At 41.5% G+C, this 461,373-nt stretch carries 487 protein-coding genes, 2 pseudogenes, 3 riboswitches and 1 other annotated feature (1 of these 493 running past the window's edge); of the genes and pseudogenes, 112 read left to right on the forward strand and 377 right to left on the reverse strand.

The features are described 5' to 3' along the window. The 4 genes from deoB to NST33_RS16715 form a co-directional block, all read right to left on the reverse strand. Positions 1–719, reverse strand: the 5' portion of a protein-coding gene (gene deoB, locus NST33_RS16700; RefSeq protein ID WP_339304086.1) for a phosphopentomutase. It extends 460 nt beyond the left edge of the window; 719 of the gene's 1,179 nt are visible here — the first part of the coding sequence; the start codon lies at positions 717–719; its stop codon lies off the left edge, out of view. A gap of 30 nt (positions 720–749) precedes the next feature. Beyond that, a complete protein-coding gene (locus tag NST33_RS16705) occupies positions 750–1,937 on the reverse strand; it encodes a nucleoside transporter C-terminal domain-containing protein (protein WP_237174948.1) in 1,188 nt (395 codons plus the stop codon). A gap of 226 nt (positions 1,938–2,163) precedes the next feature. Then, positions 2,164–2,814 carry a deoxyribose-phosphate aldolase gene (gene deoC / locus NST33_RS16710; RefSeq protein WP_076215422.1) on the reverse strand — a complete coding sequence of 217 codons (651 nt, stop codon included), beginning with the start codon at positions 2,812–2,814 and terminating at the stop codon, positions 2,164–2,166. A gap of 211 nt (positions 2,815–3,025) precedes the next feature. After that, positions 3,026–3,964 (reverse strand): sugar-binding transcriptional regulator, encoded by a 939-nt coding sequence (locus NST33_RS16715; RefSeq protein ID WP_062836066.1) that lies wholly within the window; start codon positions 3,962–3,964, stop codon positions 3,026–3,028. Positions 3,965–4,200: 236 nt separating this feature from the next. Here NST33_RS16715 and NST33_RS16720 point away from each other — a divergent pair, with 236 nt between their 5' ends. Then, entirely contained in the window at positions 4,201–4,827 is a 627-nt protein-coding gene (locus NST33_RS16720; RefSeq protein WP_339304088.1) for an FMN-dependent NADH-azoreductase, read from the forward strand. A gap of 111 nt (positions 4,828–4,938) precedes the next feature. Here NST33_RS16720 and NST33_RS16725 read toward each other — a convergent pair whose 3' ends face one another. The 4 genes from NST33_RS16725 to NST33_RS16740 all read right to left on the reverse strand — a co-directional run bounded on the left by NST33_RS16725 (position 4,939) and on the right by NST33_RS16740 (position 9,559). After that, entirely contained in the window at positions 4,939–5,289 is a 351-nt protein-coding gene (locus tag NST33_RS16725) for a hypothetical protein (protein WP_036613800.1), read from the reverse strand. A gap of 131 nt (positions 5,290–5,420) precedes the next feature. Further along, positions 5,421–6,083, reverse strand: a complete 663-nt coding sequence (locus tag NST33_RS16730; protein ID WP_339304090.1) for a class II aldolase/adducin family protein — start codon at positions 6,081–6,083, stop codon at positions 5,421–5,423. Between the two features lie 70 nt (positions 6,084–6,153). Then, positions 6,154–7,644, reverse strand: a complete 1,491-nt coding sequence (locus NST33_RS16735) for a rhamnulokinase family protein (RefSeq protein ID WP_221821521.1) — start codon at positions 7,642–7,644, stop codon at positions 6,154–6,156. Positions 7,645–7,768: 124 nt separating this feature from the next. Beyond that, positions 7,769–9,559, reverse strand: a complete 1,791-nt coding sequence (locus tag NST33_RS16740) for an L-fucose isomerase (RefSeq protein WP_221821522.1) — start codon at positions 9,557–9,559, stop codon at positions 7,769–7,771. A 412-nt stretch (positions 9,560–9,971) separates the two neighbouring features. Between NST33_RS16740 and NST33_RS16745 the strand changes: the two genes are divergently transcribed. Beyond that, the gene (locus NST33_RS16745) at positions 9,972–10,988 is read left to right on the forward strand and encodes a LacI family DNA-binding transcriptional regulator (protein ID WP_221821523.1); all 1,017 of its coding nucleotides are present in this window, start codon (positions 9,972–9,974) and stop codon (positions 10,986–10,988) included. A gap of 228 nt (positions 10,989–11,216) precedes the next feature. On the opposite strand, the gene NST33_RS16750 is transcribed toward NST33_RS16745, so the two are convergent. From NST33_RS16750 to NST33_RS16760, 3 genes are read right to left on the reverse strand one after another with little or no spacing between them, the layout of a single operon-like run. Continuing rightward, positions 11,217–12,110 (reverse strand): NAD-dependent epimerase/dehydratase family protein, encoded by an 894-nt coding sequence (locus NST33_RS16750; RefSeq protein WP_221821525.1) that lies wholly within the window; start codon positions 12,108–12,110, stop codon positions 11,217–11,219. Between the two features lie 12 nt (positions 12,111–12,122). Continuing rightward, positions 12,123–12,857 carry an SAM-dependent methyltransferase gene (locus NST33_RS16755; protein ID WP_221821528.1) on the reverse strand — a complete coding sequence of 245 codons (735 nt, stop codon included), beginning with the start codon at positions 12,855–12,857 and terminating at the stop codon, positions 12,123–12,125. A gap of 30 nt (positions 12,858–12,887) precedes the next feature. Beyond that, positions 12,888–13,868, reverse strand: coding sequence for a Gfo/Idh/MocA family oxidoreductase (locus NST33_RS16760; RefSeq protein WP_221821529.1), 981 nt, complete (start codon positions 13,866–13,868; stop codon positions 12,888–12,890). A 190-nt stretch (positions 13,869–14,058) separates the two neighbouring features. Between NST33_RS16760 and NST33_RS16765 the strand changes: the two genes are divergently transcribed. Continuing rightward, positions 14,059–14,643, forward strand: coding sequence for a bifunctional transcriptional activator/DNA repair enzyme AdaA (locus tag NST33_RS16765; protein ID WP_221821531.1), 585 nt, complete (start codon positions 14,059–14,061; stop codon positions 14,641–14,643). Further along, positions 14,640–15,458: a radical SAM protein gene (locus NST33_RS16770; protein WP_221821533.1), complete on the forward strand. Its 819-nt coding sequence runs from the start codon at positions 14,640–14,642 to the stop codon at positions 15,456–15,458. Before NST33_RS16765 ends, NST33_RS16770 begins: the two co-directional genes overlap by 4 nt. 165 nt (positions 15,459–15,623) lie before the next feature. On the opposite strand, the gene NST33_RS16775 is transcribed toward NST33_RS16770, so the two are convergent. From NST33_RS16775 to NST33_RS16800, 6 genes are all read right to left on the reverse strand, one after another. After that, a complete protein-coding gene (locus NST33_RS16775; RefSeq protein ID WP_047843312.1) occupies positions 15,624–16,730 on the reverse strand; it encodes a Gfo/Idh/MocA family oxidoreductase in 1,107 nt (368 codons plus the stop codon). A 96-nt stretch (positions 16,731–16,826) separates the two neighbouring features. Further along, entirely contained in the window at positions 16,827–17,552 is a 726-nt protein-coding gene (locus NST33_RS16780) for a ThuA domain-containing protein (protein ID WP_221821535.1), read from the reverse strand. Between the two features lie 70 nt (positions 17,553–17,622). Continuing rightward, a complete protein-coding gene (locus tag NST33_RS16785; protein WP_221821538.1) occupies positions 17,623–18,795 on the reverse strand; it encodes a Gfo/Idh/MocA family oxidoreductase in 1,173 nt (390 codons plus the stop codon). 53 nt (positions 18,796–18,848) lie between these two features. Continuing rightward, positions 18,849–19,898, reverse strand: coding sequence for a LacI family DNA-binding transcriptional regulator (locus NST33_RS16790; RefSeq protein ID WP_221821540.1), 1,050 nt, complete (start codon positions 19,896–19,898; stop codon positions 18,849–18,851). A 281-nt stretch (positions 19,899–20,179) separates the two neighbouring features. Continuing rightward, positions 20,180–21,262 (reverse strand): class II fructose-bisphosphatase, encoded by a 1,083-nt coding sequence (glpX, locus tag NST33_RS16795; RefSeq protein ID WP_076217229.1) that lies wholly within the window; start codon positions 21,260–21,262, stop codon positions 20,180–20,182. Positions 21,263–21,953: 691 nt separating this feature from the next. Further along, positions 21,954–22,472 carry a GNAT family N-acetyltransferase gene (locus NST33_RS16800; protein WP_221821542.1) on the reverse strand — a complete coding sequence of 173 codons (519 nt, stop codon included), beginning with the start codon at positions 22,470–22,472 and terminating at the stop codon, positions 21,954–21,956. 122 nt (positions 22,473–22,594) lie between these two features. On the opposite strand from NST33_RS16800, the gene NST33_RS16805 reads away from it, so the two are divergent. Continuing rightward, positions 22,595–23,215: a YitT family protein gene (locus tag NST33_RS16805; RefSeq protein WP_221821543.1), complete on the forward strand. Its 621-nt coding sequence runs from the start codon at positions 22,595–22,597 to the stop codon at positions 23,213–23,215. 106 nt (positions 23,216–23,321) lie between these two features. On the opposite strand, the gene NST33_RS16810 is transcribed toward NST33_RS16805, so the two are convergent. The 20 genes from NST33_RS16810 to NST33_RS16905 form a co-directional block, all read right to left on the reverse strand. Next, a complete protein-coding gene (locus NST33_RS16810) occupies positions 23,322–25,901 on the reverse strand; it encodes a X2-like carbohydrate binding domain-containing protein (RefSeq protein WP_339304098.1) in 2,580 nt (859 codons plus the stop codon). Between the two features lie 365 nt (positions 25,902–26,266). Next, positions 26,267–26,785 (reverse strand): (2Fe-2S)-binding protein, encoded by a 519-nt coding sequence (locus tag NST33_RS16815; RefSeq protein WP_221821545.1) that lies wholly within the window; start codon positions 26,783–26,785, stop codon positions 26,267–26,269. Beyond that, the gene (locus NST33_RS16820) at positions 26,782–29,214 is read right to left on the reverse strand and encodes a molybdopterin cofactor-binding domain-containing protein (RefSeq protein ID WP_339304100.1); all 2,433 of its coding nucleotides are present in this window, start codon (positions 29,212–29,214) and stop codon (positions 26,782–26,784) included. Before NST33_RS16820 ends, NST33_RS16815 begins: the two co-directional genes overlap by 4 nt. A 33-nt stretch (positions 29,215–29,247) precedes the next feature. Then, positions 29,248–30,162: an FAD binding domain-containing protein gene (locus tag NST33_RS16825; RefSeq protein ID WP_339304102.1), complete on the reverse strand. Its 915-nt coding sequence runs from the start codon at positions 30,160–30,162 to the stop codon at positions 29,248–29,250. After that, positions 30,156–30,320 (reverse strand): hypothetical protein, encoded by a 165-nt coding sequence (locus tag NST33_RS16830; protein WP_221821548.1) that lies wholly within the window; start codon positions 30,318–30,320, stop codon positions 30,156–30,158. Before NST33_RS16830 ends, NST33_RS16825 begins: the two co-directional genes overlap by 7 nt. Before the next feature lie 132 nt (positions 30,321–30,452). After that, positions 30,453–31,100, reverse strand: a complete 648-nt coding sequence (locus NST33_RS16835; protein ID WP_221821550.1) for a nucleotidyltransferase family protein — start codon at positions 31,098–31,100, stop codon at positions 30,453–30,455. Then, the gene (locus NST33_RS16840; RefSeq protein WP_339304105.1) at positions 31,066–32,346 is read right to left on the reverse strand and encodes an XdhC family protein; all 1,281 of its coding nucleotides are present in this window, start codon (positions 32,344–32,346) and stop codon (positions 31,066–31,068) included. Before NST33_RS16840 ends, NST33_RS16835 begins: the two co-directional genes overlap by 35 nt. A gap of 42 nt (positions 32,347–32,388) precedes the next feature. Next, entirely contained in the window at positions 32,389–33,711 is a 1,323-nt protein-coding gene (locus NST33_RS16845) for a 5'-deoxyadenosine deaminase (RefSeq protein WP_339304107.1), read from the reverse strand. A 95-nt stretch (positions 33,712–33,806) separates the two neighbouring features. Continuing rightward, positions 33,807–35,402 (reverse strand): gamma-glutamyltransferase, encoded by a 1,596-nt coding sequence (ggt, locus tag NST33_RS16850; RefSeq protein WP_339304109.1) that lies wholly within the window; start codon positions 35,400–35,402, stop codon positions 33,807–33,809. Then, positions 35,396–36,637 carry an alanine--glyoxylate aminotransferase family protein gene (locus NST33_RS16855; protein ID WP_339304111.1) on the reverse strand — a complete coding sequence of 414 codons (1,242 nt, stop codon included), beginning with the start codon at positions 36,635–36,637 and terminating at the stop codon, positions 35,396–35,398. Before NST33_RS16855 ends, ggt begins: the two co-directional genes overlap by 7 nt. Before the next feature lie 6 nt (positions 36,638–36,643). Continuing rightward, positions 36,644–37,951: a Zn-dependent hydrolase gene (locus NST33_RS16860; protein WP_221821557.1), complete on the reverse strand. Its 1,308-nt coding sequence runs from the start codon at positions 37,949–37,951 to the stop codon at positions 36,644–36,646. Further along, positions 37,948–39,351 carry an allantoinase AllB gene (gene allB, locus NST33_RS16865; protein ID WP_339304113.1) on the reverse strand — a complete coding sequence of 468 codons (1,404 nt, stop codon included), beginning with the start codon at positions 39,349–39,351 and terminating at the stop codon, positions 37,948–37,950. Before allB ends, NST33_RS16860 begins: the two co-directional genes overlap by 4 nt. 43 nt (positions 39,352–39,394) lie before the next feature. Next, positions 39,395–39,772, reverse strand: coding sequence for a hydroxyisourate hydrolase (uraH, locus tag NST33_RS16870; protein WP_221821561.1), 378 nt, complete (start codon positions 39,770–39,772; stop codon positions 39,395–39,397). Beyond that, positions 39,772–41,277 carry a factor-independent urate hydroxylase gene (gene pucL / locus NST33_RS16875; protein ID WP_221821564.1) on the reverse strand — a complete coding sequence of 502 codons (1,506 nt, stop codon included), beginning with the start codon at positions 41,275–41,277 and terminating at the stop codon, positions 39,772–39,774. The genes uraH and pucL overlap by 1 nt, the downstream gene beginning before the upstream one ends. A gap of 239 nt (positions 41,278–41,516) precedes the next feature. Continuing rightward, entirely contained in the window at positions 41,517–43,139 is a 1,623-nt protein-coding gene (locus tag NST33_RS16880) for a PucR family transcriptional regulator ligand-binding domain-containing protein (RefSeq protein ID WP_339304118.1), read from the reverse strand. Positions 43,140–43,566: 427 nt separating this feature from the next. Next, positions 43,567–46,311: a CHASE3 domain-containing protein gene (locus NST33_RS16885; RefSeq protein WP_339304120.1), complete on the reverse strand. Its 2,745-nt coding sequence runs from the start codon at positions 46,309–46,311 to the stop codon at positions 43,567–43,569. Between the two features lie 176 nt (positions 46,312–46,487). After that, positions 46,488–47,876: a class II fumarate hydratase gene (gene fumC, locus NST33_RS16890; protein ID WP_074095411.1), complete on the reverse strand. Its 1,389-nt coding sequence runs from the start codon at positions 47,874–47,876 to the stop codon at positions 46,488–46,490. A 132-nt stretch (positions 47,877–48,008) separates the two neighbouring features. Then, complete coding sequence (locus NST33_RS16895) at positions 48,009–49,019, reverse strand: aldose 1-epimerase (RefSeq protein ID WP_221821566.1); 1,011 nt, start codon at positions 49,017–49,019, stop codon at positions 48,009–48,011. A gap of 179 nt (positions 49,020–49,198) precedes the next feature. Further along, positions 49,199–50,008, reverse strand: coding sequence for an MBL fold metallo-hydrolase (locus NST33_RS16900; protein ID WP_339304123.1), 810 nt, complete (start codon positions 50,006–50,008; stop codon positions 49,199–49,201). A gap of 180 nt (positions 50,009–50,188) precedes the next feature. Then, positions 50,189–50,455, reverse strand: coding sequence for a hypothetical protein (locus NST33_RS16905; protein ID WP_074095413.1), 267 nt, complete (start codon positions 50,453–50,455; stop codon positions 50,189–50,191). A gap of 216 nt (positions 50,456–50,671) precedes the next feature. On the opposite strand from NST33_RS16905, the gene NST33_RS16910 reads away from it, so the two are divergent. The 4 genes from NST33_RS16910 (at position 50,672) to NST33_RS16925 (ending at position 54,993) form a co-directional block, all read left to right on the forward strand. Continuing rightward, positions 50,672–51,904: an aminopeptidase gene (locus tag NST33_RS16910; protein WP_062834817.1), complete on the forward strand. Its 1,233-nt coding sequence runs from the start codon at positions 50,672–50,674 to the stop codon at positions 51,902–51,904. Positions 51,905–51,993: 89 nt separating this feature from the next. Further along, entirely contained in the window at positions 51,994–53,226 is a 1,233-nt protein-coding gene (locus tag NST33_RS16915) for an aminopeptidase (protein WP_339304125.1), read from the forward strand. A gap of 248 nt (positions 53,227–53,474) precedes the next feature. Further along, positions 53,475–54,065, forward strand: a complete 591-nt coding sequence (locus tag NST33_RS16920; protein WP_339304127.1) for a sigma-70 family RNA polymerase sigma factor — start codon at positions 53,475–53,477, stop codon at positions 54,063–54,065. Continuing rightward, positions 54,043–54,993 (forward strand): hypothetical protein, encoded by a 951-nt coding sequence (locus tag NST33_RS16925; RefSeq protein WP_221821569.1) that lies wholly within the window; start codon positions 54,043–54,045, stop codon positions 54,991–54,993. The genes NST33_RS16920 and NST33_RS16925 overlap by 23 nt, the downstream gene beginning before the upstream one ends. Before the next feature lie 5 nt (positions 54,994–54,998). Here the strand turns inward: NST33_RS16925 and NST33_RS16930 are convergent, their stop codons facing one another. After that, on the reverse strand, positions 54,999–55,511 hold the full coding sequence (locus tag NST33_RS16930) for a hypothetical protein (RefSeq protein WP_339304129.1): 513 nt from the start codon (positions 55,509–55,511) through the stop codon (positions 54,999–55,001). Positions 55,512–55,743: 232 nt separating this feature from the next. On the opposite strand from NST33_RS16930, the gene NST33_RS16935 reads away from it, so the two are divergent. Next, entirely contained in the window at positions 55,744–56,394 is a 651-nt protein-coding gene (locus NST33_RS16935; protein WP_339304131.1) for a hypothetical protein, read from the forward strand. A gap of 70 nt (positions 56,395–56,464) precedes the next feature. Here the strand turns inward: NST33_RS16935 and NST33_RS16940 are convergent, their stop codons facing one another. The 19 genes from NST33_RS16940 to NST33_RS17030 form a co-directional block, all read right to left on the reverse strand. Further along, a complete protein-coding gene (locus tag NST33_RS16940; protein WP_339304133.1) occupies positions 56,465–57,781 on the reverse strand; it encodes a hemolysin family protein in 1,317 nt (438 codons plus the stop codon). Positions 57,782–58,152: 371 nt separating this feature from the next. Next, positions 58,153–59,736 (reverse strand): sigma-70 family RNA polymerase sigma factor, encoded by a 1,584-nt coding sequence (locus NST33_RS16945; protein WP_339304135.1) that lies wholly within the window; start codon positions 59,734–59,736, stop codon positions 58,153–58,155. Positions 59,737–59,961: 225 nt separating this feature from the next. Beyond that, positions 59,962–60,360 (reverse strand): spore coat protein GerQ, encoded by a 399-nt coding sequence (gene gerQ / locus NST33_RS16950; RefSeq protein ID WP_237175743.1) that lies wholly within the window; start codon positions 60,358–60,360, stop codon positions 59,962–59,964. A 135-nt stretch (positions 60,361–60,495) separates the two neighbouring features. Continuing rightward, a complete protein-coding gene (locus NST33_RS16955; protein WP_221821779.1) occupies positions 60,496–60,918 on the reverse strand; it encodes a cell wall hydrolase in 423 nt (140 codons plus the stop codon). 160 nt (positions 60,919–61,078) lie between these two features. Continuing rightward, positions 61,079–62,764, reverse strand: coding sequence for a hypothetical protein (locus tag NST33_RS16960; RefSeq protein ID WP_339304137.1), 1,686 nt, complete (start codon positions 62,762–62,764; stop codon positions 61,079–61,081). A gap of 204 nt (positions 62,765–62,968) precedes the next feature. Next, the gene (locus NST33_RS16965; RefSeq protein ID WP_339304139.1) at positions 62,969–63,718 is read right to left on the reverse strand and encodes a glucose 1-dehydrogenase; all 750 of its coding nucleotides are present in this window, start codon (positions 63,716–63,718) and stop codon (positions 62,969–62,971) included. Positions 63,719–63,865: 147 nt separating this feature from the next. Next, positions 63,866–64,258 carry a DUF2500 domain-containing protein gene (locus tag NST33_RS16970; RefSeq protein WP_017688132.1) on the reverse strand — a complete coding sequence of 131 codons (393 nt, stop codon included), beginning with the start codon at positions 64,256–64,258 and terminating at the stop codon, positions 63,866–63,868. Positions 64,259–64,467: 209 nt separating this feature from the next. Further along, positions 64,468–64,656: a hypothetical protein gene (locus NST33_RS16975; protein WP_339177033.1), complete on the reverse strand. Its 189-nt coding sequence runs from the start codon at positions 64,654–64,656 to the stop codon at positions 64,468–64,470. Next, entirely contained in the window at positions 64,643–65,035 is a 393-nt protein-coding gene (locus tag NST33_RS16980) for a hypothetical protein (RefSeq protein ID WP_339177035.1), read from the reverse strand. The genes NST33_RS16975 and NST33_RS16980 overlap by 14 nt, the downstream gene beginning before the upstream one ends. 254 nt (positions 65,036–65,289) lie before the next feature. Further along, complete coding sequence (locus NST33_RS16985) at positions 65,290–66,420, reverse strand: collagen-like protein (protein ID WP_339304141.1); 1,131 nt, start codon at positions 66,418–66,420, stop codon at positions 65,290–65,292. Positions 66,421–66,737: 317 nt separating this feature from the next. Next, the gene (locus NST33_RS16990; RefSeq protein WP_221821578.1) at positions 66,738–67,331 is read right to left on the reverse strand and encodes a C39 family peptidase; all 594 of its coding nucleotides are present in this window, start codon (positions 67,329–67,331) and stop codon (positions 66,738–66,740) included. A 41-nt stretch (positions 67,332–67,372) separates the two neighbouring features. Continuing rightward, entirely contained in the window at positions 67,373–67,867 is a 495-nt protein-coding gene (locus tag NST33_RS16995; protein WP_221821580.1) for an AAA family ATPase, read from the reverse strand. A gap of 143 nt (positions 67,868–68,010) precedes the next feature. After that, positions 68,011–68,757, reverse strand: a complete 747-nt coding sequence (locus NST33_RS17000) for a class I SAM-dependent methyltransferase (protein ID WP_339177039.1) — start codon at positions 68,755–68,757, stop codon at positions 68,011–68,013. Positions 68,758–68,866: 109 nt separating this feature from the next. Continuing rightward, positions 68,867–69,292 carry an NUDIX hydrolase gene (locus tag NST33_RS17005; protein WP_339304144.1) on the reverse strand — a complete coding sequence of 142 codons (426 nt, stop codon included), beginning with the start codon at positions 69,290–69,292 and terminating at the stop codon, positions 68,867–68,869. Positions 69,293–69,349: 57 nt separating this feature from the next. Further along, positions 69,350–70,129: a phosphotransferase gene (locus NST33_RS17010; RefSeq protein WP_339304146.1), complete on the reverse strand. Its 780-nt coding sequence runs from the start codon at positions 70,127–70,129 to the stop codon at positions 69,350–69,352. A 61-nt stretch (positions 70,130–70,190) separates the two neighbouring features. Further along, positions 70,191–71,984 (reverse strand): serine hydrolase domain-containing protein, encoded by a 1,794-nt coding sequence (locus NST33_RS17015; RefSeq protein WP_339304148.1) that lies wholly within the window; start codon positions 71,982–71,984, stop codon positions 70,191–70,193. A 68-nt stretch (positions 71,985–72,052) separates the two neighbouring features. Next, positions 72,053–73,087, reverse strand: a complete 1,035-nt coding sequence (locus NST33_RS17020) for a hypothetical protein (protein WP_339304150.1) — start codon at positions 73,085–73,087, stop codon at positions 72,053–72,055. A 457-nt stretch (positions 73,088–73,544) separates the two neighbouring features. Further along, positions 73,545–73,754 (reverse strand): hypothetical protein, encoded by a 210-nt coding sequence (locus NST33_RS17025; RefSeq protein WP_339304152.1) that lies wholly within the window; start codon positions 73,752–73,754, stop codon positions 73,545–73,547. Positions 73,755–73,900: 146 nt separating this feature from the next. Beyond that, on the reverse strand, positions 73,901–75,178 hold the full coding sequence (locus NST33_RS17030) for a YCF48-related protein (protein WP_237174902.1): 1,278 nt from the start codon (positions 75,176–75,178) through the stop codon (positions 73,901–73,903). 337 nt (positions 75,179–75,515) lie between these two features. On the opposite strand from NST33_RS17030, the gene NST33_RS17035 reads away from it, so the two are divergent. Continuing rightward, complete coding sequence (locus NST33_RS17035; protein ID WP_076217081.1) at positions 75,516–76,445, forward strand: L-lactate dehydrogenase; 930 nt, start codon at positions 75,516–75,518, stop codon at positions 76,443–76,445. Between the two features lie 279 nt (positions 76,446–76,724). On the opposite strand, the gene NST33_RS17040 is transcribed toward NST33_RS17035, so the two are convergent. From NST33_RS17040 to NST33_RS17055, 4 genes are all read right to left on the reverse strand, one after another. Continuing rightward, positions 76,725–77,645, reverse strand: coding sequence for a tyrosine-type recombinase/integrase (locus NST33_RS17040; RefSeq protein ID WP_221821586.1), 921 nt, complete (start codon positions 77,643–77,645; stop codon positions 76,725–76,727). A gap of 46 nt (positions 77,646–77,691) precedes the next feature. Further along, positions 77,692–78,771, reverse strand: coding sequence for a hypothetical protein (locus tag NST33_RS17045; RefSeq protein ID WP_339304156.1), 1,080 nt, complete (start codon positions 78,769–78,771; stop codon positions 77,692–77,694). A gap of 651 nt (positions 78,772–79,422) precedes the next feature. After that, positions 79,423–80,802, reverse strand: a complete 1,380-nt coding sequence (locus NST33_RS17050; protein WP_237174899.1) for an amidohydrolase family protein — start codon at positions 80,800–80,802, stop codon at positions 79,423–79,425. Positions 80,803–80,913: 111 nt separating this feature from the next. Next, positions 80,914–81,465: a CGNR zinc finger domain-containing protein gene (locus NST33_RS17055; protein WP_237174898.1), complete on the reverse strand. Its 552-nt coding sequence runs from the start codon at positions 81,463–81,465 to the stop codon at positions 80,914–80,916. 145 nt (positions 81,466–81,610) lie between these two features. Between NST33_RS17055 and NST33_RS17060 the strand changes: the two genes are divergently transcribed. From NST33_RS17060 to NST33_RS17090, 7 genes are all read left to right on the forward strand, one after another. Beyond that, the gene (locus tag NST33_RS17060) at positions 81,611–82,111 is read left to right on the forward strand and encodes a DinB family protein (protein WP_339304159.1); all 501 of its coding nucleotides are present in this window, start codon (positions 81,611–81,613) and stop codon (positions 82,109–82,111) included. Positions 82,112–82,195: 84 nt separating this feature from the next. Then, a riboswitch (FMN riboswitch) is annotated at positions 82,196–82,348 on the forward strand. 144 nt (positions 82,349–82,492) lie between these two features. Continuing rightward, the gene (locus tag NST33_RS17065; protein ID WP_221821591.1) at positions 82,493–83,473 is read left to right on the forward strand and encodes a DMT family transporter; all 981 of its coding nucleotides are present in this window, start codon (positions 82,493–82,495) and stop codon (positions 83,471–83,473) included. 309 nt (positions 83,474–83,782) lie between these two features. Next, positions 83,783–85,279: an amidase gene (locus NST33_RS17070; RefSeq protein WP_237174896.1), complete on the forward strand. Its 1,497-nt coding sequence runs from the start codon at positions 83,783–83,785 to the stop codon at positions 85,277–85,279. A gap of 209 nt (positions 85,280–85,488) precedes the next feature. Next, the gene (locus tag NST33_RS17075; protein ID WP_339304162.1) at positions 85,489–86,001 is read left to right on the forward strand and encodes a DUF3231 family protein; all 513 of its coding nucleotides are present in this window, start codon (positions 85,489–85,491) and stop codon (positions 85,999–86,001) included. A gap of 175 nt (positions 86,002–86,176) precedes the next feature. Then, positions 86,177–87,016 carry a manganese catalase family protein gene (locus NST33_RS17080; protein ID WP_237174894.1) on the forward strand — a complete coding sequence of 280 codons (840 nt, stop codon included), beginning with the start codon at positions 86,177–86,179 and terminating at the stop codon, positions 87,014–87,016. A 100-nt stretch (positions 87,017–87,116) separates the two neighbouring features. Continuing rightward, on the forward strand, positions 87,117–87,311 hold the full coding sequence (locus NST33_RS17085; RefSeq protein WP_237174893.1) for a spore coat protein: 195 nt from the start codon (positions 87,117–87,119) through the stop codon (positions 87,309–87,311). Positions 87,312–87,324: 13 nt separating this feature from the next. Further along, complete coding sequence (locus NST33_RS17090; RefSeq protein ID WP_221821595.1) at positions 87,325–87,636, forward strand: spore coat protein; 312 nt, start codon at positions 87,325–87,327, stop codon at positions 87,634–87,636. Between the two features lie 76 nt (positions 87,637–87,712). On the opposite strand, the gene NST33_RS17095 is transcribed toward NST33_RS17090, so the two are convergent. Genes NST33_RS17095 through NST33_RS17105 form a run of 3 tightly spaced genes read right to left on the reverse strand, consistent with a single transcriptional unit; the run spans position 87,713 to position 91,659 of the window. Further along, positions 87,713–88,819: an endospore germination permease gene (locus NST33_RS17095; RefSeq protein ID WP_339304165.1), complete on the reverse strand. Its 1,107-nt coding sequence runs from the start codon at positions 88,817–88,819 to the stop codon at positions 87,713–87,715. A 20-nt stretch (positions 88,820–88,839) separates the two neighbouring features. Beyond that, positions 88,840–90,048 (reverse strand): Ger(x)C family spore germination protein, encoded by a 1,209-nt coding sequence (locus NST33_RS17100; RefSeq protein WP_307411499.1) that lies wholly within the window; start codon positions 90,046–90,048, stop codon positions 88,840–88,842. A gap of 12 nt (positions 90,049–90,060) precedes the next feature. Next, complete coding sequence (locus NST33_RS17105) at positions 90,061–91,659, reverse strand: spore germination protein (protein WP_339308717.1); 1,599 nt, start codon at positions 91,657–91,659, stop codon at positions 90,061–90,063. Positions 91,660–91,792: 133 nt separating this feature from the next. Between NST33_RS17105 and NST33_RS17110 the strand changes: the two genes are divergently transcribed. Further along, positions 91,793–92,425, forward strand: a complete 633-nt coding sequence (locus NST33_RS17110) for a LysE family transporter (protein WP_339308719.1) — start codon at positions 91,793–91,795, stop codon at positions 92,423–92,425. Here NST33_RS17110 and NST33_RS17115 read toward each other — a convergent pair. Next, positions 92,418–93,866 (reverse strand): amino acid permease, encoded by a 1,449-nt coding sequence (locus NST33_RS17115; protein ID WP_339304167.1) that lies wholly within the window; start codon positions 93,864–93,866, stop codon positions 92,418–92,420. The genes NST33_RS17110 and NST33_RS17115 overlap by 8 nt on opposite strands. A gap of 173 nt (positions 93,867–94,039) precedes the next feature. Here NST33_RS17115 and NST33_RS17120 point away from each other — a divergent pair, with 173 nt between their 5' ends. Then, on the forward strand, positions 94,040–94,393 hold the full coding sequence (locus NST33_RS17120; RefSeq protein WP_145321997.1) for an AMP-dependent synthetase and ligase: 354 nt from the start codon (positions 94,040–94,042) through the stop codon (positions 94,391–94,393). Positions 94,394–94,545: 152 nt separating this feature from the next. Here NST33_RS17120 and NST33_RS17125 read toward each other — a convergent pair whose 3' ends face one another. Together NST33_RS17125 and NST33_RS17130 are read right to left on the reverse strand one after the other, a co-directional pair. Beyond that, positions 94,546–95,400: a manganese catalase family protein gene (locus NST33_RS17125; protein WP_336758586.1), complete on the reverse strand. Its 855-nt coding sequence runs from the start codon at positions 95,398–95,400 to the stop codon at positions 94,546–94,548. Positions 95,401–95,604: 204 nt separating this feature from the next. Beyond that, entirely contained in the window at positions 95,605–96,468 is an 864-nt protein-coding gene (locus tag NST33_RS17130) for a manganese catalase family protein (RefSeq protein ID WP_339185411.1), read from the reverse strand. Between the two features lie 139 nt (positions 96,469–96,607). Here NST33_RS17130 and NST33_RS17135 point away from each other — a divergent pair, with 139 nt between their 5' ends. Together NST33_RS17135 and NST33_RS17140 are read left to right on the forward strand one after the other, a co-directional pair. Next, on the forward strand, positions 96,608–97,357 hold the full coding sequence (locus NST33_RS17135) for a YqcI/YcgG family protein (protein ID WP_339177071.1): 750 nt from the start codon (positions 96,608–96,610) through the stop codon (positions 97,355–97,357). A gap of 155 nt (positions 97,358–97,512) precedes the next feature. Next, on the forward strand, positions 97,513–98,157 hold the full coding sequence (locus NST33_RS17140) for a LysE family transporter (RefSeq protein ID WP_221821602.1): 645 nt from the start codon (positions 97,513–97,515) through the stop codon (positions 98,155–98,157). Positions 98,158–98,626: 469 nt separating this feature from the next. Here NST33_RS17140 and NST33_RS17145 read toward each other — a convergent pair whose 3' ends face one another. The 3 genes from NST33_RS17145 to NST33_RS17155 form a co-directional block, all read right to left on the reverse strand. Further along, entirely contained in the window at positions 98,627–99,520 is an 894-nt protein-coding gene (locus tag NST33_RS17145) for an aldo/keto reductase (RefSeq protein ID WP_339304170.1), read from the reverse strand. A gap of 126 nt (positions 99,521–99,646) precedes the next feature. Then, positions 99,647–100,420: a glucose 1-dehydrogenase gene (locus NST33_RS17150; protein WP_339177076.1), complete on the reverse strand. Its 774-nt coding sequence runs from the start codon at positions 100,418–100,420 to the stop codon at positions 99,647–99,649. A 115-nt stretch (positions 100,421–100,535) separates the two neighbouring features. After that, positions 100,536–101,024 (reverse strand): GNAT family N-acetyltransferase, encoded by a 489-nt coding sequence (locus NST33_RS17155; RefSeq protein WP_339304172.1) that lies wholly within the window; start codon positions 101,022–101,024, stop codon positions 100,536–100,538. A 179-nt stretch (positions 101,025–101,203) separates the two neighbouring features. Between NST33_RS17155 and xerS the strand changes: the two genes are divergently transcribed. Next, a complete protein-coding gene (gene xerS, locus NST33_RS17160) occupies positions 101,204–102,310 on the forward strand; it encodes a tyrosine recombinase XerS (RefSeq protein ID WP_339304174.1) in 1,107 nt (368 codons plus the stop codon). Positions 102,311–102,529: 219 nt separating this feature from the next. Here the strand turns inward: xerS and mobB are convergent, their stop codons facing one another. Both mobB and glp read right to left on the reverse strand, forming a co-directional pair. Then, positions 102,530–103,090 (reverse strand): molybdopterin-guanine dinucleotide biosynthesis protein B, encoded by a 561-nt coding sequence (mobB, locus tag NST33_RS17165; protein WP_221821606.1) that lies wholly within the window; start codon positions 103,088–103,090, stop codon positions 102,530–102,532. A gap of 6 nt (positions 103,091–103,096) precedes the next feature. Beyond that, complete coding sequence (glp, locus tag NST33_RS17170; protein ID WP_339308722.1) at positions 103,097–104,386, reverse strand: gephyrin-like molybdotransferase Glp; 1,290 nt, start codon at positions 104,384–104,386, stop codon at positions 103,097–103,099. A 199-nt stretch (positions 104,387–104,585) separates the two neighbouring features. On the opposite strand from glp, the gene NST33_RS17175 reads away from it, so the two are divergent. After that, complete coding sequence (locus NST33_RS17175) at positions 104,586–104,876, forward strand: HNH endonuclease (protein WP_221821607.1); 291 nt, start codon at positions 104,586–104,588, stop codon at positions 104,874–104,876. A gap of 111 nt (positions 104,877–104,987) precedes the next feature. Here the strand turns inward: NST33_RS17175 and NST33_RS17180 are convergent, their stop codons facing one another. From NST33_RS17180 to NST33_RS17200, 5 genes are all read right to left on the reverse strand, one after another. Then, the gene (locus tag NST33_RS17180) at positions 104,988–105,725 is read right to left on the reverse strand and encodes a DUF4247 domain-containing protein (RefSeq protein WP_221821608.1); all 738 of its coding nucleotides are present in this window, start codon (positions 105,723–105,725) and stop codon (positions 104,988–104,990) included. A 12-nt stretch (positions 105,726–105,737) separates the two neighbouring features. Next, on the reverse strand, positions 105,738–106,244 hold the full coding sequence (locus NST33_RS17185; protein ID WP_076210134.1) for a DUF4178 domain-containing protein: 507 nt from the start codon (positions 106,242–106,244) through the stop codon (positions 105,738–105,740). A gap of 23 nt (positions 106,245–106,267) precedes the next feature. Then, positions 106,268–106,669 carry a DUF350 domain-containing protein gene (locus NST33_RS17190; protein ID WP_036613690.1) on the reverse strand — a complete coding sequence of 134 codons (402 nt, stop codon included), beginning with the start codon at positions 106,667–106,669 and terminating at the stop codon, positions 106,268–106,270. A gap of 95 nt (positions 106,670–106,764) precedes the next feature. After that, the gene (locus NST33_RS17195; protein WP_339304176.1) at positions 106,765–107,436 is read right to left on the reverse strand and encodes a PspA/IM30 family protein; all 672 of its coding nucleotides are present in this window, start codon (positions 107,434–107,436) and stop codon (positions 106,765–106,767) included. 111 nt (positions 107,437–107,547) lie between these two features. Then, complete coding sequence (locus NST33_RS17200) at positions 107,548–107,889, reverse strand: hypothetical protein (RefSeq protein ID WP_221821609.1); 342 nt, start codon at positions 107,887–107,889, stop codon at positions 107,548–107,550. A 153-nt stretch (positions 107,890–108,042) separates the two neighbouring features. On the opposite strand from NST33_RS17200, the gene NST33_RS17205 reads away from it, so the two are divergent. Further along, on the forward strand, positions 108,043–108,834 hold the full coding sequence (locus NST33_RS17205; protein ID WP_339304178.1) for a polysaccharide deacetylase family protein: 792 nt from the start codon (positions 108,043–108,045) through the stop codon (positions 108,832–108,834). A 104-nt stretch (positions 108,835–108,938) separates the two neighbouring features. Here the strand turns inward: NST33_RS17205 and NST33_RS17210 are convergent, their stop codons facing one another. From NST33_RS17210 to NST33_RS17220, 3 genes are all read right to left on the reverse strand, one after another. Further along, positions 108,939–109,610: a 3D domain-containing protein gene (locus NST33_RS17210; protein WP_221821611.1), complete on the reverse strand. Its 672-nt coding sequence runs from the start codon at positions 109,608–109,610 to the stop codon at positions 108,939–108,941. A 2-nt stretch (positions 109,611–109,612) separates the two neighbouring features. Continuing rightward, positions 109,613–109,810: riboswitch (cyclic di-AMP (ydaO/yuaA leader) on the reverse strand. 220 nt (positions 109,811–110,030) lie between these two features. Then, positions 110,031–110,753, reverse strand: a complete 723-nt coding sequence (locus tag NST33_RS17215; RefSeq protein WP_017688094.1) for an amino acid ABC transporter ATP-binding protein — start codon at positions 110,751–110,753, stop codon at positions 110,031–110,033. Further along, positions 110,740–112,203, reverse strand: coding sequence for an ABC transporter substrate-binding protein/permease (locus tag NST33_RS17220; RefSeq protein WP_221821613.1), 1,464 nt, complete (start codon positions 112,201–112,203; stop codon positions 110,740–110,742). Before NST33_RS17220 ends, NST33_RS17215 begins: the two co-directional genes overlap by 14 nt. Before the next feature lie 182 nt (positions 112,204–112,385). Here NST33_RS17220 and NST33_RS17225 point away from each other — a divergent pair, with 182 nt between their 5' ends. After that, positions 112,386–113,561, forward strand: coding sequence for a M20 family metallopeptidase (locus NST33_RS17225; protein WP_339304180.1), 1,176 nt, complete (start codon positions 112,386–112,388; stop codon positions 113,559–113,561). 419 nt (positions 113,562–113,980) lie between these two features. Further along, positions 113,981–115,747 carry an alpha-glycosidase gene (locus NST33_RS17230; RefSeq protein ID WP_339304182.1) on the forward strand — a complete coding sequence of 589 codons (1,767 nt, stop codon included), beginning with the start codon at positions 113,981–113,983 and terminating at the stop codon, positions 115,745–115,747. Positions 115,748–115,892: 145 nt separating this feature from the next. Here NST33_RS17230 and glgA read toward each other — a convergent pair whose 3' ends face one another. Both glgA and glgB read right to left on the reverse strand, forming a co-directional pair. Further along, positions 115,893–117,335, reverse strand: coding sequence for a glycogen synthase GlgA (glgA, locus tag NST33_RS17235; RefSeq protein WP_339304184.1), 1,443 nt, complete (start codon positions 117,333–117,335; stop codon positions 115,893–115,895). Beyond that, complete coding sequence (glgB, locus tag NST33_RS17240; protein ID WP_339304185.1) at positions 117,332–119,338, reverse strand: 1,4-alpha-glucan branching protein GlgB; 2,007 nt, start codon at positions 119,336–119,338, stop codon at positions 117,332–117,334. Before glgB ends, glgA begins: the two co-directional genes overlap by 4 nt. A 193-nt stretch (positions 119,339–119,531) precedes the next feature. Here glgB and NST33_RS17245 point away from each other — a divergent pair, with 193 nt between their 5' ends. After that, the gene (locus NST33_RS17245) at positions 119,532–120,758 is read left to right on the forward strand and encodes a glucose-1-phosphate adenylyltransferase (RefSeq protein ID WP_076210125.1); all 1,227 of its coding nucleotides are present in this window, start codon (positions 119,532–119,534) and stop codon (positions 120,756–120,758) included. Between the two features lie 115 nt (positions 120,759–120,873). Here NST33_RS17245 and NST33_RS17250 read toward each other — a convergent pair whose 3' ends face one another. The 5 genes from NST33_RS17250 to NST33_RS17270 all read right to left on the reverse strand — a co-directional run bounded on the left by NST33_RS17250 (position 120,874) and on the right by NST33_RS17270 (position 126,402). After that, positions 120,874–122,373 carry a HAMP domain-containing sensor histidine kinase gene (locus NST33_RS17250; protein ID WP_221821619.1) on the reverse strand — a complete coding sequence of 500 codons (1,500 nt, stop codon included), beginning with the start codon at positions 122,371–122,373 and terminating at the stop codon, positions 120,874–120,876. Then, positions 122,370–123,068 (reverse strand): response regulator transcription factor, encoded by a 699-nt coding sequence (locus NST33_RS17255; protein WP_017688086.1) that lies wholly within the window; start codon positions 123,066–123,068, stop codon positions 122,370–122,372. The genes NST33_RS17250 and NST33_RS17255 overlap by 4 nt, the downstream gene beginning before the upstream one ends. Then, positions 123,061–124,380, reverse strand: coding sequence for a hypothetical protein (locus NST33_RS17260; protein WP_221821621.1), 1,320 nt, complete (start codon positions 124,378–124,380; stop codon positions 123,061–123,063). The genes NST33_RS17255 and NST33_RS17260 overlap by 8 nt, the downstream gene beginning before the upstream one ends. Before the next feature lie 22 nt (positions 124,381–124,402). Then, positions 124,403–125,128, reverse strand: a complete 726-nt coding sequence (locus tag NST33_RS17265) for an ATP-binding cassette domain-containing protein (protein ID WP_091020744.1) — start codon at positions 125,126–125,128, stop codon at positions 124,403–124,405. An 83-nt stretch (positions 125,129–125,211) separates the two neighbouring features. After that, positions 125,212–126,402 carry an MFS transporter gene (locus NST33_RS17270; RefSeq protein ID WP_221821623.1) on the reverse strand — a complete coding sequence of 397 codons (1,191 nt, stop codon included), beginning with the start codon at positions 126,400–126,402 and terminating at the stop codon, positions 125,212–125,214. Positions 126,403–126,609: 207 nt separating this feature from the next. On the opposite strand from NST33_RS17270, the gene NST33_RS17275 reads away from it, so the two are divergent. Further along, positions 126,610–127,530 (forward strand): helix-turn-helix domain-containing protein, encoded by a 921-nt coding sequence (locus NST33_RS17275; protein ID WP_221821625.1) that lies wholly within the window; start codon positions 126,610–126,612, stop codon positions 127,528–127,530. Between the two features lie 49 nt (positions 127,531–127,579). Beyond that, positions 127,580–128,344, forward strand: a complete 765-nt coding sequence (locus tag NST33_RS17280) for an HAD family hydrolase (protein ID WP_221821627.1) — start codon at positions 127,580–127,582, stop codon at positions 128,342–128,344. A 35-nt stretch (positions 128,345–128,379) separates the two neighbouring features. Here the strand turns inward: NST33_RS17280 and NST33_RS17285 are convergent, their stop codons facing one another. From NST33_RS17285 to pdhA, 9 genes are all read right to left on the reverse strand, one after another. After that, the gene (locus tag NST33_RS17285) at positions 128,380–130,719 is read right to left on the reverse strand and encodes a DNA topoisomerase 3 (RefSeq protein WP_339304189.1); all 2,340 of its coding nucleotides are present in this window, start codon (positions 130,717–130,719) and stop codon (positions 128,380–128,382) included. A gap of 125 nt (positions 130,720–130,844) precedes the next feature. Continuing rightward, positions 130,845–131,336 (reverse strand): Fur family transcriptional regulator, encoded by a 492-nt coding sequence (locus NST33_RS17290; RefSeq protein WP_036613667.1) that lies wholly within the window; start codon positions 131,334–131,336, stop codon positions 130,845–130,847. A gap of 276 nt (positions 131,337–131,612) precedes the next feature. Next, a complete protein-coding gene (locus tag NST33_RS17295) occupies positions 131,613–133,100 on the reverse strand; it encodes a glutamate synthase subunit beta (RefSeq protein ID WP_221821631.1) in 1,488 nt (495 codons plus the stop codon). A 616-nt stretch (positions 133,101–133,716) separates the two neighbouring features. Continuing rightward, entirely contained in the window at positions 133,717–134,205 is a 489-nt protein-coding gene (locus tag NST33_RS17300) for a dihydrofolate reductase (RefSeq protein WP_221821633.1), read from the reverse strand. Between the two features lie 50 nt (positions 134,206–134,255). After that, positions 134,256–135,050, reverse strand: a complete 795-nt coding sequence (gene thyA, locus NST33_RS17305) for a thymidylate synthase (RefSeq protein WP_221821635.1) — start codon at positions 135,048–135,050, stop codon at positions 134,256–134,258. A 457-nt stretch (positions 135,051–135,507) separates the two neighbouring features. After that, complete coding sequence (gene lpdA / locus NST33_RS17310) at positions 135,508–136,923, reverse strand: dihydrolipoyl dehydrogenase (protein WP_221821637.1); 1,416 nt, start codon at positions 136,921–136,923, stop codon at positions 135,508–135,510. Between the two features lie 3 nt (positions 136,924–136,926). After that, the gene (locus NST33_RS17315; protein WP_091029377.1) at positions 136,927–138,249 is read right to left on the reverse strand and encodes a dihydrolipoamide acetyltransferase family protein; all 1,323 of its coding nucleotides are present in this window, start codon (positions 138,247–138,249) and stop codon (positions 136,927–136,929) included. A 176-nt stretch (positions 138,250–138,425) separates the two neighbouring features. Then, the gene (locus tag NST33_RS17320) at positions 138,426–139,403 is read right to left on the reverse strand and encodes an alpha-ketoacid dehydrogenase subunit beta (protein WP_076210115.1); all 978 of its coding nucleotides are present in this window, start codon (positions 139,401–139,403) and stop codon (positions 138,426–138,428) included. A 101-nt stretch (positions 139,404–139,504) separates the two neighbouring features. Continuing rightward, positions 139,505–140,572 carry a pyruvate dehydrogenase (acetyl-transferring) E1 component subunit alpha gene (gene pdhA / locus NST33_RS17325; RefSeq protein WP_017688072.1) on the reverse strand — a complete coding sequence of 356 codons (1,068 nt, stop codon included), beginning with the start codon at positions 140,570–140,572 and terminating at the stop codon, positions 139,505–139,507. A 256-nt stretch (positions 140,573–140,828) separates the two neighbouring features. Here pdhA and NST33_RS17330 point away from each other — a divergent pair, with 256 nt between their 5' ends. Further along, positions 140,829–141,563 carry an alpha/beta hydrolase-fold protein gene (locus tag NST33_RS17330; RefSeq protein WP_237174873.1) on the forward strand — a complete coding sequence of 245 codons (735 nt, stop codon included), beginning with the start codon at positions 140,829–140,831 and terminating at the stop codon, positions 141,561–141,563. A 165-nt stretch (positions 141,564–141,728) separates the two neighbouring features. Here the strand turns inward: NST33_RS17330 and NST33_RS17335 are convergent, their stop codons facing one another. Both NST33_RS17335 and NST33_RS17340 read right to left on the reverse strand, forming a co-directional pair. Then, positions 141,729–142,199 carry a low molecular weight protein-tyrosine-phosphatase gene (locus NST33_RS17335; RefSeq protein WP_221821639.1) on the reverse strand — a complete coding sequence of 157 codons (471 nt, stop codon included), beginning with the start codon at positions 142,197–142,199 and terminating at the stop codon, positions 141,729–141,731. Between the two features lies 1 nt (position 142,200). Further along, the gene (locus tag NST33_RS17340; RefSeq protein WP_076210112.1) at positions 142,201–142,902 is read right to left on the reverse strand and encodes a trimeric intracellular cation channel family protein; all 702 of its coding nucleotides are present in this window, start codon (positions 142,900–142,902) and stop codon (positions 142,201–142,203) included. Positions 142,903–143,084: 182 nt separating this feature from the next. On the opposite strand from NST33_RS17340, the gene NST33_RS17345 reads away from it, so the two are divergent. Both NST33_RS17345 and NST33_RS17350 read left to right on the forward strand, forming a co-directional pair. Beyond that, complete coding sequence (locus NST33_RS17345; protein WP_221821641.1) at positions 143,085–143,726, forward strand: thiamine diphosphokinase; 642 nt, start codon at positions 143,085–143,087, stop codon at positions 143,724–143,726. A gap of 297 nt (positions 143,727–144,023) precedes the next feature. Beyond that, positions 144,024–144,524, forward strand: coding sequence for a C40 family peptidase (locus tag NST33_RS17350; RefSeq protein ID WP_221821642.1), 501 nt, complete (start codon positions 144,024–144,026; stop codon positions 144,522–144,524). A 110-nt stretch (positions 144,525–144,634) separates the two neighbouring features. Here the strand turns inward: NST33_RS17350 and NST33_RS17355 are convergent, their stop codons facing one another. The 27 genes from NST33_RS17355 to metH all read right to left on the reverse strand — a co-directional run bounded on the left by NST33_RS17355 (position 144,635) and on the right by metH (position 174,528). Next, positions 144,635–145,339, reverse strand: coding sequence for a response regulator transcription factor (locus NST33_RS17355; protein WP_221821643.1), 705 nt, complete (start codon positions 145,337–145,339; stop codon positions 144,635–144,637). Between the two features lie 119 nt (positions 145,340–145,458). Continuing rightward, positions 145,459–146,508 carry a ThiF family adenylyltransferase gene (locus tag NST33_RS17360; protein ID WP_339177123.1) on the reverse strand — a complete coding sequence of 350 codons (1,050 nt, stop codon included), beginning with the start codon at positions 146,506–146,508 and terminating at the stop codon, positions 145,459–145,461. Beyond that, entirely contained in the window at positions 146,505–147,272 is a 768-nt protein-coding gene (locus NST33_RS17365; RefSeq protein ID WP_339185413.1) for a thiazole synthase, read from the reverse strand. The genes NST33_RS17360 and NST33_RS17365 overlap by 4 nt, the downstream gene beginning before the upstream one ends. A 2-nt stretch (positions 147,273–147,274) precedes the next feature. Beyond that, the gene (thiS, locus tag NST33_RS17370; protein WP_221821645.1) at positions 147,275–147,478 is read right to left on the reverse strand and encodes a sulfur carrier protein ThiS; all 204 of its coding nucleotides are present in this window, start codon (positions 147,476–147,478) and stop codon (positions 147,275–147,277) included. Next, positions 147,475–148,647, reverse strand: coding sequence for a glycine oxidase ThiO (gene thiO, locus NST33_RS17375; RefSeq protein WP_221821646.1), 1,173 nt, complete (start codon positions 148,645–148,647; stop codon positions 147,475–147,477). Before thiO ends, thiS begins: the two co-directional genes overlap by 4 nt. Before the next feature lie 16 nt (positions 148,648–148,663). Beyond that, positions 148,664–149,332, reverse strand: a complete 669-nt coding sequence (locus NST33_RS17380; RefSeq protein ID WP_221821647.1) for a thiamine phosphate synthase — start codon at positions 149,330–149,332, stop codon at positions 148,664–148,666. Positions 149,333–149,556: 224 nt separating this feature from the next. Beyond that, positions 149,557–149,666, reverse strand: a riboswitch (TPP riboswitch). Positions 149,667–149,742: 76 nt separating this feature from the next. Further along, complete coding sequence (locus NST33_RS17385; RefSeq protein ID WP_221821648.1) at positions 149,743–151,293, reverse strand: ABC-F family ATP-binding cassette domain-containing protein; 1,551 nt, start codon at positions 151,291–151,293, stop codon at positions 149,743–149,745. Between the two features lie 137 nt (positions 151,294–151,430). Next, a complete protein-coding gene (locus tag NST33_RS17390; protein ID WP_221821649.1) occupies positions 151,431–152,474 on the reverse strand; it encodes a hypothetical protein in 1,044 nt (347 codons plus the stop codon). A 21-nt stretch (positions 152,475–152,495) separates the two neighbouring features. Beyond that, positions 152,496–154,301, reverse strand: coding sequence for a group II intron reverse transcriptase/maturase (gene ltrA / locus NST33_RS17395; protein ID WP_285080847.1), 1,806 nt, complete (start codon positions 154,299–154,301; stop codon positions 152,496–152,498). A 696-nt stretch (positions 154,302–154,997) separates the two neighbouring features. Further along, the gene (locus tag NST33_RS17400) at positions 154,998–155,552 is read right to left on the reverse strand and encodes a hypothetical protein (RefSeq protein ID WP_221821652.1); all 555 of its coding nucleotides are present in this window, start codon (positions 155,550–155,552) and stop codon (positions 154,998–155,000) included. Continuing rightward, entirely contained in the window at positions 155,549–155,947 is a 399-nt protein-coding gene (locus NST33_RS17405) for a hypothetical protein (protein ID WP_339304196.1), read from the reverse strand. Before NST33_RS17405 ends, NST33_RS17400 begins: the two co-directional genes overlap by 4 nt. Positions 155,948–155,963: 16 nt before the next feature. Next, positions 155,964–156,449: a hypothetical protein gene (locus tag NST33_RS17410; protein WP_062834890.1), complete on the reverse strand. Its 486-nt coding sequence runs from the start codon at positions 156,447–156,449 to the stop codon at positions 155,964–155,966. A gap of 62 nt (positions 156,450–156,511) precedes the next feature. Continuing rightward, complete coding sequence (locus NST33_RS17415) at positions 156,512–158,578, reverse strand: hypothetical protein (RefSeq protein ID WP_221821657.1); 2,067 nt, start codon at positions 158,576–158,578, stop codon at positions 156,512–156,514. Then, positions 158,568–160,394: an ATPase, T2SS/T4P/T4SS family gene (locus NST33_RS17420; protein ID WP_221821658.1), complete on the reverse strand. Its 1,827-nt coding sequence runs from the start codon at positions 160,392–160,394 to the stop codon at positions 158,568–158,570. The genes NST33_RS17415 and NST33_RS17420 overlap by 11 nt, the downstream gene beginning before the upstream one ends. A 7-nt stretch (positions 160,395–160,401) precedes the next feature. Then, a complete protein-coding gene (locus NST33_RS17425) occupies positions 160,402–161,232 on the reverse strand; it encodes a ParA family protein (RefSeq protein ID WP_221821659.1) in 831 nt (276 codons plus the stop codon). Continuing rightward, complete coding sequence (locus tag NST33_RS17430) at positions 161,229–161,942, reverse strand: hypothetical protein (protein ID WP_221821662.1); 714 nt, start codon at positions 161,940–161,942, stop codon at positions 161,229–161,231. The genes NST33_RS17425 and NST33_RS17430 overlap by 4 nt, the downstream gene beginning before the upstream one ends. Before the next feature lie 75 nt (positions 161,943–162,017). Beyond that, complete coding sequence (locus tag NST33_RS17435) at positions 162,018–163,037, reverse strand: SAF domain-containing protein (protein WP_221821664.1); 1,020 nt, start codon at positions 163,035–163,037, stop codon at positions 162,018–162,020. A gap of 26 nt (positions 163,038–163,063) precedes the next feature. Continuing rightward, a complete protein-coding gene (locus NST33_RS17440) occupies positions 163,064–164,542 on the reverse strand; it encodes a serine/threonine protein kinase (protein WP_221821665.1) in 1,479 nt (492 codons plus the stop codon). 190 nt (positions 164,543–164,732) lie between these two features. Continuing rightward, positions 164,733–165,782, reverse strand: coding sequence for an SAM-dependent methyltransferase (locus tag NST33_RS17445; RefSeq protein WP_339304200.1), 1,050 nt, complete (start codon positions 165,780–165,782; stop codon positions 164,733–164,735). A 6-nt stretch (positions 165,783–165,788) separates the two neighbouring features. Then, complete coding sequence (locus tag NST33_RS17450; protein WP_221821791.1) at positions 165,789–166,562, reverse strand: ATP-binding cassette domain-containing protein; 774 nt, start codon at positions 166,560–166,562, stop codon at positions 165,789–165,791. Between the two features lie 2 nt (positions 166,563–166,564). Further along, complete coding sequence (locus tag NST33_RS17455; protein WP_221821669.1) at positions 166,565–166,882, reverse strand: thioredoxin family protein; 318 nt, start codon at positions 166,880–166,882, stop codon at positions 166,565–166,567. Then, on the reverse strand, positions 166,882–167,220 hold the full coding sequence (locus tag NST33_RS17460) for a cyclic-phosphate processing receiver domain-containing protein (protein ID WP_237174855.1): 339 nt from the start codon (positions 167,218–167,220) through the stop codon (positions 166,882–166,884). The genes NST33_RS17455 and NST33_RS17460 overlap by 1 nt, the downstream gene beginning before the upstream one ends. Positions 167,221–167,239: 19 nt before the next feature. After that, entirely contained in the window at positions 167,240–168,088 is an 849-nt protein-coding gene (locus NST33_RS17465; protein WP_221821674.1) for a deoxyribonuclease IV, read from the reverse strand. Continuing rightward, a complete protein-coding gene (locus tag NST33_RS17470; RefSeq protein WP_221821675.1) occupies positions 168,078–168,899 on the reverse strand; it encodes a DNA-formamidopyrimidine glycosylase family protein in 822 nt (273 codons plus the stop codon). The genes NST33_RS17465 and NST33_RS17470 overlap by 11 nt, the downstream gene beginning before the upstream one ends. Before the next feature lie 6 nt (positions 168,900–168,905). Beyond that, a complete protein-coding gene (locus tag NST33_RS17475) occupies positions 168,906–169,715 on the reverse strand; it encodes a TIGR01457 family HAD-type hydrolase (RefSeq protein WP_339304203.1) in 810 nt (269 codons plus the stop codon). A 356-nt stretch (positions 169,716–170,071) separates the two neighbouring features. After that, entirely contained in the window at positions 170,072–171,010 is a 939-nt protein-coding gene (rnz, locus tag NST33_RS17480) for a ribonuclease Z (protein WP_221821679.1), read from the reverse strand. Between the two features lie 77 nt (positions 171,011–171,087). Beyond that, positions 171,088–174,528 carry a methionine synthase gene (metH, locus tag NST33_RS17485; RefSeq protein WP_339177154.1) on the reverse strand — a complete coding sequence of 1,147 codons (3,441 nt, stop codon included), beginning with the start codon at positions 174,526–174,528 and terminating at the stop codon, positions 171,088–171,090. A gap of 179 nt (positions 174,529–174,707) precedes the next feature. Between metH and NST33_RS17490 the strand changes: the two genes are divergently transcribed. After that, complete coding sequence (locus tag NST33_RS17490) at positions 174,708–175,253, forward strand: cupin domain-containing protein (RefSeq protein ID WP_047843398.1); 546 nt, start codon at positions 174,708–174,710, stop codon at positions 175,251–175,253. Positions 175,254–175,349: 96 nt separating this feature from the next. Here the strand turns inward: NST33_RS17490 and NST33_RS17495 are convergent, their stop codons facing one another. From NST33_RS17495 to NST33_RS17530, 8 genes are all read right to left on the reverse strand, one after another. After that, complete coding sequence (locus NST33_RS17495) at positions 175,350–176,024, reverse strand: GntR family transcriptional regulator (protein ID WP_091020712.1); 675 nt, start codon at positions 176,022–176,024, stop codon at positions 175,350–175,352. 102 nt (positions 176,025–176,126) lie between these two features. Beyond that, positions 176,127–177,761 carry an extracellular solute-binding protein gene (locus NST33_RS17500; RefSeq protein WP_339177157.1) on the reverse strand — a complete coding sequence of 545 codons (1,635 nt, stop codon included), beginning with the start codon at positions 177,759–177,761 and terminating at the stop codon, positions 176,127–176,129. A 47-nt stretch (positions 177,762–177,808) separates the two neighbouring features. Continuing rightward, positions 177,809–178,681, reverse strand: a complete 873-nt coding sequence (locus NST33_RS17505; RefSeq protein ID WP_036613592.1) for a carbohydrate ABC transporter permease — start codon at positions 178,679–178,681, stop codon at positions 177,809–177,811. Positions 178,682–178,693: 12 nt separating this feature from the next. After that, positions 178,694–179,656 (reverse strand): ABC transporter permease subunit, encoded by a 963-nt coding sequence (locus NST33_RS17510; protein ID WP_036613590.1) that lies wholly within the window; start codon positions 179,654–179,656, stop codon positions 178,694–178,696. A 555-nt stretch (positions 179,657–180,211) separates the two neighbouring features. Continuing rightward, on the reverse strand, positions 180,212–181,003 hold the full coding sequence (locus tag NST33_RS17515) for an HAD family hydrolase (protein WP_221821684.1): 792 nt from the start codon (positions 181,001–181,003) through the stop codon (positions 180,212–180,214). Positions 181,004–181,031: 28 nt separating this feature from the next. Beyond that, positions 181,032–181,541, reverse strand: a complete 510-nt coding sequence (locus NST33_RS17520; protein WP_017688037.1) for a hypothetical protein — start codon at positions 181,539–181,541, stop codon at positions 181,032–181,034. A gap of 125 nt (positions 181,542–181,666) precedes the next feature. Then, positions 181,667–181,876, reverse strand: a complete 210-nt coding sequence (locus NST33_RS17525; protein WP_017688036.1) for a DUF896 domain-containing protein — start codon at positions 181,874–181,876, stop codon at positions 181,667–181,669. A gap of 95 nt (positions 181,877–181,971) precedes the next feature. Next, positions 181,972–182,349, reverse strand: a complete 378-nt coding sequence (locus NST33_RS17530) for a LysM peptidoglycan-binding domain-containing protein (RefSeq protein WP_076210088.1) — start codon at positions 182,347–182,349, stop codon at positions 181,972–181,974. 296 nt (positions 182,350–182,645) lie between these two features. On the opposite strand from NST33_RS17530, the gene lexA reads away from it, so the two are divergent. Continuing rightward, positions 182,646–183,272 (forward strand): transcriptional repressor LexA, encoded by a 627-nt coding sequence (gene lexA, locus NST33_RS17535; protein ID WP_017688034.1) that lies wholly within the window; start codon positions 182,646–182,648, stop codon positions 183,270–183,272. A gap of 105 nt (positions 183,273–183,377) precedes the next feature. On the opposite strand, the gene NST33_RS17540 is transcribed toward lexA, so the two are convergent. Beyond that, a complete protein-coding gene (locus NST33_RS17540; RefSeq protein WP_221821686.1) occupies positions 183,378–184,679 on the reverse strand; it encodes an aldehyde dehydrogenase in 1,302 nt (433 codons plus the stop codon). Positions 184,680–186,153: 1,474 nt separating this feature from the next. Between NST33_RS17540 and NST33_RS17545 the strand changes: the two genes are divergently transcribed. Continuing rightward, positions 186,154–186,621, forward strand: a complete 468-nt coding sequence (locus NST33_RS17545; RefSeq protein ID WP_221821687.1) for a hypothetical protein — start codon at positions 186,154–186,156, stop codon at positions 186,619–186,621. 796 nt (positions 186,622–187,417) lie between these two features. On the opposite strand, the gene glnA is transcribed toward NST33_RS17545, so the two are convergent. The 42 genes and pseudogenes from glnA to NST33_RS17755 form a co-directional block, all read right to left on the reverse strand. Then, a complete protein-coding gene (gene glnA, locus NST33_RS17550; protein WP_076210082.1) occupies positions 187,418–188,746 on the reverse strand; it encodes a type I glutamate--ammonia ligase in 1,329 nt (442 codons plus the stop codon). A 129-nt stretch (positions 188,747–188,875) separates the two neighbouring features. Beyond that, positions 188,876–189,289: a MerR family transcriptional regulator gene (locus NST33_RS17555; protein WP_017687924.1), complete on the reverse strand. Its 414-nt coding sequence runs from the start codon at positions 189,287–189,289 to the stop codon at positions 188,876–188,878. Positions 189,290–189,371: 82 nt separating this feature from the next. Further along, positions 189,372–190,625: a methionine gamma-lyase family protein gene (locus NST33_RS17560; RefSeq protein ID WP_221821691.1), complete on the reverse strand. Its 1,254-nt coding sequence runs from the start codon at positions 190,623–190,625 to the stop codon at positions 189,372–189,374. Between the two features lie 83 nt (positions 190,626–190,708). Continuing rightward, entirely contained in the window at positions 190,709–191,995 is a 1,287-nt protein-coding gene (hflX, locus tag NST33_RS17565; protein ID WP_076210080.1) for a GTPase HflX, read from the reverse strand. A 119-nt stretch (positions 191,996–192,114) separates the two neighbouring features. Next, positions 192,115–192,522: pseudogene (locus tag NST33_RS17570) on the reverse strand (AAA family ATPase); the annotation flags it as partial. After that, complete coding sequence (locus tag NST33_RS17575; protein ID WP_339304210.1) at positions 192,506–194,170, reverse strand: recombinase family protein; 1,665 nt, start codon at positions 194,168–194,170, stop codon at positions 192,506–192,508. The gene NST33_RS17575 and the pseudogene NST33_RS17570, both read right to left, overlap by 17 nt. Positions 194,171–194,216: 46 nt before the next feature. Continuing rightward, the gene (locus NST33_RS17580) at positions 194,217–194,390 is read right to left on the reverse strand and encodes a hypothetical protein (protein WP_339304212.1); all 174 of its coding nucleotides are present in this window, start codon (positions 194,388–194,390) and stop codon (positions 194,217–194,219) included. A gap of 144 nt (positions 194,391–194,534) precedes the next feature. Beyond that, entirely contained in the window at positions 194,535–195,107 is a 573-nt protein-coding gene (locus NST33_RS17585; protein WP_339304214.1) for a hypothetical protein, read from the reverse strand. 25 nt (positions 195,108–195,132) lie between these two features. After that, positions 195,133–195,360, reverse strand: coding sequence for a hypothetical protein (locus tag NST33_RS17590; RefSeq protein ID WP_339304215.1), 228 nt, complete (start codon positions 195,358–195,360; stop codon positions 195,133–195,135). After that, positions 195,332–195,466, reverse strand: coding sequence for a hypothetical protein (locus NST33_RS17595; protein ID WP_279630386.1), 135 nt, complete (start codon positions 195,464–195,466; stop codon positions 195,332–195,334). Before NST33_RS17595 ends, NST33_RS17590 begins: the two co-directional genes overlap by 29 nt. Further along, positions 195,467–198,610, reverse strand: a complete 3,144-nt coding sequence (dnaE, locus tag NST33_RS17600) for a DNA polymerase III subunit alpha (RefSeq protein WP_339304218.1) — start codon at positions 198,608–198,610, stop codon at positions 195,467–195,469. 172 nt (positions 198,611–198,782) lie between these two features. Beyond that, entirely contained in the window at positions 198,783–199,760 is a 978-nt protein-coding gene (locus NST33_RS17605; RefSeq protein ID WP_339304220.1) for an AAA family ATPase, read from the reverse strand. A 100-nt stretch (positions 199,761–199,860) separates the two neighbouring features. After that, on the reverse strand, positions 199,861–200,097 hold the full coding sequence (locus NST33_RS17610; protein WP_339304222.1) for a hypothetical protein: 237 nt from the start codon (positions 200,095–200,097) through the stop codon (positions 199,861–199,863). Positions 200,098–200,129: 32 nt separating this feature from the next. Next, the gene (locus NST33_RS17615) at positions 200,130–201,110 is read right to left on the reverse strand and encodes a ParM/StbA family protein (RefSeq protein WP_339304224.1); all 981 of its coding nucleotides are present in this window, start codon (positions 201,108–201,110) and stop codon (positions 200,130–200,132) included. A 193-nt stretch (positions 201,111–201,303) separates the two neighbouring features. Next, positions 201,304–201,570: a hypothetical protein gene (locus tag NST33_RS17620; protein WP_339304226.1), complete on the reverse strand. Its 267-nt coding sequence runs from the start codon at positions 201,568–201,570 to the stop codon at positions 201,304–201,306. A 408-nt stretch (positions 201,571–201,978) separates the two neighbouring features. Further along, positions 201,979–202,536 carry a metallophosphoesterase gene (locus tag NST33_RS17625; RefSeq protein ID WP_339304228.1) on the reverse strand — a complete coding sequence of 186 codons (558 nt, stop codon included), beginning with the start codon at positions 202,534–202,536 and terminating at the stop codon, positions 201,979–201,981. Further along, the gene (locus tag NST33_RS17630; protein WP_339304230.1) at positions 202,533–202,694 is read right to left on the reverse strand and encodes a hypothetical protein; all 162 of its coding nucleotides are present in this window, start codon (positions 202,692–202,694) and stop codon (positions 202,533–202,535) included. Before NST33_RS17630 ends, NST33_RS17625 begins: the two co-directional genes overlap by 4 nt. Before the next feature lie 42 nt (positions 202,695–202,736). Beyond that, the gene (locus NST33_RS17635) at positions 202,737–203,069 is read right to left on the reverse strand and encodes an aminoacyl-tRNA hydrolase (protein WP_339304232.1); all 333 of its coding nucleotides are present in this window, start codon (positions 203,067–203,069) and stop codon (positions 202,737–202,739) included. Next, the gene (locus tag NST33_RS17640) at positions 203,070–203,549 is read right to left on the reverse strand and encodes a hypothetical protein (protein WP_339304234.1); all 480 of its coding nucleotides are present in this window, start codon (positions 203,547–203,549) and stop codon (positions 203,070–203,072) included. Positions 203,550–203,833: 284 nt separating this feature from the next. Continuing rightward, entirely contained in the window at positions 203,834–204,472 is a 639-nt protein-coding gene (locus NST33_RS17645) for a sigma-70 family RNA polymerase sigma factor (protein ID WP_339304236.1), read from the reverse strand. A gap of 182 nt (positions 204,473–204,654) precedes the next feature. Further along, the gene (locus NST33_RS17650; RefSeq protein WP_339304238.1) at positions 204,655–206,484 is read right to left on the reverse strand and encodes a hypothetical protein; all 1,830 of its coding nucleotides are present in this window, start codon (positions 206,482–206,484) and stop codon (positions 204,655–204,657) included. A 608-nt stretch (positions 206,485–207,092) separates the two neighbouring features. Continuing rightward, positions 207,093–207,395 carry a hypothetical protein gene (locus NST33_RS17655; protein ID WP_339304240.1) on the reverse strand — a complete coding sequence of 101 codons (303 nt, stop codon included), beginning with the start codon at positions 207,393–207,395 and terminating at the stop codon, positions 207,093–207,095. 35 nt (positions 207,396–207,430) lie between these two features. Continuing rightward, on the reverse strand, positions 207,431–207,697 hold the full coding sequence (locus NST33_RS17660; protein WP_339304242.1) for a hypothetical protein: 267 nt from the start codon (positions 207,695–207,697) through the stop codon (positions 207,431–207,433). 11 nt (positions 207,698–207,708) lie between these two features. Beyond that, positions 207,709–208,443 (reverse strand): hypothetical protein, encoded by a 735-nt coding sequence (locus NST33_RS17665; RefSeq protein WP_339304244.1) that lies wholly within the window; start codon positions 208,441–208,443, stop codon positions 207,709–207,711. A gap of 28 nt (positions 208,444–208,471) precedes the next feature. Further along, entirely contained in the window at positions 208,472–208,639 is a 168-nt protein-coding gene (locus NST33_RS17670) for a hypothetical protein (RefSeq protein WP_339304246.1), read from the reverse strand. A 53-nt stretch (positions 208,640–208,692) separates the two neighbouring features. After that, positions 208,693–209,019, reverse strand: coding sequence for a hypothetical protein (locus NST33_RS17675; protein WP_339304248.1), 327 nt, complete (start codon positions 209,017–209,019; stop codon positions 208,693–208,695). 15 nt (positions 209,020–209,034) lie between these two features. Continuing rightward, positions 209,035–209,313, reverse strand: coding sequence for a hypothetical protein (locus NST33_RS17680; RefSeq protein WP_339304250.1), 279 nt, complete (start codon positions 209,311–209,313; stop codon positions 209,035–209,037). Between the two features lie 2 nt (positions 209,314–209,315). After that, positions 209,316–209,720, reverse strand: a complete 405-nt coding sequence (locus NST33_RS17685; protein ID WP_339304252.1) for a YopX family protein — start codon at positions 209,718–209,720, stop codon at positions 209,316–209,318. Positions 209,721–209,758: 38 nt separating this feature from the next. After that, a complete protein-coding gene (locus NST33_RS17690) occupies positions 209,759–209,983 on the reverse strand; it encodes a hypothetical protein (protein WP_339304254.1) in 225 nt (74 codons plus the stop codon). 13 nt (positions 209,984–209,996) lie between these two features. Further along, positions 209,997–210,383 carry a hypothetical protein gene (locus tag NST33_RS17695; RefSeq protein ID WP_339304256.1) on the reverse strand — a complete coding sequence of 129 codons (387 nt, stop codon included), beginning with the start codon at positions 210,381–210,383 and terminating at the stop codon, positions 209,997–209,999. A gap of 14 nt (positions 210,384–210,397) precedes the next feature. After that, positions 210,398–210,547 (reverse strand): DUF1660 family phage protein, encoded by a 150-nt coding sequence (locus tag NST33_RS17700; RefSeq protein ID WP_339304258.1) that lies wholly within the window; start codon positions 210,545–210,547, stop codon positions 210,398–210,400. Between the two features lie 34 nt (positions 210,548–210,581). Further along, entirely contained in the window at positions 210,582–210,797 is a 216-nt protein-coding gene (locus NST33_RS17705; RefSeq protein WP_339304260.1) for a hypothetical protein, read from the reverse strand. A gap of 244 nt (positions 210,798–211,041) precedes the next feature. Next, positions 211,042–211,608, reverse strand: a complete 567-nt coding sequence (locus NST33_RS17710) for a hypothetical protein (protein WP_339304262.1) — start codon at positions 211,606–211,608, stop codon at positions 211,042–211,044. Positions 211,609–211,683: 75 nt separating this feature from the next. Further along, positions 211,684–211,971: a hypothetical protein gene (locus tag NST33_RS17715; RefSeq protein ID WP_339304264.1), complete on the reverse strand. Its 288-nt coding sequence runs from the start codon at positions 211,969–211,971 to the stop codon at positions 211,684–211,686. Between the two features lie 794 nt (positions 211,972–212,765). Further along, positions 212,766–213,275, reverse strand: coding sequence for a dihydrofolate reductase (locus tag NST33_RS17720; RefSeq protein WP_339304265.1), 510 nt, complete (start codon positions 213,273–213,275; stop codon positions 212,766–212,768). Beyond that, positions 213,272–214,066: a thymidylate synthase gene (gene thyA, locus NST33_RS17725; RefSeq protein WP_339304267.1), complete on the reverse strand. Its 795-nt coding sequence runs from the start codon at positions 214,064–214,066 to the stop codon at positions 213,272–213,274. The genes NST33_RS17720 and thyA (NST33_RS17725) overlap by 4 nt, the downstream gene beginning before the upstream one ends. Then, positions 214,067–214,285: a hypothetical protein gene (locus NST33_RS17730; protein WP_339304269.1), complete on the reverse strand. Its 219-nt coding sequence runs from the start codon at positions 214,283–214,285 to the stop codon at positions 214,067–214,069. Positions 214,286–214,378: 93 nt separating this feature from the next. Beyond that, positions 214,379–214,903, reverse strand: a complete 525-nt coding sequence (locus tag NST33_RS17735; RefSeq protein ID WP_339304271.1) for an HAD family hydrolase — start codon at positions 214,901–214,903, stop codon at positions 214,379–214,381. Positions 214,904–214,924: 21 nt separating this feature from the next. After that, a complete protein-coding gene (locus NST33_RS17740) occupies positions 214,925–215,956 on the reverse strand; it encodes a ribonucleotide-diphosphate reductase subunit beta (protein ID WP_339304273.1) in 1,032 nt (343 codons plus the stop codon). A 43-nt stretch (positions 215,957–215,999) separates the two neighbouring features. Beyond that, positions 216,000–218,306: a ribonucleoside-diphosphate reductase subunit alpha gene (locus tag NST33_RS17745; protein WP_339308724.1), complete on the reverse strand. Its 2,307-nt coding sequence runs from the start codon at positions 218,304–218,306 to the stop codon at positions 216,000–216,002. 60 nt (positions 218,307–218,366) lie between these two features. Next, complete coding sequence (locus NST33_RS17750; RefSeq protein WP_339304275.1) at positions 218,367–218,972, reverse strand: hypothetical protein; 606 nt, start codon at positions 218,970–218,972, stop codon at positions 218,367–218,369. Positions 218,973–219,524: 552 nt separating this feature from the next. Next, positions 219,525–219,905, reverse strand: a complete 381-nt coding sequence (locus tag NST33_RS17755; RefSeq protein WP_339304277.1) for a hypothetical protein — start codon at positions 219,903–219,905, stop codon at positions 219,525–219,527. Positions 219,906–220,042: 137 nt separating this feature from the next. Between NST33_RS17755 and NST33_RS17760 the strand changes: the two genes are divergently transcribed. Both NST33_RS17760 and NST33_RS17765 read left to right on the forward strand, forming a co-directional pair. Continuing rightward, positions 220,043–221,119, forward strand: a complete 1,077-nt coding sequence (locus tag NST33_RS17760) for an SEC-C domain-containing protein (RefSeq protein WP_339304279.1) — start codon at positions 220,043–220,045, stop codon at positions 221,117–221,119. Between the two features lie 162 nt (positions 221,120–221,281). After that, a complete protein-coding gene (locus NST33_RS17765; protein ID WP_339304281.1) occupies positions 221,282–221,833 on the forward strand; it encodes a hypothetical protein in 552 nt (183 codons plus the stop codon). A 143-nt stretch (positions 221,834–221,976) separates the two neighbouring features. On the opposite strand, the gene NST33_RS17770 is transcribed toward NST33_RS17765, so the two are convergent. The 43 genes from NST33_RS17770 to NST33_RS17980 form a co-directional block, all read right to left on the reverse strand. Continuing rightward, positions 221,977–222,150 carry a hypothetical protein gene (locus NST33_RS17770; protein ID WP_339304283.1) on the reverse strand — a complete coding sequence of 58 codons (174 nt, stop codon included), beginning with the start codon at positions 222,148–222,150 and terminating at the stop codon, positions 221,977–221,979. Positions 222,151–222,208: 58 nt separating this feature from the next. Next, positions 222,209–222,376 carry a hypothetical protein gene (locus NST33_RS17775; RefSeq protein WP_339304285.1) on the reverse strand — a complete coding sequence of 56 codons (168 nt, stop codon included), beginning with the start codon at positions 222,374–222,376 and terminating at the stop codon, positions 222,209–222,211. A gap of 57 nt (positions 222,377–222,433) precedes the next feature. Beyond that, complete coding sequence (locus NST33_RS17780; protein WP_339304286.1) at positions 222,434–223,291, reverse strand: SPFH domain-containing protein; 858 nt, start codon at positions 223,289–223,291, stop codon at positions 222,434–222,436. 148 nt (positions 223,292–223,439) lie between these two features. Then, positions 223,440–223,625 (reverse strand): hypothetical protein, encoded by a 186-nt coding sequence (locus NST33_RS17785; RefSeq protein WP_124115327.1) that lies wholly within the window; start codon positions 223,623–223,625, stop codon positions 223,440–223,442. Between the two features lie 14 nt (positions 223,626–223,639). Further along, on the reverse strand, positions 223,640–223,795 hold the full coding sequence (locus tag NST33_RS17790) for a hypothetical protein (RefSeq protein WP_339304289.1): 156 nt from the start codon (positions 223,793–223,795) through the stop codon (positions 223,640–223,642). A 983-nt stretch (positions 223,796–224,778) separates the two neighbouring features. Further along, positions 224,779–225,000 carry a hypothetical protein gene (locus NST33_RS17795; RefSeq protein ID WP_339304291.1) on the reverse strand — a complete coding sequence of 74 codons (222 nt, stop codon included), beginning with the start codon at positions 224,998–225,000 and terminating at the stop codon, positions 224,779–224,781. A 39-nt stretch (positions 225,001–225,039) separates the two neighbouring features. Further along, positions 225,040–226,473, reverse strand: coding sequence for a DHH family phosphoesterase (locus NST33_RS17800; RefSeq protein WP_339304293.1), 1,434 nt, complete (start codon positions 226,471–226,473; stop codon positions 225,040–225,042). Between the two features lie 228 nt (positions 226,474–226,701). Further along, entirely contained in the window at positions 226,702–226,830 is a 129-nt protein-coding gene (locus NST33_RS17805; RefSeq protein ID WP_339304295.1) for a hypothetical protein, read from the reverse strand. 94 nt (positions 226,831–226,924) lie between these two features. Then, complete coding sequence (locus NST33_RS17810) at positions 226,925–227,104, reverse strand: hypothetical protein (RefSeq protein ID WP_339304297.1); 180 nt, start codon at positions 227,102–227,104, stop codon at positions 226,925–226,927. A gap of 13 nt (positions 227,105–227,117) precedes the next feature. Then, entirely contained in the window at positions 227,118–227,900 is a 783-nt protein-coding gene (locus tag NST33_RS17815; RefSeq protein ID WP_339304299.1) for a hypothetical protein, read from the reverse strand. A gap of 25 nt (positions 227,901–227,925) precedes the next feature. Continuing rightward, entirely contained in the window at positions 227,926–228,252 is a 327-nt protein-coding gene (locus NST33_RS17820; protein ID WP_339304301.1) for a hypothetical protein, read from the reverse strand. A gap of 32 nt (positions 228,253–228,284) precedes the next feature. Then, positions 228,285–228,464, reverse strand: a complete 180-nt coding sequence (locus NST33_RS17825) for a hypothetical protein (RefSeq protein ID WP_091020663.1) — start codon at positions 228,462–228,464, stop codon at positions 228,285–228,287. A gap of 35 nt (positions 228,465–228,499) precedes the next feature. After that, positions 228,500–228,814: a hypothetical protein gene (locus NST33_RS17830; RefSeq protein WP_339304303.1), complete on the reverse strand. Its 315-nt coding sequence runs from the start codon at positions 228,812–228,814 to the stop codon at positions 228,500–228,502. A 117-nt stretch (positions 228,815–228,931) separates the two neighbouring features. Continuing rightward, positions 228,932–229,063: a hypothetical protein gene (locus NST33_RS17835; RefSeq protein WP_339304305.1), complete on the reverse strand. Its 132-nt coding sequence runs from the start codon at positions 229,061–229,063 to the stop codon at positions 228,932–228,934. A gap of 1 nt (position 229,064) precedes the next feature. Continuing rightward, the gene (locus NST33_RS17840; protein ID WP_339304307.1) at positions 229,065–229,274 is read right to left on the reverse strand and encodes a hypothetical protein; all 210 of its coding nucleotides are present in this window, start codon (positions 229,272–229,274) and stop codon (positions 229,065–229,067) included. A gap of 109 nt (positions 229,275–229,383) precedes the next feature. Further along, a complete protein-coding gene (locus NST33_RS17845; RefSeq protein ID WP_339304309.1) occupies positions 229,384–229,773 on the reverse strand; it encodes a hypothetical protein in 390 nt (129 codons plus the stop codon). Between the two features lie 26 nt (positions 229,774–229,799). After that, the gene (locus NST33_RS17850; RefSeq protein ID WP_339304311.1) at positions 229,800–231,845 is read right to left on the reverse strand and encodes a hypothetical protein; all 2,046 of its coding nucleotides are present in this window, start codon (positions 231,843–231,845) and stop codon (positions 229,800–229,802) included. Positions 231,846–231,928: 83 nt separating this feature from the next. Next, on the reverse strand, positions 231,929–232,081 hold the full coding sequence (locus NST33_RS17855; RefSeq protein WP_339304313.1) for a hypothetical protein: 153 nt from the start codon (positions 232,079–232,081) through the stop codon (positions 231,929–231,931). Between the two features lie 3 nt (positions 232,082–232,084). After that, positions 232,085–232,519 carry a hypothetical protein gene (locus NST33_RS17860; protein WP_339304315.1) on the reverse strand — a complete coding sequence of 145 codons (435 nt, stop codon included), beginning with the start codon at positions 232,517–232,519 and terminating at the stop codon, positions 232,085–232,087. A 37-nt stretch (positions 232,520–232,556) separates the two neighbouring features. Then, positions 232,557–232,784, reverse strand: a complete 228-nt coding sequence (locus NST33_RS17865; protein WP_339304317.1) for a hypothetical protein — start codon at positions 232,782–232,784, stop codon at positions 232,557–232,559. A gap of 66 nt (positions 232,785–232,850) precedes the next feature. Further along, positions 232,851–233,096, reverse strand: coding sequence for a hypothetical protein (locus tag NST33_RS17870; RefSeq protein WP_339304319.1), 246 nt, complete (start codon positions 233,094–233,096; stop codon positions 232,851–232,853). A 106-nt stretch (positions 233,097–233,202) separates the two neighbouring features. Then, a complete protein-coding gene (locus NST33_RS17875; protein ID WP_167433598.1) occupies positions 233,203–233,358 on the reverse strand; it encodes a hypothetical protein in 156 nt (51 codons plus the stop codon). A 22-nt stretch (positions 233,359–233,380) separates the two neighbouring features. Next, complete coding sequence (locus NST33_RS17880; RefSeq protein WP_110894566.1) at positions 233,381–234,448, reverse strand: DNA primase; 1,068 nt, start codon at positions 234,446–234,448, stop codon at positions 233,381–233,383. A gap of 14 nt (positions 234,449–234,462) precedes the next feature. Then, positions 234,463–235,962, reverse strand: a complete 1,500-nt coding sequence (locus NST33_RS17885; protein ID WP_339304322.1) for a replicative DNA helicase — start codon at positions 235,960–235,962, stop codon at positions 234,463–234,465. A gap of 10 nt (positions 235,963–235,972) precedes the next feature. Further along, entirely contained in the window at positions 235,973–236,542 is a 570-nt protein-coding gene (locus NST33_RS17890; protein WP_339304324.1) for a hypothetical protein, read from the reverse strand. A gap of 79 nt (positions 236,543–236,621) precedes the next feature. Continuing rightward, complete coding sequence (locus tag NST33_RS17895) at positions 236,622–237,434, reverse strand: hypothetical protein (protein WP_339304326.1); 813 nt, start codon at positions 237,432–237,434, stop codon at positions 236,622–236,624. Positions 237,435–237,651: 217 nt separating this feature from the next. Continuing rightward, positions 237,652–237,969 carry a DUF1653 domain-containing protein gene (locus NST33_RS17900; protein WP_339304328.1) on the reverse strand — a complete coding sequence of 106 codons (318 nt, stop codon included), beginning with the start codon at positions 237,967–237,969 and terminating at the stop codon, positions 237,652–237,654. Further along, entirely contained in the window at positions 237,960–239,174 is a 1,215-nt protein-coding gene (locus NST33_RS17905; RefSeq protein ID WP_339304330.1) for a hypothetical protein, read from the reverse strand. Before NST33_RS17905 ends, NST33_RS17900 begins: the two co-directional genes overlap by 10 nt. 93 nt (positions 239,175–239,267) lie before the next feature. Further along, positions 239,268–239,846 carry a hypothetical protein gene (locus tag NST33_RS17910; RefSeq protein ID WP_339304331.1) on the reverse strand — a complete coding sequence of 193 codons (579 nt, stop codon included), beginning with the start codon at positions 239,844–239,846 and terminating at the stop codon, positions 239,268–239,270. A 19-nt stretch (positions 239,847–239,865) separates the two neighbouring features. Beyond that, complete coding sequence (locus NST33_RS17915) at positions 239,866–240,078, reverse strand: hypothetical protein (protein ID WP_339304333.1); 213 nt, start codon at positions 240,076–240,078, stop codon at positions 239,866–239,868. 32 nt (positions 240,079–240,110) lie between these two features. Continuing rightward, positions 240,111–240,374, reverse strand: coding sequence for a hypothetical protein (locus NST33_RS17920; RefSeq protein ID WP_339304335.1), 264 nt, complete (start codon positions 240,372–240,374; stop codon positions 240,111–240,113). A 38-nt stretch (positions 240,375–240,412) separates the two neighbouring features. Next, a complete protein-coding gene (locus tag NST33_RS17925) occupies positions 240,413–240,664 on the reverse strand; it encodes a hypothetical protein (RefSeq protein WP_339304337.1) in 252 nt (83 codons plus the stop codon). Positions 240,665–240,695: 31 nt separating this feature from the next. Further along, positions 240,696–241,040, reverse strand: a complete 345-nt coding sequence (locus NST33_RS17930) for a hypothetical protein (RefSeq protein WP_339304339.1) — start codon at positions 241,038–241,040, stop codon at positions 240,696–240,698. Between the two features lie 206 nt (positions 241,041–241,246). After that, a complete protein-coding gene (locus tag NST33_RS17935) occupies positions 241,247–241,954 on the reverse strand; it encodes a metallophosphoesterase (protein ID WP_339308726.1) in 708 nt (235 codons plus the stop codon). Between the two features lie 12 nt (positions 241,955–241,966). Next, the gene (locus NST33_RS17940; protein ID WP_339304341.1) at positions 241,967–242,149 is read right to left on the reverse strand and encodes a hypothetical protein; all 183 of its coding nucleotides are present in this window, start codon (positions 242,147–242,149) and stop codon (positions 241,967–241,969) included. A gap of 37 nt (positions 242,150–242,186) precedes the next feature. Continuing rightward, complete coding sequence (locus NST33_RS17945) at positions 242,187–242,510, reverse strand: hypothetical protein (protein WP_339304343.1); 324 nt, start codon at positions 242,508–242,510, stop codon at positions 242,187–242,189. 33 nt (positions 242,511–242,543) lie between these two features. After that, positions 242,544–242,753 carry a hypothetical protein gene (locus tag NST33_RS17950; RefSeq protein ID WP_339304345.1) on the reverse strand — a complete coding sequence of 70 codons (210 nt, stop codon included), beginning with the start codon at positions 242,751–242,753 and terminating at the stop codon, positions 242,544–242,546. Positions 242,754–242,780: 27 nt separating this feature from the next. After that, positions 242,781–242,966 (reverse strand): hypothetical protein, encoded by a 186-nt coding sequence (locus NST33_RS17955; protein ID WP_339304347.1) that lies wholly within the window; start codon positions 242,964–242,966, stop codon positions 242,781–242,783. Between the two features lie 53 nt (positions 242,967–243,019). Next, on the reverse strand, positions 243,020–243,202 hold the full coding sequence (locus NST33_RS17960) for a hypothetical protein (protein WP_339304349.1): 183 nt from the start codon (positions 243,200–243,202) through the stop codon (positions 243,020–243,022). Between the two features lie 295 nt (positions 243,203–243,497). After that, complete coding sequence (locus NST33_RS17965; RefSeq protein WP_339304351.1) at positions 243,498–243,701, reverse strand: hypothetical protein; 204 nt, start codon at positions 243,699–243,701, stop codon at positions 243,498–243,500. Positions 243,702–243,827: 126 nt separating this feature from the next. Next, a complete protein-coding gene (locus NST33_RS17970) occupies positions 243,828–244,193 on the reverse strand; it encodes a hypothetical protein (protein ID WP_339304353.1) in 366 nt (121 codons plus the stop codon). Further along, positions 244,177–244,542 (reverse strand): YolD-like family protein, encoded by a 366-nt coding sequence (locus NST33_RS17975; RefSeq protein WP_339304355.1) that lies wholly within the window; start codon positions 244,540–244,542, stop codon positions 244,177–244,179. Before NST33_RS17975 ends, NST33_RS17970 begins: the two co-directional genes overlap by 17 nt. Next, positions 244,539–245,780, reverse strand: coding sequence for a DNA polymerase IV (locus tag NST33_RS17980; protein ID WP_339304357.1), 1,242 nt, complete (start codon positions 245,778–245,780; stop codon positions 244,539–244,541). The genes NST33_RS17975 and NST33_RS17980 overlap by 4 nt, the downstream gene beginning before the upstream one ends. 159 nt (positions 245,781–245,939) lie before the next feature. Here NST33_RS17980 and NST33_RS17985 point away from each other — a divergent pair, with 159 nt between their 5' ends. Next, complete coding sequence (locus tag NST33_RS17985; RefSeq protein WP_339304359.1) at positions 245,940–246,425, forward strand: stalk domain-containing protein; 486 nt, start codon at positions 245,940–245,942, stop codon at positions 246,423–246,425. A gap of 114 nt (positions 246,426–246,539) precedes the next feature. After that, positions 246,540–247,436, forward strand: a complete 897-nt coding sequence (locus tag NST33_RS17990; RefSeq protein WP_339304361.1) for a hypothetical protein — start codon at positions 246,540–246,542, stop codon at positions 247,434–247,436. A 155-nt stretch (positions 247,437–247,591) separates the two neighbouring features. Here NST33_RS17990 and NST33_RS17995 read toward each other — a convergent pair whose 3' ends face one another. The 45 genes from NST33_RS17995 to NST33_RS18215 form a co-directional block, all read right to left on the reverse strand. Beyond that, on the reverse strand, positions 247,592–248,254 hold the full coding sequence (locus tag NST33_RS17995; protein ID WP_339304363.1) for an HNH endonuclease signature motif containing protein: 663 nt from the start codon (positions 248,252–248,254) through the stop codon (positions 247,592–247,594). A gap of 35 nt (positions 248,255–248,289) precedes the next feature. Beyond that, positions 248,290–248,490, reverse strand: a complete 201-nt coding sequence (locus NST33_RS18000) for a hypothetical protein (RefSeq protein ID WP_339304365.1) — start codon at positions 248,488–248,490, stop codon at positions 248,290–248,292. A gap of 55 nt (positions 248,491–248,545) precedes the next feature. After that, positions 248,546–248,779, reverse strand: a complete 234-nt coding sequence (locus NST33_RS18005) for a hypothetical protein (protein WP_339304367.1) — start codon at positions 248,777–248,779, stop codon at positions 248,546–248,548. Next, entirely contained in the window at positions 248,772–249,359 is a 588-nt protein-coding gene (locus NST33_RS18010; protein ID WP_339304369.1) for a hypothetical protein, read from the reverse strand. The genes NST33_RS18005 and NST33_RS18010 overlap by 8 nt, the downstream gene beginning before the upstream one ends. Further along, on the reverse strand, positions 249,334–249,579 hold the full coding sequence (locus NST33_RS18015; RefSeq protein WP_339304371.1) for a hypothetical protein: 246 nt from the start codon (positions 249,577–249,579) through the stop codon (positions 249,334–249,336). The genes NST33_RS18010 and NST33_RS18015 overlap by 26 nt, the downstream gene beginning before the upstream one ends. Before the next feature lie 40 nt (positions 249,580–249,619). Further along, entirely contained in the window at positions 249,620–249,877 is a 258-nt protein-coding gene (locus NST33_RS18020; RefSeq protein WP_339304373.1) for a hypothetical protein, read from the reverse strand. 253 nt (positions 249,878–250,130) lie between these two features. After that, a complete protein-coding gene (locus tag NST33_RS18025) occupies positions 250,131–250,334 on the reverse strand; it encodes a hypothetical protein (RefSeq protein WP_339304375.1) in 204 nt (67 codons plus the stop codon). Positions 250,335–250,349: 15 nt separating this feature from the next. Then, complete coding sequence (locus NST33_RS18030) at positions 250,350–250,676, reverse strand: hypothetical protein (protein WP_339304377.1); 327 nt, start codon at positions 250,674–250,676, stop codon at positions 250,350–250,352. Between the two features lie 2 nt (positions 250,677–250,678). Further along, positions 250,679–250,855: a hypothetical protein gene (locus tag NST33_RS18035; RefSeq protein WP_339304379.1), complete on the reverse strand. Its 177-nt coding sequence runs from the start codon at positions 250,853–250,855 to the stop codon at positions 250,679–250,681. Positions 250,856–250,858: 3 nt separating this feature from the next. Further along, positions 250,859–251,314 (reverse strand): macro domain-containing protein, encoded by a 456-nt coding sequence (locus NST33_RS18040; protein WP_339304381.1) that lies wholly within the window; start codon positions 251,312–251,314, stop codon positions 250,859–250,861. Then, complete coding sequence (locus tag NST33_RS18045; protein WP_339304383.1) at positions 251,307–251,492, reverse strand: hypothetical protein; 186 nt, start codon at positions 251,490–251,492, stop codon at positions 251,307–251,309. Before NST33_RS18045 ends, NST33_RS18040 begins: the two co-directional genes overlap by 8 nt. 189 nt (positions 251,493–251,681) lie before the next feature. Continuing rightward, the gene (locus tag NST33_RS18050; RefSeq protein ID WP_339304385.1) at positions 251,682–251,906 is read right to left on the reverse strand and encodes a hypothetical protein; all 225 of its coding nucleotides are present in this window, start codon (positions 251,904–251,906) and stop codon (positions 251,682–251,684) included. 31 nt (positions 251,907–251,937) lie between these two features. After that, positions 251,938–252,213 (reverse strand): hypothetical protein, encoded by a 276-nt coding sequence (locus tag NST33_RS18055; protein WP_339304387.1) that lies wholly within the window; start codon positions 252,211–252,213, stop codon positions 251,938–251,940. Between the two features lie 62 nt (positions 252,214–252,275). After that, a complete protein-coding gene (locus tag NST33_RS18060; protein ID WP_339304389.1) occupies positions 252,276–252,431 on the reverse strand; it encodes a hypothetical protein in 156 nt (51 codons plus the stop codon). Positions 252,432–252,483: 52 nt separating this feature from the next. After that, positions 252,484–252,660, reverse strand: a complete 177-nt coding sequence (locus tag NST33_RS18065) for a hypothetical protein (RefSeq protein WP_339304391.1) — start codon at positions 252,658–252,660, stop codon at positions 252,484–252,486. Between the two features lie 100 nt (positions 252,661–252,760). Beyond that, the gene (locus tag NST33_RS18070) at positions 252,761–253,432 is read right to left on the reverse strand and encodes a host-nuclease inhibitor Gam family protein (protein WP_339304393.1); all 672 of its coding nucleotides are present in this window, start codon (positions 253,430–253,432) and stop codon (positions 252,761–252,763) included. 38 nt (positions 253,433–253,470) lie between these two features. Continuing rightward, positions 253,471–253,707, reverse strand: coding sequence for a hypothetical protein (locus tag NST33_RS18075; protein ID WP_339304395.1), 237 nt, complete (start codon positions 253,705–253,707; stop codon positions 253,471–253,473). A gap of 49 nt (positions 253,708–253,756) precedes the next feature. Beyond that, the gene (locus tag NST33_RS18080) at positions 253,757–254,095 is read right to left on the reverse strand and encodes a hypothetical protein (RefSeq protein ID WP_339304397.1); all 339 of its coding nucleotides are present in this window, start codon (positions 254,093–254,095) and stop codon (positions 253,757–253,759) included. A 35-nt stretch (positions 254,096–254,130) separates the two neighbouring features. Beyond that, positions 254,131–254,409, reverse strand: a complete 279-nt coding sequence (locus tag NST33_RS18085; protein ID WP_339304399.1) for a hypothetical protein — start codon at positions 254,407–254,409, stop codon at positions 254,131–254,133. A 209-nt stretch (positions 254,410–254,618) separates the two neighbouring features. Further along, positions 254,619–254,903 (reverse strand): hypothetical protein, encoded by a 285-nt coding sequence (locus NST33_RS18090; protein ID WP_339304401.1) that lies wholly within the window; start codon positions 254,901–254,903, stop codon positions 254,619–254,621. Between the two features lie 35 nt (positions 254,904–254,938). After that, positions 254,939–255,466, reverse strand: coding sequence for a hypothetical protein (locus NST33_RS18095; protein WP_339304403.1), 528 nt, complete (start codon positions 255,464–255,466; stop codon positions 254,939–254,941). A 65-nt stretch (positions 255,467–255,531) separates the two neighbouring features. Further along, complete coding sequence (locus NST33_RS18100) at positions 255,532–255,783, reverse strand: hypothetical protein (protein ID WP_339304405.1); 252 nt, start codon at positions 255,781–255,783, stop codon at positions 255,532–255,534. 2 nt (positions 255,784–255,785) lie between these two features. Next, the gene (locus NST33_RS18105) at positions 255,786–256,478 is read right to left on the reverse strand and encodes a hypothetical protein (RefSeq protein ID WP_339304407.1); all 693 of its coding nucleotides are present in this window, start codon (positions 256,476–256,478) and stop codon (positions 255,786–255,788) included. 60 nt (positions 256,479–256,538) lie between these two features. Next, positions 256,539–257,126 carry a hypothetical protein gene (locus NST33_RS18110; protein ID WP_339304409.1) on the reverse strand — a complete coding sequence of 196 codons (588 nt, stop codon included), beginning with the start codon at positions 257,124–257,126 and terminating at the stop codon, positions 256,539–256,541. Positions 257,127–257,157: 31 nt separating this feature from the next. Continuing rightward, positions 257,158–257,526 carry a hypothetical protein gene (locus tag NST33_RS18115; RefSeq protein ID WP_339304411.1) on the reverse strand — a complete coding sequence of 123 codons (369 nt, stop codon included), beginning with the start codon at positions 257,524–257,526 and terminating at the stop codon, positions 257,158–257,160. A 465-nt stretch (positions 257,527–257,991) separates the two neighbouring features. Continuing rightward, positions 257,992–258,930: a BRO family protein gene (locus NST33_RS18120; RefSeq protein ID WP_339304413.1), complete on the reverse strand. Its 939-nt coding sequence runs from the start codon at positions 258,928–258,930 to the stop codon at positions 257,992–257,994. Between the two features lie 74 nt (positions 258,931–259,004). Further along, positions 259,005–259,697 carry a hypothetical protein gene (locus NST33_RS18125; protein ID WP_339304415.1) on the reverse strand — a complete coding sequence of 231 codons (693 nt, stop codon included), beginning with the start codon at positions 259,695–259,697 and terminating at the stop codon, positions 259,005–259,007. A gap of 41 nt (positions 259,698–259,738) precedes the next feature. Continuing rightward, entirely contained in the window at positions 259,739–259,987 is a 249-nt protein-coding gene (locus NST33_RS18130; RefSeq protein ID WP_339304417.1) for a hypothetical protein, read from the reverse strand. A gap of 26 nt (positions 259,988–260,013) precedes the next feature. Then, entirely contained in the window at positions 260,014–260,202 is a 189-nt protein-coding gene (locus NST33_RS18135; RefSeq protein WP_339304419.1) for a hypothetical protein, read from the reverse strand. Further along, positions 260,199–260,615 carry a hypothetical protein gene (locus NST33_RS18140; RefSeq protein WP_339304421.1) on the reverse strand — a complete coding sequence of 139 codons (417 nt, stop codon included), beginning with the start codon at positions 260,613–260,615 and terminating at the stop codon, positions 260,199–260,201. The genes NST33_RS18135 and NST33_RS18140 overlap by 4 nt, the downstream gene beginning before the upstream one ends. After that, positions 260,596–261,183 carry a hypothetical protein gene (locus tag NST33_RS18145; protein ID WP_339304423.1) on the reverse strand — a complete coding sequence of 196 codons (588 nt, stop codon included), beginning with the start codon at positions 261,181–261,183 and terminating at the stop codon, positions 260,596–260,598. Before NST33_RS18145 ends, NST33_RS18140 begins: the two co-directional genes overlap by 20 nt. 25 nt (positions 261,184–261,208) lie before the next feature. Continuing rightward, on the reverse strand, positions 261,209–261,427 hold the full coding sequence (locus NST33_RS18150; protein ID WP_339304425.1) for a hypothetical protein: 219 nt from the start codon (positions 261,425–261,427) through the stop codon (positions 261,209–261,211). A gap of 215 nt (positions 261,428–261,642) precedes the next feature. After that, on the reverse strand, positions 261,643–262,800 hold the full coding sequence (locus NST33_RS18155; protein WP_339304426.1) for an HNH endonuclease: 1,158 nt from the start codon (positions 262,798–262,800) through the stop codon (positions 261,643–261,645). Positions 262,801–262,809: 9 nt separating this feature from the next. Further along, on the reverse strand, positions 262,810–263,316 hold the full coding sequence (locus NST33_RS18160; protein WP_339304428.1) for a 3D domain-containing protein: 507 nt from the start codon (positions 263,314–263,316) through the stop codon (positions 262,810–262,812). Positions 263,317–263,394: 78 nt separating this feature from the next. Next, complete coding sequence (locus NST33_RS18165) at positions 263,395–263,757, reverse strand: hypothetical protein (protein WP_339304430.1); 363 nt, start codon at positions 263,755–263,757, stop codon at positions 263,395–263,397. A gap of 103 nt (positions 263,758–263,860) precedes the next feature. After that, positions 263,861–265,033, reverse strand: a complete 1,173-nt coding sequence (locus tag NST33_RS18170) for an AAA family ATPase (RefSeq protein WP_339304432.1) — start codon at positions 265,031–265,033, stop codon at positions 263,861–263,863. Positions 265,034–265,121: 88 nt separating this feature from the next. Next, a complete protein-coding gene (locus NST33_RS18175; RefSeq protein WP_339304434.1) occupies positions 265,122–266,264 on the reverse strand; it encodes a hypothetical protein in 1,143 nt (380 codons plus the stop codon). A 331-nt stretch (positions 266,265–266,595) separates the two neighbouring features. After that, positions 266,596–266,967, reverse strand: a complete 372-nt coding sequence (locus NST33_RS18180; RefSeq protein WP_339304436.1) for a hypothetical protein — start codon at positions 266,965–266,967, stop codon at positions 266,596–266,598. A 290-nt stretch (positions 266,968–267,257) separates the two neighbouring features. Next, positions 267,258–267,635, reverse strand: coding sequence for a hypothetical protein (locus tag NST33_RS18185; RefSeq protein WP_339304437.1), 378 nt, complete (start codon positions 267,633–267,635; stop codon positions 267,258–267,260). Positions 267,636–267,697: 62 nt separating this feature from the next. Then, complete coding sequence (locus NST33_RS18190) at positions 267,698–267,832, reverse strand: cyclic lactone autoinducer peptide (protein WP_339304439.1); 135 nt, start codon at positions 267,830–267,832, stop codon at positions 267,698–267,700. Then, positions 267,825–268,358 carry an accessory gene regulator B family protein gene (locus NST33_RS18195; protein WP_339304440.1) on the reverse strand — a complete coding sequence of 178 codons (534 nt, stop codon included), beginning with the start codon at positions 268,356–268,358 and terminating at the stop codon, positions 267,825–267,827. Before NST33_RS18195 ends, NST33_RS18190 begins: the two co-directional genes overlap by 8 nt. Next, positions 268,351–268,998: a hypothetical protein gene (locus NST33_RS18200; protein WP_339304442.1), complete on the reverse strand. Its 648-nt coding sequence runs from the start codon at positions 268,996–268,998 to the stop codon at positions 268,351–268,353. Before NST33_RS18200 ends, NST33_RS18195 begins: the two co-directional genes overlap by 8 nt. 136 nt (positions 268,999–269,134) lie before the next feature. Beyond that, positions 269,135–270,148: a hypothetical protein gene (locus NST33_RS18205; RefSeq protein WP_339304444.1), complete on the reverse strand. Its 1,014-nt coding sequence runs from the start codon at positions 270,146–270,148 to the stop codon at positions 269,135–269,137. After that, a complete protein-coding gene (locus tag NST33_RS18210) occupies positions 270,141–271,460 on the reverse strand; it encodes a DNA sulfur modification protein DndB (RefSeq protein WP_339304446.1) in 1,320 nt (439 codons plus the stop codon). The genes NST33_RS18205 and NST33_RS18210 overlap by 8 nt, the downstream gene beginning before the upstream one ends. A gap of 429 nt (positions 271,461–271,889) precedes the next feature. Further along, on the reverse strand, positions 271,890–272,255 hold the full coding sequence (locus NST33_RS18215; RefSeq protein WP_110894699.1) for a type II toxin-antitoxin system PemK/MazF family toxin: 366 nt from the start codon (positions 272,253–272,255) through the stop codon (positions 271,890–271,892). Between the two features lie 239 nt (positions 272,256–272,494). Between NST33_RS18215 and NST33_RS18220 the strand changes: the two genes are divergently transcribed. Beyond that, positions 272,495–272,977: an RsfA family transcriptional regulator gene (locus NST33_RS18220; protein ID WP_339304449.1), complete on the forward strand. Its 483-nt coding sequence runs from the start codon at positions 272,495–272,497 to the stop codon at positions 272,975–272,977. Between the two features lie 44 nt (positions 272,978–273,021). Here the strand turns inward: NST33_RS18220 and NST33_RS18225 are convergent, their stop codons facing one another. The 23 genes from NST33_RS18225 to NST33_RS18335 form a co-directional block, all read right to left on the reverse strand. Next, on the reverse strand, positions 273,022–273,828 hold the full coding sequence (locus NST33_RS18225) for a hypothetical protein (protein WP_339304451.1): 807 nt from the start codon (positions 273,826–273,828) through the stop codon (positions 273,022–273,024). A gap of 49 nt (positions 273,829–273,877) precedes the next feature. After that, a complete protein-coding gene (locus tag NST33_RS18230) occupies positions 273,878–274,492 on the reverse strand; it encodes a hypothetical protein (RefSeq protein WP_339304453.1) in 615 nt (204 codons plus the stop codon). Positions 274,493–274,530: 38 nt separating this feature from the next. Beyond that, positions 274,531–274,767: a hypothetical protein gene (locus tag NST33_RS18235; RefSeq protein WP_339304455.1), complete on the reverse strand. Its 237-nt coding sequence runs from the start codon at positions 274,765–274,767 to the stop codon at positions 274,531–274,533. A gap of 2 nt (positions 274,768–274,769) precedes the next feature. Further along, positions 274,770–275,045 (reverse strand): hypothetical protein, encoded by a 276-nt coding sequence (locus NST33_RS18240; protein ID WP_339304456.1) that lies wholly within the window; start codon positions 275,043–275,045, stop codon positions 274,770–274,772. Positions 275,046–275,090: 45 nt separating this feature from the next. Beyond that, positions 275,091–275,453, reverse strand: coding sequence for a cyclic-phosphate processing receiver domain-containing protein (locus NST33_RS18245; protein WP_339304458.1), 363 nt, complete (start codon positions 275,451–275,453; stop codon positions 275,091–275,093). 347 nt (positions 275,454–275,800) lie between these two features. After that, positions 275,801–276,211 (reverse strand): hypothetical protein, encoded by a 411-nt coding sequence (locus NST33_RS18250; protein WP_339304460.1) that lies wholly within the window; start codon positions 276,209–276,211, stop codon positions 275,801–275,803. Positions 276,212–276,256: 45 nt separating this feature from the next. Further along, entirely contained in the window at positions 276,257–276,490 is a 234-nt protein-coding gene (locus NST33_RS18255) for a hypothetical protein (protein WP_339304462.1), read from the reverse strand. Positions 276,491–276,527: 37 nt separating this feature from the next. After that, complete coding sequence (locus NST33_RS18260; protein ID WP_339304464.1) at positions 276,528–276,893, reverse strand: hypothetical protein; 366 nt, start codon at positions 276,891–276,893, stop codon at positions 276,528–276,530. A gap of 24 nt (positions 276,894–276,917) precedes the next feature. Beyond that, positions 276,918–277,238 carry a hypothetical protein gene (locus NST33_RS18265; protein WP_339304466.1) on the reverse strand — a complete coding sequence of 107 codons (321 nt, stop codon included), beginning with the start codon at positions 277,236–277,238 and terminating at the stop codon, positions 276,918–276,920. 725 nt (positions 277,239–277,963) lie between these two features. Continuing rightward, a complete protein-coding gene (locus NST33_RS18270; protein WP_339304468.1) occupies positions 277,964–278,146 on the reverse strand; it encodes a hypothetical protein in 183 nt (60 codons plus the stop codon). Positions 278,147–278,203: 57 nt separating this feature from the next. Then, complete coding sequence (locus tag NST33_RS18275) at positions 278,204–278,503, reverse strand: hypothetical protein (protein WP_339304470.1); 300 nt, start codon at positions 278,501–278,503, stop codon at positions 278,204–278,206. Between the two features lie 30 nt (positions 278,504–278,533). Beyond that, the gene (locus NST33_RS18280) at positions 278,534–278,842 is read right to left on the reverse strand and encodes a hypothetical protein (protein ID WP_339304472.1); all 309 of its coding nucleotides are present in this window, start codon (positions 278,840–278,842) and stop codon (positions 278,534–278,536) included. A 42-nt stretch (positions 278,843–278,884) separates the two neighbouring features. After that, positions 278,885–279,088: a hypothetical protein gene (locus tag NST33_RS18285; protein ID WP_339304474.1), complete on the reverse strand. Its 204-nt coding sequence runs from the start codon at positions 279,086–279,088 to the stop codon at positions 278,885–278,887. A 38-nt stretch (positions 279,089–279,126) separates the two neighbouring features. Further along, positions 279,127–279,405 (reverse strand): hypothetical protein, encoded by a 279-nt coding sequence (locus NST33_RS18290; protein WP_339304476.1) that lies wholly within the window; start codon positions 279,403–279,405, stop codon positions 279,127–279,129. A 64-nt stretch (positions 279,406–279,469) separates the two neighbouring features. Then, positions 279,470–279,649, reverse strand: a complete 180-nt coding sequence (locus tag NST33_RS18295) for a hypothetical protein (RefSeq protein ID WP_339304478.1) — start codon at positions 279,647–279,649, stop codon at positions 279,470–279,472. A 55-nt stretch (positions 279,650–279,704) separates the two neighbouring features. Further along, entirely contained in the window at positions 279,705–279,938 is a 234-nt protein-coding gene (locus NST33_RS18300) for a hypothetical protein (protein WP_339304480.1), read from the reverse strand. A gap of 54 nt (positions 279,939–279,992) precedes the next feature. Continuing rightward, positions 279,993–280,421, reverse strand: coding sequence for a hypothetical protein (locus NST33_RS18305; protein ID WP_339304482.1), 429 nt, complete (start codon positions 280,419–280,421; stop codon positions 279,993–279,995). Between the two features lie 38 nt (positions 280,422–280,459). After that, a complete protein-coding gene (locus NST33_RS18310) occupies positions 280,460–280,615 on the reverse strand; it encodes a hypothetical protein (protein ID WP_339304484.1) in 156 nt (51 codons plus the stop codon). Positions 280,616–281,169: 554 nt separating this feature from the next. Next, positions 281,170–281,592, reverse strand: a complete 423-nt coding sequence (locus NST33_RS18315; protein WP_339304486.1) for a hypothetical protein — start codon at positions 281,590–281,592, stop codon at positions 281,170–281,172. 87 nt (positions 281,593–281,679) lie between these two features. Further along, a complete protein-coding gene (locus NST33_RS18320; RefSeq protein ID WP_339304488.1) occupies positions 281,680–281,931 on the reverse strand; it encodes a hypothetical protein in 252 nt (83 codons plus the stop codon). Positions 281,932–281,962: 31 nt separating this feature from the next. After that, complete coding sequence (locus tag NST33_RS18325; RefSeq protein ID WP_339304490.1) at positions 281,963–282,148, reverse strand: hypothetical protein; 186 nt, start codon at positions 282,146–282,148, stop codon at positions 281,963–281,965. 48 nt (positions 282,149–282,196) lie between these two features. After that, positions 282,197–282,445, reverse strand: a complete 249-nt coding sequence (locus NST33_RS18330; protein WP_339304492.1) for a hypothetical protein — start codon at positions 282,443–282,445, stop codon at positions 282,197–282,199. Positions 282,446–283,046: 601 nt separating this feature from the next. Then, entirely contained in the window at positions 283,047–283,439 is a 393-nt protein-coding gene (locus NST33_RS18335; protein ID WP_339304494.1) for a hypothetical protein, read from the reverse strand. A 223-nt stretch (positions 283,440–283,662) separates the two neighbouring features. Between NST33_RS18335 and NST33_RS18340 the strand changes: the two genes are divergently transcribed. After that, entirely contained in the window at positions 283,663–283,884 is a 222-nt protein-coding gene (locus NST33_RS18340) for a helix-turn-helix transcriptional regulator (RefSeq protein ID WP_336761534.1), read from the forward strand. A 204-nt stretch (positions 283,885–284,088) separates the two neighbouring features. On the opposite strand, the gene NST33_RS18345 is transcribed toward NST33_RS18340, so the two are convergent. From NST33_RS18345 to NST33_RS18495, 31 genes are all read right to left on the reverse strand, one after another. After that, positions 284,089–284,298, reverse strand: a complete 210-nt coding sequence (locus tag NST33_RS18345; protein WP_339304496.1) for a hypothetical protein — start codon at positions 284,296–284,298, stop codon at positions 284,089–284,091. Positions 284,299–284,341: 43 nt separating this feature from the next. Then, positions 284,342–284,965, reverse strand: a complete 624-nt coding sequence (locus tag NST33_RS18350; protein WP_339304498.1) for a hypothetical protein — start codon at positions 284,963–284,965, stop codon at positions 284,342–284,344. A 32-nt stretch (positions 284,966–284,997) separates the two neighbouring features. Beyond that, positions 284,998–285,282, reverse strand: a complete 285-nt coding sequence (locus tag NST33_RS18355; protein ID WP_339304500.1) for a hypothetical protein — start codon at positions 285,280–285,282, stop codon at positions 284,998–285,000. Positions 285,283–285,839: 557 nt separating this feature from the next. Beyond that, positions 285,840–286,697 (reverse strand): phosphorothioated DNA-binding restriction endonuclease, encoded by an 858-nt coding sequence (locus NST33_RS18360; RefSeq protein ID WP_339304501.1) that lies wholly within the window; start codon positions 286,695–286,697, stop codon positions 285,840–285,842. Positions 286,698–286,780: 83 nt separating this feature from the next. Further along, complete coding sequence (locus NST33_RS18365) at positions 286,781–287,707, reverse strand: phosphoadenosine phosphosulfate reductase family protein (protein WP_339304503.1); 927 nt, start codon at positions 287,705–287,707, stop codon at positions 286,781–286,783. Continuing rightward, complete coding sequence (locus NST33_RS18370) at positions 287,704–288,912, reverse strand: phosphoadenosine phosphosulfate reductase family protein (RefSeq protein WP_339304505.1); 1,209 nt, start codon at positions 288,910–288,912, stop codon at positions 287,704–287,706. Before NST33_RS18370 ends, NST33_RS18365 begins: the two co-directional genes overlap by 4 nt. Positions 288,913–289,004: 92 nt before the next feature. Further along, entirely contained in the window at positions 289,005–289,163 is a 159-nt protein-coding gene (locus NST33_RS18375; RefSeq protein WP_339304507.1) for a hypothetical protein, read from the reverse strand. A 37-nt stretch (positions 289,164–289,200) separates the two neighbouring features. Continuing rightward, entirely contained in the window at positions 289,201–289,455 is a 255-nt protein-coding gene (locus tag NST33_RS18380; RefSeq protein WP_339304509.1) for a hypothetical protein, read from the reverse strand. A 31-nt stretch (positions 289,456–289,486) separates the two neighbouring features. After that, the gene (locus tag NST33_RS18385) at positions 289,487–289,696 is read right to left on the reverse strand and encodes a hypothetical protein (RefSeq protein WP_339304511.1); all 210 of its coding nucleotides are present in this window, start codon (positions 289,694–289,696) and stop codon (positions 289,487–289,489) included. Between the two features lie 39 nt (positions 289,697–289,735). Further along, a complete protein-coding gene (locus NST33_RS18390; protein WP_339304513.1) occupies positions 289,736–290,077 on the reverse strand; it encodes a hypothetical protein in 342 nt (113 codons plus the stop codon). A 16-nt stretch (positions 290,078–290,093) separates the two neighbouring features. After that, positions 290,094–290,294 (reverse strand): hypothetical protein, encoded by a 201-nt coding sequence (locus tag NST33_RS18395; protein WP_339304514.1) that lies wholly within the window; start codon positions 290,292–290,294, stop codon positions 290,094–290,096. A 73-nt stretch (positions 290,295–290,367) separates the two neighbouring features. Then, positions 290,368–290,610, reverse strand: a complete 243-nt coding sequence (locus NST33_RS18400; RefSeq protein ID WP_339304516.1) for a hypothetical protein — start codon at positions 290,608–290,610, stop codon at positions 290,368–290,370. Positions 290,611–290,777: 167 nt separating this feature from the next. Further along, positions 290,778–290,927, reverse strand: coding sequence for a hypothetical protein (locus NST33_RS18405; RefSeq protein ID WP_339304518.1), 150 nt, complete (start codon positions 290,925–290,927; stop codon positions 290,778–290,780). A 283-nt stretch (positions 290,928–291,210) separates the two neighbouring features. Further along, on the reverse strand, positions 291,211–291,402 hold the full coding sequence (locus NST33_RS18410; protein WP_339304520.1) for a hypothetical protein: 192 nt from the start codon (positions 291,400–291,402) through the stop codon (positions 291,211–291,213). Between the two features lie 240 nt (positions 291,403–291,642). Further along, on the reverse strand, positions 291,643–291,846 hold the full coding sequence (locus NST33_RS18415) for a hypothetical protein (protein WP_339304522.1): 204 nt from the start codon (positions 291,844–291,846) through the stop codon (positions 291,643–291,645). Between the two features lie 52 nt (positions 291,847–291,898). After that, on the reverse strand, positions 291,899–292,189 hold the full coding sequence (locus NST33_RS18420; RefSeq protein WP_339304524.1) for a hypothetical protein: 291 nt from the start codon (positions 292,187–292,189) through the stop codon (positions 291,899–291,901). 42 nt (positions 292,190–292,231) lie between these two features. After that, complete coding sequence (locus NST33_RS18425) at positions 292,232–292,420, reverse strand: hypothetical protein (RefSeq protein ID WP_339304526.1); 189 nt, start codon at positions 292,418–292,420, stop codon at positions 292,232–292,234. A gap of 170 nt (positions 292,421–292,590) precedes the next feature. Further along, positions 292,591–292,806 (reverse strand): hypothetical protein, encoded by a 216-nt coding sequence (locus NST33_RS18430; RefSeq protein ID WP_339304528.1) that lies wholly within the window; start codon positions 292,804–292,806, stop codon positions 292,591–292,593. A 28-nt stretch (positions 292,807–292,834) separates the two neighbouring features. Next, positions 292,835–293,077 carry a hypothetical protein gene (locus NST33_RS18435; RefSeq protein WP_339304530.1) on the reverse strand — a complete coding sequence of 81 codons (243 nt, stop codon included), beginning with the start codon at positions 293,075–293,077 and terminating at the stop codon, positions 292,835–292,837. A 118-nt stretch (positions 293,078–293,195) separates the two neighbouring features. Next, complete coding sequence (locus NST33_RS18440; protein WP_339304531.1) at positions 293,196–293,537, reverse strand: hypothetical protein; 342 nt, start codon at positions 293,535–293,537, stop codon at positions 293,196–293,198. Positions 293,538–293,799: 262 nt separating this feature from the next. After that, on the reverse strand, positions 293,800–294,423 hold the full coding sequence (locus NST33_RS18445; RefSeq protein ID WP_339304533.1) for a hypothetical protein: 624 nt from the start codon (positions 294,421–294,423) through the stop codon (positions 293,800–293,802). 163 nt (positions 294,424–294,586) lie between these two features. Then, positions 294,587–294,793 (reverse strand): hypothetical protein, encoded by a 207-nt coding sequence (locus NST33_RS18450; protein WP_339304534.1) that lies wholly within the window; start codon positions 294,791–294,793, stop codon positions 294,587–294,589. A 475-nt stretch (positions 294,794–295,268) separates the two neighbouring features. Continuing rightward, a complete protein-coding gene (locus NST33_RS18455; RefSeq protein WP_339308728.1) occupies positions 295,269–296,816 on the reverse strand; it encodes a DEAD/DEAH box helicase in 1,548 nt (515 codons plus the stop codon). Positions 296,817–296,912: 96 nt separating this feature from the next. After that, a complete protein-coding gene (locus NST33_RS18460; protein WP_339304536.1) occupies positions 296,913–297,161 on the reverse strand; it encodes a hypothetical protein in 249 nt (82 codons plus the stop codon). Positions 297,162–297,714: 553 nt separating this feature from the next. Then, positions 297,715–297,915: a hypothetical protein gene (locus NST33_RS18465; protein ID WP_339304538.1), complete on the reverse strand. Its 201-nt coding sequence runs from the start codon at positions 297,913–297,915 to the stop codon at positions 297,715–297,717. A 48-nt stretch (positions 297,916–297,963) separates the two neighbouring features. Further along, positions 297,964–298,116, reverse strand: a complete 153-nt coding sequence (locus NST33_RS18470; protein ID WP_339304540.1) for a hypothetical protein — start codon at positions 298,114–298,116, stop codon at positions 297,964–297,966. 175 nt (positions 298,117–298,291) lie between these two features. Next, entirely contained in the window at positions 298,292–298,498 is a 207-nt protein-coding gene (locus NST33_RS18475) for a helix-turn-helix domain-containing protein (RefSeq protein WP_339304542.1), read from the reverse strand. Between the two features lie 11 nt (positions 298,499–298,509). Next, positions 298,510–298,668, reverse strand: coding sequence for a hypothetical protein (locus tag NST33_RS18480; RefSeq protein ID WP_339304544.1), 159 nt, complete (start codon positions 298,666–298,668; stop codon positions 298,510–298,512). Between the two features lie 99 nt (positions 298,669–298,767). Further along, positions 298,768–298,908 (reverse strand): hypothetical protein, encoded by a 141-nt coding sequence (locus NST33_RS18485; protein ID WP_339304546.1) that lies wholly within the window; start codon positions 298,906–298,908, stop codon positions 298,768–298,770. Between the two features lie 1,044 nt (positions 298,909–299,952). Next, positions 299,953–302,193, reverse strand: a complete 2,241-nt coding sequence (locus NST33_RS18490) for an AAA family ATPase (protein ID WP_339304548.1) — start codon at positions 302,191–302,193, stop codon at positions 299,953–299,955. Beyond that, complete coding sequence (locus NST33_RS18495; protein ID WP_339304550.1) at positions 302,190–303,239, reverse strand: site-specific integrase; 1,050 nt, start codon at positions 303,237–303,239, stop codon at positions 302,190–302,192. Before NST33_RS18495 ends, NST33_RS18490 begins: the two co-directional genes overlap by 4 nt. Before the next feature lie 156 nt (positions 303,240–303,395). Here NST33_RS18495 and NST33_RS18500 point away from each other — a divergent pair, with 156 nt between their 5' ends. The 34 genes from NST33_RS18500 to NST33_RS18665 all read left to right on the forward strand — a co-directional run bounded on the left by NST33_RS18500 (position 303,396) and on the right by NST33_RS18665 (position 340,276). Next, entirely contained in the window at positions 303,396–303,596 is a 201-nt protein-coding gene (locus NST33_RS18500) for a hypothetical protein (RefSeq protein ID WP_339304552.1), read from the forward strand. Positions 303,597–303,637: 41 nt separating this feature from the next. Beyond that, positions 303,638–306,214, forward strand: a complete 2,577-nt coding sequence (locus NST33_RS18505; RefSeq protein WP_339304554.1) for a hypothetical protein — start codon at positions 303,638–303,640, stop codon at positions 306,212–306,214. A 192-nt stretch (positions 306,215–306,406) separates the two neighbouring features. Next, a complete protein-coding gene (locus NST33_RS18510) occupies positions 306,407–306,730 on the forward strand; it encodes an HU family DNA-binding protein (protein ID WP_339304556.1) in 324 nt (107 codons plus the stop codon). Between the two features lie 138 nt (positions 306,731–306,868). Continuing rightward, positions 306,869–307,063: a YonK family protein gene (locus NST33_RS18515; RefSeq protein ID WP_339304558.1), complete on the forward strand. Its 195-nt coding sequence runs from the start codon at positions 306,869–306,871 to the stop codon at positions 307,061–307,063. Positions 307,064–307,074: 11 nt separating this feature from the next. Continuing rightward, entirely contained in the window at positions 307,075–308,361 is a 1,287-nt protein-coding gene (locus NST33_RS18520; RefSeq protein WP_339304560.1) for a hypothetical protein, read from the forward strand. 169 nt (positions 308,362–308,530) lie between these two features. Continuing rightward, on the forward strand, positions 308,531–309,172 hold the full coding sequence (locus NST33_RS18525; protein WP_339304562.1) for an AP2/ERF family transcription factor: 642 nt from the start codon (positions 308,531–308,533) through the stop codon (positions 309,170–309,172). A gap of 192 nt (positions 309,173–309,364) precedes the next feature. After that, positions 309,365–310,420 carry a hypothetical protein gene (locus NST33_RS18530; protein WP_339304564.1) on the forward strand — a complete coding sequence of 352 codons (1,056 nt, stop codon included), beginning with the start codon at positions 309,365–309,367 and terminating at the stop codon, positions 310,418–310,420. A 168-nt stretch (positions 310,421–310,588) separates the two neighbouring features. Continuing rightward, a complete protein-coding gene (locus NST33_RS18535; protein WP_339304565.1) occupies positions 310,589–312,289 on the forward strand; it encodes a terminase in 1,701 nt (566 codons plus the stop codon). Positions 312,290–312,305: 16 nt separating this feature from the next. Beyond that, on the forward strand, positions 312,306–313,883 hold the full coding sequence (locus tag NST33_RS18540; RefSeq protein ID WP_339304567.1) for a hypothetical protein: 1,578 nt from the start codon (positions 312,306–312,308) through the stop codon (positions 313,881–313,883). After that, a complete protein-coding gene (locus NST33_RS18545; RefSeq protein ID WP_339304569.1) occupies positions 313,880–314,056 on the forward strand; it encodes a hypothetical protein in 177 nt (58 codons plus the stop codon). Before NST33_RS18540 ends, NST33_RS18545 begins: the two co-directional genes overlap by 4 nt. After that, positions 314,043–315,482: a hypothetical protein gene (locus NST33_RS18550; RefSeq protein ID WP_339304571.1), complete on the forward strand. Its 1,440-nt coding sequence runs from the start codon at positions 314,043–314,045 to the stop codon at positions 315,480–315,482. Before NST33_RS18545 ends, NST33_RS18550 begins: the two co-directional genes overlap by 14 nt. A 25-nt stretch (positions 315,483–315,507) precedes the next feature. Then, positions 315,508–315,957 (forward strand): hypothetical protein, encoded by a 450-nt coding sequence (locus NST33_RS18555; RefSeq protein ID WP_339304573.1) that lies wholly within the window; start codon positions 315,508–315,510, stop codon positions 315,955–315,957. Positions 315,958–315,984: 27 nt separating this feature from the next. After that, positions 315,985–316,974 carry a hypothetical protein gene (locus tag NST33_RS18560; protein WP_339304574.1) on the forward strand — a complete coding sequence of 330 codons (990 nt, stop codon included), beginning with the start codon at positions 315,985–315,987 and terminating at the stop codon, positions 316,972–316,974. Positions 316,975–317,039: 65 nt separating this feature from the next. Beyond that, the gene (locus tag NST33_RS18565) at positions 317,040–317,714 is read left to right on the forward strand and encodes a hypothetical protein (protein ID WP_339304575.1); all 675 of its coding nucleotides are present in this window, start codon (positions 317,040–317,042) and stop codon (positions 317,712–317,714) included. A gap of 11 nt (positions 317,715–317,725) precedes the next feature. Beyond that, positions 317,726–318,214, forward strand: a complete 489-nt coding sequence (locus tag NST33_RS18570) for a hypothetical protein (protein ID WP_339304577.1) — start codon at positions 317,726–317,728, stop codon at positions 318,212–318,214. A gap of 5 nt (positions 318,215–318,219) precedes the next feature. Further along, complete coding sequence (locus NST33_RS18575; RefSeq protein WP_339304579.1) at positions 318,220–319,428, forward strand: hypothetical protein; 1,209 nt, start codon at positions 318,220–318,222, stop codon at positions 319,426–319,428. Positions 319,429–319,439: 11 nt separating this feature from the next. Then, positions 319,440–319,949: a hypothetical protein gene (locus tag NST33_RS18580; RefSeq protein WP_091014508.1), complete on the forward strand. Its 510-nt coding sequence runs from the start codon at positions 319,440–319,442 to the stop codon at positions 319,947–319,949. Between the two features lie 19 nt (positions 319,950–319,968). Continuing rightward, complete coding sequence (locus NST33_RS18585; protein WP_339304582.1) at positions 319,969–320,439, forward strand: hypothetical protein; 471 nt, start codon at positions 319,969–319,971, stop codon at positions 320,437–320,439. Next, positions 320,436–321,155, forward strand: a complete 720-nt coding sequence (locus NST33_RS18590; RefSeq protein WP_339304584.1) for a hypothetical protein — start codon at positions 320,436–320,438, stop codon at positions 321,153–321,155. The genes NST33_RS18585 and NST33_RS18590 overlap by 4 nt, the downstream gene beginning before the upstream one ends. Before the next feature lie 39 nt (positions 321,156–321,194). Then, positions 321,195–321,932: a hypothetical protein gene (locus NST33_RS18595; protein ID WP_339304586.1), complete on the forward strand. Its 738-nt coding sequence runs from the start codon at positions 321,195–321,197 to the stop codon at positions 321,930–321,932. 55 nt (positions 321,933–321,987) lie between these two features. Next, positions 321,988–322,734 carry a hypothetical protein gene (locus NST33_RS18600; protein WP_339304588.1) on the forward strand — a complete coding sequence of 249 codons (747 nt, stop codon included), beginning with the start codon at positions 321,988–321,990 and terminating at the stop codon, positions 322,732–322,734. A gap of 4 nt (positions 322,735–322,738) precedes the next feature. Further along, complete coding sequence (locus NST33_RS18605) at positions 322,739–323,752, forward strand: glycosyltransferase (RefSeq protein WP_339304590.1); 1,014 nt, start codon at positions 322,739–322,741, stop codon at positions 323,750–323,752. Continuing rightward, positions 323,742–324,713: a glycosyltransferase gene (locus NST33_RS18610; RefSeq protein WP_339304592.1), complete on the forward strand. Its 972-nt coding sequence runs from the start codon at positions 323,742–323,744 to the stop codon at positions 324,711–324,713. Before NST33_RS18605 ends, NST33_RS18610 begins: the two co-directional genes overlap by 11 nt. 14 nt (positions 324,714–324,727) lie before the next feature. Next, positions 324,728–325,210, forward strand: coding sequence for a hypothetical protein (locus tag NST33_RS18615; RefSeq protein WP_339304594.1), 483 nt, complete (start codon positions 324,728–324,730; stop codon positions 325,208–325,210). Then, positions 325,200–325,625: a hypothetical protein gene (locus NST33_RS18620; RefSeq protein WP_339304596.1), complete on the forward strand. Its 426-nt coding sequence runs from the start codon at positions 325,200–325,202 to the stop codon at positions 325,623–325,625. Before NST33_RS18615 ends, NST33_RS18620 begins: the two co-directional genes overlap by 11 nt. 69 nt (positions 325,626–325,694) lie before the next feature. Continuing rightward, positions 325,695–326,696, forward strand: coding sequence for a site-specific integrase (locus NST33_RS18625; RefSeq protein WP_063563053.1), 1,002 nt, complete (start codon positions 325,695–325,697; stop codon positions 326,694–326,696). A gap of 14 nt (positions 326,697–326,710) precedes the next feature. Then, on the forward strand, positions 326,711–326,884 hold the full coding sequence (locus NST33_RS18630; RefSeq protein WP_339304600.1) for a hypothetical protein: 174 nt from the start codon (positions 326,711–326,713) through the stop codon (positions 326,882–326,884). Between the two features lie 98 nt (positions 326,885–326,982). Then, a complete protein-coding gene (locus NST33_RS18635; protein WP_339304602.1) occupies positions 326,983–327,339 on the forward strand; it encodes a hypothetical protein in 357 nt (118 codons plus the stop codon). Positions 327,340–327,430: 91 nt separating this feature from the next. After that, positions 327,431–328,870, forward strand: a complete 1,440-nt coding sequence (locus NST33_RS18640) for a phage tail tape measure protein (RefSeq protein WP_339304604.1) — start codon at positions 327,431–327,433, stop codon at positions 328,868–328,870. 223 nt (positions 328,871–329,093) lie between these two features. After that, positions 329,094–329,468: a phage tail tape measure protein gene (locus NST33_RS18645; RefSeq protein ID WP_099856713.1), complete on the forward strand. Its 375-nt coding sequence runs from the start codon at positions 329,094–329,096 to the stop codon at positions 329,466–329,468. Positions 329,469–329,595: 127 nt separating this feature from the next. Continuing rightward, complete coding sequence (locus NST33_RS18650) at positions 329,596–330,732, forward strand: hypothetical protein (protein WP_339304609.1); 1,137 nt, start codon at positions 329,596–329,598, stop codon at positions 330,730–330,732. A gap of 151 nt (positions 330,733–330,883) precedes the next feature. After that, entirely contained in the window at positions 330,884–335,890 is a 5,007-nt protein-coding gene (locus NST33_RS18655; RefSeq protein ID WP_339304611.1) for an NlpC/P60 family protein, read from the forward strand. Positions 335,891–335,962: 72 nt separating this feature from the next. Next, a complete protein-coding gene (locus NST33_RS18660) occupies positions 335,963–339,439 on the forward strand; it encodes a phage tail spike protein (protein ID WP_339304613.1) in 3,477 nt (1,158 codons plus the stop codon). 90 nt (positions 339,440–339,529) lie between these two features. After that, entirely contained in the window at positions 339,530–340,276 is a 747-nt protein-coding gene (locus NST33_RS18665) for a hypothetical protein (protein ID WP_339304615.1), read from the forward strand. Between the two features lie 36 nt (positions 340,277–340,312). On the opposite strand, the gene NST33_RS18670 is transcribed toward NST33_RS18665, so the two are convergent. Beyond that, positions 340,313–340,564 carry a helix-turn-helix transcriptional regulator gene (locus NST33_RS18670; RefSeq protein WP_167433611.1) on the reverse strand — a complete coding sequence of 84 codons (252 nt, stop codon included), beginning with the start codon at positions 340,562–340,564 and terminating at the stop codon, positions 340,313–340,315. A gap of 136 nt (positions 340,565–340,700) precedes the next feature. On the opposite strand from NST33_RS18670, the gene NST33_RS18675 reads away from it, so the two are divergent. Together NST33_RS18675 and NST33_RS18680 are read left to right on the forward strand one after the other, a co-directional pair. Further along, positions 340,701–341,075, forward strand: a complete 375-nt coding sequence (locus NST33_RS18675) for a hypothetical protein (protein ID WP_110895150.1) — start codon at positions 340,701–340,703, stop codon at positions 341,073–341,075. Next, on the forward strand, positions 341,072–341,887 hold the full coding sequence (locus tag NST33_RS18680) for a phage antirepressor N-terminal domain-containing protein (RefSeq protein WP_167433612.1): 816 nt from the start codon (positions 341,072–341,074) through the stop codon (positions 341,885–341,887). Before NST33_RS18675 ends, NST33_RS18680 begins: the two co-directional genes overlap by 4 nt. 55 nt (positions 341,888–341,942) lie before the next feature. Here the strand turns inward: NST33_RS18680 and NST33_RS18685 are convergent, their stop codons facing one another. Continuing rightward, positions 341,943–342,440, reverse strand: a complete 498-nt coding sequence (locus NST33_RS18685; RefSeq protein WP_146236110.1) for a hypothetical protein — start codon at positions 342,438–342,440, stop codon at positions 341,943–341,945. Between the two features lie 420 nt (positions 342,441–342,860). On the opposite strand from NST33_RS18685, the gene NST33_RS18690 reads away from it, so the two are divergent. The 18 genes from NST33_RS18690 (at position 342,861) to NST33_RS18775 (ending at position 357,026) form a co-directional block, all read left to right on the forward strand. Further along, on the forward strand, positions 342,861–343,046 hold the full coding sequence (locus tag NST33_RS18690) for a hypothetical protein (protein WP_339304622.1): 186 nt from the start codon (positions 342,861–342,863) through the stop codon (positions 343,044–343,046). A gap of 18 nt (positions 343,047–343,064) precedes the next feature. After that, entirely contained in the window at positions 343,065–343,562 is a 498-nt protein-coding gene (locus tag NST33_RS18695; protein WP_339304624.1) for a GNAT family N-acetyltransferase, read from the forward strand. A 99-nt stretch (positions 343,563–343,661) separates the two neighbouring features. Then, the gene (locus NST33_RS18700) at positions 343,662–344,276 is read left to right on the forward strand and encodes a phage tail domain-containing protein (protein ID WP_339304626.1); all 615 of its coding nucleotides are present in this window, start codon (positions 343,662–343,664) and stop codon (positions 344,274–344,276) included. Between the two features lie 15 nt (positions 344,277–344,291). Beyond that, positions 344,292–344,927, forward strand: coding sequence for a hypothetical protein (locus NST33_RS18705; protein WP_336761636.1), 636 nt, complete (start codon positions 344,292–344,294; stop codon positions 344,925–344,927). A gap of 8 nt (positions 344,928–344,935) precedes the next feature. Continuing rightward, on the forward strand, positions 344,936–345,574 hold the full coding sequence (locus NST33_RS18710; protein ID WP_339304628.1) for a hypothetical protein: 639 nt from the start codon (positions 344,936–344,938) through the stop codon (positions 345,572–345,574). A gap of 8 nt (positions 345,575–345,582) precedes the next feature. After that, positions 345,583–346,056 carry a hypothetical protein gene (locus tag NST33_RS18715; protein ID WP_339304630.1) on the forward strand — a complete coding sequence of 158 codons (474 nt, stop codon included), beginning with the start codon at positions 345,583–345,585 and terminating at the stop codon, positions 346,054–346,056. A 12-nt stretch (positions 346,057–346,068) separates the two neighbouring features. After that, positions 346,069–347,223, forward strand: coding sequence for a hypothetical protein (locus NST33_RS18720; RefSeq protein ID WP_339304631.1), 1,155 nt, complete (start codon positions 346,069–346,071; stop codon positions 347,221–347,223). A gap of 28 nt (positions 347,224–347,251) precedes the next feature. Beyond that, the gene (locus NST33_RS18725; protein ID WP_339304633.1) at positions 347,252–347,794 is read left to right on the forward strand and encodes a hypothetical protein; all 543 of its coding nucleotides are present in this window, start codon (positions 347,252–347,254) and stop codon (positions 347,792–347,794) included. Between the two features lie 71 nt (positions 347,795–347,865). Continuing rightward, positions 347,866–348,477 carry a hypothetical protein gene (locus NST33_RS18730; RefSeq protein ID WP_339304635.1) on the forward strand — a complete coding sequence of 204 codons (612 nt, stop codon included), beginning with the start codon at positions 347,866–347,868 and terminating at the stop codon, positions 348,475–348,477. After that, positions 348,477–349,043 carry a hypothetical protein gene (locus tag NST33_RS18735; protein ID WP_339304637.1) on the forward strand — a complete coding sequence of 189 codons (567 nt, stop codon included), beginning with the start codon at positions 348,477–348,479 and terminating at the stop codon, positions 349,041–349,043. The genes NST33_RS18730 and NST33_RS18735 overlap by 1 nt, the downstream gene beginning before the upstream one ends. Positions 349,044–349,056: 13 nt before the next feature. Continuing rightward, on the forward strand, positions 349,057–349,317 hold the full coding sequence (locus tag NST33_RS18740; protein WP_339304639.1) for a hypothetical protein: 261 nt from the start codon (positions 349,057–349,059) through the stop codon (positions 349,315–349,317). 31 nt (positions 349,318–349,348) lie between these two features. Then, positions 349,349–350,056, forward strand: coding sequence for a hypothetical protein (locus tag NST33_RS18745; RefSeq protein WP_339304641.1), 708 nt, complete (start codon positions 349,349–349,351; stop codon positions 350,054–350,056). 57 nt (positions 350,057–350,113) lie between these two features. Next, a complete protein-coding gene (locus tag NST33_RS18750; protein WP_339304643.1) occupies positions 350,114–351,307 on the forward strand; it encodes a discoidin domain-containing protein in 1,194 nt (397 codons plus the stop codon). Positions 351,308–351,357: 50 nt separating this feature from the next. Continuing rightward, entirely contained in the window at positions 351,358–353,325 is a 1,968-nt protein-coding gene (locus NST33_RS18755; RefSeq protein WP_339304645.1) for a hypothetical protein, read from the forward strand. A gap of 32 nt (positions 353,326–353,357) precedes the next feature. Further along, a complete protein-coding gene (locus NST33_RS18760; protein WP_339304647.1) occupies positions 353,358–355,181 on the forward strand; it encodes a DNRLRE domain-containing protein in 1,824 nt (607 codons plus the stop codon). Between the two features lie 55 nt (positions 355,182–355,236). After that, positions 355,237–355,695, forward strand: coding sequence for a phage holin family protein (locus tag NST33_RS18765; RefSeq protein ID WP_339304649.1), 459 nt, complete (start codon positions 355,237–355,239; stop codon positions 355,693–355,695). Positions 355,696–355,706: 11 nt separating this feature from the next. Further along, on the forward strand, positions 355,707–356,612 hold the full coding sequence (locus NST33_RS18770; RefSeq protein WP_339304651.1) for a peptidoglycan recognition family protein: 906 nt from the start codon (positions 355,707–355,709) through the stop codon (positions 356,610–356,612). Positions 356,613–356,639: 27 nt separating this feature from the next. Further along, positions 356,640–357,026 (forward strand): hypothetical protein, encoded by a 387-nt coding sequence (locus NST33_RS18775; protein WP_339304653.1) that lies wholly within the window; start codon positions 356,640–356,642, stop codon positions 357,024–357,026. A gap of 58 nt (positions 357,027–357,084) precedes the next feature. Here NST33_RS18775 and NST33_RS18780 read toward each other — a convergent pair whose 3' ends face one another. The 16 genes and pseudogenes from NST33_RS18780 to NST33_RS18855 form a co-directional block, all read right to left on the reverse strand. Next, a complete protein-coding gene (locus NST33_RS18780) occupies positions 357,085–357,366 on the reverse strand; it encodes an AraC family transcriptional regulator (RefSeq protein WP_339304654.1) in 282 nt (93 codons plus the stop codon). A 107-nt stretch (positions 357,367–357,473) separates the two neighbouring features. After that, positions 357,474–358,043 (reverse strand): annotated as a pseudogene (locus NST33_RS18785) (AAA family ATPase); the annotation flags it as partial. Between the two features lie 113 nt (positions 358,044–358,156). Next, the gene (locus NST33_RS18790) at positions 358,157–358,720 is read right to left on the reverse strand and encodes a DUF402 domain-containing protein (RefSeq protein WP_062835000.1); all 564 of its coding nucleotides are present in this window, start codon (positions 358,718–358,720) and stop codon (positions 358,157–358,159) included. Positions 358,721–359,007: 287 nt separating this feature from the next. Continuing rightward, on the reverse strand, positions 359,008–361,689 hold the full coding sequence (locus NST33_RS18795; RefSeq protein ID WP_221821693.1) for a PBP1A family penicillin-binding protein: 2,682 nt from the start codon (positions 361,687–361,689) through the stop codon (positions 359,008–359,010). 171 nt (positions 361,690–361,860) lie between these two features. Further along, positions 361,861–362,103 (reverse strand): RNA chaperone Hfq, encoded by a 243-nt coding sequence (gene hfq, locus NST33_RS18800; protein WP_017687918.1) that lies wholly within the window; start codon positions 362,101–362,103, stop codon positions 361,861–361,863. A 373-nt stretch (positions 362,104–362,476) separates the two neighbouring features. Then, the gene (gene miaA, locus NST33_RS18805) at positions 362,477–363,433 is read right to left on the reverse strand and encodes a tRNA (adenosine(37)-N6)-dimethylallyltransferase MiaA (RefSeq protein ID WP_260632777.1); all 957 of its coding nucleotides are present in this window, start codon (positions 363,431–363,433) and stop codon (positions 362,477–362,479) included. Next, a complete protein-coding gene (locus NST33_RS18810) occupies positions 363,414–364,199 on the reverse strand; it encodes a class I SAM-dependent methyltransferase (RefSeq protein ID WP_221821695.1) in 786 nt (261 codons plus the stop codon). The genes miaA and NST33_RS18810 overlap by 20 nt, the downstream gene beginning before the upstream one ends. A 17-nt stretch (positions 364,200–364,216) precedes the next feature. After that, the gene (mutL, locus tag NST33_RS18815) at positions 364,217–366,451 is read right to left on the reverse strand and encodes a DNA mismatch repair endonuclease MutL (RefSeq protein ID WP_339304658.1); all 2,235 of its coding nucleotides are present in this window, start codon (positions 366,449–366,451) and stop codon (positions 364,217–364,219) included. A 21-nt stretch (positions 366,452–366,472) separates the two neighbouring features. Continuing rightward, complete coding sequence (gene mutS / locus NST33_RS18820; RefSeq protein WP_339304660.1) at positions 366,473–369,274, reverse strand: DNA mismatch repair protein MutS; 2,802 nt, start codon at positions 369,272–369,274, stop codon at positions 366,473–366,475. Positions 369,275–369,659: 385 nt separating this feature from the next. Next, positions 369,660–370,910: a hypothetical protein gene (locus NST33_RS18825; RefSeq protein WP_339177187.1), complete on the reverse strand. Its 1,251-nt coding sequence runs from the start codon at positions 370,908–370,910 to the stop codon at positions 369,660–369,662. Between the two features lie 201 nt (positions 370,911–371,111). After that, positions 371,112–371,672, reverse strand: a complete 561-nt coding sequence (locus NST33_RS18830) for an outer spore coat protein CotE (RefSeq protein WP_017687912.1) — start codon at positions 371,670–371,672, stop codon at positions 371,112–371,114. 75 nt (positions 371,673–371,747) lie between these two features. Continuing rightward, a complete protein-coding gene (locus tag NST33_RS18835; RefSeq protein ID WP_339177189.1) occupies positions 371,748–372,725 on the reverse strand; it encodes an aromatic acid exporter family protein in 978 nt (325 codons plus the stop codon). A gap of 346 nt (positions 372,726–373,071) precedes the next feature. Continuing rightward, a complete protein-coding gene (locus NST33_RS18840) occupies positions 373,072–373,896 on the reverse strand; it encodes an ABC transporter permease (RefSeq protein WP_074096946.1) in 825 nt (274 codons plus the stop codon). Between the two features lie 5 nt (positions 373,897–373,901). Beyond that, positions 373,902–374,696, reverse strand: a complete 795-nt coding sequence (locus NST33_RS18845) for an ABC transporter ATP-binding protein (RefSeq protein ID WP_076210074.1) — start codon at positions 374,694–374,696, stop codon at positions 373,902–373,904. 29 nt (positions 374,697–374,725) lie between these two features. After that, positions 374,726–375,730, reverse strand: coding sequence for an ABC transporter substrate-binding protein (locus NST33_RS18850; protein ID WP_339304662.1), 1,005 nt, complete (start codon positions 375,728–375,730; stop codon positions 374,726–374,728). A gap of 159 nt (positions 375,731–375,889) precedes the next feature. Then, positions 375,890–377,404, reverse strand: a complete 1,515-nt coding sequence (locus NST33_RS18855) for a carboxypeptidase M32 (protein WP_339304664.1) — start codon at positions 377,402–377,404, stop codon at positions 375,890–375,892. 349 nt (positions 377,405–377,753) lie between these two features. Here NST33_RS18855 and NST33_RS18860 point away from each other — a divergent pair, with 349 nt between their 5' ends. From NST33_RS18860 to NST33_RS18875, 4 genes are all read left to right on the forward strand, one after another. Then, positions 377,754–378,329 carry a carbonic anhydrase gene (locus tag NST33_RS18860; protein WP_036613541.1) on the forward strand — a complete coding sequence of 192 codons (576 nt, stop codon included), beginning with the start codon at positions 377,754–377,756 and terminating at the stop codon, positions 378,327–378,329. A 173-nt stretch (positions 378,330–378,502) separates the two neighbouring features. Continuing rightward, a complete protein-coding gene (locus NST33_RS18865) occupies positions 378,503–379,069 on the forward strand; it encodes a PadR family transcriptional regulator (protein ID WP_036613540.1) in 567 nt (188 codons plus the stop codon). Between the two features lie 98 nt (positions 379,070–379,167). Then, positions 379,168–379,665, forward strand: coding sequence for a hypothetical protein (locus NST33_RS18870; RefSeq protein ID WP_221821710.1), 498 nt, complete (start codon positions 379,168–379,170; stop codon positions 379,663–379,665). Between the two features lie 5 nt (positions 379,666–379,670). Next, complete coding sequence (locus NST33_RS18875; protein WP_017687903.1) at positions 379,671–379,949, forward strand: YxcD family protein; 279 nt, start codon at positions 379,671–379,673, stop codon at positions 379,947–379,949. A gap of 156 nt (positions 379,950–380,105) precedes the next feature. Here NST33_RS18875 and tyrS read toward each other — a convergent pair whose 3' ends face one another. From tyrS to NST33_RS18915, 8 genes are all read right to left on the reverse strand, one after another. Continuing rightward, positions 380,106–381,368, reverse strand: a complete 1,263-nt coding sequence (gene tyrS, locus NST33_RS18880; RefSeq protein WP_036672932.1) for a tyrosine--tRNA ligase — start codon at positions 381,366–381,368, stop codon at positions 380,106–380,108. Positions 381,369–381,484: 116 nt separating this feature from the next. Beyond that, positions 381,485–381,712, reverse strand: a binding site (T-box leader). A 99-nt stretch (positions 381,713–381,811) separates the two neighbouring features. After that, on the reverse strand, positions 381,812–382,261 hold the full coding sequence (locus NST33_RS18885) for a DUF4375 domain-containing protein (RefSeq protein ID WP_339304667.1): 450 nt from the start codon (positions 382,259–382,261) through the stop codon (positions 381,812–381,814). A 10-nt stretch (positions 382,262–382,271) separates the two neighbouring features. After that, complete coding sequence (locus NST33_RS18890; RefSeq protein ID WP_339304669.1) at positions 382,272–382,724, reverse strand: Imm63 family immunity protein; 453 nt, start codon at positions 382,722–382,724, stop codon at positions 382,272–382,274. A gap of 91 nt (positions 382,725–382,815) precedes the next feature. Then, positions 382,816–384,285, reverse strand: a complete 1,470-nt coding sequence (locus NST33_RS18895) for a YdiU family protein (RefSeq protein ID WP_339304671.1) — start codon at positions 384,283–384,285, stop codon at positions 382,816–382,818. Positions 384,286–384,598: 313 nt separating this feature from the next. After that, the gene (locus tag NST33_RS18900) at positions 384,599–385,915 is read right to left on the reverse strand and encodes a nucleobase:cation symporter-2 family protein (RefSeq protein ID WP_221821715.1); all 1,317 of its coding nucleotides are present in this window, start codon (positions 385,913–385,915) and stop codon (positions 384,599–384,601) included. A 324-nt stretch (positions 385,916–386,239) separates the two neighbouring features. After that, complete coding sequence (locus tag NST33_RS18905) at positions 386,240–387,019, reverse strand: NRDE family protein (RefSeq protein WP_339304673.1); 780 nt, start codon at positions 387,017–387,019, stop codon at positions 386,240–386,242. A gap of 46 nt (positions 387,020–387,065) precedes the next feature. Further along, the gene (locus tag NST33_RS18910) at positions 387,066–387,365 is read right to left on the reverse strand and encodes a Dabb family protein (RefSeq protein ID WP_237174833.1); all 300 of its coding nucleotides are present in this window, start codon (positions 387,363–387,365) and stop codon (positions 387,066–387,068) included. A 54-nt stretch (positions 387,366–387,419) separates the two neighbouring features. Further along, entirely contained in the window at positions 387,420–388,001 is a 582-nt protein-coding gene (locus tag NST33_RS18915) for a TetR/AcrR family transcriptional regulator (RefSeq protein WP_076317587.1), read from the reverse strand. Between the two features lie 223 nt (positions 388,002–388,224). Between NST33_RS18915 and NST33_RS18920 the strand changes: the two genes are divergently transcribed. The 3 genes from NST33_RS18920 (at position 388,225) to NST33_RS18930 (ending at position 391,352) form a co-directional block, all read left to right on the forward strand. Then, on the forward strand, positions 388,225–389,340 hold the full coding sequence (locus tag NST33_RS18920) for an NADH:flavin oxidoreductase (protein WP_237174832.1): 1,116 nt from the start codon (positions 388,225–388,227) through the stop codon (positions 389,338–389,340). Positions 389,341–389,565: 225 nt separating this feature from the next. Then, complete coding sequence (locus tag NST33_RS18925) at positions 389,566–390,417, forward strand: AraC family transcriptional regulator (RefSeq protein ID WP_221821722.1); 852 nt, start codon at positions 389,566–389,568, stop codon at positions 390,415–390,417. Then, positions 390,414–391,352 carry a DMT family transporter gene (locus NST33_RS18930; RefSeq protein WP_221821723.1) on the forward strand — a complete coding sequence of 313 codons (939 nt, stop codon included), beginning with the start codon at positions 390,414–390,416 and terminating at the stop codon, positions 391,350–391,352. The genes NST33_RS18925 and NST33_RS18930 overlap by 4 nt, the downstream gene beginning before the upstream one ends. 70 nt (positions 391,353–391,422) lie before the next feature. On the opposite strand, the gene NST33_RS18935 is transcribed toward NST33_RS18930, so the two are convergent. Continuing rightward, a complete protein-coding gene (locus NST33_RS18935) occupies positions 391,423–392,124 on the reverse strand; it encodes a pseudouridine synthase (protein WP_339304677.1) in 702 nt (233 codons plus the stop codon). A gap of 204 nt (positions 392,125–392,328) precedes the next feature. Here NST33_RS18935 and NST33_RS18940 point away from each other — a divergent pair, with 204 nt between their 5' ends. The 5 genes from NST33_RS18940 (at position 392,329) to NST33_RS18960 (ending at position 397,937) form a co-directional block, all read left to right on the forward strand. After that, entirely contained in the window at positions 392,329–392,961 is a 633-nt protein-coding gene (locus NST33_RS18940) for a DUF1963 domain-containing protein (protein WP_221821726.1), read from the forward strand. A 342-nt stretch (positions 392,962–393,303) separates the two neighbouring features. Further along, the gene (locus NST33_RS18945; RefSeq protein ID WP_221821727.1) at positions 393,304–394,512 is read left to right on the forward strand and encodes an MFS transporter; all 1,209 of its coding nucleotides are present in this window, start codon (positions 393,304–393,306) and stop codon (positions 394,510–394,512) included. A 92-nt stretch (positions 394,513–394,604) separates the two neighbouring features. Continuing rightward, positions 394,605–395,843 carry an aspartate aminotransferase family protein gene (locus tag NST33_RS18950; RefSeq protein ID WP_221821729.1) on the forward strand — a complete coding sequence of 413 codons (1,239 nt, stop codon included), beginning with the start codon at positions 394,605–394,607 and terminating at the stop codon, positions 395,841–395,843. 236 nt (positions 395,844–396,079) lie between these two features. Then, a complete protein-coding gene (locus NST33_RS18955; RefSeq protein ID WP_221821730.1) occupies positions 396,080–397,129 on the forward strand; it encodes an alcohol dehydrogenase catalytic domain-containing protein in 1,050 nt (349 codons plus the stop codon). Positions 397,130–397,199: 70 nt separating this feature from the next. Further along, positions 397,200–397,937 carry an HAD family hydrolase gene (locus tag NST33_RS18960; protein ID WP_339304680.1) on the forward strand — a complete coding sequence of 246 codons (738 nt, stop codon included), beginning with the start codon at positions 397,200–397,202 and terminating at the stop codon, positions 397,935–397,937. A 145-nt stretch (positions 397,938–398,082) separates the two neighbouring features. Here the strand turns inward: NST33_RS18960 and NST33_RS18965 are convergent, their stop codons facing one another. From NST33_RS18965 to NST33_RS18990, 6 genes are all read right to left on the reverse strand, one after another. Beyond that, positions 398,083–398,265, reverse strand: a complete 183-nt coding sequence (locus NST33_RS18965; protein ID WP_017687882.1) for a YjfB family protein — start codon at positions 398,263–398,265, stop codon at positions 398,083–398,085. Positions 398,266–398,874: 609 nt separating this feature from the next. Further along, positions 398,875–408,696, reverse strand: coding sequence for an amino acid adenylation domain-containing protein (locus NST33_RS18970; RefSeq protein ID WP_339304682.1), 9,822 nt, complete (start codon positions 408,694–408,696; stop codon positions 398,875–398,877). 35 nt (positions 408,697–408,731) lie between these two features. Next, positions 408,732–420,668: an amino acid adenylation domain-containing protein gene (locus NST33_RS18975; RefSeq protein WP_339304684.1), complete on the reverse strand. Its 11,937-nt coding sequence runs from the start codon at positions 420,666–420,668 to the stop codon at positions 408,732–408,734. A 272-nt stretch (positions 420,669–420,940) separates the two neighbouring features. Next, on the reverse strand, positions 420,941–422,146 hold the full coding sequence (fabD, locus tag NST33_RS18980) for an ACP S-malonyltransferase (protein WP_339304686.1): 1,206 nt from the start codon (positions 422,144–422,146) through the stop codon (positions 420,941–420,943). Between the two features lie 443 nt (positions 422,147–422,589). Continuing rightward, entirely contained in the window at positions 422,590–423,447 is an 858-nt protein-coding gene (locus tag NST33_RS18985) for a Cof-type HAD-IIB family hydrolase (protein WP_339304688.1), read from the reverse strand. 232 nt (positions 423,448–423,679) lie between these two features. After that, positions 423,680–424,210 (reverse strand): GNAT family N-acetyltransferase, encoded by a 531-nt coding sequence (locus tag NST33_RS18990; RefSeq protein WP_339304690.1) that lies wholly within the window; start codon positions 424,208–424,210, stop codon positions 423,680–423,682. 212 nt (positions 424,211–424,422) lie between these two features. Here NST33_RS18990 and NST33_RS18995 point away from each other — a divergent pair, with 212 nt between their 5' ends. Continuing rightward, positions 424,423–425,580 carry a S8 family peptidase gene (locus NST33_RS18995; RefSeq protein WP_221820542.1) on the forward strand — a complete coding sequence of 386 codons (1,158 nt, stop codon included), beginning with the start codon at positions 424,423–424,425 and terminating at the stop codon, positions 425,578–425,580. A 121-nt stretch (positions 425,581–425,701) separates the two neighbouring features. Here NST33_RS18995 and NST33_RS19000 read toward each other — a convergent pair whose 3' ends face one another. The 11 genes from NST33_RS19000 to NST33_RS19050 all read right to left on the reverse strand — a co-directional run bounded on the left by NST33_RS19000 (position 425,702) and on the right by NST33_RS19050 (position 439,463). Next, positions 425,702–426,100 carry a RidA family protein gene (locus NST33_RS19000; RefSeq protein ID WP_339304692.1) on the reverse strand — a complete coding sequence of 133 codons (399 nt, stop codon included), beginning with the start codon at positions 426,098–426,100 and terminating at the stop codon, positions 425,702–425,704. Positions 426,101–426,411: 311 nt separating this feature from the next. After that, positions 426,412–427,854 (reverse strand): 6-phospho-beta-glucosidase, encoded by a 1,443-nt coding sequence (locus tag NST33_RS19005; RefSeq protein ID WP_339304694.1) that lies wholly within the window; start codon positions 427,852–427,854, stop codon positions 426,412–426,414. A gap of 34 nt (positions 427,855–427,888) precedes the next feature. Next, complete coding sequence (locus tag NST33_RS19010) at positions 427,889–429,802, reverse strand: beta-glucoside-specific PTS transporter subunit IIABC (RefSeq protein WP_339304696.1); 1,914 nt, start codon at positions 429,800–429,802, stop codon at positions 427,889–427,891. A gap of 446 nt (positions 429,803–430,248) precedes the next feature. Then, positions 430,249–432,186, reverse strand: a complete 1,938-nt coding sequence (locus tag NST33_RS19015) for a beta-glucoside-specific PTS transporter subunit IIABC (protein ID WP_339304698.1) — start codon at positions 432,184–432,186, stop codon at positions 430,249–430,251. A 167-nt stretch (positions 432,187–432,353) separates the two neighbouring features. Continuing rightward, positions 432,354–433,193 (reverse strand): PRD domain-containing protein, encoded by an 840-nt coding sequence (locus NST33_RS19020; protein WP_036613486.1) that lies wholly within the window; start codon positions 433,191–433,193, stop codon positions 432,354–432,356. A gap of 231 nt (positions 433,194–433,424) precedes the next feature. Continuing rightward, the gene (locus NST33_RS19025; RefSeq protein ID WP_339304700.1) at positions 433,425–433,724 is read right to left on the reverse strand and encodes a hypothetical protein; all 300 of its coding nucleotides are present in this window, start codon (positions 433,722–433,724) and stop codon (positions 433,425–433,427) included. A 57-nt stretch (positions 433,725–433,781) separates the two neighbouring features. Further along, positions 433,782–434,342 carry an AAA family ATPase gene (locus NST33_RS19030; RefSeq protein WP_339304702.1) on the reverse strand — a complete coding sequence of 187 codons (561 nt, stop codon included), beginning with the start codon at positions 434,340–434,342 and terminating at the stop codon, positions 433,782–433,784. A 167-nt stretch (positions 434,343–434,509) separates the two neighbouring features. Next, the gene (locus NST33_RS19035; RefSeq protein WP_339304704.1) at positions 434,510–435,667 is read right to left on the reverse strand and encodes an acyltransferase; all 1,158 of its coding nucleotides are present in this window, start codon (positions 435,665–435,667) and stop codon (positions 434,510–434,512) included. 71 nt (positions 435,668–435,738) lie between these two features. After that, positions 435,739–436,278, reverse strand: a complete 540-nt coding sequence (locus NST33_RS19040; RefSeq protein ID WP_339304706.1) for a GNAT family N-acetyltransferase — start codon at positions 436,276–436,278, stop codon at positions 435,739–435,741. Next, positions 436,253–436,726 carry a putative immunity protein gene (locus tag NST33_RS19045; protein WP_339304707.1) on the reverse strand — a complete coding sequence of 158 codons (474 nt, stop codon included), beginning with the start codon at positions 436,724–436,726 and terminating at the stop codon, positions 436,253–436,255. The genes NST33_RS19040 and NST33_RS19045 overlap by 26 nt, the downstream gene beginning before the upstream one ends. 115 nt (positions 436,727–436,841) lie before the next feature. Continuing rightward, entirely contained in the window at positions 436,842–439,463 is a 2,622-nt protein-coding gene (locus tag NST33_RS19050) for a family 78 glycoside hydrolase catalytic domain (protein ID WP_339304709.1), read from the reverse strand. Positions 439,464–439,705: 242 nt separating this feature from the next. On the opposite strand from NST33_RS19050, the gene NST33_RS19055 reads away from it, so the two are divergent. After that, the gene (locus NST33_RS19055; protein ID WP_339304711.1) at positions 439,706–440,590 is read left to right on the forward strand and encodes an AraC family transcriptional regulator; all 885 of its coding nucleotides are present in this window, start codon (positions 439,706–439,708) and stop codon (positions 440,588–440,590) included. 9 nt (positions 440,591–440,599) lie between these two features. On the opposite strand, the gene NST33_RS19060 is transcribed toward NST33_RS19055, so the two are convergent. The 4 genes from NST33_RS19060 to NST33_RS19075 all read right to left on the reverse strand — a co-directional run bounded on the left by NST33_RS19060 (position 440,600) and on the right by NST33_RS19075 (position 445,757). After that, the gene (locus tag NST33_RS19060) at positions 440,600–441,166 is read right to left on the reverse strand and encodes a hypothetical protein (protein ID WP_339304713.1); all 567 of its coding nucleotides are present in this window, start codon (positions 441,164–441,166) and stop codon (positions 440,600–440,602) included. 168 nt (positions 441,167–441,334) lie between these two features. Further along, positions 441,335–442,798, reverse strand: a complete 1,464-nt coding sequence (ascB, locus tag NST33_RS19065; protein WP_339304715.1) for a 6-phospho-beta-glucosidase — start codon at positions 442,796–442,798, stop codon at positions 441,335–441,337. 49 nt (positions 442,799–442,847) lie between these two features. Next, entirely contained in the window at positions 442,848–444,770 is a 1,923-nt protein-coding gene (locus NST33_RS19070; RefSeq protein ID WP_339304717.1) for a beta-glucoside-specific PTS transporter subunit IIABC, read from the reverse strand. A gap of 132 nt (positions 444,771–444,902) precedes the next feature. Next, entirely contained in the window at positions 444,903–445,757 is an 855-nt protein-coding gene (locus tag NST33_RS19075; protein WP_036613466.1) for a PRD domain-containing protein, read from the reverse strand. Positions 445,758–446,151: 394 nt separating this feature from the next. Here NST33_RS19075 and NST33_RS19080 point away from each other — a divergent pair, with 394 nt between their 5' ends. Next, positions 446,152–446,649: a stalk domain-containing protein gene (locus NST33_RS19080; protein WP_339304719.1), complete on the forward strand. Its 498-nt coding sequence runs from the start codon at positions 446,152–446,154 to the stop codon at positions 446,647–446,649. 34 nt (positions 446,650–446,683) lie between these two features. Here NST33_RS19080 and NST33_RS19085 read toward each other — a convergent pair whose 3' ends face one another. The 4 genes from NST33_RS19085 to zwf form a co-directional block, all read right to left on the reverse strand. Further along, positions 446,684–447,787, reverse strand: a complete 1,104-nt coding sequence (locus NST33_RS19085; protein ID WP_339304721.1) for a metallophosphoesterase — start codon at positions 447,785–447,787, stop codon at positions 446,684–446,686. Positions 447,788–448,033: 246 nt separating this feature from the next. Then, a complete protein-coding gene (gndA, locus tag NST33_RS19090; protein ID WP_036613463.1) occupies positions 448,034–449,452 on the reverse strand; it encodes an NADP-dependent phosphogluconate dehydrogenase in 1,419 nt (472 codons plus the stop codon). 60 nt (positions 449,453–449,512) lie between these two features. Beyond that, positions 449,513–450,178 (reverse strand): fructose-6-phosphate aldolase, encoded by a 666-nt coding sequence (fsa, locus tag NST33_RS19095; protein WP_076210039.1) that lies wholly within the window; start codon positions 450,176–450,178, stop codon positions 449,513–449,515. Positions 450,179–450,216: 38 nt separating this feature from the next. After that, on the reverse strand, positions 450,217–451,740 hold the full coding sequence (gene zwf / locus NST33_RS19100) for a glucose-6-phosphate dehydrogenase (RefSeq protein WP_339304723.1): 1,524 nt from the start codon (positions 451,738–451,740) through the stop codon (positions 450,217–450,219). A gap of 112 nt (positions 451,741–451,852) precedes the next feature. Here zwf and NST33_RS19105 point away from each other — a divergent pair, with 112 nt between their 5' ends. After that, a complete protein-coding gene (locus tag NST33_RS19105; RefSeq protein WP_036672843.1) occupies positions 451,853–452,737 on the forward strand; it encodes a LysR family transcriptional regulator in 885 nt (294 codons plus the stop codon). A gap of 96 nt (positions 452,738–452,833) precedes the next feature. On the opposite strand, the gene NST33_RS19110 is transcribed toward NST33_RS19105, so the two are convergent. The 7 genes from NST33_RS19110 to NST33_RS19140 form a co-directional block, all read right to left on the reverse strand. Beyond that, positions 452,834–454,849 (reverse strand): chemotaxis protein CheA, encoded by a 2,016-nt coding sequence (locus NST33_RS19110; RefSeq protein WP_339304725.1) that lies wholly within the window; start codon positions 454,847–454,849, stop codon positions 452,834–452,836. A 14-nt stretch (positions 454,850–454,863) separates the two neighbouring features. Further along, positions 454,864–455,289 carry a chemotaxis protein CheW gene (locus NST33_RS19115; RefSeq protein ID WP_221820509.1) on the reverse strand — a complete coding sequence of 142 codons (426 nt, stop codon included), beginning with the start codon at positions 455,287–455,289 and terminating at the stop codon, positions 454,864–454,866. 24 nt (positions 455,290–455,313) lie between these two features. Further along, positions 455,314–456,903 (reverse strand): methyl-accepting chemotaxis protein, encoded by a 1,590-nt coding sequence (locus NST33_RS19120; protein WP_339304727.1) that lies wholly within the window; start codon positions 456,901–456,903, stop codon positions 455,314–455,316. A gap of 548 nt (positions 456,904–457,451) precedes the next feature. Then, complete coding sequence (locus NST33_RS19125) at positions 457,452–458,132, reverse strand: hypothetical protein (protein WP_221820504.1); 681 nt, start codon at positions 458,130–458,132, stop codon at positions 457,452–457,454. Between the two features lie 202 nt (positions 458,133–458,334). Then, on the reverse strand, positions 458,335–458,931 hold the full coding sequence (locus NST33_RS19130) for a cupin domain-containing protein (protein ID WP_221820503.1): 597 nt from the start codon (positions 458,929–458,931) through the stop codon (positions 458,335–458,337). Positions 458,932–459,068: 137 nt separating this feature from the next. Continuing rightward, the gene (locus tag NST33_RS19135; protein ID WP_260632696.1) at positions 459,069–460,025 is read right to left on the reverse strand and encodes an aldo/keto reductase; all 957 of its coding nucleotides are present in this window, start codon (positions 460,023–460,025) and stop codon (positions 459,069–459,071) included. 135 nt (positions 460,026–460,160) lie between these two features. Continuing rightward, positions 460,161–460,955, reverse strand: coding sequence for a helix-turn-helix transcriptional regulator (locus NST33_RS19140; protein WP_339304729.1), 795 nt, complete (start codon positions 460,953–460,955; stop codon positions 460,161–460,163). Positions 460,956–461,373: the final 418 nt, after the last annotated feature.

Genomic DNA, 461,373 nt, shown 5'->3' on the forward strand with positions numbered 1-461,373 from the left:
TTACCCAAAGCAATCACATCAAATCCGCTATCTTGCAATTCATTCATAACCGTACGACCAAAAGGTTTGAGTGCATAGTCATGACGATTCGCAGTTCGTTTCCAGTTACCCGCTTCTCCTACAAATGGACGTGCAATAATGCGGCCCAGCATGTACGGATCTTCAAGTGTAATCTCACGGCAGAACTCACAAATCTCATACAGTTCTTTCAGTGGAACAACGTCCTCATGTGCTGCAATTTGCAGAACCGAATCCGCGGATGTGTACACGATGAGCGCGCCAGTTTCAACATGCTCTGCACCCAGCTCATCCAGAATTTCCGTACCGCTGGCCGGTTTGTTACCAATTACTTTGCGGCCCGTTTTCTCTTCAATGCGCTGAATCAACTCTTCGGGAAAACCATTCTCAAACACACGGAAAGGTGTATCAATGTAAAGACCCATCAGCTCCCAGTGACCTGTCATTGTGTCTTTGCCTCTGGATGCTTCCTGCATCTTGGTGTAATACGCTTTAGGTGCATCCGCTACAGGGACACCCTCGATTTCTTTGATGTTAGACAGTCCGAGACTGGCCATGTGAGGCATTTTCAGACCTCCGCGTTCACGTGCAATGTGACCAAAGGTATCGACATCAAAATCATCAAATTCTGCTGCATCCGGCGCTTCGCCGATCCCTACAGAATCCATAACAATCAGATGTACTCTTTTGAATGTTGACATAACTTAAGCACTCCTTCCAAATAATCCAGCTTACAAGAACAGTCCAGTAATGATCGCTGACAGCACGCTGACAAGCGAAGCACCGTAAAGCAGCTTCAGACCAAAGCGGGCGACCACATTCCCTTGCTTCTCATGGAGTCCCTTCACCGCACCAGCAATGATACCGATGGAGGAGAAGTTGGCGAACGACACGAGGAAGACAGATACGATACCCGTTGTTCTGGCAGACATTGCAGTTTCCTTCAAATTAAGCATAGCTACGAATTCGTTGGATACCATTTTGGTTGCCATAATACTTCCTGCCTGAATCGCTTCTTTCCATGGAACACCCATGATGAAGGCAAATGGTGCAAACACATAACCAAGTAGCTCTTGGAACGAAATGCCAAGCACAGCGCTGAAAATTCCGTTAACAAGTGCAATCAAGGCAACAAAACCGATTAACATCGCAGCTACGATGATAGCAACTTTGAATCCATCCAGGATGTATTCGCCAAGCATTTCGAAGAAGGACTGTTTTTCCTCTTCCTGTACTTCCAATATATCTTCTTCCTCTGTAACCTCATAAGGATTCACAATCGAAGCAATGATAAAACCGCCAAACAGGTTTAGTACAAGAGCTGTAACCACATATTTCGGCTCGATCATGGTCATATAAGCACCAACAATCGACATCGATACCGTGGACATCGCCGAAGCACACAAGGTGTACAGCCGATGTTTTGGCAACAACCCAATTTGTTTTTTCACAGAAATGAACACTTCAGATTGCCCCAATACAGCCGAAGCAACCGCGTTATATGATTCCAGTCTGCCCATTCCGTTGATTTTGCTTAATACCAGACCAATATATTTTATAACAAAAGGCAAGATTCGGATATACTGCAATATACCGATAAGGGCGGAGATGACAACAATCGGCATCAATACGCTGAGGAAGAACGGTGCCCCCCCGCTTTCGGCACCTACGGTAGTCAAACCCCCAAATACAAATGCGATACCTTCATTCGCATAGTCGAGTAAACTTTTAAATACGGTCGCGAAACCGCCAATTAAAAAAGTACCCACTCCTGTATTCAACAGAGCATAAGCTAGTATAACTTGCAAAACAATCATGATAGCCAGCGGCCGGTAACGAATCTGCTTTTTGCCGTTGCTTGCGATATAAGCCAGTCCAAAAACAACGAGTAAACCAAGAAGGGCAATTAGAAATTTCATTTGATTTCTCCTTTGAAGGTAGTTAAGCCGGATGTGAAAATTCAGCTCAAAGGGTTCTTAAGCATTTTTATCAGTAATCTTTCAGAAAACTTATGAAGCGCTTACAATAAGTTCCGTTAATTAAAATATAAGTGTAAGTTGTATTCCCTGTACCTGAGTCGAACGCCCAAGTACAGAGAATATAACATTACTTTTATTTATTAAGCTTTTTCTAAGATGCTTTTGCTTAATAAGAAGATGTAGACTGACCACCTTGCATAATCTTAACGCCAGAACTTGCACCGATCCGAGTCGCACCCGCTTCGATCATTTTCTGCATATCTTCCAGGCTACGTACGCCACCGGAAGCTTTAACGCCAACATCAGGACCTACAGTACGACGCATCAAAGCGATATCTTCTGGCGTTGCTCCACCTGTGGAGAAACCTGTAGAAGTTTTAACAAAATCAGCTCCAGCTCGCACAGCTGCCTGACAAGCACGTACTTTCTCTTCATCCGTCAACAGACAAGTTTCAATAATAACTTTCACCAAAGCTTTACCCGCAGCCGCTTCAACAACAGCACGAATATCTTGTTCAACGAAATCATCTTTGCCATCTTTCAAAGCACTGATGTTGATGACCATATCGACTTCAGTTGCACCTTTAGCAATCGCATCTTTCGTTTCGAAAGCTTTTGTCTCCGATGTAGATGCTCCCAGAGGGAAACCAATAACGGTGCAGATATCTACGCCAGAACCCTGCAACTGCTCAGCAGCATAAGCAACCCAGCCTGGGTTAACACATACGGAAGCAAACTGATATTGCTTTGCTTCTTCGGTTAACTTGGCCATTTCACTTTGCGTTGCGTCCGCACGAAGCAACGTATGGTCGATCATTTTAGCTAATTGTGGTGTAGTCAATTGAATCTCTCCCTTATCTGAACTAGTTATTTTCTATACCCTTACACTAACATGAACATATGTAAAAATCAACTTGAACTTTTGTTCACAGTTACACTTGTATTTCTTCTTCGTTATATTTTCTTCCTAAAAAAGCAAAACATCCGCCCTTTTTGCGTGGCAGATGTTGTCATCCATACATTTGAAATTAAAATCGAAGTAATGCCTGCGCTGTGTACTGGTCCGTGACCAGAATATTTGCGTAATGGCCTTTGAGCGCGGCGTGAATGGCTTCAATTTTGCGTTGTCCCCCGGCAACAAGAATTGATTTTTCCTTATTTCTCAACTCGGCTAGATCAATTCCAACGGTTCTGCTGTTAATCTCTTCACTGATCAACTGACCTTCCGCGTCGAAAAAACGTGAACAAATGTCACCTGCACCGGAGTTCATCAGCAATTGTTGCTCTTCTTCATTGAAGTAACCGAGCCTGAACAGTAATGCATCTTCCTTCACAGTACCCACGGTAAACAAAGCAATGTTGGCCTGCCTGCCAAGTTCCACGATTCTGCCGATATGCCGATCCGCTTCCACCATGTTTTTCACTTCAATGTTGTCGAAAATAACAGGCAGCGGCAAATACCTTGGTACCGTATGGAATGCCTCAGCGAACAAATGAACAATCTCAGCGGCATACGTATTGACATGGGAGTGGCTTACGCCCCCCTTCAATTGCACGACTTCGACACCTTTAACCTGTTTGGGACGAAGTTGGCGTGCTACAGCATGCATGGTTGTTCCCCAAGTCACCCCGATGATATCTGCATCCTGAACCGTCTCTTGAAGGTAGTCTGCTGCTCGTTTGCTGATATGCTTCTGTATTTCCTCATCACTCTTCAACGGGGCAAAACACACAAGTGCCGTATCCAGATCATATTTCGACTTAAGTTCTCCGGCAATGATGTCGATATCCTCCAGCGGGTCCATAATTTCAATCCGGACGTATCCACGATCTTTGGCGTACTGAAGTAACCTTGACACCGTTGGACGCGACACGCCCAACCTTGCGGCAATATCCTGCTGGCTATAATCGGACTGATAATACAATTTCGCTGCTTCAATGCTTAATCGTTGCTTCTCCAGGTCCATTCCCATGTGCGCTCATCTCACTCATCCTATTGTCTTTGGAAAATAAATACTCGTCCTATATATTATACATGGATTGAGTATCTGGTCACCATAAAGCATCCAGTTCAGTATCATGATCGATCCATTCATATCCCTTTCTGACGTATAAAACGGGGGAAACGATGCATACTACTGCGGTCGCTTCATCATTGCCAAGATTGCTTCACCCCATTAATCGCACAGAGAGGAAGAACTACATGTCTACCTTATTGTATATTACTGCCCATCCTCACGATCATGAAACCTCTTTCAGCATGGCTACAGGCAAAGCATTTATTGACGCGTATCGTGAAAATCACCCGTCTGATGAGGTTGTTCACCTCGATCTGTATCGTTCGGATATTCCGCATATCGATGCGGATGTCTTCAGTGGATGGGGAAAACTGCAATCGGGTAGTGACCTGACTGCCGAAGAGCAGACCAAAGTAAGTCGTTTGAATGAACTGTCGGATCAATTTGCCGCAGCAGATAAATATGTTTTTGTAACTCCGATGTGGAACTTCTCGTTCCCTCCTATTCTGAAGGCTTATGTGGACTCGATCTGCGTAGCTGGCAAAACATTTCGTTATACCGAACAAGGTCCTGTCGGACTGTTGTCTGACAAAAAAGCGTTGCATATTCAGGCTCGCGGTGGCATTTATTCCGAAGGTCCGGCTGCCCAGATGGAATCCGGTCATCGTTACTTAAGCATTATCATGTCTTTCCTCGGCGTGCCGAAGCTTGATGGCATTTTTGTCGAGGGGCACAATCAATATAAAGTTCGTGCGGATGAGATCAAGCAACAAGCTATCGAGCAAGCAACTACTTTTGCAAAACAGTTTTAGAGAGGTAGTTCAAAAAGTAGAATAACAATCAAAACATAAACAAAACCCGCGTGCCACCTAGGGGATAATCCCAGGAAACACGCGGGTTTCAATGTATAATCAACCTAGAGCTTATTGATGTCCAGCGCTGGCACGGCTCATGGTTTCAAGTTTACGTGTGATCGCATGACGGTCTACTTTCAATCCCCAGATCATTTCAATAATCTGCTCTTTCTCCTCAGGACTGTCGGCATGCTTCAATTGCATTAACAGATCATGCATTTGTTCATTAATGCCTTCAAATTGAATCCATAGATCCTGTCTTACCTCTTTGGAATCCAGATGATGATTCGCATCGACTTCTTCCTTCAATGCTTGCAGAATAGCATCTTTCCATTCGTCATCACCTAGCTGTTTCGCAATGTTCAGGAGATCCAGATAATCGTCAACAAGAAGTGAGTTCAATTCAGCATGTGTTTTCATCGTTTATTGCATCCCCTTTTCGTCTATTTACCAAGTATTATACTCGGTATTTCAGGTTATGCAATAGTTGTCGAGAAAAATAGTGGATTGTTCAGTTTCATGTCATGTTTTGACGAATGGATAATCTCCGTTTAAGACTTGAGTTGTTGCAATAATTGCACACGGTAGGCTTCACTTTCAAGCGATTGAATTTCCTTATATTCTTCAGCAGTTAACACTTTGGGTTCTCCCGCTGCCTTGGCGATCATATATACTTTCGCGCTTTCTTCCACCACCTGGGTGCGGTAATAGGCTTCGCGGAGGTTTTTACCGGTCGTAACCAATCCGTGATTGACAAGAATGAGTGCCGTATGTTCGTCTACCTTTGCTGAGACTGCATCGGCAAGTAGTTTCGTCGTTGGCAGAACGTATGGAACAAATCCGATATCGCCCACCAAGGCGGACTGATCAGGGAACAAGTGTGGCAATTCATCGAAAACAAGACTAAGTGCGATCGTATATGCCGGATGCGTATGCACAATGGCTTGGATATCAGGATTCACACGATAACTATACAGATGCATTAATACTTCGGAAGACGGACGTGTTGATCCCGCACGAGTCTCTCCTGTCTCGATATCAATGGCGATCCATTCGTCCGGTTCCAGATCTTCAAGTGCATATCCGCTCGGAGACAACAACATCGTTCCCCCAGAGCGTGCGCTCAGATTCCCACCGGGTCCTACCACCAACCCTTGGGCAACTGCTCTGCGTGCATATTTCGTCAACTCTTCCCTTACTTGCTGTTCAGACATGTTGCTCACCACTCCTCATACTTTTCTTTTTAGCATTTTGCATCAATGCTCATTGCATTGAATCTATTTATTACCTTTTGATTTGATTCAGACTTTGGTAGTTTTCATAAGCTTCCTGCCACAGCTCTGTATCCTCAGGCTCATAGGTCTCGGGGGAAAAGGAAGCAGCCATGACCTCCCGTACCTCGGCCAAGCTACTCACTTCTCCATGCGCAAGGAATTGCAGCATGCAATTCCCGGCTGAAGTCGCCTCTGCCGGGCCTGCCACCACCGGGACACCGGCTGCATTGGCTGTAAACTGGCACAATAGGCGATTATGTACACCACCACCAACCATATGAATGACACGAGGTCTTGCACCTGTAACCAACTGCAGTTCATCCAGCGTCTGCCTGAATTCCAGTGCAAGACTTTCCAGAATGCAGCGCACAATCGCTCCAGTCGTTTCGGGGACAGTCTGTCCGGTGAGACTGCATTGTTGGCGTATGCGTTCAGCCATATTCCCTGGCGCCAAATACACGCCATCTCCCGGCGATACATAACTTTGATGCGGCGTTGCCAAGGTAGCTAGCTGAATCAGTTCTTCATGTGTAAAAAGTTGATTCTCCCGCTCCCATTGCCGTTTGCATTCTTGTAGCAGCCACAGGCCTGAACGATTTTTCAGGGTGCGTACTTTCTCACGTACCGTCCCTTCATTGGTGAATCCTAATGCACGACTTCGGTCATCCAATACAGGTGTATCACGCTCCACCCCCATAAGTGACCAGGTACCACAGCTGATAAAAGCAAAATCCGAATCCATCGCAGGAATCGCTGCCAAGGCAGATGCCGTATCGTGTGAGCCCACAGAGACTACCTGCATCGGTCCAGTCCGTAACTCGGCGCACAACTCATTTGTTAAATTGCCCAGCACGGTACACGGTTGAACGAGCTTTGGAAATAATGTTTCCGGTATACCGAGACGCCCGATCAGATGGTAATTCCAACGCGCCTCGCCTGCATGCAACAGCCCACTGGTACTTGCAATCGTATACTCACAAGCCTGCTGACCGGATAGATAATAGTGAAATAAATCCGGCATAAATAACATGCGCACATCCGGACGCAAACCTTCGGCCTGCTCTCGTACACTGCCTAGCAGTTGAAAAACTGTATTGATCTGCTGCGGCAAAACGCCGGACATGGCATACAGTTCTTCTTCTTTCACCTTGTGCAGAACTTCTTCCATCCACTGTGCATTGCGTGCTTCCCGATAGTGACGAGGGTTCGAGCACAACCTTCCCGCACCATCCACCAGTCCATAGTCCACTCCCCACGTATCCACAGCTATAGAACGGACCGATGGAGAGATGCCTTGCGTCCCTTTCACAATGCCTTGTTTTAATTCATGAAAAAGTCGTAAGAAATCCCAATACAATCCGTCCCCCAGCTGAACGGGTTCATTGTTGAATCGATGCACTTCTTGTAACGAGAGTCTGTTTCCATCAAAAGAACCCCGGACTACGCGTCCACTACCGGCGCCGTAATCGGCAGCAAGCACATGTGTTGCTTGATTGCCCATTCTTTCAAGCCTCCTTAACTCTACGCGATAAGCCGTATTCGAGTTCTGAACACAGCTTTCAAGAGAACGCCATGTTACCTCATCTCGCAAGGAACATGGCGTTTGACAGGAATGGAACTTTATTTTAACGATACAACGGGCCAAACACACTGCAAGCACGGTAGTCTGCACTCTCCGGCTCACTTGTGCCGAACAATCCCCATGCACGCGGACGGAAAATTTCCGTTTCAGGTACATTATGCATATTTACCGGAATGCGAAGCATGGAAGCGAGAGTAATCAGATCTGCACCAATATGTCCGTATGAGATGGACCCATGGTTCGCTCCCCATTGATTCATGACCTCGTATACGGAAGTAAACGCTCCCGATCCGGTTAGAACAGGTGCAAACCAGGTGGATGGCCAGGTTGGGTCTGTCCGCCGATCCAGCGTATCATGTACATCTTCAGGCAGATCGACCGTGTATCCCTGAGCGATTTGCAGCACCGGACCCAGTCCTTTGACCAGATTCAGACGTGTCATCGTTACAGGCATACCGCCTTTGGTCAAGAAATCCGCTGAATAGCCGCCCCCGCGGAAATACTCTACGGATGCCGGTCTCCACGATGTTGCTTTCAGGCAGTCCTGAACTTCCTCATCTGTAATTTCCCAGAAAGGCTTGAGCACAGGCTTGCCATCTCTGGACTGTTGTCCGGTGCCATCCAGGGCAGCCGAACCCGAGTTAATCAGATGCAGAATACCGTCCTTCGCGTTTCCTTCCAACTTGTGCCCTGTTACACGCTGTACCGAATCCGGACTCCAATACGTGCGCACATCAGCGAAGATCTGTGCCGTATGTGTCAGCAGCGAACCGAATAACATCGATACCCCGTTCAGGCTGTCATTCTCCGTTGCAACCAGATAAGGCGCACGTTTGCCATTCCAGTCAAAGGAAGAATTTAATATCGACTCCAGAAAATCTCCGTTAGGTGAATGGTCTGTCCATTGCCGTTGCCCCTGGAAGCCGGATACAATCGCGTGGTGACCCATCGATTCCTCTGTAAAACCAAGCTCTGCCAATCTTGGGTTGCCCGCCATCAAGTCACGCACGATTTGGGTCATTTTCACAACGGTTTCCCATTCGTACTCTTTGCGTTTGCGATCCGTTTGCAGATGGACAGCGTTGTTGTCCGGACCTTCGCTACAATTCTCCTTCACCCAGGCCAGTGCGAGCTTATACTCCTCAGGATCGTAGATTTCTTCTTCAATACGACGAGTGAGTTCGCTCATATCCACATATTCGTTGCGCATGCCCAGATACTCCTGGAAAAATGAATCGTTCACAATCGAGCCTGCAATCCCCATGGATACCGATCCAATGGACAGATACGCTTGCCCTTTCAAGGTAGCGGCTGCCAAACCCGCACGGCTGAACCGGAGCAATTTCTCACGCACGTCCTCGGGAATTGTTGTATCCCCTCCGTCTTGAACATCCTCTCCATAGATTCCAAAGGCAGGAATCCCCTTCTGTGCATGAGCAGAAAGTACCGCTGCCAGATAGACTGCACCCGGACGTTCAGTCCCGTTAAAACCCCAGATAGCTGTAGGAATGGATGGTGACATATCCATCGTTTCCGTACCGTAACACCAGCACGGTGTCACGGTGATCGTTACGCCAACGTTGGAACGGCTGAATAGTTCTGATGCTGCGGCCGCTTCGGCCACTCCGCCAATACAGGTCTCGGCCACAACACATTCCACCGCGGACCCGTCAGGATAACGCAATTCGGCTGCAAGCAGTTCCGCAACAGATGTCGCCATCCGCATCGTTTGTTCTTCCAGTGACTCCCGAACGCCTTTGCGTCTTCCATCAATCGTGGGACGAATACCAATCTTGGGAAAAGCCTGTTTATAACGATAATCCTGATGTGTCATACTGGAATGTCCTCCTTCAATTCGTTTCATAGAATTTGGGTTGAATCGAGAAACCTTCTGTCTGATCCATGTGCGTTGATTGGAATGAGATAATGACGGAGATACAACCGATACCCGAGTTGCACGCAAGAACTACATACACAGATTACCAAGAGCCTTGGTTGAGTTTGAATGCGTTTACATGTTTTAAAAAATAACAATAAATCAATTCATTAATTAGCTATGTATGTAGTTCCTCTATTCAAGAAAATGGAACGTGCATGAGCGAATTCAGCGAAATGGTTTATGTAGTAAATACGTTCAGAAACCTTTAGGGTTATCGGTAACCCTAACATAGCACGAGCCTATCTTGCTGTCAATTGGCATTATCCTATAGAATGGTAAGACTATGTTGCGGAAAGGTTAGATTCTAATGATTACCATTTATGATATTGCCAAAAAAGCCAACGTCTCCGCCATGACGGTCTCCAAGGTCATTAATCATACAGGCCGCATAAGCTCCGCGACACGCGAACGTGTGCAACAGGTGATCGACGAACTGGGTTACATCCCGAACTCCAATGCGCGCAGCCTTGTGCTTCAACGAACCCAGATGCTCTCCCTGCTAATTACGGATATTACCAACCCTTTTTATACTACACTGGCACGTGGTGCTGAAGATGCAGCCCATCTTCGTGGGTACCGACTTTTATTCGGCAATAGTGACGAGGATTACAATAAGGAAAAGGATTACGTGGATGCGATTCTGTCTACTCGTGTGGATGGTGTACTCTATGCCCCTGCGGGAGATCGTTCTCTTCCTCATCTGAAACAGCTGCAGGAACGTCACATCCCATTTGTCTTTCTGGACCGCACCGTACCTGGCATTACGTCAGATATCATTGCTGGAGATAGCCTAGAAGGCGCGATTGAGCTCATCCGATATCTGGTGCAATTGGGGCACCGACGCATTGCACTGGTCAATGGTTCTTCGGAGGTTTCTACCGCCAGACTGCGGGAGGAAGGTTATATAACGGGTTTACGTGAGGCCGGAGCTGATATCGATCCCGAGCTTGTGCTTCGAACCGGGTACCGGGATTTCAGCGATGAAGAAGGACTGGATGGACTACTCTCTCAACCGGATCAACCAACAGCCATTTTTGCCGCCAACAACATGCTGGCGATTGGGGTCATTCGGCTTTTGCGCAAACGAGGACTGCGTGTACCAGAAGACATCTCTGTTGTGTGCTTCGACGATCTGGATCTGGCTTCCGCCTTTGACCCTTTTCTGACTGTAGCCGCACAGCCCGCATATGACTTTGGGTTTCAGGGAGTACAGATGCTGATTGACCGAATTGAGGGTAAGGCCCCTTCCGAAGCCCAAACCGTCATTCTACCGTCAGAACTGCGCATACGGGCTTCAGCTACTGCTCCACGTGAGCAAAAATAGAGTAAAGCACCAGAGTTGACTAAATATTATCGTGTAAATGATTAGTCCCACTTATCTAGATTAGGTCCTGTTCAAATTCGAAAAATGTACAACATAAAAAGGGTGCACCGGAGATTACGCTCTGGTTGCACCCTGTTTGATATTCATTCGTTAGATGACCTGTTCGTTCGAACCGGTCATTTCGTCAGGTTCATTCAGTTTCATTATGGTTCCATCCATGCCGATATTCTACCGCTCCGACTGTAATGCAAGAGCGACCTCACGAACGAGTCCCGGGAACCAGTCCATCAGAGGTTCGAACGTATAACCTGCTTGTTCTGCCTTGGTCGTCTCCATCGTCCATGATTGCTCGATCCCGAAGGGTGACATGTCTTCTTTCACAGTTTCCTTAAGGATCTGGGACTGCATGCCCGTGACCGTCTCGATCAGATGCATCATGGCTGACAGCGTAATCGCACCCTTGGAAGCTGCATTCACCGGACCAGTAATGGACGAATGTCCAAGCCACGCGAGAAATCTTGCCGCTTCTGTGGAATTGATGAATCCAATCTCCGCATCCGGATTTGGCATGCCGATCGGTTTTCCTTTTTGCACATGTTCAATATGAAAATGAAGTCTTCTCGTATAATCATCAATCCCGAGTACAATGGGAATACGCATCGCCACAACCGGGAAATCTGCTTCCTGGAAAAATACAGCCTCCGCAAGCCGTTTGCCTTCTCCATACGAAAAATCCTCCGCACTCCCATACTGTAATGGATATGTATACGGGTCAAAATCCGTTTCCTTAAATCCAGGTCGGGGATCACCGTATACCGAGAGTGTGGATGTCAGAACGTATCTTTTGGTGCGTCCTGCAAAAGCTTCACATGCCGCTTTCGCCGCATCTGGGGAATAACAGATATTATCGTACACAACATCCCACATGTCTGTCTGTGCAACCTCTGCCAGAGATTCCGGGTCTTCACGATCCATCTTGATTCGGTTGACTTCGGGTCCGAAGTCAACATCCGTTTTACCACGAGTTGCGACTGTGATCTGAGACTTCCCTTCCCACAGCAAGTGATCCACCAGACGTTTACCGAAAAAACGTGTACCCCCAAGTATAAGTACTTTATTCATCCAAAAAACCTCCTATCTTGTTCGATTATGTTTAACAATTTGAAGCATCGTGTGAGCGTTCCGTTGAAACTCATAAGCTGTTGGTTCTTCGGATACGATGCACCCACGCTCTTCGAGTATTACTTTTAATTCATCCATGTGCTTGTAACGTTCACCAGACAGATCCACTGTTGGAAAAATGCGAACCTCTCGTTTGCTCACACGCAGCAGCTCCATCACGGTTGCAACATGAAAATCAACATCCAATCGATCCGCATACGTAAACAGGAAATGGGCAGATAACGTCAGATCGAATTGTTCATCCGTAAAGGGTAGATCCGGGAGCATAGACGCCACATAACGGTCAGGAAACATTCTCATATCTGCAATGCAATCTGTGATGGCACGAGTTCGTTCTTCCTTTAACCCCTGGATTGATCCAAATTGATCCCACACATATATGCCTTGCACCGATTCCATCTGTTTCATCGTATGCTCAATGTCCTGAAATCCCTTTACCTCAAGCTCGTCGATCTCATATTTGTAGGCCATATCCACGGCCATGGGGTCTGCACCCAACTTGCGCGCCTTGCTACTGAACGAACATGCTCCACCTGGACAATCCAAAATGGACTTGCCTGTAAGATCCTCCACGGTCAGGTTGAACATCTTCATATATTCCTCGAAGGTTCTTCCTATGAAAACAATCTGTGGCAGTTCCAAACCTCCAGAATCATTAGACCGGTTGCTCTGCTCATCTCTGCTCATCTCGTCTCAGCTTCCTTTCCTGCGCTTGAATCAATCGTTAGGGAACACAAGCCCAATCTGCTTCCGAATCTGATCCATAACCTGCATCGTCACATAAGAGCGTTCATACGTGTTCATGTCAGACTCCTTTTGGCCCTGCTCAACCAGATTCACGAACTCCTCCACTTCATAATACATCGCCGGATGGTTTTGTTCGACTGTGAGCTGCTCCACCGTACCGTCATTGTAACGTATCTCTGCATGTTCCGGTGAACCAATCTTGTCAATAATAATGCTGCCCAGTTCCCCCATAATTTCGCTTGGTAGATGAGAATTGGAGATTTTGGAGTATGTAACAACCGCATCCATCCCATCATAATCCAGCAGCACACTGCCTTGTCCATCCACGCCAGATTCCAGCATCATCGCTTGGGATTGAACCCGCTTAGGTGCACCGAACAATGTAATCAATGGATAGAGACAATACACACCGAGATCCATTAACGCTCCATTAGCGAGTTCAGGCTTGAACGCGTTCAGGACAATCCCCTCTTTGTACTTGTCATAACGCGAAGAATACTGAGAGTATCCTGCTACATATTTGCGGACAGGGCCGATTTTGTGCAGGTTCTTCTGCACCATTTTGAACTGGGGAACAAGGGTAGATTTCATCGCTTCCATGAGCAGAACTTGATGTTCTCGTGCTGTATCAATCATGCTCCGAACTTCGGCGCTATTTGCAGCCAGAGGTTTCTCGCACAATACATGTTTACCGTTTCTCAGAAAAAGCTCAGTCTGCTCCGCATGAACCGTATTCGGTGTTGCAATGTAGACTGCGTCGATTACATCACTTGCCGCCATGTCTTCCAGATCGGTGAAACGGTGTTCAACCTCATATTTATCTGCAAATGCGTTAGCCTTATCTTCAGTTCTTGAATACACGGCGTTCAATTTGAATCCTTCAACCTGTGCTGCGGCTTCCAGAAGCCTTTCTGTAATCCAGTTGGTACCCACTACACCAAAACGAACCATGCTTACCTACCTCTTTCATCTATAAATTTCATTTGAGTTCTATCCTGTATACCATCTTCTATATTGTAGCTCATATTTCGTTCAGATTGAAGGAAGGTACTTTATCCAAGATATTGATATCTTGCTTTTTAAGTTGAAACTTCGTCAATCCTTTTGAATCAGGGGTATAATTAAAGATGAGGTGATCACCGTGGAAAGTCGAGATCAAGATCGCATACTGCCCAAATCTATAGAGGAAAAATACTGGCATGCCATCATCCACAACGATAATTCTTATGATGGAACGTTCTTTTACGGTGTGCAGACAACGGGTATCTTTTGCCGACCTTCCTGTAAATCCAGAGCACCTAAAGCTGAAAATGTGCTGATATTTCAACATGTTGAAGAAGCGTTAGCATTAAAGTTCAGACCCTGCAAACGTTGCAAACCTACAGGCGAGCGGGTACCTGATCAGGAGTGGATATACGGAATCACGGATTACATCGAACATCATTACGCCGAACCTCTAACCTTGGATGTCCTTGCCACTGTAAGTCATGGCAGTCCTTATCATCTGCATCGTGTGTTCAAGCGGATTACAGGCCGCACACCGGTTCAATATATTCAGGAAAAAAGAATCACTGAAGCTCGGAAGTTGCTTGAACATACCGGACTTACCGTCACCGATATTGGACGCCATGTCGGTATACCTAACTCAGCTTATTTCATTACTATATTTCGCAAACACACAGGTCTCACACCTGCACACTACCGCGAAAGGCATGAGAACTTATGAAGACGAATCTTACGTACAAAGTACCCAAAACGTTACTCAACAAGGGAACAGGGTTCCTTAATGGATATACACATACGCTGAATCCTTACACAGGCTGCGCCTTCGGTTGTTCCTATTGTTATGTCAGACAGATGCCTGTCTCCTTATTTCGCAAAGAGGATTGGGGGAGCTGGGTGGATGTGAAACAACAGGCCTCCCGAGTATTTGCCAAAGAGTTACAACGTGCCCTGACCAAAGGCAAAGTCACTCTGTTCATGTCATCCAGTACCGACCCGTATCAACCCGCCGAGTACAAGGAGTGTATCACACGTTCATTACTTGAAACGATGGTACAGCATCCACCCGATTTTGTATTAGTCCAAACCCGCAGTCCACTCGTTACCCGGGATATAGATCTGTTACAACAGTTAGGTGACCGGGTTCGGGTCAGCATGACGGTGGAAACGGATCTGGACGATATGCGCAAGCATTTCAGCCCTTCCGCTCCCCCAATTGCAGGCCGATTACGCGCATTGGAACAGTTGAGGGATGCCGGAATACCGACACAGGTTGCGATTGCTCCCGTATTACCCAGCAGTGAACAGTTTGCAGCCATATTGAGACCTCTTGTTCAGCGTGTATGCATTGACGATTATTTCATGGGTGATGGCAGTGAGGGCAAGCGCACCCGGCGGCTCGGCATGGAGTCGCTCTATCAAGAAGTGGGGATAGAGCACTGGTATCATCCAGATGCATATCAGACTGTTGTTCAGCAGATGAAAAACGTTTTTTCAGAGGATGAGATCTGGATCAGTCAGGCGGGATTTGAGCCCTAAATGGCTATATACGTTGAACTAAAGAATATTTAACTGGTCACTCCGATGACAGAACAACCTTCCGATCGCTTTTATCCTCAGATTTTTTTGATTTAATAAAAAAAGCCCCTTTCCTTGTTTGAAGGAAAGGGGCTTTTTATCATGACATAAAGAATAATGGCTATCTTATTTATCCAATGTATACAATGGCAGATCCACTGGCAATGCAGCTGGTCGCTGGCACGAGCTTTTCATCTGGTAGAACGTCTGCTCATCTGATGAATCGTGGAATGCCCACATGGCTTCAAGGACATGGTAGGCCAGTTCCCCGCTCGCCCGGTGTGCACGTCCACTATGGGCTGCATAGGCCATATCTGCTACACCAATGCCGCGTGTATTCTCCTGATATCCTGGGAGAAGCGGAACTTCCGTCCATTCATGTTCACCCAGCAAGCGGTAACGAACCGGACCGCCGAAGGTGTTGGGGTCAGGTACCTGCAATGTACCATGTGTGCCATATATCTCAATGGGTGGCAATGCACTTCCGCCAAATACGTCAAAACTTGTAATCAGTGTGCCAATGGCCCCCTGTTCAAACTGTAACAGACCGGTAACATGAGTAGGAATTTCGACGGGAACCGTCTGACCTCTCTTTTTCTCACTCGTAATCGTCCGTTCTTCCATGGCTTTACCTGTCATACCTGCGATCGACTTGATCGGTCCCATTAGTTGAACCAATGCGGTGAGATAGTACGGACCCATGTCAAACATTGGCCCACCGCCTGACGCGTAATAAAACTCCGGATCTGGGTGCCAGTGCTCATGACCACGACTCATCATAAATGCGGTCGCCGCCACCGGCTTGCCGATTACCCCTTCTTCCACCAATTGAAGTGAAGTCTGGATACCTGAACCAAAGAACGTTTCTGGTGCACAACCCACGAGCAATCCTTTACGCTTCGCTGTTTCGAGCACGGCCTGCCCTTCTTCACGGGTAACAGCAAGCGGTTTTTCTACATAAACATGTTTGCCAGATTCAAGCGCCCGCAAGCATACATCCGCATGAACGGAAGGAATCGTCAGGTTGATGATCAGCTCAATCTCGGGATCAGCCAAGATTTCGTCGACGCTGTATACGTTAGGCACATTATAGGCTGCTGCCTGCTCCTCGGCACGTTTCCGGTCGAGATCCGCAACAGCAACAAGTTCCAGCACCTCGAACCGATGACAGTTTTCCATATAAATACCGCTGATTTTACCGCAGCCAATAATGCCTACTTTCATTGTTTTCATACCTGGGGCTCCCTTCGCCGTGGATCAGAAATGGTTTATCCGTTGAGGATGAATGGTTAATACTGAAGTTACGTTTGCAATCCAACTACAATCTCATTAGTTCTGGTTGTCCGCCATACCTGTGTACACTTCGGTTGCTGCACTTACTCGGCTCTTGGCAAGCTCTTTGCCCGCTGCTGTCCATTTGAATCCACTGCGCATCATTTCAGTCACGGGTTTCATGTCTACAATGTCTGCATGGTGTCCCAGTGAGTTGTAGAATACCCGCCCTGCACCCCAGCGTTTCGTCCAGACAACAGGCATATCTACGGGGCCATTCGCCGCATGCGGACCAGTCACCACTGGAAAACGAGTTGTTGCCAGCACTTCCACTGCCGGGTCTACGTGCAGGTAGTACTGTTCACTTTTCACCTGAAAATCTTCAATATGATCCAATAACGGGCTGGAACCACGCTTCATGTTTACCATATACTCCACACCATCATTGCCTGGATGAGCAACCCATTGTCCACCCGTCATAAACTGCCAGTCCACGTTATTTCGGAAGGCATCACACATGCCACCATGAATACCAGCCAAGCCCACACCGCTCTGAACAGCCGCTGATACGTTATTGACCAGTTCTTGCTCAATCTGTCCCATTGTCCACAACGGCACGATCAAATCCAGACCCATCAGCTTCTCTGCATCCGAATAAGACTCCAACGTATTCGAGACTTCAACCTCAAACTGCTCTTCCTTCAAAATACGCTCAAAAATCGCTGCTACCTGCTCCGGTTCATGTCCATCCCAGCCGCCCCATACAATCAGTGCTTTACTCATCGTTTATTCACTCGCTTTCGCCTAGTTTAGTTGTGTTCAACCCTATTCCTGACGTCACTGTCTTGTTTCCTCACATCTCTTCAAGCGTTACCCAGCGCCGTTCTGTTACCGAACGTTCTACCGCTTCCAGTACAGCCTGACAAGCGACCCCATCGTGGAAACTCGGTGATGGTTGGCGTCCTTCAGAGATCGCTGTCACCAGCTCCAGCATTTCATGGGTGAACGTGTGCTCGAATCCAATCGTATGTCCGGCAGGCCACCAGGCTTCAACATATTTATGTGCCGGATCGGTTGCCAGTACACGGCGAAAACCCTGTACGTCCTCTTCATCTTTTGTAAAATACACTTCCAGTTCGTTCATCCGCTCAAAATCAAATCGTACACTGCCGAGACTGCCGTTAATCTCAAACGAGTTTGTACTCCGATGCCCCGCTGCAAAACGTGTAGCCTCGAAGCTGCCCAGCGCACCTCCTGCGAATCGTGCCAGGAACAACGTAGCGTCGTCTACGGTCACTTCTCCTTTCGGTGCATCCGCATTCGAACTGCCCTTTGCACTTAGTCCGGTCATCTCAGCTGCAAGCGGCCGTTCTTTGATGAAGGTTTCGCTCATGCCGATGACTTCCTGGAATTCACCAACAAGGAAACGAGCCAGATCGATTAAGTGCGCCCCCAGATCCCCATGGGAACCGGAGCCAGCCACTTCTTTTTGCAAACGCCATACCAGCGGGAACGAAGGGTCCATGATCCAGTCCTGCAAGAAAAAAGCACGGAAATGATAGATCTTACCCAATCGTCCGCTCTCCACCAGATCCTTCGCTAATTGCACCGCTGGTGAGAAACGGTAGTTGAACCCGACCATATGTGCGACTCCAGCATCCTCTGCTGCCTGAAGCATCTCACGCGAATCCGCAAGTGACAGGGCCAGTGGTTTCTCACAAAACAGATGTTTGCCCTGACGAGCTGCTTCCAACGCAATTTCCTTATGGGCATCACTTGGCGCGTTAATATCAATCAGATCGATATCATCCCGCTTCACCAGTTCGCGCCAATCCGTTACACTTTCGGACCAACCGAACTGGCTCGCCGCCTCTTGAACTCCCTGCTCGTTACGTCCACAGATCACAGACATCTCAGGCTGCAGCGGAGCAGACGGGAAAAACATCGGCAGACTGCGATAGGCATTACTGTGGGCCTTCCCCATAAACTTGTATCCAACCATTCCGACACGAAGACGATTTGACATGGTCACTTCCTCCTTTGAAATATAAAAAGTCTTTCTATAGGTGTACCAATAAACTATTGGCGAATAGAAGAAGCACGGATGATCAGTTCGGTAGGCAACAACGCTCTCGCTGATTCGGTTACCGTTACAACAGAGTTATTCGCTTTATGTGTGTCACCCACAGACTCATGCATAAGCTTCGAAGCTGCAAGTTCACCCATCTCAAAAAATGGAACCCTGACGCTGCTCAGCGGCGGAACCGCCATCTCGGCGGCATCGGAGTCGTCATAACCCACAAATGCCGGAAAATCCGCAGGCCCTATTCCCCGCTCACGCAAACCATGCATGACCCCAATTGCCATCCGGTCATTGGCCGCAAATACAGCATCAATCTCATGTAGACGATCTGCTACAATCTCTGCCGCCTCAATGCCGCTTCGTCTACTATAATTCCCCTCAAGCAATAGACTCGGGTCCAGCTCCATACCTGCTTCTTGCAGGCCAAGACGAACGCCTTCCATTCGCTCCTGGCTGTTGGAATAGCTGTCCGGACCATTGAGAAAAGCGATTTTGCGATACCCCTGATCCGTAAGATGACGTATGGCAAGCCTGCTTCCTTCCACATGATCCGCATCCACTTCCGTGAACGATTGCCCCTCAAAATGCTGATTCATGACACAGAATGGGTGTCCTTCCCGATGAAGCTGCTGCATGGCAGCCAGTTCTTCAGGATCATCTCTGGCACCAAGGATAATGCAGGCGTCCACTTTCTGACGCCGGAACAGATCTGTATAATTCATCACTTCACCGGGTGTTCGGAACATAACCAACAGGTCCATGCCATTGTCTCTGGCTTTGCTCCCAATCCCACTCAGCATTTCCGAGAAAAAATACGCCGAGAACAGATGCGCCTTCGGAACATAAGGTAATACCACGCCAAGATTCCCGCTTTTACTTCTGGCAAAACTGCGAGCAAGAGCGCTGGGCACATAGCCTAACTGTTCGGAAGCTTCAAGAACCTTGCGGCGTGTCTCTTCTTTAATAGGACCTACCCCATTCAGCACCCGGGAGACCGTCGCCTCGGAAACACCCGCAAGATCAGCCACTTCTTTACGAGATGCCATGAATTTCACCCCCTTCTAGCTCACCTATAAATGATATAGTAATTAAAAATCGATATTTATGTACGCGCGTACATTTTCTCATGCCATGTAACCGTTGTCAATGCTTTTAACATAAAAAATAATGAGGGTTTGGGTTAATCCAAGCCCTCATTATTATCATGCCAGAGATGGTACTTTCATTGAATCCGAGCACCTGTAATCTTAGGGGTTCAAGTTACTTATCAAACACACTACAACAATTACGGTTGATCCTATTTGTTCGATTAATTGGAGAGTACAGCTCACAACGTCGTTGTAACGCCAAGATCAACGGAGGATTGGCTGAACTCAGCCTGCTCCTTTGTTTTCGCATGACTCGGAATGCGATCCGAGGGTTCTGGCGTGGATTGGAGCTGTCTTACTTTGTGCAGTACTTCTTTGTTCGGCAGGAAGTGTTGGGAACGAATAAACCGAATTGTTTTGGTTTTGGCACGCATAACAATCGAATCCGTCTCGGCGCGATCATCCGCAAGATACCGTACTCCTCCCAAGATCTCACCTGGCGTCACACCTGTTGCGGCAAAAATGACGTCCTCCGTGCCGATCATATCCTGCATCGTTAACACTTTGTAAGGATTGTCAATTCCCATCTGCAAGCAGCGCTGGAATTCGTCTGCGTTGGCAGGCATCAGGCGACCTTGAATCTCACCCCCAAGGCAAGATAGCGCTGCGGCAGCCAGCACACCTTCTGGCGCTCCTCCAGATCCGACATAGAGATCAATGCCTGCCTCCGGGAAGGCCGGTGCCATCGCCCCAGCAACATCACCGTCACTGAGGAACTTAATTCTCACGCCAACCTTGCGAAGCGTCTTGATGGTGCTCTCATGTCGTACACGATCCAGAATCATCACTGTCAGATCCGAGATGTTTTTGTTCAATGCGGCAGCGGCTTTCTCCAGTGTGACTTCAACCGGGTCTTCAATGCTGACCTTGCCTACAAGCGCAGGCCCTACCGCCAGTTTCTCCATATACATGTCCGGTGCATGGAGCAGGTTACCTTTTCCCGCCACTGCAATAACCGATAGAGCGTTGTTTAGTCCTTTGGCCACGATTTCTGTACCTTCGAGCGGGTCTACAGCCACGTCAACCTCAGGCCCCTCAGCGTTGCCCACTTCCTCGCCGATGTACAACATGGGTGCTTCATCCATTTCTCCTTCACCGATTACCACCGTGCCGCGAATGGACACGGAATCGAACATGGCGCGCATGGCCAAAGTAGCCGCTTCATCTGCACTGTTCTTGTCGCCTCGTCCCATCCAGGGTGCTGAGGCTAACGCAGCCAATTCTGTTACTCTGACAATTTCCAACGCCAGTTCGCGTTCCATTTTTCCCACTTCCTTTCCAATTTCCAAAAGCATAACGTGAAAGCGGTACTAAATCCATCGCAAATCCATATGAAATTGATCTATAGTCGGCGTAGTAGCGCCTTTTTAACGATATATACCTTATTTATCCAATTAATATATGGATCGAATTCGCTCCTTTTTTCGGCTGGTTTTAAGAGTTCAATCCTCCTGATTTCTCACTTGAAATATTAATTTTATTTTCCATTTTCCGCTCAAAAACAAAATAATTCAACATGGTGGATTAACACGTCCGTTTCGTGCGTAAAAAGTTCTTTTAACATGAGGTATATACAACTTATGTACTGATTATTAAGAACGTAACGCTATCTAACAGACTACGAACGAAAACGATTTTCGGCTGACTGTCCAAACGTAGAAATAAACTAATACATTGTATTGATGATCCTTGAGATCAGCCTATTACTTTCACGATTATTGAGCAAAATATTACTACTAATTATGTATTAATCAGGCCTTTAACTTTTGCTAAAGCCATAGATGCAGCTTATGAAGGTCATCGAAAATAATAAGTTTACATAATATTTATTATGTATTAAAATTCATCGATTTCTTCATTTTATGATTCAACAGTTCTGGCAAAACATAAAAAAGCCCGAAAGAATTCTGCTCAATAGCATTTTTCTCCCAAGCTTTTCCCTCGATGATCCAGTTACAATATCTTTTTGGTCATTATCAAATCAATCTGTTCCTCATCTCCCATGTAAAAAGCATGGGCTCCTGTCTGTACAAACCCCATCTTCTCATAAAATGCGATGGCATTTTCATTTTTCTCCCACACGCCTAACCAAATATTCGTTTTGTGATGCTCTGTTGCCATCTCTATGGCTTTAAGGAGCAGTACCTTACCCAGCCCATGTTTTTGGAACTCTTTCTTGATGTATACCCGCTCGATCTCAAGGGATTCCTCCCCCATCTTCTCAGATTGAGCATCATTGATATTCACCTTCATATAACCAGCAACTTGATTGTCGACATAAATAAAAAGAAATTGTGAATCCGCCATGGATAGCTCACTCTCTAATTGTTCCCGATTAAACGCCTTGTTCAGATAAGCATTCATATTTTCAGGCGAATTCTGCGCTTTAAACGTTTCATTAAACGTCTCATAACTAATCTCCTGCAGTTCACACACCTGTTCGATGGTACATATCCCTATACGAATCTTCATCTATAATCACATTCCTTTATCAAGTTAATCATTTGTTGCAAATGCAATAAAAAAGTATTACATTGAATTTAACTCAATTTTGTTGTATTTGCAACATATTATAAAAGAAGAGGTTGAATGAATTGAAATATGTTCTTTTTGTCGCAGGTATTCTAATCTTAACGCTTGGTATTTCCCTTACCATTCAATCTGAACTGGGTACTTCACCGTTTGACGCACTGCTGGTAGGGTTGTCACAACATGTAGGCCTAAGTGTAGGGAGCTGGGAAGTCATCCTTGCTTTCCTGTTAATCGGATGTAATTCGCTGTTGAAGCAGCAAAAACCCGAGTTTTTGGGGCTCGTCACCGCATTCATTACTGGCGTGGGGATTGATATCTGGCTTTATGTATCTGATTTCTTGATTACGCCCGAAGTTTGGTACACCAAATTGATGACTTTTGTCATTGGTTTAGTGATCATCAGTATCGGTACAGCAATCTATTTGCAGACTAACTTCGCACCCATTCCGATTGACCGCTTAACATTAATCCTGCATGAACTCACTCGAACTCCTTTATTTATATCAAGAACATTCATTTACCTTGTATTTTTGATTCTGGCGTTTCTGCTCAGTGGACCGATCGGGCTTGGAACGTTGTTAACCGTATGTTTTGCGGGTCTACTTCTTCAGTTCATCATGGGCCATACGAAAAAGATAATAGATCACATATTAAGAGACATGGATACATCGTCGAGCACTTAGCATGAGAAAGAACATTCGATCTAATGAGTGTACACCGCCTACAAAATAAAAAGCTGGATCAGAGGTTTCAACCCTGATCCAGCTCACTAAACGTTCTTTCTACCTTTTACGGCTCAATTCCCCATACCAGCTGGCCGTTCACATAACCGGTAACCTTATCATGGTTTGCGAACTGACTACCGGATGCCTTGAACGAGTAATCGTTAGTCTGTGTGTAATTCGTCCAATTGTTCTTGGAAAAACGTGCTTGAACCTCTGCGCTCTGGCCTGCATTCAGTGATCCCGCTGCACTTGTAAAGCCCACTTCAAGATAATGATCCGCTCCGGCAACTGGAGTCGCCAGTTTAACGAAATTGCTCGTTACATTCGCACTGCCCATACTGGCCCAGTCGGACCAGAAACTCTGAGCTTCCTCCCCGTCAATGGTATAGTAATACCGGAGTTTTACATCACTCAACGGAATAGCCGAATTGCCTGAGTTGATCAATTTGAACTTGGGTGAGACGCCGTTGGTGGATGCACTTGTATTGCCGTTAAAAGATTGAATCGTCAAATCCCCCGCTGGCACAGTAACCGTGCTATCTACGACGTTCACCGTTAGCACAGCGTCATTTCCTCCATTGAAGTGAAAGGTCAATACGTTCTGGCCCAGGGGAAGCGTCGCAAGGTAGGAATGGTTCAGAACAACAGCAGAGCTGGACGCTGTATAATTCTGACCTGATATAAGCGTAGCATTCCCCTTCGTGATGCTTGTAAGCTGACGGCCATTTAGGGTGAGAGATACGTTAATATCCTGTGACGGAGTCGTCGCTTTATCAAATGTTGCATTCACAGGAGAAATCACAGCATTTGTACCCGGTGTTGAATCCACAATTTTGACTTTTAACACAGGGTCCTGACCTTGATTAAAATCCAAAACAATCGAATGCTCACCAACTGGCAGTGTCGCCAGATAAGCTTTTTTCAGCAGCAATGTGCTTCCGTTCAAAATATAGTCTGTCGTTGCGGTCAACGCATTGTTGCCTGCCCGGAGAGCAGTTAGCGTATTGCCGTTTGCATTCACGGTTACGGTTTTATCGCTTTGATTGGGTGTGTATTTGTCAAATTCAACGTTTGCAGGGGTAATGGATGCACTGGGGTTGGGATTGTTAACCTTTAGATTTGGCAGCTCATCCAACGTAATGACATAATCATTTTGATAGAGCGTTTTCAATGTTGCCGGATAATTAAAAGCAGAACTCATAAGATGCTCGCCATACCAAGGGCAGAAGTACAGCCATCCTGATTTCTCTTCTGTCAGATTTTTCACACTTGGAATGGTATCGTTCTCCGTCATGGCTACCATTTTCGTACCGTTCGTCAACTCAACAAGCTTATAGAATATCGAGGTAATCGCATCCTCATTCGGTACGCCAGACAAACCGTCATAACGGTTGTAGATCGTATTGTATTTGTCGTATCCCACCAGATCTACCTGATCATCTCCCGGATACCAGGCAGGAGAAGTGCTGTATACGTAGCTGTTGTAGGTCCAGATCAGATTATGCAAACCATACGTCTCGGTCAATTCAGTATATAGCAGATCCCATAGCTCTTTGTACACTTCTGCACCTGCCGAAGCCCACCAGAACCATGCCCCTTCCCCGTTCAGCCCGCCGTTGCCTTCTGCTTCATGATACGGACGGAAAAGCACTGGCACGTTGTTGTCCTGCAAAATTAGCAGTTGTTCTGCCAGATCCTCGATGGTCATCATCACGTATTGATACTCTTTGGTACCGGGAATTACCGCATTTGCTGTATTAAAATTCGTTTCTGTTGGCTTGTAGGTCGCCTCTTTCCAATCCACAAAGTCCCCAAGCTCATACGTATTGAAATTACGAGGTACATTGATATGCCAGGAAGCTGTTGCAATACCTTCACGGTTATTCACCCAATCAATCATACGATCGGTTGTACCGTCCTCCCAACCATACAACGGATTATAGTTCATCAGATCAAAGCCACGGATTGCAGGATACTTTCCGGTCAGATCATGAATCCACTCGAATTCAAGCTCTGTATCTCCGTCATTCCCTCCTCCATAGATCTCTTGCTGACCAGAAATAATGTTGTTTCCGTATACCTCCGTTAAATAATTCATCAAAATTTGAGTTTCCGGTGTAGCTTCAGGATCAGTGAGAACTGGTTGTACATTCAAAGGGTCCAAATCCGCATGATCCACTGTAAAAGTATCAAAATACGCGAAGCCCCAGCCAGCCTTCAGCTCAATCGTGTTGGCACCCTGATTCAACTTGTGAAAGCCAAAATCGAAGTCTGACCATGTTGTCGTGTAAGGCAGCATATACGCCCCTTTCGTAACACCATTCACGATTAAATTTTGTGACCTGCCATCTGCACTAAGCTCCTGCATATATCGTGTGGAGATTGCGTACATGCCGGTTTCCGGGACAGTCACTGTGAAGGTTAATGTGCCAGAGTTCTGCATCCAGACAAATCCGGCCCCTGAGAATCCGGGCTTGGGTTGCCCATAGATTGAAGTAACCACTTGAAGATCCGGGGTGAGCTGCGCATCTTCGCTTTCGATGGTGAACAATGGTGTGTCTGCATGAACGGGCGCTGTCATTAATCCAAGCAGTAGGGCCAATGCCAGCATCATTGCGGTTGCCTTTTTGAGCAAATTTTTCATCAATTCCATCTTCCTTCCCAAGTGAAATATGATAATGAAATGTCAATGAACCCATTCATGATGGCGCTTTCATTTTAAACATAGCACGCACACCAATATTTGTAAATATATGGTGAATAAGAATGTTTGAAATTCTTTTGTACCAGTACTTTGAACGCCATTTGTCCATCGTTCCACCAATATTGAAGACAATTCGAAAACGGTTCATTATCTAACCAGTTTCGGGCCTAAACTTCGTCTCCCGTTTGATGAATGTACTTGGCAGAAAACCTACAAAAACAAAAAAAGCATTCCTGGATCGGATGCTTTTTCAAAGTGCGTTTCTTCAATTCATCTTTTTTTATGTCTACGTCCTGCGTTCCGACTCAACTAACGGATTCCTCGGGAGATGTTTCCTTTATCACACAGCGTTCCCCTGCCTTGCGTACCGCCCGAATAATGCCACCGTAACCGGTACAACGACACAGATTCCCGCACAATCCCGTTTCAATCTGTTCTTGAGAAGGCTCAGGATGTGCATCCAGTAATGCCTTGGTTGAGATCACCATGCCCGGAGTACAATAGCCGCACTGAAAACCACCTTCCTCTACAAATGCCTGTTGAATTGGATGCAGAGTGCCTTTCTCCTCGCCGTGCAGACCTTCAATCGTCATAATGTCACTGCCTTCACATTGATAAGCCATGACAAGACAGGAATTCACAGGCTCTCCATTCATCAGAACCATACATGCGCCGCAGCGACCAACTTCGCAGGATACTTTGGTACCCGTTAGCTGCAAATGAGTCCGAAGCACATCGACAAGTCGGGTCGTTTGTGCAATCTCCAGATGTTTCTGCTCGCCATTCACCACGGCTGTCCAGTGATTATCAATTGGCTTACTCATGATGGACTCACTCCTTCCTGCAAAGGTACATTTAAAGGTCTGACCAGTTGTTCCCTCGGTACAGGCAGACGGTTAACCCATACGCCTGTTGCCTGATGAATTGCAGCTGTTATGGCTGGCGCAAGCGCAACGGAGCCAATCTCTCCGATCCCCCTAGGCCCAAACGCATCACCTTCTGGCAAGTCTTCAATTGCCTCAACCTCCAGATTGGTATGAATATCCTGAATGGTTGGGATCAGATACGTGTCGAGGTTGGTGGTTACATAACGGCTGTCCTGCATGACCGCATCCTCGGTTAACGTGAATCCAAGCGCCATGACACTGCCGCCTTCAATCTGTCCGATATAGCCCATAGGGTTGATAACCGGGCCTGCCGCAACAACATGGCGCGTATCAAGAAGCTTGGTTTCTCCGGTCAAAGTATTTACTTCCACCTCTGCCGCAACCGCCGCATACGTATACAGATAATGCCCGCCTACCACATTGTCCGGCGTAGTTGGGTAATCGAACTTTGTATCGAAAATCCATTCATCGGGCTCGCCCTGCATGACAAGCTCCGCATACGAAACCACAGCACATGAGCGAACTCCTTCTTTTGCTGCAGAATCGAACCCAGCTTCAGAATCTTGATCTACTCCCTTCAGCGCCTGCATTTCCTCCTTCTCGCTCGTTCCTGCCCCTTGCCCAGCTGTTTCCACTTCAGGAGTTTCACCAGGAAGCTGGTCTTTACGCCATACACCGCCAGGTCCTGTCACCAGTTGCTCCGCCGGAATGCCCGACATTTCAGACGCGACAGTGAGAACACGGGAACGAAATGGAGTCTGCAAGCGTTGAAGAGCCATCCATGCCATCGTTGTTGAACGTGAAGCTGTGCTTGATCCGCTGTGTGGCACACGATCCGTATCTCCGATGATGATACTGAGATCCGATGTACTGCATTGAAACAGATCACATAACATAATTTCCAGCGTTGCAATAAGCCCCTGACCAAATTCCTCGTAGCTGAACGCCACCTCAATCTTACCTTCGTTGTTCAGGGACAGGCGGCCTCCCGCAGGATCTGGAATGCCATAACCCAGCCCTGCACCATGCATGGCGATGGCTGCTCCGACTCCGCGTTTGATCCACGGCGGCAAAGCAGGATCTGCCGGGGGACTCTGATGTTTTTGCCACAGTTCAGAGCGATCCAATGCCTCCCATACTTGGGACAGTCCATCCGTAACCAGAATGCGTTGATTCAGTGGTCCGGGATCATTTTTTTCCCTCATATTATGTCTGCGGAACTCCCAAGGGCCCATGTTCATGATTGCTGCAAGCCGATCCATCTGGCCTTCCATGGCAAAAATCGCCTGATTCCCGCCAAATCCGCGAAACTCACCTGACAGCCCGTTATTCGTATAGACAGACACACCTTCCACATCCACATTTGGAATGGCATAGGGTCCAAGGCAATGCTCGGTACAGAAGTTCAGCACCGGTGCGCCAAGTGTGGCGTAGGCTCCCGTATCTGCTGTAATGCGGACACGGTGCGCCTGTATGATGCCTTCTCGACTCATGCCCGTCTGCATTTCAATTTTCATCGGATGCCGCTTCAGCCCCGCACGGACGGATTCTTTGCGTGAATTATGCATTTTCACAGGACGACCGCATCTCAAGGCCAGCAATGCACCATAAGGCTGTACGTTTAGTTCATCTTTTCCGCCAAATGAACCACCAATCGGTGAAGACACCACCCGGATATCTTCTTCAGGACAGCCAATAATGCGCGCAAGCTGCATCCGGTCTTTATAGCCATGTTGCGTTGCCGCGTACACATTCAGCCGCCCCTCTTCAACCGGGACAAACAGGCCACCTTCTGTCTCCATGTACGCATGCATCTGACGAGGCGTATAATACGTCTCTGTCACGATATGATCACACGTGGCAAAAGCTTGCTCGGCGTCTCCACGTTTGATCTCCGTGCGATGCAGCACATTACCTGGACCATGCTCATGCAGCTCTGGTGCACCGGGAGCCAATGCAGCATCTGTACTATCCAGCGGCGTGAGTTCTTCATACACTACCCGGATCGCGTCCAGTGCAAACGCCGCACGTTCCGGAGAATCCGCAGCAACCGCTGCAATGGCGTCACCGACATAACGCACAATATCCTCACAGAACACAGGCTGGTCCGGGGTCGCAATGCCAAAACGATTCAGACCAGGCACATCTTTGGAGGTCAGAACCGCATAGACACCTTCCAACGCCTCAGCTTCCGAAGAATCTATAGACAGAATGCGAGCATGAGGATATTCACTTCGCAATACTCTGCCATGAATCATGTCAGGTAGCGTCATATCCGTCAGATATTGAAGCTGGCCTGTTACTTTGGGCGCCCCATCTGGCCGCAGGTGCCAACGTTTCCCGCTCTGTTTCCGGTTCAGCAGCATGATCCCTCTCCCCCTTTGTGTGATCGAAGTCTTCTATTCGTGAAGTGCCTCCCATAGCCCAGCACCAAGCATATTGCCTGCGGTCTGTTTGCGATATTGTTCTGTTGCAAATGCATCACCATACGTTGTAAACTCATCAGCCACAGCAGCTGAAAGAGTCGCGGCTTGCATGACAGAAACTTCGTTACCAAGAAGCTGTTGTTCTGACTCCAGAAGTCGCATCGCCATGCCTGAGCCCCCGCCAGCCGCAATCGCAATCTTGGTCCAGCGGTTATCCGAATCAATCTCACCGTATAACGCAACCGTCACCAGCGATGCACTGAACGTCTCCCGTCGACCCAGCTTGCGATAAAAGGAAACTGCTCGTGCAGCAGGTCTGTACTCACCTTCCACATCAAGCATAGAGGACGGTCTCATCGGAATATGAATCGAGATTAATACGTCCCCTGGATTACGGCTGCCATTCCGTCCATCCTGAAGCCAGGAAGACACACTGCGAATCTCTATTCCGTTGTCAGTCAACCAGTGCAGCTCCGCATCATATACAAGCAAAGCAGGCAACGTATCTCCTACTCCGGATACAATATTCCCGCCAATGGTTGCCATATTTCGAATGGAAGGAGCAGCAATTGCATTCACCGCTTCTTGCAGGATCGGCAGTTGATGCAGCAACACTTGTGCAGCACATTCTTTTAATCGGGTCATGGCTCCAATGACCATCTCGTCTCCACGAGTAGATACACCGCTCATTTCAGGAATACGAGCCAGGCTAATCATGTGTTCAGGCGCTGGAACCAAGCCGCCCTCCCACTGGGTTCTTAGCAATGTTCCACCTGCCGTGAAACAACATATACCCTTGAGTCTACTTCTCAACGTTTGCAGTTCTTGCAGATTCTCAGGCTGCCATACCGATGGCATGGCTCCAGAACCGTATGCCGGTGTTACCATCGCTGCACCCCCTTTCTCTCTCTTCCTTGGGCAGGAAATTCAACCGTCTGATCCAGATAATTCTTCAAATCATATGAGAGTTCAGCAGCAACGTCAATTACCTTTACATCGTTTTGGATAAAAGTATAAAACCTGCGTTCTATTTGTGCTTGATGCATGATGATCTATCGAAAGCTAACACAAACTCTCTTTCACCATACGTGAAAAGAAGACAAACAGGCCAACCAGACTGCCTGGCTGACCTGATCATGTTATTAAATTATACATAGTTAATAATCTTCTCCTGTTATTTAGTCTGTCTGCTGCGATTCATATACATGACTCAGAATGCGTTCCAATTCCGGTTCTGTATCCGCATCCCAGAAACTAGTCTCAGACAGTGGTACATGTACACCTGAATAATTAGCGCTGCGCATAATCTTGCGTGCCCCTTCATCTCCATGTAGAGACAACAGAGGCCCGAACATATGGGAGCGAAAAGCAACAGGCGGCTTGCCTCCCTCACCATCGGTAGCTGCGACATAGTCACATAACTTGTGGGTAGCCAGTGCTCTGGTCACCCGATTGATATCCTGTGCTTGTAATAAAGGCTGATCGCCCAGTAACATGAGAATGCCCTCCGGTTTGTACTCCATGGCCGACAACACGCCAGAATGAAGAGAATTGGCCATGCCGCAGGCATAGTCAGCACAGACCACAATTCGAAGTCTTGCTGTAGGATGATAGGCATACGCGGCAGAATCAAACCATTTTACAGGTAACCATGCCAACGAATCTTCCGGTTTGACCACACAGATCACTTGATCCAACTCGGAATTCAGCGCAGCTTCCAGGGACCAGCCAGCCAGGGACCTCCCGTCTGGCATGACAACCGCGAGTTTATCCCGACCAAGACGACGACTCTTACCTGCTGCCAGAACTATGCCCGTCATTCGCATGTGCAACGCTCCCCTTCTGAACCTCAGAACTCAAGGAAGAGACCTTCTGTTTACATGCGATCAATTCCGCTGCAATGCTGATGGCGATCTGTTCGGGCCCATCTGCTCCGATGCTCAATCCAACGGGAGAATGCACATATTTCAACGGTGGTAAGCCATCCAGCAGACGGGCTGTTCGTGTTTTGGAACCCATGATGCCAAGATACGCGTACTCACAGTCCACTAACATCTCCAACAGTTCACGTTCGCGGGGATAATTATGACTCATTAAAATCAAATAATCTCCTTTGTTCACGTCTAACAGAGGCATGATCTCACGCGGGAATCCCACTACTAGCTCAGCTTCAGGGAATCGTTCCGAGGTGCATAAGGACTCTCGCCAATCCGCTACCACAACACGAAATCCTGCGGATCGGCTAAGTCTGGCAACAGGAATAACATCATTCCCGGCTCCGATGATAATCAGGCGAGGCTTAGGCGTGTACAGCGAAGTGAGTTGTTGCGGAAGGTCCCAGGGATTTGTTGAAACCGTGTTGTTTGTCCCTATTTCAGCATCAGACTCAGAGATATGTTGTGAATCACTGGATAGATGGGAAGAGTGAGATTCGTTTGACGTAGCAGTTACCACTCCAGGCACAAGCGTAAGGCGAGGTGTTTCGGGAGAATGTTGTTTTGATACCGAATGTTCATGCTTGATATTACCACTGCTGTGCTGTACCTCAATTTGCAATGAAGCTGGATTATAATTCGCCACGCGATCATGAGGAGGGACGAGCGAAGGACGCATGATTGCGTGGCGCGGAGTACTCGTTAGTTCAATCCGTTTCCAGCCATATTGAACCTTCGTATAATCATCTTGGAACGTTCGGGTTAACGCTGTTGCAATGCCGGATTGAAAACACTCGTACATCTTATGCAACGTATCTCGGAGTTCACCACACACAGGTTCAAGCAACACAACAACGAGTCCGCCGCAGCCAATCGTCTCCCCCCAGGACAGATCATCTTCGGGACGCATGTCATACTCCGCGAATTCCATCTGGTTTGTATCCAGTACACGGCTCACCCGGGCCTGAAGATCACTCTCCAGACATCCCGGACTGATACTGCCAACCATTTTGCCATCCTCGGTCAACAGCATAGAGACTCCCTGCTTACGGTAAGCATGACCCTCTACCTTGATCGCCGTTGCGAGCACACAGCGCGTTTCACGGGCTGCGATTGCACACAGATCATGCATTTCCATATCGGTCTCCATCCTTTCTGGAATTGCATAAACTTCCTTCGATCAGATACGTTTCATCAATCTCGCAATGCTTTTATCCGACTCACGTAGCACAATGCCACGATCAATCGTCTGAATCTTACGATTCTTGAGTACAATGCTGCCATCAATAATAACGGTATCCACACAGCTACGTGTTGCGGAATACACTACGCGGGAGTAGACATCCGTCTCATAGGAAGGGTACGTGTGGAAATCATCCAGATCCAGCAGCAGCATATCTGCCTTTTTGCCCACTTCGAGACTGCCGATTTCCTTCGACATGCCGAGCACCTCTGCACCGCCCATGGTAGCCATCCGCAATACGGTCCGGGCATCCATCACCGTTGGACCATGAGGAATCTTCTGCATCAGAGCTGTGAGGCGCATTTCCTGAAACATATCCAGATTGTTGTTGCACGCGGCACCATCGGCCCCAATCCCAACCGCGATCTGACGATTCAGCAGATCTGGTATATCGGCTACCCCGGAGGAAAGTTTCATATTCGATCCAGGACAGTGAGTGACTTTGACACCGCGCTTGCGGATGATCTCCTTCTCTTCCTCACTCAGCCATACACAGTGTGCCAGCACCAATCTGGGGGTAGCCAGACCGATATGATCGAGGTATACGATGTTGCGCATTCCGCGTTCGTGTTCGACCAGTTCAATCTCTCCGCGATTCTCGGAGGCATGGGTGTGGACTTTGACATGATATTTATTCGACAGGTCGCGCACCTCTACCAGCAATTCTTCGGTACACGATACAACGAAGCGTGGACAGAAAGCATATTGAATGCGTCCGCCTCCAAAGCCGTTCCATTTCTCCAGCAGATCCACACTCTGTTGCAGCGAAGTCGCTGTATCCTCACGCAGAGGTTCCGGAACCTCGTCCCCATGATCCATCATCACCTTGCCGGAGATGACCCGGATGCCGCTCTGTGCCATCGCCTGAAACGCCGAGTCCGTGTGATGAACCGTCTCCATATCCAGAATGGTCGTGGTTCCGCTGGAGATTAATTCGCCAAGTCCAAGCATTGCCGAATAATAGACGGACTCCTCATCATGCGCTGCTTCCAGCGGCCAGATGCGTTGACGGAGCCAATCCATCAGTTCCAGATCATCCGCACGTCCACGGAACAAGGTCTGACACAGATGAATATGCGTCTGGATGAAACCTGGCAACAGCACTTTGCCACGAGCATCAATGACCTGGTCAGCCTGAACGCCAATGTGCGCTGCGACCTCCTTGATTTTATTATCCTCGATCAATAGATCTCCGATGAACACTTCCTCTTCTGCATTCATCGTCACAAGCTGTGCGCCTTTCAGCAGGATCGTTCCCATGCCAATCTCCCCTATCTGTGTCTGTCTATATAGTACAACTCATACATATTTACACTTTCACTCCAATGACAGACTAACCTTCTGATCGCTGTCTGTTACCATCCAATAGCCATACCGTCGCCTCTAGGGTCTGCTGCGCCGCTGATCATGCCGTCCTCCCGAATGACAATGCCTTGCGACTGTCCCATAATACCGTCCCACGGCGCTCTCGCTTCAACGTTATGTCCCCACTGGGCAAGGGTTGCACATACGTCATCATGATATCGGTTCTCCACACGCATCGTATCACCTTCTTCGCCCCAGGTACGTCCGTACACCCAACGCGGCAGGCTAATCGCTTCCTGAATGTTCAGCCCATAATCAAGCACTCCGGTAAGCACCGATAATTGTGTTTGCGGCTGGCCTTCTCCCCCCTGTGTACCCACGAGCATATAAGGTTTGCCATCTCGTGTAACAAGGCCCGGCATGAGGGTGTGGAATGAGCGTTTGTTCGGTTCCAGTACGTTGGCATCTCTCTGATCTAGGGAGAAAAACGACCCCCGGTTCTGCATGATAACCCCCGTATCCCCTGGGACATAGGCTGCACCAAAGTCAAAATACAGGCTTTGGATGAATGAAACGGCATTGCCTTCGCTATCCACAACCGCTGCATACGCCGTGTCCTGACCTATCGTTTTGGACAAAAATGGCTGTGCCACAGGTGGAGCAGCCTGAATCTCATTCCACAATTGGTCTCCATAACCCTTGGATAACAGATGATCCAGCGGAATGTCCCTGAAATCTGGGTCCGTCAGATAACGGTCACGATCACGAAACGCCTTTTTCACCACTTCCGCCATCAGATGATAGAATTCCGGTGAGGTACGTGCTACAGAGGACAGATCCGTATGCTCCAGCATATTTAACATCATCAGCATCGAGAATCCCTGCGAGTTGGGCGGCATCTGATGAACTTCATAGCCACGATACTCCGTGCTAACGGGTTTCACCCACTCGCCCCGATGCCCTGCAAAGTCTGCTGGTGCAAGCATGCCCCCATCCTCACGAATAGCCGAAGTCAGACGATTCGCGAGTTCTCCTGTATAAAAAGTATCTCGACCTTCCGTCTGAATCAGACGAATGGAGGCAGCAAGATCAGGCTGGATCAGCAGCTCACCTTCCTGCAAAAGTGTACCCAAAGGCGCAAATACCGCTCTCAGCGGTGTATGCCCCATAATGAACTCTTCATCCCTTTCCATCCACAGGCGGAGATTCCGGGATACAGGACATCCTTTTTCCGCATACTGCGCGGCAGGTTCAAGCAACAGCTCCCAAGGTAACTTACCGTACCGGGACCAGACTTCCCACCAGGCATCCACCATTCCCGGAACCGTGATGGCACTAAGTACACCGCGCTGAGGGATGGCTTTCATGCCCATCGCTTTGAACGTATCCGCATGAATGCCTGCGGCTGAGCGGCCACTTCCGTTATAGGCGGTAATCTCACCACTGGCTCCGTCATGAATCAGGAAGAAGGCATCCCCTCCAAGTCCGGTCATATGCGGATATACCACACCCAGTGCTGCACTGACCGCAACAGCGGCATCATAAGCATTCCCGCCCTTCTGGAGGATAGAGCTTCCAACTGCACTCGCCAGATAATGAGGAGAGGTGACCATGACCTCTCTGGAGATTGGCATCTGGTTTAACATAAAGCGCCCTCCTTCCCTGCATACACATCCAATGCTGCCTGCACTGCTTCACCGGCAGGTAGTACATGTCGATGACGTAATAGAACAGCTTCCAGCGCTCCGAGCACATGAAGTACGTTTTTGCGCTGGCAGCTGAATCCCATTGTACCGATCCGCCAGATTTGTCCTTTCAACGGTCCAAATGAACTGGCAATCTCAATACCAAAATCGTTCAGCAACATGCTGCGCACCGACTCACCATCAATCCCCTCCGGAATCGTGATACAAGTGACCACCGGAAGTTTGCTTGACATATCCCCGTACAGTTGCAGTCCCATTCCCTGAATTCCAGCGACCAACGCACGTTCATTTACCAGATGTCTCTGGAACCTGGCCTCCAATCCTTCTTGCAGCAGAATGCGTAATCCTTCGTGAAGACCGTAGAGCATGGAGGTAGCCTCCGTATGATGGTTCAACCGTGCCGAACTCCAGTAATCCTGCAATTGGCTCAGGTCAAAATAATTACTGGCAATCGTGCAGCCTTCTGCCCGCGCACTGGTTGCATCCCGCAGTCCGCGTTCAACTGTTTTGCGGCTCATCAGTTTCTGCTCCACACGACTGTTGTACGTAAGAGGTGCCATCCCTGAAGGAACGGACAGGCATTTCTGCGTGCCGCCCATTACCGCATCTAGATGCCAGGCATCCGTCTCCACCGGAGTTCCACCAATGGTAGCCACAGCATCCACGACGAGTAAAATATCAAGGTCGCGACAGGCTTTGCCAATCTCGGCAAGGGGCTGCATCTGACCGGTGGAAGTCTCACCGTGAACCATCGCAACCAGACTCGGTTTATGGGTATGAATAGCCTTGATCACTTCTTCTGGATCAAATACCGTTCCCCATTCCGTTTCAAAAAAAACAACCTCGGCACCACAGCGTTCCGAGATTTCAACCAGCAAATGTCCAAATCGTCCGTAGATCGGGACGAGAACTTTGTCACCGGGCTGAATCAGACTGACCAACACAGCTTCAATCCCTGAACGGGATGTACCATCGACTGGATAACACCACTCGTTATCTGTCATATATAACTCTCGTAGCATCGCCATCGTCTCGTTCATCAAAGATGTGAACTCCGGGTCAAACTGCCCCAGGATCGGAAAAGATAATGCTCTAAGTACGCGTGGATCAACCTCAACGGGGCCCGGGGTCATAATGGTCCGCAAGGACGGAGATAACTCTTTATAGTTGGACATCTGCATTCAACTCCCGTAACCGTATTTATAGAGTAGCCGGACCAGAACCCGAAAACCGTGCATCAGGTCTGCTTCAGCTGTATATTCAAGTGGATTATGACTGATACCGTCCTGACTCGGCACAAAAATCATGGCCGTTGGACAAGCCGGCTGAAAAATCTGCGAATCATGTCCCGCGCCGCTTGGCATTAACCAGTAGGACAACTGCTCCTGCTCACAGGTATCCTGAATGTCTGAGATCATCTGCGCATTCATGGGGATGGGTGTGACAGATAGATGTTCTTCCCAGTCCAGTCCAAGCTGCTGCTCGGCTGCGATTCGACTAAAAGCTTGAAGCATATCCTGCCAGCAGCGATCAATACTCTCCTGCCGGATATGGCGGATATCCAGTGAAAACACCGTCCGGGCTGCAACCACGTTCCCAACACCCGGATCGGCCGTGATTCGCCCAACCGTGGCTACGAGCGGTTCGCCTGCATCCAATGCAATACTCCTTACCGCAGTAATCATCTCGGCTGCTCCGGCAAGTGCATCCTTGCGCCAGGACATCGGCGTCGTCCCTGCGTGATTCGCTTCCCCGCTCACGGTGATACTGAACCGCTTCTGACCTACAATGTCGGATACAACTCCAATCGAATGTCCAAGACGTTCCAGAACCTGACCTTGCTCAATGTGAAGCTCAATAAAGGCACCGTAATTTTTCGCAACAGGTCTATATGCACTATCAGGTCCAAAACCCGCATCGCGGATTGCTTGTGCAAAGGTAACGCCGTCTTGATCCTTCAAATGCTCTACATCTTCCAGAGACGTTATTCCTGTTATACTGCGTGAACCCCAATACGCAAAAGGGAATCGACTTCCCTCTTCTTCGCATAACGATACCACTTGAAGTGTGCGCTTCGGTGCTCCGAAATGCTTCTGTAAATATTCCAAAGCAAGGACACCCGCCACCACACCGTAAGCACCATCATATTTACCGCCGTGCACCACAGTATCAATATGTGATCCGGTCACAATCGGTAATGCTTCTGCACCAGTTGTTGATTCCTTGCCCTCGCCCTTCAATGTCCCATATAGATTACCAGACTGGTCAAACTCGGGAGACAGTCCTTTCTCCTGCATCTTGGCTGCAAGGGCACCCTGTGCTTCACACCAAGCCGAGTCATACAACAGTCGTGTAACGCCACCCTGTGCATCCGCACCATATGTCGACAGCCAGTCAAGCATGGCTTGCAGCTCCACCTGTTCTACATTTGGCAAAGGAATAGGCGGATTATTCGTACCGCATGACCGGTATACTCCAGACTCTGTCATGGCGCCTCCTCCGTTCCCACCTCGATGGGACTTGAGGAGTAGGCTACGATGTGCCGCCCGATAGGTTCAGGAGATAATCCGCATTCCGAGTTATATACCTTCTGCCCACGGCAGAACACGTCTGTAATGCAACAGTTAAATGTACGTCCCACATAAGGGCTCTGTTTATGCGTGTAGAGCAGATCCTCCGTGTTCAGGGTTGTGCTCTTCTCCCAGTCAATCAGGACCAGATCTGCATCCTTGCCAATCGCAATCTCTCCTTTGCTCTCCAGACCAAGCCTTCTGGCAGGTTGCAAGGAGAGCACTCTTCCGAGCAACGGGAGGTCGATATTACGCTGAAGATGTCCATCCTCCAGCATGATTAGCAGTGTGCTTTGCGCCCCGGATATACCGCCCCAGATTTCGAAGAAGTTATCAGATTGTTTCATGGATCGCGGACATGGAGAATGGTCCGAGGCAATACCATCAATCAATCCCGAAGTCAGTGCATCCCATAACTGCTCTTGCTCGCAAGAGCTGCGAAGCGGTGGAGCACATTTCGCTACAGCACCTAATCGGACCACATCCTGATCGGTCAGCGTCAGATAATGAGGGCATGTCTCCGAAGTGACATCCTGCCCACGCCGTTTTGCTTCTGCAATCAAGTCCAGTGCTTCCCGGGTGCTAATATGCACAAAATGCAGCGCACAACCGGTCAGTTCACCATACTTCAACGCCCGGGCAACCGCGACGACTTCAGCTTCCACAGGACGGGATCGGATATAATCCATCGGTTCAGTCTTTCCCTCCGCAATGCTTCTCGCAGCGAGTTCGGCAACGATGCCTTCGTCCTCTGCATGAAGTGCCAGCACACGGTTTAATTTGGCAAGCTCATGCATTCCGTCCAGCAATGTATGGTCATCGGCTCTGGCAAAGAGGTCTTCCCCATCTCCACCCGGCTCAGACATAAATGCCTTGAACCCGGCAGCACCCAACCCTGCCAGTGGAGCAAGTTCGCCACGATTGCCGGGAACCAAACCTCCCCAGAACGCATAATCAACATAAGATTGGTCTGCAGCTGCTTTCTTTTTCATCTCCCATGCTTCCGGCCTCGTGGTTGGTGGTACGCCGTTAAGTGGCATATCGACATAGGTTGTGATTCCCCCTGCGGCAAGGGCTGCCGAACCCGATCGAAATCCCTCCCAACTGGCGAGTCCAGGTTCATTGAAGTGTACATGAATGTCCACGACACCCGGCATCACTGTAAGGCCCTCAGCTTCTATGATCCAAGTCGCTTCACCAGCGGTAAGCCACGTGGATAGTTCCGTTATTTTCTCACCAGTAATGCCAATATCCAGTTGCTCTACCCGATCTTTCAGCACCACCCGGGCCCCCCGGATGATGGTATCAAATGTTGTCATGTGGATGACCCTCCCCCTGAATCAGAACCGGATGTGTGCATATTCAGCTTCCCCGGTATGTACTGTAACCTCCTGGAGCAATCAATAATGGAATATGGTAATGGCTTGAGGCATCAGATACGGCAAAACGAATCGGAACAATCGTCCATAATGCTTGGCCTAGCTCCTCCAACGAACGCTGTGCGTAATAACTCTCGACATGGAATTGAAGCTCATATATGGCTGACTCCAACTTGCCTCCATCCAGCAGCGGTGCATCCAAACGTCCATCCGCATTGGTCACCGACTCAGCCACTTTTAGCTTGCTTTCCTGTTCTCCATCCCTCTTCAGGGTATACAGCTCGATCCGAACACCCGCAGCAGGGACGCCTTTGGATGTATCCAGCACATGTGTTGTAATTCGTCCACCAGATATCGACATCAGACGTCACCTTCTTTCCCGGCGTTACGGCCGTCTGTTCCCAGATCATCCCTTGTCATCGAGAAACCCTGGAATCCATATGGTGGTCTCGGCTCGGTAAATACTTTGCCTTCTCCCTCTTTCACTCCCTCCAGCACTGTCTCCCAAGTCCGATTGTTGGACTCAAACGAAACCTCACTCAGTTGCTCAAATCGACTTAATAACCTTCGTCCAATCTGGTAGATCAGATGTTGAATGGAAGCGGATCGACACTCATGAAATACCGCAGCAGCCAAATCTCTGACCTGTTCCGCCGCTACATACCGTCCACGCTGATCGTCCATGCCATCTCTCGGATCTTCATAACGCCAATTGATGTTCAGGAAAATAAATAACGGTCGATCCCTTGTCTCTGGAAGAGTGGTATATTCATCCTGCATAAATCCGGCAAATTCACTGCCTTTGACCTTGATCAGTCTCAGATCGGCTACACCACTGAAATGGTTGCTGAGTTCAATCGAGTCTCCTGTTCGTTCTGCTTCCACGGCAGCTGTGGCACGATCATTCTGCGAATAACGAAATACGAGCGCACTCGGCCGATAACTTCCTTCTAATCCAATGGGTATATCTTCAAACGGAATCTGGTCCGCTGTCATCTGAACCTTGCTCATCTGCGGATACGTCTCCAGGAAACGCCGACTTACCAGCGCAAGAAACCCTTCCACCGTCGCACCTGTGTAGTCCGCTGCATGTTTGAGAATGAAATTTTTCATCGAATCGGTTGCCACCACCAGCGAATTATCCCCTTCTGCAAAAGAAGGCAAGAATTCATCGCCCTGCACAGCCACCTTGATGTTCAATCCAAACAGAATATTGCTGCGTCCCATGAACGGAGATTCCGGAATGGACTGTATACCCGTCAACGGTTTGGCGTAGGAACGGTACATCCACACATCCCCTTTGCCGTAATACATTGTCCGCTGCTGCACTGTGGCTGGTTTGTTCACAAACTCATGCTCATGACCGATCTGTGCAAGCCACTGCTCCAAGCGAATGCCCGCAATCTTGAATACTTCCTTCAAGGCAGTCTCGAATTCTTCTTCCTTGCCTCGGCAATGACGTTGCCGCATGGATTCGAGGATGGAGCTTGCGGTATGGCCTTTTACGGCTAATATGAATGGAAAACCAAATTGGCTTGTATATGCTTTGTTTAATTGTTGAAGTTCGTTGTATTGCTCTTGTGAGAGTGAATCAAGTCCTGCACCAGCCTGCTCCTGAACGGAGTTGCTGCTCATGCTGATTCGTGCTCCAAGATCCGGGTGATTTCGAAGCAACTGTAACTTCACCTGGTCATCCGATGCCTGAACCACGTTTTTCATCACTTTCATCATCTGTTCCAATGAATCAAAAGGTCGTAAAAGCCCGGCACGCTCAGCCACCCATGGTGATTCCTCAAATAAGCCGCCAAACGTATGCACGAACTGTGTGATAGACCAGTTGTTAACAAGTTTAATTAAGTCACTCATGTTAGAACCTCCGGTCTGTTGTGGATTATTGTTCTTCATTCTAAGTGCCGTTCAATGTCGCGACAACAATATTTACGCAATTTTGTAATATAACATAACATCAGAGTTGTGATTTGTTTGCTGTGCACGGGAAAATCAACTTTTGTGGTCCTCAAACATGAAAAAACCGCATTCCATCAAGGGAATGCGGTTCTCGGGGGTATGACCCGTTAGCATTGTCATGTTGCACAATGTGCGGTCTAGAGTTGGACATTGTGCGGTCTTGCAGCTACTTTGTCCCGCACGAACTTGCGAAAGGTAAATACCAGCTTTAACTTAAGAAGGTCATTCGTTTTCTTAAAGTCCATTTGCAGCAAGCTGCCGACTTTCTCCATCCGATAGGTAACGGTGTTGCGATGCACAAACAGCTGCTTGGCAGCTTCATTGATCAGCCCGTCATTCTCAATAAAGGACTCCAATGTATTCATCAGCACCTGATTGGGGTCACCGTCCCTGGCAAGTAGTGGTTCGAGTACTTTATTGCAGTAGTTCTCCATGATGTTATCCGGTACGTGTTGGAACACATAGGCAAATTCGAGCATTTCAAATTGCAACGCACGGTCTTTCATGCCGAATCGACGAGCCAGTTGTCGTGTATCCAGACACTCCTGGTATGCTTCACGGAGCGATTTGGGTTCATGTTTCATTTTGCTGATCCAGAAACGCGGAGCCGGTGCCCCTTTTGCTTCTTGTGCTGCCAGTACATCACCGAAACGGCTCAAGAGAAAACTTGACAGCTCCTCTCCATAATCTCGCCCTGTTGGGCAGGTGTAGATGGACAGAATGCCATCCTCAATCTGAAAATGCTGTGAAGCCGTGAATTGCATCAGCGGATTATACTGTAATTCGCGATGAATCTGTTTAAGCAGCTTCCCCTCGGCAAATACAGTCGGCTCAAGTGTGATCAATACGCACTGATAAGTTCCCTGGAATAGATGTACACCTTTGTTTTCACTCATGGTGGTTAATTCCTGCACGGTCATTTTGTTATCCAAATACTGTGTAAGCAGCGTACGCATCTCATCTTGCACGGTCGGATTAATATGCTCACGATAAGTCATATCCATATAAAATGCCAGTACATCCGCAGCCTGCTGGAACAGCTCTTCCTCCGCTCGAAGGGATAAGGCTGAATCGGTAAACACAAGCAACGATCCGTATTCTTCATCATTTTGTTTAATCGGTACACGATGACAACTTCCCTGATTCCATTTCACTCGGTGCATGACGGATTTCCAAGGCCAGCCTTGGGTTACAGCATCCCCTGCGATGCCTTCACTACCGTACAGCACATGCCCTCGAGAACCAATGACGGCAAGCGGATAGTTCAGCACCGTGGCAAGTTCGGCAAACACATTCCGATGTGGTTGCTGTTGCAGTGCAAACTGCATTAATTTTTTCTGCTTTTGCACGACCTCATGCAGCAATCGGTTGCTACGTTCATGTTCAGCCTTGAACAAGGCATTCATCTGGTCCGAGAAGGTGAATTGAAAGGGGAGCTCAAGCAGCGGCAAACGAAGCCGATCAGCTTCCTCGACAATACCTTGGGGAATGGACTGCCAGAAACGTCCCAGCTTGATGCCGAGTCCTGCACAGCCGCGTTCATTCAAGCGCCGCATCAAACGTAATGCATCCGTCTCACTGTCTTTCATAATAAAAGCGGTGGTGAACAACATTTCTCCGGATTTGATCCAATCCGCGATATCAGGAGCGTCCATGACGTTAACGGATTTCATCATCCGTGAAGTCCCTTCCCCACCCGCAACCAGTTTGGCCTCTGACAACGGGTATACCTGTAAAGCCTCTTTAACCGTAAGTTGCATGGACACTACCTCCCATATATATAACACAATATAATGTCATTCTGGTTAACGAAACTAAATTTCGCATGATTTTTCTAATTAAATCCATATTTATGCATTTAACTTTTATTTGTTGTTAAGTATTATAACATCAATTTTCTAAATAAAGCTTACACGGCAAAAAAATAAAACCTATGACCTAATTACAGCGCAATTTACTGTAATCGGCATAGGTTTTTATAAGTTACTATGATCCACATAACGTTGAAGTAATCCATTTACACGATAACGGAGAGGGCAGAAAAAACCTGAAAAAGCGAAGCGTTCGCCTTTATCCCCGGATTCTCCCCTTTGAAAAAGGGAATCGAAAAAATCTGGGGATAACAGCGATTGGAGGGTTGTTCTGTCATCGTAGTGTCAGTGTAAATAACTTTTAGTTCAACTACGATCAGATCTCCAATGTTTCGTGATTCATCCATAATTTCATGCGGGATAATACTTCTTTGATGTTCAGTGGTTTGCTGAGATAGTCCGAAGCACCTGCTGCAATACATTTTTCCCGATCCTCTTTCATGGCCTTGGCTGTTAGCGCAATAATCGGAAGCTGGGTCATGCCAAGTCGTTCACGGATCTGTCGAGTGGTCTCATAACCATCCAGTTCCGGCATCATGATATCCATCATGATGAGATCAGGCGTTACTCCTCCGCGTTCCAACAGTTCCAGACACTCGTATCCGTTCTGCGCTGAAATAACATGCATGCCGTATTGCTCAAGAGCGTTAGCTAGTGCGTATACATTACGTATATCATCATCAACGACAAGCACTTGGCGTCCGCTGAGCAACGCTTCTTCCAGAGGTGTTAATAACACATCCGATGGAGCTGTGGTCAATGAAGGGAGTTTGTTGATCTCCGGAGTGGTGCTAGCCACCTCATTCAGGAACAACCGGAATGTGTGCATGGTCTCAGGCTCATCCATTCTCAGTGGCAGGAACAGCGTGAATACACTGCCATGCCCTTCACGGCTTGTTGCTGAGATAGAACCTCCCAGCAGAGTCGCAAGCGATTGAGAGATGGACAAGCCGAGTCCTGTCCCCCCATATTTACGAGCTGTTGCTCCGTCCGCCTGCTTGAAGGCATCGAAGATCTGCAAGAGTTTGTCATCCGCAATCCCGATACCCGTATCACTAACGGAGAAAGCAATCACGTCGGTCTCTTGGTCTTTGGCTACCGGATGAGCCAAACTCATGCTGGAGATCGTTAAGGCAACTTCACCCTCACTGGTGAACTTAAATGCGTTAGAGAGCAGATTTCGAAGAATTTGGTGCAATCTCATCTCATCTGTCACGATTGTTTCCGGCAAAGGACTTTGGAGTTGAATTCGGAAATCTATTTTTTTCTGCTCCGCTGTTTTTAGGAAATACTGATTCATGACCTCAGGCAGACTACCTAGATAAACATCATCGAAATCCACTTCCATCTGCCCGGCCTCTACCTTGGATAGATCCAGAATATCATTGATCAGATTCAGTAGGTCCTTGCCCGACTTGTGAATGACCGAAGCATAGTTCTGTTCTTCACTATTCAAGTGTTGGTTTTTATTCTCAGATAATATTTCGGATAAAATCAACATGCTGTTGAGCGGTGTCCGCAGTTCATGGGACATGTTCGCCAAGAATTCGGATTTGTACCCCGAGCTTGTTCGTAACTGATCAGCCACAACCGAGAGTTCATTGGCTGAGGTCTCTGCAGCATTCTTCTGTATTTCCAGGCGATCATTAAGCATATGAAGCTCTTCGGTCTGCATTTGCAGTTCCTCCGTCTGAGACAACATCTCTTCGGTCTGAGCCTGAAGTTTCTCCGATTGTGCCTGTAATTCTTCATTCAGAACTTGTGACTCATCATATAATTGCTGTAATTCCATGCGAGTGACGGTCGAGTGTAGTGAAACACCAAAAATATCCGTCAGTTCTTTCATCAGCTTCATATCATTCTCTTGCAATGGCTTCATTGAAGCAAGCTCAATTACCGCAATCGTTCTGCCTTCGAACAAGACCGGTACTACAGTAAGTGATGTGGCAGATGTATACCCGAGACCCGAAGAGATTCGGATATAGTTCTGCGGCAGATCATTCATGCGTAGAACTCGCTTCTCCACAGCACTTTGACCTACAAGCCCCTCACCCGGGGCAAGCGACACTTTACCGAGCGAACGTTCTTTCTCTCCATCCCCAGCATATGCAGCCAGGCGCAGCAGTCGATTGTCTTTCCAGTAATATAAGACGCTATAGGGAACTTCAAACAACATGGCAAGCTCGTTCAGGAACAAGCGAGACAATCCCTCCAGATTGGTCGGGTTCTGTAAAAGTGTGGCAATCCCTGTGATCTGGTCCTTGACCCGATTCTGTTCCTGTACTTCATCCAGTAATTTGTTGGTTTCGTGGCCTAGGTCTCCCACTTCATCATGTGTTCGAACCTGAATTCGCTGCTTCAGGTTTCCACCTTTGGAGATATCACTTATGGTTTGCATAACATCTCGCAACGTTTTGACGATATTTCCTGATATCACAATCGCAGCTGCAATGGATAATGCTGCAATAATCCCCCACAGCGTGTACATAATCGTCAGCAGGGTGGAACTGCGTCTGGCAAGTTCAGTAACCCTCGCCTCGGTCAGAGCGATCTCTGTGTTACGGAAGGTCGTAAGCTGAGACCTCAAGAGATCAATTTCCGTTTTACCCGGATCAGATTGGAAGAACGCAATGACCTCGGCTTGATCACCTTGCTTTTTTAAGTTCACAGACGGTTCCCCAGCAATTTCAATCCAGCGTGTAATATGTGCTTTGATATTCTCCAGACTCTGCTGCTGTGAAGGGTTATCACTAATGAGAGCATTCAGCTGATCATAGTTGGAACTCCACTGGGATATGCCTTGGGAATAAGGCTCCAGGTAACTTTCATTGCCTGTAATCATGAATCCACGCTGTCCTGTCTCCATGTTCAAGACATTTTTTTCAATCGCGTTGGTCAGATTATGTACTTCCAGATCATGATGGGAGATAAAATCATTTTCCTTCTGTAACACATTAATTTGGGCCGTAAGCACTAGCAGAACAGCTCCAAACAAAAGCACAACCACAAGATAGCCCAATAAAATTTTGGAGCGTATCGTAAATCTTCTCGTTTTTGACAACGCGGAAACCTCCAAATATATACGAATCCAATAATTAAATTAAAACTGGTGCATATGTAGTTTATATGTATACGTATAGTCTGACAAGCTTTAAGTTCATCGGTAATCATAAGAAAAACGACCTGCTTGTGCAGGTCGTCCTCTTCAGTGATCTATAATGCTCATTTGGGCTGATTTTAGGCCTTTGGAGCGATCATTTTGGCCGGATCGACATATTGATCAAACTGCTCTTCGGTAAGCAGGCCCGTTTGTAACGTCGCCTGTTTCAAAGACAAGCCTTCTTTATGCGCAAGCTTCGCAATTTTGGCTGCATTCTCATAACCAATATGCGGATTAAGCGCTGTAACCAGCATAAGCGAGTTGTTCAGATTATGTTCAATCTGATCCAGGTTAGGCTCGATGCCTACGGCACACTTGTCATTAAACGCAATAATGGAGTCCGCCAGGAGTTGCACGGATTGCAGGAAGTTATAGATGATAACCGGCTTGAATACATTCAGCTCAAAATTACCCTGACTTGCCGCGAAACCAATCGCTGCATCATTACCCATGACCTGCGTAACCACCATAGTAATGGCCTCGCTCTGAGTTGGGTTGACTTTACCCGGCATAATGGAGCTGCCTGGCTCATTCTCAGGAATACGGATCTCGCCCAATCCACTACGAGGGCCACTGGCCAACCAGCGGACATCATTGGCAATTTTCATCAAATCAGCTGCAAGCGCTTTAACGGCACCGTGCGCATACACAACTTCATCATGACTTGTAAGTGCGTGGAATTTGTTTGGTGCAGATACAAAATCCTTCCCCGTATGTTTGCCAATTTCCTTGGCAGTGAAGTCCCCAAAGTCCGGATGCGCATTAATGCCCGTTCCGACAGCTGTACCGCCAATCGCAAGCTCCTTCAGATACTGCACACTTTCACGGATCATGCGCTCACTCTTGCCCAGCATGGCTTCCCAACCACTGATCTCCTGACCAAGTGTAATTGGTGTTGCATCCTGAAGGTGGGTACGTCCGATCTTGATAATATCCTTGAATGCCTCCGACTTGTCCGCAAAAGTAGCTTTTAATACCGCAATGGCCGGCAAGAGTTGATCCTCAACAGCCAGAACACCTGCGACATGCAGAGCCGTTGGGAATGTATCGTTAGAACTCTGGGACATATTCACGTCATCATTTGGATGCAGACGCTCTTCCTTGCCCTTTTGCTCCAGCAGTTGGTTCCCCAGATTCGCAATCACTTCATTCACGTTCATATTGGATTGTGTTCCGCTACCAGTCTGCCACACTACCAATGGGAAATGGTCATCAATTCGGCCTGCAATAATCTCATCTGCTGCATAAGCAATAGCATCGGACTTAGCCGCAGATAATTTACCTAATTTATGGTTACTAGCCGCAGCACTTTTTTTCAAAATGGCAAGGGCACGGATAACTTCCATCGGCATATGTTCACTGCCAATCGGGAAGTTTTCCTTGCTGCGCTGCGTCTGAGCTCCCCACAGCCTGTCGGCTGGTACTTTCATTTCGCCTAACGTATCTCTCTCAATGCGGTATTCCACTTGCTTGTCCTCCTCCAAAAAAATGGTTTGGGTCTCTACAAAGCTTGTGTATCTCGTCATATTATACATGATTTGCGAGCAGGTTTTCACCTTTTCGACAAAATTGTAAGCGTAGCGCAAAATGAGCGTGAATTATTTTTGTGACGCAATTGGATACAATCGGCTGCTCTGTTCGAATAGTTCACCTGGTTCCAAACCGATCAATCCGATTTCTTCTGCAGGTATGCCTTCAACATTAGGAGCGTTAACCAAGTTCATCTGTGGTTCAGGACAGAAGAATTCGCCACCCATGTTATTGTTCCAGATCATCCAGTGCTTGTAAGAGGTGCCCACATCGTATACCAGTTTGTCTCCAGTACGGTGATCCGTAAGTTCCATATAGTTACGTCCATTCTGCGGCTCCGCAGTGTAATGATTATCCATGGCAGCAAAGAACGGACTAACCCCATCGTTCTTCAATTGTTCTTCCTCAGGTGTAAGCGGTTGAAATTGTCCTGTTGGCAGAGAACGCTCGTTCAATTCACGACGTTGTCCAATTGTAACTTTGGCCGTGTAATCCGAGGCCTGACTGTCCGGTGCAAAAGGTACAGCAATCGCCGTGTGGAATGCAAACAAATTCGGCATATATTCAGTCCCGTTGTTGCGGACGATCAATTGTTGCTGAAGTCCTTGGCTGCTCAAAGAGTAACGAAGCGTCACTGTGAACGTAAAAGGCAGGTACTGATGGAATGTATGTCCTTCTTTCACGTCCTGGCTAAGCAACACATAACTCTCCAGCTGATCAGAACCGTATCCTTCAACCTTCCACTCGGCATCATGCAAAAATCCATGCAAATGGTTTCCTGTAGCGGGTTCGTTCACAGGCAACTGATAAACTTTACCATTCCAAGGGAAACGTCCATCCTCATAACGGTTCGGTGGAGAAAGAATCGGAATTCCATAAACCGCAGGTGCTGCCATAAATTCATCCATCTGATCCTGATTCGGCTCTCTCAAGTAACGAAAACCCTTTTCTGTATCACGAAAAGCAACGAGGTTGGCACCCACGCTTGGAATAACTGCCGCTTCAAACTGATTAAAACGAAGCCAAATGGCTGGTATCCCTCCAAATTGTTCTTCAAATGCTGCATTTTGCTGTGTCATCGTTATATGTACCTCCTGCATACTAAGGTTATATTATACGGCTCGACTATATCATGCCCGAGCGCAAAATACCAATCTATGATAGAGAACAAATTCATAATAGAAAGACAAAAAAGACAGGAAAAAGACAGCTGCAATACGTTACGGCTGTCTCTGCTGTCTTTCATAGGATGGTTCAATTAATCCACATATTTGCCATGATCCGGCACAGTGCTCTCTTCAAAGTCCAGATCAAGCTGCTTCAAGGATTCACTCAGCATATCTCCGCTCAAGGCATGCCCATGCCCGGTAATTGCAAGTTTCGGCTCCAGATGCCTTATATGCTGGACAGATTGATGAGCAGCCTGCCAATCGGTTGTAAAATAGGAAGGTGGACCATGCAACTGTTTGTCCTGAAGCAATACACTCCACAGCGACTCCTGCTTCACTGTGATGATTGCGTCTCCCGCAATTAACAAACGATCTGCTTCTCGAAACAGCGACACATGTCCAGGCGTATGACCTGGCGTGTGCACCCACTCCCATCCTGATACGCCTGGAACGGAATGATCTTTGGGTAGACTGAATATCCGATCATCCAGATTGATCGCCTCATTGGGATATGCGAATGACAACCTGGACATTAAACCTCCACCTACAGAAGGGTCCGCTGGCGGGTAATTTTTTAATCCCGTTAAATACGGAATTTCAAGCGGATGAGCATACACTGGCACACCCCAGAATTGTTCCAGCTCAATAACGGTTCCTACATGGTCGAAGTGACCATGCGTCAATATGATCGCAGACGGCGGACCTTGAAATCGTTCTGTTGCAACCTGAACAATATGATCTGTGAACCTCGCCATTCCGGTGTCCACGAGGACCCAGTTCCTGCTTCCTGGCTCTCCGATGAACACGACATTAACGAATAGTGTACGTAAACTGAGAATATCGGGCGCGACTTCTTCAAGTCCCGTCAACCCTTCTGTAATCAGATTGTCAGATGCCATTCACGGTTACCTCCCATTAGGCGGATTGTCTCTCTGGTTCCATTCATCTCGTAGACTTCCCTTTTCTGGATCATCTATTCAACATTTCCAATAAAATAGACGGTATACACCCTGTTTCGGGCATACACCGTCTAGTATAGTCATCGACACAACACAATAGAACAAGAACATCTCGGCTAGTTAAGCCGGAAATGCCTCCAAAGCAGCATCGAGCAATTGATTGTACAGATCGTCATCATTCTCAAGCAACTCGTCCATACGCAGTAACTCTTCTTCATCACCGGATTGCTCCGTGAAATGCAAGCTATAGTCCCAATCTTTTCCGTTCTTGCTCATGAAGGTAATCTCATATACTGACTTTTCGCCTTCTGTGCGGTAAACGGTATTTCCCACGTATCCTTTTTCACCTTCACGGCGCATTTCAGCACTTATAATTTCAATATTCACAATCATTCTCTCCTTTAATCTTTCATCTACAGTCGGTCTCCAACATTTCTGGTAAACCTAGTTTGGTAATTATTATTGGTTAATTGTACAATATATAACGTAGCAACGTATACCTTATTCAATGAAGGAACCATTCTGAGTCCTTACATAGTTGTAATGAGGACTATAATAGCCAACAAGCTACGATATTATTATCACATTGGAGGAAAAAATAGCATGAACACTTTTGAAACGAATCTGCAGCAATATGCTGAACTGGCTGTTCAAGTCGGTGTCAATGTCCATCCTGGACAGACACTCGTGGTTAACGCTCCAATCTCTGCAGCACATTTTGTACGACTGATTGTCAAAGCAGCTTACGGTAAAGGTGCGAAATTGGTCAAAGTAAACTGGAGCGATGAAACCGTTACACGTCTTCATTACGATCTTGCACCTGATGAAGCCTTCTCCATTGAACCGAAATGGTTTGCAGCTGAAATGACTGAACTTGTTGAAGAAGGTGCCGCTATTCTGCACGTCATCGCTGAAAATCCGGATCTGCTGAACGGTGTAGCGCAGGAACGCATTATTACCAGCCAAAAAGTGCGCGGCAAAGCGCTCGAAAAATATCGTTCTTATCAGATGGCTGACAAATTCAGCTGGTCTATCGTGGCCGTCCCTTCTCCGGAATGGGCAGCTAAAGTGTTCCCGGATCTGCCAGAAGCACAACAAGTGGATCGCCTGTGGGACGTCATTTTCAAAACGGTACGGATCGGTGAACAAGATGCTGTTGCCGAATGGAAAACCCATTTGCAAAACCTGGATTCCCGCGCTGATCTGCTGAACAACAAAAAATACAAGAAGCTTCACTATACAGCTCCAGGCACAGATCTGACCATCGAACTTCCAGAAGGCCATATCTGGGTATCCGGTGGAAGTGTGAATGAGCAAGGACATGTCTTTATTGCCAATATGCCTACCGAAGAAGTATTCACGGCTCCGCTGAAAACGGGTGTTAACGGTACTGTGCGCAGCACGAAACCACTGAGCTACGGCGGCAACCTGATTGACGGATTCTCCCTTACATTTGAGAACGGTCGAATCGTAGATTACACCGCTGAACAAGGACTGGATGCACTCAAAAACCTGATCGAGATGGATGAAGGTGCACACTATCTGGGTGAAGTAGCCCTCGTTCCACATCAGTCCCCAATTTCGGATACGAATATTTTGTTCTACAATACACTCTTTGATGAAAATGCCTCCAACCATTTGGCGATTGGTAATGCCTATGCCTTCTGTCTGGAAGGTGGTAAAACGATGTCCAAAGAAGAGTTGATTGAACGTGGCATGAACTCCAGCCTCACTCATGTAGACTTCATGATTGGATCTGGAGAAATGAACATCCACGGCGTGACCTCCGAAGGTGCGGAAGAGCCGATCTTCCTGCAAGGAAACTGGGCATTTTAATCCCGTTTGATGTGATTTAGGAGAGAGGAGATTACTCCTCTCTTTTCCTGCGTTAACAGGTCTAAAAAAAACAATTGGAGGAAACTCATATGTTAAGTTTTGAACAAAAACTGGATCGTTACGCTGAACTTGCTGTAAGAGTAGGTGCTAACGTGCAACCAGGGCAAGTATTTGTCATCTCTGCGATGATTGATACCTCTGAATTCGTACGTTTGCTGGTACGCAAGGGATATGAAGCTGGAGCCAAGCAGGTGATTGTAAAATACGGAGATGAAACCGTCAATCGATTGCGGTTTGAGATGGCCCCTGAGGAATCCTTCCAAGAGCCGCCGAAATGGCATGCAGCGGAGCTTGAAGAACTGGCAGCCAATAATGCAGCCTTTCTGACCGTATTGTCATCCAGCCCAGACCTGATGAAAGGTATTGACCCGGAGCGGATTTCCACCCATCAGCGTACATTTGGTCAGGCGATGGCCAAGTACCGTCAGTATCAACAGGCGGATAAAATGAGCTGGACGGGTGTGGCTTGTCCTTCCACCGATTGGGCAGCCAAAGTATTCCCGGATCTCCCGGCAGCTGAGCAGGTTAGCCAGCTGTGGGAAGCTATTTTTGCAGCGGTGAGAGCCGATCTGGAGGACCCTGTAGCGGCTTGGGAACAGCATATTGAACGACTGGAGACCAAAGCCGTTGCCCTGAACAACAAGAAGTATCAAGCATTACATTTCCTCTCCCCGGGGACGGATCTTACTGTCGAGCTTCCAGAAGGTCATATCTGGGCGCAGGCAGGTAGCGTGAATGAGCAAGGCACCCCTTTTGTTGCCAATATTCCGACAGAGGAAGTATTCACCGCTCCAGCCAAGCACGGTGTTAACGGTAAGGTGTCCAGCACCAAACCACTCAGCTATGGCGGCAGTATCATTGATCGTTTTTCACTGACATTCGAGAACGGACGTATCATTGATTTTCAAGCTGAAGAAGGTCAGGATACGCTGGAAAGACTCATTTCCATGGATGAAGGCTCTCATTACCTCGGCGAAGTCGCTTTGGTTCCCTTCCATTCACCGATCTCTGAGAGTGGCATCCTGTATTACACTACATTGTATGATGAAAATGCGTCTTGCCATCTTGCGATTGGCAGTTCCTATGCATTCAATATCGAAGGTGGCAAATCGATGTCTCCTGAAGACCTTGCATCCCGTGGCATGAACACCAGCATCACTCATGTGGACTTCATGATGGGCTCACCCGAGACGGACATCTACGGTATCACGGCAAACGGCGAACGTGAAGCCATCTTCCTTAAGGGAGACTGGGCATTCTAACTGATTACGGAGAGTTATGTCCCTTAATGTATTTTCTCTGAATAGTCGAAAAGGCCGTCTCGCCAACCATGTTTTCATGGTTGGCGAGACGGCCTTTTATTAATCTTAAGCAAACTTTCCCGCATGTTATACACACTTCTCTCATCTGGTTTTTCCCGGACCAACATCCCATTGTATCGTTTCCATATTATGTTGTAAAATGTAATGATACCAATGTTTGTGGATTGTTCACCAGAAAGGAGAACATCATGGCCAATCGGCTCCAGTTATTACTAGCCTCAGATTTCCATAATTTAGGCTCTTCACTTCAAGAAGAAGTGTATTATGAATATTATAATATGGTACATGGTCTTATCGTTTATATCATCAAGGAGCGTGCTGCAGCAGAAGATATTATTCAGGAAGCTTTTATCAAAATCATTAAAAACAAACCCATCTTTGAAGACGAGGTCAAACTGAAAGCCTGGCTCAAGGTCGTCACACGGAACACAGCTATTAATTATCTGAGAAAAAATAAAAATAACCGTAACCAATTGGATACGGATAGTGTTTTTATAGATATGGAGACGATGAATCAGACGGCAGCTTCCGTGGAAAGCATGGTAGAAACGCAGATGATGGAAGAGTCCATTGAATATTATCTCGGACAGCTCAAACCGGAATACCGTGTACTGGTGGAGTTACGGTGGAAAAAAGGTCTCTCTTACCGAGAGATGGCCGAACTGCTGGATACCTCCGAAGACATTGTGAAGCAACGTTTGTTCAGAGCCCGTGGCAGTATCAAGAAGAAATTACATAAGGAATGGGGTGGAAGCATTGAGCAAAGGCAAGTCCGATAAGCACGTAGAGCCATTCGATTCAGAGCTGGAAGACGAATATTTCGACGCTGCGTTTGACCTGGCTTTTGATGAAGCTTTCCATCAGGCCGTCTCTGCCCCTTCCGCCTCCCATACCGAATCCATGCAGCAATCCTGGCAGAAGGTACACAGGGAAATTAACAGAATCGGTTTACGCAAAAAAAGAATTCGTACCTTACGACTTTCAGTTGTCGTAGCAGCGTCCGTGACCATCGGAGCCGTTATTTTCAGCCTGCCGTCCGGTACGCAAGCGGTATCCCCTTTTGTGCAATCCATCAAGGATTGGGGCAATGGCATGAAATCCATTATCATCGAGGATCGCACGACCCATCTGGGAGCTGATCCGTCAACAGCCAAAACACCTCCACCACCGGAAACCAGCTTAGACGACATTCTTAAAGTACAGGAAGAAGAAGCTCTTAATACACCTTCGTATGAGTTATCGAGCCACCTGCTTCGTCCAGTACTTGTTACGGAAGAGATCGCACGCGAAGGGTTCATGGGTGACTTTCTGTTATCCAATGCCATTCCCGAGAGATTCAACAAGGTCAAATTCGAACTCGTGCTTGATACTGAAAACCCTGTGAATCCAGACGATTATTATGAGTCCACACAAATGAGAGTTCAATATACCAGTGAAGGCAAGAGCATAGAGGATGAGATTATCCAGTTTGATTATGTCTATGTCATGCCTGGGGAGAAAATTGAAGGGGCCATGCTTCGTGATATGAGCACCGTAAAGCTGGCGGATGGATCGGAAGCACTGATGTATATCGGCCCACCCTATAACTCCTTTCAGTGGATGATGGGTTCCAACAATATGAGTCTGTTTGGCACCCTTTCGGAAGAAGAAATGACTGCTATTGCCAACGATTTTCAAGAACAGAAGTTTCCCGGTAGCACCCGTTGATAAGATCAGAATAACACGGTGCCAGAGACATGTTTGCTTGTTTCCGTGGTACTTCCATCATACGCTGTATGAATACTGGTAACGCGATAATAATATCCTGGCATAACGGTCCAATCCGATGTGGCATTCAGTAAGTTTGTATTCGTTGCATTGTTGGAATTGGTTTTGAAAGTTACCCATGCTGTTCCTGTCCAGCGCTCAAGTCGATAGTCTACGGAAAGTGTCTTCATTGCTGTATATGTCATGGTCTTGGTATTGACGATAGCCGATAGTCCACCCCCAGGAATGACTGCACCGACCGCTTGATAGATATGTCCAAGTTCTCGAGTGTTAACAAGCGAATGGATGGATGGTTCCGGCGGCGGTGGGGGTGTAAGGGCACCAGAGGACACGTTGACCATCGGGCTTGCAACGGCTGGTTCGGACGTAGGTATAACCAGGATTGTTGGCACCATTAACAAGGCAACAAGGGTTATTTTTAGCATAGATGCTGCACTCTTCGTTTTCATTTTCCGCATATTGATCCATCCTCCGCTTCCATACTTGATTTTGTGTAAGGGTATAAACGGACGGATCGGGTGACAGGTTTCAAAAAAAATTAGACGCTCCGATGTTTCTGTCGGCAGCGTCTTTTGTCTATGCATGCATCTCCAGCATGGTTGAAACCTAAATTATTCCAGCCCGTATGTATTGGGTAATGGATACACGAAACCATATGAACCAACCAGATTTGCAAATGAGGTGTAAAACTTGAGTAAATTTCAATCCAAATCCAGAAGGCATCGTCACAGCTCCAACCCGAATGAACTACATATCGAAGTTTCCGGCTCGTTCAAACGTTGGCTTGTTATCTTGGTGAGTGCACTTACCGCAGGGACCTTAATATATTTCTTGGCTACAGCTCGGGAAAGCTGGATAAGCATGGGGATTGACCGCTATGTATTGCCCTTTATGATCTGGGGACTTGTACTGTCCCCCATCCTTGCTTTTCTTTTCCTCAAGCAGAGCGGCCGAACCCTCTCCCATGTCAAATTTTTACGTGTTTTCGGGGTTGCTTTCTGCCTTCTGCCTCTGGTACTTCTGTTTTATGTATTACCTGTAACACTTGGCATGGTGAATGATCACCTAACCCAATATAAACAAAATCCGGTGTTATCCACCACTAAGGTGGGGGACTACAACTCTTACGAGGTTACTTTTGTCGATACGCCTATGTACGCCATCATCACCATTAAGACACCGACAACAACCCAATCCACTCGAAAAAAGCTGAATATCCAATATGACCTCGCTCCGGGAGAGAATGTTTACGTCACTTATAAGCGAATTTCTATCGAGAACAGCTTGGTCACGGAGAATCGTTACGCCGATATTGTCATTCATGCACCCAAAGAATCATGAGCATGCAAAAAAGCTGTACGATGACGATTACGTCACCATACAGCTTCATTTGTTACAATTTCGAATTCGGCTAAGCGCCTTCTTCTTCAACCAACAGTTCCAGCTTAATCACATTTACTCGGGAAATCCGCTTATGCTCTGTCTCTTGAATGACAAATACATACCCCCCATACTCAACCGATTGACCAACCTCAGGTGGAATGGCATCTACTCTGGAGTACAGCCAGCCCCCGATGGTATCGTAATCGGCACGATCCATCTCCAGTCCGAATCGTTCGCTGACTTCTTCAATCAGCATCAATCCATCAATGGAGTATTCCATCTCATCCACTTGCTCAATGACAGGACGCTCATGGTCGAATTCATCCTGAATCTCGCCTACGATCTCTTCCATGATATCTTCAAGTGTGACAAGCCCGGAGGTTCCGCCGTATTCATCAATCAGAATCGCAATCTGTGTCTTGCTACGCTGCATACGCTTGAGCAGATCACTGATCAGCGTGGTATCTGGCACAGCCAGGATGGGCCGGATTACGGAGATGGTATCCGTGAGCTGGGATCGCATCAGATCCTTGATGTGAATAAAGCCGATAATATGATCCTTGTCTCCGTTATATACCGGATACCTTGTTCGCATACTTTCACTGGCAATCTCCAGATTCTCCAGCATGGACTCATTGGCGTTCAGACAGATCATTTCCGTCCGCGGAATCATAATTTCACGGGCGGTTGTATCCGTAAAATCAAATATATTATCAACAAGTGCTAATTCAGTGTTATCAATTAAACCGCTCTTATTGCTTTCTTTCATCAGAATACGTATTTCATCTTCGCTATGTGCGGAGTCCATCTCCGAAGCTGGTGCCATTCGGAACAGTCTCAACAAGCCGTTAGCCATACCGTTCAGTGCCCATATGAATGGATACATTAACTTGTAGAAGAACGTCAGCAAAGCCGCAGACCACAATGTGATCGTCTCAGACTTTCGAATCGCCATCGTTTTGGGAGCAAGTTCTCCCAGTACAATGTGCAAGATCGTAATAATCACAAATGCAATGGCAATAGAGATTCCATGAACGTAGACTGGTCCCAGTCCAAATGCGGTAAACAAGGGCTCTAACAGATGTGCAATTGCCGGTTCTCCCAGCCACCCGAGTCCCAGTGAAGCCAAAGTTATACCTAGTTGGCAAGCTGACAGATATGCATCCAGATTACGTATGATATTGGAAGCATAGATGGCATTTTTGTTACCTGTTTCCACCAAAGCCTCAATCCGACTTCCACGAACCTTCACCATCGCGAATTCCGCCGACACAAAGAAACCATTCATTAATACAAGTAAACCAATTAATACTAAATTTAAAATACTCGGTAAGGGGTCACTCAAATTTTCATCCTATTCGCCGTCATTCTTCGGCAAATAGGTCCACCTCCTTCGAAAATGTAGGATATTTGCCATTCTGCCGCTCATATGCAATTTCAACTTCCCAATGCTTCCACCTCCACCTTGTTCTGTCGAATAACAAAGATATGCTTCTTTTATTATATAATTCTACACTACACAGTCAATCCGTGTCCTATGACAACGAAATGGCACAAACGCCTTATTTCTTTAACAAAAGTCTCGATTACGCTGTTTTTTTAACATTTCACAAACATAGTCTAACCAAACCAAAGAGAGTATCCTCGCTTATGCTTCCGCATGGCTGGATACTCTCTTTTTGCAATACTGTTATTTTCTCAAATTCTATCTGCTGATTACGATGTCGACTCAATCTCCACTACCGTCTCAGAAGTGGGGTTCCAGCGCCATCTGGCTTGTTTCCCGCTTGAGTTATGCAATCCGCCGACCCAGAATTCATCCTGCTTCAGCAGTGCCCAATCGACTTCTCCATTAAACACCTGAATTCCGAGTTCCGTTAGCGACAGGACTACGTCACGGAATTTTTCATCATGCTGCTTGAAATTAGGGAAAGTGGTTGCACTGCTCATCTGAAGAAGGGCATGAGGTTCTTCTGTCATCCGCCTCAGATGTGCCCAGTATTCAAGATCACCCATCCCGAGAATATGCAGCTTGTCCCCTACCTCGCGAAATAATGGATACGGATGCTCCACACCCGCTCTAATGGTCTCCAGTGTTGTCTGCTCAATGAGCCCCAGACCATTCGATACAGATGGCAGACGGGACAAATGTGCCTTAAAGGTAGCTTCCGCAAAGGGTAGCGCAGAAGTGTCTGCCCGCAAGTAATCCAGATGATGCCGGAAATCAGTCGACGTATAGGCTTCCCAGAACTGCGCACCGGCTTGTAACTCGTTTTTCTCAATCACATGCCAACTACCGGACAGACGTTCAATCTGTGTGGAGGTAAGCTGTCCCAGTCCTCTAAAGTGCTCAATCTCTGGATACGAGTCAATACAGAGCAGATTCAGTTTTGTATTCTGGAGTGCTTGTCCTTTGAAATAATGTAATAGATACGATAACATCGTCTGATCATAGAGATCGTATTCGAACCATAAGACAATTTCCTTGTATTGTTGAAACGAATGCAACTTGTGTTCAAGTTCCTCAATCTTCAAGTATTCCGCCTGTGGAATGCCCAACTGCTGCTCTAACACGGATGCACGATTCTTCCGCTCCTTTGTATCTCCCATCTCTTTGGCTACCGGGCCGTACGTATACAACTCTCTCCATACCAGGATGTCTCCCTGAATTCCACTCTCTCTTAAACGATTGGCAGCGTGATCCCCATTCATAATGTGTAACAATCCTTTTCCCCCTTCATACAAGTCACTGAATACAGAGACCAGATCCCTTACTGGCATAGAGCGCTTGAGTTTGGATCGGGCATCGAACAGTCTTTTCTTTAATGCAGGTACCTTCACCCCGAGGAAATCCGATATTTCCTTGAGCGAGTATCCTTCCAAATAAAACAGTTCAACAGCAATCCGCATCGATGATGGCAGTATTGCAATGGAATCACGAAGCGTACGATGCATTTCATTTTGCACCGCTTGTTTTTCCGGATCATACGCCTGATCCTCTTCATGGAATACATGCTCCAGCTCCTGAACTGGAATCATGGTATGCTGCTTGCGTCTTAGCCAGCGATAACACTGCCTCTCCACGATCACCTTAAACCACCCGGGAAAAGCCTCAGGAGCTTCCAGCTTGGACAGATTGCCAAAGGCTTCAGTAAATGCCTCCTGTACGACATCTTCAGCCCAAAATGTATCTCCCAACCGGTGGTAGGCAACAGCAAGTGCCATCCCGCGATATTGAGACATCAGTTGTGCGTAAGCTTCGGTTTCGCCCTTCATCGCTCCTTCAATCCATGAATTCAACGCTATGGACTCCCTTCATATAAGCATGCTGCTTGTTCTATTCATGTATAAGTGCCATGTTATCGCCAAAAGGTTACGTATGACTCTAAACCTATAGTAACCTTCGTATATATGTTTATGTAAAAAGCTGTCCTGTCTGCGGATTACCTCCACATTCAGGACAGCGAAGCAAATCAGTATGTGTTAGACATGTCAGTTATCAATCAAAATGATGAGGGCCAATGATTATCTGCTTGGAGCTTGCGGGTAATTGCCTACCACTCCTGGATATTGATACAACAACGGCTCATCAAATGTAGCATAGTCGAAGTTGACCATCAACAGCATGATTCGTCTTCCTGTCTTCGGGTCACTGATGATAATATGGTCACGGCCCGCTGCTTCAATGATACCTTGGAAAATACGAGCGTTCCATTCTTTGTTGCCTTCGTAAGTCATATAGAATGTACCGAATTTACCAAGGTTCAGACGTAAAATATTCTCAATGTATGATTGCTCAAACTGTGGAGCCGTTGTTGTAATCACTGCACCCGTTGGTGTCATTGGGCTTCCACTGGATACGAGTGGGGGTACACTTGTGGAGCTTGGTGATACCATCCCTGGCATTGGTGACATGGCAGGCATTCCGTTACCAATTTTGTAAGACGTACCTTGAACCTGAGAATTGGCTTGTTGACCCAACACAGAATTCGCTTGCTGACCCAGTGTTTGAGTCGTTGGTTGATAAGGCTGATTAATCATGGTGATTCCTCCCAAAATTTAATATACTTCCGGACAGTCATCGCCTGTCGGACTGAAGAAACAATGCGCTTTGAAACGTCCTGTATTTGGCTGGTTATACCACGTTGGTGGGCAGTCGCCCACAGGTCGGAAAAACCACAATGAATTGCTCGCTGGCCAGATGCGCTCTCCATTGATCACCCGTTGTGCGAGACGAATCTCGGACTGTCTTGCCCGCTGGTAAAAGTAGCCCTTCTGTGTCGACTCGTAGCCTCCTGGATTCTGGAATACCATACGATTGATATCGCGAATATCCTTAAAATCCAGACAATCCACCAGCACCCGGTTCACACCTACATTGCCTACAAGCAACATACCCTGTTCGCCGTCACCTTCAGCCTCTGCCCTCATGAGCCTAGCCAGCAGCTTGACGTCCTCTGAGTTGGCTTTAATAACAGCCATAGTCTGTTTCCTCCTTTGTTTCAGCTGTTCATCACCGTACATCGTATTGTGCAGGAGCCCATTCGGTGACACGATTCCATCTTTTTTCCATAAAAAAAAGCCCGGAACCTCACCCAAGGTGAAGTCCCGAAGCAACTCGTTTCTTATAATACTCGCCTGTTCAAGGCTTGGCTTCAATCCAATAATCATAGGCATGGACAATGTTGCCTTGGTAAGCCTGATGTTCGGCCAACAGATCCGGAAGCTTGGCAAGTTGAAGTTCCATTTCCGCTGCCCCTTTTTCATAAAAAGAAATATGAGGACCTTCGTGGTTCTGCTTCATTTCTACCGAAATCATCAACCTTTTACCCAAACGATCCGCAATCTCCATCTCCTGACTCACAATAGCAGCAATCCCATTGGAACCTTCGGCGTTGTTACGGAAAGCCATCAGCGACACATGATCGAGTGTACGGATCATAAATTCAGCCACAGATGTATCCTTTCCTGGCAACGCGAAGCTATCCAGCCATACAGCAAGGTCTGCGCTTGTTTCGAGATCACTGTCCTTCTTTGTTTCTTCCTGGAAAAATGTAATGTTGGCAGCCCAATCGGTTAATAAGGTGTCCCGACTATTCTCCCACTCCGGCAATGTGTAAGGCTCAATATCCAGATGGATGCCTTCAAATCGTTCATCCAGCTCGGATTCAGCATTATAGTTTTTCACATAATCAATCAAGCGCTTAATGCGTGGACGATTCTCCTTCTTGCCCCAGATCGGATGTCCACCCATCGCATGAATCTCTATGCCCTGCGCTTTTGCCCGTTTCACAAAACTGCGGTAACTGGAATAGGGTTGATCCAGATCTAACCGCACATACAACCAGTTAATATTCTGCTCTCTAGCAAACGCTAGTATGTGCTCTCCCCCGTCATGCGTCACCTGAGAAGCCTCCCAGATATACGTTCCCCGAATCTCTGGCTGATTGGATGGAATCTCCGGTGATGGCAGTTCCGACGGCTCCAGTTGTCCCCAGTATACAATGTCATGTACAGCAGAACCGGCGTAGGAAGTATGTTCGCTGAATGCAGAGGCAACTTCTTCAATAACACTTTCCAGCTGCGCCGCCCCTTTACCGGCAAATGTCGTGAACTCCTCGCCAGGCATGGGCTTGGTGTTCAACCCAACCGTGATGCTCGCATTACTGGCATCAGCCCAGTTCAGTTCCTGTTCAATTAAACGTATGATGCCATTGTTTCCTTGCGCATTATCACGGTAAGCGAGTAAAGTGACATGATCCGCTTGTTCAATAAACCAACGTGACAATGGTTCGTTATCTGCATCCTCAGAAGTTCTATTCCCTGTGACGGTGTACGAATCCAGCCAAAATGGGAGGTCAACATTCACAGCAACAGCGCCACCCTGTCTCACTTGCTCAAATAACAGATTCATATTGGCCACCCAGGATTGAACCAATGGCTTGGTATCTTCTTTCCAGGCTGGTAACACGTAGGGCTTGATATCCAGATGTATGGCATCAAATCGCTCATTGGGCTCAGCTGCCAGATTATAGTCACTTACCCACGAGGCTAACCTGAGCATGGGGCCTTCACGCCCACTGACCGCCCAGGATGGATCGCCTCCCAGCGCTTCAACCGCAATACCTGCAAGGCTTGCTTTGGCTATAAACGTCTGGTATACCTCCTTGGACAGCGTCATGTCTACATTCACGTACAGCCTGTTTATCTTATGTTTAGCTGCATTGGCCAGCAGCTCATCTCCGTTGCTAACAGACTGCGCCTGCCATACCCAGGCCGCCCGTATATCCGCGCCGTCTGCTTCAGCAGGTGACTCATTCCCTATCATTATCATCCCTCCGATCAGCAGTAACAGCCAAAATACCTTCCGGGATTGTTTCCCGAACATATACTCCCTCCATTCCTCTACTGTTGTAAAATCACATTTATTATAGCAACCGAGTTATTAAAAACAAATAAGCCCAAGTGCTTAACTTGGGCTTATTACTCTTATGTTGGGACAGCTTAGGGCTCGCCCGGCTCAATCCCGGTTCTAGTCCTCATATATCATTTTTCGGGTCATGCCTCCATCAATAACGAGGTTGGTCCCTGTGACAAAGGTATTGCTTGGATCAGACAAATATAAACAAGCACGGGAGATATCCGAAGGAACACCCACACGACCGGAGGGATGCTGTTCATGATCCTCCTTTTTCAATTTCTCCACGTCACCTGTCTCAATCCATCCCGGACTGATACAATTGACCCGAATTTGGTCATTGCCCAGTGAGACCGCCAGCGCATGCGTCAGAGCTACAATCGCTCCTTTGGATGCGGCATAAGCTTCTGTATCCGGCTCAGACATCAGCGCACGGGTAGAAGCCATGTTGATAATGGCACCCCCATGTTCATTGCTTTTCATATGTTTGGCTGCTTCCCGACTCGCCAAAAAGCAACTCCTCACATTGGTATTGAGTACATCGTCCCATTCTTCCAGCGTCAGCTCATAGGGTGACTTCCACTTGGCGAGTCCTGCATTATTCACCAACACATCAATTTGTTTGAATTCTTCCACGGTTGTACGAAAAAGATTCGTAATATCCTGCTCGCTCCGAACATCACATTGGACAAAGATGGCTTCTCCGCCTTCATTACGAATGGAAGCTGCAGCTGCCGCCCCTTCTGCTTCCTGGTAGTCGGCAAGTACAACTTTGGCCCCGGCGACTGCATAAGCCTCAGCCACACTCCGTCCTATTCCCTGAGCGGCCCCGGTTACAACAACGACCTGATCTGTATATGACATATTGATTGCCTCCTCTATTGTAATGATCCTTTGATCATAACCACATTAAGCCTCTTCTTATATAAAAACACGATAGGCCCATTAAGAAACGCTTGTCCAGCAAATAATCAAAAAAAGCTCACGCCCTTCTGGCGCAAGCTGCTCAGTTTAACCACGTAGGCGTTCAGAATATACGCGATTATATCGCTCGAAGCCTACATAACGCGTTCCTTTGAACGAGAGCCGTCCTTCATCCCCCTCGGCGCACAAACCATACTCTTCACCATTGACTTTGAATTCAAGCCGATCTCCACTTTCTACTTCAAAGGTGACGTAGTATAACGTTCGTGCTGTACTGCCCGGTTCAGATTGCGACTGACTCATCTTCATCCGTCTGCTGGTGATTCGTGAAGGCACGGTCAATAGCGGCTCCGAGTTGTTGCGTCCCCACCTCCATACCTCCTTTCCCATCGACAGAAGGACTATACCTATAATCAGAACAAATACAACCGGAAAGACGGTTCCAAACAAATCAAACATCCAGGATGATTCAATGCCCATGTCTCTCCCTCCGTTCATACAACTTAGGACAGCCGGAGTCTTGACCCGTCTCCAGTAATGTATATGCACGTAAATAAGGAACTTGTTATCCGGATTAAAATCGAACGGTGTGAAGGGGAAAATCCTCCGGCAGAATACCGAAGGGTTGCTTTATCCGAAAATAAGTACTATTTCATTATCTAATACCTTGTTTAACTAGCAGCCCTGTTTTATTTAAAGGTTGTTGCAAATCGTTGATCCGTCAATATAACCTGATTAACCTGTCCTTCTTTTGTCAGCATAAACGATGCACGATAGATAGCCAGATCATCTTTTTCCGCTTGCAGCGACTTCTCATCCAGGAATGTTTCCTTCTGAATATGATAGGCATAATCGATATTACGTTCAGATTCGACCAAAACATGTTCCTTGCCATACAGGTCGAGAATCTCTATGTGTCATCCCCGCCTCTGCCTCGCGAGCCGTCTTAAAGTACCCTTTCGAGTCCTTGTTCAAGATGATACTAACGACTTTGGCATCCCTATACCCAATCGTGATTCCATTATTGTATTGATAGGATTGACCCACACCAGTAGATGTTCCCTCACCGAGGATTTTCTCCGCCTCTTCCTGGCTCATTCCATACGTAATCTTATCCTCACTGTCGGTCTTCGTCACAGCCAGATCCTGTTCTGAAAATTCGTTTGGATTGAATTTGCTATTGCCGCAAGCCGTGATCATGATTAATAATAATGCCGCAACAATCCATGTTATTTTTCTCCAGTGTCCATTCCTCATGTACTCACCTCTGATGTTTTTCCAATATTTTTATCATATTAACAACTGAGAAAATAATTAGTAGTGACGTTTTCACCATTCCTCACAAATCAACAGGGGATCCGATATGTAGTTACTCCTGTACCATTATCCGCTCCAACTGAGATAACAGCCTCGGGTAAAGCACTGCTATCTCAGTTCAAGCAAACCCATATTACCATTGTAGATGCATATTTAATAAAGCAAAGGACAATTAGCCTAGGCTGTTAACGTACTCAAGCTAATTGTGTGATCACAAGATGTGCCGATACAGGTCTTGTTCCGCCCGCAAGTGGCGTGATTGTTAATGCTGTAGCATTACCAGCCGGGTTCCGTACGGTCAGAATAGAATTAATCACGGTTGTCTGCACCAAAGCCATACCCACAATCTGAGACGTTCCCGTTGCTCGCCCAACTACAGTAGGAGCCAAATCTGCCCCATTGAGAGTTAAGATTAATTGACCGGCTTCATTGATGCTCACCTGGAACAAAATCTGATACGTACCAATGGCTGCCAGATTGAATGAACTAGGCCCTGTGCGTGCGATCGTTATTCCACTTGTCGGCCCATCCTGAGGAAAGCTTACATCAGTACCGGGAGCAACCGTTGCTGCATTATCAGGTGGCATCAGTGCGAAAAAGTCCGCAAACCCCAGTACACTTCCGGCTGCTCCTGCTGCACCTGTAACTCCTGTGGCTCCAGCGGGACCAGCTACTCCAGTCGCACCTGTCGGACCTACTGCTCCAGCAGGACCTACCGCTCCTGTTGCGCCGACTGGTCCTGCCGATCCTACTGCTCCAGCAGAGCCTGCCGCTCCCGTTGCACCGACTGGTCCTGCCGGGCCTACTGCTCCAGCAGGGCCTATTGCTCCTGTTGCACCTGTTGGTCCTGCTGGGCCTACTGCTCCAGCGGGTCCGGGGAAACCTTGAGGTCCAATCGCTCCGGCAGGACCTGGATTACCTTGCGGACCTTGTGGCCCTACGGCCCCTGCTTCTCCCGGAATCCCCTGTGCTCCCATGGGTCCAGCAGGTCCGACCGGGCCTTGAGAGCCTACCGCTCCAGCAGGACCAGGCTGTCCCTGAGGTCCTTGTGGTCCAGGTGGCCCCCCTGCTGGTCCTTGAGCTCCTGGTGGTCCTTCAACCCCTTGTTTACCTGGAATACCCTGTACGCCCTGTACGCCTTGTATACCTTGTGGTCCTGTTGGGCCAACAACAGTAGGTGTAGATATATTCACTTCTGGAGGCGGACATTTTACTTGAACGAACTTTTTAACCACTTTTAATCGGCGTTCTTTTCTTTTAATTTTACACGGGTGTAATGTTGCCTTTTTTCTCCTCATACGTTTCTTCACTTCTGAATAACTCACCGTGTGGACACCTCCCTAAAGACATAGTTTAACGTACGTATGTAGATGAAAAGGTGCGTGGACGAACAACCATTTTAGTGAAAAACTCAGCTTATTCCCAGGAAAAACAATAAAATTGAATCACACCGTCCCTACGGTTGATCTAAATCGGTCATAACCATTAATTGAGTCGAGCTGGTTTACGTAACGGTATTTGTTCACAAAAAAACTCATGCCATTTGGGCATGAGTTGCTTGGTTTAATCACGCAGACGTTCCGAATAAAGCAGATTAGTTCGTTTAAAGCTAATATATCATACCCCTTGAAAGAGAGTCGTCTTACATCTGCATCGGGTGTACAACGATATAGGAGTTTTGAGAAAAAGGTAACCAGGACCTCCATAACATGTTGAGTTCACTTATACTGATTTTTCGATTGTAATATTCTTCATCACAATTAATCTTGTGGTCTAACGATTCTGCCAAGTAAAAATGTGTTTCATCATAACCAACGACGGGAACAAAATGCAAATAACGTTGCTTGGGATGTACTCTAATAAATAAAATAACAGGCACACCCTGGCTGATCTGTTTTTTCAACGTATTCGCATTTCCTCGTAAGTACATTGCCTGATATCCTAGCTTCCTGAAAAAAACAACGACCGCTTTGGGATATACCGTCCCATCCAGTAATTTGCGAGGATAGGTTTCATATAACTTTGTTCCGTTGGACTCCAAACCGAAATGTCTCAAGACAAACGCACTTGAAAATGCAGCGCATTCGTAGTTTTTCTGAATATCCAACCGATTTGAAGATTGAATGTAATATGTGCTTGGCACATTGACTGTGTACATGCGATCTTTCTTAGGGAAACTGAAATAAAGGGAGATCACCCAGAGAATAATCAACCAAAGTAATACATTGAGAAACAAAACGTGACCTCCTTCGTCTCATCAAGATGTCTTTTAGATGTTCATTCCTCGCACCAGTTCTTTAAAACCCAATCTTTAATTTGTTCAGCTACTCCCACTGCTGTAAGTTCTGTCGTATCAATTGTTTGCATTGGCGGGTCAAACGCAGTTTCCGAATTATGGAGTAACCAGTTGGCAAAGTTTTTATGATCTTCAATCAAGTTCACGTCCCACCCACGGGCTCTTAAACGCGTCTCGCGAGTAACATCGTCACAATGCAAGTTCATATATAGAATTCGATCAAATCGATCTATGTAATCGGACGATGCAATGTTTTCCGGAACCATCGTTCCACATAAAACAGTCCCTCGCCCACTTAGCGATATGTTATACGCAATCCTCAACCAATTCTCTTTGGCAATCTGCCAATCCACATTATCGATGATATCCATATCAAAAACGTCAAATTCGGGTAGCTGCTTCCGAACATGCGAAGAGATCGTTGTTTTTCCTGTTCCACTTGCGCCTGTCACTACAAAAAGGGGTAATCTTCTCATAACTCGCTCCTTTAGTTAAAATAAAATTTGATTTATTACGTTCTCCATTGATCTGCTTTCAAGCCATAAATAATAGCGATATATAGGTAGCAGTATCCATTTGATATTTAAACATAGCCCACTCTCCGATTCATTTCATTTAATCACCGTTTTCTTGCTTTAATCACAAAAGATACAGGTAACATCTTTGCTCTTTTAAGGAGACTATCGCTATTATTATGTAATTGCATGATATCCTCATCGGATTCTTCTATCATTTGTTCAATGACAAATCCCGCTTTCGCTAACGCATTGACATAGGTTGATAGTTGACGATCAGCCAAGGTTAGTTCACCCTGACAAAAGTCAGGAGATATCGCATACCACGATTCATCAGAATATGGCTTATTGAAGACAAATCTATCATTTTCTTCAACGACACATCTATGAATTGGATGAGACCAACTGAAAATAAAAATACCATCTTTCTTTAAATAAGAAGCGATTCGGCTGAAAGTACCTTCAAGATCGGTTGTCCAACCTATGGCATAAATCGAATACACAGCGTCAAAATAATTAGTAGGAATACCGCATTCCTCTTCCATGGGTGAACATATCAATGTTGCAGGAATTCCGTATGTCCTCAAGTGTTGTTGTGTCTTTTCTATCTGTTTCTGGGATATATCCATACCCCACAGTTCACCTGCTTTGCGGTCTCCATGATACTGCAAGGATTGACCATTTCCACAGCCCACCTCTAACATCTTTAATCCTGAGACATCACCAAAAAGTTGGTGTTTTTCTTCTGAGATAAATGCTCCATAATGTGGAAGCACGATTGCACTCAAAAAGTCATTCCCTTTTGTATCCCAATAAAAGCTGTTTGTTTCATAAACACTGTACTTGTTCATCCGATAGCCTCCTTTATACACTACATTCAGAACATTACTTGTTACCTTCGTTGAAATATGTAATCTACATCGACTCGTTTCATAGATTGAACTTCCTTTCCCGGAACTTTTAAATATTATTCTTATCACTGAACTCAATGCAAAAAGGTTGCATCTCAGGTTTTAAGCAATACTCTATTCTTTCTCTGAAGTTTTTCCATTCGACTTTTAAAATGGCTTCTTCGATCGGAAAGAAACCAGACTCTAAGCTCTCCGATGATGTGATTAATTCTCCTCCTATTGGTTTGGCTAGGAATAATGTGTTACATATTGAATTTTCAATATTTTGAAATATTCCACAGAATCTGATGATTTCAATGTCGATTCCGGACTCCTCTTTCGTTTCTCTGATCGCTGCTTGACTTAGAGATTCTCCTTCTTCTACTTGACCACCTGGCATTTCCCATCCTCTTCGTGGTCCTCTAATAAGTAATAATTCATTTTTGTCGTTTATCACGATTGCAGCGGCAGATAAGATATGTTTTGGAGGGCTCATTTATTCGACTCCTTCTAGAGAGATTAATATACGTTTGAAGAACAATTTATAGGCAGACTAAAAGAAGTTATATATCCCATCTTCAAAGTAATTATATTCTTCATCCGTTATTCTTAACTTTCCATACCCGTTATAAAATATTTCTATATCTCTTTCATTATCAAACGCATTATGTTTCGGTCTAATGGCTAATGCTACATCATATCTTGGATCGCCATAAGCTGCTCCTGCCCAGTCAATAACTCCAACAATCTTGCAATCATTAACTAGTACATTATCAATAGTAAAATCTCCATGAATGAAAGTGTTCTCTATTGGTTTTGGTCTTCCTTCTTTCAACTGTTGAAGTAGTTCTTCTGATCCGTCTACAGCAAAGTGAGTCAGATTATATTCTGCTTTGTTAAGCCTTGTATCTAACCAAGGAGTGTTATTGTTCAATAATTCAACAGGACAAGAGCATTCATGTATTTTCTTTAAACAAAACCCAAAGTTAAAAATCGCTTTTTCTTTACTTTGGAGGTCAGGCATCTTAGAGAGAAATTCTCTTAAACTTATTCCATCAATATAATCCATCAGGAGCCATCTCGATGTGTCCTCAGTATGAAATGAATATACCTTTGGAACAGGGAGTCCCGTATGGTAAAGGTATTGGAGCACCTTATATTCATCGGATAACCATTCATTATAAAGATCGTTTTCTGTCTTCTTGATGATGTACTTTTGATCAAACGTATCCAGTATAGCCACAGTAGAAGTATGACCTTGCTTAGGAAAAGTGATTTTCTGGATTTCCCCTATATGTTCTTTTATTTCAATTGGGAGATCTTGAATTTTCATGGTTTTATCCTTTCTACTATCTCATGCTCTTTCTGATCATGTTCTCGTCGATAATTAAGCTCTAAAAGTACAAATCCCATCCCATAATAAAAGCAGCAAATAGGAAAGCCGACATGCCAGACATGATGTATACCGCCTTTTGCTTTTTACTATAGCTTCTTTTCAGCAGTTTGTAGAACAACAAGACAAGATACACCACAGCTAGAATCACATAAACCAGGTTCAAGATGAGATGTATGCGCAATGAAGAATAGGGGGAGAAGCCTAAGGCGCGCATGAACAATAGGATCGTATTCAAAATGAATGCCAGACTGGCGATATTAATGACAATATGATATTTATCAAACCCTGTACCGGGTCTTTCCCAGTTTTTTAATTTGTATTTGGATAACCGAATAAAATAGCCAATTATCGCTCTCAAACTGAGCAGGATCGCAATTGCAAGAGCAATAAAAGATGCTTTGATCAAGTTTATCGTTAAGTTGGATACGGGCAAAAAGTCATTATAAGACATAGAGACCATCTCGACAGTGCCATGACTCTCAACAACATTTGCAAAGTTACTAAGCTCAAATGTTGTATACTTCTGCAGACTTAACATCGAATATGCCTTCGTAAAACCGGAAACGACCCGTCGCGCAGGCAGATAATATCCTCCACTCTCAGATTCAACTGAATTCGTGCTGAAACTACTTCCAAACACCTTCTGGACAAGACCAACGTTATAAGCCATTTCATTTGACTGGTTTGTCATGACTACTAACCCAAAATTAGACTCCGGGTCAAAAACAAATTTACTTGAAAATCCCGCCGTACTTCCAGCGTGTTCCAGTGCAGGCACCCAGTATTCCACTTCAAAGAAGCCATGTGCAATTCGTGGAGTTGAAGTCCCATCGTAATATAGACTTGTTGACAGCATCTCGTCTAAGGTGTCATTGTTCGCAAATAATAAATTACTACGATCCACCGGCATTAAGGCTGCAAGAAATCTAGCTGCATCCTCTGCTGTGCCCATGGCGCCCCCCGTAGGGTACAAGCTTATGTATGCTCTATTCTTAGGGATGAGTTTCAGATTCGTAGTGTACCCCTGAATCTCGTTTCTTCGTTTCAAGACGTTTAAATTATCATACTGTGACGGGTGAATCGAAGTGTCTTTCATATTCAGCGGTTTAAATATATGTTCGTTGACATATTTGTAAAAGGTTTGTCCGCTTTGTAATTCAACGATGTAAGCAGCCATAGCCGTACCATAGTTTGAATAAGCAACGACACTCCCAGGTTTATCGATCTGCCTCGGTTCAAATTTTTGTAAAGCTTCACCTAATTCCACAATATCACTCTCGGATGAATACCATAAGTCTATCAATCTATCTTCCCATCCTGCGTTATGATGCATAAGGTTCATTAGGGTAATGGGAGCATCGTATTCAAGATTCTTTAGAAATCCTTCCGGCAAATAGTCCTGAATATCGGTATCCAAATCAAGCTTTCCCTGTTCTACAAGCTGCATAACACTCGTCCAGACCAATAGTTTAGAAGTTGAACCCCATTCAAACACAGTAGAGGTGTCTGCTTTTCTCTGTTGCTCAATATCTGCGTATCCATAGGCCTTATTCACAATAGTCTCACCGTTCTTGATAGCTACAACCGAAACGGCAGCGGTGTTCTTCTGATTAATAGCCACATATGAATCTATTGTTTCCTCTAGCGAAGACAACGCAATCCTGGAGGGCGTAGTATCCACATTCTCTACCTCAGCGTTTACAGGTACCGCACATGTCGTAATGATGAATGCAAGTATCAGAACACAAGCGATTACTTTATTAACATAGTAATATTTTCGATTAATCTTCATTAGCCACTCTCCTTCAAATTTTTTATTCATTGTAGAGTGTTAGTTCTATGGATTAAATAGCGCTTAATTCATTTGTTGAAATGAGGAAGTCTCAACCAGTTAATTACCAAGTAAGAAGTGGTGAAGTACCAAAGCTTGAATAACTTAGTAAACTGCTGATCGGTCGGAAATATGCCGTTTTTTCTCCAATCTGTAACAATATCTTTACAACTAACATTTTCTTGTGTGTTTATTCCGTTAATACTTTTGATTTGGTGACTGCTGTGACGTGAATAAGGGCCAAATAAATCAGAAGCATTAAACATACCAAAGAAGCACCCCTTATAATGAGAATTACTATGAATTTGTTTATCTAGCGAATATACCAAATGGTTTACTTCAGGTCTGATAGACTTTTTATCATATAAGCTTTTGTTTCGGGTTATATCCATATTTATGGTCTCTAGAATATTGCTTAGCCTTTTAATAAAATCAGATTGTGTGTAACTATATAAGTTAGCCCATTCATACAGTACTACGCTAATTTCTTTTTTTACTATTGCACCCTTAAACAGATAAGAACTATTGAATATGTCTTTATTATTGATCGTAACTTTTTCAAATGCGGACAAATTATATGTTCGAAGAAGCTCGGTCATCTGAATTGCCCATAAATACTCTTGAAATGAATTTGCTTCTACGTAATGTTCTTTTCCTTTGTTCATGATATGATTTGCATACTTTAAAGCTCTTGAATCAGCGATTTGAACATCTTTCGTTTCTAGCACATTCTCTATGTCGCTTATATTAATATGCTCCCCCTTTTGTACAACTTCTTTAGTAACCTGATGACTCCAAAGGTGTCCTAATTTAGAGTGCGCTTCATAGTAGCTTAGGAACACGCGATGTAATGAAAAAAAATTACTTTCACCTACACTTGAAATCATGTTATCCACATCTTTATGATGAACCCGAAATAAGCGCTTTTGCTTGGTAGCGTACCCATCTTCTACATTAATTGTTTCTCCATCCTCAAAATCAATATAAAAAGAATTTAACGCAGGTAATGTATCAAAATGAGCAGAAACAATAAGTCCGGAATTTTCTGAAGATAATCTATGCAAGTTAATTTCTCCTTTTAATTCGTAAATTCAATTCCAAGTAGATTCAATTCATTTATACTAACTTCATGCCCCTATAGTTTTCGTGCCTTTATCACAAAGGTTACAGGGAGCATCTTTGCTTTATTAGCAAAATCATCATTTTACAGTTGCATCAATTATCAAAGTAACATTTTTTATAAACAGTCTATCCTCTTCTGCAGCAACACATTTGTGGATGACAAAAGTTGTCCTTTGGTATCCCAAAACAAGCCATTGGTTTAATGAATACTACGTTTATCCTTGTCACCTTCCTCCAAACTAAGAGTCAATAAACAATTCCACATTTTGAGTAATTTACCTTAATTATTTCTATAATAACCCATGCTGCAATATTTGCGAAGTGAATTTAAAAGCGCATACATTTCTCTCCAAATCAAAAAGAACCCTCCCGCAGGAGCGTTCTCTGTGAATGATTAGCCTAAGCGTACATCAGATCCATAAACTCGCGAGTTACATCTTCACCTTCGGCTGGTTCGGGCTGGTCTGCTTGTGCGTGTTCTGCCATGCAAGCCTTCACTGCTTCCTCTGTTGTACAACGATTCGCATCGTCACATGTGTAGCACAATTGAAGCATATATCTGGTTAATTCATCCGCCTGCGTGATTTGAGTTTGACCGTTGGTTCTCATCTTCATCACTCCTTCTCTTGTTGAGTTAAATATATCACCTTCTAGTGGATTTATTTGTGATTTATTTCACAAACTAAACAAAAAAGAAAAGGAACCCTTAGGCTCCTCTCCTTTCTCCTATCTATTCACATCGATAACACCCTACTTTAGAGTACTTTCCAATGTACACCGCCATCTACCGTTTGCAATAACAACGATCTTTTGGCATCTGTATTTTCAACCAATATCCAGCCAAGCTTGGGGGTAACCATCTGCATCTTCACAATCTCCGGATAGTCTTCGAGAATTTTCTCCAGTACACTGCTTGCAGGAAGAACGCTCCATGTTTTGCCCGCATCCTTGGTGTGGTAGGTTATGCCCTTTTGCATCGCCCAACCTTCCGATGCGTTCAGAAATACCGGTGAAAGGTTACGATTTGGACCCGTTTGTTTGTTTAAAGTGAAATTGGACAGCTTCCAGCTCTTTCCGCCATCGGTGGTAAAGAATCCATTGAATGTCGTGCTCTCCCCTTGAGAACAGGACATTGACATCCAAGCTGATTGCGCTTCACGTCCAAAAAATTGTGGTGAACTAACACTGAAATTACCACACCCGTTGAATTTGTTTCGATCAAAGAAGGTTGGTCCAGTATTCCAGTTCTCTCCGCCGTCTGATGTTACATATAACTTCGGTGTGCCGAACTCCAGCGCTGTTAAGAAACCATGTTTTGGATCCGAGAAAGTCATCCCCATGGTGTATCCACGTTTGGAAATCTCTTCTGCTTCCTGTTTGCCATCTTCATCACTGGATGACATCCGATTCCAGGTAATTCCACCGTCCTCGGTGAAGTAAAGTTTCTTGTCCTGTTTACCAATAGCGGTATCGACCGTGGTGAGAATCCAGCCTTTCTCAGGAGATACAAATGAGATCGCAGTCACTTTATCCGTCTTGGACAGAGAAGACAGGCTCCAGGTTACGCCCCCATTGTTGGTGCGAAGCACCATGGTATCTGTTCCACCCATGCCTTCACGAACAATCCAACCATGTGCACGATCTACAAAATAAATGCTTTGTCCATATTTAGGGTTAGCCGGAAACTGTACATTTTCCGAAGGTGAAATATTGGTCCAGGTCTTTCCCTGATCCTGAGTGTAGTACAGGCGCAGTGCATTCCGCGTCACACCCCACGCCAATCCTCCGTTGTCATTGAGCAACTGAAAATCGGTCAAACGGGTCTGTATTTGGTACTTGGCCATATCTGCAGATTCTGTACTGTTCACAGGGGGAACGACAGTTAATGTCTGCCCTGTATTCCCGGCGTCCTCCTGCTGCTGCGGAGGTTCTGCTTCCGGAGGTTGATCTGAGTCGGTGCATGCAGCCAATACAGCTGCTATACCTATAGACAGCAATGCTGTCTGCGCGATTTTAATCCATTGCAAACGCAAGTGGGTTCCACCTCTCTCATCCAATATACAGGCGCGCATGCCTGTCCTATGGCGTTTTATTTACGATTCATCAGAATCCACTGCTCCTATTCTACCACAAACCTTATGTAAAAGGCTCAATTGCCGACTCATGGTTGACCCACTCCCTTTTTCCAGCTCATACTCTGGGCTATAGGTCGCACATTTATTACCATTAATTTCATCCTAAACTGTTTTTCGACGGAATAATTGGTAAAAAGACATGAAATGTGAACTATTTTATAGACAACACTCGCTTTATATTCTCTAATCCCTTAATATGGATGGGAGTATAACCCAAAAAGGAGATGATATGAACATGACAAATAGTGCAGCTCTGAAACCAAGTCGTGTCGTGATTGTAGGCATGGGTGCGGTGGGAACAACAACGGGATACACGCTAATGTTGAGACAGCGTTCGTCCGAGTTGGTATTTGTGGATGTGAATCATGATAAGGCAACCGGCGAAATGCTGGATATGAACCACGGTCTTCCATTTACGGGAGGCGTGAAAGTATGGGCTGGCGATTATTCCGACTGCAAAGATGCGGATATCATTATTATTACAGCCGGTGCTTCCCAGAAGCCTGGCGAAACCCGGATTGATCTGCTGAAGAAAAATGCAAGCATTTTCAAAGATATTATCGAGCGTATTACTGAAGTGAATTCTCATGGTATTTTGCTGATTGCAACCAATCCTGTTGATATTTTGTCCTATACTTCTTGGAAACAAAGTGGATGGCCTGCTTCCCGTGTCATCGGTTCAGGTACATTGCTCGATAGCGCACGTTTCCGTTACCTGATTGGTAAAAATAAAGGGATCGACCCGCGTAGTATTCACGCACACATTATTGGTGAGCATGGAGATTCCGAAGTACCGGTATGGAGCCTGGCTAACGTTGCAGGAACAGATCTGGAATTGGATGAAGAAACACAACAGGATATCTTTGACCGTACCAAAAATGCAGCGTATGAGATTATTAATGCCAAAGGAGCGACTTCCTATGCAATCGCCCTTGCTCTGGACCGCATTGTAGCTGCAATTCTCGGCAACGAAGGCTCCGTTCTGAACGTATCCACTTACCTTGAAGACTACAATGGTGTATCGGATGTTTATCTCGGAGTTCCATGTGTTGTCGATCGCAACGGTGTGCGCGAAATTCTGCCTCTTCCGCTGAATGAATCCGAGAAAGTGGCTTTCCAGGCATCTGCTAACAAATTAAAAGAACAGATCGCTGGATTGGAATAATCTAGCCTCGCATTCATTCATATCGTGAACGATTTAGCATGTTAAACGTTGTGAATTAAGATATCTGTGCTAGCTAAAAGGACCATTTGTTTCTTCCAGAGAGAAGAAGCAAATGGTTTTTTGTTTTGACTTCTACTTATATGACTATTTAGATATTAGGTATTAGATGTTAGTTTACATAATATTAATTATGTTTAAATATCCGCCATCCAAATCAATAACAAAAAAGCCTGTCACTTGGACAGACTCCTTTTTGGGATAAATATTGGCTTTTTACTTCTAATATGTCGGGAGTTTAACGTCCAGCAGAGCCATAGCCTCTTCTTTCTCCCTACTGGTGACGTGAGTGTACACCGTTGTTGTTTGAATCGAAGCGTGACCCAGTAGCTCCTGCACGGTACGCAGATCGGCTCCACGCCGTAACATCATGGTCGCGAAAGAGTGACGCAGCTTATGACTGGAGTAATTTTGACGTTGATTAGCTGGTGATTCCTGCTGGAAGCGTTCAAACGTTTCTGTAGATATGAGCTGGATGCTGCGAATCGACAGTCTTTTCCCTTTTTGCGAGACAAATAACGCTTCCTCTTTCGGTCGCCAAGGATCGAGACGCTCAGCCATCGCTTGTGATAAGACTTTTGCCACAGTCTCCGGTACAGGTAGGGAGCGCCATTTACGACCTTTACCAAATACATCCAATGTACGCCGCTCCGCATTATAGTCTTTGCAATCCAGAGCATGCACTTCTCCAACCCGTAATCCCATATATCCCATCAGTAGAAAAACAGCCAGATTACGTGTACGATACTTTCCTTCTACCGACTCCAGAAAACGTGTCAGCCCACTTTCATCAAGGAAAACGGGCGCACGGTTTTTCTCGGTTTTGGATTTTTTGATCCCAAACGCCGGATTATTGCTTAACAATTCAAGTTCAATGAGGGACTTGTAAAAACAGTTCACCGCCGCATGTTTGCGATTTCTCGTGGCATCACTAACCCCACGCTCCCGCGCGCGGGACAGAAAAGACAACACATGCAGCTTTTTGACCTGCTCCAGTGACTTTCCTTGAATGGAGACCAGGAATTCCACTACGTCACCTGTGTATGATTTTACCGTATGGCCTGTATATCCGGCATCCTTCATCCATATGTGAAAAGCTTCTAGCTCGTCCGCATATTGCTCCTGAATCTCCTCGGTCATCATCTGTCTACGTCACCTCAATTCGGTTCTATATAAGTTGAACAGTGCTCTACGCTTCATCCACGATGACAACGTCAATCAGCGGAATGATCGTTTCGGGTTTGCCTTGACTGCGAGTAAGTACAAACGATGGCAATGGATTCTCGTGCAGACCATTCACGGATTCACAGATCTGAGTATATAAATCCATGTGCAACGTCTCGCCTTCACCTGCCACATCAATAACAGGCCAATCGTTCTGCACACAGGCAGGCCAGTAAGCCAGCTCATTCGCAGGTACGATACTTAATTGTTGAATGGACGGATCAATATGGTAGATCCCTTGCCAGTCAGGTTCATCACCCAGCTTGTTCACGGCAAGTATTCGAGCAGACTGCTCATCTGGTGCAGAATAGAGTGAATAACACCACGGAGTCACGCCCCAGGCGATCGCCATCAGCCCCTCTTCCAGCAACGTATCTGACAAATTGCCTTCGGCAAATTGCTCGATCAGATTATGGTTACCCGGTCCCATCAGTTCCTCTACACGTTCAGCGAGTCGAGACAGGTCAGCAAGAATGAACCCTCCTCTCCCGTAGGAGTCAAACACATGATGGTTTCTGCTCCACACAGCTTGAGATGGTGAACTCAACGACGCTGCTTCTGCCGGGAAAAGCGATATATATACGGTGATAACCTGCGCATACTTAACCATTGCAAGCTGTTCAGGTTCGAGTGCCCCTTCAGCAATACGAGGTGTTTTCATATGCAGGGAGATTCGCAGTTCGTATTCCCCCTCTGCACATGCTGTCCAACCAAGATTAACAGACTGTTCAACGCCTTCAATAGATGCAATGGAGATTGAGCTATCCGGTTTCAGATTAACAGCATACTGCACGTATGCTAGCTCCTGACCATAGATGATATTGGCATCTTGACGATTGACGGGTGAATCCAACTGTTGTGCAATGACAGATACCTTACGTCCATCCTTCAGAAGACGCTGCGGATCAATATCCAACTGTAGGTCATCTGCACCTCCTGATTGTGAAACAACTAATTGTGCCTCTGCAAGTACGGATGAGTCAGCCAAGGCAAATCCAAAAGCTTCATTTTGATGATCTGAATTCGTATGTAATGGTGTGTTCATGATACATCCCCTCTCTTATGTCTGATGGCATGTCACATCCCCAAATATATTTCATATTTGGCTCAGCCGCAACCCCGCCCCCGTGATAAAGTTGGTTACTTCCCTAATTACTTACCCATATATGAAGAAAATTCCAACCTTCCCCTGCTGTTATCTTCCTTTAGCTTTCTATATAAAAAAAATCCCCATCCCGCTTCGCCTAAGCGATACGAAATGAGGAAAAATGAAGATGTGCTCGGTTAAAGATGTTTGCAACTTGTCTAATACGTATCGCGTTGCTTGGTTAAATTTATTTTTGGAGATCGCTTATTTTGTTGTTTTATCGCGAAAATGTTCATGATCTGTTGCACGTGGATGAATATGAAAATGGATTTAAAACAAAACTGCGTATAATTTATATTATGCGCAGTTTTTAAGAGCCTTATTTTTCGTGAAGAATACCTCTACATCCTTGTTATCTGAAGTTATAAGAATGAGAGCTCTTTTCGTCTTTTTCTGCTGTATCTTCCTCCCTTATCCTGTCTAATTCGACGATATGAAGGCATGTTAAAGAGCCACATATCATTATGCGGCCCTTTATTTCTTACTATAGATCGAGGTGTATATACAAATACGAACTGACTTCATTTCAGGTTTTTATGAAAAAGTAAATTATGAGAACGCAATTCTCTCTGCATCTGACATACGGTATTGGGTTAACAAATAATCTTTGCTCTGCATCGCCGCATGACGAATCGCATCCAGATCAACATTCAACAACTTACCCTCTCGCTTCACGAGTCTACCTGCCACAAAGACCGTATCCACATTGGATGGATTGGCAAATTGCACAACAGCGCCGATTGGATCATGGACGGGGAACATATTCAGATCGGTGGTACGAATCATGATCAGATCCGCTTCCTTTCCCGGGGTCAGCGTTCCGACCTTCTGTTCTAATCCCAGTGCTTGGGCACCAGCCGAAGTTGCAAATCTCAGTACCTGGCTGGACTGCAAGTTCAACTCGCCAGGCATCTCACCCTGTTGCAGAAGTTGTTCATTGACTCTGGATCGTTCAGCCTGAAGTGCAAACTTCATCTGCGAGAACATATCTCCGCCTGTGGACGTTACCACATCTACACCAAGTGTAGGGGTTCCCCCATGTTCAAGAAAATAGCCGGTAGCCGGATATCCATGACCCATCATCATTTCAACTTCAGGTGTGACCGACAAGGAAGCGCCGCTATCTGCCAGCATTTTGTATTCATCCATGCCCATAGTGTTACCATGAACGATATTCACCCGTGGACTTAACAGTCCCGCTTCATACATGTGACTAATCGAGCGATCCACAGATCCCCAACTGCCAAATCCGGCATGCATGGAACAGATCGCATCCAGTTCTTGTGCTAGTTCGATCTCTTTCACGGTTGTATCCCAATGACTGAACTCCGGACCACGAATGGCAAGCCCATAAGTAAGCAATTGATCCCGTGATGAAAAATAACGTTCTTTGACTCTTCTCACATCATTATTCGAATAAGTGAGTTGACTATCCCGATTCCAGTAGTCTGTCTCACCAGGGACTCCGTGAGCAAATACCGCCCGAATCCCAGCATCCTGAAGTCCACGAATCAGTTCATCCGTGTGGTCAGGGGAATACGGCATGCTCCAATCCAACACCGTTGTCACTCCTGCATTAAGCGCTTCCAAGGAACCGAGCAAGTTGGCAATATAACTATCTTCTGGACGGAGCTTGCTTCCCATTGCACCATAATAGAGATTTTGCAAATAAACTGGTAACGACCAGTTGGTTCCTGCTGTTTTGACAAGTGATTCCCACATATGCCGATGCGTGTCCACCAGCCCAGGCATAATAATCATCGATGAAGCATCAATGATCTCCGCATCCGGAATATCCAGATCGGGCTGAACCGCCGTGATCAACGAATCTTGGATCAGAACGTCCGCCCTCTTATACTGTCCAACTCGAGCATCCATCGACAACACACAGCCATTTTTCAACAGATAACTTGTCCGCACAAGACACATCTCCCATCTGATTTGGTTTGAAAGACGATCATATCCTGCTTACGAATCTGTACTGCTTCTGACTATTTTTTCGCTAGTATATATACATTATATAGTTATTGTTAGTATTTATCAATTTTGGGATTTTCGTTTCGCCCGAAATCTTCTGACCTTCATCAGATTTCCACACATCTTATCATCACAGTACTTCTGTGTTCTGCTTCGGGTATCATCATAGAACATCCAGCGACAATCCGAATTATCACAGATCCGAATCCTATGCCCTTCTCCCTCCACCAAAGTCGTGGCAAAATCAGCAGCTACCTCAGCCATAACCTGATGCCAATGTGCTTCTACAGCTAACAGTTGGAGTTTCAGTTCCTGATCAATTGTAGTCAATGTTCTTCTCACATACCCTGCTTCCATAATGCCATTTAACCATTGTTTTTCTATATCCGTTAATGATGCTCCAGAAGACAAGCGGGCTCCCAGAGCCATCAATTCGTTCCTGAAATTTCTCATGGACAACTCATCTTCTGGAGATGCAGGGACAGAAGCGTTAAGTTGCCATCGAGCCAGAAAGTCTTGCTGCCAGCTCGCCTTCCCAAGCCTGTCCTCCGATCGATCTCCCCCACGCCAGTCGTGATAATCGCTGTTTACAAAATCGGTCCATAACCTGTCCATATATATACCTCCGTTTAGTGTAACCATCTAATTTTATAAAGAAGGTTACAACTCATCTTTGATGTGTTATATTAAGTGTAACCTCATTAATCAGTTTTAGCTAGTTACATCACATATCACAATTATACGCAAGGAGGAAAAGGCAATGACAAAAACAACAGCACTAGATGTGTTACGTATTCAAAAGGATGATACTTGGGATCAATGTAATTGGATTGTACCTTTGTCGAAATCCTTGGAGGGTCTTACAGCAGAACAAGCAGCCTGGATTCCACCCTCAGGAGGATTAAGCATCTGGCAGTTGGTTAACCATATGTATTATTACAACCATCGCTTATTATGTCGCATGCAAGGTAAGGAGCCTACCCTTCCTGCTGTTGACTCCAATGAATACACATTTGGGAATCCTGGAGATCCAACGGACGCAGCCGGATGGAATACACTGCTACAGGGTACAACTCGATTAGCCCAACAGTTGCGAGATCAATTGGCTGCACTACAAGAGTCAGATCTTGAAGCCGCATATATGGATTCCGAAGAGAAATGGGCACACGAACTAGCTCGCTGGGTACTCCATGATGCGTATCACGCTGGTCAGATCGTACTCCTTCGCAGACAGCAAGGCAGCTGGAAAATCGTTTTCTAAAAAAAACGCTTGAACTGCTAGCGCTTACAGGAATAAGATGAACTTATTAATGTTACAGCTTGTTCAACACACTATATAATTGAATAGGATCTTCGGGGTAGGGTGCAATTCCCAACCGGCGGTGATGTTCTTCGGAACCAGCCCGCGACTCGCTATTTGTTCTTAACGAAGGACATTAGCGACTGACTTGGTGTGAATCCAAGGCCGACGGTACAGTCCGGATGAGAGAAGATCAACACATTGACATGCCGTTCACGGGAAGGCCTCTTTCCTGACGCATGTCCTTGGATGAGCCCCCGTTTATTTGGTATATACCAAAACGGGGGCTTTTGTCGATTTTGCCAACTGAAGATTCCGTGTTCTGACGAAGGAGTCCTGAATATGGAAAAGACATCAGCAGCATCACCTGTTTACCGCAAGGAACGAAGTAATACCGGATTCTGGCTTGTAGTTCTCGGCGCCGCCTTATGGGGTGTCGACCCACTCTTCCGCATTATTTTGCTAAATACGATGACATCCACGCAGATTGTACTGGTGGAACATATCATCGTCAGTCTTATTGCCATTCCCGTGCTGTGGAAATTCCGGTCTGACCTGAAAAACCTGCGTGCTCGCCACTGGATTGCCGTGATTTTTATCTCATGGGGAGGATCAGCACTCGCAACGGTATTGTTCACCATGGCACTAACACATAACGATCCAAATACGGTGCTTTTATTGCAAAAAATGCAACCCCTCTTCGCTATCGTGCTGGCTAAACTGTTATTAAAAGAAACCTTGCCACGTCGCTTCGGTGGATTGTTCTTCATAGCATTAGCAGGAACGTACCTGCTTACATTTGGCTTCACATTGCCATTAGGTAACTGGGACAACTGGATTCATGCTGGAAGCTTGTTATCCCTTGGGGCTGCTGCCTTATGGGGAGGTTCAACCGTAATGGGCCGATTGATGCTGGGGCAGGCGCGTTATGAAACGGTCACCTCCCTTCGCTTTGTCGTTGCTCTCCCGCTCCTGATCTTTATGACGTGGAATGAAGGTGCGGCATGGACGTTTCCGTCCGGAACGGGTGAACAGGCTGCTGTCATCCTCAACATTCTTGGTCAGGCATTGTTACCAGGTTTGCTCAGTCTTCTGTTGTATTACAAAGGTCTGTCGTCAACCAAAGCATCTGTTGCAACACTCGCAGAACTTAGCTTCCCGATGGCGGGTGTGTTGGTGAACTGGATTGCTTTCCGTACACTGATTACATGGGAGCAGCTGCTTGGTTTTATCCTGATCTGGGTGGCCCTCTTCGCCATTTCCAGACAGCAGGAAAGATCATCAACTGCGGCTGATGCTGCACCGAAGCTGCGTACAGAGTAAGTGGATATATCTGAGGTTCACATATAAACAAATAGTCAAATATAAAATAAAACCATTGCACATCAAATTAGATGAGCAGTGGTTTTTTCATTTCCATTACTCGATCATTTTCTCAATTAGCAATATGAGCTATTAACCCTGTGCTTTATTTCTATATCGCAAATCCTCTCCTCGTTCCCCTCCAACCTCATAACGAATATCCATATCATCGCGCTAAGTCTCTTCTATGTTTTGTCTTTTGTCCAATCCGGTGGTACGATGACATATGGAATAAACAGATGAATTATATTCAGAGAGGAACGATCATTAATGTCTTCATTCTCATATACCTCCTACGACGCCGTAGGTTTGGCTGAACTGATCCGATCCCGGGAAGTATCCCCGGTTGAAATGCTGGAAGCGGCGTTTGCACGCCTTGAAGAAGTGAATCCGCAACTTAATGCGGTTATTCGTACATATGAAAATCGCGCACGGGAGGAAGCCGGTTTGGTTCGCCCCGGCGAACAACCTTTTGCCGGTGTGCCCCTGCTCCTGAAAGATATTTCTCAATCCTTGGAAGGTGAATTTCTGACTTCAGGCTCCCGTTTATTCAGCGAGCATCGTGCATTACGCAATTCCAATTTTGTCACTCGACTCCGTGATGCAGGCTTTATCTTCATAGGACACACCAATACACCTGAATTTGGTTTGAAAAATATTACCGAACCCCGTCTTCATGGTCCAACTCGCAATCCATGGAATATTAATCACTCCCCAGGTGGTTCAAGTGGTGGTGCCGCTGCCGCTGTAGCTTCAGGTATTGTTCCTCTTGCCGGAGCCAGTGACGGAGGAGGTTCGATTCGTATCCCGGCTTCCTTTAGCGGATTGTTTGGATTAAAGCCAACCCGCGGGCGCACACCTGTAGGACCGGGAGTTGGTCGTCAATGGCAAGGCGCATCGATTGATTTTGCCCTCTCTCGCTCGGTACGGGACAGTGCTGCATTGCTTGATACGTTACAAGTTATTCAGCCCGAAGCTGCGTTCCATGCTCCACTCTTTCCAGGCAGTTACTTGGCAGATATGAGCTATCCACATCAACGCAAACTGAAAATTGCATACACAACGGATTCGCCCGTGGGAACACCTGTCAGCGCAGAAGCCAAAGAGTCTGTATACAAGCTCGTTCGCTGGTTGGAAGATCAAGGTCATCATGTTGAAGAAAAGCTGAGTCCAGTCAATGGAGTCAGGCTGATGGAGAACTATTACATGATGAACAGTGGTGAGATGGCCGCGATGATCTCTTCCATGGAACGATCCATGGGCCGGGCTCTGACCTCCGATGATATGGAGATTGAATCCTGGGTTCTGGCTGAAGCTGGCAAAAAGGTATCCGCTGCGGAATTTGTACATAGCTTAGCAGAATGGGATGTAGCTGCAGCTCAGATGTCTACCTTGTTTGAGCGTTATGACTTCTACGTCACACCTGTTAATGCTTTTCCTGCGCCTAAGATTGGTGAACTAACACCTCATGACGAACAGATCCGTAACCTGATGCGGATCAGTGAATTGGACAAGACCCAGCAGCAACAACTCATCTATGAAATGTTTGAGCCAAGTCTTACGTATACACCGTTCACCCAGCTTGCGAATCTGACAGGCCAACCTGCGATTAGTGTGCCTCTTCATATGACACCAGAAGGTTTGCCAATGGGTGTTCAGGTGATGGCAACCAAGGGACGTGAAGATTGGTTATTACATCTGGCTGGACAGCTTGAAAAGTCAAATCTATGGATCGGGATGAGTGGTAACCCACTTTTTCCAGTCTAAAAATATATGTTGCACTCCCACCAGCAGCTGTTCTGCTGGTTTTTCCTTTTTGAATAACAAGATAAATTCGTTTAGATTCGTTTAGTTTACATAATAAATATGTTGTTAATTTAGATAGCATCCTCGATTCCCCGTTCAGTGCATAATTTTATAGAATACAGGCGATCATAAGTTGGTGGTAAATTAACATACTGGAGGGAAATCAAATCATGGGTATTCTAAGTGGCAACCCCAAGAACGAGCCGATGCATTATGGTGAAATCTTTAGTGTATGGCAATGTTCCACAATAGCCAAAGGCGCTGTGTCTTGCTACCAAGCTTATATGAGTCATGCAGGAGATAAAGATTTGAAGAAAATCTTGGAAGACCTGCTGGACCAAGCCAAACTCGAAATTAAAGAATGTGATACACTATTGACTGAAAATGGTATTGCCCCTGCACCAACACTGCCGGCAAGACCACATGTTGAGTTTGAGGATATCCCGGCTGGCGCAAGATTCACAGATCCTGAGATTGCTGCAAAAGTAACAGCCGATACAGCCATGGGTCTGGTTGCTGCAAGCCAAACGATTGGGCAATCGATCAGAGAAGATATTGGCGCGTTATTTGCTAAATATCATGCAACCAAAACAGCTCTAGGCCTCCGAATTCTTCAAATGAACAAAGAAAAAGGCTGGCTCATCCCTCCACCGCTTCAAGTCAAAAGACCGGATTCAGAATAGAGTTTATTGGAAGACGTCTAACAAAATGTTGTAGTGAATTAAAAAGACAAAGCAGGAGAAGCCCCCCATTCTCCTGCTTTGTCTTTTTTTATTTTACTGTTTAATTTCCAATAGACAGGTTAATAAAATTTTGAAATCATCAGAATTTTAAGACATCTTTATTGGAGGGATTCACATGTTTCGACATCAGAAAGAGTTGCAATTTGAAGTCAAAGTAGATCGTCCCGATCCCATGCTTGCACGTCAGGTTCAAGAAGTGTTGGGAGGACAATTTGGTGAAATGACCGTCATGATGCAGTACCTTTTTCAGGGATTCAATTGTCGAGGTGAAGAGAAATATAAAGATATGCTCATGGATATTGGCACCGAAGAAATTGGACATGTCGAGATGCTCTGCTCATTGATCAGTCAGTTACTGGATGGCGCTACTCCTGAGGAACAACAACAAGCCGCTAAGGATCCTGTGACAGCAGCAATTATGGGCGGTATCAACCCACAACATCTGCTCGTCAGCGGTCTTGGTGGTTTGCCAACCAACTCTAACGGTGTTCCGTGGAATGGTTCGTATATCGTGGCAAGCGGAAACTTGCTTGCAGACATGCGCTCCAATTTGCATGCCGAGAGTCAGGGTCGCCTTCAGGTGGCAAGACTGTACCATATGACAACTGACGAAGGTGTGCGGGCTACTTTCCGTAAAATGTTAGCACGTGATCGTTATCACCAGTATCAATGGATGGCCGCTATTCAGGAACTGGAAGAAAAGAATGGAGTCGTTGTTCCAGCCTCTTTCCCTCCTGAAGCCGAGCAAGAATCTCAGCCGCAGGCCTATGAATTCTGGAATCTCTCCGAGGGAACTGAATCCGCCGAAGGTTTATGGGCTACAGGAAGTGCACCTGATGGAACCGGAGACTATGTATATATCTCCAATCCTGTTCCAAAGGGACAGATACCTGAGCCCGTCATTCCTGCCACGGAACTTCACCATGACCTGGATATGAAATCAACAGACAAATAAAGTTTTGATTTCTATTTTTTAAAATATTTTGAATTAATTCTGTTTATATGATTTATAGCAGGGTACAACATAATAGAATAATCAATTCTGGAGGTGCTTAATGATGGCAACTAAGGAACTTGCATTACATGAGAAACTCGAAGTACATGAACTGCTAACTCTCAAAACTTCGTGTGCCACCAAAGCCGTAACGATGCTGGAACTCGTAAAAGACGACACACTAAAATCCTTAATTGAAGAAGATTTGGACAACTCTTCCAAAGCTATTGAAGAATTAAAGTCCCTATTAAAATAAGGAGGGTTCTCTTATGACTACAACCAAAACGAAAGAAATGCTCGTTAAAGCCGTTGCTCCCATGGATGATTTGGCCATTGCTACCGATATGCTTCTTTCTGCTAAGTCGGCGGTACGTACCTATGCAATAGCTCTTACCGAAACTGCAACCCCCCGAGTTCGGAAAGTCCTTAAGGCTCAATTGGATACTGCAATCGAAACCCACCAAAAGATCGCAGATTATATGATCAAAAATGAGATGTATCATCCCTATAGTATAGAAGAGCAAGTTAAACACGATATGGAGAAATCAGACATGGCGTTAAAATTGTTGGATGACAACTAATGCTTAACGCCTAAAGCGACTCAGTTACGACTGGGTCGTTTTTTGATTCCAGAGTATATGACTTTCATATTTCCAGCTAGTTTTTTTCGCTTTTCTGCATCCCTTTTTTTCTCAGGAGAATGACAACCAATAGTAGTACGGGTAAAAAAATCTGAAATACAGGAGAAGTATAATTCAATGTGTATCCTCGCCCTATCTCAATGTGTTCTGTAAATGTCGGTGATAAAAAAGACAACCCATATAGAACAAGCCCTACTGGAAACACCCATTTCCTATAGTTCGCTCCAGTTACTCTTTCGAGTCCAATTACGGCGCCATGGAAAAATGCAGCCATTTTAATACCCAATCCGAGGAACAGAAGTAAAGTGAACAAGGCATCCATCCGTTCAAACACTTCAGTCAAATCGATTAACTGTACTGTCTCCAAAAGCGGGAGTGTGCTATAGGCAGCAATCTGAGGACCCAAGACAAAAATGATAAGTTGATTGATAAATGTTAAAGCGAGAGCCGTTAGGATATAGGCGATGATCACCGCTCTGTTAAGATTCCTTCCTTTCCGAGCATAGGGATAAAAGACCAGGAATAAGACAACCTGCCCAAATGGAAAGGATACGATCTCCGGAAAAGCAGCTTGAAAAATCGGCTTCCACCCATTCTCCATAACAGGCAAGGCCAGATCCGAGTGAAAAAGACCTGTTGTTGGAATTAAGAAACTGATTAACGCATAGCCCAGCGCCATGAGCGGAAACAGAATCATACACATGAGAAACAGTACACGATATCCATATCGTACGGTGTTGGATACAACGATAATGGTGATCATGCTGATGATCCACATCGACGTTCTGTTCAGTAAGGTCAATTCAGTGACTTCACTGATGTCACGTAAATTTCGTGAAGCCTCATAGGCGAAATAAGCTACAAATGAAAGGCTTACGATTGTCCCTAGTACTTTTCCCATATAACGGCGACACAGAAGAAACAAATCCAATTCAGGTTCCTGATGATGAATAGCCAGATGAAGGAGTAGTAACACCAAGCCACCAGCAGCCCCGGCGAGCATGGCTAACCATGCATCCTGTTTGGCATCTCCACCTATCAGAAACAAGGTTGTACTGCCAACTTCAAATAAGGAAAGACAAACAGCCAATTCGGATACGCGAAGCTCCCTAGACAATTTCATGATTGAACCTCTCCTTGGTGTTAGTCTTTCTGTTCGCCAAGCAACTTGCTGAAAGAATCTTGAAGCAAACCTACTCGTTCCAAAGTTACGTTTACGTTTATGTTAATATCCATCTGTGCCAATTCACTAGACCAGTTGTCTTTTAGAACTTTCCACTCTTTGGGATGTCTTTGATGTATTTTGTTCGCGATCCCCAACATATCGACATGAAGCCTCTGGTTCCCTCTCCATCCGTCCAATATCTGTGCTTGAATGACTTGTTCAGCCTGTCGCTGCAATTCATGAATAGTGTGTGTTCTAACTATATCCTCACCAGATGTGCTCTCATCCAGTTCAGCGTCGACCTTTGCATCTACCTGAACAGCATAATGAAGCCCCTTTTTCACAGGAACGACCTTAACTTTTGCTTTGCGCACAAGAAAAGAGTTCACCTCCCCCTTTGCACCTTTATAGGTCAAGTTGGTCCAGTTCACCCTGTCTGTTAGCCAGACGATACCCATACTTTCTTTTTGGTTCAGAACTCCGATCTTTTTGTCTTTGAGAAATACACTTAATCCTTGAATTCTTAAATTCCCGGGTATGGATGTTTCCTTAAAAATATCAATTGAACTCTGTTTGTTATCGCCCAGTGTATCTGTTGTAACACCAGGAATTCCGGCTGATCCACTGTCTGAAGTGATCTTCAGAGCAACCTCATGTATGTTCATCACGGGATAGTACGACCCTTTTTCATTATTCCGTTCCAAAATCTCGGATAAAGCACGGCCAGGCTGTTTCTCTGGAGGAATCAATTTTTCGAGATACTCCCTTGCTTGACCATCTGCAATAATAAGTTTGGCAGATTCCCGAGAACCAATATTTCGATAATAGTGATCCATGATCTCCGCAATCCCGTATCTTGCCGCTTCTTCACCAATCAGAACAACATTGGTATGTGCAAAATATAATCTTTTGGGATTCTCCACGCTGCTTTGGGCAACAGCTTCCCGAATCGTTTTGCCTTCTGATGAAAATGTGTTCACGGGGGCTTGAGATCCACCAGACGACGACCCAATTGAACTGCTCGCTGGTGGTACAATAATCTGATAGGTAATGATCCACTTTCCGTTTTTTCGGTCAAATCCTGTTGCCGTTGCGATGCCCAGATCATTTAATTCTGTGCGATTTCCACAACCAGCAGTGATCAGTCCGACCATGAGTAAGATTAATATGGACTGCAAACGAATCATATAAATCGCTCCTTATTCGTTCTCAGCTTCATTAATACTATCTACAATGTTATCCGATCCTGACGGGTATTGATGAGGAGCTTGTCTCGTCTTATTCGTATTCGACTTCTCATCAGGTCTAGTCTTCATAGCCCACCAGGGTACTCTCAACCACAGATCCTTCATATTTGACTTGAAAAACGGACTGTATGGCATCAGATAGTCAACGCCAAATGACTTCAGAGATACCAGGTGTGCAAGTAATGGGACGGCTCCGGCCAATATGCCGTACAACCCCAGCGTACCTGCCAGTACCATAAACGGAAAACGTAATAGCCTTACTGCTGTGGCCATACTGAAATAGGGTATAGCAAAATTCGCTATTGCTGTAAAGGAAACAACAATGACCATCGCTCCTGAGACCAATCCCGCCTCTACCGCAGCTTGCCCGATAACCAATGCACCAACAATAGAAATTGCAGGTCCAATGGCTCGCGGCATTCTCACTCCAGCTTCACGAATGACCTCAAACGTAATTTCCATAAGCAGGGCTTCAAGTAATGCCGGAAAAGGGACTCCTTCGCGTTGAGCGGCCAGGGTGACCAATAACGTTGTAGGTATCATCTCCTGCTGAAATGTGGTTAGTGCAATGAATGTCGAAGGCAGCAACAAAGATACGAGGAAACAGATTAATCGTATAATCCGCAGAAAAGTAGAGATATCATAACGCTGATAATAATCCTCGGGCGTTTGAAAGAAGTTAAAAAAAGTAACAGGTGCAATCAAGGCAAATGGCGTCCCATCTACCATAATGGCTACTTGACCATCCAATAGACTGCCGGCAACCGTATCTGGGCGCTCCGTATTGATCATGGTCGGAAAAGGCGTAAGTGGTGCATCCTGAATAAATTCTTCTATGTAACCACTCTCGAGTATACTATCTGTGTTGATGGCATTTAAACGCCTGGTAACCTCTTCAATGACTTGTGGCTTTGCAATACCCTGGATGTAAGCCAGTGCAACCACTGTCTGGGTGTACTCTCCAATGGTATGCATCTGGAATTTTAAATCAGGAGTTCGTATTTTTCGTCGAACAAGAGTAATGTTAGTCGTTAGTTCCTCTGTGAATCCTTCCTTTGGTCCTCTGACCACCGTTTGGGACGTGGGTTCCTCTACAGATCTTCTGGCTCCTCCGGCGATCGGCACTGCAAGAACATTCTTTACACCATCAATAAGTATAACGACGTGGCCTGTTAATAAAGCTTCATAGATAAGTTGCGACGAATCTAAATTTCGGATATTACCGGAGGGTAAGACTTTTTTCACTAACACATCTCTCGGTTGATCTCCCGGCAGAGGATTCGTATTCATCCATTGAATGATATTGTCCATAAGTTCAACCAGTAGCGTAGAATCTGTCAATCCTTCCATATAACACACAGCTAAAGCAGTACCCTTCTCCTCTAACATAGGGAACTCCCGAACTACAAAATCAGGACTATACTCAAATGCCTTGATAATATGGTTAAGTTTATCTTCTAGCGAAATATCCAGACTTTGCGGATGTTGTGTTCGTTTATGATCTGTTTCTCCTTGCTTTTGTGAAGTAAATATCTCCTTTATCCAACGCATCAGCACATGAATCACCCCCTATTTCCGACTAATATGGATTAATCATGCAAAAAGTATACATCGTCCTCGATAATCTTGTCCTACAAAAACACCTTGAAGAATATGCTGTACTGTATGGAAAGGAGGACATCTTATTTATATCTTGTTAGGTTATGTGATCCTGGGATTATCACTTTCAGCCCCTATTGGACCCATCAATGCTGCGCAATTGGACAAGGGTATTCGAGGTGGGTTCATGCCTGCCTGGTTTGTTGGGCTAGGAGCCATCGCAGCTGATATCATCTACATGCTGCTTGTGTATTTTGGCATCGTACATCTGCTTGAACTTCCGTTTGTCAGGGTATTCCTTTGGATGTTTGGTTGTTTTGTATTGATCTATACGGGTGTGGAAAGTATTAAAAATGCAGGAACCCTTGCCCCTTCGCAAATGAGAGGAAATGATTCGGAGCTTGCCAAGTCATTTACTCAAGGATTCCTGATGTCTCTGTTTAACCCTCTTTCCATCATGTTCTGGCTAGGCATTTATGGCTCTGTTCTGGCCAAGGCTGTAAATGACTCTCCTATGGATCAATTGTTGATCTATAGTGGAGCTATCATCTTTGGCGTACTTCTGTGGGATCTATTCATGGCGACTACCGTAAGTTTTTTTCGCAAATACCTCACTTCTACTGTGCTTAAAGGAATTGCTCTCATTTCCGGACTTTCTTTAGTCGGTTTTGGCTGTTACTTCGGATATAAAGCCATTCAATTTCTCTTCTTTATTTGAGTTTGTTTTTTTTGCGTAACCGAATACCCGTGATGTGATAACTGCTTACACCCGTAGAATGCTGCTCATTTTCTTCACTTTCGTCTTTCTCGGCGTTTGATGATGTTTGGGACGCAGGATTCTTCTTGCGAATCCGTTGTACAATAACGTCACTAATGGCAATGAGAGAGACAAGCAATAAGCTAATATAGAACCCCGGTCTGCTGAGTGCATGAAAAAGTGTTCCAGTGACTGCAGCAGTGATCAACAATAAGCCAATCCAGCGTTTGATCACATCGAACTTGCCTGATTTCAACAATTTACCGGAAGATAACAAAATAAACGACCAGTTGTACAGAAGCATCAGTCCAGCTGCGGTTGTAATGTATTCATATACTTTGCCTGGGAGTAAGAGAGACATGATGATCGTACCAACTAACCCACAACCAATGAGGGACAAGGCAAATAACGGATACTTCGTTTTCCACTTTCGAGAAAATAACTGCGGGGCGTCTCCCTCCTGAGCGAGGGTAATAATCATAGACGTCACCGCATAGAGCGAAGCTGTCATCGTTGAAAATCCGGCTACAATGAGCACCCCGTTGAACAAATGTGGGACAAAAGCAAGGTGATCGCTACTGAGTGCCAGTACAAATGGACTCTCCTTGGGATTAAATGCATTTAAAGGAACCATAATTAATGCGAGTCCAATGGATACAACATATACGGTGGATAGCGCAATGAGCATGACTTTTCCTGCCTTTGGGGCATCCTCTGGTTTTTGAAGCCGATATGACATAATGCCAAGAACTTCAATACCTCCATAAGCATAGAACGCAAAAAGAAACGCAGACCACAATCCGATGCCACCCTTTGGAAAAATCGATGCCATATCCAGCGGTACTTTGTGTTCATACTTGGTTCCCCCAATCCACCCTGCGAGTAGGGCGATGGCAAGCACCAAGAACATGATGATAGCTGCAATTTTAATGATAGCCAGTACATTTTCAACCCGGTCAAATCCCTTGTTACCGAAGAATACAATACAAAGACCCACAATTCCGAACCCTGCAGCAAAGATCCAGAGCGGAACAGCCGGAAACCAAAACCTGGAGAAAATGGACAATGCGGTTAACTGACTCCCCATAATGAGCAACTCCGAAAACCAATAGAACCATCCGCTTGCAAAGCCTGCCCAACTTCCAAAGGCTTTCTTGGCATATGAACGAAAAGATCCTTGTTCCGGATGGTCCGCTGTCATTCTCGCGAGCGCATCAAAAACTACATATGTACCCAAGGCCGCCAAGATATAGGCCAGTAGCACAGCTGGACCACCAATCGAGATCGCAAGGCTGGAACCCAGAAAATACCCTGTACCAATTGTTCCTGCCACACCTAGCAGACTTAATTGCCACCATTTCAGTTTCTTTTCTTCTGTAGCGTTAGTTGATGCTTTACTCATGTTGTCATTCCTTTTCTGTATCATTTTAGGTCACTAAATGTAGCCTTCCCAATCCACAGCGAATCATGTTCATAAATTAATCCTTATTTGAATGGAACAGGATAGATTGAATATTTCTCACAACCGTATTACATAATACACAGGTACATCAAAACACATAGGAGGTTTTACACATGAATCAGTTCTCTCAATCGCAGCAGATTACGCAATTGGCTCAACAACTTACACAACAAACACAACAGGCTTCGATGCAATACCAACAACTACTTAGACAAGAACAAAGCAACGCTCAACAACTTGAGCAATTGGCACAACGCGAGCAACAAGCTGCACATATGATCCAGACCGCACTTCAAGGACATCAAACCGCCATCCAGCAATTACAACAAATCTCCAATCTTGCACAACAACTTGCACACTCATCTTCACAGCACGTATCTTATCTTGAGCAGCCATACAACACTCCCAATATCTCAACTAATGGTCAATCCTTTGGTTCGTATTCGAATCAAAACCGCCCGCAATAACATTTTCATATAACACATAAAGGAACCCACATTGGGTTCCTTTTTTGTTCGTTGCAAAAAAAGAGACCACAAGTGTCTCTTTTTCGTTCTTACCTTGAGTTTCATACCCGTCCTATACTATAGAGTGCTTGTTCATACTTGATGTTCATTCTTTATGCATTGAGATCATGTATCCCTGGGCTATGCTCATTTGGAAGTTCAGGCATATAAGGAAGTGGATATCCTTGTGGGGGATCGATTACCTGCAGTTCCCCACCATTACGACTTGGCGTTTGACCACTGAAAATCTCAGCGATGCGTGTATTGTCTAAACGGAAATTAAACTGCGCATTGTGGAAGCCCATATCTACATATTTCCGGCATTCGGGATATTTATTAATGTCATAGTTGGGAATCGGGAATATTTTGCCCCAATTCACACCCAGGGTCTCCAGTGCTTTGGCAAATGCATTTTGATGCGCATTATCACGAACAATCAGGAAACCCAGCGTTTCACGGAATGCTTTGTTGGTACTCATTTCATATATTCTTGATTTTTGCAACACACCCGTAGACTCCAACACAATATTATCAAGTAAGTTGCTTACCAGATTCCCATGATCGTACACATAGTTTCCAAGCCATGGATTACCTGCAGCATCAACAGGCAATGAGCTCTGAGCCCCCATGATGTAATGATGCGGGTTGGCATGTTTAATCGCTTCATCCAATGGAGCACCGTCGACCCCTGCATCTCCCGCGCCCTCTGCACCGGCTCCCGTTAATAACTGATTAATGGTTTGTTGCACCAGTTCAATATGGCTTAATTCCTCAAGAAATACACCACGGATCAGATCTCTAAACTGCGTGGCGTTGCCCCGAAAATTACTGCTTTGAAAGAAAAATTGCATCATCGTCCGCATTTCACCGAATTGACCGCCAAGCGTCTCTTGCAATACTTTTGCTGCCGCGGGATCAGGCTTGTCTGGTACGATCATATTGATCAGGTCTTCACGATAAAAAAACATGGTTTTCCTCCATTCTGAATTAACTTACTATTCTAGTTTCTGTTCCCTTCCTAATTTTATGTAAACCAGCCGTTAACAATCTCTGGTATTGGCTCCAACCTCATAAAACAAATAGAAGTGCATGAACTAGAATAATGCATTCTGTTAATGAAAAGGGAAACAGAATATATTCTGTTTCCCTTTATCTATTTTGAATACATATTCTTATGGCATAAACGGTGGCATATCAGCTGAACTTCCTTTTCTTAGAACCTCAGGTGGGGTATCAAAAATATACGGCGGAGCTGGCGGAAGTTTAGGCGCAGGTGCCAAAGGCTGAGGATGCTGAACATATTGGAAAGTACCTTGCCCATCCATACTTGGACCGTGAGCCCACCGTCCGGTTGCGCTCTCATCACCACGAGAGAAGTTAAAGAGAACATACGCCACATCTCTCTTCTCAAGTTCTTTCGGGAACGTACTGGGCACAACAATTCCTTCTTTTTCTTCAAGTTCTCTTATCGCTGCAATCCACTGATTCTGATGCATGGTATCCCGAGCAAGCAACCACGATAACATGTCTTTCACACCGCGGTCATTGGTCATTTCATATAACCTGGCAACCTGAAGTCTGCCTTGAGATTCTGCTGCTAGATTATGTCTGAAATCAGCTAATAAATTACCACTTGCTATTGTGTACTTTGCATTCCAGGGATATCCATTACTATCGGTTGGGGCTGCTCCTAGTCCGCTTACAATCGCGTGTTGTGGATTGCTCCCACCGAGTATCGCATTAATAACTGGGTCTTTGGCGGCTTCTTCCAGTGTGGCTAATGGAGCATTGTCCAGCAAGCGAGCGATCATCGTAGCCAGCATCTCAACATGAGCGAGTTCTTCGGTTCCCGTATCCATAAGAAGGTCCTTATATTTCCCATCTCCACGGACATTCCAGCCTTGAAATAAATACTGCATGGCTACGGTAATTTCGCCAAATTGTCCTCCCAGTACTTCTTGTAGTTTTCTTGCAAATACGGGGTCGGGTCGATCCGGCTTGGCATGATACTGCAATTCCTTGATATTAAAAAACAACATATCACCTCATCCGTTTAAGATAAGTGATATGTATGTTTATTACATCGATCACTTGCATGTCTCCATAACAAAAATAAGTTGGACTGTCACCATTTTTCCCTTGGGTTATATCCTATAGGTAAAAGGAGGACTATTCATGTCGTTGTTGTTTTCATCTTCTGAGATTGAGAATGAGGAGATTCCTCTCGAAACCTGGAAAAGAGATGCTTACCGTTTATTCTCTTCGAAAATGAGTGACCGGGAGGTTCGATTTCCCTGTATTCCGGCTACACAGGCTTTTGCCCTGGGGCACCTCCGATACGGCTTTGTTTCTAATTTCGGAGACGAGTCTGCAGAACGTAATGTATCAGACATACTCAAGGAATATGGAGAATGCTCTCGTTCAATCGGAGAATATTCTTCATTGATTTTATTTTTTGATAAGGAAAAACAAGTCCGGGATGTATTGGCCTATGAAACAGCCTTCTGGGATTTATTAAGCCAGATTAGACACTTGGATAACAAACCTTGGCCAAAAGATATTCCAGAAGACCCAGAGCATCCCATGTGGGAGTTTTGTTACAATGACGAACGGTATTTTGTCTATTGCGGGACGCCAGCCCATGTATCACGACAAAGTCGCCACTTTCCTTATTTCATGTTAGCTCTAACACCGCGCTGGGTACTCGATATATGGAACGCACAACCTCAGAAAGCTGCAGCGATTGCTCCAAAAATCCGCGCACGCTTGGCTGCCTACGATACCATACCGGCTCATCCCGAATTAAAGCAATACGGATCACAAGGCAACCTGGAGTATAAACAATATTTTTTGCGAGATGACGATACCGCTCCTTCCAAATGCCCGTTTCTTCGATCCCTTCAGCAGGACAACGTAAAGGAATAGCTTAAATCGATTCTAAAAATACTCTCCTCCGAATAAACTCTATACCACCCATTTATAGGAGGAGAGCCCTGTGCTCCATACTCGCTACAACTACATAAGCAGCTGGACAAGCCCTATCGAAATAAGAATTCATTACAGACGGAAAGGAAATGACAATGGAAATCTATATTAAGTTCGTCCTGATTGGTCTCGCTATTGCCATGCCAGTGGGAGCAATTACTGTAGAGATGACCAAGCAGGGATTGAGAAATGGGTTTATCCATGGCTGGGCCGTCGGTCTTGGAGGCATGACAATTGATGCTGGTTTGATCCTGGCCATGTACTTCGGGTTTGCTTCCGTCTTATCTCTTCCTTATGTACAAATTCCACTATGGCTTGCGGGAGCGGGATTTCTTGCCTTTCTGGGATACGATTCGATCCGGAACTCCGATCTGGATATGGCAACATCAGATAATACAAAAGGAAAAATCAAAAAATCGTTTTGGAGGACATACCGCAATGGCTTATTGGTAGCGGTTTCCCCTGGTAATCTTATTTTTTGGATATCTGTTTTTGGTGTTGTATTGTCCGATTCATACCAATCTACCGGTAAGCTGAGTTTTATCATTGCAGGATTTGGCGTACTATGTGGAATTCTCATTCATGACCTGGGTCTGCTCTCCATTGTATCTGTGACACGAAAAGTAATGAGCAAAAAAATGATACAAGCAGTCTCTGCCATGGCTGGAGTGCTTTTGCTGGGTTTCTCGTTCTACTTTTTATATAAATTTATATTGGCTCTGTGGCTTCTATTTCAGTAGTTATTTCGAGAAATTAAGGTTGTTCCTTCTGAAAAAGGGGCAACCTTTTCTTTGGATTCCTTTTCCATACGCTGCTGCAGGTACTTTTCTGGAATATCTAATTTTTTAATCAGAAATCATTTGACTTTCACAGTGAAGGATGGCAGTTCATTTAGTCGCGGGGCGTGCTGAATCGTATCTAAAAGGTAGGTAGTAACAGCGGTGTGCGTTCTTTTCTATTGTGAATTTTTCATATGTTGAAATATTATACTAGTGGCGAATTAGCTTTTAGAGCCAACATAGTTATCGTTTATCGTTGTCTCAAAATTAAAGTAGTATGCTTAAGATGGTTTGGGACATTTTACGAAATAGTTAGATTATTTAGTTGTTGTGAATTTTTCATATGTTGAAAATATAAGGTTTATGACAAAAAGAAAGCTGCCTATAGGCAGCTTCGCAAAATTAAAATCCATTTGGCAAATGCAAAGAATCAGGTCCGGCCAGTCCAGTCTGCTCCGGCGATTTCTTTCCATCGTGCTCTAATCTCATCATACAGTTCCTGCGGAAGTGGCCCTTTAGCCACAAGATCAGCATTTTGCTGCCAGCGATTGGGCTTGGCTGTTCCTACAATAGCTGTGTCTACACCTTCGGTACTTAGTGTAAAACGCAGTGCAGTTTCCACCGCAGCCTGGGCATCTTCACCCAGAAAACCATAGTTGAGTTCGCTTAAGCGCTTCCAGTATATAAAGGGATACGCCTCTTCCGAAAGTGTTTCATACGTCCAGGCTGCATTGGCAATAGGTCTTTTGGCGATTACACCCATGTTTCTTTTTCTAGCCTCAGGCAACGTAAGTTCAATCGCTTCCTGATCTGCGATATTTAATGAAGTCTCCAGACTGTCAAATACCCCGGTTTGAATCGCATATAGCGCATCTGTAGTATCCCCACTGTATCCGATAAATCTGGTTTTCCCCGCTTCCTTTGCACGTTGCAGTACTTCGATTACTGCTCCTTGTCGGAGTACTTCTTCAGAGCAGCTATGCAAATGGATAACATCCACATAGTCCGTTTTCAACCGTTTCAGGCTACGGTCAATCGTTTGCTCCAGTACTTTGGCATCCCAATCCGGACCTTCGATCCCGGCAGCATGTCCACATTTGGTGAACAAATAGTAGTCATCACGCCGATGTGACAGCACCTCACCGATTAATTCCTCGCTGTCCCCGTAACATTCAGCCGTGTCAATTACGTTTAATCCTGCATCGAGGGCACTATTCAGCAATGTCGCTACATCCGTTTTGGATACATCTTTGCCTATTTCCGCTCCGCCAAATCCAAGTGTACTTACGTTCATGCCAGTATTACCATACTTGCGCGTTTCCATGGTTATCTTCCTCCAAGTTCAGTGAATTGGGTACAGATAAATAGAAATGATTAACTATCCCTATGTTATTACCCATGAGTTGGTTATGCCACCCACTTTTCTAGGCTGCACCCCAACTTCATTTATTTAGAAGCCATAAATGGACATTCCACCATCAACCAATAACGTCTGACCCGTTATGTACCCTGCTGCATCTGATGCCAGGAATACAACTGGTCCTACCACTTCTTCCAGTTCTCCCACTCGCTGTAGCGGTGTGCGGCTTACAATTTCCTGCAAATACTGAGGATCATCCAGCAGCTTTTCAGTCAAAGGTGTTCGGAAATACCATGGCCCTACTGAATTGACACGGATTCCATACTTGCCCCATTCCAGTGCGAGCACTTTGGTCATATGGATTAACGCAGCTTTGGTCGCGCCATATACAACCCCTGTCCGTAAAGCCGTATGCCCACCTACCGAAGAGATGTTAATGATCTTCCCAGTCCCACGTTCTTTCATATGCTGACCAGCCAATTGCGAAGCGAAGAAAGCCGATTTTAAGTTTGTCTGCATGATGGTCTCCCACTGCTCGTCCGTTACTTCAAGTGCTGGCGTCCGTATGTTCATACCTGCGTTATTCACCAGAATATCTAGGCTGCCCATCTCCGAGATCGCCTCTTGAAACGTCTCTTCCATTTGTTCTCTTGATGTCACATCCGCAGACAGAGCGAGCGCTTTACGCCCTGTCTGTTCATAGATGTAGGCGGCTGTCTCCTCAATTTCTTTCATCGTTCGGGATACAAGTACAACGTCACTGCCTGATTGGGCAAGTCCAATCGCAATTGCTTTTCCGATCCCTCTCCCTGCACCTGTCACCAGTGCTGTCTGTCCATCAAGATGGAATGTGGGTACGTTCATGTTGCTCACTCCTTCATCAGATTTATAAGTTGAACTAAAGATTATTTACACTGACACTACGATGACAGAATAACCTTCCATCAATGCTTATATGTAATTGAAACCCTGACGCGAATCAGGTTACAAAATACTGGCTTGGATTGCCCAGCTCCGGATGGAACTTCTCCCGAAAGCGTCCTCCCGTATATTCCCCTATAATTTTTCGCCAGAACGCCTGGGCAATGACATTGTTCCGAACCTGGGTTACTTTCCATCTGCCAGGAAAACGTTTAAACAATTCATATGCTGCCCGAGTGCCCACCCCACTGCGCCGATATTTTTGCATCACAAAAAACTCAGTCAAATAGTAGTCATTATCCTTACTGCCAGGCTCCAATTTCTCCACCAGAGCAAACCCTGCAGGTGCCCCATCACTTGTAATCAAAAAAGGAAACTTGCGATCCTCCTCTATCCAGAATGCCTCCAGACCGGGATATTCCGGAAAAATTCCATTACTGTCTACATCAATATTCAGATATTTGGTAAAATCATATAGATAAAATTGCATTAAATGCCGTATCACCTGACTGCGTCCCCGGGGAACCAGTTCTATTTTCATATTCATCCGGTTCACCTCCTCTGCTCTACCTATACTGATTACTTTAAAGGTTTACGTGCCGAAGGGCAAGGAAGCATATCCTGCTTACTGCCTGTTTTGGTGAACAAGCTGTGAGCATGTAAATTATGGTACACTAGAACATAGAATACTATTAAATTGAATATTAATTTTATCATGTTTTTCACATGGAGGTGTCGAACTTGACCAACGTGCAAAAAGAGATTGATCGACGCAAGCTGGATGACAAACTACCTTCCATGCCTTGGTTCGTTCAGCAATTCATGGACTATAAGCTGCCTGACCTGTCCCCCTCTACCCTGCTCGAATATCTGAGAGATTACGAAGCTTTCTTCGGATGGTTGCGAGCAGAAGGGCTCTCCGAGGCAAGCTCTAATAAAGAAGTTACGTTGACTGAACTGGAAGTCCTTCGCATGGATTCGGTTACCGCCTATCGGTTATTTCTCACAACCAAACGGGAAGGAACCAATTCCAGAATTACCGTCTCTCGAAAGCTCTCTTCCCTTCGCTCCCTTTTTCATTATCTGAGTCAGATTGCGGAAGATGAAGACTTTTATCCGTTGCTGAAGCGGAACATTATGGCCAAAATCGAGATCAAGCGTACCCATAAACCCAAGGACACCGCTGCCAAACTCAAAGGTAAAATCCTGGAGGAAGAGGAACTGCTGGAATTTATCGGTTATATCCTTGAAGGTTACGCTGTTGATATGGAGAAGAACAAGCAGGCAATCTATTCCCATGAGCTCAACAAAGAACGGGACGCTTGCATTGCCAGCCTGATTCTCAATTCAGGTTTACGGGTGTCGGAAGTTGTGAACCTGAACGTCGATGACCTCGATCTGAACAACAAACTCCTGTATGTTTATCGCAAAGGTAACAATGATGAGACGTACAAAACACCCGTTTATTTCAGGGAACAGGCCAAGGACGAACTCGCGACCTATATGAATCTGCGGCAATCACGTTACCGTACGCCCAAGCGGGAAAAAGGTCTGTTCATTGCCATGCGAAACGGAGATTCAGAAGGAAGTCGAATGACCAAAAGAGCGATCCAGGCCATGATTATGAAATACGCCAAGCGCTTTGGCAAACCATACCTGACTGTGCACAAATTACGCCATTCATTCGCAACGGACTATTATTTGCAAAATGATATTTACAAAACAAAAGAGCAGCTCGGCCACGCTTCTACGGAAACGACCGAGATCTATGCTCACCTTACCGACAAAACGATGTCCGAAGCCATCGAACGCCGTACTGACGACGGGATGTAACATCCCGAACAACATAAAAGCAGCAAGCCGTATCAAGGATTTCGATCCGAGAAAGGTCTGCTGCTTGTTTTGTTTTTTGCATCATTCAAAGAGAAGAGCATAAGCAGAAATGATTTTAGTTTACATAATAAAAATTACGTTTATTCAAAGACGATCAATCACGCTCACTGTACATTCAATCATGTATAGAGACCATTATGTCCCCGTGTCTTAACATTTCTACGATTTGACTTCACCATTCTGCCTATACTCGCTCTCAACCATCGCTAACAACGCTTTGGCTATATCCTCCGTTTCATGAACTGAGTACCACGTTATATCTCTGTTTACGGTGCTCCGCTCTATAAACAGCTCTGAAGGTAGCCATGAGATCATACCCACTACCCCTTCAAGCTGATCAACCAAGGTCAGATCTTTCTCTTCTCGAACCATCACGAATTTGGGATAAGAAGCATCCTTGAAACCTTCAACAACAATCCAATCATAATCGGACAGATGACTTAACATATCCTCCAGCTTGGTTGACTGTCGCTCCATAATCGCAGTACGTTTCTCTGACATAACAACCACCGCCGAGGCCCCAGCCTCTCCAAATCGATACGAATCCGTTCCTTCTTGATCCATCTCGAAATGGTCGTGTCCATCATGCTTAATCGCCGCTACCTTAAGTCCGAAGGAAGAAAAGTGCCCGATCAGCGCGGCTGTCAAGGTTGTCTTGCCCGTGTTTTTGTATCCAACAATCTGTATGATATGTGGTTTTGTATCACTCATTGTAGTCATCTACCACTACCTCACATGACCTGAGGGCAGTTTGAGAAAGCGTACCTGCTCACCCGCAGGAATACCTTTTTTCTCAGGGGGAACAACAATCAAGCAATCACTGTCCTTAATGGTAATCATCACACTGGATTCATCTACACGGGCAGCAGCCGGTATCGCGTACACCATGCCGTTGCGAATCTCTGTGCGTCCTCGCACGAACCGTGTAAAATTATTAACTTTGGTGTATTCCTCTTTCAAGATTGCAGTCCATTCTTCCAAATAAGGATGAGCATCCGCTTGCATGGAACGAATGGTTGGACGAACAAACAGACCAAAACCTACAAAACAAGCCCCTGGGTTACCCGAAAGTGCAAAAAGCAATTTATCTTTATATACAGCAGCTGTGGTCACACTGCCTGGTCGCATCGTCACTTTGTTAAACAACATCTCCACATGTTCTTCCAGCACAAGTTCACCCATAATATCATAATCCCCGACAGACACTCCGCCTGTGGTCACCACGATATCATTATCTTGAATGGCTTCTTCCAGTTTGGCCCTTGCCGTATTCACATCGTCTGCAATAGAACCGTACATCACAGGCTCTCCACCTGCCTCAACAACCAGAGAGCGAAGCATGTAACTGTTGCTATTCCGAATCCGACCTGGTTGTAATGGTTCATCTACATCAAGCAATTCCGTGCCGGTTGCGAATATCGCCACCTTTGGACGTTGAAATACGGGAACTTCTGCTATGCCAAAAGTAGCTAACACGGACTGCTCCCCTGCCCCGATGATCGTTCCTGCTTCGAGCAGTTGCTGTCCCTCTTGGACTTCCAGTCCGATTGGGGTGATGTTAGCACCTGACAATATGTGCCGTTTCAATGCAATCCACTGTTCTCCGTCTTCTACCTTGCTCTCGGTCATCTCCATCATGACTACCGCATCCGCACCTTCCGGGACCTGTGCACCCGTCATGATGCGAGCAGTTGTACCTGAAACAATGGTGTGATCCGAGGTGTAGCCGCAAGGAATTTCATCAATTACACGAAACCAGATTTGTTGCTCACTTGATGCATCTGTAGTATCTGTACTTATAATGGCAAAGCCATCCATGCCCGATCTCCGGAAGAATGGATACGGATGAGGAGCCTGAATTGTCTCTGCAAGTGTGCGGCCATGAGCAGATTCAAGGTGGACTTTCTCAATGGAGCCTTCAGTAACTCTTGCAGCTATTTTGGCTTGGGCATCCGGTACCTGTACAGCTGTACGATTGAATTTGGCAGTTGTCATATCATGTGAATGTGAGTTCATTTTCAAAAGTATTCTTACCTCCTAGAGACATATCATCTTTTAGAAAGTGTAGCCCGAATGCTGTAAGATAACAAGTACATCACTTATTGAATCCTGTGACAAAATCTTATTTCTTGCAGGTGTAACATCCTTGACCAATATTCAACATGAATGGCATCTTGTCTGCTCATAATATAAGTGACAAAGGGAGGCGATAATCATGAGTAATCGATGTGAATTATGCGGAAGAGAACCTGTTAACACAACCGTTCATCATCTGACACCCAAAGAAATGGGCGGAACATTACTGCCAACAGCCAACCTGTGCATCCCCTGTCACAAACAGATTCATTCGCTATACACCAATCGCGACATTGTAACCCTTGGTCTCACGAACCTGCAATCCTTGAGACAGGATGAACGAATGATTCCATTTATCCGCTGGATTCGTAAACAGCCTGCTTCAACGATTCCCCGTGTACGCAAATCCAATCATGTTCGCCAATCGTAAACCAAAAAGAACAGCTCCAAGGTCATATGCCGGCGAGGTGATTCGCCTTCCCTTTTCACTGTTCTTAAATGAACTATGCGATTGGCAGCCATCCTTATGATTAGATGTTTATTATCTTCGCCTCTTAATTCGGCCGCCGCCCACTCTGGTTTTTGGTTTTTTGTAGGATTTCTTAGGTGAATCAAACAACCCACCACTGCTCTTGTTACGATCAATGGTCCCCTTGCTCTGATCCCTGTTGCGGTTGAATAATCCTCCGCCAGATCCCACGCTTGAATCTTTATCGCTTCCACGCCTTGTAATCGTACCTTTCCGATCAACAGTAATAGGTGGAGCAAGCTTCTTGTCATTACTTGTTGGTGCACGATAAGATCCTGCACTCGGTTTATACGTATCTTTATTGGTATATCCTCGATAGTTGCCATAACCTCGCCCGCCAAAAGAATCGAACAGATTACCGATTAACGTAGCGGTCAGATAACCTTGTAAAAAAGATGAATCGTAGTTCTGCCGAACATATTCCTTGGAGTCCACCTCAACCAAGGTATCCTCCGGCTTGTTCGGGTCTTGTTGCAGATGATAATACTCGTCCTGATACACGAGGAACATACGCTCTGTGTTCTCTGCCGAGATCTGATCCGGTTGCCTTTGGTCAGACAATTCCTGGGCCACTTCCGGAACGGTACGGTCAGAAGCCCGGTACACATAGGACGTTGAGTTACCACTGCCGTTAACCGATTCAAGCGGGTATGTGTCCTGAACAGAAGGTGCTCCGCACGCGGACAACAGAGACATCACAAGGCTAAGGACCAGCATTAATTTTAATCCATGTGCCAAGCGTTTTTTCATTGGGAACCTCTCCTAGCTCGAACGAATCACTTTGATATCCGCAGGAAGAATGGACTCACCCTCATACAGTGTAAATCTTCTGTCTTGCCACTCCACCCGAAGAAGCATATTATCATCCGACTGATACTGCCATACCAATTGTTCTCCAGCCTGGCCATATGGAGTTCTACCTGCCGTTGATACCATGCCTCCATACTCTTCCTCCAGATGAAATGCGCGTCCATCCAGGTCCAGTAATGTGGGCACCTCATCAGGTGCATCAAGCCTGCCATCAATTGGTGTATATAGAGCGTAACGTGTGAGTTCACGTTCTTCGATATGCAAATATCGAAATGCGGTACCATCCTGCAGCGTGAGCACAACTGCATTTCGAGCGCGATTTTGTACCCGACCAACGACTTCATAAGTGACCAGAGAAACCTCACAGATATCACCAGGTGCAAGCTGAAGCATCGTTTTCTCTGCCTGCGGTGGTTCAGGTTTTGTTAGTATTCCTTTAATTCGTTTCCATACACTCATGAGAATTACTCCTGTTCCTTATCTTATAAACAAGCTGCAATAATCAGTGCGCCCACGATATGTAAAGCGCCAGAGAACAACCCGTATCCTGTCTTCCCTTGCTGAATTCCCGTATCCAGATCCAGATTGGCCCATTTGCGAATCATAAAGTGTACAACGCTCTCCAGAATCAACAAAATGATAAAGGATACAACGGAGACCAGCAATGCCTCTCCAAGATGACCAGCTGTAGAAATGGACGTAGCGAGTACATACCCTTGTGCAAATAATTTCATCACCATACGTGTGGTTACTGCCATATTGCCAGCCTTAACTTCAGCAAAATCCTTATATTTCGTGAACAGTGAATCTACATACATCAAGACAAACAGCAAAACCGAACCAGATCCGGTCCAGACCAACATCGCCAAAATATTCAAATCCATTTACACAGCCCCCACATATCAACATGAACCGCATTTAAAAGCGAAGGAGAAATGCTCTTCTCCTCCGCTGGTTAACCCTGCTGACAACCAAGGTATTAGTTCTTATTATCGTACTGTTTCATCAATGCTGCGAGTTCGTCTTCAACAGCTTGATCTTTACCCAACTTCTCGAACTCTTCATCCAAAGACTTGCCTTTGGAAGACATTTCGTTACTTGCTTCTGCCTGTGCTTCCATCTGCATCATTTTCTCTTCCATACGCTTCATACCAGCACTTGCAGTATCAGAGCCAAACCCATTCAACGCTTTGTTGATTTCCGTTTGGGCTTTTGCTGCATTGTAGCGGGCTACCAGTGTTTCACGTTTGTTCTTCATTTGAGTCAGTTGCTTACGCATCTCGTCGAGCTTGCCACGCAGGTTATCTGCAGAAGCCTTGTTTTGGTCATAGCTGGTTTTATACTCAGCCATCTTCTCTTCAGCAGCCTTTTTCTCTTCCAGAGCACGTCGAGCCAAATCCAGATTCTGAGCACGTGCCGCCGTATGCGCCTGCTCTTCACGTTTCTTCACAAGAGCTTCCTGCTCTTCGAATAACTGCTTGAATTTCTTCTCAATGGCGATTTGTTGAGCTACTGCTTTCTCCGCATCTTCCAGATCCTCTTGCATGTCGCGGATATATTGTTCCGTCATCTTGATTGGATCTTCCGCCTTGTCAATAATGGCGTTGATGTTAGACATGGTTAGATCACGCAAACGTTTGAAAATGGACATTATGTTATTCCTCCTAGTCGATATTACATCGTATATAAACATACATACGTAACAATCTACAACTCGTTTCAATTTTAGCAAATAAAATCAAAACATTCGATGACTCTTACGTCAGGAAGATCGTTTATCTTTGATCAGATGATCTTCCATCAACCTCTCTGCAGTCTGCACGATTTCGTCGATCTGCATCCGCGTGATGGAATCAAAATGAATACCCATGATCACCGTAACGGTTACTTTCAGCTGCTGGGCAGCCTTCCGGGCAAGCCGCTCACACAGTTCTTGTTCCTTATGACCGGGAATATGTACCGTCGTCCCGCTTACGCGCTCATGATCTACATAGAATGTGGCTGCGGCGCCAATATGCGCCTTTCCTCCCGTAACGAGAAAAACCTTATCTTCTCCTGCTTCAATCACCTGTAAACGTATGGATTTCAAATCATATGTACTCATACCCATCCACCTATCCTTTTCTATATGTTATATATGGAGGAATTATGGCTTTCATGAGCTACATCGGCAATGAAAATTCTCACACTACGCATAACTTATGGATAGCCCGGGCATACCAAAGAGAACGTCATTTTGGAAAAGGAGGCCGTTATTATGCGCGTACGCCTCATTATGCTGATGGTTATCGTTATTTTTCTCGGAGGATATCATGCTCCAGTTTCATCGCGGGATGTTTCAAGCCCGCCAAGTGAATCCGTATCAGGTTCGGATTCTGCGGAAGAAGAACAACTGACATTGGGACAGTTACGTCAAAAATATGCCGATACGTTCAAAACCAATGGTCCTTCAACAAAGAAGGTTGCACTGACTTTTGATGATGTACCTGATCCACGATTTAGTCCACAAGTGCTGGATGTATTGAAGAAATACAATGTCAGAGCTACATTCTTCATCGTGGGTAGTCGTGCAGAGAAACATCCGGATCTGGTGAAACGCATCATTAAGGAAGGGCATATGGTTGGTAATCACAGCTACAATCATCCTGAATTCAGTAAGCTGTCGATGAATGCCTTTCGCAAACAAATTTTACATACCGGGGATATTATTCGACGTTTGGCGGGATATACGCCGAAGATGATTCGGCCGCCTTATGGAGACATTAATGAAGAACAGCTGAGATGGGCTGCCAAACAACACTATAGCATTGTGAACTGGAACGTAGACTCTCTGGACTGGAAAGGCCTTTCAAAGGAACAGGTGAAAGATAACATCCTGTCTGCCGTAAAACCAGGCTCCATCGTTCTGCAACATGCTGGAGGCGGTGTAGGATCAAACCTGAACGGCACGATTGAGGCTTTGCCTGAAATCATTGAGGAATTGCAAAAGCGCGGATATGAACTTGTCACCTTGGACGAAATGCTGGGATTGTCAAAGGCCAAAGATTAAGATGACGATGAAGAAATAAATGAGAATATTAAAAGGGTGCTGTTCAATCGCAAGTTTGCGACTGGCAGACACCCTGTTTGAATTCGTTAGATGTAATTAATTTTCTACTTCAGAATGTACAGCTCGATATCCTGAAATCCAAATGTGCTTACGGACTGTTTGCTACCCGGGATAAAGATATCAATCCGGTGACCCTTGATTGCACCGCCTACATCACGCGCTGTGGCTACAAAAGCCTGTTTTGGCAATCCTGGATGGCTGTGACCCGTTACCAGTACTTTGGTTCCGAGTGGAATTACACTTGGATCAACTGCAATCGTACCCAGTTCAAGGTCATTTCCGAAATAATCGACTGCACCCCAGCCTCCATTTTCAGACGGATCTGCAGAGTATGCCGTTGCTTTCACGTTCACAGCTTTGCTGTAATCGAATGTTTTACCCCAGGCTTGAACCACTTTGTTATCTGCGTTAACGTCCAAGCTTGCTGTAGTAACCGTTTTGGCTTGGGTCTTGCTCCCCGTCGCCGCGGCAGCTAGATTGTTTGCCTTACCAGGAATTGTAATTTTCAAACCACCATAAATATTGTAAGGTGAAATGTCGTTGTTTGCTTTAACCAACGTGTTCATTGCTACTCCATATTGTTTTGATAAGGTGTAGAAGGTATCCCCTTCTTTGGCCACATGAACTGAATCGGCGTGAGCCGGAACGGCTTGAATGAGCATTGCTGTTGTCATTAATGCTACTGCTGTTTTGGCTATACGTTTCTTGTTAATCATGGTCTTCCTCCCTCATTGTGCCTGCGAAGTTAGTTGTCGGATTCGGATGAGGAGCCCACCCTATAGGTTCTTCATTACATTTGAAACGTTATGTACCCCTAATTCACCCCAAGCAGTGTGCTGTAGATCTTCCCCCTGCACAAATCTGCATCGTTACATCCCCCGCACTCCCTGTCCGGAAGTTTCGGCAGAGTTCAATATATCACAATTTTGTAACCTGAACTTGTAGTAATTCTTACCAAATGGTTTTTTAGCATGTAAGCATATGTAAGAGTACTGGATACTTTAGAAATATTGGACGACCCGATTACTTTACATTTGGTAACAGAATAGTTACTTTTCCGAATCCATACGTGATTATTAACCATAAAAAAATAGCGTCACCGACTCGAAGTCAGTAACGCTATTGATCACTTTCATTTAGAGTACTTTGGCAAGAAAATCACGTGTACGTGAATTTTTTGGTGCTCCAAACACCTCATCAGGTGTTCCCTCTTCTACAATAACCCCGCCATCCATGAACAGGATCCGGTCTCCTACTTCACGTGCAAAACCCATCTCATGCGTTACAATGACCATAGTCATCCCACCTTCTGCAAGACGTTTCATGACATCCAACACTTCACCGACCATCTCGGGGTCCAGTGCCGAAGTAGGCTCGTCAAACAGCATGACATGCGGCTGCATAGCCAATGCTCTTGCAATAGCGATCCGCTGCTTCTGTCCACCGGACAGCTGATTCGGGAATGTATCTTTTTTATCGTACAAGCCCACAGTGTTAAGCAGATCAGCAGCAATTTTCTCCGCTTCCTGCGTGGATTGTTTCTTCACTTTAATCGGAGCAATCGTGATGTTTTGCTGTACCGTTTTGTGTGGGAACAGGTTGAAATGCTGGAACACCATGCCCATTTTTTCCCGAGTTGCATTAATGTTGTGCTTGGGGTCCGTAATTGAAACACCTTCAAAATCGATTTCACCTGATGTAGGTTGTTCCAAGAGGTTCAGACAACGCAAGAATGTACTTTTACCTGAACCGGAAGGACCGATAACCACGACAACCTCGCCTTTGCCAATCGTCACATTAATGCCCTTAAGCACATCGTTATTTCCATAAGATTTGTGTAATTGTCTAACGTCTATCACTTGCACTCAACTTCCTTTCCAGTCGTCCCAGCAGCTTGGACAAAATAAACGTCATTACAAAGTAGATGGCTGCTGCAATCAAAAATGGACTCAAGCCTTGGTACGTAATGTTCTTGACTACACTTGCCTGATACATAATGTCCACCATACCGATAACAGAGATAATGGAGGATTCCTTGATAATCGTTATGAATTCATTACCAATTGCCGGCAATACGGCCTTGAAAGCCTGTGGCAATATGATGTAGCGCATGGCTGCACCTCTGCCCATTCCGAGGGAGCGAGCTGCTTCCAACTGGCCACGATCCACCCCTTGGATACCTGCACGGAAAATCTCCGCTAGATACGCACCACTATTAATGGAAAGCGTGATGATACCTGCCTGAAGGGCAGTGAAGTTAATGCCAAAGCTCAGGGAAAAACCATAGTAAATAATCATTAATTGTACCAGCATCGGTGTGCCACGGATCACTTCAACGTAAGCAGTACCGATCCAGCGCAAGATTGCAGCGTCATGCAAACGGAACAAACAGATGATCAATCCAATAATTACCCCGAAGATAACCCCAAGTGCAGACAACAGAAGTGTGTATCCTACACCTGTAGCATAGAAACTTTTGTACTCCCAGAATACTTGGAAAATATTTTGTGATTTGTTCGCTTTATCCGCCATCAAGAGGCTGGCGTCCGTCACCATCTGATTGATTTTATCTTCACTTTTCAGTCGCTCCAGTGTTCCATTTACTGCAGCTAGCAGCTCGGTATTACCTTTACGAATCCCGATTGCCGCTTCTGCTTGCTCTTCGTCCGGAACAGCAGCAGCAAGTCCAATGATATCGTCCAGATAACCTGCAGCAACGGTATCTTCAACGATTGCCGCGTCAATGCGTTTTGTTTGCAGTTGAAGCACGATATCGGAGATTTTATCCAGCGCAGTAAGCTTCGCTCCTGGAATACTCTGTCCGATCGTTTCCTGAATGGAGCCTTTCTGAACGCCAATCTTCGCATTTTCAAGTTCTGCCATGGTTGGATATTGGTCTTTATCCACATTGCGAACCATAATCACTTGTTTTGATTTATAATAGGTGTCGGAAAAATCGATACTTTTCTTCCGTTCATCCGTCGGCGTCATACCTGAAATCACCAGATCAACACGCCCGCTCTGCAATGAAGGCAGAAGACCGTCGAAGCCCATATCCTCAATCACAAGCTCAGCGCCAAGATCTTTGGCAATCTCTTTGGCGATCTCAATATCGAAGCCGACGATTTCATCTTTACCATTAATCACTTTATGGAATTCGTATGGTGCAAAATCGGCACTTGTACCGAGCACCAGCTTTTTACTGCCTGAATTATCTGTAGTTCCACTTGCAAGTGCCACAGGAACGGCAGTTGTCAGCAGAACAACAAAGGTCAACAGCATCATGGTGTAACGACTTATTAATTTCAACCTTTTTCTCTCCCCTTACAATACTTTGTATGCTTCTCATGTTGATGACTGAGTCATTATAAAGTACAATGCATGATTATGCAATGCATTTTGACAATACAAATCTTGACTTGTTTCTGAAAAAATAAAGCAAACATGATATAATCAATAAATTATTTTCATTTTGCATAAGGAGTTTACTAATGACATCTAACAAATCACAGATCCTGACGGTTATTGATCAATATGCTTCCCGTTTTAAAGCCATTTCATCATATATCGGTGCCAACCCCGAACTGGGGAATGAAGAGTATCTTGCTTCTGCTCGTCTAAAAGAAGAACTGATCTATCACGGGTTCACTGTAGAGGCTCCAATCCTTGGACTGGAGACAGCCTTTATCGGAACCTATTCAGCCGCCAAACCCGGCCCTACCATTGCATTATTGTGTGAATATGACGCATTGCCGGAGATCGGTCATGCTTGTGGTCACCATCTGATCTGCATGATGAGTCTTGGGGCTGCTGTGGGGCTGAAATCCATTCTGGAAGAAGTCGGCGGAACAATTAAAGTGTTTGGTACACCCGCTGAGGAGACACGTGGTGCCAAAGTTCCGATGGCGGAAGCAGGTCTGTTCGATGACTGTGATGTCGCTCTCATGGCGCATCCGTATTATGCCTACGAAAAGTCAGGCAGTTCGCTGGCTATTGATGCTGTGCAATTTGAATTCCATGGCCGATCTTCACATGCTGCTGCAAGTCCGCACGAAGGTATTAATGCTCTTGATGCCGTCATTCAAACGTTCAACGGAATCAACGCATTCCGGCAACAAGTGAAAAGCACCGTTCGGATTCATGGTGTGATCAACAATGGAGGTCAGGCAGCAAATATCATTCCTGACTATGCTTCTGCGCAATTTTATGTACGGGCAGCAACTCGCAAAGAACTGAATATCCTCACAGAACGTGTAATTCAGATCGCTGAAGGTTCTGCTCTCCAGACAGGATGCAAGCTGGTGACATCCAACTATGAAACCTCCTATGACGAGATGGTTACCAATGAAGCATTCTCAGCTGCGTTTAGTCAAAATCTGATGGAACTTGGTATCCCGCAAGAAGAGATAGTGAGTGGTAATGATCACGGCTCTATGGACATCGGTAACGTTTCCCTGAAATGTCCTGCCATCCATCCTTACATTCGTGTTGTAGACGAGGTGCACACACTGCACTCCATAGCCTTCCGTGATCTTGCACTCCAAGAGCGTGCCCTGGACGGGATGATTCTGGGAGCCAAGGCACTCGCTACAACAGCCTATGACGTCCTGAGCCAGCCGGAACTGCTTCAATCCATCCGCACGGAGTTTGAGCAAGCTATTCGCTAAAATTCACTTTCAACATGTTATATAGGGGTGCCCTGAACAATCTTGAATCTCAAGTTGTTCAGGGCACCCTTATTCTAAATTATCTGTAAGTATATTCAGCCCGAAGCTGGAAATGCTGTGAAAGAAACCTTTGAAAACGATGAAAACAACACATTTTATTACAGTAAATGTGATTCATTTGCTGGCTAACTTGGTTAATTATAACTATAAGTGCGTGTTCAAAAGACCGGTTTTCAGTACCGAGAAGATGGGATGAAGCTAGAAATGGAGTAGCGGAGCGTAGGCAAAACTACGTGAGCAACGGACATTTCGGCTGAATTCCATATTCGATGCCAATGATGCCGATAGGCATCACTTGTAATCAAAAGCGGGCTTTTGAACAACCTCTATAACTTATCCTATATTCAGGAGGTGCTGTCATGTTGCTCGAAGCCATGTATCATGTCCCTCGTGACAAGTGGGCTTACGCCTATAATTCGTCTACCATACATCTGCGCGTACGAACCAAGCGCAATGATGTGCAATACGTGACTGCACTGACCGGAGATAAGTACAATTGGAACGGAACCTACAAGGAAATTCAACTGGAGAAAGCTGCTTCCGATCGCATGTTTGATTATTGGGAGGCTGCCGTCAGGCCACAATTCAAACGTCTCACCTATATATTTCGGATAACTGCCGGTTCAGAAGATGTTTTTCTAGCGGATAATGGAATTCATTATGAGACCCCCTATCCAACTGGAGGATATTATGAGTTCTCGTATATACATGAAATTGATGTGTTTAAGGTGCCCGAGTGGGCAAAAGAAGCCGTCTTTTATCAGATCATGACGGAACGGTTTGCTAATGGAGATCCCAAGCTGAATCCAAAAGAAACGGATGACTGGGGTGGCAAACCTGAGTTGGACAATTATTTTGGTGGAGATCTGCAAGGTGTGCTGGATCATCTGTATGACTTAACTGAACTTGGCGTAAACGCCATTTACTTTACCCCGTTATTCCAGGCCAATTCCTACCACAAATACGACACGATTGATTATAAAAAAGTCGACCCCCATTTCGGTGATAATACCCTGCTTAAACAATTGACAGAAGAATGTCATCGCCTGGGTATACGTGTCATGCTTGACGCGGTGTTTAACCATTGCAGCGAAGACTTCCCTCCTTTTCAAGACGTTCTCCAGAATGGAAAAAACTCTAAGTATGCCGACTGGTTCCACATCAATGAATATCCGGTTCAGATCAAGGATGGTATACCAACCTACGATACATTTGGGTTCTATGGCAACATGCCCAAGTTCAATACAGCCAACCCTGAGGTTAAGGCATATCTACTCGATGTAGCTGAGTACTGGATCAAAGAAATTAAGCTGGATGGGTGGCGTCTGGATGTAGCAAATGAGGTGGACAACCATTTCTGGCGTGATTTTCGCAAGGTTGTTAAGGCAGCGAATCCGGAAGCCTATATTGTTGGTGAAGTCTGGAGCGACTCCCTGACATGGCTCATGGGGGATCAATTCGATTCCGTCATGAATTATCCATTTGCCGACAAAGTGCTTCAGTTCTTCTGCGGTTCAATGGATGGGTATAACTTTGCCAACGAGATGGGTTCACTGATTATGCGCTATCCGCAACAAACCAACGAAGTGATCTTTAATATGTTGTGCAGCCACGATACCCCACGATTGCTTACAAGGTTAGGAGAAGACAAACGCCGTTTAAAATTGTCGGTTGTATTTCTTTTCACCTATATCGGCACACCTTGTATTTTCTACGGCGATGAGGTAGGAATTAGTGGTGATGCTGACCCGGATTGTCGAAAATGTATGGAATGGGACCCGGCCAAACAAGACAGAGAATTGTATGATTTCTATCGTCTGATGATCGATTTACGCAAAAGTAATGAAGCCCTGCGCAAAGGACGCTTCCGATTCCTCAAGGCTGATCACAATGATCCCTGTATCGTGTACGAGCGTGTGGATGACAACCTTCACTTTACCGTATGGATGAACAATACACCTCAAGATCGAACGCTTTCTCATCCTATGGAAACAAAAGACTGGAAAGATGCATTAACTGAAGAGCCTGTGTTTCCAGCCGATGGAATGATGAATATTAAGCTTGACCCCTATGGGTACCGCATTTTGTATAGACAGCTTGATCCGACAACCATCCAACACGGCTGAGGTTTAATTCTGAAGAATCATATAAAAGAAAAGAAAAACACTTCCATCGTCTCAGATGATACTTCATTCTGAACTTTGGAAGTGTTTTGTTTATTGGATTGAAAAAAGCCACAGCATGATATGCTGCGACTTTTTCAGGATTGCATTAGTTTACAGGGTCAAGTGTGATCCGACGATAAATGTCCATATATTCTTCAGCAGAGACGTTCCAGCTGTATTCTCCACCCATTGCATTCTTCACGATTTTCTTCCAGTGTTCTGGCTGTTTGTAGATCTCCTCAGCACGCCGAATGGTATTCATCATGTCATGTGCATTAAAGCTTGTGAATGAGAAACCATTCCCTTCTCCAGTAAACTCGTTATATGCCTGAACAGTATCGTTCAGACCGCCTGTTTCCCTTACGAGAGGCACACTACCGTACCGCAGAGCCAGCAGCTGACTAATACCACACGGCTCGAATCTGGATGGCATCAGGAAGATATCACTGCCTGCATAGAACCGACGGGATAACCCGTCGTTGAACTTGATCTGTGCAGACATTTTAAGTGGATAACGATTCGCGGCTTCACGGAACCAGTGTTCATACGCCTGCTCTCCTGTTCCCAGTACCGCGAATTGAATGTCATCATAATATAACAATTCATCCAGGATACGACAGACCAGATCAAGTCCTTTGGAATCCACAAGCCTTGTGACCATGACCATAAGAGGTGCATCTGGTCGAACAGGCAATCCAAGTTCCTTTTGCAGCTCAATTTTGTTTTCCGTTTTTTTGGACAGACTTGTTCTGTATTTCACCGGGATTTTGGTGTCTGTAGCCGGGTTGTAACTCTTGGTATCAATGCCATTTACAATCCCGCTGAATCGATCTCCAAGTGAACTAAGCAGTCCGTCCAGACCGTATCCGTAATAAGATGTTTTCACTTCCTGTGCGTAAGTTGGACTAACGGTTGTTACATGGTCAGCGTAGACAATTCCAGCCTTCAGGAAGTTGACATTACCGTAATACTCGGCTCCATCCACGGTGAAATATCGATCGTCCAGCTCAAGGATATCACTGAATAACTGATGCGGGAATACCCCTTGATACAACAAGTTATGTATAGTGAATACCGTACGAATATCACTGTAAAATGGATCGTGTCTGTAGTGTGCTTCAAGCACCAAAGGAATCATTCCTGCATGCCAGTCATGACTGTGCAGCACGTCAGGCTTGAACTCAATCTGTGGCAACACTTCGAGAACTGCACGGTTGAAGAAGGCGAAACGCTCGCCATCATCCATATAACCGTACACTCCATCACGCCCAAAATAATATTCATTATCCACAAAATATACTGGAATCCCATCATGAACCAGCATTTCTATTCCACAATAAGGTCTCCGCCAGCCAAGAGGCACATCCGTTGTAATTACGGGCTGTAACGCGTCTTTATACTCATCGGGAATCCCCTTGTATTTAGGCATAATCACCCGCACATCTGCCCCGCTCTTCTTCAATGCCAACGGGAGAGCACCGATTACGTCAGCAAGGCCTCCTGTTTTGATAAATGGATGTACTTCAGCAGCAGCAAATAGAATATTCATGCCTTTGTCCTCCTCTTCGGTTTGAGCGTATTGCTTTCATTATTATTCTTTGTTTTTGAACTGACGGAAGTTATACTCGCAGGTGATTCATCCGTTTTCCGACGCGTGTTCTTTTTTAGAATCACGATGCTAAGCGGAGGCAATACCAATTCGAGACTATGCGGATGCCCATGAAAAGGAATCTTTTCGGTAGGCAGTTGCATATCATTAGTAATGCCTGAACCGCCGTAAACGGAATGGTCACTGTTCAGTACTTCGGTATACATACCGGGACGCATGACACCAATCCGGTAACGCTCCCGCTTGACCGGCTGAAAGTTAATGAGCACAAGGAGTGTATCCGCAGGTTTTTTTCCTTTGCGTACGTATGAAATGACACTCTGGTCCTGATCATCCGGAGTGATCCATTCATAACCGTCCAAGGAATGATCAAGCTCCCACAAAGCTTTTTCACTCAAGTACAGGTTAGACAGCTCACGCTCAAACTTATGCAAATTGCGGTGACTGTCATAATCCAGCAAGAACCAGTCCAGTTGATCTTCATCTTTCCATTCGATGAACTGGCCAAAGTCTCCACCCATAAACAACAGCTTTTTCCCTGGGAAAGTCATAAAATAGCCCAGAAAAGCACGCATGCCGGCAAATTTCTGCTCATAGGTTCCTGGCATCTTGTCGAGGAGCGACTTTTTGCCATGAACAACCTCGTCATGTGACAGAGGTAGCACATAATTTTCAGCAAAGGAGTATACGACCGGGAAAGTCAGCAAATGATGTTTGGAAGGACGCTCATGAAAATCAGATTCCATGTAATCAAGCGTATCGTTCATCCAGCCCATGTTCCATTTGTAGTTGAAGCCCAGACCACCTTCATCTACAGGTAAAGTCACCATTGGCCATGCACTGGATTCTTCAGCCATCATCAATGCATAAGGGAAATACTTGAACACCGTCTGATTCAGCTGCTGCAAAAAAGCTACAGCTTCCTTGTTCTTAAGACCACCTTCATCATTGGTACGATATTGACCTGGCTGCTTCTCAAAATCAAGCCGAAGCATACTCGTAACCGCATCAACACGGAGTCCGTCAAAATGATACATCTCCATCCAATATAATGCATTGGAGATCAGAAATGAACGAATCTCAGGTTTCGAGTAGTCAAAGCTAAGAGTACCCCAGCCTGGCTTCTCTGCTAACATCGGGTCTGCATACTCATACAAAGGCGTACCATCAAACATACGCAACCCATGAGCATCTTTGGCAAAATGCGCTGGTACCCAATCCAGCAGAACTCCAATTCCAGCCTGATGTAGTGTATCCACCAGATACATCAGATCTTTGGGCTGTCCGTAACGGCTTGTTGGCGCGTAAAATCCAGTGTTTTGGTATCCCCACGAAAGATCATAAGGATGCTCACTAAGAGGCATCATCTCAACATGTGTATATTTCATTTCCAATAAGTAAGGAACAAGCAAATCAGCCATCTCTCGATAACTGTAGAGGCTTCCGTCTTCTTTGCGCTTCCAGGTTCCCATATGCATTTCATAAATATGTAGGGGTTTATTATACAGCCCGCGTTGTTTGCGTCTCCAGGCTCCATCATTCCATTTGTACCCTTCGATTGAACTGGTGACAGAGGCTGTCTGAGGTCGAACCTCCGCATGAAACGCATAAGGATCGGCTTTGAGCAATTCTGTTCCGTCTTCCGTTAATATACGGAACTTGTATAAAGTTCCTTCACTAATTTCCGGAAAAAAACGACTCCAAAATCCTGATTCGGGTATCTTATATAAAGGTTCCTTTTCACCTTTCCATCCATTACGGTCCAGAGCCAATCCTACTTCTGCGGCATTTGGTGCCCACACGGTAAAGCGATACCCCTGACGGCCATCGCAGATCTCAGGCTGTGCGCCCAAAATTCGATAACTGTGATGAAGGTTACCTTCATGAAATAAATAAATATGCTCCGGCAATATGTCCGGGTGTGCCAACGGTTGAATGGCCAAGAGATCACCTTCTTCTCAAGAAAATAGATATAACAGTAACCATTACCCCATTCTAGCCAAGTTGAAAAGAAAAATGCGGTGTCTTAGAAAATGTTGTCTTTTTTCTGAATTTTTACAGTAACAATCGTTTCATCTGCTCTACTTTGCGTTAATGATGTACTACAATGCACAATATTTTGGGAGGGAAACGATTATGTTTAATAAAGATTGCATCGCTATGCTGTTGGCGGGAGGAGAAGGGAAGCGATTAGCCCCTTTAACCTCAAGTATCGCAAAACCCGCTGTACCGTTTGGCGGGCACTACCGGATCATCGATTTTCCTCTCAGTAACTGCGTAAACTCAGGGATCGATACTGTAGGAGTATTAACGCAGTACCAAGCGGAATCTTTGCATGATCACATTGGTCAAGGCGAACCATGGGGACATGGTAACTCAAGTCAGGCAGGAATTTCCTTACTTCCATCTTATCATACAGGAAATGACGAATACTTGGGAACGGCGGATGCTATTTATAAAAATATTGACTATATTGATCAGCAAAACCCCGAAAATGTTCTAATTTTGTCGGGTGATCATATTTATCATATGAATTATCGCGAGATGTTGGAGGCTCATCAGGCCAATAATGCAGCAGCAACGATTTCAGTAATGGAAGTTCCATGGGATGAAGCACATCGCTTCGGTATTATGGCTGCTGATGAGAATTTACGTGTAACCGAGTTTGCCGAGAAACCGGCTGAACCAAAAAGTAATCTGGCTTCAATGGGCATTTACATGTTCAAATGGGATTATCTGAAACGCCATCTCTTGGAAGATGCCGCTAACCCTGAATCCAGCCATGACTTCGGTAAAGATGTTATTCCTCAAATGTTGAACGAAAATAATCCCCTCTTTGTCTATAACTTTAATGGTTATTGGAAAGATGTAGGAACGGTTAAGAGCCTTTGGGATGCACATATGGATCTGTTACACAACGAGGAAGACTGGAGTCTGCAAAAAGAAAACTGGCCGATGTTTACTCGCGACTGGCGCTCCAAGCCAAGTGCTTACAAAGCAAGACATACAAAGATCGAACATGTTACTTCCATGATTCACGACTCTTGTGCAATCGAAGGTCGTTCGGAGCGTTCCGTTATCTTCTGCGGTGCAGAAGTGGGTAAAGGCTCTGAGGTTAAAGACAGTGTCGTTATGCCTAATGCACGCATAGGCCGTGGGGTTCACATCGAACGCGCCATCATCGGTGAAGGGGCAATAATCAAGGACGGTGCAATTGTTAAAGGTACGGCAGATGAAATTGTTGTCGTTGGACCTAACGAGATCGTCTCTGCCAAACCGGCTGTCCGTACGCAACCTGTTCGTATGTTGAAAGAAGTATATGAGAAAAGTGGGCGCCTGCGCACAGGTGAACTTTCTTCATAATAATATGCAAAAAAGGTGAGCCTTGAATGGCTCACCTTTTTTTGTGTTGATATGGATGTTATAAAGCGTAACATGCTCGAGGGTCAGGTAGAAAAATCTCTTATCTTTTAAAACCTTAAGACTTTTCTATATCCGATTTTGTATCGCTTGCTGTCCTCTCATCTGTGACTTCAGCATCACCAGACGCGTTTACAGATTCTTCTGTACCCATTTCCTCAGGCACAGCCGGTAACGTAACCGTAACGGTTGTACCAGATCCAAGTTCACTCTGCATCGTGATCGTCCCCTCATGCAGTTCTACCAGTTCTTGCGTAATCGCAAGACCCAGTCCCGTTCCCCCATTTTGATGATTAACCTGGAAGAAGCGGTCCCGTACTTTGATTAGGTGTTCTTCACTAATTCCGATACCGGTGTCCTGAACAGCTGCAATGATCTGACCATTTTCCTCTTTGACGGACAAGAAGATCCAGGAATTCTCGTGTGAAAATTTGATCGCATTATCCACAATGTTTAAGAAGACTTGTTTCAGTCTGTTGCCGTCCCCATGGACATTATAAGCACGTGTCTCGTCCGTTTCCAACTTGAGATGGACCTGTTTTTGTTCCGCTTTGGCCCAGACATTCAACATCGTTTCCTGTACAATTTCACGAATGTTGACCGTTCCTTTGACCAGCTTCATCTGATTTTGCTGTAATTTGGAGAAATCCAGCATCTCTTCAACAAGTCCAATCAGTCGTTCGGTTTCCTTGGAAATGATGCCCATACCGATACGGGTTTCTTCCGGATCATAACCGCCTGAGTCCAGTGTCTCGCTCCAGCCCTTAATGCTGGTCAGAGGTGTTCTTAATTCATGTGAGATCGAAGAGATAAAATCATCTTTGATCTGATTACTGCGCACAATCTCATGTGCCATGAAGTTAAGTGTTGATGCCAATTCGCCCAGTTCGTGCTTATAATTCCCTTTAACCCTGACATCCAGCCGTCCTCTGGCCATTTGAGCAGATACTGCGGTGATGTTGTTAATTGGACGTACAATGGAATTTGCCATACCAACGCTGATGATCAATACTATAGCAAGCACGCCAACACCGACCGCAGCGGCGAGTAGTCCCATATTCAACAGCTTTGAATTCACATCTTCGAGTGAAGTCAGATATCGAATTACATAAGTATTTTCGCCGCCCAGATCAAACTTGTGTGAAACGGCCATGACGGATTCTCCAGTACCTGGTTGTCTTCCAATCCAGCGTCCCATATCCCCATTCAGAGCCTGCATAATATCACTGGTTTGCAGCACAGCACGGTCAGATTCAAAAGCAGTCGAACTCGCCAATACGCGCCCGTTCAGATCCAAAATTTCCAATTCAGTATTGGACAATGCCAAGTTCACAAGGAGTCTAGATAGATTATTGCCATCCTCCGTAGTATTCTCACGAGCGATTGGCTCGAAAAAGTCCTTTGAATTAGAAATGTGGGTACTAATCGTATTGTAGATACTTTCATAATAATACCTTTGTACTGCCAACATAAATACGAATTCGACCAACAGCAGAGCGAGAAAAACTACAAAGAAATAATGTAGTACGATCTGCCGAGTAATGCCTTTTTTAATCATTGCTCCCGGCCCTTCCATTTGTACCCGTGACCCCATACAGTTTGCAGGTATTCGGGCTCGGAAGGATTGTTCTCAATTTTTTGACGCAGACGACGAATGTTGACATCCACAATTTTTGGATCACCCATGTACTCTTTTCCCCATACATGATCTAACAATACATCGCGGCTGAGCGGTGTATTTTCTTTTTCCAGGAAAAACTGAATCAAGGAAAACTCCGTTGGAGTCAACTCAATGGCTTCATTCTGTTTCTTGAATTGCTTTGAGATCAGATCCAGTGAAAATGGCCCAGACTGGAACGTAACCTTTGCCGCAGTTTCCCGATGCACGTTTACACGGCGTAATAATGACTGAATACGTGCAATCAACTCTGTTGGGCTGAAAGGCTTGCTGACATGATCATCTGCACCAACGGAGAGAGCATACACTTTATCCTGTTCCTGAACTTTCGCGGTCAAAAAGATGATGCCCAGACGTTCATTAGTTTCACGGATGCGTCGACAGACCTCAAATCCATCAATACCAGGTACCATGACATCCAGTAGAGCCAGATCAATATCCGGTACTGTCTGCAGTATCCGGAGCGCTTCATGGCCGTCACCCGCCTCAAGCACTTCGAATCCGTTTCTCTTTAAATTAATCACTATAAAACTGCGGATGGATTCTTCATCCTCAAGAATAAGTACTTTACTCATTAAGTTCTCCCTTTCTATTCAGCTGAGAAGTATTGCTTAGTGCATCTTTACCCGCCTCTGATTGTGCTACTCGTGAAGCAATAACCCGATCTTTGGTACGCGTAATTTCCTTCCAGCTTTTACCCTTCTCCTGCTCCCACTTGGAAAGGGTGAAATATTTGATCTCTGCCACGGTTTCGTCCGTATCAATCATTTTAAATCGAATATATTTTTCCTTCTCCGATTTGGTGTCAATAGTAATCTTACCGTACCATTCTGGTTTGAGATTTAGATGAAATAAATCAGCGTCATCCCGGAATTGGAACGAGACAAATTTCTTGCCTTCTTTACCATCCCATTGGTAATAGGTATAGAACCACAACCTGGAGTCAAAAACGTAATGCTCCCAGCCTTTCGGAGTCTCTTTAAGTCCAAACTCAATAATACCATCATTATCGACATCACCGCTTAAAATTTTGTCATCTCTATACGTTTGATCTGGTGATTTAAAAGCATTGACTAACTTGTTATCCTTAACATACATAATTTGCGAGAAGGAACTCCGATCATCCAGCTCGGCATCCAGTACAATGCCCATCTGTCCTTCGGCGATCTCTCCGCCCAGCGCATTATAAACTTCTTTAACGGTATAATCGGTCTGCACCCGATCCACTTCCTTGAAGCTGCCATCTTCGTACTGGTATAACGCAATCGTTGCAAAACCGCTGTTGTTCAGCGAAATGATAACAAAATCACTCTTGCCATCCCCACTTAAATCCAGCGTGTTCCCCTGCGCATTATCAATAATATATTGATTATACGGAACTCCACCCAAGACCTGCTCCAGTGCCCCGCCCTTGTAGGAATATGCAGTCAGGGCCTTCTGCTCCTGCAGACTTACACCAAGAATAATATCCGGATTTCCGTCATTCGTAATATCCAATACTTTAAAGGATTGCAGCTCATTTCCCGGCACATCAAATGTAAGCTTTTTAACCCATGTGCCTCCCTGCTCTTCCAAAATCATGCCATGGATTCGCACATTCTCATTTGGTGTCTCATAAAAAACAATCGCTTCCCGAGTTCCATCCCCATTCAGGTCTTCTACTCGAATCATACTGGTGTTATTCATATCCTTGGGACGAATCAACGTGCTCTCTGGCGGCAGTTTAACCTGAACCACGTTGTACAGTTTCTCCTTATCGGTGGACATCATTGGTTTTCTCATCAAACCTTTGGGGTCACTTATGACTGTGCATCCGCTTAGAACAGAACCAAGCATGATCGCCATTGTTCCTGCTGCTACAAAGCGTCCCCACCGTGAATTAAACAATCTCATCACTCTTTTCAATAGTTTAAATCTGGTTTTTTTCTTGCTGTGTCAATCTCCGTCCACGAATATCAAAAGCAATCTTGCCGTCTGCCAATCCCCAGATTCGCGTGGCATGTTTCTCAGCAAGTTCAATAGGCAATACTGCAATGACTGTTGCACGTTCTTCTTCACATAATTTGCGCAGCGTTTCCAGCACTGAATCTGCTGTGTGAGGGTCAAGACCAATCACTGGTTCATCGGCCAAAACCACTTTGGCACCATGAGCAAGTGCTCTTGCAATGGCAACACGCTGCTTCTCGCCACCACTGAGCTTCTCTGCTATTTGATGTGCTTTATCAAGTAATCCCAATCCTTCGAGATAATCCATAGCACCCATATAATCATCTGAACGTACCATACCGGTTACCATTCTCCATACAGGAGTCTGACCCGATCGTCCGATTAATACATTTTTAAGAGCCGTACGTCTGGGAAATAGTTCTGGATTCTGTTCCAAGTAAGCCCACTCCCGTTTGATTTTCCGTTTTCCGGACCAGCCTTCTTTCAAAATCTCGGCGCCATCCACCGTAAACCGGCCGGAATCCCATTTCTCCATCATAGCCAAACATTTGAGCAGCATGCTTTTTCCGCTACCGCTTGAACCAACTACAGCTATCATCTCTCCTTGTTGCATATCAAATCGAATATCCCGCAGAACGGGAACGCGGTCCACGCCAACGGATTTACTCAAGTTCTCTACTCTGATCATCGCGATGTCTCCTCTTGTCCATGTTTTTCCCTACCACTAGTGTACTCGGAAATGGACATCAATTTCCATGCGAACACCAGCTTCTATTTTAACACAGATTCGAACTCCGGTTTACGACGAAATAATATACCTGCCAAGCCGAAAAGAAGATACATGATTCCGAGCAAGGTGAACATGCTTCCGGGTGAAATCCAGTTGATCATCTGACCACCCAGATTCGGTCCAATAATACTTCCAATCGTGAAATGAAAGGAAGCCACAACGTTGGCTGCAGGCAGCAACACTTTAGGCAAAATATCTGCGGCATAGGCCAGGCCCAGCGAAAAAAAGGAACCGACCAGGCCACCTGCGATTGTTAACAATACAAGCGTCCACCAGAAATGCGTACCTGCGACGGGAACCAGCATGAAGATGATCCCCCCACTGATTCCCGCAAACATCAATATCTTTTTACGCCCATACCGGTCACTCAGCATCCCCAGAGGCAATTGAAGGAACAAACCTCCAATCCCAATAAAGGGAAGCAACGACGAAATCTGATCGGTGTCGAACCCAATACGCAGGCCATACACGGGGAAGTTACTATTCATGCCGGCCTCCATATATCCGTATAGAAGAGCAGGTAACAGTGCGTACCAAGCCCATGCCAGACTACGACGGAAGCGCCGTTCAGGAAGCTGGCCATGCTCTGCTTTTTCCGGCTTTGTATTCGGAAGCTTCATTAATACCAGTATAAGTACTGCTGCCATACATACGAACAATACCCAGAAAGGGACAGCATCACCAAAGCCAAGCAGCTTAATTCCCAGCGGACCAATACTGAATCCCAGCCCGTAGGACATGCCATATAGCGATATGTAGCGCCCACGTTTCTCAGGTGCCGTAACAAGCAGTACCCAGAGCTGAGCCGCATAGTGAAGTGCGCTGTCTCCTATTCCAACGATCAGACGCAATATGAACCATATTTTAATATCTGGTAAATACGGAAATAGTATTAAAGGGACCATGACTAATATCAGGCCACCCACAATCAGCTTTTTGAACCCGAATGCACCTAGTAGTCGCTCCGCAACGAGAGTCATGGCAAAAGAGCCAACGTACAACGCGGCGGCGTTTAATCCGTTCAAACCTGGTGAAACCCCTTTTTGCTCCAAAAAAATCGAAAGCACAGGCAGCAAAAGCCCCTGACTAATTCCAGCTACCACAATAACCGTAATCAAAATCAGATAGTTGGCTGTCGAGTGTGATAGTTTGGGGCGAGTAATCGATGACACGAATTCATTCCTCCTGCGAGCACACAAAGAAAAATCGCCATCGCTGACGACTTTCGTATGGTATACATATGGTTTTGAACTGCTATTCATAGTCGGGGCTTTGCCCCGGACTTGAACATTATAGTGGACAACGCCCTGCAAAACAAGCCATAATGGTACTTAAGTCGCTGCGTACACTTAGATGTGACGGGAGGATTCTGCAACAATATGGCTTATCATGTGAAAATTGATGTTTCACCGATATATGAAATGCTCAACAGCTTTCTGGTTTATGTTACGAAAAAATGGATTCAGCATCTGGATATAGGTCCTGAATGGATTCTGGAAGTGGAAGGCAAACTAAGTTCCAATGTACGAGCTGCGCTCGCACCTGCTGCCACTTGGCCATTTGATGATTTTGATGTCCTGTTTGCATGGGCTGCGTATCAAAATGATACGAAGGAGAATCAAGAGTTTCTGGACATGCTTGCCGGAATGACAGCGGATGACCTGTATGCACGTGTGTCTCCTCTTCTGCCCGCCCTTACCATAGAAGAATCTACGCGTATTCGGAACAGCTATGTCCCATTATTGCGACTATGGGATCAACACTACTGTCAGAATATAAGTGAAGATCAGCGTGTATGGCTCGAAGAAGATGCTGAAGAAAAACGCGTTTTGCTTGAAAAAATGGGATCTGAACTGCTCATTGAATATGCTACAGCTGGCGTTCTTGTTGAACCGATGCCTGGACTGAACGAAGTCATTCTGTTTCCAACGGTGCATAACCGCCCTATTAATATGTACTGCTTCTATGAGGGTATGATGATCATGCAGTATCCCGTAGATGCACCTGAAGAGAACGAAGACCAACCACCAACATGCCTTTTACGTTTCACCCATGCACTGGCTGATCCTGAAAGACTTCGCCTGCTTCGTTACGTATCGGATGAACCCAAATCCCTCGCTGAGATGTGTGAAGAATTGGGTAAAGATGAAGACACGGTCAAAGATCAGGTTATGGCGTTGCGCATCGCAGGTCTGCTGCGAACCCATCTGCTGGGAAGTAATCGTAAAGAGAAATACAGTATTCGTCCGGATGGCGTATCTGAATTGAATATGTTCCTGGAATCCTATATTCGCATATAATTTAGTTGAACCATTGTGGAGTTACTGGCAACAAGGAGTGAGTTAGATCATGAAAATAATGAAACAACATATTATGTTCGACCTTGATGATACACTCGTATATTGCAACAAATACTTCAACCTGGTTTTGGGAGAATTCTTTGAGAATATGCAAGAGTGGTTTGATGGACATTCTCTGACAACACAAGAGATTCGGGAAAAACAACTGGAGATTGATGTAACCGGAGTGAACAAGCTTGGCTTTGCGAGTCATCATTTCCCGCAATCCCTGATTGACACCTATCGTTATTTCTCCGGCAAGTTCGCCAGATTAACCTCTCCCAGAGAAGAGTCTTATCTGAGCAAGTTGGGTATGAGTGTGTACGATCAGGAGGTTGAACCCTACCCTCATATGGTTGAAACGCTTGAGAACCTTAAAGGTGCTGGACATTCCCTATACTTATATACCGGCGGCGAAACCGTGATTCAGCAGCGCAAGATTGATCAGATGAAGCTCTCGGCTTATTTTGATGATCGGATCTATATCCGACAACACAAAAACGTCGAGGCACTCGAAGGCATTCTATCTAATGGACCGTTTGATCGTCGTGCAACATGGATGATTGGCAACTCACTACGCACAGATATCATGCCTGCTGTAAAAGCCGGAATTCACAGCATATACATCAAACAGCCGAACGAATGGCAATACAACATCGTAGAACTTCAGCCTAATCCGGAAACGTCGATGTATACCATCACTGCACTGGAAGAGGTACCAAAAGTCATACACGAAAATATACAACAGCAGCAACAGAAAAGGACCCTTGGTTAAGGGTCCTTTTGCTGTATGTTAACTGTTAACTAAGATCAAGCATCCTGCTTCTCACCAGATAATTTGCCTGTTACTACGTCCTGTAAAATAATCCGTGCTTTCACCGTACTCCCGTCTTTTCGTTTGAAAGACAGTACTTGCGTACTCCCCTTCTCAATCAGCGATTTTAACATCGTACTGGTGATTTTTTTGCCCGCATACTCTTTCCAGACTACAAATGAACAGCCTTCTTTGAAACGTGAGCATCCATAACCCTTCTTGCCCTCTATAATCTGACCCGTGCAGCCAGGAGAGGGGCAAGGTGCAAGTAACTCTCTCACTCCCGATGGGCTCGCACTTGAGGACGGCGCCTTAGTGGTCGCATTTTTCCCACTGCCGGCTCTCGATGAAGATGCCGAAGTCTGACGGGACGTTTTTACAGTTGAACTGCCACTAGCCGTCTTGGCAGATGTCCTTGTATTGCCGGCCTGGGTCCTGGCTCCTTTACCTTTCCCCCTGCCTGCCCGTGAATCTTCCCCAAAAGCATCTGCTGGGGCTGGGGCTTGTACACGCACTTTCTCAATGATGGACAAGGTGAATTTCTTGACGTTCTCCATGAACTTGTCCTGACCCGCCTCACCTTTGGAAATCTGATATAATCTTCTTTCCCATTGCCCGGTCATCTCAGGTGAAGTTAACAGATCTACGCCTGCACGGCGAATCAACTCAATAGCTGTTCTGCCTTTCAGCGTTAACTGCATTTTCTTCCCTTGCAGCGTAATGTAACCTACGTTTTTAAGACGCTCAATTGTAGCCGCACGTGTAGCCGGAGTACCTAGACCACTATCTTTCATCGCGTCTCGCAGCTCTTCATTCTCGATCTGCTTGCCTGCACTTTCCATCGCTTTCAGCAATGTTCCCTCGGTATAACTTTTGGGAGGCTGGGTCGCCTTCTCCTTGAACTCACTCTTCGTACATTGAACAGGCAATTCAGGTTGTACAGCAAAAGCCTTGTCCGTCCACTCTTCAGCTTCCTCATCCTCATTGCCGTTTTTCTTGCTCTTCTTCTTGCCTGCACCGCCCTGTTCCTGATCTCCAGAACCGAGAACCACTTTCCATCCGAGGGACAGCAGCTCTTTGACAGATGTCTTAAACTGATGTTTCTCCACTTCGGTGAGCACGGTATGTTGCTTATACTCCGCCGGAGGATAAAAGTGAGACAAAAACCGTCTGACAATCAAATCATAGATGTTTTGCTCATCCTTGGATAAGGTACCTGGTCGCTTTAATGTAGGCAAAATCGCATGGTGATCTTCAACCCTGCTTGGATTACATACCCCTTTATTATTCTTATGAACAAGCTCTGGCTTGGCCCCTTGCGCAAGCTCACTATAGGTACCATTTTTAAGCAGGTTTAGCGTTTTGTGCATACCTTCAATATTCTGTTCTGTAACATAGTTGGAGTTTGTCCGCGGATACGAAATTACCTTGTGTTTTTCATACAAGGCCTGTGCGATATCCAGTGTTTTTTTGGCACCATATCCGAACTTGGCATTGGCTTCACGCTGTAAAAGGGTCAGGTCATACAAACGATACGGATACTCCTTTGTCTGCTTCGCTTCGTATTTGGTAATCTGCCCTGTTTTGCCCTTCACACTGGCTGCAATGGCCTCTGCTGCCTCCGCATCGGTCAACTTATCTCCCTGACGCAGTCCCCGGTACTCGACACCTTCCTGCCGAAACCAGGCGGCTACTTCATAAAAGGTCTGTGACTGGAACGCTTCAATCTCTATTTCCCGATCGTAGATTAGCGCGAGTACCGGCGTCTGAACACGGCCTACAGACAACAATGCATTATGGCGGGTTGTAAACGCCCGTGAGGCATTCATGCCGATCAGCCAATCGGCTTCACTTCTGGCGCGAGCAGCATGGGTCAAATTTTCAAATTCAGAGGCATCCTTCAGACCATCAAAACCACGTCTAATGCTCTCTGCCGTCAAATCCGATATCCATAAACGCTTTACAGGCTGACGCAGCTTCAATTGCTGTTGTATGAGAGCGAAGATGTACTGACCTTCTCTCCCTGCATCGCAAGCATTAACGATCGCTGAAGCCCGTTTTGCCAGTTCTCCAATCATTTTAAGCTGATCTTTAGTCCTCGGATTGGGTACAATCTTGAACTGATCGGGTATAATCGGCAGATCCGCTATATTCCAGCGTTTGTACTTTGTATCATAGGCATCCGGTTCAGCCAGTCCAAGCAAATGCCCTATCGCCCAAGTGATGATGTAATGCTCACCCTCCAGATATGTGCGATTATTCTTGGCCTTTGGTTCTATGACGGCGGCAATGGTTCGACCCATGTCGGGTTTTTCCGCTATAACCAGTGTCTTCATCCGTCCATCTCTCCTCCTTCACCGTCCGCATGACGGCAAAAAGGGGCATTCCGCCGACGGAAGCCCCTTGCTTCTGAAACTCATTATATCAGATTTTGGATTCGGGAGCACCTTCCCGAAATGAATTATCCTGCTGCTTGTTCCTTTAATACATGTTTTTGTCTGCACTCTTTGCATACACCCTGGAAATCCAGACGATGATCCGTAACAGCAAAGCCATACTGACGCTCGATTTGTTGTTCCAAACGAAGCAGACCATCTTCCATAATCTCTTCCACTTTACCACATTCTGTACAGATCAAATGATGGTGGTGATGGGAACCGTCTGTACTTCGCAGATCAAAGCGCGCAGCGCCGTCACCAAAGTTAATCTTTTCAACGACCTGAAGGTCACTCAGCAGTTCGAGAGTGCGGTATACGGTAGCCAATCCAATCTCAGGGAACTGCTCCTTAACCAGCAGGAATACTTCCTCTGCGCTAAAATGATCCTTCTCATGTTCAAGCAATACACGTACAGTAACTTCTCGTTGTTGTGTTAACTTATATCCTTTTTCAACCAATTGATTTTTAATGTGAAAGATCTGTTCTGAAATGGACTTGTCCCGGTTACTTGCCATAGCAGGTCGCACCTCCGGTTTATATTCATTAAATTTTACTTTTAACGTACGAATTTCTTGGTTTCAGTGAATCCTTATTTATAATCATTATAATATAATAATAAATCTTTATCACCTAAAAAGCAATGCTATTGCTCACACTTACGTGAAATATGTAGTCTTTTCTATATCAATAGACAGCAAACAACCCCCGCTGAACGCGAGGGCTGTCATTTATAATCTTATTACAGTTATGAATGTTTAGTATTCGTATTAATCCGCTCTTTTTGTACCTCGTTACACCAGAACCGAAGCACCCATCAAGTATTTGTCCACTTCACGAGCAGCCTCACGGCCTTCATTAATTGCCCATACAACCAAGCTTTGACCACGACGCATGTCACCTGCTGCAAATACTTTATCCACATTGGTGTTGTATTTGCCGTAACGTGCCTTAACGTTTGTGCGACGATCTGTTGCAAGTCCCAGTTGCTCGACCAACGTTTGTTCCGGTCCGTCAAAACCAATGGCAATCATGGCCATCTGAGCCGGGAAGACACGCTCTGTACCTGGAATCGGCTGATAAATCTTGCGACCAGTCTCATCCACAATACGCTCGATCTGTACTGTATGCAATTCTTTGAGGTTCCCCTCATCGTCTCCGACAAATTTTGTTGTCATGATGGAGAACTCACGCGGATCTTGACCAAACAACGCTTTGGCTTCCTCTTGCGCATAATCAAGTGTGTATACGTTAGGGAATTGTGGCCAAGGATTATTAATGCGATCACGCTCCATAGGCGCTTGGGTATGCGTACCGAATTGAGTGATCGTACGACAACCATGGCGCAGCGATGTAGCCACACAGTCAGATCCTGTATCACCGCCACCAATGACGATAATATCTTTATCTTTAGCGGACAGATATTGACCATCTTCCAGATTGGAGTCCAGATAACTCTTAATACTGCCATTCAGGAAATCCATTGCGTAATGAACGCCTTTCAAGTCGCTGCCTTCAATATTGAATTCACGCGGCTTCGTTGCACCACCGCACAATACAACAGCGTCATATTCATCCACCAGTTGTTGTGCTGCAATATCTTTACCAATCTCGGTGTTCGTAATGAATTGAATGCCTTCTGCTTCGAGCAGATCAACACGACGTTGAACTACGTTTTTATCCAATTTCATGGTTGGGATACCGTACATCAGCAATCCGCCGACACGGTCCGAACGCTCATATACGGTTACCGAGTGTCCTGCTTTATTCAACTGAGCCGCAGTAGCTAATCCCGCTGGACCTGAGCCTACCACAGCTACACGTTTACCCGTACGTTTTTCAGGAGGTTGGGGAACCACCCATCCTTCTTCGAAACCTTTTTCAATAATTGCTTCTTCAATCGTTTTGATGGTTACAGGCTGACCAATTAAGCCAACTGTACATGATCCTTCGCAAGGAGCTGGACAGACACGACCTGTAAACTCTGGGAAATTATTCGTTTTGTGAAGGCGCTCAAGTGCTTCTCTCCACAGTCCGCGATATACAAGATTATTCCATTCTGGAATCAGGTTATGCACGGGGCAACCTGACGTGCCACCAATCATATCTATACCTGTATGGCAATACGGGGTACCACAATCCATGCATCGTGCACCTTGTGTTCTGAGCTCTTCTTCAGCCATGTGTTTATGAAACTCTTCCCAATCCTTAATCCGCTCCGCTGGCTCACGATCTGCTGGCAGTTGACGTTTGTATTCCATAAATCCAGTAGGTGTAGACATCTTACGTTTTCCCCCATCCGTTCTTGTCTTAATCCCTTCATGTGCATGGTTCTATATGAAATGGATTACTCATTACTTGAGTTTTTGTCTATTGTATCACAAAATCTTCTCGAAGATATTTCAATTATAGTAGCATTTACTGTGCTGAATATTAAATGGATTATCCGCATAATTATTTGTATTTTATACATCATATCTTTCAAGTCTACCCATGGTCAATACCCTTATTTTGGTGTTTAATGTGGTTTTGAACTGCGAAATCTGTTGTGTGTTAAAGAAATAAACTGTCGAAACGTTAAGTAAATGTCAGATAATTTGTCATCAAATTCAACATATTTTGCTATAAATCGTTCTCAATTCCGAATATCAGACCTGTTTTAGGGCTTCACAACGTTAAAACCCCAAAAATTTTACACTTTTTTACTTTTTAATGCTTGAGCGTATGTATAATATACATAAATACCAATTAATCATGTTATATTAATGTTATATGTACTCCAATTTAAACAAGTGACTCATTTTTTTATAAAAGAAAAGACGCTGTTCACGAATATTTCGCAATCAGCGCCTCTCATCATAAAAATACGACCGAAGTCAGGAATTTCTTATGCCAAATTTACCGTTTACGTTCGTAGAATTCGAATGTATACGCATAAACATTTTTTTCATCCTGTTCGCCTTCAATCTGTTCAATTAGTTCCCATTCGGACCAATCCACTTCAGGGAAAAACGTATCTCCCTCAAAATTCTCATGAATCTTGGTCACCACAAGACGATCTGCAAGTGGCAGGAACTCACGATACACTTGGGAACCCCCAATTACGCACAGTTCCTCACCTTTGGTTACACTCAGCCCTTCTTCAATCGTATGTACGATTTCAGCTTGGTCCACCTTGTAGTTCAGATCTCTAGTCACTACGATATTACGGCGCTGAGGAAGCGGCTTACCACCAAAGGATTCCCACGTATTACGTCCCATGATAATTGTTTTGTTCAGCGTACGTTGTTTGAAAAAGGCCATATCCTTGGGTAAACGCCATGGAATCGAATTATTTAATCCGATCACACCGTTCTCCCCCATTGCCCATACCAGTTCAATACTCAAGGGTAATACACTCCTTCAATCCAAGTCTCTTATCGAGATTGAACACATAATTAGACTGCAATTGGAGCCTTAATGCCCGGATGATGCTGATAGTTCTCAAACTCGAAATCTTCAAACGTATAATCAAAAATAGAATCCGGCTTACGTTTGATTACCAGCTTAGGTAAAGCATAAGGTTCACGCTCCAGCTGAGTTTTAACCTGATCAACATGGTTAGAGTAGATGTGAACATCCCCTCCAGACCAGATGAAATCACCCACCTCAAGATCACATTGCTGGGCGATCATATGAGTCAAGAGCGCATAACTCGCGATGTTAAACGGCAACCCGAGGAACGTATCCACGGAACGCATCGTAAGCATACATGATAATTTACCCTCTGCAACGTAAAACTGAAACGCAAAATGACAAGGTGGAAGTTTCATATTGTTGATCTCAGCCACATTCCATGCACTGACAAGGTGACGACGCGAATCCGGATTATTTTTGATCGAATCAATCACTGCGGCGATCTGATCAATTTTTTCTCCGTTTGGCGCTTCCCATGTACGCCACTGCGAGCCGTATACCGGACCGAGATCCCCATTTTCGTCCGCCCAATCGTCCCAGATCTTCACACCGTTTTCTTTCAAATAAGATATATTGGTATCGCCACTCAAAAACCATAACAGTTCATGAATAACCGATTTGAGATGAATTCGTTTGGTTGTTACCAGCGGAAATCCTTCGGAGAGATCATAACGGAGTTGTCTGCCAAATACAGATTGTGTCCCCGTTCCTGTACGGTCTCCTTTATGCATGCCGTTGTTCAGAATATCCTGCAATAAATCAAGATAGTTTTTCATGTTGATATCCCCTCGCACTTTTATTTCGTACTAAACTAAAAAATATTTACACTTACCACTCCGATGACAGAACAACCTTCCGATCGCTGTTGTCCCCAGATTTTTTTGATTTCCTTTTCCAAAGGTAAAATCCGATGATAAAGGCGAGCACTCCGCTTCTTCAGGTTTTTTCTGTCCTCTACGTTCTCGTGTAAAAGGTTAGTTAACTAAATACATAGACCGTGATTGGCTTGGAGCCACATCATGACTGATCATTACTACAGTGTACCACAATTCAGAAGTTGGATAAAATCAATTCACTGAAACTTATGAGCGTGTAAATTTTCATCATATTACATACACAAGTATCTTAAATTTCTCGGCTCTTGCTCAGAAAAAAGAGACGAATAACGCGTTAACGTTATTCGTCTCTTCTGATATACGTATAATGCCGGACGGATCCGAAGCTTAGATGATCTTAACGGGAGATGATGTGGATCGGGTGACCCATAACCAATTCCGCAGCTTCCATCACGATTTCGCCCAAAGTTGGGTGAGCGTGAATTGTGAGAGCCAGATCTTCCAAAGTAGCGCCCATCTCAATTGCCAAACCAAGCTCAGCAATCAGATTGGAAGCTTCCAGACCAACGATTTGGCAACCCAATACAAGGCCGCTTTCTTCGTCAGCTACGATTTTCACGAAGCCTTCAGCGTGGTTCAAAGATACAGCACGGCCGTTACCCGCATAAGGGAACTTGCCAGCTTTTACTTTGTAACCTTTTTCTTTAGCTTCTTTTTCAGTGTAACCTACGCTGGAACACTCTGGATCTGTGAACACAACAGCTGGCATACATTTGTAGTCAACTACAGATGGTTGTCCTGCGATTGCTTCAGCAGCCACTTTACCTTCATAAGAAGCTTTGTGCGCCAGAGCCAAGCCAGATACGATATCACCGATTGCGAAGATGTGAGGAATGCTTGTGCGACCTTGGTGGTCAACTTTGACAAATCCACGCTCGTCAACGTCAACACCAATCATGTCGAGACCAAGTTCTCCATCCGTGTTTGGACGACGTCCAACAGTCACCAGCAAGTAATCTGCAGTAACTTCTTTGGATTCACCATTTACGGAATATTTAACAGTTACGTCTTTGTCCGTTTGCTCAGCACTTTCTGCTTTTGCACCCGTAACGATTTCGATACCTGTTTTCTTCATGTTTTTAGCCACAAGGCTAGTCATGTCTTTATCGAAACCTGGCAGTACTGTATCCAAACCTTCGATGATTGTTACTTTTGAACCGAATTTGGAGTACATTTGACCAAGCTCAGCACCGATATATCCGCCACCGATAACGATCATGCTTTTTGGTACTTCAGGCAAGTTCAGAGCTTCTGTCGAAGACAGAATGCGTCCGCCAAACGGGAAAGGTTTCAGTTCGATTGGACGGGAACCTGTTGCAATAATTGCATTTTTAAATTTGTAACGTGGAGACTCGTGGTCATTAAATACACGAGCTTCGTTTTCGTTAATGAACATGCACTCACCGTTGAAAACTTCAACTTTGTTGCCTTTGAGCAAACCAGCTACGCCGCCAGTCATTTTCTTAACAACGCCGTTTTTGAACTCTTGAGTTTTGCTGAAGTCCACTTTTACGTTCTCAGCAGAGATACCAAAAGCTTCACCGTGAAGTGCAGACTCATATTGGTGTGCAGCAGAGATCAGGGCTTTGGATGGAATACATCCACGGTTCAAACAAACACCGCCCAGTTCGGATTTGTCTACGATCAATACGCTTTGGCCCAGTTGAGCAGCGCGGATGGCAGCTACATAGCCGCCAGGACCCGCACCAATTACTAATGTGTCGATATTGAGAGAAGCGTCGCCTACTACCATATCTTACACCTCCATAACAAGCAGCTCAGGGTTAGCGAGCAGCTGTTTAATGTAATTCATAAAGTTTTGTGCTGTTGCGCCATCGATGATACGGTGGTCAAAGCTCAGGGAAAGAGCCATTACAGGTGCTGCAACTACTTCGCCGTTCTTGATCACTGCTTTTTCGCTGATGCGTCCTGTTCCGAGAATAGCAACTTCAGGGAAGTTGATGATTGGAGTGAAGAACATACCGCCAGCAGAACCGATGTTACTGATGGAGATTGTGCTTCCTCTCATTTCATTCGCACTCAATTTGCCCTCACGACCACGAGCAGCCAGATCACGGATAGAATCAGCAATCATCCAGATGGATTTACGATCAGCATCTTTGATAACAGGAACGATCAAACCGTTGTCTGTATCTGTAGCGATACCGATGTTGTAGTATTTTTTGTAAACAATTTCGTTAGCTTCTTCATCAATCATAGCGTTCAGAGCCGGGAATTGGCGGGAAGCCGCAACCAGTGCTTTAACGATGAATGGCAGATAAGTAACTTTTGTTCCTTTTTTCTCTGCAATTGGTTTCATGCGAGTACGGAAAGCAACCAATTCAGTTACGTCCACTTCGTCCATGATTGTAACGTGAGGTGCTGTGTAAGCCGATTTAACCATTGCATTAGAGATTGCTTTACGGATACCTTTGAATGGTACGCGCTCTTCTTCAAGGTATTGATCAGCTGCAGCCGCTGCTGGTGCTGCGGATTTTTTCTCTTCTTGAGCCGGAGCTTCGGAAGATGCCGCTGCGGAAGAACCGCCACCGTTTTTGAAGGATTCAACATCTTCTTTGGTTACTTTACCGTTGTTGCCAGTGCCGTTAACCTGAGCGATGTCTACACCTTGTTCGCGAGCAAATTTACGCACGCTTGGTGTTGCCAGAACGTCTTTGGCAGGTACTGCCGGAACGCTGTTGTTGCCGCCTTCTTTAGCTGCATCCGAGCTGGAAGCTGCTGCAGAAGAACCACTTGTATCAGCTCCGCCTTGAGCTGCATCTTTCTCTTGCTCGCCTTGATCGCCAGCAGGAGCGTCGTCTTGCTCAGGAAGTTCGCCTTCTGCATCGATGATCGCTACAACTTCACCAACGTGGCAGACTTGACCGTCTTTAGCGAATACTTCTGTAACTGTTCCGTTAACCGGACAAGGTACTTCTACAACCGCTTTGTCGTTCTGTACTTCCATGATGATGTCGTCGTCAGTTACTTTGTCACCGACTTTGATGTGCATCTTGATGATTTCGCCTTCGTGCAGGCCTTCGCCCAATTCAGGGAATTTATATTCAAATTTAGCCAACTGAAAAACCTCCTTGATTATGTGCTCAATCCTGAAAACAACCCTTAACTCCAAGAAACAACTGTTACTGCTAATGCAAATAACTGTTACTCAAGGGGCTAATGGCTGTTTACAGTGCAGCTTGCGCTGCGGTGTGAATCACCATACTGCGCCTTGCGGCATGTCAGATGATTAAATTAGAAATTTACGACTTTGTTAACCGCAGCAACGATACGTGCCGGGTTAGGCAGCCATGTATCTTCGATTTGTGCAAATGGATATACAGTGTCCGGACCAGCTACACGCAGAACCGGTGCTTCCAAGTGCAGGATTGCTTTTTCATTGATTTGGGCAATGACTTCAGCTGCAACACCTGCGCTCTTTTGAGCTTCCTGTACAACAATTGCACGGTTTGTTTTCTTAACGGAAGCAACGATAGTATCGATGTCGATCGGGCTAACCGTACGAAGGTCGATAACTTCAACTTTGATTCCTTGTTTTTCGAGTTCATCTGCTGCTTTCACAGAAGTGTGAACCATCATACCGTAAGTAATGATCGTTACATCAGAACCTTCACGAACAACGTTCGCTTTACCCAACTCAACAACGTAATCTTCTTCAGGCACTTCTGCACGGAAAGCATGGTACAAGTTCAAGTGCTCCATGAAGAATACAGGATCGTTATCGCGAATAGAAGCGATCATCAGTCCTTTTGCATCGTAAGGGTTGGAAGGAACAACGACTTTGATACCTGGCGTTTGCGTGAGCAGACCTTCCAGGGAATCTGTATGCAATTCTGCCGCTTTTACGCCGCCACCGAATGGTGTACGGAATACGATTGGAGAATTGTATTTTCCACCGGAGCGGAAACGCATACGAGCAGCTTGCACTACCATTTGGTCAAGGGCTTCGAAGATAAAACCAACGAATTGGATCTCAGCAACCGGACGGAAGCCTTGTACACCCAGACCTACAGCCAGACCACCAATAGCGGACTCAGCCAGTGGAGTATCAAATACACGCTCTTCGCCAAACTCTTTTTGCAGACCTTCCGTTACACGGAAAACGCCGCCTACATTACCTACGTCTTCACCGAAAAGCAGAACGTTAGGATCACGTTTCAACTCCACGCGAAGCGCATCACGGATTGCTTCTTTCATGTTCATTTGTGCCATTTGCTTCATTTCCTCCTTAAACATTGACAGTTCACATTTGAATTCGTACATGTATACCGGGACATTAAAGTCGCGGATGTTTATGCTTTATCGGAAAAAACTTATTGGAAATCAGCTTTTTGCTCTTCCAAGTGCTTAGGCGTTTGTTCGAACATGCTGTCGATCAAGCCTGAAATCGTCATTTTCTCGGTTTTTTCCGCTTTTTTGATCTCTTCATTTACTTTAGCTTTAGCTTCTTCTTTCACACGTGCTGTATCTTCTTCAGTCCAAAGACCTTTTTTCTCCAGATATTTAGCGAAACGTGCGATAGGATCTTTAGCAGACCATTCTGCCTCTTCTTCTTTTGTACGATACTTGGAAGCATCATCCGAAAGGGAGTGAGGACGGAAACGGTATGTTACTGCTTCGATCAATGTTGCGCCTTCTCCGTTACGTCCACGCTCAGCAGCTTCCTGAACAGCTTTGATAACAGCGAAGATGTCCATACCGTCAACTTTAACACCTTTGATACCTGCTGCTACCGCTTTGTGAGCGATGGACAGAGCTGCTGTTTGTTTAGCAAAAGGAGTTGTGATGGCATAACCATTGTTTTGTACAAAGAAGATAACAGGCAGTTTGTATACACCAGCGTAGTTCAGACCTTCATAGAAGTCACCTTCAGAAGAACCGCCATCACCTGTGTACGTGATAACAACTTGTTTTTGTTTCTTCAATTTGTAACCCATAGCGATACCCATTGCATGCAGAATTTGTGCACCAATGATGATTTGTGGCATCAATACATTAACGCCATCTGGAATTTGTCCACCATGTTGGTGTCCACGGGAGTACAAGAATGCTTGATAAAGAGGAAGTCCATGCCATACGAGTTGCGGAATGTCACGATAGCCAGGACATACAAAGTCTTCTTTTTCAATTGCAAATTCACTACCAACCATTGTAGCTTCTTGACCAGATACTGGAGCATAGAAACCAAGACGACCTTGACGGCCCAGGTTTACTGCACGGTCATCCCAAGTACGGGTAAATACCATGCGGTACATAATTTCTTTTAATTGATCATCGGAAAGTGTAGGCATCATGTCTTTGTTAACAATTTCGCCGTCAGGAGACAGCACGGACAGAGCTTCTACATCCTCTGTATACACTTCATAAGGAACCTTGCTCATTTTTTTCTTCACCTCAACAAAAAATTTGAATATCAAGTTCCGCTGTTATAATATTATTATACACCTGTTTCACTCCATACGTCAAAGAAATCCGTAATTTTTTTATGTTTCCTGCCGGATTGTATGTATAACAGGGGCTTAATATTGGTATAACAGCATAATACATGATTGCGTGTTTGACCTAACCCCGCACAAGGGTAATCTTACCGTATTGCGCGGTCGAATGCAAAAAATTAACCGAGAAAGGTGACGTTTTATGACGGATTCCCGCTATTTGAAACGCACGATTGTGAAGGAAGAGATTGAAAGTCGCTATCTCGGAGAGAAGCGAACGCTCCGTATTTACCTTCCCCCAGGCTATAACGAATTGCTTAGCTACCCTGTCGTTTATTGTCAGGATGGCGAAGAATTTTTTAATTTCGGACGAATTGCTACAACAGCTAACCAAATTATTCTGGACGAAGGAGCCGAACCTTTCATTATTGTAGGGGTTCAGGTCGATGTGTCTGTGAGAACGCAGGAATATGCTCCATTTGGAGATCGGTTCAAGGCATATACTGCTTGCTTCGCTGAAGAGATTATTCCCTATATAGAAGAGAAATATCCTGTACGCCGTTCTCCGCAGGAACGCATTCTTGCCGGAGATTCGCTCGGTGGCAGTGTTTCGCTTCATCTTGCTCTGTTATATCCGGATCTGATCACACGTGTGATCAGCATGTCTGGCGCCTTCTACTCTGCTTCACAGGAAATCTATGCCGCAGCTGAAGATCTGTCCTGGCTCTCGATCTGGATGATCGTTGGTTTGCAGGAGACTGATTTTGAGGCAGACACGGGTACGTATAATTTTGTTCAATTAAACCGGGATACTCGAGAATTGCTGGAAAAACGTGGTGCCCTCGTCTCCTACCAGGAGAAAGACGGAAAACACCAATGGGGTTTTTGGCAGAAGGAATTGCCCGAAGCATTACTTTATTTTCTCCAGGAAAGATAAAAGGACCACTTTAACAGGCGGCTGAAATGCCGCTATTGTTTTTCATTTTAATGATACCGCTTACAATTGTAATCTGAAAAAGAAGCAGGATATCCTGCTTGCTTTAAGCGCTCTAATCCTGCTTCTTTGTCGAATTACAAATTGAGCATGAATTTCGTTTACTTTTTAGGCTAAGGAATGTTCCGCTTCAATCTTACTCAACAGAACATCGCAGCCTGCGTTAACCAGCTCGTACACCTCTTCAAAATTGCCTGTGTAATATGGGTCAGGTACTTCTCTGAGTTTTTCCTCGGGAAGCATGTCCATGAACTTGATGATGTCCGACTCAGCTCCACCTGGAACGTTGCGCACATTATCTGCATTCGAATTATCCATACATACAATGTAATCAAATTGAGTAAAATCTTCGCTGGCGAATTGTCTCGCTGCCATATTGGCATAGGAAATCTGGTACGAATCCAGCAAATTTCGAGTCCCTTCATGCGGAGGTTTACCAACATGCCAGTCCCCTGTACCCGCAGAGTCCACACGAATCTGGTGTTCAAGCCCCTTCTCCACGACTTTGTGACGCAGAACGGCTTCAGCCATTGGTGATCTACATATATTGCCCAGACATACAAACAAAACATTAATCATATTAATCCCCCTTGCTTAGCGTACCTTGAAGTACCGACGATGTTGGCTGTGTCACAATGCTCTCCGGCTGAGGACTGACGTTCCCGGTCTCAGACGGCACCAACGAACGACGTGGCAGTTTCCATTTATAATGTACAGAACACATCCGGAAAAACACAACGGCCGCGAAACAAAGCAACAATCCGGCATTTGTTGTTAACCAACCCATACCTATAACAAAACCGGCTGTCATTGCCCATACAGCATAGATTTCGTCACGCAATACAAGCGGTTTACGTCCTGCAAGCACATCACGAATCACGCCCCCACCAATACCGGTCATTACTGCTGCAACGATAACTGCGCTAATAGGATGTCCCATGTTCGCCGCGTAGAGAGCCCCTTGAATTGCAAATGCTGCGAGTCCGATTGCATCAAACAGCGCCTCTGTTCGCTTCCAGTGACTAATCCACTTGAGAGGTAATATAAACGCAATCGCTACTGATACTAGGGCTAACATAATAAGTGATCCCTGACTCCACAGTGTCGTTACAGGTATACCTATAAGTACATTCCGGATAATCCCGCCTCCGAATGCCGTGACAAGTCCAAGCACTAGTACACCCAGAATGTCATACTCCTCTTCCATAGCCACGAAGGCACCGGACATTGCAAATGCGATAGTGCCTATAATGCTGAATACTTCAAAAATGTGTAAGTCCAACCTGTTCAAACCTCACTTTTCAAGTCATCTCCATGTCGCTCTACCCATTGTATCCGCGAGCACTGAAATTGTGCAACCACATTTTGTGGATTATACTGGTTTGGTGAATATATTTGTACAGGTTCCAACATTATATTTGAACAATGACCTATTTTGCTCTGAATTAGGAAGGATGAAATAAAATGACGGTGAAACGAGTGGTTATTTTTACAGGCGGAAACTTATCTGTAGAATTACTTCAGGAAATACGAGAAGATGATATGATCATCGCGGCCGATCGTGGTGCATTATTTTTAATTGAACACGGCATTCAGCCTCACATTGCAGTAGGAGACTTCGACTCCATTACTGAAGAGGAATGTATCATTGTAAGCAATAATAGCATTCGGTTCATTACATGTGACCCTGTTCATAAGGATCTTACTGATACAGAAATGGCTTTTGAGACAGCGCTAGATTATGAACCTTCTCACATCTTAATGTTAGGTGCTACAGGTACACGTATGGATCACACACTCGCCAATGTACATATTATGGTTCGCGCGATGCAGCATCATATCTCCTGTGCCATTCAGGACAAGCACAATTACATGACACTGACCACATCCAAAGCTGTGGTTGAGCACCGTGACTATAAATATGTTTCTCTGCTCCCCTTGACTCATGAAGTTGCAGGAATAACTCTGGATGGTTTTATGTATCCGCTAGATCAAGCCACCATTCGCATGGGACAATCCTTGGGTGTAAGCAACAAGCTATTAGGCTCCTCCGGTACAGTCACTATTGATAGTGGCTTATTACTGATTATTCAGAGCAAAGATTGAATCTATTTGTATGCTTCATAATTATTTATTACGTTTTTGTAACCAGTGATTCAATGAAGAAAATAGGTTCACACATAACAAAGACCCTTGATATTCAATGGGTCTTTGTTGTTTCATCTTAATTCTTCATCCGTCAATGATTAATTTTTTGACATTTTTAATCATATTTTAATAAACATACCCAAACCATTGTGGCGCAAGGGATTACACTCCTCTATCCAATTTCTAGGCTGTTACAAAGCTGTTATACTCGCTCTAGCAACTTAACGAAAACGAATTTTGGAGGTACTAACTAACATGAAAACAAACATCTTTGTCCAAAAGGCCGTAACCGTCGGGTTGTGCGCTACACTAGGTTTTGGAGCTGTACTAATGACTAACGCACCTGTTGCACAGGCAGCAACTGCTTCTGTATCCAAAGGTCAACAAATTGTTAACTATGGCAAAAAATTCACTGGAACTCCATATAAATTTGGTGCTTCAACTTCAACAACCAAGGTTTTTGACTGTTCTTCTTTTATGAAATATATTTTCAAAAAGTATGGTGTAGATTTGCCGCGCACTTCCGTGAAACAATCCAAAGAAGGTAAAGCTGTGTCTAAAGCTAATCTGCGTGTCGGAGATCTGGTATTCTTCTCCAGTGGTAGCCGTTCTACCGGCTCCAATGTCACTCACGTAGGCGTTTATGCGGGAAATGGTAAGATTCTGCATACGTACGGATCTCCAGGCGTAACCCTTTCTGATCTGAACTCCGGTACTTGGAAGAGAACGTATGTTAAAGCTCGTCGTGTACTTTAGAATCACATTATAGCTAATCAGTAAGGACCGGAGGTTACTATCCGGTCTTTTATTTTTACCCTCTTTTTGCCACACTCTAAACTGGTGTTTCATGGAACTAACTTCGTAATCTAATTTTTATCATGCAGCATATAACCGATCCCACGCACAGTATGAATCAGTTTCACACTTCTTCCCTTATCTACCTTAACCCTCAAATGTTTGATATACACATCCACAACGTTGGTATCCATCGCATACTCATATCCCCATACTTCCCGCAAAATATCACTCCGGGTACATGCTTCATTCACATGCAGAGCCAAATATTCCAGCAATTCGTATTCTTTTGGCGTTAATGTCAGGTATTCACCCGCACGATTTACCCGTCTTGAACGCAAATTGACTTTAAGATCATGAACTACAATTACTTCCTCACCCTCTGGTGTTGCATTCGCAAAAACACGCAATAAATTTCGTATTCTGGCAAGCATCACGGTCAAGTGGATAGGTTCCTCCATCACGTCATTAGCTCCGTAATCCAGCCATTCCACGATGAACTGAGGAGATGCATTAGAAGTGATAACGAGTAGAGGTATAACATGACCTTTATCTATCCACTGTTTTAACTCTAATTTCTGATCCTGGCCACAATGTTCATTCCCCTCTTCCTCGTCTACCAGGATGATCAGGTTAATATGCAGCAACGAAGGCTCGACGGATTGGTTTAGTTCGGACCACTCCATTCGTTGCACCTCATACCCTTCGCTACATAAAACATCCTGAATAAGGCTGACCTGCTCTCCTGCTCCAATCAGCAAAATGGCTGTTTTCACTCTTTTTCACCCGGCCTGTCTCTATCCCCACTGCTCGCAGCAATGGTTGGTACAGATAGCATGCCGTAAAATGAAAAAGTCCATTCCCTTAAGGGAACAGACTTTGCTTCTTTCTTGCTTTAACCAAAGTAGCGATGGACGAGCGTACGCGCTTCAGCTGTGTCTTTTGTTCCGTGTACGAGGACACGTCCATCTTGGAAAATAACCATTCTATGGACTCCTGTTGTAAAAGAAACCAGAAACGGATTGGATTCCACTTTTCCTTCTTGAAGTCTATCCAGACGTTCCGCTGTATGTTGAAGATCCAGATTCATGCGCCTTGCAGGTCGGATCTGAACGGTATCCCTGCCACACAACACATCTGTTTTCTCCAGATTGGACGCAGAAAGATATGGATACGTTGCCGAAGTACCGCAGGAAGGACAGTCTTGCTTTTTCGCACCATCCACATTGATGGATATGTATTCGTTCCTCCACACGTCAAATGACAATAACTTACGTCTCAATGCATTTGCATTGCCACTAAGTAACTTCATCGCTTCTGCGGTCTGATTCGCCGTTACCATCTGTACGGCTTGAGGTATGATGCCAGACGTATCACAGGTATCTCCACCCAGAGGGACTTCACCCAGCAAACAATTTAAACATGGCGTATCTCCGGGCATAAACGTATAGGTAATACCATAACTACCTACGCATCCACCATAAATCCAGGGAATACCGTGCTTCTGTGCCATATCATTAATAAGTAGTCGGGTATCAAAGTTATCCGTTGCATCCATGATCAAGTCTGTATGCTGAACGAGTTCTTCCAACTCATCTACTCTGACGTCCAACACTTTCCCTTCCACATGAACCGTGGAATTAATGGCAGATAAACGTTTTTCCGCCGCCATTGCCTTCGGTATCCGCTCAAGCGCGTCCTGTTCTACATATAATTGCTGCCGCTGCAGGTTACTCCACTCCACATAATCACGATCCACAATCGTTAAGTGTCCGACTCCTGAACGAACTAACGTTTCTGCAATTCCTGTTCCAAGTGCGCCAGCGCCTACAATTAAAACTCTGCTGCCCTTTAATCTGGCCTGGCCTTCCTTACCAAGTGGCGCGTACCGTTCCTGTCTGGAATAACGATCGGCCTGCTCGAAAGATGTTACTTGATCTGTCATGTATGAACCATTCCTTCCACCGGACTACTGGCTGCTGCATAACGCTTTACGGGAATCATGCCTGCCTCATATGCCAATCTACCCGCTTCTACCCCCAATCGCATCGCTTTAGCCATGCTCACTGGATCCCCTGATCCGGATACGGCTGTATTTAACAATACGCCATCTGCACCAAGTTCCATCGCATAAGCAGCATCTTTTGGGGAGCGCAACCCTGCATCCACAATCACAGGTACAACGGCCTGCTCAATGATGATCTCAAGGTTATAGGGATTGATGATGCCTCTGCCAGCTCCGATGGGAGAAGCGCCAGGCATTACAGCATGTACGCCAAGCAATTGCAGCCTTTTGGCCAGAATGACATCATCCGAAATATAAGGCAATACCGTGAAGCCCTTTTCAAGCAAAATTTCGCAAGCATTGTACGTTTCAATCGGATCTGGGAGTAACGTCATTCCATCTCCTATGACTTCGACTTTTATCATATCACAAAGTCCTGAAGCCCGCGCAAGCTCGGCAATTCGCACCGCCTCTTCCGCAGTGGAAGCCCCAGCCGTATTCGGAAGAAGAGTGTATTTGTCCAGATCCAACGTATCCAGGAAATGCTTCTGGTTGCGTTCCTCCAGATTCAGACGACGAACAGCAAAGGTTAAAACTTCCGTTTCAGATGCTTCCACAGCCTGACTTTGCACTTCCAGATCCGAAAACTTGCCTGTTCCGAGCAACAATCTGGACTCAAACGTATATTTACCAATGTTCAACATCATCAACCGCCTCCTACAAAATGTACAATCTCAATTCGATCGCCTTCTCTTAATGTTGTTGACTCATGGTGTTCACGCGTTAAGATATGCCTGTTCAGCTCAACAACTACAGTCTTAACTTGCAGGTCAAAAGATTGGAGCAATTTATCCACACGATTCAATCTGTCTTCAATCTCCATCCGTTGACCATTAACGATGATATTCACTGCACCACTCCCTTTCTGTTCAATCGCTCAGGGCTCAGCGCCTCAATTCCGAGTTCTTCTGAGCTTTTGCCAGCGACCAACTCAGCGATAAGCCTGCCTGTTATCGCACTAAGCAAGATACCGTTGCGGTAATGCCCAAAGGCGGCGAACAGCCCGGGTATACTCTTGCAAGCACCTATATAAGGCAGCCCATCGGGTGTTGCCGGTCTTACGCCTGCCCACGCTCGTATAAATTGTGCTTCTTTCATCCCCGGCACCCAGTGGGTAGCCGCTGTTAGCAGCTTCTGAACACCCTGTACAGAAACGTTCAAATCCGCTCTTCCTGGCAGACTGGTTGCCCCGAGCCAAACTTCGCCATTGGCTTTGGGAACAATATAGATATCCTCTGCATACACCGTTCTGTCAGGTCTGTACCCTGCATGTTCTTCTGAGAACTGAACGGCGGCTATTTCACCTTTTACCGACCACACAGGCAAGCTCAGATTCACATGTCTCATCAACTCTTCACTCTGTAATCCAGCCGCTATAATGACATGTTTGCATCTCATCTCACCGATCGATGTGGTGATTCCCTGCACACCGTGTTCGTTTGCTTGCACACGTATATCCTGTATGTCCTCCATAACCCGTGCTCCCATTGCTTGAGCGGATTCGGCGTATGCCTTCGTTAGGTGGAGTGGGAGAATTTCACTCTCGTAAGGTCTGTAATAGGCTCCATACGTATCTCTGTTAAGCCATGATGCCTCCTGCTGCACAATGGAACGATCCCACCACACCTCATCAGCAGAAGTAGACAACGCAGACTTCCGATTGTCCTTATAACTACTTAATTCACTGTATGAACGAAAAGGAGTTAGGAATCCCTGGCGTTGCAGACCAGTCTCTACCTCACTGAGTGTAGCCATTAGCATCTGTTGCTCGGTAAGTAACTGTCTACTCTGCCTGGCAAGCTTAGCCATCAAAGGATGAGCAAAATCCTCACTGTCGGCCGCCAGCATTCCAGCTGCTGCGCAAGAAGTGCCTCCTGCAATCGCCGAACGCTCCAGCAACAGCACATCCTGTCCACGGGAAGCAAGTTCATATGCAATGGCACAACCAACAACCCCTCCGCCTACAATAATCGTTTCTGCATGAACCTTATCCGGTCTATCAGTAATGATCTTCTTCATCAGCTCATCTCCTTGATTAGCGGCTCAAACTTTCTGTACCAACGCCAACGATAGCCTGCCTTAACGATGCAGCCGCCTGATCCGGGGAATCGCTCGCCCAGACATTCGAGATCACAGCAACTCCCTGAGCGCCTGCAGAGCGAATAGCGTGAATGTTTCCCGGTTCGATGCCACCGATCGCCATGACAGGAATGGAGACACCGGAGCACACTTCAGCCAGAGCATATAATCCTCTTGGTTCAAGATCAGGCTTACTGTTGGTTGAGAAGACATGCCCGAAGAATAGGTAATCGGCTCCCCGTTCTTCAGCGATTTTTGCCTCATCGAGTGAATGAACAGATACACCCAGACGAAGTCGCTGCACATTGCTTATAACAGCAGGGTTGTAGTTACGTATCACATCTTGCCCCCAGTGTACACCGCCATAGATGTCATTCTGTGGTGGCAGTTCTGAGCCATTGATAACGATGCGACAAGATGGAACACCAACGTTACGCAGACTTTCAGCCCAACCGATCTTGTCTTGCAATGTGAGTTGTTTTTCTCGTATGTGAATATAGTCCACCAAAGGCCAAACGTCCTTTGCAGCTTTTACAAAAGATGCTTGATCCCCTGTACCCGTAGATACAACATGCAATTCAAATGATTCTTGAACATGTTCATGAGAAATTACCGTACTGTTCATCTCCTTCCAGACGTGAATGCTATGAAAACACAAAAAAGCCACTCCCGTAGGGGAGTGGCTGCGTATTATTATAGAACCAGATGACTGACTGATACATACAGTTCATTTCGTGCAATAAAGCTATAGACCCTATAGCCATAACGTTATACACGCAACTGCATGTTTCAATTCGTTAAGCAGACGGTTGAAATCCTTTGAATTGCCGTTTGCTCACGTCATTCACTGAAACGCGCTCGCCACTTCCCTACGCTGGTATGATCCAGATCAGGTGCAAAGGGTCCGGAATCGCATTCTTCCATCTCAGCCGCATCGTGCGGCCCCCCTAGTGTTCATATGAAGTTGTAGCCTATGTTACCATAGACGGTTTTTTTTGTCACCGTCATTTCTGTTAAACATTGTCTTGAATCGCCCTAGTTTGTCTCAGACCATTCTTCTACATTCCATGTTTTGGTGACCCAACCCTCGTAGAAATCAGGTTCATGAGATACCAGTAACACCGTTCCCTTGAATTCTTGCAAAGCACGCTGCAACTCCGCTTTGGCTGTGACATCGAGATGGTTTGTCGGCTCATCGAATAAAATCCAGTTGCTTTCACGCATCAAGAGTTTGCATAAACGAACCTTGGCTTGCTCTCCACCACTCAGCATGTTAAGCGGACGGGTAATGTGCTCATTTTTCAACCCACAGCGTGCGAGATGACCCCGGACCTCATTCTGGGTCAAATGTGAAAACTCATTCCAAACATCCTCAATCGGCGTGATATTTCCAGCACGAACTTCCTGTTCAAAATAGGCCGTTTCGAGATAATCTCCCAAGAAGGTCTTTCCACTCAGTGGAGATATTTTGCCCAGAATAGTTTTCAGCAGTGTCGATTTACCCACACCATTACAACCTACGATGGCAATTTTTTCACCACGTTCAATTGTCATCGTCATTTTGGGCAGCAAAGGATACGTATATCCAATTTCAAAATCAATACCCTCAAAGACCGTTTTGCTGCTCGCACGGGCATCCTTGAATTTAAACGTTGGTTTGGCCGCTTCATCTGGGCGATCAATACGTTCAATTCTGTCCAGCTGCTTCTCCCGGCTCTTCGCTCGACCTGATGTTGAAGCACGTGCCTTGTTACGCTGAATGAAATCTTCCTGCTTCTTGATGTACTCTTGCTGCTTCTCGTATGCATCAATATGCTGGGCTTTATTCATATCAGCCATCTCAAGGAACTTGTTATAGTTCGCTGCATATCTCGTTAATTTGGCAAATTCCAAATGATAAATGACATTTACGACTTCATTCATGAATTCCGTGTCATGGGAGATTAAGAGAAACGCGTGAGGGTAGTCCTTCAGGTAACGTGACAGCCATTCAATATGCTCTACGTCCAGATAGTTGGTCGGCTCATCCAGCAAAAGTGCTGTAGGTTTCTCGAGCAGAAGCTTGGCAAGAAGCACCTTGGTACGTTGTCCACCACTTAGAGCTGCGACATCTCGATCAAGACCAATTGCGGACAAACCAAGACCATTGGCCATCTCTTCCACTTTTACGTCAATCAGATAAAAGTCGCCCTGTTCCAGTTGTTCCTGAATATCGCCCATCTCTTCCAGCAACTGCTCCAACTTATCTGGATCTGCATCTGCCATCTGGTCCGTAATATTCATCATTTCTTTTTCCAATTCAAGCAACGGAAGGAATGCATCCTTAAGAACGTCACGAATGGTTTTGCCTGGCGTAAGCTTTGTATGCTGATCCAGATATCCATAACGAACCTTAGGTGTCCATTCCACTTTTCCACTATCTTTAAGCAATTTACCGGTAAGGATGTTCATTAATGTGGATTTACCCACACCATTGGCACCAACAAGTCCTACGCGCTCTCCGGCAAGTAAACGAAACGATACATTTTTAAATAACGTGCGATCTCCAAAATTGTGACTCACGTTCTCTACTGACAATAAACTCATAAGATGAGGTAGCTCCTATCTATTAGACATTACTTTTGTGATTGTTCCGAAACCCTATTCTAGCACAAGTCCCGTCTTTTCTGAAAGTAATGTAAACAGCTCAGGAACCTCTTCCATGATTTTGTCATACAGGCTCCCTACCGATTAGAGCATTTATATTCGAAATAGCCTTGTGCAGCTGCTTGTCTTGCGTCTGTGAATACCTCTTCAGCACGGTATCCATTACCACATGTGGAGGGATAGTAGTACTTGATACCCGTTAAAGGATCTACCCCACCTACGATGGCCGTTTTCTTCACAAGTCTGCCTCCACCAATTGCGTAATTGTTGATTTTCTGGTCACCCACACCTATACCTTGGATAAAGGCCATAATCCCTGTATCGTTAATGGAGTTGTACCAATCTTCCTGCGCAATCAGGGGCATCGTAAACGTATAGGAAATACCGTTCTTTCTGGCAAACTCATTATGGCGGTTAATCACATCAGCCAGATCATCCTGCACAGCAGTCACAATCTGGCTTTGTCTAACTTGCTCAAATACGCTGGTATTCTGAAGTAAAGGAATCTGTGTGGTTGAAGCCAGTTCTTTTTGAAATCCCTCAATCCATTTCCCTGCGTTTGCGTCATAGGCATATACGTAGTCGTCCAGTGTAAAGTTAATACTGTTACCATTAGAATCTGAATATGTATAAGGTTTCTTGGGGCTCCATACTTGCCTGAAAGAACCTTCAAGGTTACCCGTCATCTCTGTTTCTGTGGACAACATATAATAGCCATCATAATCCAGAATAACCACGGCAGGAATGTAATTAAACATGTTTCGAATAGCAACGGGATCATTCTGAATCCCCATATTCAAAGCCATCGTCTGCGTAAATGTCAACAAGGCGAGCTCCTTGTCCGCTTTAACAAACTTGGTTGAATCATAACCTGCTTCATCATTTTGTTTCTCATTCTGATGCATCACCGCACCTGCATCCATAACTGCGGTTTGAAGTGCAGATCTGTATCGTTGACCAAGATATTGAGCCTCTTCGGCATCTTGGGTATGGAGTGAGATGATCCAGAAGAGCGGGAAGAAGATCAGCACGAATACAATGGACAGCTCAATAGAAATAGGTAAGGATTTGATATAATCACCGCCTTTTCCCCTTCTCCACACCGTGCGTGCGACTTTCATCGCACACGGCGCTCCATCTTTTTAGATTTTTATTACAATAGGTTCCAAGTTACTCATTTTTCGGTACAGGTTGATTTTCTGAATCGTAGAGTCTGAAAATCCAAACGGCGACATGAGTTTGACAATCGTCTCTGATTTTGTAGCATGAACAAGTTTATGGATATCTTTGTGTAGAATACGTAGATTGCTAAAATCGTCTGTCCCACCTAAATGGATTGGCAAAAGATGATGGCAATGCACGTAATCAGCAGTTAGTAAAATGCCAGATATCTCGCATTTGCCACCCTGCATACTATATCTACTCAGTCTGTTATCCAGGTATTCAATGCTACGGTTTGGTATGTTTGACTGCATTAGTTTAATTAGTTCATATCTAATATCCGTCTTTAAATCCCTATGAAGTCTCTTTCTTCCTTCTGATGTATACGGATTTAACGTCTGCTGAAAGCATAGGTTGTTAACCGTTTTTACATCTCTGAACGGAAAGAGATATACACCTGCGACCTTAAAGGTTCTATATCTGTTCCTGTAGAACTTCTTGAAGGTTGGCGGGGCATTATCAGGATATTGGTATTTACCAATAACTTTGAGACGATTGTATGTGAATGCTTTCAGATCAAAGGCAAGTCGTGAGAACTCTACACTAACATGTGTTGCACGTGAAAAGTAATTGTGTAAACCAAGTACAAAGCTATTGAAGAGAAGAGCGTTTTGAGTAATTGGTGCTTTGTGCAGATTCTTAATGCGCTCTCTTGCTTGCTTCTTGATTTCTGCTCTCTTCTTTTCATTTATACCCGTATAGGCGACTCTTCTTTTTCCTTTTTTCTCAGCCCATATTGTGAATCCCAGGAAATCAGATTTACGTTTCCTGAGGTTTACAATCTGTGATTTTTCGGGTGAGATGTCTAGTTTAAGGCGGTCTCTAAGATAGAGTCTTACAGCGTGATACCACTTCTGAGCTGATTTCCAATCCCGACAAAGAATTTTAAAATCATCGGCGTATCGCACAATATATCCTTCTTTAAGATTGGTTTTCTTGAGTGCTCTGATCCTGTGATAGTCTCCTGCATAGGCGTATTGAGTTTCGAAGTTTGTCCATTGTCCTGCAACCCACTGATCCAAGTCATTTAATACTACATTTGACAGGAGAGGAGATAAGATTCCACCTTGTGGTGTGCCTTTCAACGGTATCCCTTCATCTTCAATTTCAGCTTTAAGCATTTTGCTGATGATTCGAAGTACTCTTTTATCCCTAATACCCATATTCCATAGTTGTTTCAAAAGCAATGTGTGGTTCACATTATCGAAGAATCCTTGAATATCAACATCAACGACATAATGGAGATTGGTTGTGTTTATAAGATGTTGTACTCTCGCTAGAGCGTTGTGTGTTGATCTTACCGGTCTAAACCCGTAACTATGTTTATAGAAGTAAGCTTCCGCAATTGGTTCAATAATTTGTTTAAAACATTGCTGAATGATTCTGTCAACTATGCATGGAATGCCTAACGGTCTTTTCTTTCCATTAGGTTTTGGTATAAGGACTCGCCTAACCTTTTTGGGTTGATAATTCAAAAGCTTGTTTCTTACGTGGCTCACAATCTCTTCTTCTGTTAGTGTCTTTATATTCTCTATGGTTTTGCCATCTGTTCCTGGTGTAAGTGAGCCTTTGTTTGATTTAATTGTTCGAAAAGCTAGGAGGATGTTCTGATGTGAGTTTATTAGCCCGTATAAATTATCGAACTTTTTTCTTCCTAGTGCTTTTTCGTGTAAATCAGTAAAAGTACTCGTCATGTCGTAGTAGTCCCAGTATCGAAGAGTTTGCACTGTGGCTTCACCTCCTTACGGTGATTCCCCACGTTCCTACCTGATCGGTGCAATTCACTTTTCGGAAAAATTGTTTATTATCTAAAAAGACTTGAGGCTGTTCCTCCGTAGCCATTACAGCCACTTCATTGGTCGTGCCTCTACTCTCACAAGGATTAGTACATTTCAGCAAATTTCTGCCTTATAGTAGACGTCTAGGATGACAGTCCTGTAAATCGACGTTCCTTGCTTTCCTTGTACCTTGTGACCTAGCTATGCTTGCTAGACCTTAGGTGCCTCCTTTGAGCCTGTGGACTTGATATCGCCATTGTTCGATATAGCGTGTTTCCTAGACTACAATCGTACTCTACGCTATCCACCCTGACTTCTGTCAGTACATATGTTTCCATATGTTATGAATTTAGACCCGTACATTCGGAGGTTCGTCAGGTTTTTTACAACCATTCTCACCATAGTCCGCTTTTCAGCCATCCGGCATATCAGTTAGCATACCTTCTCAATAGAGTGGCTCCAGCTTCCCTTCTGCCGACTTCACCTGTGCTTCATACCCGACACGCTGTCCGTGTCACGCACGCAGGAGATTAACGGAATTGTTTCAGGATACATGGTTCCCTCTTTCCAATTCTCGGTCGCAAAGTTGGACTTATTTAGTTAAGTCCCCGCTTTTCCCGAATTGTTCGGTTATAGCGGAACAAGTCACACGTAATCTTCATTGAGAACCATACCTCCGTATGTTACAAATACCGCTGAAGCCTGAGCCGTACCACTCAACCATTCACGAATGAGCATGGAAGGTGTACGATTTGTATTTTGGAGCGTCACGGTGAAAAAATCCCCTGTGGTCAACGTATATCTTCGGCCAGGATCATCAACCGGTATCACACCTGAGGATGGGAATAGTCGCTCTCGAATCTGAGCTGCATAATATCCATCCTGAACTACCTCGTAAGTTCCGGTAAAACTGTTACGGTCCATCGGGTCTGTATAGTGAGGTACATATTTCTTATGCAAATGTTCCATCGACACCTCATACAGATTGCCCGTCTGGGCCAGTTGCTCCTCAAACTCAGCCAACATTCGAGGTGAAATATACCCTTTCGTTCGGACAGCATCAACAAAACGTGTTACATTCTGAACAGCCGTCATACGTGCTATATCATCCTGCCGATCAGCTGTTTCAGCAGCTGGGTACACATAGAGCAAAAGGACTGCGAGCAATACGGCAAGCAGCTTGGATGCGGCATTAATCAATTCACACTGGCCTCCTTCCAAAAAACAATCTTGAGCAGTTCTCCAGTTTCATTTCGTATAAACTCCGGACTGTAGGTGGCATCGAGCTGGACAGGAATAGTCGCTGTTTTGCTGACAAGTGGATCGATCACATACGAAGTTCCATCTACCTCTACAGGAATGCCTGTGCCTGTCATCTGTCTTACGGTATGCAACACTTCCGCACCACTATACTGATACGGATTGGTGGTATGCAGTGTTGTTGTCAGCCGGCCTTCCATGCCTGCTTTTGTCTGAACTCTGTCGTTTAAGACCGCTGATAAAATCTTAACATTATGTTGCCCATACAGGCAGGCTGTCACAAACAGGACAACCGCCGTACAAAACAACATGAGATGCTGGGTATTCCGGGACATGTTAAACCAACTCCTGTCAGGATTGCTGGAAGATCAGCCCTCTTACCACGTTGGATCGGTCTTTTACGATAATGGCTTTGAATTTACCACTTGGATTGACATATTGATTGTCTTTTTCACTCATGGTCTGGTTAATAATCCCCACTTTATCGTCAGGCGCAATAACCGAGCCGTAGTCCGCATTATTGAGATCCTGTGAAATATTCAATTGATTACCGTACCATTGACCCGCTTTATTTTTACCTGTAATGACTTGAATACCGAACTGATCCTTGTCCGCATATTTACGCAGCGCATTGGTTACCTGTGATCCACTGATAGTTGTTCCGTCATATACTGTAAATGCAGCCTGGGACAACTCGGTTTGGATATCAGCAAAATTGTTCTGGGCCGTCTTGGTTGCCTCCTGAGCTGAAATAAACAACAGAACTACAATTGTGATCAAAGCGATTGTTAAAAATATCCCTGCTGCCACCTTTAAAGCGCTTGATGCATTGTTCATAATAAATCCTCCCAAGTTATAAGTTATTGAACTATTTCAGACTTTCACACAGATGAATTGTGCTACAGTTTCTGAATTTGCTCATAATAAATGCTCATCTGCAAGAAACTCATACCAACCAATGGAATAACCAGATACAAAAAGATAAGGGCGTACATAGGTGTAAATCCAATGGTTCTCCCCCAAGATGCTTTGACATCTATCATTTTGCTGTACTCCTGCTTGCGTTGTTCAAAATAAAATGCCATCATGCTCTCGAGATCATCGAAGGCTTCACGTATTGAGATTTTGCCAAGGGCAAGCTGCAATTTATCAACCAGTCGCTGGAACTCGGGCAAGCCCGCCTCTTCCTTTAATTGCTCAAGTGCAAGCTCTGGTCCATGTTCAAAATGCAACAAACATTTTTGCAACGGGCGCTTGAAAATGACGGCAAATCGATTAAGCCATTCCAATATCTCCTCGACTGACATTCGGTCCATCTCACGCAAAATGGATATCACTGTCTGGAATTGATAGATTTCATGTCGCATATCCAACCTTCGCATTTTCCGCTGAAATATCATGAGCCATACGGGCATGTAGTACCCTGCTGCACCCATGAGAATGGCTATAATCATTTCCCACCAGCGTACATACTGCTTGTTATACACCTCAAATTTCTGCATAATGCGCGCGATCGTCTCAGCCTGAGTATCATGGTCCAACTGAACGGGAGATAACTGCTGTAACGCTTTGGAGACTTCTTCGTATGTAGCTCCTCGGTTCATTTCTACACTTTTCAGTACGGATTGATCTAATGCTGTTTTTTCCTCAGCTTTCCTGAGATCCGCTTCAGCCATTGCACCAAACATTCGATCATCCCGGATCGGATCATGCAAGATGTGGTTACGTTCAACCTGGTGCAACAACAAGATGCAACCCATTGTAAGGACCAAACAACCTGCGAATAACATCACTCGTCGAATGGCAAGCCATTCAAATTTCAACTCTGAGCTGCTCTCCCTCATGAGCCGTATCGTTTGACTGTACTGTGCACTGCCAGGTTTTGCTGCAAACAACATTGCCAATTTCCGTATGAAGGTTTGCCTGTACAGAAACTGATCCAACCATGAATGCTTATGCCCTGACCGGTAACGGGTCTCATCGTATTGCTGGAGCCTTTGCAAAAGCAAATAAGCAAGGATAATGATGACATAGATCGATATTTTGGTAACAAAACCGACTTTGCTGCGATAAAATTCATCCATCGTTGGGAAACTGACTCTGGCCCAGCGTTCGATCGGAGCGGTGAATAATACCGGAGCGAGCGCGATGATATTAAGTCCTTTGAGCAGGTAATCCAATTTATCACGCCGCAAAATCTCCAAATGAATCTCCTGAGTTAGGTTACCAAGTCCTTTGAGATAAATAGAGCCTTGTGCCCTGTCCTTATCCCCAAACTCCATGACCATATAGGAAACGCCAGCGAATCCTTTGAGAAAACGGTTGGGAGCCACTTCATAATAACGCTCAAGTGCTTCATTTGGATCTGGAGAAGTCAGAGCTTCGTAGATCAGTCTTACCTGTTCTGCCGCTTCTCCTGTACCTGCTTCAGCGGCTTCATAGAGCGCTTCCTCAACCATGCCATGCTGATGATACCGATGCCTTACATCTGCGAAGATATCCAACATCTGCACCAGCAACCTTTTCTCCATACGACTGAGGCACATATCTAATACCAGACTGTTTAGCACCACAGCACAGAGTACAGAAAGTATTACAAAAGCGATACCCGGCTGTAGTAAAAACAGAATGACACTTATGCCTCCATAACCTCCAAGAATAATCAGAACCACTGTCATCGTCAGTCTGCGAAGTGAAGGCTCATCCCCAACATGGCGGAATGAAATACGTTTCTGAACCTGTAGAATATAAGCTGATAGCAGTGGCACTTTCATTCCAAGACGATAGGACTGCAACAAGATTGATCCCAATCCCTTGAATCCCTTCCCGCTAGGAGCAAAAATCACGCCGGATTGAATTGCTGAACCACCTCCTCTGTGACGTAACATACTTAAAACCAGAAGTGTGATCAGCAAACCTCCTGCACAAATACTTAATACGAGGAGCAGAATCCATTTAATTGTCATACTGATCACCCCAGTGTTGCTTCATAAACTGTTCAAACTTCTCAGCATCCTGTAATGTCATCTGTTCTCGCATATCCATCATGCATCCAGAGGAGATTGGTGCTGTTGCAACATACGCTCCATCTCTGTACTCCACAACATTACGAAATGTAAAACCTGCCCTCTCTTCCACGCTGTCACCTTGATTCGCACGAGGAAGACATTCCGTAATCCGTTCGATATATCTTCGTCCCTCAGCATCTTTCTTCATATGAACATCGAAATTGATGACACTCACAACCTGCTCCTCAGCAATATGCTCATGCTGGAACATACCTGTCTTGAGCAAGGAATTACGGAGGGAGAAGACCAGATCACGAAACGTTTTGGCATGGTGGGTAAACAGGGTGAACAGACTGGCTACCTGAGACATTTGAATCATCCATGCGGCCACTTCATCACTCGCTACCTCACCAAGAATATTGACGGTACCATCCGTTTTTTTCTGCAAATCAAGCCCTTGTTGACCTGAGATGTGTTCAGTCTCTCGGAAACTCAAAATATTACGTCGGCTATAAATCCGTCTTAATTGAAGTTCAAACGCCATCTCCTGCACCCGAAGGGTGTACGATGCATAGATGTGTTTGACCATAGCCATAAGCAACGTTGTTTTACCAGAACCCTGTGCACCGGTTACAGCTGTAATCCGGCTTCCTTTCATCAGGTATTGAAGCAGGGTTATTGGCAGATCTGCGTTGTTACCCGTAATCAATTGTTCAAGTGAAGCATTCGGAATATCGAACTTCCGGACGAAGAATGCCCACGATTCTGCAAAAGGAGGACGAACAACAACGACACGGGAGCCGTCTTTCATCTCGTTCACCTTGTATCCACTTGCTTCCGACAGCTGTCCGGGATAATTGTATTTGTATATATTCTGGCATACCCTTTTCAGTTCACGGATGCTTCCGAACGACAGAAAGGATAGATGAATGGACTTACCTTTATAAAAAATCCAGACACTTTCCATGCCGCTAAGCGGTTCTTCATGTGCATCATCCTCCAGTCCTTGATCCAGCAAATCATTCCATGATGCCGGTTTTCGAAGTCCCGTATTATGAACAGCATCAAGCATACCGCTGACACCACCACTAACGCCGTCAATCCGTTGGTCCCTTATCTCATCAACAACCGAGAACCCTTTATAATGTTGATAGATACGTTGCACGATAATATCCGTCTTTTCTCTGAATCCAAGCTCTCGATATTCGCACTCGAACACATACTGAATATCCTCCTCAGAAATATAATAACTTCCTCCATCGTCCGTACCTTCCTCCATTCGCAGCCTTCCCAGATCGTAGGTATCAATCATGCGGGAGATTGCATCCACACCGAATTGCTGTCGGTACAGATAAAACACAATTTCGAATCGGTCCTGGATCGTCAACAAATCTGGTTCTGCAAACAAAATAACTTCATCTACATTTGACTTGTTCAGCCCTATGCTTCGGGTCAGCAGATCCCCTATCAGATTTTTGACATACGTTTTGTCGCTGACACTGCCTGAGACACAGCCCTTCAGTGCTTTTCTCATCTCGGCACGTTGATTAATTCTTCGACGATATTCTTCTTCATGCAGACCCGCATCCGCGAGCTGACTATGACTAAGCTCATGAAGTGAGTTCTTCACCTTCTCAATCAACATGTCAATCGTGAATGATTCCTGTTCAGGAACACGAGCATTCTTTTCACGAAGAAACGTTTTATACTTGAACCAGATATAAGTCAGGCACAGAATCAAAATTAAACTTATCCATATGGTATTCCAGAGCATCGGAGGTTCAGGCTCCCCTTTCCAGCCTCTTCAGAACTGTGCGCATACCTGCACCGTCCATAATCAGGCGAGCGAGTTCGCTCATGCTTGCAGCAAAGCTCCCTTTACGAATATCCTTATCCTCAGTCAAACTTTCCAACTGCAAGTACCTGGCGACATCTCGCCGATTCATTGCATCCAGGTATCCGGTTGTGTACGGTATCGCAGATATCGTGCCTTTGTATCTGAACTGGCGCCGAATATTGGAAAGCGTTGCACGGGCATGCGAATCGTATTTGTTAATTACAACATGTATATTCATATTGTTCATTCGTTCTGGCAGGATCTCTTCAAAGAACAACTCCAGATTTCGCATATTTTGATCGAGATTAATTACAACATAGTCCGCCTGTTGCAGCTTGAGCTGTGAATCCACACCAGCATGATCCGCATCCAGAAGAACCAGATCATAATACTCGTTAGCTACATTCAGCAGCTTTTTCACAGTCTCACCATGTTCCTGCGGGGAACGTTCCATCTCATCCATTCTTCCGGTTAGGAAATCAAGTCTTTCTTTCAGAAGTGGCTTGGTATAATCCCTGAGATTGTGCTTATTCAGACTTCCGCTCGAATGCAGCCGTTCAATCGCATCCCAGCCACCCTCTTCGAAGGAGAACATTAAATCCGCTGAATCCGTATCTTTGGACGGTAGAGCAGCTTCTGTGCCAGTTCCTGCAACGCCTGCATTAACAAGTAACACTCTTGTCTTGTAGTGGAGTGCCATCGCATAAGCACTAATTAATGTGCTTGAAGTACAACCTGTTCCTGCAAAAGGGCTCCAAAAGGTAATGGTGCTCATGCTCTCATCCTCTCTGCTTCTTTCATCGCACGACGACTGCGAACACTTTCCCAACCTGTTAACTGCTCGACCACGCGACACAACGATTTTTTGTAATTTCGTGACAAAGGTCCAAGATGAACTCGGCGATGATGCTCATTCTCAAGCTTAACCGCCGCTGTTAACTCATCCCACGGAAGAACTAAAGATTCTCCTGTCCACACAAACGGACTGCCCTCCAGATACGCCCACAGATAACGAGCTTCAAGCTTGCAGTCAACCCCGTTAATTAAGAGCCGCTGAAATGGCAGCTCACCAGGTAATGACTGTTCTTCAAGCAACCGCTTCAACCAGCCCTTACCACGTTCCAGATTGTAACGCTCATAATCACTCACCCAGACTCTTACATCGGCATTCAGCCAGAGATTACGGGATGCAAAATGCGAGGTCTCCATGTCATATAACACATAGTCATAACTGTCCAATCGCTCTCCATTTACTTCAAGATGATTCTCTACAGCTGCTGAAGTGACAAAATGACAAGCGATATCAAATCCCTCAAATTCCGCAATTCGCAAAGACTGTTGACTGTCACCAACACCGTACCCATACTTCTGTTGTAAGGTTCCATCTACGAGTAAGACCTTGTTGCCTGTTGAAGCCAATATCTTGCAAAGATATAACATCAGATCATTCTTCTCACATAAACCCGCAAAGATCCATGTATGCATAGATGTTACAACTCCTTTCTTTTTCTTAAACCCCTTGTTATCTGAATTATCCTAAAGTAAACCTCGGATTTCGCTCTATTCTCCACCCGTTAACAAGCTCTGCTGTTCTGTTTGTAAAGCTTCAGCAGGATCATTTACACTTCCAGCATTAGCTCCTGCTCCGTTACCTGAACCATCATTCCACATCACTCCATCCGACGTTGCCGGATTATTTGATGATGGACGACTGTTATATGTAACTGAGGATTGTGCCACATCCTGTTCAACCCCTTTTGACGGTGCTGTCATGGAGGCGGCCAGTGAACTTTCAAGCGAACTTCGCACCTGTCTGGATAATTCCTGTTCGGCTCGTCGAACAATATTCGGATCACTCTCCAGCAGTTTTAACACTTCTGAATTGGCAGGATACGTCGCGATTGCAGGTGTCTGAAACTGTGGTTCTACATAGGTTAAGGCATAGATTGAAGCTTTATGTAAATAGGCATCTACAATTGCACTTGAGAGTGACAGAATCTCTTCCTCCGTCATCGTAATCCATAAGGTAGCTGCATTGAGTCGTTCCACTTTTTTCTTCGATAAGAGAACATAGTCCTGTCCTGTAGGGAATTGGATACGAACATCAATAATATCTCCCTTAACGAGTGAGGACGGCAGTAATACAACTTGCAGCTCTCGATTTCTTAAATCAGGCGGAGCCGGTACATCCTCATACACCATCTCGGTGGTAATGGCTGTTCCTTTTTTCAACTCTATTTTGGCCACTTGGCCTTCCATCTGCTTGGTACTGGACCAGAGGTTTCGCGGTGCTTGTGCATCCGGAACAGCAATGAGCTTCAGATCCTCCGGTAATATCGGTTCACCTGCTTCAATATCCCGAATCGTAACCCATCCTTGTGCTCCCGAATCCCATTGTTGCTTTAATTCAGCTTCCTTTTCCTCATATGCCGATAAATAACGGGCTTCTACAGCTGACCTGACATCCCCCATCGTTTTGACATTGTAAATAACATATCCTCCGAACACCAACCCTACGGCTCCTGCTCCGATAAGTCCGGCATAGATCAGTTGACGGCTTTGTTTTCTTAATTTAGACAAAAGAGGCTCTCCTTTCGTAATCTCTTCTAATCATGCACTTTCCTTCGTGAAAAGAACGAACGTTTCTTGGGGTGTTGTGCCATCATATGCATTAAAATATGTGAAAACACTCTATCCGTCTGTGCGTCCTTGTCAAAAGGGTCGATATGTAACGGCAGACTATATACACTCGATGTATCCAGAACTTTACGAATGCGCTGAACAGCTTCACTTGCTGCCAAGGGCAGACAATATATCCATTTCTCTCGTGGATACCGATGATGTGATCGAACAAAAGCGCCAATCTCCGCCTGTCTCCATTCGGCACCTGAGCCTATCACAATCGGCAGATCTGCACGCAGGAATTCTTCCAGCCGGTTCTGGTCCTGACCACTACCAAGATCCATCACGATGAATTGATAACTCCCCCCAAGCAAAGACAAAATATCCGCTCGCCCGGATTGTTTCCAATAATGCACACCATCCACTGCAAACTGTCTGCCTGCTGGCACCGGTTTACCCGCTTGAGCGATTTGTTGAATCCTTGCAAAGGATTGAGAGCGAGGTGACATTTCAATCACAGCTACTTTGAAGTTTTGCCTTTCGAGATAATGACTGATAGCTATAGCCGTGTGGGTAACCCCTACACCAGATGAAGCACCAGTCAGGGCAATAACTCTTGTTCCCCCATTCAAGGTCATCGTTGTATCTCCACCGGGCATTGTTCCGCCGGGTATTCGGAGCAGTTCCTTCCTTACCTCATCAGCAGATTGGAATCGCTCTTCGGCATTATACCTTAACAGTCTTCTCGCCACAGGGATGTATGTCCGCGGAACATCACTCCGGATAGAGCTTTCCACACCCTGAATCCATTCCGTATAGGCCCCACTTGTCATAAGATACAGGAGCAATGCTCCGAGTCCATATAGATCTGAACGCGCATCGGTCTGACCCGAGCCATATTGTTCTGGAGCGGCAAAACCAGCTGTTCCCAACTTAACGGTATCTTCAGCACTTTGCGGTTTGTAACTTCTGGCGATGCCAAAATCAATTAATCTTACTTCATGTTCCGGCGTGATCATGATGTTTGATGGTTTCAGATCCCTATAGATCACAGGTGGATTCAGATTATGCAAATAACTCAACACATCCAGCAATTGAAGTACAAGCTCCGTCAACTGCTCCATTGGGATCTTCCCACGACACTGCTTGAAATACTCACTGAGCGTTAACCCGTCGATGTATTCCATCACCAAGTATGTGTACCCGTCTTCATCCGGAACAAAAAAATCAACGATTTGCGGCAATCTTGGATGACGAAGAGATGTCAGAAGAGCGGCTTCCGTCTCCATACTGCCTTCATATGGCATAATCGTTACGCTTTCTTTAATTGCCCATAACTTGCCCGGCAACTTCAGATCCTCCGCCTCGTATACATGGCTCATTCCGCCTGTTCCCAGAATGGATACGATACGATATCTACCTCCCAGCAGGCTTCCGCGTTCCAGCCTGGCCGGATGTCTCATACCAATTCCTCCTTTAATACACAACAAAAAAGGGAAAGCCTCACCGAAGAAGAACAGACCGGATATCCGGTTTCGTTCACTTCGGGATGCTTTCCCTCAGGTTTGTTATGGTTAATATTGGTATCATTATAGTACAGACAGGAATAGATTGTAAAGCACAAAATTTAATGAGCTTAATCGAATCAATTTCTTAATATTTGACCATATAGAGTGTAATCTCTTCCCGGTTATGGAACAACTGCTTGGAACATTGAATCTGCATCCGTGAACGCTCAAACGTTTCAATGACGTCTTTAATGAGCGCGAGCGGTTTTTTATGCAATAACTTCACCGTAACAATCGCTGTCCCCCCGGGTTGCAGACTATATAGAAGGTCTGATACAAGTCGGCTCATCAGCTTCGGACTCCAACTCATATCACATACGAGCAGATCGAATTCTCCTTCGCGGAAACGAACATCCCCTGCATTCTTTTTCAAGAAAGTCAGTTTGGGTGATGCCAGCAGGGTCGCATCCATCTTCGCCGGATCTACCGCCGTTACTTCAAGCCCGCGCTCAAGCAGGAACGAGGTCCATCCACCTGGTGCAGCGCCGATATCAAGTGCCTTATGGAATGAAGTAAAGTCGATGCCAAACGTTTGCTCGGCTTCAAGCAATTTGAACTTTGCCCGCGAGATCTGTCCTTCTTCTTTTTGAAAACGTACGGCGCCCCCGCTCCAGTCTGACAGATTCTGTTCAGGTCTGGATATACCAGCATACAACATATCATTCGCAGCAAATACGGAAATGACATATTCAGCATCACGTACAACCCATTCACAACCTAGCTCATCCAGCTTTTCAGTCAGCAGTTGCTTCAATGAGGCTGCATTTTCTTGCCAAAACGCCCCTTCTGTCTTCCGTACCTGCAACACGACAGAGGCACCAGTCAATTCCTTATGATTCAACACAAATGCAATCAATTTCTCAATAGACTGCTCCGAATCTTCTGTATTCTCCTGAAACTGAACAGGTTGAATATGACGTAAAAACGTTGGATACTCTGCCCACAGCTTATCTGCAACTTCTTCCTCCGCTACAGGCAGACCCGCAAGCAATATTTCTCCTGGTACGAGTACCGTGCTCTTCACCGCACCAAACGTACGGCGCAACTCTTCCTGAGCATAAGGGGCAAAGCCATGATTGGCTGTGCAGATAAAACGGGAGAAGTTGCCTTCTTCCCAAGACGATTGTGTACTCAAATTGTGTTACCCTCCAGAACGTACGCGTATCCACGGACGACCATTATCCCACTGGATATCGACCGGAACATCGTACGTATGCTTAATTGTATCTTGTGTCAAAACTTCATGTTTGGGGCCAGCTGCCGCAATACGTCCATCGCGGATCAAGGCCACATGCGTGAATAAAGGTACGATCTCTTCAACATGATGTGTTACATACACAACTGTAATGTTACGCTGGCGCAGACGATCAATCTCAGCCAGCATTTTCTCACGTTCATATAAATCCAGCCCGGCACAAGGCTCGTCCATAATCAGCAATTTTGGCTCAGCCATTAACGAACGAGCAAGCATGACTTTTTTACGCTCCCCTTGGGATAACGTTCCCAGCGCGTTGTTAGCCAGATTGGCAAAACCCATGTCACCTAACAAACTCATTGCCTTTGCTTTTACTTCATCAGGAATTGTCTGATAAAAACGCAAAAAAGCATAAGCTCCTGTAGCGACGACCTCCCATACCGGATCTCTGGGTGTGAGTTTCTCAATCAACGTTTGGCTGATATAACCGATTTCCTTACGTACTTCCCTGACGTCACATTGTCCATACAAATTACCGAGTACTTCAATACGTCCCTGGCTTGGAAACATATATCCGTTCATCATTTCGAGTAACGTTGTTTTTCCAGAACCATTCCGGCCCAGAATAACCCAATGTTCGCCTTGTTCGATACGCAAATGTACGTCATCCAAGATTTGATTCTCTTCTCGTCTAAGTGAGACATGTTCCATCGAGATTATACTCATTTCAGCACCGCCTTTCGGATCTCCGAGAGCAAATGCTCCACAGAGCTCATCCGATAAACCATTTTTGGAACATCTAACTGGCCGTCAAACAGCATCACTGCTGGTACGCTTGAAATTTGAAATTGTTGTACAAGTTCAGGAATGTCATGAATGTTCATTTCGGATAAAATACCTTCTGGCAGCATGTGCTCAACGACATCTAACATACGCCGTGCTGCCGCACATGTCCCACATAAAGGGGTATATATAAATACAGCCTGTGGCATGCCTTCCCATACACTGCGCATTAACATTTTGGATGTAATTGGCTTCATTAAATTTCTTCTCCCGCAGCAACACGCAGCATGACCTCACCCGTCATTGGCCCATTATGAATGGTTACCGAATCCGGTTTATTGCTATATAACATCTCGTACATCTGGCGTTTCCCAAACATACTGGACGTATGCAAATAGATCTCGCGCGGAAATAAACCTTCTCGTACAATGGATGCCGCGACCTCACCGCCGTTAGGCGAATCCGGACCAAGCTCATAATCCAGAGACAAAATGTCCACGTCACCTTCTCTTAGCAGCATCAGGCACTCTTCTGCATTTGTTGCCAGAACAAATCCTTTCGGACACGCCCGATAGTCATCCAGAAAAACATGCATACAATCGCTCCTCTCCCCATTATAGCCAGGAACGCATGAGCGCTATATCATCATGGTGCGTTCCATCTTCGCCCGTTTCTGTCTCTAGCACAACAACCGCATTTTGGAACTCAGGCGCATTTAACAATGCTTTCATCGATTCATTTCCGATATAACCCTGTCCGATTCTCGCATGTCTATCCTTACATGAACCAGACGCATATTTGGAATCATTGAAATGTACAGCAGCAACATTTTCCCAGTATCCGAGCATCCTGCCCTTATCGAGCATCACCGCTTCGTTGCCTGACGCCCACAAACCTGAAGCAAAAGCATGGCATGTGTCAAAACAAAAAGCAATATGTTCCGGATATCGGCTCAATTTGCGAATCTGTATCATTTCTTCCATTGTCGTGCCCATCGGGCCATGATCACCTGCCTGATTTTCAATCAGTACCTTTGAATGTCCATTCCAATTCTCCAAGGCGGTATCCAGACAATGAATGAGGTTCTGATAACCCTCCAGCGGATCGTTTGTTTTGATATGTCCAAAATGGACCACCGTCCCAACAGAACCGCAAGCATTCGAAATTTCAAGATCATTGCGAATAGAAGCTATTGTAGCATGAAACCCCGCCTCTCCACGGGTCATACCCAACGCCGGATTCGTGGGATAGGGTGAATGTGCAATCGAAGCAAGTCCCTGCTGTTCACACCAATCCCTGCACTGCTCAGCATCCTTGAGATCCAGACTTTTCAGACCAAGACTACGCGGGTTCTTCGGAAAATACTGAAATGCCGTTGCCCCCATTGCATGTGCTCTCTTGGCTGCCTGAAGAAATCCACCTCTAGTGCTGACATGTGCCCCGATTCCGCTGTTAGGCCTCATGCTGGCATTTCGGACAGAAGAATGCCTTCTTGCCCGTAATTTCCACTCGTTCAATCGTTCCCCCGCAGCGCGGACAAGTCTCGCCTTCCCGATCGTACACCCGACATTGCTCGTCAAAACTTCCTGTCTTCGTATCTCCTTGCATCAGTGGCATTTCCATATAACCACCCTCAGAAGCTGCTTCACGCAACACGGACTGCATCGAATGGAACAGGCGCTCCGTCAGCTCTGGTGAAGTCGCAATGTTCTGCGTTTTGGAGCTTGGTCTCAGACCGGCAGCAAAGGCAATCTCATCCGAATAACAGTTGCCAATCCCTGCAATGATATGCTGGTTTACCAACGTTGTCTTAAGTGTGCCCCGACGACCTTTCAACAGAGAAGCAAAGCGTTCCACATTCATCCGTCGATCCAAAGGTTCAGGTCCAAGATCAGACATCGCCTCTTCGGTTTCTTTCGAAGTAAGCAGATGTAAATAACCCAAGCGCAGTCCAATAAAGAATAAAATGTGATCGCCAAACTGGATTTCCACTTGTGTGGAACGATCAGGACGTTCTTCTTCCGTGCCCCAGAAAATCATACCGCCCAACATGAGGTGCAGCACCAGACGTTTACCATTAGCCAAGTGGAAAATCAGATGCTTCGCTCGGCGCTCAACAAATATGATGCGATTGCCTGTAAGTTCATTGATGAACAGATCAGGCTCCGTATTTATCGTTTTATCGCGGTTAATTACAACACCTGTAATCAGTAGATCAAGTATGTTCTCGGACAGCAAGGTCCGGTAATTTTCCATTTCCGGTAGTTCCGGCATCGTACATTACCCCTTTTTGGAAGCTTGGTCTGCCTCTTGCGACAGCCACTCCATCAATTTATGCAAATCTTCAAACACATGATCAGGTCGAGCCTTCGCTGCTTGAATGTGTCCATCCATATTATCTCGTGTTGTCACACCAGTAAGTACCAACAGCGTCTCACACCCTGCTGCAACTCCAGCTGCAATATCGGTTCGCATATTATCTCCGATCACTGCCACTTCATGAGATGCCAGGTTTAGCCGGCTAATGGCCGACTTCATTATAACACTCGATGGCTTGCCGATGACGGTAGGATGAACGCCGGTCGCGGCTTCAATTGCTGCTCCAATAGTCCCCGCCCCAGGTGTCAGTCCGTCATCGGAAGGAAGCTGCAGATCCGGGTTGGTCATGATGAATTTTGATCCCGCATTAATCCACCTTAGCGCCTTGGTCAGTTTATGATAGGAAAATTCACGATCAATCCCCTGTATCACATATTCTGGTGCATCTTCCGTCAGCTGTAGTCCTGCTTCTTCTATGGCTTGCAGCAATCCTGCTTCTCCGATACATGCCACTGTTGCACCTGGGGACTCTTCAGCAACATATTCAGCAGCTGCCACTGCAGAAGTGCATACTTGAGACGCGTCGGCAGGTATGCCCATCCCGTTCAGATGATCTGCCACACCTTGTGGTGTACGGGAAGAATTATTTGTTACGAATAAATACGGCTTTCCTAGCTCTTGCAGTGTTCGAATAAGCTGATCGGCTCCTTCGATACGATGTCTGCCATGATAGAGCGTACCATCCAAGTCAATCAGATAGGCCTTAATCACACACAGCACTTCCTTTCTTTATTCCATTAACATTTCATGTCCTTAATCATTTACCTCGAACTTGACCGCGAACCTATGTATTCAGGCAAAAAATAATGGCTTGCTGACATATGCACGCAACAAGTCGAACCGGATCGAACACCGACGGTTTAACTCGCGCGTCTTCTGTACAAGCTTGTCATTTCCTGCGCTTTCCCGGAAAATAATTTGAATCATTTCCCTCTTCATATTGCCCATCCTACACGCTTTCTGACCAGATTGCAAAAGGGACCGCGGGAGTTCCTCTCCCTCAGTCCCGTGCAATTACCCGGATCTTTATATGACGTGTTTAACCGTGAACTGGTTCGCAATCAGGGTTAAGATTCTTGCTTGCGATGCACGACAGGAATAAGCTGGTGTTCGTTTGCAAGTCTGGTATTCGGGAATACGGACTGAGCCTCTTCCAAAAGTGGCTGAAGTTGATCCTCATCCTTATAGCGTGAACTGAAGTGAGTCATGATTAGTTGCCCTACATTGGCTGCTCTAGCCGCTTCTGCCGCTTGTTTAGAAGTACTATGATAGTACTCATGCGCTGTATCGGCCAGATCATGCATGAATGTAGCTTCATGCACAAGCACATCTGCATTGATGGAAAGAGGCTGTACATTGTCACATGGACGTGTATCACCCAATATGGTGATTACCATACCACGTTTTGGCGCTCCCAATACATCTTCTGGACGAAGCGAATCACCGTTATCCAGCGTAATGGTTTCTCCACGTTTGAGCCGGCCGAACAATGGGCCTGGTTTCAAACCGTATTCCGCCAGTTTGGCTGGGTCCAGGCTTCCTGGACGATCTTTTTCCGTAATCCGGTATCCATAGCTGTCAATCCGATGCTCAAGCAAAGCCGCTTCCACGATAAAACTGTCATCCTCGAACAGAACGCCGCCCGTATGTTCCACGATATTCAACTCATAGTTAACCCGGGATTGGCTAAGCTCCATTGTTGTACTGATCATTCGTTCCGTACCTGGCGGACCATATACGGTTAATGGTGTGGTGCCACCTTGATAGGCTCTGCTCGAAAGCAGTCCTGGAAGTCCAAATACATGATCACCATGCAGATGAGTAATGAATATTTTCTCCAATTTGCTCAGTTTAAGCGGAGAACTTAAAATCTGGTGTTGCGTTCCTTCCCCGCAGTCAAACAACCACAAAGCTCTGCGCTCATCCAACATGCGTAGCCCAATGGAAGTTACATTCCGTTGAAGCGTAGGTACACCAGCGTTAGTTCCCAGGAAATATAGTTCCATTCTGGATCGCACCTCTTTCTGTTGCCAGCAAAAAACCTCCGACAATGCGGAGGGCTTTGCCTGACACTCTACTGAATTTATGCCTTCTCTACATTAAAATACTTAGCTTGCGGATGGCTGAATACCATCGCTGATACGGAAGCTTCGGGTTCCATCATGAAACCTTCCGTCAATTCCACACCGATATCCTCAGGCTGCAGCAACTTGAACAGCGGCCCTTGGTCTTCCAGATCCGGACAAGCCGGATATCCAAAAGATACCCTGATCCCTTGATAGCGTGCACCATGACGTTGCTTCATGGTCATCTGGGCAGAATCCGGGAATCCCCATATATCTCTCATCATATGATGCACACGTTCAGCTAATCCCTCTGCTACTTCAAGCGCTACGGATTGCAGAGCATGCGAGCGGAGGTAATCCCCCTGATCTTTCCACGCAGTGGATAGTTCACGTACACCGTGTCCGGCCGTAACAACCATGAAACCAACGTAATCCATCTGACCGGATTCAACAGGCTTCAGGAAGTCGGACAGGCACAGGAACGGCTCGACTTTTTGACGTGGGAACGTAAAAGTATGCAAAATATTGCTGGTGTCCTTTGGATCATAGATAATGACGCTGTTACCACTGGACTGAGCCGGGAAGAAACGATACATGGCATGCGCCTGAATAATCCCGTCACGAACAGCCTCTTGCATGATATCATCCACGACTGCTTTCAGATCGGTAGCCTTCTTATCACCTGAAGCAAGCAGTTGTTCTACTGAACCGCGCAACCCCAGATGGTGTCCAAGCAACATCTGCATGTTCACATATGGCAAGATATGTGATAACGGATAGTTGCGCATCGTATGCCGCTCCAGATCAGGCGGTACAAGAACCGGATGATCTACAGCAATATCCGAACGCTCCACTCGCGTAAGCTCTGGAAGAGCCTGAACAGCTACAGCACTTGAAGCATCAGCTTCTTTTTCTGCTTCCATCTCCAGTTGCATCACTTCACGTGCAACGGGATTCATCAATTTATTCGCCAGATCCAGACCGTCCATCGCATCTTTTGCATATACAACCATTCCGTTATATTCAGGACGGATACGATTTTTGGTGAATTTACGTGTTAGCGCCGCTCCGCCAACCATAATAGGCACATCAATACCTGCTGTTCGCAAATCCTGAGCGGTAAGAATCATCTGTTGCGCTGATTTCACCAATAGACCCGAGAGACCGATCGCATCGACTTTTTCTTCTCGGTATGCCTCAATGATACGTTCTGGTGGTACTTTTATACCCAAATTAATGATCTGGTAACCGTTATTGGACAGGATGATCTCAACTAGGTTCTTCCCAATGTCATGCACATCGCCTTTAACAGTGGCCAGAATGATCTTGCCTTTAACCGAAGTCTCGTTCTTCTCCATAAATTGCTCCAGATATGCTACAGAAGCCTTCATAACCTCCGCACTCTGCAACACCTCAGCTACAATCAACTCATTGTTGTTAAAGAGACGACCTACTTCCTCCATCCCCCGCATCAGTGGACCGTTAATCACTTGAAGTGCTGTGTATTTGGCAAGTGCCTGTTCGAGATCTGGCAGCAATCCTTCTTTACTTCCTTCCACAACATATGAAGCGAGACGCTCTTCTAATGAAAGGTTCGAGATTTTTTCCTTCTTCTCAACCTTCTTGTTACGGAACGCCGCTACGAACGCCGCGAGTGTTTCATCATTTGTGTTGTATAAAAGCTCTTCCGAGAGTCTACGTTCTTCTTCCGAAATGGATGCATAACGCTCAAGTTTCTCAGTGTTCACGATCGCATAGTCGAGACCTGCTTTGGTACATTCATACAAAAATACGGAGTTCAGCACTTCACGACCTGCTTCAGGCAGCCCAAATGAAATGTTACTGATACCGAGGATCGTATGACATTCTGGCATCGCTTCCTTAATCACTCTTATACCTTCAATTGTTTCTTTGGCTGAACCGATGTACTGTTCATCCCCCGTACCTACCGGGAACACCAACGTATCAAAAATCAGGTCTTCTGGTTTGAGACCATATTTGTTCACCAGCAAATCGTAAGAGCGCTTGGCTACGTCAAGCTTGTCTTCCCGACTAATCGCCTGACCCCGTTCGTCAATCGTTCCGACAACTACCGCACCACCATATTTATGAAGCAACGGCGTAATCAGCTCAAATTTCTCTTCGCCATCCTCAAGGTTAATGGAGTTAATTATCGCCTTACCTTGTGAGTACTGGAGGGCCAGATCAATTACTGAAGCATCTGTCGTATCGATCATGAGAGGAACCTTAACTTTTTTCACAACCAGTTCAAGGAACTTCACCATGTCTTCAGACTCTTCACGGTCCGGATCTTGTACACACACGTCAACAATGTGCGCTCCATTTTTCACTTGAGCACGAGCAATTTCCGAAGCTTCTTCATACTTGCCTTCTACAATGAGTCGTTTGAACTTACGTGATCCCAGCACGTTCGTACGCTCACCAACCATGTATGGACGATTGTCCTGTTCAATGTAGATTGGTTCTATACCAGACAATGCTGGTGGATGTGTTCCGTTCATTTCTCTTGGGGGGTACTGGGCAAGTTTGTCGCGCATCGCCCGAATATGTGCAGGGGTTGTCCCGCAACATCCACCAGCAATATTCAACCAGCCCTGTTCGGCAAAAGCACCAATCTTCTGAGCAAGCGAGTCCGGTGACTCATGGTAATTACCATTCTCATCCGGAAGACCCGCGTTCGGATAACAACTAACGGCAACCGATGCCATTCCGGAAAGCGAGCGAATGTGATCACGCATGAACTCTGGACCCGTAGCACAGTTTAGTCCTACCGAAATTGGGTTAAGGTGTTCTAAGGATATATAAAAGGATTCGATGTTCTGACCCGCAAGGGTCGTTCCCATCGGTTCGATCGTTCCTGATATCATCAGGGGCAGTGTAACACCACTCTGTTCGAAGGCCTGCTGAATTCCAATGCTGCCTGCTTTTACATTGAGGGTATCCTGTGAGGTTTCGAGTAGTAGCGCATCAACGCCTCCCTCTATTAAAGCAAGCGCTTGCTCCAAATAACTGTCGATAAGTTCCTGGAACGTTACGCCCCCAGTTACAGACAGTGTTTTGGTTGTTGGTCCCATCGCTCCTACCACATAACGTGGAGATTCCGGTGTAGAGAAACGATCAACCGCAGCTTTCGCAATTCTGGCTGCTTCCAGGTTGATCTCACGTGCCCGATCCTGAATATCGTACTCAGCAAGCACAACGGATGTAGCACCAAATGTATTGGTTTCAATTAAATCGGCTCCGGCCTCCAGATATTCTTCATGAATGCGCTGGATCAGCTCTGGACGAGTAAGCACTAACATTTCATTACATCCATCCAAATCTTCGCCGCCAAAATCTTCGCCAGTCAAATCAACTTGTTGAATCATGGTCCCCATTGCACCGTCGAGGATTAATATTCGTTGTTTTAATGCATCGTGTAGACTAATCTTATCCAATATCTTCACCCCCGCAAAACGTTAAATCTTAGTTTAACAGAAACTAACTTAATGTGAAAGATCGGGTTTGGTCCCGAAAGATGGCGGGTTTGCACGAATATGAACGGAATTTGAGAATCGACAAAAACAAAGCAATCCGATATAATTCAATTAAACCAAGTGGAAAAGAGGGAAAGAACATGGCTGAAATTGTTATCCGAAATACGAACGAACGCATCACTGGTGACGAAAATGTTCGAAATTTCTTGAACAAATACGAAGTATTATATGAGAAGTGGGACGCATCCAAACTGAACACTGATCTGCAAAATAACTTTGGATTAACTGATGAACAGAAAACCGAGGTTTTGGAAACTTACGATTATGAAATCAGAGATTTGGCTGCACGTCGCGGATACCAGATCTGGGATGTCATCACGCTGTCCGAACAAACACCAGATATCGAAGAAAAGCTGGCCAAGTTCGAAGAGATCCACACCCACGCTGAAGATGAGATTCGTGCGATTGTCGCTGGTAAAGGAATCTTTGTTATCAAAGCTACAGATGATGTCGGCTACTTTAATGTAGAACTGTCTCCTGGAGACGTTATCTCGGTACCTGAGAATACACCGCACTTCTTCACTTTAATGGAGAACAAACAAATTATTGCTGTACGTCTGTTCATCGAAAAAGATGGCTGGATTGCAGATCCATACCCTGATCCTACTTTTATCAAACAAGCCTAACAATCTCGTGTTACAACTTGCTTAACCAAAACCCCTGTTCAATTGAACAGGGGTTTTCGCATATGCATATGGAGAGTAGTATGCAACATCGGTGCATTATATAAAATAATGCGGGTATTTCGCTTTTATCGATTCCTGTTCAATAACAACTAGTCTAAGATGAGCTTCCATCACCTGAACAGCTTGCTCGGTCTGACGCTCTGTGATAAGACGATAAATCTCTTTGTGCTGGGAGATAATGACCTCCAGGTTGGAGTCCTCCGCTAGACGTAATAAACGCAACCGATTAAACGGAATATTCAGCTGTTGCAACATTTTCCATGTTCTCAGCTTACCCGTGCCCTGGAACAAAATCTGATGAAACTCTTCATCCAGTTCAAAAAGTCGATAGAAATTGTTTTTCCCTATACAGACTTCCTGCATTGCAATGTTGGTTTCAAGTCGAAATCTGAACTCTTCAGGAAAAGAAACACAAGCCAAAGTCACGATTTCCTTCTCCATCTTCTCCCGCATAAACCTGCCTTCTTCCACATGCTCCAGATTAATATGAGAGACAATTGTTCCACTCTGGGGAATAATGTCCAGCAGTTCTTCTTCAGCAAGCTTCATGAATGCTTCTCTAACGGGTGTTCTGCTCACCTGCAGTTCATCTGCAATCTCTTTCTCTGAAATCTTGGTACCTGGCTTAAGTTCCAGATGAAGAATTCGTTCTTTTAACAGGTTATATGAATATGCCCGGGTCGAGCCTCTAATTTTTTGATTAAGTGACATGCCTAGACCTCTTTCTATCAGCCGTATTCATTCATTTTAGCACAAATTACCGTTCCACTTATATATCGGTGTGAAAAGGTAATCTGGCCAACATCAACTATATTATTGCTTGTTTTCTTTGTAGGCTTTGTACGTATCATTTGCCAGCTTCAGATAATTAGATAACCCTTGACTCTCAAGCTCTTTGGCAAATGTATCGAATTCAGACAAGTCCCGCTCACCCAAGATAAATTTAAGTGTATTCTGATCAGAGTAGTCTTTCAGTGGTGTACTCAGAAGTGTCACCCGTTCACGGTCCTCTGAAGAGTAAGGAATCGGTGGTTCTGCCGGAATCACTTCCTTGGTATCCTTCATGTCTTGCTGGAATTTCAACTCTTCTTCACTAAACATAGATTGCAACAAATCTGTGGTACCCCCGTAGGCAAATACACCACCAGAGAAGCCATAGTCAATACGCAAGTCTTTCGTGCCTTTTGGATTCAAACCATTGTAGTTCACATCTTCTACCAATTTGCGTTTTCCGCCCTCTTTGGTGAATGTTTCACCTTCAACGCCCCATTTGGCAAACTCTTGACCCTCGTCACTGTAGTATAACCAATCCACAAATTGCATAATGGCTTTGAAGTTTTCGCTTTTTTGAATTTTCCCGGAGATCATGACACCATTTTCAAGTCTGGAGCCGGACATTAATTGCCCTTTTGGCCCACCAGGTACTGTAATCTTTGCAACTGAGTATTTACCTTCTCCCAGCGTTTTGTTCATATCATTTCGGTGCAGCACCACCGTTTGGGAATTACCATTAATCATGAATGATTTGCCGGATACAAATTTCTGTACAGCCTGATCATCATCCTGTGTAAAACTCTCCTTATCGAGTAATCCTTCGGATACCAACTTGTTAAAGTACGTTAGCATCTCTTTGTATTCTGGTGTTGTAGCCGTGTACACAAATTCATCCTGATCTTCCTTATACGTCAATCCGTTACCAAAACCCCATCCAGCCTTGGTACCAAAGCCAGTAGCAGCGATGTTCAACGTACTATTGAATTGGAATCGGTCCGAAAACGGAATAGAATCCGGGTAGATCTCTTTCAGCTTTTTGGCTGCATCATACAATTCGTCCCAAGTGGTTGGGATGGCGATGTTATTTTCTTCAAAGACATCCGTTCTTACGAGTAATGTGTAATCTGGCCATACTTCTTCATGCAGACCCGGGAGTACATAGTACTTTCCATCTTCCTGTCGCAGCCCTTCAAGTTCATCTTCTAGACCCCATTTTTCCACTTTGTCCTTGAAGTTTGGCATCAAATCAATATAATCGCTAATCGGCAAAATCGCACCGGAGGACACAAATGCAGACTCTTCACCAGGGTATGTTTTCGGAATAACCAGTGGTGCATCACCGGAGCTAATCAACAGAGATCTCTTCTGAGAGTAATCACTCATCGGTACAATCGTTGGCTCAAGCGTAACACCCGTCAGTTCGGTAATTTTATTAAAAAGTAACCAGTCTTTTTTATATGGATAACTAGGTTGATCACTATAGAGTATGGAGAGATTAAATGGCTCGGTCGCCTTGAATGTATCCCCTACATTGTACGTCTCCATCGCTGCCTTGGTTTGAACTTCTGTGACTTCACCTCCAGCTCCGGTACCGCTGCTACATGCTGCCAGAACGACGGTCATCATTGTTGCCAACACCATTTTACCAACAAACTTACGTGGCTTTTGATTCATTTAGGTTATCCCCCTGAATTTGGTTTAGGTATTCTAGCTTCTACGTATTACTGTTTAACAGACCCTAACATGATACCGGTTACAAAGTATCTTTGGACAAATGGATAGATGGTGAGTATCGGCAAGATGGTTAATACCATCGTTACAGACTTAATATTGGCAGCAATCTGTGTCAGGTTATCAGCTGAGGTTGCACCGGCAGACGCCCCGCTGGTCGCTCCTGCAATCATATTGCGCAAATAAATGGTGACCGGGAACAGTTCTTTTTTGTCCAAATACAGAAAGGCTGGGAACCAGGAATTCCAATGACCTACTGCGTAGAACAGCACCATGGTTGCCATAACTGCTTTACTAAGCGGCAATATAATGCGTAACAAGATCCCGTAGGTGTTCAAACCGTCAATGGAGGCAGCTTCCTCCAGTTCTTCAGGCATATTTTCAAAAAATGACTTCATGATCAGCATGTTGTATATGCTAATTGCGCCAGGAACAACAAGTGCCCACATGGTGTTGTTGAACCCAAGGGAATTAATCAACACATAGTTTGGAATCAATCCACCACTAAAGAACATCGTGAATACGGCGAACATCGTCAGAAACTTGCGACCCATCAACCTCTTTTTGGACAGGGCATATGCGAAAATAGTCGTCATAAACATGGAGATTAATGTACCTACTACGGTGTAGATAATCGTGTTTTTATAGTTGGTCCAGAACATGCTGTCACGTGAGATTGTCTTGTATGTCTCTACATTGAATCCTCTTGGGAACAAACTAACCTTACCGGAATTAATATAGGACTCACTACTGAAGGATTGTGCCACGACATTTAAGAATGGATAGAGTGTTATAAATACCACGAACAGCAGAAAGATGACATTGAATACTTTAAATACCTTGTAAGATCTGGATTCCTGCATGATGCTCCTCCTTTACCATAAGCTTCTTTGAGTCAGTCTGCGTGAGATGGCATTTACGGAGAACACCAGAATCAGACCGATCAGCGATTCGAACAAGCCAATTGCGGTAGCATAACTGAAGTTACTGGATTCCAGTCCAACCCGATACAGGTAAGTGGAGATCACATCAGATGTCTCGTAGATCAGCGGATTGTACAAGAGTAAGATTTTTTCAAATCCAACAGCCAGGAAATTACCCATGTTCAAAATCAATAAAGTCACAATCGTTGGCAAGATCCCTGGTAACGTTACATGAATCGTTTGCTTCCACCGATTGGCACCATCGATACGCGCAGCTTCATACAAAGAATCATCAATGGTTGTTAGGGCAGCCAGATAAAGAATTGCTCCCCAACCCATACCCTGCCATACCTCAGAAGTGATATAGATTGTTCTGAACCACTCAGCCCGCTGCATAAAAGGAATATTGTCTCCGGTGAAGAAAGCCACCAGTCCATTAATGGAACCATTCACTGCTGTCAGCTGCAGGATCATACCCGCAACGATAACGATCGACAGAAAATGAGGCAGATAAGACGCGGTCTGTACAAATTTTTTGAATCGTTTACTCTTCACTTCGTTAAGCATCAAGGCAAAAATGATTGGAACCGGGAATGTAAAGAGTAACGCAAGTCCGCCCAACATCAGCGTATTACCGAATACTCTCCAGAAGGTAGGGTCCTCAATGAACATTTTGAAGTACCTTAATCCAACCCACGTTTCTCCAAATATACTTCCCCCAGGAACAAAACGTCTGAACGCAATCACATTACCAATCATCGGCCCATATTTGAAAATAAGGAGATAAATGATGGGAAGGATTAACAGTGAATACAACTGCCAGTCTTTGCGGAACAAAGTTGCTGCCGTTCGTAATCTGCTCTCTTTACGTAAAGATGTCATGGTTAACGTTGTTTTAGCGGTTTCCGACTCCATTTGTTTTCACTCCGATCCAGGACTTGATAAGTAAGAGTAATTCATGTACAACTCCCATCGTTTCTCCTCTTGTAGAAGACAACAACTCCTTCAAATTCACCCCCACTACGAAATAGATAATTTCTAAATGTAAGCGATATCAATTTAATGTATTATGTAGAATCACACAATCCAAGGTGCTTCACATCATTAATTAGCACTTACTAAGTGGTGTGATCTCCAAATCCAAAGAAGCTTTCTCAAAATATTAAGCGCTTACAATCAATCGAAAATAATAAGCAATAACTCCCTGCTTCCATTTAATGAAGTAAGTCAAAAAGAAATTGCTTTAGGACAATCTAAATACTAGTCATACTAGTATGTTAGTTATATTCTAATCCAGCTTCCCCCTAATTTCAATAACTTTTAGTAAAAAAAATAGAGATCTCATTTAACAAGGTAATTTAGTCAACATGTTCAAATAAAAAAACATTGGTAACTTCAAGAACGACATCATCGTTCATTGAAGTTACCAATGTTTCAGGGTGCTGAGGAAAGATGTTATAGCTGATCTGCTTAGAAATTAGCAATAAGCTGATTTAATTCCGATAAATGCGTTATTTCATGGTCTGGCGCATACGTTTCATTGTTGGTCTTATGCTCACGGTTAATCCATACGGATTGGATGCCAGATGATAAAGCACCACGAATATCAGTCGTTAACTTATCCCCAACCATCATGCTCTCTTCGGGTTTAACACCCAGTTTACTCAAAGCATGTTCAAATATTGATGGATCCGGTTTTCCTTTTCCGAAGTTACCCGAGATAATAATCTCATCAAAGAAAGGAGTCAATTCAGGTACACCATCCAACTTCTCTTGTTGCAAAGCAGGACAACCGTTCGTTAACAACAACAGTTTGTACTTTCCTTGTAATTGACGCAAGGTATCCATCGTTTCTTCGTATACATGTGGTCTGGATCTCCGTTCTACTCCAAACTGTGCGGCCAGTTGTTCAGCAAGATCTTCCCGATCTATACCCAATTTCAACAAGCCACGACGCCAGGATTCTTTACGGTAAACTGGAGCAAGCTGTTCCAACTGACGGAACTCAGGCTGATCCCCACCAGTAAAGTTAGCCCATAGGCCTTCAAACGGATTGATTCCAATCATTTTAGTAAAAGAAAAGGTTTCATATGATTCATACAGTCCACGTGCCTCATTACGAACAGCTTCTTCAAGTTCTTCTGGTTTAACCCCAGTCTCTTTCGCTGCGATTAGACAAGTCTCATGAAAAGCTTCTCGAACACTACGCTCATCCCATAATAAAGTATCATCTAGGTCGAACAAAATCGCTTTTAACGCCATTCCGATCATCTACCCCTTTATGCAATAATTACTTTTCGACGGTTTCCACGGTGATCTGGTGTGCTTTTGCAAACTTCAGCAAACGTTCTGCAATCGCATCTGTATCGTAACGGTTCAATAACTTGGTAAACACCCATCTTTTCCCGCGACTGTTATGTTCGATAACAACTGTACCTGGTTCGATTCTGAATTTGACGATATCGTCAACCCCAATTGAACGTTCACGATTACCCTTCGTCGTTATAATCCGATTACTGCTAATCTTGATGTATGGACGACGAAGCATGAAGATGACTGCCAAAAATACGTAAAGCAGCATCGTCACCCAGTCCCAGGTTGTCATCGGAGCTTGCACAAGGAACGTGCTCATAAACAGATACAAAAAGGCGAGACCAATCAAAAATATAGGGAACAAAAGGCTGCGTCCCTTAAAGACTTCTTCGCCTGGTGTACCTGTGATTGGTTGACCACTTTTTTTGCGCTGCTGATTTAACTGCTTGGAATTTTTCTTAACCGTTCTCTCGAACGAACGCGACATGAGAATCCCCCTTATGTGTCTTTGTATCGGCTTACATAACTGTAAACCAACATTTCCCCCTATAAATTGCACACTCAAAATAACAGGAAGAAACCTAAATATCATAATGATATCATTAGGTTTCGTTAGTGTTTGAGTTTGCCTTGGTGGCCTTTGTCATTCTCATCATCAACAATCTCAATGGTATCCAGTTGTTGTCTGAAATTGCTGCGAATATTACTCAAATAAATCTCTCTTAGCTCGGCACGTTCGGCAAGTTCTTCCTCCGACAATCCAGTGGACTTTTGCTTACGAGCCAATTCGTTAATGCGTGCTACCAGACTATCTATATCCAAGCTTGTCCCCTCCAAAAATACAAAGTCATATTAACTTTGCCATTATAAAGGCAGCTTGTCAAGCTGACACGCGTTAACACTCATTGATGTGCATTTTATTCTGCAAATTGCGGTAGAGCTAGTACTTGTCCCACTTGGATGGAAGTCGTATGAAGTTGATTCACTTTCTTAATTGCTTCTATATAAATACGTGTATCCATATTCGTCGGTTTATGTTCCAAAGAAATACTCCATAATGTTTCCCCTTGTGAAACAGCTATCTTTCCTCCAGGCAGAACATCATTCTCATTGCCGGCAAATACAGTTAAAACAGTGCTGCATCCAATAAATATAATCATAGAGGTAATGGCTACCTTTAACATCCATGAAGAAATCTTGAAACGCGCTAAAACCTTCTTGTAGTTCCCTATGTTAGACTTCACCAGTTCCGAATTCATTGGTTCATAAATGCTTTGATAAGTAGAATATCTCATTAAATACCCGCCTCCAAACGTTTGTTCCTATCTGTTGAAATCAATATAACACGAACACTTGTTTTGTTCAATATATTTTTAGAACAATTGTTCGCTTCTTTTTAGAAGGAGCAATATCTTATTTCAAGTACTTTTTCAAAACATTTGCAGTATTATGCTCTGACTTTTGGCCAATTTCTGTTCTATAAGTTAAAAAACACTGATTTAAAGCTATTTTATTTAGAACTTATGTTTGTACGAACGGAGGTTCTATGTTATAATTTTCCCAAACGTTACTAAAATGGGGTTGATACGGTATGTCGAAGATATCCAGCAGGCAGCAGGCTATTCTGGAGTTTATACGAAATGAAGTCCGGTTGAAGGGGTATCCTCCTTCCGTACGGGAAATTGGTGAAGCGGTTGGACTTGCTTCCAGCTCAACAGTACATGGACATTTGGATCGTTTGGAGAAAAAAGGTTTGATCCGACGCGACCCTACCAAGCCAAGAGCCATTGAGCTTTTGAGCCAGGAAGAATCTGAGCATTCTCATCAATTTGCTCATAGCGTTGCACGTATTCCTGTTGTTGGTAAGGTTACAGCCGGGGTTCCAATCACTGCAACCGAGAACATTGAAGACTACTTCCCTCTTCCTACACACTATGTAGGCGAACAGAAAGTGTTTATGCTTTCAGTAGTGGGAGATAGTATGGTGGAAGCTGGAATCGTTAATGGAGATTACGTTATTGTCCGTCAACAGCAAACTGCTGATAACGGTGATATCGTCGTTGCAATGACTGAAGACGATGAAGCTACAGTGAAAACGTTCTATAAAGAGAAAGATCATATTCGCCTTCAACCGGAGAATGCGACCTTCGAACCTTTACGTTTGAAACATGTTAGTATTCTGGGTAAAGTCATTGGCCTTTTCCGAGATATTCATTAATATTTAACTTGAGTAACAAAATTAGATGTAATGAAATACGAAAGAGGTTGCCCTGATCAACAGGACAACCTCTTTTTTTCATGTTTATGTTATTTTTGCGGCTAATTATTCACTGCGTTTCAGAACACTCTTGTGATGCGAGAACACATCAAAGCTCTGTTGTCCGTGATATGAGCCCATACCGCTCTCTCCTACACCACCAAACGGTAGATAATGTGAAGTCATATGAGAAAGTGTGTCATTAATACATCCCCCACCGAAGGATACTTGATTCAGAACCTGATCCTGCAGTTGCTCATCCTGTGTGAAAAGATATAGCGCCAATGGTTTTGGCCGGCGAACAATCTCATCCAGCATAGGATCAAGGTCACTGTACGTAAATACAGGAAGAATCGGACCGAAGATCTCTTCTTGCATGACAGCTGATTCCCAGTTCACATCGCCAAGTACAGTCGGCTCAATGAACAACTGCTCACGTACAGAACGTCCACCAATCAGCGTTTTGCCATCTGTGAGGAATTTCGACAACCGATCAAAGTTACGCGCGTTGACAATGTGCGGGAAATCAGCATTCTGTAACACATCATCCCCAAATTTATCTTTGATCTCAGCGCCAATCAGATTGATCAATTCATCATGAACTTGTTCATGTACAAGCAAGTAATCCGGAGCAACGCATGTTTGGCCTGCATTCAGGAACTTACCACGAACAATACGCTGGGCCACCAGCTTCAGATCTGCATCGCTATGGACAATAGCAGGACTCTTACCACCCAACTCAAGAGTTACAGGAGTCAAATGCTCCGCAGCTGCCTTCATAACAATGCGACCAACACCTGTGCTGCCTGTGAAGAAAATATAATCAAACTTCTCTTTCAACAATGCTGTGCTTGCCTCAACTTCACCTTCCATAACGGCAATATACTCCTCAGGGAAGATCTCCTTAATCAGATCATACGTCAGACGAGATACGGCTGGTGTTAATTCAGAAGGCTTGATAACTGCACAGTTACCGGCTGCAATTGCTCCAATCAGTGGACCAAAGGCCAGTTGGAAAGGATAGTTCCAAGGTGCAATAATAAGAGCCACTCCGTATGGTTCAGGGTAAATGGTGCTCACCCCATCCGGCATATTCGAATTGGTTGGAACTTGTTTTGGTGCAGCCCATTCCTGCAGGTGTTCTAATGCAAAATCCAGTTCACCCAAAACAATGCGAATCTCGGAACCGTAAGCTTCCGCCTCAGATTTGTTCAGATCCGCCCGAAGTGCATCTTGAATCCGTTGCTGATACTTTTCAATTCCTTTTCTAAGCTGTTGAAGCGCATTAATCCGATATTCGATATTTTTAGTTTGTCCTGTATAAAAAAATGTACGTTGTTCTGTCACAAGTTGTTTTGCCTGATCCATATCAACATCTCCAATTAATTATTTAAAATTTAATTGTTCAAAATTTAATTAAAGTATACCTCTTCTATATGAAACTTTCAACATACTAATGAAACATCCATTTGTATGTAATCGACGATGGTTGGAATTTTGAAAGAGTGATTGTAAGTATACTTTATATTTCGTGACTATCAGAATTTCTAAGGAAGCATTATTAAAATCTTTTGCCTCCGACAGTTTAATCCATTATAGAAAGAATTCTAATTTCAGTTTCTCTTCAATAGCTTAGTTGATAAATAATAATGGTATTGTTCTATTACTAACATGAATTGATACAATTCTTTAAATAAAGAGAGTTTTACGGTTTACCATTATCTTAATCGACGAACAAACGTGTTTTGTTATATAAATGTAAGCCTTGGTTACAGATAAACACAGGAATGTTACGTGAGATGATGAAGAAGAATTCAGGGGACATTTGTGGCCAATTTGCTTTCAGATGATTTATCCGTTCCCGGCCACAATTTTTACAGCAGCAGATTATAATCCAACAACTACTCCTAAGAGCATTCTTTGAAGAAAGTGTTAAATAATATCAAATCAACCGCACTACTTCTATTATATGAGTCATCTAGTATCTCACTGATCCGATACATTTCATGCTGATCCAAATCTGTTAGAGTGGATATATTCTTAATAGTTGGAGGAATTTTTGGGAGGTCGTTAGTAGATTTGTAGGGTGAGAAATACAAATCACAACGTTATATATGTTATAATTTACATATAATTATATGGTATTTTTAGTTTTATAATTCATTAATTTAGGAGGTATTTACATAAAAAAAGAAACTAGCCACCATTGGAGCGCTCACTGCTATTGTAGCAAGTATTGCTGTTCCAGCATCACTTGCCACTCCCTCATCTTCTGTTCAAGGTTCTGTAACTGCACAAAGTGTAACGATTCAGGCGACGCAAAAATATGTGAGATATTCAGATGCTAACAATAAGTATGAAGATGCGAAGTATGTTCCAAAGACATATACTTATGCTGATGGAGTTTGGTATGGAGTACTCAACCTAGCATCGACTACCTATTCAAACGGATTATATTACGGAAACTATGAAGGTTACGTAACGAAAATCGAGTAATTTTATCATCATAATAATATTTACGTATATTAAATACAATAATAAAAGAAGGCTTCTGAATTCAATCAGAAGCCTTCTTTTATTACAGGGACATCTATAATTTAACAATTAGATTTTTTTAAAAATAACTTGTTTCTATCAATTCAATAAACAAAACATTTTAAAATAATAATTGCAAACCCAACATTTTACAATATTATTATTTACAAACAACAATTACATATGGTATATTTATCCATGGTTGGCCAACCTAATTGCGAGAGTCTCTTCGATATTTTTAATTTCAAATAATAACTTAAAACAGAATCTTACTCTATTGGTTCTAGTATATTTGGGAGGTTTGAAAATGAAAAGATTAAGAAAATTCTCTATTTCTGTTATGGCAACTGCTTGTTTATTGGCATTCGGTTCAAGTTCTGCATTCGCTAAAACAGGTTGGGCTGATTCCTTTCAGACAGCAGAAGTGATGTATTCAAGTGTTAGCCAGTCTTCCGGATTTAGCGCAACACAGTATTTAGATAGCATGAGCGACAACGATTTTTATGTAGTCGACAATACAAACGGTTCATCCGAAATCACATATTCTGTTATAGCCACTCCACCAGCGAACTTCGACATTGTTATGGGTGTTATTAAAATGAATGCAAGCGGTGCAATCTTATCCATTCAAATGGATAACTGGAATGGACGGGGATACCCAGAGGCAATTAGTTGGAATGCTAAACCTGGTGAGAAGGTTTACTTCAGAATCATGGATAACGGCATTAACAACTACAACGAACCTTATACAATTCAATTCACAAAAACCAGCTAGATAATATTGTCGTAGATGTTCAAATGGGTCCCCCGCAAAATTTGCAGGAGGGCCTTTTTTTATTTGGAGTACTTTGAAGGTATGGTTCATAGACTACCCGTGGCTCCATGCCAGTGTTTTTTCTGTAAGCATCTAGCAAACAACTCTATCAATTTGCTAATAGAGTCCTGTTTTTTCTTCTTTGTACTACTTTACCAATCTCCTCCTCCGGAGCTTTCACAAATGATTAGCTATCTTCCACTGAAATAAAAAGAAGAATTATACAATGACACCAAGACAGAAAAATCAGGAAGAAAAATAAAAATTACTACACATCTAGTAAATGACATCACATTTCACAGAGAGTGGCAGGAACATAACAAAGGGATACTTGGGGATAGATACCACCATGACCTTGATCTGGTTCTATGTAGGGAAGATGGAAACTTCTTGCCCAATTCATTATTCAATGCCTTCTCCCGCATCTTACAACGTTGTGATCTCCCATCACGCCCCTTTCACTCTCTCCGACATACCTGCGCGGTTCTTTTTCCTGAGTCCGGGGCAGATATGAAATTCGTTCAAGAACAATTAAGTCACGGAAGTATTCAGATCACATCAGATGTATATGCCCACATCTCTGGCAAGATCCAGAAAAAGCAATATAGATAGATTTGAGAAATTCACTGAAGAAATTTTCGATTAGAAAAATATTTTGTGGGCATTTTGTGGGCATTTTGATTTTTCTTTAAATATATAGGTACTTGCCCACAAAAAGAAAAACCCCTCAGCGCTAGAGCGCCAAGGGATTGAGCTATTAGTACAACGTAATATATTGATCGCGTTCCCATTGGTGGACTTGTGTTCTATACATATCCCACTCAATTTCTTTCAGCTCATAGAAGTGAGCCAAGGCGTGGTCGCCGAGAGCGTCACAGATGACTTCGCTGCGGATCAATTCATTCAATGCTTCTTTCAGGTCAGCTGGCAAGCTTGGAATACCTTCTTCCACACGCTCTTCTTCTGACATGATGTAGATGTTACGGTCAATTGGAGCTGGTAAGGAAAGCTCACGTTTGATTCCGTCCAGACCTGCTTTCAACAGAACAGACAAAGCCAGGTAAGGGTTAGCAGCCGGATCCGGGTTACGAACCTCAACACGTGTACTCAGACCACGGGAAGCTGGAATACGAATCATTGGGCTACGGTTACTAGCAGACCATGCTACATAACAAGGTGCTTCATAACCTGGTACAAGACGTTTGTATGAGTTCACAGTTGGGTTAGTAATTGCTGCAAACGCACGTGCGTGCTTCAGAGTTCCAGCCATGAAGTGACGAGCAGTTTTGCTCAGACCCAACTCGTCCGACTCATCAACAAATGCGTTCTCATTGCCTTTAAACAAGGATTGGTTACAGTGCATACCGGATCCGTTCATACCAAACAGCGGTTTCGGCATGAATGTCGCATGTAAACCATGCTGACGTGCAATCGTTTTAACAACGAGTTTGAACGTTTGGATCTGGTCAGCCGCTTTCAGAGCATCAGCATATTTGAAGTCGATCTCATGCTGACCTGGAGCTACCTCATGGTGGGAAGCTTCGATCTCAAAGCCCATTTCTTCAAGTGTGATAACGATGTCACGACGACAGTTTTCACCAAGATCCGTAGGCGCAAGGTCGAAATAACCACCTTGGTCATTCAGTTCGTTAGTTGGGTTTCCTTTTTCGTCTGTTTTGAACAAGAAGAACTCGGGTTCAGGACCAACGTTAAAGGAAGTGAATCCCATATCTTGGGCTTCCTTCAGGTTTCGTTTCAAGATGCCACGTGGATCTCCTGGGAACGGATTACCATCCGGAAGATATACGTCGCAAATCAGACGTGCAACACGGTTCTCTGCAACCCATGGGAAAATAAGCCAAGAATCTAGATCTGGATAGAGGTACATGTCAGACTCTTCAATACGTACATAACCTTCAATGGAAGATCCATCAAACATCATTTTGTTATCCAGAGCTTTAGTCAACTGACTCACAGGAATCTCAACGTTTTTGATAGCTCCAAGCAAATCAGTAAATTGCAATCGAATGAATCGTACGTTTTCTTCTTTCGAAATGCGGAGAATGTCTTCTTTTGTATAACTCACTATAACCTCTCCCTTTCTTATCTGCGTATTTGGCTTGCCTGTTATATTTGTACATTAGAAAGTTCCACGGGTCAAGGAGTCTCACACCAAAAGTGCATGTTTTCCCCTCACTCGCCAAGTTATGCGAATTTAGTTTTTATTAAAGAATCGGGAAAGCTCTCCCTGAATGAGAGATACTTGTCCTGGTCTCTTACCTGATACAAGCTGTTGCTTCAGCAAGCGGTGCAACTGCGTATCGGACAGCTCTCTGCGTTTAACTTCAGTATCCGGCGTGATAACTGTAGCTTCCTCGGATTCTTTTGAAACAGGATTCATCACTTGTTTGATCCCCGCGATGTTAACTCCTTTTTCAATCAAAGCCTTGATCTCTAGCAATCTCTCTACGTCATTAAAAGAGAATAACCGTTGATTACCTGACGTTCTCGCAGGAACGATCAAGCTATGCTGCTCATAGTAACGAATCTGACGTGCAGACAGATCCGTAAGTTTCATTACAATACCAATCGGGAATAAGGCCATATTTCTGCGAATTTCATCACCCATGTTCATCAACCTTCCAGTCATCTATTCTTCACCCTATTGTACATTTAGTTATTACCAAGTGTCAATGACGTGTTAGATAAACTCACAATAATTTACGATCTTTCATAGTCTGTAACGCCATCAAAACGCCATATTTGACATGAGAGTACGTTAATCCGCCTTGCATATACCCGATATACGGCTCCCGAATAGGCGCGTCGGCTGATAATTCCAGACTTCCACCCTGAATGAACGTACCTGCCGCCATAATGACAGGATGCTCATAACCAGGCATATCCCACGGTTCAGGGACCACATGACTATCCACAGCTGCTGCACGCTGAATCCCCTGCACGAAGGCGATCAGATGCTCGGCAGAGCTAAACTGAACAGCCTGGATCAGATCTGTGCGAGCTTCATTCCAAGCAGGTTTGGTTACAAATCCGGATTCAGCAAACATCGCAGCAGCAAACGTACTTCCTTTGATAGCTTGTCCTACAATTGTCGGAGCCATGTAAAGTCCTTGGTAGATGCCACGTGTTGTCCCCAGCATTGCTCCCACCTCACCCCCAATTCCCGGGGCTGTCAGACGATAAGCTGCCAGCTGTACGTATTGTTCCTTCCCACATATGTATCCACCGGTTTCCGCAATACCTCCACCAGGATTCTTGATCAGTGACCCGGCCATCAGATCAACTCCGACTTCTGTCGGTTCATGTTCCTCTGTGAATTCACCGTAACAATTATCTACGAATACGATAACATCTTCCTTCAGCGCTTTAACACGCGTAACCATCTCAGCAATCTCAGCAACACAGAAGGAGGAGCGCCAGTCATAACCACGTGAACGTTGAATCCCAATGACTTTTGTAGCCGGTGTAATGTTTTTTTCAACTGCTGCCCAGTCCACTCCACCTTCATCAGTTAAGGCCGTCTCACGGTAACCGATACCAAAATCGCGTAATGAACCTGTGCCATCACCGGGTTTGCCAATAACTTTATGCAATGTGTCATAAGGCTTACCCGTGATGTACAATAATTCGTCCCCTGGGCGCAGCACTCCAAAAAGAGCTGTACTAATCGTATGTGTACCTGAAGCAAAATGAGGACGTACCAACGCGGCTTCCGCGCCGAAAACATCAGCATATACTTCATCAAGCACTTCACGCCCACGATCGTTATAGGCATAACCTGTTGAACCTGCAAAGTGAAAATCACTTACTTTTCGCTGTTGGAAAGCATTAATCACCTTCCATTGATTGTGATCTGTAATCCGATCAATCTGTTGCAGTTTTCCTTCAATCTGACGCTCCACTTGATGTTGAAGTTCAGATATTTCTGAATCAAAGCTTACCATCTTACTTCATTCCCCTTCATAGCACGAATCTGACGTTAAATATCTATTATGTGTCAACTTATCACATCAATATGTCATGAGTATTACAATTCGATGAAATCTTCAAGCATATGACCAAATTTCTCATATTCACCTTTTTGTAATTCCACTTCATAAATTACATCATTTTCTTCAAAGCTGGTATCTACTACATCACCAATTTTGTAGAGGACGGACGTAAGATCACCACGTTCTGCCGGAATCCGGAAGCGCTTCGTGTCACCTGTAAGCTCTGTCTGGATCAATTCACGGATTTTAAGCAAATCGTCTGCGTCTAATGCGCTTACTTTGATATGGTCTTTATCCAATGGAAGCATCTCAAGCTGCTCTGGTGTGCACGCATCTTTTTTGTTATACAGGACTAACTGCGGCTTGTCCCCTGAACCAAGTTCTTGCAAAATTGTATTAACCGTCCGCATCTGATCTTCACGCATAGCTGATGAGGCGTCTACAACATGCAGGATCAGGTCTGCTTCATTCACTTCCTCCAGCGTTGCACGGAACGCTGCAATCAGATCATGCGGTAGATTTTGAATAAATCCAACCGTGTCGGTAAGGACGATTTCTTTTCCACTTGGAAGTTCCATCGTACGTGATGTTGGATCCAGAGTAGCGAATAGCTGATCTTGAATATACACATCTGCAGCCGTCAACTGCTTGAGTAAGGTTGATTTGCCAGCATTGGTATAACCAACAAGGGCCACCTGAACAATACCTGTTTTTTTACGGCGTTCACGATGCAACTTGCGATGACGAGTCAATTCTTCCAGATGACGCTTCAGATCATCGATACGACCACGAATGTGACGGCGGTCTGTCTCCAGCTTGCTTTCACCTGGACCCCTTGTTCCGATTCCGCCACCAAGTCTGGACAGGTTCTTGCCATGACCCGACAAACGTGGCAGCAAGTAGCTATGTTGAGCCAATTCCACTTGAATGATACCTTCTCTAGTGTTGGCACGTTGTGCAAAGATGTCCAAAATTAATTGGGTACGGTCAATAATTTTGAGATCGAGGGTTTCTTCCAGATTCCGAACCTGTGCCCCTGACAATTCCTGATCAAAAATAGCTGTAGTTGCTCCGAGTTCCTCTGCAATCGCACGGAGCTCTTCCACCTTACCTTTACCAATGAACCATTTGGTATCACGTTTTTCCCTGTTCTGAGAAAGTACACTTAGCACTTCCACTCCAGCTGTCTCGGCAAGTTTCACCAGTTCCTCTAAAGAGTACTCAGGATTGATACCTGTACGTTTTACATCATCCGTAACAAGACTAACCAAGACGGCGCGATCTTTTTTGACCATATCTGTATCATGTGTGCCATTTGTCATGTATATGTTCACTCCTTCTAATTACTAATCCATTAGTATTCATTACCACGAATATGCCATGGCATGCCTTAAGCCGAACCGGTTGGCCCGGCCGGCTGGTGTAAAAACTATATTATCGCTTACTTTCGCTCAAAGTTCAAATCCTCTGTACGGATTGTCATCAGCTCCAGTTTTCCTGGACTGCCTTCCGAATATTGTTCCAACAAACGAACCGCCTGATGCCTGATCGAACGCTCAATGGCATTACGAACGTATCTGGCGTTACTGAACGCATGCAGCGAATCATTTTTTTCCTGAAGCAAATGCTGCTTTAGTTTGAGTATGGTCTGAGGCATTAAAATATAATCACGCTCTTTGGCCATAATCTCAGAGATTTGAATCAACTGATCAATACTGTAGTCTGGAAACTCCACTTGAATGGGAAAGCGGGAAGGTAATCCAGGGTTCGTCTGAAGAAAAAAATCAATCTCATCTGAATAACCAGCCAATATGAGGATAAATTGGTTTTTATTATCTTCCATTGATTTGGCTATTGATAGATTTATCATAATAATTACTAGAGTCTCTATCATTATTATCGGCATTTAAATTGAATCTATACACTATTTCTATCTTTTTTTCTTGATGCAAAACTACCTTTTCAATTAATAATCGTACAATGTTTCTCTTGTCCTCTATAGTTAGATCTTTATTTATAATGTGCTTGTATTTATTCAACATATCAATAGCAATTTTCGTGCTGTCGTCTTTATGTTGATTAATTTTTAAACTTTCCTCTATTGAGTATAGCTCTCTTTTCAACTCATCAATTTCAGTCTCTACTGGTTGAATTTTTTTCGTGAGATCATCCTTCGATTGGATAATCCCATCGGCATACAAATCGATATATCTAGCCTTGGATGCTTCTTTCTCTTTTATTGAACGGAGCAACTCGTCCTTCTTGCCGATGTTCTCCTTTATCTTTTCACTGTCAGACATCTTGTTGATCATTTTGAATATGAGTGCTTCTGGATTACCTATGATTTTTAATACTTCGTTCCATATCAAAGAGTCAATCATATCAACTCTCCAATTTGATCCCTTGCATGTGGTGTTGGGTAACCCAGTTTCAACACTATATGATTTTTTTGTCTTTCTTGTGCATGTGTAGTACTTTAATATGCCATTCTGCGTTTTAGTTACTACCCCTGAAGATACAGCAGCGCCACATCTACCACATCGTACAATACTTCTCAGCAGATAGTCTTCTGATGGTCTACCACTATTCTTAATATTTCCATCCAGTGTCTTTTGTAATCTCTCGAATGTAACCTCATCTATATATTGTGGGATATCAATCTTCTGCCATTCGTCTCTGGGCTTGGGCACTTGCTTCTTCTTACCATTTAACTGCACGACCTCTGTTTTACCATAATAGTATGTACCCATGTAAGATTCATTTCTTAAGATTCGACTAATTGTAGCTTGATACCAAGTGTCCCCTTTAGGAGCTGAATACCTTTTCTTTGCTAAGTATTCGGCAACCTCAGAACCAGTACGACCCTCTAATATCATATTAACCATTGTTAAATATCGTTCTTTCTCTACTGTGTTTTCAACGAGCGTATTCAATTCCTTATCATAAGTGTAACCGTATATTCTATTCATTCCCGGAATCTTGTTATTTGATACCATAGTTCTTCTGCCCCGTTTTGTGTTTGCAAGAATCTTGGCTTTGTTGTATTGAGCAATTGAACCTTGAATGTTGTAATTCAACATGGACTCTGCGTTCCCTTTTTGTAAGTCAAACTCAACAAAATGTAGATCGCAACCTAATTCCCAAATCCTATGTGTGATCTGTTGTTGTAAGTGGAGATGTCTACTCAATCTATCTGGATGCAAAAAGATAACTCTGTTCCCTAGACCTTTTTCTAGTAGAAATAATATGTAATTCAACATTGGACGGTTGGGATTATCTCCAGACTCTGCCTCTTCTCGTAGAACAATTATCTCATCTTCGTTGATATCGAACTTTGTTTTCGCTTCTTTTACGCATATATCAATCTGCGACTCTAGCGAATAGTTATCAATTTGAATATCAGATGATACACGAGTATAAACAATAGCCCTGATCTTACCGATCAAGGCTTCAATTTCACTTCTATTTAGCTTTTCCATGTCCTTTAATATAATCATTTTTAATCACCTTTATATATTATTTTTGTCTTTTTAATTATAGCACTTACTCATCAGTATTGCTATTCTCAAAGGGTAAATACTTGTTCATAACACCCTCTATCCAATAGGAAACTTTATCGTTCAATTCTTTTTCTGTGTAAAGGCTATTTTTATCTGAAGAGTGAGTTGATACTACGGTGTATTCTGCAATCCTTCTCTCAGTTAGACTAATATTCAAATTGTCTCCCCCTTTTCTTTTACATCATATGTATTAATAGCCTCAGTAATAAACTCTTTTAAATGATAATGCCATCTTGTACGTGGCTTATACCCTTTAATCTCAATTCCTATTTCTTCACAGATGGCTAGTGAAATACTACTTTTATTTATTTCTCATTTCTTTGAAGCTACTACAAACGTTATTTACTATCTCATCCTGAATAAATGCCTCTTTAGCAGCTTTCAGTATTGAGCAATTCCTTTTGTATCTGCTACATTCTTCGCATCTCTTAACAAAATCACCATACATCTGTTCGTCATCAAATATTCCTATGTATTCTACGGGAGTAAAAACTAATTCAACCCTAGGATTCTTTTTGTCATATAATATGCGCTGAGTCCTTGTTAAAATTCTACTGTCGTTATCATATGCTATCTTCTCTAGTGCATCGTTGTTGAGTTTGTAGATATTATTGTCATCCCTACCCTTGCGGTTAAAATAAATGATAGAATCCATGTACAAGTAGTGTGTTTTGGTGTACTCATAATCCCATTCTTGCTTGCTTACTTGGTCTGTAGCTGCCTCAATAATTTCTTTTTTAACTTTCTCACCTTCTTTACTAAGTATTCGTTTACCTGTAGGCACTCTAGATCTGGTTTTCGGATTCCATGTGTATTGGTTTATGTATAAGTCATTTATTGAAACTGGTAATGGTAGTCTCAGTTGCAATTTCATATCATGTTCAATAAGATTCAATTAATCATTCCTCTCCTGCAATTAATCTTTTAGCATGTACCGCTTTAATCAAACATTCATATGTATCGTGCACACATGCTCCAAATACATCTAAAACTTCTTCTCCCACAATAATATCTTCCTTGCAACCGTAACAGGTCGAATACTTCACCTCCTTTTCTTGTGGATCTGGATAACGGATATCATGATAATCGCTATTAAATCTATCCATTTGATTTCTCAATTTTCTCATTCAGCAATTGATTAAGAACTGTTCCTACAACTTCTGTGTATTCTTCATTGGTCAACTTACGTCCAATAATTTGCTCAATCTTTTCTTTGCTAAGTTTGTTCTCCATCTATGCATTCTCCTTATTCTTGTACTTGTTATAACCTGTGATCCAAACATCTGTCTGATCTGTGGCTCTGAAACCGCCATTTCCGTCTGGGACCTGTCTTGGTTTTTTCTTATGGCTCGTTATTTCAATTAAATCTCCTTTCTCAATTTTCAACGCTTTATCTTTGACGTTAAATGTTTTCTTGTCCATTTTAAAGACACGTTCATCGCCATTACGAAGATTGTATAAGGTAAGCTTGGGACTGTATTTAACATCTAAATCGGTAACTACACACCAACCCGATTCTATATCGGGAAATACAGCTTCGGAGTACCCTAGCATTTCTTTTTGGAACATCACTTCTTCGTTTGGCATAACTTTGGAGTAGTCATTTTCAGTGCGAATCCTATTTTCTTCATCAACTAGATCCGCTATCCTCTTAAGTTTAGTCTTCTCAACGTATGTTTTTTTATATTGAGATCTTCCACTTGAGAACTCTTTGTACAATGTCACCAATAAACTAATGTCACCAAATTCTCTAAAGAACCCAAGACGAGTCAATATATCAGTTTGACGACTGTTGACCGATGTTTTTTCGTTTAAATCCACTAGCAATTCAACAAATGATGCATATGTATTTTTACTTAAGGATAATAGTTCTTCTGCAATCTTTTCATTAAGGTATTTAATAGATTTTAAACCTTTGTAGATAGTATTATCGCCCTCACTAAATGAGTAATCAGCGTTAGACTTTCCAAATTTTATTGGTGACACCTCAATACCTCTTGTTTTAGCATAGTTAATTATTTGACCCGTCTTTTCTATGTTGTCATTATTTATATTCAACATCACAGTAAGAAAGGCTAGAGGGTAGTAGTGTCTTAGATATCCATTTCCATAACCGATGTGAGAGTAAGGATTTGAGTGGTTATCGGAGAATCCATAACGCTGTGCATCATCTATGACCTGCAAAAAAGGCTCTAAGACAGCAAGCGCATCTTCTTCGGTCTCTCCGTAATCCATATTCATTTTTTGCACAAAACGCTTCCTTATCTCTGGCAGAAACTTCTCTGTTCCTTCTTTTTTACTCAATCCCCTTCGAACACTATCGCTTTCTGCCATTGTAAACTCGCAGAACTCTACTAGAAAGTTCATGATTTGTTCTTGATATACTAAGTATCCAATAGTACTCTTCAGAAAATTATTCAATGCTTCATGACCGTGATCTTTGAATATGCCATTTGCCAAAGCTTGTCTGTATGAGTCACCTGATGGTCTAATTGCTCCATTGCCAATTGAGAATAGCTCAATATAACTAAACATATCATTTTGTTCTTCTATCTTATGTATTGTTTCTTCGCTTAGTAGATCTTTTAGATATGCTTGGGCAGAATTACTTTCCCATTGGAATATTCCCAAACCAGACTCTCGTATGGAATTCCAGACATCTTTATCATCAACATCCATATTGTCCGGTGTAAGCCGTTCAATTCCAGCTAGCTTACATGTCTCATTGATAATTTCATTGTTGTCCAAACCCAAAATATCCAACTTTACATAATTGAGTCCATCGAGTTCTTTCATATTGATCTGACTTACTGGATACTTACTTTCTTTTGTATAACAAAGACCAATGTTATCTTCGAGACTTACTGGAGAAACTATGTAGCCAGAAGGATGAGATCCTATGCTTACTATAACTCCTTGCACCAATTCAACATATTTGAATAATTCGGGATACATATCGAGATACTTCGGATCTACTCTATCGACCTTCTTATCGTCTTTGAATACTGATTTAGCAATGGCGTCTACTATCGCAAGATCCATACCTAGAGCCCTTCCAACTTCTCTAATTGCTCCTTTTAGTGCCACAGTGTTAAAGGTGATAATCTCTGAGAAATGAATACCGGGAATTGTTGCTACGTAATCAATAACATCTTGCCTTTTAGATGGAGGCCAGTCCAAGTCAATATCGGCAAGCGAGATACGCTCTGGATTCAAGAACCGGAAAAAGTTCAGCTTATGTTTGATACTATCCATCTCAGTAATTTTCAATAAATACGCAATCAAGCTTCCGTTAACTGATCCACGACCATATCCTTGATAAATATCATTACTATGCGCCCAATCAACTACATCTTTCTGTAGGAGCATATAGTCAATTGCTCCAACCTTTTTATATGTATCAAACTCTTCTCTAATCCGTTTAAAATATGTATCTTTTTTTACTTTGTCAAACTTATTAATTCCTCGTTCGATTACACCGACATTTATCTTTTCTTTAAACACTTTTTCTGAGTCGTCGTGCAGCTTAGGATACTTTGGCGACGAATCAATCTTAAATTCTTCGATCATATCAGCCATAACGTTTGTATTATGTATAGCTTCAAGATAAACATTTCTAGGTAAAGCCGATTGCTCCTCAAACATTTTGACAACTTCAGGATATGTTTTAAAGGTTAGATCGAATGCATCTTCATCTCCATATGTCGCACCCTTAGCCTTCATTAGAATCTTACGTGCATCAGCATGAGATCTGTTTAAGGCGTGAGTGTCTGTTCCTGCAATAAGCGGTATACCTGTTTCAATTGATAAACTGTGTAGATGCTGGTTGAATAGCTTTTGCTCTGGGTGAGTGTGATATTGAATCTCAAAAAACATTCTATGCTTATTGCTAACAAAGAAATCCATAAATTTGTTCATCATCTGCTTGTTGTCATTTTTAATAGCTCTCCATAACGGAGATGCTAGACAAGCAGATGTCATGATAATATTATCCGAAGTATTGAACAGTTCTTCAAAAGTAATCCTTGGATTATAATAATAATGTCCGTCATCTTTATTGTTCGAGAGTGAAGTCAGTTTGTTTAATTCCTGCGCTCCCTCAAGATTCTTTGCAATAAGCATGTAATGATAATTGTCGCGAACCAAACCACTTTCTTTGTCATTGTGCTCAGTGAGGTATACCTCATTCGCATGAATGTACTTCATACCTTTCTCTTCGATAGACTGCTTCTTCTTGACCCAATTAAAAACATTACCGTGTTCAGAGAAACATATTGTTTGCATGTTAGCTTTTTCTGCTTCATCGATGTATTGTTGATATTTAGTCACAGAGTCTATAGCCATTGACGTTGATGGATTGCTAGTATCTGAATGCAAATGATAAATTACATAGTTATCCGTATGATCATCTCCTTACTTGAACACTTTTGTAAAATTTGTTTCATGTATTATATTTGTCTATTTGTGTTACATTATAATCACCTCCTCAAATCCTCCTATAAAGAGTCAATTATTCTTAATCTCATACTCTCTATAGGAGAACATTCTTCTATAAATTATAGACACCTTCAACCTTCTTTGCTTCGGTTAGCTGAGATTCAATATCTCGTGCAGTAATCTCCATTAAGTTTTGACGCGACATCTTCTCACGCCTCTTCATTAATCGAACCGCCTGATGTCTGATTGCCTTCTCGATAACATTTCTCACATATCTGGCATTGCTAAAGTGAATCCTCAAGTCTTTTTCATCTTGTATGATCTGTTTAAGTTTCGCTCCTGCTTCGCTTGTAAAGCTATAATCTTTCTCTGAAGACATCTTTAAGGCTATAAGCATTAGCTCATCCGTTGAGTAATCATCAAAGTTTATCTGAATAGGAAATCTTGAGGGCAATCCGGTATTAATCTGAAGGAAATCATCCATCTCGATAGGATATCCAGCCAATATGATAATTAGATCGTCACTCTTATCTTCCATAACTTTTACAAGTGTATCTATAGCCTCTTTACCAAAGTCTTTTTCTCCTCCACGAGCAAGACTATACGCTTCATCAATGAAAAGTATCCCACCCATAGCTTTTTTTACAAGGTCACGAGTCTTCAAGGCTGTATGACCAATGTACTCCCCCACTAAATCAGCACGTTCAACTTCGATCAGATGTCCTTTGCTTAGTATACCCATCTTATTAAGCATTTTGGATATTATTCTTGCTACTGTAGTTTTGCCTGTGCCGGGATTACCTTTAAATATCATGTGGTAAACTTGCTTACTGTTCTTCAATCCCTCTTCGCTACGGTACTTGTTGATTTGGATTAATGAATAAATCTCATATATCAGATCCTTGACCTTATCAAGCCCAATCATTTCTTCCATCTCATTAAAAATGTCTGCTGCGGATTCATTATTGTGATTACTTGTTAATGATATGTCCTCATTTTGCTCTAACGGCGCTCTGAGCCCACCATCAGCGTTGAATATAATATTGATCCTTGAATCATTAACAGTAATTTTCCTTAAACTTTCGTCCACAGTCATCACCTCGTTAAGACAGTATATGCTCCTGTGTTGGTGCAAAATGCTTATCTGACTTTATTGATTATAATCTATGTATAGTAGGCCGAAGCCTACATTAAGAAGTAAGAAAGTTATTCAATTTTGCATCCAAGTCATCATTTTCTTCGAATTCAATCACATCTGCTTCTTTAATGATCGCATCCTCTTGAATATCCGTACTAGTGTACGAAGCCTCTTTGAATACTTGAATACCCTTAATCATTGGTTCTCGACCCGTATGACCGAACAAGAACTGTCTCAGCGCTTCTCTTACTATGTCGGCTTCGTCGTAATATACTGGTAGCTTGGACATTGCAGATCGTATATCGTCGTCTTTTATTGGTCTTAGGCGCGCAATAACGTGTTGCTTCCCCACAATCGCACACCTACCTTCTCATTACCTTCAACTTGATCAAGCTGTCCGTAAAGTGACTTATTATTAAGTCGAAGGTATTCAAATATGTAACGAGCTGCCCCTCCACCGATCATATACATGTCAAAATTGATGTTTAAACCTTCGATTTCATTTTGTATCTGTATTGCTAGTGCTTTAAACGCTTTTGATACCAGATGACGTATATCGTGTCCTTCATATGTACCACTCAAAACATACTTATCTAATTCATATATTGCTGGGGCTGTCCCAACCAAATCTTGCAGATACTTTCTAAGCAGTTTATAGGCTTTTTCTACTCCCAAGAACAAACTTGTGGATTCCTTCATTATCTCTAAACCATCTAATCCAAGTAGGTTTAAAGTGTAGAATCCTAAATCCACTACTAGTATCTTCTTCTTTGCATCTGTTTTGTTCTGGATCTTGCCAGACTTATTTAATAGATGATTCATTGCAATGCCATAACCCTGTGGAACTATTTTGTATTTATCAATGTTGAGTTTAACTTTGCTAAAATTGCCGCGACCCTTTTTTATCTCATATGGATCTGATTCGGCTAGTCTATTAATCATATCTTCCATCTCAGACATCTGCTTGAAATAAAAGAGAATCGGAAGACCTGTAACAAGATTGAATTTTTTACTTCCATTGAGATATCCTAACCCAGTTTTGAGGATAACCTCCGATGTCATTGCTTCGCTCTTCCGTTTATTTAGAGTGAAGTATTTGATCTCGCTTTGTCTCAGAGCTAAATCACCAACGAACATGGTATCTTCAAAGAAAAAATCATTGGGTTTTATGTTTGTATCAAACATGGGCTGCGATTCACCTGCGATAGATGGTTGAATAAACAGTTTATTATTCTTTTTTCCTTTGGCCCAACTAAATCCTAGATCGAACACGCTTATATCCTCGGTCAAAATTGACGACATGGTACAACCTCCCATTCAATTCGACTACATCGCATTAGACTTGTATGTAATAGTCTCGTTTCTCCTACAATGTAATACAAAACTTATAGATTGATTGTACCATGTGCAATTAGTTATGTACAGTATTATCTTTGTGTTTTAAATATCTGTTATACATTTGTCTCGACTATGATCCTGTAAAATTGATGTTTCATCAAGAATTTGCCTTCATAAAAGCCTTTTGTTTCAAGGATAATTCATTTAGCCATTCTTCGTTATCACACTTTTCACTTCTGGTATCCAACGCAAGGTCAATTAAATGTGATATTTGATCTTTATTTAATTCAACCTCGTCAATATCTACATCACAATAAAAATTAACTATTTCATGGTATCTATTTACATCGATTATACTGTTAAGTTTATTTTCTATGTATATTTCCAAATTAACTTTAGCTTCAGGATATTCCTTTTTAATCATCCTGACTGCTTCTTGGTATGTAATTTTCCTTTTGATGTCGCCTTCAAACTGAAAATACAGAATGCGATTGTTGAAGTGTAATTTTCTCTCCACATAATTTATAGTATGCATAATTTAAGTCGAACACATATTTTAAGATTAATTGCTTATGATTAAATGCAGGATAGTATACTCGTAGCTGTTTCTCGAAAAGCTTAAATAGATCTTTATCATTCAGTTTTATCATATGTATTTACCTTTCTATTAATATGGATCACTCTCAGTCTGGTAGTACTCTAAACCGTAATTCATTTGCCACTCGATCAGTTTTACTATGTATTTGTCGTATTTCACTTTTTCGATCAAACCCTTTTCTAATCTACTGTTCAATGCTTTAGTATAATTTTGAATCTGAATAACATAACACCCCTATTCTCTATTTGAACGTAATTCTAGAACTTGCTCTTTCCTAATCTTTAGCTCTTCCAAAATTAACTCTTCAGGTACAAGATTGCCGAATCCCACAGAGCCCTTTGTAAATGGACTATCAATACCTACATTGATCTGATTAATATGATTTGATGGCCTACTATGAATATGTCCGTGAATGGAGTATGCATTTGGAGTCAGCCCAATCTCAATCGGATAATGGAGCAGGAATAGATGCTGCTTATCAATTTTTCTAACAATCATATTTTCAACTTCTTCGAAATGATGTGTCATTTTCTTTACAGCATTAGTATTGTCATGATTGCCGACTGTTAGATGGATTTTCCCTTTGAGTCTTGGTACGATATTTTCCCATTTAGTGATACCACCAAATACTAAGTCGCCAAGATGATAAACTGTGTCGTTGCTGTTCACTGTGTTATTCCATAGTTCAATTAAAAATTCATCCATCTCTTCAACTGAGTTGAAAGGTCTGTTCTCATGTTGAAGAATGTTTTTATGTGAATAGTGACTGTCTGAGGTGTACCAAGTTGTCATTTAGTATCTCCTCTTTTAAAATCCATATTTTCTTCTACTTTCTCCATAAAGAACAAGCATAAGTATTCATTCTCAAAGAATTGTGGGATTGATTTGGGCCTTACCCATTCAATTTCATTTCCCCTCTTTACTACAGAAGCTCTTTCATTCTGTTTCATGTGAGTTTGTCCTTTCTCTATCAAGTGCATCTTTTATTTAAATTACAATAATTGAAATCTTTTCAGCTTTTTCTTCATTTCTGATTTATGACATGGAGTAAATCCCACGCATGTTAGAGAGTCTTTAGGAATTTCTGTTCTCCCATTATCCCTGATGTAATAGGCTCCATCTTCAATCAACTTCAACAATTCTTTCTCTTTTCCTCGCAATATAATCTTTGGCTGGTCAGTCTCATGCCACTCGTTCCACAATTCGGTTCCATTCTCGTTTAGTGTTATATTGGTGGCGACATGCGCTACTTGAGCAGCGATCTTTCCTGCCGACATATCTAAATCCTTATTTACAATAAAATACTGCACCAGCTCATCTCTCATTCAAACAATCCCTTTCAATTGTTCAATTACATCACACATATACCAATACAATTCACTAATCTCCTCGGACTTGTACCCATCGAGGAAAATCCAAAAGTATTCGTTTTCGTATGAGACGTTAATGGCTCTAGTACTATAAATTTTATTCCATCCAAGATGCTTTCCTTTTAATCCAACATTTTGTTCTATGTATTCTTTAAATGCCTCATTAAACTGTTCATAACATTCAATGGCCTGACTCATATTCTCAAAACCCATATACCCTTCAACTCCAATATGGAATTGATCTTTCTCTGAGTACCAAACCTTGTCTTTCCAGACACTAAAATCTTCGTCTTGCCAACTGAAGACTTCCTCCGCCTGTCCCTTTGCTAATGCTTCATCAAACTTGCCCTGCCTATAAGCATTATCGTAGTACGCTTGTCTAATGGATTCCATCTCTTCTGAATAAAAGAGTTCTTTAAGTTGCTGATCATTCATACTAAATCACTCCCAAAGTATTCTCTTATCGCAGTGTCAATTTTATTCTCCGTTGATCGTCCGTAATTTGTGTTAAATACAGTTTGGTAAATTAGAGGGCATATCTTCTTTTTGATTTTTACATTATGACTATGAAATAACCCTACTCTTTCAATCCATTCGGATTGATTTTTGTGGATAATTTTATAAGCCTGATTATCACGTATATAATATTTAACCGTCTTGTGTGTACTCATTGTCACTCTCTTTTCTATGTAAAATATAAGTTTCATTCAAACTATGTTTTATGCAAATACTGGAGCTAACTTCTTCAAAACATTTTTATACTGAAAATGAGTTGTTTGTCTTGTCTGATTGATCTCTTTGCCAATATCAGATATACCCATACCATCGAAGAAGTATTTTTGAGCAACTACACGTTCTTTTTCGTTAAGTTTTGTATCCATAAGTCCAATAAGCTGATCATTAAATTCATCTTCTTCGATCTGGCTAAACCTTGAAAATTCTTCGTTTGATAAAATATCGGCAATTGTCTTATCACTTCCATCACCGGATTTTCCTATAGGCGTTTCAATGCTTACTGCTTGAAATGAACCGCGACACTTCATGTGTTTATAACGCTCTGCCTTCACAAACTCCATCCATACAACTCGACCAGCATACGAGACAAACTTAATCTTCTTTGTTGAATCATATGTATCAAAAGCAACAATCAAACCGTACAACCCCAAACTTACCAGATCATCCAAATCATCTTTGTACCCAGTCTTCTTCCACTTGTTTGCTAGTTTTACTGCGATCCGAATATTATTGTTGATTACCTTGTCTTTCAGTTCTTTATTACCAGTTTCTTTTGCTGCCTCAATCATTGCTTCATTGTCAAAATTCGGATCATATTGTTGCAGCATCATATCAAAATTCATTTTCTCTACCCATTACATATGCAACTCTTGCACATGTCCTTATTATGTATTTGTGTTGACGATAAATTTTATTAAAAGTATAATATAGTTACAATAGACGAAGGTTTAACCGGGAGCAGTCATTACCTTAATTGGTGTGGCTGCTCTTTTTTTGTTGTAAAACAAGTATTACATCAAAACTACTATGCCAGTGCCAAACCATTAATCAGACAGTCGTACAAATCTTCTGGTCTTTCTACATCATCTAAATTCATAAGATTAACCGCACGAACAATTTCTTTCAAGTTACCTAAGAGAAATCTATAGTCACTAATATCTAAATTCTCATCGCTACTCTCTCGAAGTTTGCTATCATCTATTACTGATCTATCTATGTATACTTTATTGTTTATGTAGTCATGTACCGCTACAAATTCGTCTTCAATTTTTTCAATCGTATGGTTTAATACCTCAATTTGAGTTTGCTTTAGCACCATTAGGTCACCTATGGCGAATATATTTCTACTGAATCCGATCATCCGACTAATCATGTCCAATAACATTAAAGCTCGGCTTTCTTTTTTGCTCAGCTCAGTATTTGAGATGGATGCTTTAATCAAAGTGCTTTCAGTTAGTTCTGAAATATGTACAATGTTTTGATCTTTGCCCAATGTTTCTAAAATTCCACTTTCTAACTTATTCCTAGACACAATTACCTTGAGTTTGTAATGCTCTGCAATTTTAAATTTCTTTTCATGTTCAACTATTTGATCGAATGATAACCAGAACACTGGTTCAGAGTCAAAGTTGATCTGTCGCCCTTTTCTTTCTTCGATTTTATCCTCATCAATTTTAGGCTCACTTCGTCCACCAGCCGACCCTTCGCTTCCATACCAAGTAGAAATACCATCAGCTTCAGGTGCTTTGCGTTTTACCTCTTGCACGAATTCTATCTCTTTATGATTCGATTCAGACTGTTTGGATGCTTCTGATTTAATGAAAACCTCATATTGATTGACACTTCTGATTTCTGGATTCTTTCTTTTAGCCAAAGCGATCTCACTTAAGTATTTGGAATCATTTTCATTTTCTGTATCAAACACAAGGAATGACATCTCATTTTTCAATTTATCTTTGTCTGCATTCCATGAGATAGCATCAATATGTTTTTCAATGTGTCTCTGTTCCCCCTGTAGGAAGCTGTTATTAGCAAGCTCTTTAGTATATTCAGATACTTCTTTTAAGAATGCTAAATATTTATCATCTCTAATGATGTCTTTGCGATCAGGAGAGGTTAGATTCAAAGTTTTATCATTGATGTGCAAATCACCTTTGACATAATAGTAGCTATCAAGTTTTGTCACCAATCTACCCTTATAGAATACTTTCAGGTCTTGGCTGAATCCTGAGTTCAATGCGATCCAACCTTCAATATTATCCGATTCAATTACACTAGAAAAGACGCTGCCATCCGTATCTGTCAAATTCTTTTTTGGTTGAAGCTTATCGTCACAATAGATATCTAACTCATGTATGTATTTACCCAGTAGCTCGATTCGTTCGCGAATTAAAGTTACTGGTACTTCTGTAAAGTCAAAATTATTCAGTATCAATTTGAAACCTTCATATGTATTGTCTGTCTCAGTTACTTCTATGTCTGTTTTATTATTCTGAATCATCACACCAACATTAAAGACAATATTCTTATTTCCCGTAAACACCTCTATATGATCACTCACAGTAATGTTGCTGAAGAATCCCATTCCAAACGGTGACTCTGATTTTTGAATATCTTCATCCCATTCTGACTCAGCGATTGAAAATAGAGCTTGTGGATTGGTTAGTGTTTGACCATTGTTTTCAATTGTGACTTTATTGTTGTAGTAATCTACTGTTACTCTAACTTCGGTTGCTTTGGCCCGTTGTGCGTTCTGAATATCTTCATCAAGGAACGACAGCTTGTCCTTGAATGTACTCTGTCGTAGCAGTTTTAATTGGTTAATTACATTAACCTTTACTTGGACATTATTCAATTTGCTACTCTCTCCTTTATAAGTTGTTCAAATTTAAGATGTGTAGTGCTTCAACAGTTCTTCCACCTTATCATGAGGATGTCTTGCGGCCTCACTTCTCGCAGATCTCCAAATATCTTCTTCTATTTCTTTATCCCTTAACTCTTGAATAACGTTGTTCATAAGACGTTTAGCATTTCGATTTATATCAGTGTACTCCACTGTACTTAGTGGTATCGCACTCTGAGTTTTCTCATTGAATCCAGAACATATTCGCCTATCGTATACTTCGGTATGATAGTAATATTCAAGCCACTTAATAAAAGCATATTCATATCGATCTTGGTCTGCTGATTTTATCGGAAAGATATCACTATAATAGTTAATACGGATACACCACTTTCCTCTTTTCAGAATTTGTCATATTTACGATGCCAACCACATTTTGAACATGTTGCTGAAACTCTGGTCTTAGATGTCGTTTGGTCATAGTCTACATAATACGTTTTAAAAACGCCCTCTTCATATATCCACTCATGATCACACGACCAAGATCTAATTGTCCAAATCAACCATTTCAAATTCGTCTCCCCTTTTTTCTCTGTAAAACAGGTATTTTATAAACACTATTAAAGCAGTGAGCTGTCCACAAGCAATACCTCATTTTCAGCCTCATCAAATTGAGTTAGCAACTCTTTGACGCTACGATCTTCTTCTTCATGAGCACTTATAAATTTCATAAATGCATACTCTCTAGTTCTTAAATGTGGATAAGCTTCCTTAAGAACCTCCTCAACACTTTCTCCAGCTACCACATCTACGTACAGTTCTGTTGCCTTTCTGTAGCATCTGGTTGCAAAGTCACCATCTTCAACCGTTACAGCAATCAGTGCATAATAGCAATGTTCATCAAATTCATAATAACGAATCACTTAAATTTCTCCTTTTAATTGGTTTGATATTATATCTAAATCTCATCTTTCATCGCTTCCCATAAAGTATCGACTAATTCTTTGCCTTCATAATGCTTATTAAAAGCAACCACACTCCACATACCATCTATAACGCTTCTACTAATTATTACTTCATCTAAATAGTCAATCATCTTACCAATATCCATCTTTTTATGATGATAATTAGCCCAATCCTTCCGATGAACGATTTCGTTAAAGAATGAGTAAAAAACTTCTTCTGTAACTTCTTTGGCTTGCCTAGGTGTTATATGATATTTCATTTGTGTCTCCATTAGTTATCCCATGGGATTCTAATTGCATATTTGTTTTCACCGTAATATGTAGTTGTCCATTTTTGTTTTGAGCACCACTCATCAAGAAATTTTTGCAACTCATCTTTTCCTTCAATATTATCTAATGCATCCTCATGTAAATCTTCAGACTCACGATCTAAGATATCGTCAGCATCAAGCGATAAACTAATTGAACGAGTACCCCATACATAAGTGGGTTTCGGCTCATCTGGTTCATGATTGTCTTCCCATGTCTCAATGAACTCATCGAAACTTGCAAAATATCCATCGCTATAAGGATAGTCATCTGATTGATACATTCCCATCTTCTTAGCAATATCATCGAATGTATCTAATTTGATTGCTTTGTCCCACAACTCTTGTTCTCTTATTGCTCTTTCAATATCCTTTTCATGTAATGCATCAGGACAATCACAATCATTAAGCCGTGGTATTTTCTCATTGCAAAATTTACATAAGTTTACTACTCCTGAGTAGCAACCTCTACAGCTAATTATGTACTGATTATTGTAAGGAAGGTGTTTATGTTTGTCTGGGTCATTGGATAATCCATAACTTTGATTCACAATTTCAAGCCCTGTTCCCTTACAGTCATCGCATGGTTTTTGGTGCTTCTGAAGGTCTTTTTTTAGTCCATTTTTTAGTACTTCAGATAGATAAGACAGTACATCGATTGTTATTGAAGTTGGTTTTTCAAATGTTGATTCTGTCAATTTTATTCCTCCGTTTTCTTTCTATAATTTAATCTCTGTAATCTTTGATATTAGCTTCTCCACCTGAATGGATGTAATCATTGAGAATTTGCTTGATACTATTTAGGGCATCATTGCACCCTTTCTCACTAGGATGCTGCGATACATTATGTAAAATATTCGAAAGCTGACTCATTGTCATCTGTAGATATGTCATCTAGATACTCTCCTCTATTATTTTTTGATCAAACTAGACTTTCATTGACTCTTCTATTTGTCTTCATCATCTTGTGTTAAAAATGTCTCAAGCCACTTAATGTCACGCACCAATGCCTTCTTTTGATTGTCGATTATTCTCTGAGCAACTTCAAATTCAATTACACCCTGATGTGCCATGTTCGAAGTGTTTTTAATTAATTGAACAGTGTCATTGATGGTTTTGGCGTAATCAACTACATATCGAATTGAATCTCTTGATGGTGAAAGTGAAGCGTCAACCTTTCTTCTCTCCTCCTCTGAGTTGTGAATAGCTTTCATCCAAGCTTCAGTTTGATCAATTGCTTTATTGCTTTTGTTTGATTTAGTTTTATTGTTCATTTAATTACCTCCCAATTAAATTTTTATTACTTGCTCAAGTGCAATATCTTCAGATAGGCATTTGGCTGTAAAATGAGACAAGTAACTTGGTGTATCGATATGCTCATGAATTCTTCTTACTGGTATTCCAACGTGCTTATACATAGTCTCGTTAATGGCGAAGTTATTATTAAGAGCGTACTCTTTCAATCTTAAGCCCGCCATTTTAATCGCTTCTTGCTCTGTTGCTGCGGAAACCAGATAGCTATTTAATCCGTATCCAGTAAACGTATTATCTACTCTGTATAATTTCATTCTTAAACCTCCAATAGTTCAGGATTGTCTCTGATGTTTCCAATTACTTCATATTTAATTACAGATGGATCGCTCTCGCTTTTGAGCCAGCTAATTGCATTCATGTCGCAATCAATCCAAGGCTCCAAATCAAAAGCTGGATATCCTCGATCTGCTCCATATTCAATTACTCCAATGTAGAAATCTTTATCTATGTAGTTTGTGTCAAAGGTGATTTTTACAATGCTGCCTTCGCACATTTTTTTACCATCACTATCGTCAATTCCAATATAGTGATCTGTTAAATCAAAAGTTCCATTCACAATTTCTTTTAAAACCATATTTAATGTTGATTGACCCTCTGCTTCCAATTCCACTCGCTCACTATTGATCCATTGACTAAGTTTATCTACATCGATCATCTTCATATTTATATCTCCAGTCCCTTCTTAGATTTTTAATTCGATTAAGTTTCTACGCAATAGTCTTCATCAATATGTATAACATCACTCAACACATGACACTGTAAGGTTTCATAATCAATGGTTTCACCATAATTAACCTTTAAATAGTCATTGATAATTTCTTCATCCGATGGATTGTTCGGTCTATTAAAGGCAACATCAATTTTAAACATAAGGCCGACCTCAAACTCAGTTTTTGTCTTAAAGCATACAAGGTACTGATTCATCTTTAACATCCTCCTAAATTTCCTGTACAGCCAATAGTGCGGCTTTGCAACGTTGTTCTGGTGTTGCATGGATATAATCAAACATTCCAACGTACTCACCTGTGCCAATCACGACCTGTTTTAATGCTATGCAATATTTAGCCTGTAACCTCAGTTCCTTGATCTTCTCTTCAACTTCCCACGCAGATGAAATCTCTAAGGAATAAGCTAAACATTCTCTCCATACCGTACTTGAATCAGTCTCTTTAACAAAAACGCGTCTGTTGGGTATTGTATAAGTTACATGTTTGTACTTAAATTCTGTTAAATCTTCACCATCAAACAAATTTGAATGAATATAGCGGTCGATTTCCACTGGCTCCATCGCCAATATTTGCTCCCGGGTCAATGTTTTTGTCATTTATGTATCCTCCCCTATTCGTATTCTCCGTGAGTGTCATAGCTGCATCGTGTGCAATATCCTGCTTGTTCTATGTCGTAACTGTAGTAACCCGTACTAACCGTATACGTTTCCCACTTGTGCCCTCTGTATTTGCATATCAATCTCTTAAACCATACGATCATATGTATATCCCTCCTCGGTATGATCTATGTTAGTTCACAGTATCACTCGTTCGTACCCTTCAATTCCACCGTCAACGTCATATTTCAACTTGATTGCATACTCATCATCAACCAGTTCCCGAATTGCACTGCGTTCGTCATAAACGATTGCACACCCTATATCATCTGTGTAACAATCTGGCCCATATTCTTCACAAAGAAACTCTGTCTTACCTTCTTCAAAATCCCTAGCGATTGCAAAATTATTCATATGTATTATCTCCTTTGTTTTTTTGATAAATTTAGATATTCACTGACTCTTCAGACTTATTACCGCTTCCCACTCACCCTTACGTTCAGAATCATTCATTCCACAGTTATTCATTGAAGCATAGTGTGAGCCGATCCATTTCACATTTAACATGTCTGGGGAATATCTCTTCCCAGAGTTTGAAATCACCGTGAATCCATGTGCGCTATACTGAGTTGCTTGTAGTAGATTCATATATTCTCCCCTAGTAATTTCCTGTTGCAATGGCATAGGCTACACTTCTCTTTAAAACTTGAACATCCTTGATGATGTTTTCTTCATGAAGGATCTCATTTTGTAATTCTTTAATTCGTTTTACACACATCTCTTTTACATTCTCAGACCGTGTAATGAGTTGCTTGTATTTAAGTGCAGCAATCTCAGCTTCATTTTTAGCTTTGGAATATTGAATCTTCTTGCGCTTTGCCAGTTCTGTTCTATGTATTTTTCTGAATTCTTTTTTGTATAGCTCTTCAACTCTGTCTCGAAACGTAATCTTCTTATGTTCTTTTTCAATGTCTCTTTCGATTGGATACACCGTAGTAATTTTCACAGGATCTAATCCAATATGGATAGCAACTGTATGATTGAAAACATACATGTGAGAATCAACTCCGAATTGATCTGGTACAACTCCAATGTATTCAGAGCTTTTTAATAGTGATCTAACATAATCTGTAGCCATCTTTTTGTTCTTACTGTATTCAGGGAATCTTTCCTGCATTCTTTCGAAGCCGTGAGTAGAGAGTTCAATAGTTTTAGGATATTCCATGTTAATCATCTCCTTATTTATGTTGGTAGTTCATTGTTATGTGCAGTATATATTTTGATAAAAGACGGCTTTTATCTAAACCACTACTTTACCTTCCAACCGATCATAAGCAGCCTTTACTCGTTCAGAAACTCCTATGTATGTATTCTTATCTTGATACAAATCAATAACTTCACCATTCTCAACAATAAATCGATTGTAATAATATTGAATGTGCTTAGTATTTCCCTCAACTTTTACGACTTGTCCCAATGTTACACACTTCTTAATCTTATACCTTACTTCCTCAAAAGAATCGCAGTTCAGATAACTCTTCATACACAGTTGGCTGTACTTCTCAATTACACTTGATTTAATTTTCATATGTATTTTCGTTCCTCCTATTGTTCATACCGTTCATCGATATGTGTATAACAAAACTCTCTTTCCTGATCGTATCTTCCTTGTTTGTAACACATCTCTTTGTGTGCTTCACGAACACTCTCAAATGATTTACTCCAAAACAGATAGTTGATTAACTTGCTTATCATATGTATCCATCACCCTTTCAGCGACATGATTAGTATTGTTGTGAAATTGAATAATACATGACTTAATATTGGAACCAGTAGGCTGTCGCACTTTTTGTAATACCAGCACCAGATGAATCCTATAAATACATAGCCGATAAATGCGCTTAAATTAAAATGTGGTATCGCAAACACCAATGAACTTGCAAGCGCAGAAACCACGAAGCTAAACTTGCTGCTAAGTTTCTTGAATATTATTCCTCTGCATATGTACTCTTCAATGATGGGGCTGAATGTTACACTATAGATGTAAAGCACAGGAATATTGACGGGTAAACTTATTATCATAGCTGTCTCAAAGTATTGAGTTGTCAAAGAGTTGATAATATTAAATCCTATAAAAGCAAAACAAGTAGAGTAGAATATATTTTCAATATTATTTATGTGTTTAAAATTTTCCAATTCAAGCTTTATCTGATCTTTATTCTTAATTATGAACCATAACAAAATTGCTGGCGGTAGAACAATTAGAGCGAGTTTTAAAATTATCAATCACCTTCTCAACCATCTGATCCCTCCTAAAAGAAAAAGTACAGGTTCTTTATGACCTGTACTTAGTTTATCATCTATTATGTTATTTGTCTAGTATTATCTTTGTGTTTTAATTTTCTTTATTAGATGTTTTGTTTTAATCTTATACACTGTTTTATCACCTGTTACTTCTACGGTTTCTTCGGTGCGTATATCCCAGTCACTCTCATCGTAAGAAGGAAAATATGAATCACCTTTGAATGTATGCTGAATCAAGTTGATGTGCATCTCATCTACTAATGGAATAAATTGTTCATATAATGATGATCCTCCGATAATAAAGGATTCCATATCCGACTTATCTGTGTATTGTAGAACATCTTCAATCTTATTTACTACAATGCAGCCCTCTGCTTTAAAATTGAGGTCAGAAGTAAGAACTATATTTGTCCGATTAGGCAGTACCTTACCTATCGATTCGTAAGTGTTTCTACCCATTACAATATTTTTAAACATAGTCTTTTCCTTAAAGTACTTCAGGTCCCAAGGTATATGCCATGGAAGTTTTCCATTATAGCCAATCAGCCTATTCTCGTCCATAGCTACAATGATTGATAATTTGCTCATACTGCAATTGGAGCCTTAATGCCCGGATGATGCTGATAGTTCTCAAACTCGAAATCTTCAAACTTATAATCAAAAATAGAATCCGGCTTACGCTTGATTACCAGCTTAGGTAAAGCATAAGGTTCACGCTCCAACTGCGTTTTGACCTGGTCAACATGGTTAGAGTAGATGTGAACATCCCCTCCAGACCAGATGAAATCACCCACCTCAAGATCACATTGCTGGGCAATCATATGAGTAAAGAGCGCATAACTCGCGATGTTAAACGGCAAACCGAGGAACGTATCCACGGAACGCATCGTAAGCATACATGATAATTTACCCTCTGCAACGTAAAACTGAAACGCAAAATGACAAGGTGGAAGCTTCATATTATTGATCTCAGCCACATTCCATGCGCTGACAAGGTGACGACGTGAATCCGGATTGTTTTTGATCGAATCAATGACTGCGGCAATTTGATCCACTTTATCTCCGTTTGGAGCCTCCCATGTTCTCCACTGTGACCCATAAACTGGCCCCAAATCACCATTTTTGTCCGCCCAGTCCTCCCAGATCTTCACACCATTTTCTTTCAAATAAGATATATTGGTATCGCCACTCAAAAACCACAACAGTTCATGAATAACCGATTTGAGATGAATTCGTTTGGTTGTTACCAGCGGAAATCCTTCGGAGAGATCATAACGGAGTTGTCTGCCAAATACAGATTGTGTTCCTGTTCCGGTACGGTCTCCCTTATGCACACCGTTGTTCAGAATATCCTGCAATAAATCGAGATAGTTTTTCACTTAAGATGCACACCCTTCACAAGCAATATAATTGTCACCGACTTTCTTGCTGATGGCGATAACTTTGCCCAACCTGATATCTGACTCATCTGTAAACTCCAGATCTGCAATACGTGCAACAATAAGTTCAGCAGCTTCCTCCTTGCTTGTAGCCTCTTGGCTGAACTCTGAACTTGACTTGTCGGACAAAACCTCATATGCAAACGTGTATCTCATCATTTTACATTCTCCTTATATTTTCTTATGTTGTCTTTTGCTGTTTCTCATAATGTTCAAATGAAAAGGCAGTGGATTAACCACCGCCCATATGTATTAGTTAAATCGTAATGTTCCCAAATCAATCTGGCGCTTGATTTCCTTCTCAATCTTTGGTTCTGGCGCTTCCCATCCATCGGGTTTAATTACTTTACCAACTTCGTTATAGTGCGGCTTTCCATCTGGAAAGATTTTGGATAAGTTTGCACTATGGACAATATCGAAAATCTCATCAGGGATAACCGATGCCTCAACAAGTCCACCTTCAGCAAAGTATTTAATGTCAATTAGCGCATCAACCTGTCCAATCAGACGATCTTCAGGAAATGGTTTGGTTAGTTGCTTATCGTATGTATCGTAAATTGAATTAATAAGGTTGTGTACAAATTCATTAAACCTTGTTTTGTCACCATCAGATGATGCATAGAGCAACTCAACCACTTCTTCCATGATAAAATTGGCTCTATTTGTAACCAACTTATCATCTAATGCTGTAGGTGTTTCTGGTGCTGGACAGTTAAATGCTTTTTGAAACTCTCGTACTTTCATAAAATCAGTTTTAATATTAATTGAATTTGTCATATTTATGTGCCTATCTCCCTTTTACAAATCATCGAATCCGTTATCATCGCCAACTTTACCATAGTTGCGAGATTTTGCTTCAAAGAAATCAGTTTTTGTTGAGTTTAAAGCTTCATCGGAGAATGGTTTGATCCAAGGCATGCAGTTTACATCCACACCTTCATATGCTTTTTCCATACCCATCAGACGCAGACGTTTGTTGGCGATGTACTTGATGTAGTCACTTAGTTCATTTAGATCAATACTTTCAATCTCCTTGAGAGTGTAGTACCCCCAATTAGTCTCTAGCTGGACAGCTTTATCAATTGTTTTATAGATATATTTAATATTGTCTGGTGTGTTAAGCTCAGGAAAGTCGATTAGTAACTGTTTGAACACCTCTGCGAAAAAGTAGCAGTGCTGATTCTCATCTCGCATAATATAGGATATCATTTGAGATGTTGCCATCATTTTTTGATCACGAGCCAGATTATAGAAAAATGCAAATGTTGTATAGAAGAAAATACCCTCTAGAATCAAATCGGCAACCATTGACTTAAAGAACGTTTGTGGATTGGGGTTGTCACGGAATTCCTGATAGATATCTGAAATGAATTGGTTTCGCTCTAGTAATACAGGATCATGTTTCCAATACTCAAAGATTTCTTTCTGTTCTTGATCAGATACAATTGAAGAAAGCACATAGGAATAAGACTGATTATGTACAACTTCTTGCTGTCCAATGATTGCAGATATTGCTTCCAACGATGAATCTGTAAAATAACGTTTTACGTCACCAACAAACATTGTTTGCATCGAGTCCAATACTGCCAGTAGTGATATATTAATCTTGAATGTATCCTGTTCCACTTTGCTAAGTTGAGCGAATTGTGAAGCATCTTTAGACATAGGAATCTCATCTGCAATCCAATGATTAAGCAGCAAAACTTTGTATAGTTTATACATATGAGGCATTCGGATATCGTTCCAGTTAAGGATACCCGAATTTTCCCCCTCGATAATACGTGTAGATTTGTTTGGTGCTTCCGTGTTGAAGATTTTCTGAATTTTCAATTACGTATTCTCCTTATATTTAACTAGCGCATGACTCGTAACCTTAAACTGTTAAAGCTCTACTTCTAACATAATAAGTAGTTTTCATGCCAGCCCTCCATGCATGAAGATGAAGCTCTAAGAAATCAGTTGCTTTGATATCCGGTCGAACGTAGAAGTTGAAGCTTTGTCCCTGATCGACGTGACGTTGACGGGCAGCCGCCATATTAACGGAAGCATGTTGATCCACCATGAACGCCGTTTGGTAATAAGGGCCTGTTTTTTCGGATAAATCAGGAGCTGGATTTGCGATTTTATATGTGGTCTTTTCTTCATATGAAATTAATTCATATAGTGGATCAATCGATGCGGTTGAGCCAGCAATAATTGATGTAGATCCATTTGGGGCAATGGCGAACAGCCAAGCATTACGGATACCGTTATTCTGTACTTCGGCTTGCAGCTCTTTCCACTGATCAATAGTTACATATTGCCCTTCACGATCACCTGACACGTAGTCTCGCTTAACAAAATACTCTCCTGTGTCCCAATCAGACCCCTTAAACTTTGGATAATGTCCTTTTTCTTTGGATAGCTCCATACTGGATTTCACGAGCAGGTAGTTGATTTTTTCGTACAGATTATCGTTATAGGTTACAGCTTCGTCAGACTCCCAATGAATGCCTTCGAGAGCAAGCAGGTGGTGAAGTCCAAACGTTCCCATGCCAATGGCTCTATATTGTGAATTTGTATATTGTGCTTGCAGTACATCAATATTGTTGATGTCGATAACATTATCCAACATCCGAGTTTGAATTGGAACAAGTCGCTCAAGAACATTGTCTGGCACTGCTTTAGATAAGTTGATGGAGTTGAGATTACATACTACAAAGTCACCCGGGATTTTCGAAATAATGATACGAGTTTGTCCATCTTTGGTGACTAGTTCTTCTTTTTCAACAACAGTTGGAGACTGATTATTGAGTATTTCGGTACATAAATTGGAAGAATATACCATCCCGTGAACACTGTTAGTGTTTGCCCGATTCACCGTATCACGATAGAACATATATGGTGTCCCAGTCTCTAATTGAGACTTCATCACACGCTTCATAATGTCAATCGCTTGAACAGTGATTCTCTGTAGCAGAGGATGGTTTACTGCTTCTTCATATTTTTCTCTGAAGGTTCCTTTGCCCAATTCCTCATCATAGAAGTCTTCCAGTCCAAGTGGTCGTCCATTGCTATCTTTCCATCCCATAATAGACTTTACTTCGTGTGGACAGAACAAACTCCATTCTCCTCGACTTTTAACTCTTTCCATGAACAAGTCAGGCAGACAGATACCGTGGAAGATATCGTGTGCTCTCATTCGTTCATCGCCATTATTGAGTTTCAGATCAAGAAAGGCTAGAATGTCACGATGAAATACATCCAAATACACCGCAATCGCACCTTTGCGTGTACCGAGCTGATCTACACTAACCGCCGTATTGTTCAATTGACGAATCCAAGGTACTACACCCGAGCTTGTATTTTTGTGTCCTCGAATATCAGAGCCTCTTGCTCTAACCTTGCCAAGATAGACTCCAATTCCTCCACCTGTTTTACTCAGTCTTGCTACATCAGTATTTGAATCAAAAATGCCTTCCAACGAGTCATCTACAGTGTCAATGAAGCAGCTAGACAATTGACCAGCAACTTTTTTACCTGCATTGGACATTGTTGGTGTAGCAGCAGTCATATACAGGTTACTCATTGCCCAGTAGGATTCTTTGACTAGATCCATACGCTTATCTTCAGGTTCTTGATGCATTAGATACATCGCAATAACCATATATCTTTGTTGTGGCAACTCCATTAGCTTCCCATCAAAGTCATGTGTTAAATAACGCTCTGTAAGGGTGAGTAATCCAATATAATCGAATAGTAGATCATATTCTGGATTAATGTACTCTCCCAGCTCTTCAATCTGTTCCTTTGTATAACAGGTGAGAAGTTCTTCTCTGAAGATTCCTTTCTCAACTAAAGTTTGAATCAGAGGGTAAAATGAACCGTATGGCTCATCAACATATGACTTATATTTTCGATTGTTTGCGGCCTTTTTATAAAGTTTTGTCAGAAGTCCTCTTGCCGCAACAAATTTCCAATCTGGCTCTTCTTTTGTGATCAAGTCTAAAGCTGTCATCGAGAATGCTTCACTAATCTCTTCTGCTGTTACCTCGTCACGTCTTAGTTTACTATTAACACCTTTGACCAACTTTTCCTTGTCTAAGTCAAATCCACTCATTACTCTATCTGCATATGTATTAATTCTATTCTCATCAAAAGCTAGTTGTCTGTTATTCGGTTTGTTTACTAATCGGGGCATTAAAATCCTCACTTTCAAATGTCTATATCTGTGTAAAAGAATTATTTTATATTATCTTAATTAAATTGATCTAACATTTCTCAATTTTACATTTAGAGCTTTTTCAATTTTTTCTATAAACTCTGTTCCATTTGTTGTGAAATCTTTGCATGTTACCTCAACTTTGTGAACTGCAATTGGCATTGAAGCACTGTTGTCTTTTTCTTCAATATGAATTTTAAACAGATCATTCTCTTCGTTAAAAGGTTCAATAATAAACATAATGTCTGTATCATTCGGATTGCCTGTTGAACTGGTATAGAAATCAATTGAATTTAAAATCCGAGCGTTTGGTATTTCAAAATATGTATTATGATCTTCTCCATGAGTACTTCTGTAATATGTTTCAGCAATCAGTTTACATTTTTTTGACATCTTTTTGAACGAAAATGTTCGGTGTGTTTTCTTGTTAAAGAAAGACTCATAGTCATTTAAAAACTGATCTTCCTCGTTAGTGATAAACTTCAGTAATTCGATGTCTAAAAGAGCGTCTTTTACAAATAGTATTGTTTGTTCTTCATCAGAAGTTACAAGTTTACTTTCTTTAAGTGAATCTAAGTATGCAACTTTACTTCCCCACTCATCGAACACATGCAGACCAATAACATCTCTATTTCCTAATTTCAAATTCTTTTCTCCTTTACTTCTTATTTACTTAATTACTCAATCTGGTGCGGAAAACAACTCGATCAAACTCTCCCCAAGCATTCCTCCACACCTCTAGTCCATACTTATCGAAATCATCGAATTGTTTTTTACCAATCTTCTTCTTCATGGTCTTACTAATGTAGCTATCCTCGTGCAAAAAACTTTCATTATCTGTGCCGATATCATCTTTAAAGCAGTCAACCAGCACTCTGGACAAACTTAATGTTGCTTCATTTAGTTGAATTACTTTTCCACTCCTTTTCTTTCAACTTTTTCATTTCTAAATGATTCTTTACTTCGAAATACTCTTTGACGCTTGTACTCATCTTGTTGTTAGTGAGATGTTGTCGATCAAGAGCCATATTCAGATCCTTTAGACTATTGTTTAACTTATCAAGTGATTTTTGAATCCGAGTATTTCTATCCATCTTCAACACCTCTTCTTTGTTGTTGTTTGCTCTCTTAGTATAAGTTGATAATCACGATTTGTAAAGTATTATCTTTGTCTTTAAAAGATGAATAATTGTTTATTCAGTCCCTAGGCGGTAGGTTGAATTTAATAATACCAAACAAAGTATCGTTTGCGCTTCCGGTAAAGTTATCCAATACATGTTCATTCTCTTTGTCTGTGTGTTCAATAATTAGCACATTGTAATTGTAGTCGTAGTGCATACCACCCAACCTAAATACGACTGGAATGTTTAACGAAGAAGCTGCTGTCGTAATTGCTTGAACCAATTCTGATTCGTGTTTTTCTCTAATGGTGTTGTATGTACCGTTTGGCAGATTAATGGTATATGGAGTACCGTCTACATTAAACGTAAATGTATTGTTGCTTGTTGTGATTGTAACTTGATTATGGATATCTACAGATCCCCAAACTTGCTGTCCGTATGTAGCTATAATTCCCATCTCCTCTAATATGCTAATGGTTTAATTCTTTGTGAAAGGTACATTTCATTCCAAATAATAGACATTCCCTGTTCTATGTAATGTGCTTTATTGTGTAAATATAGTATATTTATTAAATATAGAAGGAGATGAATTAATTGAAAGTTGAAAGAAATGGCCCTTGTCCTTGCAACTCAGGTAAAAAGTATAAAAACTGTCACATGAATATGACTGACAAACCTTTGTTAGATGCCTCAATCCCCCTTGAGTCGGCAATGAATAGAAAACTGAACAATAATTCAATTAAACAGTGTATTCATCCAAATCAAGATGAATGCAAGGATGGATTTATTAGAGCGCATTCTATTCAAAACAATCGTATCTTAAAAAAGTTAGGACGTAACGGCGACGTATACATGATTAGAAAAGTTCCGGATGAAACAAATTCTAATCTTGTTTCTCGTTTCAAAAAAATGGGACGCGGGGTGGCAACAACTTTTAATGGATTCTGCAAGCATCATGATAAAGAGCTTTTTAAGCCAATAGAAGATGAAGAATACACTGGCTCAACCCAACAACGATTTCTGTTTTCGTATCGAGCTTTTTCTTTTGAGTATCATAAGAAAGCTGAAGCTGCCAAATTACATAAGACAATAGGCAATGAAAAGGCTAGCCTTGTTACTGACGATAAGTATATAGAACTTCAGAGGGGTTACGAAGTGGCAGATGCAGACATGCACAGGACAAAATCTCTATATGACGCTGCATTACTATCTGAAAACTATGATGAAATAGACACTGTTGAGCTATTCTTACCCACTGAACTACCTCTTTCAGTTTGTTCTGGGTTTTATCTCGAATATGACCTACATGGTAAAGAAATTAACGATCTAGACAATTGCAATGCTGAAGTTGCACTATTAACTTTGACGGTGTTCCCTTCTTCAGGAAAAAGCGTTATATTGTTTAGCTGGCTTAGAAAATACTCTTCGGTTTATTCTGAGCTTAAGCAACAATTACTAGCATTGGATGAAGCCGCTCTTAAAAAAATATTAAATAATCTACTTCCATCTTATTGTGAAAATGTAGTTTATAATCCAGAATATATTGATTCGATAAGTAAATTTGAAAAGCAAAAATATTTGCGCGTATTTGGAATTGATTCTAATCACTATCTAGCTAAGTCGATAAAGAAAAACCTTTTAAAACCTACTGAATATGATTTATTTAAATAGTTCATGGGGGGTGTACAAATGTACTCCTCTTTTTTATTTAAAAAACCATTTTAGTATACTTCTGTTGATAAAATTTGACTTTCATTTGCTTTTGTCCCCACTATACAAATCTGCCTTAATAATGCCGATAATATAGTATTATAATAATAAAGGTTGGTGTATATGGCTTTAACTATTGATTGGGGAACACTTGTAGTATCAATCCCAGTTGTTTTAACTACCGCTATAGCTGCTACTAAGTATCTTGTGAAAGCTTACTCTAAAGAACATTTTGATAAAAGAATGGAGGCTTTTAAAGCTGAGCTACAACAAGAAGCTGACAAACGAAAATTAGAGATGGAAAAAGAGCATACTGAGTACTTAAAAAAGCTGGATAGCAAAATGAAAGTAACTGCCGACTACATACAGACGAGATATGTCAAAATACAAGAAGTCCGAACACTAATGAGAGAGAAATATATCACAGTGAAAAATGCTTCTCCTGCTGATCCAATACTCTCAAAGTATATTGAGGGAGAGATAAAAAAATATTTAGAAATCAATAGGATGTATTTTACTGATGAATTCATAGAATTAATTGATAATTTTATTCTACAAATCTTTGAAGCAAGAAAAAATATATATGAAGCATATGTAATGCGGGACTCTACCGTATTACATATGCCCAAAAACTTGAGATGCATGAACAATCTAGTGAATCTTCAAAAAAATTAGAAGAGCTCTATAATCTAATTGAAGAACATCTTCGTAACGATTATTTACAAGCTGTTTAAACTAGAGCCTTTACAGGCTCTTTTTTTTGCTTAAGTTCTTTAGAGTTAAACACGATTCTTGTGAAATCTCACTTTGATTAAGACCTATTTATCATAATTCACAAATTCCTCTAGTACTTCTTGTTCAGTCAGGCTTTCAGTAGTGAGAGATGGTGCTCCTATTGGAGATAATTGATACATAGTAATAACTTTTGAAATTTTAAAGCGCTGACCTGTAGCCTTCAATTTGAATTTTTCTCCAACCGCGAATTTACTCATTTATTAAATCTCCTACTTTCCAAGAAATATATCTTTCATAAGCTCTATAAGTGTTCAGTTAATTTTCTTCTGACTCTTCAAGCTCATCAATCTGTATGTTCAATTGATCAATCTCAATGTCCAATTCAGCTACAGTCGCAGCCATTAGTGCAATTTGTTGTGTTAGCCTATCCCTTTTTTCAACTTTACTGCCCAGTTCTTCAATGAGTTCATCGTATTCATTCATATTGGACACTCCTTCTCAAATTGCTTTAGTAAATTGGGGAGATAAACTCCCCAATTATTATTTTACCCCTTCTGTCTTGGTTGTTGGCAGTTGAATCATTGGAGTATTTGAACCACTCACATATGGGAGTGCTCCATCCCATTTCTTAATTGTCTCATATTGAACGAGTTGATTAGAGAGTGATTGCTGAAGCTCATTATTTGCTTTAGCTTGACCTTCTGCTTCGATCAGGAGTTTGTCTGCATTACCTTGTGCTTCTACTCGTTTACGGTCTGCTTCTTTCTTGGCAATCTCCAATTCAGTTGTCTTACGTTCCAGTTCTTGAGAAGCTTCAACACGCTTATCGATTGCTTCCTGAGTCTTAGCGTCAGGTTGAGGAACACCTACAGTAACGTTTGATACAATGAAGCCTAACTCTTTAACATCATCAGCGAAACGTTGTTGGACATCTACTCCTGCTTCAGATGACTTCTCACCATAAACATCAATTACAGTAAACTTAGAAATACCTTTACGAGCTGCGTCACGGAAACGTGTTTTCAGATATGTATCCTCAATTTCTTGAATACCAATTGGCCCAAATGTATTAAAAATAGATGATACCTTGCTTGGCTCTACTTGATAGTTATAGGCAAAATCGATTGTGATGTTTTTACCGTCAGACGTAGCAATTTGAATATCTTTGTATTCAACGGTTTGAATTCGGATAGGATACTTAGTTACTTTATCAAACGCTCCAACGAGTTTCCATCCTTGGCTGAGAGTGCTATCCTTTACTCCTCCATTTGGTGAATATACGACACCAACATATCCATTGGGAATTCTTGTTACAAAGAAACTCAATAGCGCTACTCCCAGAACAATGACCATTCCAACTGCAATTGCCCCTACCTTAAATGTCTTTAGATTCTTCATTTACATTCTCCTCTTGTTTAAATCTATTGTATTTGTTAATAACTTTGCTTCCTACTTTATTGAACACAGGGAACATGAGCGTCCACAACCCAAAGCCTAGGATGAAGATTAAAATGAGTCTTCCAATGAACGGCATTCTTTTCCTCCTCTATGGATGAATCCAAGCACAAATTTCATCTGCACGAAGTAGTTCACAAAGTTGATTTAGATTACACTTACGTTTAACTGCATCCCACATAGAACCCTTATATCCAAACTCTTTCTCGCAAAATTCTACTGCTTCATCTACTTCTGTGAATGATTCTTCGCCATTTTCCAAGTCAATAATCAACATTTTTCAATTCTCCTCTATGTATGTTTGATAATCTCCAACTGATCATGAATAATATCTAATGCTTCCTGTAGGCCAAGAATTTCACCTTCATAAGCTACTGGATCAGACCCTTTGTAATAGTTCAAAGATACTTCTATTTCTTCTTTAATCTTTTCAATCAATTCATCCATGTATGTATCTCCTTTACTTTTTGATAGTACTATCACATACAAACTTCTCACACGCTTCATCATGCATCTCAACCCAATAATCATATGTTTTTACCATGCACATTCCTTCGCCTTCTAAATATCCATGTGTTTGATTGTCTTTGTAGTTGATGCAAAATTCACATTTTGAGCCATATTCACTGCACCATTTACACTTGCACTTTTTCAATCCTCATCCCTCCGAAATCTCCGTGAAACCACTATTTTATTTAAACTCAGCACTACCAGTTTTATCCTATATCAAATATCACAGTACCTTGGCATGTATTACTTGATAAGATCTTCTCCCTATGAATAATGATTGAAAATATTCCACACAATCCTTCATAGAATTACCTTTATATCTGTAAGTACAGTTCGTTGTTAAATCCTCAATTTCAACTTCCACTTTTACAGGTTTACTGACAATCATGTTCTGACCCCTTTCTTTATGAAACAGTTCTTTTACCTAGATATCTGGCTTAAGAAAGCCTTATATATCAAGGATTTTTAATTGTCATGATCCGTCTTTTCATTAATCTATCCTTCAGATAATAAAATTTGTTCATTCTATCATACTCTTTATGTCGCTCTATATATCTGACTACAAATTCTGGTCTTTCATATGCTGCTGGCCTACAAATACGACTCTACCAAAAAGAAATTCTTGTGTTTCATTGTCCATTTGAATCACCTATCTATGTATTAAAAAGTTGTACATCCTTTGCGATATCTCTTGCCTCTATATTTGAATCGAGCAATGAATGTTCGTATCAAGATCAATCCTTCATTTACACGTTCAATCACAATTACACCCTTTTCAGTCATCCATCTTAACTTGCCTTGAACATTAGGAATGGAGGATATCATCTTAATGAGATATCCCACTCCAACATTACTTTGCTCACATCGTACTCTCGCGTGTTCCGAAACCTTGATTCTTACCTTTTGGTTACTCATATGTATTACCGTTTATTAGATTTGCGCTGAGTACGTTGCTTCTTGAATTTAGTCAACACAGATCCTTCCTTCCGGCCATTTTCTGCTGGCTTAACATATTGGAACGTAAGTCCTTTTTTAGTTGCTAGTTGTTTAGCTGCATTGACTGCACCAATATAGTTTGTTGGCAGATTGTCGATTACCACGTTTTGATTATTGTTGTTAGTTGCAATTCCGTAAAATTTCATATGTATATTTCTCCATTCGTTTATGTATTATTTTATTATTTAATTAGTTTCTCTATAGTCTTCAATGAACAATTGGCATGTTTTAATCACTTTCTTTTTAGGTCGATACTGAGTCCAAATGTTCATGTTGAGTGACCCCACAGCTTCCACTTCTGTAAATACTGGTACTTTGTCATAATACTCTTCGTCGGTCTTGAACTTCATCAATTGCAATTTTCCACAATCAATCTTTGCTGTGTTGTTGGTCTTACCCATCAATTTCTTGTCTGAAATGAACAGGTCTTTGATTAAGAATGTTCCGGGTTTGAAGTTATTTCCTGAGTATCGATAGAATTCAGTTAAATAGTTGATTAGATTCTCATTAACGACATCAGCACTATATTCTAAGTCGTAATACAGAGTGTCATCAGGCACAAAATCTCGGAGTTTAGAGTTAAGCTCAAGACGCAGACATTCAAGATGAGTTATTGATACACCCACACCACCTGCACCGTCATGTCCTGCGGCATAAATCACATTCTCACAAGCCTTTAATAATTTCAACATCGAAAAGTCATCTAACCCCCTGAAACTTCCTGAATATGTATCTTCGTTATCTCCAAACCCCAACACAATTGCTGGTCTGTTATACTTCTTCGAAATCTCTTGTGCCACTAGGCCATTCAATCCTCTTCCAACTGTAGGATCAAAAACTATAATCACCTTGTCAGTTTCACAAAGTCCCGTTTTCATTGCTTCAGTGGCTTCTGCTTGAACAAGTTTGCGGTTTTCATTTAGTTTAATTAACTCTTTAACATATCCCTTAGTTTCTAAGGTTGCTTTATCACACATCAAGAAATCGATTGCCAGCTTGATGTTGTCTGCTCTCGTAGCTGCTGTAACTGCTGGACTCGCACCATATAGAAAGTCTGTTGAGGTAAGGTTTTTTACATCTGAGTTCATTGCTTCAAACAATAATTTCATGCCTTCATGCCGTAAACCTTTCAGTGACACTTTTGCAAAATATCTGTTCTCCATTTCCTTCATACACATCATGTCTGCCATTAAAGCGTATCCCGGTAAATCACTCAGTTCCAGTGAGTATCGAGTATCCATATAATCATCTATTACTTGACACACTTTATATATAAGTAATCCACCTGAAGCATTCTTATTAGGATATTCGCAACCCTCTTGTTGCGGATTCACTAAAATACAATATGGGTTTTCTACATCAACTGAGTGATGGTCAATAACCAGACAATCAATTCCTTTATCAGTTAGTACTTTTAATGGCTCCACATCGTTACTGCTGCTATCCACTGCTATATATAAATCTGTGTCATCTTCAATTTGGTCGATGACGAATTTAGAACCATGTCCTTGGCTGCGCTCAACATACTTGATCTGAACATTGTTGGTGAACTTCGACAATATTTTATATAGTATTACCGCTGAAGAAATTCCATCGAAATCGACATCGGCAAAAATCACAATCTTTTCATTATTTTTTATTGCTCTAATGATTCTTAAAACTAGCACATCAATATTTTTTAATAGATACGGACTGTGTACTACATTAGAGAGTGGATTAAGAAACTCACTGATATTCTTAATTCCGTTAATCTTTGCTAACTTTGAATATGTATTGTCGTATGGTTCAAACGGAAATTTTGGTTGCTTTTGTTTCCATGCTATGGCAAAATCACACCTTTCAACAGTTTATTGAATTACTATTTTGAATTTTTCAGGCAATGTAATATTGTTACTGTTGTTGATCCAGTTATTCGTTAACCACTTGTCTACCAATCCTGTCTGTTTGTTGATGATTTTGATATTTACTTTTCTCAAATCAATCACTCCTCAGAAATTAGTTAATCAGCAGTTCCAAAACCCTTGTGTTTACTGGCTTTTTTGATCTGTATTTCTTGATGAAAGAGCAGTTTCATTTAGACTTTTTGTTGATGTAGTTGAATGCAATCATCCACAATGCAAATGTGGTTGCCCCGTACAGTGCCGACAATTCAAAAGCATGTGATGAATACGATTCAAGTACTGGTTTGGCGAGACGATTCATTGCAACCAATCCAGTAAAAAGGGCATAACTAGCAATTATATTTTTCAATTAAATTTCTCCTTTAGTAGAGTTTATGATTTTCTGTTTCAAGTCTATATCCATATTTCTTAAATACATCTGATACAACATCTGCTGCTTGCAACCTGAGCTCTAGCAACTCAATTCCTGTCCCACACTCAATATGTTTATCTTTTCTTTTTTTGAGTTCTTCAAGCTGCCACTCGTATTTCTTAATTTTCTTCTCGATACCTTCATTGACTTGTTTCATTCTGAAGGTATAGATTAATGTATCTTTCGCACAAAGGTACAATTTTCTTGAAATGCTCTTATTCTTCTGCATGTAGTACTGAATCATCCATTTGTATGTAGCTTCTTTTGCTTTTTTCATATCTTCAAGTTTGCTATTTACCTCACTTGTCTCATTATTGAGTCGAGTTAACGTATTGTCATAGTCTTCTTGTAGCTGTTTAACAGTACGATAACTTCGTTGACCATAAAACTTCTCATATGGATTAAAATGAACAAGTTGAGCATCGTCCATCATTACGCAATACATTGAAGACGATGAGCTAGTTTTAACAGTTACATTCTTGTCGTTTAATTCTTGTTTGAAAAATGAATCCAGTAACGTACCTATGTATTCTATAAAATCTTGCGTGTCCATCTTTCTTTGTCCATCTTCGTAAACACTCATGATCTTGAATAGCGAATCCTTTCTACTGATAAACTCAAAAGCTTTATCAAAAAACAACTGAGGTTTATTGGCTGCCTGTTCAAGTAACGTTCTTTGTCTTCGGAGTCTATCTTGTTCAATGTCTATTCGTTCAATAAAATCCAGATGCACTCTAATCTTACTCCCACCTTTCCGGTTACCACTTAACGCTTGGTAGCTTATGTAGTTTTCTAACGTATCTTTTTGCCAACCAGTAACTAATTGGATCGCGAATCTTCATTCCTTTATTTTCAAATTTAATGACACCTACATGAAAATAACACTTATGCTCTTCATTCTCAAAGAACTTCGGATAATGTCTTAATGGAGTCCATTCATACTTATTCCAGTTCTCCTTGAATTGTTTATAGTTTGCCCATCCACAGCTTTCCGTGCTGCTCTTAGTCATCGAAATGTGAGTCAACCATGGAATGAATGGAATCGCAATTAGTACATAAATGACTAGGAAGCTTGTGATAATCATTTCAACTTCTCCTTTTCAATGAAAGTATATTTTTATTCGAATTTTAAAATAGATGGTTCATGCAGATAAACATCGGTTAGTATTTCTTTGATTTCAATTACGTTATTATGAAGCGTTTGGGCTTGCAATAATGCATCACCTATTTCGTTCCCACTCAACGTGAAGCGGTGAATAAATCCCTCTCTAAGATAACTGGCTTCAAATTGTTTCATTTCTAAACTCCATTCCTTATGAGACTCTTCTTTTATCATCCCTCAACTTTGTTGACCATCGCCTGATACATTTCGAAATACTTCTCACATTTATCTTTTACGTCAGACAAATTGGTTAAAAAGTACTCATCTCCATATCCATAGGAGTTAGTTGTCTCAATACCTACCCAACATGGATAGTTGTATTCATTAATTTCCTCGGTGTTTCCATTTACGAAATCGTCACCCATAATTGCTTCGATCTCTTCAATACTCTGAACATAATAACAGTTGATTTCTGCTGGCAATTCAACATTAACCCCAGCCTGTTTGATCTTCATCATTTTTTCATGTTGTTCAGCAGCTTCCAAATATTCAAATTCTTGACCATCATCAGTGATGTAATAAGTTACTTCAACTTCTTTATAAACACTTCTTTACTCCTGCTTTACTATACTTTTCATACAACCACTCCTTTGCTAGATTTGTTATCCCCCGGACTCAACAATCACATGTATCAATTCATCTAGTTCATGCTTAGTCTCAGCATCGTTTGTTCCCTCTGCAATGTCGCTTAGTTTATTAATCAACATTGTAAGAAATTCATTGTCTGCTTTCATATCAGTTAAACCTCCAAGCAACCAAGGGATAATCGACATCTATGTTTTTGATGTTTTTATTAACCATGTCAACAATTGAAATGTTGTTTTCAAGTGCGACTTTAATTACGAACTTTTGGTCAACCTCATTAGTGTAAAGTGTGGCATTTCCTTTTGCCCTTAAAAACTCAAGCACTGTTTTAGTTACGCTACCATTACCAACATTCTGCATTTTAACGTTCTCCTTTAATATGTATTTAGTTGATGAAATTCTACTTTTACAGGAACGGGGTAACAAGCAAGGTCGCATTATTCACTTGTCACTCCCAACCCCTCAATGATTATTTATCTAATTGACCAAGCATTGCTTGTAGCTCTTCAACGGACTTGTTCTCCAATTCTTGATTTTGCTTAGTGAACAGAATCTCTTGGATCTTCTGTTTTTGTTCTTTTTGAGCTTTTGCAAATAATTGCGCTTCTTTCTCTGCAAGCTTAGTTGAAACAATGTACTTTACTAGTTCAATTTTTACATCAAGCTCCTTATCCTCTTTTGTTTTAGTATTCAATAGGCTTTCTTCTTTTACTTGTTTTAGTTGAGAGTTAAGTGTTTTGAAAATTGAATCCAAGTTTTCAACACTCAAATCCCACAGATCCTCTGTGCTTATCAAGCCTTTAAACTGGAATCGAATCTTATTTTTTGTCGCGATTTCAAAAATATTTACTGTTGTCATAGTTAATCTCTCCTTAATATTGGTTATTAAAATTTCACTTTAAGAATTCTCTCAGTTTGTCCCTTTGCTTTAACCAGTAGATCATTTCGTCTAGTCGAACTGAATCCAATCCCCGACAACTGATCTTCCACAGATTTAATAGATAGTTTACTTCCTAGTGCCTCAAGAACTCTTCTGTGCTGCATCAATTCCTCTACCAAGAATTCATTATAAAATCCAGATGGTGATTCTGTATTAGTGCAGTCCTTTAGGAAAAACATATAATGCTTATGTCCAATTCCTTGTTGTTGATTCCAGTAGTTAGGTGAATATGAGACAACACTTACTGGAACAAATTGATTAGTCTTTACTCCCCATACATCCTTAGATGATGCACTTGAAGGCAATTTTTCTTTAAGAGTAAACCCTGTGTCTCGACTAAAATTAATTTCTGCTACTTCAACTTTCTCACCATTTTTCAATTCTTGATTGTAGTCGAAGGAATAAATTTGTCCATCAAATTCAATCTCTGCTTTGAAACCTGTTTTTCCTCCGCGATGTGAAAAGTTATGAACCAAGAATTTATATGTTCCTTCTTGCATTCTATCTTTATTTGTCCAAGTAATATTCTCAACTGCTGGAACACCCCTACGCGGATTGATAATGTCAACATCTAGTTGGCCTGTAGTATATCTATTATTCTTTTCGCCATAATAAAGTAGATTACCATCAGGTTCATAACAATGAGCGTCCAAATCATTTTCGTCATATTGTTCGTCATTCCATTGAATAGAAAATCTGAGTACACCTTCTACATTGCCACCTGCTGATTTTACTCGTTCCTTCAGTGCGCTATCGGTAATATTACCAGAATAGGCCCAACTAAAAGCATTGTCCCATTTAAACATTGACTCTGCGCTGCTGTCTTCGGGAGCAATAAGTGATACCATATTTCCAGAATGCTTATTTTCCAGAAACACTTCCATCTCACTAGTTGTGGGAAGGATATGCTCGATAAAACTATCAATGGAAATTTCCTCTACTCGTGAAAAGCTCTTGGGATTAATACCAATATCTTTTGACATCTTATCGAAAACATTGGCAGCGCCCTGAATACGATTCGCTGAGTCTTTGTTAGAGAAAAGGATGTTGTTCACTGTAATGTCATCTAAAGTTGCGTGTCTGCGACCCAATGAATTTAAGTATCCAAGCTGTTCAATGGTTTTACGAGCATCATCAAGCATTCTTTGAGTGAAAATCGGCTTGCTCCGCTTGTAGTTTTGAGGTGCTACAATCACTTCATATTTCTTTACAGCCGTGTCCAAATCCAAGCCTTCACTAAGATTGATAAGTAGAGTGCCAATACTGTGGTTCCTGATGCGCCCGATTGCACCACCAACTTTAACGGATTGTTCCCATGCATAGTTATTTTTTTCCTGATTGGCGCTTAGTAAGTCATATGCCTTTTTGTGCTTTAGGAATTCAGTTAGTACTCCTTTCCACTCTTCACCCTTATACAAGGAATTCTGAGAAATGAGCTCTAAAACTGTAAGTAAACTGTCTTCACTGATTTCTTCAAGGGATCGTTTAAATACATTGCGTGTATCTCTGTATACTCCTTTTGTTTCTGCTTCTGATTTACTGCTTTGATCAAAGAATCCTTCTGGCAACTCCATGTATAGGTGATCCCATTCATTGATCTTTGTATTTGTTTTTTCAAAATTTTTATCTGTGCCGATTTTCTTAAACTTGGTTACATATACATCAGAAACATCATGAGACCTAATGAAGGTTGAAAGTGCGTTAAGTACTGGTTGGAACTTTGTTTCGTTGGTCTCAAAATCCCAAATAGTAGTGACCTGATTGTCTTTAATAAACACTGCGTTTCCAATATTTTTGATAAATTGTCTACAGCAACTACAATCGTATTCTCTTCGTTCACGGAAAATTTCATTTGTTCCTTTTGGGAAACTGTCAAGATATAGATTCCAGAGTTCGTCTTTGTCCACATCCACCTCAAACAATTTGGTGGCATCTTGAGACAGTTTGTTGAAATTTTGCTGAAGCAGCACCTTTAACTCTTTGGTTTGCATATATGTAAAACTCCTTTTGTAAGTTTTTTGATTTCTATGTAACTATTTGTTTTGTTGATGAAATTCAAATATCATTTAGATTTTTACTTCTCAGTTAAACTTAATGTGATTTGACCAGTAGAGTATGTTGAATCCTGATTAATGATCACATTTGATAACCCATGTTCATCACGCAACTCTTTCGCTATTTCAAATATCTTCTCGTCAAGCAATTCTGTGAACTGTTCAATGTCCATTTGTTAAATTGCCTCCCCTTTTTGTCGTCTTTCCTTTTCGATCTGTTCCCATTTCTCCCAGTACTCTTTGTGCCATTCTCTATTTTCTTCAAGCACCCTCAACAGAATTTTGTCTGCCTCGGGATTATTAAATTGCGGATCGTTGCATTCTTCTTCTGAGTACCACGTATTTGCATATTCCCAAATCAGATACGTGTTTGCCTCATAATATGACTTGAAACCACTGTCTTCTGTGACTCTCGCACATCCAAAAGTCTCAAGAAGTTGCATCATATCTTCGGAATCCCAATCATATTCCTGTGCATAGTTTGCTAATTTAAGCTGCCAAATCTTAATCAGTTTAATTAGGAATTCATCCTCCATAGTTGTTTTGAAGTAGATTTTCAAATCTTCCTTGTCATATGTATGGAACAATTTATAGACTCTCGCTCTTGGCATATGGTCAGCTCTCCTTATTCTTTATGAAATCCAACTTTTACTGCAACACCTTCATGAAATTAAACGGTTGCTGTTCGTAGATAATTTGATATACATTGTCGATCTTAAGGTCATCATAATCATTGATGTAGTGCATAATTACCTTCCAGTCATCTTCTTTGCCATCATAATCATTCTCGCTTGAGAGAACTGTGATCGCCCCTTCGTAATGGTCTACTGTTGTCATAGATGGATTCAGCCAGTTTTCATTTACCGTCTTCTTCATTAGCTTAACTACATCATCTTTGATAATCATCAAAATATCACTCATTTTATATATTATTGTTGTGTTTTACTTGATTTTGTAAAACTCTTTCTTGCAGCACATCCAGAATGAATGGTTCTCATTTCCGTTGTCGTCTGCTATGTATGTTTCCTCATCTATCGCAGCACAATCGTCGTATCTCTTCAGCAACAGTTCGTACATTCTCCCAACAGTGACTGGAACATTCCTAAGCTTATCTACGATTTTAACATGGGTGGCTTCCTCCTCATTTGTTGTTGGCACTAAATCAGATTCGCTTATCTCAACATACATTCGACCATCCCTTTCGATCTGATATTCATATTATAACTCTATCACATCATAAGTCAAGTATTATCTTTGTGTTTATTATTTTGGATGAAAACTATATTTTATCAGCTCACACATCAGTCAAAATATCCATCATCTTTTCAATAGTTTCATCATTCAAACCATTGACCTCTTTCCAATCATTCACTAAGAACTTTAATGGTGGACACTCTAGATCCCACCAAGATAGAAAGCTAAGCTGTTCAAGTTGCTTTACAGTAAACATTTAACACCCCTTATAATTAGTTTCATTTGGAAAATGTGCAAATACAATCATCCAAAAACGTATTGAATTGTTCTTTGCCCTTATCAACAGGCGACATCTTGTCTGCAAATATATCTTTATTATCATACACATAATAGACTCGTCTACCCTTAATCTGCCTCAATTGATTTAAAACAAACTCTTCATCCTTACCTTTATCCCACAAAAACACTAAATCAATATCAATCCCTAAATCTTTGAGAAGTTTAACCTGAACAGGAGACAGTCTATCTCCCTCTATGGATACAGAGTTTTTAATTCCCCATCCCCATAAGGTCATTGCTGTTTTTGCACCCTCAACAATGTACACTTTTTTCTTATCTTGAATATGAGCTCTAGATCTGTGTAAATTAAATAGTTCAATAGCTTTGCTACAAGGGTAAATATACGAATATTTTTTATGGGCAAGTAATTCTTTATCTTGACCGACATATCTACCTTTAACGCCTATTAATTTCCCCATTGAGTTATGAATAGGTATACTCACTCTGTTCGTGGGTAAATGGTATCCAATACCAAACTCTCTTTGGGTATGAACATCTATTCCTTCACCAATCCAATCGTACCACCCATCTAAAATGAATTCATTTAAAACTCTGTCGTCTAGAACTGGATTGCTTGTCACTTCATAGATTTTAGGACGTTGCTTTTGTATATCCCTAAGCCACCAATTCCAATCGGTCTTCGGTTTCTCGTTAGGAAAGTTTGTTTCAGTGTGTTCATAACCTAGAGAGTTACATATGTAAGTTTTAATTTGATACAGTTTAGACCTGACTTCATCGAAGTTTTTACATTCGTATAAAACAAATCCAACCAGAGCATATATGTCTCCACTTATACCTTCTCCAACCAGTTCTGTATGAAGTGTCTCATTCAGGTAAATCTGTGCTCCCCGTGGATTTTTCGATCCGGGTAGTCTAGCTGTGACTAGATCGTCTCCGCTGCGTCCTGATTTAATCTTTATATCTAAACAGCCCAACTCTTCTAATAGCTGCCCAATTGTGCCTTCATCATATATTCGTTCTTTTAATAGTTTGAGCGAGTCAGACACATAACCTCCCCCTGTTAGTAATTATGATCATCGTAAACCGTTGTGAATCCAACTTCATACCATGTATTGATTCCAAAGTAAGGTTTTAACACCAATACCTTTTGCCCAGTTTTGTTATCTGCTCCACGTCTATTCTTTCCATAGAATAGCAAGTAATATTGATGTCCCTTATCTCGTTTAAGAGGTTTATCTATGTATGTTTGAGTAAAATCATCCCACTGATTTACTAATAACTCATGTTTACCACCTTCGTATTCATCATCCCACATAAACCTGCCCAAAATTAACACAGATGCTTCGTTCTTGATTTTCTTTGCATCTCCTAAAGCATATTCATTGAGGAATCTCATCTTTAATGCTGTGTCTGCGAGTTGGACATTGATCCATACAGCTAGGTTCAACCCGCCACCATTAGGACGTGCAAGTTTATATATCTCCTTCATGTCTTCCACAAAACGTTCCCAACGAGCCATGCTTGCATCGCCTTCAGATGGCTTACCTGTATCTATGATGATCCGCTTAAGTCCTCTTGCTGCATAATGTTTAACAAGTTTTTTCACATCGTCCATGATGTAATTTTCCATGAAGACAAAAGTAATTAATTTTTCATCCCCGTCACACAGATCTTTTACCCATTTTACGGCCTTACGAAGTCTTTCTTTTTCATCATCACTAAATCCGCCTTCATTAAGTTTTTGCCTATCGACATATTCTTTCGTTCCTACACCCATCGCTGTAACAATTAACGCTTTTTTAAACTCAGAGATCGACTGCTCATTTGCTATAACTAAAAGTTTTTCTTTGTGCTGAATACATGACATGATAACTTTGTTTACAGTAAGACTCGTCTTACCACTACCACCGAATCCACCATACATATAAACATGCCCATAATCCCATCCAGTGGTAATCTTAGTCATTCGCTTACTCTCATAGAATGGTAACCCAACCGTAGGATTCTCATCCCAGTCTGCAATTTCTTCGTCTAATCCTTCTAGCAAAAAATGCTCATCATATTTGTTATCACCGTCAATCCCTAATTGAAGAATCTTATCATTCCAATATGTATGTAATTGCTCTTTGGTCATCTTTTTGTAGTTGTACTTACCCTCATCCGTAATGACTCTTTCTCCAAAGTATTCAATCAGTTTATTGATCAGATTGTACTTTTTCACTTCGCCATAGTAAGCATCTAAATTATCCTCTTTGTCTCTTACCTCCGAAGATAGTTCGTGTATTGTTTCGAATCCTCCATATTTTTCATAGGTGGTAGAAGTATTTGTTTCGGCAACTACCTGTGAGACTGATATGTCGTCAAAAACCTTGATTCCTTTTTCAGAAAGCTTTCTTCCCAATGTAAAAAAGAATCCGTAGGCCGTGTTCATAAACGATTTATAATTTAGCTTTTCTTCAGAATAAAAATTATAGTTATCAGGATTTCTCCAGAACAAACCAGTTAGGTATCCTTCGGCTGCAACGATTTCTCTACTTAATCTCTCTTTGATACTTGACACTTAATCCCCCCTATAAGAAGTCTGAAATATCATTACTGTTTGTCTTTTTAGGAGTGTAAGATATCTCTTCAATAATCGTAACTTCTTTGTTTAGCTTTTGCTCTTGAACTTGTCTTTCTCTATTTCTACGTCTTACAAATGCTTCGTTTAATTTACCAATCATTATGCTTATACAGTAATTTATTGATTTAACATCATTTGAACCGTCTAGTTTGTTCTTTAAGCTATTTCTAATCGTAAGTTCTGATAGGACATAGGCATCTAACATAAGTGAGAAATCTGGGCCAGTTCTCCACTTTCTAATTCTTTCTCCATTTTTAGTTTCGAATCCAGCCCTCAAATCTTTAAGCCTAGTAATATTTGATTTCGGGATTACAGTTAAATCATGAAGTTTTTCTATGTATTTGCATAATACATCCCAATTTTCATTTTCAATTTTGGTGTCTTCTACTTTCTTTTGAAACAAAGTAGCACATTTCTTATGAACTTTATTTTTCTTACTGTATGTTTCACCTTTCTTGCGTATTTTTTTACCATCAGGATCAAATTTATCTTTTGCATATTTATGTTGTGTTTCCACTATAGTCATACTATCATCTAACATTGAGAATTCATTGCAATATTTGCACTTAACTGGTCTAGCCAGTTTAATCACCTCCTTAGAATACAAAACTTTCGAACTCAGGTAATCTTAGCAAGTTGTTTTTGGTGTATCCTCGGTGTTTAACTACACACTTAATGACAGGATCAATGTAAACTGTATCCTCTGTCTCTTTCTTTTTAAGTTGCTGGAATACTCTATATCCCGCTTTTCTCTCATTTGTACCAACAGCTAAACTCATTACTCCTACTATTCGTTTACCATCAGATAAAAGCCATCCAAATTCATTTTTCTTGTATCCAGCAATGTAGTATTCGCCTACCTCATACGCAATTACCTTCAACCATTTATCAGATCGCTTATCAACTTCATATTTTGAGCTGATATCCTTCAAAACTACTCCTTCAAGTTTTTGCTGCTTAGCGAGGTTGAAGTACTTAATTCCATTTCCTCTTATATAGATCGATTTCGCATAGTAATCATTGTTTACGAAGGCATTAGATAGTATTTCTTTGCGCTCTATAAGAGGTTTGGAAATCACACTTTCACCTTCAAAGTTGATGATATCGAAAGCACAGAATGTAACCCTATGCTTACTCTTCTTTGCCATGAACCGTTCCATGACAAATTCAAAGTTCGGCTTACCATCTGAATCAGTAACGATCAGTTCTCCATCAAGCGTTGTTCCTTTTTGAATTGGTATGTTTTCAACCAACTCAGGGAACTTGGCAGTAACATCATTGTTATGTCTTGTGTAGACTTTTACCTTATCCCTGTAATCGATGATAAGGCGTATGCCATCGAGTTTAAGCTCTGTTAAGTGCAAATCGCTATCGAATGGTAAGTTATTTGGTGCTTTGTATAGCAGCATTGGAGCAGTAAACATATTTATCACCCATTTAAGTATATCAAACGGGATTATGCATTTTCATCGGTAATATATGTATTGTTATATATACTACACTTACTCACTTTTCTCCATAACTTCGTGATCCTTATTTTCTTTATCTTTATTATTATAGTGTTTTAATATATCGTCTACTGTTTTAAACTCTACTTCCACTTACAATCAATCCAATCTTTGTTTATTAATTTTCTTCGCATTCATTTATTTCTACAAATCGCTTTGTGCCATCATCTGTATGACCGAAAAACATGTTTGCTGGTCTAGCCCATACAAGGTCATCCTCACCAATGTAGACAACTAGCACCTCTCTGGTTTCAGTGTGTCTTGCTAGTCTTATAAGTTTGTATAATCCACCCTTATAATGTCTAAATGACTGACCCTTGTTTTCCTCGAAACTCAACAAAATCACCTCCCTTATGCTCTTCCATTCTCCGTATATCTTCCATTTCCTTATCCAATAATCTGATGAAACTGTACTTTTACCTAGAATTAGATCCATGTAGCTTTGGGTTTTAGGCTACCCTTAACATTTTGGTCAAATTCCCGTTCTATCCACTTACTCCATTCTTCTTGTGCTACTTCCCGTACAACATAGCACCCACTAGATAAAACTTTGTCTCCTTCTTTTTCTGTGAAATTTTCATACGGAATGACCACTTCAATTAGCACACCTTTATCATAGTAATGTGATTCTCTAATTTCTTCTTTCTCATTAAAATAAATATGTTCGTTTTTAGGTTTTACCAGTGTTCCGAACACATACTCAAATTTGCTATCGTGATGGCTAAAGTATTTGTCATCACGTTTCTCAACAAACTTATAAAACTTTTGTGAGTCTATGTATTGTTTTGCATCAATCTCAATTTTATTTTTAGGTTCTTCGGCAATCTCTCTTAAAACATTTTTCTTAGTGATTCGATATGTATTATCTTTAATCTTCACAACTCTAACTGGTTCTTTCACAATTACATCTAAGATCTCTTCCACGCTGTCGTACTTAATTTCTTTGGGTTTCTCAAAGTAATCTTCACTCAACGCAATATTTGCGATCCTATCAATAATTTTACTTAAACTAAATGACTCTCCCTCTTCTAGTTCAATAAGTTTGTCGTAATTGATGCCATACATTCCACCAAGATGCTGCTTCAATTCTTCTTCATCTGTAATATTGAGCTCCATGCAACTAAGTGCAATTCGTAGAAATTCTGGTTTAGAAATATTGTATCCTTTATCTTTGTACTTCTGAACTCTCAGTAGCGAAACAATTGGGAAATCAGTGTTCTTGTTGAATTTCAAGATTCGTTGTGCATTATGCTTCAAAAAATCCTCGTGTAGCACAAATTGTTCTGACTCAAAGTCGAAAGCACCCATACACACTGTGTAGTCGAATGTATCAAAAATGTCTTCTGCTTTCTCGAAGTATTTAAAGTGGATCATTTGAATTTCCTTGTCATCAACTCTGACCAGTAATGCTTTAGATGTAAGAGCATTTACCCAGTCGTCGCTGTTGTCATAAATTTCTTCAATTAGCTCCGATAGTGACTCCTCATCTCTAAAGTAGAGATCGATATCGTTTACCGGATTATTACTAAACAGACTTGTAATTGTTCCTCCTGCTATGTATGCTTTGTACTCTTTCAAGGTATTCACCAGACTCGTTCCCAAGTAATTGTACAATTTGTTCTTTTCAAAAATATAATCCATTTATTTAATTCCTCCTTTAAATTTATGTTACCATACATATTTTTATTCTTCAAGTATTATTTTTGTGTAATTAATTTAAACCAAATCAACCTTTCATCCGGATTTATTAATTGCCGCTATTCTAAGTTTAATCTCCTGATTTGATTTTTTCCAAATATCTAAATGTTCCTTCTCTTCCTCACAAAGTCCCGTTTCCCTCTTCTGCTCCATAAACTCAAAATAATATATTTTATTTTGAGTCATGTTGAGCAAGAATGTCAGCCACTTTATAATTTTTTCCGTACCAACAAACTTGCTTGCATATGCATCGGCTTCTAATTCTGCTTTGATAACTATCCCTATTTGAACTCCATCTAACCTTTCATCATGGAGCTCTTCATCTAAGTGACCTAACTCAATGTGCCCCAATTCATGATATAAAGAACAAAAGTTTAGATCATGATCTTGTTCCACCTTCAAAAAAATCGCAGGAGTACCATTAGGAATCAGTCCATCATAATGTTTCCATTGAGTGAGAGGAATCTTTCCACAGACCGATCTTAACCCTCTTGAGTAATCGATAACTGGAACGTTATTGAGAAGAAAATAATTGAACTTTTCTTCAATACCATTGTGCCCTATCACTTTAAATGATTCATCAAAAATTAGGTCATGCATATCTGATCGCCCCATTTCTAGTAAAAGTAAACTTTTACGTAGACTTATAGATACTGTCCCGATCAATCTTTAAAATAGTACCGTTAATTAATTCCACTGTAATTTTAATTTTAGTAAGATTAATTTCTTCTTCGTAGACAATATCGTAATTTTCTAGATATTCATTAAGGTTGTCACTGTATGCTTTTTTAACAATACCTTCCCCAAATAAACTTTTAACATAGTAATCAATCTTTTCATTATCCATCTGCATACTCCTATCTATGTGAAAGAAAGAATTCATTCGCTTTTCTTAATCGTGTAGTTCCTTGCAGGTCTTCCAACGTGCTTGATGTATCCTTTTCTAAACAGGTGGCTCTTATCAAGTGCAGATAGTACGCGATTATTGATTTTTAAGGGATGATGATCTCCTGGCTTATCATACATACCTGAACGATTGGCACATTCGTGAATCTCATCTAAATCTCCGTACCAAACTGAATCTCGTCCACTTTCAATTAAGATATTGTACATGTGCTCGGCAATTGTTTTCTTCATAGTCACTCTAATTTCTCCATGAAAGGAAAATTTGATACAAACTCTTACTCTTTTTTGTTCTTAGGTAGTGCCAATACAACCAAAATACCGACAATAAATGTAAGTGCCATTAATTTTAACATCTGCTTCTCAAATCCATCAGACGGATAAATGGAACTTAAATAGACATCATGTTCGAAATTCTCAAGAAATCGCTCATCTATACGAAATAGCTCCGCACCAAATATATAAAGTAGTCCTTCAATAGTGATTAATCCAGCTAAAACAATGAGTCCTATCGACTTTGCTTTACTCATTTCAAACCTCACTCTCCAAGAATTGTACGTTTCATACGAAGCTACTCACATCAAAGTCAATGTCATAATCTTCTGAACTAATCGGTTTTGGCTTGAGACTTTCCCAAGCCTCACTTAGCGCTTCATTCAAAGTATCAATACCAACTGCCTCAACATAGGCTTTAAATTCAACTTTCTTGCGATCCTCCATATCTAAGCATCGGTAGCGATAACTATCTGTCAGTCTACTATCTCCAATATAGATCATCTTTCTTTTTCCTTTTGGGATAGTTCCCACTCCAACAATTTTAAATTGTTTTTCTCTTTCATAGTAATCGATTCGGATCTCAGCTTTTGTACCATTCGGCAATACCTTGTTTATGATTAAATTGAACAATTGCTGCACTTCCTTATAAAATATTTGTTTGATTATCTTCTATTCGTCATTCCAACATTGACAACTTCTAAAGAACGGTGAGTTATTCTCATTCACATCATATCTACCACAGTGTAAACAATAATCACTGAATAGCTCCATACGTTCATCATCAGTCATATCTTTTAGTACTCTTTTCAAAGAATTTAAATCCATCATATCTTCTCCTAATCTAACTTAATAATATCTATATATAACAACCTCTGCTTATTTGGCAATTCAAAATCGTGATGAAAATGTCCAAAATACCATTGTTTATAATCTGCCTTCTGCTCAATACCATAAAAGTATGGGTGCATTTCATCTCTATCCATACGGATATTACAACGCTGCTCGATATACTCCAATGCTGTTGTTGAACACGTATGTGTAAGTATGTAATCAACTTTAAAATTGTGTTTCTCTAAATTTTTCAAACCCTCTTCGTATTCCTCTTGAGATGGCATTTCACGACTCCACCATGACTTGCCTTCCTTACGATACTCCTTGTCATGTGATGCAGCTCCACCAAACGTGAAGAACTTCTTACCTTCAATAGTGAACACCTGTCCACGCATCAAATGAATAACGCTGTCGTTAATTCTATGTACCTTACCACCATTCCAAATCTCCATTGGGTACTCTTCAAGTAAATCAAAGCATTCGTGATTTCCATCGATAAACAAACTTGTAAATGGCTTAGTTTTATCTAACCATTTGAGCCAGTATTGATCCTCTTTGCTTCCATCCCATATTAGACCGAAATCTCCAGCAATGATGACATAATCATTCTTAGTTAGTTGCTTTTGTTGCGGGAAATTCTTTGTATTGAGTCGCTTATTGGCGCTGATTGTTCCATGAATGTCTCCAGTGATATAGATGCTTATACTTCTCATTCCTTTCACTAATTAAATATGGCTGTAAATCTCCGTTTTGTTCCCACATCTATTGCACACTAAATGTATTCCACCCCAGCCACCGCTTGTATCTGAATATCCGATATCGTTGTCTATAATTACTTCCTTGCTCTCACACTTATTGCAAATAATCATAAAGTTTGGATACATTTGATTTTTAAGTTCCTGCTCCATTTTATATTCTCCTTTCTCTAAGAAAGTCATATTTCGTTTAGTCTTGAAACAGATATTGTTCAAAATTTTTATGGTCTTGCCAGATGTCTACTGCTCTTTTCCCTCTTTCTCCAAATAAGTTCAAGTCAAATCTAACATTCTTTCTTGCAATCTCATCATAATCATAATGAAGATCAGAGCCATGATTTTCGTTGTAGTATGTAAAATCGGCATATTTCAATAGAATATACTCAGGGCCTCTATTTTTTAATATGAATGTAGTATCCCCAACATCCACAATAGCCGCACTGACAACCTGTAGCATCCTCTTGGATGGAAGCGAATTTTTCAATTCTGTAATCAGTTCAAGATTGTGATTCATTTTCTTTTCCCCTTTCTTAGTCAAACTCACATTTCATTTGTTTCTTTTCTTACCTTCAACTGCAAGTTTTCTAATAATCTCCCATAGTTCATATTCAGTCAGTTCTTCATAAGAGTCTAGGACTTCATCTGGAACCGTTTCGTAGAGTTCATTGATTTCTTGAATACGATCTACCAAAGATGTTTTAGCTGTGAATGAAGTCTGCTCCATAAGATAATTTAAGACAATTACTGTTGATTTCATACCATGACTCCTTATAAAAGATTCGTTTTACTTGGACTCTAATTTTTCTTCCAGTTCACTGATTCTTGTTTCAAGTTTGTCTATATATTCTGCCATGTCTTGAATGAATTCACACATTTTCTCGGCATCTCTAACATACAAATGATTGTCTCTGTGATAATCATTTAAATCATACCTCTTATACTGTTCAACCTCTTCGGCAATATTCTTCATGTTTTATGCTCCTTTATTAATAATTAAATCAAACTACTCTTTTATAATGTTTCCTAAAATACAATTATCCTGTCATTAAAATATACTCCAATCTCGCCATCTTCGAATTCTAAAGAAACAAATCCACCCGTCTTATCAATTTCAATTACAATTCCTTCTCTGTTGGCAAGATGTCCCATAACAGGTTTAGCGGTAGCACCCATGCCTATCACTCTACCGTTATAATCTTTAATCATATCAATAGTCTCCCTTCGCTTATTAACCATATCCCACAGTTTCACCATTTATGTATTCGATAAGGTCTGTATAGAAATGTTCAAATGAGTCAAACTCGTTGTAGACTATCCTAGCGCCAATTCCATCCATGAACGAATCTGTGGTTGTATCTACTCCGTTCGATTCCAACCAATTAAATATCTCATCGACTAACTGCCGTTCTTGGAATTTGATCTTCATAAATTTCTCATATTTACTTTGTATGCTTTTTGTGACTTTCAATGTATTGTCCCCTTTCTCCGTGAAAGACTAATTTTACTGATTCTCAAGATATTCGCGTCCACGGTCTGTCATGTAAACTATAGCCATTCCTGTAGCCTTTTGATCTAGTTCGATATAACCCGCTCTTTCCAGTTCTCTAAACTCACTCATTCTTTCGGACTTAACAACTCTAAGTATTCCCTCGTTCTCGCTCGCAAATATAAGTGTATTATGTAAATTTAATTCAAGATTGGACACGAGACCAACTCCCTATTTGTTTTATCATTATAGAAGTTCGACAATTCTTTTAGTTTTCCCTGCCACTCGACCTTTTTGTTTACATTTTAATTATATTATCTTTGTGTCTTAAAGTCAACACTCCTTCTACTTTAATTGTGCTATATCAACTCTTAAATATTCAGTCAGAATCAGAGTTACATCTACCTTCACTTTACTCCACAACAAAACCATCTTATGGATGTAGCCTCTAATTGAATATTCTACATTTAGACTGTCGGTTGTCTTCACTGCTTCAATGATTTTTATATTATTGTTTTTAAGGTAGTTTTTTATCTTATATATCTCGGCAGTCACTTTTCCCTGTATCTCATCGAGATGATTAATGTACACAGATTTCATCCTCATATCTGAATCGGCTATTTTCTTCTTGTCGTTTTCAATTATGGTCATTAGATATGGAAGTTCAACATATCTTTTCACAGCTTCTAACTCCTCATGCGTCTGTCTCAAACGGATCTCCACCTTCAATGATTTTTACAGAAACCAAGTCATCAAAATTGAGAAGTTCATAGCCTGTTTCTGTTTCCAATTTTATTCTCTTTCCCGAAGCACTAACTGAGGCAACTATCCCTTTAAATATCCTATTTCCATACTCATTAAAAATTTCAATGTCTGTCTCCAAGGTATAACTTAACGACATACGCAAGTTAAGAGAAATAATCTCAACTTCGTCTTCGTGTAAAGTTGGTCTTGTTGTAACATTATCCTTGGATCGATGTTCAATGATTCGTTCTTTATGTTGTGGCAGCATCATACGACTTGATTCCCATAGTCCATTTGCCTCCAGTTTTTTGCTCATCTATAGTGTCCTCCGATTTTATTTGATCTGTCTATCGCCTGACCAGCAGAAGTGATTGAGCTTGCCCGTAAGATAGCAATATCTCCAAAGCGATCCTTGATGTCATCCATTACTTTGTCTATGGCTCTCTTCTGTTCTTGATCATCAAATAATGAAAGTTGATATGTCTCAGCATTAGAAAGATTGGACAATGATATTCCCACTCGTCTCACAGGTTGACCATCCCAATGTTGCCGAAAGATCTGTTTAGCTATCTTACATACGTCTACAGTAATGTTAGTGGGATCTTGAAGTTTAACCTGTCTGCTAAATCCAGTTGGATGATCAAAGTCTGCACCCGATAAACTCATAGTAACTACACTACCCATCAAACCTTTTTTCCGGGCACGTCTGCAAACCTCTGTACAAATATCTTGTATTACAACGTCAATCTCCCACTGTTCCGTATAGTCCCTAGGGAGCGTCATACCGTTCCCAATATCCTTTTGCACACTATGAGTGTTTATGGTTACTGGAGAATCGTCTAGTCCATTCGCTACTCTCCATATAACCTCTCCGTTTACACCCCATTTACTTCTCAGTTTTGACAGTGGAGTATCCGCAAGTTGTTTTATTGTCCGAATGCCCATTTTCCACAAGTGTTTTTCCATTCTTGATCCAATACCCCACATGTCACGAATTGGCTTATCTCCTATGTGCTCATGAAGTTCTTCTTTTTTTAGGAAGAATACTCCACCATCGATTTTTTTAGCGATCATATCACAACAAAGCTTACTCATCACTTTGTTGGTCGAGATACCAGCTCTCGCATAAACTCCCGTAGCATTGTAAATCTTGTCTTGGATCTGCTTTGCTAAATCAATTGGGTCATTTCCAAAAAGATGTAGAGATCCGGTCACGTCCGCGAATAGCTCATCTATGCTATAGGGTTCGACTAAGTCAGTAAATTCCTCAACTATACTCATAATTTGAGTTGAAACCTCGATATATTCTTGCATATGTGGTCTCACAATGATCAACTCAGGACACTTTTGAAGTGACTGCCACAATGGTTCAGCGGTTGACACGCCTTTTGCTTTAGCTAGAGGACATGCGGCAAGTATAATTCCTGAACGTCTTGCTGGATCTCCTGCAACTGCCAATGGTTCGTTTTTGTATTGTGGCATTTTAGCCTTTTCAACACTGGCATAAAACGATTGCATGTCAATTAACATAATTGTCCGCTCTTTCTTCGCCATTATTATCACTCCCATAATCAAATAAGAACGTTTGTTTGTATATGTATTATACACCGAACAGACGTTCTTTATGCAACAGGTAATTTTTGTAGTTCAATTAAACATTAAAGCTGTATAATACATTAGGTATTCTATTTCACATAACAGAGGAGAATTACGATGAAGAATAAGTTAAAAGGATTAGTGATTGGTATTCTAATCGGATCAACTATTACAGGAGCAACTGCTTTTGCAGCAAGTGGAACATCCGTTAAGGCAGTAATTCAGAAGATTAACTTATATGTGGATGGGACAAAGAAAACAACGGCAAACGCCATTACATACAATAACACTATATATGTACCAGTAAGAAGCTTGAGCAGTGCATTAGGACAAAACGTAGCTTTACGCGATAACAACCTCTATATCGGGAAGATTCCTAAGTTAAACATCACGGAGAAAGAAGCAGTAAACCTTGTTAAGAAAAAATATGGCTATAATAGCTCAAAATTAATCGTTGAAGTCGATAACGAAGTAGACAATCAATACCTAGTTCATGTCTACGAAATAGTTATTGATGATGAAAAAACAGGTGAGGGCCATACAGCTACATATGGATGGTATTATGTCGATAAATCAAGTGGAAAAATATCTTCAATGTTCTAACAAAAAAGGACTCTTTAATGAGTCCTCTCTCTTTAAAACTTGTCTTTCATCAGCTATCTGGGTTAGAAATCCAATTCGGATATAGTTCTCAATTTCTATTTAGGAGCGAAGATAATGATCCCTTATAATTTTAACCTAACAATTGATTTTGAAAAAGATTGGAAAGATTATATTAGATTAAGATTGGAGTCATATTCCTTTCTTAAGAAGGAAGACATTGATAACTTAAATGATGAAGATATTTCCTATGTATTTTTCGAACTAAAAAACAGGTTAATCTCTCAATCACAAAGAACCGTTTATTTTTCTAATGAGTTTAATTGTCATAGAAGTTTGCAAACAGGTTTAAATGACATTGTTAATAAAATTAAATCAGGAAACGATCTAACACCTCATTTATCTCGCCGAATCAAAGATTTAAATACAGTTGATGGTCTCTTGAATGACTGGGGCATTCATCACCTTCATTTAGGCACTGAAATTGATTCAGATGGATTTACAAATAGGTATAGACGCGGCGAATTATTATACGTTTTATTTAATGAATCAAGCGCATATTTAATTCAAATAATGGATCACCGTTCGTTTAGTAAGAAAGAGCTTTTGAGAATAATACACAATAACTGGCCTAATATAATTGAGCCATATCGTATGAATGGTATCAAATTATTTCCTGCAAATATAACCGACAATCACATTAGTCAATTTAGAAATGCTGGGATCACCACTCTTGTTCAAATTGATGAAGATACAGTTTACGCTCCAATAGGCGGTGGGATAACTGGTGCAGGAACTAGTACAAAGGCAACTATGACAAGCCATCGTTATCATAATCAAATTAAACTCTACGAGCAGAGAATAAAAACGAATTTTCACTACTACTTAAGTAAAATTAATGAAACTACTGGAAAAACTCCACCTAATATATGGTTTAAGTTGCTAATAGACTCAAAAGGTGATATTTTTGCCTATGAAGTTCATTCGGAAGTTTATTTTCAATTAAACAGTTAAATTCTTGACATGACATGAGAGGAGATAATCTTTACTTATTCTCTTCTCATGCTTCCTGATAATCTCAATAAAAATAATTTATACGATAAAACCGCCAATTGCCTCCTATTTTTCAACTTCAGAATTGATATGATTTTAATAAATTGTTCATTTCGTTAAGACTCGTCATCAATGTTTACTATGTATTTTTTATAATCATTAGTTAGCCATATAATTATTTTCTCGTGCCTCAGCTTGTCGTAAATTGGGTTTTCCTCACAATACCAGTCTTCGAATCTGTACTTCCACTTATTGCTGTTACAATCACGACAAGATGGTACGCAGTTGGACAGATCGTTTTTCCCTAGATCATCAATATGTTCTCTATGCATATCTTTCTTTGATTCTCGCTTATTTTGTTCCCATGTCTTCCCACAATAGGCGCATCTAAAATTAAAATACTGTCTACAATCATCCCACTCTTGATTGTTTATAATATGCTTCTTCTTCTTGTCCTGATATTCTTTAGATTTATAAGGATTTCTTTTATAAAAATTCTTAACAATTGCCCTAACGGTGGTCTTATTGCCCTCTCTCCACTTTTTATTTGTTTTAAGTGTTTCTGAAGTATTATTTTTATAATGATTTTTTCTGTATATTAGGGCCAATTCTCCTTGTTCAGCTTGCCTTTTTTTGGCTCGACTAACTGCACAGCTAATACAATATGGATAAAACCCATCTGTTTTATTCTTGCTATTGAAATAATAATGTTCTCTTTTAAGCGGCTTCCAAGTGTAGCACTTATTGCATAGCTTGTATTCAATAGCATCAATTAGCATGTGGGAATCTTCATACTTCAGTCTGACTTTATTAACTATCTTGCTTCCTCCTCCTCTAAATCATCCAGTTCGCAACATGAATCAACATAAAGATCAAAACTCCGCAAGAACACTGCTTCGGCATCGGTCAATTCTTCGTCTTCTTCCAGTCTGTCGTGCAACTCATTGGCTAAATCAAAAAGTGAATTCATCATTGAATCAAAGCATTGGTAGTTGTAATCTTCTTGTTCTTTCATTAGTAAATCCTCTTGTTCTTTGTTTATTGTTTAGTCCTCCAATTTTATATACTTATTATTTATTTGTTATTGATCTTTCGCACTCTTTCATTCCGCAGTCGATTTCACTCTGCTTATCTAGTTCATTTGCCACCAGATTAAATTCATCAGCAATACTTCTCAGGTCCTGAGCGCTCCATGTGTTATTTGTTAAACTGATATTGCTAACAAGTCGATACGGAAATCCAATTTGTTTTACTATTTTCCCTTTTATGAATCTCCCGTTAACCTTTATCTCAGTACTAAACATTTAAAACTCCCTCCTCGTTTACCCATTCTAATTTGTTTGTTTCGTGTCTATCCTTTTTATGTTTGAGTCCCAGTTTCCCCAGAACATAATCATAAAAGGGCTTATAGCTATAGTTATCTGTTCTGATATCTTTAGTTAAGTATGAATTCATATCTGATGGATGTTTATAGTAGTGAACTCTTAAGTAATATCTTTCTCCATAAGCATCTCCACCCAGCACTCTGACACACAATTCAGCGTATTTATTTTCTGCTTGAGGAATCCATACGTATTGACGCGAATTGAAGCTTCCGTCTGGATCATTTCTCATTTTTTCAAATTGATAAAGAGAACCATCTTTAATTTCATATGTATATCGTTCATTATCTGGAGCATAGTTGAAGCTCTTTGGGATTTCGTATTGAACACCATTTATATCTGCTGTTTTAAGTTTACTATTTAATCGTCGTTCTTCCGTTTCAATCTTATATTTTAACTTGTACATCTCTTCGCCAATACCCTTTTTTGCTGTTTTGCTATTTACATTCCCGTAATCCATTTTTGCTTGTTCATACTCATTCTTCATTTCTATTAGCTGCATTTTTTGCCTCCTCTTTTGCTTCTCCCTTATCAATCCAATAGTCTGGGTAGTCTCTACGTAATACTCGCATACCTAATGTCTTCTGTAGAATATGTATTCCCTGATGAAACTCATACTTATCGTTAGGGTGACTTTGTTTCAAACTTATAAATCCATTCCACGCAGCAACTATATGATTAGCAATTTCAAACTCCTTGTCAGTCATACCACCATTGCTCAAGTCCAATCACAACCTTTTTTAATTTTATGAAACACGCATTTTACACAGACTTGGATAGCCCAAATTTGTCCGTATAAAGAACAGCCAGCCACTCAGCGCCAATGCTAATTGTTAATTCTAAATCAAGATTATTCATGATTTTTTCTAGATCTTCATACTGTTCAAACGTTTCCAAAGAAAGATCGTACATATGTCTGTTTCTTCTATCTAATCCCCTATAAGACAATCCCTGCTCGTTTAAGTATGGCTCTAGCTTTTCTCTTACGTTTTCTCCAGTTGCTTTCCATCTGGTGTCCATCCAATATTCCTCAACTTTCTATTTGAAATAGACCTTTTATAGGATCGTATACCAAGCCTCTAGGTTGCTTTCAGTTAGCTTAATAGCTTCGTCAGAATGTTTGCCATACTGATTGCAGTATACTATTGCTCCGTCTCCATATCTTCTTGTGACATACCACTCGTTATCCTGTGCGTAATTAGCTCTTGCGACTACTCCCGTAGGAAGTACATCTAATAGTCCAGATAAGGTCAACATCATTTCTCTTCTCCCCTCAATCGTATAACACGAATGCCCCTCTAGGCGCAATTTCAATCTGATCAATGAAATCTCTCTTTTCTAAATACTCGATATCAAGTTTACTCCAGTATCCAATCAGTCCTTTAACAACAGGAGATTTGTATGCCACGATTCCAAGCTTATTAAGCACTCGTTCACACTTCTCGTAATCCTCGGAAAGTCTAATTATGTATTCCATTCTACCGCCCTTCCATTACTGCGCTTTCAGTAGCCATGTGATGACCTTTTTAACTGAATCGTCATTCTCTCTCATTTCATAATCATATTGATTTTGCTTTAAAAAATTGATTACTGTCTGAAAAGATACCTCATCAATCAAATTCCTATGTGTTTGTGATTGTTTAACTTCATTTGTTCGCTGTATCATATTCTCTCTATGATTATCATTTACCATTGATTCGGGGATCAAAAAGCCATTACATTTAGGACATCTGTCAGTATCATCACTCCACTTCTCTCCACATCCTTTGGCAGAAGCCGTAAACCAACCATTCTTAAAAACACCAATACATTGATACATTTTCACTCTACTCCTTTCTTTTTAGTGGTATAAAAGTATTCTTCATAGATAAATTTAAACGCTGCCTCTTCTTGATCTATAAGGCTCTCTTCACCATCTATACCGTATCCCGCATTACATCCTTGAACGAAAAAATAACGGAGCATTTCTTTCAAACTGTCCCTCTTTATATATGGCATAAATCATGGCTCCCATCTATACAGAGTCACTTCATAATCACTGAACACTTCTTCAATAATCCCATAGACAACTTTCCAATCCCCATTAGCTAGTCCGCATCCAATGTTATATGGCAAGGCGACTGAATGACCAAATTTTTTAGCACGTATTTTCAATGATTCAAGTGCAGCTTTCAAAGCGGCATAATCTGTGTATACAACACTCTTATTTCTTCCATATGTAGTCTGTCCGAATAGGTTTGCTACAACTCTCTTTTCATTTACCTTGGTCGTCCAACATAGGCCCAGTAATCTATCGCCATATTCATGACATGCTAACTGGTAAAACGGATAAGCATCAGGGTACTTCTGTTTGATTGCTTTAGCTATTCCTGATCCCCAGACACCTTTAGTATTTGTTTGATGACCAATAATACTCTCTGTAGCATTTAGCAAGTCACCAATGATTATTCTAATCATTCGCATTATCCTTTCTTTGATGGGCATATAATTCATAGAATTTTGTAAATAATTCACCGCTAGATGGACTTCGTTTCATTTCGAAATCAATATTTCTAGTGCCCAGTTCAGTCATGATTTCTTCTTTTATTTTCTCAATTTCATTCAATTGTTTTTCATGAAGTAAATAGTAGTCCATTTATTTACGGCTCCCATCTGTACAGTTCATAATCATTATCAACCAATTCAAAATAATCGGAACTATGATCGCCTGATAGTTTCTCGTTAAGAATATTGACTATCAAGTCTCCATAATAGCTACTTACGTTCTCGCAAACTAATTTATCGTTCACTGACTCTCTATTAAAGTTGTCTTTACAAATGATCTTCATTTTAATTCCTCCAGAACTTCTTCAATATTTTCGATGTTGCCCCATACCTCATCATAGTAATAGTTGACATTCCCATCTACACTATCAACCGATATTTTGCAACAATCCTTCCCTTCTTCATCACAGTAGTTATTCCACCGCACATTTACTTCTATGCTGTCTGTGTGTTTTTGAAAATATGTATTCATATATGTGGGGAGTTTATTTATCTGAACAATCATAATTCTTTCTCCTCCTTATAAAACGTGCCTTTTACTTAGACAAACGATTCTTCTTAAATGGCTCAATGAATAACCAATGAAATCCTACATATAATATCTTCAATAAATTCCATAAAGCATAGGCTGCCAATCCAATAAGAACGAAAAATACAATCCACATAATAGTCATTCTTAATGTATCTGGTATAACCCAGTTTTCTTGCAGCCACCAAATACCATTCATCAATAACAAACCTAATCCCCAAAATGATAATATAAGTCCCGTTATCAACAATGTCTTTTTCAGCCTGTTAAAAAATTCTTTCAACTTATCCCCTCCCTTTCTATATATAAATTCCTTATGTATCTTATCAAGAGTAGATAAGATGTTTATAATCCCAATACATCCTCAACGGCGATCTCTCGTTCTCCATCTTCTGTGTGAATAAAAATTCCCGGTTTATCAGAGCTCTCTTCCACCTTAATCCCATGTAATTTTGCCAACTCCATAATCTCCTCATTGGACAAATCTAGTTCAATCTTCAACCAGTCACCCTCCTTTCAGATTTTTGATGAAACAGATCTTTTATGTAATTCCTTAACGTTTATCTCTTATCTCAGGAAATAAAAATATAATAACGTCTATAACTTCAACTTTCTTTCTTCTGGCATCTCTAATCGAATGCAACTTAGGTGATTTATTTCTTGCTGCCACACTAATGCTCAGTTCCTCTGCTAATTCCAACATTTTCTCTATTCTGTTTCCTTGTTGCACTCTATGTATCACATCCTCTCATAAGAAAAACGGTGATGTAACAACTCGTTAAAGTTATTATATCACCGTTTTATTGATATGTATAGTATTATCTTTGTGTTTAATCTTTTTTCTGTTTCCAGTCGTACTTGTCACCTAGCTCTTGCAAAGTAATGAAATCCAATTTACTGCCCGTCTCATCCACATAAGTTAACTTTCCATCCACTACAGTTGTTTTCAACTTTTTCTTGTATTCTCCCCACTCAACTTCTTCTTTTGTTTTAATAAACTCTGGGCTATTTTCTTTCACGAAAGCCAACAATTCAGAATCCTCCTTCGCCTTTGAAGGCTCTTTTCCATTGATGAGGATTGCTGGCTGCTGTGCCTTACAGGTCAAATCTCGGTGTGGCAGTTTAATTGTTTTGCTAATTTTCTTTTCTTTCTTCCCTTTAGCTTTCAACTCTTCATTTTCCATTGTTTCTTTCTCAATCATCTTCCTGTGGTATAAGTGTAAATGTTCTTTAAAGAAAGTGATTTCATTTTTGTCTTTGTTGGTGGCCTCTGTTTTCCATGCTTCAAGTTTCTCAATTTTAACTTTTAGTGCTTCGATATTGCTATTTGCAACTTTCTCTACTTCTGCAATTTTAACTTCTTTTTCATGAATCTTTTCATCTGCCCACACCGCTAATTCAAGGGAATCAATTTTCCATGTAGGGTCGTAATGGATAAGTGATTCTTCATTTTCGTCAAGGATCTCATTCAGTTCATCTTCATAGTTATTAAGTGTGCTCATTTAATTATTCTCCTCTATTATGTATTATCATCAATTCTTTAAATCAGTACTTCATGTATTTGCAATCTTTTATCATATTGAGATTTAGTTAATTCATACAAAACGTAGTAATTGGGGTTGTCAATAACATATCCAGTGACCAGATAGTATTTTAACTTTCCATCTTCAGGAATAATAACATGACTATTCAATTCAGAATAAATCAAACGTTCTGTAAGGTTTCTCGAAGTTGTACCCTTTATTTCTTTTTTAGTTAAATGATTGATTAATTTCATATGCGATTCTCTTTTCGTGCTATGTATTATTCTTGATCAAACCTATGTTTCATTTAGACCAGTCAATCTCATTGTTTTTATATTTCTGGATTCCAATCTTCAGGTCATACATCACACTATTTACAATCTCTCTCATATCATCAGAATCAATTGGCCTAGTGAACTGCTGCAATTCCTTCATGCATGACTCAATAACTCCCTCTAGATGCTTAACCTTATCTTCCACCTTCAGCCCATAAGAATAGAACCGTCTATCCTTTGTGATACACCATTCACCGTCTTCAAAGTAAATCAATATCTCTGTGTTTGGATGATCCTCGGTTTTTAAGATGTCACTGACAATTTCACTAACTGTTTCTTTGTTTGTTGTAGTTTCCTGATAACTCACCTTACTCCTCTTTTCTCAGTAAAATTTACATTTGATTAAGATTCCCATGGTGGATTAAAGATTTCCTCTGTTTTAATGTCTTGAAAGTTTCTAAGTTTTTCTCCATTGATAAGACTCAGCCCATACTCTTTGAGTAAATCTGAGTTAAACTCATTGTCATCCATTGGGGAGAAAATCAATTCTCTTTCATCTCTTGTATAAACACTACACTCGTAATTCCAAGCATAATAAAGAGCTTCGATTAGGTCTTCTTTTGGGATGACTTCATATTCTCCTCCATCCCAATCCCACATCATAAACTTAAATTTATTCATACACTCTTCCTTTCTCCAAGAAAGCCTTCTTTGATTAATTCTAACGAAAAAGTTTGAATTCTCGCTTACCAACAAATACCTTACGGCTTAAATACTCAATGTCTAATTTCCACAGTCCACTTCTCTTCCAGCTAATGTCAAAGAACCACAGTCTCAATGTCCACAAATAGTAGGGCAACAAACTATCTCATCCTTTCTATATGAATTTTCTATTTCATTTCAATAATGATTCTATATTCATTGCTCTTAATTAGTTCAGCAACATACAATCCTTCTTCGTTGCCATCATTCACATATTTCATTAATCCTTTTTCGGTGGTTCCTTCTGACATTTCGTCGTCGCACCAAGGCATCCCATCTAGCAAACTAATTAGTCTCAATTTGTTATAACCAGTTGCTATAAAAGGATCGTTGTCTATGAGTACCAAGTCTCCTGACATAACAACTCTGATGGGCTTAAATCCTCCATTTTTATTGATAGAAACTTCGGGCATCTTCTTTCTCCTTTCTAAGTAAAATTGCGATTTGATCAACTTTCTTTATACCAGCCAATACCGTACTTGGCATAACCAACATTCATTAACTTGTGATATTTATTGCGCCAATCGTCTCTTTCTTTTTCTAATTTGTGCGCTCGATTATTCATTCTATCCATTCTGTCTGGATCATTACTTTTATACAACTTATCAGCTTGGCGAGATAGAGATCTAATTAAAGAGTCTTTCAGTATTTTCTCATCTATGGTTATCTCTACACGCTTAGCTTTTTTGAAGGAATACGCCCCATCTATAATTACACCAATATGAGACGGTACATTATCTTTAACCTGCTCATAAAGATCTTTTGGCATCACAAAATAATTAAAATGTCCAACAAATGTTTTCTTAGCTGAACTAAAAAAATCTGACTTGGAGACCTTGATCTCATAGCAACGCCATATACCCTTCGTATCATATGTAATATAATCAACTCTCTCTTTCCCATACCAGCCTATCGTCACTTCAAAACAACCGAATGTGCCTTGCTTATTTGTATATCCATATAAAGCCTTCTCCATCTTTTGGGTGAGTTCAGTTTTTGCTATTTCATTCTATCTCCTCTCTAAATGAAATCACGATATCATCAACTTCTATTCTCATACCAAATGTCATCGTAAGAATAATCAACTTGTCCATCATTTCCCTCAGTCACTTTATCAATAAATACCTCTACGACAATTCCATCTTCATCTAATTCATATCCAAGCAACATAGAGACAGCAAAGTCTTCCGCTGGCAACAGATTATGAGAACAGAGTCCATCACCCCAAGTGCTTAGTTCAAAATCATAAAAACAATCGATACATTCTTTATTTGCAATAGCATAAAATCGCACTGTTATTTTAGTCCTCTCTTCTTATGTGATCCAAATATTTTTTTGTTATTTTCATACAACTCTTTATCAGTCAGTTCCGTATCTCGATATCCTCTTTTGTATCTCGAAGACACCCAATACACTGGTAGATCATGTTTTCTTGCTAGTTCTGAGAGGGAATTATAACTAATACCATCAACAACCGTTGAAACATTGGTTCTTTTGTGCTCAAACTGTTCATTCTTAGTCGCCCATCTACAGTTAGATGGCTTATAATCATCGTTCTCATCAATACGATCAAGGGTTGTCTGAGATTGGGAGTGCTGTGAAGAGTGAATTAGATATCTTTCATACATATCTTTTTTAAAGCCCTCAAAACTGTCCCATTCATTACATACTGAAATTCCCCTTCCGCCATAATTTCTATATGCCTTACGGTTTTTGTTGTTACATCTAAACTTCATATTTGCCCATATTTTATAAAAATGGCTGCCCGTCATCTTGTGTGTGCTTTTGTCTCTTTCCCTAACTATTTGTTTATTGAGACATCCGCATGACATAGTGTTTTCTTTTAATAAATTCCCTCTAAAAACTTTCTTTACTGAGCCACAGTCACATATACAATTCCATTTTGTTCCTGACTTTGTCGTTTCAGCTTTACCTAGTACAGTCAGTCTACCAAATCTTAAATTAGTCAAATCCCTCGGATGTTTCAATAGCTAACAACTCATCTCCATTTCTATTTAAAATTCTCATTTCATAAGGTATTCTATGTATTAGTCTAGTGATTGCATCTCATTATTCAATCTGTTGATTTGCTCTTGAATATACTTTTTCTGAGCTTCTTTTTGTTGAGCTACAGAGTCATTTTGTTCTTCGTTCCAAACGTCCTGAAGTGCCCACATTTCTCTTTCGTATCCATCAAATGAATCTACAGCAACTGTCTCATGTCTTTTTACGGTGACACTAGGAGTATACCAATCACACCCCTCTCCGCAACATTTATACCTATAATCAAATCCGGCATCAGACTCTTCGCAAGTACAATAACTCCCACGCATATCATCACTAAGTTCAAATGTATAAATAAAGTTTAGGTGTTTATCCCAGCCGTAAGAGTCACTGTCCCCATCACTCTTTTTGAAAAATTGAACATCCATTACTTCAGATTCATAAAGCGAATAATGTCCTTCTGAAGAACTGTAGAATGTAAACGAAAAATTATATTTCTCGCACTCTTCAAACAGTTGTTTCAATTTATCACTCATCTGTTCTATGGTACGGTAATAACCCGCCACCTTTAAACTTTCTAATTCTTCACACTCAGACATAAATTTTTTAAGTTTGCTGAAGAATAATTCCATACAAATCATATCCCCAGTATTATTTTATTGTTTAACAGTACGATCCTACTTTACGCCTAACTGTGAAACCTTGTGCATCCAAATATTCATTCAATTCGCGCGCGCTAATGTTTCCGTTATATTTGCTCTCAATATCTTCAATTAAAATGTCTACTGCCTTATCTGGCTTCTTAAATGGTTCTGTTGGCTCTGAAATCAATATGTATTTAGTAACTCCACCATCTAATTCTTCGCTATGTATTTTATATCCGCGTACATATAACTCTTGAATACGTGCATTGTATCGCAGAGCAATTCTATTTAACTCAACATTAGTAACACCAGAATCACCTGCTCGTCTCAAGGCAGTTACAATCTTATCTCTCTGTGTCTCAGTTCGTTCTTTCGTCTCTCTATTCATCTATTCTGCTTTCTTTTCTTCGTGCATTTTCTTAAATCGTTCACTAGCTGCCTGTCTTTGCTCTTCACTCATTACGCGTTCTTTGCCTGATCTAAACGATACCTGACTAAATTTGAGGTCTTTGTAGTAATGAGCTCCATCGGAATCAACCTTGTATGGCTCTGCTCCTGCTTTGCGTAGTTTTGTAATTACAGTTTGTTGTAAGGTGAATACGTCCCAAAGTTTAGTTTCATCATTTGAAGTAATTACTGTTTCTCTTTCTTCTGCTGTGTAAGACAGTTTACATCTCTCCCTTGCTTATTCTTAAAATATTCTTCTCCAGAAACCTCTCTTGGTGTTGCTTTTCTGCATCTCAAGCATCTACTTAAAGATTCTGATCCATAAATTTCTCCATCACATTTAGTGCATTTGTCTGTCAATATTGCAACGCTCCTTTTTGATCAAAGTTTTATTTTATCTTATTTATTATTTGCTTTTATATAAATTATAGGTTGTTTCATTTATCCATACTTTTTCGCTATGCTCAAAATATATATACGTTTCTTTGTATAATCCTTTTTTTACTCCTCTTGTATATAATGTTGGTGGCTCTTGGACGGGGAGTCCATTATCTTCTATGTATTCTTTCATTGCTTTTAAGGCTATTTGACTATATTTAAGCAATGTAACAGTAGTACCATTTCTGTCCGACAAATTTACGCTTACATAATCATCCTGATATCCAACATGTCCTTCTGGTTTAATATAAAATCCAAGCTCTCTCGCCATACACTCCGCAAATCTACCGTGTGGATTATTGTTTTTTGAGAAGACATTAAAATATTTTGCAACAGCCTCAGGAGACATATCTCCCTCTCTTAGAACTGTAGTTTTAGCAATAGATTCTTTCAGTTCTTTAACTTCTCTTCGGACTTCATTTATTTCTGTTTTTTGAAGATATAATTCCAATTGATTTTTAGTATCCTTGTATAGCATTAAACTCATCTTGTCTTCGGGATCTACTTTGACTAATTGCTCTAAGGTGTAAAGTTTCTTCTTTAATTCCTTTTCCTTCTCGTCTTCAATTTGGTCAATTCCATTTTCGATAATATCAAACTTTCCTTTTTTTCGAATCGAGGGAATGACTAATTCTGCAACCCAATCTACAAAATATTCTGATTCAGGTTTTCTAGATCTTATAGCTAACTTATAAAATCCACTTTCAGTTAAAATCACCAAGCCCTTTGTACCGATTTGCACACTTTGCAAGTCGTTTAAACCGATTTGTAAGCATTCTTCATACGAAAGCTTTACTTTATCAATACCGTCTTTCAGTTTTGACACAGCATCCGATACATTCTTGATATCTAAGTAATCGCAAATTTCTTGAGCCACAAAGTATGGGTCCCCATCTTTCTCAAACACCGTGAAACTCTTATTTTTAAAGGGTATAATAAAGTTGTTCATATCTTTCTCCTTTTCTATGTCAAATGCTGACTTTATTCAGATTTATTTGATGACAGCATAATAATTTCTTTTTTAAGTTCTCTCTTTACTGCACCATTTTTCCAATTTTTCAACTTGTCCAAATCCTTTGCAACAGCTCTCAATAACTCTTCAATTGTATGAGCAAATGCAACATCTTTACCATAGGCTTCTTGCTTATCAAGAAGAACCTTTTCTACATGCTCTAGCGTAGTGATTTTTTCTGCTGCCGTCCATTTCGAAATGAACTCTTTAATGTCTTCGTAAATTGTATAAATATTTTCTTTGCCATCAATAGTTGCTTCTATTAAAGCCTTACGTCTTTTTTGAGGGGTTGCAAATTTAACGGCAATATCAATTTCTTGATCTGTGGCAGACGGATCGATATATATTTTGTTTCGTCGAATTTTTGGTAGCACTTCAAAAGCGATGAATTTTTGAAATTCTATTGCGGCGACACTGTTTGCTTTCATCATTAGCAAATAAACATAGGATTCTGGGATGTAGTCACCTTTTTGAACCTCCACTGAATATCCGAAACTAGACAAGTATTCATTGACTCTATTCCATCGAATTGTAGCGTTGCCACTTTTGGCAACGGTAGTAAACCCGCATCCTCTAGAAACCCCTTCAATATCAAATTCAAGATGCATTCCATTTTCTCTCACTTCAACCGCAAATAATTCATTTTTGAATAGCTGTGTCATTAATATAATTTCTCCATTCATTATTTAATAAAAGATCGATTTTAAAGACATTTGATTAATTCATCTAATGTAATAATTAGACTATCTCGTTCACCATCTTCATTTTCACAATAGAGATCAACTTCGCCCCCATCAATGTGGTCAATCATGCAGTATTGATAGTCCTTATAATTGATTACTGCACCACAGAGATCCATAACTACTTCTTCAATACTCTCATCAATCTCGGCTTGCTTACTGTATAGTTCTTTAAGTTTCATTGCTAAGTAATGTCCTACAGTTTGTGTCATGTCTTTTTTCCTTTCTATTCTCGCTCCTAAATGTCACCCACATATTCAAGTTCAAACTCTACATCTAATGCCTCTAATAAATTACTTACAACATCTCTGTCAACATCTGTATATGTACCAACCAACTTTTCATTAACAATTAACTCTGTTCCCCATTCTCCACAACAACCATCTGAGCAACTAAAGTAATATTCTCGAATCAAAATTTTGTTCATTTGATTATTGCAACTATTAGTGCTGCGAACGACAGTGTAATAGATATGTATAAAAGCAAGTAGATCTCAACAACACTTTTAAGATATTCTTTTTTCCATAGATACTCTTTGAATTTCTTAAACGTAGTTGCCCCCTCCATTCTATGTGAAATATCAATTTCACGAACATTTTGCTCTATGTATGGTTTTACTTCTTCATATGTATTGAACATACTCCCATATGACTGAACAATGTTTTCGCCTTCTTGATTCAGATACTCATACTCTACATCCCAGACTTTATGCTGCTTCATTAACCTGACCAACTCATCACGTCTGATCTCGTGTCCTTCTGAGATAAGTTCATTTATGTAATACATTCCTTCCCAATCATCTAGGCTCACAATGATGAACTTATTTTCCATCGCTTTCACCGTTGTTGCTCCAATATCGAAACGTATATTCCTCTCCAGTCACCAGCACATCTTTTTCAAGTCGCTGCTGCTTGTAAGCATCAATCTGCTTTTGGACTTTATTTTTAATACGTTTGCTTTTAGTTCTATCTTTGATTTTGTACAATCTATTTACTACATCATCTTTCTTATTACTCCAAACAAAAAACTGTGCCTCATTGTGAGGAATACCTTCAACTGCTCCATAATACCATTTCTCTGGTTCGTGATGAGTTGAATTGTACCATTTAACCAAAGGCTTGCTGGATTTCGAGTTATTGTCATCCAAATCGACTTTGCTTTTACCGTTCTCAACTGTCTCAATCATCTCAGGTTTCACTGGTAAATTGGGAATTCCCATGTTTAGTTTAATACCGTTGTCCGATGTAATTTGGATGCCATTTTCACTAATTTTAATTTTGCTTGCTTTAACGTTGCCTTGCACATCAATTTTAAACTTATCTTCCTCAAATACTTCCGATGCCAATGGTTTAACTGGTGTACTGAATTTGTTTGCTACCTTTTTAAAGAATTCTTTGAATTTACTCATTTTATCACTCCCATTATTTTTTTAATTATTTCAACAGTGTATTCCTAACGTCATATTTGTAATAAGACAATATCGTCAATCTCATATCTCTCAGTACTGACATTCTTTCAACCATTCTATTGATATCTTCAATATTTCCTTTTGCGATTACGTAGAAAGCATAGGCTTCATCAAATGTAACTGGATAGTCATTTGATATTTCATTTGCAATGTTAATTCCTACTTCATCAAACATAACTTCCATTCGATCTCTCCTTGTTATACGAATTTATATTTCCGATGAAATACAGCTTTTACAGTAACTCAAGTCGTTTAATTAACTCCTGCACTTTAAGTCCATATTCAGTCCTACTTGCTTTTGCTGCTTCAATAACCTTATCTATATCACTCTGCTTAGAGACGATCTGTTTGATCATCTCATCTACAGAGGTTTCACTTATGTATTTAACTGTTTTAAGCCTATTCATTCTTACCACAGGCTGCTTTATTGAATGCATTTTCATAATCTTTTTCTCTTTTAATTATTAGGTCAATAATATCAATAGTTGAGTTTAAAAATTTGTTGGTAATAAGATATTCATACTCTTTATTTGAAAATTTAACATTGTCTACTAGCAAGCGATTTGCTATAGATTCTCCTCCGTCTCCGCGAACCTTCATTCGCTTTATACGCTCTTCTTCGCTTACACTTAGACAGATAGTTACAAAATCAATGTCTTGTACTTTATTTTTTAAAGCCTTAATACCATCAGGATCTACAACATATATATCTGCTTCATAAATTTGTTCACGAGTACTAAAATAATGATGCCCATCAAAGTAGCTATAAGCAACAATATTGTTATTCTGGAGTTGTTGCTTATAGAAATCTTCATCACAGAATAAATGTCCAAATTCACTATCTGAACGTTGAGGACGAGTGGTGTATGACTGTAATACATTGAGTTGTTTATTCATTAGCTTCTTGGAAACTTCAGTCTTGCCACTTCCCGATTCTCCCATTAAAAGAAATACCTTTTTCATTCCATTGCTCCAATACCTCTTAAGATTTTGATTGTATACAGGGTTCTTACTAATGATGCCTTGCTTCCATTCTTGTAAGTAATGCTTATTACAAAGCCCTCTTGCTCTTACTGCGCTTCTACATTTTTGATAACTACATTGCATAGGCTTAACTGAATCTAGTTTATTTTTCCTGTGGTAATGCCTATGTTCAGTGCCAGTCAACAATTCAAGATTTTCAATTCTATTGTCTGATTTAATTTCGTTCTTATGGTGAACCTCTTCATTTGACAATAGAGGTCTACCCACATGTTTTTCCATGACGTATCGATGTTCGTATACTCTTCCTTTTTTGTCGGCAGAAGGATGATGTGGCATACTCAGTACAACGTATCCGTTTTGGTCAACGGTTCGCCCACCATTAAAATTCCAACGCTTCTCTCGTTTTTGTCTTCGTTTATTTTCGGTTGGTACTTTCAAGTAACGAAAATAACCAAACATTCCTGCCAAACTTATACTGTAATGATTTGCACACTCTTGAATTGATAATTTATCTACATGATACAACTTATGTAAGTCCTCATACTTGATGTCCGATCTTCTCTTGAGACTCATCTAAAACTCCTAATCAATGATTCTTACTCTGATATTCTTCTTTCTTCCAAACTCTAAAGCTGTATCCAGATCTTCGATAAACAAGTCTAATTTTTTTCCTTTGATTGCCGACCCCGTGTCTTGGACAATGCGTTCTCCAATGCCTTCTATGTATATTTTAGTCCCCATCGGTAATACTTTTGGGTCTGCACTCACGGTGACTCCTTCTTTTGTGTGAGCTCCCGAAGCTGTGATACCATAATTCTTATCACCCTTTACTTTTCCTGTAGACTCTTTTCCGTTTGTATATGCAGAAATCTCGAAATACATCCAATCATATTCATCGTTACTTTTCTTGCTTGAGGTTGCTTTTACTTGCTTTGCTTCTTTCTCAACAACCTTAGACTCAGCCGACTTTTCAACTTTAACACTCTCAATCTTAGTCGTGTTTTTCGCTTCTCGTGCTTGATTGGCACTTTCTAATCCTGCCTGACCAATGGACAGTGCCAACAATAGAGATAGGAGTACTTCCAACATATCACCTTCCTGATTTTTAATTGTAGTTATAGTAAAGCCCCACTATTTCAAGTGAGGCCATATGTTTTGTTGAAAATTTTATTTATCTACTGCTACAGAGCCAAGTGAATTTACAATCACAGTGACCTCGTTCAAACTCAAACCTTCAAGTTTAATAGTTTCATTAACACTAAGATCAAATTTTGCTTCTTCAATATTGCTGGCGACAATTTTTTCATCCATAATAATAGTTGCCTTCTTAGTTACTACAATTACGTGATATAGTTGTTTCATGTTCTTATTCTCCTTACAGTTCAATTGGGGATTTACTTTTAATCCATCTCTCATAGCGGTCATTGCTGTATAAAGCTGTTCTTGCTCTTTTCTTGGTAAAATTAATTCATTCTTATGACAATGTGGTATTCCCTCATACGGCGAAATGGTCGAAGCCCATGTATGCAATAACGTTCCTCCTAATCAACTATATATGGATAAGTTGATTATTATTGTGTCCATATATAGTTGCAATTTCTTGATCAAATCTGTCTTTTACAAACTCTATGTATTAAGCTGGAATCTGGAATTCAGTAATAACCTTGAGTGCTTTAGTAAGAGCATCGACATCTGTAACAGTTGGGTAGGCTGCTGTTCCAAGGATATTTTTAAACTCTGGAACAATATACTTAACTAACTGATCTGTAGTGTATCTTTCTTTTTGTTGATTGATTTGATTAATCAAGTCTTCAGCATTCAATTTCTTTACCTCTTGTGTGGCAAAGTCTTTTGCTTGTTCGTCACGTTCTTGTTCCTGCTCTACTTTCAACTCATCAATATTTTTCGTAGTTTTTTTAAGTTGACCTTTAACAGCATCCTCAAATACTTTCAGGAAGTTTGTAGCACTGTACTCAACTGGCTCCTCTGGGAGATCCGTATAACGACCACCTGCAATAGAGATGTACTCGGTAGGACGGAATACCATAACAGTCCGTGTTTCATGGAAGTTACTTCCTCTTTCACGACCTTTTTTATCCTTAATGTTATCTGACATTTCGTCACCGTCTTTGTTTGTAACCACTACCTCGTTAAACAAGCAACAAATCAAACTTGCTTGTGACTCAAAAATCTTACGAGCTGTGGCATGCATCATCAATTCAACTGAGTTATATTTCATTCCGTTATACAATGTAGTTTCTTTTTCCTTTGTCCATCCCAAACCAAGTAAACCATAACCAGCATTACGAAGAGCATCAAATGGTTTTTTCATTTCCTCATAAAGAGCCGTATAGCCATTCTCTACATTACCAGATGCATTACCCAGATCTTGAAGCGAGACAATAGAGTTCTTTGCATATCTCTTAGCTCTATCTTTGAGCAACCACGATGTCGCTGCATCTACACATCGGTCAGCAGTATCAATACCAATGAGCTTTACAATTCTTCCTTCTTTGGCCTCTTTTACTAGACCCGGAACAACTTCTTTCTTGAAAAATTCCCATTGTTTCCAAGCGTCTTCATCTGAACCCTCTTTGTGAATTGGGATAATATTGTCCAGCTCCCACGTTTCATATCCGGGTTCAAACGCCAACAATAGTGCTTCATCAGGAGAGCTATAGTGTAGCTCGGTTACCTCTTTCCAAAGACGCGTTTTTCCGGTTTTGTAAGTTCCAACAATGAGGCTCATGATTGAATGAAGTTCCACTTTAGGTGTATTCTTTTGTACTTTATTTCTCCAACTCATTTAAATAAATCACTCCATTTATATTATTTTATTGTATTAGATTAGTTGTTTAGGAGTGCCATAAGACACTCTATATCACTAGCACTCTTTAAGCAAATGGATCGCTGTCTGTAGAGAACGGGTCGTCACTGGTTTTACTAAACGGATCATCAGACTTATTTGTATTATTAAATGGATCGTCGCTTGTTAGTGCTGCTGTTTTTCTAAATTCTTCTTCAGTTAATAGTTCTCGCATAATACTACCTTGAACATAACTGATTACTTCCAATCCCTTTTTATCTCCATTTGTTACGCGTTCTTGACGTGTTACTTTCTCGCTGTTATCAACTTGACTAAATGGGTCATCAGATGCAATTTCTTCTACAATATCCACATATGCAAATGTTGCTCTATTATTGTCTTGGCCTGTTGCTTCAATAAAATCATATGTATTGAGTGATGCGAACGCATCTGCCATTGGAATACCCTTCTCGACTTCTTTGTGGTATACCATGAGTTCTACATCTTTCGGTTCGGAACGTTCTTTCCCATAATCCAAAAACACAGCATTAACTTTCGTATTTTTATTCTCATCTTGATATGTACTACGAATACCAAGCTGCATGCTGAAATAGTTCACTTCTCGGAATGCTTCGCTGTTGAAGTCTGTTACATAATCAAACTCTTGTCCTGCATGTTTTACGGTCTGTGTTGTTCCATCATCATTTACGATTACTCCATCTTTAATTGGACGCACAGATGAAATTACTCGCTTTACAAATACTTTCTCCTCAGTACTGTTGTCTGGTGTAAAAGTGTCAAATTGGTATTGACCTCTCACCTCATACCAACCATCCTCTTCGACCAATTGCCCAAGACGTTCTGCTTTATCCCAATCTACTTCAATTGCGTGATATGTATCATTAGGAAATTTTGTTTTATCATTACGATCTGCCCATGCTACTTTAGCTGCCTTACTATCTGTTCGACTGTACGGGTAAGCGAAAGGTTGTTCCATACCAGCAAGTTCAACCCGTAGTCGATTACTCAATGCTGTTTCAATCTCAAACTGAAGAACTCGACGAGGTTTATTTGTTCGTGTTGTTGTTTCTTGATAAATCGGTTGTTTCTCCCAGCTATCGGTTACTGGATCTTTTTTGTTTACTGAACTAACCTTACCGATAAAACGGAACGAACTTTTGAACTCTTTGCCCTTGTGATTCTTGTTTACCTTGATTTTGTAGTCTGCCATTAATTAATTTTATCTCCCTTTGTGTATATGTATTTTTTGATTGTGTAGCTCTCTAGTTAATCAGTTACATTGGAGGACTTCTCAATCTGCTCTTCATATGTTCCACCACCTTTTCAGAGTAAACTTGCTGCCTCTATATAATCACGCAAAGCGTGTTATTTTAATCTCGGTCATTCTTTCATATACTCTCTTATGCTTCACTTTACAAATTCAAATTCTTGATGAAACTATTATTTGATTAGCTTGTTTGGTTTACTTACTCAGTATAAGTTTAACATCGAATATCGTCAAGTATTATTTTTGTGTTTTATTGATAACCGGGAAATCCCGGCTACATAAACTGCATTGTAAATCGGTCAAATCTAATCTCTGGATTCTCCAAATGAAGATTATAAATGGTAATTGTATCATTACAATTAAATCTATCCATCTGCCATTTTGAAATAGGCTCTTGAAACAAGCGCTCTAAGGCAGTTTTTTTATTGGTATTATATGTATCATTAAACTCTTCGAAAGAAGCGAAGCGAGTTCTTCTGATCATGTCTTTTCTGTAGTCATACAAAAAAGAATGCATGAATCCAGAAGATTTATCTTTGCATTTATCAATAAAAAAATCTATATTACCTTGGAAAAGAAATGCAACCATATTTAAAAAATCTCCCGCCTTCTTGTCAACACCTAGTAGGTCAATTATTTGCTGCATATACTCAAACCCTCTCGTGATAAAAATGTATTTTCTAGATGATAGATTATCTTATGTACCAATCATAATCCATCATTATACACTTGACAATCACTGTTAGTAGTCTACTAAAAGTGCTTGACATGTGCATAAATATGGATATTATCCCAAATAGATGTCGCACTTTGTCGAATATGATAAATATAGAACTTGTGTTCGTATTTATTATACAACAAATCCGATGAATGATACAGCGCTTGAGAGAGTATTCTTTTAACTCATGATAAATATTTTGTTCTATGTATAGCTGCTTATCTTCCAAACAGCTTTTGAATGTACTCTCTTACTATATTAGTCCTTGGTCTTGAGATAGTTATGTACTCTTCCTCTTCCAAATCGAAGTACACTTTGCCGTTTTCATAATCTACACTTTTCATCTTATTTAGGTTTCCCACTACTCCTGCATCAGTCATTATCATTCCATGTCTCTTGCTCATTAGTTTTAAAAACGCGTCATTACTAAAACAATGCACAAACTGTCCATCTTCTGTGTGAATCACGATTCGGTATTGCTGTTTGGCGAACATTTCTCTTGTAAAGTGCTTGACATCATCAGCATTGATCCATTCTGCCTCATCACTTATGTTTTTACCGTCTCTCCTCTGCACCATAATTCTATCTCTAAACAATGCGTTCACCTCATTTAAAATCAGCTCCCCGTCCCCATAAGAAGAACAGGGAGCTTAATTTTTTACTTCATTTCTTCTGGTACTGGTTCGTTATGAATCACAGTCCAGCTCGCGACATTGACACCTGCTGTCGCTACTGCCATCAACATAAAGCCGAAGGCAGTTACACCCATTTTAATCATTTTTGTTTTAATCATTCTTTTCACCTCCCTTCAAGCGAATGAGTAGGAGGGACTGAACCAATAGAGCTGCACTAATTAGAAAATTATTTAACAAAAAACTCACTATCATCATCCCTATAGATATCAACTTTAAGTACTTAAAATGCTCCTTGAGAATCTTAGTTTGGTTCTCGATATTCGACGGTGCGAAGATTGCCACCAATCCTAAACTTAATAAATTCATAAGCAGCGTGTAGTCACTTAAAAGATATCCAAACTTTGCAATAAGAGCGATTAAAATGGTTGAAATAACAAGGCATACTTCAGGTTTTTTAGCGTGATACCCACCAGAAACCATCCTTAAGGATGAGAAAGCAACTAAGCATATTATTACTTCGCTAACGATATTTAGTAATAAGCCGATAATCAATAATAGCACTACGGGCGCAATGTTAGATATTAAGAATTTGATGCCATATCTTGTTACGCCTAGTGGTGGTAACTCATCTGGAAATTTTTCAACAAGTTTAGTTGATATGCGTGTGGCGAAACTATCAATCATACATTCCACTCTTCTCTTTTTTAATATCTATGTACATTAAATTTATTAAACACACTCCCCAGAATAAGATAGTCAGATATATATTTTCAACTGTTTTCACATTGTACAGCAGCGCCATAATTACGATAGCAATGAGTGTGCTGAAAATGTTAATTTTGTTTAACTTGATTTTGAAACTATAATCGTAGGACATGGTACTGAACCAGATTCTTTTATGTCTTAGAATAAGTGTAAGAACTATTAAAAATCCATTTGCCAATAATTGAACTATTGAGCCAAACTCAACTGATGCTTGTGTAAAGTTTAATCCTGAACTAAGCATAAACAATGCAACAACTGAGAACTGAGCCACTATTTGTGCCACAAATCCATAACATGCCAACTTGAAACTCTCCCATAATTTTATTCTAAAATAGAAAGTTAATGATAATACCAATAAGGTAAAACATAACACTGGAACAAATCCTAAAATTGTCTCATACCCTTTAAGAAAGAAAGTTCCTATTGAGATTATTAAATTAGTTACTAGAATCTCTTTCCAGTAGTCTTTAAAGCTGATCTTGAAACAGCCAAATGCAAACATAAATATTGTTATTCCATCCATCAAGCTCATTGCTGCATAAAGCAAGTCATTCTTCATCTTACTGTCTCCATCCTGTTAAGTTGTATTTAGTACACAAAGATAATATGTATTTCTTGATTTAAATATAACATGGTCTCTATCAAGAGTCAACAGTTAAAACAACAAAAAAAGAATAAAGTTTGCACTCTATTCTTTAAAGGTTATACACTTTTTTAATTGTTGGAACATTCAGAAATTCTGACTTCATGGAACCGTAATGATACAGGCCATTTTTATCCTTTTTAATGTTGTAATGATCACAAACAATACTGTATTCTTCTTCTTCTAGCTTCCCACGTTCAACGTATAGATCCTTTGCCATCTTAAGCATTCCGCTATTTCGAACATTTACAATAGTTAGAAGGGGTAAGTTGTGCCACTCAGCAATCTTAGATAGTCTCATTGTTACTAAATAAATTGATGCTGGTTCATCAACGCCTTGTTTGATACTAGAATTCACAGCGGATCTAATAATATAGTCGTTATCTATCAAATTATTGTGAGTAACTTTTGTACTCGGTACTAAGTTACCATTGTTCTTAATATATTTATCTTCTTTATTTGCTATTCTGAGGATATTATACAGATATCCTGTTATAATTATCTCTCTGATTTCTTGACCATTACGAGATTCGTTAAATAATTTTATCTTATATTTATCTATTTCATTTGTCTCAATTATATGTTCCATTTTCATGTTAAGTAATTCACTATTCTCTCGTCCCATTATACCCTCAAACAATGATTGAACCACAGCTTTATCCTGAAAGTTTAAGCAGCCCTCTACTACGTTTTCTATATCCTCTTCAGTAAATAAAGTTTGTCGGCTATCATCTACAAACTGACTATACCATTCAAAAGATGTTACCGCATTTAGTGGATTAATATTATCTTTACGCAAGTCTTGTTCTATGGCCCAACCTATGTAGTTGTTGATAATACTTCCAGCCTGTTGTAAAGATGATACTTTTGTAGACTTTAATAAATATAGAAATTGCGATATTTCTTGAAGATTAAAATCATATATATCTTTATCAAGCTTTTTTTCCATTATAGAAACTCTTTTTAGTACTCGGCCATATGCCTTTTTAGTAGCTTCGCTTAAATTTTGAAGATATCTGTCTTTTTGTTCTTTATTAAAAAATTCATCGTCATATATTTTATTCACTCTTATCGCCTCCAAAAACATTTACAAAATAATCAAAAAGTTTCTCACGAATTCTTTTGTTGCCCGTAAGAGATTTCTTTGCATTCAAAAGTGGCACAAATTCATCAGCATTTTTACTAATAGTATCAATATACTTCTCTATTTCATCAAAATCAATTTCATTGTCTTGCATATATCGAGACAATACAATGTAGCCAATAAACATTAGTGGATGACTCATGAACTCGTTTTTTCTTTCATTAATGTTCTTTGAAAACTCATTGGGGTAACTACCTGCAAGGTAAACAAAAAACTCATTTAGATACTTTGATATCTTTATGACATCCAATTGTCTTTCAATTGTATAGGAACGATCAATTGCATATGACATAATATCAAAAGTTGTTAGATCTCCAGCTAAATAACTAACTGTGCTGCCTGAAGCAATTTGCTTTCCGATTTCAGATTTACGCTGAAGGTCTGCTACTACTTTATCAGACATTCTTTCTTGCGCTAATTCTTTTCTTCTTTCTTTATTTAAAACATTGATTGTATTTAACTGACTAAAGAAACGTTTTGCAGTCTCTTCGTCATACACTCTTATTGATAATATTTCGTGTAATTCAATGTCTGGATTAATACTGAGAGCAGCGATAAACCCTTGTAATCGATGAAAACCATCCAGAATAGATACAATTGCACCATCATTTATGGTTAATGATTTAGAGTTAGTGTCATAGCTAACAGGCTCAACCTCAGTTGAGTACACGTTCAAAGTAATCATGTCCTCAAAGTATTGATTTTCAGACACTTTGGATGCAATTCTTTTCACACTAGTCTTATTCACGATTGGTGTTTTGACTATTCCACCTGATTTATTTTCTTTATATGTTACTCCACGTTGAGTCTCTTCCTCGTAAATTATGAGTTGGCTCTCAACCATTTTTACTAATTCTTTAATATTGATCTTAGTAACATAGCTATCGAACTTAATTTCAATAACCTCTTTAAATGTGAGCGGCAAATATAATTTATATTGATCTTTATCTTTTAATGTACGTTCAGCATCTCTTATTTCTCTTACACCAAAATACGTTTCTGGATTGGGATTTGAATTGTCTGCATCATGCATTGCAGATACTATACCTATTAAATAGTGTACATCATATTCAGATATTACTTCTTCATTTTGTGAGATTTTTTGCACCATACCAAAAGGTACATTATAATCAGCAAGCTTTAAATTAAGTTCATATTGTTTTTGTCTAGAATTTTGAATCAACTTTAAATTCTCTAATACTTCTTTTTCAATAATGTTACGATCTACTTTCATATGTACTCACCTCTAATAAACATTATAGCACAAACAGTTAAAAATAATACATGCATCAATATCAAAGTACTATAATTTCGAGGAAAAATGTTAAGAAACTATTATGAATATACTACACAATTCAACCCTTTGCAAAATAAGAAAAAGCCTCAATTAGAGACTTTTATCATTTAACCACTTATGTAAATCTAAATTTGTTTTTACTACTTTATTCTCCTGTATGTCGTAAATTCTATAGCCATTAAACAAAAAATTATTTAGCTCATGTGGTTTTTTCGTTCCTAAATTGAGACACTTCCAAGTTTCAACTTTCGACTCTTTATCATAGTCTACAAGCTTCATTAACCAGTATCTCTTCATGCTCCACCTACCTTAACAATAGTATGTAAATTATATTTGTGTTAAAGGTATGTGACAAGTGGTAAAAAATCACAATGAAAGAGATAACTGAAGCGCCTTGTTAATTGCATTCCCAAAGTGCCTAGGTAGTTCAGCAATCTTAAAATCAAGCTGATCTTTTGATACAGTCATTATCTGTTCCAACAAAATGATACTGTCGTCATATAGCCCGATTTCTTCTTTTTCCACTTTTACATGTGTGGGCATAGGTTTTTTAACTCTACTTGTTACTGGTGCAACAATTACTACAGGACTATATTTGTTTCCCATATCATTTCCCAATACCACACATGGTCTTTCTCCGCTCTGTACGCTTCCTTTGTTTCTACCTAAGTTCACATTCCACATGTCTAAGCGTTTTACGTCTTTCATCATTCGCTCCATTGCTACCGCCATCTCAAACACTCCTTATTAATTATCTTCTTAATCTATATGTACCACATTCAATGTGTTTTTAAACTACAAGTTCTATATATGTATTATAGTTGTATTATAAAATTAAAACAATACGGAACGTTTGTTCTGTCAAGAACTTTTAGTAGCCGACTAAAATATTGCGTGAATGAGCGAATAACCTATTGACTTTTAGGATATATATGGTATTAAGACTAATCAAATCAATTTGAGGTGTGCAAATGAAAAGAAAAGATGGATGGAACGTCGATGATGATAATTTGTTAGCTAGCACGGTATTAATTTACATCGAATCTGGCAAGACTCAGTTGAAAGCCTTTGAGGATGTAGGATTAAAACTTAGTAGAACCTCTGCTGCCTGTGGGTTCAGGTGGAATTCAACTGTAAGGCATAGATATATCAAAAGTATTGCTGAGGCAAAGACTCATAAAATAAAAAGAAATTATAAAAAGACGTATTCAAACGAAGAGCTGTCAATTGATAGTATTATCTCATGCCTTCTGGCTCTTAAGGATGATCTACAGCGCGCTGAGATAGAGAAGAGTATAATTAGTAAGAAGATACAGAACGTATCATTAGAAATCAATGCTAGACGTTCTGAAAGGCATTTAGATGCTTTGGCAAATAAAGAAGCCCTTTCATTATTATTGTCTAAAGCTGCTGAGCTTGGGCTGTTTGAACATAACAAAAAACCCGCCATTTAATTGGTGGGTTTTAGTATTTTTCTCTATGTGAAATCTACATTTCATTATAATTTTCTAATTTGCACGATTCTATTAGCATCAATATTTGTTTCTTCTTTTAAGTAAACCATATGATTGTCATTGCGGTAACCTGTTTTTTCAAAAAGAAGGAATTCAATATAACTTATTAAGAAATACACCATTATTTCTTCTTTGCTTTTTGCTTGTTGATCGTCCTTAAATGTAGAACCATCAATTTCGTCGATCATTACCGTAAAAGTAATGACTGAAGGAATTGATCTACTCTCCCATTCTCTCACAAGTTGTTCGGTAAACAATAGCTCTCTTCCTATATGGCTCACTAATTCAGGTGCGCGCAACAAATGATCTATATTACTATCTTTTTCAACATTAGATTCAAACATAAATCCATTTATACACTTGTCTTTTGTAGCTCTATGGGTTGTATACTTGGTTGATTGAATTTGATCATTAATGTATAACTTGAATACATCATTTTCCCTTTTAAAAGTCACACCAAATTCTTTCAGAAAACGTATGAATGAATTATCCGTTGAGAATAGTTCGTCCAAACTTAGTAACCCAAATTCATAATAGGAATTGGTATCAAGAATTGCTGCTACATGACTAACAGTTATTGAATTAATGATAATATCTTGAATATCCAAATCAAAGTATTCTAGAATATCATCAATAACAATTTTTTTGTAGTCCCAGTAATATCCATCCTTTTTAACTCTATACGTTTGCGCCTTAATAAATTCTTCAATGTCGGAACTTGTTACATTTAAAGCTTTTGCCAAAGATTCATAGATATCCATTAAATTAATTGCACTCAAATTATTTCCCACTATATTCATACCCTCTCGTATCTATCTCTATGTAAAACTTGCATTTCATTCAATCATAATGATTTTCTCTGTGGTCATCATACTGCATATCCATATAGTGCTCATACATATCACTTTGATAATCCTCATCAGAGTATTCATATCTTGCTCTATCTAGCAATTTCTCTATATCTTCTACATGCTTTCCTAAGAAACTAACGGCCTCCCCGTAAAACCCTTTTAGGTTTCTGATAGTTAAATTAACTTCATCTCCAGACAATTCCAATTCATAGTGCATAAGTTTGTTTCTCGTTTTATTAAAATCATCAATGGCCCCTTTAAGTATATCCGGAATAGATATATCACAAAGTAGCTCCAACCGTTTAACACCCTCTATTAACGAAACAGTCTTTAAATCGTGTCCGACCTCGAATACATTTTGTTTGCCCTGCTTGATCATCTGGTTTTTAGCAATCATGTATTTTCCAATGTCGCTAAAAATCAGATACTCCTTTTCGTTTTTAAGGATCATTTTAAATAATATCTCAATTGCATGATTCAATGAGAGTATTGCGTCTTTTAAGTTATGTTCTACGCCCTCATGAAGTCCCGCTTCAAGTTTTTCAATACATGTATAGGCTTGCTTTAGAGAGTCGATTCCATTCTCCAGTAAACCATACTTCATTCTGAACACCTCCTGTTACGTATGAAACATGCCTTTCATTACGAATTCAACTTGCAATCCTCTAAGTGATCAATCATATCTTGCAAATGCTGATTTATTTCATCCCTAAATGAATCAGCAATTTCTTCTTTGGTTGTACCTTCGAATTTAATAAGATGACAGCTTGAATCGTAAGGAAATAAAACGCTCACTGTTTTATCTTCAAGGGAAATTCCTTCAATATCTATCTCCGAACTTTCGCCTATCGCATCTTCCAAGAATTGTTTAATATTCATGTTTACGCCTCCGATAAAATTACGTGCCCGAACAATTGAGCTATGCTCTTGGCTTGATCTAAGGTGACCGCATAGTCATCAATAATATCATCGTTACTGTCAAGTAAATCTATTACTACTTCAGGTTCTCCTTTATTTTCAGGGAAATTAGACTTTATTTGTTCGAACATCGATTTTGTCTTCTTTTCCTCTCCTGTGTTGACTTCCAATAATGATTCAAATTCATCTTCTTCTATGTTAATTTTTGTCAGTGCAAATCCCCATGTATTCTTACTCATATTTAATATCCTCCAATTTTTTTGTTTAATATAATTTAAAATGACTCAGTCACCAGAATATCTATTCACCGTTATAGGATAGTGATATATCTCAATATCCTCTGCAATGAATTCTCTCCGCTGAGCTGCTAACAGAGTCTCATACATGTTTTGTCTTCCTACAGGATTATCAGTGTGTATGTATATCTTATCTGCCCTTAATCCATGCTCACAGAAATACTTAACCAAGTCATATCCATTGGGTAACTCTACACCATCTACATCTTCACCCAGATCATGGTCTAATGTAAGAATAGCCACCTCTCTAGTCTCAAGTATATGTATGGCTTCATAATATGTACGAGCGACTACGAAGCCATCTGGACAGTCTCTGAGATCGTCTACGTATAGGTTGATCTTATCTGTCATGGTCTCACATCCTTCCAAATGAAACACATCTTTTACTTAGATCTGATATAGAAAATACTTGGCGACAATAGGCTCAACATTATAACAACAATGAATACTTGTGCAGGATGCAAAAAGTAAGTAAGAGTCCAAGTTGCTGCCACTAGTATTGACAGAATCGCCAATGGAAGGATTGATAGTGCTAATATTTCTTTTGCGATCTGAGATCTGTTTGTCTTCTGCTCTTTAAATTTCTTGAATTTCTGCTTTAACAATTCCCACATAATATCTGGATATTGATTTGAAGAAAACATATGGTCACACCTTTCAAAAATAAGTTTGTATTTACTTTTATTGAAATAGCCATTTTATTCTGATGCTTTTAAGTCCATTCTAAGCATATTATAAATAGCATGAGTAAATTGAGTTCCATGTGTGTACTTTCTTGTAATAGCAGCAAGTAACGCTTCATCAAACGACATGAAAGATTCATTGTGATACTTTCCCTCAACAACTGGGTAATAGCAGATTTCAGTATTATCGTTAAAAACAGAAATCGCCTCAACCACAGCCAATGAATCGCTAATAATTACTGTCTTTGTTATTCTCCTAAATTTAGAATCAACTTGTTTTTCAATTTCCTTTTCCTTCATTTTTTGCTGTTCATGGTTATAAGCAGAATCATAAAGTTGCACTCTGTGAACCTTACCAAGTTCATATTCATAAGTATTTTTAAAATATTCTTCAACTTCATCAGTAGACTTTAAACGCTCTAACATAATGTCATCTCCTTTTTTGTATGAAACAGTCATTTCATTTACTCTCTAAACTTGCTGCAACCAGCAATTCCCACTATATTGATATCCTCTGCGATACCCATCTTTAAATGAGTAGTGTGAACCCTCTACTTTTATCAACCCTGTTTTTGTAATAGACTTTATTCTTGTTTCTTTAACAATAACGTCTCCTCCAACTTCTACAGTAGAAACTATGCAGACTGGATCTCCGATTTGCAAAGTACTGAGCCATTGACTAGTTGGTAAGATAATTGTTTTCACATCACTCTCTCCTTTGCTCCCATATGAAATAGTTATTTCACAGTCCATTATACTTCTTAAAAATTTGTAGTTTAAAGTTGATATCCGTTTTCGATAAATTTTTATCCTTATAGGCATAATCTGGATCGACCTTTTTCATATCATTCTCTAGGCAGTAAAGTGTTTGTGTTATAAAACCTGTTGGGTCATACTTGATGGTTCGATCAACTTTATTTACCACATATATCATTGAATATTCCCAATGAGATTTCTTCTTAGGTTCAAAAGGAAAGCGATACACCAAGAAGTCCCCTACTCTGTAACCATATCTCGAAGCTAGCTTTGTATTATCTTCGTATAGAGCTGAATCCAGCACCGACATATCTTCACAAATTGGAAGAGAGTCAAAGTATGTATTGTTCAATTTTCTTCTCTCTCCTTGGAAAAACTAAGTAGTTAAGATGCTTAACAAATAATTCTTAGTAATTCTTTTGATTTCTGACTCTTCTTCTGTGTCTAATTTTGTGCTGTGGTCTTGAAACATATTCGAAAGGTCAGAGATATTAATTGGTGATTCTTGCTTACTAAAATATTCTGTAAGGGCGTTTATCACCAGTTCCTCATCAAATTCAAATCCTTTATGATTAAAGGCAACATTATAACCAGATTGACATTCTTCTCTAATATAATTTGAAATGCTGAATGCTTCACCTTCAACATATTCCAAATAGGGTTCCTCATTATGAAACTTTAGCGTAAGAATCTTCACATTCATCGTCTCCTTAATTGTTAAATTAGAATGAAATAAACCTTTCACAACCATATGTATCCCGCTACTACAAAACATTCTCTAATTATATAGCAGCGTCTCACATAATTCTATGATGTCGTGTTTGATAGAATTGACTTAATTTGGACAAAAGCCCTCTTACAGAGTATAGTCTCTTTCCCATTATCAAACTGAGCACTCATTCGTACATTGTTTAGCTTTCTGATCTTGCTAATGTTAAGATGGGAGTTTTTGTTAGACTTCATTAGATTGTGCTTTTCAATAATATGTTTTGTTATTTCTGAATTTGACATTAATCTGTATTCGCCATCAACTGTAGTTATGTTATTGACAGATCCGTTCATTCCAGTTTTATTAGTGTAAAGGATGTCTTTTGAATTTATTGTTTTAACCTGCTTTGTGTTTACATCTAAGACATTAAGAATCAAATGGATTCACCTCTTGTATTTTATGTTATTCCGCTCCATCACAGCGTTGCTCGTTACAGTATTATGTTACTCTCTTAACTAACTCGATCTTACCATACTATAAAATATTATGTCAATATTATCTTTGTGTAATAAAAAAAGACGGAGGGTTACCCTCTCGCCTTCGAATATGTATTATGATCTCTGCTATATATTTCAGCAGCCTCTTTTAAGCTCATCCACCTACCATCATGGTCTTGTACCCACATAGATCCGTCTGAAAGACGTTTGCCTCGTTTATACACTGTAGTAGTAAGCCTCCCCTGTCTGAGCGATACGCACATCCACAGCCTGTTTTAGATCCATGGTCAGAGAGTACACTCTGTCCATGAGGATGTGAGCAATAGTATTTTTACAGCGCCCTCGTTCTTCTACTGTTTCGATTACCTCATTGTTTACGATGATATTGTATGTGTTCATTTTATTATCTCCTCTTTTATATATTATTTTTGTGTTTAATGATTTCCTTAGAAAGACTTATTTTACCGGAACTATTTGTTTCCACCATTCATCCATATCTGCAAGATACTCATCATCAAAAATGGAGAGTATAATGTAGTCATCACCCCAAGTTGCATTTTCAGTACTCTTTTGATTTTTGTAAACATAACCTTTGACCTTGAGGACTGTACCCGGAGCACCTCCAAATCCCCAACCTAAAGACTTCACGTTTGTGCCAATTTCGGGTAATGTCTTACTAACATAGCCCCTATACTGCGCAAGAATGTCTGGTGCATTCTCGATGAGAAACTCTTCTATCGTCATCAAATTTGACACTATTACTCATCTCCCTATGAAATACTTCTTTTATTCCGACCTCATGCCTTTTGATAGAACATCATGAATTATTATTATTTTATCTTTTAAAAAAGTATCAAGCGCCTCTAATACTTGCAAGAAGCCCCCATCGTTTACGAATTCCTCTTCGAGCAGCGCCACACCCCATCTATCAAACGTCTCTGGAAAGTCAGCTCTTAAACAATACTGAAAGTCTGTCCTGTGATATGGCTCAATTAGTTGAATATATAAATCACTACTCTTCAAAACGGTAACACCTTGTCTTGTCCACTTTTCTGTCATATTGTACTTTGATGATAAGATCTTAAGGTAGTCCATTGCTTCCCTCCCCTATTAAGATGAAAGAATCCTTTCATCAAATCATTCATTCCAAACGTGTATTTTAACAGTTCCACACTTTGGACAAGCAAATAATTGATGTTGTTCTGGCTCATCCCACATATCACCTCCAGATAGTACCTTAACTTCATTACTTAATCTCAATTGAATGAAATCTTCCTCTTGTTCATAACCATTTTCCCACGAACTAAGATCATAGGTATGCCCACACGCTCCACATTTCACGCTAAATCATCTCCCTTCAAAACATGTTATCTTGTTTACTAAGCACTTAAAAAGTCAAAGGAACCATCTTCATGTATCAAGAGAACCCGAGTGTGATTATCAATTATGTATTCCCAATCTTCATGAGCAAGTTTTCTGCTAAATTCTAAATCATAAGGATAATATCTTGTTTGTCTCAAATACTTTTCTCCTTCCAACTCCACAACAATAGTATTTGACTGCCCCCAAACGTCAATTTCTTTTGAATCCTTGGAGTATTTACTTCCAAAGTAATCATTAATGATGTGAGAAAACTCATCATTGTTCTTCATGATCATCCAATTCAACTCCCTGTAAAATAATCTGTTTATCAAATTTTTTGCTAGAATTTAATTGTGGTTATTACTTACTATCTGCCTGACCACTGATATAACCGAATCGATGCGATTGCTCAATCATCCCAGCTATTACATGAATAGTCTCGTTGTCTAACCCATTTATCCATTCCATGTAACGAAACTCTGTATTTGTTAAGCCGCGGCCTAAATTTACTTCGAGCCATTCTTTAGTTAATTCTTCCACTATTACACCTCACTTCTTCGTAAAATATTCATTTGACTAAATCTTATAACTTGCGCTATTTCAACGGCTGAAGCCAGCAATTACCTGAGTATTGATGTCCACGTCTATAGCCATCTTTAAATGAGTTGCCACTCCCCTCAATTTTTATTATTCCAGTTTTCGAAATGGATTTAATTTTGACTTCTTTATATATAGGATCATCGCCTACTTTTGCTGTAGTTACTTCAAAAACATCGTCCCCTACTTTTAGAGAGTTAACCCATTCAAGAGTCGGCAATAAATAGTTCATATACATTCTCCCCCAATCATACAATGCAAATTTAATATCAATGAAAGGATCATTTTACTTGCACTCTAATATTTCAAAAGCAACAATATCTTCTGATAATTTATTCCATACATCTAGTATCTCTTCGCTAGTTACAAATCCGTCCTCGGTGTTTTTAAGAATCTGATCAATCATAGCTTCAATAACAATTTTTCCTTCTTCATCATAGATCGAATCTTCTTCTACCTCGTACGAACCAAAATGATATACACCTGCACCCTGTTGCTCAAACTTATTACCTACGAACTTCCAGTCACCTTTCAAGTAATCCTCAATTGACATTGATTCTGGATCGTACGTCGAAATCCATAGCGAATGGATGCTCTCATCATAGGAATGACTTTTAGCCATTTTTACAGCATATACTCCACCGTATTTTCCTTTCACTGTGAACCATTTACCTTTGTTAATTGTTTCTAGAAATGCTTCTTGTTCTTTGATCATTTTCTTATCCTTCTTTCTGAATAAAATTATAGTTTCACCTAAACTGCCACTGCAATTCGATCCTTAGTAATAACAATTACATCGTCTTCTTCACACATTTCCTTAAATAAATCACGCTGTTGTTCGGTTGGAAACCCATATGTATTCACTTCAATCTTACCAAAAATCTTTTCAATGACAACCACTTGATACATTGTGATCACCTCTTCTATTTGATAATCTTATTGTACATCATATTTATTTAATTGTACAGTATTATCTTTGTCTTTTAAATAAAAAGAGATGCTTTTTAGGCATCTTTAATTATAGTGTATTTATTATTGTGTTTTTATAAACTCTATATAATGCTTCTTACATCTGTCTCTCATAAAAACTTTCTTTCTACAACTTTTCAAAATGCAAACATTGTAATCGTACTTAGTTAGATCCTCTTTAGACTTGAACATAGCCACCTTCACCTTCTTGACTGGAGCATTTCGTTTAGGGGTTTTAGATAACTTTTTCTCTAAAGAGACCAACCTACGTTCTTCGCATACTAAGCACAGATCTGATTCAGTATCATTGCTCCTATAGTTGCTACAAGAGCTCTTTGAACATTTGATGAGAATATTATCCATGATGTCCACCATCCAGTAAGTTCTAAGTTGTCTACATAATTATTCTAACACTGAATGATCTTCTGGGTAAAATTAATCTTTCTTAGAAAAATAAAAAGTAGCCCAAAGGCTACTTATAATCTAGCAACATATCATAAGGATTGTTCTGATATAATCATCCCACCTTTAATGATCACCTTTTCACTTCCCAATTGCTCTCCATGAAGTGTTCCTTTGAGAACGGCTCTCCCATAGTTAACAATGTTTCCTGTGACTCGGCCTCCGCTTTCAACGGTTGCTTTACCCCCTGAATCAATTTTCAAAGATCCATCGACACTGTTGTAAATTGTAATGTTTCCACCATCAAAAACACCGATAGTTCCAATTACATTCCCTCGAATTGTCGCGTCCGCATTGTTATGGATCTCAAGTGACCCAATAATTTCGCCCTTAAGTGTCAATGTTCCAGACTTAACTATTAGTCTACCTTTATACCCGCTTGAGATTGTTGTATCCGTTTCAATTATAAAAGGTTGTTGCTCTAATCCATTTATTTTGACAGAATTCTTCTCCATATAATCTCACCCCCATATTTTGTAACAATTATATCATTAACTACTTGTTAAAAGCAGTAGATATCTATTTAAAATCAGACTTTTATCTCAATCCCAAACCCACATAGAGTATTCTGCTATGGGCTGAATCAGTCTCGTTTTAAAACCCATAGCCTCTATATGACTAACTAGCCTGTTTAGTGCTTCATTTCTAACTTCTTCATTTGCATATCCATCTTGAAATTCTTCATAGTATTTACAATTGAATGCATACAGTGTGTCGCTGAATATATCTTCAGGCAATTCTGATTCAATCACATGATAATTGCTGTAGTTATCAGTCAATCCAAAAGATTTCATTGCTTTACCTCCTTGTAAAATAACTGTTTCATCATGACTTAAGGTCTTTAAAATACACTTCTTCACCTTCATACATAAAGTTAATTTCACCGTCATCTTGCCACAATCTACATTTAACTTTCTTGTCACCATCTCTTACTGTTACACTACCATCAGCAAAGTTCTGTTTGCCTACCTCAATGACCTTTCCGTTACTCATTGTGTATTTACTGTTCATTGTAACTACCCCTATCTATTTAAAATCCTGCTTTGATTGAAACCTTATTTAATCTTTAGCTTCATCTACTTCACCAAAATCAACCTTAATTTTACGGCGTTTCAGAGCCTCTTCCATCATTTGAGTAGTGACAAGAACCATTTTTTCGTCAGATGGAAAGACAGGCCGCACATGCAATGAAAGGTTAGAAAAGAGTTCAATCAGAAATTCTACTTGTTCTGCTGGAGTCCAACTGCTGTTATAGTGTTCACGGAAAAACTCTGAGATAGGCCCATTCATGTTCATTTCTTCTGACATAAGACATTCCCCCTAAGTAATTAATGCTTTGAACTGTTGCAATGTGATTTTGTACATAAATCATGCTTTTGATCTCCTCACATCTTCGTGCCTACTTCCTTATGAAATACTGTTTTCACATATAATCTATTGCCGATTCCATCTATCCAACTAGACTTTTGTAAAGCCTGTCTATTCTCTGATCAAAAGATTCAGAGCGCTTTAGTGTGTGTTTGTAATTAAAAGTATAGGATGATACAGAGTCACTTTTTACGTCATCGAATTCCCCAGTTAGAGCGTCATAAGCAGTGAAATGCAGCCACGCCTCATGCTGACAGATTGAGCATTCAAACAGATAAGAATCATTGATGTCCGAATAATATGTTTCTTTCATTTCAGGATGTTTACAGCACTCACACGGGAGTTGAACTTTCTGGGTGTTCGTATTAAGCATAATGTCTCCTCCAATTTTAATAAAATCGTTGTTTCATATTATCTTTATGTAATTAACTTTCCAGTATAGTGTTTCTAATTCCAGTACATTGTTTCCTCTGCTTCATAATCAAATTATACACCTAACTATATTCATTGTCAATATTATCTTTGTGTTTTAAAAAGGGTATTAAACTTTCGCTAGTATACCCAACACCACTCCAAATCTAATTGTTTTATTCTCACTCCACAAATTAAACAGATCGCTAAAAATAACCCCGTATTGCTTCATCTGTTGCACATGAGAATCTGTTATAGATTCGTTGAATAGATCGCTCAATGTTTTTACGGGATTTTCTTGAAACTCTTGATATATTGTATCAGTTACAATAGAATTACTTTGATGTAATTTTCTGAATTGATACAACACTCTATGGATATTCAACTCTGAATAATTATTATCTAGACGCAAATATAACTCATCAGTCTCTTCATGAGTCTTCAGAATTGTCCGTATGTTTGATTTTAATATTGTAGCTTTTTCGCTGATCTCTAAAATATCGAACAATGATTCTATTGTCATAGATGAATCTCCTTATGTATGTTTTACTTTGCTGCCTTGGAGGTCATTTAACTTTTGTGCTTCATAATACTTAACAGTCCAGTTTAATCAACTGCTAGTTAAGCACTCTCTATAATGAGGGTGCTTTTGTTATGTCTTCTTTTTGTTACTCGAATAGTAACACAGTTCTAAATTTAACCCAGTTACTGTCTGTTGTCAACTGAATTTGTAAGGAGGATTGTAAATGGTTTCTCGACGCTTAAAAGTACATTTAGGGAATCTACTCGCAAGTAAAGATTTGTCTGCTAGACAACTTGCAAAACGAACTGGTTTACGTCATGTGACCATAAGTAATATCATCAAAGGTGAAGCTGTATACATATCATTTGAAGCCGTCGAGAAGATCTGTAATGAATTAGATATTGACGTTAATGAGATAATGTCCATGATTGAAGAAGATGAATAGGAGCACGTTAATTTGGCTTGTAGGTAATTGCTTGGCTCTCATAGCTTACCTGTTATATGTTCTTACAGATTTAATTGAGTATGTATATTTTGTTTTGACTTGCGCACTAATTCTTTTAATCCTCTCATTATACTCAATAATCAAAAAGAAATAAAAAAGGAGCTGCCTAAATATGCAGACTCCTCTTCTTTATGTACAAGTACTTTAAATTGATTTTTTATTTCTAATCCAAACCAGCACCTTTTCACTTACTTCGGTGTCAAACCATCCCCATTCGGCTGCTAAGTGCTTGATGTCACTGGGCAACTGTTCGTGAATATTCTTAATAGTATCTTCAGATGGTACTCTGTTATAGGTGTCTACATAGCAATCGTTAATCACAGAGTTTCTATCGTGGACTTCCACATCATTCATTCATGCATCTCCATTCTTTATCAAAGTAACATTTCGTAAAGAATTATAAACTTTTCTCTTTTTCGTAATTATTGCACACTGCTTTTATTTCATCTCTCACGCTAACATATAGGTCATAAAGATCGTTAGCCGCATCATCCAGTTCTTCCTTGCTTGCTTTTCCCAATTTATATCGGCTCTCTATGACATCATACTCATGCTGTTTATCATAAAATGGTTTAGAAATATCAGTTAGCTTCTGTCTATACGCATATAATTCCGAATCAACATTTGCTTTTTGATTGATGATAGCAACATACTCTTGTGATATATTACTATTCCAGATCAAATTATCAATGGATTTTCTTGCTTTATTAATTGTTGATCTTTTTTTGACTTCCTCAAGATATGGAATCAGCCTGCCTCGATTGGTTAATTCAGATGCAGTGTTAACATACTCTTGATTAATTGTCTTAGGGAATGTAAATTTAAAACCCTTACATTGAAAGCACACCGTACCATTGATTGAGTTATATGAATAACTTCCAGTGCCTGAACAGCGTGAGCAAACATCTAACAGGTTTAGATATCTTAGTCTGTTCATGACAGCGGTTAGCTTCTCGGCATAGTTAAGATTGTGTTTGACGTTAAGTGCTACACATAAACTTTCTAATGCTTTTACGTCCATATATTGCACCCTTTCTTAATGATATTAAAATTTTATCTAGATATGGTATTGAGAATTAATCTGTTAATTGAACTTAAGATTGCCTTATCAACACTGGCTAATTTATCTCCATAAACAATTGATTCACTCTTTACTATCTTCAACATATAAGGATTTACCTTAACAACCTGACCTTGGATAGTTTTAATATCCATAATATCTACTTTCTTGTGGGTGTCTCGCAAAATATCTAAAACACTTAAAGTTTCTCCCATGTTATGAACAACTAAGTATTTATTAAGGCCAACTCCAATTATGTCACCGTTCTTAATATCCATCGCTATCGCCCCCATGATTTTATTATCTCATGAACCTAAAGTTCAATGGAATACCCAATCTGTCTTCAATTGTTTTGATTTTACTCTTCAGGATCATTCTCTCTTCCCAATTTAAGTTGTCATTCATTAGATAATCTTCCTTGAGACTTTTCAGTAGATCTCTAGCAATCAATCCTAACACCTCTTTATGTATTATCATCTCTATCTGAATATAATTATACAACAATAAATATACATAATCAAGTATTATTTTAGTGTTAATGATGATGAAAGTCTTGTTTCATTGGGGTTTTAGTATTCACTACTTTAAATTTCTTTCAATATTTGTTAAAATCTTTGTGTGTCCACGCTAATGGCTGTTCCTGCACAGTTTATGTGGTGGGATTGCCTCTGAGTGGTGCTTATTTAAAGAGAAGTGACCCAACCTTCGGCGGGCAACCTGTGGCAGGTCGCTTCGCCAAGTGTGTTTCGTAAGGTTAAGAAATAACCCGCTAGGCCTCCAACCTATGGCGGGTTATTTCTATGTGAAAGACTGGTTTCATCAGCAATGCTCTATCTCAAAAACTTCTGATTTTTCCTTTAAAAACTTCTTCGTGATGCCAATTCAAATAACCATTTAAAGGTCTGTACTCAATACTTATTGGACTTTTCATTTTTCTTCTGTGGTATTTAAGTAACCACTCAGTCAACCCTCTTGAACCATGTACGTCCTCTGAGACTAAAATATCGTTATCCTTTGAGATTGTATATGCTCCTCGATCAAATAATTTGTGATGGATAGAACATAAAGCTATTCCATTTGATTCTACATTGGGGCCTCCAGCCTGAACCCACTTAATATGAGCAGCTTCTAATCCGACCAAATTATGTCCCATCCTTAAATTGTATCCGCAAACAGCACAATTATATCCATAAGCTCTGAGAACCATGCCTCGGAAATTTGGATTTCGTTTATTTCCTTTATTGATGCTTAATCCGACTTCATTCAATACTTCATTATGGATTGAGTTAGGAAAATGTGTTTCCAATAATATAGATGCTAATTCTGAGATTAGGGATGGTTGTTCCTTTAACAATAAAATAACTTCACTAGTAAATCCACCAGACACCTCGTTACGCACAAGTTGAGCACTGGTCGCATTGTTGTCGACTGGTTTATTCAGATCCCATATACCGTCATTCTTTAAACGTACAAAAGGGTATTCAGGGTGAATAGTGCTTCTATGTGGTCCAAACTCACCTAATAGCAATCGTAATTTATCCTTCACTTCTATGTATGATATGTTCTCAACATCACTAGATTGCAATAAGCCTAATGCCAACAATATCAATAACGGTTTGTGTGGTGAGCGGTGTCCACTATTCTTCCATATAGTAATTTTATTGATTTTGTTTATCAGTTCTTCTCTGTTCATGAAATCACCTAATAGACCTTATAGTATTGGGGAAATCTTTGATAATATTATACTACAAAGTCTATTAGGCTAGTAATTAATCTTTAGATTGCACAAATCGTACATCCTTCTTTATTTTCTCCATCAGCATCGTGTAGTTTTTTTAAGTCCCAACTGTCTATGTATTCTTTATATCTTCCCTCTGCAATCATTTGCAGCGCAACATCTTGATTATGTACCATGTCACACATATTCACTTTCTTAAATTGCTTCTTTATATATCTAGAAATGATATCAACTGCATTCTCTTTTATGTAGTCCAGTGGTTTATCTTTAATCCATGTATACATTCGTTTATCAGCGTGTTCGGTTTCGTATTTCTTAGCCTCGTCAAACCAGTCGGGGTAAAGTTTTGAAAGAATAGCCCATTCCACTCTTCGCTGATAAAAACAAAAGTAACATCCCGAACGGGTTCTCCATTTATAGTAATCTGGCAACCCTAAACCTGAACTATTTAGAATATCATAAATATCCTGTAATGCTAATGCATCTTCTCGAAAAGGAAAGAACGCAGTGATTTTTTTATTCTTACCCTTAGCTGTATACCCCTCTCTTTGAGGCTCATCTGCTCGTATTCCTACATAGCTGAAACAATGGTCAGATCCTATCCATTCTTCCATAGTTTTAATTTTCAACTCCCTAGTACACCATCTTGCATTTGGTGCAGGAAGGAACCCTTTATACTTAACCAATAACTCATCAAACGGATTAGATTGATCTTCTCCTGTTACAATCTTGTACTTGTCAGTAGTTTTGGGGTCGGCTTTTATCCTTAATATCTTTTTTCCTAGATAGCGTTCCATTTTACCAAGGTATTCATAGATCTCTGGTAGCTCAGATCCAGTATCAGTAAAATAAAGCTCAATTTTTTCGAAAATTTCTGGTCGAGTATTCTTCAGGTGAATTGCTAAGGCTGATGAATCTTTTCCTCCACTAATTCCGCATATATGTCTTACATTTTCATTTATCAAATAATTGAATCTCCTTTTTTAATTAATAGCTTCATCTGTTCAATACTTAATCCATTCACATTCGTTACTAGATGTGGATAATCTCTTCGATCTGTTTCCCACATTTTTTTAATCATATGTATTTCTGCATCACTAATTAGCTTCAAAGGGAACAAGCCCATCTTATCTCTAATTTTATTCACTTCATTTTCTGTTTTAATTAATTCTTCGAACAAATACTCTCTTGCTTCAACAGTAACCGTTCCTTGATCTACACGAATTTCTCCTGTAGTTTTATCAACCATTGGGTTACCGTTACGCTTATGTCCAGATTTGCTTACTTTCTTAATCTCTTTGTTTATTTCTCTCCATTGTTTCAAAACCTCTGAACGGTCTTTCCTCTTCTGTCCCAGTGGTTTAACTGGTATGTAGTCCCCAAACACTTTAAGCTGCAACATACGCCACTCAGACAGAGGTTTCATCCATGGATGAGTATCTGACATCACTTCTGTTGAGCGATCATTAAGAACGACTGGACACGTCCAACATCCAAATCTAGCTCCACAACTCTCAGACTTAGATGCCTTCTTCTCTGTAGCTTTAGGATTTGTGAAGCCACACTCACCCGTAGCTTCCCTGTAAAGTGTTCTTACGGCATGAGAAGAACCCCACGGTAGACGCTCTTTTGCTAAGTAATTCCACACATCTTCAATAGTGAAATCTACAATGGGCATAAACGTTTTACTTTGAGTGAGATTGGCGTGATCACCAATCTTGTAACTCAAATCATTTTTTCCTGTCCATTTCTCGATTGACTGTCTGCGTTTTTCGCTTTCGCTCGACCTTGTGCCAATCAAAATGTATGAAGGATTAATCTCTTTTAGTTTTTTATTCTGTGGCTGAAGCTTAAGACGATCTGTACACCATCTACCCGCACCATTGTTCTGTGGTAAGAAATATCCTCTACCCAAAATTAAATAAAAGTAAGATTGCTCCAGTTCTCTTGTTACTAGTGAGACTGTTATTGGTAAATCCTTTTTTGCTATGTATTTTTCTAATTGCTCTACTTGACTATGCATATATGTTTCCAGATTTGGATTTTCCACAACTGTATCAGACATAACAGCGTGAATCATCCTATTTCTTTGTTCTGGCTCTAGCTGTTCAAGCATTTTTGTTACCATACTTAAAACACAGGTTGAGTCTTTTCCTCCAGACCATGCCACGGCCCAGTCTCTTGTGTCTTGTGTGTCTAAGTACATGCTTCGTAAATCTTCAACTGAGATTGAAACCAGTCTTTCGAAATCAACTATATTAATCACTCCTCTATTCTTTTAATAATTCTTGCTTTTTTATTCTTAAAATCTACTTCAACTCGTTCTGCATCATGCTCCATACTTGCTAAATCTAAGCTATCGTATTGACAATTCACTTCTTGTAAGAATTCATCATTTTCATTAAATAGTTTCCAATCCAAAAACCCTCACCTCCTTTCAAATATATTTAGGCGAGAACTATTTGCTGCTATACATTTTAAAAAACATCTCTTTGACTTCATCTTCACTATGTATCCAGTTGTACATTGCTTTCTTTATATCTCTAGGACTTGGACGGATCTTGAAATTTTCACACTCATCACACCAGTCAAAAACAGACACTAGTACCATTGCAACTCCATAATTAATTGCTGAGTTCATATTTAAATTATGTGACCTATGTATTTGATCATGAATTTCGCAAGATAGTTGCTCCATTTTTATATCAGACAATTAAATTTACTCCTTCCATAAAGTCATTTTTTCAATAAAGGTAAGCAGGTTTTACTTCATATTCAATGTATCCATATACTTGCATACTTGATAATCCATTAGCGGACTTTACATAGTCTTCTTCAACAGCCCATTGATCAGATTTATACCATTGTGTTACAACTGCAACGTTAAAAAGATTATCATCTCTTTCGTTAACTTCTACTGCAACATTTTCACTCAACTCAATCCACTTTGACATAATCAATTCATCCTTTCTATTCTAAAATCAGATATGTAATTAACCTTTGTGGAATTGTTGTTCGCAGTCTTCCCAGTCAGAAGGAAGTTCAATATCAGTGTTGGTTTGAAAAAGCGTAACTCCGATTTGAGTAACCCATTCACCCTTTAATTTAAAATTTCCCTTTGCTTTCTCGATTGCCTCTAAATGTGTCTTTACATTTGGAACTATTAAACGATGTCTAACCCTATTTCTGTGACTCTCACCTGTCATTGCCACCAAGATTGCAAAAGTTTGGGTATCACTTGTCTCTATGTTGATTTTTGTAAACTCATTGCTTAGTTTAACCACCTCACCTGTTTCCCCAACTTTGTTCCCAACCTGCTTGATGTTATATCCCATGTTAGAGCCATCCTTTCTATTTTGATTCAATTTTAACTACTTCATATTTTCCGCTTGAATTTTCACGTATTGAGTATTTAACATTTGGAATCATAAAGTAGCCACTTAACCTGTGAGCCTCACCACTTGCCTCACCGTATGAATCATGCGCGCTCATTACTGTAGTTACCTCACTCATCTTAATCGTTCCCCTCTTTGTTTTATTTGTTATATTCATAATAACAATAAATATAAATATAGACAAGTATTATCTTTGTGTTATTTGAACGAAATAAGCATTTTATTTGGTTTTATGCTGTATCAAATAGTTTATCTAATTCGTCTAGTGCTACTCCTATTCTCTCTATGTTGCAATTATCTAGTGATACTTCACTAATCACTTTATCAATGGATTCAGTATCAAAAATTTGATTCTCGAACATTTTCTTTCTGATAAAATTTGCGTAGGCTAAAATATCCTCCACTCTTCGCTTTTCAGTAATCATTAATTCTAAGTTATATGTCCTGTTCTTTAAAATTGCTTTACTTCCCATTTTAATTCCCCCCTAGTCTTTAATAAGTTTCCATTCTTCAATCGCCTTCAATTTATAAATATTCATTATTGCAAGTAAATATATCATCAATTGCGGGTGTTTTATTTTTGATATTGTATATTCATACACTTCACTCCACAGTTTTACTCCGTTTAAGAATTGATCTTTTAAATCTCAATTTGAATTTGATTACTATTTTCCGATCTTGGCAACACCAGCGCCGACAAGTTGTTCGTTTTATTTACTGCTGCTACAAAGTCTATAATATCTGTAGCGCTATTGGTTGATTTCAATGTAATGACTAATTCATCTTTCATAAGCTATTTCACTCCCTCAATATGATCATATGGCGAATACATATTCCATCGACTCTTGAAGTCAACTTTATTGCTAATGTTGTCAACAACTCTATACTTTCTGTTTGCATTTGGCTCCCATTTTGAAACTCCATTCGTTAAGTACTCTAATCCTGTCGGAGAGGTAATTAGTGCCCCTTCCCAATGCTCCGTTTGAATCCAGTTTTCGAATGTATATTTCATGTGCTCCACTCCTTAAGTGTATGTATTATTTTATTTCCATTGTTATTTACTATTACAACCCTTACATTGCATTGAGTCGAAATTTATCAATTGCATCGATTACACTATGCTGAACTATGATAGAGGTATATCCAGCCTTTTCCTTTGTAATTACCCTGAATCCAGTAACAATATTTTTGACTCCAACATAAATATTTTCTCCTATTTGTTCGGCTCCATAATATTCGATTTCTTGTTCTACAGTTCTTTTCATTTTAAACATCTCCAATTCTTATTTTGATTTTTAAATGGATGCGTATTTTACGAATTTTCCACAGTATACATATTCTCCAGTATGTAGCGATACTGTTTCTTTAATTTGCCCACTGCATTCCCATCCTTCAGACTCCATCTGTGTAACATGATCGTCTCTTTCTTCTCTCGAATCGTAATGATAAGTTGCGTTTGTGTATTCCAATACCTTTTTCATGTACTCACATCCTCTTGTGATTGATTAAACCTCAAATACCGGAACCCTGTGATACCTAAAGATTTCAAACTTCACATTTACATCGCCCCGGTTCTTGATATCTTGGCGACCCCAAACGTTTACCCTTTGAGTGTCATTTTCATTAAACAGATAAACATATTCGTCAGTATCACAGTCAACCACATACAGAACGTTGTTATATTCTACTACTTCATCAGGTGTAAACATTATAATCACTCCTATGTGTATTATAGTTTTCTTTTTAAAACAAGAATTTTACCTAGTTTTTCATCATCCAAGCCAACGCTTTAGACGGATAACCCTTTGTAAAAACAACTTTCCATTGACCGCCATCTTCAAGGACACTTAATGTTCCTGCTCCATATTTAGATTGGTCAGTCATACCAAAACAAGATTCGAATACAACTTTCTTCCCTTGTTTTGTGAATCCTGTTTTGGTATTATTTGTGCCCTCTAATTTAACTTCTGAAAACTTATTACATTTGGCTTCTTCTTTTTCCTCCTGTGCTCTTCGTTTGATTCTTTCTGCTCTTTCATAGTTCCAATCCATTTTAAGCACCCCTTCCATTGGTTATTTGATAAAATCACTCATTTATGCAAAATTCAATTTAGACGGCTTTCCTTCGGAATCTGTTAGTACAACCTCATAATCTGAATGCTCTTTTGTTACTCCATGAAAGTAGAGCCCGTTTGACAGTTTATAATGACCATCTTCAATCCCTGAGATAACAGAATTAATTCGCTGTGTTCCTGCATAATAAAATACTTTTCTCCCTAACATGTTCATCCTCCCTTTCTTGATCAGATGAGTATATTATTAAAATTCCAGTACAATGTTTCTCGTTCCAATGCGTTGTTTATGTATTATCTTCAACTTGTTAATGTAATTATAGCCTCTTTTCTTATTATTGTCTAGTATTATTTTTGTGTTTATAACTACTCATAATTAACTTATAAGTAGTCTCTCTCTTTGATTAGATCCGCATTTTCTTTAATCCACTTCTTGGCTTTAGCAAGTGTTTTGTGGCTTTCCGACTGACTTTTAAATCGCTCCACAGCCTTTATATTCCAATGGATGGGTTCCACGTCCCATTCGTGCTTAGATCCACCATTGTAAATAACGTAACCCATGTATTCATATAGACCATCGAACTTAGTCTTTTCCAAGTAAATCCCTCCTGTAAGGATCATTATATCACTTCATGTAGGCCGGTACTTGTTTGCCTTGAAGTTCACACTCTTCACGGAAGCGCTGCTTCCACTTTTCGCTACTTTCCTTGCGCATTGCATCTAGTCGAGCAGTTTCTTTTGCTGCGAACTCTGCACAGAGGCGTTCATGATTAGCACGTTCTTCCGCGAGTCGAACATTGATTGCCTCGATTCGAGCCGCTTCTTTCTGTACTTTAGCTTCTTTGATTCCTTTGAATAATTTAAACATATGTATCGTCTCCTTATTTGTTAACTTGATAATGTAATTATAACACCTATATACAATGTTTTCTAGTATTATCTTTGTATACTAAAAGAGATTCCTAAGTGGAATCCCTGAGTAATAATTATTTAACTTTGACCGTCCATATCTCTACTTCTTCATCATCATTTAATGGTTCAACATAAGTAACGATAGCCTGCTTGCCTTGATACTGCTTACGCAATACATTGGTAAATGACTTGTCCTCTTTAGTTGTAGCAATAGCGGTCACCTGTAACACCCAGAAACGCCCATCCTGATCCTTAGCAGTGTGTGCCACATAGTAACCGCTACCTTTCATGTAGTACACCTTATCGACCTTCATAGTCGCTTGCTTAACCTCTTGGTTGATCCCTTTTGCCATACTCACACCGGACATCATCAACGACAATACAAACACCATCAACATTACAGTAAACTTTTTCAATTCAACACACATCCATTCCTATATTATTTTAGTCTATTTATTAAATGAATTAATCAGTTCAAGGTGTTGACTGAAGGATAACCCTGCTGACGAACGTTTAGTCTGATTCTGTGAATTTACTCTTTGCTCTGGTTGCTTAAACGATGCGTATGGATTAGCTTTATGTACTGGATGTATGTAATAGATTCTTAGCATGTAATTTCCTCCTTTGTTATTGGTTCATTATCTATGTAAAAGGCCACTTTCATGGACTCTTGGTTTATTAAATTTTCGATACTTCATCGATGAACAATTCATACGCTTTATTATTGGATGGTTTGAATTCCCCAGTATCGCATCCAACAAGATAGAAGCGTCCATCCATTTGGTAATACTCTTGAGATTCACCGTAATTATCAAATTTCTGAATGAGTATGCCATTGTTGAGGATACTCTTCTTAAGTTCGGCAGTAATGCCCATATAAAGCGCGCAATGTTTACATAAGAGTTTAACAAGAGGCAATGCTTCTTTTTCGAATTTCTCTTCCTGTTCAATACCCTCTCTCCATGCATCATATGAAGTGTAATGAAGACTTAATGTTGAATTACAGGACTTGCAGAGCAAAGTATAATTATCGTTCCAATCTGTGTAGTCAACCTCAAACAGATTAGATTTGCATTCTTCACACTTGCATTTTGTTTCAAAAGAATACTCATACTCGGATTTATCAACTTGATAGATGGCAGCGTCAACCTCATCAGTAGTTAACTTGGAAGCTTCTTCAATTGAATACCCATTAAACCTAACAAGATCAGCACGAAGGTTCATATCAACATTAGAGAAATCAATTGTTCCAGCATTCAAGGTTTGAATGTGAGACTTCAAAGAGATAGATGAGATTGACATTATAATTACCACCTTATAATTTATTATTTTTGTGTTATTTTATATTAACGAAGGATCAATGCTCCTACGATTGTTTTACTCTTCAATGCTTGCTTACGTGCCCATTGTGACTTCATAATTGCCAGTTTAGTCTGACTCATTTGGTTTCAACTCCTGTCATTATCTATGTTGTTTGAACATTGTCACAGATTATAGTTCCAACGAAACAAATAACTCCCGCCAACATGATGATAGCCCCATAGCCCATCAAAGTTTGCATTGATTCGGTGTAACTCAGATCACTAGTCATACCGTAACCTATCATCATAAATCCTCCAAAGAACATTACTAGTGCCGTTACCAATATAATCGCCATCAATTTTTCTTTCATTTTAATTCCTCCGTCTCGTTTGTTTTCCCTTACCTGATAAATCTAATTATACATGATATATGTTATAATGTACAGTATTATCTTAGTGTTTTAACGCAAATAAGCCACCTTTTTTATGGGTGACCTAAATGAGTTGTAGATTAGAATTGAGTTAAAGGGAGTTAATAAACCAAATGACATACACAACGGTTTTTGTTGTGGATGAAGGTGAAGCGACAGCCATGGAGTGAAACGGAATGGATCTCGCCACCTATTATTAAGTGTAAGATGAGATTCAATATGATTAATTCCATTTTCCTTATGTATCAACGATTTTTAAAGTTTTACTACATCAAAAATAATCAATTATGTACTTTCATTTTCCACGTTTTGGACGCAAAAAAATTCAAAAACCCTTATGTATCAACGGTTTCAAGCATGTTATTACCTATTAAAAACCCTTATATAAAGGATTATTCCACGATTTGGACGCAAGCTACACGTCAAAAGCCTGATATTTAGCCAAAATCCAGCATCTCTTGTTGTAATTTGGGTTGATTTGACCGTCCTCCAATTTTCGTCTTCTGTCTTTGTTCGTTCTGTCATTATTATTTAAACTATAAGGTAAATCATTCTTCAAGAAGTACATGTTTAACTGATCACAATCCTTCTGTAATCTGCCACGTCCATCTCTTAAATCAATTCTTTTGATTAATTCAGCCTGATCATCCTTGTATAAGCGCTTTCCTACAATACAATCCAGATAATCTGATATTGTAGCTTTATTGACTGTATCATCCAACACACTGTGATTCACTTGGCCTAGCTTATCTTTCATATAGTTGATGTATCCTTCCTCTTTGTTAAGTAAGTTATTGTATAAATTTTGATCATAGCATTCTTTAAAGTATCTTATTTCATTTACTACCTTCTCATATCCAACCACGTTTTTTGCTGCTTTGTCGTAGATAAGAGGATTATTGCTTCTGCGATATTTTTTAATATACTCAGCAGATCCGGTTTCAAGTAAATATTTTGCTGGAACAATCGTACGTTCACATTGAACCATTTTCTTATTCATCATCTTGTTAGACATGTCTTTGATTATGATAGTAACCTTATCTCGACCATCTATAATACGCTTTCTGCCTAAACATTGGATTAGAGTATCCACATCTTCAATATCAGCAATAACATATTTGATCTGTCTGTCTTTGAGGTTAATACCATTATCCAGTGTGGATGTAGTAAATAAGAATTTCTCTTCAAACATTTCATTAACAAGCATGTGACTGATTTTTTCTTTGTCTATTTTCTTCCCTACGCCAGATACTGTTTTCTCAGCACAAACAAAGAGCGAATCCTTAAACAGCAAATGTAAATCTGCTGCTCTAGTTGCTGACTTAGTAAAACATATCACCTTCTGATTCTTAGGAATCGTATGTAGAAACTTTTCTAACACCTTATCGTTTCTATAGAAAATCAATTCTTTAATATGACTATAATCGTGAGGAACATTGTAACTTCTGTATTGGATACCCTTATGTTTGAAGTATTCAATAGAAGAATCTGCTGTAGCTGACATAAAGATTTTTGTTTTGTTGGTATCAGCCAAAATCATATTGAACGAGTCTTCAGTATTAAAATTAAACTTTGACTCCGTTAAGAAATAATGAAACTCATCAGATACAATATATTGATACTTGTTACTGAATACCCTACTCTTCTTGCGTAAAGCACTCTCAATAGTTTGATAAAGAAAGATATCAATCGTATCTCCTTTATTATCTTGTTCAATCTCTCGTTGAAATTGTTCACTTAGTCGTGTTCGGTTAAGTAAGAATAATATCTTGGTTCCTTCACGTTTAGCCTTCTCATAAAGAGTGTTTTTGATGAAGTATGACTTACCTACACCTGTACCAGCTTCAATCGTGATAATCTCACCTTGCTGCCATTGTTCAACTTCTTTGCCTATGATGTCTGTTACTGTGAGTCTCTTTTTGCGAGCAATAGCTTTAGTCCTCCCTTCCGTAATAAGTGATATGAATCATGTATGTAAAACTCTATAACAGAGTGGAAGTGTATATCCTTTAATAAATATTTAATATATTATTATTGTGTTAAATGACAAGGGAAAAGACTATTCCCCTTTGACTATGCTTAACAACTTAACAGTGTACTCTTCTAGAAATATTCTAATTTGCTCCTGTGCTAAATCCTCATTTGAAATAGATCCATGTTTATATGCTTCCATTACACCCAATAAATCATCAACCGTATATCCTACAGCATTATTGTATGCTTCAGTATTGTTAGGTGTAATGACATCGTCTATGATAGTTTGTTTAAGTTGCTTATCTTTGTTGTATAAGTTATCAAAGCTATTCATATGTAACTCCTCCTCATTAATTGTATTGGCTACTACATTGCCAAATGTAATCATACGTATTATACCCCATTCATATGTAATTGTAATTTGGATTGTTCATGTGGTTGAAACCAGTAGCCACAGTTAGAACACCGTGACTACCTTGATATATGTATTGCTTATGATAAGACTGACAATGGCATGACGCTTATTGAACCCTTGAACCTTATATTTATATGCTTGCCTACCTTCATCCCATTCATGTGTTATAGTCTTTGGATGCTTAAGGATGAACAGTAAACGTTCAATAGTAAAATTTCTATCTGGTTGAGATAGTCGTTGTTCAGCATGTGATGATAATATGATATGTCTCTGTGATGCTAGTTGTGGTATAAGTGTAAGTAATGTATCAGTTGATAATGGTTCATGTATCATGATGTTCACCCCCTATAGTGGATTGCTTATTTGATAATCTAATTATACCATTTAACTATATAAATTGAAAGTATTATCTTTGTGTAAATGAATAAGAAAAGAGATTCCTCACTGGAATCCCCAAGCAAATTTATTCAATTCATTTATGCTGTAAATAATAATGAAGAATTGTGATAGCTTCATTATCAGATGGAGTTATCCAGTTTTTTTCTAAAATATATTCTTTAGCTTTCTCAGCATTTTCAGATTCAAAATTTATAATATTTTCATATTCTTCAAACTCACCATTTGCATACTTGATTTGAGAATGCCATTTAACATACGCCATATATTTGTTCATTATTATTCCTCCTATTATTGTTAATTTAATTTTACTGCTGTTCTATTTTTATTTACTCCACGAATCTACATTGAATTTGTTTTTGACATAGCTTGCTGCTTTCTTTCCACTCTTTTTTTCAGTTGAGTTAACAAATTTCAGAATATCTTTTCTTAATCTTGCTTGCATTTCGTCAAACGTTTCTCTTTTGTTGTTAACCATTATAATGGCCTCCATTCAAATATGTTTATGTATTTGTTTAACTTGTTAATGTAATTATAGCACGAAATAAAGTATTAGTACAGTATTATTTTTGTGTAATTGACTATTTGCTGTTATTATTTAACTTTTCTTGATCGCTCCACAGATCCTATTGCAGATCCATAGAGCGATCATGTTAACCATGCTTAGGATTAGGTTGGTCTCTAAGTAGTAGCCATGTCCTACTCACCTTATGCGCTATAACATTATCCTCATTGCATAAGTTCTTAATGTACCCTTGAGACAATCCCCATAACTCAGATGCCTCTTCAGTAGTCATGAGCTGAGACATAATAGAATCCATTTTGAGTTGTAGTTGTTCTTTAGTTGGTTCATTAGTCACGTTGATTCCTCCTACTTACGTTTAATATATATAACACCTGAGATGAGTGAGTATGCAGCTACTATGAGCAGCAATGTAGAGGCCCAATTAGTATTGATGGATAAAGCAATCGTAGACAATACACCTGTGAGTACAAGACGTTCAATACCTTCTCGTTTATGTTTATTCATTGTTTGACCAGTCCTTTCTGTTTATTTGACACCTGTGTACGGAGTGATGTATTATGTTGGTGAGAAAGGGAGCCTCTAACTCCCTCTCTCGTTTATATCTTATCTCTTGCGGCGATTACGTTTCTTTTGGGACGTTTTCGCTTTTTTCTTTTTCTCCTTCCATTCTAGTATGTCTTTAGTGATGAGTCTTACAAAGGTGAGCGTTCCGATGATGACTCCAATCTTACCCCAGATGTCCATATGTATCACCTCCTTACATATATAATTATACCATGTGCGTTACCGCATGTAAAGATATTTATTATCTTTGTGTTATTAAATTTGAAATATAAAATTGAGAATTGGTGCATATTGAATTGAGATTGCTAAGTGGATAAGTGAAATGTAAAAATGGAAATGAAAAGTTGGATTCGAGATTTAAAATAGGAATTGCTGAGATTAAAATTGAGTTGAGATTATACATATGCCAAGTTAAGACTATAGAGAGAGCTATAGTGTATGGATAGATGAGAGCAATGTGAAAAGTAGACTGGTATGTGGGTGATGAGAGTGTAATAGTGATGAGTGAGATAGATTAAGATGACAATGATAAGATAAGTGGATGAGTTATAGTTGAGATAGTTATGTGGGTGATATAGTAGACAAATATCAATTAGATTATAATAAGTCATGATTTATGCAAACACTGTTACCCAGCGATTGATATGCCCCCATAGGGTATATCGTATGTGAGATGGAAATTTAGAATTTTTTTGAGTTTTCGAATATTTTTTTGAAAATTATATTGACAATCAGGCAGCATACTGGATCAGTTGTAGGTGTGTTGGTGAGTGCGTCTATCAGTAATACAATGTATCTTATATACCTGATAGAACCATAGGTGGGGGGTACATTTACACCCAGAAAGTAATAATATCTGGAAAATAATCCGCTAGCACTTCTCAATGGGTCATCAAGTTATTTTGACTTACATATTTTCAGCCTAATTTTCGTGTACTCCCAATCGTACTCCCAATCGTAAAACTATAGATTTATCAACGTTTTAATATATTTATTTCCTATCATATTGGCTGAATTTTAGTCTCTTTTCACCCCAAATACTCATTTTTCCCTTATTCTATAAGCCTTTTACGATTCGATGCATGCATTTCAGCTATTATTATTCTTATTTTCCCTTGATACATATATGTTTTTGCATCGATTATGTCTCAATCTACGATGCTATAATTTTAATACAAAAAGCCCACTGGACTCTTTCATCCAATGGGCTCAATTTTTCATATTTTAATTAATCTCTCTTAACAGGTTGCACAGATGAGTATTTCTTCTCTTGCTTTCTACTTTTCTAATGGCAAAGTTTAATGTCTCTGCCTGAGTTAAGAATATACACTTAGATACACTTCTCGTTATTGCTGTATAAATCAAGTTGGCACTAATTTGAAACTTATTGGATCTATCCACAACTATTAATGTTGCTTCACTAGAACTTCCTTGACTCTTATGTATTGTTAATGCCCAAGCAGATAATAATTGAGCTGCTAAACCTATATCTAATCTAACAAGTTGATCATCAAACTGAATTATAATTCCTTTTCTTTCACTCTCCGTTAATTCATCGTCACTATTCTTTTTATCATCTTCCAGCTTTATATCGATTACTTTTCCTGAATCCCCATTTACTATATCTGTTCCTTCTTCAGACATGTTCGCTATCTGGTACATATTGACCGTGTTGAGGATATAGTCTCCAACTCTAATTAAACCATCATATCCATATTCATGTTGTTTCTTTGTTGAATCAAATGGATTAACTTGCTCTTGTATGTATTTGTTCAATTCTACAGTTCCCAACTTCCCTTTCTTAGTTGGAGATAGTACCATAATATCTTCAGGTTTATATGTATTTAGTAACAAATTATAATAGTGTTTATATCCCTTTTCAATCTGTATCTGATCAACACAGTGCAGTAAAAAGTCGCTTCCAAACAACTGCTTACCTTCAAAGTCATTATTTACAATTTGTTTACCCTCTCTTATCTTAGTCGCAACATCAAGGATTCCTCCGTCTCCCTGCCTAAATACGATGTCCAATTTAGTCATTGGAATTGCTCCGCTCTCAATAGCATCGTGCAAAAAGTTCCCTGCCTGTACAGATAGCAACTGAAAATCATCACCTACAAATAAGACTCTAGTATTTGGATTCTTAATTTTCGATAACAGTGAAGATAAAATAAAGACATCTGTCATACCAGATTCATCAATAATAACAAAGTCTTCATGAATCTCTAGCATCATCTCTTCTTCCTTATCCATACCAAAACCAATTCTTCTATGTATAGTTTGAGCATTTACTCCTGTGTAGGTACGAGTAACTTTCGCTGCTTTTGCAGATGGGGATAGTAATACATATGTGAGTCCTAATTTATTTAGTAAATCTACAAGGAACTTTTGAAGCTTACTTTTCCCTGTTCCGGCATACCCAATAAGTAAGTTGACTGAATATTTCTGAATACTTCTAAAGAAATCCTTTTGTTGATATGTAAGTCCTTTGGGTATATCTTCTTTATACGTTTCTTCAATCTCCAGAATGTACTTATCAGGATCAAAGTTTAGTGAAATTCCATTTTCCAACATTTCCGCTAATCGTTTCGCTATATACTTTTCAGCGTTGTAAGTTCTAGTAAGGGAAACTTTGTCATCTACAAATACTAATCCATCTGTATCATATAGAAAATTCTCAATCATTACTTCAGCAAGTTCTAGTTTCTCAGAAGCATTCCTCAACAACTCATCCTTTAACATATACGTGTGGCCCTGTTGTTGGTTGTCATCAATGGTGAATCTTATCCCATATTTGATTCTATGTGGATCATCTTTCTTGAAACCCATTAACTGTGCTATCTTGTCAGCTCTTTTAAATCCAAATCCAGATAATTGAGTAAGCTCATATGGGTTGTCTTCAATTTTCTGGATGGCTAATTCCTTTGACCCAAATGTTTTTTCAAGTTTTAAAATAATGTCATAAGTTATGCCGTACTTCCCCAATCGGCTCAATACATCTCTATAGGCTATATTCTCAAGAATTCTGTCTCTTATCTTATTATATGTCTTTGATCCAAACTGTTTAACTTTCTCATATTCAAATTTATTATCTACAATCAGCTTAACAATATCCTCGTTTGGATAGGTTTTATATACTTCCTTTAACTGTAGATCCGTCATAAGTGTCGCTAGGAACGCCTTCTGACCCTCCATTGTCTCAGGAACATCCTGATATATCGATAACACGTTATAACTTGCTCCATATCTTGCATCAACTTTTTCAAGCTCAATTTGAGCTTCATACTCCACACCTAATTCTAGTCGTTGCATGATCCCTTTAACACTAAGATTCCCGTATGAGTTTAAAATCACATTTGGGCTATTGGTGTTACATGAGTATATCCTAAAATCATTTTTGTTATCTGCTTCTTTTCTGGGGAACATCATTTTCTCTGGCGTTAACTTCAATTCAACAATACTCAATTATTCATCTCTCCTTTAATTTGAATTAACTCTTGTGCCTCTCTTTTTATTTGAGACAATGTTCCATTATTTTGCATCATTATTAAGTGTATCAACTCTTCTTTGTTTAATTGCTCAAGAATGGAGTCATCAATTTTATCCTCGATTCTTAAACTTATGCTATTGGAATAGTCTTCTGCCGTATGTTTTCTGTATCTCTCAGTCGTAGATATATTAGAGTGATTGAGGTGTTTCTTTGCCTCTTCTATTGTTCCAAAGCTGGCTGCTACATTTCTCAAACTGTGAAATTTGATATTTCTCTCTGGTAATATGCCCATCTTCTTTTTTATATTGTTCATCATAGTCTGTATCGTATTTGGAGACAGATGAAATATCTTGTCGTCCTTGTATTTGTGATAGTATTTCTGGCCTTTAATTTTCAAGAGTTCATTGTACAGATCTACCGATATGGGCATTGTATGTCTTTTATTTCCCTTACCGATAGTCGTAACCAAGTAATTCTCCGCTAGTGGATTCTTTTTTATATCTGACCATTTCAAAGATAACAGAGAGCTTTTCCGAAAACTCGTCGTATAGGCTGTTCTGATAAGAGCATACTTTTCTTGTCCAAGTTTCCTATCCTGTAAAAATAGTCGAGCCATTTCCTCCGCTTCGTTTAAATATAACGAACCAGTGATTTCTGTGTCATCTGACAACATAGATATCTTTGTATGTTTTGAATTAATAGGGTATTCATTTGTTTCTAAATACTCATATAGACTTTGAATTGGTGCGATATGACTGTTGATTGTTATATGAGTATAATCTGCCTCGTGATCTTTGAGATATTTTTGATACCTCAGCATATCGGCATTGCGAACTTTCAAATCATCAACGGTCAAATGTTCGATATCTTTATTAACATTATGTAACCATAGAAAGAAATTTCGAATACTCCTCTCATAGTTTTTTTGCGTGTGTTTGCTCTCGAACTTGCCTATGAAAGTCATAATGTCTTCATAAACTCTTCTACTATACAACTGAATTACATTGGCTTCGCTTTTCATAAAGCATTCCTCCTTCGACCTCTTGATTTCATTATATATGATAAGCATTTAAAACACAATGATAATACTTGACAATATTTAAATATAAACTTATATTGTATCTACGGACATCAAATCCGAATAAACGAAGGCTACTAAGCCGAAAGGGAAGACTTAATGAGAAAAAGACAACAGGGGAATCATTCAACTATCACATGGGAGGATCGATACTACGATGGATATGGCGATGACCGAGATTATTATGATGAAGAAATGGTATCAGATTATATGAAACAAGGAATTGATGATTGTATCGAATACATAGAAGCGGTAGTAGATCAAGAAGTCTTATGGTTGAAAAACAATACACATAGATAATACATATTATCAAATAAAAAAATTCAGCAAAGGGTGTTTGAATGGCATTGGATAAGCAAGTCTACATATATAGCGTTGACACAAGCGCTTTCTTCACAAGAAAGGAAAGCTTACTTCGTAAAGAAATCAGCAAAGCAAAATTAAAAAAAGAAACCGAGAAAGTTAAAGAGCTAGATAAGAGTTTTCGCAATATCATCGATTCAAATGTACATTTAAAACGTAAACTTAATCCAAATAGTTTATCCATAGCCAATAAAGTCTCATTATTTGAGTCCTCGCTCACAAGAACACTAGGGCTTAAAGAAAACAATACATATGAAGATGTGATTATTGTAGAAACGCACTACTACAGTATCTTTGACAGTCTCATAGAGAATGGCTTTACTGTTAATGATGAAGAATATGTGCCATTTACAGCCTCAGCAGGACAAATTAGAACTAAAAAAACCGTATTTATGAAAAAAGATACTTGGGATAAAGTTAAGCAAACGCTGATGTGTGGTCTCTCAGAGGACAGAATTAACAATTATTATGATATTAGCAAGAACAATAAAAGACTATACGGTGTAAGTATAAATAAATACTTGGCATATTTAGCGCTATGCTCAAGCGCAACTGACCTATGGGAAGGATTCAACATAGATCGTTCAATTGTTGTAGATGATTTCGAAACTTCGATCAATACAACAGTTGATTATGTAGATGATGTCACCTACACAGTTAGTCGCAGAAAAATGGATGTACCCATAAATCATACCGATGGTTGCGGAATGATTTTACCGAAGAAAAGTAAAAAATCATTCATGGTTCGCCTACCATGGGTTAAAGGATTGCTAGTCCCTTTCCCCTTCAATAAATTCGTCGATGAGAAGAATAGGTTCTTGATAGACATTTATGGTAAGAAACACGACGTAATTAAAGAAAAGATAGAGGTTATTTTTACCAAGAGTCAATTTAAGATGTGGAAGTATTATCAAAACTGGGATGAATATAAGTCTCTATATAAGCAACACAATTGTCATGCAAGTTTAACCAATACAGAAGAGGATGAATTAAGCTCAGCGCGACTTTGCTATCAAATGTTGCAAACTCTGACCCTTATCTCCGAAGAAGAACTTGATAAATTAGTATCAGTTACGCGTAATGAAATTCAAGAAACGGTCAGCAATCCAGAGGAAATGCTCAACTTATTGGGGGCAACTAAGGGAATGTTTGAAGATAAAAACAATTTACAACAATCATTATACATATATCCTGAACTTTTATTAGACCCACATGTAAAAAACAAACTTAAGGAAGCAAAAGCTAGTTTGATGAGGAAGGTGTATACAGGAAAAGTTAAGGTCGATGGTTGTTACACTTTTATCGCTCCAGACTTGTATGCTTTTTGTGAGTATTTATTTGAGGGAAATAACAATCCAATGGGTATCTTGAAGAATGGAGAAGTGTCATGCGTTGCAATTCAGAATGGTGAGAAAGTTGATTGTTTGCGGAGCCCTCATCTTTACAAGGAGCATGCTGTTAGATTAAATGTTAAAAATGCTCAAACTCAAGAATGGTTCATTAGCAAAAGTGTTCACACCTCTATTCACGATCCCATCAGTAAAATACTAATGTTTGATTGTGATGGTGATAAGGTAACAGTAAGCAATGATAATACATTAGTAAGTGTTGCCGAAAGGAATATGGCAGACGTTGTACCTCTGTACTATGACATGAAAAAAGCGCCAGCAGAAAAAATCAACAGAAATAGTATAAAGCAGAATCTAAAAAGAGCCTTTAGTGGCAACATTGGTATCATTAGTAATGATATTACGAAACTCTGGAATAGCGATTCCGTAGATATCGATCTTGTTAAAATTAGAACGATGGAAAATAACTTTGAAATTGACGCTGCTAAGACAAACTATAAGCCAGTTCGACCAAAGCATATCAAGCAATTATTTAAACCATTCAATAAAATGAAAATGCCACACTTCTTTTCTTATGAAAAATATAGACTCAAACCACAGGACAGAAAAAACAAGAAATCTAAGCGAACCACTGAGCCTTGGACTAACACTACAACAGTTAACAGACTTAAAGGAATGTTTCCAGATGTCCGTATTAGATTTAAAACAGTGTCCGACAAGTATGAGTTCGACTATAAGAACATGATACACCAAGAAAGAACAAAGGATGATTTATACTACACCATACTTGATAAGTATAAAGAGTTAAATGATACTAAGTGGATGCTGTCTTCTAGAAATAAAAGCAGCGACATTAACAATGCCGACCACCTCCCTGTTTATATTTATATAAGAAATGAGCTTTTGAAAATACATAATGATCCATATTACGTTGCAGATGTTATCATTGAATATCTCTATAATGGATCAAACACAGGATATAAAACAACTCTTTGGTCTAGTTTCGGAGACATAATTGTCGATAATCTTAAAAAAAATCTTGAGTCTAGGATAAAAACATGTGAAAGATGCAATACAGTTTTTTCAAATGTACGGGACAAGAGCACAAACTCTAGGAAGTATTGTGATTCATGCTCTTTGGATGTGAGAAAAGAAAAGGTTAGAGAAAATGTGAAAAACTTAAGAAATAAGAAGAATAACATATAATTATTTTTGTGTAATCATTTCAAAGAACCGCTATATTAAACAAAACGTTGATACATAAGGGTTTACTGAACAATTCGACTATTTTAGATGGGTGTTTTAGGGAGGGTATGCTATTGCAGCTTAATGACAAGTAATAGAAGTTTTAACTGGCATACTTTCACCTCAAAAAACAATTACAAGGGAGATATTTAAATGAATAAATCAGGATTGGTAAACGCAGTAGCAGAAAAAACAGGATTGACTAAAAGAGATACGGAACAAGTTATTAACGAAACTCTAGCAGCTATTACTGAAACTCTAGCAAATGGAGATAAGGTTCAACTCATTGGATTCGGTAATTTTGAAGTTCGCGACACAAAAGAACGTAACGGTGTAAATCCGAAACTCTTGAAAGAGCTAAAAGAACAAGGCGTAGATGAAGCGACCGCAAAAGCACAGGCGAGTGTATATATCCCTGCCTCCAAGAAACCTGCCTTCAAAGCCGCAAAAGCCCTAAAAGATGCTGTAAAAGAGTAATTTTACATACTTTTAACGATAAAATAATACATATATTCAATATATGAAAATGCAGTAAATATGGATAGGCGAGATTAAACCTCTCTCCTCTTCCCTTTTTTTAAATCAATTTTATAAATATATCGGGGGCAATATAATATGGCAAAGAACAAAGATAGTAAAGCGGTTAATCGAACAGGTATGTTTGATATGGATAAAATGCAAATCGTAGCCGAAAGTAAGGATGGATTTCAAACATATGACCTAAAGGCTCTACTTCAAGAATTTGATGGTGAGCAACTTTCTTTCACCCTTGCTTCAGATTTTAACCCGAGTCATTTAGTTAAAGAATAAGGGGTGATTAAATGACTACAACCCCAGAAAAGCTTCTTGAAATTGGGATTAAAAAGAGAAATGGAGATATTGTAGATAGCTGGTCTTCCCTTGCAGAAAACTTTGGTGACGGAATGTTTTCTGATGGTGAACAATATCGTTTATGGGTTAAGAATCGACTCAGGACTGAAGATAGAAATAAAAATAAAACAGCGTCTATTAAAGAAGACTTTAAAGAGTCTATTGAGATCAACAAAGATGGTTCACAAAGTAGCATTAAGCTTATCAAAATGTCTATTGAAGACTCTAAAGATGTAAATTATCTACTAAAGGCACACGGCTATGATACTGACCTGTGGGAACTGACTTCTGCACGTTCGAATATTTGGAATTCATATTCTAAAAAAGATGGAATTATGCAACTATACTCCAGCAAAATCTCCGTCAAGCCTAAGAAAGATGAACTATCGCTTGAGTCAATCCGTTCTACCTTCAAAGAAATGTCAGATATGTACATTCGTCCTTCACACAATCCCGTCCGTTACAGCAAGAATGGGATGATGCTCGAAATTTCTATTGCTGACATTCATCTTGGAAAGCTTGCTTGGCAGGGCGATTCTAATGATACATATAACTGGGAAATTGCAAGAGAGAGATTCTTTCATATTATCAACGATGTTCTAACTAGAACACAGTCTTATAAATTTGAGAAGATTTTATTCTGTTGGAGTAATGATTTCTTCCATTACGATGGTTTAACTAAGACTACAACTGGCGGCACTCCTCAAGATACTGATTTGAAATTCGCACAAATGTATAAAATCGGAACGAAGATGTTGATCGAAGCAGTTGATTTGCTGTCTCAATTTGCCCCAGTAGAAACTTTCTATGTCGGAGCCAATCATGATAAGTTGACAAGTTATGTTGCAACTGAGCATCTTGCTGCATGGTTTAGGAATGATACAAATGTAAAAGTAGACACTGACCCTAAGATTAGGAAATATATTGAATTCGGTAAATGCCTAATTCAATTTTCCCATGGACACGCTGAGGGTAAGCGAATTGGCGAAGTAATGCCCGTAGAAGCCAGAGAAGCATGGGGAAGAACTGTTTATCATGAGGTTCATGCTGGGCATTTTCACTCAGAAAGAACTGTAACAAAAGATAATGGAGTAATTGTTCGCTATCTGAATTCACCTACTGGAGCTGACACTTGGCATTACGAGTCGGGATATGTCGGGGCGTTGAAAGTTGGTCAATCGTTTATTTGGGACAGAGAATTAGGTCTGATGGACGCAATCTATACAACCGTAGAATAGCTAGTGATGGGTGACTCATTGTAGGGTGCACTCCTACTACCCTCCTATTTAATTTGTTTAGGAGGACGTAATTATTAAAAAGATATCTCGTATTGGTGAAATTGGTTACACAAACAATGGACAGAAAATGATAATAGTCTCATATAACAATGCGAAGAGTATTGGAGTAATGTTTGATGATGGATTCGTTCTGGAAGATGTATATTACGTAAATTTCAAAAGGGGAAGTATTACAAACCCGTACACTCCAAGTTTGTGTGGTGTTGGATTTATGGGATATGGAGAATTTGATTCAAATGACAAAGCTCACAATATATGGCGAGGGATGATAGAAAGATGTTACGGTACTAATAAGACTCGCGTAAAAGATACATCATACTCTGATTGTAATGTTTCATCCGACTGGCATAATTATCAAAATTTCGCAAGATGGTATAACGACAATTACTATCAAATTGATGGACAAGTGATGATGCTAGATAAAGATATATTAACTAAGGATAACAAAACATACTCGGAAAATCATTGTATAATTGCACCAAATTCTATAAATATGCTGATCAACGGAAGAACAAGAACGGATAGTGGTGATACACCGCTGGGTGTTTCGTATCATAAAAAAACAAAAAAATATCAAGCTAGTTGCAATAAAAACGGAAAACCGATTTATCTTGGGATATATGATACGCCACAAGAAGCACATACAGTATATAAACAATACAAAGAAAAATTAATTAAAGATATTGCCATCTCACTGCAAAGTAAAATTCCAGATAAACTATTTTCTTCTCTTATGGAATATGAAGTGTGATCTCAATTCTTATCACCTATAACATTAGATTGTAAAATTCAAAAGAATACATAAATCGACTACCTGATTAAATTCGAATCGGGTTTTTTCTTATTTATTTTTACATGGGGAGATTCTGCCATAAGGATCTTTAAACCGGACGCTCCCTCCTACCCCATGGCTTTATTTAATCTACCTCAAGGAAGGTGAAATATGGGAGATAACAAGAAATCATGCACTTCATGTAAGAGAAATTTAACGATTTCCTCTAATTTTTATAAATCATATAGCAAGTTTGATGCAGATCAACACATGTCTATCTGTCGCAGATGCTTAAAAGAAAGCATTGACTACAATGTAATAAAAACAGTAAAAGACACATTAATGCAAATAAATCGTCCCTATATTCATTCAATCTGGATATCCTCGTCTGAGGAAGCTAAGAACAAAAATCAAGATCAGTTTGGCTTATATATTAAAACAATTCAGATGAAAGATTTTCGAGATTTGACATGGAAAGATAGTGATGATGTTGAGGCGACTAAAAAAGCTTCCTCTTCTCCCACTCCCTCGAAAGAAAAAGAATCAGTTAATGATGAACTAAAAATTGAGCAGATTGAATCCGAACTACAAGACAACAATCGACTAGATGTCATCAAAATGCTAGGTTATGATCCTTTTGAATTTGAAAATGAAAGAGATAGACGACATCTATATAATAAGTTAGTCGATTTTCTAGATGAAGGCACATTGGAAGATGGGTTTAAATTACCTACGGTTATTGAAATTGTTAAAACCTTCAACCAACTTGATAAGATAAACAACACCATATCCAATATGACCACAGATGTACAATCGCTAACAACAAATGCAGGAACAATCAAATCACTCATTGACGCAAAAGATAAACTATATAAATCAGTACTTGCTCTTGCCAAAGATAATGGGATTTCTGTAAACCACAATAACAATAAGAGTAAAGGTTCAGGAACACTTAGCGGTATTATCAAGCAACTTCAGGAAAAAGGATTTGAAGAATCTAGTGTCAACTTATTCGATATAGAGACTTGTGCAGGGATGAGTCAAGTTGCTGATATTAGTAATGAGAGCATCTTCAAACAGCTTCAATTTGATGAAAATGACTACTCTGCAATGCTAATAGAGCAAAGAGAAATTATAGGTGATCTGAGTGGAAAAGTAACCAAATACGAAGAGGAAATAAGAGTTTTGAAAAAAGAACTTCTAAAGTTAACAGAGAAAAACATTTGACAATTACAGAATGAGGAAAGAATCTCCCTGTAATATTGGGGGTGATATGCTCTATGAATAATAAAAATATGTCTACACGTAAAATTGAAGGCTACTTAAAACTAGCTCAGATTATTCAATGGGGACGATAGCAAGAATCCTGTACGTTTTGTTGAGAGATTTTTCGGCATGGAGCTATTGGACTATCAAAAGTATGTATTTATGCAAAGCTGGTCTACTCCATTTGTATTATGGTGCATGGGTCGTTCGAGTGGTAAAACCACTTTGGGTTCCCCGTTTATCATGGCAAAATCATTACTAATTCCTAATTTTGAAGGATATATACTTGCTGGCGTAGGTTCACAATCACAAGAAATGTTCATGAAGATTGAAAAGATTGCAAAACGCGAAATCGCCTCTTTTACCGGACTCACTGATATATTCTACAATGAGACAGTGAAAAGCTCTGCTAATACAGATGGATTTACTCACAATCCCGCATCTTTCTCATATAAGCTTTACAACGGTAGTGTTATCCGATCTCTAAATGGTTCCTTTGATAACAACAGGAGTAAGCGTAGTAATTTAAACTTTTATGATGAATCTGGCTTTGCTCCTGATGAGTTATTTACTACTTCTGAGCCATTTACCACACAAAATAGTGACTTTAGACTAGGTGGAGATGTAGACGTTACTCTCCTACCCAAACAATTCCCCAATCAACTGATATACGCCTCCTCTGCATCCTCTACTGACACATACTTCTATAGAAAGTATAAAGATTTTGCTAAGAAGATGTTTCTGGGTGACAAGCGCTACTTTGTTGCAGATATTAGCAGCGATGTTGTTATTAGCGCGACATACAACGGCATTCTATACCCAGTATCCCTCCTCTCGCAAGAAAAAGTAGATACAGCCATGAGAGACAATAAAGAAAAAGCTATGCGTGAGTATAAAAACATTTTCACAACCGAGGGTTCCGATCAGCAAATTATTAAACGAGCAGCTATCATACGAAATTCCAAAGTGAGTGTTCCCGTGCTTGCAAATGAGGGGAAGAAAAAATTCGTGCTTGCTGTTGACCCTGCAAGACAACACGATAATTCGATCTGTACCCCTGCTGAGTTCTATTTTGATGAGAATGTTGGATGGAAGATGAGTTTAAGTAACTCGGTAAGCTTTGTAGATATCGCCAAGAAGAAGAAGACACCAATGAAAACACCGGATCAAATCAAACATTTCAAAAACTTATTGCTAGATTATAATGGCAAGCAAGCTGCTGATTATGAAAATGTTATGCAAGTACTCATTGACTCTGGTGCAGGTGGATCTGGCGTTTCTTCTTGGGCTGATGGACTATTGGACGACTGGATTGATGAGCGAGGAGTTACCCATAAAGGACTAATCGACTCGAAGCACGATGAATACAAGATACATAATAGTAAATATCCAAACGCAAGCGAGATTTTAACTCTGGTTTCTCCTCAGAAATTCAAGAAAGACATGTTTGATGCGCTAATTGAAATGATGAGCTTAGATTTAATTACATTTACAGAGACGTACGACAACAAGGGATTTTTGACTCTTGTTGATGAAGATGGGGAAAGTAAACAATATAAACTTTCTTTAGATGAAGAAATAGCATTGGTTAATGTAGATATTGCTAAAGAAGAACTCGTAAGTATCTACTCCTTCAAGAGCACAAACGGCAGTGTAAGATATGATCTTCCTCCTGATAAATTAAATAAAATCGGGGATGACAGAGCTTATACAATTGCGATGTTGGCGTGGTATTTGCGGAATCTTAGACGTGAAAGTATTACTAAGAAAACTACAGAAAAAGTTGATTGGGCTAATGCACCATCTTTCATTTCTGCTGTTAATTTTTAAAGTATGGAGGTGAAAAATGTCCACATCCAGTGAAGACTTTGAGGTTGTTTATGCATCAAAGCCTGATGATGATACTGTTATTTTAACTTCTCAAGACAAAGGAAAAGTCTGGCTTGAACAGGCCATGTTTCAATTTGGTAATAATTATAATCAGTATTCTTCTTTTCTTAATGAAAATTCGCTCAATCGGACTCAAATTACTCCTGAAGAATTAGATATGCTTGCAGATAATGCGCAGAACGATTTAGAGAAGATTAAGAAGATTAATTCTATTATTCGTTTTTACATCAATAAGGACGATCTAATTGGTCTAGTTTATGAAACGATAGAAAGTAATATAAACACAGATTATAGATTATCTTTTCCAGAAGTTGACGGTGAGATAGACAGCTTAAAAAGGGCAAAAGATATCATCGAAAAGTTCAATTCACAGATAAATCTAAAACATCTGATGCGCAAGTCCATTCCGCTTGCTTATTCCGAGGGCAATTACCCCATGTATTTGCGCTCTAAGAACAATAGTTATGTAGTTGATCATTATCCGCTAGGAGTCGTAGAGGTTAGTGATTACGAGATTGATGGCGAACCTGTTTTACTAATTAATATGACCGAACTTAAATCAAGACTACAAAAAACAAACAAGAAAAGTAAAAAAGGTAAGAGTCTTTTCTTTGATAAGCTTGAGGATGAAATTAAGAACAATTATCCTTCAGAAGTCTATAAGGGCCTCCAAGAAAAAGATACATATGTCAAACTAGATATTAAGAAGTCTGGAATTATTCGTTTGAACAACATGAACAGAAAGTATGGTCTAACCTCAATTTTCCGCGCGCTAAAATCCTCTCTCATGCTTGAAACATTTGAGCGTACAGATCGAATAAATGCTAAAGCAAAAGCCAAGAAGATCATCTTTCAAAAACTCCACAAAGAAATATTGGGTCAGGATTACAATAAACAGGCATTTGAAGAAATGGCATATGCACACACCAACCTTATGTCTGCTTGGAAGAATGAGACAGTAGTTTATACTGGAGCTGCCTTTGTTGAGGACGTTAAATATGTCGAACCTAAGACGGAAAATATCAATATTGAGAATGTAAATTATCATCGTAACAAGCAGATGACTTCATTAGGTATTAACTTCCTTAATGTTGGCTCAGGACAATCTTACACCACAGCAAATATCTCAATTACTGAACTGATGAAGACCATAAATAAAATATCAGAGCAGTTAGAAGATATTCTTGAAAAATGGTACAAAGTAGTCCTTGAGACCAACGGCATCTCTCTAGAACATTGTCCTTCCATTAGGTTAATTGATTCCGAAGAGTTAAATAAAGAATTAAAACTTAAACTTGCAGAGTTGTTATACAGTAAATTCAACTCCTCTTACGAAACAGCGTATGGCCTTCTAGGAATTAACGTTGAAGATGAAAAACAACGAAGAATTAAAGAGAATGATGAGAATTATGATGAAATATTCACTCCTCGTTTAACCGCCTATACCAATTCAGGCGATAAATCTGCTGGAAGACCTGTAAATAATAAAGATCCAGATAAGCAACTGCAAGATCAAGATAGGAGAAATTCATGATTGATCAATCTTTAACTTGTCCTTGCTGTAAACATAAGTTTTCAACCAATGACTTGAAGCGCTCTATGCTCCATGCATACGAAAATAATATTGAATTAATTAAAGAAATTTCTAACACTTTCAATATTGAATTAGCTGAAGGAGGTGATAAGAAAGAAAATGGAAACAATTAAGTTCACAAGCCAATTTAAATTAGAAATTAGCGAGTCTGGGGCAGATACCCTAGATGGAAAATTTATTATTTGCGATTTCAACCCAAATGATAATGATGTTGCTCTCACTCGTGACACCATCGACACATGGATTTCAACGCTAATCAACAAGCCGCTTGTTGGGAAAATAATTACGACCACAAACGGAGCTGATTTTTCTGGACACAACATGAAAATTGTGGAAAAGGTTGATGACAACGGTGATAAGTATCAAGAAGTTGAATTTGACACATCTGCATTTGGCAGTTTCTACAAAGTTGAAATCGAAACTATCGATGATATTGAGTACATAGTTGCTTACGCAAAGATATGGAAGAGATTTAGTCAGGCTTGCGAAGTGATTACAAATAGGATGTCTTCTGGGGATGGTATTAAAACGTCTTGGGAAATTCAATCACTGGAAAGTCATTATGAAACTATAGATGGAAAACAGATCAAATATATCGACAACGGTAATTTTATTGGTCATGCCCTACTCGGTTCTACAATTAGACCCGCCTACCCTTCTAGTGGACTTCTTAATGTCGCCTCGCAAGATACAGATAATGAACTATCCAAAGCTCTAGTAAATGATATTTCCGAACACATAAAAAAGGAGGAAAATGAATTGCCTAAAAAAGTAGTCCATGTCTCTGCGCTTACTACTAGAGACTTGCATCAAAAAGTTTATCAAGCTTTAAACCCAAAGGGCTGGAATAGTAATCCTTACTACAGCATTTGGGAGATATACCCTGAAGAACATAAAATTCTGGCTTATGATATCGAACGAGAATCAGAAGATGATTATTTGGTCGTCAATTATACAGTTGATGAAGATACCGTTGTTCTTGGTGAGATCAAAAACACGAAATTAAGTACTTTGATTGCAGAAAAGACTAATGTAAATATTAGCGTGGATTTAAATGAAGCAGCTAAATTGATTGCAGATAAAGAAACGACTAACAAAGAATTAAACGAGTCGATTAAAGAACTTACTTCGGAGGTCGAATCTAAAACAGAAGCATTAGTTGAAGCGGCTTCAAAAATTACCGAGCTTGAAAGTGAAGTTAGTGAGCTTAAGCCTTATAAAGAAAAAGTGGAAGCCGCTGAACTTGAACAGCGTGAAGCAGAAGCAGCTAGTAAAAAAGAAGAACTCAAGACCCTTGCATCAACAGGCAATTACATCTCTAGCGAAGAGATTGAAACTTCAGAATTGATTGCAGAATTAATCGCTAATCTTGATGAAAAGGGTATTAAAGCTCTGATTGCAGAACGTATGATGCAGAAACTAGCTAAAGATCCTAAGCATATCGATGTTTCAACTGCCACAAGCACCAAAGCTAATATTCTTAATGATGATGAAGCGCTTGATCACAGCAAAGTTATGGCTTCATTCTTTAACAACTAAAACATATATTTGGAGGATTTAATAAATGCTAAGACGACTAGAAGTACATGTACATAAAGCAGCAGACGCTACATTCCAAGCAGCCACACCAACAGTCCGAGGACGGCTTGCTCAGAAGGATTTTTCCACAAAAACTATTGTGTCTCCTACATCGCAAGAAGGTCTCTATTGGGTGAACAAAGATAACTACCCTACTGGCCTACTAAGTCTCGAAGGAGAGCTTTCAGATTACGATGTTCGTTTAGAGAACGTCAAAGCTGGCGAGTTTGTTGTGCTTGAAAAACCACTTCCGGGCGAAGTTTATGCTACCGACCAAATTGCACTAACTGGACTTGCAGAAGGAGATTATCTCGAAGTTGAAATGACAGGAGATAATGCTGGGCAACTGAAGAAAAGTGCGGCTGCATCACAATTTAAGTATCGAGGCACGAAGATCGATAACGGTCACACACTCGGACGAGTAGAAATTCTATAATACATACTATTGGAGGAAAACAACAATATGCTACATACTGAAATTGCAAGTTTGATGAGTGAAAAAGGTAAAATGTACGAATGGGCAACAAAAGTGGATTACAAGAAATCACTTTCTGCCGAAGATAAAGACATCTCTCAAGTTGTTGATGCTTGGGCAAGAAACATTGGCGAAAAAGGATCTGATCCAAATCTAGAACTCTCAAATTTCGTCGTGAAAGTTGTGCAACCTGAGATTTACGATGTACCTGACGAATTGCTAGATGCTATGTTTGATCGAGGTTCGATTGGAGAATTTGATGATTACAAAATGAATGAAAACCCTAAAAACACGCTTGTTGCTCATGATGCAGCTAAGGGTGGCAATGTGGAGAAATCATACATTGATGTTAAAGCAGCAGCTCCGATTTGGAAGCACAAGCAAGTAGAGACTGAAATTTCTTATGCAGATCTTCGCAGAAATGGGTTTAAAACTGTAGCGAACCTGACTGTATTTGCTAAAGAAGCTCTTCAGAACAAAATGTTCTTTGATATCTTCTCTCAAGTTGATGCAGCAATTGCTGGTGGTGAGCAACTCATTAATGCTGGTGGTTCGAACCTGACAACCACAGCTATGGATCAATTGTCTCTTTATTTGATTGATCGAGGAGAAAATCCTTTTACAGTTTCTTTGTCCAAGTACGCTCAACAAATTGCCCGTATGAGTGGTCACGCTCCATATATGAGTGAGGAAATGAAGAATAGTTTTAACCGTTATGGTCTCGTAGACTTCTACAATGGTGTTCGTGTTGGTCAAATTTCTGGAGCTAAACGTACTGGTGACGACATGCAGCTCCTGCCCGATAAGCGTGTGTTTGGTATCGCGGGTAAAATTGGTGCTTTGGATATGCGTGGTCAAGTTCGTGTATATGAAACCTTTGACAATCAGCGTGAGCAAGTACAACTTAAAATCACTGGCTTTGAGTTTGGTACTGCAATCAATAAAATTGATAAGATTGCCAAAATCGTTTTAACATAAAAATAATAATATTGGCGGTAGAGAGTAAATTCTTTACCGCCTTTTCTTTTTGGGAGTGAATTAATATGGATGTAGTTGATAGTTCAATTATTGATGTTCTAAATTATTCGGATAGTTGTGTAGTGGTCTCCACTCACATTAAACCTGATGGCTATTTGTTTGACCCTGCTATTGAAGATCAACCCTTTGCATTACAACTTTCATTTGCCGAGATCAGAGGAATCAACAGCCAATCGAATCTCTTTCGTGAGGGCTTTTTGAGATTTCGAGAAACCGAACAAAAGAGTATCTATGAAAAACTTGGAATTAGGAATTATGAGTCTATTCTGACTGACGAAGATATCAGACATAGTATCCTAAATCCAACTAAAGATGGACTTGAACGATTCTTGAAAATTCAATCATCTTCTATGTTTGAGCGTATTCGAGGCATGCTTGTACAGTTAGAAAATTCGAATAAGTATGATATCTCGACTCGTGTGAAAAATGTCATTATGGAACGATACAAAGAACTGTACAACGGGAAGAAAATCACTGAAATTGTCATTAGGCCTACTGCATATGAAACTGCGAAGGTTGAAGAAAATGACTCAAATAGTAAAGTGAATGAACTTGAGTCACAAATTGCAGAACTCAAGAAATTGTTGGAGCTTTCTATTAAAAAAGATAGTGATAAAAACGATATCGCAACTGAAGAACCTAAGACGACTCGAAAAACTCGAAATCAGAGTAGTGAGTAGAGGTGTAGTACATGCCAACTCCTTTTGATACTTTATTCAACACCTTCTTTAGCATGATTGAAAAGGACTTAGACTTCTTTACCTACAGCAACGTCAGTAACGATGAAGCAATGGTTATTGCAAGATCTCGTGCTAGGGACTATCTTCTGGAAGCTGCTACGAAAATAAAGCTGACCACTAGTTCAGATATTGATTTCAATGTAGATGTCAACAATGAAACAATGTGCGACGATTTAACTATGACAGAGATTAATCTCTTAGCTTCGCTCATGAGGGAAAAATACTTTGAGCGTGATTTTTCTTTACTTAAAGCATTTCAGATACAATTTAGCCCAAAAGATTTACAGGTATTTAGTCCAGCCAACGAGAGAAAAACCTTTATGGATATGTTCGAATCAATTAAGCGTGATAATGCTGTACTGATGGATAATTACTCTTCTAGGGACAGATCGACGGGTAAGCTAAAAACAATTGACTATCAAGCTTATCAATTCGAGTGATAATTATGGATATTAACTATTTTCTGAAAATAAACAATGCCTTTGCCATTGAAAATAAAAGGGATATCACTATCAATCGAACTCGAAATCAGATTTCAAGAAACTTCAATGATAATGTGCAGACTATTAATGTTGAGATAAACGATGAGCCTCGCACAATATCAATAAGTTCGAGTAGCAAAAGCAACATATTGACTATATCTACGAGCCCTGATCAAAATGACCTTTTACCGGGAGATAGTGTTAGATGGGGTAAAGAAATTTGGCTGATTACTGAAAAGAAACCCAACAACATTTTTATTTCTCAGGCAATAATGGAAAAATGTAATTTTGACCTAAAATGGATCGATTCCGAAGGCTCTAAACAAACTTACCCTTCTGTTTTATATTTTAATGCCCGTTCCAATTTTGGTACGGAAGAAGATAAGACTATGAATCTTCCCGCAGGTCGTCGACAAATCACTGTACAATCCAATGAGCATACAGTCAAAATCAGGCGTGATGTAAGGTTTATTGTAGGCAACGAAGCATTCAAGGTAATTGATACAGATTATATGTCTGATGATGGATTGGTTAATCTTAGTTTACAGTCAGATCAAATTGATCCAGCCAAAGACAATCTTGAATTGGGTATAGCGGACTATCACAAGTTAGGTAAGTATGAGCTGCATATCCTTAATGACAATCCTCTATCACTCAGTATCCATCAATCTGCAAGAATCAATGTCAGAGTAATGAGAAACGGATCAGAAATAAGTGACCCACAACTTGAATACTTCAGTTCGAACACTGATTTGGTTATTGTCGATGAACTAGGGATTGTTACTATTCGTGAATCAGGCGAAGTAGCTATAACTGTTTCAGCATATGGGATTGATAAACAACTGAATATCTATGTAGCCCCCACTATCCATTATGACTATGACGCTACAATAGACGGAGCAAATGATATTTACTTAAACCGCGAGTCTACATATGTGGCTAGTTTCTTCAATAATGGAATTAAAATTTCTGATGAAAGTTCATTTTCATTGACAAATTTGGATGGCTCCCCTACTCTCCTCGCTTCAATATCCTCGCAAGATCCTATAGCAAATACATGTGTAGTCAAAGCAAACAGTAACCGTAAATTGGGTACTGTTATTTTGCATGTCAAAAATGCTAATGGACTGTCTTCGGGACAGAAAGAAATTAAAATTAAATCACTAATATAAGGAGTGTGTTCATGGGTCAAAGTATTGTTCGCTTTGGTGAACTGAAACCAGAGAATTACACAGAGGGTTTGAATAATGCATGGATTACGTTCTCTGCCCTCCCCTACTCGCGTCAACATTCATCTGGTATTGACGGTGACATTGTAATCAGTGCTACACCAACCGTAGAAATCGTTGATGTTGACTTGGATGTAGCAATCAATCCTCAACATGAATTCGCTTATTCAATTGGCACAGACAACAAGTTGAAGATGGCATTTGATAAAACTAAGTATAGTAAAGCTTCAGCAATTGAAACCCTCAAATGCATCAGCATCACTTATGAACTAGGACATCTTGAAGCAAACGGTGGACTGTATGTAGCGATTGCCAGAAACAGTCTAGGGGAAGAAGTGCATCGTACTGTTCCACAGACACTAGATCAACTAAAGAACGTTATTTCAACTTTTGATGACACACGTTCAGTTGACGTGAGTGGATTCTTGAGTTATCAAATTGTACGTGACTATCGGGTTACCTAACCTCTAAGGAGGTGTGCACATGTCAGGATTTAAAAACCTAGCAGAAGATAAACTCATTGTTTTAGATAAGATTTTTTCCAGTCAGGAAATACTTAAAGCTCTAACTTACAACGAAATGAACTTTCTTGATAAACCAGATGTTATTCCAGAAGATGTTTTATTCGATAGAGTTTTCCCTCATAGGTTTATTCCCAAAACATCCGAGGAAAAGAAAACATACATAGCTATTTCGTTTGAAAGGTATCTTCCAATAAAGAATGTTTTTAGAAGTGGATTAATTAAATTCAATGTTTTCACCCATCAAGATTTATTTAGGACTGATTACGGATGTCTTAGAACAGATTACATAATCATGAAACTAGACGAATTATTCAATAGTGAGCGTGGTCTTGGAGTTGGTAAAATTGAGTTTTATGAGATGGATGCATTAAGCGTAAATACTGACTATCACGGCTCCTATATTACTTTTAAAGTCCGTGATTTTCAGTGATGGATAAGGAATATGTGAAATTAAAGACTCTGGCGAATCAATCCATTGTACTTGATGGTTTAACAATAAAGCCAAAGACACTAAATGAGATCATTGATTTAGGATATGACCAGTTCAATCAGAAACTAAGACTAATTTCTTTACAAAAAGAGGATATCTTTGTTGATGTAGATTTTAGTGAATTCGATTATCCTCTCATCTTCTTTCTACTTCAAACAGACGGAAGTGATTTAATTGTCGAATACCTTACATCCTTTTCATATTTCTTAGGAATGAATGTATCTCTATCTCAAGAACAGAGTTCTTTGAAAATTGCTGACAACGAGTATTCATTTGATATTTTAGATTCACTATCAACAATAATTAAGACTCAAAACTGTTACGTATCAGAAAGTGATGATGACTTCAATCCCTTGAATGATCGTGTCAAAGCGCTCAGAGAGAAGATGTTGGCGAGAAAGAATAAACTAAGAAAACTCAAGCAAGATCAAGAATCTGACGGTGGGCTGTCTTTACAAGATTTAATCTCAATTTTGTGTTCGAATGGCAATGGAATAAACATATTTAATGTTTTTGATTTGAATTTCTTTCAATTTAATGACCAATTCAATCGCATGAGAATGATTGATGAATATGAAGTAAACATCCAAGCGCTCCTACATGGAGCAGATTCAAAAAATATCAAATTAACACATTGGATTTCCGGTGTGAAATAGGCATCGTGCCTATCATTTAGATTATATGGAGGAAAATTAATGAGTCGATATGGTTCACGCGAAATTATGGACGTAGTATTGAAAGATCCGACTACAGGGGAACCAGTAGTATATCTTGAGAGTCTTACAACTTCTACGTTTGAGTTCCAAGCGCAAACGGTCTACGCGCGCGGTGGTAAGGGACATCCTAAGCTCATCGGCTGGGATTCTGAGAAAGACGTTACATTGAATATGGAAGATGCATTGATCTCCAAGGAATCTCTGGGCACTCTCACTGGCTCTGAGTTCAAGAAAGGTGTAAAACCTGTACATAAAAAAGAAGTAATTACAATCGAAGAAGTTGATACACTTACTCTCGCTAAAGAGCCTTTGACAACTAAACCAGCATTCTTCTATCGTACAGTAGATGGCACTTCAATTGGTGAGAAGCTGATTTCAGCAACTCCTGTTTCTCAAGAAATTGATTTTGCAGGTTTGGCGGTTGGTGAGAAAGTCATTGCCGATTACTATTACAATGCTCCTGACACTACTCAGAGCATGACTGTGTTCTCAGATGTGTTCCCGGGTACTTACCTTCTTGAAGGAACTACAATGTGGAGAAATGAAGACGGAAAAGATGTTGAAGCACTGTACACTGTCCCTAAACTAAAAGTTTTGCCGGGATTCTCTATCGGTATGGCTTCTACTGGAGATCCGCAACCATTCACATTTACATGTGAAGTATTGAAAGATACAAAATCAACTGCAATGGTTATCATTGATTTGTTGGAAGATTAAAATACATACGGGCTGAGTCTAATTGGCTTAGCCCTATTTTTTTCTAGGAGTAAACATGAAAACAATTACAATAGCTGCACCAGTACGAAATAGAGAATGGATTCTTCCCCAATATTTATTGAAGATTTTTGAGATCAATTACCCCAAATCTTTAATCGATCTACATTTCGTTGTTAATGATAGTTTAGACAAAACATTTGAGTTGCTGACAGAATTTAAAAAAGACAATAAAGGCTTGTACAATAACATTAGAATCGATGTAATTAACAATAATTCACCCGAAGATGAACGAGAGTTTTCGGTAAGAAACAAATACATATATAGAAGTTTGAGCAACTTAAAGAATTACATTATGAGCAAAGTTCGAACCGATAAATTGATTTTTATCGATACAGATATCCTTGTAAAACCTGATGTTATTACTAAGTTACTCAAGCATGGGAAAAAGATCATATCGGGATTGATTTACAATGGATATTTGACCAATAAAGATAAGCCATATCTATATCCAAATATCATGCAGTTGGATGATAAGGGTCAATATCGGCATATAACAAACTATCATGTTAAGACTGCCCCTGCCCTACTCTGTTCTAAGCTGCAACGAGTAGATCTGACTGGAGCAATAATTTTATTAGATAAATCAGTTTATAAGTCTATAAAATACGGATTTCATCCACAAGGAGAAGACGCATACTTTTGTAAGATGGCTCAAGACAATGGCTTCGAGCTTTTTTGTGATTTGTTTGCATATAGTCATCACATTATGTCACCAGAACAATTAAATCAAATAGGGAGATAAAAAATTGACCAAACGTAAAGTAATGCTTTATCCGCCAACATTAAATTGGGGATTTTTAAAGCAAACTCCACAGCAAATTTCAGAGCAATTCGCCAATAATGGCTATGACGTTATTTTCTGCAACAATGAACAATCAAACAAACCTGTTGAAGAAGTATATCCTCATGTTTTTGTATATCACAATTTTCAAGAAGTACTCAATAAGATTAAACATAAACAACTTAAAGTAGATGTTTATTACTACACTTGGGCTAAGTCTGCTCAGTATGTAGAAAACATCAAAGCAAAGATCAATATCTATAATCGCGTTGACGAGTTTCCAGATTGGATTCCATATGAACAAGAAGCAATGAATAAGGCAGATATGATATTTACTACAAGCCAAAAACTATATGCTAAGACTCAGGAATCCAAACCTACCTATTTGATTAGAAACGCCTGTCCAGATTCATATATTGAGAGAAATTCAAACGTGCCTGAAGAATATAGAGATGTTAATGAACCTATTGTGATGTTTTCTGGAGCTGTTGGTTCATGGATTTCAACGAACTTAATAAAAAAAGTAGCGGATAGATACAAGACTTTTTTAGTAGGACAAGAATTCGGGAAACACTGTCCCGACAATGTTATCAATTTGGGCGTTAAAAGTCATGATGAACTACATGCATATTATCAACATGCTAACGTTTCTTTGATCCCTTTTAATCTAAAGGACGGCATCACTCAATCATCTTGCCCTCTCAAGCTGTTTGAAGCTATGGCATCTGGTACGCTGTCCGTGGCTACGAAATGGGAAGAAACTGAAATTTATCCCGATGCAGTATTAACGGCAGAAGACGATGAGGAATTTTTATCTCAAGTAGACAAAGCAATTCAGTTTTCAATTAACAATAGGGAGCAGGTAGCAGAGATAACAAAACAAGTAGCAAAAAAGAACACTTGGGAAGTTCGATATCAGCAAATTGAAAAGGCTATTGAGGAATATACACTGAAAAGTGGTGTTGTGATTGGGTCTTAAAGTTTTATTTACGAATAATTCTTCACTTATAAAATATGGAATTGCATCAGGATTTAAAAATCTTGGGCATGAAGTACATATTATGGATGGCAAATATCAACTCTGGGATAAAGACAAGGAAACCCAAGTTGAACTTTTTAAGGAGTACATAGAGAACAATCATGTAGATATCGTATTTTCTGAGTGTTTCGCTAACTTTGCTGAAGGCATATTTGAACACACAAAAACAAAAGGAATATTCCACGCATTCTTTTCCATTGAAGATACTCCTTTTGATCATTGGATAGGTGATTACTGGTCTGATTATGCTGATTATATTTTTACAACAACTGCTGAGTGTCTTCCTAACTACTGGAACAAAGGTAAACAAGCTGAGTTGATGTTGTTTGGATGCAATCCTGACTTTCATAAACGAGTCGATTCAGGGATACAAAAAGATATGGTGCTTATTGCTAATAACTATGAGCGTAGATTCGAACAGACTAGAAGGTTTATCATGCCAGTTGTAGAGCGTGGTTATGATGTGAGCATCTTTGGTAATGAGTGGTGGATGGATGAAGACCGCGAGGTAAATTTACTGAGCCATCCTTCCACCTACAAAGGATATGGTGCATACGAAGATCTCCCCTACTTGTATTCAACAAGCAAGATAATTCTAGGACAAAATTTAGATGATAAGTCCATTACTCAAACTTCAATGAGACCTACGGAGAGTCTTGGCATAGGAGGAGGCATCTTAATCTCCCCTTTCACTCCCGCTCAGCAATATCTATTCCATGATCATGTTTATCTGCCTAAGAACACCGATGAGATGCTATTGATGGTCGATGAAGTCTTGAACATGACAGATATACAACGAGAACAAAAAGCTAAGAAGGCACAAGAATTCGTGTACAAGTACCACAATTATAACTTGAGAGCTGAACAAGTGATCAATGCTTATCATGGCTACAAGCCATAAAGGGAGATGAATAAATGGCAAAATCAAATAAGTTGACACTAGCAAAACTTAATGCTGTAGATAGCAAGAATAATCAGCGCAAAACAATCTATGTGACATCTGAGAACTATGAAGTAAACGTGCATACCTATTTTCGAGAGTCTTTGATGGAGGATGTAGTGACAGAATACATTGCTCTTGTTGAGGAATTGAGATCTCAGACTGATCTAGACGATGTATTGATTCGTGGAACTCTGAGTCTATTTAATGTACTAGTGATGAAGAAATTCACTGATCTTCCTTTCCCCAAAAATATGGGCTTGGGAAGTCTGATCGAGATTTCAAGAAAGTTTATGGACAATGGAATCACCAATGAGGTAATTAACTCATTCCCAAAAGAAGAACTGGACAAACTTGAACAAAGATTTAAAGCAGCTCAGCAGCAAGCAGCTAAAGTAATTGCAGAAATGGCTGTAGCATCAGTAGCACAGGCCAAGGAAATATCAGATGCAGGTTAAGACACAACAGGATTTAATTAAGTTTCTACAAAAGTTGAATCGACCTATTGGAAAAGCATTGGTTAATGATGTAGCTAAGACAGTTAAACAGACAATGAAAGAAAAAGTAAAAGAAGAAGTCTATGATGTGTATGAGCCAACTATGTACTCACGGACTGGTCTATTAGGTAGCGAAGAAAGTATGAAGTCTGAATTGATTAATGAAACAACTCTAGTAGTCGAAAATATTCGTTCAGATGGGGATAGAAATGTTGCTGAAGTCGTGGAGAGCGGAGAAAATTACCAATACGGATTTGAGTATGCAGGTGTTCCACGTCCATTTACTGAGGCAACACGAGAAGAGTTGAGAAATACGGGTGCTCACAAAGCGGCTATGTACAGAGGCTTAAAGCGTCAGAATATCAAATTGAAATAATAAAACACAGGGAGCGTGTTAAATATGGCATTGGAAAGTTACGATCAATATACATAAGGATGATGTTAATTGAGTAAAAAAGAAGTTAAGCAAAACACCTTGCGTGAACCAGCTAAGAAACAAGCAGAAGTAACCGAAGAAATGTGGTTACAGGTTAATGAGGATTATAGATTAATTGCAGAAGAATTCGTATCAGTACAAGACCTCTCCCCTGCTTCACGTAAGCAATATACAAGTGTCATCCGACAGTTTGGATGGTATATGGTGAACTCCATGAGTAACAAGCCTTTTTATAAAATTACTAAACGAGACTTCTTGAGATATTTAAGTCATATTCGGGACAATCGAAAAATGTCTTCTTCCGCTATTAGTCTCCGTAAATCAGTAATTTCAAGTCTATGTAATCACATTGAAAATATCATTGCCGACGAAGAAGAAAACTACAAACAGTTCCGAAACTTCACTCGTGGTTTACCTGCTATTGCAAGAAACCGTGTTTATGAGAAAGTAAAAGTAACTAAAGATGAATATGACATGATGATGGACGTTCTTAAAGAAGATGAGAACTGGCTTGGTATGGCTTGGCTTGCTACAGCTTTTAGGGTTGGTGCTAGACGATCCGAGATCATTCAATTTAAATCCGAAATCCTAGATTATGAAGTTCCAGAAGGTCAAAACTATGTCACTTCTCATACAGTTCGTGGAAAAGGAAGGAGCTTGGACGGCAAGAATTTGCAGTACATGATTCCTCTCGATGTAATTCCCCATATCAAAAAGTGGATTGATGAACGCGGTTATGAAAGTGATTATATCTTCACGACTAGATATGGGAATGAGATTAAACCGATGTCAGCAGCATGGTCTGATGATTTCTGTTCCAATACGCTGTCCGACATTCTAGAAAGACGAGTCAATGTGCATATATTCAAAAACTCTTGTATCACGTACTTGTTGGAATCAGGTGTAGATATTAATTTGGTATCCAAATTTGTTGCACATCACAACGATATTTCTACAACGTCTATCTATGATTTACGTGACTTTGAAGATGAGAAAAGTAAGATATTTTAAAGGGGAGAATTTGAATGAAGGCAAAAATCAATGGAATTGAAGTTGAAGGAACGGTTGAGGAAGTTATTGCTTTCTATGGTGGAATCAACAAACGAAACGTAGCAGAACTAAGTAAGACTTACACTATTCACCCCTCCATTGCACTCTTCCCACCTTCTTTTATGCCGCAAATCACTTGTCAAAATTAAAGTAAAATTACCATTTCATTTTGATTTAAAGGGAGCAAAAAATGAAAATATATAATTATCAACTTGATGCTTTAGCTTCATATCTCCACTCACTCAATTTGGAGCGAAGAGCGTCTCGACTTCGAACCAGATTCAAGAATATTATATTGGATAAATATCAATCGGTTATGAATGAAGTCAATGAGATTAACAAGGAATATCTGATTTACGATGAAAACAACCAGCCAATTATGAATGACGATAAGTATACATTCAAAGATGATGTTAAACGTTTAAATGACATCAACGAATTGTATAATGAACACTTTATCATTGAACAGAGTGAGAATAATCGTGAAATGCTTGAATCCATTAAAGACAGTGTAATCAACCATTCACATGAAACATTCGAAGGTAAAGATGCAGATATTTATGATTTGATGTGTGAGCTGGTAGAACAAATTGAATACGAGTAAACATTGGGAAGCGATCATTTGAATCGCTTCTTTTTTATTTCTCTTTAGATATTAGAAGCAAAAAGGAAGTGATTTAAGTATTATGACTGATTTGAAGATTTTGATTGAAGCTGGTCTCAGCATGGGTTCCAGCGTTAAGAATATCAACGATGAAATTAAAGCTTTAGCTAAACATCCCTCTCTCAAATCTTTAAATTTGAAGGTGGATATTGATAAATCATTTGTTAAATCGATGAATGAGTTTGTAGCAGCAACTAAAGTATTGAGTACTGCATTGGAACAGCAACAAAAAGTAATTAATGAGTCAGTTAAGACAACCAAGATGCTGGATGGCTCAATTGAAAAGGTAACACAGAAGCAATTAGCCAACGGCTCAATTATCACTCAGACCACCAAAAAGATTAATGAAGAAACCAAGGCTTACAGTGAACAAAAGAAAACTCTACAGCAACTTGAAAAAGAATTAGATGGGTATTCCCTAGCTAGAACTAGAGCCAATAAGAATAAACTTGGTGAGATCAATAGTACGACCAATACATATAAAAATCAGACTGGTCAACAAGTTAGCGTCAATGTAGACAATGAAGGAAATGTTAAGAATTACAGTCAGATAACTGACTACCTCAAGCAACAACAAGATGCATTACAAAAAGAGCAAGCGATCAATAAGCAGCGTGAACAAGCAGCACAACAGGAATATACAACACGTAAAGCATTAGCAGATAAGAATCTCAAAGAGGAAGAACAACGTAATCAGCAATTTCTTAATCAGTTGAGGACACGATTTGCTGAGGAACAGAAGATTGCTCGTGATCGTGATGCTTTGGATAAGGCACATTCAGCAGCTATTACTGAAAATTTAAATAGACAAAAAGCTGTTGCTGATATGCAAGCTAAGATAACAGCAGCACAGACTAAGTTTAAGGGTAACTCCTCTGCTGTTGCTGAGTTAAATGCGTTGAACGCTCAATTGGGCAATGTGTCGAAAGTTAGCAATTATAAGAATGCATTAACAGAGTTACAGACTAAGTTAACACAGATTACATCTCAGGCAAAGTTAGCTGGCAATGAAACTAGAACACTAGGACAACGTTTTGGTGATGCAGCATCTAAAGTAGCTATGTGGGCAGGTGCAACTTCATCTGTTTATATGGTTACACGAGCATTGAGAGACATGGTAAGTGTAGTTGTACAAGTAGATAGCCAGATGACTCAACTAAAACGTGTAATGGATGAGTCGACAGACTTTGAGGGCATGTTGAGTCGTAGTATTCAATTGGCTAATGAGTTGGGTCGGAGTATTACAGAGGTAAATGAGAATGCTATTGGATTCGCACGTATGGGATTTGACGAAGATCAAACCATGAACCTTGCAAAGACAACAACGTTATTGCAGAACATCTCTGAGCTAACACCACAGGAATCGGTGGATACGTTAACAGCAGCAATGACTATTTTTAATGTGGAAGCAAGTAAGAGTATTGAAATTGCGAATAAGTTAAATGAGATTAAATTCGGTCTCCTCATGTAGTAATACATGCAGATAAACCTTTTCTGATTGACTTGGATCTCCCACTGGGACAACAAGGGGCAAGTTTAAATACAGCCTGAACGACTGAGTGAAAAGGCTCCACTATCCAGTGGATGAAGCGACAGTCTGCACTCTGTAGTAATACAGAGAGAAGCGCTCAAGTGTAAAGACACTTTTGGAAGAAGCGCTTCCGCTACGAACATCGTAGTCAGTAGGGTGATTAATGTCCGAAAGTAACAGATATAGCGATAACAACTTCGCAATCACAACTCAAAATCTAGCGCTTTCCATGACAAAGGCGGGTTCTTCAGCGAATACCTTCGGTGTATCAATGGAAACTCTCCTCGGAAACACTACAGCAATTACCACTGCGACGCGTGAAAGTGGTGCAGTGGTAGGTAATAGTTTGAAAAGCATATATTCCCGTATGACATCAATGGCAAAATCAGAGGAAGTACTCAATGGCGTTGGGGTCTCAATGCGAGAAATGAACGGCGATGTCAGAGATGTTTCAGATATTATGGACGATCTAGCGGGTAAATGGACTGGATTATCTAAAGAGCAACAGCAATATACGGCAGTACAGCTGGCGGGTTAACATAACGGCCCCATAATCAAGTGATTGGTTTATGCAAAGTCAACCATATCGGTGGACACCTTAGCGAGTCATGTCGAAGGCAATACCGAGGTAAGGCGTCTTGTGAGAGAGACAATAGTATTGGAGAATGATTTACATACATAAAGATATCGAACTCAGCATTATCGAGGACTACAAAAACGGAATTAAACCTAAGGACATTTGTGATAAATATAACGTCAAAAACTTTTACAACATTCTCAACAAATACAAAGTTCAAAGATTTAACAAGAAATGGACTCAAGACGAATTAGATATCTTATTAGAACGATATTCTGATGAGCCATGGGAATCTCTTCTAGGTCTAATCCCAAAATTCACAAAGGAAGAAATAGCTCAAAAAGCAAGTAGACTAAAGTTAAAGAGGGAAAACTTCCATTACACTTATGAGGAACGAGAATATATAAGAAAGTATTATAATTCCATGCCCACTAAAGAATTTGTAAAAAGGTTTTTCCCTACTAGAACTGAATCTGCCATTCACTGTAAAGCGAGTAAAATGGGAATAATCTCAAGAGAGCCTTGGTCTCAAAAAGAGAATGATTTATTAAAGGAAACGTATCACAATACTTCAAATCGTAAATTGAAGGACATGTACTTTCAGAACAGAAGTCTTACTGCAATTATGTGTCAAGCCGCAAAGTTAGGATTAAAAAAGACTATTACAAATATGCAATTCTCAAAAGACGAACTAATGAATTGTCTTAAAACACTTGCAGAAAAACTTGGACATACACCCACCATGGACGAAATTTTGGCTGACGAAGATACTCCCTCTCCGATGACATTTTATAGATACTTTGGCTCCTATAATGAAGCATGCTTGGAAGCAAATCTGACTCCTAACCCTATTAATATTTTTGGCTATTGTGGTTTCCATAAAGCTTCGGATGGAACAGTTTGTTTATCCAATGCAGAACTCTCAATCACTGAATTCTTTATAGAAAACAACATTTCCTTTGAAAAAGAAGTCCCTTATACGGAATTTGTAGATGACCCTAGAAGTGGCAAAAAGAGATGTGATTGGGTCTTAGAGGACGGTAGCGTTATAGAATACTTCGGTATGCCAGAAAGAGAACGTTACAAGGAAAAGATGAATCAAAAAATTATTATATGTAAAGAAAACGACATCAAACTAATAGCGCTTTACAGAAAAGATTTAAATAAACTACATAAAATTTTCAAACCTCTCACAAACGTTTCAACCGTAACGACTAAACGTTGACCTTCTTTGAAAAAAGAAGATGTTATAGTCTGATCTCTATGGAAACATAGAGAGGATAGGTCAAGTGTAAAGACACTTTTGGAAGAACCTGTCCCGCTATATTATTCATTAGTATAGTCAGTAAGGCGCTATATGCCTGAAAGTAACAGTTTTGCGTTACCAGCTGTCGCGTTTCATTGCCTTGCTCGACAACTATGATATATCTGTTCAAGCTACAGAAGCGGCACTTCACTCTCAAGGTTCGGCTACACGAGAGAATGAGAAATATATGGCATCCCTTGAAGCACGAATCCAAAAAATGAAAACTGCATGGGAAACCATGTCCCTCGCCTTTGGAGACGCAATTATCTCTGATTCAATTGTAACTCTTACCTCCCTCATAGCTTCCATGTTAAACGGTGTTGCTAAAGTAGTTGATGTAGTTGGTGCTCTCCCTGTCATCTTAGGGGTGGCAAGTGTAGCACTACTGGGACTCCATCTCGGATTCCGTATGCTAATCATCGAAATGACAAAAACAATCGCCTCAATGTTTGGACTCACTATACAGACTGGAACAGCTTCTGCGGGTATGAATAGATTCTCCTTGTCTACTATTGCATCTAAAATATCGCTTATGGGCCTATCTGGTGCTGCTAATATAGCCAAAGTTGCTCTTCGTGGACTCATGATTGCAACAGGAATTGGAGCTGCATTTGCTGCACTGGGCTGGGCTATCGAAGGCATTGTTGGCCTCTTCTCTGATGCAACTCAAGCAACAGAGGACTTCACTGATAAAACGGAAGCGTTAAATGAGAAACAATATGATTTGGCTAATCTTAAAAAGTTACAAGGCGAATATGATGAACTATCCAAGAAAACTAGTTTGAATTATGATGAAAAATCAAAGTTGGCTCAAATTGAAAGTGAACTATCTTCAAAATACGGAATCACTGTTCAAGGTATAGATGGACAAACCAAATCTATTCAAGAAAATAATGAAGCAATCAAATCCGCAATTGAACTCAAAGAAGCAGAATTAAAGATAGAACGTGATCGTGCAGAAATTGAATACGCTGCAAACTCACGTGACATTGAAAGCAATATTTCTAAGTACAAAGAACAATTAATTGCTTTAGAAAAAAGTAAACAAGCAGCACAAGAAGAATATGATTTAAGAACAAAGATTCTTAGTCAAACTAGCACATCAGATCCATCGTATGATGCAAATAGTCGTCACGCTCAGAATGCAGCTAAGGCATTGCAAGAAGAATTATCCGCATATGATGAAACTAACACTAAACTTCAAGAGTATACAAATAAGAAAGCCTTAATCCTTAAGAACGCTGGTCAAGAGTATGTTGATGAGCAGGAACGAAATAATGTCAAGATAAGCGGAATGACTCGCAAATTTATCGATATTTATGCTCAGGCTGCCGCTGAAAGCAAAATCCCTGCCGATCAAATCAAGAATAATTTAAACAAGGTATTTGAAAGTGTTCAGAGCGGAAACATAAAAAATGCTGAACAAGGGATGACTCTATTAGAATCTCTACCGGGTGTCGCTAATTTAACTGCTGAATCCTATAGAAATATGGGTGCTGCTATTTCTCAAGTTGACTATGCTCCTGTAGTCGAAGGCGTTGAGAATACAGAAGATGCTGTAGATGGTTTGGGAAATTCCGCTGATCAAACAGGACAAAAAGTCAGCGAAATGTCTAAGAAGCTTGATGAGCTTTCGGTATGGGCCACTAATTCCAAAGAAGAAGTTGAGCTTTTAAATAAGGCTCAGTCCGAACTAGCCAAAAAGAATACACTTTCTGCTGACACTATCAAGAAGATGAATGAAAAGTATGGTGACTTTATTAAGATCACTGGTCTTAGTAAAGATTCTATTTTAAAATTCATAAAGGCAAAAAAAGAAGAGAAAACAGAGTTTATCAATGCTGAAATAAAGAAAACAGAAATAGCAATTGAAGCTTCGATGAAAAGAATTGCTGCTGTTGAATTAGAGATGAGCGCGCGGCAGAAACTCATTGATCAGATGAAAGAAGACTATTCAGACATTGCTGGACAAGATCCATTGGAAGATATCAAGACTGAATCCAGAATGGGTGCTGTTAGATCTGCTGGTGGGAAACAAGCTGACTTAACTTATGAAAAAGAAAAATTAGCTGAGTTAACTGCAACACTACAGACTTGGAAAAGTATTGGTTCTGACACCAAGCAAATGGTTGAGAATGGCGATAAGGCTGTACAGGATGCTACTAAGTCCAATGACAAGTCGAATCAATCTTACACAGATACCAATGAGATTCTAACGGAAACTCAGAAGCGTCTTCTTGACCTTGCTGATGCTATCAAGAAAGTTCAAAATGAACGTAGCACAATGGTTAAAGGATCTAAGGAATACTTAGCAAACCTCAAAGAAGAGAAAAGGTTACTTGAAGATTCAATAGCTACTTCTAAGAAAGCCCTCAAGAATCCCTCTGAACTAGTCTCTACAAAGGTTAAGACTACTACAACGAGTTCCTCAAATGATACTTCAACCACACCTTCTTCATCTTCAAGTTCATCCACAGGATCTGGTACAAAACTAGATACGCTCCTCACTAATGCTCTTGGCTTACAGGGTAAGTTCACATATAAGCAAGTTGGCGGCAAATTCAAAGGCACCTATGATCAATTTGTTAAAGGCGCTATTTCTGACTGTTCGCAGTTTGTTCAAGAGATGTTTGATGAATTCCTTGGTATCAACCTCCCTCGTACTGCTGCTGAACAGTCCAAACAAGGCACTGCTGTTGATAAGAAAGATCTAAAAAAAGGCGACTTGGTATTCTTTGAAACAGTTAAAGGGAAGCAAGCATCTCATGTTGGTGTCTATACTGGTAATGGCAAGTTTATTCAAATGGGCAATTCCGGCCTTAAGGAACAAAGTTTAGATAGTAGCTACTGGGCTCCCAAGTATCGTAGTGCTAGACGTATAAATGGCGTTGGCGAATCTACCGCAACTACTAGTGCCCCTTCAATGAATAGCTCAGCTACTAAAGTTAAAACTACTAGCTCTGATGGTAAGACAACAACTGAGATTGTTAAAGCAACCCAAAAAGAACAAGATGATGCCGTGCGTGAAGAGAAGCAAAACTTATCATCTAAAGAGGCAAGTCTTTATCAGGTTGGCTTAGATATTGTTGAAACTATAATTGCTGGAACCGACAATGAAATTGCAAAACTACAATCGAAACGTGAATTATCAGCCAATAAGCAAAGTCGCTTTACACAGGATAGTCCTGAATGGCGTAAAGAGGAAATGGCTCAGAGTAGTTACCTCCAGCAAGAACAAAAGTTAATTGAGCAACAGAATAAAGATATTCGTCAACAACTACTTGAGAATAAAATCACTCAGGGTGAATACGATGCTAAGTTGGCTGAGAATAGTGCTAAATGGTGGGATTATCAGGCTCAAATTGATGATAAACGTAAGAGTATTTTTGATAGTCAAATTGCGGCTTATGAAACTCAAGTCAAGGCAAATGACGACTCGATAGCATTATCAGACGCTAATTTAAGTCTGTTAACTGAAGGTACAGTTGAATATAACAAAGAGTTGCGCAATCAGATTCCTCTACTGGAGAATAAGAGTGCTGTTATTGCTAAAGAGATTGCCTATGTGAAATCACTCTTGACCAGCAATAAATTAAACGCTGAGATGACTGTCTACTACAATGATAAACTTCAGGAACTTAATTTATCTCTGCTTGGTACTAATTCAGCCCTAGCCGATGTTAATAAGACTCTTAAAGATATGCGTGAGTCTGCGGCTGATAATATCATTGATGAGTATAAGAAGGTCATTGAACAACAACGTGACTTGGCGCTTGAGGGTCTTGATCAGGAGATTAAAAAAGAGAATGAGCGTCATGAGAAACGCATCAAGAACATTGATGATGAGCAAAAGCAGTTTGAGAATTATATCAATTCACGACTCAAAGCATTTGACCGTGAGAATACATCTACTGATTATACCGAAGAGCTTACGAAGGAAATGGACGAGCGTCAAAAAGTTCAGGACAGAATCAATGTTCTCTCTGCTGATAACTCAATGTCAGGCAAAGCTAAGCGTAAAGAACTAGAAAATCAACTCATCACTATTGATGAGGAGATTCGAAAATATCAACGTGATCGTGACCGTGAATTGGTTAAGCAAGGCCTACAAGACCAACTTGATGACCACAAGAATTACAACGATAAGATTAAAGATGAAGAAGACAAACAACATCAGGATGCTCTTGATAAATTGGACGATGAGAAGAAAAAGACTGAGCGTAAATACAAAGACATCTTAGAAGATCAAAAGTACTTTTATAATCTCAAACAAGGCTTGATGAGTAATGATGCTATCGTTGTAACTGCTACGCTTGGAATCATTGGTGGTGAGTATGACAAGTTATTTGCCAACATGAAAACTCATATTTTCGAAACGTCAAAGGAAATGCAGAATCTTTTGGATCAATTTGAGTTGGGCAGATCTGGTTTAGACAAGTTTAAATCTGGAGACTATTCCCCTACCGAGCCGGGAAGTGGTGGTGGAACTGGTAGGAGCGGTTCTTCTGGTCAAACTGGGACCATTAAAGGTACAACTGCTGCTCGTGTTGCTTGGACTGAGTATCTGAGCAATAAACAGTCTGCTGAGTCGATTAAGGCAGAAATGTCTAAGCTCGACAAAGCATCTAGCCAATACAAGAATCTTACTCAGCAATTTGATTCACTTAAGTCCAAGAATGACCAATTGCGTTCCGTGTATGGATTTCCTGATGGAAGTTTTAAAGATTTAGTGAATCAGAAAATCTTCAGCGCTGAGACTGGCGGTATGACTCCTGCTGGTATCGGTAAGGAAGGTAAATTCCTATTGGCACACGAGAAAGAATTGGTTCTCAACAAATCGGACACATCAAACGTGCTGAAGATAATTAATGTAGCACGAGACATGTTTGATAGATTTAAGAGTGGTTTGAACTTAAACTCTATATCTCCTAAGGGCAATACTGAGTCAAGCAGCACAGACAACAGTGTCAGAATTGAGAATGTAACTATTGTTGCTAAAGACACAGATACTGGACAAAGTTTAAGTGACAAATTCTTTGGTGCAGTAAATAAACAATTGAAAACAAGAACAATTTAAGGAGAGGGTTAACCCCCTCTTCTTTTTATTTATCGGAAAGGAAAGTGTATGTTAGGAGAAATTGATCGTAAAATGAAGCCTATTCAACCACAATACTTTCTGGCTAAACCTAATCGTGAGATTATCAGTAAATTAAGCGAAATCTTTAATGATGGCATTGATGTCAAATTAAATGATGTGAGCGAATTATCATTTTCTCTCCCCTACTTTATTGATAAGCATCACAAGTTGAAGCCGAATAAGAATGTGGAGTTAATCAAGGAACGATATTTAATCAAAGTTGTTACTGGGGTTAAAGTTGAATGGTTTATTGTAAATGATATTAGTGATAATCTCGATGATTCGGACATTATGGATGTTAAGTGCTACTCTTTGACTCGTGAATTGGCTGACAAATTGATCAAAAGTTATGAAGTTGAGTCATACGGAGCAGATAAAGTTATTGAAGATATGCTTCGTTTAGGTAATACAATTTGGAATGTAGATTATATCGATGCAGACTTTAAGTTAAGTTACAGATCGTTTGAATTCCCCTCCTCTACTGTCCTCGAAGCAATCTATTCTATTGCTGAAGTCTACAATGCAATAGTCACATTCGATACTGATACCAGAACACTGAGTATGACTAAACCTGAATTAACAGGAATCAATATGGGCTTAACCGTGTCCTACGGCAAACTAATGAAGAGTATGAGTCGTAATCGTAGCTCAGAGGAAATGGTTACACGTCTCTCCGCTTCGGGTAAAGATGGATTGGGTATCAATAAAGTAAATCCAACTGGACAGAATTACATTGAAAACTATGGTTATTGGATCTATCCATTTGAACGAGATGCCAATAAAACAGTGATTTCATCAAGTCATTGGATGTCGGATTCACTGTGTCATGCGCTGTTGGATTACGAGGCGTTAGTTGAGAGTAAGACTGGATTGTTTAAAGATTATCTTGAGGAATTAGAAGGCTATGAGACACAGTTAAATCAGCTTAAGATTGATTTAAATAAGCTACAACAAGATGAAAAAGTTGTACAAGAAGTCACATTAGCTCAGCAGTTTGGAGATAAGATGTTCTTTGAGAAGTATAGTCATAGCGGAAGTACATCGAGAACATTCAAGTTGAATAAGGGTTATAACTACGCAGCTATGATTAAAGTTGACTCCACTTCTGGTGTGACTGTTGCGTTGAATGGATCTGTTAAACCTGTTACTTCGGGCAGATGGGTAATGCTAGGTAAGCTGAACAATTTAGAGACAACATCAATTACTGTCAATGGATCAACTACTGGTGTGTTCATGCAAGTTGCTACTATTAGTATTGAAGAGTATCAAATGGCTGGCAATGATAGTGCAATCGTAGAACGATACAGTTTAGACAATAAGGAAAATCAGATCAACCTGAAGCAAATTGAAGTTAATAACAAGTTAAATCAGATTTCAGATGTACAGAATCGGACTAAGGCATTACAAGTATTGTTGGATTCGGAGAATAACTTTACAAGTGAACAACTGTATGAATTGAATCCTTATATGATCAATAAAGATTTTAGCGATGATGTGTATATAGATGAGCAAGATTTATACGATGCTACTTTGGAGAAATTTAAAGAGTTACAAGTTCCTCAATTAGCGGTAGAGATTGATATTGTTAACTTTTTGGAGATTATTGAGGAGCAGCGTAATTGGAAAAAGCTAAACCTTGGTGATTTTGTAAATGTTAAATATGAACCATTGGGGATTGAGTTAACAGCAAGGATTAGTGAGATTAGCTATGACTTTGGTGGATCGAGTATTAAGTTAACGTTGAGTAATGCTAAGAATGTAAACGATGAGAGTACAAGAATAGAGAAGTTCTTGAAGGATACAAAGAATACTAGTGTAGTTGTTAGTAATGGAAGACCTGATTGGACTAAAGCTGTAGTCGATTCGTCTGAGATGAGCCGTTTGTTCGAAAATGTGTGGAACAAAGTTACCAATGAAGTCAATATGGCGAGCAACGAATTTGTAGAACTTTCCCGAACTGGGCTTACAATATATGACCCCGATGATCCCCTCAGATTCCTGAGAGGTACACACGGAACTTTAGCGCTGACACGCAGTGGCGGACTAAAGTATGAGACAGCAATTTCCGCTGATGGCGTTATCGCTGAGATGGTGTTAGGCAAAATTATACTTGGATCTCGCGTTGTTATACAAGATGATTCAGGTGTATTTACAATTGAAGGCTCCAAACTAATGATTGATGATCGATGTGGTCGCCCTGTTCTACGTTTGGGACTAACATCAGAACAGCCAGACGTATTTGGATTACACGTAAACAGATACGCTTCGAGTAATTGCAATGATAGAACAATTACTAATGTATCAGGGATGGATAACTCTAGAGGGTTCTACATTGATAAGATTCGTAATGGAGTAACTTCAAATGTTTTAGGTTTATCTTTGGATGGTAACTTTAGATTGCGTGTTGGTGATGATAATGAAGTTATCGTGATAAATGAATTTGGACTTGGTATTGGTGCTGAAACTTGGGCAGCTAGTCCTTTTCGCGTCGATTATAACGGAAATTGCTTTTTAGAGAGCCTCTGGGCTACAAACGCCTATATTACCAACTCAAAGTTTGAGAATGGTGAACTAAATGGTAATAAGCTAACTCTTCGTGATGGTGGCAATGTAATGAAGCTGTGGCCCTCACTGGGATTTTTCGCGGGTTCCGAAGCAGATGAAGATACTTTTCCAGAAGGGGCTCCAATGTGGATCAAGATGGACGGAACAGCGATTTTCAAGAAGCTTGTCGTTACAGATAAAAATAACACCCTCCTCATCGACTCCGAAAAGAAATACATCGACTTTGGCGGTTTTGATGCAATAGGTATAGGTGCTCTAGACGCTGAACTTATTGCTGCCAACATGCTTACTGCTCAAGATGGGATCATATCCAATCTCACTGCTGGCAAGCTCTCCACTCTTACTAATGCTGCAATTCAAGGTTGGTCAGACTATGTACGTATTGAGGGTAATTCGGTTAAATGGATTACTGGTAGGGTTACTGGTGCAGGATCACAAAAACAACTTTCAGATGGACGTAAACTCTATTGGACTACATCAGAACAAATGGGATTAATGACAGTTGAAGAAACTGCATGGCCTGTTATGGTCTATAATATGGAAGAGAAGATTAAGCGTGAAACGACCTTTGAGGGATCTGGTGATGCAGCTCAACCTGTCGAGAAAATTGGTACAGGTGATGGCGGTGCTGATGATCGAGCTAAAATGGTCAACACCAAATACAATGGCGGCTATAAACAGGAGTATAAAGCTTCAAATACAGCAAGATTAAGAAGTATTGATCTGCGCGATGACGGTATATCCCTTAAAAGTGAGGGCGGGGAAGTAAATATTACGATGGACTCGTTTAATGTTCTTGCTGCAAAAACAGTAAAAATCGGCACTGAGTCCGGATCTTACATTGAAATTACTCAAAACGGTGACATAAACATCAATTCAACAAGAAATGTGAAAATTAATGGTACTCGTATTGATCTGAACTAAACTTTTCCAATTAAGTTGCCGATGAATATAGTATAATCTATCTAGGTAAATAGGATAATTCTACTATAAAACTTCGGAGGTACATAACAAATGAAAAAAATACTATCTAAACTGCCAACATTCATGCTTGGGGCAATTGTAGGTGTAGCAGTAACTGCTGGATCTGCTGTCGGAGCTGCAACTTATCTGAAAGCAACGCAGTCCAATGTAAAGTTAATAGTTGACGGGTCTCAAGCAAAACTATCTGAAAGTCCTCTCAATGTTAATGGGAAACTTTATCTCCCTGTTAGAGACACGGCAAATGCCATGGGCTACTCAGTTGAATCTGTAACTAGTTCTCAAGTGTCACTAAAAGAATCGCAAAAAAACTCTAGCACAACTACATCACCTACGAATAACACATCTACCGCTCCGAGCAACCCAACAACAAGTACAAATACAATAGCAAGTAAAAAGGTGAAGAATTTGAAGGAAATTTATAGCACAGAAGGCAAATTGGATGCTGAAAAAATTCGTACAGCACTAAACAATGGCACATTAGACGTGAATGCCCAAGACAGTGAGTCGCTCAACTCTCTTCTTCATTATGTAATTGCAGAAAACAATTACGAAGCATTTAAAGCAATTAATAGAAATTCTTTAAATCCAGATCTGCAAAACAAGGATGGTAATACCTCCCTCCATCTCGCGATTCAAACTGAAAACATTTTTTACTTTGGGGAACTTAAGAAAATGAAAGCTGACCCAAATATTAAAAACTCCTCGGGCAAACTTGCGATTGATTTAGCCGACCCCAAATCAACAACTTATGATTCATTGAAAATCTATATGTTTTAATGCCATCCAACTAAGAAGCACCTAGAGATAGGTGCTTTATTTGATTTCATTTTTATTATAGTCATATTTCATTATATCTTGAATATCAAAAACAACTCCCAATTCTCTTTCGATTGCAATGTCATTTAGTGTCGTCAGTATTCTGTCGATTGTCTCAAAACTCACTTGCTTAGCTCTATTATGTTTAAGTTCGGTAAGTGTGTTTGGTCTGATTTTAGAACGTACCGCAAGTTGATTATATGAAACACCTAAACGGCTTAACACTTTATCTATATCGATTTTAACCATTTCATTTCTCCTTAATACACAAAGATAATACATATTTATTATAAATTATATTGCAATAAACTACAACACTCAATTGACTTTATCTATATATAGATGTATTATCTATCTATAAACAGATAAAGGAGATGAGTTAGTTTTGCGTAAAAGAATTCAGTGTATTGAAATAAATGAAGATTTCAATATCTATTACATTAGAGATATTGTTGGTAGAGTCTGGTATACGACAGGACACGATGAAGCAGACGCATATGACGCAATTTCCCATGGCGAAGGAATTCTTACGTTTATCTATTATAATCCAACAACAATTAATAGAAAACCACATTCTTACGACTTCAAGAATCTTGTACTGGATATGTTGGAGCAGATGGATTTGCAAGAAACAACTGAATATGAACTCGTCATTGGTTGGGATAACGCGGATGCATTTAGATTTATGAAGATGTCCACTTTAATGGCTTGCGACATTCTTCTTGATATCAATAAATACATAAAGGGGTCGGTAAAATGAGCATTGTGGAAAGTTATGAGCAAAAACTTGTCGAGTTCAATGGAAGTGAACTTCTAGGAGTGAAAACTGATGATGGTAAAGTCTATGTGGGTGTTCGATGGGTATGTGAGGGAATTGGTCTTACAGAAGATCAAATGAAGAATGAACGCAAAAGAATAAAGAACGATGTTGTACTTAACAAAGGGGGGTTAAATTTAACCCTCCCTACCAATGGGGGAATTCAAGATATTTTAACGATTGATGTAGAGTATCTCCCGCTCTGGCTTGCAAAAATAAGTATAACTCCCACCATGAAAGATAACAGTCCAGAGGTGGTTGATAAACTTATTGAGTATCAACTTAAAGCCAAAGATGCTCTCGCTCAGGCATTTATCCATAATCCTGCGAATCAATACTTGATGCTATCTGAAGAGGATCGGGCTATTGCTTACTTTACTCAAATGAAAGAAAAGAAACTCCTAGAAGTAAAAATTGAGGAATATAAGCCACTCATTACTTTTGCTGAGACAGCTTTGAAATCCAGCGACAATATACTTGTTCGCGAATTAAGTAAGATTGTTCAAGATGAGGGTATTAACATTGGAGAAAAGAAACTCTATCAAAAACTTCGTGACTGGAAGTTGATTTTAAGCAGTCAACGTGAACCATCACAGTATGCAATGAATTTAAACTTGTTTGTGGTGGAAGAAAATACAGTAAACACACCCTATGGAGTAAAGTTGAGTACAACAATCAAAGTGACTCCTAAAGGTCAAGTGTATATCATTGAGAAGTTAAAAAAAGAACACTCTAAACAACTTGTAGCGAATTGATATGCTTTAGTTGAAGTATACAGCACCTAAAGAAAAGAGGGCTAAATTGCCCTCTCTACTCACTTTTCTTTTCATCTAAAAGCATATCTTCTTGTGTTACTGTAATTTCACTTCCATCATCAAACGTATACACATATTGAATGCCAACCTTTTTGATGTTTTCTTTCCACCGATCCTCTTCTTCTCGCTCTCTTCTTTTCCTATCTATCTTGGATAAGAAGAAAGCAGAAACCATATGTATTACAACAAATAATATTGACCACGCCATTATGCTTAATATTAATCCATCAAACATACCTTTATTGTACACAATTCTTCCATACTGTATCACCAACATAAACAACCATGCTGAAAAGTTGTACAATAATGAGGCTCTTACGAGTACTTTTTCTTCGGTAGCTGAATAGCCAACTATCGCACCCAGTATAGCGGTTACGCATAAGCTAAGCATCATACCAAAACTAGCCTTCTCAGTTGTGTAAAAGTTACCTTTATGCTCGACAGGTTGACTAATATCAGAGAATAGCACAAATGAAAGAATGGTCAAAGCCAATATTCCGACCCTAATAATTACTCTATCTATTCGAATTTATCCTTCCTCCCTCCTTTTTCTTATACAGGGGCTATAATCTTTATCGGGTTATTCAAACTCCAATTGTATAGTGATATTCCCATGAAAGCATACTTTTACTACCTATAAGACTTCTTTCCTTATGATTTGAATTGTTTAATTTAGAACTAAATCAGCAAAAAATCACTTACAAATTTCAAAAATCATTCAATAAACGTACACAAATTGTATCAAAATCATACCGTTTAGATACCAAAATCATACATTTTGTTTTACGTGTAACGTTACACCTGATATAATTGTCTTAGATCCTCTATATAAAGTTTGAAAAATGGGTATAAGTAATCATGGATGGGACAAACTTTTACCACTATAGAAATCAAACAGTGGAGGTATCTGGGGATGACCAAGGAGGAAAAGGATATGGGAGCAGTTACAGAAATTAAACCTATTCGACCAACAAAAGCCGTGATCAATGAAAGTGATGCCCAAAGATTTGACAGCTATGCAAAACAAACTAAGAAAACTGAAAGCGTGGGCATGAACAGAATGCGCGAAATGATGAAGGAGTTTAGGGAAAAGAAATAAGCAAAGGTAGGCTGGACGATGCACAGTAAGATTTTGGAGGAAGCTGATTATGAATTAATCCAGAGCTTTCAATGTGAAGATGAACCAACAGTCGGAGATTTTCTACACGAACAAGCGCTTCGGTTTCAACACCTTAACCTTGCTAGTACCCGACTTTTCTTTGATGACAAACATAAGCTCGTCGGGTACTATACATTATACAATGATATGATGGAGATAGGTAAGGAAAAACGAAGAAAACATGGCATGGAAGATCTCCCTTCGTTTAAATTCTACCCTGCTGTTAAACTGCATTATCTCGGCGTTGATTCGAGATATAGAAAAAAGGGATACGGAAGATATTTATTGCTTCATTCTTTGGACACCGCCGAGAAAATTTCTCAAATTTCAGGATGTCTGTTCATGAGCGTTGAATCATTACCGAATTGCATGGAGTTCTACTTGCTTCACGAATTCCAAGTACTCTCGTATAGCAAGCCTTTGACTAATATGTTCTTTAAATTGGGTGAACTTTAAGTCCATTCTTTAAATGAAATACCGATTTTACATAGAAATTAGCAACCAAAAAGCCTTATAAATAGGGCTTTTTTTATTTGTCCAAATTTTATATTGGAGGTGATTTGGATTACAATACGCGACTCCCTCTACTTTTCTTTTGCTGGTATCAAATCTGTTGACTATGGCATACTCAACGTGAATTTGAACAGTGGGATGCAAGAAGATATTTTCTTTCCCTCTAGAGAAATAGTTGAGGAAAAGGTTAAAGGTAACGATAAACCATACTTTATGAGGACTGAAACTGAACCGCTAAAGTTTTCGGTCTCTTTTGCATTTGAAGATACTTGGAACACAGCAAAAATTCGTGAAGTTGCCCAGTGGTTGACTCAGCATGATTATTATCAGGAGTTGTACTTTGTTAATGAAGATGGTTTAGGAGCTGAGCGCATTTTCTACGCAATGGTCGTTGATGATTCCACTTTGGTCCACAACTGTCTCAAACAAGGATATATCAATTTAACTTTCCGCTGTGATTCTCCCTACTCTTATTCCCCTATCATGACTTCTCGTACATACCAATGGAACCATACTCCACTTGAAATAAAAAAGAATACATATTCAACGGGAACACATCAATCAACAATTATAAATCCACAAGGAAATTTAATACTTAATTCAGCAAGGCCAAAATGGTCTGACTTTCCTTCTGGTACTAAATGGTCAGATATTTAAAGAAAGGAGAATCAAATGTCTACTGAATCAAATAAACTTAAACTCAAGATACCCTCCTTTACGGACGAAATAGAAAAAACCATCAGAGAGCTTGGCGATAATTTTAATTTACTTGATCTTATATCGGATGATTATGTATCTGCTACTCCAGCAAGTGGAGATTATCTAAGAACTAAACGTTTATACAATAGCGCTCCCGTATACGATGGGTATGTTGGATGGGTAAATGTCCGCACAGGTAAAGCAGCTCCATTTTGGCAAATGCTTAAGAGCTATACTGTTGGTGACTATATTATGCCTAGAGTTGATAATGGTCATGTTTATATTTGTGTGCAATCAGGAACTTCTGGCTATACAGAACCCATCTTCCCCGTCTCCACTGACGCACAATTTAATGATACTCGATTGGCAAGTACATGGGCCGCTGATACACAATACAAACGCAATGATATCGTATTGCCCACTATCGATAATGGTAGGTTTTATATAAACATTCAAGCTGGTGAATCAGGCAACACAGAACCGCCATGGCAAACAGTTGATGGCGCTACTACATATGATAAAAATGCTTCATGGGCAACACATCGAATAACAAGATGGAAAGAAGCTGGTAGTGCAGCACTATTCTATCCTTTCGGTAAGATTGGTTAGGTGACGATATGACTACGTGGCAATCAATTATCAATCTTAAGGGTAATTACACTTCTGAAGCTATACCAATTCCAATTAGCGCAGATGGTGTGTTGAGTAAAATATCTTGGGAATCAGTTGAGCCAATTGGTTCTAAGATTGTTGTTCAAACTCGTTTTACTCGTGACAATCTCAACTGGTCAGAGTGGCAAAACTGTATAAATGGTGCTCATATTCCAGATGTCGTTGAAGATGTTGGATTCTTTAATGTTAGTATCGTGTTTAGAGTGTTATTTGTAAGAAACTCTTACGATGAGGTTCCTGAATTTAAAGGCATAACATTTTACTTTGAACCAATCCTATTGTTTGACAATAAGGGAGATAAGAACTGCTCTCCTGAGATTTGGATAACAAAACAAGGCAACGGTGATTTCAGTATCATCAACACTTCACACAACAATGAAGAATTTAAGTTTAAAAGTCTCATTCATGGTGAAATAGTGTTTGTAGACAATGAGAATCAGGACATTGAAACATCATTGGCAGTCACATACCGATACAAAGATTTCAATAATAACTATCTCTCATTCCCTGTTGGTAAGAACATACTAAGAGTAACTGGTGATGCAGATATCAAGTTTAGATATCAATTCACATTGTTACAATAGGAGGCTATATGACTGGAGTAGCTTATAAAGGATCAACAATACAAGATTCAAACAAAAGCGGACATGTGTCATATGTTGAACGATATGAAAGTGGGTCAGAATGTTCATCATGGGATCAATTCGGAAACTGTACAGGATATAGTCCGATTTATAGTACAACCACTCATACTACTGGAGCAAGAATTACAGGGACAGTAAATTCAATATCTACTGTTTATGTTAATGGACAACCAATTGCTTCTGTCTCATCACCCACACAAGAACAATGGGTAGCAGATCCATCACCTTCCCCTAAATTAGGAGGGTCAATTATTTCAATCAGTCCCGGCACATCTGGATCAGGTTCAGGTCAAGTTTCAACAGGTAGTTCCACTGTTTTTGTCGGTGGTAAAGCAGTATCAAGTATCTCTAAAAATGTAACTACACATCTAAGCACAACAACGCCAATTACCTCTGGTAGTAGCAATGTATTCGTCAACTAAGGAGGTGAACAATTGCCAGATTTAAGTACATATCTACAATATAATGACCCCGTAACAATTATCTCTCGTAGCGGTACTCCTCAAGATCCATACGTTGATCGTGCCGACTCTCTTCCTGTTATCAATGGAATTATAACTCTTCTCGAACTACCCTCTTCTACTGATAAAGTTAACATCGCTGGATTCGTTGAGATTGATCAAGATGTGTTTGAGAATAGACCGTACATTAATGAAAATGAATTTCTTGTCCACTATGGTATGGGAGTAGTTCAATTCCATCCATCTCAAGAGGGAACAGCACATTTATGTAGATATAAAGGCAGAGGATTAATCATGTATCCTGCTTCTCGTATCTATGCCATGCTTAGTCGCAATCCAGATGTGGTGGTTACTTTACAGGATTATATTGATCAAATTCAAGCTAAAATCAATGAGAATCAGATTGCATTGGGTAAGATTGAAGATGCCATTAGACAATCACAAGAACAGACAGAACTATCTAAGTTGGCTACCGATAAGGCTAATTTAGCTGCTGAAGATGCAACACAGTCAGCAAATAAAGCTAAGGATGCCTACAATACCACTCGTCTCGTCTACAAAGAACCCGTACAAGACTTAGCTGAATTGAGATTAAAATATCCATTGCCTGAAATTGGTTGGACAGCTCAAACATATAAAGATGGCAAAAGATATCGTTATGACGGCAAGAACTGGATTGAAATTGATGTATTTGGCTCAAATCTACAAGTTGTTAATGAGTTTAAGGATGGCCTAATGAGCGTTGCTGAACACCTGAAGCTCAAAGATATGCCACTGGAACTACAAGACAGAGTAATTGTGTTGTGTAAGGGTTCCTATATTTTTCAAGAACCAATAGATACATTAGCCCCATTCCCTTTCTCCGGTGAGATTGTGAAAGTTGAGGCTGTTTGTGCATCTTCAGGAGAAACAGAAACAGAAGTAACAGTAGAGAGAACAAGAGATTTTAGCACTTGGCTCAATGTGCTTGATCGAAACATCAAGTTTAGCCCCAACGAGAAAAAAGATGATAAGCAAGTCACTATAAAACATAAGCAAGTAACAGCAGGAGACATATTTAGAGCCAATGTAATTAAGGCTGGCCTTAACATGCAAAGCCTAACAATCCTAGTAACGGTAAGAACATAAATTATAATCATAAAGGAGTTTTATACATATGCCAGCACCAATTATCTCATGGAGAAATTCGACTCACACACAAGAAATTACAGGCCCTTTTGATTACGGAGTAATTGACGCAGATGACAAGAGTCCCATTTATATTTTCAATGTTTGGAACAACTATAATGGAGCAACAGATGTCTCCAAGATGGAAGATTGCACAATCACTACTCGTGACATGAGCGGTGGTACAGGAGATACAGTAGGTAATGAAGTCGAAGTAGTTAAGAATAACTGGTTCCATGTGCAAGTAGATTCTCTTGGCGAAACAGATATTGATGAAGAAAGTTCTCGTGTAGGTAAAGACTTTTCTAAGCCTATTGGAACAACTGGATCAACTACTAAAGACTATACTGGAGCTAACTACACAACTCCAATTAAACCGGGAGTTAAAGAGATCCTTGGTGTGAATAACAATGGTAACCCTGTTGATGCAGCAGGTAACTATGTAACACTGTCTATCCAATGCGAAGTTCCCTTAAATGCTAGCTCAGGGAAGCAAAATTTCAAGAAAAGAATTTCTTATCGCTTCGTGTAAGTTTTTACATATTTGAATTATAGGGCAGAGTCATATCTCTGTCCTTTTTTTATTTTAAAGGGGGTTTAATTTTGATTCTAGGTAACAGACAATATACTCGCTCACCAGTTCCTCAAAAATACGTTTGGGTAGCTGATTATTATGATGGTACAAATCTCACCGAATATGACTTACAGACTAAGAAATCAAACGACTTTGACAGTATAGATAGAGACAGATTAATCAGTTTTGGTATTATTGGTCAAGGTTCACAGCTATACTACAATGTTGCCAATGGTGTTTTCCACATCAATCAGGATCGATTCTCAATTTCGTATATTTCTACCGATGAAGAACTCCCTCTTACAGGGAGAGCGTTCCTATACAATGATCACATCCAATTTAAAAACGGATCTTCTTATGCAACTTTAAACTCTAGAGCTAAAGAAGGAAAATTTAAGAATAGCATCGACTGCTTTAATTTCGGATATAAAAAAGCAATGACACTTAACGATGTAAATATAAATTATCAATGCATCTTCTCATTGCCTGATGAGGATATTTCTTATTTCCAAATCAAAGTTACATCTGACAAAGATTTAGATGGTAAACTCATTATTCGTAAGAATAGTCTTATTATTGATCAAATTGTAGCTCCTTTAAAAGCAAACCACTCTGGTATCGTGAACTGGGAGCTGAGATAGTGTCAACAAAGGAAATTGGATTACCTATAGATCTAACACTTGGAGTACATAATGGCACAGAGATTAAAGATGGAAAACTACAACTCAAGGAAATCGCAATCGATTCTACTGGAAAATCTATATATGCTGCTAAGGGGACATGGGAGTCTTCGGTTATATCGATTGGTGATAAAGTAACTGCCTTTCAACGAGTGGTCAAAACTATGGTTGGCATTGGTTCAAATGTGGATTACAAGATTTTCACTAAGTCATCCACGGACAATATTGCATGGTCAGACTATGTAGAGATTACGTACCTAGATGGAAAGATTAATAGTCCAGTTGGGCTATACGCTCGAATTAAAATTGAACTATCCTCTACTTTGGCTCCAGCATTACTCACAGTAGATGAGTTTACAGATGGTAAATACAACACTGATTATGTCTCCTCTTCGGATGGAACTTTGAGGCTGAAACGAAACATCTCTCTCTCTCCTACTGTATCAACGCATGAGGATGGATTTCTTTATCGCACAAAGTTTGAGAGAAGCAAATTAAGCAAGATTAACGGAATAACGTTTCAATAAATGAGGTGACAACTTGGCTAACTATTCATTGATTCAAGATTCGGTGAACTATAAAACATTTAAGAATAACGCTTGGATTAATTTATCAACAACATTGCCTCTTAAAAGTGTATTCATTTCGGATGGTATAGGTGATCTCAGTGTATTAAATCGGAGCAGTAAAACCATTATACAGAATATGGTCAATACTGGTGCACTGGGTTCAGGCAAGGTTTTTAAATCAACGGTAAATTTAAAGAAATATATTGAGATTACTAATTTGTCTGTAAAATAATGATTTCAATTAGAAAGGAGATGATTCTTTTATGGCAATCTCAACAGTAACCGCTATTCCGATAATGACATCAAATACTGCCCCATCTGGAATTGCCAGTGCAAGTAGTGCTGATGCATCATTTCCCGCATATTTAGCGTTCAATGGAGTTTTTAACGCTACTGGATGGCGTGGTCTTGGAACAATCAACCAGTGGCTAAGATATGAATTCCCAACTGCCAAAATAATAGCTAAATATTCCATCGCAACTTGGACTGTCAGTAGAGGGACAAAGAATTGGACATTTGAAGGTTCGAATGATGGAATGGTTTGGGATGTACTTGATACGCGAATAAACATTACAACTTGGGTCGCTGGCGTTAAGCAAGAGTTTATTATCGATTCATCTAAAGTGAAAAGCTATAAGATGTACAGAGTCAATTGTTCTGTTAATAACGGAGATGCTTCATATACTGATATTTCAGAATTAGAAATGTTTGAATTGCTTTATTCAAATAAAATCTTACTTTCATCCAGTAATGGGGTTTACTCATTAAAGGATTCTTCTGCCTATAAGTTAAACACAGACAGTGAGAAAAACTTCATTAGTTATGGTGCAGACTCAATTTCAAGTTTCAATGGCTACTTAACAAAAATGAAAGACATAAAACATACAAGTGCTGTGCTTGGCTCAGGTAAAACCTTTGAACACACAATTGATATGTCAAAGCGACGAGTAGATAAAATTACACTTGGCTAAATTTGAGAACACATCTATATGGTGTGTTCTATTTATTTTTGAAAGGAGATGTTATAAATGGGTATATCTACTGTGACCGCTGTTCCAAAAATGACATCCAACACTGCACCATCGGGTATTGCAAATGCAAGCACAAACCACTCATCATCCCAATCGTTTATCGCATTTGATCAAAATTATGCATTAACATCGAGTGCTTGGACAACTAATGCAATTCCTACTGGATGGATATCCTATCAGTTTACAAGGCAACTCTTCATTGGTAAGTATGCTATCTATCCACAGCAGACTGCTTTAACAAGAGCGCCTAAAAATTGGACTTTTGAAGGTTCTAATGACGGAGCAACTTGGACTATTTTAGATACACAATCAAACGTCACAACATGGGCTAATAGCACAAGAAAAGAGTTTATTGTATCAACCCCAAAACTGTTCAACACATACAGGTTGAATATTACTGCAAATAATGGTGATTCCCAGTATCTATCAATTGGTGAATTTGAGATGTTTGAACTAACTTATTCGAATAAATTCTTGATTTCATCGGAAGATAAGTATTACAGTTTGATTTATGATCCTATTGATTTAATTCCAAAAATGACTAGCGACATTTTGCCAAGTGGGATTGCAACTTGCAGTAGCATGCTTAATACCAGTGGTGCTTACAATGCCTTTAATGCATTCGATAAAAATATAATCCAAAGTGGCAGTTTCAATAGTTGGGTTACCGCATCAGGACAATTGATCGGATGGTTGGCGTATGAGTTCCTTGATGCAGTAGTAGTAAACAAATATACGCTTGTTCATGGATACAATAATGTGAATGTTGCTCCGAAATCGTGGACATTTGAAGGGACAGATGACAATGGTTTAACTTGGACAGTACTAGACCAAAGAGACAATGTTACTGATTGGATATTATGGACAGAAAAAGAGTTTGAGTTTACTAATTTAAAAAAGTTCAAAAAATACAGAATAAACATCACTGCAAACAATGGAAATACCTCTAATGTGGGCATACAGGAATTGAAGATGTATGATACAAATAGAACTCTCCTGTCTTGTCCTTCGTCATCTGAAGGAATTTTTGTTAAATCTGGAATAAACATAAATGAGGTGATTGGCACTCATAAAGAGATTTCTAAGAAGTCGTATTTGACCACCTCGTCAACTCAAATCGGTTCAGGAAAAGTCTTCAAGCAAAAAATAGATACATCAAAAACACCAATCAAGAAAGCGTCAATCACATAAGCATGTGAAATGATTGTTTGATTTGTTTTTAAGAAAGGAGTGTTAAGTAATTGGCAACAATAGGACAATCTTTACCTTCTCCAGAGGAAGGGTGGACGAGATATGATGATACCGATCCTATGTTCAAATACTCAAGTGGATTTTCGCCATCACCCTTTGCGGAGTACTACAATGGTACTGGTAGGCTTTCGTCCACAATAAATTCAACTGTGGAATTTCAATTTAAAGGAACAAAATTAAGGATTATAGGCAATAGACATAGCAGAGGGTCATCTCAAATATCTATATCTATAGATGGTATCACAGAGATATTTAGCCAAAATAATGGAACTATTATTCAACAGGCACTAGTTTACGAAAAATTAAATTTAATCGATTCTATCCATACAGTAAAAATCACCACAAATGACACCAACTTTGTTCTTTTTGATGCAATCGATGTAACCCAGTTATTTTATAAGACATTTGTTTGTGAAGACAGTTCGTATTATTATTATACAAATTCATCGTGGAATCGACTTTCTAGTATTGAGCCAAATGAGGAAGAGTACCGCACATACGGAATGGATAATTTACTAATTGTCCCTGAAGCTGCTTGGAGAATATTTAAAGGCGAAGTGGAATTACTTCACTATACAAATGATCCTACTAAAGAAGTATCTTTTAATATCGAAACCGAACCTTTCACCCTAGCCGAAGAATGGGAAGACAAAGAGATTAAAATCATCGAATACACCGATGACCCAAATCAAACAGAATCTACGATTACAATTGAAACTGAACCATTCACTCTCTACGATGAGTTGAGTGACAGTGTAGACGTTCTATATTACACAGATGATCCATCCAAAACTTCTGCGGAACTAAATATCACGGCTAACTACTCCCCATTGGATGAACTTGAGGGAGATTTTGACGTGGTTACGTGGAGTGACAATAATAGTCCAAAAACTTCAACAACCACTTCTATCCCCTCTCCTCAATTAATTATCCAAACCGAAGATTACCCTATATATGGCGAATTACTTTCTATTGTAGATAAGCTTAATTCAACAAATGGAACATTAAGATATGCCGTCTCTTTCAATGAGGGAAACACATGGGAAGTTTGTAAATTTAGTCAGTGGAGAACAATCAATATTTCAAGTTTAGCTGCTTTTAAACAAAGTGGGATGAGTCATTTTGATGTTTCTTTAATCGATTCTGATGCATTAAATAGTAAGGGTAATAAAATTAGATTTGCTTATTATATTGACGATGGTATACATAATTCAGATCCCGGAACTGCCATCGACAGCATGAAACTAAATATAAACTCTGCAACAGAAACAATCAAAATGGACAATGTTGCTTTCTATGTGTTGAATACTAATGCTACGATTCAACTTTCTCTGACAGGTAGTAAGTTAACAGGTATCTTAGATGATAGCGACAAAGGTAGAGTCCAATATCGAATTCTAATTAATGATAACCCCTACTATCCATCTGACGGCAGCTTCACTCGACTAGCTCCTTCTCCTCAAGATATCGACATTAACATCTCTGATCGTGACGTTATATTTAATCAGCCGAATGTACTCAAAGTTGAGTTTCAAGATTATTGGGGCGAGACTGACTTTTGGGAAACAACATTTGTAGGAACATATTCAGGGTTAATGTTTATGGATGAATCAGGTGAATATCTATCGGATACATTTGGAGGAATTCTTAAGCAATTAGATTTTGGAGTAATCATAGCTGGTCAAACTACTTTAACTCAAAAGGTAAGAATCAAGAATCAGTTAGGTTATGCGATTGATAATGTCTATTTGGCAATGGATAAGAAGTATGAGCGCGATGGTGTTGTAGTTGAGTTATCCAGACAGGCTAATCCATTCCTCCCTATCGACTATCTGACTTATGGACTCACTCAGCCAGATGAAACAATTGATTTCTATGTTCGTATTGCAACAGATATGAGAGCACAGCCAAATCCCAATGGACTTTTTGAGTTAGTAGTAAACGCTGATCGTGTGTAAATCTCAATACAATGAGATGAGGAGTGACATTTTTGTACTATGATGACCATGATACGGAGGGGATTATATATGTAAAGAGTCCCTCCAACCGTTTTACAAGTAAGTATGTATTATATGCTCAAGATGAGACAAATTTAGAGTCTGAGCTGGTTATAGCAACAAGAAAAGAATCAACAATGGATTCAATCATATCTATAAAGTCATCTATAAGAAACAAAGATATCTCAAGCAGTCTAGATGTAATGTATCGTGCTTATGGCGATCTAGAATCTACAATTGAAGCTATAATGTTCACCGAACTAGAAAGTTCGATTAATGTCAGACCACATAATAGAGCACAAGGTAGATTTGAATTAATCGAAGCTCCTCGAACTAACATTGAATTAAAACCAATTGGAGATGCTACAACACGTAGTCGTATCGATTTACAAACGATAAACTATGGTGATACACAGCGTATGATGATTGGTCATGACAATGTAGAGGAGTTTGAGTCGTTCGTTAACTTTGGTGATTTGAAGGTTGCTATACCCGACCTATTATATCTCGAAGATGCAAAGTTGAGATTATATTATACAGGAACAGTTAAATCTGACGCAAACATTGAGATATATCAGCCTAGTACAATTTGGCGTGAGTATGGTATCACCTATGCAAACAAACCACAATCAACTCAACTGCTTACCAATCAATACGCTATAAATACATCCGAAAAATATGTTGAGATTAATGTATTAGATGTTTTGAAGCAATTGCAAGATGGTTCGTTAATCAACTATGGATTAAACATAAAGTCTACTGACAACACTCCTATCTACTTCAATACTCGTGAGTCAACCAAACCTCCAATATTACAAGTTCGATACATAACATCAGCAGTGCAATCCTATGGGCGTTCTGAGATAGATTCTGAATTGATTGTATATAGAAAAGACAATAAGGATCTCAATTCAACTTTAACGGTTAAAAGTGATCGTGGATGGAACTACTTAGATTCGTCTATTTATGTTCACAGATACGAAGACCCACTTTTCAAAGAGATGAATAGTTTCCTATGTGTAAATCGTCCAGATGTAAACTCTTATATGACTGTAGCTATTCGTGCATCGGATGAGTTAGAATCCAGCATTACTATCATCGAGAATAGTGTAACTGAGTTGGAAGCATCGATTTCTACGTCCAAACCAGACCTTGCTTCGACGATTACAATCGACACTAAGATCAGTATGATTTCCGAGATTTCAATTGCTAATCGATCCTACAATGATTTGACAAGTAGTATTATAATCTCTAAACCAGATCTCACATCATATATTGAAATATCCAATCATATTCGTGCTAATCACGATATAAATTCTGTGCTAACAATAAGAAATGAATACAATGAGGACTTAGACTCATTTATTACAGTTTCTAAACCAGATACATCAGGGTTTCTGCTTATTCGTGGCAACGGCTATTCCGATATCGATGGAATATTAGATGTGTCAACATTCAATTATCAAGATGGATCAATAGCAGTTTCAAGACCTGATATGAATTCTACATTAGAAATCAGGTATGTGTCTGAACAAGACGGAACAATTTATATCAAGGATAGAGATTATCTAGACAGTGTAATCGATATTAGACAGTTTAGCGATCTAGAGTCGACAATTCTAATCAAACAATTCAAAGAGATTGATTCAGAACTAACCATATCTAAACCTGATCTTGGTGGATACTTATATCCTAGAGTTCCGGGAATAAACAACAGGGATGCAATAGTAAGTATACGTAAACGTGATGTAAGCGATATGGATTCATTCATATTAATTAAAGGGTTATCTTCAGGAGCATATTATTACATACTTTAATTTTCAGGACTCTCCATGTGGGGAGTCTTATTTTAATTGAGAGAAGGAAAACAATGTGTCAGACAAATTTCTAAATTTTATTGTGGGGGTGGTTGGAAGTGTAACATCGTATATGTTTGGAGGATGGAGTAATCTATTGGAGTTACTTGCTATCCTTACAATTTTAGATTTCATTACTGGTATTGTAGCTTCAGCAATTGAGGGACACAGATATCCTGATCGTAAAGATAAGGGTCTTAATTCTAACAAAGGTTCATTGGGTATAGCCAAAAAAGCTCTAATGTTTACGGTTATTTTTGTAATGTATAAGATCGATACAGTACTTGGGTTAAACGGGACTCTAAGTTTAGCTGTAGGGGCTACATACTTTTATATTGCAAATGAATTGTTAAGTCTCACGGAAAACTGGGCTCGAAGTGGTTTGCCAATTCCTTCGCAGGTCAAAAAAGCAATCTCTATTTTGAAAGATAAAAGCGGAGAGGTTTCTGATTCAAAAGATAACAAGAATAAATAAGGAGTGATTAAATGACTCAAAAAGGCAACTTTCTTTTACTTGATATTGAAGAGTTCCGTCCATGGCTGCAAAAGCAGAAAGTGACGCGTAGAATCAAAGGGCTACAAGTACATCATACTGGATCACCTAACTACTCTACTCGTAAGATGATGAATGGGATTGCTCAACAAGATCACTTTGTCTGTTTAGAGGGAATGCGTAATTATCATATCAACACGAACAAATGGAAAGCCACTGGACAGCATTTAACATTGTTTGAAGATGGTAAGGTTGGAGTTTCCTTGGATCGAGACTTAAACATGACTCCCGCTTGTATCTACAATAACAATGCAGGATATGTAGGTATCGAGATTATCGGTTGCTTTGATAAAGGCGTAGACACAATGACCGCAATACAAAAGCAAGCCGCAATTCATTTGTATGCTGCGTTGTGTGAGAAGTTTTATGTACCAGTTAATACAAATAAGATTGTATATCACGCATGGTTCTCTGCCAGTGGTACACGTCTAGGAGACTATACACCGGGGAAGTCAAGTAAGTCATGTCCGGGCACTGCTTACTGGGGAGACGGCAACACAATTGCTTCTGCAAGCAAAAACTTCATTCCTCAAGTTAAAGTAGAGTTAGAACGATTAAGAAATGGGATTTCGAATGCAACTCCAATTACAAAACCAAAGGATGATGAACCTATGACTGAAGTAGAAAAGTTACAAGTGGCTAATCTTGAGAAAACAATTCAACAGCAAGCAGATTGGATTAAGGCTGAAAAAATCAAGGCTAATATGGAATGTCCATCTTGGGCTAAAGCTGCATATGAGTATTACAAAGATTATATTTCTGACACCACAGGTAGTTACGATTTTTGGAGACAGCTCGTGATTAACTACCGTAAAGACAATAACATCAAAGTAAACTAGTAATTATACATAAAGGAGTTTAGATAAATGGACAATTTATATGTAATTGCAATCATCCTTGCTGCTGTTGTAGGAGGGTTATTTGTCATTCCGTTTGCCATGAAAAAAGGATGGATTACGAAGGATAAAACTGAAGGCATGAAGCAAATGTTGTTGGTGACCCGACTTGTACTCGATGTGATCAAGACAGATAAATTAGATAAGACTAAGGCCACATTTGCGTTAGATATTGCAGATAGAGTTGTTGATTACGTAAATGAGCACATGGATGACAATGTTGATAAAAGGGCAATTTCATTAAGAATTATTGACGATTTGCTTGCAAAAAACGCAGTCGTACCAACGGTTTCTGAACGGCAACTTATTGAGATTGTGATAGATCAGGCAATTTTGCACTCAAATAAAGATAAATAACAAATATAGGTAAAACTTAACCCCTCTTGAGATATTATTCTCTTGAGGGGTATTTTTTTCATTTTTTTAGCTTGTGTATGTTTTCTTCAATTACTTGCTTACAGTAAGTTGGACTCAACCCATGCTCCTTATAAATTCGAGTAAAAGCTAGTCCATTATTATAATGTAAGTCGTATATCCTCTCAAAGTCACGAGCACGTCTTCTTATGCCTCTTTCTTTGGTGGTTAATATATCTGCACCCTTAAATTTAAACAACTGCTTAATCGACCACCAGTCCGTTTCAGTAGCTTCAGCAATCTGTTCAAAACTGAGCAAGTCTTCATTATACATTTTCAGCATCTGGGGATACATGTGTTCAATCTCACTCCATTTGTGGGTATAGGATTCACCTCCCCACTTAGGTTTTTCAAATGTGATTGAATCATAAACATATAAATTCTCACTCTGGATTTTACAAGCGTATCAATGGCTTCCTTTCCAAAATCCTTCTCTCCACCGCGGGCCAAACTGTAAGCTTCGTCAATGAACAATATTCCACCGAGTGCCTTCTTGACCAGATCTCTTGTTTTCTGCGCCGTGTGACCAATATATTCTCCAACCAGATCCGCACGCTCTACTTCAATAAGATGCCCTTTACTTAACACACCCATCTTCTGAAAGAGTTTGGCAACGATTCTCGCAACGGTGGTCTTACCAGTCCCCGGATTGCCTTTGAAGATCATATGATACACGTGCGCACCACTAAGTAAACCTGCTTCAGTGCGCATCTGAGCAATCTGTAGGAAAGCATAAATCTCAAATACCAAGTCTTTGATATTTTCAAGTCCAACCAGTTGCTCCAGTTCACCCTGTATCTCCTGGAAGTGAGCATGTTTGGTTATACTCTTGGCTGCCTGTACTGCCGCTGCTTCATCTTTGACCAACATCTGAGGTTCCTGGTTACGCAACACAATATTAATTTGTCTGGATGGTCTGCCTCCTGGTTGCTCTCCTGCAGCCATGACCCGTCCGTTCATTCGCCATCACCTCTATTTTATCGGGCTGAACTCTCCTGATTATTAATGTATTCTATCAGGTGCTCCAATATTAGAAGGATCATGAAGAAGAATTCTACGGCGAAGTACATGCCTCAAATCTGAATGTTTTTTCGAAACTCTCCGTTCTCAAACAAACTCTGCCTATGCTTCAGCGATAACTGAAAGTATGGAAATACATGTGCATCAATGGCATGCAGCAGTTCCTTTGCCGTCTTGTTAGCCAAGTCATAATCACCTGTAGTAATATGCTTCCGTGACAATGCATCTTCAAGCTCATCTTCATCCAGCAAAAATACTTCTCCATCTTTCAGCACAACGACATCCAGATACAGGTCATCAAACCAAGGAACACCCTGATCGGTTATCCCCTGACTACGACATGTATCAATGTACCACTCTACAATCCGTTCCTGATCGTCAAACATCGCTGTAACAACAAAATGCTCTCCCTTCGGATAGTATTGCAGCCAGGAATACCCTTTATCTGCGATACAGAAGGTACTGCCTCCATAAGTTTTCCACAGAGGTTCTTTCAAATCCTGTATGGTGTACAACGTAATATAACCTGTGAAAATTTTGGATTGAACGAACCGGCATGTGAATTGTCGGTTCGTAATCCGGCGCCAGTTCGCGCGGTCCCCGAATTTCCGTTTCATACGAACCCCTCTTTGCCGACTACAGGTCCGTGACCTGCTCTGATGTTATTGGTGAACAATGTAATAACGTCCGCCTGATGGATTCCAGCGCTCTGGGCCCGCCCTTGCACAACGTATTACGAATAGTTACAGCTTACCATATTTAAGGTTTACACTCAAAATCAAGCTTTGTCCCACCTATTCATCAAATCAGCTTCCATTACAGTTGGTTCCGTATACCAAAAAACTGCTTCACCGGTTTTCCGGGAAGCAGTTTTTTCAATGTAGCTATTTAGTGATTCATTGGCTTAGCCGCCGGTTCCAGCTTGAGAATCTGCAGGTGCATCTGTCCCTCCAGTATCCCCACTTGTTCCGCTGTCCGGAGTTACTACCTCACCTGGCGTTGTTACGGCTCCATCATCGGAACCTTCACCGGTACCGCCCGGATCTGTTGTCCCCTGACCAGGCGGGGTCGTATTTCCTTCCCCAGGTTGACCGTTTCCTTGGCCAGCTCCGCCGTTGTTACCGTTGTTTCCGTTGTTACCATTGTTTCCGTTATTACCATTACCATTTCCGTTGTTGCCATTTTCATTCCCATTACCATTATTACCGTTCGAGTTGCCATTATCCGGTGAACCAATGTCCGGATTCTCTGTACCTGGCTGCTCAGGATCTATCTCTGTTCCAGGGTCTATACCAGGATCAGGTTCCTCCGGCGGCATTTCCTGCGCTTCAATCATCAAGGAAATGGTGTTGGAAGGATCCGTCTCAAGTCCTGATGCCAAGTCGTAAGCTGTCACATAGTACTCATAAGTTAGACCAGGCAACGCACTTAAATCTTGTGCATTGGTCGCTCCTATTGCATCAATAAGATGAGTGAACTGGGCTTCCGATGTTTCTTTCCGATAAATCCGATATTGCGTACTCGCGTCACCCGTTCCAGTCCAACTCAGTGAGACGGTTTGTGCATTTGGATCGTATGATCCACTCAGCCCACTAACGGACAGAGCCGGCTTTTCTGGTTCTTCTACTGGCGGAGGTGCCTGCCCTCCAGCTGGTGCTTTGAATTGCTTCACTGGAACGCCTTTTAAAGCATCTCCCATGACTTTGGCAAAGAAAGCTGCCGACAGCTTACTGCTGTTCTTAAGCATATGATTGGCATCCGGATTGTCATAGCCCATCCAGACTGCGGCAGTCCATTCCGGTGTGTATCCAACAAACCATACATCACGGTTGGCACTGTTGCCAGAGATACCACTTTGAACTGTTCCTGTTTTACCCGCAACCGGACGGTCCAGACGCGCTGAACGTCCCGTACCGTCATTAACGACATTCTGCAGCATCTGTGTAAGCTGATACGCATTTTGCTCACTCATGACACGCGTTGTGTCCGAATTATCGTGTTTGTAGGTGGTTTTGCCTGCGCTATCCTTGATTTCTTTAATCGCATAGGCTTGTCGGTATTCTCCGAGGTTGGCAAATGCACTATAGGCTTGCGCCATCTCCAGTGTATTTGTACCTTTACTTAGACCACCAAGGGCAATCGCCAGGTTTTTGTCTTCATCCGTCAGCTGTATGCCTACACTTTTGGCAAAATTAATGCCTGTGTTAACACCTATTTTATCAAGTAGCCAAACGGCCGGAATATTTTCCGATTTCGTAATGGCTTCCGTCATACTGATCGTTGAAGAATATCCATGCAAGTTACCAGGACAGTAGTTACCAAAACATTGCTTCGCATTACTCAGCGAGGAATTGGCACTGTAATTTCCTGATTCAAGCGCCGGTGCATAAGACACAATCGGTTTAAAAGCTGAACCTGGTTGTCTTCGACTCTGCGTTACACGGCTATAACCTTTAGTCTGATAATCCCGTCCACCCAAGAGGGCAACGAGGCTACCATTCTCATGATTCATGATGACCATGGAGCCTTGGACCTGTTGATCATCTTTGCTTGCCTCGAACAAACTGTCATCTGTGAAGGCCGTTTCCATGGCTGTTTGAGCCTGAGCATCCATGGTTGTATAGATTTTGTATCCGCCGATATTCAGATCATCTTCCGTTTTGCCTGTTACTCGCTCAGCTTCACGAAGTACATAATCTATAAAACCTTGATACTTCCTGTCTTTCTCTGGTCGCTTATAGTTATAGTTAATCTCTTTTGCTTCGTCCATCTCCGCCTTGGTAATGTAGCCTTGTTCATACATCAGCTGCAATACCACACCTCGACGTGCTTTTGAGTCGTTTGGATTGCTCACCGGATTATAGGCAGAAGGCCCTTTCGGCATAGCTGCCAATGTAGCAATTTGCCACAACTTCAACCTCTTGAGATCAGTAACTCCAAAGTAAAATTCAGATGCCGCTTTAATCCCGTAACGCTGATGTCCGAAGAAAATCCGGTTCAGATACATCGTCAGGATTTCGTCTTTTGTGTACTTGCGCTCTAATGCCATGGCAATCGATACTTCCGTTGCTTTACGAAAGAACGTTTTGTCACGGGACAAGAACATGTTCTTGGCAAGCTGTTGGGTTAGTGTACTACCACCTTCCACCATGGAACGAGCCATGACATCCTTAACGGCTGCACGCCCAATGGACCAGATATCCACGCCTTGATGATCGTAGAATCGCTTATCCTCCGTTGCAACAAAGGCTTGCTTCACCAGTTCAGGAATATCATCTTCTTTGACGGGTTCCAGCTTCTGAATGGATAGCTCCCCCATTAATTGGCCATTGCGATCATATACTTTTGAAGTTTCATTAATTGTGGTTTTGTCCTTGTTGGCTTTGAGCAGATTTTCACCACTCACCATAATAAATAAATATCCGCCAAGTGCACAGAATATGGCGATTGCCATCGTGAAAAACAGTGTCCATCCAACGCGTTTACCCGTAATTTTTTTCTTTTTAGAGGTCTTTGGCTTCGCTTTTTTGGGTGACTTGTTATTGTTGTTGCGATTGTTAGACCTCGACAACGGATCGTTTGGCATGTTAACCTCCTGACTCCCTTTCGGTTGCATAATTTCTATTCGTCTATAGGCTCAGGCATATATTAAACATATTTTGCCCGGAATGAAAAGAACAACCCTTTATTCAGGTTGCTCTGTTTCAATACCTATACTTGTAGACGAAATGGTTGGTGAAAAGGTTTCGTAATTTTTTTAAGCTTCGCCGCTGTTATCTTGCTGCATCAGCGATACGCTGCGTTGCGGCGTGAACGTGGAGATGGCATGCTTGTAGACCATTTGCTGGCGTCCGTCGCTGTCAATGACGATCGTAAAATTGTCAAATGCCTTGATCGTCCCGCGGATTTGGAAGCCGTTGGTCAGATAGACCGTAGCAGGAATATTTTCTTTCCGCAGTTGGTTCAAGAACGTATCTTGGATGTTGATGGACTTGTTCATTAGCCGTACCCCCATTGGTTCATTTGAATTCGTGTTCAAGTAATATTCAATATCGCTGAGTAGCTTTCGTGCTATTATATCATGAACAGTTTCATATAATCCACAAAAACCCCTTGTCTGCTATTTTACCCCCATTCTTGGCGAGGTGAAAAAATAGAAGACTTACCCATTATACACCGCTTGTCTGTTTTGCAAAAGAGGGACTAAATCTTCATTTTAAAGCACATTTATGCGTTGTTTAGCGAATGCTCAATCTCTACCATCTGTTCTAGTGATAAGTAAAAACCTCTATCCTTTTGATAACTAAAAGGTAGAGGTTTACATATCTTGATCTAATCGATGCATGTCAGAAGAATACTAATAATCGCTCAAATCAATCAAATTTTCGTGTAATCAATTCACTTATCTGCTTGTATTTCCCTTCAAAATCCTGGGTATCCGTCATGTCCACCCATTCAATATCCTTCATATGGCGGAACCAGGAAAGCTGCCGTTTGGCAAACCGACGTGTATCCCTCTTCAACCACTCAACCGCAGCTTCCCAACTCACTTCCCCTTGCAGGAACGCTGCAATCTCCTTATACCCCAGTCCTTGCATGGAAATATGACCTCTGGCCACTCCGCGTTCCAACAGGGACTTCACTTCATCCACCAGACCTTGTTCGATCATCAGATCAATCCGCTCTTCTACCCGGGCGTACAACTTCTGCCGATCCATTGTCAAACCAACAATAAGAAGGTCATAAGGCGACTCTTTCTTCTGTACTGCCAGCTGATCAGACCACTTCTCGCCTGTGAGATGATGGATCTCAAGCGCACGTACAATTCGCCGCTGGTCATTCGGATGCAGACGATCCGCACTAACGGGGTCAACTTCCCTCAATCGATCATGTAGGGCCTGTGCTCCGTGTTGCTCCGCATAGCTGAATTGTTCCTCTCTGAACGCTTCATCTGAACCACTATCCGAAAATTGGAAGCCGTAACATACTGATTCCACATATAGACCAGTGCCACCTACAATAAAAGGCATTTTACCGCGTTCATGGATTTCACTAATCAATCGTGTACAACTCTCCTGAAACTCGGCCACAGAATACGGATACTCCGGTTCATGGATATCAATGAGATGATGAGGTACACCCTTCATTTCTTCAGAGGTAATCTTGGCAGTTCCGATATCCATTTCACGATATACCTGCATCGAATCGCCTGAGATAATCTCACAATTGAAAGCTTGGGCAAGCTCGATGCTCATTCTTGTTTTGCCTACTGCTGTTGGTCCAACCAGCACAAGTAGTTTAGGTTTTGGTTTAACTTCCACTTTCAACATTAATCACTCCGTACAGGGTTTTTGCATTCGCCCGATCAAGTATTTCAAATCCGAGCCTGTCAAACTCCGCGCTGCCGCGCTTTTCTTTCATGACTACCCGTTTACGGGCGACACGTTTTGCTTCCATAATGCTCTGTTCATCCAGCGCGTGAGCATTTGCATAATCTCGTAAGGGCTGTATAGCACTTGAATCCATCATCGGTTCCCGGAACATGGGGTCAAAATATACGGTATCACAGCTTCGATCCGGCATGGACCGCAGTAACTCAAGATGATCCACATGCCGCAGATCTATGCGCCGGAAAGCCTCATCCACCAAGGGCTGGTTGCTTTTATAATGGGACATGCCCTCCAGCAGCAGGGTATAGAGTGCTTGAGAACTTTCACAGGCGATGACTTGTCCACCCTTCCCAGCCGCAACCGAAAATACCAGCGCGTCTGAACCGAGTCCAGCGGTACAATCCACAATGGTGTCTCCTTCGAGTACCGCACCAGCTTCCAGCATGGGATCAGCTTCCCCTCTAAGAACACGTTTAGCACGAACAAATCCCATACTGGGGTGAAACTCAAGCTCCGTTGCATCCTTGCGAAACAAGCGTGCTCTGCCATTGAGCACGACCAGTATTTCGTTGATACCATAATGTTCAATCAGTTTGGGTAAAGACGTTCTATTGCGCGGTACGTAGGTACCTCCTGTCGTTTCGGCGAGCTTACGCGCACGCTCCACCTGAGAGGCAATCTCCTTGTCACCGGTTGTAATGTACATAATGTCCCCCTAAATAACTACATCACTCGTTTAAATAATTTTTCCAGATCATACGTTGAAAATGAAACCACAATCGGCCGCCCATGTGGACAAGTGTAGGGCTGACGACATGAACCCAGACGCTGAATTAACACTTCTGCTTCCTGATCCGTCAGCTTCTGGTTCGCTTTGATGGACGCCTTGCAGGAGCACATAATGGATGCAGCTTCTCGCATCTTGGCCACATCTATGCTGCGTTCACTAAGAACCCATTCGGACATTTCTTCAATAATGTCTTTCTCGTCTCCTTTGGGGAACCAGAACGGATGGGAGCGCACACGGAACGTCTGTCCACCAAAATGCTCCAAATATACACCTGCCTGCTCGAACCAGGCCAGTCTAGTTTTCAGCTTTTCCGTCTCCGAAGGTGTGAACTCCAGCGTAATCGGCAGCAGTAACTCTTGTGAGGCCTGTGCAGGGTTGCCAAACTTCTCGTAATAGTACTCATAATTCACACGTTCATGGGCAGCATGCTGATCAATCAAATATAAGCCTTGGTCATTTTGCGCGATCAAATACGTACCATGATGCTGTCCGATCAGACTCAGCTCCGGAAATGCGGGCATGGATGCATCTGATTTGATGGCAGCAGCAAGTTTAGTGGCATCAGGCAGACCTGAAGTTTTCCACGTCCGTTCACCTCTGGCAATCGAAGACGGATTATACGATGAACGTGCTTCCCTAACCGGTGAATATACGGAATCGGAGCGATACGTAGCTGGTTTGCCTTCAGCCAGCGGTTTCTCTGTTGCTCCACGATCCCCACCATCTTGAGAAGAGAGGTCAGATTTGGGAACAGTTTCGGTAGAACTTGTATTTGAACTTGTACTTGTACTTACATCCTTAGTGCCTTCTTGCACGTTAACGGATGTCTGCCCCCCGTCATGACTAGCAATCTTCTGCAAAATATCCCCGTTCCAACTTTCTAACTGCACAGGGGGGTGTGTAATCTCAGGTGGAGCTTCTGGCAACGGCACTGAGTGACCCTGTTCAGATACCTGCTGTGCTGTGGACACATCCGCCGGAGCATCCAAATCCAGATCATCATCTTCGGCAGTCACCTTCAGCGGTGCAGCAGTAGGTTTCCCGAGTGGACCTTGTTGACCATATCCTTCTGCATCAGATGCATCTTTCAGCGGACCACGTGGAAAGAGGAATTGCTCCTGGATAAAGGAACTATCGTCTCCACGTCGAATCTGCTGTTTTTTGACCTGTGGAATCAATACCTCCTGCCGGAGAATCCCCCGTAATGTTGTCTCTATGAATTCATACAGTTCTGGTTCCTTGCTGAAGCGAACCTCCAACTTGGCCGGATGCACATTCACATCCACAAGAGATGGGTGCATCTCCAGTTGCACCACAACAAGCGGGAAGCGATTAATGGGCAGCAAGGTATGGTAGGCTTTGAGAATCGCCTGATTGAGACCGTAATTGCGAACAAATCTCCCATTAACAATCGTTGACATACCATTACGGTTCGCTCGTGTCCATTCTGGCAGACTGATCAGCCCGCTCACCCGGTAATCCAGACTTTCTCCCTGGATGGGAAGCATCGCTTTCGCAGCACTTGTCCCATAGATCGCTGCAACCACTTGCAGCAGATCGCCATTACCCAACGTCTGAAGCAACACATTCTCATTATGGCGCAGTCGGAACGAAATGTTTGGATGAGACATCGCCATCCGGTATAGGACATCTGATATATGTCCCAGTTCCGTCTGAATCGTTTTCATATATTTGAGTCTGGCTGGCGTATTGTAAAATAGTTCTCTCACTGCAAAATCTGTACCTTGGGGTGAGGTTGCATCTTCATGAGAGACAAGGTTCCCGCCTTCAATTACGATGCGGCGCCCCCGCCCATCATTATCACTTGCCGATAATACCTCTACCTTGGATACTGCTGCAATACTCGCCAAGGCTTCTCCACGGAATCCAAGACTTGTGATCTGGAACAGATCTCGGCCATGAACTATTTTGCTGGTCGCATGACGATAAAAGGCTGTTTCCATATCCTCTGGCTCAATACCTGTACCATTGTCTTTGACACGAATACTGAGGAGTCCGCCCTCTTCCACCGTCACTTCAATCTTGGTGGCGCCTGCATCCACCGAGTTTTCGAGTAACTCTTTGACAACTGAAGCAGGCCGTTCGACCACTTCACCCGCCGCGATCTGGTTGGCAATATGTTCATCAAGCACATGTATTTTCGCCACAGGTTTTCCCCTCCCTTATACTCAGGATAATTGCTGTGCCTTCAATTTGAGATCATTCAATATCTGCATCGCCTGAAGAGGCGTCATATTCATGACATCGATATCTTTCATCGTACGGATGAATTCTCGCGCTGGTTTATCCACCGCAACTACATCCGGTTTCGTTGCCACATTCGGCTCATCATCCCCAAAGATGGACAGTTGAACCACATCCGAATGGTTTGCGCTGGACTGTGCTTTGCTGTTTGCTTTCTTGGCATGTTGCTTCCCTGCCGAATCTTCAATAGAAGGTGTGTACTCTGCAATATCCACAATCTCGTGTTCCCGGATCAATGGTGCCGAATCCGTGTGCTGGAATTCTCCACCTTTTAATTTCAAGCCTGCTTCCTGCTTCTCGTTTCCGATATATTCACTGCCCACAGCTACTTGCGCGGCCGCATATTCGAACCCATGCAATAGTCCATTCGCCCGCTCAATAATGCTATCAGGCAGACCTGCAAGGCGTGCACAATAGATACCATAACTGCTGCTGGCTGCCCCGGCAATCAATTTGCGCAGGAAATTAACTTTGTCACCGCTCTCTTGTACCGCCATCGAGTAGTTGGCCAGCTTGTCCAGACTCTCCTCCAGATGAGCAAGCTCATGGAAATGAGTTGATACAAGAGCTTTACAGCCGATAATATCGTGTACATATTCAATAACAGACTGAGCAATCGCCATACCTTCGCTGGTCGATGTCCCACGTCCCAATTCATCGATAATAATCAGACTGCGTGGTGTGGCTTTGTCCGTCATGACCTGAATGTCGGCCATCTCCACCATGAATGTGCTTTGTCCGCCAATGAGATCATCCGCGGCACCGATCCGTGTGAAAATGCGATCCATGATCGGCACTTCCGCCTGACCCGCAGGTACAAAACAACCCACTTGCGCCAAAATGGAGATTAAAGCGACCTGTCGCATATACGTACTCTTACCAGCCATATTTGGACCGGTAATCAGCAGAATACGTGCCTCTTCCTTGGTCATTGCCGTGTGATTGGCAATAAATGCGCCATCTCGCATGACCGCCTCAACGACCGGATGGCGTCCTTCTTCCACAACCAGATCATAGCCGTCGGTCAACGTAGGACGTACAAAGTTTCGCTCAGCACTAATCACCGCAAAAGATTGATACACATCAATTTCCGCTACCTGTTCGGCCAGCTTCTGCAATCTTGCAATCTCTTTGTTCAGCCGCTCGCGCAGCTCTGCGAACAGCCCATACTCAATATCAACCATTTTGTCCTGAGCTTCGAGAATCAGCGTCTCTTTTTCCTTCAACTCCGGCGTAATGTAACGTTCTGCATTGGCAAGTGTCTGTTTACGTTCATAACGTCCCTCTGGCAGCGCGGACAGATTGGACTTGGTGATCTCGATATAATAACCAAATACTTTGTTATATCCAATCTTCAGCGATCGAATGCCTGTCGCCTCACGCTCTCTCGCTTCCAGCTCGGCAATCCACTGTTTCCCGTTAACCGAAGCCTCACGCAATTCATCCAGACGTTCATGGTACCCTTCACGAATCAGACCTCCGTCCCTTACCGATACCGGCGGCTCGTCCACAATAGCTTGCCCGATGGCTTCACGCAGATCATTGCAATCATCCATCGTTTCGGCAATATGCTGCAATGTTGCGGAAGATGATCCTGCGCAATGTTGACGAAGTCCTGGAATTTTCTCCAGCGATGACTTGAGCGCATTCAGGTCACGACCATTGGCATTACCAAACGCGATCCGACCTACCAAACGTTCCAGATCGTAGATGTCTTTGAGTTCTGCCCGAAGGTCCTCACGCAATATAAACTGGTTGTACAGTGTATCCACTGCTTCAAGGCGCTCATTAATCTTCCCTTTTTGCAATAATGGCTTATCGACCCAGCGACGCAACATCCTTGCACCCATGGACGTCTCGGTCCGATCAAGCAACCAGAGTAATGAACCTTTTTTGGAGCGTTCACGCACAGTTTCCACCAATTCCAGGTTCCGGCGGGTAAACGGGTCCAAGATCATATAATGATCTGGTTCATACGTTGAGATTTGTGTTAATTGTCCTAGAGAACGTTTCTGTGTCTCACTCAGATAGGAGAAAAGACGTGCAATGCACGCTTGACGTTCAGGCTCTAATCTGGCCCACACAGCCTCGCCAAACTGCTGACGGACCAGATCTTCCTTATTCTTTGTCCAGGACGTGTAGACCACAGGGCGACCGATTGGAGACGCCTCGGCTTCTACCGTTTCAAGCAGCGCTGCATCCCCTACCAGCTCCGATGGTTCGTAGATGCCGATTTCATCTGTAAGCCACTCCTTGGAATAGGGCACCGATGTCACATACAACTCACCCGTTGACAGATCACAGGCCGCCAGCGCCAACGTATTTTGATTACCTGTAAGACAGACCATGTAGTTGTTGGACTTATCCCCCAGCGTTTTGCCTTCCATCACCGTTCCGGGTGTAACCACACGTACAATTTCACGTCGTACCATGCCTTTCGTTACACTTGCATCTTCCATCTGTTCACATATCGCAACTTTATATCCTTTTTCAATCAGACGCTGTATGTAATTGTCAGCCGAATGATAAGGTACACCGCACATCGGAATTTTATCATCCGTGCCTCCGTTACGTGCGGTCAGCGTGATCTCTAGTTCACGGGAAGCATTAATTGCATCCTCAAAGAACAGTTCATAGAAGTCACCCAGTCTAAAAAATAGAAAAGCATCCTGTGCTTCGGCCTTCACTTGCAAATATTGTTGAATCATTGGCGTATACTGAGCCATGATGAATATCCTCCATCCCGTTCCTATAATGTCAGGAAGAAACGCGTCCTGGAAGGACAATAAGACGGTCAGGCACTGTGTTTGCGCCTCCGCCTTATGTGTTGGCTATTCGCCACTTCCTTCAAGGGTTGCTGCTCCATATCTTCCGTAGCTATCACTTATAAAGGTTGTTCAAAAAGTCCGCTTTTGATTACGAAAAATGCCTAGTGGCATCATCAGCGTCGAATATGGCATTCAGCCGAAATGTCCGTTGCTCACGTAGTTTTCCTACGCTCCGCTACTCCATTTCTAGCTTCATCCCATCTTCTCGGTACTGAAAACCGTTCTTTTTGAACACGTACTTAAAAAGACTTGTTTCTTATTATATCAAAAAAACGTCCGTACTTCATGAACCTGCCCGAATATTCCAGAGTTTGCGAATATCGCGGCTCTCATCCCATGTTCTTCCCAGTTTTAATTGAAGGATTAACGGAGACGCATACCGTTCATAACGTGCATATCCATCCAACTTCTTCAGATCATCTACGAGGGCTGGGATGTGTTCCTTAATCATTTCCCGCTTTCCTTCATAAAAAGCGGCATGAACCTCAGCTTTCGCCAACGGTCGCTGCCGTAATTGAGTATACCCGCTCGCGATCAGACCTGCCAAGGCCACAACACCTTTCGCAACAAGGGGTGACACAAGAAAGCTGGGTAACGTACGATACTCAAACCCACCATAGGATTTCAGACGAAAATCACCAAGTGCTCCATAACGGGGTCGCCTTCCCGATCCACGGGGGTCTTGAAGAAATGCCAGTGGCAATGCCAGATAATTGTCCAGTGCACGAAGCAGTTCCCCGGTAAGATTCACCCCGCTAAAATGAATATGACCACCCAAAGGTAACCCCCGTTGTGGCATCCCTCCTGCCTGCCAGATGAGCGAGTGATCACTGATGCTGCGGGAAGCGGCTGCAAATGCCCTCATCAGATGGGCCAGCAGTTCTCGTGGTTCGGAGCTGGGAGCCGGTCTCAGTTCGGCAACCGGATATATGCGCCGTCCACCAATCGTCACGGAATCACAGCCTGCCATTCCTGTACGTTCAAGAAATTTGGAGGCGGGTACGATTTTGGATTCCGGCATCTGCACCAGAAGAAACTCCGGGTCCATGCCGAGTATCGGAGTGGGTCTGTGATTCGCCTCCTCATCCAGCAGTTCCTGATGCTGCTTCCAGCTTTCCCTATAGGTAGCAGCAAGGTTGGTCACCCCTTTCCAGGGACACGAGTCGATCGAAATCACTGCACATCCGCCATTCTCTGAAGATTCCATTCGAACAGCTCCATGATCCAGTCCTAGCGTATACAGCGTTTTGATCGCAAGTCGTTCTATGCGCTTGAACAAGGTTGAACTCGCTTCACGCTCCAACAGAGTTTCCTGTGCCCCTCCCATGCCACTAGTATCCTTGCGCTTGATCCGGATTGCCTGCAGACAACTTATCTCTACGTCATAGCGTACACGCAAGCCTGGTTCACGTTTGCGCCGATCGTGCAGTGACAGTACTTCAATGCCTGCCTGTTTCAGCCGTTCTGCACGTTCTCCGGCAGTCATCCTTTCATATCGGCGCAGCGCTTCCTCCGCTTGTTCCATCACATTCATCACGTCCCCCCTCCCGGATCATGCAACTAAAATAAAAATAACCCCGCAATGCGGAGCCTTCCCGTGAAAGGTATTCCAGGCACATTGCGAGGCTCGTTACCACCCATTTTTCAATATTTAAGAAGAAAGAGGGCTTACGCCCTCTTCACCGTGCCTTCTGGCGCATATGATACCTTAGGTTATCAAATACAGGCGTCAAACTCACAGCTCATCGTCGAGCAGATCGGGATCGAGATCGTCATAATCTCCATCGGCACTGCCAAAGTCATAGTCCTTGTCTTCGTAATCACCGCATCCATCTGTGCAGACCTTCACACAAACTTTAGTCTCGGCAACGAGTTCCACAGCGAATTCCCGTTCTACCCGGATAATTACACTGCTTCCACCTGCTGATACTGTGGCTTCCACACAGCTAGGTTCCTGCGTTGCATCCGCAGATACCTCTACTGTGGAAGTCCGGTGTTTCGGGTCCAGATAGGACAAAGGCACATGTTCTACATACGAGACCGTTTCTTTGGCTACATCCGTCTGAGAATTTTTGTCGTAGGAATACCAAATGTTGATATCGTAAGTACCAATAACTTCAATTCCGTCACCCGCTGATACGGCTTCATATTGGTGGTTGATAATCCAAGCCCCCAAAATACTTGTCGGACCATTTGGCGGAGTCACGGTATGTGTTACGGTAGAGAACTTACGACCTTTGCCGCAGATCGCCTTCGTGATAATCTCTCTACATTGATGTTTATGACTCAATGACATCTTTAAACCTCCTCCATACAATCATTCACTACAAGTGTATGCAGGGCATTCGTCTAGGGTGACAACTATTTTCTATTATTCGTTTGTAGATTGGGACCGGTCCGAGATTGGGGACGGCGCTTTGTCCTTCTTCGCGACTTTCAGATACAGCGCGAGTTCACGGCACAGCTGGAGAATTGCAGAACGAATCTCGAATTCTTCCCTTGTATCCGGCAGCTCCATACGTTTGAATTCTTCTTGCACATCCGCAAGAAGTTTTTCAGTTCGTCCGGTGTAAGATTCAGTAAGTACATCCTGACTAAGCTGATCGAACAGCTCCGATACCATTTCCGCATGTGGCATCTTCTGATAGATCTGGGACACCAGATGCATCATGTGCTGGATGGAGTCCAGCTGCGTTTTGCGCATATAGAAGTAGACACTCCATTCCTCATTCGGATGAATCACCTGATTCTCCAGAGACCGCTTGGCAGCATCAATACCGCCCAGAATCGCTTGATCTGCTTCAATCAGCTCTCTCCCCGCCCATGCTTCATTGGGATTACGCAGCGTGGCCGCAAATTCCTTGAAAATCTTCGAGAAGAGTTCATCGATTCGTTTCCGAATGCGCAGCATCTGTGGATCTGCTGCCGGCATATAGGCCAGGTTAACCGCCATTGCGGAACCAAGGCCAATTAACAGCAAAGCAATTTGTACAAGGACGACATGCACGTCCATCTCCCCGCCGCCGAACACCCGAAACACCACAACAGAACCTGTAACAATACCTTCTTTGAAGCCTACCCGGACAATAGCCGGGAATGCGATCAATATGTATACCCCCAGCACCCAATAATGGAAGCCTAGAAAGTGAAAAAGTACACTTGCAAATAAAAGTCCAACTACGGAAGCAAAGAACCGCGCCGATATGGTGCGAATACTTCGTTTTCTCGTTACATCCACGCCAAGAATGGCAAGCAATCCCGCTGATGTTGGTCCCGGCAAGCGACACCAGTCTGCAATCAATACAGCCATTAATGCGGCGATTGCAGTTTTAATTACCCTAAAACCCATTTAATATTCCATCTCCTCTAAGCTGCAAAAAAATTCTTAGCCAGCTCGTCGCCTCTTTCATTATCATGACTAGTATGTCTCATCCAAAAGTAAACTAGACGACATCAACCGACATGCGCATGCATGCCGGTCACAGCAACACGCCCCGAATGAGGGACGCTGGCAAGTTAGATCGTTGCGACAGAACCTCAAGGCCCTCTTCTCCAATCATCGCATTCATTCCGGATCTGCGCGGAATAATCATACTAAATATGGTACTTGATTTTACGGTATCGGGCAACGTGACACCCCTTGTGAAATTGTATACATATCATACCCGGTCACATTACGAGTAAAACACTACGAATCACCTGCGGCCAGCCAGCATTTTGCGTTCTGCATAGACAACAAGTTGGTACATGGCTGTTGCAACAGCAGCAATAATTAACAGACTTGATAATACAAGCGTGAAGTTGAATACCTGGAATCCGTAGATAATCAGATAACCGAGCCCTTGTTTTGCGACCAGAAACTCACCCACAATTACACCCACCCAAGCCATGCCAACGTTCACTTTCAAGGTGGATACAATCGCCGGAAAAGAAGCAGGTAATACAACTTTCGTAAAAATCTCGGAACGGTCTCCACCAAACGTACGAATGACTTTAATATAATTGGGATCCACTTCATTGAAGCTGTTATACACGACCAATGTCGTGATAATGACCGTGATGGACAATGTGGTCATAACAATGGCTGTAAAACCCGCGCCGAACATCACAATAAAGATCGGGCCAAGTGCTACCTTTGGCATACTGTTGAACACAACCATATAGGGGTCCAACACTTTGGACAAAAAAGGAGACCACCAAATTAAAACCGCAAGCAAGGTTCCCACCAGTGTTCCCAGCAAAAAACCAACTGCCGTTTCCCCTACGGTTACCCCAACATGTGCCCACAACTCGCCACTAGCGATGTCCTTGCCAATCTGGGCAAAAACCTTACTCGGATAACTGAATAACAGTACATCAATCCAGCGAAGTCTGCCTGCCACTTCCCATAGCAAAAACATACATACTAACATAGATAATTGTACGGCAAGCACTTGATGTCGCCATCTGGCCACCTGCTGAATATGATTCCGATGCAGCTGCCCCATCCATTCGTCACGCTTTTCCTGCTTCGGATTCATTGGATTCACGCGTCTTCCTCACCTCCCCCGGGCTGATCCAGTTCACTCCATAACGCCTGAAACAACGCATTGAATCCTTCTTGTTCCCTGGCATGAAACGGCTGAGCCTTCCGAATTCCATCGGGGATGATAAACTCACGACGGATGCGGCCGGGATTGCGATCAAGCACAATGACGCGGTCACTGACCGCAATGGCTTCAGACAAATCATGGGTGACGAGAACGGATGTTTTGCCAAACTGTTTTAACGTGTCCGAGACCAGATCCTCCAATTGCAGCTTGGTTTGATAATCAAGTGCTGAGAATGGTTCATCCAACAATAAAATCCCTGGGTCGGTTGCCAGCGTGCGCACCAGGGCTACTCGCTGTCTCATGCCTCCTGAAAGCTCTGAAGGGTACTGATTCTCCGTTCCGGCCAACCCCATACTTACCAGCAGTTCCCGTACACGCTCACGGCTCCGTTCATCCAGTCTGCCTGTTAGTTCAAGACCGATCAAAGCATTATCCAGAATGGTCCGCCATGGAAACAGATAGTCCTGTTGAAGCATATAACCAATCTGTGCTGAGGGGCCGCCAACAAGTTTGCCTTTAACCTTAACCTCTCCTCGGGTGGGTGTGAGCAGACCGGCAATGATCGACAACAATGTCGTTTTACCGCATCCACTCGGTCCAACCAGACTGACGAACTCTCCTTTTTGGATCTCCAGACTCAAGTCCTCAATCACCAAGGAAGCTTCCCGCTCGCTGACGTATACTTGAGAGATCCCCTCCAGTCGGATCACACTTTCGGATTCAGGCATTCTGCTCACTTCCTTTCCTGAATACCCCATTACTTTGATTTCGTAGCTTCTTCCGCATAGGCATTATCCACAATGGCATTCAAATCCACGCGTTCTTTCAACTCTCCGGCGGCACTCATGACATCAAGCAGATTGTTCCACTCTTCCTCATCAATGATTGGATCCGTTGCATAGCTGCCCTGTTCCCTATAACGGTTCACACTGCTTACCAAAATGGCTGGATCGATGTCTTTGAAAAAAGGAGAAATGACTTCAGCGATCTCTTCAGCCGTATGGGAATCCACCCATGCCTGCGCTTTGTGTAGACCATTCGTAAACTTCTGTACGATATCCTTATTGTCGTTAAGATAACTCTGTTTCGTCATGAAGACGGTATAAGGCAGAAGACCACCTTCTGTGCCAAAAGATGCAACAACCTTGCCCCGACCTTCTTGTTCAAAGATAGATGCCTGGGGTTCAAACAGTTGAACATAATCACCCGTGCCTGAGGCAAAAGCAGACGCAATGTTGGCAAAGTCCACATTTTGAATCAGCTCCAGATCACTTTGCGGATCAATGCCATGTTTGTTCAGTGCGAACTCCCCTGCCATTTGCGGCATGCCGCCTTTGCGTTGACCGAGAAATGTGGAATCCCTCAGTTGCTCCCAATCGAAGCTATCTTCTGTGTTACGAGCGAACAGAAATGTACCATCCGTCTGGGTGAGCTGGGCAAAGTTAATGACCGGATCTTCCGCTCCCTGCTGATAGACATATATGGACGTCTCCGCCCCTACCAGTGCGATATCCACCGAACCTGCGAGTAATGCCGCCATCGTTTTGTCACCACCAGCAGTCGTTTGAATATCCACCTCAAGTCCCTGCTCTTCAAAAAAACCTTGAGCCACAGCGACATACTCCGGTGCGTAAAATACCGAACGAGTCACTTCGCCAATCGTAATCTTGGCTTCATTCTCTTCCTTATTACAGCTGGTGAGTGCCACAATGATAATCAGCAGAATAACGATGCCCCGGACGAACCATGGCGTGTATTTCATGTTGTTTCCCTCCTTCACTGGTTTCAGCAGTTTCTCTCTATTATGGATATGCCGATGCCCAACAAAAGGTTAAGAACTTAAATGCAAAAAAGAGCCGGGCAATAATGCCCGACTCTTCAGCTCTTCGAAATGTTATTCAATATGGTATATATGGGATACCTACAGCTTGTAAATCTCGGCGTATTTGGCTTCCAGATAATCGGCCAGATAATCCGGGTTCAATTCTTCACCCGTTACGGCAACAATCAATTCGGAAGGTGTGCGACTTCTACCATACCGATAGATCTTGTCTGTAAGCCATTCCTTAATTGGAATCAGATTACCTTCGGCAATGAAGGTATCAAATTCCGGCATTTCCTTGCGCAATGTATGTAGAATTTGAGCTGCATACATATTACCCAGAGAATACGAAGCAAAGTAACCAAAGTCACCACCAGACCAGTGAACATCCTGAAGAACGCCGTCTCCATCATTCGTTGGCATAATACCGAGGTATTCCTTGTATTTTGCATTCCAGGTCTCCGGCAGGTCTTTCACTTCCAGACCATCGTTGAATAACATTTTCTCAATCTCATATCGGATAATAATATGCAGGTTATAGGTCAGTTCATCCGCTTCAATCCGAATGAGTGAACTCTCCACCCGGTTGATTGCACGATAGAAATCTTCCAGTTCAACCTCGCTCAGTTGCGGGAAATGCTGCTGCAAATCTTTGTAATAACGTGTCCAGAATGGTAGGCTGCGACCAATCATATTTTCCCAAAGACGGGACTGGGACTCATGAATCCCCATGGACGTTCCTTCGGCAAGAAGGGTACCCGCCAGACTGTCATCAATATTTTGCTCGTACAGGGCATGTCCGCCCTCATGCAGTGAACTGAAGACTGCGCTTGCTACATCATCTTGCAGATAATGTGTTGTGATCCGCACATCACCCGGGTTAAGGCCCGTTGCAAAAGGATGAACACTCTCGTCCAATCGTCCAGCTTCAAAGTCATAGCCCATTTGTTCCAAGATGAACAGACTGAATTTTTCCTGCTGTTCGGTGTCAAACAACTGATTCAGGAACGCTGTATTTGGCTTGTTTTCTGAAGCATTAATCTTCTCTTGCAGAGGCACCAAACGTGCTTTGAGGCGAGCGAACACAGCGTCCACTTTCTCAACCGTCAGATCCGGTTCATACATATCAAGCAACGTATCATAACGTGTATCCTTCACACCCCAATAATCAATAAACTCCTGTTTGAGCTTAACGATATCTGTCAGATATGGGGAGAACCCTGCAAAATCACTGTTATGCTTGGCATCTTCCCATGCGGTTTCGGACTTGGCCGTGAGCACGGTATATGCTTGTACTTTTTCCGGTGGTACGGATTGACTGCGATCATATTCTTTCTTGCAATCTTCAACCAGACGACGATCTATATCTTCGAGCTGTTCCAATACCGCTGGAGTCGTTAATGCATCCAGGTAAGTCTTCATGTCAGCCGAGGTTTGCAACTTGAATGCTTCGGTGGACAACATACCCAGCGTCTCCGAACGAGTCGGAACGCCTTTTTTCGGCGCACCTGTGCGCAGATCCCAGTGAAGCAAACCAATGGCTTCATGATAGCTCTTAATTTTACGAGCCAGATTACGGAAGGATTCCAAATGTTCCTGTGTTTGTTTATCCATTGTTATCGTTCACCTCTTCAAAAAAAATGTTATACCCTATTGATGATACTTTTTGCATTGCGTATAATCAACTTTTAACAGATGAAAATTGCATTATTCTCCTTAAGATACGTGTTCAAAAAGTCTGATTTTCATTACCGAGAAGATAGAAATGGCGTTCAACTTCGATGCTGATGATGCCCTCAGGCATGATTCGTAATCAAAAGTGGACTTTTTGAACAACCTCTAAAGGGTTGGAGTAATGCCATCTGCTGACCGTGAAATACTATTAAAGCAAAGGCGCGTAGGACAAGCTGCATCATATGCAAGTGGCCGTGCTCGTCGTATTGGATAACAGGAGGCAATGGACATGAACAACATTCAAGAGATTTTGACTTACAACAAATCATTTGTCGAGACCAAAGAATACGAAAAGTATACGGCTGGCAAGTTTCCAACCAAAAAGATGGTTATCATCACTTGTATGGATACACGTCTGGTGGAATTGCTGCCCAAGGCTATGAACTTGAAAAACGGCGATGTGAAAATCATCAAAAACGCAGGCGCAATTATCTCTCAGCCTTTCGGGAGTGTAATGCGTAGTGTACTTGTCGCCATCTATGAATTGGGTGCAGATGAAGTCCTGGTAGTGGGACATACGGAATGTGGTATGGCTTCCCTTCACGCTGAGACCATGATTGGACATATGGTAGAGCGTGGTGTATCGGAAGAAGTCATGACTACTCTGGAGAATTCGGGCATCCGTTTACAAAAATGGTTGCGTGGGTTTGACAGCGTTGAAGAAGGGGTAAAACATACTGTGGAAGTGATCAAAAAGCATCCATTACTTCCTCCCAATGTACCCGTCCACGGCATGGTTATCGATTCTGCCACAGGTGAGCTTGATCTTGTCGCTGAGGGGTATGGACAACAGGCATCTCTCTAAATGGTTTGGAGTGCGGACCTTATGGTTCGCACTTTTTTTGTCTAAATTAAGGCAGTTGTTCTGTCAGGTTGTCAAACCATACAGTTTCAGTGTACACTTTTTATGAAAGCGGTCAAAGAAAGTAAAAACGATTGTTCTCTCTGACCTAGCCCTAATATTAAGGAGACATGTGCATGAACATACTTTCCTACGGATTGCTCGGGCTGCTCACCCGCGAGGAGTCATCGGGCTATGATCTGATGCTGAAAATCCAGCCACATTGGCAGGCGAAACACAGCCAGATCTACCCACTCCTGTCCAAGATGGAAAACGATGAGTTATTGGCCTCCCGCTGGGTACAACAGTCTGACAAACCGGACAAGAAAATGTACGCAGTTACGGAAAAAGGCATTGAAAAGCTCTTGGAATGGATGATTACTCCTGTTACCGCACCTGTTACACGCGATGAATTTAATTTGCGTATTTTGTGTGTTGGCATAGCGGAAGACGGAAGCATGAGACGCATTCTTAACGAGCGTAAAAGCTGGTTTATGGAACGCATACGTTATTTCGAGGATCTGAAGTCACGTATACCTCAGGATAATCTTCGTGTAGGCAACCGAGACTTTGGAAGCTACATCCTGGTACAAAAAGGGTTGATGCACGCACAAACAGGCCTGGAATGGTGTCATTGGGTTACCCAATTGCTTGATGGCCAAGCTGCAATTCAAGACCCAAGTCCAAGCGTTTCAGAAATTTAATAAAATTTGAAACGTTGCTGCAAGTTGACCGTATTACATGAGTAAGGTCCATTTTTGGGCGATTCAAACAAATTAATCGGGGGGTTACGATCTTTACAATGAAGAAAAAATTCGGAGTTAAACATCTAATGATGGTATTTATGGCCTTTACATTATTGTTCGCAACAGTGGGAGTAGCGAATCCGGATTCTGCAGATGCAAGACGCGGTGGCGGATTCAAATCCGGTACAAAAAGTTATAGCAATACACCTAAGAAATCCGACAGCAATGTAAGCAAATCGAATACGAATAACAATTCCAGCAATGGAGCAGCTACAACGAACCGTGGCGGATTCTTCGGCGGTGGCGGCGGATTCATGAAAGGCATGATGCTTGGTGGTCTTGCTGGTATGATGTTTGGCGGATTGTTCGGTGGCATGGGCGCTCTGGGTAACATCCTTGGATTGCTCGTGAACGTTGCAGCAATTATGTTGATTGTTATGCTGGCTATGGCACTCTTCAGAGCCATCTCCAATCGTCGCAAACCTGCAGCGGATGGTCGTTATGACCGTCGCAATGATCGTGATGATGACCATAACAGAAATGGACGGTACTAATCTCTATGGTTCTGAGCATGGATGAAATTGTGAATGCAATCTGTATTCATATGGCAGAACGTAAAGGTGTACGTCCAACCGATGTGAATGTAGAACTGAGTTGGGAAGAAGATACAGGTTATTCCGCTGAAGTTTGGATTCAAGGCCGTAGTCAATATCTGGTGGAGTCCAATATGATTGAAGCGATTCTTCGTTACCTGCACAGTGAATACAACATCCGGGCGTACCGTGAGAATGTACGACTTGATCTGGATGAAGAAATCACAGCGATCGTTAATCAATAAGATAGGTCACTCACTGGCCTGATATACGAAAGGCCGCCTCCCCTCTGTCGCCTGACAGAGATGGAAGGCGGTCTTTTTGTTTCTGTATTTGTAGCTCTATTTGTGCGTCTATTGTAGTCTCTATACGTCTCTGTGTTACGTTCTAATTCTTGGAAACTACGATTGAAGTTTAACCAGGCTGTAGTTCTTCTTACCTTTACGGATAATGATGAATTTACCGCCAATGGCATGCTCTGCCGACACTGTGAATTCAAGCTCCGTGATTTTCTCACCGTTCATGGAGATCGCGCCTTTAGTGACATCCTCACGCGCCTGGCGTTTGGATGGCTCCAACCCCAGATCTACGAGCCAGTCGACGATATTTTTCGCTTCCCCGTCCGTTTCGAATGTTGGCATTTCCTTGAAACCCTGCTCGATTTCATCTGCTGTCAGGGAACGGATATCACCACTGAACAGCGCCGCTGTAATACGCTTAGCCTGTTCGAGCATTTCTTCGCCGTGAACGAATTTTGTCATTTCTTCCGCGAGTGCTTTCTGTGCTTCACGTCTGTGCGGCTCTGTCTCTACCTTTTCAGCCAAAGCTTCGATTTGTTCTTTGCTGAGGAAAGTAAAGTATTTCAAGTATTTAATGACATCACGGTCATCTGTATTCGCCCAGAACTGGTAGAACTCAAATGGTGTTGTTTTGTTCGGGTCAAGCCAGATTGCGCCGCCAGCTGTTTTACCAAATTTGGTACCGTCGGATTTGAGCATGAGTGGAATGGTCAGACCGTACGCCTTCGCTTCAGATCCTTCTTTTTTACGAATCAGATCAAGACCACTTGTGATGTTACCCCATTGATCCGAACCACCGATTTGAAGCTGTACATCTTCGTTCTGGAACAGGTGCAGGTAGTCGAGTGATTGAAGGATCTGGTAGGAAAACTCGGTGAACGAGATTCCGCCTTCCAATCTGCTCGCAACCACATCCTTAGCCAACATTGTGTTAAGGTTAAAGTTTTTGCCGTAGTCACGCAAGAATTCAATCACATTGATTTTGTGTGTCCAATCGTAGTTGTTCACCATGCGAACCTGATTATCACCGTCTGTTACGAACAACTTCTTCATCTGCGCTGTCAGTGCATCCACATTCTCCTGCACTTGCTCCATCGTTTGCAAAGAACGCTCAGCCTGCCGACCACTTGGATCACCAATCGTTCCTGTAGCTCCACCAATCAGAATGACTGGACGGTGTCCTGCCAGTTGAAAACGTTTCAGCATCATGAATGGAATGAGATGTCCGATATGCATGCTGTCCCCCGTAGGGTCAACGCCGCAGTACAATGAGATTGATTTGGTTTCGGTCAACTCACGCAGTCCCTCTGCATCTGTCTGCTGGTTAATGGCGTCACGCCACTGTAGTTCATCAATAATATTCATGTGTATAACCCCTTTTCTATCCTCAAGATTCAGTCATGATCTACGTTAAAATACGAAATTACACGCTGGAACGGCTTTTTTGGACACAAAAAAATCGCCTCCTTGTCTTCATTAGACACAGGGACGATTATCATAACCGTGGTACCACCCAAATTGCATGGACAACACGTGAGCTTAACACGTTATCCATACCACTTTTGGCAATATATCGTTTGCCCATCCGCTTGGCATTACCCAAGTACTCCAGAGTGTAATTCGCAGCCCTTGTATGTATCAGGTTCCATCAACCCCTGACTTTCTGTAACAGGGACAAAGCCGCTACTGCGCTCTATCAACGTGATTCATGTATTCAATTTATAGCAAGTATAGCCGAACGTTTCAGTCATTGCAAGACCAAGTATACAATCTTTGAACTGAACCACGGATGCACAGTTGAAACCAGATTATATAATCATCATGTTCAATTTTCCGTGATAATAACCATACGCTTTCTCCGCGACCTGATCCTCATTGTTCCAAAACTGCAGATCTAACGCATCTAACTGCTGCTCTTGTTCCTTTGTCAGGAATTTAGGTATATCCCATAGTTCAGTAAGCCTTTCATCCTCTTTCAAGTGCTCAATGCAGCCATATGCTGACGTTATAATCTCCACGACTTGAGTCGCACCAATGATATGTAATGCCCGCAACGCGTAACGGTATACCTCTTCCCCCCAGTTGCAGAAAAACTGTATAAAACCGCCATTAAAGACATCCGCCTCTAACAGCCATAAAGCTGCAATGTCCTGCTCGTTCGAAGTCAACGATGCCAAGCCCTGTTCAGATTCATTCTTTTTTTCGACAAATAACACAGCAAAGTCATACCATACATCATTAATATCTTGCTCGCTCATGTAACACACCTCACTTTTCTTTATGCATGCTCTCTAACTCCTGTCGTTTACCCGTCTGATGCCAATGTAAATACGGATCACCGATCTGCTGGAAGGCTTCCAGAACACCCCTGTTCAGGTCCTTCATCACTTCATTTGTGTAGTTCAAATGCGTCTCTTTATTATCCACGCCATGTCTTTCCAACAACCCTACATGCGTCGCGGTGAAAATAATATCTTCCAGCAACCAATAGATGACTCCATCCGGCTGTTTCACCCGTTTCTCCAATGAAACGAGACCACGTTCGTATATTCGAACGATATACGCATCTTCTTCAGCCTCTACATAAGGCACCCCATCCCATTTAAAGCTCTCAAACAAGCGGTTAACATAGTTCTGCATCTGTTCCCTAGGGAACGATGTACGCTCTAAAAGCTGTAAAAGGATGTCTGCCAATTGTTCTTTGCTTAACATGTTGGACATGAATGCACCTGCCTCTATAAAGTAACGTCGATGACAGAATGAAAAAATGAAAAAGCTGCCCAAGGCAGCCTCTTCATTCCATACTGTTCAATCAGGTCCCACAAAAAGTCTGATACGAAGTATTGCATTGTGCAGGTAGTTCGGCATATTCAGCCTGCTCAGGTGAGTGCGCAAACGGATCTGAAAGAACTGCCAAAAGCTTCTGCATCACGCTAAGATCTCCGTGGTTCTCCGCTTGCTCAAGGGCTTCCTCAACCCGATGATTGCGGGGAATGACGGCTGGATTGTTCGTTCTCATCAACTCCCGAGAGACTTCCTTCTCCCTTTGCTGTCTGTCCAATCTTGCTTGCCACCGCTCATTCCATTCAGCAAATTCTGGCGTGCCAAACAAAGCTGTCCCTTCCAACCTATCAAAGGTCAATGCCAGGAACGTATTGGTGTAATCTGCACTATGCTTCTCCATGAGTTCAAGAAGCTCCTTGATCAACGCTTCATCTTCGGCCTCTTCATCCAACAAGCCCAGTTTGGCACGCATTCCCTTGAGCCAATGATGATGGTACAATTCAGAAAATTGTGCGATAGCATCCTGAGCGAGTTGCACGGCCTGTTCTTCATCTTCATGCAGCAACGGCAGAAGCGTCTCGGCAAAACGAGCCAAATTCCACCCCGCAATATACGGTTGATTACCATAAGCATAGCGACCTTGCCTGTCAATGGAGCTAAATACGGTTGAAGGATTGTAAGCATCCATAAAGGCGCACGGACCATAATCGATGGTCTCACCACTGATCGCCATGTTATCCGTGTTCATCACGCCATGAATGAAACCAACACGCTGCCATTGGGCAATGAGTGCCGCCTGCCGTTTAATTACTTCCTGAAGGAGCAAAAGATAGCGATTCTCAGCTTGGGCAACATCAGGAAAATGTCGATGCAACGTATAATCAGCCAACGCCCGAAGATCGTCGATAGATCCCCATCTGGCTGCATACTGGAAGGTTGCTACCCGGATATGACTGGAAGCCACCCGGGTTAAAATGGCACCCGGCCGCTCTGTTTCACGGATAATGTTTTCTCCTGTTGATACCACCGCCAGACTGCGTGTCGTTGGAATACCCAGTGCATACATCGCTTCACTAATAATATACTCACGCAACATGGGCCCTACAGCAGCACGTCCATCTCCCCCACGGGAGTAGGGTGTTCTTCCTGATCCTTTGAGCTGGATATCCACTCGCTCGCCCTGTGGCGTAATCTGTTCACCCAGCAGCAAAGCACGTCCATCTCCAAGCATGTTAAAATTGCCAAATTGATGTCCTGCATAGGCCTGAGCCAAAGGCTCGGCTCCTTCCGGAATCGAATTACCTGCAAAAATTTGCGCTCCTTCATCACTGTCAAGAGACTCCACATCCAGTCCTAGGCTGGATGCAAGCAGTCGATTGAAAATGATCAGCTTTGGTGATTCAACAGGCACTGCGCCCTGACTTGTAAAAAAGGGTTGCGGTAACTTCGCATAACTATTCTCCAAGTTCCACCCTTTGTTCAATGTTTCTTGTTGCATGGTGATCACAACTCCTTTTCTGTACCCCAGGGATATCCCTTGGTTATATTGTAGCCTTGTGAACCAATGCTCATTTATGTAGTCGCATGGAAATTCAATGTAAGATGTTGTTGACTTAAACGAACATCTAAAATGTTCTTGATGAAACTTTAGCATATTTGCATGCCTTTTGCATTCCTCATGAATCGTAAGCACAAAAAAATCCAAGAGATTTCTTTGCCAAGTGGAATCAGTGTCTTTCACTCCACTTCCCAGAAAACCCTCTTGGATCTATTCCTCTTACTACCAGATGACACATCTGTTATTACAAAGATTACGTGTGTGCTTCTTGAGCCTGTACAGGCTGTACTGGCAAGCTCTCTTTTTTCAAAGCAAGGTTAAAGAAGACATTAAGCAGGATCGCTGACAGGCTTCCCGTGATAATACCATCGCTAACAATAATCCGAATACTTTGAGGAAGCTGGGCAAACAGGTCGGGTACAGCAGTAACGCCGAGCCCAAGTGAAACGGAGCAAGCCACGATCAATAGATTGGATTGTTTGCCAAAGTCGACGTTTTGTAGCATTTTGATCCCGGATGAGACGACCATTCCAAACAGGACAACAGTCGCTCCTCCGAGGACAGCACTTGGAATAATGGTTGCAAAAGCAGCTACCTTCGGAATGAGTCCCAGAAAGATTAGAATACCTCCGGCTGCAACCACCACATTGGTCGTTTTCACCTTGGAGAGCTGAACCAAACCGACATTCTGAGCAAATGTATTGTATGGAAAGGCATTGAATATGCCACCTAGAACAAACGCGAGACCTTCTGCGCGATATCCCCGTGCCAGATCTTTTTCGTTGATTGGTTGATCACAGATTTTGCTCAAAGCCATAAATACACCTGTTGATTCGATGATAACCACCGTACCTACAATAATCATTGTAATGATTGGGCCGATTTCGAAGGTAGGCCATCCAAAGTAAAAGGGTTGAGGCAAATGGAACCAGGAGGCTTCCTGTACAGAGGCAAAATTCACTTTTCCCATGATAGCTGCGATGAGGGTTCCCACAATAATACCAAGGAGAACAGCCAGGGATTTAACAAAACCACGAGCATATCGATTCAGGATTAGAATGAACAGTAATACACCAAATGAAAGCGCCAAATTGTCCAAACTTCCGAAATTCTCGCTGTTTGCTCCACCCGCCATGTTTTTAATGCCGGTTGGGATTAGCGCAAGACCGATAATGGTTACCACTGTACCGATCACAACTGGCGGAAACAATTTGACGATTTTGCTAAAAAATACGGCAAAGATGACGATAAATAACCCGGCTGCGATGATAGACCCATAAATGGCGGGAATTCCGTACTGCGATCCAATCGCAATCATCGGTGTCACCGCTACAAAAGAACTTCCGAGCACCGCTGGTAAACCAATACCCAAGTACTTCCCTTTTCGAGCCTGAAGCCATGTTGCAATCCCACACGTTAACAGATCAATGGATACCAGATACGCCAACTGCTCTGCAGTCAGATTTAATGCTCTGCCCACAAGCAAAGGCACCAGAATTGCTCCCGCATACATCGCGAGTACGTGCTGAATACCCAGTGAAAAAACTCTCATCTTTTTGGTTTCTTTCATTCCCAAGTTGCCCCCCTGAAATTAGAATCAACAGAACCGCTGCAAAATCATGTTATGTTGATTCACATTATATAAACTATTCAGGGAAGTTCCATGATTCATAACATAGAATTGTGATAAGAGATAAAGAGTCCAACTAAAATTGGGCGTGTTATACAAAAGGTACTCTCAGACCGTTTATATCGTGTTATATTAGTTGACGTGGAAAATTTAAATAATTCTTTACACTCAGAAGCAATGAAACATGAACTTTGGATATAACTTCAGTGATTCATGTAAATTCATGTTAATGCATAATGTCAGAACATCATTTCTTTCATATTCTCAGCTTGTCGTGTTAAGAGGCTTGATGTTAAAACGTTGCTCCATTACCTCTCCGTTCTGGTGAACCCTCTCCGTAAAAAACACTTCTTCTCTGTTCATCAGAACAACGGATGAAGCTCTGGTCCCATAGTCGAATTTCTCACTTCTAACAAAGATGGGAGAAAGCAAACGTTCCCATTCCAATGGAACACTTGTATGGGGTAAAAGCTCATCCACTGAAGGGTCTGCCATTTGCAGCAAACCTAATATTTGTTCTGTCAGGGTTGCTTCGTCCTCCCCTTGGATGATTTTCTCCAGTCCTTCTTTCCCACGTTTCACCTTGGGCCAATCTGTATTAATCAAGTGATTACTAATCCCGTATATTCCAGGTTTCAACTTCATCACAACATTACCCACATTAGAATAATAATAGAGGTCGTCAGGATCACCTACTAACAAATTGTAGCCAGGATAATCATTGCGACTTCTCTCCGCGTGTTGTATATATTGCTCAGGTGTGGACGTTCCCTTTAAAAAATCAGCAACCAGATCTCCTCTTGAGCCCTTGGCATGTATATCTTCATTTGGATCACGATAATTCGTAACAGCAGCCAGACGCCCACCTTTGGTTACGCCCATCCAGGTTCCCATTTTCGACAAATCCCGGCCAGCCAATATATGAGGATGGTCTTCCCAATAGTGTGCTTGAGCCGTAGGTCTGTGATAGAATTCATCCCTATTTGATCCCAATATAAGCGGATACTTTGGATGCATGTTATAAGCAAATAAAATTAAACACATGGGGATCCTCAACTCCTATATTCGTTAAACCTCTGATTTCGCGCCTTTAAATAGCATAATCAACTACAATTACATCTTCCACCCAACCATCGAGGGAAGCTACAAATGCCTGATGAGCAGGATGTGGACCATAAGCGCGCAATGCCTCCTGATCTTCAAACGTCACTCTCAATCCAATCGTGTAACCTTGAATACGGTCCGTTTCTTCCGTTGCATTAATTCCTGCGGTCAGCCCGACAATCCCCGGGATTTGTTCCTGTAACGCGAGTAATTGATCCACCAATTCCTGCTGTTTGGCTAACGTGGTTTTATCGTTAAATTTAAAAACAACCAAATGTTCAAACATCTTGTTATTCCTCCCCTGTCCATTCGAATAGTCATGCAATTTCGTTAAATGAAGTTAATTCAACAATTCCAATCCGCCCATCATATAGGGTACGACTCTGTTGGCTAATTCAGCCGGGGATTCCTGCCCTCCTTCAATATTCCATCGATATGTCATCCCATAGATCGACCAGCTCAGCATGGTTGCAGTAATTTTCAGTGTTTTGGGATCTACATCTCCCGCTACTTTGCTCATTAATTCAAGAAGGAATTGCTCCAGCTGTGTCTTGATGTTTTCTTCAATAATTGGCGCAACTGTCTCATATTTTTTGATGCATCCATTACTTGAGACGTGATAATCACATAATGAAAATATAAGCTGCTGTATGGTTTCGGCTGATAACCGGGCATCCGGGTCTACCCTTTTCGTTACATATTCCATAAAAGCATCCGATAACAAGGCTTCAAGCAATGCATATTTATCCTGAAAATGGGCGTAGAATGTAGCCCTGTTAATTGTGGCTTGTTCCGTAATGTTTTGAATCGTAATGCTGTTGAAATTTTTAAGATTCAATTGGTTTAAAAACGCATCAAGAATTAATTGACGCGTGCGGATTACACGCGGATCATTCGAGTTTGGAGACAATACACCAGACATGCCCCAATCCTCCTTTGTACACAAAATATTTGGCTAGACTCCTTCATTATAGATAAGTGTTATTTGTTCAACAAGTGAAAGTAAGTGTACAGACACCATACAATAATCAGTGTCTTTCGCTTAAGCAACAAAATGCTCCGATTGTTGGTTGAGCATGCCTATAGACCTTGTTAAGATTGCACTCGTACCCGCTTGAAGGTGCAACATAATGGAGGTGCTTAGTTTGAGTGATCAACAACATAACGTTATTTCTACGGAGTTTCTGTTTCAACCATACACCGTTTCAAAGTTAACCCTGTCCTCGCGCATCGTCATGTCCCCCATGGCTCGTGCCTTCTCCCCGGATGGTATCCCGGGCCCCGATGTAGCTGCATATTATCGTCGGCGTGCCGAGCATGGTGTTGGACTCATTATTACCGAAGGTGCGACCATTGAGCATCCATCTGCATCAAGTGAGCCTAGAATCCCTCATATGTATGGAGAAGCAGCTCTTCAAGGCTGGGCTGAAGTGGTCGAACATGTCCATGAAGCGGGCGGCAAGATTTTTCCGCAGATTTTACACATGGGAATCGTTCGTCCTTCAGGATCTAACCCACACCCGGAAGCTGCCTCACTGAGTCCATCGGGAGTTGATATGGAAGGTACTCAAGTAGGTGAGCCAATGACGGAGGCGGAGATCGCAACTGTGATTCAAGCTTATGCAGATGCAGCAGCCAATGCGCAAAGTATTGGTTTTGACGGAATTGAACTTCACGGTGCACATGGTTTTCTAATCGATCAGTTTTTCTGGAAAACAACGAATAGGAGAACGGACCGCTATGGTGGTGACCTTCAGAAACGAACTCAATTCGCGGTTGAACTTGTAATGGCAGTTCGGGCTGCGGTAGGTCCTGATTTCCCTATTGCGATGCGGATCTCCCAATGGAAGATGAATGATTATCAAGCCAGACTGTTCGACACACCCGAACAACTGGGACAATTCCTCAGCTTGTTGGTTGACGCAGGTGTAGATATCTTCCACTGCTCGACACGACGCTTCTGGGAGCCCGAGTTCGAAGGATCTAATCTTGGATTTGCAGGTTGGGTAAGAAAACTGAGTGGCCAAACCACAATTACCGTTGGTTCTGTGGGTATGCCAGATGAGTCTGAAGCAGGAGCAGATAAAGCAACACATCCAGGTATGGGCGAACTCATGAAGCGATATGAGCAACAGGAATTTGATCTGGTAGCTGTGGGACGTGCACTCCTTGGTGATCCGGCATGGGCTGCCAAAATACGCGAAGGACGTGTATCCGAGATACAGGCTTTTACACCTGAAGCACTCGCTACGTTACACTAAGAACAATTACTAATTGTTCAAGACATTTTTTCTCCCATATATATAGGCTTGAACTCATGAATCAACTATACTTAGCAAAGGGCTCGCTTTCCTTCCGGGATTGCGGGTATTTTGTTTTTAGAGATATCTGTCCGTTCAAACACTTCGAGCAATAGCAATATCGTTCAAGAAAATTCCTTCTTTGCAACCTATAATGATCTTAACTTACCAGAAAGAAGGTGCATCATGACACGGGAAGTCCGGACTGTAGTATTTGATACCGACTTACAGCTAGAAGCTTATCAATTTGAAGGCATTATGCAGAAGTTTCCCAATCATTTTCATGACTATTACGTCATTGGATTCATTGAACAAGGCAAGCGACACCTCGTCTGCAACAACGAAGAATACATTCTGAATAGCGGAGACATGATTGTTTTTAATCCACATGATCCTCATGCCTGCGAACAGGTGGATGGAAGAACCCTCGATTATCGCTGTATCAATGTCCAGCCTGAGGTTATGCGAGAGTATGCGAGAGAGATTACTGGACAAGCTTACTTGCCACGGTTTACATCCCCCGTTCTCTACCAAAGTGAACTTGTGGGTTCCCTGCACGAGCTGCATCAGATGATTCTAGAGGAGCAATCGGATTTCTGCAAAGAAGAATTGTTACTCTTACTACTGGATCAATTGCTGCGAGATTATTCGGATGCTGAACCGCCTGTTTCCACACAGGATGTTACCTTGGAGATCAGACGCATATGTGATTACATAGAATCTCATTACATGGAGATCATCTCGCTGAACGATTTAACCGATTTGACGGAGATGAGCAAATACCACCTGCTGCGTTTATTCACCCGCCAGAAAGGGATATCACCTTACCGTTATCTGGAGACGATTCGTATTAATCAAGCCAAACGTCTGCTGGAACAAGGTCTGCTTCCGATTGAAGTAGCCGCACAGACAGGATTCAGTGACCAGAGCCATTTCACGAATTTTTTCAAAAAACTGATCGGCCTGACACCCAAGCAATATAGACGTATCTTCAATCATGATTCGGAGTTGAAACGTACCACCACTAACATCGTATGACAAGTCATCTTGATCATCAAAACACTAGAGCCTCTACCAGACATTTACTCGCTTTGTTTACTATACTGATCTGGGGAACTACCTTTGTCTCTACGAAGGTTCTGTTGACTGATTTCACTCCTGTGGAAATTCTATTTTTCCGTTTCCTGATCGGATATTTGGTACTATTATTGATCTATCCACGTTCACTGCGGATCGCCTCATTCAGAGAAGAATGGTTATTTATCGGAGCAGGACTATGTGGGGTGACGTTATATTTTCTTATTGAAAATATAGCTCTGGTGTACACAACAGCTTCCAACGTGGGTGTTATTGTCTCCATTGCCCCGTTCTTCACTGCTGTACTCGCACACTTCTTCTTAGATGGCGAGAAGTTAACTCGCCGCTTCATTATCGGATTCGGGATTGCCTTGAGCGGCATCCTACTCATCGCACTGAACGGCAGTTTCATTCTGCAACTGAATCCGATAGGTGATCTGCTTGCTTTCATAGCACCTGCGGTATGGGCGATCTACTCTGTGCTAATGCGAAAAATTGGCGAGCTTCGTTATCACACCATTGGTGCGACCCGCAAGGTGTTCTTCTATGGCCTGATCTTCATGCTACCAGCTCTATTCTTGTTTGAATTCCATTGGGAACTCGGACGCTTCATGAACATGACCAATCTCTCCAATATTCTCTACCTCGGTCTGGGTGCCTCCGCGTTGTGTTTCGTGACCTGGAACCGGGCCATGAATCTTCTCGGAGCTATCCAAACGAGCATATATATCTATCTTGTGCCGGTCATTACTGTTGTGTCATCTGCACTGATTCTTCAAGAGCAGATAACCTGGGTGATTGTACTCGGTGCGTTCTTAACCCTATTTGGCTCTTACATTTCAGAACAAAAAGGACACAAGCTTAATAACAAAAACACTAATCCGCATAGGGGTTAGTGTTTGCTTCATTTTTCACTGATATAACTGGACATCGTGGTTGGCCACCGTTGACATGAGCAGAAGTCATTCATTTTATCTCATTTAATTGAGACAGCAGAATCCCTAGTTCCTCTTGCTCCAGATGACGCCATTGCCCCCGCTCCAGTTGATCCAGCGTAATATTCATAATTCGCACACGCTCCAGCTTGAGGACTCGGTACCCCAAGGCTTTGCACATTCTCCGGATTTGCAGGTTGAGACCCTGTGTCAGAATAATACGAAATACATTTTCACTTTGCCTATACACTTCGCAGGGCTTGGTCACTACGTCCAGAATTTCAACGCCTTCAGACATGGATTTTACCAATTCGTTGGTTACGGGTTTGTCTACTGTCACTACATATTCTTTATCATGATTATGCTCCGAACGCATCATCTTGTTCACAATGCCTCCGTCATTCGTAAGCAAAATCAACCCCTCAGATGCCTTATCCAGCCTGCCTATCGCAAATATGCGAGAAGGATAATTCATATATTGAATGATGTTCCCCTCCACATGTTCTGCTGCTGTGCAGACAATACCGATGGGTTTGTTCAAAGCAATATAGACAGGTTCGCTGTCATTACGAGGGATCTCCTTCCCATCAATGAGTACCACATCGCGAGTTTCAATTTCCGCCCCTTTTTCACATACCCTGCCATTGATCGTTATGCGCCCAGCTGCAATTAAACGGTTCGTTTCCCTGCGGGAGCAGAATCCCGTTTCACTTATGTATTTGTTAATTAGCATATGTCACCACTTCTCATCTATAGTATTGCCACTGGTTCTTAGAGTGCTGGTACGTTCATTCGCATCGTGCAATGAGTTAGTACCTTGTACTGATTTTCATTCCACATCATCTCATTTATACTGAAACGAAGCAATGAATGGTTATATAAAAACACATACACCGTTACATAGGAAAGCCCAAATACACTCTGGAAGGAGTTTCTCATGTACAAAGTTACTCGATTTACAGTTGACCCCGATGATCCCAACCAAGACTCTGGCATGTGGATTGGTGGAGACACTGCATACGTTTCCGACTGGCCACTCAACCCTGATGGTCAGCCTTTATTGCATCTGTTCTCCATCAATTGTAATACACTTTCACAGCAGGTCCATATCCCATCTTTACCACAAGATAAATATATCTCGGTCTTCTCGACCTACTCCGCCTCCGAATATTTTCTGGATCAGGTAATCTATACGGGAGATGAGCTGGAATGGAACGAGAATATTCTTGCCGGAAGCACTTATGTCTCGGTATCTTCGCATCCACTTACTTCCGTATGTCCCGTTCCACCCATTCCGTTAAGCGGCGTATGTTTGATTGAAACGGAGTTAGACGATGAGGCGTTCCCTGCATTTTCATTTTTCTCTCCCACTTTACCAAACGGTGTGAAAGGAATTGACCATTTGCTAGAGGAACATCAACTGGTGTGTCAAATATATTCCGGAGATTTTCCTGAGCCTTATCGGGATATATTGGGTCTTCCCGATGCAAATGGTTATTTATTTTTGCGAAAGGGTCCCGCGTCTGCTCACGCACCATTCGATGGAATTTTCTTTGTACAGACTGCTTAATAGCGATACGTGGAAGTCAGGTATCATCATATAAAACGGTTAATCAGAACGTTTCCCGTCTACTCAGACAGGGAACTTTTTTTATATATGCACGTTTTACTATTCTCGATCAATACAGATGCCAAACCCTGTTAAACGGTCATATGAATTGGATCATATTTATCCTTTCGACACGAAATCGTTTTAGATGAAACTTAGCACGAGAAATATTTCTCTTCATCAAAATTTAACATTATTTTACAACAAAAAGCATGTACATTTGTTCATTTATGGTATAAGTTATATATGAAATAAACATTAATTACATAATATAAAATTTTTATCCAACTAGGAGGCGGGCTTTTGAAAAGAATATTCGCTCTAAGCTGCGGTTTTTATCTGTTAATCGGCATAACCAGCGTTGTGCTCGGTGCACTTCTCCCTGTTTTATTGTCACATTATGAGCGCGGTTACAGTGATGGCGGATTTTTGTTATTTCTGCAGTTTCTTGGATTTCTTGTCGGTGTAATCGCAGCTCCTGCCCTGACAGCCCGTATCGGAAGAAAAGCGATGCTGACCCTTGCACTGATCTGTATTGTAACCGCCTATATATTACTCGGTTTTCTGCCATCCTGGTCTGTAGTTCTTCTTCTAACGATTATCGTAGGTTTCGGTTCAGGTATCATCGAACCCTCTGTAGGTGCTTTCACGATCGAATTCACTGAGAATCAGAAGGCGGTCGCCATGTCCAAGCTGGATGTCTTCTTTGCTCTTGGAGCACTTCTCATCCCGGCTGTTGCTGCTTTATTCATCTGGATGGAGCTGTGGCATCTTACTTTTTATACGGTCGCCGTGTTGTCACTGATTCTCATGTTGCTGTGGATCACAATGCCCCGGCCAGCCGCACTGTATCTGGAACAGGCTGGCGAGAATACAGTGGCACATGCAGCAGGTAAAGCCCAATATTCGAGAAAACATCTGGGTCTGCTGACAATCTTCGTCATCTTCTTTTTCATCTACATGGGATTGGAACTGGGATTGATGAACTTCCTGCCCTCCATTCTCGTAGAACGACTGCACCTTCAGGAATCTGTTGCATCGCTGAGTGTCTCCATCCTGTGGATTGCGATGATCATCGGTCGTCTTTTCTCCGGAAAAATAGCCGAATCCGTCAACTATATGCCTTTCCTGATCTGGAGTACGGTTGGCACGCTTTTGTTTACGGTCGCTATGGTATTTGTAACTGGACAGTGGGCAACGTATGTGCTCATCTTCGGAACCGGTCTGTTCATGTCAGGGCTGTTCTGTATCGCACTTGTCTATGCAAATGTTCTGATTCCCGGCATGACCGAGCGGACAACCAGTATCCTGATCGCATCGGGGGGGATTGGAGGTGCCATCTTGCAGTATGTGACTGGATGGAGTATGAGCACAGGTCCTGTCGTGAATACGATCTGGATTTTGGCCGGATTCTGTCTGATCTTGCTTGTTACTTTGATGGTCTCTCATCTATGGACTGTAAAAAACAATGCAGTACGTGCTGCTCTCGCACAACATAGCAAGGAAATATAAACATCGTTTCTTAAGGGAGGTGATGCCCGCATCATCCGGGATTTTTTGAGCTTCGTTCGAGCTAGTACACCATTACAATTGGAGGAAATCGTATGCAAACTTTAACCAACAACCGCTTCATAGCCGGAAAAGGGATTAAGTTGATTGACGATTCAGGTGTTGAATACCTGGACGGCGTGTCGGGAACATTCAATCTGTCACTGGGCTATAATCACCCACATGTAGTCAGCAAAATTCAGGAACAAGTCGGCAATCTGACGCATATGTCTTCCTCCTTCACTGAACCGTACGTAAATGAAGTACTTGATCACTTAATCGAATATGCTCCAAACGACATTAATGCCGGATGGATGCGGGATATCACTGGTTCAACTGCCAACGAATGTGCAACCAAAATTGCACAGAAGTATACCGAATCGACAGACATCATCAGCCTGTATCTATCCCATCATGGGCAGACCCAATTTGCCACCGGGATTTCAGGGAATGCCTTCCGGCGGAAACGCTTCCCCAATTCGGCTGTGGCTAACGCGGTCCATGTACCTGCCCCATACTGTTTTCGTTGCCCATTCAAATCCTCAAATGGAGACTGCGCCTATCAATGCGTTGAAGCTATATCTGATGCGATAGAATATGCAAGTTCCGGCTCAGTCGCCTGCATGATCATCGAGCCCATTCTCGGGAATGGCGGCAATATCATTCCTCCTGCCGGATATTTCAAACGTCTGCGTAAACTGTGTGATGAGTACAATATTATTCTTATTGCCGACGAAGTGCAGACAGGAATCGGTCGTACCGGAACCATGTTTGCCAGCGAACTGTTTGATATCCAGCCTGACATGATTACCCTTGCGAAAGGTCTTGGCGGGATCGGCGTACCTGTTGCTGCGGTATTAATGCAATCCCGGCTGAACGTGCTCGAAAAGCACGAACACTCCTTCACCTCAGGAAGCAATCTGATCTCCGTAACCGCTGCCAAATCCACATTGGAAGTGGTATCCGAACCCGGCTTCCTGGATGCGGTGAAACGCAAAGGTGAAATTTTGGGTGAATTGCTGCATGAATTGGCTATGAAATACCCAAGTATCGGTGAAGCTCGTGGTGTCGGGTTAATGTGGGGGCTCGAGATTGTAGGTGACGGTAATGAACCGGATACGCTCAAAACCAATGCCATTGTTGACCGTGCTTTTACAGATGAGCATCTAATCTTGAGAAGTTCAAGATATGGATTTGGCAACGTTGTTAAGGTCCGGCCTTCCCTTACCACAACCGAAGACGAACTGGTAGAGATCGTGGAGCGACTGGATTCGGTGCTTGCCACCGTTCATTAAAACATTTCAATGCAACTGTTCGAAGTGGTCGTTTCGGTTACGAATCGTTCTTATGATCGCTGTTATCCACGGATTTTCTTGATTTCCCTTTCCCAAGGGAAAAATCCGTTGATAAAGGCGCACGCTTCGCTTCTCCAGAATCGATTTCGTCCCCTTCACTACTTTCGTATCTTGAAAAAACTGTTTAAGATGAATCGCTATATTTATATTTTATATAATTATAAGGAGGTTATATCATGCTTGCATTGGTATACAAATCGGCTTGGGATGTGGCGCTTGAGGAACGGCCTGTCCCGGAAATTACAAGAGATAATCAGGTGTTGGTTCGTATTCGGGCGACAGGTGTATGTGGTACCGATCTCGGTATTGTCAGCGGCAAGTATCATGCAGTTCCTTCTGTCATTCTCGGTCATGAGTCTACCGGGGAAATCATTGATGTTGGCTCTGCGGTAACGACATTACAAGCGGGCGACCGTGTTGTGATCGATCCTACCTACTATTGCGGACAGTGTGACATGTGCAGAACAGGCAGACAAAATCATTGCACACACAAGTCTGTTACCGAGACAGGTGTGAGTGCTGACGGGACATTTACAGATTATTATGTGACCGAGGATCGTTTTTTGTACAAATTGAAGGACCATGTGAGCTATGAAGAAGCAACTTTGACGGAACCACTCAGCTGTATGCTGACGGGGATTAATCAGATTCATCTACTGCCGAATTTCAGAACAATCATCCTTGGTGCAGGCCCGATTGGCATTCTGTACAGCTACGCGCTCGCTTCCAAAGGGGTTACCGGCTGTCTGGTCGACATCTCCGAAGAACGCTTAGCTATTGCCGGTTCCATTGCACCAGACCGTTGGGAGGTTCATTCATCCTTCGAAAATGCCATAGAATCACTGTCACCCGCAACCCATCAGGTCGATATGATTGTAGATACAACTGGCGTTGTGGGCACACAAGTGCTATCCCAGCTCGCCAGCGGCGGTTACCTGATGCTGGTTGGTCTGAGAGATGGAAACACATCCTTCAATCCCAAGGAAGTTGTGGACCGCAGTCTAAAAATTATTGGTTCCATTGATTCTCTGGGAACATTTGCAACCGCACATTATATGATTGAACAAGGGATTATTCCGGCAAAAAAAATCATCACCCACTCCTTCCCGTTGGAGGATTACGAAGAAGCATTCCGCACACTTGGCTGCGATATTCAGGGACGCACACTTCAAGCCTCTTCACATGCCATTAAAGTTGTGCTGCAATCCAGCGGTTCCAGTTTCTAAAGTGGAACGTCAAGCATGAATGGACTACATTAGAGATATATGTATACACAATCCTGGAGGAGGAATACACATGGCAACGAACAAAGAATCTAACGGACTGGGAGCCCCCAATGATGACATCATTCAAGCGGTCATTTTTGACATGGATGGTGTACTGATTGACAGCGAACCGATTTATTTTGAGATTGAGCGCAGCTCTTTTGCCCATTTTGGCGCTGTGGTAACTGATGAAGAACATCATACCTATGTTGGAGTTACACTGGAATCCATGTGGCAGCAGGTATTGGACAAACATCAGCTGACAGCTACGCTGGAAGAAATATTTACTTATCATCAGCATAATGTGATGCAAACCATGCTTGCCCATCCGAATCTGACGGCGATGCCTTCCGTGGAACGCTGGTTAAGTTGGCTGCATGAGCAGCACATACCCATAGCTGTAGCTTCTTCCTCTCCACGTGCACTGATCGATCTGATCATGGACAAAACCGGACTTGGGCTATACTTTGAGGTGCGAATGACAGGTGAGGAAGTTACGAACGGCAAGCCGGCACCAGATATTTTCCTGACCACCGCTGAGATGATCGGTGCATCCCCTTCGAATTGTCTGGTGATCGAGGACTCGCGTAATGGTGTTCAGGCCGCCAAAAGTGCAGGCATGCGCTGTATCGGATATCGCAATCCGGGATCAGGCAACCAGGACTTGTCCAAAGCCGATCTTCAGATTTCCAGTTACGATGAGTTATGGACATTGAAGAATACACTGCCCTTTGAAGGCCGATTGCCAAGCTTGTCAAAGCTTCGCTGAGAAGATCGTAATAAAAAGATCGTAATTTCGGAATGAATATTCAGAAAAAAAACGACCCAAACGGCTTCAATTCATTCGAATTGGAGCTGTTTGGGTTTTGCTTGCTGCAATGGGTGTTACATGAGGACACATGCTGTAATTTCAACTAAACCGAAAGATCGAGACTTCCACCCAGATTGGGGTGAGGAGCAGGCACTGACTTCAACATTTCCGCCATCTGCTGGCCTTGCTGCTGTGCCATGTCTTTTGTAATCGACATCACTTGCAAGCTTGCCGACTGCACTACTGAAGCTTGGCTCATCGCCATTGATAATGCTGCAATATCCATGTTCTACACTCCTTTCACTTTCTGGTTACATAGATGTACTTATTATATATCGGTTAGAAGGGAGCAAATGTTAAAAGGTCGATCAAAATGAATAGGGGAATCCATTCCATTCAATCATAACCGCCCTCAGCTTGGGGTAGTTCTTTGTAGACTTCTGCCGTTTCCACGATCTGTTGAATGAACATCCGCAATTTCAATAGCTGATATGCAACGTTGGTGACATCACAATGTTGATCCGACCACGTAGAAAGCTTTTTTCTCCATCTACAGTAATTTTCCAGCTATCATCATTAACGGAGCATAAAAAAGGGATGCCTTAAGTCATTAGCATGACTGAGGACACCCCTTATTAAGGTTTATTTTAATCTAATGAACCTGCACACGTTATTCGCTCTGATTTGCACAGGTCTGTGGTGTAACGAATCACAGAGTCGTTATTTCGTCGATTGGGTCGTTTTTTAGGTTCTGACACCCTGATATGATGAAATAACGTTACTGAGGTTTGTTTAAGTTTGCCATTCACGTCGATCTACCTCTTAAGACGCGTAGATTCGTTAGCGCTTTGAGTGAGGAGGAAACTCACTTCTGGAGCGGCCCCTTACTTGTGCATTAATAACTGTTCGACGTACTCAACGCAAGTTCGTTTATTTTAACTTCCGGGTTACTTACCACCTGTTGAATCATGGAAATAAAGTGTTTTTGAATCTGTTCAACGGTAGATGGGTCATACACATTGGCATTGTACATCAATATGATCTTCATATTTTCATGGGGTTTGACGATCAAAGTAAAATCAAAACTATTGTGTTCTGTACCCCCAACATTCATAATCTCAAGCGGTGTTTCACCTTTCTGACCCAGACTCTCCATTCGGTTCTCTACCGGGAAGTTCTGATACACAACAACATGGTTAATCAGAGATTGTTTTTGCTTGGTCAGATTTTGAATATCATATAACGAATACGTATCATATGCATGTGACTCTACAGCTTGTGCCTGATTCCTTTTCATTAGAGATATAAATGACTCATCAGCCTGAGCCTGGATCCGAACAGGAATTGCATTAATAAATAACCCAATCATGCTTTCGATCCCAGGAATGACAGGTGGTCTGCCCGATACAACACTTCCGAATACAACATCGTTGCTTTCATTGTATTGCTGCAACAATACGCCCCAGACCGTCTGCACTAACGTATGGAGAGTAACATGCTGCTGTTCCGCAATCTGTTTCATTTGCTCGATTAGTACATCATCCAAATAACAGTTTAGCGTTCTGGAATCTTGTCTTTCATGCTTCGATTTGATTTTTTCTCCAGGCAATTTCGTTTGTCCTTCATAACCATCCAAGTAATGAGTCCAATAGGTTATTGCACCTTGATGATCTTGCTGTTCCAGCCATTCAATGAATTGACTATAAGGTGTTAATAGAGTCACTTGAGGCTTTCTATTCTCCCGAATCGCAAAATAATTCTCAAATATCTCTTTGCTTACCAGAGACATACACCAGCCGTCCATCAAAATATGGTGAAAACTCCATATGACGCGGTATTCCTCATGGTTTGTTCGTAAAACAGACATACGTATTAGCGAATCTCGTTGTAAGTCAAATCCTCTTGCCTTGTCCTGCTCGATATACTCGTCAACATACGTTTTACGTTGCAGCTCACTTGTGCCAGCTACAACTTCATAGTTAAATTCAAATTTCTTCTCTTGATACACAATTTGAAGAGGGATGTCCACGAAATCACTGTAAAAATTAGTTCTTAATATCGCATGCCTTTGCATTAATTGATCCAAACTTTGCGCAAAAGAGGTAACATCCAAATCTCCACGCATATCAAACATGATTTGTACAAAGTAAGCGCCAGAAATTGGATTCCGTTCACTTTCGTACAGCATTTCCTTCTGTAATGGTGTAAGTGGGTACACATTTTCGATTCGACCGATGTGCCCCGTTTGTTCCACGATTTGATCCAATTGATCAATGGTTAATGACTTGCATGAAATATCACTTGGCGTCAGCTCGGTTTGTTCCTTCGTTACACAATGTTCAACGACTCTATTAAGACCTTCCTTATAGAGACAAGCCAATTGCTCCATCGTTTCCCGGCGATATTGTTTTGAACTATAGTTGATGGACAGCGACAACCGCCCCTCTGTAACAATGCCATTGATATTCAGCACAAATGGTCTCTTGTTGTTTTCACTTACGGATGGCCCGCTGGAATAAGACGAGAATTTAATGCCATCTTGGCCCGAATCCTGATTCACCTGTCCCATATAGTTGAAACTAATTTCGGGATTTTTCTCTAACTTGAATTCTTCATCTCCATGTGACAAATACCTCGAAATCCCGTAACCAATGCCCTTGGTTGGGATCTGGCGCAGTCCTTCCTTGACGGTCTTAATCTTCCTTGATAAGTCAGCCCCGGACTCCATCGTAATCATAACGGGGTACATGCTCGTAAACCATCCCACTGTACGCGTAATGTCCAGCTCTGACAGGATGTCTTCTCTACCATGCCCTTCCAGATTTACGAGGATTTCTCCCATGCCTGTCCAATCATGAACAGCCATTCCCAATGCCGTTAGCAATATATCATTAATTTCCGTATGGTACGCATGATGTGTTTGCTTTAATAATTGCTCGGTTTCCGCTGCGGTCCAATGAATGGTGATCGTTTCACTATCTTTGCCAATCGTCTCATCACAATCCATATCTTTAGGCAGCGGGCTTAGCTGGGCCCGCTCCACACGACTCCAGTATGGATTCTCTTGCTTCATCGCCGAGCTGTCTACAAACGTCGACAATTGTTCTGCCCATTGTTTAAACGAGGTCGTTTTTTGAGGAAGCCGGATTTCTTCACCTCTTAAGAACTGGTCTTGCCCTGTCTGAATATCTTCATATAAAATACGCCATGAAACCCCGTCTACCAACAAGTGATGGATGGCAATAAGCAGGTGATCCCCTTCAGCACATTGGAACAACCCAAGTTTGATCAAAGGTCCGTGAGACAGATTCATACCACTCTGAATTTCTTTTGCTTTATTTTCAATGAACAATGCAGGATCTGCTTCTGTTTTGAGGTCAACGATTTCAAGGCTGTATAATCCATCTTCGTCTGCCCCTCGATTCCACGCTTCATATCCACCTTCAGGCGCTTGTCGATAAAGGATACGGAGAGCATCATGCTGTTTAACGATCTTATCCATGATGCTGTGAATAAAGCGGATATCAAACCCTTTTTCACGAAAGAACATCATTTCCTGATTGTAATGATGTGCGTCCACCATATTTTGATCAAAGAACCAGCGCTGAACAGGTGTCAGCATCACTTGTCCCGTAACTTCCCCTTGGTCAGAAATAGTGCTCACGGAAGTAACGTGTTCACTCAACTCCGCTACTGTAGGATAGGTGAAGAAATGCTTCATTTCCACTTTATACCCTGCTTGGAGCAGTCGTGAGGAAACTTGAATACATTTAATCGAATCGCCCCCGAGTTCAAAGAAATGATCTGATGTGCTAACCTTTTGCACACCAAGCACAGCTTCCCAGGCAGAGACGATCGCTTGTTCTACAGCGTTTTGCGGCGCCCTATACTCGGTCCCTTTTGGCATATGTTCTTGTGGAGATGGCAATGCCTTACGGTCAACCTTCCCATTGGAAGTTAATGGTATATGCTCTAATTGAACAAAATAAGATGGAATCATGTAATCTGGGATTTCATGAGATAACGCCATTCTGATTTTCTTCGCTGTCAGTGAGCTGTCGCCTTTCCAATACGCACACAACTGCTTCGAACCATCCTCATGCTCACGGGCAATAACGACGGCTTCCTGAATGGAGTCTATTTGCAAAAGCGCAGTTTCCACTTCGCCAAGCTCAATTCGGTAACCGCGAATTTTCACTTGATGATCGATTCGTCCCAGATACTCCATATTTCCATCCGGCAGCCATCTTGCGGCATCTCCTGTGCGATACATTTTCCCTTTTGTAATCCAGGGATGATCAACAAATTTCTCTGCAGTTAAATCAGGCCGGTTCAGATAACCTCTGGCAAGGCCCTCACCTGCTACAACTAATTCTCCCTGAACACCGATCGGTTGAATGCGTTGGTGTTTATCCAGAATATAGGTCTGCAACGTCGGGATTGGTTTTCCAATATTGCTCTTTCCAGCATGTATTTCAATGTCGGTTATTTCCTTATACGTTACATGAACCGTTGTTTCGGTTATCCCATACATATTAATTAACTGGGTAAATGGATATTTCAGCTTCCAATCCTTCAATAACACGGGATTGAGGGCTTCTCCGCCAAAAATCACTTTTCTTAATTTCAGATCTGCTGCATGACCTGCCAGTTCTTCCTGAAGAAGATGATAGAAATACGTTGGCGTTTGATTTAATATCGTCACTTGCTCGTTTTTTAACAATTGTAGAAATTGTTCCGGACTTTTTGCCGTCATTTGAGGTACGATAACCAGTTTTCCGCCATAGAGCAATGCTCCGTACATTTCCCATACCGAAAAATCAAAACAAAAAGAATGGAATAAGGTCCATGTATCTGATGCATTAAAATCAAACAAATTTTTACTGTTGAACAACAATCGCACCACATTTTTATGTTCAATACATGTCCCTTTTGGTTTACCTGTCGTTCCTGAGGTATAAATTACATATGCCAGGCCTTTTGGTGCAGCAGTAATTCCCAAATTGGAATGATCTTCATGATAGGACTCAGGTAGATCCAGGCAAACGACCACTCCTGCAAAAGAGATGCGTTCTTGCAAATGACTTTGCATTAATAATACATGTACACCCGAATCCTCAAGCATGTAGTTTATACGATCCTCCGGATATTCAGGATCAATCGGCACGTATGCGCCACCCGCTTTCAAAATCGCCAGGATTCCTACAACCATGTCTAGCGAACGATCAGCGATGATCCCGATTAACTGATCATTTTGAATGCCTGTAGCCTTCAACGTTCTTGCCAATTGGTTGGCTTTCTTGTTCAGCGCTTGATAGGTCACATGTTGATCCTCAAATACAACCGCAACGTGTTCAGGAGTCCTTGCCGCCTGTTCCTCAAACAGTCCATGAATCGTCTTGTTCATTGGATATTCAGCCATGGAATCATTAAACTGTTCCAAAATTTGTGTTTTCTCCTGTGTTGTCGTCAAGTCAATGTCATGGATAGGGATAAGCGGATTGTTGACCACTTGCTTCAACATCTGAATCAAGTGACCTTGAATGCGTTCTACGCTTGCCCGATCATAGACGTTAGCATTGTAATAGAACATACATTTCATGGATTGGCCTGGTTTAATAATCAGGTTAAAGTCATAGTTCGTTTGTTCATCTGCTTCTACATTCGTAATCCGAAGAGCTGTCTCCTCCTGATCCCCAAACTGTTCCATAATGCCCTGTACAGGATAATTCTCGAATATCAGGATATGATCAATCAAATTTTGCTTTTGCGATGTTTCCGCTTGAATCTCGTATAACGGATACGTGTCATGTGGATGCGAAGCGACAGCATGTTCCTGATTCCGCTTCATAATCGCTGCAAATGTCTCATTACCTTGAGTCTGAATGCGTACAGGAATGGTATTGATGAATAAACCAATGATTCGCTCAACTCCAACAATCGCCGCAGGTCTGCCCGACACCACGCTTCCGAATACAACATCCTCACTGCCGTTATATATCTGTAGCAACATTCCCCAGGCTGTCTGCATGAACGTATTCAGCGTTACCTGATTCTGACTGGCCACATGTGCGATTTGTCCGGTTAATTCCTGACTAAGTGTACAAATCATATGCTCTGAATGATATTCATCACTCTTCGTAATTGAATGTTCTTTTGGCAAAGTGGTCTGCTCATCGTAACCTTGCAAATAGTCACGCCAGTATTTCAGGGACTCTTCATGATCTTGGTTGTCCAGCCATTCAATATAGTGTTTGTATGGAATCGTACTCTTTGCCTCCAGTTTTCGTTGTTCCTGAATAGCAAAGTATCCATCAAACAACTCCTGGATTACAAGCGACAGGCACCAGCCATCCATCAAAATATGATGATAATTCCAAATGAAACGATAGGTTTGGTCATGCGTTTGCAATATCGAAATACGCATTAACACATCCTGAGACAGGTCGAAACCTTTTATTTTATCTGCTCTTGTATATTCTGCCACGTATGCTTCACGATCTTTTTCATTCATCTCACGCAAATCTTCGTATATTAGCCCATTCCGTTTATGACGGTATACCACTTGCAGAGGTCCATTCTTCCATTTGCTATGAAAATTTGTTCTGAGAATCGAATTACGCTGCATCAACTGATCCAGACTTTTCGTAAAAGCTTCCACGTCTAACGAACCATGAAGATCCAGCGTGGTTTGAAGGAAATACGCTTCCGATTTTGAATGAAGCAAATGATGAAAGAACATTCCATTTTGCATCGGGGACAAAGTATATATATCTTCGATTTCACCAATGTGTTCCGATTCTTGAACAAATCCTTCTAATTCTTCAATGGTAATTCCTTTTAACGTTAGATCACTTGGTGTACATTCCGGCTTCTCTTTTGTCACACAATGCATCACGATTTCTTGCAGATGATCTCTAAAATATGTTACCACTCGCTCCATCGTTTCTTTTTGATATTGGGTGCGACTATACCGAAGGGACAACGTCAATTTGCCTTCCACAATTAAGGCATTCATATCGATAAGAACATTTCTTCTGTGATTGTCGCTTGCTGTTGCTCCGCCTGGATAGGGAGAGATCTGCATCCCGCTATTCTGAAGATCCTGATCAAATTGACCCAAATAGTTAAAGCTAATTTCAGGATTCAAGGTAAAGAGCCTTTCTTGCTGATGTGCACTTAAATATCGTAAAATTCCATAACCAATCCCTTTTTTAGGGATTTGACGAATCATTTCTTTGTTTGTTTTGATGAAAAGAGACATATTTGAACTTGCTTCCATATCAAGTACAACCGGATACTGGCTCGTAAACCATCCGATCGTTCGTGTAATATCGAGATCCGGTAAAATTTGTTCTCTTCCATGTCCCTCCAGATTGACCAGCACTTTATCCATGCCCGTCCATTGGTGAATAGACATGCCTAATGCATGGAGCAGCAAATCGCTAATCTCCGTTTTATACGCACGATTCGCTTGTTTTAATAATTGCTCCGTTTCTGCCGCTGACCATTCCATCGTGATTTCTTCACTGTCTTTTTCCAGTGCATGATCCGCTTCGAAATCTGTAGGTAACAGCTTATAGGTTGCTTTTTCAATTTCATTCCAATATGCAATTTCTTTCGTTATCGCATCACTGTTCGCATACAACTGAAGCTGTTCTGCCCATAATTGGAATGAAGCCGTTTTTTGCGGTAGTTGAATCGATTCTCCATCACTTAATTGTTCATATCCCCTTGATAGGTCTTCAATCAAAATTCGCCATGAAACCCCGTCGATGACGAGGTGATGAATAACGATTAATAGATGATCTCCATCTGCACATTGAAATATGCCCAGCTTCATCAAGGGTCCACGTTCCAAAGTGAACGTGCTTTGCATTTCATTTGCCTTCTTCTCGATTTCTTGAGACGGATCTGCTAATGACTTGAAGTCCATCACTTCAAGTGTATATAAGGATTCCCTTGCCAACCCTTCATTCCACGCTTCATAACCCTGTTCTGTAAGGCGATATACTGTACGAAGTGCATCATGATGCTCACTCAATTTATCGAATACACAGCGAAGTGTGACTTCATGAAAACCTTCTTTCCGATACAACATCACGGACTGATTATAATGTTGGGCGTCCACCTTGTATTTCTCAAAAAACCAATGCTGGATTGGAGTCAGCATTACTTTTCCAGTGATGATTCCCTGTTCTGACAGGGTACTTATGGGTTGAACATAGGGAATCAAGCTTGCTATGGTTGGATTTTTAAACAGATGATCCATCTGTACCTGGTAACCTGCTTGATATAATCTTGAAGAGACTTGAATGGATTTAATCGAATCTCCTCCAAGCTCGAAGAAATTATCCAAAACCCCAATGTTCTCTACCCCAAGTACCTCTTCCCAGATCGATACAAGTTGTTGTTCCACCATCGTTCGGGGTGCTTCGTACTCCATGCCCTTCAACATATGTTCTTTGGGAGCAGGCAAAGCTTTGCGATCGATTTTCCCGTTAGACGTGAGTGGCATCTGATCCAGCTGTACAAAATAGGACGGAATCATGTAGTTTGGCAGCTGCTGGGACAGCACCTCCCGCAGTTCCCCGATCGTGATTGCATCCTCTCCTACCAGGTACGCACATAATTGTTTGGTTCCCGTTTCATCTTCTCTGGTTATGACGATGGCCTCTTTTATCTGGGTACTATTTAGAAGAGCCGTCTCTACTTCACCAAGTTCAATCCGGTGTCCACGAATTTTCTCTTGATGATCTACCCTTCCTATATACTCTATGTTCCCATCGGGCAGCCATCTTGCGAAGTCACCTGTCTTGTACATTTTTGCTCCCGAAACAAATGGATCATCCACGAATTTCTCCGCCGTCAGATCTGGACGGTTCAAGTAACCTCTGGATAGCCCTGCTCCGGCTACACATAATTCTCCCTGAACTCCAATAGGCTGCAATGCATTCCGTTCTCCTAAAATGTAGACTCTATTGTTCGCAATAGGCTTCCCGATTGAGATATTTTGATCTGCCGACTTAATCGACAGAACTGTGGATACAACACTATTTTCGGTTGGACCGTATTCATTACACACTTCGATGCGTGGATTGATGCGCTGCAATTTGTGTATTAAGGCAGGAACAATCTTCTCTCCCGCAGCCACCACATTTTTCATGGATGCCCAATCTTCCGCGCTTACTTGTTCCAATAGGGTCATCAAGAAACTGGGTGGACTTTGGATGTGCGTGATTTGCTGTTTTTTGACCATCGTATTGATGGCTATAGCATCTTTACACTGTTGATGGTTTAACAAATACACTGTCGAGCCAGATATCATCGGACCAAAGAAATGAGTAATAAATGAATCAAAAACGAAAGGATTCAGCATTAATACCCGATCATCTCCGGTAAAATGATAAAAATCCGATTTCCATTGCAGGGAATTCACAATGCTGGCATGTTCAATCATTACGCCTTTGGGATGACCTGTTGTTCCAGACGTGTAGATCATGTATGCCAAATCACTGGAGATCGCTCCATCTACCCAATTTAAATGATCATCATGGTGATTTATTTCAGAATCCAGAATGACACATGTCCCTGCATAATGTTCCGGCTTCTGTATATGACTTTGATGCAGCAACCAAGCCACTTTTGAATCCTCAAGGATATAGTGAATACGATCTGCCGGATATTCCGGATCGATTGGGACATATGCCCCGCCAGCTTTTAGAATACCGAATAAACCTATGATCATCTCAAGTGAGCGCTCTGTCATAATGCCAACGAACTGACCTGCCTGCACCCCCTTAGCTTGAAGCAATCGGGCCAATTGGTTGGATTTTTGATTTAACTCTCTGTACGTTAACTGTCTATTCTCAAATACGACTGCCGGATGGTCCGGTGTTCGTTCCACCTGTTCTTCAAATAATTGATGCATCGTCTTGTTCTGTGGATACCCCACGCTTGTATCGTTAAAGTCATATAACAGCTTGTTTCGATGAAACTCTGATAACATATCAACTTGACTTAGCTCCAGATCAGGTTGGTTCAGCACAACGGATAACAATTGGTCAAGATGCTCTACAATTTGAACCATATAATCGCGATCATAACGATCATCATCATAAACTAATCTTAACTGAATGGAGTCGTTCTCCAGATCAAAGTGGAACATTGTCACCGCTTTTACGTTATTTTCATCAAGGATGGGATGAATTTCATTCAAAGAAACCAAGGTATGAATTAGAGGTACATGGTTCGAATCATACTGAACATTTAAACGTTCAACCATTTTTCTGAAAGGAATTCGTTGATGCTGAATGGCTTCAGTTAAACTGGTCTTCACTTGATTAAATAAGGATTTGAATGACATCGCATGATTGATATTATTTTTTAAGACAAGAACCTTATTCGAGAGTGATAGATCATTATTCTTTTCTTCCATCGTTGGTATGCCAATAATCATCTTGGTTTCATTCGTGTATTTATATAACAGACACTGAACTCCCGTTAATAAGATCGTATATATCGCCATAGGAGCATTTCGTGACATGGACTTGATTTTATATGAAACATCGGCTGACAAAGACTTATATATATCATTCTGGTGCTGCGTATCGTCTGGGTGTTTGGAGGTTGTCTTGCAATAAGGCAAATGAACAAGATGGTCATCATCTTCAAATCGGCTTGCCCAATACGATTCCTGTTTCTTAAAAATAGACATACGGCACCCCGATCACTTTATATTTTTAGGTTAGCTTAGAAGAAATCTACTTCAATTAGATCAGCCAGCGTATCCCCATCTATCAATTCTTCAACCAATTGAATCTTCTTGATTTCAATATGAGGGTCGTTGGCAATGGTTGTTAATATGACCAACAGATTTTGTGACATCGCTTCAATCGTTGTTTTCTCAAATAAAATCGTACTGTATTCAAAGGCCACTTCTAACTTGTGTTGCAATTCGGCAACATACAGCGTTAAATCGAATTTGGATACTCTCGTATTTGGAGCATAAGGCTTGCAGGTTACTCCATCCATCTGAATCTCTGAAGCATCTGTATTCTGCAATACAAACATGGTGTCAAACAACGGATTCCGCCGGACATCTTTGGTTATATTTACTTTCTCAATCAATTCTTCAAACGGATAATCCTGATTCTCATAAGCGTTCAACATATTTTCTTTCACTTCCAGCAGATACTCCGTGAATGTTTTATCCGCGGCAGGATAATTTCGAATAGCCAGTGTATTCACAAACATCCCCATGACCGGCTCCAGCTCAGCATGTGTCCTGCCTGCAATCGGCGTGCCTACAATGATATCTTCTTGCCCGCTGTATTTAGATAATAGAATCGTATAGGTGGCTAATAGAATCATATATAACGTTGTTCCTGTCCGTGCTTCCATGTTCCTTAAGCCTGGAAGGATGTCTTCCTGCAAAACAATGTCCAATACATCTCCCGCATAGCTTAGCGTTTCAGGTCTTTCGTAGTCTGTTGGCAGATCCAATAGCGGGATACTCTCACCAAACACAGTAAGCCAATACTTCTCCTGCTTTTTCATCCGCTCACTATGAAGCTGCATTTGCTGCCATTCAGCATAGTCCTTATACTGAATTCGAAGAGGAGATAGCTCCTCTCCCTTATAGAACTGGCTAAGTTCAGTCATCAGAAGATGCACGGATAGTCCGTCTGCAATGATATGGTGGAGATCTACCAGCAATACATGACGCTCCTGCTGAAGTTCAATAAGTCCCACCCTCATAAGAGGTGCTTGCCCGAGATCAAATGTGTGAACAAACTGTTCAATTCGATCTTCGATCTCTTCTTCCGTTGAATCGATCAATTCAATTCCAAAGTTCACTTTAGGGTATACGATCTGTTTCGGTTCTCCGTGTATGACTTTGAATCCAGTCCGAAGCGATTCATGACGATGAATCAATTGTTGGAATGCTTCTTCCAATCTGATCCGATCGAGCGATCCTTCCAACATAAACATACCTGACATGTTGTACATGAGTTCCTTGCCGGCTTTGATGCTCATAATGTACATTCTCATTTGCGCCGAAGAAATAGGATAATATTCTTTTTCCTCCACTTGAGGAATGGACACTGATACTTCCTGTTCCAGTTGTTCAATAGATTGAGCCATCTGTTCAATGGTCTGCCATTCAAAAACGTTTCTTACCGATATGTGGATATTCAGCTTTTGATTGATTTTGGCGGCCAGCTTGGTCGCACGTAAAGAGTTGCCTCCTACATCAAAAAAACTGTCTTTTACACTGATTTTTTTCACGGCAAGCACATCCTGCCATATAGGCAGCAACTGTTTTTCCACACCAGTTTGGGGTTCTATATATTCACTTCCCGTTTGTATGTTTTCTTCTGGACTCGGAAGCGATTTGCGATCGATTTTCCCGTTCGATGTCAGAGCCATGTGATCCAATTGTATAAAGTAGGCTGGAACCATGTAATTCGGCAACACCTTAGAGAGGCTTTGTTTTAACTCTCCCACCGTCAGCGTGGAATCCGCTGTAAAGTATGCACATAACGATTTGTCCCCATGATCATCCTCATGTGCAATGACGATAACTTCTTTCACACACTCTAGATCTAACAGCGCTGCTTCGACTTCTCCTACTTCGATCCGATATCCGCGAATCTTAATTTGGTGATCCATTCTTCCCAAATACTCGATATGACCATCTGGAAGCCATTTCACCAAATCTCCTGTTTTGTACATTGTCGCTCCCTGGACATACGGATCACTTACAAATTTTTCTGCTGTCAGCTCAGGTAAATTCAAGTATCCTCTACCAACCCCATCGCCAGAGATACATAATTCCCCTACGACGCCTACAGGCTGAACTTTTCCATGTTTGTTTAATACATACAGGCGATTATTTCCTAATGTTCGACCAATCGGTAGGTGCGCTCGTTGATTCGCTGTATCCAGGTGTTCTGGAAGTACACGGTATGTCGCAACATCCACACAACATTCTGTTGGACCGTACACATTAACTATGGTTGGAGGCGTTATATGATTGAGAGCAAATAATGATGTGATTTCATTTACACTTTGCTGAGAAAGAGCTTCACCGCCAATGAGCATATATTTTAGCGATATGCCTTGAACGTTTTTTGCCTTCGATAGTAATTTCAGGTGTGCAGGCGTACCGTCCGTCAAATCAATTTGGTGGTGCTGATAATAATTCATTAAATCTTGTCCATCCAGTACCGTGTCTTTGTCTACAATAAACAAAGCATGTCCTGAAAGCAGTGCGCCAAAAATCTGCTTCACAGATGCATCGAAATAGTAAGGCGCAAGTAGAGCGACATGCATGCTGCTATGCTGATCATCTATAACTTGACTGTACAACGCTTTAACCAAGTGATGAACCTGACGATGTTCGATCATCACACCTTTTGGCATGCCTGTTGTGCCTGAAGTATAGATCACATAAGCCAACTGCTCTGAATTCCCTGCTGGTTCCATATTCGACAGATTAGCTGCGTAGGTTTCTTTATCATTCAAATCAATGATTTGGCCATTGAATGATACCAACTGCTTCAAATGCCTTTGCGTGACTAACAACGTTGCCCCCGAATCATGCAGGATGTACCGGATACGCTCTTCAGGAGAATCCGGATCAATCGGTACATACGCCCCACCTGCTTTTAGAATGCCAAAGATGCCAACGATCATATCAATCGAACGATCTGTCAGAATACCTACAAATTGATCCTGCTGCACTCCCTCAGCTCTAAGCGTATATGCCAACTGATTCGCCCGTTCATTCAATTGACGATACGTCCATTGCTCATCTCCAAAAGCCACGGCTAATTGATCGGGTGTACGTTCCACCTGTGCTTCGAATAACTCCTGGATGGTCTGATCCCGGGAATATTCTATGTTGGTATCATTAAAGTCATATAAAAGAACGTTCTGCTCATGTTCAGACAGCATTTGAATATCGGACAAGGCTATATCAGGTTCGATCACAATGTCTCTGAGGATGTTGAACAGATGTGTTTTCATCCTGTCGATGGTATCCCGTTCAAACAGCTCCGTCTTGTAATTAAAGTGCATTTCCAGACACTCGTTATCATCCTCAACGATGAACATCAGATCATACAACGATACACCGACATTTAATTCTCTAACTTTAAAGCTGCAATCCTGTTCTTGCCGTTGATTCAACGCGGTATTTAAAAAGATATACATTGTATTAAAAAGTGCTGTCCCGGTGGTATCCCGATGTGTGTTTAATTTCTCTACAAGATTGTCAAAAAGATAGTCCTGGTTATCCAATGCATCCAGGGATTGTTTTTTAATTTCCTCGAGATAGGATCGAAACGACTTATTCCCCACCGGCTGTGATCGAATCGCTACCGTCTGGATAAAGACACCTATCATATTCTCGACATCCGGATGGTTTCTTCCTGATGTTGGCGTGCCTACAATCATATCTTCTTGATCCGTATATTGATGAAGCAGCATATTATACGCTGCCAATAACACCATAAACATCGTAGTTCCCGTTTGTTTCGCAAGCTTCTCCAGCGACTGCTTCAAGTGTGCGTCCAACACAAATGACAATCTTGAACCTGCCGAAGTCAACTGAGGTGTCCGAACAAAATCAGTAGGCAGATTAAGGTTCGGGAGTTCTCCTTTGAATTGATCCAGCCAATATTTTTCTTGCTGCTTATAAGACTCTCCCGCCAGAAATTCTTTCTGCCAAGCTGCAAAGTCTTTGTACTCAACCTCAATTTCTGACATGCTTCTTCCGTCATACGCATCAATCAGTTCATTCGCAAGAATGCCAACGGAATATCCGTCCGATATAATATGATGCATCTCAATGAGGATCTCTGCATGATCATCGCCTATACGAATGAATTCGGCACGTATTAACGGCGCTTTGGAGCAATCAAATGGTTTGGCAAACGTCTTAACATGTTGTTCGAATGAAGCAGAGCTTTCCTGAGATCGTTTCACTTCAAAATCAATCGTTGGCGCGATACGCTGGTAAAGCTCTCCATCCATCAGATGGAAACTGGTGCGAAAAGCTTCGTGACGTTGCACGATTTGTTCCAATGACGAAATTAGTTTAGCTTCATCGATATTTCCTGTGACCGTGATATGACCGCACATGTTCTGAAACACACTATTCGGCTCAAATTGATCCAGAAAGTAGATTCGCTGTTGTGCAGCTGACGTCTCATAGAACTCCTTCACGTCCAATGCCTTGATTGGAATGAATGTTTCCTCGTTCTCGCCTGTAATCAGACTGGCAAGCTGCTTCAGACGTTGGTTTTGGAAGAATTGAACGATTGAAATTTTGTGTTGAAACTGCTCATGTACCTTGGATAGCATTACAGTCGCCTTGAGCGAGTTACCTCCGAGATCAAAAAAGTGATCATGTCTCCCCACTTGATCGAGGGATAATACGTCCTCCCAGATCAAAGCCAGCTTTTTCTCCACGTCATTGACTGGAGACTCGAATATGGCTGCATGATTAACGTGAGGAAGACGCTCCGTAACAAACCGATTGTACATCTCTTGTAATTGATCCTGTTGCTCGGATGAGAACAACGTCAAAGACGAAATTTCAGCCTCTGGATGACTCACCATATTTTGCAGCAAACCTTTAAATCCTTCAGACCACAATTTCATCATCTCAGGTCCAATAAGATCGGTATTATAATCAAAATCCAGATACAATTCATGGCTAACATCCGTAATATTAAGAAATAAATCGTAAGAAATATGTTTGATCGGATACGACATGAATTCAGTCTTGATATTTTCAAATTGAAGATGATGAATCGTTCTGTCCATATTGAATAAAATCCGTGTATCCGGTGCAGTCATATGAGCAAGCTGTTCGGATACGAGGGTTAATGGAACATGCTGATGCTTCATGACTAGAGCCAGCGTTTCCTTGAGCTGAAGAACATGGTCTACAACGGATTGCTTCATTAACAAGGCATGATGAACAGGTACAATGTTGACACAGTTGCCAATCAGCGCATTTTTTCGCATGTGAGACTGACCCGCTGTAGGCACGCCGATGACAAGGTGAGACTGCCCTGTTAGTTGATGCAAATATAAATGAAACGCTGCAAACATCGTTACAAACAAACTGCTCTTATTATTGATGCTTAACGTTCGCAAAGACTCTGTTAATTGATGATCCAGCTTGATGGAATATCTTTCACCGTCATATCCCTTGGGCACATCATCGGACGGTGCCGTTGGAAGTGTAATGTTGAGATAGGATAAGGAAAATTGTTCTTTCCAGAACTGAATCCCTTCGGTAAATGACCCTTTCTCATGTTCAAGTCGTTGCCAGCTTAAATACTCATGGAATGGAGTGGCTTCAGGTAATTGAACCGTAACCCCTCGGACCAGAGCAGAATAGGTATGTTCCAACTCTTGAATGAATACAGCAATCGACCAGCCATCTACAACAATATGATGAAATGTCAGCACCATAAGGTATTGATCTGTTGCCTTTTTAAGCAAGGTGATTCTAAATAGAGGTTCCCCAGACTGTAAATCGAAGGCTTCATTTGCATCGGCAGATAACCAATTGGAAATTTCCCGTTCTTGATCCTCACCCACATATGCCGAGAAATCCAACCATGTACCTTGAAATTCCATTACGGATCTGATTTGTTGTGTTTCACGATCGGCATGAATGACTGTTCTCAGGGCTTCATGACGCTGTGCGATTTGATTCACGGCCTGATCTAGTGCAGAAAGCTTTATGTCGCCTGTCATTTTTAAAATAACACTCTGGTTTAATGCAGCATTCGCATCTTTCCCATGTAATGAAGTTAACAATAATTGTTTTTGCTCTAAAGAGAGCGGATATTCCGACACGGGCGATTCACCAGGGATAAAACCCCACTCGCGAAGTTCATGGATCGTCTCTTTCACGATTCTGATTATCGTATCCATGTCACCCATGGAATGCACAGTCGATATAAAACAGTTACGGCCTTCCCAAATATATAAACCTTTATAAATTAAATGGTAGAAGAATAATTCCATATCTCCAAATGATATAAATCGAAATAAAGATCCATAGTTCACCATTTGCATCGGTACATTCGCTGTTTTGAAAAACGTATTTAATTCTTTAACAAGATAATCTGTTTTTTCATTTAATTCCTTATATAACGTTTCTGCTTCAGATTGAAGATACTGTAGTACCGTTAACATCACTCTCATCGTAAGAGGGTGTGTACAGAAGGTTCCGCCGACAAACGTTTTCTTATCTGCATCGGAAGGGTAAGAATCATCATTAAAGTTCCAGGTTCCACCATCTACCGGATTCATAAATTCAGCCTTACCGGCGACTATGCCAATAGGCAGCCCGCCACCGACCACTTTTCCATAGGTAACCAAATCTGCCTTAACCCCAAACCAATCCTGTGCTCCACCCAGACTAATTCTAAATCCAGTGATGACTTCATCGAAAATAAGTGCAGTCCCAGTTTGATTTGTTATTTCTCTAAGTTCCCGTAAGAATTGTGTTGGCTGCATATCAGGTCTTCGACTTTGCACCGGCTCTACTAGCACAGCAGCCAATTCATCACCCAGGTTCTGAATCATATCCAGGGATTGCGGATGGTTATAATTAAGAATAATCAAATCATCTATAGCGCTATTTACAATACCAGGAGCCATAGGAAGCGCAGACGATAAAGCATCCCCAGGATTCGCTACACCCAAAACGCCATCATGTGTACCGTGGTAAGATCCTGAAAATAATACAACTTTGGAACGCCCTGTTGCTGCCCTCGCTAAACGAAGTGCAACCATGACAGCTTCTGTTCCTGAATTATAAAATGCGACACGCTCTACACCCGTTAGCTCGGAAATTTTAGCTGCAACATCTCCTGCCAAGTCTGACATAGGGCCCAATGGAGGCAATTGTTCCTGGAGGCTGTCTGCTATTACATTTTGAATAAAAGCGGGATTATGACCAAATAGATTTACACCAAATCCCATCGTCAGATCCAAATACTCGTTCCCATCCATATCCCATAGCTTAGCTCCCTCTGCACGCGTTGAGATGATGGGATACACCATTTCCTTCCAATACGAGCGAAATCCGGACACATTGCGATTATTCGCATGAACCAAACGTGTTTGGCCTGTTTTTAATTTGGAGCCTTTGGTTCTTGCGGTATACTTTGTTACAAATTGTTCAATATACTGATTCTGAAGCGCTGAGAATCCACTCTCTTCATGAATTTTCAACGATTGATACGGTATAAAAGGTTTTTTTTCTTCCTTCGATTCCGAATCCGGTTGGATCTTTTTGGGTTCATTGGTTTTATTGATTTCATTCATTACCGGTGAAGCTTGAACTTTTGGGGTTTCATGATGTTTCATTTCCAAAAGAGGCGATTGAACAGTATTCATTTGCTCGCCTAACAGCACATTCAAACTTTTTAATTGGGACTCCATAAGCTGAATGGCAGACATCACAATTTGTTCCGACACATTCCCTGAGGATTTTGCCGTGTTTATATTGTTCACAGATGCCAGATTTTGTTGTTCAGCATGCTCCTGAACTGTTTGATTATTTATATTTTCAGATACATCATGATGCTTTATATTCTCTGACACATATTTAACTAAGGAATTAATATTTGTAAGGGTTTCAAAAAACATTTCCATCGGGATATCCAAACGGAACAGCTCTGAGATCTCCTTCTGAATTTGCACAAGAATGATGGAATCCAATCCCATCTGGAGAAAATGAGCTTGATGATCCAGCTCTTCCAACTTCAAACCAGATGCACGACTGATGCTTGTTTTAATCTTTAATTCAATATCGTTTGTATTCATCTCCATTTGAACCTCATTCCTCTCTGACCTATGTTCCGCTGGTATCGTATGTTTGACTTCAATCCAACACCGCTTCTGCTCAAATGGATATAGAGGCAATGGAATTTTCCGAATGACTTCATGATTATAAAATCTTTCCCAATCCATCACTGCCCCCAGTGTATATAACTGACCGAGTTCATTTAAAGATTCTGCCTTTCCCTGAACATAGAGATGATCGGTATCCAGCGTCTTGTCCTTCTTGGCGTAACCAAAATAGACATTGGGCAGCTTGTCCTTTCCCATTGCAATGTGATGCAATTTTTCATGTAATTCTTGTGTACTCATTATTACAATGGCAAGTCGATAATCCAGATTAGCCCTTCCCGTACTGGCTGTATAACAGATTTGTTGAATGGAAACATCTGTGTGATCGGTTAGATATTCATGATACGTTCTGACCAATTCATCCAGCGCCCGTTCCGTAGCAGCAGACAGAACAAATAGATTAGGCTCTTGGGACATTCTTTTATCTACGGTTGGGGAAGGAACATATTCTTCGAGAACCACATGCGCATTGGTACCACTGAAACCAAAAGAACTAACCCCGCATCGTAATGGACCCTCTTTTTCACCAAAATCCATTAGTTCCTGATTCACATAAAAAGGTGAAGCTTCAAACTTAAGCAGGGGATTAGGCTTGTCAAAGTGAACCAATGGTGGAATCTTTCTATGTTGAAACATAAGAATAGATTTAATTAATCCAGCGATCCCCGCCGCTTCAAAACCATGTCCAATGTTAGCTTTGGCAGATCCGATTGCACAAAATTGTTTCCGATCCGTATATTTCTCAAAAGCTTTACGCAAAGCATTGAACTCAACCGGATCACCTAATTTGGTCCCTGTTCCATGTGCTTCAATAAAGTTAAGCGTATCAGGAGAAATGCCGGCTTCTTTCCATGCCTGTTCGATCACATTGGTCTGTGACTCCGGGCTAGGTGCTGTAATTCCTACCGTCTTGCCATCCTGATTAATCGCACTTCCCTTAATCACACCATAGATATGATCCCCGTCCTTAATCGCTTGCTGCATTGGCTTCAACATGACCGACCCAACACCTTCGCCAAATCCCGTGCCGTTGGCATCTTCGCTAAATGTTCTCGTGAATGCATCTGGAGATTCCATATCCAGTCCGATACTTATCGGTAATAATGCCGTTCGAATGCCTCCTGCGATTGCCATTTCACAGTCTCCAGCGAGCAATCCTTTACATGCCATGTGAACAGCAACAAGTGAGGAGGAACAAGCGGTATCAATTGTTAAGGCCGGGCCTTTTAAATTCAGGAAATATGCAATTCTGCTCGCCAGTACAGATGGTAAATTTCCAATGATATAATTTTTGAGTTCTGCGGGGTAACTCGCCGTCACGAGCCGTTCGTAATCATACCCAACTTTGGAATACCCCACGTACACGCCCACATTTCTTCCATTGATTCCTTCCCCTGCATACCCAGCATCTTCAATCGTATGCCATGTCGTTTGCAAGAACATCCTTTGATTCGGGTCCATAAATTGTGCAGTTTTTGGGGTTATGCCAAAGAAAGAATAGTCGAATTGATCAATCTGATCCAAGTAACCACCTTTGATCCATTGAACTTCGCTCAATTCACTTCGCATGGATTGTATATAATCCGCAGCGTCTTTTATCCGACTTTCAGGGTAGTCCCGAATGTTATGCGTTCCATTTTCCAAAACACGCCAAAAATCGCTTGCATTTGATGCACCAGGGAGATTCAAAGACATACCGATAATAGCAATATCTTTGGATGGCGTATGATCCTCTTGAGTTTTGTTGACTTGCATGGTCTCGCTGTAACCTCTAGCCAGATATGCTGCCAATTCAGTTATCGAGGGATAGGTAAAGAGGTCCGTAACAGCAAGCTCTTCTCCATATTTTTGTTCTATACGTTCAGCGATTTGGGCCAGCTGTAATGAAGTTGCACCCATATCAAAATAGCTATCCTCAAGTTCAACCTTTTTCCCAACCAGCACTTCAGAAAATAGTGAAGTTAATTCACGTTCCATGACTCGAACCGAAACAGCTGCCTTTTCTTTTGACTTGTCATTGTCATTCTTGATCCAGTCATGGATGAATGCAGATTCTGTTGAGAATTTGCCTGCTTCATACTGCTTGGCCAACTGATAGCGCTGGATTTTCCCACTTGTTGTTTTGGGTAATTTTTTGATGGGTAGTACTTCTTTGACACTCCATCCCCCATGTTTATATAGATGTCTTTTGATTTCTTTAACAAGCGGCAAGAAGTGTTCGATCTTTTTTTTGTACACGACAAACACAATAATTTCTTCACTTTGACTATTCGAATCATACACACCACAAGCAGCAACTCTTCCGAGTTCAATATCATCTAATTGGATGGCAACACGTTCAATGTCATGGGGATATACATTTTTACCATTGATAAAGATAATGTCTTTTTCCCGCCCTGTTACAACCAGTTTTCCGTTCATGATAAAACCCAGATCTCCTGTATTCACCCATCCGTCGTGCGTTAATAACTTCTCCGTTGCTAGTGAATTGTTATAATAACCTTGGGTGACGTTATCCCCCTTGATTTGAATTTTTCCAATAACCAAATTGGGAACACTGTTCATTTCCTCATCGCAAATTCTAACATGGCAATAATCAATTGCTTCGCCAACGGCAACAAATGATGCCACATGTTCAGCATGTTTCTCGACTTCGATGACACGCTCCCCCAAGTTCAGATGATCCCGGTGAACGTACACCGCAGTAAACTCTTCTTCTACCTTGGGAAAGGAGACGGCAACAGAGGCCTCTGCTAGTCCATATACGGTAAACATGGCTGTTTTCTTTAAGTGATATGCTGACAATACATTTAGGAATTCATCACACACTTCGGGTAATATAGGCTCTGCCCCATTATAGATGACTCTGACAGATGACAGATCCCATCCCTCCGCTTTGTCTTCGCGAAAGAAATTCAGAAAGTATTTATAACCAAAGTTAGGGGAAGACAGTATGGTTGCTTTGTGTTCATTTACTTTTTTCATCCATAGAATCGGTTTGCGAATAAATAATTCCGTTGGGAGCAAATATTGATGAATTCCTGCCACGAGGGGTACGAGATGAAATCCAATCAAACCCATATCATGGGTAAGGGGCATCCAGGAGAGAAAACTATCGTTTGAACTAATTTGTGTGCCATTAATAGCAGCACAAGTATTATAAATCAGGTTTCGATGGGTGAGCATCACGCCTTTGGGGTCTCCGGTTGATCCAGAAGAAAATTGAATAAATGCCAAGTCATCAGACTGAGGTTCAACTATATTATTAATAGATTCATAATGATATATGGTGTCTTGGATTATATCCGTTCTAACTTCTAATTGATGATGGAAATCAAGCATGTCATGTTCCAAAACAAATCTCTTCATTTTATCCAGCACCTTCTCAGATGCAATCATGAAAGGGTTATTTAGCAAATTCCAAATACGGCATACTTTCAAGTTTTGTTCTTCATCTTCACCAATACTTACAGGGATAGGGATCATTCCACCGAGTATACAAGCCCAGAATGCGACTAAAAACCGTTTGTTTTCTTGGATCTGAAAAATAATTTCTTGTTTAGGTTTAATTCCGATGGCTTGTAGATAACCTAAATACCCTTGTGCCTCAGTAAATAATTGATGATAAGATATAAAAGTTTCTCGTTTGTCCGCATCGATAAAACGAATACCACGGTCCGTTATTTTACTTCTGTCACGGATAACATCCACCAATGTTTGAAACTGATTAGTATACATATCTCTCCTCCAAATGAATCATCTCTAACAAGCTTATCTAATTATTTACACATATTTCAAGCAAAATTTTACCATAGAAATATATGTAAAATCAATCAATTTATTGTTACTATATGGTAAAAAATAGAGATTGATTCGTGAGTTATTGACATATTTAATACCAAACATCTGAAGTTTCAACAAGTTTAGATGCATTAAAAGACAAAAAGACTACCTTATAAAAAGGCAGTCTGTCGCTGTAATATAGATCTTGCAAAAGAACAGTTCGGGTACTAGATTGCATCAATCAACGCGGTTCCATCCAATGGAATTTTCTTTGCTATAATAATGGAATGACATACCTGTAGAGCATCATTTATCTCTTCTTCACCGAGTTCGTATCCATTCTTGTGTATTTGTTCCTGTACCCGTTGTAAATGATGAAATAATGGCTCAACCATTTTGGCATATGATATCGAATCTTGGTTATAATTCCGTGAAGTGAGTGCGGTTACCATTAGTTCTGATAACAACTTTTTACGAATCGTTAACCGTTTATTTTTCCTTTCTTGTATATTTGTAAGCATTAGTAAATCGGAAGGTTGACTTAGCGAGTAAGGTACAATACGCTTCGTTATTTTACTCATAAGACTAACTAACACATGTTTAGAACCCAACTCTATAACTTCACTAACCCCATTTGCAACCAGATAGCGCATAGACTCTGACCATCTTACAGGCATCGTCATCTGCATGTTTAAGTAATCCACGACAGATCGATCAGACTCATAGGCTGCTGCTGTAACATTGGAAATAATCGGGTAATTTGCATGGGCATATTGATATTGATCCAATTCAACTTTGAATTGTTCTGCTGCGGTTTGCATCATGGGTGAATGATAGGGACCACTTACATTGATATAAGAATGTTTCGTTCCCAGAGTTTCTGTCCTTTTAATAATTTCTTGTATAGAGTGCCGATGTCCCGAAATGACAAACTGCTGGTCAGCGTTCATACAAGCCACACAGGCAGGGCGCTCGATCGTGGAAACTTGTTCGCATATGTTTTGAAGTGTATCTAAATGAATACCTGAAATGGCGGCCATGGTACCTTTCTGATCCGGGTCTGCATTGTGCATAATGATCCCTCGTTGTCTCACAAGTTTAATAGCTTCACGAAAAGATAGAACACCAGCGCATACCAGAGCCGAATATTCTCCCAAACTATGCCCAGCCAAATAAGCGGGTTCCATCCCTATTTCTTGCATATACACCTGATATGCTATGACACTAACAGTCAAAAGTGCAGGCTGAGCATTCATCGTCATTGTCAAATCAGCCATGCTACCTTCAAAACATAACTTTCTCAAATCGAAAGAAATGGCATCACTGGCTTCTTCAAATAACTTCTTAGCCACATCGAAGTTATTCCAAAAGTCTCTCCCCATTCCAACTATCTGAGAACCTTGTCCAGGAAACAACAGAGCTACATTACTCATCCAGCATCCTCCATGTATCAACTTTATATTTTATGCACTTCGATAACTAAAAACCAATAAATTCCTTGTTTTCAAAATTTATAATAAACTTTCATTGGGAGTTATGCAAATAAAGTCAAAAGGAGGGTCACCTATTCCTATGAACGGAAAAAAATTCGTGATTCTTTTTGGGCTCCATGCTTGCCTCTGTGATGGAACATTTGGTGCTGTCCTTTACTGGATCTTGTCTGTAGTCTGAGTAATAATGCAAATAGACACCTCCATTGAGGAGATGCCTGTTCTATTCTGATCTGATCATTCAAGACTCGCGATTCTCCTTACCTGGAATCCTATACTGCAACGAACGTGAAAAAAAGACCCTGCAATAATATGCAGGATCTAAAATAAGGTTTGGGACAAAGGGTGTACGTATTAACTGTTTTTCAGATTGCCTCATTTCTTTATCAAGTGATCAATCCATACTTCACAAAACTATGATACAATCCATCTTCCTCAACTGTTCCAGTAATATCATCTGCAATGGCTTTGAGATCTGGCTTTGCATTACCCATGGCAATTCCGATGTTACAATATTCCAACATCTCGGCATCATTCATGCCATCACCGATGGCAAAAGTATCTTCTTGGGACATGCCCAGATGCTTCAGCAGATCGGCGATCGCAATGGCTTTGTGAATGCCAGGGATCATCAGTTCACCACTTCCTTCACCAAAGATCGGCACAGTGCACTGAATGACTTCGAATTTCCCTTCAAACTCTTGCTTGATCCGCTCAAACGGGATGACTGAGCTCTCCAAGAAACATACTTTATTCACATCATCCTTGTACAGGTCCGCCTCACCATACGTTAATCCGGCAATAAACGGGTGCGGTTTCAGTTCCTTCTTCTCTCTGGCTACAGGGTCATTCTCCACATCACCGTAGATGCGGCGTTCCAGATGAGACTGCAGATTGTTACTCGCATACAATGCCGAATTGGATTCAAGGTAGAAGTCAATGCCATTTTCATTAAAGAAATCGACCATATGTCGAACATCTTCCGCTGTTACCCTTTTGTGATATAACACGTCCTTGCCAAACTCCACATAACCCCCACCTGCACCAATCAGACCATCGAATCCGACATCCCAGATGGAATCATAAATTTCTGCTTTGGATCGGCCTGTACATAAATAGAGCAGATGTCCGTTCTCTCTGGCCTGTTTACAAGCCTTCTGTGCTGACAACGGAATGTTTCCATCATCGTCAACCAATGTGCCATCAATATCAATAAAAACAATCTTTCGCTTCGTTTCGTTCATCTGCCTAGCCCCCATCATGTATGTTGTCTATGTCTAACCGAGCGAGTGCCGACAGGCATTTTCCTTATACAAAATTACCTATTCCGTGGTGTTCGCTGATCGATCAACTTCTCCAAAAATTCGGCAAAAGAATCCGCGTATCAAAATAGTAATATTCATCCTCGTCCGGTACAAACAGCTCCAGCTTCCCATTACCATCACAATGTCATTTTCCTTCAATAAATTCCAAAGGTCACTTACAAGCCAACTTGTCCATATGTACAGTTTGCCAGTCATCATCCTGTTCAGCAATAACCGTAAACCCTTGGCGTTTCCAGAAATCTACGGCACCTGGCAAGAAGCGATGTGTATGCAAATACAGTGTCGTATAGTGCATATCCTTTACCACATTCTCCAGTTCCTTTAACATCATCGAACCAATGCCGTATCTGCGATACGCAGGATCTACATAACATTTTACTATTTCGGCTGCAGACTGGGCTGCATATCGACCATCCACAGCTTCAATACGTCCATCATATGGTAATATCCCAATAGAACCGACGATCCCCGCATCCCCCATCATTGCAACAAGAAAGATCGAACCATCGGAGTCCAGATAATGTTCTCTGAACTGCTCGAAGTCCACAGGCAATTTCGTATGATCCATCATCGGAAACACTTCTCTGCGCACACGCATGGCAAAATCAATGGCATCATGAATCTGGTGTGTCTGAACTGGTGTGACTGTCGGTATACCCTGAAGTTGTGTCAATAAATCCACATTCCTTATCCTCTGTATTAGGAGCTGCTTCTTGCCCCTTCCTTAAAGCTTGTTCATGCCAGTATCTGCTCTCTTCATCTCATCTTACCGAACTTATCCCTTCCTATCAACCTATCTACACTACTAACCAAATTGCAAGAGTGCCCACGCCGTCTGATAGAGTTCGCATACGATAAGGCGTGTCACAATTCATATTGGAGGGATAAACGCTCATGTGGTTATGGTTAGGTGTTTTTGCTTTCATTTTGCTAGCAATCGTGTTCGTGTATCGTTATCTGGACCAACTTGCTGAGAGCAGGTTTCACCCTCACGCTCCCAAGCAGCTCTTAGTCCAATTCAAGGAGGGTACAACAGATGATGAGATGCACACACTTCACAAAAAAGGGAGATGTAAGGTCGCTGAGACCTATGAAGATTTAGGATGGTACCGTGTGGAATCCCGCAAAAAAATGCACCGGATGCTGAAACATTACAAAGATCATGAGCTTATTGAACATGCAGAGCCGAATTACCTCGTTGAGGCATCCTTCACTCCCAATGACCCTTTCTTTCCTTATCAGTATAACCTGTCCAAAATCAATGCACCCGCTGCATGGGATATTACTCAGAGTAACAGCTCTGTCAAAATCGCCATTATCGATACTGGTGTACAGTTGAACCATCCAGAATTGGCCTCCAAGCTCCTCCCCGGTTATGATTATGTTGATTATGATAACATCCCTGAGGACGGGAACGGCCACGGCACCCATGTAGCCGGGATCGCTGCCTCCGTAACCAACAATGGTGTGGGCATCGCCGGCGCTGCACCACTCGCATCCATCGTTCCGCTCCGGGTACTGGATAACAACGGGCAAGGAACGATAGGTAATGTCGGTAACGGGCTTGTCTTTGCTGCCAACAACGGTGTACAGGTTGTTAACCTGAGCCTTGGTGGGCCAATGGGAAATGCTTTCCTTCAAGCTGCCGTACAGTATGCTTGGGATCGAGGAGCTGTGATTATTGCCGCAGCCGGTAACGATAACACTTCATTCCCAATCGTACCCGCATCGTATCCCAATGTGATTGCTGTCGCTTCAACCAACCCTTCCGATCTCAAATCCAATTTCTCCAACTACGGTTCCTGGGTCGATATGGCTGCACCGGGTGATACCATTCTATCCACATACCTGGGAGGTTCCTATGCCTACCTTAGCGGTACGTCCATGGCTGCCCCTCATGTGGCTGGAGCCGCTGCACTTCTCGCTGCACAAGGGAAAACAAATGCTCAGATTCGGGATGCGCTGTGTTTCGCTTCTGATCCGGTATCAGGCTCCGGGATCTACTGGACATATGGTCGACTGAATGCTCATCAGAGTTTGCAGGTGCCATAACACACCTACTATTGCTCATGATTGCACACAAGGCATTTCCTTTCCATTTTTACACAAATAACAAAACGAAGGGGCATCTGTAAGTAAGATGCTCCTTCGTTTGGTTAAAAAGTATTTGATGTTACACTTTTGCTGCCCAAAGTTCTATTTCAATTTTTATCTCTGGTAGACCTAACGCCGTAATGTAACCAATCGTCATTGCAGGATAATCCGTACTAAATAATTGTCCCCACTCGGCATATAAGAAATCCCAATCGATTTCCTCGGTTGCCCATACGTTCACTTTGATAATATGTTCAGCATCTAAACGCTCAGATTCGAGCACTGTTTTAATATTATTAAATGTATTAGTGACTTGCTCATTCAAACTCTCTGGAAAGAGTCCATCACGATCTGCTCCAATTTGACCCGAAGTCACAAATAACTCTGCATTTCTCGGGATTCTTGTAATATGCGTGTACTGACCTACAGGAGCTGGCATATTTGCTGGATTTTTTCTAGTAATTTTGTCAATATTCATTTGGATTACCTCGTCATTCTTAAGATTTTCTGCGATATTTTCTAGTTTTCTTCCGATTTTGGGCAGACTTCACCCTTGGAATAGATTCTAGAAAAGACAGCAGTGGAGTATCCATATCCCGAAGATATAAACGCAAGTGATTTTTTCTTCATGAGTGGATGCTCCCCTTTCTTAAGTGACAAGATTCTCTTCATTTCTTTATTATATCGGAAAGCCACATCATGGGTCAAATTCATCCACTTATAAACAAAGAGCAATCCCGTAATAACGAGACTGCTCTTTGTTTATTCTATAGCGTCGGACACCTTGTATCAGAAATATTGTGCGCCATTACTCGCAATGACATCTTGGTACCAGTGAAAACTCTTCTTTTTCACTCTGCGAAGTGTGCCCGTACCATCATTATTTCGGTCTACATAGATATAGCCATAACGTTTCTTCATCTCTCCGGTACCCGCACTGACCAGGTCAATCGGTCCCCAGCTTGTGTAACCTATGAGCTCTACACCGTCTTGAATCGCTTCAGCCATCTCGGCAAAATGACTATTCAAATATTCGATGCGATAGTCATCTTCTACGGAGTCATTGTCTAACAACACATCGGTTGCGCCAAGTCCATTTTCTACGATAAACAAAGGTTTGCCATAGCGGTCATGCAGTTGATTAAGCGTAATTCGAAGCCCCTTAGGATCAATGGTCCACCCCCACTCGGAAGCTTGCAGATAAGGGTTCTTCACCGAACCAAATACATTGCCTTCTGTCGAATCTTTCAAAATCTCAGGGTCTGTACTGGTGCATCGGCTTGCGTAATAGCTAAAACCGATATAATCGACCGTGTTCTGCATCAAGATCTCTGCGTCTTCCGGTTGCATGTCAATCCGAATGTCATTTTCCCTGAAAAATCTTTTTGTATAACCCGGATATGCTCCCTTCGATTGCACGTCGATGAAGAAGAATGATTCGCGATCTTTCTCCATGGCTTTCCATACATCATCTGGATTAGAGCTGTATGGATACACCATTCCAGCGGCTAACATACATCCAATCTGTGCATCCGGAATGATCTCATGACAAGCCTTAACAGCAAGTGCACTCGCTACCAATTCATGATGTGCTGCCTGATACAGAATCTGATCTTTGTTTTCACCATCCTGAAGGACAATGCCCGCTCCAATATACGGAAGATGCAGCAACATGTTGATCTCGTTAAACGTCATCCAGTATTTCACTTTATTCTTATATCGATTGAATAAAGTCGTCGCATATTTCTCAAAGAAACCGATCATCTTACGATTCTTCCAGCCGCCGTAAGTCTCGACCAGATGTACAGGTACATCGAAATGGCAGATCGTCACCACAGGTTCAATGTTGTATTTTAATAACTCATCAAAGACATCATCATAAAATTGCAAGCCTACTTCGTTTGGCTCCGCTTCATCACCTTTAGGGAAAATTCGTGCCCAGGCTATGGAAAGCCTGAGGCACTTAAATCCCATTTCTGCAAATAACGCAATATCTTCCTTATATCGATGATAGAAGTCAATGGCTTCATGTGAAGGATAGAATTCTCCTGTTTTGGGCTCATACGAATCCAGATTACCCAGAGCAATATTCCATCGATTAGCACCAATCGGAATCAGATCTACCGTTGTTAAACCTTTGCCACCTTCCAGATAAGCACCTTCCAATTGATTCGCTGCGGTTGCTCCTCCCCAGAGAAAATTCTCCGGGAAGGCTGTAAACTTTTCATTCATTGAGGAGCCCCTCCTAAACAATCTGTAATTTCAATTAGCTTAATACCGTGATCAATTTATCTTTCTCATGAACGGATGCATCTTTTGTTCCTACAACGTCCAGATAATTTGAAGTATTAGTAACAATGATCGGTGTAACCGTCTCATACCCTGCATCCTTAATGGCTTGCAGATCAAACTCAACAATCAGGTCACCTGCGTTAACACGGTCTCCATCTTTCACATGGGTTGTAAAATGTTGACCTTTCAGCTTGACCGTATCCTGTCCAATATGGATCAGCATCTCTACACCATCATCGCTGACAAGACCAATGGCGTGTTTGGTACGATATACGGTTTGAACAACACCGGTGATTGGAGATACCACTCTACCACTGGTTGGACGAATTGCAATCCCTTTACCCATGTGCTCACCTGCAAACGTTACGTCATTAATTTCGTTCAATGCAACGACTTCACCAGCCATTGGGCTTACAATTTCGTATCTGCTGTTCGGATTTGGATCAAGTACTGGTGCTGGAGCTGGTGTAGCTTCCACTTTGTCTTTGAATCCAACCACGTACGTCAGAATAAAACCAAGGATAAATGCGATACCACATGCAACCAGAGCCATATAGAAACCTGAATCAACGCCTGTTGCTTTATTAATGAAGCTTGGGAAACCGAACACGCCCAGTCCACCAAAGATGTATAATTTCGAACCGGCCAATCCCAAGATACCGCCACCGATACCACCTGCAATACAGCTCATGATAAACGGTTTTTTCAGTGGAAGTGTCAGACCGTAGATGGCTGGCTCAGTCACACCGAAGATACCCGAGATGAATGCAGGAATACCTAATGATTTCAATTTCGTGTTTTTGGTTTTCAACATTACGGCAAGTACAGCACCTGTTTGAGCAAAGGAAGCGGCGAAAGACATCGCAACCACCGGGTCAGCTCCGGATGTGCTCAGGTTGAGAAGCATAACCGGCACGAGTCCCCAGTGAAGACCAAACAGTACAAACACTTGCCACAATCCACCAATAATCAAACCTGTAGCAACTGGACTTAAATCATAAATACCTGTTGCTCCTGCACCAATCAATTGGCCTGCCCAAGTGGATACTGGACCAATCAGAATGAATGTTGCCGGAACGATAACGAGCAAAGTAAAGAATGGAACAAGGAACGTGCTAACGACTTTAGGAATAATGTTTTTAAAGAATCTTTCAATTTTAACAGCGAAGAATGTAGCGATAATGATTGGAATAACCGATGTTGAATAGCTCATCAGAATAACCGGAATACCCAGGAACGTGATGTGAATCGGTGATTCAAACAATGTACCTGCAAACAGGGTGTACAGTGGATCTCCAGCAGTCAGACCGGACAGCGTAGGATAAACTAATGAAGCACCTATCGCCATACCCAGGAACGGTGAACCGCCAAATTTCTTGATTGCAGTGTAACCCAGGAAGATCGGGAAGAAGTAGAACAGACAGTCACCTGTTGCATTCAACAATTGGTACGTTCCGGAGGTGTCTGTAATCCATCCAAAGGATAAAAACATGGCTGTGAAACCTTTGATCATACCTGTTGCAGCCAGCAAACCGAGTAGTGGTGTGAACACACCGGAGATCATGTCGATAAATCGACTGAACAACCCTACTTTTTTGCCTGAGTTGTCCGTTTCCTCTTCAACTTGTCCTTCACTTGGGAAATTCCCTACTTTAACAACTGCTTTATATACATCCGGCACTTCATTGCCGATAACGACCTGATATTGTCCACCACTTTGCATGACGGTAATAACACCTGGCAGATTTTTAAGTTCTTCCGTTTTGGCTACGCTTTCATTTTTCAGTTTAAACCGCAGTCTTGTTACGCAATGGAATACACTGTTTACGTTCTCGCGACCACCTACACGTGACAGAATGTCCTTAGCTAATTGATCGTAGTTGCTCATTGTAATTCTCCCTCTCTAAGTAGACTCCCCATGACTTTTGAAACAAATAAAACCTGAACCACTGAACATACACAACATACCGGATCGTCCGGAAATCAGTCGTGTTATTCAGCAATTCAGGTTTTGCCCTTAACGGTTGCAACCCTGTAAGGCTGTACACATTGGTATTTAATTATTTGGATAACGAAAGTAAGTTGCATGTCATCCCCTCTGAACTGAGGATGGTCGGCATTGCCTGATTGAACAGTTACAATCCGATTGATGTATGCGCTTACTTCTTGAACTCATCATAGTACATCTGAACTACGTTTGCAACACTTATTTTTATTAAGTTCGCAAATACATTTGATTGACCGAAAATAAAAAAAAGAGACCACTTCGAAAACATCAAAGTGGTCTCTATATAGCTTAATGTTCACATTATTAAAATACGTACTAAAGCAGAATTAACCTATAACCGTAACCAATTTATCCTTTTCATGCACTTCACGACTTGTTGTAGCAACCACGTCCAAATAATCAGCCGTATTCGTTACAATAATCGGTGTTACGGTCTCATATCCCGCCTCAATAATGGCCTGCAGATCGAATTCAACGATCAGATCTCCAACACTCACACGATCTCCATCTTTCACATGTGCAGTGAAATGTTGACCTTTGAGCTGTACCGTATCCTGACCGATATGGATCAGAATCTCTACACCTTGATCATCTACAAGACCAATTGCATGTTTGGTACGATAAATCGTCTGTACCACACCATTAATCGGGGATACAACTCTCCCACTGGTTGGGCGAATAGCGATCCCTTTACCCATATGTTCACCAGCAAATGTAGCATCGTTAATTTCTTGCAAAGGAACTACCTCACCCGTCATCGGGCTGGCAATTTCGTAGCGATTGTTGGGATTAGGCTCAAGTGCAGCCTTCTCTTCTTTTACTGGCTCTGGAGCCTGTTTGGCAGCCTCTGGATTAGCAGGATCTTTGAATCCTACAAAATAAACGAGAACAAAACCTAGTACAAAAGCAATGATAGTGGCAATCATGGCCATCCAGAATTCATAGTTGATCCCCTCTGTGGGACTAATCAGCGCTGGAACACCAAAGATTCCTGAAGCAAATACAAACATTTTGGAACCTGCAAAGCCAATAATACCACCAGCCGTTGCAGAAGCAATACAACTCATAATAAATGGTTTTTTCAATGGCAACGTAAGGCCATAAATAGCAGGCTCAGTTACACCAAAAATCCCGGACACAAAGGCAGGCACACCCAGTGATTTGAGTTTGGTATTTTTTGTTTTAAGCATAACGCCAAGAACAGCACCAATCTGAGCAAAAGAAGCAGCGAACATCATCGCCAGAATCGGATCTGCTTTCAGTGTGGACAGATTCAGCAGCATGATTGGTACGATACCCCAGTGTAACCCAAAGATCACCAACACTTGCCACAATCCACCCACAACAATACCAGTTACCAACGGACTCAAGTCATAGATGCCCGATACCCCGGCACCAATCAGCTGACTTGCCCATGTCGCGATTGGACCAATCAAGAGAAATGTTACAGGTACAACAATCAGAATTGTAAAGAATGGCGTGAGGAACGTTCTCACAACAGAAGGAATGATTTTTTTGAAGAACGTTTCTACCTTTGCTCCAAAATAAGCAGCAATAATAATCGGAATGACGGATGAGGAATAACTCATCAAGATAACGGGAATACCCAGGAACGTGATATGAATCGGTGATTCAAACAATGTGCCTGCAAACAGCGTATAGAGCGGTTCCCCACCACTAAGACCGGATAAGGTCGGATATACAAGTGATGCTCCAATGGCCATCCCGAGGAATGGAGATCCACCGAATTTTTTCATAGCTGTGTAACCCAGGAAGATTGGGAAGAAGTAGAACAGACAGTCTCCTGCGGCATTCAACAGTTGATATGTTCCTGAAGCCGGGTCCAACCACTCGAGAGAAGTAAACATGGACAGGAAACCTTTGATCATCCCTGTAGCAGCAAGTAAGCCGAGAATGGGTGTAAATACACCCGAGATCAAGTCGATAAACTGACCCAAGAGACTCTCTTTTTTACCGGAAGATTCTGAATCATCAGTTGAGACCGGTTCATCCGCATTCATATTACCCACTTGTAACAAGGCTTTATAGACATCAGACACTTCGTTACCCACAACGACCTGGTATTGCCCCCCACTTTGCATTACCGTTATAACTCCAGGTAAATTTTTGAGTTCGTCTGTTTTGGCATTATTGTCATTTTTTAATTTGAAACGAAGTCTGGTCGCACAGTGCACCACGCTGTTAATGTTCTGTTTTCCACCAACGCCAGACAGAATGTCTTTGGCTAATTGCTCGTGTTTCATGAAGTCTTTTCTTCCTTTCTGGCTAGACACGGATTCGAAGCATATTGGAGAGAATAAAAAAACCTGAACATCTGAATGTATGGAACATCCGGTTAACGGTATGTTCTGTCATTCAAGCGTTCAGGTTTTGCCCTAGTGGTTGCAACCCTGCAAGCTGATCTATGGGATTATTCAGAAGTTGCATTCACAACTCTCTCAATATGAATCGTTAAGTACATCAATTCTTCGTCAGTTAGTTGATACGTGTAGTTGCTTTCAATGAATTTCTTGATTTTCTCCGAGCACTTGTGCGCTGCCGGATACTTTTTCTGAATCATCAGGAACAGTTCATCGTCGTTGTTGCTCTTGTAATGTTTTCCCTTCACCAAACGTTGGGCGAAAAACTTCAAATGTGTCACAAAGCGATAAAATGTCAGTGAGTTCTCATCAAAATCAATCTTGAAATGATACTTGATGATTGTCAAGATTTCCTGCATGACCTGCGTCATACTCTTGATGTTCGGCATTTCCTCGTTCAAAGCTGCATTGACAAAGTGAAGTGCCATAAAACCGGCTTCGTCCTCGGGCAAGATTACACCAAACTGATCACAGATCATATTGAGCGCTTCCATTCCGACTTCATATTCCTCTTTGTATAACTGCTTTGTCTCCCAGATTAAGCCGTTGCGTATGGGCAGATTCTTGCGATACCGCTCAATGGCAAAGTGAATATGGTCTGTGAGATGTAAGTAAATGCTCTCATTTAATTTCTTGCCAAGTTTTAATTTGGCGTAAGCGATGATTTCCTCGGATACTTTCATGTATTCCAGAGGAATGCTTGAGATTAATGCCTTGAAGTTTTCCTGAATATCTTCATTCTGTAAAGTAAATATCTTGTCGATATGCTGCTCGGAAACCATATCACCCGCCCGCTTCTGATAAGCAATCCCCCGGCCAATGATAATAACTTCCTGTTCGTCATTCATTGCAACTACAGCATTATTGTTCAGCACCTTCTCGATTTTCACTTTATCACTCCAATATACAGAAAAAGACAAACCAATCCCTTTTCTCAAGGTATACGGCTTTGCCTGATTCAACAGTTACAACCCGATATGTTGTACGCGCTTCCCTCATAATATTACAAACTTCTACACAGTGCAACAAAAAGTTAATATCGAATTAGCATGACTCCCGATCTAGGTAAATATACTCACAGGAGTAAGCAAATCAAGAATTTTTTTACAAGGATTTACGGTTTATTGTTTTTTGCTGACTTTCTCCAGTTCCGCTTCGATTCTTCGATTAATCATGTTCATTTCTTCTGAACTCAATTGATCAACTTGCGTATATTCTTTATCCAACTCGTACTCTTTTGCCTCATTATTGTTCATTAGGCCCAGATGATTCTTGATATCCCGGATATCTTCACGCATATGCATCGTCTGACGGTATTGGTCTACAACAAGTGCAAAAATAATGCCCCCGGCCACTATTGGACCAAATGGGATCAGAAAACATAAAACAAGTCCTATGAGCAAAAATATAACAAAGTACATGATGTAGTGCCCCTCTCATAGAAAGCATCTACTTTGCTAAAATAGATGTTTCTCAGATTACAAATTAAATCGTTCCTGAATTAACTTTGCCACCTCGTCCGGGCTCTTGTGTGTGTTATCAATCCTTATGTAGTGCTCATGCTTGATTTCTCCCGGTTCCGAATTTAATCGATAATGCTTCATCGTATCCAGCAAATCTCGCTCAGACCACGCAATGTCACGCTTTGTTGGTTTATGTAACAGACGATGCGGACTTTTATTGCGCTCTAGTCTTTCCGATGCATCGGCCTCCAGTTCCACATAACAGACCTGACCTCCTTGAGATGTAAACAACTCACTGATCTTACGGATGTATTCACCATCTGACTCTGCGTCCAAAGCCCACACAAATGTAAAAATCAGACCCGGCAAATCACTCTTTGCCACTTCTTCAAAAATCTCCTGCCGGAACAGACTCACCAGTCTTTTGCCTTGTGGTGTGCCATAGCTGAAGAAAGGAGACACCAATTCAATGGTCATGTGGTTATGAAACAATTTTAGCTTTGTTATCTTCTCCAGTTCTTGCCCAACCGTCATCTTGCCCACAGCCTGTGGGCCAAAAATAATCACTAATTTCATTTTCGATCACTCCTGACAAGGTAGTGTTCATTCCATTAATTCAATTTTATGGACATTAAACTCTATAATAACTTCTTTAGGGCAAATAAAAAAGAGGTTTCAAGTGATTCCCTCAACGCGTGAGGGCTTGAAATCTCTTATCTTAAATTACATATGTTTATTTTAACTTACCGTCCGATCAGTACCCATCCCCACTTCATCCGGCGCAAACCCATCGCGCAGATCCATGAGATCAGGAGCGCCACAATATAAGATAGAATGATGCCCACGCTGAAGTGCCGAGCCAGGTCATCTGTGAATTCACGTCTCCAGAAGAGCAGTACGAGTGGATGCATTAAAAACACACCGAACGCAACTGTACCCAAGGAGTCCAGAATACGCGTAGCTTTTCGAACCTCGGTATGTTTTCCTGTGCCCATTCGTTCACTGAAGATCAACAGGAGCAAACAGGCTGACAAGGTAAACAGATTACGGAACAAGAACAGCACGGTATAGGTAATAGCCGGGTATGCAGCAAAAGCGGTTTTGATATAAGCATTACCATATATAAAAATGGCACCTCCGCTCAACAATGCAGCTATAAGCACATAACGGTGAGTGTATAGTTTCTTCAATGCCCACTCAAAGTTCAACCCAACCCATGCGCCAAATCCAATCACGATCAGATAACTGGGTAACAAACTTCCTGTCCGTTCGAAGTGAAACTGCAAATGTAGAGCATAGAAGATCGCTTGGCCCGCAATAAAGAATAATGGCAAGTACCGATTAAACAAACGATGGCGTGTAAGGGACAGAAGCCACGGAAAAACGATATAAAATTGAAGAATAATCAGAAAAAAGTACAAGTGCGTATGAGCGGTTCCCATCACTAATTGTTTGGCAAATTGAACACTATGGGTCAAAGGTTCTTTGCCCGCAAGCAACTGTTTAATGGCAAAATAGATAAGGGACCACACCACATAGGGAACAAATACATTAAATAAACGCTTCTTATAAAAAGCGAGCATCCAACCCTTCTCATTCACCTTGGAGCTGTAGTTGTAGAACAAGACCAGGGACGACAGAAACAGGAACGCTGGAACGGCAAATTGCAAAAACGTGTTCCAGAAGTAATACACATCATGATCTAATGTATGCTTGGGGTAATGCGCAACTGCTGTTGAAGTTGCATGAATAGCTACCACTGCCATGATGGCAAAAGCACGATAGAGATCCAGATACTCAATTCGCCGGGGCCGATTAACCGGTTGATTCATAAAGATAACCTCACTTGTGCCTGATATGGGATGATAGTTTCCGGCCGCAATCCAGATTCTATGCTTCATTTTAATCAGCACACGAGGGTAATACAATCATAATCCATATTATTTTCGTTATATTTCATCATTATTCTGCATTATTCGACATTCTCTATCCAGAATCGTTCAACAACGTTGCCATTGGACTCCACATAGTCTTCATCCCGAATGCCACCATTTCGAAGGATAACCCTTCTGGAAGGCTCATTAACCGCATCACATACAACCAATACTTTGGAGATTCCAAGCTCTCTTGTTTTCTCCAAAGAAAGCCTGAGAATTTCGGAACCATAGCCATTGTGCCTCTCTCCTGGACGAATACCATATCCAATATGTCCTCCACTGTTGAACAATTTATCGTTAAGCTCATGCCTTATATTCACAGCACCCACGATTTGTTGACTCTCCGTGACCAACCAGTATGTACTGTCTTTGACCCAGCCTTCCGGGATGTCGATCCCTTGTTCATTGCGTTGCAAAAATGCCAACATCTCATCGAACGCATAAGGATCTTTGGAAATGACCCAAGGTACCATCAATTCTCCACTTCTGACCCAGTCTTCATAAAATGCCAAATACGCTTCCTTATATGCTCGTGATGGTTTAATTAATCTAACGTGTTCTCTCCCCATGATCATTACATCCTCCCAACAGATATTGATATTGCCATATTCTCTCTTCCAGGACACGACGTTCTTGTTCTTCCATCAAAGAGTCATAAAAGATAGCTTTCACTGCATACGTTGCGGCATGTACCGCATGCTCCTTCACATGAGCAGTTGCAGCTGCGTGTCCCGCCGCACGAGATGCAGCAGAGGCAGCGACATGATTGGCTTCCCGTGCAGCAGCATGAGCTGCAAAAGCCGCCTTTCGTGCATCAACCATGGCAATCTCTCCACGGATCCAACCTCTTCCTGCATCAATGGCATCACGTGCGCGGAGATCCTCCGTCTTCTTCTCAAATATATACAAGACACGTGCCGCACACTCCGCAGCCCAACAGGCCAATGTATGGTGATCCTGTTGCTTAACCAAATCCTCTATTTCACTACGTAAAGGTGCATCTTTGAATGCAGGTTTTGCCATAATCATGCTCCTTTCATTGTTCAAATACTACAAATTCACTCTCAGACAAGTTCGAAAAAGGACCTGCGTGTGTGCAGATCCTCTTCAAGTGTACCTTTTACCGCTTATTCTATCATTATACGGACTCTGTCAATGCAGCCTCCTGAACATCCCGATCCTTTTTCGCATCCGTGTCTTTGTACGTAAATTGGTAACTTCCCGATCCCAGTGTGACTTCAACATCGTTTCCAATGTCTTGAATATCCTGAACTCCACTTATCTGATCCAACTGATCTAACGGTTTCCCTTGTTCCAGAACGATCTGTGCACCTGCTCCAGGAAGACGTACCGTACCTCTCGTGTTGGCGGGAATATGCACCCGAATCTCCATTTCACCCTCCGCCAGCCGGCGCCAGCTTGAAGCAACTTGACCATACATCGTCTCCAGACTCGCTTCCACCCAATCCAGTCCAGGTCCGGGTTGCGGCTCGATATGCACCATTCGGAATCCTGGCTGATGTTCATCGGACCGAATGCCGGCAACGTAACGATACAACCATTCTCCAATCGCCCCGTACGCATAGTGGTTAAATGAGTTCATATCAGCACTCCAGAGACTTCCATCCTCTTTTATCCCATCCCAATGTTCCCAAACGGTCGTTGCGCCTTGAGTCACCTGATATAGCCAGGACGGATAATCCTCTTGAAAAAGTAATGTATAAGCCAGGTCGTGAAGACCTGCATCACTCAATACCGGATTCAGATAAGGTGTGCCCACGAAACCTGTAGTAAGATGATTTCCCGCCTCTTTCACGAGTTTTGCCAATTGTTCAACAGCACGAGATCGGGCAGTCGCTTCCAGCAGGTCAAATTGGAGCGCAAGAACATGTGCTGTTTGCGTAGGAACAGCAATTTTGCCGGCTGGAGTCACGAATTCATTTCGAAACGCATGAACAATGTTTGTTTGCAACTGCTTGTAATATTCAGCATCATCTGTCTTTCCAAGTGCCTCAGCTGCCTTTTGAGTTAACGACACTGAATAGGCATAAAATGCAGTTGCCACATAATCCGTGTCCGTTGCACCGACATAACTATCGGGCTTGGAGTCCAGTCCCAGCCAATCGCCAAAATGGAATCCCGTGTTCCACAGATACGGATTGTCACCCTGCACGTGAATGTATTCAACCCACCGCTTCATACTCTCATATTGCTCGGCCAGTAATCTGGCATCCCCATACATCTCATAGATGGTCCAAGGACAGATGACTGCAGCATCACCCCAAGCGGCGGAAGAATGACTGATGTCTCCCCACCCTTCTGTGGTGGAACTTCTCAGATCCGGAACGAAGAATGGAATACCTCCATCTTCTCCCTGATCCGCTTCCAGATCCCGCAGCCATTTGGTAAAGAAGGGAGCCGTATTCATCAGGTAGGAAGATGTGCGGACAAACATCTGTGCATCGCCAGTCCACCCGAGACGTTCATCCCTCTGTGGACAGTCTGTCGGCACGTCAAGGAAATTCCCCTTTTGCCCCCACAATATATTGTGATGCAGTTGGTTCACCAGTGGACTGGAGCATGAGAACTGACCTGTTGGCTCCATATTCGAGTGCAGCACTATTCCGGTGAATTCATCCAGACGGACGTGTTCCGGAAAGTTAACCAGCTTCACATAGCGAAACCCTTGGAACGTAAAATGCGGTTCAAATGTTTCCACGCCATCCCCCTTGCAGGTGTAGCGAATACACTGCTTGGCGGCGCGAAGATTATCGGTGTAAAAGTTGCCTTCATGATCCAATATCTCAGCATGGTGCAGCTCAACCGTCTGACCCGCCTCACCTTGAATGCTGAATCTCACCCATCCCACCATATTCTGCCCCATGTCTATTACACGATCTCCCTGTGGTGTTGTTAACAAGGCGATTGGCTGTAGTTGTTCTACTTGGGTGACGGGTACGTTCTCCTGCGCAACGATGATATCTTTGGGATGCTCCAGTACGTTCACGGGTGACCAATTCGTCTGAGATGAATCCGACCAATCGGACTCCATTCGTGCATCATACGTCTCCCCCATATAGATGTCCGACATGCGAATGGCACTAGGAGCAGCCGTCCACTCCCCATTGGATAGAATACATTCCTCCGAACCATCTGCATATTTCATATGCAGTTCCAGCAGCAATGCGGACGTTGGACCAAATATCTCCCGTTCTTTGTTCCAGCCGAGATACCCTCGATACCAGCCATCACCCAGATAAGCGCCTAATATGTTCTGCCCATCCTGAAGTAGATGAGTTACATCATAGGTTTGATATTGTAATCGCTTACGATAAGAGGTCCAACCAGGTGTAAAATAATCTTCTCCTACTCTTGTGTTGTTCATATGCAACTCGTATAATCCAAGTGCTGTCACATATATTCTGGCAGACGTAACAGGTTGTTTCACATTAAAATGCTTGCGCATACGTGGGCATGACGTATCTCCATCATCTGATGGTTGAGCTGTGATCCATACTGCTTGCCACTTGTTATGACTATCCATAAGTCCCATCTCGAAATAAGCCGTTTCGGACCAGCCCGAATCACTTCCTGCATCATCCCATGCCTGAATTCGGTAGTTGTATCGCGTTTGCGGAGAAGGCTGAAAATGGTTTAATTCCACATGTATGGATTGATCCTTGCTTATCTTGCCAGAATCCCATGCAATCTCATCAAAATCTTCTGACAGGGACAGCTGGATCTGGTATGCGGATTGCATGCAGTTTCGACGATCAGACTGTAACTGCCAGCTTAATCTCGGTGATTGGACATCAAGGCCTATCGGATTGATTCTATACTCACAGCGAAGGTGACTAACGTTGAACATTAGCAGATCGTCCTTTCCATCTTGGCTTCCCATTCGGCGTTACGATATAATTATATCGATCCTGTTGCCCTAAATACCCGGTAATCAGGACTATTTCATCCGGTGATTCAGCCATCTGTGCGAGGAGGTTGCTTGTGAATTCATCTGTACAACTCATGAAAAGCGAATACTTTCTGCATAATCATCTGCAACTTTTTGTCAATCGTTGCTCTGAAGATTTTGTACTCCCTTTTCACGCACATGATTTTATTGAGTATAGTTATGTTGCCGAAGGAAAGGGCTTTCATCATATCGGTGAAGATGTCATTCCGGTGACAAAGGGGATGCTGTTTGTCATTCCTGTCGGCGTTCCTCATGTCTTTCGTCCTGTCAGCACCAACGTAACCGAGCATCCGTTAATTATATATAATTGCTTATTTAATGCTGAATTGATCCACACGCTGACAGCAATCATTCAGGAAAAAGAAATCATTCAACATCTGATGGATCTGGAACAAAATCAGGTTCCTTATATATCCGTTGTGGATCACAACGACCGGATTGAAGAAGTAATGGTGAAGCTATATCGTGAATCATCCGTTCAGGGAATCGGTTCGTCTACCATGTTATACACCCTGGTGAGCCAGTTGGTATTGATGACCTACAGACAACTTTATCAAAAGGATCATGATGAAGAGAATCATTCCACCGGTCTTGATTACATCCTTCACTATATCAAGGAACACTTAGGCAATCGTATTCGGATGTCTGATCTGGTACGTGTATCGGGCTTTAGCGAAAAACAAATTGGCCGAATGTTTCTGCGACATACCGGTCAGACCTTTAGCAGCTACCTGCAACACCTCCGTATACAAAAAAGCTGCGAACTTCTAAAGAGTTCACAGCACAAAGTCAGTCTGATTGCCGAGCTGGTCGGATATCGGGATATGGATTCATTCTATGCTGCATTCAAAAAAATAACAGGCGAAACACCTCTCGCCTATCGCAAAAAATCCAGAGCACAGCACTCTGGACAATAAGATTTACTTTCAGACACCAACAACCTGTAACACTTCATCTATGTATGCCTTGGCCTCTTTCCATGAAGACATTAACGGAAAGTTGTATTGCTCACGCTCCTGTATATTCCATGGATGCGGGATACAGATGACCTTTTTGCCATCCTCATGCGCTGGAATCAAATTATGTGCCCCATCATCAATAAGCAAATCAAAAGCGAGCAGGTTTTTTCTTTTGCATGTAATAAACTGTTCTGCGGTTATAAAAGGCATGTGCTGCTGAAGCCAGTTCCACTTCTCAACAAGTGTTCTTGGTTCCGCTGCCGTTACAACAATGACATCATAGGCATCGTTCAGCTTTCGCATCTCTTCTACAACATACTCGTCGTATAACTCCAATTCCTCGAACAAACCCGGCCGACCATAAAATACATCGTGCGTGCTCTCTGGATGACGCAAATGGGACGTATCCCAATGAATCATATCCTCATAGCGCAACGGATGGGTCGGGAAGTTGAGGTTGTTGTGATATATAGCCCGCTTGACCAGATGACATATCGTGTCATCCATATCTACAGCAATAATAGGCTTCTTCATGGTTATCCCTCCCCCAATACGATCACAGTATACCATCCAGTATGTTATGTAGTCATCTTTTTTACCTTGAAATGCCAATAGCGTTGATGAGAATACTACAGGATCATATAAAAAAGGCGCCCCGGCGCCGTAATACCAGCTACGCTCGGGGTGCCTATATAGATTAATCTATTCCAAGTTCTCGCCATTTGAGGCAATGACTTTTTGGTACCAGCCAAAGCTTTTTTTCTTATACCGATTCAATGTGCCTTGTCCGTTGTCATCCTGATCCACATAGATTACGCCATAACGCTTGGACATTTCCGAAGTGGATGCACTGATGATATCAATCGCTCCCCAGTTGGTATATCCCATCAGGTCTACACCATCCATAACGGCTTCTTTCATTTGTGTAATATGTTTTCTCAGGTAATCAATACGGTAATCATCGTTGATAGAACCGTCTGCTTCAACCGTATCTTTCGCGCCAAGGCCATTCTCCACCACAAACAGTGGCAATTGATAACGGTCATACAGCTCTTTCAGTGCCACGCGCAGACCGATCGGATCAAGCTGCCAGCCCCACTCTGTACGCTCCAGATTCGGGTTCTTGATCGTACTGTACAGGTTACCACCCGTCACTCCATATTCCTCTGGGTTCACTGCGGACACTAAGGATGTGTAATAACTGAACGAAATGAAATCAACCGTGTGCTCACGCAGGATCTGCTCATCTCCCGGTTCCATGACAATCGTAATCCCGTTCTCTGCCCAGTACCGAGCCATGAACGTTGGATAACTGCCACGAACTTGTACATCCGTATGCAGCAGGTTCAGCTGATTATCGATCTGTGCTTGCAGCACATCCTCTGGCTTCGATGTCGCCGGGTAGTGAATCATACGCGCAAGCATACATCCGATCTGGAAGTTCGGGTTAATCTGACGTGCCTTTCCTGTTACCAGGCTGCTGGCTACAAATTGATGATGAAGTGCCTGATAAGAAGCCTGCATCGTGTTTTCAACCCGGTCTTCAATAATACCGCCGCCTGTGAACGGTTCAATGATGGTTGTGTTAATCTCATTAAACGTCAACCAGTACTTGACCTTGTCCTTGTACCGGGTCATCACCGTTTCCGCATATCTTACAAAATGTCCAATCACTTCGCGGCCAGCCCAGCCGTTATATTTGAGGACAAGCGCCATAGGCATCTCATAATGCGAGAGTGTTACAAGCGGTTCGATATCGTATTTCCGGAGTTCATCGAACACTTCGTCATAGAAACGCATTCCCTCTTCATTTGGCTCGGCATCATAACCATTCGGGAAAATACGCGGCCAGTTAATGGACAGACGGAATGTCTTGAAGCCCAGCTCGGCGAACAGCGCAATATCCTCTTTGAAACGGTGATAAAAATCAATCCCGTAACGCTTCGGATAACCTTCCGCACTATGATGTGCCATTGCTTTCTCAACCGTGGCACTGGTAACATGCATCAGTTCTCTAAGGTTGGTGTAGTCCTTTTTCTCAAAATAAGGAACCATGTCGGCTGTCGACCATCCTTTGCCACCAGCGTCGAATCCACCTTCAGCCTGATTAGCGGCAATAGCGCCGCCCCATAGAAAACCTTCCGGGAACCCTTGTCGATTAATCATTCGAATCTCTCCTTCTTTTGTTAATATTGTTAGTCCTAAGACGGACCATTTAGATCTCAGCTTTCAAGACGTCTTCACCAATCGTGATTTCGCCCAATTTCACAGGTAGAACCTGCTTGTAATCAGCCGTATTGGTAACAACCATAGCGGTTGTGATATCGTATTCTTTTGCAATCTCGGCCAGTTCAAACGTGAGTAACTTGTCTCCAGCCTGTACACGTGCTCCAGTAGCAACATGTGCATCAAAATACTGTCCACGCAGCTTCACCGTGTTAATTCCAACATGAATCAACAATTCCATTCCGTTATCACTGCGGACAACGATCGCATGTTTTGTTTTGAACACATTCATGATGGTACCTGTCACTGGAGAAACCAATTCGCCCACCGTTGGAACAAATGCCACACCTTTACCCATCAATTCATCACCAAATGTTGGATCGTTGACTTCTTTGAGTGGGATGGATTTACCTGTCATCGGTGCAACTGCTATTGCATCACTCGTTGGTGTTGGATCGCCCATGTCGTCCACGCTTACGGTTACTGCATTGTTGTTGGAAGTTACTTTCGCTTGTGCTGTAGAAGCACCCGGTGAGAATTGAGCTAACGCCTCTGCGTCTCCCTCTTCTTCCTTGATACCAAATATCGTAGACATGATCGCACCCACGATAAAGGCCAAAATCATACCTCCAAAGGAATACCAGAAGGTCTGTCCAATCAGGGAAGGAAGTCCTGGGAGACCCCCATTACCCGCAAGTACATACGCTTTCGCGCCAAAAGCAAGGGCGAATCCGCCACCCACTGCGCTACCAATCATGGCTGCGGCAAATGGTTTTTTGTATTTCATATTTACGCCGTACATAGCTGGCTCCGTTACACCCATCAGCGCTGTAAAGCTCGTGGACAATGCAACGGTTTTGAGTTTTTTATCTTTTGCCCGGAAGAATACGCCGAGTGTTGCACCCGCCTGACCCATATTGGAGATAAAGGTCAACGGCAAGAATTTATCAAAGCCCAGTGTAGCGATATTACTCAGGATGATCGGCACAAGTGCATAGTGCATTCCTGTCATAATAATGAGCGCCATCGCGCCGCCCAGAACAATACCTGCAATCAATCCGCCTTCATTCAGCAGCCAGTTGATGCCGCCAGACAATCCGCTACCTACAAATGTACCCAATGGACCGATCGCAATCAGCGTTACCGGAACCATAACAAGCAAGGTAATCAGCGGCACAAGCAGCAGCTTAAGTGCAGCAGGGATAACACGGTCAACCCATTTCTCAACATAGGACATCAACCATACAGCGAGTAAAATCGGAATAACCGATGAAGCATAACTTACTGCTGTAACCGGGATTCCCAAGAATCCAACCGATTCACCGCTAGATAACAATGCTGTCATGTCTGGATACATGAGTGCCGTACCTAGGGCAATCGCAACAAACGGGTTACTGCCGAATTTACGAGCAGCGCTGACTGCAATCAGTAAAGGCAGGTAGTGGAATACGCCGTCACCAATGGCTGAAAGAATACGATACGTATCCGTTCCGGCAGACATCCAACCTACGGATACAAATAGTGCAAGTAATCCTTTGAGCATACCTGCCGCAGTAATCGCTGGAAGCATCGGGGCAAAGACACCTGCGATTGTTTCAAAAATTTTCAGCACGACATTTTGTTTTTTATCCGACTTTGGTTCTTTATTTTCTGTAGTTTGCTGGATTGCCGGATTTTCCTTCACCATGGCATCGAACACTTTTGCTACATCATTACCGATAATGACTTGGAATTGGTCGCCGGAAATATTCGTTCCCATGACCTTATCCAGTTTCTTGAGTGAGCCGTTGTCAACTTTCTCGTTGTCTTTCAGATCAAAGCGCAAACGTGTGACGCAGTGATAAACTGAGTTAATATTGTTTGTTCCCCCAACGGCTTTAATGATTTCCTGCGCCGTTTCCTGATGTTTCATGATGTTTTCCTCCTCATTTTTCCAATAAAAAATACCCGAACGAATCTAGCGCATATGGATGGCGCCATCTCATTCGGGTATTGCCTGATTGAACAGTAACAAGCCCATAGGATATCCAGTTGTGATTTGATTCTATTGCGTGGACTTCTCGTCCCGCTTGGTTTTCATCAAACGTTCCAGATGGAGCGTTAGATATAACTGCTCAGAGTGAGTCATGTCATACTGATAGTTCTTATGGATAAAAGTCTCGATCTTGCCAATACATTTGAATGTCTCCGGATAGTTTTTCCGAACCACTTCATATAAATACTCCTCAGCATCATCATGTGAAGAATGTGTAATGACCCGCTGACAGAAATATTTCAAATGGGTGATGAAGCGGAAATAATTGACGCTATCTTCATCCAATTCAACGTTGAAGTGATATTTGATGATATTCATGATCTCCTGCAACAGCTGCATCAGATGGGTGACATCGTTCATGGAATCATTGACTTCCGCATTGATGAAATGCAAGGCAATATTACAGATTTCATCTTTGGGAAACTCAATATCCAGTCTTTCCTTCAGCAAGGTCAGTGCTTCTCTGGCTACATCATACTCCGCCTTATAGAAGTGCTGAACTTCCCAAGAAAGTGGATTACGAGTAATCATTCCTTTTTCCAAGCGCTGAACAGCAAAGTGAATGTGATCAGACAGCGAGACATAGATCCCGTCACTGATGGTTTTGTTCAATTGCGTTCGTGCCAGTGTCACAATATCATCTGTTGCCTGCAAAATCTCAATCGGCACTTCAGCTACGATGGATTTGAATTTCTCATAGATTGATGCATCCTGAAGACGAAATACCTTCTCAATCCGCTCTTCATCAATCTCATCGCCAGCTTTGAACTTAAATCCGATACCCCGGCCGAGGATCAGTAGTTCCTGATTTTTGTCATCCACGGTACTGACAATATTGTTATTAAATATCTGTTTAATAATCATTATGGACCCACCTGGTTTTTTTTGAGGAATAAAAAAGGGCAAAACCAAAACAGAAATAATAAAATCATTTCCATAGTGGTTTTGCCCGCATTACCGGTAACAAGCCTCGGATCTAATTTATCATAACCTGAAAACGGTGTCAACCAAAAAAATAGTAATGCTCTATTCCGGTTCTTTCCCTTATATGAGTCATTTCCCTACGCTTCCACGTTTAAGGGGTTCATATGTTTTAATATTCACATTTTGATGCAGATTCAAACGAAATATTCCCAACGACTCATCGCTTGAATTGTATGAGATTATAACTAAAGTAAATGTTTTGAAGGATTTTTCACCTTAAATAGAGAAATGATTTAATTGATAGGAAGTAATTTTAGATAAAGGGGATTAATTCGTGAGGGACAAAGTAAAAGGATTACTCATTGGTATCACAATTGGATCAATGCTTACAGGAGTTACAGCTTATGCAGCATCAGGAACGCCAATAAAAGCTTTACTACAGAAAGTAAATATTTATGTAGACGGAACAAAGAAGTTGACAGCTAATTCAATAACCTATAACAACACTACATATGTACCAGTTAGAAGTATAAGTACTGCACTCGGTGAGAACGTAGCTTTAAAGTCAAATAATCTGTACATCGGCAAACAACCATTAATTAAATTAACAGGGAATCAAGCGTTTGAACTGTTATATAAAAAAATAAAAAAAGAAATCGAAATGTATAGTCTAACTGTTGATGAGGAACCAAAAGACGGAGATTATTATGTAATGCGTTCATACTCTGACAGAGAAACACATGAAGTAACTTATGGCCTTTACTACATACACATGTACACAGGGGAAGTTTACGAATGGAACTTCAAATCCAAGAAAATGGTAAAACTATAGTTAGTAAAAGGCCCTTCTTTCGAAGGGCCTTTCATCATTGCTGGAACGTCACATTAATCTGTACAATCTCCGAACGACTGCTTGTGCGAATCGGAGGTCCCCAGAATCCAAATCCTGACGTTACGATGGAGTGCATGGAGCCCTTTTGCAGATAACCCCAATCGTTCTCATAAATGGCCTGTGTGATGAACTGAGCCGGTGCAATCTGACCACGGTGGGTGTGGCCGGATACCACCAGATCTATATTGTTTTGCTCCGCAATATCCAGATCATACGGCTGGTGATCCATCATAAGTACCGGTTGGTTCAAGTCAGTACCTTGCATTAACGTAGATACTTCTGCACGATCCTTCTCTGTTCGGTCTTTCCGTCCAATGAGGGTGATCTTGTCATCCAGAACAATCTTGTTATCGTACAGAACTTGCATGTTGCTCTTCTCCAGCGCAGCAATCAGATCTTCAATCGGACCATCGAACTTGTCGTGATTCCCGAGTGAAGCATAGACGCCGTATGGAGCCTGAATATCACTGATAATATCGGCAATTCCGCTATTGAGGTACATATCCAGATTGTCATCAATAATATCTCCTGGATACAGCACCAGATCCGGCTTCAGTGCATTAATTTCCTCCACCATGCGTTTGGCATGTGCAGGTCCAGACAGAAGTCCAAAGTGCATATCGGCAGCCATGACAATGTTGAGCTTGTCTACACCTTCTACTTTTTTATCAATCTGGATATTATATGTTCTGACTACCGGGCTGTAGGCGTTGAAGATTCCATAACCTAATGTGGACACTAACAGCACCAGCGTAACGACCCCCGCCCATTTCTGGGTGTGATGTCTAGGAATACGAGTTAATCTCAGCAACCACATCGTGAGGTGAACGACGGGCAGGATCAACAATAACAACGAGAAGATCGCTAGCCAGTAAGAACCGATAATACCGAGGAACGAAATGCTTCCAAATAATCGTGCCAATATGAAGGAAATGGCAAGGAATACAAGCCCTATAATATACAACCACCGAAATCTGGCGGACACGACAGGTTTCATCCAACTCCAACCGCTCCAGCCTATGTAGAACACTAATAAACCATATACAAACAAAAACAATATACCCGCTAATACAAACATGCCCGGTCTAACCTCCACGTCAATAAGTTGTATTCTGAATTTTCATCACGGACACAAGTCCGTCTGAACAAGTATAACGTAGTTGAAGGGTCAGATCACCTGTTTGCAAAAGCCAGATAGGTACATTTTATTACAATTTGATGATATTCAAATTCGTACCATAAACCAGAAAAAGCATTCCTGCAGTCGCCCTGAATAGTTAAATTCAAAGACAACCGCAGGAATGCTTTATTTTCGGAATTAAAATTACTCGTTTGTGTCCATCCACTGGAAGTGGAATGAACCTTCTTTGTCCACACGTTTGAATGTGTGAGCACCGAAGTAGTCACGTTGAGCTTGCAGCAAGTTTGCTGGCAAACGCTCTGTACGGTAGCTGTCGTAGTAAGACAGTGCGCTGGAGAAGCCAGGTACTGGAATACCTTGTTTTACAGCAGCCGCTATAACTTCACGCCATGCGCCTTGATAAGATTCAACGATGTTTTGGAAGTAAGGATCCAAGAGCAGGTTTTTGAGTTCTGCATCTTTGTCATATGCTTCTTTAATGTTTTGCAAGAACTGCGAACGGATGATGCAGCCGCCACGGAAGATCATGGCAATGTTACCGTATTTCAGATCCCAGCCGTATTCATCGGAAGCTGCACGCATTTGTGCAAATCCTTGTGCATAGGATACGATTTTACTTGCAAACAATGCTTTACGCACGTTCTCGATGAACGCTTTTTTGTCGCCGGAGAACGCTTCAGTCGCTGGTCCATTCAGGATTTTGCTAGCTGCTACACGCTCGTCCTTCATCGCAGAGAGGAAACGGGAGAATACGGATTCCGTAATCATGGACAATGGAACGCCGAGATCCAGCGCACTTTGGCTTGTCCATTTACCTGTTCCTTTTTGTCCAGCCGCGTCCAGAATAACGTCAACCATTGGTTTGCCTGTTTCTGGATCGTATTTGGAGAAGATATCTGCCGTGATTTCGATCAGGTAGCTGTCCAGCTCCCCTTGATTCCACTCGGTGAAGATCTCATGCAACTCTTCAACGGAAACGTTCAATACGGATTTGAGCAAGTGATAAGCTTCACCAATCAACTGCATATCTCCGTACTCGATACCGTTATGCACCATTTTCACATAGTGTCCGGCACCGTCTGGTCCGATATATGTGCTGCAAGCGTCATCGCCAACTTTGGCAGAGATCGCTGTAAGGATCGGTTCTACCAACTGATAAGCACTTTCCTGACCGCCTGGCATGATTGCCGGGCCTTTCAGTGCGCCTTCTTCCCCACCGGATACACCTGCTCCGATGAAGCGGAAACCTTTTTCTTCCAGCTCTTTACTGCGACGTTGTGTGTCAGGGAAGTAAGCATTACCTCCATCGATAATAATGTCGCCTTGATCCAGATGAGGAAGTAGTTGCTCGATCGTTGCATCTGTTGCTTTACCTGCTTGCACCATGATCAGAATTTTACGCGGAGACTCCAGGGATTCCACGAATTCTTCAATGGTGAACGCACCTGTCAGGTTTTTACCTTCTGCTTCTTTCAGAAGATCGTTCGTTTTCTCCGGGGAACGGTTAAATACCGCTACCGAGAAACCTTTGCTTTCAATATTCAAAGCCAGGTTTTTACCCATTACTGCCAATCCAATAACACCAATCTGTTGTTTACTCATTATGTCCTCCCAATACTCCATTATTTATATAGTAAGTTGAAACGAATGAATGGTTATAGATTATTGTACTGTTTTTTTCCAGTCCGCTGCAAATTTGTCCATACCTTGATCTGTCAGCGGGTGTTTGGAGATTTGTTCAATGACGGAGAATGGAACAGTAGCAATATGTGCTCCAGCCATTGCAACACGTGTAACGTGATCCGGATGTCTTACAGAAGCAGCAATAATCTGTGCATCCAGGTTATGTGTACGGAACAATTCGGCAACTTTGGCAACCAATTGTACGCCATCTTCGGAGATATCATCAAGACGTCCCAGGAATGGGGATACATATGTCGCACCAGCACGAGCAGCCAGAAGCGCCTGGTTCACAGTGAAGATCAATGTTACGTTGGTTTTCACGCCTTTTTTGGTCAAGTAACGGCAAGCTTCCAGTCCCGCAAGTGTCATTGGCAATTTAATCGTAATGTTTTTGTCGCTGTTGTTAATTTTGATCAATTCGTCTGCTTGCGCGATCATTTCTTCAGCAGTAAGGGCATCTGGTGTCACTTCCGCAGAAACGGACTCCACTTCAGGTACCAAACGCAAGATTTCTTCAATACGATCTTCGAATTTCACGCCCTCTTTGGCTACCAAAGATGGGTTTGTTGTTACACCAGACAATACGCCGATTTTGTATGCTTTTTGGATATCTTCCACGTTAGCTGTATCGATAAAAAATTTCATGATTTAATTACCTCCAGATATATTTTTTTTATTTTGGTTTAGAGATTTGCATTAACTGCCAAGGGGATGCTATCTGTAACTACAGACTCCTGATCCGACGACTCATCAAACCACCAGTGGTGACCTTCTTCTTCAAGCATAGTATCTGACTCAGCCGGTCCATAGCTACCCGCAGGATACAGGTGAAGTGGTAACAGATTTTCTTGGAATGCATCCAGAATTGGCTGCACCCACGCCCATGACAATTCTACTTCATCCCAGTGGGCAAAGAAAGTTGGATCACCCAGCAAGGCATCACGAATCAGATTTTCGTAAGCTTCCGCGAGGTCACCTTTATCCGGAGAAAGATCGATATGAACCGGTTTGAATTCACCTTTATTCTCAGGATCACTTGCATTCAGTTGCAATGTCATGCTCTGATCCGGACTCATCTCTATGACGAGCAGGTTTGGCTTGGAACCCTTGTTTTTCAGCACATTTGTCTGTCCTGAAGGTTCTTTGAATTCAATCACGATACGTGTTGATTTCTCCTTCATTCTTTTACCCGTGCGAATGTAAAACGGAACACCGCGCCAGAAGAAATCATCAATTTGCAATTTGGCAGCAATGAATGTGTCATTCATCGTATTCTCGGCTACGCCCGGTTCAGCAGCATACGCATTTACCGGTTTACCTTGAATGTTACCTTCTGCATACTGTCCACGAATGATGTTTGCGCCCACAGTTTGTTTTTGTAACGGCTGAATTGACTCCATAATGTGTTTTTTCTTCAATCCAACTTTTTCGGAAGTACTGTTGTATGGAAGCTGAATCGCCATCATCATGAGCAATTGCAACATATGATTCTGGAACATGTCTCGCACTGCACCAACATGATCGTAATAGGATGCACGTTCTTCAACACCTACAGTCTCATTCGCCGTAATTTGAACATTGGAGATGTAACGGTTGTTCCATAATGCCTTCATGATTGGGTTACTCTGATGCAACGTCTCCAGACGCTGTACCATCGGTTTGCCCAAATAGTGGTCAATCCGATAAATCTCTTCCTCGGTAAAAGATTCGCTTAATTTGCGATTAAGGTCTCTGGCAGACTGCAGGTCGTGACCAAATGGCTTCTCGATGACGAGACGTTTCCAGCCCTCTGTGGAACCCAGTCCACTTTCTTGAATGTTCTCGGCAATCGGTTCGAAAAATTCCGGACCAACCGAGAGATAAAACAAGCGATTGGACGGAATGCCAAGCTCAGCTTCTCTTTGTTCAACTAATCCTAACAGCTTTATATAATCTTCCTTATGGCTTATATTCAATACACTGTAGCGGAAAGCTTTCACAAATGACTTCACAACTTCAGGATCAGCCTGGCGTCTGGAAAATTCATTTAATGATTTTTCCACTTGTGCCTGAAAGAATTCATCAGACCACTCTCTACGCCCCAGACCAATCAATGAGAAGGTTTCAGGAAGCTTCTGCTCAAGATATAAGTTATATAAGGCAGGATATATTTTTCTTTTGGCTAAATCGCCAGTAGCACCAAATAAAACAATGGTAGTTGGTTCCATCTCACCGTTCTCCTTCCAAGTAACTCTGGTTTCTTTGTTGTAGTTACACTATAATACGTTTTATAGCCATACAAGTAATTAATATATTTCACAGGAGCTATAGACCACATCTATGACGACAAATTACGAACTATATAAAGTCTTTTATTGGGCCGCCAAAACGGGAAGTTTGACACAGGCTGCGAAAGCACTGTATATCACTCAACCCAGCGTCAGTCATGCCATTAAGCAATTGGAAGAGAGCTTTGGTCTTACCTTGTTTTATCGAAATTCCAAGGGTGTAGCGCTGACACAGGAAGGTGCCAGTCTATACTCCTATATTGAACAATCCCAGATTCTGATCTCACTTGCGGAAGAAAAAATGGCCGCACTGAAGAATCTCGACAATGGTGAACTCCGGATTGGTGGCAGTGACTCCCTGTTCAAGCATTACATGCTGGCGTATCTAGAGGAATTCCACACCTTGTACCCTAACATCAAGCTGCATCTAAGTCATGGAACCACGCCGGAAGTGATTACCTTTCTGAAAGAAGGCAAGATCGATCTTGGTGTTGTTCGGATGCCCATTGTTGATCCACAGCTAGAAGTCAGGGAAAGTATTCAGTTGAAGGACTGTTTTGTAGCTGGGGAACGTTATGCTCAGTTGAAGGGTAAAGTCATGACACTTGAGATGCTTCTCGAGCATCAACTTATCCTCTTCTCCCGGAACAGCCGGGTTCGGATGGCTATTACCGAGTTGTTTAACAGCTATAATTACACGTTGAAACCTGAGATTGAGGTTGGTAGCGTTGATCTGTTGATTGAGTTTGCGCGTCGAGGACTGGGGATCTCCTATGTCACACGTGAGTTCATCTCCAAAGAGCTGGAGGAAGGTTCTCTCTTCGAAATTCAGCTTGATGTCCCGCTCCCCCCTTCCCATGTGGGGATTATGACCAAACGTAATATGCCAATTTCTCTGGCTGCCAACCGGTTTATGGATCTCATTTTCAAATCCTGAGTGATCACAATGTCAAAAGGTACAACAAAGAGCCCACCATCCAGTTATGGATGATGAGGCTCTTTGGCCTGCATCATGTTTGTTTTTATCTAACAATTAAAGACTCACCAGATAGGACGCGTCCAAGATAAGGGCAACCTTACCATTACCGAGGATCGTTGCTCCAGATAGATGGTTCATCGCTCCCAGATACGTACCTAGCGTCTTAATAACGACTTCCTGATTTCCTATAATCTCATCTACTGCGTAAGCTGCAATTTTATCAACGGAACGCACGATCACCAGTGGAATGGTTTTGGATTTACGGTCCGTTCGTGGATAGTTGAGCCTGTCGCACAATCGGTGAAAAGGTACAATTCGTCCATGATTCAGGATCGCTTGCTGTCCCTGGATCATCTGAATATCTTCAGGTGAAATTCGAACAATCTCAGCAACATTATACATCGGCAAGATTAGAACACGACCCGATACTTTGACTAACAGACCTTTAATAATCGCCAAAGTAAGTGGTAGACGAATCGTAAACGTGGTGCCAACACCAACCTCCGTATCAATATCAATGATACCGTTGAGCCGCCCGATCTGGCTACGCACGATGTCCATTCCAACGCCGCGCCCCGATACTTCACTGACAGAAGAAGCTGTGGAGAAACCGGGCTCAAATATGAGATGGACAGCTTCCTGTGTTGTTAGACGTGCAGCCTGTTCCTCACTAATGATACCTTTGCCCAAGGCGGAAGCTTTGATCTTCTCACCATCAATACCTTTGCCATCATCCGAATAACGAATGACAACATGATTTTCTTCATGAAACGAAGTTAATGTAATACGTCCTTTGAACGGTTTACCGTTCTCCGCCCGAACCTCTGCACTTTCAATGCCATGATCTGCACTGTTGCGGATGAGATGGATCAGCGGGTCACTCAATTCTTCAATAATCATCCGGTCAAGCTCAGTCTCTCCACCTTGGATAACCAGTTCCAGATCCTTACCCAGCTTCTGAGAAAGGTCACGAACCAATCTTGGGAAGCGACTGAATAGTTGATCAATGGGTAACATCCGTGTCTTCATTACACCTTCTTGAAGTTCCTTGATCACCCTGCCCATATGATCGGATACACCACTAATACTCTGGATGAGTGTTGAAGACTCCTTACGCGCGCCCGATCCACTAAGATCCGCAAGGGATGTCTGATCAATTAACAGTTCACCGACCAAATTCATCAAATGGTCCAGACGCTCAACATTCACACGAACTGTAGGTTGAGCAGCTTTCACTTTCTCATCCGAGCCAGTTGTATTCACGGTAGGCAAGCTTGGTTTCGTTTGCTCTGTTTCAGAGATTAATTCAAGTGGTGCAGAAGTCGCTGCAACCTCATTGGATTCCAGCAGATATGGATCAATCTCCAGCCTATGAATATCCAAGTCTGAAGACAGCTCTCCCTTAAGCTGCTGTGGGTCCTTCGATGTTGCTACGATGATGATGAACTGACCATATTGATCATCTTCATTCTGCGCGCCCGGTTGGCTCTCCATGAGCGAAGTAGCGATAACCGTACCACAGATGTCCTCAATGCTTTGCCGTAAAATATGATATCTGGCCGCTTTCATCATGCACTTCTGCTCCAGCACAATATGAAGGGACAATAACTGCTTGCCTGATACTATAGCCACCTGTGCCATAACCGATTCTGCTGGTTGCAATTGAGGTACTTTAAGTTGCCCAACTACTGCCGGGGTCTGAATTAAATCCTTTATTTCTCGTACTACCGCTCGAAAGTCCGCATAGGCTTCCCCACGGATGTACTGATCACGAAGCACCTTCATGGCGTCCAAAGAGCGGAACAACGTATCAATTAGCTCCGAAGTCATCTCCGGTTTTTTCTCCCGGACCCATTCAAGAGCATACTCCACTTCATGCGTGAGGTCGCTTAATTCACGAAAATCCATTGTGGATGCCGATCCCTTGATGGTATGGGCTGCCCGAAACAGCGTCTGAACCAGCTCTACAGAAGGCGTAAGCTCCAATGCCAATAAAGACTGATCCATACGTTCCAGTTGATCATTCAGTTCTTCGATAAAGATGTCACGGTAGGCAGACAAATCCATCATTCGTATATACCTCCCTAACCGCCCAATATTTCGTCCAGTTTCAAAATGCCCACAAGCTTGTCTTCCTGTTGACCCACACCATGGAATAAATCTTCACGGTTACGACCATATCCGCCAGTTGGCGGATGTATGTCCGAATATGTGGTTACCTTGTTCACGCGATCCACGATCAAGCCAATATATTCTTCCTGATGTCGAACTACGATAATACGTGTGGCTCTGGTGTCCGGTTCATCCGGCATACCCAGCAGGTTCCGCAGACTCATCACACATACAACCTTGCCACGCAGATTAACTACCCCTTTTATCTCTGGGCGGCTGAATGGGATATCTGTAATGCTGAGCATTTTAATAATTTCGTGAATTTCTTCAATTCGAATGGCACAGGTCTCTGCACCTACAGACAGTTCAATATATTGTTCCTTCTGAAGTGAAGACATCAATTCACCCTCAATTCAATTTTATTAATTTGTTTTGAAGGCCGCTGCCGAATTTGCCAGCTCTTCCGCCAGATGTGCCAAAGACTGGCACGTTGCCGCAGTCTCTTCCGATGCAGCCGCAGATTCTTCACTGGAAGCCGAGATGGATTCAACAGAGCTCATCACCTCTGCGGCTTGGGCTGCTTCTTCTTCACATGCAGCAGCAATTTCGTTTACTTTCTGTGAAGAGTTATTGACCATATCAATGATCTGATCAAAAGCCTGTCCAGTCATGGAAGACTGCTCAACACTGGCTGCTACGGCTTGCACACTTTGTCTCGTATTTTCCTGCATTGCTTTGATGATGGCTGTAATTTCTTTGGTCGCCTCTCCGCTTCGTTCGGCAAGCTTCCGGACTTCATCTGCGACTACAGCGAATCCTCGTCCTTGTTCTCCGGCACGTGCCGCTTCAATAGCAGCATTCAGCGCGAGCAGATTGGTCTGCTCAGCGATATCGTCAATCACTTCAATGATGTCACCGATTTTGCGAGAATCATCTTCAAGCTTGGTCATTTTTGTATTAACAGCTTGCATACCTTCCAATGAAGTCTGTACAACAAGCCCACCTTCACGAGCAGTCTTCACCGTATCGTTGGACAGTTCAGCCGCTTCTTCCGCACTTGCAGCGACGGAGTTAATGGCAAGTGAAAGCTCCTTGAACAATTCGGAGATATTTCCTGCCTCATTGGATTGGCTTGTGCTGGTACTCGCAATTTCCTGTGTGCTTGCTGAGATCTGTTCCGAAGAAGCGGCAACGCTTTGGGAGTTCATCACGATATTGTTGACTAACCCTTTCAGATTGTCGACCATACGATTCAGAGCTGCGGCCAGTTGACCCACTTCATCTTTGCTGGAGATGTCTGACTGGAGAGTCAGATTTCCGTTAGCGACTTCCGTTGCCAGACCCAACATGGCCATGAGTGGCTTGGAAATGGAACGAGAGATAATGTAACCGATCAGAATACTGAAGAGTACAGATGCAACAACCATAACAATTGTAACGGTAAAGGCCGTTGTGTAGGCTTCTTCAGACTTCGTGTTAGCCTGATCTGCCAACGTTACATTAAGATTCACCAGGTCCGCGAGTGTTTTTACAATCTCATCACCAGGTGATTTCAATGTCGATTTCAGGAATTCAATAAAAGCTGCATCATCCTCTGATAGCGCCATAGTGACGCCTTGATCATAAAGTTTCATATAGCTACTGTATTGGGTATCTAACTTACGAAGCAATTCCATTTCTTCCGGGGTAGTCGCAAGAGGACGGTACGTAGCAAGTCGCTCCTCCATGGATTGACGAATCGTGGCAATATTTTCTGTAATTCTGGTCTGTTCTGCTGCTACAGTTTCGAAATTCAAATCACGTACGTTAACTCGTAATCTCTGATAATCAACCTGAGCTGAAGAGAGCTCACGAACTGAGATTAGATTGTTGTTATACATCTCTTGCATTCGTTCATTCGTACTTCTCAATGTTACTACAGAGTAGACGCCAAGCGCCGCAAGGATTATCGACACAATTAAAAACGCTGAGATAATCTTTGTTGCTGTTTTCAAATTCCCAAACCACTTCATGTAATCTCCTCCTAGGCATCGTAGTGTCCAGTTATGTATATAACGCTTGGTAAACCCTTCTCTAGGTCGCGCTCTAGACAACTTACGATCTATTTCGACATAAATATATTAAAACTGAATAGGAGATTTTTATTTCTATAAATTTGCACTATTATGAATTTTTATTTCAGATATAAAGAATCTTCTTTTTAATATAAATTATACTTTTTACCTATTAAATTTCATTTTCCATTTACATACATACGTATAATCTAAATTCTGCATTGACTTATACTTACATCTCCATATAAAATTTCATGTGACATGATCTTCTTATATTTACATAAGAAGTTGTATAGTTCATACGTATAACAAATATCATTTTCCATGCAAAAAAATGATGTGTTTCGCTGTACACACTCAACATTTCAAGACTTAAGTCTAATAAAATCTCACCCATTCTGAGTCTATTTTCCCATAAAAAAAACCAAACCCGAATCAACAAAGTTTGGTTTTGAAGCGATAAAATATACTTTAAATTAATATAAAACCCGTTTAAAATTAATTAATTATGTGTTATATAACTGCTCCAGTTCAATTAAGCGAACCTTGATCCTATGCGGAATAATACCAAACAGATTATCCCACGTCATGAACATCTCCGGTTTTAGTAGATATTCTTCAAACTCCATGGTAGGTACAAACGCTTTGGTCTGCAGATAACGCTCTACCTGAGCATTGATCTGTTCATTCGTTTCAAAATAATCTTGAAACAACTCATTCACAAGTAGCCCATCACATCCAGCTTCGGCACCTGCTGCACTATACAGGTTTGGCAGTAACTCAAATACAACCGGAAGTGGCGAGAAAGCATGTTTGCCAGGCTGCGAGTACAGACATACATGACGTCCAATCACATTGACCCGTTCCTTCAACAATCCGCGCAGCACCTTCCCATGAAAGCTGGCTTCACAGTCTACTACCTCTCCGTCATGACCCACATAAACCCATACATGTTCCATTTCATACAGATGTCCAATCTCATAATCCCACCAGATTGCATATTCAATTACATATTGTACTGCCTCGGTCGGAAACTTAATGTCTCTTCTGAACGATGGTGAAGGCCCAGATTGATGCAACACAGAAATGCCAACAAAATCAGGATAAAAGGGTTCGGCTCTGTCAAACATCAAAATCGGTGCATAACTCATTGCAGTTTCAAGCGTATTCAGTTCTGATATGTTCATTCATGAGTCCTCCGTTTTGTTGGATGTTCATACTATATTAACAGAGAACGTAACACACTGACTCAGGCTTTTAAATTATTTTCTAATATAATGTCAATCCCTTGGACTTCATACAATTATTACATCGACACATCAAAAAGCCTGCAACTGTTATTCTCCAGTTACAGGCTTTGTACTTTGATCATGAATAAGGAAGCTTGAATTAAGACTCCTGTTTATTGGATGGTGACACGGACGTCTTGGAGGGTGAAGTCGATTGATCAGAAACCTGCGTATCACACCCTATTGGAGGGCCCAGAATCGCATCATTTTTAATAGAAGCAACAGCTCTCGCATATGCCTCCTCATCCAAACAGTACGCACGGTGAGCCACCTCCGGCGGTGTAGCTGCCAAGAAATCCGCTCCAAACACAATTTCAGGCGTTGGTTGATCGAAGATTGTTAATAAATATACATCATCTGTCTCAGCGACAAACCAGTGAAACCAGCCTTTCGGAAATACCACAACTTGCCCTGGTTTCAGACGATATGTCAATCGTTCACGCGTAAACGGATTAAAGACTGATGCTGTAACTTCACCGGTGATGACAACAACCATCTCCGTGACATTGGTGTGCCAGTGCGGCTGCACGATGATTCCTTTGCTTAAGTACACGTTGAAGAACCCATTCGCAATGGTCGGCAGTTGTTCTCCAAACAACTGGGTTACATAGTTGCGTGAATCCCTCTGATGATTGACAACCGCATTGGAATCGGCTGCCAGCGGAACATTCGGGGCTTGCAAAATCGGATTTATCATACGATCATTTCTCCTCCTTGGGCATACATCTCATTGTTGTACTGTATGCCGGAGAATAGAAAGATAATACCGTTGACACATGTTATATAGTGTTTTAATCCTGAACTTTAGGTTGCTTGGCATCATGTATAAACAAACTAAACTTGACCAGGGAATCTGCCTCCAGCTGCAATGCCTTGAGGTGATATGTGATCGATCTGGTTCATCTCATCATCCGTAAGCGAAACCTGCAGCGCTCCTAAGTTCTCATGAACTCTATCCAGGTTGCGAGTCCCCGGGATCGGAACGATATGTTCTCCCTTTCCAAGCAACCAGGCCAGAGCAAGTTGAGAGACTGTACATCCTTTTTGCTTAGCCATCTCTTGAATCAAGCCAACTACCTCCAGATTTTTCTGAAAGTTCTCACCTTGGAAACGTGGATAGTGACGACGATAATCATCTTCCGGCAGATCTTCTATTGAACGGATCTGACCTGTCAGGAAGCCACGTCCCAATGGGCTGTATGGAACCAAGCCAATGTTCAATTCATGCAGGATAGGCATAATCTCATCCTCAAGCTCTCGACTCCATAATGAATATTCGGTCTGTAACGCTGTAATTGGATGAACAGCATGTGCACGCCGAATGATCTCTACTGGCGCTTCGGACAAACCAATATATCGAATCTTCCCCTGTTGAACCAGATCGGCAAGTGTGCCTACCGTCTCTTCAATGGGTGTATTCGGATCAGGACGATGTTGATAATACAGATCGATATAATCCATTCCCAGACTGTAGAGACTCGCATCTACTGATTTTTTGATGTAGGCTGGATCTCCCTTGGGGCCCTGCGTGTGTGTTATACCAAATTTGGTGGCAACGATTGCCTTGGATCTTCGACCTTGAAGTGCGCGCCCAAGCAGTTTTTCATTCCCTCCAAATTGCTGTTTTTCATACGCTCCGTACAGATCCGCCGTATCAAACATGGTAACTCCTGCATCTAGCGCGCCCTGAATGGTATGTACCGATTCGTCATTATCTGGCATCATCATTACACCCAGGCCGAGCGCAGATATTTGTAATTTATCATTTCCCAGTGTTCTTGTTTTGAGCATGTGGCTCCCTCTTTTCATCTTGAAATAGAAACGTCAACTAGATACGTATGAACTTGAGTTCATTCTATTTCACTCCCGAGATCCCAACCACACTCTATTTATGCTAGTAAAGAAATTACCAGTTTGATCAATTTTCTATATGGCAACAGGAACGTAAATACAACAATGAATGCCTGATTGGCTGTTCAGATTATTCATGGAAAAAATATCATATGCATGCACAACGCCATCTGCCCGATCTGTCGTTTCAAGCAGGACACGATTGACTTGTTTGAACTCAACTTGGTGCAGGTTCCAGATCGTTCGGAAGTCCACACTTTCTTCACTTAATTGTTTCACGATTCTGCTAAATTCGGGGTCGCTCGTATACTTGTCATAATAAGTACGGAATACCGCTACCGAGTGCCGCGCGAATTCCTCCCAGTTGTGCATACGCTCCCTGAGCGCTGTATCCAGAAATAAAATCCGCATCATTAAACGCTCATTCACATTCATCGACGAGAAGTTGAAGAGGTTCGTATCTGCAGCTTCATTCCAGGCAAGTACCTCAGAACGTTCATTGGTAATAAAGGAAGGATGGGTCAACTGACCAATAATACTCTGCCAACCTGGCTCCAGTTGCGAATACGAAGCAAGGAATTCATGTTCCGTATTAGGGTCCCATAAGTCAAACAGATGACTCTTCTCTTCCGGGGTTAAACGGAGCGCATCCGCTATACTCTGCATCACTTCACGTGAAGCCGCCAACTCCCTGCCCTGTTCGAGCCATGTGTAATACGTTGCACTGACACCAGCCAACACCGCTACTTCTTCCCGCCGTAGACCGGGTGTTCTCCGCTGTCCATAAGATCCTGACAAGCCAACTTGTTCCGGTTGAATGCGGCTTCTCCGTGATTTCAAAAACTCACCCAGTTTTTTGTTACGGCTCATACCTGTATCCATAGACATCGTTCCTTTTTATAAAAGTATTCAAGCCTATTCGACTCTATCCCAAAATGGTAGTCTCTGAATGACTTTGACATAATTCATCTATTATTAGTTCTACAGAGTACTTCGTTTACAAGTAGCTTAGCATCGAATGGTGCAGAACAAAAGGAACATCCATGATCCCCGGAGTTGGTGATGTGTACTGTGTGGACGGTCACGGAGCAGGAATGCGAACATTTGCTGTTTATTTACCTCTCCAATCCGTATTGTCTTCAAGTTTTGATGACTATTTCATCAAGTGAACGGCAAGCAATTGCGCTATGATTGTCCAATTAACTTTAAAAAGGCCCGATGGTCGACAAATGCAAATGGAACGAAGCAGAAAACACGCTGCTTCGTTCCATTTGAACAATCGGTATAA

It is taken from the genome of Paenibacillus sp. FSL L8-0435 (assembly GCF_037965655.1).
GTDB lineage: Bacteria > Bacillota > Bacilli > Paenibacillales > Paenibacillaceae > Paenibacillus.

Excerpts from the sequence above, each read along its gene's own strand:
- NST33_RS16705 (WP_237174948.1), bottom strand. The coding sequence starts at position 1,937 with ATGAAATTTCTAATTGCCCTTCTTGGTTTACTCGTTGTTTTTGGACTG.
- deoC (WP_076215422.1), bottom strand. The coding sequence starts at position 2,814 with ATGATCGACCATACGTTGCTTCGTGCGGACGCAACGCAAAGTGAAATG.
- NST33_RS16715 (WP_062836066.1), bottom strand. The coding sequence starts at position 3,964 with ATGGACCTGGAGAAGCAACGATTAAGCATTGAAGCAGCGAAATTGTAT.
- NST33_RS16720 (WP_339304088.1), top strand. The coding sequence starts at position 4,201 with ATGTCTACCTTATTGTATATTACTGCCCATCCTCACGATCATGAAACC.
- NST33_RS16725 (WP_036613800.1), bottom strand. The coding sequence starts at position 5,289 with ATGAAAACACATGCTGAATTGAACTCACTTCTTGTTGACGATTATCTG.
- NST33_RS16730 (WP_339304090.1), bottom strand. The coding sequence starts at position 6,083 with ATGTCTGAACAGCAAGTAAGGGAAGAGTTGACGAAATATGCACGCAGA.
- NST33_RS16735 (WP_221821521.1), bottom strand. The coding sequence starts at position 7,644 with ATGGGCAATCAAGCAACACATGTGCTTGCTGCCGATTACGGCGCCGGT.
- NST33_RS16740 (WP_221821522.1), bottom strand. The coding sequence starts at position 9,559 with ATGACACATCAGGATTATCGTTATAAACAGGCTTTTCCCAAGATTGGT.
- NST33_RS16745 (WP_221821523.1), top strand. The coding sequence starts at position 9,972 with ATGATTACCATTTATGATATTGCCAAAAAAGCCAACGTCTCCGCCATG.
- NST33_RS16750 (WP_221821525.1), bottom strand. The coding sequence starts at position 12,110 with ATGAATAAAGTACTTATACTTGGGGGTACACGTTTTTTCGGTAAACGT.
- NST33_RS16755 (WP_221821528.1), bottom strand. The coding sequence starts at position 12,857 with ATGAGCAGAGATGAGCAGAGCAACCGGTCTAATGATTCTGGAGGTTTG.
- NST33_RS16760 (WP_221821529.1), bottom strand. The coding sequence starts at position 13,868 with ATGGTTCGTTTTGGTGTAGTGGGTACCAACTGGATTACAGAAAGGCTT.
- NST33_RS16770 (WP_221821533.1), top strand. The coding sequence starts at position 14,640 with ATGAAGACGAATCTTACGTACAAAGTACCCAAAACGTTACTCAACAAG.
- NST33_RS16775 (WP_047843312.1), bottom strand. The coding sequence starts at position 16,730 with ATGAAAACAATGAAAGTAGGCATTATTGGCTGCGGTAAAATCAGCGGT.
- NST33_RS16780 (WP_221821535.1), bottom strand. The coding sequence starts at position 17,552 with ATGAGTAAAGCACTGATTGTATGGGGCGGCTGGGATGGACATGAACCG.
- NST33_RS16785 (WP_221821538.1), bottom strand. The coding sequence starts at position 18,795 with ATGTCAAATCGTCTTCGTGTCGGAATGGTTGGATACAAGTTTATGGGG.
- NST33_RS16790 (WP_221821540.1), bottom strand. The coding sequence starts at position 19,898 with ATGGCATCTCGTAAAGAAGTGGCTGATCTTGCGGGTGTTTCCGAGGCG.
- glpX (WP_076217229.1), bottom strand. The coding sequence starts at position 21,262 with ATGGAACGCGAACTGGCGTTGGAAATTGTCAGAGTAACAGAATTGGCT.
- NST33_RS16800 (WP_221821542.1), bottom strand. The coding sequence starts at position 22,472 with ATGAAGATTCGTATAGGGATATGTACCATCGAACAGGTGTGTGAACTG.
- NST33_RS16810 (WP_339304098.1), bottom strand. The coding sequence starts at position 25,901 with ATGAAAAATTTGCTCAAAAAGGCAACCGCAATGATGCTGGCATTGGCC.
- NST33_RS16815 (WP_221821545.1), bottom strand. The coding sequence starts at position 26,785 with ATGAGTAAGCCAATTGATAATCACTGGACAGCCGTGGTGAATGGCGAG.
- NST33_RS16820 (WP_339304100.1), bottom strand. The coding sequence starts at position 29,214 with ATGCTGCTGAACCGGAAACAGAGCGGGAAACGTTGGCACCTGCGGCCA.
- NST33_RS16825 (WP_339304102.1), bottom strand. The coding sequence starts at position 30,162 with ATGGTAACACCGGCATACGGTTCTGGAGCCATGCCATCGGTATGGCAG.
- NST33_RS16830 (WP_221821548.1), bottom strand. The coding sequence starts at position 30,320 with ATGCATCAAGCACAAATAGAACGCAGGTTTTATACTTTTATCCAAAAC.
- NST33_RS16835 (WP_221821550.1), bottom strand. The coding sequence starts at position 31,100 with ATGCGAATGACGGGCATAGTTCTGGCAGCAGGTAAGAGTCGTCGTCTT.
- NST33_RS16840 (WP_339304105.1), bottom strand. The coding sequence starts at position 32,346 with ATGGAAATGCATGATCTGTGTGCAATCGCAGCCCGTGAAACGCGCTGT.
- NST33_RS16845 (WP_339304107.1), bottom strand. The coding sequence starts at position 33,711 with ATGGGAACGATCCTGCTGAAAGGCGCACAGCTTGTGACGATGAATGCA.
- ggt (WP_339304109.1), bottom strand. The coding sequence starts at position 35,402 with ATGTTAAACCAGATGCCAATCTCCAGAGAGGTCATGGTCACCTCTCCT.
- NST33_RS16855 (WP_339304111.1), bottom strand. The coding sequence starts at position 36,637 with ATGTCCAACTATAAAGAGTTATCTCCGTCCTTGCGGACCATTATGACC.
- NST33_RS16860 (WP_221821557.1), bottom strand. The coding sequence starts at position 37,951 with ATGACAGAGTCTGGAGTATACCGGTCATGCGGTACGAATAATCCGCCT.
- allB (WP_339304113.1), bottom strand. The coding sequence starts at position 39,351 with ATGACAACATTTGATACCATCATCCGGGGGGCCCGGGTGGTGCTGAAA.
- uraH (WP_221821561.1), bottom strand. The coding sequence starts at position 39,772 with ATGTCGATATCTGGTGGACGAATTACAACACATGTGCTGGATACATCC.
- pucL (WP_221821564.1), bottom strand. The coding sequence starts at position 41,277 with ATGAGTGACTTAATTAAACTTGTTAACAACTGGTCTATCACACAGTTC.
- NST33_RS16880 (WP_339304118.1), bottom strand. The coding sequence starts at position 43,139 with ATGCAACTTACGGTTAAAGAGGCTTTACAGGTATACCCGTTGTCAGAG.
- NST33_RS16895 (WP_221821566.1), bottom strand. The coding sequence starts at position 49,019 with ATGACACAGCAAAATGCAGCATTTGAAGAACAATTTGGAGGGATACCA.
- NST33_RS16900 (WP_339304123.1), bottom strand. The coding sequence starts at position 50,008 with ATGGCATCTGACAATCTGATTACAGAAGGGTTGACGGGACTTGAAGAA.
- NST33_RS16910 (WP_062834817.1), top strand. The coding sequence starts at position 50,672 with ATGAACACTTTTGAAACGAATCTGCAGCAATATGCTGAACTGGCTGTT.
- NST33_RS16915 (WP_339304125.1), top strand. The coding sequence starts at position 51,994 with ATGTTAAGTTTTGAACAAAAACTGGATCGTTACGCTGAACTTGCTGTA.
- NST33_RS16920 (WP_339304127.1), top strand. The coding sequence starts at position 53,475 with ATGGCCAATCGGCTCCAGTTATTACTAGCCTCAGATTTCCATAATTTA.
- NST33_RS16930 (WP_339304129.1), bottom strand. The coding sequence starts at position 55,511 with ATGCGGAAAATGAAAACGAAGAGTGCAGCATCTATGCTAAAAATAACC.
- gerQ (WP_237175743.1), bottom strand. The coding sequence starts at position 60,360 with ATGCCTGCCATGTCACCAATGCCAGGGATGGTATCACCAAGCTCCACA.
- NST33_RS16955 (WP_221821779.1), bottom strand. The coding sequence starts at position 60,918 with ATGGCTGTTATTAAAGCCAACTCAGAGGACGTCAAGCTGCTGGCTAGG.
- NST33_RS16960 (WP_339304137.1), bottom strand. The coding sequence starts at position 62,764 with ATGATAGGGAATGAGTCACCTGCTGAAGCAGACGGCGCGGATATACGG.
- NST33_RS16965 (WP_339304139.1), bottom strand. The coding sequence starts at position 63,718 with ATGTCATATACAGATCAGGTCGTTGTTGTAACCGGGGCCGCTCAGGGA.
- NST33_RS16970 (WP_017688132.1), bottom strand. The coding sequence starts at position 64,258 with ATGGGCATTGAATCATCCTGGATGTTTGATTTGTTTGGAACCGTCTTT.
- NST33_RS16980 (WP_339177035.1), bottom strand. The coding sequence starts at position 65,035 with ATGAGGAATGGACACTGGAGAAAAATAACATGGATTGTTGCGGCATTA.
- NST33_RS16995 (WP_221821580.1), bottom strand. The coding sequence starts at position 67,867 with ATGAGAAGATTACCCCTTTTTGTAGTGACAGGCGCAAGTGGAACAGGA.
- NST33_RS17000 (WP_339177039.1), bottom strand. The coding sequence starts at position 68,757 with ATGAACAAGTACAGTGTTTATGAAACAAACAGCTTTTATTGGGATACA.
- NST33_RS17005 (WP_339304144.1), bottom strand. The coding sequence starts at position 69,292 with ATGAGCCCTCCAAAACATATCTTATCTGCCGCTGCAATCGTGATAAAC.
- NST33_RS17010 (WP_339304146.1), bottom strand. The coding sequence starts at position 70,129 with ATGAAAATTCAAGATCTCCCAATTGAAATAAAAGAACATATAGGGGAA.
- NST33_RS17015 (WP_339304148.1), bottom strand. The coding sequence starts at position 71,984 with ATGAAGATTAATCGAAAATATTACTATGTTAATAAAGTAATCGCTTGT.
- NST33_RS17025 (WP_339304152.1), bottom strand. The coding sequence starts at position 73,754 with ATGAGAACCAACGGTCAAACTCAAATCACGCAGGCGGATGAATTAACC.
- NST33_RS17035 (WP_076217081.1), top strand. The coding sequence starts at position 75,516 with ATGACAAATAGTGCAGCTCTGAAACCAAGTCGTGTCGTGATTGTAGGC.
- NST33_RS17040 (WP_221821586.1), bottom strand. The coding sequence starts at position 77,645 with ATGATGACCGAGGAGATTCAGGAGCAATATGCGGACGAGCTAGAAGCT.
- NST33_RS17045 (WP_339304156.1), bottom strand. The coding sequence starts at position 78,771 with ATGAACACACCATTACATACGAATTCAGATCATCAAAATGAAGCTTTT.
- NST33_RS17050 (WP_237174899.1), bottom strand. The coding sequence starts at position 80,802 with ATGTGTCTTGTGCGGACAAGTTATCTGTTGAAAAATGGCTGTGTGTTG.
- NST33_RS17055 (WP_237174898.1), bottom strand. The coding sequence starts at position 81,465 with ATGGACAGGTTATGGACCGATTTTGTAAACAGCGATTATCACGACTGG.
- NST33_RS17060 (WP_339304159.1), top strand. The coding sequence starts at position 81,611 with ATGACAAAAACAACAGCACTAGATGTGTTACGTATTCAAAAGGATGAT.
- NST33_RS17065 (WP_221821591.1), top strand. The coding sequence starts at position 82,493 with ATGGAAAAGACATCAGCAGCATCACCTGTTTACCGCAAGGAACGAAGT.
- NST33_RS17070 (WP_237174896.1), top strand. The coding sequence starts at position 83,783 with ATGTCTTCATTCTCATATACCTCCTACGACGCCGTAGGTTTGGCTGAA.
- NST33_RS17075 (WP_339304162.1), top strand. The coding sequence starts at position 85,489 with ATGGGTATTCTAAGTGGCAACCCCAAGAACGAGCCGATGCATTATGGT.
- NST33_RS17080 (WP_237174894.1), top strand. The coding sequence starts at position 86,177 with ATGTTTCGACATCAGAAAGAGTTGCAATTTGAAGTCAAAGTAGATCGT.
- NST33_RS17085 (WP_237174893.1), top strand. The coding sequence starts at position 87,117 with ATGATGGCAACTAAGGAACTTGCATTACATGAGAAACTCGAAGTACAT.
- NST33_RS17090 (WP_221821595.1), top strand. The coding sequence starts at position 87,325 with ATGACTACAACCAAAACGAAAGAAATGCTCGTTAAAGCCGTTGCTCCC.
- NST33_RS17095 (WP_339304165.1), bottom strand. The coding sequence starts at position 88,819 with ATGAAATTGTCTAGGGAGCTTCGCGTATCCGAATTGGCTGTTTGTCTT.
- NST33_RS17100 (WP_307411499.1), bottom strand. The coding sequence starts at position 90,048 with ATGATTCGTTTGCAGTCCATATTAATCTTACTCATGGTCGGACTGATC.
- NST33_RS17105 (WP_339308717.1), bottom strand. The coding sequence starts at position 91,659 with ATGCGTTGGATAAAGGAGATATTTACTTCACAAAAGCAAGGAGAAACA.
- NST33_RS17115 (WP_339304167.1), bottom strand. The coding sequence starts at position 93,866 with ATGAGTAAAGCATCAACTAACGCTACAGAAGAAAAGAAACTGAAATGG.
- NST33_RS17120 (WP_145321997.1), top strand. The coding sequence starts at position 94,040 with ATGAATCAGTTCTCTCAATCGCAGCAGATTACGCAATTGGCTCAACAA.
- NST33_RS17125 (WP_336758586.1), bottom strand. The coding sequence starts at position 95,400 with ATGTTTTTTTATCGTGAAGACCTGATCAATATGATCGTACCAGACAAG.
- NST33_RS17135 (WP_339177071.1), top strand. The coding sequence starts at position 96,608 with ATGTCGTTGTTGTTTTCATCTTCTGAGATTGAGAATGAGGAGATTCCT.
- NST33_RS17140 (WP_221821602.1), top strand. The coding sequence starts at position 97,513 with ATGGAAATCTATATTAAGTTCGTCCTGATTGGTCTCGCTATTGCCATG.
- NST33_RS17145 (WP_339304170.1), bottom strand. The coding sequence starts at position 99,520 with ATGGAAACGCGCAAGTATGGTAATACTGGCATGAACGTAAGTACACTT.
- NST33_RS17150 (WP_339177076.1), bottom strand. The coding sequence starts at position 100,420 with ATGAACGTACCCACATTCCATCTTGATGGACAGACAGCACTGGTGACA.
- NST33_RS17155 (WP_339304172.1), bottom strand. The coding sequence starts at position 101,024 with ATGAATATGAAAATAGAACTGGTTCCCCGGGGACGCAGTCAGGTGATA.
- xerS (WP_339304174.1), top strand. The coding sequence starts at position 101,204 with ATGGAGGTGTCGAACTTGACCAACGTGCAAAAAGAGATTGATCGACGC.
- mobB (WP_221821606.1), bottom strand. The coding sequence starts at position 103,090 with ATGACTACAATGAGTGATACAAAACCACATATCATACAGATTGTTGGA.
- glp (WP_339308722.1), bottom strand. The coding sequence starts at position 104,386 with ATGAACTCACATTCACATGATATGACAACTGCCAAATTCAATCGTACA.
- NST33_RS17175 (WP_221821607.1), top strand. The coding sequence starts at position 104,586 with ATGAGTAATCGATGTGAATTATGCGGAAGAGAACCTGTTAACACAACC.
- NST33_RS17180 (WP_221821608.1), bottom strand. The coding sequence starts at position 105,725 with ATGAAAAAACGCTTGGCACATGGATTAAAATTAATGCTGGTCCTTAGC.
- NST33_RS17185 (WP_076210134.1), bottom strand. The coding sequence starts at position 106,244 with ATGAGTGTATGGAAACGAATTAAAGGAATACTAACAAAACCTGAACCA.
- NST33_RS17190 (WP_036613690.1), bottom strand. The coding sequence starts at position 106,669 with ATGGATTTGAATATTTTGGCGATGTTGGTCTGGACCGGATCTGGTTCG.
- NST33_RS17195 (WP_339304176.1), bottom strand. The coding sequence starts at position 107,436 with ATGTCCATTTTCAAACGTTTGCGTGATCTAACCATGTCTAACATCAAC.
- NST33_RS17200 (WP_221821609.1), bottom strand. The coding sequence starts at position 107,889 with ATGAGTACATATGATTTGAAATCCATACGTTTACAGGTGATTGAAGCA.
- NST33_RS17205 (WP_339304178.1), top strand. The coding sequence starts at position 108,043 with ATGCGCGTACGCCTCATTATGCTGATGGTTATCGTTATTTTTCTCGGA.
- NST33_RS17210 (WP_221821611.1), bottom strand. The coding sequence starts at position 109,610 with ATGATTAACAAGAAACGTATAGCCAAAACAGCAGTAGCATTAATGACA.
- NST33_RS17225 (WP_339304180.1), top strand. The coding sequence starts at position 112,386 with ATGACATCTAACAAATCACAGATCCTGACGGTTATTGATCAATATGCT.
- NST33_RS17230 (WP_339304182.1), top strand. The coding sequence starts at position 113,981 with ATGTTGCTCGAAGCCATGTATCATGTCCCTCGTGACAAGTGGGCTTAC.
- glgA (WP_339304184.1), bottom strand. The coding sequence starts at position 117,335 with ATGAATATTCTATTTGCTGCTGCTGAAGTACATCCATTTATCAAAACA.
- NST33_RS17245 (WP_076210125.1), top strand. The coding sequence starts at position 119,532 with ATGTTTAATAAAGATTGCATCGCTATGCTGTTGGCGGGAGGAGAAGGG.
- NST33_RS17250 (WP_221821619.1), bottom strand. The coding sequence starts at position 122,373 with ATGATTAAAAAAGGCATTACTCGGCAGATCGTACTACATTATTTCTTT.
- NST33_RS17255 (WP_017688086.1), bottom strand. The coding sequence starts at position 123,068 with ATGAGTAAAGTACTTATTCTTGAGGATGAAGAATCCATCCGCAGTTTT.
- NST33_RS17265 (WP_091020744.1), bottom strand. The coding sequence starts at position 125,128 with ATGATCAGAGTAGAGAACTTGAGTAAATCCGTTGGCGTGGACCGCGTT.
- NST33_RS17275 (WP_221821625.1), top strand. The coding sequence starts at position 126,610 with ATGGCTTATCATGTGAAAATTGATGTTTCACCGATATATGAAATGCTC.
- NST33_RS17280 (WP_221821627.1), top strand. The coding sequence starts at position 127,580 with ATGAAAATAATGAAACAACATATTATGTTCGACCTTGATGATACACTC.
- NST33_RS17285 (WP_339304189.1), bottom strand. The coding sequence starts at position 130,719 with ATGAAGACACTGGTTATAGCGGAAAAACCCGACATGGGTCGAACCATT.
- NST33_RS17290 (WP_036613667.1), bottom strand. The coding sequence starts at position 131,336 with ATGGCAAGTAACCGGGACAAGTCCATTTCAGAACAGATCTTTCACATT.
- NST33_RS17295 (WP_221821631.1), bottom strand. The coding sequence starts at position 133,100 with ATGTCTACACCTACTGGATTTATGGAATACAAACGTCAACTGCCAGCA.
- thyA (WP_221821635.1), bottom strand. The coding sequence starts at position 135,050 with ATGAAAAACTATCTTGATTTATTGCAGGATATTCTGAACAACGGCATG.
- lpdA (WP_221821637.1), bottom strand. The coding sequence starts at position 136,923 with ATGGTAGTAGGCGACGCTTCTCTCAATATCGACACATTAGTAATTGGT.
- NST33_RS17320 (WP_076210115.1), bottom strand. The coding sequence starts at position 139,403 with ATGGCACAAATGAACATGAAAGAAGCAATCCGTGATGCGCTTCGCGTG.
- pdhA (WP_017688072.1), bottom strand. The coding sequence starts at position 140,572 with ATGAGCAAGGTTCCTTATGAAGTGTATACAGAGGATGTAGAAGCTCTG.
- NST33_RS17330 (WP_237174873.1), top strand. The coding sequence starts at position 140,829 with ATGACGGATTCCCGCTATTTGAAACGCACGATTGTGAAGGAAGAGATT.
- NST33_RS17335 (WP_221821639.1), bottom strand. The coding sequence starts at position 142,199 with ATGATTAATGTTTTGTTTGTATGTCTGGGCAATATATGTAGATCACCA.
- NST33_RS17345 (WP_221821641.1), top strand. The coding sequence starts at position 143,085 with ATGACGGTGAAACGAGTGGTTATTTTTACAGGCGGAAACTTATCTGTA.
- NST33_RS17350 (WP_221821642.1), top strand. The coding sequence starts at position 144,024 with ATGAAAACAAACATCTTTGTCCAAAAGGCCGTAACCGTCGGGTTGTGC.
- NST33_RS17360 (WP_339177123.1), bottom strand. The coding sequence starts at position 146,508 with ATGACAGATCAAGTAACATCTTTCGAGCAGGCCGATCGTTATTCCAGA.
- NST33_RS17365 (WP_339185413.1), bottom strand. The coding sequence starts at position 147,272 with ATGTTGAACATTGGTAAATATACGTTTGAGTCCAGATTGTTGCTCGGA.
- thiO (WP_221821646.1), bottom strand. The coding sequence starts at position 148,647 with ATGAAGAAGATCATTACTGATAGACCGGATAAGGTTCATGCAGAAACG.
- NST33_RS17380 (WP_221821647.1), bottom strand. The coding sequence starts at position 149,332 with ATGAACAGTACGGTAATTTCTCATGAACATGTTCAAGAATCATTTGAA.
- NST33_RS17385 (WP_221821648.1), bottom strand. The coding sequence starts at position 151,293 with ATGAGTTTATTGTCAGTAGAGAACGTGAGTCACAATTTTGGAGATCGC.
- NST33_RS17390 (WP_221821649.1), bottom strand. The coding sequence starts at position 152,474 with ATGAAAGTCGCACGCACGGTGTGGAGAAGGGGAAAAGGCGGTGATTAT.
- NST33_RS17405 (WP_339304196.1), bottom strand. The coding sequence starts at position 155,947 with ATGTCCCGGAATACCCAGCATCTCATGTTGTTTTGTACGGCGGTTGTC.
- NST33_RS17410 (WP_062834890.1), bottom strand. The coding sequence starts at position 156,449 with ATGAACAATGCATCAAGCGCTTTAAAGGTGGCAGCAGGGATATTTTTA.
- NST33_RS17415 (WP_221821657.1), bottom strand. The coding sequence starts at position 158,578 with ATGACAATTAAATGGATTCTGCTCCTCGTATTAAGTATTTGTGCAGGA.
- NST33_RS17420 (WP_221821658.1), bottom strand. The coding sequence starts at position 160,394 with ATGCTCTGGAATACCATATGGATAAGTTTAATTTTGATTCTGTGCCTG.
- NST33_RS17425 (WP_221821659.1), bottom strand. The coding sequence starts at position 161,232 with ATGAGCACCATTACCTTTTGGAGCCCTTTTGCAGGAACAGGTTGTACT.
- NST33_RS17430 (WP_221821662.1), bottom strand. The coding sequence starts at position 161,942 with ATGCATACATGGATCTTTGCGGGTTTATGTGAGAAGAATGATCTGATG.
- NST33_RS17440 (WP_221821665.1), bottom strand. The coding sequence starts at position 164,542 with ATGAGACATCCGGCCAGGCTGGAACGCGGAAGCCTGCTGGGAGGTAGA.
- NST33_RS17455 (WP_221821669.1), bottom strand. The coding sequence starts at position 166,882 with ATGAAGCCAATTACATCCAAAATGTTAATGCGCAGTGTATGGGAAGGC.
- NST33_RS17460 (WP_237174855.1), bottom strand. The coding sequence starts at position 167,220 with ATGCATGTTTTTCTGGATGACTATCGGGCGTGTCCGAAAGGATTTGTT.
- NST33_RS17465 (WP_221821674.1), bottom strand. The coding sequence starts at position 168,088 with ATGAGGCCTAACAGCGGAATCGGGGCACATGTCAGCACTAGAGGTGGA.
- NST33_RS17470 (WP_221821675.1), bottom strand. The coding sequence starts at position 168,899 with ATGCCGGAACTACCGGAAATGGAAAATTACCGGACCTTGCTGTCCGAG.
- rnz (WP_221821679.1), bottom strand. The coding sequence starts at position 171,010 with ATGGAACTATATTTCCTGGGAACTAACGCTGGTGTACCTACGCTTCAA.
- NST33_RS17490 (WP_047843398.1), top strand. The coding sequence starts at position 174,708 with ATGGCTGAAATTGTTATCCGAAATACGAACGAACGCATCACTGGTGAC.
- NST33_RS17495 (WP_091020712.1), bottom strand. The coding sequence starts at position 176,024 with ATGTCACTTAATCAAAAAATTAGAGGCTCGACCCGGGCATATTCATAT.
- NST33_RS17500 (WP_339177157.1), bottom strand. The coding sequence starts at position 177,761 with ATGAATCAAAAGCCACGTAAGTTTGTTGGTAAAATGGTGTTGGCAACA.
- NST33_RS17505 (WP_036613592.1), bottom strand. The coding sequence starts at position 178,681 with ATGCAGGAATCCAGATCTTACAAGGTATTTAAAGTATTCAATGTCATC.
- NST33_RS17510 (WP_036613590.1), bottom strand. The coding sequence starts at position 179,656 with ATGGAGTCGGAAACCGCTAAAACAACGTTAACCATGACATCTTTACGT.
- NST33_RS17515 (WP_221821684.1), bottom strand. The coding sequence starts at position 181,003 with ATGGCGTTAAAAGCGATTTTGTTCGACCTAGATGATACTTTATTATGG.
- NST33_RS17520 (WP_017688037.1), bottom strand. The coding sequence starts at position 181,541 with ATGTCGCGTTCGTTCGAGAGAACGGTTAAGAAAAATTCCAAGCAGTTA.
- NST33_RS17530 (WP_076210088.1), bottom strand. The coding sequence starts at position 182,349 with ATGAGATATTCTACTTATCAAAGCATTTATGAACCAATGAATTCGGAA.
- lexA (WP_017688034.1), top strand. The coding sequence starts at position 182,646 with ATGTCGAAGATATCCAGCAGGCAGCAGGCTATTCTGGAGTTTATACGA.
- NST33_RS17540 (WP_221821686.1), bottom strand. The coding sequence starts at position 184,679 with ATGGATCAGGCAAAACAACTTGTGACAGAACAACGTACATTTTTTTAT.
- NST33_RS17545 (WP_221821687.1), top strand. The coding sequence starts at position 186,154 with ATGAAAAGATTAAGAAAATTCTCTATTTCTGTTATGGCAACTGCTTGT.
- NST33_RS17555 (WP_017687924.1), bottom strand. The coding sequence starts at position 189,289 with ATGGGTGATGAAATTCGCAGAAATATGGCCTTATTCCCGATTGGTATT.
- NST33_RS17560 (WP_221821691.1), bottom strand. The coding sequence starts at position 190,625 with ATGGTAAGCTTTGATTCAGAAATATCTGAACTTCAACATCAAGTGGAG.
- hflX (WP_076210080.1), bottom strand. The coding sequence starts at position 191,995 with ATGACAAATGGCACACATGATACAGATATGGTCAAAAAAGATCGCGCC.
- NST33_RS17575 (WP_339304210.1), bottom strand. The coding sequence starts at position 194,170 with ATGATTATATTAAAGGACATGGAAAAGCTAAATAGAAGTGAAATTGAA.
- NST33_RS17585 (WP_339304214.1), bottom strand. The coding sequence starts at position 195,107 with ATGAAATTGCAACTGAGACTACCATTACCAGTTTCAATAAATGACTTA.
- NST33_RS17590 (WP_339304215.1), bottom strand. The coding sequence starts at position 195,360 with ATGAGAAAATTGAGAAATCAAATGGATAGATTTAATAGCGATTATCAT.
- NST33_RS17595 (WP_279630386.1), bottom strand. The coding sequence starts at position 195,466 with ATGGAGAACAAACTTAGCAAAGAAAAGATTGAGCAAATTATTGGACGT.
- NST33_RS17610 (WP_339304222.1), bottom strand. The coding sequence starts at position 200,097 with ATGTCCAAGCTACCAGTATATTACGACGAAGCCGACATAGTAAGAGAA.
- NST33_RS17615 (WP_339304224.1), bottom strand. The coding sequence starts at position 201,110 with ATGTCGTCAATTTTGACCGAGGATATAAGCGTGTTCGATCTAGGATTT.
- NST33_RS17620 (WP_339304226.1), bottom strand. The coding sequence starts at position 201,570 with ATGATTAAAAAGGAATATCCTGAAGCTAAAGTTAATTTGGAAATATAC.
- NST33_RS17625 (WP_339304228.1), bottom strand. The coding sequence starts at position 202,536 with ATGACAACTTGGTACACCTCAGACAGTCACTATTCACATAAAAACATT.
- NST33_RS17630 (WP_339304230.1), bottom strand. The coding sequence starts at position 202,694 with ATGAAACAGAATGAAAGAGCTTCTGTAGTAAAGAGGGGAAATGAAATT.
- NST33_RS17635 (WP_339304232.1), bottom strand. The coding sequence starts at position 203,069 with ATGAGAGATGAGCTGGTGCAGTATTTTATTGTAAATAAGGATTTAGAT.
- NST33_RS17640 (WP_339304234.1), bottom strand. The coding sequence starts at position 203,549 with ATGAATGATCAGCAACTTAAAGAACTCTTTTATTCAGAAGAGATGGAA.
- NST33_RS17645 (WP_339304236.1), bottom strand. The coding sequence starts at position 204,472 with ATGAATTTTGATATGATGCTGCAACAATATGATCCGAATTTTGACAAT.
- NST33_RS17660 (WP_339304242.1), bottom strand. The coding sequence starts at position 207,697 with ATGAAATATCATATAACACCTAGGCAAGCCAAAGAAGTTACAGAAGAA.
- NST33_RS17670 (WP_339304246.1), bottom strand. The coding sequence starts at position 208,639 with ATGACATATCTACAGATGACAATGAGTCAGCTTTCGAATATTTTACAT.
- NST33_RS17675 (WP_339304248.1), bottom strand. The coding sequence starts at position 209,019 with ATGAACAATAAAACTAAATCAAACAAAAGCAATAAAGCAATTGATCAA.
- NST33_RS17680 (WP_339304250.1), bottom strand. The coding sequence starts at position 209,313 with ATGAAATTATACAGAGTAGATAATACGTTTACTGGATACGGATTAAAT.
- NST33_RS17685 (WP_339304252.1), bottom strand. The coding sequence starts at position 209,720 with ATGAAGATGATCGATGTAGATAAACTTAGTCAATGGATCAATAGTGAG.
- NST33_RS17690 (WP_339304254.1), bottom strand. The coding sequence starts at position 209,983 with ATGAATCAGTACCTTGTATGCTTTAAGACAAAAACTGAGTTTGAGGTC.
- NST33_RS17695 (WP_339304256.1), bottom strand. The coding sequence starts at position 210,383 with ATGACAAAAACATTGACCCGGGAGCAAATATTGGCGATGGAGCCAGTG.
- NST33_RS17700 (WP_339304258.1), bottom strand. The coding sequence starts at position 210,547 with ATGATCGTATGGTTTAAGAGATTGATATGCAAATACAGAGGGCACAAG.
- NST33_RS17705 (WP_339304260.1), bottom strand. The coding sequence starts at position 210,797 with ATGAATAATTTTGCAATCGCTAGGGATTTTGAAGAAGGTAAGACAGAG.
- NST33_RS17710 (WP_339304262.1), bottom strand. The coding sequence starts at position 211,608 with ATGGAATATCCTAAAACTATTGAACTCTCTACTCACGGCTTCGAAAGA.
- NST33_RS17715 (WP_339304264.1), bottom strand. The coding sequence starts at position 211,971 with ATGAAAATTAAATCAAGTGTAATTGAGAAGTACAGCCAACTGTGTATG.
- NST33_RS17720 (WP_339304265.1), bottom strand. The coding sequence starts at position 213,275 with ATGAGCAAATTATCAATCATTGTAGCTATGGACGAGAATAGGCTGATT.
- NST33_RS17730 (WP_339304269.1), bottom strand. The coding sequence starts at position 214,285 with ATGATGAGATACACGTTTGCATATGAGGTTTTGTCCGACAAGTCAAGT.
- NST33_RS17735 (WP_339304271.1), bottom strand. The coding sequence starts at position 214,903 with ATGACAAATTCAATTAATATTAAAACTGATTTTATGAAAGTACGAGAG.
- NST33_RS17745 (WP_339308724.1), bottom strand. The coding sequence starts at position 218,306 with ATGCCCCGATTAGTAAACAAACCGAATAACAGACAACTAGCTTTTGAT.
- NST33_RS17755 (WP_339304277.1), bottom strand. The coding sequence starts at position 219,905 with ATGGGAATTATAGCTACATACGGACAGCAAGTTTGGGGATCTGTAGAT.
- NST33_RS17765 (WP_339304281.1), top strand. The coding sequence starts at position 221,282 with ATGGCTTTAACTATTGATTGGGGAACACTTGTAGTATCAATCCCAGTT.
- NST33_RS17770 (WP_339304283.1), bottom strand. The coding sequence starts at position 222,150 with ATGAGTAAATTCGCGGTTGGAGAAAAATTCAAATTGAAGGCTACAGGT.
- NST33_RS17775 (WP_339304285.1), bottom strand. The coding sequence starts at position 222,376 with ATGAATGAATACGATGAACTCATTGAAGAACTGGGCAGTAAAGTTGAA.
- NST33_RS17780 (WP_339304286.1), bottom strand. The coding sequence starts at position 223,291 with ATGAAGAATCTAAAGACATTTAAGGTAGGGGCAATTGCAGTTGGAATG.
- NST33_RS17785 (WP_124115327.1), bottom strand. The coding sequence starts at position 223,625 with ATGTTGATTATTGACTTGGAAAATGGCGAAGAATCATTCACAGAAGTA.
- NST33_RS17790 (WP_339304289.1), bottom strand. The coding sequence starts at position 223,795 with ATGGATGAATTGATTGAAAAGATTAAAGAAGAAATAGAAGTATCTTTG.
- NST33_RS17795 (WP_339304291.1), bottom strand. The coding sequence starts at position 225,000 with ATGAAATTTTACGGAATTGCAACTAACAACAATAATCAAAACGTGGTA.
- NST33_RS17820 (WP_339304301.1), bottom strand. The coding sequence starts at position 228,252 with ATGATTATCACAAGCTTCCTAGTCATTTATGTACTAATTGCGATTCCA.
- NST33_RS17825 (WP_091020663.1), bottom strand. The coding sequence starts at position 228,464 with ATGAAACAATTTGAAGCCAGTTATCTTAGAGAGGGATTTATTCACCGC.
- NST33_RS17835 (WP_339304305.1), bottom strand. The coding sequence starts at position 229,063 with ATGAAAGCAGACAATGAATTTCTTACAATGTTGATTAATAAACTAAGC.
- NST33_RS17840 (WP_339304307.1), bottom strand. The coding sequence starts at position 229,274 with ATGCAGAATGTTGGTAATGGTAGCGTAACTAAAACAGTGCTTGAGTTT.
- NST33_RS17845 (WP_339304309.1), bottom strand. The coding sequence starts at position 229,773 with ATGACAACAGTAAATATTTTTGAAATCGCGACAAAAAATAAGATTCGA.
- NST33_RS17850 (WP_339304311.1), bottom strand. The coding sequence starts at position 231,845 with ATGCAAACCAAAGAGTTAAAGGTGCTGCTTCAGCAAAATTTCAACAAA.
- NST33_RS17855 (WP_339304313.1), bottom strand. The coding sequence starts at position 232,081 with ATGGACATTGAACAGTTCACAGAATTGCTTGACGAGAAGATATTTGAA.
- NST33_RS17860 (WP_339304315.1), bottom strand. The coding sequence starts at position 232,519 with ATGCCAAGAGCGAGAGTCTATAAATTGTTCCATACATATGACAAGGAA.
- NST33_RS17865 (WP_339304317.1), bottom strand. The coding sequence starts at position 232,784 with ATGAAGAAGACGGTAAATGAAAACTGGCTGAATCCATCTATGACAACA.
- NST33_RS17870 (WP_339304319.1), bottom strand. The coding sequence starts at position 233,096 with ATGTATGTTGAGATAAGCGAATCTGATTTAGTGCCAACAACAAATGAG.
- NST33_RS17875 (WP_167433598.1), bottom strand. The coding sequence starts at position 233,358 with ATGTTTACTGTAAAGCAACTTGAACAGCTTAGCTTTCTATCTTGGTGG.
- NST33_RS17895 (WP_339304326.1), bottom strand. The coding sequence starts at position 237,434 with ATGCTGCTATACAAAGCACCAAATAACTTACCATTCGATAGCGATTTG.
- NST33_RS17900 (WP_339304328.1), bottom strand. The coding sequence starts at position 237,969 with ATGGATCTAATTCTAGGTAAAAGTACAGTTTCATCAGATTATTGGATA.
- NST33_RS17905 (WP_339304330.1), bottom strand. The coding sequence starts at position 239,174 with ATGGATTATATTTTTGAAAAGAACAAATTGTACAATTACTTGGGAACG.
- NST33_RS17910 (WP_339304331.1), bottom strand. The coding sequence starts at position 239,846 with ATGGGGCGATCAGATATGCATGACCTAATTTTTGATGAATCATTTAAA.
- NST33_RS17915 (WP_339304333.1), bottom strand. The coding sequence starts at position 240,078 with ATGGATAATGAAAAGATTGATTACTATGTTAAAAGTTTATTTGGGGAA.
- NST33_RS17925 (WP_339304337.1), bottom strand. The coding sequence starts at position 240,664 with ATGAGTAAAGCAAAGTCGATAGGACTCATTGTTTTAGCTGGATTAATC.
- NST33_RS17935 (WP_339308726.1), bottom strand. The coding sequence starts at position 241,954 with ATGAGAAGTATAAGCATCTATATCACTGGAGACATTCATGGAACAATC.
- NST33_RS17940 (WP_339304341.1), bottom strand. The coding sequence starts at position 242,149 with ATGGAGCAGGAACTTAAAAATCAAATGTATCCAAACTTTATGATTATT.
- NST33_RS17945 (WP_339304343.1), bottom strand. The coding sequence starts at position 242,510 with ATGAATCACAATCTTGAACTGATTACAGAATTGAAAAATTCGCTTCCA.
- NST33_RS17950 (WP_339304345.1), bottom strand. The coding sequence starts at position 242,753 with ATGAAATCAACAGTAATTGTCTTAAATTATCTTATGGAGCAGACTTCA.
- NST33_RS17955 (WP_339304347.1), bottom strand. The coding sequence starts at position 242,966 with ATGAAGAATATTGCCGAAGAGGTTGAACAGTATAAGAGGTATGATTTA.
- NST33_RS17960 (WP_339304349.1), bottom strand. The coding sequence starts at position 243,202 with ATGATTAAAGATTATAACGGTAGAGTGATAGGCATGGGTGCTACCGCT.
- NST33_RS17975 (WP_339304355.1), bottom strand. The coding sequence starts at position 244,542 with ATGAGCAAAAAACTGGAGGCAAATGGACTATGGGAATCAAGTCGTATG.
- NST33_RS17980 (WP_339304357.1), bottom strand. The coding sequence starts at position 245,780 with ATGGCGAAGAAAGAGCGGACAATTATGTTAATTGACATGCAATCGTTT.
- NST33_RS17985 (WP_339304359.1), top strand. The coding sequence starts at position 245,940 with ATGAAGAATAAGTTAAAAGGATTAGTGATTGGTATTCTAATCGGATCA.
- NST33_RS17990 (WP_339304361.1), top strand. The coding sequence starts at position 246,540 with ATGATCCCTTATAATTTTAACCTAACAATTGATTTTGAAAAAGATTGG.
- NST33_RS17995 (WP_339304363.1), bottom strand. The coding sequence starts at position 248,254 with ATGCTAATTGATGCTATTGAATACAAGCTATGCAATAAGTGCTACACT.
- NST33_RS18000 (WP_339304365.1), bottom strand. The coding sequence starts at position 248,490 with ATGAAAGAACAAGAAGATTACAACTACCAATGCTTTGATTCAATGATG.
- NST33_RS18005 (WP_339304367.1), bottom strand. The coding sequence starts at position 248,779 with ATGTTTAGTACTGAGATAAAGGTTAACGGGAGATTCATAAAAGGGAAA.
- NST33_RS18010 (WP_339304369.1), bottom strand. The coding sequence starts at position 249,359 with ATGCAGCTAATAGAAATGAAGAATGAGTATGAACAAGCAAAAATGGAT.
- NST33_RS18020 (WP_339304373.1), bottom strand. The coding sequence starts at position 249,877 with ATGGACACCAGATGGAAAGCAACTGGAGAAAACGTAAGAGAAAAGCTA.
- NST33_RS18025 (WP_339304375.1), bottom strand. The coding sequence starts at position 250,334 with ATGGAATACATAATTAGACTTTCCGAGGATTACGAGAAGTGTGAACGA.
- NST33_RS18030 (WP_339304377.1), bottom strand. The coding sequence starts at position 250,676 with ATGTATCAATGTATTGGTGTTTTTAAGAATGGTTGGTTTACGGCTTCT.
- NST33_RS18035 (WP_339304379.1), bottom strand. The coding sequence starts at position 250,855 with ATGCCATATATAAAGAGGGACAGTTTGAAAGAAATGCTCCGTTATTTT.
- NST33_RS18040 (WP_339304381.1), bottom strand. The coding sequence starts at position 251,314 with ATGATTAGAATAATCATTGGTGACTTGCTAAATGCTACAGAGAGTATT.
- NST33_RS18045 (WP_339304383.1), bottom strand. The coding sequence starts at position 251,492 with ATGGACTACTATTTACTTCATGAAAAACAATTGAATGAAATTGAGAAA.
- NST33_RS18050 (WP_339304385.1), bottom strand. The coding sequence starts at position 251,906 with ATGATTGTTCAGATAAATAAACTCCCCACATATATGAATACATATTTT.
- NST33_RS18070 (WP_339304393.1), bottom strand. The coding sequence starts at position 253,432 with ATGAGCACACTTAATAACTATGAAGATGAACTGAATGAGATCCTTGAC.
- NST33_RS18075 (WP_339304395.1), bottom strand. The coding sequence starts at position 253,707 with ATGAAATTAATCAATCATTTAACTAAAAAAGAAATAAAGGGTACAACT.
- NST33_RS18085 (WP_339304399.1), bottom strand. The coding sequence starts at position 254,409 with ATGAATAAATTTAAGTTTATGATGTGGGATTGGGATGGAGGAGAATAT.
- NST33_RS18090 (WP_339304401.1), bottom strand. The coding sequence starts at position 254,903 with ATGCCCGAAGTTTCTATCAATAAAAATGGAGGATTTAAGCCCATCAGA.
- NST33_RS18095 (WP_339304403.1), bottom strand. The coding sequence starts at position 255,466 with ATGGAGAAGGCTTTATATGGATATACAAATAAGCAAGGCACATTCGGT.
- NST33_RS18110 (WP_339304409.1), bottom strand. The coding sequence starts at position 257,126 with ATGGAATTATTCTTCAGCAAACTTAAAAAATTTATGTCTGAGTGTGAA.
- NST33_RS18115 (WP_339304411.1), bottom strand. The coding sequence starts at position 257,526 with ATGAATAGAGAGACGAAAGAACGAACTGAGACACAGAGAGATAAGATT.
- NST33_RS18125 (WP_339304415.1), bottom strand. The coding sequence starts at position 259,697 with ATGACACAGCTATTCAAAAATGAATTATTTGCGGTTGAAGTGAGAGAA.
- NST33_RS18130 (WP_339304417.1), bottom strand. The coding sequence starts at position 259,987 with ATGACACAAACTGTAGGACATTACTTAGCAATGAAACTTAAAGAACTA.
- NST33_RS18135 (WP_339304419.1), bottom strand. The coding sequence starts at position 260,202 with ATGAACAAAATTTTGATTCGAGAATATTACTTTAGTTGCTCAGATGGT.
- NST33_RS18145 (WP_339304423.1), bottom strand. The coding sequence starts at position 261,183 with ATGAGTAAATTCAAAGAATTCTTTAAAAAGGTAGCAAACAAATTCAGT.
- NST33_RS18150 (WP_339304425.1), bottom strand. The coding sequence starts at position 261,427 with ATGGAAGTTATGTTTGATGAAGTAGGAATTAACATTGCAAATGAAATA.
- NST33_RS18155 (WP_339304426.1), bottom strand. The coding sequence starts at position 262,800 with ATGAGTCTCAAGAGAAGATCGGACATCAAGTATGAGGACTTACATAAG.
- NST33_RS18160 (WP_339304428.1), bottom strand. The coding sequence starts at position 263,316 with ATGTTGGAAGTACTCCTATCTCTATTGTTGGCACTGTCCATTGGTCAG.
- NST33_RS18170 (WP_339304432.1), bottom strand. The coding sequence starts at position 265,033 with ATGAGTTGGAGAAATAAAGTACAAAAGAATACACCTAAAGTGGAACTT.
- NST33_RS18175 (WP_339304434.1), bottom strand. The coding sequence starts at position 266,264 with ATGGCAGACTACAAAATCAAGGTAAACAAGAATCACAAGGGCAAAGAG.
- NST33_RS18180 (WP_339304436.1), bottom strand. The coding sequence starts at position 266,967 with ATGCAGCAAATAATTGACCTACTAGGTGTTGACAAGAAGGCGGGAGAT.
- NST33_RS18190 (WP_339304439.1), bottom strand. The coding sequence starts at position 267,832 with ATGATTAAAACAAAAATGATTAAAATGGGTGTAACTGCCTTCGGCTTT.
- NST33_RS18195 (WP_339304440.1), bottom strand. The coding sequence starts at position 268,358 with ATGATTGATAGTTTCGCCACACGCATATCAACTAAACTTGTTGAAAAA.
- NST33_RS18200 (WP_339304442.1), bottom strand. The coding sequence starts at position 268,998 with ATGAAGAATGACTTGCTTTATGCAGCAATGAGCTTGATGGATGGAATA.
- NST33_RS18210 (WP_339304446.1), bottom strand. The coding sequence starts at position 271,460 with ATGAAAGTAGATCGTAACATTATTGAAAAAGAAGTATTAGAGAATTTA.
- NST33_RS18215 (WP_110894699.1), bottom strand. The coding sequence starts at position 272,255 with ATGGCGGTAGCAATGGAGCGAATGATGAAAGACGTAAAACGCTTAGAC.
- NST33_RS18220 (WP_339304449.1), top strand. The coding sequence starts at position 272,495 with ATGAAAAGAAAAGATGGATGGAACGTCGATGATGATAATTTGTTAGCT.
- NST33_RS18230 (WP_339304453.1), bottom strand. The coding sequence starts at position 274,492 with ATGAAGTATGGTTTACTGGAGAATGGAATCGACTCTCTAAAGCAAGCC.
- NST33_RS18235 (WP_339304455.1), bottom strand. The coding sequence starts at position 274,767 with ATGAATATTAAACAATTCTTGGAAGATGCGATAGGCGAAAGTTCGGAG.
- NST33_RS18240 (WP_339304456.1), bottom strand. The coding sequence starts at position 275,045 with ATGAGTAAGAATACATGGGGATTTGCACTGACAAAAATTAACATAGAA.
- NST33_RS18245 (WP_339304458.1), bottom strand. The coding sequence starts at position 275,453 with ATGACAGATAAGATCAACCTATACGTAGACGATCTCAGAGACTGTCCA.
- NST33_RS18250 (WP_339304460.1), bottom strand. The coding sequence starts at position 276,211 with ATGTTAGAGCGTTTAAAGTCTACTGATGAAGTTGAAGAATATTTTAAA.
- NST33_RS18270 (WP_339304468.1), bottom strand. The coding sequence starts at position 278,146 with ATGAACACATACAATATCATCGTAAACAATGAGGTAATCGAAACAGTA.
- NST33_RS18280 (WP_339304472.1), bottom strand. The coding sequence starts at position 278,842 with ATGGACTACCTTAAGATCTTATCATCAAAGTACAATATGACAGAAAAG.
- NST33_RS18290 (WP_339304476.1), bottom strand. The coding sequence starts at position 279,405 with ATGATCATGAAGAACAATGATGAGTTTTCTCACATCATTAATGATTAC.
- NST33_RS18300 (WP_339304480.1), bottom strand. The coding sequence starts at position 279,938 with ATGAACTATTTATTGCCGACTCTTGAATGGGTTAACTCTCTAAAAGTA.
- NST33_RS18305 (WP_339304482.1), bottom strand. The coding sequence starts at position 280,421 with ATGATCAAAGAACAAGAAGCATTTCTAGAAACAATTAACAAAGGTAAA.
- NST33_RS18310 (WP_339304484.1), bottom strand. The coding sequence starts at position 280,615 with ATGTATCAAGTGGTTGTCATTGAAAAGATTTTTGGTAAGATTGAAGTG.
- NST33_RS18315 (WP_339304486.1), bottom strand. The coding sequence starts at position 281,592 with ATGGAGAAGAATTCTGTCAAAATAAATGGATTAGAGCAACAACCTTTT.
- NST33_RS18320 (WP_339304488.1), bottom strand. The coding sequence starts at position 281,931 with ATGAAATCTTTTGGATTGACTGATAACTACAGCAATTATCATGTGATT.
- NST33_RS18325 (WP_339304490.1), bottom strand. The coding sequence starts at position 282,148 with ATGAACAGTAAATACACAATGAGTAACGGAAAGGTCATTGAGGTAGGC.
- NST33_RS18330 (WP_339304492.1), bottom strand. The coding sequence starts at position 282,445 with ATGTCAGAAGAAATGAACATGAATGGGCCTATCTCAGAGTTTTTCCGT.
- NST33_RS18335 (WP_339304494.1), bottom strand. The coding sequence starts at position 283,439 with ATGACAATAGAATCATTGTTCGATATTTTAGAGATCAGCGAAAAAGCT.
- NST33_RS18340 (WP_336761534.1), top strand. The coding sequence starts at position 283,663 with ATGGTTTCTCGACGCTTAAAAGTACATTTAGGGAATCTACTCGCAAGT.
- NST33_RS18345 (WP_339304496.1), bottom strand. The coding sequence starts at position 284,298 with ATGAATGATGTGGAAGTCCACGATAGAAACTCTGTGATTAACGATTGC.
- NST33_RS18350 (WP_339304498.1), bottom strand. The coding sequence starts at position 284,965 with ATGGACGTAAAAGCATTAGAAAGTTTATGTGTAGCACTTAACGTCAAA.
- NST33_RS18355 (WP_339304500.1), bottom strand. The coding sequence starts at position 285,282 with ATGGATATTAAGAACGGTGACATAATTGGAGTTGGCCTTAATAAATAC.
- NST33_RS18360 (WP_339304501.1), bottom strand. The coding sequence starts at position 286,697 with ATGAACAGAGAAGAACTGATAAACAAAATCAATAAAATTACTATATGG.
- NST33_RS18385 (WP_339304511.1), bottom strand. The coding sequence starts at position 289,696 with ATGTCAAAGTGGATTGAGTTGAGTGAAAATGTTGCAGTAGAAGTTAAC.
- NST33_RS18390 (WP_339304513.1), bottom strand. The coding sequence starts at position 290,077 with ATGGGATATAACATCAAGCAGGTTGGGAACAAAGTTGGGGAAACAGGT.
- NST33_RS18395 (WP_339304514.1), bottom strand. The coding sequence starts at position 290,294 with ATGAATATAACAAATAAAACAAAGAGGGGAACGATTAAGATGAGTGAG.
- NST33_RS18400 (WP_339304516.1), bottom strand. The coding sequence starts at position 290,610 with ATGGGAAGTAAAGCAATTTTAAAGAACAGGACATATAACTTAGAATTA.
- NST33_RS18405 (WP_339304518.1), bottom strand. The coding sequence starts at position 290,927 with ATGAAAGATGAATTAGTCATTACATTGAAATCAACCAATAGCGCTACA.
- NST33_RS18410 (WP_339304520.1), bottom strand. The coding sequence starts at position 291,402 with ATGAAAAGAACTGTAGAACAAGAAATCGAATATTATGGAGCCGAACAA.
- NST33_RS18415 (WP_339304522.1), bottom strand. The coding sequence starts at position 291,846 with ATGTTTACACCTGATGAAGTAGTAGAATATAACAACGTTCTGTATGTG.
- NST33_RS18420 (WP_339304524.1), bottom strand. The coding sequence starts at position 292,189 with ATGGATTGGAACTATGAAAGAGCAGAAAGAATCAAACGAAGAGCACAG.
- NST33_RS18425 (WP_339304526.1), bottom strand. The coding sequence starts at position 292,420 with ATGTTAGGGAGAAAAGTATTTTATTATGCAGGAACACAGCGAATTAAT.
- NST33_RS18435 (WP_339304530.1), bottom strand. The coding sequence starts at position 293,077 with ATGTTTAAATTATTCAAAGGAATCAAAGAAGCTAAAGTACAGAAAGAA.
- NST33_RS18445 (WP_339304533.1), bottom strand. The coding sequence starts at position 294,423 with ATGTCAATCTCATCTATCTCTTTGAAGTCTCACATTCAAACCTTGAAT.
- NST33_RS18450 (WP_339304534.1), bottom strand. The coding sequence starts at position 294,793 with ATGAAAGAAAAATTGATGGCGATTATATTGGTAACGGCACTAGTAATG.
- NST33_RS18460 (WP_339304536.1), bottom strand. The coding sequence starts at position 297,161 with ATGAATAGCTTTGATAACTTATACAACAAAGATAAGCAACTTAAACAA.
- NST33_RS18465 (WP_339304538.1), bottom strand. The coding sequence starts at position 297,915 with ATGAACAAATATATGGCGTATGTTAAATGGCATTCTCAAATCAAGTAT.
- NST33_RS18470 (WP_339304540.1), bottom strand. The coding sequence starts at position 298,116 with ATGGTTAACAACAAAAGAGAAACGTTTGACGAAATGCAAGCAAGATTA.
- NST33_RS18480 (WP_339304544.1), bottom strand. The coding sequence starts at position 298,668 with ATGAATAAACATAAACGAGAAGGTATTGAACGTCTTGTACTCACAGGT.
- NST33_RS18485 (WP_339304546.1), bottom strand. The coding sequence starts at position 298,908 with ATGGACATCTGGGGTAAGATTGGAGTCATCATCGGAACGCTCACCTTT.
- NST33_RS18495 (WP_339304550.1), bottom strand. The coding sequence starts at position 303,239 with ATGAAAAGCGAAGCCAATGTAATTCAGTTGTATAGTAGAAGAGTTTAT.
- NST33_RS18500 (WP_339304552.1), top strand. The coding sequence starts at position 303,396 with ATGAGAAAAAGACAACAGGGGAATCATTCAACTATCACATGGGAGGAT.
- NST33_RS18505 (WP_339304554.1), top strand. The coding sequence starts at position 303,638 with ATGGCATTGGATAAGCAAGTCTACATATATAGCGTTGACACAAGCGCT.
- NST33_RS18510 (WP_339304556.1), top strand. The coding sequence starts at position 306,407 with ATGAATAAATCAGGATTGGTAAACGCAGTAGCAGAAAAAACAGGATTG.
- NST33_RS18515 (WP_339304558.1), top strand. The coding sequence starts at position 306,869 with ATGGCAAAGAACAAAGATAGTAAAGCGGTTAATCGAACAGGTATGTTT.
- NST33_RS18520 (WP_339304560.1), top strand. The coding sequence starts at position 307,075 with ATGACTACAACCCCAGAAAAGCTTCTTGAAATTGGGATTAAAAAGAGA.
- NST33_RS18525 (WP_339304562.1), top strand. The coding sequence starts at position 308,531 with ATGTTTGATGATGGATTCGTTCTGGAAGATGTATATTACGTAAATTTC.
- NST33_RS18530 (WP_339304564.1), top strand. The coding sequence starts at position 309,365 with ATGGGAGATAACAAGAAATCATGCACTTCATGTAAGAGAAATTTAACG.
- NST33_RS18535 (WP_339304565.1), top strand. The coding sequence starts at position 310,589 with ATGGAGCTATTGGACTATCAAAAGTATGTATTTATGCAAAGCTGGTCT.
- NST33_RS18540 (WP_339304567.1), top strand. The coding sequence starts at position 312,306 with ATGTCCACATCCAGTGAAGACTTTGAGGTTGTTTATGCATCAAAGCCT.
- NST33_RS18545 (WP_339304569.1), top strand. The coding sequence starts at position 313,880 with ATGATTGATCAATCTTTAACTTGTCCTTGCTGTAAACATAAGTTTTCA.
- NST33_RS18550 (WP_339304571.1), top strand. The coding sequence starts at position 314,043 with ATGGAAACAATTAAGTTCACAAGCCAATTTAAATTAGAAATTAGCGAG.
- NST33_RS18555 (WP_339304573.1), top strand. The coding sequence starts at position 315,508 with ATGCTAAGACGACTAGAAGTACATGTACATAAAGCAGCAGACGCTACA.
- NST33_RS18560 (WP_339304574.1), top strand. The coding sequence starts at position 315,985 with ATGCTACATACTGAAATTGCAAGTTTGATGAGTGAAAAAGGTAAAATG.
- NST33_RS18565 (WP_339304575.1), top strand. The coding sequence starts at position 317,040 with ATGGATGTAGTTGATAGTTCAATTATTGATGTTCTAAATTATTCGGAT.
- NST33_RS18570 (WP_339304577.1), top strand. The coding sequence starts at position 317,726 with ATGCCAACTCCTTTTGATACTTTATTCAACACCTTCTTTAGCATGATT.
- NST33_RS18575 (WP_339304579.1), top strand. The coding sequence starts at position 318,220 with ATGGATATTAACTATTTTCTGAAAATAAACAATGCCTTTGCCATTGAA.
- NST33_RS18580 (WP_091014508.1), top strand. The coding sequence starts at position 319,440 with ATGGGTCAAAGTATTGTTCGCTTTGGTGAACTGAAACCAGAGAATTAC.
- NST33_RS18585 (WP_339304582.1), top strand. The coding sequence starts at position 319,969 with ATGTCAGGATTTAAAAACCTAGCAGAAGATAAACTCATTGTTTTAGAT.
- NST33_RS18595 (WP_339304586.1), top strand. The coding sequence starts at position 321,195 with ATGAGTCGATATGGTTCACGCGAAATTATGGACGTAGTATTGAAAGAT.
- NST33_RS18600 (WP_339304588.1), top strand. The coding sequence starts at position 321,988 with ATGAAAACAATTACAATAGCTGCACCAGTACGAAATAGAGAATGGATT.
- NST33_RS18615 (WP_339304594.1), top strand. The coding sequence starts at position 324,728 with ATGGCAAAATCAAATAAGTTGACACTAGCAAAACTTAATGCTGTAGAT.
- NST33_RS18620 (WP_339304596.1), top strand. The coding sequence starts at position 325,200 with ATGCAGGTTAAGACACAACAGGATTTAATTAAGTTTCTACAAAAGTTG.
- NST33_RS18630 (WP_339304600.1), top strand. The coding sequence starts at position 326,711 with ATGAAGGCAAAAATCAATGGAATTGAAGTTGAAGGAACGGTTGAGGAA.
- NST33_RS18645 (WP_099856713.1), top strand. The coding sequence starts at position 329,094 with ATGTCCGAAAGTAACAGATATAGCGATAACAACTTCGCAATCACAACT.
- NST33_RS18650 (WP_339304609.1), top strand. The coding sequence starts at position 329,596 with ATGATTTACATACATAAAGATATCGAACTCAGCATTATCGAGGACTAC.
- NST33_RS18660 (WP_339304613.1), top strand. The coding sequence starts at position 335,963 with ATGAAGCCTATTCAACCACAATACTTTCTGGCTAAACCTAATCGTGAG.
- NST33_RS18665 (WP_339304615.1), top strand. The coding sequence starts at position 339,530 with ATGAAAAAAATACTATCTAAACTGCCAACATTCATGCTTGGGGCAATT.
- NST33_RS18670 (WP_167433611.1), bottom strand. The coding sequence starts at position 340,564 with ATGGTTAAAATCGATATAGATAAAGTGTTAAGCCGTTTAGGTGTTTCA.
- NST33_RS18680 (WP_167433612.1), top strand. The coding sequence starts at position 341,072 with ATGAGCATTGTGGAAAGTTATGAGCAAAAACTTGTCGAGTTCAATGGA.
- NST33_RS18690 (WP_339304622.1), top strand. The coding sequence starts at position 342,861 with ATGACCAAGGAGGAAAAGGATATGGGAGCAGTTACAGAAATTAAACCT.
- NST33_RS18695 (WP_339304624.1), top strand. The coding sequence starts at position 343,065 with ATGCACAGTAAGATTTTGGAGGAAGCTGATTATGAATTAATCCAGAGC.
- NST33_RS18705 (WP_336761636.1), top strand. The coding sequence starts at position 344,292 with ATGTCTACTGAATCAAATAAACTTAAACTCAAGATACCCTCCTTTACG.
- NST33_RS18710 (WP_339304628.1), top strand. The coding sequence starts at position 344,936 with ATGACTACGTGGCAATCAATTATCAATCTTAAGGGTAATTACACTTCT.
- NST33_RS18715 (WP_339304630.1), top strand. The coding sequence starts at position 345,583 with ATGACTGGAGTAGCTTATAAAGGATCAACAATACAAGATTCAAACAAA.
- NST33_RS18725 (WP_339304633.1), top strand. The coding sequence starts at position 347,252 with ATGCCAGCACCAATTATCTCATGGAGAAATTCGACTCACACACAAGAA.
- NST33_RS18745 (WP_339304641.1), top strand. The coding sequence starts at position 349,349 with ATGGCAATCTCAACAGTAACCGCTATTCCGATAATGACATCAAATACT.
- NST33_RS18750 (WP_339304643.1), top strand. The coding sequence starts at position 350,114 with ATGGGTATATCTACTGTGACCGCTGTTCCAAAAATGACATCCAACACT.
- NST33_RS18770 (WP_339304651.1), top strand. The coding sequence starts at position 355,707 with ATGACTCAAAAAGGCAACTTTCTTTTACTTGATATTGAAGAGTTCCGT.
- NST33_RS18775 (WP_339304653.1), top strand. The coding sequence starts at position 356,640 with ATGGACAATTTATATGTAATTGCAATCATCCTTGCTGCTGTTGTAGGA.
- NST33_RS18780 (WP_339304654.1), bottom strand. The coding sequence starts at position 357,366 with ATGCTGAAAATGTATAATGAAGACTTGCTCAGTTTTGAACAGATTGCT.
- NST33_RS18790 (WP_062835000.1), bottom strand. The coding sequence starts at position 358,720 with ATGAAACGGAAATTCGGGGACCGCGCGAACTGGCGCCGGATTACGAAC.
- NST33_RS18795 (WP_221821693.1), bottom strand. The coding sequence starts at position 361,689 with ATGCCAAACGATCCGTTGTCGAGGTCTAACAATCGCAACAACAATAAC.
- hfq (WP_017687918.1), bottom strand. The coding sequence starts at position 362,103 with ATGAACAAGTCCATCAACATCCAAGATACGTTCTTGAACCAACTGCGG.
- miaA (WP_260632777.1), bottom strand. The coding sequence starts at position 363,433 with ATGTTGAAAGTGGAAGTTAAACCAAAACCTAAACTACTTGTGCTGGTT.
- NST33_RS18810 (WP_221821695.1), bottom strand. The coding sequence starts at position 364,199 with ATGTACATTACAACCGGTGACAAGGAGATTGCCTCTCAGGTGGAGCGT.
- mutS (WP_339304660.1), bottom strand. The coding sequence starts at position 369,274 with ATGGCTCAGTATACGCCAATGATTCAACAATATTTGCAAGTGAAGGCC.
- NST33_RS18825 (WP_339177187.1), bottom strand. The coding sequence starts at position 370,910 with ATGAATGTGATGGAACAAGCGGAGGAAGCGCTGCGCCGATATGAAAGG.
- NST33_RS18830 (WP_017687912.1), bottom strand. The coding sequence starts at position 371,672 with ATGTCATTGAGTCATAAACATCAATGTAGAGAGATTATCACGAAGGCG.
- NST33_RS18835 (WP_339177189.1), bottom strand. The coding sequence starts at position 372,725 with ATGGGTTTTAGGGTAATTAAAACTGCAATCGCCGCATTAATGGCTGTA.
- NST33_RS18840 (WP_074096946.1), bottom strand. The coding sequence starts at position 373,896 with ATGAATCCGAAGCAGGAAAAGCGTGACGAATGGATGGGGCAGCTGCAT.
- NST33_RS18845 (WP_076210074.1), bottom strand. The coding sequence starts at position 374,696 with ATGCCTGAATCCGAAAGTGTGATCCGACTGGAGGGGATCTCTCAAGTA.
- NST33_RS18850 (WP_339304662.1), bottom strand. The coding sequence starts at position 375,730 with ATGAAATACACGCCATGGTTCGTCCGGGGCATCGTTATTCTGCTGATT.
- NST33_RS18855 (WP_339304664.1), bottom strand. The coding sequence starts at position 377,404 with ATGGATAAACAAACACAGGAACATTTGGAATCCTTCCGTAATCTGGCT.
- NST33_RS18860 (WP_036613541.1), top strand. The coding sequence starts at position 377,754 with ATGAACAACATTCAAGAGATTTTGACTTACAACAAATCATTTGTCGAG.
- NST33_RS18865 (WP_036613540.1), top strand. The coding sequence starts at position 378,503 with ATGAACATACTTTCCTACGGATTGCTCGGGCTGCTCACCCGCGAGGAG.
- NST33_RS18870 (WP_221821710.1), top strand. The coding sequence starts at position 379,168 with ATGAAGAAAAAATTCGGAGTTAAACATCTAATGATGGTATTTATGGCC.
- NST33_RS18875 (WP_017687903.1), top strand. The coding sequence starts at position 379,671 with ATGGTTCTGAGCATGGATGAAATTGTGAATGCAATCTGTATTCATATG.
- tyrS (WP_036672932.1), bottom strand. The coding sequence starts at position 381,368 with ATGAATATTATTGATGAACTACAGTGGCGTGACGCCATTAACCAGCAG.
- NST33_RS18885 (WP_339304667.1), bottom strand. The coding sequence starts at position 382,261 with ATGAGCGAGCAAGATATTAATGATGTATGGTATGACTTTGCTGTGTTA.
- NST33_RS18890 (WP_339304669.1), bottom strand. The coding sequence starts at position 382,724 with ATGTCCAACATGTTAAGCAAAGAACAATTGGCAGACATCCTTTTACAG.
- NST33_RS18895 (WP_339304671.1), bottom strand. The coding sequence starts at position 384,285 with ATGCAACAAGAAACATTGAACAAAGGGTGGAACTTGGAGAATAGTTAT.
- NST33_RS18900 (WP_221821715.1), bottom strand. The coding sequence starts at position 385,915 with ATGAAAGAAACCAAAAAGATGAGAGTTTTTTCACTGGGTATTCAGCAC.
- NST33_RS18905 (WP_339304673.1), bottom strand. The coding sequence starts at position 387,019 with ATGTGTTTAATTTTATTTGCTTATAACATGCATCCAAAGTATCCGCTT.
- NST33_RS18910 (WP_237174833.1), bottom strand. The coding sequence starts at position 387,365 with ATGTTTGAACATTTGGTTGTTTTTAAATTTAACGATAAAACCACGTTA.
- NST33_RS18915 (WP_076317587.1), bottom strand. The coding sequence starts at position 388,001 with ATGTCTGGTGTATTGTCTCCAAACTCGAATGATCCGCGTGTAATCCGC.
- NST33_RS18925 (WP_221821722.1), top strand. The coding sequence starts at position 389,566 with ATGACACGGGAAGTCCGGACTGTAGTATTTGATACCGACTTACAGCTA.
- NST33_RS18930 (WP_221821723.1), top strand. The coding sequence starts at position 390,414 with ATGACAAGTCATCTTGATCATCAAAACACTAGAGCCTCTACCAGACAT.
- NST33_RS18935 (WP_339304677.1), bottom strand. The coding sequence starts at position 392,124 with ATGCTAATTAACAAATACATAAGTGAAACGGGATTCTGCTCCCGCAGG.
- NST33_RS18940 (WP_221821726.1), top strand. The coding sequence starts at position 392,329 with ATGTACAAAGTTACTCGATTTACAGTTGACCCCGATGATCCCAACCAA.
- NST33_RS18950 (WP_221821729.1), top strand. The coding sequence starts at position 394,605 with ATGCAAACTTTAACCAACAACCGCTTCATAGCCGGAAAAGGGATTAAG.
- NST33_RS18955 (WP_221821730.1), top strand. The coding sequence starts at position 396,080 with ATGCTTGCATTGGTATACAAATCGGCTTGGGATGTGGCGCTTGAGGAA.
- NST33_RS18960 (WP_339304680.1), top strand. The coding sequence starts at position 397,200 with ATGGCAACGAACAAAGAATCTAACGGACTGGGAGCCCCCAATGATGAC.
- NST33_RS18965 (WP_017687882.1), bottom strand. The coding sequence starts at position 398,265 with ATGGATATTGCAGCATTATCAATGGCGATGAGCCAAGCTTCAGTAGTG.
- NST33_RS18970 (WP_339304682.1), bottom strand. The coding sequence starts at position 408,696 with ATGTCTATTTTTAAGAAACAGGAATCGTATTGGGCAAGCCGATTTGAA.
- NST33_RS18975 (WP_339304684.1), bottom strand. The coding sequence starts at position 420,668 with ATGTATACTAATCAGTTTCAAACATTGGTGGATGTTATCCGTGACAGA.
- fabD (WP_339304686.1), bottom strand. The coding sequence starts at position 422,146 with ATGAGTAATGTAGCTCTGTTGTTTCCTGGACAAGGTTCTCAGATAGTT.
- NST33_RS18985 (WP_339304688.1), bottom strand. The coding sequence starts at position 423,447 with ATGAACGAAACGAAGCGAAAGATTGTTTTTATTGATATTGATGGCACA.
- NST33_RS18995 (WP_221820542.1), top strand. The coding sequence starts at position 424,423 with ATGTGGTTATGGTTAGGTGTTTTTGCTTTCATTTTGCTAGCAATCGTG.
- NST33_RS19000 (WP_339304692.1), bottom strand. The coding sequence starts at position 426,100 with ATGAATATTGACAAAATTACTAGAAAAAATCCAGCAAATATGCCAGCT.
- NST33_RS19005 (WP_339304694.1), bottom strand. The coding sequence starts at position 427,854 with ATGAATGAAAAGTTTACAGCCTTCCCGGAGAATTTTCTCTGGGGAGGA.
- NST33_RS19010 (WP_339304696.1), bottom strand. The coding sequence starts at position 429,802 with ATGAGCAACTACGATCAATTAGCTAAGGACATTCTGTCACGTGTAGGT.
- NST33_RS19015 (WP_339304698.1), bottom strand. The coding sequence starts at position 432,186 with ATGAAACACGAGCAATTAGCCAAAGACATTCTGTCTGGCGTTGGTGGA.
- NST33_RS19025 (WP_339304700.1), bottom strand. The coding sequence starts at position 433,724 with ATGTACTTTGTTATATTTTTGCTCATAGGACTTGTTTTATGTTTTCTG.
- NST33_RS19030 (WP_339304702.1), bottom strand. The coding sequence starts at position 434,342 with ATGAAATTAGTGATTATTTTTGGCCCACAGGCTGTGGGCAAGATGACG.
- NST33_RS19035 (WP_339304704.1), bottom strand. The coding sequence starts at position 435,667 with ATGAAGCATAGAATCTGGATTGCGGCCGGAAACTATCATCCCATATCA.
- NST33_RS19040 (WP_339304706.1), bottom strand. The coding sequence starts at position 436,278 with ATGATCATGGGGAGAGAACACGTTAGATTAATTAAACCATCACGAGCA.
- NST33_RS19045 (WP_339304707.1), bottom strand. The coding sequence starts at position 436,726 with ATGGCAAAACCTGCATTCAAAGATGCACCTTTACGTAGTGAAATAGAG.
- NST33_RS19050 (WP_339304709.1), bottom strand. The coding sequence starts at position 439,463 with ATGCAATCCGCATACCAGATCCAGCTGTCCCTGTCAGAAGATTTTGAT.
- NST33_RS19060 (WP_339304713.1), bottom strand. The coding sequence starts at position 441,166 with ATGAAGAAGCCTATTATTGCTGTAGATATGGATGACACGATATGTCAT.
- ascB (WP_339304715.1), bottom strand. The coding sequence starts at position 442,798 with ATGATTAATCGACAAGGGTTCCCGGAAGGTTTTCTATGGGGCGGCGCT.
- NST33_RS19070 (WP_339304717.1), bottom strand. The coding sequence starts at position 444,770 with ATGAAACATCAGGAAACGGCGCAGGAAATCATTAAAGCCGTTGGGGGA.
- NST33_RS19075 (WP_036613466.1), bottom strand. The coding sequence starts at position 445,757 with ATGATTATTAAACAGATATTTAATAACAATATTGTCAGTACCGTGGAT.
- NST33_RS19085 (WP_339304721.1), bottom strand. The coding sequence starts at position 447,787 with ATGTTTGTATTAGCGGGTATATTGTTTTTGTTTGTATATGGTTTATTA.
- gndA (WP_036613463.1), bottom strand. The coding sequence starts at position 449,452 with ATGAGTAAACAACAGATTGGTGTTATTGGATTGGCAGTAATGGGTAAA.
- fsa (WP_076210039.1), bottom strand. The coding sequence starts at position 450,178 with ATGAAATTTTTTATCGATACAGCTAACGTGGAAGATATCCAAAAAGCA.
- zwf (WP_339304723.1), bottom strand. The coding sequence starts at position 451,740 with ATGGAACCAACTACCATTGTTTTATTTGGTGCTACTGGCGATTTAGCC.
- NST33_RS19105 (WP_036672843.1), top strand. The coding sequence starts at position 451,853 with ATGACGACAAATTACGAACTATATAAAGTCTTTTATTGGGCCGCCAAA.
- NST33_RS19110 (WP_339304725.1), bottom strand. The coding sequence starts at position 454,849 with ATGATGGATTTGTCTGCCTACCGTGACATCTTTATCGAAGAACTGAAT.
- NST33_RS19115 (WP_221820509.1), bottom strand. The coding sequence starts at position 455,289 with ATGTCTTCACTTCAGAAGGAACAATATATTGAACTGTCTGTAGGTGCA.
- NST33_RS19120 (WP_339304727.1), bottom strand. The coding sequence starts at position 456,903 with ATGAAGTGGTTTGGGAATTTGAAAACAGCAACAAAGATTATCTCAGCG.
- NST33_RS19125 (WP_221820504.1), bottom strand. The coding sequence starts at position 458,132 with ATGAACATATCAGAACTGAATACGCTTGAAACTGCAATGAGTTATGCA.
- NST33_RS19130 (WP_221820503.1), bottom strand. The coding sequence starts at position 458,931 with ATGATAAATCCGATTTTGCAAGCCCCGAATGTTCCGCTGGCAGCCGAT.
- NST33_RS19135 (WP_260632696.1), bottom strand. The coding sequence starts at position 460,025 with ATGCTCAAAACAAGAACACTGGGAAATGATAAATTACAAATATCTGCG.
- NST33_RS19140 (WP_339304729.1), bottom strand. The coding sequence starts at position 460,955 with ATGAGCCGTAACAAAAAACTGGGTGAGTTTTTGAAATCACGGAGAAGC.